The organism is Nostoc sp. DSM 114159 (genome assembly GCF_053470285.1).
Genome location: NZ_JBPFEH010000001.1, coordinates 3,865,572 through 4,326,944, shown reverse-complemented (window position 1 = coordinate 4,326,944; position 461,373 = coordinate 3,865,572). Strand labels below are relative to the sequence as shown.

347 protein-coding genes, 2 tRNA genes, 15 pseudogenes, 1 CRISPR repeat array and 2 riboswitches (2 of these 367 running past the window's edge) are annotated in these 461,373 nt (G+C 41.3%); of the genes and pseudogenes, 175 read left to right on the top strand and 189 right to left on the bottom strand.

Translation table 11 applies throughout. The annotated features are described in order from the left end of the window. The 5 genes from ACR5KR_RS17855 to ACR5KR_RS17835 all read right to left on the bottom strand — a co-directional run. Nucleotides 1-1,563 carry the 5' end (the start) of an efflux RND transporter permease subunit gene (locus ACR5KR_RS17855; protein WP_448267400.1) on the bottom strand. Its footprint begins 1,731 nt before the window's first position, so 1,563 of the gene's 3,294 nt are visible here — the first part of the coding sequence; it begins with the start codon at nucleotides 1,561-1,563; the stop codon falls past the left edge of the window. Nucleotides 1,564-1,577: 14 nt separating this feature from the next. Next, nucleotides 1,578-2,768 (bottom strand): efflux RND transporter periplasmic adaptor subunit, encoded by a 1,191-nt coding sequence (locus ACR5KR_RS17850; protein WP_448267399.1) that lies wholly within the window; start codon nucleotides 2,766-2,768, stop codon nucleotides 1,578-1,580. A gap of 761 nt (nucleotides 2,769-3,529) precedes the next feature. Beyond that, nucleotides 3,530-3,916: a signal peptidase I gene (locus tag ACR5KR_RS17845; RefSeq protein WP_448267398.1), complete on the bottom strand. Its 387-nt coding sequence runs from the start codon at nucleotides 3,914-3,916 to the stop codon at nucleotides 3,530-3,532. After that, nucleotides 3,906-4,988, bottom strand: coding sequence for a galactokinase (gene galK, locus ACR5KR_RS17840; RefSeq protein WP_448267397.1), 1,083 nt, complete (start codon nucleotides 4,986-4,988; stop codon nucleotides 3,906-3,908). The genes ACR5KR_RS17845 and galK overlap by 11 nt, the downstream gene beginning before the upstream one ends. A 5-nt stretch (nucleotides 4,989-4,993) precedes the next feature. Further along, nucleotides 4,994-6,082, bottom strand: coding sequence for a M24 family metallopeptidase (locus ACR5KR_RS17835; RefSeq protein ID WP_448267396.1), 1,089 nt, complete (start codon nucleotides 6,080-6,082; stop codon nucleotides 4,994-4,996). A 455-nt stretch (nucleotides 6,083-6,537) separates the two neighbouring features. On the opposite strand from ACR5KR_RS17835, the gene ACR5KR_RS17830 reads away from it, so the two are divergent. Together ACR5KR_RS17830 and psaB (ACR5KR_RS17825) are read left to right on the top strand one after the other, a co-directional pair. Next, nucleotides 6,538-6,780, top strand: a complete 243-nt coding sequence (locus tag ACR5KR_RS17830; protein ID WP_448267395.1) for a hypothetical protein — start codon at nucleotides 6,538-6,540, stop codon at nucleotides 6,778-6,780. A gap of 471 nt (nucleotides 6,781-7,251) precedes the next feature. After that, entirely contained in the window at nucleotides 7,252-9,480 is a 2,229-nt protein-coding gene (psaB, locus tag ACR5KR_RS17825) for a photosystem I core protein PsaB (RefSeq protein ID WP_445631202.1), read from the top strand. A gap of 391 nt (nucleotides 9,481-9,871) precedes the next feature. On the opposite strand, the gene ACR5KR_RS17820 is transcribed toward psaB (ACR5KR_RS17825), so the two are convergent. Continuing rightward, nucleotides 9,872-10,084 carry a hypothetical protein gene (locus tag ACR5KR_RS17820; protein ID WP_448267394.1) on the bottom strand — a complete coding sequence of 71 codons (213 nt, stop codon included), beginning with the start codon at nucleotides 10,082-10,084 and terminating at the stop codon, nucleotides 9,872-9,874. A gap of 525 nt (nucleotides 10,085-10,609) precedes the next feature. On the opposite strand from ACR5KR_RS17820, the gene ACR5KR_RS17815 reads away from it, so the two are divergent. Next, entirely contained in the window at nucleotides 10,610-11,353 is a 744-nt protein-coding gene (locus tag ACR5KR_RS17815; RefSeq protein WP_448267393.1) for a peptidoglycan-binding domain-containing protein, read from the top strand. Nucleotides 11,354-11,700: 347 nt separating this feature from the next. Here ACR5KR_RS17815 and cobO read toward each other — a convergent pair whose 3' ends face one another. The 4 genes from cobO to ACR5KR_RS17795 all read right to left on the bottom strand — a co-directional run bounded on the left by cobO (nucleotide 11,701) and on the right by ACR5KR_RS17795 (nucleotide 14,143). Further along, nucleotides 11,701-12,378, bottom strand: coding sequence for a cob(I)yrinic acid a,c-diamide adenosyltransferase (gene cobO, locus ACR5KR_RS17810; protein WP_445631205.1), 678 nt, complete (start codon nucleotides 12,376-12,378; stop codon nucleotides 11,701-11,703). Between the two features lie 341 nt (nucleotides 12,379-12,719). Continuing rightward, a complete protein-coding gene (locus tag ACR5KR_RS17805) occupies nucleotides 12,720-13,175 on the bottom strand; it encodes a GFA family protein (RefSeq protein ID WP_445631206.1) in 456 nt (151 codons plus the stop codon). Between the two features lie 240 nt (nucleotides 13,176-13,415). Further along, on the bottom strand, nucleotides 13,416-13,649 hold the full coding sequence (locus ACR5KR_RS17800) for an IS1096 element passenger TnpR family protein (RefSeq protein ID WP_448267392.1): 234 nt from the start codon (nucleotides 13,647-13,649) through the stop codon (nucleotides 13,416-13,418). Nucleotides 13,650-13,705: 56 nt separating this feature from the next. After that, on the bottom strand, nucleotides 13,706-14,143 hold the full coding sequence (locus ACR5KR_RS17795) for a hypothetical protein (protein ID WP_448267391.1): 438 nt from the start codon (nucleotides 14,141-14,143) through the stop codon (nucleotides 13,706-13,708). 194 nt (nucleotides 14,144-14,337) lie between these two features. On the opposite strand from ACR5KR_RS17795, the gene ACR5KR_RS17790 reads away from it, so the two are divergent. The 5 genes from ACR5KR_RS17790 (at nucleotide 14,338) to ACR5KR_RS17770 (ending at nucleotide 23,273) form a co-directional block, all read left to right on the top strand. Next, nucleotides 14,338-14,874: a nucleotidyltransferase family protein gene (locus ACR5KR_RS17790; protein ID WP_448267390.1), complete on the top strand. Its 537-nt coding sequence runs from the start codon at nucleotides 14,338-14,340 to the stop codon at nucleotides 14,872-14,874. A 185-nt stretch (nucleotides 14,875-15,059) separates the two neighbouring features. Beyond that, entirely contained in the window at nucleotides 15,060-20,486 is a 5,427-nt protein-coding gene (locus ACR5KR_RS17785) for a trifunctional serine/threonine-protein kinase/ATP-binding protein/sensor histidine kinase (RefSeq protein WP_448267389.1), read from the top strand. A gap of 679 nt (nucleotides 20,487-21,165) precedes the next feature. Continuing rightward, on the top strand, nucleotides 21,166-21,828 hold the full coding sequence (locus ACR5KR_RS17780; RefSeq protein WP_448267388.1) for a nuclear transport factor 2 family protein: 663 nt from the start codon (nucleotides 21,166-21,168) through the stop codon (nucleotides 21,826-21,828). Nucleotides 21,829-22,004: 176 nt separating this feature from the next. After that, nucleotides 22,005-22,397: a carboxymuconolactone decarboxylase family protein gene (locus tag ACR5KR_RS17775; protein WP_448267387.1), complete on the top strand. Its 393-nt coding sequence runs from the start codon at nucleotides 22,005-22,007 to the stop codon at nucleotides 22,395-22,397. A 54-nt stretch (nucleotides 22,398-22,451) separates the two neighbouring features. Next, a complete protein-coding gene (locus ACR5KR_RS17770) occupies nucleotides 22,452-23,273 on the top strand; it encodes an alpha/beta fold hydrolase (protein WP_448267386.1) in 822 nt (273 codons plus the stop codon). Nucleotides 23,274-23,331: 58 nt separating this feature from the next. Here ACR5KR_RS17770 and ACR5KR_RS17765 read toward each other — a convergent pair whose 3' ends face one another. The 7 genes from ACR5KR_RS17765 to ACR5KR_RS17735 form a co-directional block, all read right to left on the bottom strand. Then, entirely contained in the window at nucleotides 23,332-24,897 is a 1,566-nt protein-coding gene (locus ACR5KR_RS17765) for a hydantoinase B/oxoprolinase family protein (protein WP_448267385.1), read from the bottom strand. Between the two features lie 275 nt (nucleotides 24,898-25,172). After that, nucleotides 25,173-25,988 (bottom strand): TrmH family RNA methyltransferase, encoded by an 816-nt coding sequence (locus tag ACR5KR_RS17760; protein ID WP_448267383.1) that lies wholly within the window; start codon nucleotides 25,986-25,988, stop codon nucleotides 25,173-25,175. A 124-nt stretch (nucleotides 25,989-26,112) separates the two neighbouring features. Continuing rightward, nucleotides 26,113-26,940, bottom strand: coding sequence for a YwqG family protein (locus ACR5KR_RS17755; protein WP_448267382.1), 828 nt, complete (start codon nucleotides 26,938-26,940; stop codon nucleotides 26,113-26,115). A gap of 126 nt (nucleotides 26,941-27,066) precedes the next feature. Beyond that, nucleotides 27,067-29,157, bottom strand: coding sequence for a hydantoinase/oxoprolinase family protein (locus ACR5KR_RS17750; RefSeq protein WP_448267381.1), 2,091 nt, complete (start codon nucleotides 29,155-29,157; stop codon nucleotides 27,067-27,069). A 231-nt stretch (nucleotides 29,158-29,388) separates the two neighbouring features. Next, a complete protein-coding gene (locus ACR5KR_RS17745; protein WP_448267380.1) occupies nucleotides 29,389-33,210 on the bottom strand; it encodes a leucine-rich repeat domain-containing protein in 3,822 nt (1,273 codons plus the stop codon). Nucleotides 33,211-33,394: 184 nt separating this feature from the next. Next, nucleotides 33,395-36,205 carry an ATP-binding protein gene (locus ACR5KR_RS17740; RefSeq protein ID WP_448267379.1) on the bottom strand — a complete coding sequence of 937 codons (2,811 nt, stop codon included), beginning with the start codon at nucleotides 36,203-36,205 and terminating at the stop codon, nucleotides 33,395-33,397. Between the two features lie 387 nt (nucleotides 36,206-36,592). Continuing rightward, the gene (locus ACR5KR_RS17735) at nucleotides 36,593-38,845 is read right to left on the bottom strand and encodes a glycoside hydrolase family 65 protein (RefSeq protein WP_445631219.1); all 2,253 of its coding nucleotides are present in this window, start codon (nucleotides 38,843-38,845) and stop codon (nucleotides 36,593-36,595) included. Between the two features lie 649 nt (nucleotides 38,846-39,494). Between ACR5KR_RS17735 and ACR5KR_RS17730 the strand changes: the two genes are divergently transcribed. Continuing rightward, a complete protein-coding gene (locus ACR5KR_RS17730; RefSeq protein ID WP_448267378.1) occupies nucleotides 39,495-42,140 on the top strand; it encodes an ATP-binding protein in 2,646 nt (881 codons plus the stop codon). Here the strand turns inward: ACR5KR_RS17730 and ACR5KR_RS17725 are convergent. The 3 genes from ACR5KR_RS17725 to ACR5KR_RS17715 form a co-directional block, all read right to left on the bottom strand. Next, the gene (locus ACR5KR_RS17725) at nucleotides 42,137-42,841 is read right to left on the bottom strand and encodes a helix-hairpin-helix domain-containing protein (protein ID WP_448267377.1); all 705 of its coding nucleotides are present in this window, start codon (nucleotides 42,839-42,841) and stop codon (nucleotides 42,137-42,139) included. The genes ACR5KR_RS17730 and ACR5KR_RS17725 overlap by 4 nt on opposite strands. Before the next feature lie 21 nt (nucleotides 42,842-42,862). Then, nucleotides 42,863-43,204 carry an NINE protein gene (locus tag ACR5KR_RS17720; RefSeq protein ID WP_448267376.1) on the bottom strand — a complete coding sequence of 114 codons (342 nt, stop codon included), beginning with the start codon at nucleotides 43,202-43,204 and terminating at the stop codon, nucleotides 42,863-42,865. A 657-nt stretch (nucleotides 43,205-43,861) separates the two neighbouring features. Next, on the bottom strand, nucleotides 43,862-44,257 hold the full coding sequence (locus ACR5KR_RS17715; protein WP_445631223.1) for a hypothetical protein: 396 nt from the start codon (nucleotides 44,255-44,257) through the stop codon (nucleotides 43,862-43,864). A 558-nt stretch (nucleotides 44,258-44,815) separates the two neighbouring features. Here ACR5KR_RS17715 and ACR5KR_RS17710 point away from each other — a divergent pair. From ACR5KR_RS17710 to ftsH2, 9 genes and pseudogenes are all read left to right on the top strand, one after another. Beyond that, on the top strand, nucleotides 44,816-45,169 hold the full coding sequence (locus ACR5KR_RS17710) for a hypothetical protein (RefSeq protein ID WP_322692622.1): 354 nt from the start codon (nucleotides 44,816-44,818) through the stop codon (nucleotides 45,167-45,169). Between the two features lie 704 nt (nucleotides 45,170-45,873). Then, a complete protein-coding gene (locus ACR5KR_RS17705) occupies nucleotides 45,874-47,334 on the top strand; it encodes a TM0106 family RecB-like putative nuclease (protein WP_445631225.1) in 1,461 nt (486 codons plus the stop codon). Between the two features lie 209 nt (nucleotides 47,335-47,543). After that, nucleotides 47,544-48,728 carry an esterase-like activity of phytase family protein gene (locus tag ACR5KR_RS17700; RefSeq protein WP_448267375.1) on the top strand — a complete coding sequence of 395 codons (1,185 nt, stop codon included), beginning with the start codon at nucleotides 47,544-47,546 and terminating at the stop codon, nucleotides 48,726-48,728. A gap of 325 nt (nucleotides 48,729-49,053) precedes the next feature. Next, nucleotides 49,054-50,676, top strand: a complete 1,623-nt coding sequence (locus tag ACR5KR_RS17695) for a serine/threonine protein kinase (RefSeq protein WP_448267374.1) — start codon at nucleotides 49,054-49,056, stop codon at nucleotides 50,674-50,676. Between the two features lie 101 nt (nucleotides 50,677-50,777). Further along, complete coding sequence (locus tag ACR5KR_RS17690) at nucleotides 50,778-52,292, top strand: serine/threonine protein kinase (protein WP_448267373.1); 1,515 nt, start codon at nucleotides 50,778-50,780, stop codon at nucleotides 52,290-52,292. Between the two features lie 110 nt (nucleotides 52,293-52,402). Continuing rightward, nucleotides 52,403-52,476: transfer RNA gene (locus ACR5KR_RS17685), tRNA-Asp, on the top strand. Between the two features lie 132 nt (nucleotides 52,477-52,608). After that, entirely contained in the window at nucleotides 52,609-54,054 is a 1,446-nt protein-coding gene (gltX, locus tag ACR5KR_RS17680) for a glutamate--tRNA ligase (RefSeq protein WP_448267372.1), read from the top strand. A gap of 351 nt (nucleotides 54,055-54,405) precedes the next feature. Continuing rightward, on the top strand, nucleotides 54,406-54,900 hold the full coding sequence (locus tag ACR5KR_RS17675) for a hypothetical protein (protein WP_445631230.1): 495 nt from the start codon (nucleotides 54,406-54,408) through the stop codon (nucleotides 54,898-54,900). 322 nt (nucleotides 54,901-55,222) lie between these two features. After that, nucleotides 55,223-57,110, top strand: a pseudogene (gene ftsH2, locus ACR5KR_RS17670) (ATP-dependent zinc metalloprotease FtsH2). A gap of 150 nt (nucleotides 57,111-57,260) precedes the next feature. On the opposite strand, the gene rnc reads toward ftsH2, so the two are convergent. The 4 genes and pseudogenes from rnc to ACR5KR_RS17650 all read right to left on the bottom strand — a co-directional run bounded on the left by rnc (nucleotide 57,261) and on the right by ACR5KR_RS17650 (nucleotide 60,178). Further along, a complete protein-coding gene (gene rnc / locus ACR5KR_RS17665) occupies nucleotides 57,261-57,947 on the bottom strand; it encodes a ribonuclease III (protein WP_448267371.1) in 687 nt (228 codons plus the stop codon). Between the two features lie 97 nt (nucleotides 57,948-58,044). Further along, nucleotides 58,045-58,281 (bottom strand): HNH endonuclease, encoded by a 237-nt coding sequence (locus ACR5KR_RS17660; RefSeq protein ID WP_448267370.1) that lies wholly within the window; start codon nucleotides 58,279-58,281, stop codon nucleotides 58,045-58,047. Between the two features lie 658 nt (nucleotides 58,282-58,939). Next, entirely contained in the window at nucleotides 58,940-59,548 is a 609-nt protein-coding gene (locus tag ACR5KR_RS17655) for a hypothetical protein (protein ID WP_448267369.1), read from the bottom strand. Nucleotides 59,549-59,591: 43 nt separating this feature from the next. Next, nucleotides 59,592-60,178 (bottom strand): annotated as a pseudogene (locus ACR5KR_RS17650) (Uma2 family endonuclease). A 91-nt stretch (nucleotides 60,179-60,269) separates the two neighbouring features. Here ACR5KR_RS17650 and bchD point away from each other — a divergent pair. After that, nucleotides 60,270-62,294 (top strand): magnesium chelatase ATPase subunit D, encoded by a 2,025-nt coding sequence (bchD, locus tag ACR5KR_RS17645; RefSeq protein WP_448267367.1) that lies wholly within the window; start codon nucleotides 60,270-60,272, stop codon nucleotides 62,292-62,294. A gap of 51 nt (nucleotides 62,295-62,345) precedes the next feature. Here bchD and ACR5KR_RS17640 read toward each other — a convergent pair whose 3' ends face one another. Further along, the gene (locus tag ACR5KR_RS17640; protein WP_445631237.1) at nucleotides 62,346-63,131 is read right to left on the bottom strand and encodes an RNA polymerase sigma factor SigF; all 786 of its coding nucleotides are present in this window, start codon (nucleotides 63,129-63,131) and stop codon (nucleotides 62,346-62,348) included. Nucleotides 63,132-63,637: 506 nt separating this feature from the next. On the opposite strand from ACR5KR_RS17640, the gene ACR5KR_RS17635 reads away from it, so the two are divergent. The 12 genes and pseudogenes from ACR5KR_RS17635 (at nucleotide 63,638) to ACR5KR_RS17580 (ending at nucleotide 74,704) form a co-directional block, all read left to right on the top strand. Then, the gene (locus ACR5KR_RS17635) at nucleotides 63,638-64,366 is read left to right on the top strand and encodes a Bax inhibitor-1/YccA family protein (protein ID WP_448267365.1); all 729 of its coding nucleotides are present in this window, start codon (nucleotides 63,638-63,640) and stop codon (nucleotides 64,364-64,366) included. A gap of 320 nt (nucleotides 64,367-64,686) precedes the next feature. Next, the gene (locus ACR5KR_RS17630) at nucleotides 64,687-67,425 is read left to right on the top strand and encodes a toll/interleukin-1 receptor domain-containing protein (RefSeq protein ID WP_448267364.1); all 2,739 of its coding nucleotides are present in this window, start codon (nucleotides 64,687-64,689) and stop codon (nucleotides 67,423-67,425) included. 133 nt (nucleotides 67,426-67,558) lie between these two features. After that, nucleotides 67,559-67,726, top strand: a complete 168-nt coding sequence (locus tag ACR5KR_RS17625) for a hypothetical protein (RefSeq protein WP_448267363.1) — start codon at nucleotides 67,559-67,561, stop codon at nucleotides 67,724-67,726. A 274-nt stretch (nucleotides 67,727-68,000) separates the two neighbouring features. Next, nucleotides 68,001-68,831 carry a C1 family peptidase gene (locus tag ACR5KR_RS17620; protein ID WP_448267362.1) on the top strand — a complete coding sequence of 277 codons (831 nt, stop codon included), beginning with the start codon at nucleotides 68,001-68,003 and terminating at the stop codon, nucleotides 68,829-68,831. Next, nucleotides 68,832-68,945, top strand: a pseudogene (locus tag ACR5KR_RS17615) (peptide chain release factor-like protein); the annotation flags it as partial. It abuts the gene before it with no gap. A gap of 121 nt (nucleotides 68,946-69,066) precedes the next feature. Then, a protein-coding gene (locus ACR5KR_RS17610) for a PCRF domain-containing protein (RefSeq protein ID WP_448267361.1) occupies nucleotides 69,067-70,216 on the top strand; the annotation gives its coding sequence in 2 pieces (ribosomal slippage) (nucleotides 69,067-69,141 and nucleotides 69,143-70,216; 1,149 coding nt in all). A 127-nt stretch (nucleotides 70,217-70,343) separates the two neighbouring features. Continuing rightward, a protein-coding gene (gene prfB / locus ACR5KR_RS17605; protein ID WP_448267360.1) for a peptide chain release factor 2 occupies nucleotides 70,344-71,466 on the top strand; the annotation gives its coding sequence in 2 pieces (ribosomal slippage) (nucleotides 70,344-70,415 and nucleotides 70,417-71,466; 1,122 coding nt in all). 130 nt (nucleotides 71,467-71,596) lie between these two features. Continuing rightward, nucleotides 71,597-71,752, top strand: coding sequence for a DUF3285 domain-containing protein (locus tag ACR5KR_RS17600; protein ID WP_094350437.1), 156 nt, complete (start codon nucleotides 71,597-71,599; stop codon nucleotides 71,750-71,752). A 127-nt stretch (nucleotides 71,753-71,879) separates the two neighbouring features. Continuing rightward, the gene (gene ybeY / locus ACR5KR_RS17595) at nucleotides 71,880-72,407 is read left to right on the top strand and encodes an rRNA maturation RNase YbeY (RefSeq protein ID WP_448270248.1); all 528 of its coding nucleotides are present in this window, start codon (nucleotides 71,880-71,882) and stop codon (nucleotides 72,405-72,407) included. A 153-nt stretch (nucleotides 72,408-72,560) separates the two neighbouring features. Beyond that, complete coding sequence (locus tag ACR5KR_RS17590) at nucleotides 72,561-73,016, top strand: diacylglycerol kinase family protein (RefSeq protein ID WP_445631243.1); 456 nt, start codon at nucleotides 72,561-72,563, stop codon at nucleotides 73,014-73,016. Between the two features lie 317 nt (nucleotides 73,017-73,333). Beyond that, nucleotides 73,334-73,933 (top strand): anthranilate synthase component II, encoded by a 600-nt coding sequence (locus ACR5KR_RS17585; protein WP_445631244.1) that lies wholly within the window; start codon nucleotides 73,334-73,336, stop codon nucleotides 73,931-73,933. Nucleotides 73,934-73,936: 3 nt separating this feature from the next. Then, the gene (locus ACR5KR_RS17580) at nucleotides 73,937-74,704 is read left to right on the top strand and encodes an MBL fold metallo-hydrolase (protein WP_448267359.1); all 768 of its coding nucleotides are present in this window, start codon (nucleotides 73,937-73,939) and stop codon (nucleotides 74,702-74,704) included. Nucleotides 74,705-74,802: 98 nt separating this feature from the next. Here the strand turns inward: ACR5KR_RS17580 and ACR5KR_RS17575 are convergent, their stop codons facing one another. Continuing rightward, nucleotides 74,803-76,044 (bottom strand): FG-GAP repeat domain-containing protein, encoded by a 1,242-nt coding sequence (locus tag ACR5KR_RS17575; protein WP_448267358.1) that lies wholly within the window; start codon nucleotides 76,042-76,044, stop codon nucleotides 74,803-74,805. Between the two features lie 398 nt (nucleotides 76,045-76,442). Continuing rightward, entirely contained in the window at nucleotides 76,443-76,910 is a 468-nt protein-coding gene (locus ACR5KR_RS17570; protein ID WP_448267357.1) for an NUDIX hydrolase, read from the bottom strand. A gap of 305 nt (nucleotides 76,911-77,215) precedes the next feature. On the opposite strand from ACR5KR_RS17570, the gene ACR5KR_RS17565 reads away from it, so the two are divergent. Beyond that, entirely contained in the window at nucleotides 77,216-78,526 is a 1,311-nt protein-coding gene (locus ACR5KR_RS17565; RefSeq protein ID WP_448267356.1) for an aminopeptidase P N-terminal domain-containing protein, read from the top strand. 168 nt (nucleotides 78,527-78,694) lie between these two features. Here ACR5KR_RS17565 and ACR5KR_RS17560 read toward each other — a convergent pair whose 3' ends face one another. Next, nucleotides 78,695-79,885: a sensor histidine kinase gene (locus tag ACR5KR_RS17560; protein WP_445631248.1), complete on the bottom strand. Its 1,191-nt coding sequence runs from the start codon at nucleotides 79,883-79,885 to the stop codon at nucleotides 78,695-78,697. A gap of 415 nt (nucleotides 79,886-80,300) precedes the next feature. Beyond that, nucleotides 80,301-80,537: riboswitch (cyclic di-AMP (ydaO/yuaA leader) on the top strand. A 98-nt stretch (nucleotides 80,538-80,635) separates the two neighbouring features. On the opposite strand from ACR5KR_RS17560, the gene ntrB reads away from it, so the two are divergent. From ntrB to ACR5KR_RS17540, 4 genes are all read left to right on the top strand, one after another. After that, nucleotides 80,636-81,487, top strand: coding sequence for a nitrate ABC transporter permease (ntrB, locus tag ACR5KR_RS17555; protein ID WP_448267355.1), 852 nt, complete (start codon nucleotides 80,636-80,638; stop codon nucleotides 81,485-81,487). Nucleotides 81,488-81,574: 87 nt separating this feature from the next. Continuing rightward, nucleotides 81,575-83,017, top strand: a complete 1,443-nt coding sequence (locus ACR5KR_RS17550; protein WP_448267354.1) for an ABC transporter substrate-binding protein — start codon at nucleotides 81,575-81,577, stop codon at nucleotides 83,015-83,017. A 50-nt stretch (nucleotides 83,018-83,067) separates the two neighbouring features. Further along, nucleotides 83,068-83,904, top strand: a complete 837-nt coding sequence (locus tag ACR5KR_RS17545; protein WP_445632082.1) for an ABC transporter ATP-binding protein — start codon at nucleotides 83,068-83,070, stop codon at nucleotides 83,902-83,904. A gap of 16 nt (nucleotides 83,905-83,920) precedes the next feature. Continuing rightward, a riboswitch (cyclic di-AMP (ydaO/yuaA leader) is annotated at nucleotides 83,921-84,137 on the top strand. Between the two features lie 259 nt (nucleotides 84,138-84,396). Then, nucleotides 84,397-85,017, top strand: a complete 621-nt coding sequence (locus tag ACR5KR_RS17540) for a universal stress protein (RefSeq protein WP_445632083.1) — start codon at nucleotides 84,397-84,399, stop codon at nucleotides 85,015-85,017. Nucleotides 85,018-85,482: 465 nt separating this feature from the next. On the opposite strand, the gene ACR5KR_RS17535 is transcribed toward ACR5KR_RS17540, so the two are convergent. Genes ACR5KR_RS17535 through ACR5KR_RS17525 form a run of 3 tightly spaced genes read right to left on the bottom strand, consistent with a single transcriptional unit; the run spans nucleotide 85,483 to nucleotide 86,194 of the window. Beyond that, nucleotides 85,483-85,695, bottom strand: coding sequence for a high light inducible protein (locus ACR5KR_RS17535; RefSeq protein ID WP_445631251.1), 213 nt, complete (start codon nucleotides 85,693-85,695; stop codon nucleotides 85,483-85,485). A 41-nt stretch (nucleotides 85,696-85,736) separates the two neighbouring features. Next, complete coding sequence (locus ACR5KR_RS17530) at nucleotides 85,737-85,949, bottom strand: high light inducible protein (RefSeq protein ID WP_445631252.1); 213 nt, start codon at nucleotides 85,947-85,949, stop codon at nucleotides 85,737-85,739. 41 nt (nucleotides 85,950-85,990) lie between these two features. Further along, complete coding sequence (locus ACR5KR_RS17525; protein ID WP_445631253.1) at nucleotides 85,991-86,194, bottom strand: high light inducible protein; 204 nt, start codon at nucleotides 86,192-86,194, stop codon at nucleotides 85,991-85,993. A 727-nt stretch (nucleotides 86,195-86,921) separates the two neighbouring features. On the opposite strand from ACR5KR_RS17525, the gene ACR5KR_RS17520 reads away from it, so the two are divergent. From ACR5KR_RS17520 to ACR5KR_RS17505, 4 genes are all read left to right on the top strand, one after another. Further along, entirely contained in the window at nucleotides 86,922-90,035 is a 3,114-nt protein-coding gene (locus ACR5KR_RS17520) for an MFS transporter (RefSeq protein WP_445631254.1), read from the top strand. 524 nt (nucleotides 90,036-90,559) lie between these two features. Next, nucleotides 90,560-90,832 (top strand): hypothetical protein, encoded by a 273-nt coding sequence (locus ACR5KR_RS17515; protein WP_445631255.1) that lies wholly within the window; start codon nucleotides 90,560-90,562, stop codon nucleotides 90,830-90,832. Nucleotides 90,833-91,111: 279 nt separating this feature from the next. Next, on the top strand, nucleotides 91,112-91,354 hold the full coding sequence (locus ACR5KR_RS17510) for a hypothetical protein (RefSeq protein ID WP_445631256.1): 243 nt from the start codon (nucleotides 91,112-91,114) through the stop codon (nucleotides 91,352-91,354). A 113-nt stretch (nucleotides 91,355-91,467) separates the two neighbouring features. Then, nucleotides 91,468-92,409: an extracellular catalytic domain type 1 short-chain-length polyhydroxyalkanoate depolymerase gene (locus ACR5KR_RS17505; protein WP_448267353.1), complete on the top strand. Its 942-nt coding sequence runs from the start codon at nucleotides 91,468-91,470 to the stop codon at nucleotides 92,407-92,409. A 12-nt stretch (nucleotides 92,410-92,421) separates the two neighbouring features. Here ACR5KR_RS17505 and ACR5KR_RS17500 read toward each other — a convergent pair whose 3' ends face one another. From ACR5KR_RS17500 to ACR5KR_RS17490, 3 genes are all read right to left on the bottom strand, one after another. Continuing rightward, nucleotides 92,422-93,252 (bottom strand): dienelactone hydrolase family protein, encoded by an 831-nt coding sequence (locus ACR5KR_RS17500; protein ID WP_448270245.1) that lies wholly within the window; start codon nucleotides 93,250-93,252, stop codon nucleotides 92,422-92,424. A 306-nt stretch (nucleotides 93,253-93,558) separates the two neighbouring features. Further along, nucleotides 93,559-95,700: a CRISPR direct-repeat array (repeat unit 37 nt; unit sequence ATTGCAATTTATCTAAATCCCTATTAGGGATTGAAAC). 5 nt (nucleotides 95,701-95,705) lie between these two features. Continuing rightward, nucleotides 95,706-96,224, bottom strand: a complete 519-nt coding sequence (locus tag ACR5KR_RS17495; protein WP_448267352.1) for a DUF29 family protein — start codon at nucleotides 96,222-96,224, stop codon at nucleotides 95,706-95,708. Between the two features lie 95 nt (nucleotides 96,225-96,319). After that, nucleotides 96,320-96,943, bottom strand: a complete 624-nt coding sequence (locus ACR5KR_RS17490; RefSeq protein WP_448267351.1) for a class I SAM-dependent methyltransferase — start codon at nucleotides 96,941-96,943, stop codon at nucleotides 96,320-96,322. A 93-nt stretch (nucleotides 96,944-97,036) separates the two neighbouring features. On the opposite strand from ACR5KR_RS17490, the gene hemH reads away from it, so the two are divergent. Beyond that, the gene (gene hemH / locus ACR5KR_RS17485; protein ID WP_448267350.1) at nucleotides 97,037-98,203 is read left to right on the top strand and encodes a ferrochelatase; all 1,167 of its coding nucleotides are present in this window, start codon (nucleotides 97,037-97,039) and stop codon (nucleotides 98,201-98,203) included. Between the two features lie 153 nt (nucleotides 98,204-98,356). Here hemH and ACR5KR_RS17480 read toward each other — a convergent pair whose 3' ends face one another. The 5 genes from ACR5KR_RS17480 to ACR5KR_RS17460 form a co-directional block, all read right to left on the bottom strand. Continuing rightward, complete coding sequence (locus ACR5KR_RS17480) at nucleotides 98,357-98,896, bottom strand: DUF4126 domain-containing protein (RefSeq protein ID WP_448267349.1); 540 nt, start codon at nucleotides 98,894-98,896, stop codon at nucleotides 98,357-98,359. Between the two features lie 299 nt (nucleotides 98,897-99,195). Further along, the gene (locus tag ACR5KR_RS17475) at nucleotides 99,196-104,721 is read right to left on the bottom strand and encodes a diguanylate cyclase domain-containing protein (protein WP_448267348.1); all 5,526 of its coding nucleotides are present in this window, start codon (nucleotides 104,719-104,721) and stop codon (nucleotides 99,196-99,198) included. Between the two features lie 202 nt (nucleotides 104,722-104,923). Then, nucleotides 104,924-106,219, bottom strand: a complete 1,296-nt coding sequence (gene purB, locus ACR5KR_RS17470) for an adenylosuccinate lyase (protein WP_448267347.1) — start codon at nucleotides 106,217-106,219, stop codon at nucleotides 104,924-104,926. Between the two features lie 40 nt (nucleotides 106,220-106,259). Next, nucleotides 106,260-106,811: a DUF421 domain-containing protein gene (locus tag ACR5KR_RS17465; RefSeq protein WP_445631263.1), complete on the bottom strand. Its 552-nt coding sequence runs from the start codon at nucleotides 106,809-106,811 to the stop codon at nucleotides 106,260-106,262. A gap of 182 nt (nucleotides 106,812-106,993) precedes the next feature. Then, nucleotides 106,994-108,007, bottom strand: coding sequence for a YihY/virulence factor BrkB family protein (locus ACR5KR_RS17460; protein ID WP_445631264.1), 1,014 nt, complete (start codon nucleotides 108,005-108,007; stop codon nucleotides 106,994-106,996). Between the two features lie 211 nt (nucleotides 108,008-108,218). On the opposite strand from ACR5KR_RS17460, the pseudogene ACR5KR_RS17455 reads away from it, so the two are divergent. Next, nucleotides 108,219-108,848, top strand: a pseudogene (locus ACR5KR_RS17455) (type I restriction endonuclease). A 9-nt stretch (nucleotides 108,849-108,857) separates the two neighbouring features. On the opposite strand, the gene ACR5KR_RS17450 reads toward ACR5KR_RS17455, so the two are convergent. The 17 genes and pseudogenes from ACR5KR_RS17450 to ACR5KR_RS17370 form a co-directional block, all read right to left on the bottom strand. Then, nucleotides 108,858-110,387: a YifB family Mg chelatase-like AAA ATPase gene (locus ACR5KR_RS17450; protein WP_445631265.1), complete on the bottom strand. Its 1,530-nt coding sequence runs from the start codon at nucleotides 110,385-110,387 to the stop codon at nucleotides 108,858-108,860. A gap of 431 nt (nucleotides 110,388-110,818) precedes the next feature. Continuing rightward, on the bottom strand, nucleotides 110,819-111,307 hold the full coding sequence (locus ACR5KR_RS17445; protein WP_445631266.1) for a type II toxin-antitoxin system VapC family toxin: 489 nt from the start codon (nucleotides 111,305-111,307) through the stop codon (nucleotides 110,819-110,821). 399 nt (nucleotides 111,308-111,706) lie between these two features. Next, on the bottom strand, nucleotides 111,707-112,933 hold the full coding sequence (locus ACR5KR_RS17440) for a pentapeptide repeat-containing protein (protein WP_448267346.1): 1,227 nt from the start codon (nucleotides 112,931-112,933) through the stop codon (nucleotides 111,707-111,709). Between the two features lie 578 nt (nucleotides 112,934-113,511). Further along, nucleotides 113,512-115,476, bottom strand: a complete 1,965-nt coding sequence (locus ACR5KR_RS17435; protein ID WP_448267345.1) for a response regulator — start codon at nucleotides 115,474-115,476, stop codon at nucleotides 113,512-113,514. Next, entirely contained in the window at nucleotides 115,476-115,952 is a 477-nt protein-coding gene (locus tag ACR5KR_RS17430; protein ID WP_322692564.1) for a response regulator, read from the bottom strand. Before ACR5KR_RS17430 ends, ACR5KR_RS17435 begins: the two co-directional genes overlap by 1 nt. Beyond that, on the bottom strand, nucleotides 115,949-119,083 hold the full coding sequence (locus ACR5KR_RS17425) for a PAS domain S-box protein (protein WP_448267344.1): 3,135 nt from the start codon (nucleotides 119,081-119,083) through the stop codon (nucleotides 115,949-115,951). Before ACR5KR_RS17425 ends, ACR5KR_RS17430 begins: the two co-directional genes overlap by 4 nt. A gap of 4 nt (nucleotides 119,084-119,087) precedes the next feature. Further along, nucleotides 119,088-119,327: a helix-turn-helix domain-containing protein gene (locus ACR5KR_RS17420; protein WP_448267343.1), complete on the bottom strand. Its 240-nt coding sequence runs from the start codon at nucleotides 119,325-119,327 to the stop codon at nucleotides 119,088-119,090. 346 nt (nucleotides 119,328-119,673) lie between these two features. Further along, nucleotides 119,674-120,174 carry an HAD family hydrolase gene (locus ACR5KR_RS17415; protein ID WP_448267342.1) on the bottom strand — a complete coding sequence of 167 codons (501 nt, stop codon included), beginning with the start codon at nucleotides 120,172-120,174 and terminating at the stop codon, nucleotides 119,674-119,676. Between the two features lie 11 nt (nucleotides 120,175-120,185). Continuing rightward, a complete protein-coding gene (locus ACR5KR_RS17410) occupies nucleotides 120,186-120,380 on the bottom strand; it encodes a hypothetical protein (protein ID WP_448267341.1) in 195 nt (64 codons plus the stop codon). A gap of 3 nt (nucleotides 120,381-120,383) precedes the next feature. Beyond that, a complete protein-coding gene (locus tag ACR5KR_RS17405; protein WP_448267340.1) occupies nucleotides 120,384-120,713 on the bottom strand; it encodes a hypothetical protein in 330 nt (109 codons plus the stop codon). A 22-nt stretch (nucleotides 120,714-120,735) separates the two neighbouring features. Next, nucleotides 120,736-124,384: pseudogene (locus ACR5KR_RS17400) on the bottom strand (nSTAND1 domain-containing NTPase). Beyond that, nucleotides 124,381-124,701: a hypothetical protein gene (locus ACR5KR_RS17395; protein ID WP_448267339.1), complete on the bottom strand. Its 321-nt coding sequence runs from the start codon at nucleotides 124,699-124,701 to the stop codon at nucleotides 124,381-124,383. Before ACR5KR_RS17395 ends, ACR5KR_RS17400 begins: the two are co-directional and overlap by 4 nt. Nucleotides 124,702-125,425: 724 nt before the next feature. Next, complete coding sequence (locus ACR5KR_RS17390) at nucleotides 125,426-126,724, bottom strand: P-loop NTPase fold protein (RefSeq protein WP_448267338.1); 1,299 nt, start codon at nucleotides 126,722-126,724, stop codon at nucleotides 125,426-125,428. Nucleotides 126,725-126,855: 131 nt separating this feature from the next. Next, nucleotides 126,856-127,131, bottom strand: a complete 276-nt coding sequence (locus ACR5KR_RS17385; RefSeq protein ID WP_448267337.1) for a type II toxin-antitoxin system VapC family toxin — start codon at nucleotides 127,129-127,131, stop codon at nucleotides 126,856-126,858. 157 nt (nucleotides 127,132-127,288) lie between these two features. Next, the gene (locus tag ACR5KR_RS17380; RefSeq protein ID WP_448267336.1) at nucleotides 127,289-127,519 is read right to left on the bottom strand and encodes a hypothetical protein; all 231 of its coding nucleotides are present in this window, start codon (nucleotides 127,517-127,519) and stop codon (nucleotides 127,289-127,291) included. 297 nt (nucleotides 127,520-127,816) lie between these two features. Beyond that, the gene (locus ACR5KR_RS17375; RefSeq protein WP_448267335.1) at nucleotides 127,817-129,292 is read right to left on the bottom strand and encodes a pentapeptide repeat-containing protein; all 1,476 of its coding nucleotides are present in this window, start codon (nucleotides 129,290-129,292) and stop codon (nucleotides 127,817-127,819) included. Between the two features lie 239 nt (nucleotides 129,293-129,531). Beyond that, the gene (locus tag ACR5KR_RS17370; protein WP_448267334.1) at nucleotides 129,532-130,242 is read right to left on the bottom strand and encodes a pentapeptide repeat-containing protein; all 711 of its coding nucleotides are present in this window, start codon (nucleotides 130,240-130,242) and stop codon (nucleotides 129,532-129,534) included. A 252-nt stretch (nucleotides 130,243-130,494) separates the two neighbouring features. On the opposite strand from ACR5KR_RS17370, the gene ACR5KR_RS17365 reads away from it, so the two are divergent. Further along, nucleotides 130,495-131,709, top strand: coding sequence for an FAD-dependent oxidoreductase (locus ACR5KR_RS17365; protein ID WP_448267333.1), 1,215 nt, complete (start codon nucleotides 130,495-130,497; stop codon nucleotides 131,707-131,709). Nucleotides 131,710-131,804: 95 nt separating this feature from the next. Here the strand turns inward: ACR5KR_RS17365 and ACR5KR_RS17360 are convergent, their stop codons facing one another. Further along, nucleotides 131,805-133,625, bottom strand: coding sequence for a tetratricopeptide repeat protein (locus ACR5KR_RS17360; RefSeq protein ID WP_448267332.1), 1,821 nt, complete (start codon nucleotides 133,623-133,625; stop codon nucleotides 131,805-131,807). Nucleotides 133,626-133,826: 201 nt separating this feature from the next. Then, nucleotides 133,827-137,003: a plasmid replication protein, CyRepA1 family gene (locus ACR5KR_RS17355; RefSeq protein WP_448267331.1), complete on the bottom strand. Its 3,177-nt coding sequence runs from the start codon at nucleotides 137,001-137,003 to the stop codon at nucleotides 133,827-133,829. A 648-nt stretch (nucleotides 137,004-137,651) separates the two neighbouring features. Here ACR5KR_RS17355 and ACR5KR_RS17350 point away from each other — a divergent pair. The 3 genes from ACR5KR_RS17350 to ACR5KR_RS17340 all read left to right on the top strand — a co-directional run bounded on the left by ACR5KR_RS17350 (nucleotide 137,652) and on the right by ACR5KR_RS17340 (nucleotide 139,428). Continuing rightward, nucleotides 137,652-138,074 (top strand): hypothetical protein, encoded by a 423-nt coding sequence (locus tag ACR5KR_RS17350; protein WP_448267330.1) that lies wholly within the window; start codon nucleotides 137,652-137,654, stop codon nucleotides 138,072-138,074. 17 nt (nucleotides 138,075-138,091) lie between these two features. Then, nucleotides 138,092-138,235 (top strand): hypothetical protein, encoded by a 144-nt coding sequence (locus tag ACR5KR_RS17345; RefSeq protein WP_448267329.1) that lies wholly within the window; start codon nucleotides 138,092-138,094, stop codon nucleotides 138,233-138,235. Between the two features lie 389 nt (nucleotides 138,236-138,624). Then, nucleotides 138,625-139,428 (top strand): hypothetical protein, encoded by an 804-nt coding sequence (locus tag ACR5KR_RS17340; RefSeq protein ID WP_448267328.1) that lies wholly within the window; start codon nucleotides 138,625-138,627, stop codon nucleotides 139,426-139,428. 88 nt (nucleotides 139,429-139,516) lie between these two features. Here ACR5KR_RS17340 and ACR5KR_RS17335 read toward each other — a convergent pair whose 3' ends face one another. Next, nucleotides 139,517-139,816, bottom strand: a complete 300-nt coding sequence (locus tag ACR5KR_RS17335) for a Txe/YoeB family addiction module toxin (RefSeq protein ID WP_448267327.1) — start codon at nucleotides 139,814-139,816, stop codon at nucleotides 139,517-139,519. An 80-nt stretch (nucleotides 139,817-139,896) separates the two neighbouring features. Here ACR5KR_RS17335 and ACR5KR_RS17330 point away from each other — a divergent pair, with 80 nt between their 5' ends. Further along, complete coding sequence (locus tag ACR5KR_RS17330; protein WP_445631285.1) at nucleotides 139,897-140,187, top strand: DUF2281 domain-containing protein; 291 nt, start codon at nucleotides 139,897-139,899, stop codon at nucleotides 140,185-140,187. After that, on the top strand, nucleotides 140,187-140,561 hold the full coding sequence (locus ACR5KR_RS17325; RefSeq protein WP_448267326.1) for a type II toxin-antitoxin system PemK/MazF family toxin: 375 nt from the start codon (nucleotides 140,187-140,189) through the stop codon (nucleotides 140,559-140,561). The genes ACR5KR_RS17330 and ACR5KR_RS17325 overlap by 1 nt, the downstream gene beginning before the upstream one ends. Before the next feature lie 349 nt (nucleotides 140,562-140,910). On the opposite strand, the gene bchB is transcribed toward ACR5KR_RS17325, so the two are convergent. Beyond that, nucleotides 140,911-142,437 (bottom strand): ferredoxin:protochlorophyllide reductase (ATP-dependent) subunit B, encoded by a 1,527-nt coding sequence (bchB, locus tag ACR5KR_RS17320; protein WP_448267325.1) that lies wholly within the window; start codon nucleotides 142,435-142,437, stop codon nucleotides 140,911-140,913. 537 nt (nucleotides 142,438-142,974) lie between these two features. On the opposite strand from bchB, the gene ACR5KR_RS17315 reads away from it, so the two are divergent. Further along, nucleotides 142,975-143,664 carry a Uma2 family endonuclease gene (locus ACR5KR_RS17315; RefSeq protein WP_448267324.1) on the top strand — a complete coding sequence of 230 codons (690 nt, stop codon included), beginning with the start codon at nucleotides 142,975-142,977 and terminating at the stop codon, nucleotides 143,662-143,664. A 264-nt stretch (nucleotides 143,665-143,928) separates the two neighbouring features. On the opposite strand, the gene ACR5KR_RS17310 is transcribed toward ACR5KR_RS17315, so the two are convergent. The 3 genes from ACR5KR_RS17310 to ACR5KR_RS17300 all read right to left on the bottom strand — a co-directional run bounded on the left by ACR5KR_RS17310 (nucleotide 143,929) and on the right by ACR5KR_RS17300 (nucleotide 145,758). Then, nucleotides 143,929-144,306, bottom strand: coding sequence for a DUF2358 domain-containing protein (locus ACR5KR_RS17310; protein WP_322687975.1), 378 nt, complete (start codon nucleotides 144,304-144,306; stop codon nucleotides 143,929-143,931). A 53-nt stretch (nucleotides 144,307-144,359) separates the two neighbouring features. Next, the gene (locus ACR5KR_RS17305; protein ID WP_445631291.1) at nucleotides 144,360-144,923 is read right to left on the bottom strand and encodes a hypothetical protein; all 564 of its coding nucleotides are present in this window, start codon (nucleotides 144,921-144,923) and stop codon (nucleotides 144,360-144,362) included. Nucleotides 144,924-145,083: 160 nt separating this feature from the next. Then, complete coding sequence (locus tag ACR5KR_RS17300) at nucleotides 145,084-145,758, bottom strand: HupE/UreJ family protein (protein WP_448267323.1); 675 nt, start codon at nucleotides 145,756-145,758, stop codon at nucleotides 145,084-145,086. Between the two features lie 193 nt (nucleotides 145,759-145,951). Here ACR5KR_RS17300 and ACR5KR_RS17295 point away from each other — a divergent pair, with 193 nt between their 5' ends. Continuing rightward, on the top strand, nucleotides 145,952-146,578 hold the full coding sequence (locus ACR5KR_RS17295) for a DUF416 family protein (RefSeq protein ID WP_448267322.1): 627 nt from the start codon (nucleotides 145,952-145,954) through the stop codon (nucleotides 146,576-146,578). A gap of 10 nt (nucleotides 146,579-146,588) precedes the next feature. Further along, complete coding sequence (locus ACR5KR_RS17290; protein ID WP_448267321.1) at nucleotides 146,589-147,308, top strand: A/G-specific adenine glycosylase; 720 nt, start codon at nucleotides 146,589-146,591, stop codon at nucleotides 147,306-147,308. 108 nt (nucleotides 147,309-147,416) lie between these two features. On the opposite strand, the gene ACR5KR_RS17285 is transcribed toward ACR5KR_RS17290, so the two are convergent. Further along, complete coding sequence (locus tag ACR5KR_RS17285) at nucleotides 147,417-148,193, bottom strand: DUF4886 domain-containing protein (protein WP_448267320.1); 777 nt, start codon at nucleotides 148,191-148,193, stop codon at nucleotides 147,417-147,419. Nucleotides 148,194-148,798: 605 nt separating this feature from the next. On the opposite strand from ACR5KR_RS17285, the gene ACR5KR_RS17280 reads away from it, so the two are divergent. From ACR5KR_RS17280 to ACR5KR_RS17265, 4 genes are all read left to right on the top strand, one after another. Next, nucleotides 148,799-150,193 carry a hypothetical protein gene (locus ACR5KR_RS17280; protein ID WP_448267319.1) on the top strand — a complete coding sequence of 465 codons (1,395 nt, stop codon included), beginning with the start codon at nucleotides 148,799-148,801 and terminating at the stop codon, nucleotides 150,191-150,193. Nucleotides 150,194-150,443: 250 nt separating this feature from the next. Next, nucleotides 150,444-150,725, top strand: a complete 282-nt coding sequence (locus ACR5KR_RS17275; RefSeq protein ID WP_445631298.1) for a hypothetical protein — start codon at nucleotides 150,444-150,446, stop codon at nucleotides 150,723-150,725. 104 nt (nucleotides 150,726-150,829) lie between these two features. Then, the gene (locus ACR5KR_RS17270; RefSeq protein WP_448267318.1) at nucleotides 150,830-152,017 is read left to right on the top strand and encodes a TRC40/GET3/ArsA family transport-energizing ATPase; all 1,188 of its coding nucleotides are present in this window, start codon (nucleotides 150,830-150,832) and stop codon (nucleotides 152,015-152,017) included. A 255-nt stretch (nucleotides 152,018-152,272) separates the two neighbouring features. Continuing rightward, nucleotides 152,273-155,578, top strand: a complete 3,306-nt coding sequence (locus ACR5KR_RS17265) for a GAF domain-containing protein (protein WP_448267317.1) — start codon at nucleotides 152,273-152,275, stop codon at nucleotides 155,576-155,578. Nucleotides 155,579-155,754: 176 nt separating this feature from the next. Here ACR5KR_RS17265 and ACR5KR_RS17260 read toward each other — a convergent pair whose 3' ends face one another. The 4 genes and pseudogenes from ACR5KR_RS17260 to dnaA all read right to left on the bottom strand — a co-directional run bounded on the left by ACR5KR_RS17260 (nucleotide 155,755) and on the right by dnaA (nucleotide 161,333). After that, nucleotides 155,755-157,194, bottom strand: a complete 1,440-nt coding sequence (locus ACR5KR_RS17260) for an SAM-dependent methyltransferase (RefSeq protein ID WP_448270243.1) — start codon at nucleotides 157,192-157,194, stop codon at nucleotides 155,755-155,757. Beyond that, a pseudogene (locus ACR5KR_RS17255) lies at nucleotides 157,191-157,852 on the bottom strand (restriction endonuclease). The gene ACR5KR_RS17260 and the pseudogene ACR5KR_RS17255 overlap by 4 nt, the downstream one beginning before the upstream one ends. A gap of 377 nt (nucleotides 157,853-158,229) precedes the next feature. Continuing rightward, nucleotides 158,230-159,393: a DNA polymerase III subunit beta gene (gene dnaN / locus ACR5KR_RS17250; protein WP_448267316.1), complete on the bottom strand. Its 1,164-nt coding sequence runs from the start codon at nucleotides 159,391-159,393 to the stop codon at nucleotides 158,230-158,232. A gap of 557 nt (nucleotides 159,394-159,950) precedes the next feature. Next, nucleotides 159,951-161,333, bottom strand: a complete 1,383-nt coding sequence (dnaA, locus tag ACR5KR_RS17245; protein ID WP_448267315.1) for a chromosomal replication initiator protein DnaA — start codon at nucleotides 161,331-161,333, stop codon at nucleotides 159,951-159,953. Between the two features lie 293 nt (nucleotides 161,334-161,626). Here dnaA and ACR5KR_RS17240 point away from each other — a divergent pair, with 293 nt between their 5' ends. Together ACR5KR_RS17240 and def are read left to right on the top strand one after the other, a co-directional pair. After that, nucleotides 161,627-162,871, top strand: coding sequence for an HhoA/HhoB/HtrA family serine endopeptidase (locus tag ACR5KR_RS17240; protein WP_448267314.1), 1,245 nt, complete (start codon nucleotides 161,627-161,629; stop codon nucleotides 162,869-162,871). A gap of 126 nt (nucleotides 162,872-162,997) precedes the next feature. Then, a complete protein-coding gene (def, locus tag ACR5KR_RS17235; protein ID WP_322704675.1) occupies nucleotides 162,998-163,528 on the top strand; it encodes a peptide deformylase in 531 nt (176 codons plus the stop codon). A 115-nt stretch (nucleotides 163,529-163,643) separates the two neighbouring features. Here the strand turns inward: def and ACR5KR_RS17230 are convergent, their stop codons facing one another. Both ACR5KR_RS17230 and ACR5KR_RS17225 read right to left on the bottom strand, forming a co-directional pair. After that, on the bottom strand, nucleotides 163,644-164,243 hold the full coding sequence (locus tag ACR5KR_RS17230; RefSeq protein WP_445631304.1) for an arsinothricin resistance N-acetyltransferase ArsN1 family B: 600 nt from the start codon (nucleotides 164,241-164,243) through the stop codon (nucleotides 163,644-163,646). Between the two features lie 112 nt (nucleotides 164,244-164,355). Further along, nucleotides 164,356-166,047 (bottom strand): NAD-binding protein, encoded by a 1,692-nt coding sequence (locus ACR5KR_RS17225; protein ID WP_445631305.1) that lies wholly within the window; start codon nucleotides 166,045-166,047, stop codon nucleotides 164,356-164,358. A gap of 254 nt (nucleotides 166,048-166,301) precedes the next feature. Between ACR5KR_RS17225 and ACR5KR_RS17220 the strand changes: the two genes are divergently transcribed. After that, nucleotides 166,302-167,399 (top strand): D-alanine--D-alanine ligase family protein, encoded by a 1,098-nt coding sequence (locus tag ACR5KR_RS17220; protein WP_448267313.1) that lies wholly within the window; start codon nucleotides 166,302-166,304, stop codon nucleotides 167,397-167,399. A gap of 200 nt (nucleotides 167,400-167,599) precedes the next feature. Then, nucleotides 167,600-168,250 (top strand): hypothetical protein, encoded by a 651-nt coding sequence (locus ACR5KR_RS17215; RefSeq protein ID WP_445631307.1) that lies wholly within the window; start codon nucleotides 167,600-167,602, stop codon nucleotides 168,248-168,250. 1,049 nt (nucleotides 168,251-169,299) lie between these two features. Here ACR5KR_RS17215 and ACR5KR_RS17210 read toward each other — a convergent pair. The 3 genes from ACR5KR_RS17210 to ACR5KR_RS17200 all read right to left on the bottom strand — a co-directional run bounded on the left by ACR5KR_RS17210 (nucleotide 169,300) and on the right by ACR5KR_RS17200 (nucleotide 171,745). Then, the gene (locus ACR5KR_RS17210) at nucleotides 169,300-170,232 is read right to left on the bottom strand and encodes an alpha/beta fold hydrolase (protein WP_445631308.1); all 933 of its coding nucleotides are present in this window, start codon (nucleotides 170,230-170,232) and stop codon (nucleotides 169,300-169,302) included. Nucleotides 170,233-170,251: 19 nt separating this feature from the next. Then, nucleotides 170,252-170,758 carry a DUF4112 domain-containing protein gene (locus tag ACR5KR_RS17205; protein ID WP_448267311.1) on the bottom strand — a complete coding sequence of 169 codons (507 nt, stop codon included), beginning with the start codon at nucleotides 170,756-170,758 and terminating at the stop codon, nucleotides 170,252-170,254. A gap of 87 nt (nucleotides 170,759-170,845) precedes the next feature. Next, on the bottom strand, nucleotides 170,846-171,745 hold the full coding sequence (locus ACR5KR_RS17200; protein WP_448267310.1) for a YihY/virulence factor BrkB family protein: 900 nt from the start codon (nucleotides 171,743-171,745) through the stop codon (nucleotides 170,846-170,848). Between the two features lie 144 nt (nucleotides 171,746-171,889). Here ACR5KR_RS17200 and ACR5KR_RS17195 point away from each other — a divergent pair, with 144 nt between their 5' ends. After that, the gene (locus tag ACR5KR_RS17195) at nucleotides 171,890-172,357 is read left to right on the top strand and encodes a hypothetical protein (protein WP_445631311.1); all 468 of its coding nucleotides are present in this window, start codon (nucleotides 171,890-171,892) and stop codon (nucleotides 172,355-172,357) included. 103 nt (nucleotides 172,358-172,460) lie between these two features. On the opposite strand, the gene thrC (ACR5KR_RS17190) is transcribed toward ACR5KR_RS17195, so the two are convergent. Then, nucleotides 172,461-173,552, bottom strand: a complete 1,092-nt coding sequence (gene thrC / locus ACR5KR_RS17190; protein WP_445631312.1) for a threonine synthase — start codon at nucleotides 173,550-173,552, stop codon at nucleotides 172,461-172,463. Between the two features lie 932 nt (nucleotides 173,553-174,484). On the opposite strand from thrC (ACR5KR_RS17190), the gene ACR5KR_RS17185 reads away from it, so the two are divergent. Further along, nucleotides 174,485-174,679, top strand: a complete 195-nt coding sequence (locus ACR5KR_RS17185) for a hypothetical protein (RefSeq protein ID WP_194041136.1) — start codon at nucleotides 174,485-174,487, stop codon at nucleotides 174,677-174,679. 169 nt (nucleotides 174,680-174,848) lie between these two features. On the opposite strand, the gene ACR5KR_RS17180 is transcribed toward ACR5KR_RS17185, so the two are convergent. Then, nucleotides 174,849-177,224, bottom strand: a complete 2,376-nt coding sequence (locus tag ACR5KR_RS17180; protein ID WP_448267309.1) for a hypothetical protein — start codon at nucleotides 177,222-177,224, stop codon at nucleotides 174,849-174,851. A gap of 255 nt (nucleotides 177,225-177,479) precedes the next feature. Between ACR5KR_RS17180 and ACR5KR_RS17175 the strand changes: the two genes are divergently transcribed. The 4 genes from ACR5KR_RS17175 to ACR5KR_RS17160 all read left to right on the top strand — a co-directional run bounded on the left by ACR5KR_RS17175 (nucleotide 177,480) and on the right by ACR5KR_RS17160 (nucleotide 186,067). After that, on the top strand, nucleotides 177,480-179,147 hold the full coding sequence (locus tag ACR5KR_RS17175) for an iron uptake porin (protein ID WP_448270241.1): 1,668 nt from the start codon (nucleotides 177,480-177,482) through the stop codon (nucleotides 179,145-179,147). A 1,064-nt stretch (nucleotides 179,148-180,211) separates the two neighbouring features. Beyond that, on the top strand, nucleotides 180,212-182,497 hold the full coding sequence (locus ACR5KR_RS17170; protein ID WP_448267308.1) for a GAF domain-containing sensor histidine kinase: 2,286 nt from the start codon (nucleotides 180,212-180,214) through the stop codon (nucleotides 182,495-182,497). Beyond that, a complete protein-coding gene (locus ACR5KR_RS17165) occupies nucleotides 182,481-182,885 on the top strand; it encodes a response regulator (protein WP_448267307.1) in 405 nt (134 codons plus the stop codon). Before ACR5KR_RS17170 ends, ACR5KR_RS17165 begins: the two co-directional genes overlap by 17 nt. Before the next feature lie 149 nt (nucleotides 182,886-183,034). Then, on the top strand, nucleotides 183,035-186,067 hold the full coding sequence (locus tag ACR5KR_RS17160; protein WP_448267306.1) for a S8 family serine peptidase: 3,033 nt from the start codon (nucleotides 183,035-183,037) through the stop codon (nucleotides 186,065-186,067). 218 nt (nucleotides 186,068-186,285) lie between these two features. Here ACR5KR_RS17160 and ACR5KR_RS17155 read toward each other — a convergent pair whose 3' ends face one another. Together ACR5KR_RS17155 and thrC (ACR5KR_RS17150) are read right to left on the bottom strand one after the other, a co-directional pair. Beyond that, nucleotides 186,286-186,561: a ubiquitin-like small modifier protein 1 gene (locus tag ACR5KR_RS17155; protein WP_322672862.1), complete on the bottom strand. Its 276-nt coding sequence runs from the start codon at nucleotides 186,559-186,561 to the stop codon at nucleotides 186,286-186,288. Nucleotides 186,562-186,650: 89 nt separating this feature from the next. Further along, on the bottom strand, nucleotides 186,651-187,961 hold the full coding sequence (gene thrC, locus ACR5KR_RS17150) for a threonine synthase (RefSeq protein WP_445631316.1): 1,311 nt from the start codon (nucleotides 187,959-187,961) through the stop codon (nucleotides 186,651-186,653). A 947-nt stretch (nucleotides 187,962-188,908) separates the two neighbouring features. Between thrC (ACR5KR_RS17150) and ACR5KR_RS17145 the strand changes: the two genes are divergently transcribed. From ACR5KR_RS17145 to ACR5KR_RS17120, 6 genes are all read left to right on the top strand, one after another. Beyond that, nucleotides 188,909-191,431, top strand: a complete 2,523-nt coding sequence (locus ACR5KR_RS17145; RefSeq protein WP_448267304.1) for a beta strand repeat-containing protein — start codon at nucleotides 188,909-188,911, stop codon at nucleotides 191,429-191,431. 176 nt (nucleotides 191,432-191,607) lie between these two features. Continuing rightward, the gene (locus ACR5KR_RS17140; RefSeq protein WP_448267303.1) at nucleotides 191,608-192,171 is read left to right on the top strand and encodes a hypothetical protein; all 564 of its coding nucleotides are present in this window, start codon (nucleotides 191,608-191,610) and stop codon (nucleotides 192,169-192,171) included. Nucleotides 192,172-192,441: 270 nt separating this feature from the next. Next, a complete protein-coding gene (locus ACR5KR_RS17135) occupies nucleotides 192,442-193,878 on the top strand; it encodes a hypothetical protein (RefSeq protein ID WP_448270239.1) in 1,437 nt (478 codons plus the stop codon). Then, complete coding sequence (locus tag ACR5KR_RS17130) at nucleotides 193,875-197,639, top strand: TonB-dependent receptor (RefSeq protein ID WP_448267302.1); 3,765 nt, start codon at nucleotides 193,875-193,877, stop codon at nucleotides 197,637-197,639. Before ACR5KR_RS17135 ends, ACR5KR_RS17130 begins: the two co-directional genes overlap by 4 nt. A 298-nt stretch (nucleotides 197,640-197,937) precedes the next feature. Then, complete coding sequence (locus ACR5KR_RS17125) at nucleotides 197,938-200,718, top strand: hypothetical protein (RefSeq protein WP_448267301.1); 2,781 nt, start codon at nucleotides 197,938-197,940, stop codon at nucleotides 200,716-200,718. Nucleotides 200,719-200,879: 161 nt separating this feature from the next. Further along, entirely contained in the window at nucleotides 200,880-201,869 is a 990-nt protein-coding gene (locus tag ACR5KR_RS17120; RefSeq protein WP_448267300.1) for a DUF1350 family protein, read from the top strand. Between the two features lie 116 nt (nucleotides 201,870-201,985). Here the strand turns inward: ACR5KR_RS17120 and argC are convergent, their stop codons facing one another. From argC to glpK, 3 genes are all read right to left on the bottom strand, one after another. After that, complete coding sequence (gene argC / locus ACR5KR_RS17115) at nucleotides 201,986-202,960, bottom strand: N-acetyl-gamma-glutamyl-phosphate reductase (RefSeq protein WP_448267299.1); 975 nt, start codon at nucleotides 202,958-202,960, stop codon at nucleotides 201,986-201,988. Between the two features lie 71 nt (nucleotides 202,961-203,031). Then, nucleotides 203,032-203,634, bottom strand: a complete 603-nt coding sequence (locus ACR5KR_RS17110; RefSeq protein ID WP_448267298.1) for a hypothetical protein — start codon at nucleotides 203,632-203,634, stop codon at nucleotides 203,032-203,034. A gap of 235 nt (nucleotides 203,635-203,869) precedes the next feature. Continuing rightward, a complete protein-coding gene (glpK, locus tag ACR5KR_RS17105) occupies nucleotides 203,870-205,384 on the bottom strand; it encodes a glycerol kinase GlpK (protein WP_448270237.1) in 1,515 nt (504 codons plus the stop codon). Between the two features lie 233 nt (nucleotides 205,385-205,617). On the opposite strand from glpK, the gene ACR5KR_RS17100 reads away from it, so the two are divergent. Continuing rightward, entirely contained in the window at nucleotides 205,618-205,758 is a 141-nt protein-coding gene (locus ACR5KR_RS17100; protein WP_448267297.1) for a hypothetical protein, read from the top strand. Nucleotides 205,759-206,308: 550 nt separating this feature from the next. Further along, on the top strand, nucleotides 206,309-206,998 hold the full coding sequence (locus ACR5KR_RS17095) for a CPBP family intramembrane glutamic endopeptidase (RefSeq protein WP_448267296.1): 690 nt from the start codon (nucleotides 206,309-206,311) through the stop codon (nucleotides 206,996-206,998). Between the two features lie 11 nt (nucleotides 206,999-207,009). On the opposite strand, the gene ACR5KR_RS17090 is transcribed toward ACR5KR_RS17095, so the two are convergent. The 4 genes from ACR5KR_RS17090 to ACR5KR_RS17075 all read right to left on the bottom strand — a co-directional run bounded on the left by ACR5KR_RS17090 (nucleotide 207,010) and on the right by ACR5KR_RS17075 (nucleotide 212,880). Then, the gene (locus ACR5KR_RS17090; protein ID WP_445631324.1) at nucleotides 207,010-208,176 is read right to left on the bottom strand and encodes a PAS domain S-box protein; all 1,167 of its coding nucleotides are present in this window, start codon (nucleotides 208,174-208,176) and stop codon (nucleotides 207,010-207,012) included. 1,618 nt (nucleotides 208,177-209,794) lie between these two features. Continuing rightward, a complete protein-coding gene (locus ACR5KR_RS17085) occupies nucleotides 209,795-211,087 on the bottom strand; it encodes a hypothetical protein (RefSeq protein ID WP_448267295.1) in 1,293 nt (430 codons plus the stop codon). A 351-nt stretch (nucleotides 211,088-211,438) separates the two neighbouring features. Beyond that, on the bottom strand, nucleotides 211,439-212,305 hold the full coding sequence (locus ACR5KR_RS17080; RefSeq protein ID WP_448270235.1) for an Rpn family recombination-promoting nuclease/putative transposase: 867 nt from the start codon (nucleotides 212,303-212,305) through the stop codon (nucleotides 211,439-211,441). 137 nt (nucleotides 212,306-212,442) lie between these two features. Then, entirely contained in the window at nucleotides 212,443-212,880 is a 438-nt protein-coding gene (locus tag ACR5KR_RS17075) for a hypothetical protein (protein WP_448267294.1), read from the bottom strand. A 147-nt stretch (nucleotides 212,881-213,027) separates the two neighbouring features. On the opposite strand from ACR5KR_RS17075, the gene ACR5KR_RS17070 reads away from it, so the two are divergent. The 4 genes from ACR5KR_RS17070 to mutS all read left to right on the top strand — a co-directional run bounded on the left by ACR5KR_RS17070 (nucleotide 213,028) and on the right by mutS (nucleotide 218,970). Next, nucleotides 213,028-213,480: a hypothetical protein gene (locus ACR5KR_RS17070; protein ID WP_448267293.1), complete on the top strand. Its 453-nt coding sequence runs from the start codon at nucleotides 213,028-213,030 to the stop codon at nucleotides 213,478-213,480. A 364-nt stretch (nucleotides 213,481-213,844) separates the two neighbouring features. Beyond that, nucleotides 213,845-215,173: an IS4 family transposase gene (locus ACR5KR_RS17065; protein WP_448270096.1), complete on the top strand. Its 1,329-nt coding sequence runs from the start codon at nucleotides 213,845-213,847 to the stop codon at nucleotides 215,171-215,173. Between the two features lie 294 nt (nucleotides 215,174-215,467). Further along, nucleotides 215,468-215,932: a tellurite resistance TerB family protein gene (locus tag ACR5KR_RS17060; protein WP_445631330.1), complete on the top strand. Its 465-nt coding sequence runs from the start codon at nucleotides 215,468-215,470 to the stop codon at nucleotides 215,930-215,932. 377 nt (nucleotides 215,933-216,309) lie between these two features. Further along, nucleotides 216,310-218,970: a DNA mismatch repair protein MutS gene (gene mutS / locus ACR5KR_RS17055; RefSeq protein ID WP_448267292.1), complete on the top strand. Its 2,661-nt coding sequence runs from the start codon at nucleotides 216,310-216,312 to the stop codon at nucleotides 218,968-218,970. Nucleotides 218,971-219,042: 72 nt separating this feature from the next. Here the strand turns inward: mutS and ACR5KR_RS17050 are convergent, their stop codons facing one another. Together ACR5KR_RS17050 and ACR5KR_RS17045 are read right to left on the bottom strand one after the other, a co-directional pair. Beyond that, nucleotides 219,043-219,612: a peptidylprolyl isomerase gene (locus tag ACR5KR_RS17050; RefSeq protein ID WP_448267291.1), complete on the bottom strand. Its 570-nt coding sequence runs from the start codon at nucleotides 219,610-219,612 to the stop codon at nucleotides 219,043-219,045. 119 nt (nucleotides 219,613-219,731) lie between these two features. Next, nucleotides 219,732-221,714 carry a primary-amine oxidase gene (locus tag ACR5KR_RS17045; RefSeq protein ID WP_448267290.1) on the bottom strand — a complete coding sequence of 661 codons (1,983 nt, stop codon included), beginning with the start codon at nucleotides 221,712-221,714 and terminating at the stop codon, nucleotides 219,732-219,734. A gap of 202 nt (nucleotides 221,715-221,916) precedes the next feature. Here ACR5KR_RS17045 and ACR5KR_RS17040 point away from each other — a divergent pair, with 202 nt between their 5' ends. Continuing rightward, on the top strand, nucleotides 221,917-222,723 hold the full coding sequence (locus ACR5KR_RS17040) for a hypothetical protein (protein ID WP_448267289.1): 807 nt from the start codon (nucleotides 221,917-221,919) through the stop codon (nucleotides 222,721-222,723). A 190-nt stretch (nucleotides 222,724-222,913) separates the two neighbouring features. On the opposite strand, the gene ACR5KR_RS17035 is transcribed toward ACR5KR_RS17040, so the two are convergent. The 4 genes from ACR5KR_RS17035 to rpmI form a co-directional block, all read right to left on the bottom strand. Then, nucleotides 222,914-223,438: a tetratricopeptide repeat protein gene (locus ACR5KR_RS17035; RefSeq protein WP_448267288.1), complete on the bottom strand. Its 525-nt coding sequence runs from the start codon at nucleotides 223,436-223,438 to the stop codon at nucleotides 222,914-222,916. A 97-nt stretch (nucleotides 223,439-223,535) separates the two neighbouring features. Beyond that, on the bottom strand, nucleotides 223,536-224,351 hold the full coding sequence (locus ACR5KR_RS17030; protein WP_448267287.1) for a transporter substrate-binding domain-containing protein: 816 nt from the start codon (nucleotides 224,349-224,351) through the stop codon (nucleotides 223,536-223,538). A gap of 12 nt (nucleotides 224,352-224,363) precedes the next feature. Then, entirely contained in the window at nucleotides 224,364-224,720 is a 357-nt protein-coding gene (gene rplT / locus ACR5KR_RS17025) for a 50S ribosomal protein L20 (protein WP_289795542.1), read from the bottom strand. A gap of 19 nt (nucleotides 224,721-224,739) precedes the next feature. Then, entirely contained in the window at nucleotides 224,740-224,937 is a 198-nt protein-coding gene (gene rpmI, locus ACR5KR_RS17020) for a 50S ribosomal protein L35 (protein WP_445631336.1), read from the bottom strand. Between the two features lie 115 nt (nucleotides 224,938-225,052). Between rpmI and ACR5KR_RS17015 the strand changes: the two genes are divergently transcribed. Beyond that, nucleotides 225,053-225,592 carry a GrpB family protein gene (locus ACR5KR_RS17015; RefSeq protein WP_448267286.1) on the top strand — a complete coding sequence of 180 codons (540 nt, stop codon included), beginning with the start codon at nucleotides 225,053-225,055 and terminating at the stop codon, nucleotides 225,590-225,592. A 171-nt stretch (nucleotides 225,593-225,763) separates the two neighbouring features. On the opposite strand, the gene ACR5KR_RS17010 is transcribed toward ACR5KR_RS17015, so the two are convergent. Then, a complete protein-coding gene (locus ACR5KR_RS17010) occupies nucleotides 225,764-226,486 on the bottom strand; it encodes a hypothetical protein (RefSeq protein WP_448267285.1) in 723 nt (240 codons plus the stop codon). A gap of 291 nt (nucleotides 226,487-226,777) precedes the next feature. Further along, complete coding sequence (locus ACR5KR_RS17005) at nucleotides 226,778-229,237, bottom strand: ATP-dependent helicase (protein ID WP_448267284.1); 2,460 nt, start codon at nucleotides 229,235-229,237, stop codon at nucleotides 226,778-226,780. 116 nt (nucleotides 229,238-229,353) lie between these two features. Between ACR5KR_RS17005 and ACR5KR_RS17000 the strand changes: the two genes are divergently transcribed. After that, nucleotides 229,354-230,520: an FAD-dependent monooxygenase gene (locus ACR5KR_RS17000; RefSeq protein ID WP_448267283.1), complete on the top strand. Its 1,167-nt coding sequence runs from the start codon at nucleotides 229,354-229,356 to the stop codon at nucleotides 230,518-230,520. 347 nt (nucleotides 230,521-230,867) lie between these two features. Here ACR5KR_RS17000 and aqpZ read toward each other — a convergent pair whose 3' ends face one another. Together aqpZ and ACR5KR_RS16990 are read right to left on the bottom strand one after the other, a co-directional pair. Next, nucleotides 230,868-231,641, bottom strand: a complete 774-nt coding sequence (gene aqpZ / locus ACR5KR_RS16995) for an aquaporin Z (protein WP_448267282.1) — start codon at nucleotides 231,639-231,641, stop codon at nucleotides 230,868-230,870. Between the two features lie 612 nt (nucleotides 231,642-232,253). Then, a complete protein-coding gene (locus tag ACR5KR_RS16990; protein WP_448267281.1) occupies nucleotides 232,254-233,342 on the bottom strand; it encodes a RuBisCO accumulation factor 1 in 1,089 nt (362 codons plus the stop codon). A gap of 305 nt (nucleotides 233,343-233,647) precedes the next feature. On the opposite strand from ACR5KR_RS16990, the gene ACR5KR_RS16985 reads away from it, so the two are divergent. The 3 genes from ACR5KR_RS16985 to ACR5KR_RS16975 all read left to right on the top strand — a co-directional run bounded on the left by ACR5KR_RS16985 (nucleotide 233,648) and on the right by ACR5KR_RS16975 (nucleotide 236,819). Beyond that, the gene (locus tag ACR5KR_RS16985; protein WP_448267280.1) at nucleotides 233,648-234,592 is read left to right on the top strand and encodes a response regulator; all 945 of its coding nucleotides are present in this window, start codon (nucleotides 233,648-233,650) and stop codon (nucleotides 234,590-234,592) included. Between the two features lie 82 nt (nucleotides 234,593-234,674). Next, a complete protein-coding gene (gene ubiE / locus ACR5KR_RS16980) occupies nucleotides 234,675-235,379 on the top strand; it encodes a bifunctional demethylmenaquinone methyltransferase/2-methoxy-6-polyprenyl-1,4-benzoquinol methylase UbiE (RefSeq protein WP_445631344.1) in 705 nt (234 codons plus the stop codon). A 204-nt stretch (nucleotides 235,380-235,583) separates the two neighbouring features. Next, entirely contained in the window at nucleotides 235,584-236,819 is a 1,236-nt protein-coding gene (locus tag ACR5KR_RS16975; protein ID WP_445631345.1) for a DUF445 domain-containing protein, read from the top strand. A gap of 108 nt (nucleotides 236,820-236,927) precedes the next feature. Here ACR5KR_RS16975 and ACR5KR_RS16970 read toward each other — a convergent pair whose 3' ends face one another. From ACR5KR_RS16970 to ACR5KR_RS16935, 8 genes and pseudogenes are all read right to left on the bottom strand, one after another. After that, nucleotides 236,928-237,503 (bottom strand): Uma2 family endonuclease, encoded by a 576-nt coding sequence (locus ACR5KR_RS16970; RefSeq protein WP_448267279.1) that lies wholly within the window; start codon nucleotides 237,501-237,503, stop codon nucleotides 236,928-236,930. Nucleotides 237,504-237,613: 110 nt separating this feature from the next. After that, nucleotides 237,614-238,969 (bottom strand): cytochrome P450, encoded by a 1,356-nt coding sequence (locus ACR5KR_RS16965; RefSeq protein WP_448267278.1) that lies wholly within the window; start codon nucleotides 238,967-238,969, stop codon nucleotides 237,614-237,616. 266 nt (nucleotides 238,970-239,235) lie between these two features. Next, nucleotides 239,236-241,934: pseudogene (locus ACR5KR_RS16960) on the bottom strand (HD family phosphohydrolase). A 229-nt stretch (nucleotides 241,935-242,163) separates the two neighbouring features. Continuing rightward, entirely contained in the window at nucleotides 242,164-243,105 is a 942-nt protein-coding gene (locus ACR5KR_RS16955) for an ADP-ribosylglycohydrolase family protein (RefSeq protein ID WP_445631349.1), read from the bottom strand. Nucleotides 243,106-243,232: 127 nt separating this feature from the next. Then, nucleotides 243,233-243,682 carry a type II 3-dehydroquinate dehydratase gene (gene aroQ, locus ACR5KR_RS16950; RefSeq protein ID WP_448270233.1) on the bottom strand — a complete coding sequence of 150 codons (450 nt, stop codon included), beginning with the start codon at nucleotides 243,680-243,682 and terminating at the stop codon, nucleotides 243,233-243,235. A gap of 19 nt (nucleotides 243,683-243,701) precedes the next feature. Beyond that, on the bottom strand, nucleotides 243,702-243,842 hold the full coding sequence (locus tag ACR5KR_RS16945; protein ID WP_445631350.1) for a hypothetical protein: 141 nt from the start codon (nucleotides 243,840-243,842) through the stop codon (nucleotides 243,702-243,704). A 402-nt stretch (nucleotides 243,843-244,244) separates the two neighbouring features. Continuing rightward, nucleotides 244,245-246,896, bottom strand: a complete 2,652-nt coding sequence (gene topA / locus ACR5KR_RS16940) for a type I DNA topoisomerase (protein ID WP_448267277.1) — start codon at nucleotides 246,894-246,896, stop codon at nucleotides 244,245-244,247. Between the two features lie 504 nt (nucleotides 246,897-247,400). Next, nucleotides 247,401-248,522, bottom strand: a complete 1,122-nt coding sequence (locus ACR5KR_RS16935) for an IS630 family transposase (protein ID WP_448265610.1) — start codon at nucleotides 248,520-248,522, stop codon at nucleotides 247,401-247,403. A 199-nt stretch (nucleotides 248,523-248,721) separates the two neighbouring features. Here ACR5KR_RS16935 and ACR5KR_RS16930 point away from each other — a divergent pair, with 199 nt between their 5' ends. Both ACR5KR_RS16930 and ACR5KR_RS16925 read left to right on the top strand, forming a co-directional pair. Continuing rightward, entirely contained in the window at nucleotides 248,722-249,015 is a 294-nt protein-coding gene (locus tag ACR5KR_RS16930; protein WP_448267276.1) for a hypothetical protein, read from the top strand. Continuing rightward, a complete protein-coding gene (locus ACR5KR_RS16925; RefSeq protein WP_448267275.1) occupies nucleotides 249,002-250,093 on the top strand; it encodes a DUF6745 domain-containing protein in 1,092 nt (363 codons plus the stop codon). The genes ACR5KR_RS16930 and ACR5KR_RS16925 overlap by 14 nt, the downstream gene beginning before the upstream one ends. A gap of 123 nt (nucleotides 250,094-250,216) precedes the next feature. On the opposite strand, the gene ACR5KR_RS16920 is transcribed toward ACR5KR_RS16925, so the two are convergent. After that, entirely contained in the window at nucleotides 250,217-251,296 is a 1,080-nt protein-coding gene (locus ACR5KR_RS16920) for a hybrid sensor histidine kinase/response regulator (RefSeq protein WP_448267274.1), read from the bottom strand. Nucleotides 251,297-251,308: 12 nt separating this feature from the next. After that, entirely contained in the window at nucleotides 251,309-257,125 is a 5,817-nt protein-coding gene (locus tag ACR5KR_RS16915) for a PAS domain S-box protein (protein ID WP_448267273.1), read from the bottom strand. A 1,218-nt stretch (nucleotides 257,126-258,343) separates the two neighbouring features. On the opposite strand from ACR5KR_RS16915, the gene ACR5KR_RS16910 reads away from it, so the two are divergent. The 3 genes from ACR5KR_RS16910 (at nucleotide 258,344) to ACR5KR_RS16900 (ending at nucleotide 263,919) form a co-directional block, all read left to right on the top strand. Further along, nucleotides 258,344-261,682: a PAS domain S-box protein gene (locus ACR5KR_RS16910; RefSeq protein ID WP_448267272.1), complete on the top strand. Its 3,339-nt coding sequence runs from the start codon at nucleotides 258,344-258,346 to the stop codon at nucleotides 261,680-261,682. Between the two features lie 155 nt (nucleotides 261,683-261,837). Then, on the top strand, nucleotides 261,838-262,572 hold the full coding sequence (locus tag ACR5KR_RS16905) for a response regulator transcription factor (protein WP_445631358.1): 735 nt from the start codon (nucleotides 261,838-261,840) through the stop codon (nucleotides 262,570-262,572). Between the two features lie 255 nt (nucleotides 262,573-262,827). Next, nucleotides 262,828-263,919 carry a hybrid sensor histidine kinase/response regulator gene (locus ACR5KR_RS16900; protein ID WP_445631359.1) on the top strand — a complete coding sequence of 364 codons (1,092 nt, stop codon included), beginning with the start codon at nucleotides 262,828-262,830 and terminating at the stop codon, nucleotides 263,917-263,919. Nucleotides 263,920-263,985: 66 nt separating this feature from the next. Here ACR5KR_RS16900 and ACR5KR_RS16895 read toward each other — a convergent pair whose 3' ends face one another. From ACR5KR_RS16895 to ACR5KR_RS16885, 3 genes are all read right to left on the bottom strand, one after another. Then, complete coding sequence (locus tag ACR5KR_RS16895) at nucleotides 263,986-265,293, bottom strand: dihydroorotase (RefSeq protein ID WP_448267271.1); 1,308 nt, start codon at nucleotides 265,291-265,293, stop codon at nucleotides 263,986-263,988. 269 nt (nucleotides 265,294-265,562) lie between these two features. Continuing rightward, complete coding sequence (locus tag ACR5KR_RS16890; protein ID WP_448267270.1) at nucleotides 265,563-266,927, bottom strand: histidine phosphatase family protein; 1,365 nt, start codon at nucleotides 266,925-266,927, stop codon at nucleotides 265,563-265,565. A 274-nt stretch (nucleotides 266,928-267,201) separates the two neighbouring features. Continuing rightward, complete coding sequence (locus tag ACR5KR_RS16885) at nucleotides 267,202-267,390, bottom strand: hypothetical protein (protein WP_448267269.1); 189 nt, start codon at nucleotides 267,388-267,390, stop codon at nucleotides 267,202-267,204. Between the two features lie 23 nt (nucleotides 267,391-267,413). Between ACR5KR_RS16885 and ACR5KR_RS16880 the strand changes: the two genes are divergently transcribed. The 7 genes from ACR5KR_RS16880 (at nucleotide 267,414) to ACR5KR_RS16850 (ending at nucleotide 273,679) form a co-directional block, all read left to right on the top strand. Next, nucleotides 267,414-268,607 carry an aminotransferase class V-fold PLP-dependent enzyme gene (locus tag ACR5KR_RS16880; protein WP_448267268.1) on the top strand — a complete coding sequence of 398 codons (1,194 nt, stop codon included), beginning with the start codon at nucleotides 267,414-267,416 and terminating at the stop codon, nucleotides 268,605-268,607. Nucleotides 268,608-268,708: 101 nt separating this feature from the next. Further along, on the top strand, nucleotides 268,709-269,791 hold the full coding sequence (locus ACR5KR_RS16875; protein WP_448267267.1) for a glycosyl transferase: 1,083 nt from the start codon (nucleotides 268,709-268,711) through the stop codon (nucleotides 269,789-269,791). A gap of 216 nt (nucleotides 269,792-270,007) precedes the next feature. Further along, nucleotides 270,008-270,421: a secondary thiamine-phosphate synthase enzyme YjbQ gene (locus ACR5KR_RS16870; RefSeq protein ID WP_448267266.1), complete on the top strand. Its 414-nt coding sequence runs from the start codon at nucleotides 270,008-270,010 to the stop codon at nucleotides 270,419-270,421. A gap of 312 nt (nucleotides 270,422-270,733) precedes the next feature. Further along, entirely contained in the window at nucleotides 270,734-271,483 is a 750-nt protein-coding gene (locus ACR5KR_RS16865; protein ID WP_448267265.1) for a hypothetical protein, read from the top strand. Nucleotides 271,484-271,515: 32 nt separating this feature from the next. After that, nucleotides 271,516-272,304: a Nif3-like dinuclear metal center hexameric protein gene (locus tag ACR5KR_RS16860; protein ID WP_448267264.1), complete on the top strand. Its 789-nt coding sequence runs from the start codon at nucleotides 271,516-271,518 to the stop codon at nucleotides 272,302-272,304. A gap of 268 nt (nucleotides 272,305-272,572) precedes the next feature. Continuing rightward, a complete protein-coding gene (locus ACR5KR_RS16855; RefSeq protein ID WP_194042969.1) occupies nucleotides 272,573-272,791 on the top strand; it encodes a hypothetical protein in 219 nt (72 codons plus the stop codon). 576 nt (nucleotides 272,792-273,367) lie between these two features. Next, nucleotides 273,368-273,679: a DUF6679 family protein gene (locus ACR5KR_RS16850; protein WP_012408115.1), complete on the top strand. Its 312-nt coding sequence runs from the start codon at nucleotides 273,368-273,370 to the stop codon at nucleotides 273,677-273,679. Between the two features lie 61 nt (nucleotides 273,680-273,740). Here the strand turns inward: ACR5KR_RS16850 and ACR5KR_RS16845 are convergent, their stop codons facing one another. Then, a complete protein-coding gene (locus ACR5KR_RS16845; protein WP_448267262.1) occupies nucleotides 273,741-275,411 on the bottom strand; it encodes an MBL fold metallo-hydrolase in 1,671 nt (556 codons plus the stop codon). Between the two features lie 513 nt (nucleotides 275,412-275,924). On the opposite strand from ACR5KR_RS16845, the gene ACR5KR_RS16840 reads away from it, so the two are divergent. Beyond that, nucleotides 275,925-276,101 (top strand): hypothetical protein, encoded by a 177-nt coding sequence (locus ACR5KR_RS16840; protein WP_448267261.1) that lies wholly within the window; start codon nucleotides 275,925-275,927, stop codon nucleotides 276,099-276,101. A gap of 186 nt (nucleotides 276,102-276,287) precedes the next feature. On the opposite strand, the pseudogene ACR5KR_RS16835 reads toward ACR5KR_RS16840, so the two are convergent. Next, nucleotides 276,288-277,958, bottom strand: a pseudogene (locus tag ACR5KR_RS16835) (calcium-binding protein); the annotation flags it as partial. 751 nt (nucleotides 277,959-278,709) lie between these two features. On the opposite strand from ACR5KR_RS16835, the gene ACR5KR_RS16830 reads away from it, so the two are divergent. After that, a complete protein-coding gene (locus tag ACR5KR_RS16830) occupies nucleotides 278,710-279,228 on the top strand; it encodes a hypothetical protein (protein ID WP_448267260.1) in 519 nt (172 codons plus the stop codon). Nucleotides 279,229-279,250: 22 nt separating this feature from the next. Here ACR5KR_RS16830 and ACR5KR_RS16825 read toward each other — a convergent pair whose 3' ends face one another. The 3 genes and pseudogenes from ACR5KR_RS16825 to tnpA all read right to left on the bottom strand — a co-directional run. Further along, entirely contained in the window at nucleotides 279,251-279,946 is a 696-nt protein-coding gene (locus tag ACR5KR_RS16825) for a pentapeptide repeat-containing protein (protein WP_448267259.1), read from the bottom strand. Between the two features lie 164 nt (nucleotides 279,947-280,110). Further along, nucleotides 280,111-280,899, bottom strand: a complete 789-nt coding sequence (locus tag ACR5KR_RS16820; protein WP_448267257.1) for a tryptophan-rich sensory protein — start codon at nucleotides 280,897-280,899, stop codon at nucleotides 280,111-280,113. Nucleotides 280,900-281,120: 221 nt separating this feature from the next. Beyond that, nucleotides 281,121-281,516, bottom strand: a pseudogene (tnpA, locus tag ACR5KR_RS16815) (IS200/IS605 family transposase); the annotation flags it as partial. Between the two features lie 91 nt (nucleotides 281,517-281,607). On the opposite strand from tnpA, the gene ACR5KR_RS16810 reads away from it, so the two are divergent. Continuing rightward, entirely contained in the window at nucleotides 281,608-282,939 is a 1,332-nt protein-coding gene (locus tag ACR5KR_RS16810; protein ID WP_448267256.1) for an RNA-guided endonuclease InsQ/TnpB family protein, read from the top strand. 53 nt (nucleotides 282,940-282,992) lie between these two features. Then, on the top strand, nucleotides 282,993-284,270 hold the full coding sequence (gene hisD / locus ACR5KR_RS16805) for a histidinol dehydrogenase (RefSeq protein ID WP_448267255.1): 1,278 nt from the start codon (nucleotides 282,993-282,995) through the stop codon (nucleotides 284,268-284,270). Nucleotides 284,271-284,440: 170 nt separating this feature from the next. Here the strand turns inward: hisD and ACR5KR_RS16800 are convergent, their stop codons facing one another. From ACR5KR_RS16800 to ACR5KR_RS16790, 3 genes are all read right to left on the bottom strand, one after another. Then, entirely contained in the window at nucleotides 284,441-285,817 is a 1,377-nt protein-coding gene (locus tag ACR5KR_RS16800) for an alpha-amylase family glycosyl hydrolase (RefSeq protein ID WP_448267254.1), read from the bottom strand. Nucleotides 285,818-286,095: 278 nt separating this feature from the next. After that, nucleotides 286,096-289,236 carry an efflux RND transporter permease subunit gene (locus ACR5KR_RS16795; RefSeq protein ID WP_448270231.1) on the bottom strand — a complete coding sequence of 1,047 codons (3,141 nt, stop codon included), beginning with the start codon at nucleotides 289,234-289,236 and terminating at the stop codon, nucleotides 286,096-286,098. A 239-nt stretch (nucleotides 289,237-289,475) separates the two neighbouring features. Beyond that, nucleotides 289,476-290,933, bottom strand: coding sequence for an efflux RND transporter periplasmic adaptor subunit (locus tag ACR5KR_RS16790; protein ID WP_448267253.1), 1,458 nt, complete (start codon nucleotides 290,931-290,933; stop codon nucleotides 289,476-289,478). Between the two features lie 570 nt (nucleotides 290,934-291,503). Here ACR5KR_RS16790 and ACR5KR_RS16785 point away from each other — a divergent pair. The 3 genes from ACR5KR_RS16785 (at nucleotide 291,504) to ACR5KR_RS16775 (ending at nucleotide 295,036) form a co-directional block, all read left to right on the top strand. Then, entirely contained in the window at nucleotides 291,504-292,385 is an 882-nt protein-coding gene (locus ACR5KR_RS16785; RefSeq protein ID WP_448267252.1) for an Npun_R2479 family HD domain-containing metalloprotein, read from the top strand. Nucleotides 292,386-292,555: 170 nt separating this feature from the next. Then, complete coding sequence (locus tag ACR5KR_RS16780; RefSeq protein WP_448267251.1) at nucleotides 292,556-293,671, top strand: ABC transporter permease; 1,116 nt, start codon at nucleotides 292,556-292,558, stop codon at nucleotides 293,669-293,671. A gap of 711 nt (nucleotides 293,672-294,382) precedes the next feature. Then, complete coding sequence (locus ACR5KR_RS16775; protein ID WP_448267250.1) at nucleotides 294,383-295,036, top strand: DUF4241 domain-containing protein; 654 nt, start codon at nucleotides 294,383-294,385, stop codon at nucleotides 295,034-295,036. 369 nt (nucleotides 295,037-295,405) lie between these two features. Here the strand turns inward: ACR5KR_RS16775 and ACR5KR_RS16770 are convergent, their stop codons facing one another. Continuing rightward, nucleotides 295,406-296,431 carry an ABC transporter permease gene (locus tag ACR5KR_RS16770; protein WP_322704124.1) on the bottom strand — a complete coding sequence of 342 codons (1,026 nt, stop codon included), beginning with the start codon at nucleotides 296,429-296,431 and terminating at the stop codon, nucleotides 295,406-295,408. Between the two features lie 228 nt (nucleotides 296,432-296,659). Beyond that, entirely contained in the window at nucleotides 296,660-298,312 is a 1,653-nt protein-coding gene (locus ACR5KR_RS16765) for an ABC transporter substrate-binding protein (RefSeq protein ID WP_448267249.1), read from the bottom strand. A gap of 658 nt (nucleotides 298,313-298,970) precedes the next feature. Between ACR5KR_RS16765 and ACR5KR_RS16760 the strand changes: the two genes are divergently transcribed. The 6 genes from ACR5KR_RS16760 (at nucleotide 298,971) to ACR5KR_RS16735 (ending at nucleotide 305,494) form a co-directional block, all read left to right on the top strand. Next, complete coding sequence (locus tag ACR5KR_RS16760; RefSeq protein ID WP_289795423.1) at nucleotides 298,971-299,297, top strand: hypothetical protein; 327 nt, start codon at nucleotides 298,971-298,973, stop codon at nucleotides 299,295-299,297. Nucleotides 299,298-299,791: 494 nt separating this feature from the next. Further along, nucleotides 299,792-301,321, top strand: a complete 1,530-nt coding sequence (psbB, locus tag ACR5KR_RS16755; RefSeq protein ID WP_448267248.1) for a photosystem II chlorophyll-binding protein CP47 — start codon at nucleotides 299,792-299,794, stop codon at nucleotides 301,319-301,321. Between the two features lie 113 nt (nucleotides 301,322-301,434). Next, nucleotides 301,435-301,542, top strand: a complete 108-nt coding sequence (locus ACR5KR_RS16750; RefSeq protein WP_084227385.1) for a photosystem II reaction center protein T — start codon at nucleotides 301,435-301,437, stop codon at nucleotides 301,540-301,542. 377 nt (nucleotides 301,543-301,919) lie between these two features. Then, nucleotides 301,920-302,984, top strand: a complete 1,065-nt coding sequence (locus tag ACR5KR_RS16745) for a 30S ribosomal protein S1 (RefSeq protein ID WP_445631388.1) — start codon at nucleotides 301,920-301,922, stop codon at nucleotides 302,982-302,984. A gap of 161 nt (nucleotides 302,985-303,145) precedes the next feature. Continuing rightward, entirely contained in the window at nucleotides 303,146-303,880 is a 735-nt protein-coding gene (locus ACR5KR_RS16740) for an HAD family hydrolase (protein WP_448267247.1), read from the top strand. Nucleotides 303,881-304,363: 483 nt separating this feature from the next. Continuing rightward, complete coding sequence (locus ACR5KR_RS16735) at nucleotides 304,364-305,494, top strand: sensor domain-containing diguanylate cyclase (RefSeq protein ID WP_445631391.1); 1,131 nt, start codon at nucleotides 304,364-304,366, stop codon at nucleotides 305,492-305,494. A 257-nt stretch (nucleotides 305,495-305,751) separates the two neighbouring features. On the opposite strand, the gene ACR5KR_RS16730 is transcribed toward ACR5KR_RS16735, so the two are convergent. From ACR5KR_RS16730 to ACR5KR_RS16710, 5 genes are all read right to left on the bottom strand, one after another. Further along, the gene (locus ACR5KR_RS16730) at nucleotides 305,752-306,369 is read right to left on the bottom strand and encodes a DUF4231 domain-containing protein (RefSeq protein WP_445631392.1); all 618 of its coding nucleotides are present in this window, start codon (nucleotides 306,367-306,369) and stop codon (nucleotides 305,752-305,754) included. A gap of 9 nt (nucleotides 306,370-306,378) precedes the next feature. Continuing rightward, nucleotides 306,379-307,125, bottom strand: a complete 747-nt coding sequence (locus ACR5KR_RS16725) for a hypothetical protein (protein WP_445631393.1) — start codon at nucleotides 307,123-307,125, stop codon at nucleotides 306,379-306,381. A 396-nt stretch (nucleotides 307,126-307,521) separates the two neighbouring features. Beyond that, a complete protein-coding gene (locus tag ACR5KR_RS16720) occupies nucleotides 307,522-308,625 on the bottom strand; it encodes an AI-2E family transporter (protein ID WP_448267246.1) in 1,104 nt (367 codons plus the stop codon). A gap of 320 nt (nucleotides 308,626-308,945) precedes the next feature. Further along, nucleotides 308,946-309,380: an NUDIX hydrolase gene (locus tag ACR5KR_RS16715; protein ID WP_448267245.1), complete on the bottom strand. Its 435-nt coding sequence runs from the start codon at nucleotides 309,378-309,380 to the stop codon at nucleotides 308,946-308,948. A 14-nt stretch (nucleotides 309,381-309,394) separates the two neighbouring features. After that, nucleotides 309,395-309,811, bottom strand: coding sequence for a hypothetical protein (locus ACR5KR_RS16710; protein ID WP_448267244.1), 417 nt, complete (start codon nucleotides 309,809-309,811; stop codon nucleotides 309,395-309,397). Nucleotides 309,812-310,201: 390 nt separating this feature from the next. Between ACR5KR_RS16710 and folD the strand changes: the two genes are divergently transcribed. From folD to ACR5KR_RS16695, 3 genes are all read left to right on the top strand, one after another. Next, on the top strand, nucleotides 310,202-311,089 hold the full coding sequence (folD, locus tag ACR5KR_RS16705) for a bifunctional methylenetetrahydrofolate dehydrogenase/methenyltetrahydrofolate cyclohydrolase FolD (RefSeq protein WP_448267243.1): 888 nt from the start codon (nucleotides 310,202-310,204) through the stop codon (nucleotides 311,087-311,089). A gap of 175 nt (nucleotides 311,090-311,264) precedes the next feature. Beyond that, nucleotides 311,265-312,197, top strand: a complete 933-nt coding sequence (gene crtE, locus ACR5KR_RS16700) for a geranylgeranyl diphosphate synthase CrtE (RefSeq protein WP_448267242.1) — start codon at nucleotides 311,265-311,267, stop codon at nucleotides 312,195-312,197. 318 nt (nucleotides 312,198-312,515) lie between these two features. Next, nucleotides 312,516-312,971: a divergent PAP2 family protein gene (locus tag ACR5KR_RS16695; RefSeq protein ID WP_094350479.1), complete on the top strand. Its 456-nt coding sequence runs from the start codon at nucleotides 312,516-312,518 to the stop codon at nucleotides 312,969-312,971. A gap of 278 nt (nucleotides 312,972-313,249) precedes the next feature. On the opposite strand, the gene ACR5KR_RS16690 is transcribed toward ACR5KR_RS16695, so the two are convergent. From ACR5KR_RS16690 to ACR5KR_RS16675, 4 genes are all read right to left on the bottom strand, one after another. Then, nucleotides 313,250-313,903 (bottom strand): hypothetical protein, encoded by a 654-nt coding sequence (locus tag ACR5KR_RS16690; protein ID WP_445631399.1) that lies wholly within the window; start codon nucleotides 313,901-313,903, stop codon nucleotides 313,250-313,252. 261 nt (nucleotides 313,904-314,164) lie between these two features. Next, nucleotides 314,165-314,494: an MgPME-cyclase complex family protein gene (locus ACR5KR_RS16685; protein ID WP_448270229.1), complete on the bottom strand. Its 330-nt coding sequence runs from the start codon at nucleotides 314,492-314,494 to the stop codon at nucleotides 314,165-314,167. Nucleotides 314,495-314,556: 62 nt separating this feature from the next. Beyond that, nucleotides 314,557-315,276 carry a SnoaL-like polyketide cyclase gene (locus tag ACR5KR_RS16680; RefSeq protein WP_448267241.1) on the bottom strand — a complete coding sequence of 240 codons (720 nt, stop codon included), beginning with the start codon at nucleotides 315,274-315,276 and terminating at the stop codon, nucleotides 314,557-314,559. A gap of 174 nt (nucleotides 315,277-315,450) precedes the next feature. Continuing rightward, nucleotides 315,451-316,176, bottom strand: a complete 726-nt coding sequence (locus tag ACR5KR_RS16675; RefSeq protein WP_448267240.1) for a pyridoxine 5'-phosphate synthase — start codon at nucleotides 316,174-316,176, stop codon at nucleotides 315,451-315,453. A 191-nt stretch (nucleotides 316,177-316,367) separates the two neighbouring features. Here ACR5KR_RS16675 and ACR5KR_RS16670 point away from each other — a divergent pair, with 191 nt between their 5' ends. The 4 genes and pseudogenes from ACR5KR_RS16670 (at nucleotide 316,368) to ACR5KR_RS16655 (ending at nucleotide 325,891) form a co-directional block, all read left to right on the top strand. Then, complete coding sequence (locus tag ACR5KR_RS16670) at nucleotides 316,368-322,274, top strand: trifunctional serine/threonine-protein kinase/ATP-binding protein/sensor histidine kinase (RefSeq protein ID WP_448267239.1); 5,907 nt, start codon at nucleotides 316,368-316,370, stop codon at nucleotides 322,272-322,274. A gap of 125 nt (nucleotides 322,275-322,399) precedes the next feature. After that, the gene (locus ACR5KR_RS16665; RefSeq protein ID WP_448267238.1) at nucleotides 322,400-324,316 is read left to right on the top strand and encodes a sensor histidine kinase; all 1,917 of its coding nucleotides are present in this window, start codon (nucleotides 322,400-322,402) and stop codon (nucleotides 324,314-324,316) included. 156 nt (nucleotides 324,317-324,472) lie between these two features. Next, nucleotides 324,473-325,111 (top strand): annotated as a pseudogene (locus ACR5KR_RS16660) (Uma2 family endonuclease). Nucleotides 325,112-325,147: 36 nt separating this feature from the next. Next, nucleotides 325,148-325,891, top strand: a pseudogene (locus ACR5KR_RS16655) (Uma2 family endonuclease). A gap of 209 nt (nucleotides 325,892-326,100) precedes the next feature. On the opposite strand, the gene ACR5KR_RS16650 reads toward ACR5KR_RS16655, so the two are convergent. From ACR5KR_RS16650 to ACR5KR_RS16615, 8 genes are all read right to left on the bottom strand, one after another. Beyond that, entirely contained in the window at nucleotides 326,101-328,623 is a 2,523-nt protein-coding gene (locus ACR5KR_RS16650; protein ID WP_448267237.1) for a caspase, EACC1-associated type, read from the bottom strand. A 4-nt stretch (nucleotides 328,624-328,627) separates the two neighbouring features. Beyond that, complete coding sequence (locus tag ACR5KR_RS16645; protein ID WP_448267236.1) at nucleotides 328,628-329,023, bottom strand: hypothetical protein; 396 nt, start codon at nucleotides 329,021-329,023, stop codon at nucleotides 328,628-328,630. Nucleotides 329,024-329,438: 415 nt separating this feature from the next. Then, nucleotides 329,439-331,124, bottom strand: a complete 1,686-nt coding sequence (gene ilvD, locus ACR5KR_RS16640) for a dihydroxy-acid dehydratase (RefSeq protein ID WP_448267235.1) — start codon at nucleotides 331,122-331,124, stop codon at nucleotides 329,439-329,441. 473 nt (nucleotides 331,125-331,597) lie between these two features. After that, nucleotides 331,598-332,236, bottom strand: a complete 639-nt coding sequence (locus tag ACR5KR_RS16635) for a M10 family metallopeptidase C-terminal domain-containing protein (protein WP_448267234.1) — start codon at nucleotides 332,234-332,236, stop codon at nucleotides 331,598-331,600. A 1,122-nt stretch (nucleotides 332,237-333,358) separates the two neighbouring features. After that, nucleotides 333,359-333,487 carry a hypothetical protein gene (locus ACR5KR_RS16630; protein WP_445631411.1) on the bottom strand — a complete coding sequence of 43 codons (129 nt, stop codon included), beginning with the start codon at nucleotides 333,485-333,487 and terminating at the stop codon, nucleotides 333,359-333,361. Continuing rightward, on the bottom strand, nucleotides 333,438-333,566 hold the full coding sequence (locus ACR5KR_RS16625) for a hypothetical protein (protein ID WP_445632280.1): 129 nt from the start codon (nucleotides 333,564-333,566) through the stop codon (nucleotides 333,438-333,440). The genes ACR5KR_RS16630 and ACR5KR_RS16625 overlap by 50 nt, the downstream gene beginning before the upstream one ends. Nucleotides 333,567-334,563: 997 nt before the next feature. Continuing rightward, nucleotides 334,564-335,460, bottom strand: a complete 897-nt coding sequence (locus ACR5KR_RS16620) for a calcium-binding protein (RefSeq protein ID WP_448270227.1) — start codon at nucleotides 335,458-335,460, stop codon at nucleotides 334,564-334,566. A gap of 271 nt (nucleotides 335,461-335,731) precedes the next feature. Beyond that, complete coding sequence (locus tag ACR5KR_RS16615; RefSeq protein WP_448267233.1) at nucleotides 335,732-338,854, bottom strand: MFS transporter; 3,123 nt, start codon at nucleotides 338,852-338,854, stop codon at nucleotides 335,732-335,734. Between the two features lie 532 nt (nucleotides 338,855-339,386). On the opposite strand from ACR5KR_RS16615, the gene ACR5KR_RS16610 reads away from it, so the two are divergent. The 4 genes from ACR5KR_RS16610 to ACR5KR_RS16595 all read left to right on the top strand — a co-directional run bounded on the left by ACR5KR_RS16610 (nucleotide 339,387) and on the right by ACR5KR_RS16595 (nucleotide 342,636). Beyond that, on the top strand, nucleotides 339,387-340,667 hold the full coding sequence (locus ACR5KR_RS16610) for a general stress protein (protein ID WP_448267232.1): 1,281 nt from the start codon (nucleotides 339,387-339,389) through the stop codon (nucleotides 340,665-340,667). Nucleotides 340,668-340,809: 142 nt separating this feature from the next. Beyond that, nucleotides 340,810-341,271, top strand: coding sequence for a BON domain-containing protein (locus ACR5KR_RS16605; RefSeq protein ID WP_292741746.1), 462 nt, complete (start codon nucleotides 340,810-340,812; stop codon nucleotides 341,269-341,271). A gap of 179 nt (nucleotides 341,272-341,450) precedes the next feature. Beyond that, nucleotides 341,451-341,885 (top strand): CAAD domain-containing protein, encoded by a 435-nt coding sequence (locus ACR5KR_RS16600; protein ID WP_448267231.1) that lies wholly within the window; start codon nucleotides 341,451-341,453, stop codon nucleotides 341,883-341,885. Nucleotides 341,886-342,228: 343 nt separating this feature from the next. Then, complete coding sequence (locus ACR5KR_RS16595) at nucleotides 342,229-342,636, top strand: hypothetical protein (protein WP_448267230.1); 408 nt, start codon at nucleotides 342,229-342,231, stop codon at nucleotides 342,634-342,636. Nucleotides 342,637-342,730: 94 nt separating this feature from the next. On the opposite strand, the gene ACR5KR_RS16590 is transcribed toward ACR5KR_RS16595, so the two are convergent. The 3 genes from ACR5KR_RS16590 to ACR5KR_RS16580 form a co-directional block, all read right to left on the bottom strand. Next, the gene (locus tag ACR5KR_RS16590) at nucleotides 342,731-343,114 is read right to left on the bottom strand and encodes a pentapeptide repeat-containing protein (RefSeq protein ID WP_448267229.1); all 384 of its coding nucleotides are present in this window, start codon (nucleotides 343,112-343,114) and stop codon (nucleotides 342,731-342,733) included. Between the two features lie 64 nt (nucleotides 343,115-343,178). Beyond that, a complete protein-coding gene (locus ACR5KR_RS16585) occupies nucleotides 343,179-344,729 on the bottom strand; it encodes a metallophosphoesterase family protein (RefSeq protein ID WP_448267228.1) in 1,551 nt (516 codons plus the stop codon). Nucleotides 344,730-344,928: 199 nt separating this feature from the next. Then, nucleotides 344,929-345,900, bottom strand: coding sequence for a YegS/Rv2252/BmrU family lipid kinase (locus ACR5KR_RS16580; RefSeq protein WP_445631418.1), 972 nt, complete (start codon nucleotides 345,898-345,900; stop codon nucleotides 344,929-344,931). Nucleotides 345,901-346,699: 799 nt separating this feature from the next. On the opposite strand from ACR5KR_RS16580, the gene ACR5KR_RS16575 reads away from it, so the two are divergent. The 3 genes from ACR5KR_RS16575 (at nucleotide 346,700) to glgA (ending at nucleotide 350,307) form a co-directional block, all read left to right on the top strand. Further along, complete coding sequence (locus ACR5KR_RS16575) at nucleotides 346,700-347,437, top strand: phycobilisome rod-core linker polypeptide (RefSeq protein ID WP_448267227.1); 738 nt, start codon at nucleotides 346,700-346,702, stop codon at nucleotides 347,435-347,437. Between the two features lie 321 nt (nucleotides 347,438-347,758). Next, complete coding sequence (hemC, locus tag ACR5KR_RS16570; RefSeq protein ID WP_445631420.1) at nucleotides 347,759-348,730, top strand: hydroxymethylbilane synthase; 972 nt, start codon at nucleotides 347,759-347,761, stop codon at nucleotides 348,728-348,730. Between the two features lie 137 nt (nucleotides 348,731-348,867). Next, nucleotides 348,868-350,307, top strand: a complete 1,440-nt coding sequence (glgA, locus tag ACR5KR_RS16565) for a glycogen synthase GlgA (RefSeq protein ID WP_448267226.1) — start codon at nucleotides 348,868-348,870, stop codon at nucleotides 350,305-350,307. 149 nt (nucleotides 350,308-350,456) lie between these two features. Here the strand turns inward: glgA and ACR5KR_RS16560 are convergent, their stop codons facing one another. Next, the gene (locus ACR5KR_RS16560; protein ID WP_448267225.1) at nucleotides 350,457-350,657 is read right to left on the bottom strand and encodes a HEAT repeat domain-containing protein; all 201 of its coding nucleotides are present in this window, start codon (nucleotides 350,655-350,657) and stop codon (nucleotides 350,457-350,459) included. Then, nucleotides 350,591-351,733, bottom strand: a complete 1,143-nt coding sequence (locus tag ACR5KR_RS16555; RefSeq protein WP_448267224.1) for a HEAT repeat domain-containing protein — start codon at nucleotides 351,731-351,733, stop codon at nucleotides 350,591-350,593. The genes ACR5KR_RS16560 and ACR5KR_RS16555 overlap by 67 nt, the downstream gene beginning before the upstream one ends. Before the next feature lie 287 nt (nucleotides 351,734-352,020). Between ACR5KR_RS16555 and ACR5KR_RS16550 the strand changes: the two genes are divergently transcribed. The 3 genes from ACR5KR_RS16550 (at nucleotide 352,021) to ACR5KR_RS16540 (ending at nucleotide 353,565) form a co-directional block, all read left to right on the top strand. Then, nucleotides 352,021-352,260, top strand: a complete 240-nt coding sequence (locus ACR5KR_RS16550; RefSeq protein ID WP_322704097.1) for a hypothetical protein — start codon at nucleotides 352,021-352,023, stop codon at nucleotides 352,258-352,260. 32 nt (nucleotides 352,261-352,292) lie between these two features. After that, on the top strand, nucleotides 352,293-353,201 hold the full coding sequence (locus ACR5KR_RS16545) for a HEAT repeat domain-containing protein (protein WP_448267223.1): 909 nt from the start codon (nucleotides 352,293-352,295) through the stop codon (nucleotides 353,199-353,201). A gap of 64 nt (nucleotides 353,202-353,265) precedes the next feature. Further along, a complete protein-coding gene (locus tag ACR5KR_RS16540; RefSeq protein WP_448270225.1) occupies nucleotides 353,266-353,565 on the top strand; it encodes a helix-turn-helix domain-containing protein in 300 nt (99 codons plus the stop codon). 233 nt (nucleotides 353,566-353,798) lie between these two features. Here ACR5KR_RS16540 and ACR5KR_RS16535 read toward each other — a convergent pair whose 3' ends face one another. The 4 genes from ACR5KR_RS16535 to ACR5KR_RS16520 form a co-directional block, all read right to left on the bottom strand. Then, the gene (locus ACR5KR_RS16535; protein ID WP_445631424.1) at nucleotides 353,799-354,413 is read right to left on the bottom strand and encodes a HEAT repeat domain-containing protein; all 615 of its coding nucleotides are present in this window, start codon (nucleotides 354,411-354,413) and stop codon (nucleotides 353,799-353,801) included. 266 nt (nucleotides 354,414-354,679) lie between these two features. Continuing rightward, nucleotides 354,680-355,174 carry a bleomycin hydrolase gene (locus tag ACR5KR_RS16530; protein ID WP_445631425.1) on the bottom strand — a complete coding sequence of 165 codons (495 nt, stop codon included), beginning with the start codon at nucleotides 355,172-355,174 and terminating at the stop codon, nucleotides 354,680-354,682. Nucleotides 355,175-355,252: 78 nt separating this feature from the next. After that, nucleotides 355,253-355,810: a bleomycin hydrolase gene (locus tag ACR5KR_RS16525; RefSeq protein WP_322667613.1), complete on the bottom strand. Its 558-nt coding sequence runs from the start codon at nucleotides 355,808-355,810 to the stop codon at nucleotides 355,253-355,255. A gap of 346 nt (nucleotides 355,811-356,156) precedes the next feature. Further along, entirely contained in the window at nucleotides 356,157-356,324 is a 168-nt protein-coding gene (locus tag ACR5KR_RS16520) for an NblA/ycf18 family protein (protein ID WP_114081198.1), read from the bottom strand. A gap of 305 nt (nucleotides 356,325-356,629) precedes the next feature. Between ACR5KR_RS16520 and ACR5KR_RS16515 the strand changes: the two genes are divergently transcribed. From ACR5KR_RS16515 to ACR5KR_RS16505, 3 genes are all read left to right on the top strand, one after another. After that, nucleotides 356,630-357,235: a phycobiliprotein lyase gene (locus tag ACR5KR_RS16515; protein ID WP_448267221.1), complete on the top strand. Its 606-nt coding sequence runs from the start codon at nucleotides 356,630-356,632 to the stop codon at nucleotides 357,233-357,235. Further along, nucleotides 357,236-357,778 carry a hypothetical protein gene (locus ACR5KR_RS16510; RefSeq protein ID WP_448267219.1) on the top strand — a complete coding sequence of 181 codons (543 nt, stop codon included), beginning with the start codon at nucleotides 357,236-357,238 and terminating at the stop codon, nucleotides 357,776-357,778. It begins immediately after the preceding gene. A 497-nt stretch (nucleotides 357,779-358,275) separates the two neighbouring features. Further along, on the top strand, nucleotides 358,276-359,043 hold the full coding sequence (locus tag ACR5KR_RS16505; protein WP_448267218.1) for a phycobilisome rod-core linker polypeptide: 768 nt from the start codon (nucleotides 358,276-358,278) through the stop codon (nucleotides 359,041-359,043). A gap of 230 nt (nucleotides 359,044-359,273) precedes the next feature. On the opposite strand, the gene ACR5KR_RS16500 is transcribed toward ACR5KR_RS16505, so the two are convergent. From ACR5KR_RS16500 to ACR5KR_RS16485, 4 genes and pseudogenes are all read right to left on the bottom strand, one after another. Next, nucleotides 359,274-360,188 carry an RluA family pseudouridine synthase gene (locus ACR5KR_RS16500; protein WP_445632094.1) on the bottom strand — a complete coding sequence of 305 codons (915 nt, stop codon included), beginning with the start codon at nucleotides 360,186-360,188 and terminating at the stop codon, nucleotides 359,274-359,276. A gap of 175 nt (nucleotides 360,189-360,363) precedes the next feature. Then, on the bottom strand, nucleotides 360,364-360,714 hold the full coding sequence (locus tag ACR5KR_RS16495; RefSeq protein WP_448270223.1) for a DUF952 domain-containing protein: 351 nt from the start codon (nucleotides 360,712-360,714) through the stop codon (nucleotides 360,364-360,366). A 120-nt stretch (nucleotides 360,715-360,834) separates the two neighbouring features. Continuing rightward, a pseudogene (locus ACR5KR_RS16490) lies at nucleotides 360,835-361,404 on the bottom strand (HAD family hydrolase); the annotation flags it as partial. Between the two features lie 89 nt (nucleotides 361,405-361,493). Further along, nucleotides 361,494-363,008, bottom strand: coding sequence for a thioredoxin-like domain-containing protein (locus tag ACR5KR_RS16485; RefSeq protein ID WP_448267217.1), 1,515 nt, complete (start codon nucleotides 363,006-363,008; stop codon nucleotides 361,494-361,496). A gap of 39 nt (nucleotides 363,009-363,047) precedes the next feature. Between ACR5KR_RS16485 and glsA the strand changes: the two genes are divergently transcribed. Further along, nucleotides 363,048-363,977, top strand: a complete 930-nt coding sequence (glsA, locus tag ACR5KR_RS16480) for a glutaminase A (RefSeq protein ID WP_445631430.1) — start codon at nucleotides 363,048-363,050, stop codon at nucleotides 363,975-363,977. 134 nt (nucleotides 363,978-364,111) lie between these two features. On the opposite strand, the pseudogene ACR5KR_RS16475 reads toward glsA, so the two are convergent. Beyond that, nucleotides 364,112-364,927: pseudogene (locus ACR5KR_RS16475) on the bottom strand (IS5 family transposase). 586 nt (nucleotides 364,928-365,513) lie between these two features. After that, nucleotides 365,514-367,124: a hypothetical protein gene (locus tag ACR5KR_RS16470; RefSeq protein WP_448270221.1), complete on the bottom strand. Its 1,611-nt coding sequence runs from the start codon at nucleotides 367,122-367,124 to the stop codon at nucleotides 365,514-365,516. A gap of 536 nt (nucleotides 367,125-367,660) precedes the next feature. Here ACR5KR_RS16470 and psaA point away from each other — a divergent pair. The 7 genes from psaA (at nucleotide 367,661) to ACR5KR_RS16435 (ending at nucleotide 374,674) form a co-directional block, all read left to right on the top strand. Next, entirely contained in the window at nucleotides 367,661-369,919 is a 2,259-nt protein-coding gene (gene psaA, locus ACR5KR_RS16465) for a photosystem I core protein PsaA (RefSeq protein ID WP_445631431.1), read from the top strand. A 118-nt stretch (nucleotides 369,920-370,037) separates the two neighbouring features. Further along, on the top strand, nucleotides 370,038-372,263 hold the full coding sequence (gene psaB, locus ACR5KR_RS16460; RefSeq protein ID WP_448267216.1) for a photosystem I core protein PsaB: 2,226 nt from the start codon (nucleotides 370,038-370,040) through the stop codon (nucleotides 372,261-372,263). Between the two features lie 68 nt (nucleotides 372,264-372,331). Further along, on the top strand, nucleotides 372,332-372,727 hold the full coding sequence (locus tag ACR5KR_RS16455) for a hypothetical protein (RefSeq protein ID WP_445631433.1): 396 nt from the start codon (nucleotides 372,332-372,334) through the stop codon (nucleotides 372,725-372,727). After that, complete coding sequence (locus ACR5KR_RS16450; protein ID WP_448267215.1) at nucleotides 372,717-372,923, top strand: hypothetical protein; 207 nt, start codon at nucleotides 372,717-372,719, stop codon at nucleotides 372,921-372,923. The genes ACR5KR_RS16455 and ACR5KR_RS16450 overlap by 11 nt, the downstream gene beginning before the upstream one ends. A gap of 110 nt (nucleotides 372,924-373,033) precedes the next feature. After that, entirely contained in the window at nucleotides 373,034-373,240 is a 207-nt protein-coding gene (locus tag ACR5KR_RS16445; RefSeq protein WP_448267214.1) for a DUF433 domain-containing protein, read from the top strand. A gap of 30 nt (nucleotides 373,241-373,270) precedes the next feature. Continuing rightward, nucleotides 373,271-373,711 (top strand): cyanase, encoded by a 441-nt coding sequence (gene cynS / locus ACR5KR_RS16440; RefSeq protein WP_448267213.1) that lies wholly within the window; start codon nucleotides 373,271-373,273, stop codon nucleotides 373,709-373,711. 57 nt (nucleotides 373,712-373,768) lie between these two features. Beyond that, nucleotides 373,769-374,674: a DNA-methyltransferase gene (locus tag ACR5KR_RS16435; RefSeq protein ID WP_448267212.1), complete on the top strand. Its 906-nt coding sequence runs from the start codon at nucleotides 373,769-373,771 to the stop codon at nucleotides 374,672-374,674. Nucleotides 374,675-374,757: 83 nt separating this feature from the next. Here the strand turns inward: ACR5KR_RS16435 and ACR5KR_RS16430 are convergent, their stop codons facing one another. Continuing rightward, nucleotides 374,758-374,952 carry a hypothetical protein gene (locus ACR5KR_RS16430; protein WP_094342069.1) on the bottom strand — a complete coding sequence of 65 codons (195 nt, stop codon included), beginning with the start codon at nucleotides 374,950-374,952 and terminating at the stop codon, nucleotides 374,758-374,760. A gap of 876 nt (nucleotides 374,953-375,828) precedes the next feature. Here ACR5KR_RS16430 and ACR5KR_RS16425 point away from each other — a divergent pair. After that, entirely contained in the window at nucleotides 375,829-376,884 is a 1,056-nt protein-coding gene (locus ACR5KR_RS16425; protein ID WP_445631436.1) for an SGNH/GDSL hydrolase family protein, read from the top strand. Between the two features lie 63 nt (nucleotides 376,885-376,947). Next, nucleotides 376,948-377,304, top strand: coding sequence for a DUF4864 domain-containing protein (locus ACR5KR_RS16420; RefSeq protein WP_445631437.1), 357 nt, complete (start codon nucleotides 376,948-376,950; stop codon nucleotides 377,302-377,304). 25 nt (nucleotides 377,305-377,329) lie between these two features. Here the strand turns inward: ACR5KR_RS16420 and larE are convergent, their stop codons facing one another. Further along, nucleotides 377,330-378,157: an ATP-dependent sacrificial sulfur transferase LarE gene (larE, locus tag ACR5KR_RS16415; RefSeq protein WP_445632099.1), complete on the bottom strand. Its 828-nt coding sequence runs from the start codon at nucleotides 378,155-378,157 to the stop codon at nucleotides 377,330-377,332. A 175-nt stretch (nucleotides 378,158-378,332) separates the two neighbouring features. After that, the gene (gene hrmK / locus ACR5KR_RS16410) at nucleotides 378,333-380,153 is read right to left on the bottom strand and encodes a hybrid histidine kinase/response regulator HrmK (protein ID WP_448267211.1); all 1,821 of its coding nucleotides are present in this window, start codon (nucleotides 380,151-380,153) and stop codon (nucleotides 378,333-378,335) included. Nucleotides 380,154-380,361: 208 nt separating this feature from the next. Here hrmK and ACR5KR_RS16405 point away from each other — a divergent pair, with 208 nt between their 5' ends. After that, nucleotides 380,362-381,228 carry a branched-chain amino acid ABC transporter permease gene (locus ACR5KR_RS16405; protein WP_322697126.1) on the top strand — a complete coding sequence of 289 codons (867 nt, stop codon included), beginning with the start codon at nucleotides 380,362-380,364 and terminating at the stop codon, nucleotides 381,226-381,228. Between the two features lie 21 nt (nucleotides 381,229-381,249). Here the strand turns inward: ACR5KR_RS16405 and psaX are convergent, their stop codons facing one another. Further along, nucleotides 381,250-381,399: a photosystem I protein PsaX gene (gene psaX, locus ACR5KR_RS16400; protein WP_194041075.1), complete on the bottom strand. Its 150-nt coding sequence runs from the start codon at nucleotides 381,397-381,399 to the stop codon at nucleotides 381,250-381,252. A 179-nt stretch (nucleotides 381,400-381,578) separates the two neighbouring features. Further along, nucleotides 381,579-382,484: a lipoyl synthase gene (gene lipA / locus ACR5KR_RS16395; protein WP_445631440.1), complete on the bottom strand. Its 906-nt coding sequence runs from the start codon at nucleotides 382,482-382,484 to the stop codon at nucleotides 381,579-381,581. Between the two features lie 234 nt (nucleotides 382,485-382,718). Here lipA and ACR5KR_RS16390 point away from each other — a divergent pair, with 234 nt between their 5' ends. Together ACR5KR_RS16390 and ACR5KR_RS16385 are read left to right on the top strand one after the other, a co-directional pair. Further along, nucleotides 382,719-383,366, top strand: a complete 648-nt coding sequence (locus tag ACR5KR_RS16390; RefSeq protein WP_448267210.1) for a response regulator — start codon at nucleotides 382,719-382,721, stop codon at nucleotides 383,364-383,366. Nucleotides 383,367-383,754: 388 nt separating this feature from the next. Beyond that, nucleotides 383,755-389,433 (top strand): ATP-binding sensor histidine kinase, encoded by a 5,679-nt coding sequence (locus ACR5KR_RS16385; protein ID WP_448267209.1) that lies wholly within the window; start codon nucleotides 383,755-383,757, stop codon nucleotides 389,431-389,433. A gap of 98 nt (nucleotides 389,434-389,531) precedes the next feature. On the opposite strand, the gene ACR5KR_RS16380 is transcribed toward ACR5KR_RS16385, so the two are convergent. Together ACR5KR_RS16380 and ACR5KR_RS16375 are read right to left on the bottom strand one after the other, a co-directional pair. Next, nucleotides 389,532-390,929: a cytochrome P450 gene (locus ACR5KR_RS16380; protein WP_448270218.1), complete on the bottom strand. Its 1,398-nt coding sequence runs from the start codon at nucleotides 390,927-390,929 to the stop codon at nucleotides 389,532-389,534. Nucleotides 390,930-391,086: 157 nt separating this feature from the next. After that, nucleotides 391,087-392,121 carry a terpene synthase family protein gene (locus ACR5KR_RS16375; RefSeq protein ID WP_448267208.1) on the bottom strand — a complete coding sequence of 345 codons (1,035 nt, stop codon included), beginning with the start codon at nucleotides 392,119-392,121 and terminating at the stop codon, nucleotides 391,087-391,089. Between the two features lie 402 nt (nucleotides 392,122-392,523). Here ACR5KR_RS16375 and ACR5KR_RS16370 point away from each other — a divergent pair, with 402 nt between their 5' ends. The 5 genes from ACR5KR_RS16370 to ACR5KR_RS16350 all read left to right on the top strand — a co-directional run bounded on the left by ACR5KR_RS16370 (nucleotide 392,524) and on the right by ACR5KR_RS16350 (nucleotide 396,921). After that, nucleotides 392,524-392,718: a hypothetical protein gene (locus ACR5KR_RS16370; RefSeq protein WP_448267207.1), complete on the top strand. Its 195-nt coding sequence runs from the start codon at nucleotides 392,524-392,526 to the stop codon at nucleotides 392,716-392,718. A 67-nt stretch (nucleotides 392,719-392,785) separates the two neighbouring features. Continuing rightward, the gene (locus ACR5KR_RS16365) at nucleotides 392,786-394,105 is read left to right on the top strand and encodes a hybrid sensor histidine kinase/response regulator (RefSeq protein WP_448267206.1); all 1,320 of its coding nucleotides are present in this window, start codon (nucleotides 392,786-392,788) and stop codon (nucleotides 394,103-394,105) included. A 42-nt stretch (nucleotides 394,106-394,147) separates the two neighbouring features. Next, nucleotides 394,148-394,276 (top strand): hypothetical protein, encoded by a 129-nt coding sequence (locus tag ACR5KR_RS16360; RefSeq protein ID WP_445631445.1) that lies wholly within the window; start codon nucleotides 394,148-394,150, stop codon nucleotides 394,274-394,276. Between the two features lie 625 nt (nucleotides 394,277-394,901). Continuing rightward, nucleotides 394,902-395,444, top strand: a complete 543-nt coding sequence (locus ACR5KR_RS16355) for a methanogen output domain 1-containing protein (protein ID WP_448267205.1) — start codon at nucleotides 394,902-394,904, stop codon at nucleotides 395,442-395,444. A gap of 85 nt (nucleotides 395,445-395,529) precedes the next feature. Further along, complete coding sequence (locus ACR5KR_RS16350; RefSeq protein ID WP_448267204.1) at nucleotides 395,530-396,921, top strand: ATP-binding protein; 1,392 nt, start codon at nucleotides 395,530-395,532, stop codon at nucleotides 396,919-396,921. Between the two features lie 85 nt (nucleotides 396,922-397,006). On the opposite strand, the gene ACR5KR_RS16345 is transcribed toward ACR5KR_RS16350, so the two are convergent. From ACR5KR_RS16345 to prfC, 10 genes are all read right to left on the bottom strand, one after another. Then, on the bottom strand, nucleotides 397,007-398,611 hold the full coding sequence (locus ACR5KR_RS16345) for an NAD(P)H-quinone oxidoreductase subunit N (protein ID WP_448267203.1): 1,605 nt from the start codon (nucleotides 398,609-398,611) through the stop codon (nucleotides 397,007-397,009). A gap of 332 nt (nucleotides 398,612-398,943) precedes the next feature. Next, nucleotides 398,944-399,087, bottom strand: a complete 144-nt coding sequence (locus tag ACR5KR_RS16340) for a hypothetical protein (protein ID WP_448267202.1) — start codon at nucleotides 399,085-399,087, stop codon at nucleotides 398,944-398,946. A gap of 14 nt (nucleotides 399,088-399,101) precedes the next feature. After that, nucleotides 399,102-399,374 (bottom strand): hypothetical protein, encoded by a 273-nt coding sequence (locus tag ACR5KR_RS16335; protein ID WP_448267201.1) that lies wholly within the window; start codon nucleotides 399,372-399,374, stop codon nucleotides 399,102-399,104. A gap of 78 nt (nucleotides 399,375-399,452) precedes the next feature. Next, nucleotides 399,453-400,511 carry a WD40 repeat domain-containing protein gene (locus tag ACR5KR_RS16330; protein WP_448267200.1) on the bottom strand — a complete coding sequence of 353 codons (1,059 nt, stop codon included), beginning with the start codon at nucleotides 400,509-400,511 and terminating at the stop codon, nucleotides 399,453-399,455. Nucleotides 400,512-400,615: 104 nt separating this feature from the next. Next, a complete protein-coding gene (locus ACR5KR_RS16325; RefSeq protein WP_448267199.1) occupies nucleotides 400,616-401,587 on the bottom strand; it encodes a CobW family GTP-binding protein in 972 nt (323 codons plus the stop codon). A 231-nt stretch (nucleotides 401,588-401,818) separates the two neighbouring features. After that, nucleotides 401,819-402,727, bottom strand: coding sequence for an alpha/beta fold hydrolase (locus ACR5KR_RS16320; protein WP_448267198.1), 909 nt, complete (start codon nucleotides 402,725-402,727; stop codon nucleotides 401,819-401,821). A 157-nt stretch (nucleotides 402,728-402,884) separates the two neighbouring features. Continuing rightward, on the bottom strand, nucleotides 402,885-403,325 hold the full coding sequence (locus ACR5KR_RS16315; protein ID WP_334770680.1) for a SufE family protein: 441 nt from the start codon (nucleotides 403,323-403,325) through the stop codon (nucleotides 402,885-402,887). Between the two features lie 457 nt (nucleotides 403,326-403,782). Continuing rightward, the gene (locus ACR5KR_RS16310; protein ID WP_448267197.1) at nucleotides 403,783-404,292 is read right to left on the bottom strand and encodes an RNA recognition motif domain-containing protein; all 510 of its coding nucleotides are present in this window, start codon (nucleotides 404,290-404,292) and stop codon (nucleotides 403,783-403,785) included. Nucleotides 404,293-404,930: 638 nt separating this feature from the next. Next, nucleotides 404,931-407,204, bottom strand: coding sequence for a M48 family metalloprotease (locus ACR5KR_RS16305; protein WP_448267196.1), 2,274 nt, complete (start codon nucleotides 407,202-407,204; stop codon nucleotides 404,931-404,933). Between the two features lie 282 nt (nucleotides 407,205-407,486). Next, complete coding sequence (gene prfC / locus ACR5KR_RS16300; protein WP_445631455.1) at nucleotides 407,487-409,115, bottom strand: peptide chain release factor 3; 1,629 nt, start codon at nucleotides 409,113-409,115, stop codon at nucleotides 407,487-407,489. A 124-nt stretch (nucleotides 409,116-409,239) separates the two neighbouring features. Here prfC and ACR5KR_RS16295 point away from each other — a divergent pair, with 124 nt between their 5' ends. From ACR5KR_RS16295 to ACR5KR_RS16280, 4 genes are all read left to right on the top strand, one after another. Further along, the gene (locus tag ACR5KR_RS16295) at nucleotides 409,240-409,599 is read left to right on the top strand and encodes a DUF4870 domain-containing protein (RefSeq protein ID WP_445631456.1); all 360 of its coding nucleotides are present in this window, start codon (nucleotides 409,240-409,242) and stop codon (nucleotides 409,597-409,599) included. A gap of 541 nt (nucleotides 409,600-410,140) precedes the next feature. After that, on the top strand, nucleotides 410,141-411,121 hold the full coding sequence (hemB, locus tag ACR5KR_RS16290; RefSeq protein ID WP_448267195.1) for a porphobilinogen synthase: 981 nt from the start codon (nucleotides 410,141-410,143) through the stop codon (nucleotides 411,119-411,121). A 173-nt stretch (nucleotides 411,122-411,294) separates the two neighbouring features. Beyond that, nucleotides 411,295-411,561, top strand: a complete 267-nt coding sequence (locus tag ACR5KR_RS16285) for a hypothetical protein (RefSeq protein WP_445631458.1) — start codon at nucleotides 411,295-411,297, stop codon at nucleotides 411,559-411,561. After that, nucleotides 411,558-411,974, top strand: coding sequence for a type II toxin-antitoxin system VapC family toxin (locus ACR5KR_RS16280; protein ID WP_445631459.1), 417 nt, complete (start codon nucleotides 411,558-411,560; stop codon nucleotides 411,972-411,974). The genes ACR5KR_RS16285 and ACR5KR_RS16280 overlap by 4 nt, the downstream gene beginning before the upstream one ends. Nucleotides 411,975-412,064: 90 nt before the next feature. Here ACR5KR_RS16280 and ACR5KR_RS16275 read toward each other — a convergent pair whose 3' ends face one another. The 4 genes from ACR5KR_RS16275 to ACR5KR_RS16260 form a co-directional block, all read right to left on the bottom strand. Further along, nucleotides 412,065-412,484, bottom strand: coding sequence for a putative toxin-antitoxin system toxin component, PIN family (locus tag ACR5KR_RS16275; protein WP_448267194.1), 420 nt, complete (start codon nucleotides 412,482-412,484; stop codon nucleotides 412,065-412,067). Next, nucleotides 412,481-412,750, bottom strand: a complete 270-nt coding sequence (locus ACR5KR_RS16270) for an AbrB/MazE/SpoVT family DNA-binding domain-containing protein (protein ID WP_445631462.1) — start codon at nucleotides 412,748-412,750, stop codon at nucleotides 412,481-412,483. Before ACR5KR_RS16270 ends, ACR5KR_RS16275 begins: the two co-directional genes overlap by 4 nt. A 505-nt stretch (nucleotides 412,751-413,255) precedes the next feature. After that, nucleotides 413,256-413,468 (bottom strand): DUF6887 family protein, encoded by a 213-nt coding sequence (locus ACR5KR_RS16265; RefSeq protein WP_292706909.1) that lies wholly within the window; start codon nucleotides 413,466-413,468, stop codon nucleotides 413,256-413,258. An 8-nt stretch (nucleotides 413,469-413,476) separates the two neighbouring features. Continuing rightward, entirely contained in the window at nucleotides 413,477-413,638 is a 162-nt protein-coding gene (locus ACR5KR_RS16260; protein ID WP_448270216.1) for a DUF6888 family protein, read from the bottom strand. A 330-nt stretch (nucleotides 413,639-413,968) separates the two neighbouring features. On the opposite strand from ACR5KR_RS16260, the gene ACR5KR_RS16255 reads away from it, so the two are divergent. The 5 genes from ACR5KR_RS16255 (at nucleotide 413,969) to ACR5KR_RS16235 (ending at nucleotide 418,836) form a co-directional block, all read left to right on the top strand. Next, the gene (locus ACR5KR_RS16255) at nucleotides 413,969-414,952 is read left to right on the top strand and encodes an alpha-ketoacid dehydrogenase subunit beta (RefSeq protein WP_322697102.1); all 984 of its coding nucleotides are present in this window, start codon (nucleotides 413,969-413,971) and stop codon (nucleotides 414,950-414,952) included. 159 nt (nucleotides 414,953-415,111) lie between these two features. Next, complete coding sequence (gene secD / locus ACR5KR_RS16250; protein ID WP_448267193.1) at nucleotides 415,112-416,524, top strand: protein translocase subunit SecD; 1,413 nt, start codon at nucleotides 415,112-415,114, stop codon at nucleotides 416,522-416,524. Beyond that, nucleotides 416,521-417,510 carry a protein translocase subunit SecF gene (secF, locus tag ACR5KR_RS16245; protein WP_448267192.1) on the top strand — a complete coding sequence of 330 codons (990 nt, stop codon included), beginning with the start codon at nucleotides 416,521-416,523 and terminating at the stop codon, nucleotides 417,508-417,510. Before secD ends, secF begins: the two co-directional genes overlap by 4 nt. A 72-nt stretch (nucleotides 417,511-417,582) precedes the next feature. Next, on the top strand, nucleotides 417,583-417,996 hold the full coding sequence (locus ACR5KR_RS16240; RefSeq protein WP_445631466.1) for a hypothetical protein: 414 nt from the start codon (nucleotides 417,583-417,585) through the stop codon (nucleotides 417,994-417,996). A gap of 372 nt (nucleotides 417,997-418,368) precedes the next feature. After that, entirely contained in the window at nucleotides 418,369-418,836 is a 468-nt protein-coding gene (locus ACR5KR_RS16235; protein ID WP_445631467.1) for a GNAT family N-acetyltransferase, read from the top strand. A gap of 102 nt (nucleotides 418,837-418,938) precedes the next feature. On the opposite strand, the gene ACR5KR_RS16230 is transcribed toward ACR5KR_RS16235, so the two are convergent. The 6 genes from ACR5KR_RS16230 to ACR5KR_RS16205 all read right to left on the bottom strand — a co-directional run bounded on the left by ACR5KR_RS16230 (nucleotide 418,939) and on the right by ACR5KR_RS16205 (nucleotide 424,161). Beyond that, on the bottom strand, nucleotides 418,939-419,871 hold the full coding sequence (locus ACR5KR_RS16230) for a sensor histidine kinase (protein WP_448267191.1): 933 nt from the start codon (nucleotides 419,869-419,871) through the stop codon (nucleotides 418,939-418,941). 103 nt (nucleotides 419,872-419,974) lie between these two features. Beyond that, nucleotides 419,975-420,577 (bottom strand): L-threonylcarbamoyladenylate synthase, encoded by a 603-nt coding sequence (locus tag ACR5KR_RS16225; RefSeq protein ID WP_448267190.1) that lies wholly within the window; start codon nucleotides 420,575-420,577, stop codon nucleotides 419,975-419,977. 63 nt (nucleotides 420,578-420,640) lie between these two features. Continuing rightward, nucleotides 420,641-421,531 (bottom strand): peptide chain release factor N(5)-glutamine methyltransferase, encoded by an 891-nt coding sequence (gene prmC, locus ACR5KR_RS16220; protein ID WP_445631470.1) that lies wholly within the window; start codon nucleotides 421,529-421,531, stop codon nucleotides 420,641-420,643. Between the two features lie 25 nt (nucleotides 421,532-421,556). Further along, nucleotides 421,557-422,375 carry a Tic22 family protein gene (locus ACR5KR_RS16215; protein WP_448267189.1) on the bottom strand — a complete coding sequence of 273 codons (819 nt, stop codon included), beginning with the start codon at nucleotides 422,373-422,375 and terminating at the stop codon, nucleotides 421,557-421,559. Between the two features lie 674 nt (nucleotides 422,376-423,049). Next, nucleotides 423,050-423,123: transfer RNA gene (locus tag ACR5KR_RS16210), tRNA-Pro, on the bottom strand. 486 nt (nucleotides 423,124-423,609) lie between these two features. Beyond that, nucleotides 423,610-424,161, bottom strand: coding sequence for a GNAT family N-acetyltransferase (locus ACR5KR_RS16205; RefSeq protein ID WP_322671979.1), 552 nt, complete (start codon nucleotides 424,159-424,161; stop codon nucleotides 423,610-423,612). 473 nt (nucleotides 424,162-424,634) lie between these two features. Between ACR5KR_RS16205 and ACR5KR_RS16200 the strand changes: the two genes are divergently transcribed. Together ACR5KR_RS16200 and ACR5KR_RS16195 are read left to right on the top strand one after the other, a co-directional pair. Next, nucleotides 424,635-425,354, top strand: coding sequence for a hypothetical protein (locus ACR5KR_RS16200; RefSeq protein ID WP_445631472.1), 720 nt, complete (start codon nucleotides 424,635-424,637; stop codon nucleotides 425,352-425,354). A 115-nt stretch (nucleotides 425,355-425,469) separates the two neighbouring features. Then, complete coding sequence (locus tag ACR5KR_RS16195; protein WP_445631473.1) at nucleotides 425,470-426,381, top strand: alpha/beta fold hydrolase; 912 nt, start codon at nucleotides 425,470-425,472, stop codon at nucleotides 426,379-426,381. 278 nt (nucleotides 426,382-426,659) lie between these two features. Here ACR5KR_RS16195 and tsaD read toward each other — a convergent pair whose 3' ends face one another. Next, nucleotides 426,660-427,709 carry a tRNA (adenosine(37)-N6)-threonylcarbamoyltransferase complex transferase subunit TsaD gene (gene tsaD, locus ACR5KR_RS16190; protein WP_448267188.1) on the bottom strand — a complete coding sequence of 350 codons (1,050 nt, stop codon included), beginning with the start codon at nucleotides 427,707-427,709 and terminating at the stop codon, nucleotides 426,660-426,662. Between the two features lie 288 nt (nucleotides 427,710-427,997). Here tsaD and ACR5KR_RS16185 point away from each other — a divergent pair, with 288 nt between their 5' ends. From ACR5KR_RS16185 to ACR5KR_RS16175, 3 genes are all read left to right on the top strand, one after another. Continuing rightward, nucleotides 427,998-428,492: a Photosystem I reaction center subunit III gene (locus ACR5KR_RS16185; RefSeq protein ID WP_445631475.1), complete on the top strand. Its 495-nt coding sequence runs from the start codon at nucleotides 427,998-428,000 to the stop codon at nucleotides 428,490-428,492. A gap of 39 nt (nucleotides 428,493-428,531) precedes the next feature. Continuing rightward, a complete protein-coding gene (psaJ, locus tag ACR5KR_RS16180) occupies nucleotides 428,532-428,681 on the top strand; it encodes a photosystem I reaction center subunit IX (protein ID WP_094349471.1) in 150 nt (49 codons plus the stop codon). 276 nt (nucleotides 428,682-428,957) lie between these two features. After that, nucleotides 428,958-429,479, top strand: coding sequence for a photosystem I reaction center protein subunit XI (locus ACR5KR_RS16175; RefSeq protein WP_445631476.1), 522 nt, complete (start codon nucleotides 428,958-428,960; stop codon nucleotides 429,477-429,479). Between the two features lie 98 nt (nucleotides 429,480-429,577). On the opposite strand, the gene gmk is transcribed toward ACR5KR_RS16175, so the two are convergent. From gmk to tyrS, 6 genes and pseudogenes are all read right to left on the bottom strand, one after another. Next, nucleotides 429,578-430,177: a guanylate kinase gene (gmk, locus tag ACR5KR_RS16170; protein ID WP_448270214.1), complete on the bottom strand. Its 600-nt coding sequence runs from the start codon at nucleotides 430,175-430,177 to the stop codon at nucleotides 429,578-429,580. A gap of 166 nt (nucleotides 430,178-430,343) precedes the next feature. Continuing rightward, nucleotides 430,344-430,610, bottom strand: coding sequence for an extracellular matrix/biofilm regulator RemA (remA, locus tag ACR5KR_RS16165; protein ID WP_041233849.1), 267 nt, complete (start codon nucleotides 430,608-430,610; stop codon nucleotides 430,344-430,346). A 385-nt stretch (nucleotides 430,611-430,995) separates the two neighbouring features. Continuing rightward, nucleotides 430,996-431,103, bottom strand: a pseudogene (locus ACR5KR_RS16160) (hypothetical protein); the annotation flags it as partial. Nucleotides 431,104-431,239: 136 nt separating this feature from the next. Then, nucleotides 431,240-431,920, bottom strand: a complete 681-nt coding sequence (locus ACR5KR_RS16155) for a hypothetical protein (RefSeq protein WP_445631477.1) — start codon at nucleotides 431,918-431,920, stop codon at nucleotides 431,240-431,242. Beyond that, the gene (gene pyrF, locus ACR5KR_RS16150) at nucleotides 431,917-432,633 is read right to left on the bottom strand and encodes an orotidine-5'-phosphate decarboxylase (protein ID WP_448267187.1); all 717 of its coding nucleotides are present in this window, start codon (nucleotides 432,631-432,633) and stop codon (nucleotides 431,917-431,919) included. Before pyrF ends, ACR5KR_RS16155 begins: the two co-directional genes overlap by 4 nt. A 108-nt stretch (nucleotides 432,634-432,741) precedes the next feature. Next, nucleotides 432,742-433,932, bottom strand: coding sequence for a tyrosine--tRNA ligase (tyrS, locus tag ACR5KR_RS16145; protein WP_448270212.1), 1,191 nt, complete (start codon nucleotides 433,930-433,932; stop codon nucleotides 432,742-432,744). Between the two features lie 173 nt (nucleotides 433,933-434,105). Here tyrS and ACR5KR_RS16140 point away from each other — a divergent pair, with 173 nt between their 5' ends. Then, on the top strand, nucleotides 434,106-436,031 hold the full coding sequence (locus tag ACR5KR_RS16140) for a transglycosylase domain-containing protein (protein WP_445631479.1): 1,926 nt from the start codon (nucleotides 434,106-434,108) through the stop codon (nucleotides 436,029-436,031). A 93-nt stretch (nucleotides 436,032-436,124) separates the two neighbouring features. Here the strand turns inward: ACR5KR_RS16140 and ACR5KR_RS16135 are convergent, their stop codons facing one another. Both ACR5KR_RS16135 and ACR5KR_RS16130 read right to left on the bottom strand, forming a co-directional pair. Continuing rightward, nucleotides 436,125-436,448, bottom strand: coding sequence for a DUF1825 family protein (locus ACR5KR_RS16135; protein ID WP_094349476.1), 324 nt, complete (start codon nucleotides 436,446-436,448; stop codon nucleotides 436,125-436,127). 126 nt (nucleotides 436,449-436,574) lie between these two features. Beyond that, nucleotides 436,575-437,507 carry a DnaJ domain-containing protein gene (locus tag ACR5KR_RS16130; protein ID WP_448267186.1) on the bottom strand — a complete coding sequence of 311 codons (933 nt, stop codon included), beginning with the start codon at nucleotides 437,505-437,507 and terminating at the stop codon, nucleotides 436,575-436,577. 256 nt (nucleotides 437,508-437,763) lie between these two features. Between ACR5KR_RS16130 and ACR5KR_RS16125 the strand changes: the two genes are divergently transcribed. From ACR5KR_RS16125 to ACR5KR_RS16115, 3 genes are all read left to right on the top strand, one after another. Then, a complete protein-coding gene (locus ACR5KR_RS16125) occupies nucleotides 437,764-438,582 on the top strand; it encodes a DUF6745 domain-containing protein (RefSeq protein ID WP_448267185.1) in 819 nt (272 codons plus the stop codon). A gap of 119 nt (nucleotides 438,583-438,701) precedes the next feature. After that, entirely contained in the window at nucleotides 438,702-439,076 is a 375-nt protein-coding gene (locus tag ACR5KR_RS16120) for an NINE protein (protein WP_448267184.1), read from the top strand. Between the two features lie 14 nt (nucleotides 439,077-439,090). After that, nucleotides 439,091-439,624 carry a helix-hairpin-helix domain-containing protein gene (locus ACR5KR_RS16115; protein WP_448267183.1) on the top strand — a complete coding sequence of 178 codons (534 nt, stop codon included), beginning with the start codon at nucleotides 439,091-439,093 and terminating at the stop codon, nucleotides 439,622-439,624. Between the two features lie 79 nt (nucleotides 439,625-439,703). Here ACR5KR_RS16115 and lepB read toward each other — a convergent pair whose 3' ends face one another. Continuing rightward, nucleotides 439,704-440,276, bottom strand: a complete 573-nt coding sequence (gene lepB / locus ACR5KR_RS16110; protein WP_445631482.1) for a signal peptidase I — start codon at nucleotides 440,274-440,276, stop codon at nucleotides 439,704-439,706. Nucleotides 440,277-441,990: 1,714 nt separating this feature from the next. On the opposite strand from lepB, the gene ACR5KR_RS16105 reads away from it, so the two are divergent. Then, nucleotides 441,991-442,899 carry a polysaccharide deacetylase family protein gene (locus ACR5KR_RS16105; protein WP_448267182.1) on the top strand — a complete coding sequence of 303 codons (909 nt, stop codon included), beginning with the start codon at nucleotides 441,991-441,993 and terminating at the stop codon, nucleotides 442,897-442,899. Between the two features lie 217 nt (nucleotides 442,900-443,116). On the opposite strand, the pseudogene ACR5KR_RS16100 reads toward ACR5KR_RS16105, so the two are convergent. Continuing rightward, nucleotides 443,117-447,804, bottom strand: a pseudogene (locus tag ACR5KR_RS16100) (glutamate synthase-related protein). Between the two features lie 993 nt (nucleotides 447,805-448,797). Here ACR5KR_RS16100 and ACR5KR_RS16095 point away from each other — a divergent pair. From ACR5KR_RS16095 to ACR5KR_RS16055, 9 genes are all read left to right on the top strand, one after another. Next, nucleotides 448,798-450,873: a phosphodiester glycosidase family protein gene (locus ACR5KR_RS16095; protein WP_448267181.1), complete on the top strand. Its 2,076-nt coding sequence runs from the start codon at nucleotides 448,798-448,800 to the stop codon at nucleotides 450,871-450,873. Between the two features lie 254 nt (nucleotides 450,874-451,127). After that, nucleotides 451,128-451,547 carry a cupin domain-containing protein gene (locus tag ACR5KR_RS16090; protein ID WP_104907515.1) on the top strand — a complete coding sequence of 140 codons (420 nt, stop codon included), beginning with the start codon at nucleotides 451,128-451,130 and terminating at the stop codon, nucleotides 451,545-451,547. Nucleotides 451,548-451,804: 257 nt separating this feature from the next. Continuing rightward, a complete protein-coding gene (locus ACR5KR_RS16085; RefSeq protein ID WP_445631487.1) occupies nucleotides 451,805-452,128 on the top strand; it encodes a HesB/IscA family protein in 324 nt (107 codons plus the stop codon). Between the two features lie 123 nt (nucleotides 452,129-452,251). Next, nucleotides 452,252-452,635, top strand: a complete 384-nt coding sequence (gene rpsL / locus ACR5KR_RS16080; RefSeq protein WP_012410236.1) for a 30S ribosomal protein S12 — start codon at nucleotides 452,252-452,254, stop codon at nucleotides 452,633-452,635. Nucleotides 452,636-453,215: 580 nt separating this feature from the next. Beyond that, nucleotides 453,216-453,686: a 30S ribosomal protein S7 gene (gene rpsG / locus ACR5KR_RS16075; RefSeq protein ID WP_069070112.1), complete on the top strand. Its 471-nt coding sequence runs from the start codon at nucleotides 453,216-453,218 to the stop codon at nucleotides 453,684-453,686. A 137-nt stretch (nucleotides 453,687-453,823) separates the two neighbouring features. Then, nucleotides 453,824-455,902, top strand: coding sequence for an elongation factor G (gene fusA, locus ACR5KR_RS16070; RefSeq protein WP_445631488.1), 2,079 nt, complete (start codon nucleotides 453,824-453,826; stop codon nucleotides 455,900-455,902). A 23-nt stretch (nucleotides 455,903-455,925) separates the two neighbouring features. Next, entirely contained in the window at nucleotides 455,926-457,155 is a 1,230-nt protein-coding gene (gene tuf, locus ACR5KR_RS16065) for an elongation factor Tu (protein WP_445631489.1), read from the top strand. A gap of 183 nt (nucleotides 457,156-457,338) precedes the next feature. After that, on the top strand, nucleotides 457,339-457,656 hold the full coding sequence (gene rpsJ / locus ACR5KR_RS16060; RefSeq protein ID WP_445631490.1) for a 30S ribosomal protein S10: 318 nt from the start codon (nucleotides 457,339-457,341) through the stop codon (nucleotides 457,654-457,656). 212 nt (nucleotides 457,657-457,868) lie between these two features. After that, nucleotides 457,869-458,516 (top strand): LON peptidase substrate-binding domain-containing protein, encoded by a 648-nt coding sequence (locus ACR5KR_RS16055; RefSeq protein ID WP_094349488.1) that lies wholly within the window; start codon nucleotides 457,869-457,871, stop codon nucleotides 458,514-458,516. 147 nt (nucleotides 458,517-458,663) lie between these two features. Here the strand turns inward: ACR5KR_RS16055 and pheA are convergent, their stop codons facing one another. Further along, nucleotides 458,664-459,539 carry a prephenate dehydratase gene (gene pheA, locus ACR5KR_RS16050; RefSeq protein ID WP_445631491.1) on the bottom strand — a complete coding sequence of 292 codons (876 nt, stop codon included), beginning with the start codon at nucleotides 459,537-459,539 and terminating at the stop codon, nucleotides 458,664-458,666. 462 nt (nucleotides 459,540-460,001) lie between these two features. Here pheA and ACR5KR_RS16045 point away from each other — a divergent pair, with 462 nt between their 5' ends. Further along, complete coding sequence (locus tag ACR5KR_RS16045) at nucleotides 460,002-460,589, top strand: DUF1997 domain-containing protein (protein WP_445631492.1); 588 nt, start codon at nucleotides 460,002-460,004, stop codon at nucleotides 460,587-460,589. Between the two features lie 167 nt (nucleotides 460,590-460,756). Here the strand turns inward: ACR5KR_RS16045 and ACR5KR_RS16040 are convergent, their stop codons facing one another. Then, a protein-coding gene (locus ACR5KR_RS16040) for a ribonuclease HII (protein ID WP_445631493.1) crosses the window boundary here: on the bottom strand, nucleotides 460,757-461,373 show its 3' portion. Its footprint extends 40 nt past the window's final position; only the last 617 of its 657 coding nucleotides appear in the window; its start codon lies beyond the right edge, outside the window; the stop codon is at nucleotides 460,757-460,759.

Sequence of the window (461,373 nt, the reverse complement as noted above, 5' to 3'; positions counted from 1 at the left end):
TAAAATTTGATTGAAACGACCAAAAAACCAACCAAGCGGGCCGCGTGCAGGGCGAGGCGGGCGGAGCAAAATTGCCGATATACTCGGACTAAAGGAAAGGGCATTAAACGTTGAGATGGCGATTGAAAAAGCAATAATCAACGCGAACTGTTGATACATTTTTCCTGTCGAACCGGGAAAAAATGCCACCGGGATAAAAACTGCCATCAATACCAACGACGTTGAAACTACCGCTCCGGTAAGTTCATCCATTGCCTCGACTGATGCTTGCAGTGGTCGCATTCCCTGTTCAACTTTGCGGGCGATCGCTTCCACAACGATAATCGCATCATCTACGACTAATCCTGTTGCCAAAATTAAGCCAAATAACGTTAAATTATTCAACGAAAATCTAAACACGTAAGCAAATGCTAACGCCCCAATCAGTGAAACGGGAATGGCAACCAAGGGAATAATTGTGGCTCGCCAGTTTTGCAGAAACAGAAAAATCACCAGTACGACAAGAGCGATCGCTTCAACTAGTGTTTTCAATACTTCTTCGAGTGACGCTTGCACAAATCCAACGGTATCGTAGACAATCTCAGCTTTTAAGCCCGGTGGAAAGTCTTTCATCAACTCATTCATCTGAGCCTGAACGTTTTTCGAGACATCCAGGGCGTTACTACCAGGTAATTGATAAATTGCGATCCCAATCGACGGCTTACCATTATTTCTAGCATTGCTGCTGTAAGTCTCCGAGCCAAGTTCTGCACGACCTACATCTTGGAGTTTAATTAAACTGCCATTACTTCCGGCTTGAATGACTAGATTTTCAAACTCTGACGCATCTTTAAATTGCCCATTGACTCGCAACGGAATTTCATAACTTTGACCTGGAGGGATAGGCGATTGACCTAACGTTCCGGCTCCGGCGAGAATGTTTTGCGATCGCAATGCCGTAGAGACATCCGCCACAGTTAAGCCTCGACTTGCCAGCGCATTCGGATCGAGCCACAACCTCATTGCATATTGCTTTTCACCAAAAATTGTTAAATCCCCAACTCCCGGCGTTCTCAGCAGTTGATCTCGCAAATTCAGGTCAATATAGTTACTAATAAACAGCGCGTCATACTCATTATTTTCGGGGTAAAGAGCATAGACTAACAAAATACTTGTAGAAGATGTTTGTGCTGTCACGCCGAATTGTTGCACCGTTGTCGGTAGGCGAGGTGTAGCACGGGCGAGGCGATTTTGGACGTTAACTTGAGCAATATTTTTATCTATCTGCGACCCAAAATATACTGAAATTTGACTACTACCTGCGGAACTGTTCGAGGTCATGTACTGCATTCCCTCTACACCGTTAATTTGTCGCTCCAGCGTAGTTGTCACAGCAGTTTCGACAGTTTCCACATCCGCCCCAGTATAGGAAGCTGAGACTTGAACGCGAATCGGTGCAATATCTGGCAAGTAATTAAGCGGCAACAACGGAATACACACCCCACCGACAATCAGAATCAGTAGAGTGCAAACGGTAGTTAATACCGGGCGTTTAATGAAGGTATTGGCGATCGAAAAAATCATAAATTATCCTGGATTTATGATACTGGTTGGATTGGTGCGCCTTCTCTAAGTTTGAGAATGCCAGAAGTTACAATCGTTTCGCCGGATTTAAGCCCATCGATAACTTGATAATTGGGCCCTTGAATATCTCCCAGGCGCACTAAACGCTGATGCACAACTTGCTGCTGTTGTCCATTGACGGTTTTGTTTTCGGTGACAAACACAAAACTTTGTCCACCAACGCGAGAAATTGCAACGGTGGGAATCAAAATACCTGGTTGTCGATTCCAAATCACGCGAGCTCTAACGTATTGTCCATCGCGCAATCGCCCTTGTGAATTCCGAAAGCGGGCTTTGCTCAAAACAGACTGTTGATTAGAACTTACATTTGGAGAAATGTAGCTAATCGCACCTGTACCAATCACTTGCTGGGTGGTGGGATCGATTAACTGCACGGGTAAGTTCGTTCGTAATTGGCGCAACCGATTTGAGGGTATAGAAAGATTGAGATCGAGTGAATCGTTTTGTGTGAGTGTGGTGATTGTTTGTCCGATGTTGACATAATCTCCAACCTTGACCGGAAATTCACCGACTACGCCAGTAATGGGTGCTACCACTTGCTTAAAATTGAGGCTGACTCGCGCCGCAGCCGTGCTTGCTTGAGCTTGGCGGATGTTTGCCTGTGCTTGGCGAACGGCTGCTCTAGCTGCTGCGACTTGCTTTTCGGATGTTTGCAGGTCTGCTTGAGCAGTTTGTAAATTATTTCTAGCAATGTCTAACTCTTGTCTTGCTATGGCTCCTTCGTTGACCAACTGTTGGCTACGATTGAACTGTGTCCGTTGCAGTTGAACATTTGCAGCTGCTTTGGTGCGTTGGGCTTCGGCTTGTTGTTGCTCTGCTTGAGCAGTAGCCAATGCTGCTTGCACCGAATTAGCAGCTGCGATCGAACTGGTGACATTGGCCTGAGCCTGATCTAAACTCAAAGATGCGATCGGCGTACCCTGTTGCACTCGCTGACCGCTCGATACCAAAATCGATTCGATTCGTCCTTGAGTTTGGGGCTGTAATATGACCTTTTGCTGCGCCTCCAATGACCCGACAAACTCGGAACTTTCTTCAATTGTGCCTGCGTCAATTTTTTGAAGTTTTACTGGCAATGCTGGCGGGCTTTGAGCATTAGCTGCCGGATCGTTTTTTTGACAACCATTCGTCAATGTTGTAAGCATTAGTACGATAACTAATACTGGATTTGCGAGTAAACAGTTTAAGTATTTAAGTAGACGATCGCGTTTTAGCATGAAATAAAATGCTGATTAGTTAAATCTATACACTGGATAATTTTTACGTCTCAATCCAAGGGATTAAGAAAGCCTCCAGGTTTGTTGCAAGACAGCAGAATTCAGAAGTAGTTTTGTAGGTTGGGTGCAGCGATAGCGTAACCCAACATAAAATTTGGTGGTAATGTTGGGTTGCGTTTCACTCCACCCAACCTACATAAATATATATATCTTTTAAAAAACTCTAGGTTTCAACATAGATGAGGTTTATGTCTAGATATTTTGTCGATCGCATTAGATGCATCTTTCATTAGAATCACGGCTTTACGTCAAGCAAACTCATCTCCAAAAAATCTCTGGATTCATACTACGTGAGTTCAACGGATTAAAAAAAATACCAAAGATAGAGATAATTAAGTTTGTAGGGTAGATATCAAAGATTTTTGAAAATGATAAGTAAGTCGGCACAATAAAAGCAAACTGTGTAAAGAAAAGTAAACAAGGTTCAAACCCTTTTTCCTTATGCTTCTGCCCGATCGCAACGATAATTATTTAAGCGAATCTACTTACAGCAGTTTTCATCTATTTGAACTACACCTGTCGGAGGGGCGCAAGGCCTTGTGCCCCTAATGCTTTGTATCTTAATAGTCCTAACAAATAAACGAGCATCGAACCTAATTAAAATTAATTATGCTCAATTACTTAACAAACTAACTCTTTGACGCTTCAGCCAATGCAACACTATCACCTGGCTTTGAAGGCCATCTGACAGTCAAAATAGTGCAGTCGGACTCAGCAACCCACCAATGGGACACACCCGCACACCAAAGAACATAATCACCTTCACGAGATAATAAAATTTCTCTATCTTCAAATTCCAGGCGAAATTCTCCGTGAATGAGAATTGAAAGCGTCGCAGCTTGGTTATTTACTGCCCATTCAGTTCTACTATCACCTGCTTTGTGAACAGCCCATTTTACTTCTAGCATTTCCGTGGAACGCGGATCGTCTTCAGGGGTGATAAAGTGACCCATGAACCATCCCCAACGATTTACACCTTCAACGCCTGCGTTTCCATAAACAACTTTAGGCTGCATCACTTAACTCCAAAGAAGGAACCAAAATTTGCCCGTTGTAACCGGCTTGCTTGTATTGTTCAAGGATATGGGTTGCAATACTTCTGGCTTCACCAGCCACAACTAAAGCGACACAAGCACCACCAAATCCAGCACCTGTCAGTCTTGCACCAAACACTCCCGGAGTTTTTTGCAATAATTCGACTAGAGTATCTAGTGCAGGTACAGACACTTCGTAATCGTCTCTCAAACTGGCGTGGGATGCGTTCATCAATTCGCCAAATCGCTCAGATGTTACTCCCTGTAATACTTCCAAGACGCGGTTATCTTCTGTAACCACATGACGAGCACGCCGCCGTAGAGGTTCGGGTAGTTTTTCTGTTACCTTAACATCAGTAATATCTCGTAGTGCTTTCACTCCTAGCGATCGCGCTGCTTCTTCACACTCAGCCCGACGCTGGTTATAACCGCTACTTGCCAGGGTGCGAGGTACGCCGCTATCAATAACCAAAATCTCCGCATTCTCAGGCAAAGGCATGACGCGGCGTTCTAAAGTCCGAGTATCTAAAAACAAGATATGCTCGGTATCAGCCAAGCTAGAAGCCATCTGATCCATGATGCCGCATTGTACGCTAGCATAATGAATTTCTGCTTGCTGGGCGAATTGGGCAATTTCAACGTCATCAATAGGAAGCTTCAGAAGTTGGCGTAATGCCCGCAGCGTTGCTACTTCCAAAGCCGCGCTACTAGACAAACCCGAACCCATCGGAACCGATGATTGGACGTACACAGAAAGCGATGGTATATTGTGTCCGGCTTTTTGCAAAACCTCAATACAGCCAAAAATATAACTGGCAAATCCAGACGGGGAATGGTTTATATCTAAAATGTTCACTTGCTCGTTGAGATTTTCCGAGTAAAAGTGATGATGACCATCGCTACTAAAACTTAGCTGTACCGTCGTAGATTGAGGAATCGCAGTTGGCAGAACAAAGCCATCGTTATAGTCAGTATGTTCGCCGAGTAAATTTACTCTTCCTGGCGCACTGGCTTGAGTTTCAGGTGGTTTACCGAATACTTGTTGAAAATCCATAATTTTTAATTGTACAAAGGTACAGGGCGTAACCTTCCTTCTACTTCAACATTAGGAAAATTTGGATCGAAAGTCAGATTTTCTAACTTTCCATCCTTGAGAATCACAAAAGTATCTTCAATCTTTGCCCCTGGTAAACTGGGATTCCAAGCGACAGCAATACCTTCTGTCAAAGCATCAGTAGTAGTTGGATTGGCAACGATTTCTCGCGCTAAATATCCAGTGGTTCCTCCCTGGTGGTGTTCGCGGATAGCATTGGGAAATCCATGCTGCTCATAAGCCTGAGCTAGCGCGTGATAAACTGCATCGAGAGTGGTTCCGGGTTGGCACAAATTCAAAATTACTGCTTCTATTTCGCGCACATGGGAATGCAATTCGGCCCGTTCGTCTGAAAGCTTACCAAAACAAACAAATCGAGTCAGATTTGCATACAAACCGTAACCTCTCGCGCAAAACACCAGCATTGCTTGCTGTCCAATCTGTTCTCCCGTGGCTGTGGCATGACGGTATAGCGGTAAACGCCTCTCACCCGCTACCAGTGTCAGCGCTGGATGTAACCCTTTCGCCCATAAAGCCTCTGCACCCGCACCCGCTAATTGATATTCTGTCCAAGTTGGCTTGGCGGCTTTGAGTACCTCTGTCATTGCCTGACTAGCTTTTTGCCCGACTTGACGATATCGCTCTAATTCACTTGACATCATTACCCGTTTATGATTTTGCAGAGTTGGGGGTAACGGTTTTTCTAAATTGGAGATGGGGCGATCGCTAACTACTTTCCCGCCGCCAGTTACATCACGGACAAAAGACTCACGGGCAGCATAATCAGCCCAAGGGTTCACATATACCTTAAAATTAGCAGGCAGTTCTTCATCCTTAAGACGCTGGGCTTCAATTTCATCCGTCAATACCCAAGCCTCGTCAGTAGTAACTAATACTTCAGCTACGCCAGTTTCAGCAGTCAGCAGCACGGTATTAGAAGCACCAGCTGTCACCCAAGCAAACCAGTCTGTACCACGCAAACGCAGGCCTTGCACTTCTGATTCATGCAAGGTTTGCCTGATTAACTCTAGCTTTTTGGAGACTTCCTCATTCATAGGGAAAATACAGATAGATAGAGATAATTATCAAGTTTATCTAGGTCTGTCTGCGTCTGTCTGAGGTTGGTATTCCAAATGGTACACTAGCGATCGCTATTACCGTCGGATTACTCAACAATCCTGATATGGCAGTGTATTAATTGTATTAATCTATATCTGATTTTCTAACCAGTTCTCTAATTGTAAGTTATCAATTTTACTAAAATAATTGATATTAGCACCTTCAATTAACGGTACATTAACCTACTGCATAACATACCCTACATCTACTAATAGATTCTGAATTCTTCTTTCTTTGCTGTGTATTGACAATTACAGATCGACTTTACATCGACTAACTCCTTTAGGCGAACCGCACATCAAGCCAAGGTAATTCTCAAGAACGATGTAAGTGTTAGTAAATTTTTGAAATTATAAAAGCGCAATAGCTACAAAGACATCAAAAAAAGCCCATGAAATCCCAAGAGACTCAAAACAAGATAACAGAAAATAATGTTCCTCTGTCAGAGAACCCACCTAACGACATAAATGCTCAAAAACCTGATAAATCTAAGCCTATGACTCAGGTACAAAAGGATAATGTAATCACCAATCAGGACTTACCCAATCCACTAGCTCGCTATGGGTTTACCGTGGTTATATTGGCTACTTTCTTATTTGTTGTCGCCCTTTACTACGGAATTATTAACCCCTAAGTAATTTACCTAACTTAGGTTTCAAAAAAAGTAGAAATACTTGGCATTTTAGCTTACCAATATTTACTTAAACTTGAGCTTGATTTTTTGTTTTATTTTGCTAAAAAACTATCATTATGTCACGTGTATACAAAATTTTAAGCTCATTTTAATAAAAAAATTATTAAAATTTCCAGCTTTGAGACTGTATTTAAGACTACAAATTCATTTAATACAAATATCGTCCGATAGTTAGATGGAAATGGTAGTCATTAATTAGTTTATTACTTCTATGGAAATGAATTGCATCATCTTGCCTAATGATGTGAGTCTAAGAATTAAGCCTGTTTTATCCTCAATACTCATCAGCTTTTGCTATTTAGATTGACCTCCAATCCAAGGCTGAAAGAGTGCTGATTCAATTGTAAAAAGTTGCTGAATCGTTAGAACTAGCAACTTGGATTAGCGTTTAAGGAGATGTAATTAAATTGCATGGCCACAAAATATCCTAAATTTAACCAGGATCTCGCACAAGACCCAACTACGCGTCGGATCTGGTACGCGATCGCTACGGGAAATGATTTTGAAAGCCATGATGGGATGACCGAGGAAAATCTTTACCAAAAGATTTTCGCTACTCACTTCGGTCACGTGGCAATCATATTTCTGTGGGCATCTAGTCTATTGTTCCACGTAGCTTGGCAAGGTAATTTTGAACAGTGGATTAAAGATCCTCTGCATATTCGCCCAATCGCTCACGCAATTTGGGACCCTCATTTTGGTAAACCAGCAATAGAAGCTTTTACTCAAGGGGGTGCTACTAATCCTGTTAACATTGCTTACTCTGGTGTTTACCACTGGTGGTACACCATTGGGATGCGGACGAATAATGACCTCTATCAAGGTTCAGTGTTCTTGTTGCTGTTAGCAGCATTGTTCTTGTTTGCTGGTTGGCTACACTTGCAACCTAAGTATCGTCCTAGCTTGGCTTGGTTCAAGAGTGCTGAACCTCGCCTAAATCACCACTTGGCAGGTTTGTTTGGTGTTAGCTCTCTGGCTTGGGCTGGACATCTTATTCACGTTGCCATTCCCGAATCTCGCGGTCAGCACGTTGGTTGGAATAATTTTCTGACTACCTTGCCACACCCAGCAGGTTTAGCACCTTTCTGGAGGGGTGATTGGGGTGTATATGCCCAGAATCCTGATACACCAGGGCATTTGTTTGGCACATCTCAAGGCGCAGGGACAGCTATTCTGACTTTTTTGGGTGGCTTCCATCCCCAGACTGAATCGCTATGGCTGACTGATATGGCTCATCACCATTTAGCGATCGCAGTTATATTTATCGTTGCCGGTCATCAGTACCGGACTAACTTCGGGATTGGGCACAGCATCAAAGAGATGCTCAACGCCAGAAAATTCTTTGGCATCCAAACCGAAGGTCAGTTCAACTTACCGCACCAAGGACTGTACGACACTTATAACAACTCGCTGCACTTCCAGTTATCTATACACTTAGCAGCACTGGGTACTGCCTTGTCGTTAGTGGCACAGCATATGTACTCGATGCCTCCTTACGCCTTCATTGGTAAGGACTACACAACACAGGCGGCACTGTATACTCATCACCAGTACATCGCTGGGTTCTTGATGATTGGTGCATTCGCCCATGCTGGTATTTTCTGGGTTCGGGATTACGACCCAGAACAAAACAAAGGTAACGTTCTTGAGCGCGTACTTCAGCACAAAGAAGCGATTATCTCTCACCTGAGTTGGGTATCGTTATTCTTAGGCTTCCACACTCTGGGGTTATACGTCCACAATGATGTTGTAGTTGCTTTTGGCACTCCTGAAAAGCAAATTTTGATTGAGCCAGTGTTTGCTCAATTCATCCAATCTGCTCACGGGAAACTACTGTATGGCATGGATGCTTTACTATCTAACCCAGATAGCATTGCCTATACAGCTTGGCCTAACTACGCTAACGTCTGGTTGCCAGGCTGGACAGATGCGATCAACGCCGGCACTAACTCCTTGTTCTTGACCATTGGGCCTGGCGATTTCTTGGTTCACCATGCGATCGCTTTAGGTTTGCACACCACCACCTTGATTTGTGTCAAGGGCGCATTGGATGCTCGTGGTACTAAATTGATGCCTGATAAAAAGGACTTCGGCTTTACCTTCCCCTGCGATGGGCCAGGTCGGGGCGGTACTTGCCAAACTTCCTCTTGGGAACAGTCTTTCTATCTCGCTATGTTCTGGATGCTGAATCTCCTTGGTTGGGTGACTTTCTATTGGCACTGGAAGCATCTCGGTGTTTGGCAAGGTAACGTTGCTCAGTTCAATGAGAACTCTACATATCTGATGGGTTGGTTCCGTGATTACCTCTGGGCTAACTCCGCTCAGTTGATTAACGGTTATAATCCCTACGGCGTCAATAACCTGTCTGTCTGGGCTTGGATGTTCCTCTTTGGACACTTGGTTTGGGCAACCGGTTTCATGTTCTTGATTAGCTGGCGTGGGTACTGGCAAGAGTTAATTGAAACTCTAGTCTGGGCACACGAACGTACTCCGCTGGCTAACTTAGCTCGCTGGAAAGATAAACCTGTTGCTCTGTCCATTGTCCAAGGTTGGTTAGTAGGTCTAGCTCACTTCACAGTTGGCTACATCCTTACATACGGAGCATTCCTCATAGCTTCAACCGCCGGTAAATTCGGTTGAAACCCATAAAAAGCTTCTGACCTTAGCCATCTCCCCCTTTATCCTGTCCGGTTAAAGGGGGATTTTTGTATATTCAATACCTTCGCCAAAAAAAGAGATTGATTATATGAGGTGCGCTAAAAGCGTAATACCAATTCACTAAAATTATGAAACAGATGTAAACCCTGAAACACTTGATATCTCTAAGTTTTTTAATTGCGTTAGCGTAGCGGGGCAAAGTTAGACGTAGTAGCGTGACATGCTTAAAATGTTGGGTTTAAAAAACTCACAAAAACTAAAATCTAATCATTAACAGAATTATTCAACCCAACCTACAATTTTTTTGTAATATTTTAACCTTGCCATGCCACTACGCGTATTTCAAAAATCAAATATGAGTACTATAGTTACTTCAGGTACTAGTATTTGATTTTTCACTTGGACGTTCGGTAGCAGGAGGAAACTTAACACTTTCTTCGACTCTATGGACTTCTGTGTTAGTTTGCTCTTCCGACAGGAGATCGTCAGGGTTTAATGATTTATCAGCAGCATCATCAATTACTCCATTGGCATTAACATTGGCTTTATCAGAAGTTCCTTTATGGTTAGCATGTCCACTAGGCATAACTATTACCTCTCATTTTTATAACTAAACATTCCCAGACTAAACTTTTTTGTTTAGAGAAATACACTATCAGAAGGCTTATAGCAAAATTATCAGAATCCAGTCTGGAGTGATATAGATTTCTCGTTAGGGTAGACAATACTCATTGGTGTCAACATTTCTACAGAAATGGTGTTTCGCGGTTTATACCATTTTCCCAAGTCGTCCTACGTGGTAATACTACTGACGCTTACACCCAACAAATTTGGGCTTCATCTTCTTAAGTTGACACCAATGAGCAATACTGTGCCCTGAACACGTAGTATCATTAATAGTTGAGAATGAGCGATCGCATCTCTTTCTTTTTCACTATCTGTAGTCGCATACGTCTAACGTCTCAAAGAGTTGCAGCTTGTCGTCACACATCGCTTAACCTTCAGAACGCCTTGCAAACAAGAAATGTTAGATTTATTTATTTCTACTTACCTAATTTTTGTAAAACAAGATACATTAAATGGTAGTTTAATCGCAAAGGAACCAAAAAGCATGGCCGTTAGTAGCCCTGAAGTTATCCGTCACATATTGATCGGATTGGGATATTTAGCTCCTGAGATCGATCCTAAGCCGGATCTCACTAAATTTGCTCCCTGGAAGCGGAATAACAACTCCTTGACAGACGATCCTACTGAAGAAGCGATTAAAAAGTTTCAGAAACAGTACTCACAAAAACTTGTGGTTAATGGTAATGCTGATGCAGAGACTCGAACTGTAATGGAAGAAACAGTCATCGGGCTTCAAAACAGATTGAAGTTTCATGGTTTTGCAACCAATGCTGAAATTCCTCCAAACAAGCCTTTTTATGGGCCGGCTACTTATACAGCAGTCAGAAAATTTCAGAAATCTCAGGGTTTAACTGAAAATGGTATTGCTACTATTGAACAGCGTCAAATTCTACAACAATCTAGTCTCACAGATAAGCCCCAGACTCCGCCTCAGTCACAACTAAAGCTGAGAGATTTATGCTTTCAATTCCAAAAGAATCCTCAAAATCCTTCTTACATCGCAGCCTTAAATAACTTACAACAAAATCTACCCAAGGACGTTTTACACAAAGTTACTAACAAATGGAGGGGGACAAACGATCAAAATCCTGAGATTGTCAAGCTGACGAATCTGTTTACTTATTATGATGACAATAATGCAAATCATCGTGATGCATTAAATCACTTACAAAGTCAGATTACCCCAGCTATCTCTCAAGCATTTTTAAGTCTTTGGAATAAGAAGTAACAAATGGGATTGATAGCAGAAGTCTGATATTCAGAATTCAGAATGGGCTACGCCCGGCTGCGCTAACAGAAGTAAAACACGCTTTCTACCTAGATAACAGATTTAGCTTGTATACCTCATCAACTTGAAATCTGCTTTTTTACATCTGATACCAATTCAAAAAATGTTTACGACAGATCAGCCCACCCACGCTGACGCGCACTCTTTAGTAAAGGTAGGGTTGGTGATATCTATTATCTATGTGTTGCATTCTTTTTTCAAATTGGTATGACATCTGAAAATTAAAAACCAGGTTTCTAATCTCTGGTGAGTAGGAAACCTGTTTTTTAACAATTCTGAATTCTTATTTAATACTCAATTCCCGGTTGTGCTTTTACACCTTGATCGCGGAAAGGGTGCTTAACTAGAGTCATTTCAGTTACTAAATCAGCACGCTCAATTAAAGCAGGTGGTGCGCCTCTACCTGTGAGAATAACGTGTTTGTTAGCGGGTTTTTGCGCCAAACCTGCTAAAACGTCTTCTACTGGTAAGTAAGCCATTTTGAGGGCGATATTGATTTCGTCTAACAACACTAGATGAAAGTCTGGGTTGCGAATGTATTCTAAGGATTTTTCCCAGGCGGCGCTAGCTTTGTCAAGATCGCGATCGCGGTCTTGAGTTTCCCAGGTAAAGCCTTCGCCCATTGCGTGAAATTCTATCTGGTCTTCCCAATAGCTGAAAACCCTTTTTTCGGAAGGTTCCCAGCTACCTTTGATGAATTGGACGATCGCTACTTTATACCCATGACCGAGCGATCGCAACACCATCCCCAAAGCCGCAGTGGTTTTACCCTTACCGTTACCAGTATTTACAATAATTAATCCTTTTTCTGGTACAGCTTCTGCTATGCGCTTGTCTTGCACTTCTTTGCGTCGCTGCATTTTTTTCCGGTACTGTTCATCAGTCAGAGATGAAGACATTACCTCATCAATTAAGCGCCCAATTTCTTGGTCTGGGTTCAATTCTGGTGGTGTATCGTGTTTCATTAAGCTTGTCTAGAAATAACTGTTAAAAGTGTTGAAAATGAACCAAAATCGCCTTAGTTATCCAATTTTACCTACATTACTTGATTGGAAATGTCCAGTAAGCTTTCATGTTAAATATTAATAGTGCGTTAGCTTTATTAATGTTTTACAGACACGTGAAACTATATATGATACACAAGCTGAACTTATAATTTGAGTTTACTATTACTGTTTTAAATAATCTAATATGTTCATTAAAGCATTTTACCAGTAAAATTTTATTATCTTTTTTGGTACAGTCATGAGTTAGATACTTTAAGTATCAGGAGTATGATGTCTATCTAGTATCATAAGTTTTGCAATTATGGATGTTGTTGTTTCCATTTTTCCCATAAAGCCTGCGTATCCTCTGGTTGCCCGTCATAGTTGAGCAATTGGTCTGAAATTATCACCCATGACTGGGCACTGCGTGTCCAAATGTTACCCACTGGGCGCAACCAACTTGTATCATCTAAGGTTCCAGCTTTGACATTGATAGTATTTGCATTGTAAGTCCTTTCGTGAAACAATCGCGTTCCGCAGTCGCCACAAAACAGGTTATTTACTTCACGCCCGCTATCATTTTTCCGAGTCCAAGCTTTCGGTTTTCCCTGAACAATTACAACAGCATCTCGTAATACTGTAAGAGACATTCCAAAAGCACTAGACGATTGTTTTTGACACTCCTTACAGTGACATAGATAAAGTGTTAAAGGTTGGGCATGAATTTCATAACGAATCTGTCCACATTGACAACCTCCAGTATATGGAAGATTCACAGGTTTTACCTCCTAACAATTTGTATTGCTTTATTGTAACTAAAACTACTTTAATATGAAAGCAGGTTTTATTAAACAAAAATATATAGGACTCCTATCTGATTTCTGAACAAGATTTTAGATAAAACCCTAAAAGAACGGGTTTTTCAGCCTCAGTATATTTTCAAAAATCACATCGGAGTCCTATAAGACATCTGGACATGAATATATTTTCATTCTCTGCACTTTCCTAAATCCTTTTCATCCTTCATCTTCATCCGATTCATCATCCTCACTCCAATATTGTTGAGGTGCATTTTTGCAAACTTCTAAAATCTTCGGTTTTTTGATTTTATTATCAGGTGGATTAATTGCTTCTAACTGCACATCAAATTTCCAGTTGTCACCAAAATCATAAAGATAGGTCATTTTACCACCTGGTTCTAGAGACAAATCACCAACCTGCACTTGGTCTGCAAATGGGTGTATTTCCATATAAGCATGACCAATTTTTATGATGCGCCCAAAACTTCATTATTTCCCCAAATCAATCAAGCTTCTAATAAATTGAAATAGCGTTCTGTTAAATTGAGGCTTGACCATGATTGTAAAGTTGCGGCGTCTAAAGCTAAAACCTGCTTCTTTCCTTGGGATTTAATTTGGGCTATTCCAGAACTGCGTAATAACAGATATAGTCCATTAATGTAGGGGTATGATTTCTGTACGGGGCGTTTGAGTTTAGTTTCAATTGGGTAACTTAACTGGGAATTAACTTCTGATAGGACTTTTAGCGGTAGAAGATTATTAATACTACTAACTTCCACTCCATTTGGTTGTAAGAAATCTATCAGAGTTTGAAAGTCATGCAGAATCGTACCGGGTTGATTTTCATCAATACTGAGTTCTTGGAGGAGTTTTTGTTGTGACTCTGTTAAGGAAGGCAGTTCAGGATTGAGTGTGCGTTCTGGTCGCGCAAATAAATCTTCCATAAAGAAAAATTCTAAATTCTAAATTCACAATTTAACCTTTTGTTCAACCTGTTTTCTTTATACTATGACTACAGAAGTTATCCTGATAAACATTGGCCTGCAAAGTGTCACAACAGGACTATCAATACCGTAAATTTAATGAAATGCGAATGATAATATTTTCATCTTCTACTTGACAATCCCAGGAATTTGATATGAATAGTAACACTCGCCTACAGATGATTTTAGCTGATACACGTATTAATACAGTATTACCTGCGATCGCTCAACTAAATCTACCTAACTGGTGGTTAGCCGGGGGTGCAGTCCGAAACACCGTTTGGTCTTCAATTTTTGGCAATGACTGTGGGTTAGGTATTAAAGATTTTGATATTGCATTCTTTGATATGGAGGGGAACCGTTCCCAAGAACTAGCAGCAAAAGCGACTCTCACAGAACAATTTCCTGATGACGAGTTTGATGTCAAAAATCAAGCCAGTTTTGCTCGTTGGCGTCTTGGTAGCAAACTTTATACTAGTACAGAGGATGGCATCACAGATTGGCTACACACCGCTACCGCTGTAGGAGTTCGACTAAATGCTCAAAAACAATGGCAATTTTTTACACCTTACGGGTTGGATGACCTATTTGCTGGCATTATTCGACCTACACCAACGCATACTCATAATTTAGATGCCCATAATAAGGCATCTGGATTTTTACAGAAGTGTCCTTATCTGCGGTTGGCGTAAAAGTTACAGTCAGATTTTAGCCGCTAGTTTCCGTGACCAGGAAATAATCACTTTTTGATTTACAACCCTTGGATACCGAAGCGCAATGTTAATAATTTTCTACGTACTGGGAATAATTAAACTAGAACCCCTTTCACAATAGAACAGGGATGATGCTAATTTTATAACTTTATAGGCAAAAATCAATGCCAAATCGTACTGGATACCAAATTAACTCCACTCTCCACGAAGGAATCCAAACAATTATTTATCAAGCACAAACTCCAAAGACGCAACAGCGAGTTATCCTCAAGCTGCTTAAAAATGAATATCCGACCCTTGAAGCCTTTACTCGCCTTAAAAATGAGTATCAAATTCAGCAAGGTTTAGACCATCCAAATATAATTAAAGCTATCAGTCTTGAAACCTTTGAAAACCGTGTGGGATTATTGTTAGAAGACTTTGGTGGTCAGTCTTTATCTCAACTGCTCCAAATAAAAAAGCTTGACTTAATTAACCATTTAAAGATTGCTATTCAACTGACTAAAGCTTTAGATTATTTGCATAATAATCAGATTATTCATAAAGATATCAAACCTAATAATATCATAATTAACTCCCAAACAGGTATTGTTAAACTCGCTGACTTTGGTATAGCCTCCCGTCTCAATAAAGAAAATCCCCAATTTAATAACCCTAACTGCGTTGAAGGCACACTTGCCTATATGTCTCCTGAACAAACTGGGAGAATGAATCGCATTCTTGATTATCGTACTGACTTTTATTCCCTTGGTGTGACTTTATATGAAATGCTCACCGAGAAAACACCATTTGTTAGCCAAGATCCCCTAGAAGTAGTTTATAGTCACATTGCAGTTAAAGCGAGAAACCCGCAATCATTAAATTCACAAATTCCTACTGCTATCTCTGAAATTGTGATGAAGTTGATGGCAAAAAATGCGGAAGACAGATATCAAAGTGCTACAGGATTATTAGCAGATTTAGAATCATGTCTCAAGCAGTTAGAAACAAAGGGAATCATCACTGATTTTGTGCCAGGTCGTTTGGATATATTGAGCCAGTTATTAATCCCCCAAAAATTATATGGTCGTCAAGAACAAGTTAATGAACTTTTAGCTGCATTTGAGCGAGTTACATCTGGAAGTAGTGAAATGATGCTAGTTTCTGGTTATTCTGGAATTGGCAAATCAGTTCTAGTCAACGAAGTTAATAAACCAATTACTCGCAGACAAGGGTACTTTATCTCTGGGAAATTCGATCAGTTAAAACGCAATATACCTTATGCTTCTTTAATTCAAGCCTTTGCATATTTAATGCGGTATTTGCTGACCGAGAATAATGAAAAAATAGAAATATGGCGTAATAAAATTTTATCAGCTTTAGGGACAAATGGAAAAGTTATTACTGACGTAATTCCAGAAGTAGAATTAATCATCGGGACACAGCCGGAAGTTGCCCAAATTGGGGCAACAGAATCACAAAATCGTTTCAATCATGTTTTTAAAGAATTTATCCAAGTTTTTACTCAAAAAGAGCACCCATTAGTTCTATTTTTAGATGATTTACAATGGGCAGATTCAGCTACTTTAAATCTAATTCAACTGCTCATAACTGATATAGACAGCAAATATTTTTTATTTATTGGGGCATACAGGGATAATGAAGTTAGTTCAGCACATCCTTTAATCCAAAAGATAGAAGAAATTAAAAATAGCGGCACTGTTGTTAATAATATTGTATTGCAACCTTTAAATTTAGACAATGTAACTCAACTAGTTGCCGAAACTATTCAAGAAATAGAGGTTAAGCAGGATAAAGAAACAGAAATTTTTAAAAAAGAAATTATTAAACTAGCTGATTTAATTTGTAACAAAACAGGTGGAAACCCATTTTTCATAACGCAACTAATTCAGGCACTTTATCAAGAGAGACTGTTAAAATTTGACTTTACTAATGCTAAATGGCAATGGAGTCTAGAGGATATTCAAGCAGTTGGAATTACCGATAAAAATGTAGTTGAGTTAGTTGCCAGCCGAGTTGAAAAATTACCAAAATCCACCCAAGATGTTTTAAAATTAGCAGCTTGTGTAGGCGACAGATTTAGTCTGGATGTTTTATCGATAGTCAATGAAAAATCAGCTTCTTTGACAGCAAATGATTTACACTCAGCTTTGCAAGCGGGATTAATTCTGCCTTTAAGTGAAGCTTACCGCATCCCTTTAGTTTTTAATCAAGAAGAAGCGGTACATTTAAATTTTGACACTTCACGGGTGGGTTACAAATTCTTGCATGATAGAGTACAACAAGCAGCATATTCCTTAATTCCACAAGAACTCAAGAAATCTACTCACCTAAGAATTGGGCAATTGCTTCTCCAAAATATACCTAAAGAGGAAATAGAAGCTAATATTTTTGATATTGTCAATCAGTTGAATGTAGGTATTGTTAACCTGATAGAGCAATCTGAAAAAACTGAATTGGCACGATTAAATTTAATTGCAGGACGAAAAGCTAAAGCTTCTACAGCTTACGAAGCTGCTCTTAAATATTTCACAAATGGGATAGAACTGTTAAATATAGACGCTTGGCAAACGGAATATACCTTAACCATCGGTTTATATGAAGGAGCCGCAGAAGCAGCCTATCTGGGTGGTGATTTTGAGCAGATGCAAAAATGGGCTGAGGTAGTGCAGCAAGAAGCAAAAACTCTTTTAGATAAAGTTAAAGTTTATGAAGTACAGATTATCGCTTGTATCATTCAAAGCAAGCAATTGAAAGCTATTCAAACCGCAGTATCAATTCTGCAATTGTTAGGAATAAGTTTTCCAGACGAACCGACATCAACTGATATTCAACAGGGAATGGATGAAATTGCTGTTTCTTTGAAAGGGAAAGCCATTGCAGATTTAATTAACTTACCATTAATGACCGATCCTAACAAGATTGCAGCTATGAGAATCTTAATGGGAGTTCTCCCTGCGGCTTTTCAAACTGCTCCGGCAATGATGCCAATTATTGTCTGTAAAATGGTCAATTTATCCTTAAGCTATGGAAATACAGCTGTATCTGCTTATGGTTATAGTCTTTATGGATTACTTCTTTGTGGAGTTCAAGGAGAAATTGATTCTGGCTATAAATTTGGGAAATTAGCTTCACGTCTAGTGTCACAATTTAATGCTGAAGAACTCAAGGCTAAGATTCTGACGGTTGTTAGTGCCCATGTTATGCATTGGAAAGAGCATATTAGAGAGACATTAACATCATCAATGTCAGGATATTCTAGTGGTCTGGAGACTGGAGATTTAGAATATGCTGGTTATTGTGGTTATATTTATCCCTATCATTCATTTTGGCTGGGTAAGGAACTTTGGGTTCTAGAAAAAGAACTGATAGCTTATTGTGAGTCGCTGAAAAAAATCAAGCAACAAGTAGCTTTCACTTGGAACTCAGTGTATTTGCAAACAGTTCTGAACTTGAAAGGAAGTTTTGAAAATGTCGACTGTTTAATTGGAGAAGCTTACGATGAGCAAAGTATGCTGCCAATTCATCAGCAAGTAAATGACCTTTACACAATTAACCATTTATTTGTTAATAAGCTAATGCTCTCTTACATATTTGGGGAGTATTTTAAAGCTGTAGAAAATGCTGCGATCGCAGAAAACTCTTTAGGTGGTGTTACAGGGTTGTTTGTTGTCCCAGTGTTTTATTTCTACGATTCTTTAGCTCACTTGGCAATATATCATACTGCTAAAGAGTCTGAGAAGCAAGCAATTCTAGAAAAAGTCCAAGCTAATCAGCAAAAGATGGAGCTCTGGGCTACTCATGCTCCTACAAATCACTTACATAGATTTTATCTCGTGGAGGCAGAACGGTATCAGGTTTTGGGTCAAAAGCTAGAAGCAATGGACTATTATGAAAACTCGATTGCCAAATCTCAAGCAAACGGTTTTCTCCAAGAAGAAGCTTTAGCCTATGAGTTAGCAGGAAAATTCTATCAATCTTTAGGTAAAGAATTAATTCATCAAACTTATATAACTAAAGCTTATTATGCCTATATTCGTTGGGGTGCGATCGCTAAAGTTAAACACTTAGAATCAAAGTATGTTTTTCTAGTAGGACAAACTATTAGTATAGAAAACACTAGTTCAAAACTTGATACAACTCATATTACCACTAACACTACTACCAATAGCAGCTTAAGCGATTTTCTAGATTTTAATGCATTCATCAAGTTTTCACAAGCGATTACTAATGAAATTGTTTTAGAAAATTTATTGGGTAAGCTGATCCAAATTTTACTAGAAAATGCTGCCGCACAAAAAGCAGCACTACTCCTACTTAAAGATAATCACCTGTATATTGAAGCTTCTGGAAATGCTACTGACGATGTAGTGACGGTTTTACGTTCTATTCCGGTTGAAACCTATCAAGATTTACCGCTGTCTGTAATTAATTATGTTCTCCGAACTCAGCAATATATTGTATTAAATGATGCGATAAATACGGAACCTTTTAATTTTGATATCTATATCCAAAAATCTCAAACAAAATCAATCTTTTGTTTGCCGATTATGTACCAATCACAGCTAACTGGTATTATTTATTTAGAAAACCAGTTATCATCAGGAGCTTTTGTTCTAGAAAGGGTAGAAGTATTAAAAGTCTTAGTTTCTCAAATGGCTATTGCCATAGAAAATGCCAGTTTGTACGCAAGAGCACAAGAAAAATCTAAAGAATTAGAACAATCGATAAAAGATTTACAAGAGGCACAACTACAACTTATCCAAAGTGAAAAAATGTCTTCTCTGGGTAATTTAGTTGCAGGCGTAGCACACGAAATAAATAACCCTATTGGTTTTATTACAGGTAGTATTACCCAAGCAAAAGATATTGTTAAAGATTTAATAGACTATCTGCAACTGTACCGAGAAAAATTCCCCAATCCTGGTGCTGAAATTGAAGAAAAAGCCGAAGAGATAGATATAGATTTCCTGTTAAAAGATTTACCAAAAATGATTGATGGGATGACAGTAGGGACACAGCGCATTCGTAATATTAGTACCTCTCTCCGTACTTTTTCTCGTGGTGATACTACCTCTAAAGTATTAGCTAACATCCATGAAGGTATTGATAGTACTTTGATGATTTTACAACATCGTCTGAAAGCCGATCGTAATCGTCCAGCAATTAAGATTATTAAGCACTATGCAGATATTCCATCAGTAAAATGCTATTTGGGACAATTGAATCAAGTGTTTATGAATATTCTTGCAAATGCAATTGATGCTTTAGAAGAAGCAAACATCGGTCGTGATTTTTTAGAAATTCAAGAAAAGTATCCTAATATTATTACTATTGAGACTTATCTACAAGTAGATACTGACAAGGTGGTAATTAAGATTCAAGATAATGCTAAAGGAATGCCTGAAGCAGTTAAAGAACGCATTTTTGAAAACCTATTTACTACCAAAGGTGTCGGAAAAGGTACGGGATTAGGATTATCTATTAGTCGGCAAATTATAGTTGAAAATCATGGTGGAAATTTAATTTGTGAATCAGTCTTGGGAGAAGGAACACAATTTATAATTTCTATTCCAATTTTGGGAGAATAAGAAACTTTTGATAGTTTTAGCTTAACACTCTCGATCGCTCTAAATATAGGTTATGAGGTGCTTAAAAAACCACCTCACATTCGCTTCATCAATCTAGTTAGTGTTAATAGAGAGTATGTGTTGCAATACTTGTCGGTTAAGGGGGAAAGGGGAAAGAAAAAACCTTTAACCTTTACCCTTTAACCTTTTCCCCAAACCCAATTCCGAGTTAAGAATGCACAAAGCGTGCAGTATTGGTATGTGTTGGGTTTTGTTCCTCAACTTTTGGTATGGGTGCGAACGGTTTGCAGTATTCTTGATTAAATTGGTTTATATCTGCATTGTCAATTTTGAGCAAGTGAATTTTCGATAAATTTACTGTTCCTCAAGGGTGAGGGTTGCGTAAGTCTTGTATGTAAGTAGTTACTTTATTACTTAATCAAATCAACACATAGTAAGTCACAATTAACACTTGTAACTTACTAATTAACTGTTATAACTAATTGTATACATCAACTCTTGTATGTACTAGCTTTATCATTTACTAGAAAAAAGATTTTCTAGCAGATATAAAAGTCAATTACTAGTGAAGTCTACAAGCATATTAGGCAGTTTTGATGGGCTAAAATTGTTAGCCCAAACTTTAGTTTGTAGTCAAATACAAGATGCAAAAATCGTAAATAATTAAGGGAGTCATCTTGTGGAAAAAAGAAGAGAAAATGGGGGAATAGTTTCAAAAGCTATTTCGTTTTTGTTAAATCGTATAACTTTGATTGCGCTTGCAGTTACTCTTGTGCTGTTTGTTGGAGGTAAGTTTGAGGTAGCAAGTGCAACTCAACCTAATGCAGAATTAGAAATTCAAAAATTAACATCCTGTTACGCCCTGGGAACTGACGCTATTGGTAGAGGAAATCTCCAAGAAGGAAAGAATATTTATCGGGATTGTTTTACTCAAGATTCAGTCCTCACCGCCATTTTTCCTGATGGGGCAACTCAAACAAATTATGGGACAGATTCTTGGGCAGATTTTGTCTATTCAGTATTCCAAGGAAATGGTTATACAGCTACTCAACACTTGATGGGTACGATAAACATTTCAATTCAAAATAATCAAGCAACGATGACTTCTTATCTCCATGCGACTCACAAACGCTCGGAAACCAGCATTGATGTAGCTAATGGCACTTATGAAGATCAAGTCGTTAACAGAAATGGACGCTGGAAAATTCGTAATCGTACTCTCAAACTCATCGATTTCTTGAATCTCAGTTCGCCAACTACTGCTTCTTCAAGCACTAATGCTCGAAGTGCTAATTCCTCAGCTACCTTTGTCAGACCAAATATACCTCGTTTAAAAGAATAATTCTTTAGATTGGAATAACACTAATACGGGTTGGATAAGTATTCTTTACCTTCCTGATGACTGAAAAAAGGGGTGAATTAAAACATTCACCCCCTTTTTTATTTGCTACTTGAGCCAAATTCAGTATTACAATCTAGGGGTTCCCACTCGCTGGGGAAACTATATGGAATTAAAACATGACTAAGCTGATCGAATACGAAGAAGCCAGCGACGAAGTACGTGCAGTGTATGACGACATCCGCGTTACACGTCAAAATGACTACATCAATAACTTTTGGAAAGCCATAGCCAACCATCCTCCCACCCTGCAACGAACGTGGCAAGCGTTAAAGGAAGTGATGGTTAGCCCTGGTGAGATCGATCCACTGATGCGCGAACTGATTTACATTGCTGTGAGTGCAACGAATGGCTGTGAGTATTGCATCGCCTCGCACACGGCGGCAGCGCGTGCCAAGGGTATGAATGATACTATGTTCGGGGAACTAATGGCGATCGCAGCTACTGCTAATATGACCAATCGCCTCGCCAATGGCTATCAGATTCCGGTGGACGAGAAATTTAAAATGTAGGAGTTTAGTTTTGTCTATCCCTACTAAAAATAAGGTTTAGCAGAATTATTTACTATGCCCAAGGTTCAGATTAACGGGATTGATTTGTTCTACGACATTAAGGGAACGGGTGAGCCTTTGCTATTAATAGCTGGCTTTCTTTGCGATCATGCCTATTGGTCGCTGATTATGCCATCGCTGGTTTCGCAGTATCAAGTCATTCGCTTGGATAACCGAGGTATGGGGAGAAGTTCTGCTCCCAAAAACCCCTATAGTCTGAAGCAGATGGCTGGTGACGTTGCAGCATTGCTCGATCGCATCGGCATCGATTGGGTGCATTTGGCAGGTCATTCAATGGGTAGTCAGATAGCTCAAGAGCTAGTGTTAGCACACCCTAAAAAGGTAAAAAGTCTGATGCTACTCTCATCTTTGGCAAAAGGTGATGCATTATTCAACAGCATCATTGAGACTTGGGGCGAACTTCCTAGTCATGTAGACCTAAAACTTTATGAAAAAGTCATATTGCCCTGGATATTTACAGATGCCTTCTACTCAATTCCTGACACGATCGAAGGTCTGATTGAATTTGCGATCAGATATCCTTTCCCGCCTGCAACTCATTCACTTTATCATCACAGCCAAGCCATCCTTAACAGTGACACAATAGACCGCCTCCAAGAAATTCATTGTCCTACCTTAGTTATGGTTGGTAAACAAGATATTCTCACTCCGCTAAAGTTTTCTCAACAACTTGTTCAAGGTATTCCCAATGCTGAACTTGTAGTCATCGAACGTGGTGGTCACGGCTTCTTGATTGAGTCGCCGGATGCTGTAGTTTCAGCTATGCTCAATTTTCTGGGGAAGTTGAAGCCAACTTATAGCAATTTTGGATTTTAGATTTTGGATTTTAGATTACTTCCTAAAACCTTGTTTCGAGAATCTCAAATAATACTAACTAAGAGATTTTACCAAATCCACCACCGCCAGGAGTTTCTATTACAAAAACATCCCCAGTTTTCATTTCTACTGTTGCTGTGCTGTCTAAATTCTCTTCAATTCCATTCTGACGTTGTATCCAGTTTCGTCCTACTTTTCCTGCCTCCCCATCATTTAATCCAAAGGGGGGAATAACTCGATGACCAGAGAGAATATTAGCTGTCATCGGCTCAAGAAATCGAATGCGGCGGACAACTCCATTACCACCCGAATATTTTCCTTTGCCACCGCTATCGGGACGAAGACTAAAGCTTTCTAAAAGTACAGGATAACGAGTTTCTAGAACTTCTGGATCGGTCAAACGAGAGTTAGTCATGTGAGAATGAACACCATCAGTGCCATCAAAATTAATCCCCGCGCCAGAGCCGCCGCAGATAGTTTCATAATATTGATATTGCTCATTACCAAAAGTAAAATTATTCATCGTTCCTTGAGAAGCAGCCATAACACCCAAAGCACCATATAAAGCATCCACAATAGTTTGAGAAGTTTCGACATTACCCGCGACTACTGCGGCTGGATAGGTTGGGTTGAGCATACAGCCAACCGGGATAATAATTTCTAAAGGATTAAGACACCCGGCATTGAGAGGAATATTATCATCAACTAAAGTACGAAAGACATATAAGACTGCTGCTTGAGTTACAGCTTTAGGAGCATTAAAATTACTATTTATTTGCCAAGAAGTTCCGGTAAAATCGATGGTAGCACTGCGGTTTTCTGGGTGGATAGTTACTTTAACTTTAATTTGCGCTCCATCATCCATTTTATAAGTAAATGAGCCATCCTTGAGAACTGCGATCGCACGCCTAACAGACTCTTCAGCATTAGCTTGCACAAATGTCATATAAGCCTGAACAGTATCAATCCCGTATTGTAAAACCATTTTACAAAGTTCTTGAACTCCCCGTTCATTTGCAGCAATTTGAGCTTTAAAATCAGCGATATTTTGATCGGGGTTACGAGCAGGATAAGTATGATTTGCAAGGTGCTGTCTGACTGCGGTTTCTCGAAAACTTCCCTCTTCAACTAAAAGAAAATTATCAAAAAGAATTCCTTCTTCTTCTACTGTGGTACTGTGTGGAGGCATAGAACCGGGAGTAATTCCACCAATATCTGCTTGATGTCCGCGAGAAGCAACAAAAAATAGGGGGGTAGGGAATAAAGTATTTTCACTACTTTCTAAAAAAACAGGGGTAATTGCAGTTACATCAGGAAGGTGGGTTCCGCCGTTATAGGGGTTATTAGATAGATAAACATTTCCCGGTTTTAGGGTGTCGCCTTTATCGTTAATTAAACTACGAACACTTTCACTCATTGAACCTAAATGTACAGGAATATGGGGGGCATTTGCTACTAATAATCCCAATGAGTCAAAAATTGCGCAGGAGAAATCCAGCCTTTCTTTAATATTCACTGATGTGGCGGTATTTTGCAACACAATTCCCATTTGTTCGGCGATAAATTGATAGAGATTTTTAAAGATCTCTAAGCGAACTGGATCGGGTTGAGATGTTATGTGCATTTTTAATTCCTATTTGTTGAAATTCAATGAATTAACGTGAGTTCGACGAGTGCTATTTTGACCTCTCCCCCAGCCCCTCTCCTACCAGGAGAGGGGAGCAAAAACCCTCCTTACTGGTTACTCCTCCCTCTCCTTACCCAGACGCACCCGCGTTCGCCTTTTAGAAGAGGGAGGCTGTCCGGGAGAAGTCTGTCGAACTCACGTTGATGTAAGTTGAGTTAAGCAAAGTGCAACCCAACACAAAACTTAATTGATGTTGGGTGTCACTTCACACATTATGTTCTCGACCTATAAACCTCATACATTAAGAGGCTACCTGCTACAGCAAGATTGAGAGAGTCAACCGCACCTACCATCGGAATCCGAACAAGATGCTGGCATAAGTCTCGCTGTTCTGGGGTTAGACCTTGGCGCTCCTCACCCAGGAAAAGAAGAGTAGAATTGGGGTAATTAAATTGATGAAATTCAGACATTCCATCTGGTGAAGCACCAATAACAAGACAGCGGTGGTTCTGTACCCAGTGACGGAGCGCAGAAAAGCTTGTACGTACAAACTTTTGGTTAAAAAGCGAACCCATAGATGCGCGAATAACATCGGGAGCATAGGGATCTACGCTATCTTTGATAAAAATAAACCCAGCACCGCCAACTGCTTCTGATGTGCGAATCAAGGTTCCGAGGTTTCCTGGTGAGCGAACAGTTTCAAGAGCCACCCAGCACAAATTAGGTTGTGGCGAGATATCACGGAGCTTGAACCAGCGCTGACGAACAATTGCACCAACTCCAGAAGCGCGTTCGCTCTGAGAAATACGTCGAAACTGTTCGGGTGTCAGGCTGATACAAGGAACACCAGAACGCCGAGATTGCCGAACTAGTTTCCGTGCTAGAGGTGCTGTGAGCAGTTTCTCACTAAATGCGATCGCTGAAATATCAAAACTGTTGTCAATTACCTTTACAAAGTTACGCACACCTTCGATATAGAATAATCCAGAGGCGTCACGATGTGCGCGGTCAAATTGGAGCCTTTTAACTTCGGTTAGCGTAGCCTCAACATCTAACCGTTCATGGCTGGAACTATTAACACCAGCCATCCTCCTTGAGCAGAGCTACTTGGCTCTCTAGATACAAAACTTGAATTAGCATGAAATATTGCGGAAACTTTACCGCAGACATCAACTTTATTGCGATCTATATTACCATGTATTCTTTATATTTTTAACATTCCCAGTCATAGATAATATCGCTAAAGTCTAATTTTTTAAGGTCATCTTTTAAAATGTGAAAATTACATACATCGGCTATCCAGTTAATACTTAACACCTCATTAGATTCCCTAATCATTTGAAACAAAAGAATTTCTGTATCTTGCTCAATTGCATATCGCAAAAATTCTGTCGTGTTTTCTTCTGTATGAACACCATACATTAATTTTGTTCTAACATAATCTGGATAACCACCTATCTTACTACGCCAAGAATATGATAGATTTATATACTCGTCCAATATTCCTTCATTCGTATTTAATAGGTCAAAATAATCATCCCCAACAATTTCATTGATGCCACTGTGACTTATTGATGCATATTTTTGAGTAAAATTTAAACTACAACAACCATCAATAAGATTTGTTTCTCTTTTAGGCAAAAAATCAAAGTTTGTGATTATATTTTCTACATTCAAGTCTAGTTCTGGAAAATATAAAACTCTAAATCCAGATTGGTCTGTTTGATTGCCATAGTTCAAACCATACGGGAATTCATAACTGATATAAAACTGCACAATACCCTGATTTGGAAAACCTTCCAATAGAGGTACTTCGGCAAAATTAATCTGTGCAATAAAAAATAAATAGTCACCTTCGGAACTTTTTGGATAATCAAAACCTTTTGGTAAATAAGGCAAACCACCAAATTTACTTTGCCACCAATCTACCCGATCGTTATTTTCAATTGTGATTTCAATAAAAGGCCGTATCGTCGCTTCAATTCTGTCCCGATAAGGTTCTAGTTCTAGAGGAATGGGAATGTACGGTTTATAATTCATATACTATTCATCAATATCAATATTTGACCAACTTTTGCTATGAGGATGTATACAAAAATTTTGAAATGCTAATTTATCGCAGTATAGCATCATTCCTATTTTAGATTTACTTGCCGCCCTCATTCCTTACCTTCTAGATAACATTAAATGATTGCGTTCAGTGAGTATTGCTTTCCAATTAGGTTCAACTACAATCGTGCTAATTTTTTCGACAATAATCGCAGGCCCATTAATAGTATCTTCTGGTTGTAAATCTTCCCGTCGATAAACAGGAGCATTATGCCATCTATCAGCAGTAAACATCCTGATTGTCTCAACACATACGGGGGCTTCATCTAAAGAACGAGTACGAATAATTAAAGGTTCTTCAGGAGTATCCATTTTCTGAATTACTTCCACTGAAGCAGATTCGACAATTAAGTTTTTATCTAATTGAATGAAACCATAGCGTAATTTATGTTCACTCTCAAATTCTTGTCTCATATCTACCACATCATTGGCAAAATTAACAGTCAAGATAGAGTTAGTACCTTCGTATTTTAAGTTAGCTTTTCGGATTACTTCTACTTGAATTGGTATTTCATCTATTTCACTTCTAGCTTGAGTTTCTAAATATTCCATTAACTGCTGTAATTTAGGGATTAATGCTTGAGTTAAAGGTTGTTCAACTCCTCCTTCTCTGATTGCTCGCACATCAGCTAATCCCATTCCATAAGCAGAGAGAACTCCTGCATAAGGATGAAGAAATATCTGTTTCATTCCTAAAGTATCGGCAATTAAGCAAGCAACTTGCCCACCTGCACCGCCAAAACAACAAAGCACATATTGGCTGACATCATAACCCCGTTGCAGACTGATTTTTTTAATTGCATTCGCCATATTTTCCACTGCGATCGCCATAAATCCAGCAGCTACTTGTTCGGGAGTACAATCATTTAATGTAGCAGCTTGAATGTCTTGGGTTAATTGGGTAAATTTTTGAATAACAATATCTTTATCTAAAGGTAAATTGCCATCAATGCCAAAAACTGAAGGAAAATATTGTGGATGAATTTTACCTAACATCACATTGGCATCAGTAACCGCTAATGGCCCGCCACGCCGATAACAAGCAGGGCCAGGATTTGAACCAGCAGATTTAGGGCCGACACGATAACTAGAACCATCAAAAAAGAGAACTGAACCACCACCAGCAGCAATGGTATTAATTGCTAATACAGGAACTCGCATCCGCGCCCCAGCAATTTCTGAATCTAGTTGTCGTTCATACTCTCCTTTAAAGTGAGCAACATCTGTACTTGTCCCTCCCATGTCAAAGGTAATAACTAACTCAAAACCTGCCCTTTTACTAGTTTGAACTGCGCCAACAATACCGCCAGCCGGGCCGCTTAAAATACTATCTTTGCCTTGAAATTGTTCGGCTGCGACTAAACCGCCATCAGATTTCATAAACATTAATTTGACGCTGGGTAACTGATTCGCTACTTGGTTAACGTAGCGACGCAGAATAGGAGTTAAATAAGCATCGACTACTGTTGTATCTCCTCGGCTAACTAACTTCATTAAGGGACTAACTTGATGGGATACGGATATTTGATTAAAGCCGATTGTTTGGGCAAGCTGGGCTATTTCTTGTTCGTGTTTGGGATAGCGATCGCTGTGCATAAAAACAATAGCGCAACTCCGAATTCCTGTATGGTAAACTGCTTGTAAGTCAGTTTTAACTTGTTGAATATTTACAGGTATTAATTCATTTCCGTGAGCATCGTAACGTTCATCTATCTCAATCACTTGCTCATAAAGCATCGTTGGTAAAATTATCTGGCGGGCAAAGATGTTAGGACGGTTTTGGTAGCCAATTCGCAGTGCATCTTTAAACCCTTTGGTGATTAGAAGAACAACCCTGTCTCCCTTTCTTTCTAACAGCGCATTTGTTGCTATGGTTGTCCCCATTTTTACTACTTCTATGGCTTCAGTAGGAATGAGTTCGTTGCTAGCAATACCCATGATATCTCGAATACCTTGGATGGCTGCATCTTCATATTGTTCGGGATTTTCTGAAAGTAGTTTGTAGACTATAATCCATTGCTGATTAGGCAGAGTCACAATTAAAAAACGTTCGGGATGTTTTGAAAGTCTATCGATAATTGCTTGATTATTAGTAACAGCAACAATATCTGTGAATGTACCACCTCGGTCAGCAAAAACCTTCAACATTACTCTGTTTCCTGTAGAATCATCAAAAATTACGCAATAGCTCTAAGAGAATATTTGAAAAGTCGTGATTGATGTATCAAATATTTTTTTACCCCTCCCTAACCCTCCCCTTGTAAAGGCTGCGGGAACCGGATTTTTCTTGTTTCCCCCCCAATACATCGGGGGGACTAAGGGGGGTGATTAAAATCACAGTTAAACACTTTTCAAACATCCTCTAATATCCGTTGTCAATTAATATTCATCTACAAATTGAGGATGAACCCAGAGAAATTCACGGCGCTTGTTCTGCACCCGCACTAAACCACCAAAACTAGGATCTTTTTCTTTCAAGAAGGCGTGTAATTCTCGCAAAATCGAGCCTTGAGCGCGGATTGCATCGCCTTCCAAGAATGAGGCATCGCTCTTGGACTTTCCAGCCAAAGCCATATCACTTCCCTTCAAAGTAGACTCGATGCTTTTCTGTCCTAAATCGAGTTGTTCTTCAATGGCTTTGTAGGTGGTATCATCCAGTATAAATTTAGTTGCCGAACCTGCCACAGGTAAGACTAGGCTCAGGGTTCCGGTCAAAATTCTGAGATAGGGGACTGCCTTGGTGAACCACTCACGCGGTAAGTCTAATTCATAGACTCCCTTTTTCTCGTCGTTGGGATTTAAGGCTGGAAGTGGTTGACGTGCGTGTTCGCACCAAAGGGTGAGTTGAAACTTGGCACTAATCCATTTAGAGCGATCGAAAAATTTCGGATCGATTGGCTTAAAGCTAAACAGGCGCGGGCCGTCTTTTGCTTCATCAGTGAGCATCTGCATTAGTTCTGCAAACTGCTGATCGACCTGGCTTAAAATGGTGCGTTGCTCCTGAGATAATACCTGAAAGCGTGCTTGATCTAGGCGATCGTACATAACCAAATCTTTGCGGATGACGTTTAACTCGTCTTTCACAATGTATCGGAACTGCTCAATACCAATTTCTTGGGATGGGGGTTGAGCAGTTGGCGCGTTATTCAGCAATTGATCGATGTTTTGCCATTCGCCACACCCGGAAATGGGACAGGGGAACTCATGGCGATTTTTCTTTTTGCTTTCAATTAGTTTCTGTACCTCAAACAGTCCGTTTCCAGGTGTATTCATGCCGCAAGGTGCAACACAAGAAACCATCACATTACAACGCAACCCTTCCCAGAAATTCTCGACTAGCCATTTAATCTCTTCTGTGAGATAGGACAGAAACCTTTCAGGATAAGCTGCCCGCACTGTAATTTTTACATCGGTGCCAATATACTCCAGCAATGCCCGACCGTTGTAATCATTGTCAAGCATTAAGCCGCGTTGCCAGTGAATGCTGTTTTCGTAATTAGTCCGCCCCAGTGAGTATTTGTGCAACCGGACAATCAACTGGTAAAATAATCCTTCTGCGACTGCAAACTGTCCGCGACTGTCCACAATGCGGCAGATTTGCACCTGTTGTCTATCTCCCGCTTCCGGTTGCTCTCCCCAATTTGGTAACGGCTCTGGGCGTGTGTCGGGAACGAGTTGAGCAATCAGGCTGGTATTGCTAGTTTCTGCCGGATCGAAAACCACTTTGTAGGATAGATCAAAGCGTTCCATCAGCCGCAGAAAGATTGGATGCAATTTTGAGGGATAGCCTTCTTCGCCTACAAATGGCGGATGGCTCCACAACTGACTGAGATGCTCAAATTCCACTAAGCCGTTGCGTTTGCGTGTTGTTTCATCATCCAGCACGAAGCTGATTGCCTTTGCCAGCCAGTCGGGTTTGAGGATGATGATATCGCGTAGTGTTGGGTCGTAATGATAATGGATGAAATGTCCTAATATATGGGAGATGCGAAGGAACAGTTCTGCTTGCTCCTCATCAATTCCCTCTTTAGCGCAGATGGCAATAACATCATCGTAAGGTAGATAGGCTTTGTCAATTGTTTGTAAAGTTTCCTGCACACGCTGCCACTTTGCGGGAACGGAACGCCCCATTTCAGGAAGAGATGCAGCAACACGAGCAATAGTATCTTTTAATTCTGCAAGACCAGCGCAATCCGTCGTATCCTGGTTGGGTTTGCTGTCTACATGGAAGAAATCGATTACTGTATCTTTGCCGAATTGATCCAAAATTTCTTGTCTGTCAATATCTGGTTGTCGCTGTCCGGGGCCGCCGTGGGTTGCAACTACTAACACCTTTGCATCCGGTTCTCGATTTTTGATCAGCGTAATCCACTCTTTGACAAAGCCCTGCTGGGGGCCTTCCCGTGGTTTCCAAATCACCAGATACACGGCTGGCGCACTGAAAAACAACTGGTGCGTCGGTCGATAAACACGTTGACCGCCAAAATCCCAACCATTCAACGTGATTTCTATGGCGCTGTCGGGGTCAATGACGATTACAGGCTTAATCTCAATCCCGTGAGTTGTGGGACGACCGTCAACCCATTCATCCTCCCGCAATGCTCCCAATAAACAACTTTTGCCCACTTCACCTTCACCAATCAGAATCAGCTTGGCTTCATTCAAAGTTATCTGTTCTTCTGCCTTTGCCCGAAGATACGCCATAACAGCGTTGAGTCCCTGCTCGTATGCCGCTGCTAGTTCAGGGTTTAAAGGGTTTTCGTCAAGATTAAGTTCAACTAGTTGAGCAAGTTGAGTAAAACTGTGAGGCAATGATGTCAGATTATTTCCAGGAACTACGTCTTCATAAAACGCATTAGAGGAAATCTGCTTTCCTCCTAAGTAAAGTTTTATTAACTGTGTCAAATTGCCAAATTCATTGGGAAGCTGCTCAATTTCATTGTGGATCACATAAAGCTCTCTCAATTTTTGTAAGCTCGTGATTACGTTTGGAAACGAGACAAATTCATTTCCAGAAAGTGACAGTACAGTTAGTTGCGTTAGATTTTTGGTTGATTCTGGCAGTTCCGTCAGTTGGTTGTTGAAAAGGTCAAGCTGTTGCAACTGAGTGAGAAAACCGATCGCCTCTGGCAGTACCGTCAGTTCGTTGCTAGAGAGGTCAAGCTGTTGCAACTGAGTGAGAAAGCCGATCGCCTCTGGTAGTACTATCAGTTGATTGTTCCAAAGGTCAAGCGATTGCAACTGGGTCAGATAGCCGATAGCCTCTGGCAGTGTTGTCAGTTCGTTTCTAGAGAGGTCAAGCGTTTGCAATTGGGTCAAGGATGCGATCGTCTCTGGCAGTTGGCTCAGTTGGTTGTTGGAGAGGTCAAGCGTTTGCAATTGGGTCAAGGATGCGATCGCTTTTGGCAGTTGGCTCAGTTGGTTGTTGGAGAGGTAAAGCTGTTGCAACTGCGTCAGGGATGCGATCGCTTCTGGCAGTTGGCTCAGTTGGTTGTTGTAGAGGTTAAGCGATTGCAATTGTGTGAGGGATGCGATCGCCTCTGGTAATGTCGTCAGTTGATTGTCAGAGAGATTAAGCTGTTGCAACTGCGTGAGGGATGCGATCGCCTCTGGTAATGTCGTCAGTTTATTATTGCGAAGGTAAAGCGTTTGCAACTGCGTCAGGGATGCGATTGCTTCTGGCAGTTGGCTCAGTTGGTTGTTGTCGAGGTTAAGCTGTTGCAACTGAGTCAGGGATGCGATTGCTTCTGGCAGTTGGGTCAGTTGATTGTTGTCGAGGTTAAGCTGTTGCAACTGAGTCAGGGATGCGATTGCTTCTGGCAGTTGGGTCAGTTGATTGTAGAAAAGGTCAAGATTTTGCAACTGAGTCAGGGATAAGATCGCCTTTGGCAATTCCGTCAGTTGATTGTCGGAGAGGTCAAGCGTTTGTAACTGGGTTAGGGATGCGATCGCCTCTGGCAGTTCTATCAGTTGATTGCCGTTGAGATCAAGCAATTGCAATTGTGTGAGGGATGCGATTGCTTCTGGCAGTTCCATCAGTTCGTTACCGGAGAGGTCAAGCTGTTGCAACTGGTTCAGGGATGCGATCGCCTCTGGCACTTCAGTGAGTTCCATGTTGCTGAGATCGAGTTTTATTGATCCCTCTCGCCGTGCCTTTTCAATGCGCCGCTTTGCTTTTTGATAAGCCCTATTTCGTGCCATCACCAATTCCTTCTTCTATCTAAGTATCAAAATCGGAGTAATAGCCAAACTTTTTTTGGGTAACAGCCGATACAGGTGGTTTAGTCAGAAAATCTCAGCCTAACATTCTAATAAATAGCAAGCAACGCCAAGGTCAAGATTTTACTTGAGTTAAAAAGTTAACCACGTCAGATGATGTTGGCAATTAGATAGCTTGCTGATTTAGCGGAATTACAATTATAAATTCTGTTCCCTGCCCAGGAGCAGAAATACATTCTAATTTTCCCTGATGTTTTTGGGTGATAATCTGATGACTAATAGATAAACCTAACCCAGTACCTTTATTAACTGGTTTAGTCGTAAAAAATGGTTCAAATAATTGTTTTTGTACCTTTTCTGGAATGCCTATACCATTGTCGCCAATACGAATAACTATCTGATTTTCGCTCGTGAGTTGAGTCTGAATGCGTATCTGGGGAGTAGAAAGCGCTTTTTCCCCTACTTTCCACTCACCATTTTCTATTGCCTCTTCTAAAGCATCGATCGCATTTGCCAGAAGATTCATAAATACTTGATTCAGTTGTCCAGCATAACATTCTACTAATGGCAAGTCACCATACTCTTTAATCACCTCAATTGCTAGATTGTTAGATTTAGATTTGAGGCGATGTTCCAAAATCATTAACGTATTATCTAAACCTTCATGGATATCCACAGCTTTCATTTCTGCATCATCTAACCGAGAAAAGTTTCGCAGAGATAAGACAATTTCTGTGATTCTTTCGGCACCAACTGTCATCGAAGTTAGCAAATTAGGCAAGTCTGCAATCAGAAAATCTAAGTCGATCGCTTCTATTTCTTGTTGAATTTCCTTTGGTGGATTAGGATAGTTTTTCTGGTATAATTGCAGCAATCTTAATAAATCTTGGATATATTGATTGGCATAGCCGACATTGCCAGAAATAAAATTGATTGGGTTATTGATTTCGTGCGCTACACCTGCTACTAACTGCCCCAAACTGGACATTTTTTCACTATGCACCAGTTGAGATACTAGCTGCTTTGCCTCTTGGCGCAATTGTGCTTCTGAGTATCGCAATATCTGTTCTGCTTGTTTGCGCTGGGTAATGTCGTGGAGAATCACAACATATTCCTGAAAATCTCGATGGGGTCGGTCTGAGATGGAAACTTCCAGAGTTCTGTTTTTCCCATTGCCGATGAGAATTTGTTCGCTACGCTTTGTCCACTGCTCTGGATAGTAGACTAATGCGGGTAGCCATTTGTTCAGGTGATTTCCCCGCAACTCTGATGGGTTGACACCAAAGAATGATTTGGTGGCTGGGTTTGCTTGCTGGATAATACCTCGATTATCTACAACTAAAATACCATCTTGGGCGACTGTAAACAGGTGTTCGGCAGCAACTCTGGCTTCTGCGATCGCTACCACTTGCGGTAAACTTGTCCAACAAGCGATCGCTACTCCTACAAATGCCACGCTCATCAGTAGCACCACAAATATATTCTCACCGCCCGCAGTCGCTACTTTATTGAGTTTAACGCCAAATAACCAGCCAACTGCCACGGCGCTGCACAGTAAAAAAATCAGGATACTCACCTGAAGAATTACTGAATCTTTGATAATTACTACAGGGCGGGTGCGATATCGCTGCATCCACCAATCAGGATGGAAAGCCGGAAAGTTCACCCGGCGAATTACTGCATCTATGCCCATGACACCAATGGGAAATAATAGCCCAATCAACAAGTTGAGCCAACCCCAGGCAAATCCGCCCACGAACAGCACCACAACTTCTAACAGTAAAATGGCCAGAGATATGCGAGGAAATAAAACTTCCGGGCGATCGCGCCGAAGCCAAAGCCCCAGATGCAGTAACATAAAGGAGACAAACCAACCGATGTTGCCAACAGCGACGATTCGCGCCACATCTCCCCAAATCAGATAGATTAAGCACAATACCAGTGTCAATGTCAATGCTGGGACAAACACACCCCGACGTGAAACAACAGAAAATACTGGTGAAATGTGATTATCTAACGCCAATTGATACAAAATTCGCGGGCAATTAGAAACCACCGTTGCCGAACCGAGTAGACAAGCAGCTACTAACAAAAAAGAAATACTTACACCAGCTAATTTTCCCCAAAAGGGCTGGGAAGCCGCCACCAGATTCAGAAAAGCATTATCTTTGAGGTTGGGATTTGTTGCCAACCGCATGACTACCCAAGACCCTCCCAAAAAGATGGGTGGCATCATCCAGGCGGCAACGTTTAGAAACCGTAGCGTCTGGGTGGGGTGGCGGCTATCGGCGACAAAGGAAGAAGCCGTTTCACAACTGTAGGTTGCATAAGTGACGAAAAAGAACCACTTTGCCCAATCTACAAAACTCAAAGATGACCAACTGCTAGGAAAAAACCCCGGACTAACGGGAGAAAACGCTAACCAGCCAAGACCTTGGACGCAGAAGGTCATTAGCAGTGCAAAGGCTGGAATGACAAAAAACAAATGTAAAATACTCAGGGCGCGAGTCCCACTAAAAGCCACAACAAAAGGCAAGAGTGTAAAGCTAATATCCAGAAATATGTCTGGACAAGCAATACCCAACGCCTCTAAATTTACTTTAATTAAATCTTTGAGTACGATTGTATTCACTGATAGGTAAGAAACCCAGTTGAGAAGGTATCCAATTGCTGCATAGCGAGCAAGTGCTGGGTAGTTTTGCAGTAGCTTGGTAGCATAGTTGGGTGTTCCTCCTGCTACATTGATGAAATGCATACCCAAGCGTTTTACTTGATAGTTGAGCAGCATTCCAAAAATTACCGCAGGTATCCAGACAAAAATAGCTTGGGAACCTAAAGCAGCATGAATCGCTGGAACTAATGCTGTCCAAGAAATATGAGCTGTCAAACCAAAGCCCCAACTTTCAACAGCACTCAAGCTTCTAGTTAAGCGAGGGGAAGAAGATTGGCCCAATGTGGAATGAGCAAAATGGGACATGATTAGCGGTGTTCAATGGGATACTCTAATTAAGCTTATTAGCTAGAGTTCCCATCTCGTAAATCTTCTGAATAAAAACTTTCTGTAAGGAATAATGCTTAGATGTTAATACATCTATTACTAATGGTCTGCCAACCCAAAAATGCTGGGTGGGGGCTGGGTAAAGGCGAAAGGGAAAAGGGTAAGGGATTTAAAACCTTTCCCCGTTCTCCGTTCCCCCTTTCCCTTTACCTCGTCAATAATTAACTTTACAACAGCAGTATTTATTGCCCTCATCCCCCAACCCTTCTCCCAATTTAGGAGAAGGGGAGCTAATTTCAAAGTTTCTCTTCCAAGGTTGGGAGAGGGATTTAGGGTGAAAGCTCATTGATTCACGCAAGAAGTCTATTAGATAAATTTCGAGCGTGTATCTGCCAAGGCGGGAACTTTGACTTCTGTTTCGGCTTGTAAGTCAAAGTCATACCACTCGTTACGCCATTGCAGACGAAACTTCAAACGCGTCCAGTTGGGTGGTAGATTGGGACAGGCAACGGGGCCAAATTGAGTCATGCGAATGCCGCCAAACCCGAAAACTACTGCTTGCCATACTCCTCCAGCACTGGCGGCGTGAATTCCTTCGGCGGCGTTCAGCCTCACATCCTCTAAGTCTACCAAGGCCGATCGCAGAAAGTGTGTATAAGCTTCAGTTGGTTGATTGAGGTCGCAAGCTAAGATAGCGTTAATGGCTGGGCCTAGTGAAGAACCATAACTGTGGTCGGTGCGTTGGGTGTAATAGTTCCAGTTGGTGGCGAGAGTTTGATAGTCATAACGTTCGCGCAGTAAATACAAGAGCATCAAAACATCTGGCTGCTTGAGAATCTGCTTTTGGTTTGTAGCTTCAACTCCCAACAAACTTTGCAGAGATTTGCTGCGCGGTTCGTAATCAGCGAGGTTAACGTCTTCTAGCTGGAAAAAGCCTTCAAATTGCTCAATTAAACCTGTTTGAGCATCTTCATTGACAAATAGACGCTCTTGGATTTCCGCCCAATGGTGCAGACGCTCTGTAGTTAAGTTGAGTTTTTGCACTAGTTGGGCTGAGGTTTCAGGATAAGCTTGTTTGAGCCAATCCCACAGCGCTAAAGCTGACTGCAAATGCCACTGTACCATCAGATTGGTGAAGGCATTATTATCGACGCGATCGTGATATTCATCCGGGCCAATTACATCTAAAATGTCATAGCTGTGGCGCTCTTGGTTCCACTGCACTCGACTTTCCCAGAAAACAGCCGTATCAAGAATAATTTCTGCGCCATAATCGCGCATCCAGTCATCATCGTTGGTAGTCTGCCAGTAGTGCAAAATTGCATAAGCAATATCTGCGGTGATATGCACTTCAATGTCACCGCACCAGATACGCATTAATTCACCATTGGGAGCCGGAACCCAACGCGGAGTGACTTCATCGCCAGTAGTAGCACTTTCCCAAGCATACATCGCTCCTTGATAACCAGCTTCTTGAGCTTTGCGTCTGGCTCCTGGTAGGGTGTGGTAGCGGTAAGTGAGCAAGTTACGCGCTAGAGCTGGTTGAGTTAAGGTGAGGAAAGGTACGATGAATATTTCTGTATCCCAAAAGATATGTCCGCTATAGGCAAAACCAGAAAGAGTTTTGGCAGGAATGCTTACTCGGCTGTCGTGACGCGGTGTTACAGCTAGTAATTGAAAGAGATTGTAACGGACGCTCAATTGAGCCAAGCGATCGCCTTCTATTATAATGTCACTGTCTTGCCACACTTGCTCCCATGCAGTAATGTGAGCTGCCAATAGGGTAGTATATCTCGGTTCCTCAGCGAGTCTTTGTAAGGCGGTGGCAATGGGGATTTCTGTTTCTCGTGAAGTAAACAGGGTGACAATTTTTTCTACTGTCACCGTTTTTCCGGGATATAACTCTAAGGTAGTTGTCAAAGTGGGAGAAGTAGAAGCGTTTTCGACGTTCACGAGTGCAGTCTCGTCACCATCTACCACTAACTTAGCTGCCATCCCAAGTTGAATATTTGAGTAAAGAGTTGTACTGTTTAACCAGATAATTCGATCTATGCCACCTTGGTTTAAGGTTCGCCAATGTTTGACGCCTTGGGTATGGGGTTCGCTGTCAAATCCAGCTTCAACGGTAATTTCACCCTCAAAATCTACCGATGTAATTTGAGCGCGAATCGCCAAAACGTGCTGGTCTGCTAAACTAATGAAACGCTCGAAGTGAAAATCTAAGGTATGACCATTAGGACTACGCCACCGCACATCGCGGCTAACTAAACCTAAGCGTAAATCGAGCCGACGTTCGTAGTTGAGAATCTCACCACTGTCCATACTAAAGCGATCGCCTGCTACTTTCACCACCAATGGCAGCCAGTTGGGACAGTTTACCAATTCGGTATGAGTAATTGTCACATCATCATAAACACCGTGGATGAGTACGCCTGGAAAATCTTGGGGATATCCTTCCTCAAATGTACCCCGCACTCCTAACAACCCATTACCAAGAGTGAAAACAGTTTCTTTGTGATGTAACTGCGTCGGGTTAAACTCCGTTTCAATAACGTTCCAGTCAGTATTGTCAATTAATTGCTGATTTTGCTGAGAATTGGAAGTGGACACGTTGAGCATGAGTGATAAAACCTATGTCTTGGGGGTTGCTGTGGGCAGGATGAAGTAAAATTAGGAAGCGAATCTTTAAATGATTAGACTTCTTGCAGAAGTGGGGAAAAGGGTAAGGGGTAAAGGGGAAAGCGGCTCATAAAAACCCTTTTCCCAATAAAGATGAGTCCCTTTCCCCCCTCTTGCAAAAGTTACTTTTGCAAGAGGTTTATTAACTCTTTTTCTTTAGCGCTTAGACTAGAAGATAATCTGAACGCTAAAAAACACGCTTCTGATAACAGTAGCGTTTCAAATTTCATCTGTCTACAGTTAGATTTCTTTAAAACTGCCAGTTATAACTCATAAATCTCAACTAGCTACGAATTGATTCGGCTTTTCATCAATTTGTTTCATATTTACAATTAACGCAAGACGCGATGAATCCTGAAGGCAAGACGCGATGAACCGCCGTCTCTACAATAATCAGTCTTTGTGATGAACGTTAGTCATATTTTGGCTGGTAAAATCTACAGGTGCAGTTAAGTAACGTTTTGTTGTTTTAACAGAAGTGGTATATTGGCACTTGACCTGACCGAGTACAAACTATGCATAAGCCCACAGGAGAGCAAACTCGAAGTGTTGTACTCAGTAATATAGGACAGGAAGGGGGAGTGGGCAGATGAACAAAAATACTGGACAAGGTAGTGTTTTTTCCCTGTTTAAAGGCGTACCTCTAAGTCGCATCTTGGTAGCGTTGTTTGTGCTGCAAATCTTGCTAGCTGTGGGATTGACTGCATACTTATCAATCGGAAACGGGCAAAAGGCAGTCAATGAGGTAGTTAACGAATTACGTCATGAAGTTGGCAATCGAGTCGAGCAGAATTTACAAACTTACTTAGCAACTGGGCGTCAGGTACTACGCAGTAATCAAAATGCGATCGATATGGGGTTGCTGAAGATAGAAAATCTGGCAAACTGGGAGTCATACTTAATAGAGCAGTTAAAGATTTTTCCAGATGCGTTGGCAATAACTGCAAGCAATGAGCAAGAATATTTAGCGGTGGAGAAGTTCAACGATCGCCAATTTTTACTCAGAAAAGCCGATAAGTCAACTGGGTACGACCTCTACACTTACATAATTGACTCTCAAGGTCAACGTACTCAATTACCAGAGGTAATCAAAAACTATGATGCGCGATCGCGTCCTGATTATCAAACAGCAGTTACCGCCAAAAAATTCAGCTTTAGTCAGATTTTTACACCCCGCACTGAACCAACACTCTTAATTAGTGCTTCTCTTCCCATTTATAATTCTCAAGGCGAACTACTCGGAGTCAACAGCACTCTCACTCACTTATCACAAATTGGGGATTTGCTGCAAAATATCAAAGTTGGCAAATCTGGGCAAATTTTTATTATCGAGCGATCGGGGCTATTAGTTGCAAGTTCTACAGCCGAAGAACCATTCCGCTTCCAAAATGGTAAACCCATTAGATTAACAGCTTCCCAAAGCAGCAATTCTTTGACTCAAGCAATCGCTAAATACTTAGCGACTAAATTTAGTAACTTTGATCGAATTCAAGGTTTACAGCAACTAGATTTTTCCTGGGACGGCAAACGGCAATTTTTAGAAGTTAGACCTTTCGAGAGCGAACCAAATGTCAATTGGTTGATAATAGTAGCTGTCCCAGAAGCAGACTTTATGGGACAAATTAATCGCAACATTCAAACTACAATTTTTCTTGGTTTAGGAGCGTTGGTGCTAGCTATTATCTTGGGAATTCTCACCGCTCGGTGGATTACTCAACCAATTTTGCACTTCAGCAAGGCGACAAAAGATTTAACTGATTTTACCAATAGCGAAAACTCAGTGGTGAAAGTACAAGGAATTCAAGAACTAGAGGTACTGGGTGGATCTTTAAATGAGGTAGCGCAGGATTTACGCAAAACCTTTACTGCACTGATGAGTAAAAATGAGGATTTAGAACTGCAAGTTAAACAGCGAACTCAAGAATTACAGCACGAGGTTGAAGAACGCATTAACAGCGAGCGAAAACAGGAACAGCATCATCAAGTACTTACAGAATTAACAAATCACAAAGCGATTTTTGAAGGAAATTTAGAAACAGCATTCAAAGCGATCGCTCAAAAAGCAGCCAATGCCTTAGAAGTAGAACGAGTCAGTGTGTGGTTATTCAATAGCGAGCGCACTAAGCTACAATGCATAAGTCTTTATGAACGTAGCAATCACAAATATTCGGCAGGTTTAGAACGCAACCTTACAGATTATTTCATCTACTTTAAAGCCCTATTAGCTTCTGGTACTATTGCCGTCTCTGACACTCGTACCGATCCACGGGTACAAGAATTATCGGATAAATTGCTCGAACCAAATAATATCGTATCCCTAATTGATACCAGTCTTTGGGTTGGGGGCAAAATGGTAGGAACAGTATTGTACGAGCAAGTCGATCTTCCCCGGAAATGGGAACTGAGCGAGCAAAACTTCGTTAGAGCAATCGCGGAAATTGTCGCTCTAACTTTAGAAGTAGGCGATCGCAAACGCGCAGAATCGGCTCTACGTGAGGCTAAAGAAATCGCCGAAGTCGCAAATCGTGCTAGAAGCACCTTTTTAAGAAACATTAACCACGATCTGAGGACTCCTTTAAACTCAATTATGGGAATCACAGAGGCACTCAAAGAGCAAGTGTACGGCCCTGTAAATGAAGAACAGCGCCAGTCTTTAAATATGCTCGAATCTAGCAGTAAGAACTTACTAGAATTAATTAACCAAATCCTTGAGTTTACCGATACAGAATCCAGCAAGATCGAACTGCAACTAGCTACTACTTCGATTCAGGAAATATGTGACTTCTGCTTGAGTTTTGTCAAACATTTAGCCTTCCAGAAAAATATCCGGCTGACGGCACAAATACCTGAAGAACTCGAACCCATCCAAGTTGATGAACGCCGCATTCGCCAAGTATTTATCAACTTATTAACCAACGCGATTAAGTTTACTAAAGAAGGAGGCGAAGTCTGGATTGAGGTCCAGCCAAGTTCCACCAATGAATATATCTTTATCAGCGTGGTAGATACTGGTATTGGGATGCTTTCCGATGACCTTTTTAAATTATTTCAACCTTTTGTCCAAGTTGAAACTGTTCCCGATCGTAGTTCTTCAGGCACAGGTTTAGGATTAGTTATGGTGCAAAAAATTGTCGAGTTGCATGGTGGAACTGTCCACGCCGAAAGTCAGTTAGGCAAAGGTAGTCGATTTACTGTGAAGCTTCCTTGGAAAAAGGCCAAGGAGTGGGGAGTCTAAGCGATGTGACGATAAGTATTAAACGGTAATCCAGTGCGCTGCTTGACATCAATCAACGATTTATACTCACCTCTTTGCTGCCTTTCGACAACAATTTGCTCTGCGATCGCTCTATCTAATCCACAGGTAATCAATTCATCAGTTGAATATGTGTTTAATCGTTTCCAAGAACAATCAGCTTCTTTTTTGTAGTTGTAGCTAAAAGTAATCAGTGGTGTAATTCGATCTACTTGCTTTTCGGGAATTCCGGCTATTTCGATTAACTCTTCTACATGAGTAAAAACATATCCCTCATTCATCAATGATTCGATGTTATTTGCATAAACTATCGGTAGTCCTAAGTAGTTAACTAGTTCATGTTTTGAGCATTCATTAATATCTACTTTTTCACGAGTATTCGCAACTAATTTTGCTAACTCTTGTTCTTCGGGAATTGGTAAATTCTTTGGATAAGTTTTGATTAAATAAAATTTCTTGAGATAAAACGCAACGCCAATCTGAGCTATCCAGAGCGCAAATGCTAAACTATTAGCTGATAAAGCTAAAGCTAATATAGAGATGCTAATCCCTAGAACAACCCAAGTTTTAGTCTTGGATTTATAACCTGCATAGACAATCGCAAATCCCCCTAATGTTGGAATTAATGATAACCACACCCAAGCAGGAGTTTGTTGAAACCAAGATTTAGATTGTGACATCATAAATCGACTAATAGTTTTAATTTACAAAGATTTCAGAAGCTTTTGGCGTTTTTCTTCATACTCTTCTGCGGTAATTATCCCAGAATCAAAAAGATTTTTTAAATCAGCTAGCGCACTGGTTGCATCTTTTGCAGAGACGGCTCCACCTGAGCTTGCGATAACTTGATTATATTTTGTGTTAAATTCGGTATCTGACATCAAAACTAAGACGAAGAATTCAACAAAGGCTATTAAAGATGGTATACAAGTCCAAAAAAACAATAAGTACAAAATACCTGCTACATTTTCTCCTAAATAAAATTTGTGGATTCCCAACCACCCGCCAAAAAAGCAAAGTATAATTGCTGTAGATTTAGTCTTCATAACATTTACTTCCTGAATTAACTCTAATAAATATCTATTGGTATATAATCCAACTAAAGTTTTTGAGATTTTTTGATTATTTCTGTGCTTTGTTAGTGAATTTTGCCGTCAAAAAATAAATAACGATTATACCTAGCTGAGATTCCATTAAGACTAAATATCCTTTAACTATGTAGTTTAAATCTAGGTTGGAATTGAAATAAAAAATCAAAGAACCAATTGCTAAATATGGAATTAAACGCAACTGATGAAGTTTAAGTTTTAGTCTTTCGTTATTCAAATCGCTCATCAGTAGATAAAGTTATATTGAACAACAGTTGCTTATCAACAATTAAGCAGTTATTACAAATTTGCTTGGTTTAACAGATATTGACTGCTATTTAAAGCTAATCTTAGTTAATTTCTATCTGTTAAACCTCACGAATTTTACCGAGTTTGCTTATAGTTACATCAATAGACTTACGTAAAGTTTCTGATGACTAAAGTAAAATGCACAGCATAAAAATCACTGAAGTTTTGTTTTGCTTTCTTTGCTTTTTGAGACAACAAAACAATGCAACATTCAAGCATGACAGATCGGAAGTTCTTGTTCATGCTAAAATCTTGCTAAAAACAAGCTTTGTTTCAGTAGCAGCAGACTTTAATCTCAGGGCGCTTTTATACAGCCGTAGCATCCTTAATAACTGCTTCCTCTGAAGCCGATTTCAAGCGGGTTGCTCTACTTTTACGGATGCGATCGCTTTTGCGAACACCACCCGCCATCTGATATTCATGGCTATCTTTGCCGTACTTAAAAGCAACTCCCAGGAGCATTTTTTCACTCAGATCGCTCAAAGTTTTTTCCAACTCTTTCATCTCACTTTTATAAGAGTCAATCACAGCCAGAGTCGTATTATAAGCATCTATTTTACTGCGGTACTGTTGAATAACTTGTGCGACATTTTGCAAGTTACGAGTATCCCCAAAATCCATAGTGGGATCGATTGCTTTGAGTCCAGCGATTCTCAATTCAGCTTTTTCTAGAACGCGATATGTACGCTTTTGACGAGGCATAATGATGTTCTTTTGATGGTGTTCTAGAGCTAGCTTGCCTTACTAAAGCCTAATTTTGGTTGAGTATAATCCACAGTATTTGGTGTTTATTACAACAATCTACTCAGCAATGTTAACTAAAGCTATGATGTTTGTAACAAAAATCGTAGTCAGAGTAACTAAATTTGTAAAATTGTAACGAAAATCGTAGTGATGGTAACTAAACTCGTTATTTTAGTAACAAATTTGTCAGATTGTAACAAAAATTGTAGTGGTTGGTAATTAAACACAGCTTCAGCCAAGCGATCGCTCTTGTGCCACTGTTAAACATCCTTAATCTCATCCTGGCATATCTCAACGAACTTAACTGCGATCGCTCATAAACTTAACCAGATAATCCAACTTATCAAGAGATATCAAAGCGATAACTTATTAATCCCTAAAATAGCAAAAATCATTGACACGCTAAGTATATACGCAATAAAATTATTTTAGTAGAACCTAACAATAGAGTTAATCAAAATATTTTTCCCAGAGAATAATAGACGAGCAATATTAAAAATAATTTGGATCGAGCAAATGAACGCCAAAATTATTGCTTTCTTGGGGATTACGGCAGCCTTTGTAAGCTTAGGAAGCCAAGTCTACGCTCAATCACCAGCATCAAACTCAAATCCCGGACAATATCGATTAAGTGGTGATTCTCTACTTGGAATCGATCGGAAAACAGCCCAAGATGACTTTAGAAGTTTTTTTGAGCAAACTAATCCAGCAAGCCTTTCCAACAATAATAGAAGAGAAAATAAAACTCCAGCCCAAATTCGCTTTAACGAATCATTATCACAGCCAGACACCTCAGTTTTCTTAACACCGGCTCAGTCAGGCAGTGACAATGATGGATTGCAAGTACAGTTAGATATCGGGAGAAAATAAGCAGGGATAAAAGCTGACGGTGTAGTTTTAATTAATTATGCGTTGGCCAAAATCCTTGCTAATAGTCTGTTAAGTTTAAATTAGTAAGGTCAACAAGTTCGTAGTAAGCACTAAAGTGCTTACTACGAACTTTTCATTACTAGGTTAGACATTGTACTAAGCACAACTTAAAAATTATTTCCAGATTATTTTCACTCTTACTATTTTTACTTAAATCAAAAGAGTTTTATTAGAAAATATCGTTCAGACAATCGCAATTTTAACCGCTCTTACAGCCTCCTCTAGCAGAATAAAGTTTTGCACCTGACTCAATCCGCCTTCCTGAGTCGATAATTATGCAATCGTTTTGCAGTAAAATTAATCGTCAAGATAAGAGGAGAGCTTTGCGATGACTCGTGTCATCATGGTGTGACACGTTTACAGATGAGATCCGGCTCATGTTGTTTTGTCATGTAACCTTGTAATAATGGACAAATTGTGATTTTTACTCTCTTTTAGTTGTAATTTGGCACAAAAGCAAACGCTCTAGCTGTTGACAGTATAAAATAAACGGCAAATTAAGCGTGGACGCGTTGGCGTAGCGCACCCTATCCCTACAGGGAAGCAAGCTACGCAAAGCGTCTTGCAGAGAATGTATCGCCACTTCCAGATTTTAATTGTCACAGTTACTCCCAGATTCTGCTAATTATTGTTAACTTAAAAGGATGATAATTAATGCTGAACTCCTACTGCAATATCAACGCTGTAAACGCCGACCTTTTCTAGATATCCACGGTGACACAAGTCAGCGCGATGCTCCCAATGAGTTGCTACAGAAACTGCAACAGGATAAAATCGCTCATCAGTTGAGTGCTTTAGCACAGATGACTTATTATCAACCAGATTATGCTTATGGAAACTGGGAAAAGGGAGAGAAAGCAACTTTAGAATTGATGCAGCGTGGGGTTGAGTACATCTATAAAGGAGTACTGTTAGCAAATTATTCGCAAGCACACACCCTGCTAAGTCGTCCAGATTTACTTGTGAAACAGCCGGGACAATCAAATTTTGGAGATTGGATCTACGTCCCAGCTAGTATTGAACTGGGTAAGCGCCCTAAGCAAGAATATCAAGTTGTTGCTGCATTTCATGCCCAAGTATTGGCAACAGTGCAGGGAGTTGCACCTGAAACAGCTTTGCTCATATTGCGAACCAAAAATACAAATTATGCAGTGGATCTGTGCAAATGGACAATACGGATGCAGCAGATTTTGGAAGAGTTTATTCAAGTATTAAAGTTACCGAATCCGCCAGAGGTATTTATTTCTCGCCAAAAGTGCAATTTTTGCCATTGGTATAGTGAATGTTATGCGATCGCTCAATCTGAAAAACATCTCTCACTGCTACCAGGTGTAACACCGCTGCGCTATACTCAACTCCAAGCCTTAGACATTACCACACTGGAGTCTCTTGCTAACACCAGTCCCAGCAGCTTAGAAAAGCTACTTGGTTTTGACACCGAAGTAGCGCCCAAATTGGTAGTACAAGCTCAATCTGCACTAGAAAAACGGCCGTTGATTCTACCATATCCGCTACCAACAGAAGATATTACATTTACAGCGCCCATAGAGCTTTATTTTGATATTGAAGCCCAGCCAGACTTAGATTTAGATTATCTTTTAGGGGTTTTGGTTGTTAATAGACAAACTAATACAGAACAATTTTATTCTTTTTTAGCAGATAAACCAGAAGACGAAGAATTAGTTTGGCAGCAATTTTTGGATTTGGTTTGGCAATATCCCGAAGCGCCAATTTATCATTTTTGTGTCTACGAGTTTGATACAGTCAAACGGTTGGCAAAACTTTACGGCACTCCACATTCCTTAGTGCGTCCTGTACTGAATCGATTTGTGGATGTGTATGAGCAATTAACCCAAAGTGTAGCATTGCCCGTAGAAAGCTATGCCTTGAAAGCGATCGCTCGTTGGTTAGGATTTGAGTGGCGCGATAAAGAAGCCAGTGGTGCCAAGTGTATTTACTGGTACGATCGATGGTTAGAAACAGGCGATCGCACTTTACTAGAAATTATCCAACGCTACAACGAAGATGACTGCCGCGCCACCCATAAAGTAAAAAATTGGCTTGTCAACTTTTTCCAAGATGAATATGACTTACGATTAGCTTAAGTAATTTATTATTTTTTAAAGGTTTTCAAATTAAAAAATACGTTTTGAAAAGTCTCAGTAAAAAAACATCTGCTCAGACTTGTCACCAATTTAAAAAAAATGATTAGCGGGATTTTCAGGCTTGTATCTATTAAATTATTTATTTAATTGATATTATTTGAAGGGATGTATAAGTGTTTGTTCCTAAAAATATTTATTTGATAAAAATTATGCAGATATTTAAAAAAATCTTCGTATTTCCACGAATTATTTACTTGTTGATTGCAATTATAATTATTAGCTTTGTATTCACAAATTTTCCTTCAAATAGTGTTGAAATTAGTAGTATAAATTTTATTGGAGAAGCAACCTTAGAAAAAGGTTTAATATTTAAAGAAACTGAAATAGGAGGTTTATCTGGAATTACATATAATGCCAAAAACAACCTGTATTATGCTATTTCAGATGACCGGGGACAAAAAGCTGCCGCTCGTTTCTACACGTTAAAAATCGATTTGAGCAAAGGTTTACTAGAAAAAGATGGAATTATTCCAGTCAGCGTTACTACATTATTAAATGAAAATGGTCAAAGATTTCGCCCTGGTGAAACTGATACAGAAGGTATTGCATTAACTAATAAAGCGACTGTGTTTGTTTCTTCTGAAGGCGATGCTGCAAAATTAATTAATCCTTTTATTAAAGAGTTCTCACTATCTTCTGGTAGAGAAATTGCAACACTCCCTATACCAAACAAATTTTTACCAGATAAAACTAATCAAAAAGGTATCCGCAACAATTTAGCTTTTGAAAGCCTCACCATCACACCCGATAATAAGCATCTATTCACAGCCACCGAAAATGCTCTAATTCAAGATGGTGTCGCAGCGAAACCTAATATTGGTAGTCCTTGCAGAATTTTACAATACAACTTGCTCAACAACCAGTCAGAAAAGGAATTTCTTTACCAAACTGAACCAGTTGCACCATTTTTGAATCTGATTGGCAAATTCGCTAGTGGATTACCCGATTTACTCGCTCTCGATAATCAAGGACACTTCTTAAGTTTAGAAAGGTCTTTTACAGGTTTAGGATTTGCTATTTCCTTATTTCAGGTTTCTTTAGAAGAAGCCGATGATATTCATAATATTGATAGCCTTTTAGCCGTTGACTCCAAAAATATTAAACCAGTTAAGAAAAAACTGTTGTTAGATTTGAGAAAACTAGATGTACTGCTAGACAACATCGAAGGCTTAACTCTTGGCCCAAAACTACCAAATGGTCAACAATCATTAATTCTCATCAGTGATAATAATTTTAACTCCCTACAACGCACCCAGATACTAGCCTTTAAACTTAAAGTTGAAAATCCCTTAATTAGATTATTACGCCGGGTACTCCCAAATTTTAAGCTTTAATTGCACAGAGATAAAGGTGCTTAGGCGCAGCCCGTCATAAACATTGCAACTTAACTGCTATTTAGTTATTTCTGATTATTCCTGTGTATTTACTGAATATACTAAGTAATTTTATCTAGCTTATTTATAGTTTACGTGTAATTTCTCAACCGTACTCCTTAATAAATATGTTACACAATGTTTAGTAGCTTTTGCAGAAGGCTTAAGCATATTTACAGCATATAATTAATTTTCTCAAAATTCGGACATCTCTTAGATTTAAATTTAATAATTAGCTAGACTTATTAAAGTATTTTGCCAATAACATTTTTTATAAATGATTTTTATGCCAGAAAATAAAATTGAGAGTATGGTAGGGCAAAAGGCAGAATTAGACGATTACATCGGACATTTTTTAAACAATCGCTATTTAATCAGAGATTTGATTGGCAAAGGGGGGATGGGTAGAGTTTATCTAGCAGAGGATACTGCTAAAGACGGTATGCCGATCGCAATCAAAATCTTATCACTTAGTTTGTCAAACCAACAAATGTCCCAACGTTTTGCCAGAGAGATTTTTATTGGCGCTCAATTGGGTCGCAAAAGTAAACATATTGTTCGCATTTTAAGTTATGGAGTTACTGAGGATAAAACTCCATTTTATGTAATGGAATACCTCCAAGGAAAAAATCTTAAACAAATTCTGAAAATTCAGCCCTTAACAATATCGAAGTTTCTAGAAATTTGCAATCAAATTTGTTTAGGCTTACAATGTGCCCACCAAGGTATTAGTCTTAAAGGAGAGATTTACCCTATTGTTCACAGAGATATTAAACCAGAAAATATATTTATTGCTGAAGATAGTAAAAAAGGTGAAATTGTTAAAATTCTAGATTTTGGTATTGCTAAGTTTTTAACAGAGCGAAGTGGAATGACCCTAACAGATTCTTTTATTGGCAGTTTGCCTTACTGTTCTCCGGAACACATGGAAGGGCGTAAACTGCTAGATATCCGCTCTGATATTTATAGTTTGGGAGTATTAATGTTTGAGATGCTGACAGGTAAACACCCATTTCAAACAAAAAGTAACTCCTTTGGTACTTGGTATCAAGCCCATCGCTTTCAAATGCCACCTACAGTTGAAGAAGTAAATCCGCAAGTTAAAATACCAGAAATATTAGAAAAAATATTAATGACTTGTTTAGCTAAAGAAGTAAGCGATCGCCCTCAGAATATTAACCAAATATTAGAAGATTTAGAAAAAGTTAGTCTTCAAGTTAATAATGTTATTTTTAGTAATAGTACAGACATTATTAAAGTTTCGCTCCCAGTTCAATTAGTACCCGCAACTTTACTATCAGAAAAAGAGTGCTTGCAAAAAAATTGGCCTAAAAATAAACCAATTGCACCAATTGGTTTTCCCCATTTATTACAGACTTCTCAAAGACCTATACCAACTTTTTGGGCAATGTTGCCCAAACAAGAGATTGCAAAATTTTTGGATAAAATACATAGCACTGAATTTATTAGTAAAATGAATGTATATCCGATGCTAATGTGGTTAACAGTGTTATATGACGCCCAACCTTCTACGACTAAGTGGCTACCTTATTATCTGGATTTAAAAGATAACAAGAGTCAAAATATAGCACGTAGTTTAGCAGAAGTAGGCTACTATCATTTACTATTTTTCCCCTTAGAAGAGCCAACTCATTGCTCTCATGTAACGACTTTAAATCTCACGGCTAAACAGCGTCAGCAACTTTTAGATTGGTTAGATATGAGTCAACAGTCAAATGAATTGATTTTGCCTGGTCAAGCCAAAAATATTCTAAAAGCAGAGTACGAAAAGCTGAAGTTAGACATATTACGAAACTTAGCCACACATCAAAAATCTGAGACAGAAGTTTTAAAAACTTGGATAAATAAATTTTTGGAAATGTTTTTAAAAATGCTATTACGTCGTTGAAATTCTGCTAGTAAAATCAAAATGCTTGCCACCATTAACTAAGAATATTTTTATGTATTTATTGCTAACTTTCAATGGACTCAGCATCAGAGGTGAACAAAGTGAATCAGAGCTTATCTACATCTCCCAGTAGTACGGGCTTGCTTGCCAATCGTTATCAACTCAAGCAATTAATTGGCAGCGGTGGCATGGGTGAAGTTTTTTTAGCAAATGATGTTTTGTTAGGAGGTATACCAGTTGCTATCAAGTTTTTGACTCAAACTGTTGTTAATACCAAAATGCAACAAGACTTTGCTCGTGAAGCTTTAATGAGTGCAGCCTTGAGTCAAAAGAGCGTACATATAGTGCGGGCCTATGATTATGGTGTGAATGAGAAAGGAAAACCATACTACGTCATGGAATATTTATGTGGTAAGAGTTTAAAGGATTTAATTCCGCTATCTCTGCCCATGTTTTTGACTCTCTCTCGCCAAATTTGTTTGGGCTTACAGTGTGCTCATCAAGGAATTAACATTGATGGCAAAATTTGTCCGTTGGTTCATCGAGATATCAAGCCCGCTAATATATTAGTTATTCCCGATCCGATATTGGGCCAGTTAGTTAAAATTCTTGATTTTGGTATTGCTAGATTTTTGAATTATGCATCAACAGCTAGTACAAGTAGCGGATTTAATGGCACTTTACCCTACTGTTCTCCAGAACAGCTAGATGGAGAAAAATTAGATAGTCGCTCTGATATTTATAGTCTGGGTGTGATGATGTTTGAGATGCTCACAGGCAAAAAACCTTGGCAAACAGAAACTGATTACTTTGGCGCTTGGTATAAAGCACATCATTTTGAAGCACCAAACACGATCGCAGATGTTAAACCTACTATTAAAATACCTCAGAAGTTAAATAATTTAATTATGGCTTGTCTGGCTAAAAAAGCAAGCGATCGCCCTCAAAATATCGCGGAAATTTTACAAGTTTTAAACAGTCTAGAAAAGTCTAATTGTCCGAATTTACCTACAAATTTGAACTTTAAATCTTCCTTAAATTCTGCATTACCAATCACTGTAGAACAAAGCGATCGGCAACTTTTGTGGCCTCAAAATAAACCAATTCAAGAAATTGTTTTTCCCCAGCTTCTAGACACTCCCCAAGGATCTATAACAGCGCTATGGTTGATGTTGTCTAAACAAGAAATTAAAAACTATGCGGTTTCTACCCGTTATAACCAGTTTGTCTTTGTGACATCCCCTCACCCAATGTTGTTGTGGGTAACTGTACTCTATAATCAGCAATTCGCTCCTAAGTGGCTACCTTGCTACTTAGATATGCAAAATCCCCAAAATCTGAGGATGGTAAGTTTCCTGGCTGAAAATGAACAATATCCTTTGATTTTCTTTACTCTGGAAGCACCACATTCCTGCATCAAGGTTCTCAGCAGTCGCATTGAGTCAACTCAGCGGCAAATGTTAAAAACTTGGGTGCAACAAAGCCATAGTCTACCACCCACTTCTCAACCCCAATTGAGCAAACAACTATTGAAACAGCAGTATAAACAAATGCAATCCCGAATATTGCAGCATCTCGAATCAGAGCCACAGGTTGTGTTATCGCGGTCTATTTAACGTATAATTTGCACCTTGGAGATACGTAACAAAAATCATTACTAATTCCTAACTCCGAAACACTTGACAAGTAGAAAAAAAATAGTGATAATAGCAAAGTTGCCAAACAAGGGACTGTAGTTCAATTGGTTAGAGCACCGCCCTGTCACGGCGGAAGTTGCGGGTTCGAGCCCCGTCAGTCCCGTTATAAATTTATGAGTAGCGAATCACTAAACTTAGGTGATATTAGATTCTGAATTACCCAAAGAGGTTGACCCAGATTCAGGATTTAAATATAAGCTACATTTATCATGCTTTGCGAAAGAGAGAATTAACTGTGACTGTTAGAGTCCGTATTGCGCCGAGTCCAACCGGAAATTTACATATTGGTACAGCTAGAACTGCTGTATTCAACTGGTTATTTGCCCGTCACCACGGCGGTAAATTTATACTGCGAATAGAAGATACAGATTTAGAGCGATCGCGTCCCGAATACACCGACAATATTCTGGAAGGACTGCGTTGGCTAGGATTGAACTGGGATGAAGGGCCATTTTTCCAATCCCAACGCCTGGATCTTTATAAAGAAGCAGTAGAAAAACTGCTAGATCGAGGATTAGCCTATCGCTGCTACACCAGTTCTGAAGAATTAGAAGCGCTCCGAGAAGCTCAAAAAGCTAGAGGTGAAGCACCTCGCTATGACAACCGTCACCGCAACCTCACCCCAGAACAACGCGCCGCCTTTGAAGCAGAAGGTCGTTCTTCAGTAATTCGTTTCAAAATCGAAGACGATCGCGAAATTGTCTGGAACGATCTAGTTAGGGGAAAAATGTCTTGGCGAGGTAGTGATTTAGGTGGTGATATGGTCATCGCCCGCGCCTCAGAAGAGAGTAGCGGTCAACCTTTATACAACTTTGTCGTTGTAGTGGATGACATTGATATGCAAATCACCCACGTCATCCGGGGAGAAGACCACATCGCCAACACTGCCAAACAAATTCTGCTGTATGAAGCGATGGGTGCAAAAATTCCAGAGTTTTCTCACACGCCATTGATTTTGAACAGGCGAGGGCAGAAGCTTTCTAAGCGAGATGGCGTCACTTCCATTTCTGAATTTCAGAAAATGGGCTTTACTGCTGAAGGCTTGGTAAATTACATGACATTGCTGGGTTGGTCGCCACCAGACTCGACGCAAGAAATATTTACCTTAGAAACAGCAGCTAAAGAATTTGGCTTTGAGCGTGTAAATAAAGCAGGTGCAAAGTTTGACTGGGACAAGCTGGATTGGTTGAACAGTCAGTATATCCACAATACTCCAGTAGATAAACTCACAGATTTACTCATTCCCTTTTGGCAAGCGGCTGGCTATAAATTTGATGGTGGAAGAGATCGCCCCTGGTTAGAACAGCTAGTAACTTTAATTAGCCAGAGTTTGACTCGCCTGGTAGATGCAGTACCTCAAAGCCAACTGTTTTTTAGCGATGCAGTTGAATTTAGCGATGAAGGCAGTACACAACTGAAGCAAGAAGGTTCAGCAGCTGTTCTGGAAGCGATTGTCACAGCTTTAGACAATCAGCCGCAACTGTCAGAAGCCGTCGCCCAGGAGATTATTAAACAAGTGGTCAAAGAGCAGAAAGTCAAAAAAGGCTTAGTAATGCGATCGCTTAGAGCAGCTTTAACTGGAGATGTTCATGGCCCCGACTTAATCCAATCTTGGTTACTACTAAATCAGATTGGTTTAGATAAACCGCGCTTAAGTCAGGCTATAACAAAAGCTAAGTAGCGATTACTTGCAGATTTTATAAATATTTGAGATTTTAGGGGCGCACAAACGTGTGCCCCTATCCATAAGAGACCTCTTGGCATTTGTGCCAAATGCCAAGAGATCGGGAAATGGGGAAAGGTTAAAGGGGAATGTTAATTCTATCCCTTTTCCCTTTAACCCTTACCCTTTACCCGACAAATGCCAAGAAGTCTAAGGTAGAGCAACTAAAAGAACAAGAAATCATTGACTAATTACTAATGAATTATCCCCAATTCTAAATCTAAAATAGGTAGTCAATTCTTCTCATGTTGGGAACTTGGTGTGTAAAATTCATGTCTTCAAAAACACTTAGAAGCGAACGTAATTACAATGCCGACAAAAGCGCTCAATAGAGGGATGAGATTATCGTTCATGATAGTTACGCTCTTCATCATATCGACAGTTAACGCTGCGGTTGATGCTCAGGAAGCGCCAACGATATTTGGAGATGTCACCCTTAGCCCTCAGTTTTCCCCAGACCCTCTGACAGTTCGCGGGATGAGTGGTGGTTCAATATCTGGGAGTCAAGTAGGTGGAAGAAGCGAAACAGCCACTGGCCCTTGTACGGGATTTGTGGATGAAACACCAGACCACACATTAGCGTTAACAAGTAAATTTGACTACCTAAAGCTGCAAGTGCAAAGTCCAGAAGACACCACCATGATTATTAAAGGGCCCGGTGGTACTTGGTGCAATGACGATTTTGATGGCAAAAATGCTGGCATTGTTGGTGAATGGCTAGCTGGAAGTTACCAAATTTGGGTTGGTTCTTACGAAAAAGGCAAGTATCTTCCTTACACTCTCAAAATTACAGAAGTAAAGTAGGGCACAAGAGGCAGAGGGGCAGAGGGGCAGAGGGACAGAGGGGAAGGACTTACTGCAACTTCTCCTCTGCCCCCCTGCTCCCCATCTCCCCTGCTTCCCCTTTATTTTCTCGTGCGATATTGTATTAAAATTAAGTTAACTTTGATTAAGATTCTTGTTGGCATCGCCATAATGCTCTAATCGCCTTATGGCAGTGCATCTAAGAGATCGAATTAAACAAAATGGATTTATAAACATCCGTTTAACAGCTTAAAGTGACAGAGTGATGAACATTCGGTTACTAGAGCTAACAAGTTGTATAGGCATCTAGAGGCAAATTAAAATGAAATTCTCTTGGAAAGTCGTAGCACTCTGGACGTTGCCGGCTTTGGTAATTGGCTTTTTCTTCTGGCAAGGAGCGTTTGCAGGCGCACCTGCTGACATGAGTAAGAATGCAGCCAATACCCGCATGACTTACGGTCGCTTTCTAGAATACTTGGACAGCGATCGCGTCACCAGCGTGGATCTGTACGAAGGCGGTAGGACAGCAATTATAGAAGCCCGCGATCCAGACCTGGAAAATCGTGTCCAAAGGTGGCGTGTGGATTTGCCTGTTAACGCTCCTGAGTTAATTAGCAAGCTCAAAGAGAAAGCCATTAGTTTTGATGCTCACCCCATGCGGAATGATGGCGCAATTTGGGGATTGTTGGGCAATCTCATCTTTCCAGTTTTATTGATTACTGGGCTGTTCTTTTTGTTCCGGCGTTCTAGCAACCTCCCCGGCGGCCCGGGTCAAGCAATGAACTTTGGCAAATCTAAAGCGCGTTTCCAAATGGAGGCTAAAACCGGCGTCAAATTTGACGACGTAGCCGGAATCGAAGAAGCTAAAGAAGAACTACAAGAAGTCGTCACCTTCCTGAAGCAGCCAGAAAGATTTACGGCTGTGGGCGCACGGATTCCCAAGGGAGTGCTGTTAGTTGGGCCTCCGGGAACTGGTAAAACTTTATTAGCAAAAGCGATCGCAGGTGAAGCAGGCGTACCTTTCTTCAGTATTTCCGGTTCGGAATTTGTGGAAATGTTCGTTGGTGTAGGTGCATCCCGCGTCCGCGACTTGTTCAAGAAAGCTAAAGACAACGCCCCCTGTATCATCTTCATCGATGAAATCGACGCCGTAGGACGGCAACGGGGCGCTGGTATCGGCGGCGGTAACGACGAGAGAGAGCAAACCCTCAACCAATTGCTCACCGAAATGGACGGGTTTGAAGGTAACACAGGCATCATTATTATTGCTGCTACCAACCGCCCCGACGTACTAGACTCAGCCTTGTTGCGTCCCGGTCGCTTTGACCGCCAAGTAACAGTCGATGCACCCGATATCAAAGGGCGTTTGGAAATCTTGCAAGTCCATGCGCGGAACAAGAAATTAGATCCTAGTGTATCTTTAGATGCGATCGCTCGCCGCACTCCTGGATTCACTGGTGCTGACTTAGCCAACTTACTCAACGAAGCAGCAATTCTCACTGCTAGAAGACGCAAAGAAGCCATCACCCTCCGCGAAATTGATGATGCGGTGGAATCGGGTAGTTGCAGGGATGGAAGGCACTCCCTTGGTAGACAGCAAGAGCAAGCGCTTAATTGCTTACCACGAAATTGGACACGCCTTAGTGGGGACTTTGTTAAAAGACCATGACCCAGTACAGAAAGTTACCTTAATCCCACGGGGACAAGCACAGGGTTTAACTTGGTTTACACCCAACGAAGAACAGGGGTTAATTTCCCGTTCCCAGTTGAAAGCTAGAATTACTGGTGCTTTGGGTGGTCGCGCCGCTGAAGAGGTGATTTTTGGCGCTGCGGAAGTTACCACTGGCGCTGGTGGAGACTTGCAGCAGTTATCGGGAATGGCGCGGCAAATGGTAACTCGTTTCGGGATGTCCGACTTAGGTCCATTGTCCTTAGAAAGCCAGCAGGGAGAAGTATTCTTGGGTCGTGACTGGACAACCCGATCTGAGTATTCTGAATCTATTGCTTCCCGCATCGATGGACAAGTCAAGGAAATTGTTGAGCAGTGCTACGACAATGCTAAGAAGATCATCCGCGACCATCGCACTGTCACCGATCGCTTAGTAGATTTGCTCATTGAAAAAGAAACCATTGATGGCGAAGAATTCCGCCAGATTGTAGCTGAGTACACTGAAGTACCTGAGAAGCAACAGTACGTACCGCAACTGTAATAGTTGACTCTTTTCTGATACCATCAGGAAAAAAGTAAAGTAACAAAAAGTAAAATGAGGATGGCGTATACCATCCTCATTTTTTTGCAATTTTTTAGTGTTAGGAAGATTCTAATTTGAAAATTCTCATAATTTATAAACCCCTAAACTCTACAACCAACCTTGTTTTTTCAACTTAGCTAGCGCATCTTCCGCAGCAGCTTTTTCTGCATCTTTTTTATTGCGTCCCTTACCTTCTCCATAAATTTTTTCATCCACCAATACTTTGGCTATAAATTCTGGCGCATGAGAAGGGCCTCCTATTTGGTCTGTGAAATATTTGGGGGGATTTGGAGTAACATTGCGTTGCACCCATTCTTGAAAGCGATTTTTTGAGTCTACATTAGAACGAGATACAATTATATGCTTAGGATCTACAGAATCAAATAGTGGTTCTATAATTTCGCGAACTGTTTCGATATTGGAATCACGATCCAAATAGTAAGCACCAAGAACTGCTTCAAAGGTGCTACTGAGCAAATTAGGATTTTGGTAGCCTCCGTCTCGAATTGCGCCTTTTCCTAACCGCATCCTAAAGTCTAAACCTACCTCTTCAGCGAACTTTGCCAGTTGCTTTTCATCTACAAGCGCCGAACGGCGCCGGGTTAATTCATCTTCTCCCATTTCTGCATGACGACTATAGAGATATTCACCACTTAAGAAATTCAGCAAAGCATCACCAAGAAACTCTAGGCGTTCGTTGTGTTCGCCTTCTCCGGGATTTTCATGCACATAAGAACGGTGGGTAAGCGCACGGCGTAAAAGTTTTTCATCATGGAATATTAGAAGTTTGTGCATTTTGATTTTTTCCTCTTTTTGGTAGTTAATTCAATGGAAAAGGCGGACAAGATGCCCACCTTCTAAGATCAGAGCCTTAATAAAATTAAGATGCTACCTAGAAACAGTTATTCTCTCTCCGGAGAGGCGGATAGAGACTGTTTCCGCGAGAATTGTTACATTGAAAGCAAGAAAGTCGTAAGTTTTCAAAAGAATTAGAACCGCCACGACTCTTAGGTAAAAGGTGATCAAATGTCAGATTTGCTTGTGGGATATTTTGACGACACCACCAACAGCAAGAACCATAAAAATCAATGAGTTGCTGCTTCTTATTACGTTTTTGTTTGGGATTCATTTTTTCGATGTTCCATTTCGCTTATTGTTTGGAACAGCATTGAAATATTAGGCATCTACAAGTAACGAATTTCTGTAGAGAGAATTAAGAAAAAATTAATTTGTCTATACAAAAAATTTCCTATGTACGCTTTCGTTTGGTTCAAGTCTCAGCCGTAGAACTCCTGGCTTCCTACCAAGTTTCGCGTCATCCTTTCCCCTGAACATTCATCCAAACATCTTGTCTTACCGTTGAAAGTCTAGTCAATCAGTTGACCTGACATTGGACTGAATACTCAGCCGAAGGGATGACACGAAGCTCGGCAGGAAACTAGGAATTCTGCTGCTGAGACAACACCAAAAACTTGCGCTTTAAAATGCGGTTATTTTGCTGTCTTATATACATAATCATATAACTAAATGCTGGATGTCAATAATTTATTTATGAAGATTTCGTAAAAGCATAGAAGTGTAACGGTTTGTCGTAAGATATCGCTTGCCATTCATCAGTTTTAAAAATCATCTATAGTATTCTTTCAAAACTACCATTTATTTAAAAAATATCTTATTTAATCAGGACTTACGCAAAAAATAGCCAAAAAGCTTAATTTATCGAACCGCCAAGAAATCAAAAACGCCAAGAGTTCGTAGAGTTTGTGTAGGTCCTATTAATAAATAATTTACAGTTGACTTTGCGCGATCGCACTATACAAAATACCTAAAATTTTCTTAATATCCTTAATATAATATTCACTCAAGTCAATCGAAACTACATTACCTTCAAGCTTGAGAAATTGCCAGATAGTACCGATAGTAACAGCACCATATATAGCTTTTATTTGATTTCCACCTCTCTCGTTAAATAACTGAGCAGCTACCATTTCGGCAATACATTGCGCTAAACCAGACCTCAAATTTTCATTTTTACTTTCTACTAGGACAATCACCGGACTTCGTACAAGCAACTGCTCCGAAGAAAGACTCAAAATAAAATCACAAAATCCGTTTAATCCTCGCTGGCTATCAACAGTGAAATCAACTCCAGAAAAAAAGCTTATTTCATAATTAAATTTGCGTCTAATTTCTAATAATATTGGACTAATTATCATTTCACTACGAGCCTTTTCCGAGCTGATTGCTACTGCTAAATCAATATTTTCACTCAGAATAGTAGATAATAAATCACTACATTCTTGCTCCGGTACATTTGCGAATAGTCCAGATGACTCGTGGATAACTAACCCAAAAAAATCAATAACTTCAATAAGTTTAAAATCACTATAAGCCATAAAACTTACTCCTTTGTCTTATGACTGAATTCTATAACAAAATTTAAAAATTCAGCTTTGGCGGAAACACCTTAGCTAAATCAGGAGATAAATCAGTGAAACAGGGGAAATTTATTATCTCATTTAACAAGAAAATTCGCTTATTTGAATAACCATATCTGCCTTGATTATCCTGATATGGTTTACTGTAAACTTCCAAATAATTATCGGGTAAATTGAATATCAAATAATTAGTAATACCAGCTTTAGCATAGAGAGGCATTTTAACATCTTGGTCATAAGCTAAAGAAGAATCTGAAACCTCCATTCCCAAAAGCACATCAGCAGGTTTAGGATGACCAGATAGATAATTATCATCTCGGTTTTGAAGAATAGCAAAATCCGTTTCAGGTTCACTATTCGGTGGCAAAGCAATCGGAGCTTGAGATTGCAAAGTTGCCCTATCACCTACAATTTTCGGAAGTTCTCGTAACAAGTTTCGCAAACAAGTTTCATCAGCCGTACCCTTGGATGCCATTTCAATAATTTCCCCATTAATTAATTCAATATGGTCATATTCATGGAAAAGCCCAATTCTCCAAGCTTGTGGTATTCATCCAGTATGAAGCGTTTAGCCTGAGCAATACTCATAACCTTACCTTTGATCTCATTGCCATAATCCTTATTCTAAATGTGTCAGAAATTGGTATGCTAAAGGCCGAGACTCGCTATTGAAAAAACAATGCCTGCGCCTACTATCAATCCCACCATCACTGCCTTTCCCTTGACTGCCGTAGTCGGTCAAGAAGCAATTAAATTAGCCTTGCTTTTAGCAGCAGTCGATCCTGGTTTGGGAGGAGTAGCGATCGCAGGTCGTCGCGGTACGGCAAAATCTGTAATGGCTCGTGCTATCCACGCTCTACTACCGCCGATTGAAGTTGTCAAAGGTTCAATTAGTAATTGTGACCCCAACTACCCAGAAGAATGGGACGATCAACTTTTGGCGGAGTACGCAGACAAAGATATTCAAGATGTTCCCGTCGAAATTATCCCCGCGCCTTTTTTGCAAATTCCTCTAGGTATCACCGAAGACCGACTCCTCGGTTCAGTAGATGTTGAAAAGTCGGTAAAGCAAGGTGATACTATTTTTCAGCCTGGATTACTCGCTACAGCAAACCGGGGTGTACTGTACGTAGACGAAATTAATTTATTAGATGACCAAATATCAAATCAGCTTTTAACAGTATTATCTGAGGGACGCAACCAGATTGAACGAGAAGGGATTAGTTTTCAGCATCCGTGTAAATCCCTGTTTATTGCTACCTATAATCCAGAAGAAGGTGGATTACGAGAGCATTTGCTAGATAGAATTGCGATCGCCCTCTCTGCTGACGGTGTACTCGGCTTAGATCAAAGAGTAGAAGCAGTGGATCAAGCGATCGCTTATTCTAAATCTCCTCAAGACTTCCTCCAACAGTACAACGAAGATTTAGACTCACTCAAAACCCAAATCATCTTGGCGCGGGAATGGCTCAAAGAAGTAATCATCACCCATGAACAAATTGCCTATTTAGTGGATGAGTCCATTCGCGGAGGAGTTCAAGGACATCGCGCCGAGTTATTCGCCACGCGGGTTGCCAAGGCCGCCGCAGCTTTAGAGGGACGAACAACAGTTAATGCCGAAGATTTGCGCCGTGCAGTGGAACTGGTAATTGTACCACGCGCCACAGTTGTGCAGACACCACCACCAGATCAAGCACCACCTCCGCCTCCGCCTCCACCACAGAATCAAGAAGAACCTCCAGACGAATCTGAAGAGGAAGAACAAGAAGAACAGGAAGAAAATCAAGAGCAAGAACCTCCCAGCATCCCGGAAGAGTTTATTTTTGATCCGGAAGGGGTAATTCTTGATGACAGCGTGCTTTACTTTACTCAAATGGCGAAGCGGCAAGGTAAATCTGGTAGTCGCAGTGTCATTTTCTCTGATGACAGGGGACGCTACATTAAGCCGATGTTACCCAAGGGGAAAGCGCGACGCATTGCAGTAGATGCTACCTTGAGAGCAGCGTCTCCTTATCAAAAAGCGCGAAGAGAAAGACAACCAGATAGAAAAGTTATTGTCGAACAAGCTGATATTCGTTCAAAACGCCTGGTACGTAAAGCTGGGGCGTTGGTAGTATTTGTGGTAGATGCTTCTGGCTCAATGGCACTGAATCGAATGCAATCAGCTAAAGGTGCGGTAATGCAACTGTTGACAGAAGCTTATCAAAACCGCGACCAAATAGCATTAATTCCCTTCCGAGGAGAACAGGCCGAGGTATTATTGCCTCCAACACGTTCTATTGCTTTGGCGCGTAACCGTTTGGAAAGGTTGCCCTGTGGCGGGGGTTCGCCCTTAGCACATGGTTTAACTCAGGCTGTGCGCGTCGGCTTAAATGCTCAGATAAGTGGAGATATTGGGCAAGTTGTCCTTGTAGCAATCACCGATGGGCGAGGTAATATTCCTTTAGCGCGTTCTTTGGGCGAACAGCTAGAACCAGGAGAAAAGCCAGATATCAAAGGAGAATTATTAGAAATTGCTGCAAAAATCCGTGCTTTGGGAATGCAACTATTAGTAATTGATACAGAAAGTAAATTTGTGTCTACTGGGTTTGCTAAAGAATTATCGCAAACAGCAGGCGGTAAATATTATCATTTGCCGAAAGCGACAGATCGAGCTATTGCTGCTATGACCAAAGGTGCGATCGCTGATTTAAAATCTAGATAATTTGTCATTTGTCATTAGTCATTAGTCATTGGATTTTTGACTTAGCTATGACTACGATCCAGTGGGCATTACTTGTGGTTGTAAATAGCAAATCAAATCTTGAATTCCCTTTTGCAGATAGCGCGTTACTGTCATTGGACTAGTACCAATGTTCTTAGCAGCATCCTTGCGAGAAAGTTCCTTCAAAAATACCATTTCAACTGCCATGCGGGGCTTTTCTTCCAACATATTGATTGCGCCTTGCAGTTGTTGGCGTTCTTCTTCTTGTTGCAGAAGCACATGAGAACGAGGACAAGGAAGTGCCTCACCCAAGGTTATTTGACAATCAACATAGTTAACTGCGGTTGCATCTAAACTCAAAGGCATCCGGTTTTGAGCAGCTAATTTGGTTTCTTGCCACTCTTGTACAGATACCCGAAGTTGGCTGGCAATTTCAGCATCCTTGGGCGGGCGACCTAAAGACATTGACAAATCCTTGCGAATCTTTTGTCCTTCATTGTATAATTCTTGCCAACGACGGGGAATTTTTAATAAAGTACTGCGATCGCGCAAAAAGTGTAGCATCTCACCGCGAATATATGGCACTGCAAAGGAACTAAAAGCATATCCTTGGCTAGGATCGAAACGCTCAATAGCCCTAATCAAACCAAAATACCCAATTTGTTCTAAATCTTCATAAGGTTCATTGCATTGATGGCTGAATTTATGAGCCATTTTCCGTACTAAGCCAGTATGTAACTGTACAAGTTTATTACGAAGTTTAATAGAAGGATTCTGGTGGTACAAGTGCAATAATTCTATACCATCAGTTCGTAAAGAGGACTCACTTGTTGCCATATAAATTACCTTTGTTGTAACTCCTATTCCTGAGAAAATGGAGCTGCGTATATTTTCTTCTAAGCTGTTATTATTTTGCTGAGTCAGGGAAGAATAAGCCATCGTCGTTTCACTGAACTTGTTAGGGGTCTAACTCTACAATTCAGTATTTGTACGCATGATTTTGCGAACCCCTCTATTACAGGTGATTTTTGCTTTTATATAACTGTTGAGTGGTAAATAATCTTTAGCTTTTGCAACAAAAACTAGCTATTTATGCTGAACAATGCATTCCTGACCTCATATCTATCAGTCATACTGAGTGCAAGTATAGGAATCCGCTTTGATTGGGAGAAATTATTTGCGTAAGGAGGGAACAGGGAAGAGGGAATAAAAGTATACTGAGTTTTTTCACGCAATCAAATACGCTTCAGATTTGACAACTATATTAAATCCTTGGCTGTTAACCACAAAGATTGGTAACAATAGGAATAAGCAGAACGTTTCCTAAAAAACAGTTTTTCAATATGAGCAATACCAGTAATTTTCGTGAAGCTATCCGTGAGGCTAAATCTCACGCTCTTGTTGGTCCAAACGTGATTGCCAACGCCCTCCCCTACGTCGGTGGTGGATTGGTGCTAACGGCATTAGGAACCTACGGCGGTTTGGGAATTATCCGTACTAACCCCGAAATATTCTTTCCCACCTTCATTGGTGCGGTGATTTTGGAGTTAATCTTGTTTTTTGTTGCCCAAAATGTTGCCCAAAAAGGTAATAAGGGTCTTGCACTACCCCTGTTGGCAACCTACAGCCTCTTGTCTGGATATACTCTCAGTGGCTTGGTATTTGTCGCCTTGAGATCCCAAGGTGTTGGCATTCAAGGCATTGGTTTGGCTGCCCTTGGTTGTGGTGTCACCTTTATTGCTGCCCGTCAAATTGGTTCTAATCTTTCTGAACAAGACGGTATGGCTTTGACGAAAACCATCAATCTTGGTGTCATTGCCTTGGTGGTTGTGTGCCTTGCCCAATTCGGATTTGCCATGTTTGGTGTTTACACGCCAAATTGGTTAGAAATCGCCATCTCCGGTTTAGGAGTATTTCTGTTTGTTGGCGTTTCTGTTGTCGATTTTTACATCTTGCCCCGCACTTACAACGATGACCAATATCTGCCTGCTGCTTTGTCGATGTACCTTACTTACATCAACTTGTTTGTCTTTATCTTGCGGTTGCTAATTGCCATCAATGGTCGTGATTAATTACCTGTAGGCACTAACAAAAGTAAAGTTCTATAAAGCAAAAACCGTGGTTAAATTTTTAGCAACCACGGTTTTTTCATCGTTTTAATTTCCAACTGCCCTTTTAACCTTAGGTTGACACCATTAACACATGTGCAGACCTACAGGGAATTGTGGTTCGAATAGATAATAAAAAAGGTTATAGTGAAAATTTGTGGAATATTTTATCATATATAAAATTTGCATTCAATTAATTCTTTTTCCGAAGGATATAGATTTTTTTCAAAAACAGGATAAAAGTAGTATTTTATCCAAGTGTTATTAAGTATTTATAGCATTATATGGCTGAGGCGTTTATTTCCTACTCCCGCAAGGATAAAGAGTTCGTCAAAAGGCTTTATGAAGCACTCAAGCAACATAAGCGAGATATCTGGGTGGACTGGGAGGATATTCCGTTCACGGCAGATTGGCGGAAAGAAATTTATGAAGGAATTGAAGGCGCTGATAATTTTATCTTTATTATTAGTCTGAATTCAGTCACTTCTAAAGTCTGCGGTGAAGAGATTGCATATGCCCTCAAGCATAATAAACGTTTAGTGCCAATCGTGTTGCAGAATGTTAAGGGTGTTCATCCCGAATTAGCCAAAATTAACTATATTTTCTTCCAAGAAAGTAATAATTTTGAGCAAGCCTTGCAATCATTACTCAAAGCACTCGATACTGATCTAGCTTATGTTAAACAGCATACCCGCTTACTCGTGCAAGCCTTGGAGTGGGATCGGAAAAAACGCAACAATAGTTACTTACTACAAGGTAGTGAACTAGAAGAAGCAGAGCAATGGTTCACCCAAGGAGCAGGGAAAGAACCCTCGATCGCACCACTCCAACAAGAGTACATCGGCGAAAGTCGTAAAGCCCAGAGAGTACGTCACAGAACAAGATTTATTGCTCTGACATCAGGATTTGTAGTTTCAACAGGATTGGCTATTGTTGCTGGAATAGGGTGGAATGTAGCTATTAATCAACGGATAGCAGCACAAAAATCGGAACTCCGAGCCTTGATTTCAGCATCAGACGCACGTTTTACCTCGAATAGAAATACGATTGATGCCCTGATAGAAGGTTTAAAAGCCGGCAAGCAACTCAAAGAACTAGATACAGCCAAAGTCAACATTCCAAATCAAGAACGGGCGGAAGTTATGACTGTGCTAGGGCAGGCTCTTTACTGGGTAAGAGAGCGCTCACGCCTTCAAGGACACAGCGATTATATCAAAAGCGTTAGTTTTAGTCCCGATGGAGAAGCGATCGCTACCGCTAGTGGAGACAAAACAGTGAAACTTTGGAACAAACAGGGTCGTTTGCTGAATACTTTAAAAGGGCATCAAGATCAAGTTGTCAGTACAAGTTTCAGCCCCGACAGTCAAATCCTTGCTTCTGCCAGTTTAGACGGAATAGTGAAACTCTGGAAAGATGGCAAGGAACTTAAAACCTTTAAAAAGCTGAATACTAGAATTCGGGCTGTGAGTTTCAGTCATGATGGCAAGACCCTTGCTTCTGGTGGTGACGACAACATCGTGAGACTTTGGAACATACAGGGTCAGGAACTCAAAATGCTCAACAGGCATACAGACCCAGTCTATAGTTTGAGTTTCAGCCGTGACGATCGGATACTAGCCTCTGCCAGTTTTGATAGAACGGTGAAACTGTGGAACAAAGACGGTAGGGAATTTAAGACCTTAGAAGGACATAACGATACAGTCACTAGCGTGAGTTTCAGTTCTGACAATACCCTCGCCTCTGCTGGTTATGACGGAACGGTGAAACTTTGGAATACTGATGGAAAAATGCTTTCACCTATTAACACGTCAAAAGTACAAAGTAGTCCCATCAACAGCATCAGTTTCAGTCCTGATGGTCAGACCCTTGCCACGGCTAATGAGGATAACAGCGTGACGCTGTGGCAGAGAAATGGCCAGAAACTTACTACTTTTACAGGACATAGTGGTGAAGTTAAGAGCGTGAGTTTCAGTCTGGATGGTCGTACTCTTGCATCTGCTAGTCAAGATCGGACAGTGAAACTATGGCAAATTGACAGCCCTTGGCAAACTATTCTTATTGGGCATCAGGCTGGTGTCAATCGCGTCAACTTCTCACTCGACGGGAAAGCGATCGCTACCGCCAGTGATGACGGAACGGTGAAACTCTGGAATCAGCAAGGTAAGCAGATTAAATCGCTGAAGATTAATGAATACAACATCTGGGATGTGAATTTTAGCCCAGATGGTCAAATAATTGCTGCTGTCAGTTCTGACGAAGGGGTGGTAAGACTGTGGAATCGGCAGGGTAAACTGCTTAAGACTTTAAAGCATAGCGATCGCATTCGCATTCATAGCGTGAGTTTCAGCCCAGACGGCAAAACAATTGCCACTGCTGGTCAAGATAGAACAGTAAAACTCTGGAATCGCCAGGGTCAGTTAATTAACACCCTAAACCATAGCGCTACTGTCTATAACGTCACTTTTAGTCCAGACGGCAAAATAATTGCCACTGGTAGTAATGACGGGATAGTGAAACTCTGGAATCGGCAAGGTCAGCCGTTTAACACCATCAACCATAATGCTGCTGTCTACAGCGTCAGTTTTAGCCCTGATAGTCAGACCCTTGCCAGTGCTGGTGCAGATAATAAAGTAAAACTTTGGCAGCTTAACGGTCGGGCGATCGGCAGTCTTGATGGGCATAGTGCAGCTATCTGGCAAGTAACTTTCAGTCCTGACAGTCAGATGATTGCCACTGCTAGTGATGACAAAACAGTGAAACTTTGGCACAGAGACGGGACTTTGATTATTACTCTTACTGGTCATAGTGGTGAAGTCAATAGGATCAGTTTCAGCCCTGATGGTAAGACTCTCGTTTCTGGCAGTAAAGATGGTACAGCTATTTTGTGGAATGTAGAAAATCTCACCCTAGATAATTTGATGGGGCGTGGGTGCAATTGGCTGCATGATTATCTAGCGAATAATTCTCAGGGTCAAAGCGATCGCTATCTTTGTGATGGAGTTAAAACTCCGAATAAATCCTGATTTTGCCAATTTTCACTATTATTTCACGTGGTTAAATACTTCAAGAAAAGTAATAAAATTTAAATATTTTTTTGCATAAAAAGAACTAGGACGATAGATAACCATAACAGCAGAAATCTGAGAGGAAATCACCGTGGATAAAAAAGCAACAGGCTGGATACCAGACTACCCCGATTTTAGAGACTACGGCATAGACGAAATCAATCAGAAATTAATTGTGAATGTTCAAAATATACAGATAAGTAATGATAATGATTTACAAACTAATCTAGAAGAATTATTTAAACTATTCTTAGATTAAATAAAAAATGAATTAAAGGAACCTTCCACAAAAAATTTGTTCCCAAGTTGAAAAACTTTGAGAAAAAAATAAGTAAAGGTTTAAAATTAGTCAACGCCAAGGCTATTAAAGAACAAATATTTTTAGCTCCTGGCCAGAACTCCAATATGAACTAAAGTATTTGGATAAAAACCCAGAATTTCAAAGTGATTTACTACTTCCGATAGAAGGTAATTTACAGGAATCTATCAGAGAAAAACAATAAGATGGCAAGAAGGTAACTGTATATTTATTAATGCCAGAATTTGTAGATTTAAGCTTTTGGTGTTCTCCAATTGAAGACCAAGGCTCATTGGATTCATGTACGGCACATGCTGGTGTTGCTTTAATGGAATACTTTGAGAAAAGAAGTTTTGATAGGTATGTCGATGCTTCTCGGCTTTTCCTTTATAAAGCGACACGTAATCTCATGCATCGTCAAGGTGATGTAGGAGCATCTCTTCGGCAAACTATGCAGGCAATGGCGTTATTTGGCGTACCCCCAGAAGAGTACTGGCCTTATATAGAAGATAAGTTTGATGAGGAACCAACCCCTTTTTGCTACTCTTTTGGTCAAAGTTATCAAGCGCTGAAATATTTCCGCCTAAATCCTCCAGGCACTACAGAATATATACTATTATTGCGAATTAAAGCAGCTTTAGCCGCTGGTTTTCCCTGCGCGTTTGGGTTTACTATGTATTATTCCATTGAGGATTTAAACCCAAGTGGTTATATTCCATATCCAGTTAAAAACGATAAGGTAAAAGGAGGTCACGCTGTTGTTGCAGTTGGCTACGATGACCATAAGATAACAGAGAATGCTGATGCTAGTAGACGATCGCAAGGAGCATTGCTAATTAGAAACTCTTGGGGAACCGATTGGGGTAAAGGGGGGTATGGTTGGCTTCCTTATGACTACGTATTGGAAGGGTTGACAAATGATTGGTGGTCGCTGCTCAAGTCTAAGTGGTTTGAGACAGGACACTTCGGATTAGCAGCAAACAATTTGGGGGGAGGATCTACAGATGACAAACCGCTACACAACCCTAAGCCGCCTAAAAACCCACATTCCGCAACAGAAACATAGGTAAAGATAGTTCACATTCCTGCTGGGATTAGTGTATTTTGTAATCAAGAGCGCAGTCAGATGCGAAACAAAGAGAAAGCCTTGGCTATTCTCAAGAGTAAATTGTTTGCGATGCCTACGGCTGGCTACGCCTACGCACTAGCCCAAGGTGTCTGTTAAATTTTCAGCAACTACGGTTTTTTATCGTTTTAATAGTATAATACGTAGACAAGTTCAGCCTAAAGTGAGTAAAACTATGCTAGAACTCTCAAATATCAAAATCGAAGTAGAAAGGTTGTCTAATATCTTGACCAAAGCTGAAGGCTGTCTTTGACCTGCAAGAACTCAGTGCAAGAATCGAGGACTTGAATCAATTAATTGCTCAACTTACTTTTTGGAATAATTCTGTCACTTTCTATCAAAAACTTCAAGAAATTGAATTCCTCAATGCTAAAAAGAAACAATATCAGCGATCGCACTTCATTTTAGACGAGATCGAGGCTGCACTAGAACTACTAGAATCATACGCTGATGAGGAATTGTGGCAAGAGGTGCAAAGCAACCTTACCCAACTCCAACAAGAACTCGAAACAGCAGAAATACGACAGTTATTGTCTGACACCCACGACAAAAAAGGTGCATTTCTCACTATAACTGCTGCGGTTGGTGGTGTAGATGATGAATATTGGGCATATACGTTGCTGCAAATGTACTGGCGTTGGGCAAAAAGCCACAATTACCAATTAGATGTAGTAGAGATTTCTGATGGAAATGAGGCCGGAATTAAGTATGCAACCTTAGAAATTACAGCACATTGTGCATACGGCTACCTCAAATCAGAAACCGGTACACATCAATTACAGCAAATATCGCCCTTTGATGCTGCTAACAGCTTGCGGACGAGTTTAGCAAGTGTAGAAGTTATCCCAATATTGGATGAGCCTATTGAGTGGGAGATTCCAGAGAAGGATTTGGAAATTACTTGGTATCGCCATCGTGGGAATGTCAACCGCTCACAAACATGGGTGCGGGTGGTTCACGTTGCTACCGGGATTAGTGTATCTTGTAACCAAGAGCGCAGCCAGCTGCAAAACAAAGAGAAAGCCTTAGCTCTTCTCAAGAGTAAACTGTTTGCGATGTCTACGACGGGCTACGCCTACGCACTAGCCCAAAATATCCAGCTTGATGAAATTCAACCCCGACAGATAAAATCTCTATCCAGCAAGCTTATCCGTGAATATATCTTGCATCCTTACACCAAGGTGAAAGATTTACGTACCAATGTAGAAACACCTGCTGCGGCAGAGGTTTTAGATGGTAAAATCGATTTGTTTATCAAAGCCTATCTGCAACAGCTAAATCACACTACTTCAGTAAGTAAAGAAGCGCTTGATAATTTCAAGTAACTTTTCTAACTTAGATTTAAGTAGTGAAGAAAAAATTTGCCCAATTACAGCTAAAATCAAGAAACATAAGTAGAATAAAGAGCAATTTTTTAATCCAAAGCGCTCTATCTATCATTCAGCAAGCATTATGGATGTCCTAGAACTCAAACGCGAAATCGAAACGTTGTCTGGCCGCCTGGGTAAAACCCAGGACTATCTTTGACGTACCTGCACTGACAGCCAAAATTCAAGACCTCGAAAAAATATCAGCTCAACCAGAATTTTGGGATAACCAAACCCAAGCCCAACAAACGCTGCAAGAACTCAACGACCTGAAAGCCCACCTCGAACAATACGATCGCTGGCACGCCAATCTGGAAGATACTAAGGCAGTTGTTGAGTTATTGGAGTTAGAAACTGATGAGGCACTACTCCAAGAAGCCGAATCTACCATCACTAAACTGAATCGTGACCTTGACCAGTGGGAGTTACAACAGTTACTTTCTGGGCCTTATGATGCTGAGGGCGCTGTACTGACGATTAGTGCTGGCGCTGGTGGCACAGATGCTCAAGATTGGGCATTTATGCTGATGCGGATGTACACCCGTTGGGCCGAAGCTCACGGCTATAAGGTAACTTTAGCTGAAGAGTCGGAGGGTGATGAAGCCGGAATTAAATCTGCAACCCTAGAAATTACTGGTCGCTATGCCTATGGTTACTTGCGGTCAGAAATGGGTACACATCGCTTAGTGCGAATTTCACCTTTTAATGCTAACGGCAAGCGCCAAACCAGTTTTGCCGGGGTGGAAGTGATGCCACAGATTGACAACTCTGTGCAATTGGATATTCCAGACAAAGATTTGGAAATCACCACAACTCGCTCTGGTGGTAAAGGTGGGCAAAATGTCAACAAAGTAGAAACTGCGGTGCGGATTGTTCACCTACCCACGGGTATAGCCGTGCGCTGTACAGAAGAGCGATCGCAGCTGCAAAATAAAGAAAAAGCCTTAAATCGCCTCAAAGCAAAGCTGTTGGTCATAGCCAAAGAGCAACGCGCCCAAGAAATAGCTGAAATTCGTGGCGATATGGTAGAAGCCTCTTGGGGAAACCAAATCCGTAACTATGTGTTTCACCCTTACCAAATGGTGAAAGATTTACGTACAAATACGGAAACAACAGCGATTGGCGATGTGATGAATGGCGAACTTGATACATTCATCCAAGCTTATCTGCGCCAAGAAAATAAACTAGTAGAAAATACTTCGGCATAGAGGCGCTCATTCCATAACACCCTGATTACTAAGGCGTTTCATACAGAAACGCCTTAGCAATATATGGGCGATCGCAATTCTATCCCAGACCAACTGTTACAGTTATAAAAGAGTCTGTAGGCAAATAATTATGAGCAACTCACCTTCAACAGAACCTCAACCTAGCTACGTCAAACTCGCCATGCGAAACATGGTGCGCAAGGGTGGAACTTCCCTAAAGCATTTTGGATTGACTGCTGTAGGGCTTTTAGCTCTGCTTGTTGGTCTTGCTTACCTCACTCACTAAGCATTACGCAACTGGTGAGGATTTTTATTAGTCATTAGTCATTTATATTTCAAAGAACAGATGACCAATTGACTTAGGACAGTTTTAACAACAAATCGTAAACCTCAGACAAGGAGACTGTGTGCCCCTGAGAGTTGAACTATATGTGGAGGAGTATTTTTATGAGTTGTCCCCGACAACATCTGTAAAAATTGACGAGACTGATGCCCGAATTACCCCTGAAACTTGGGAAAACTGGTTTAATCACTGGTTGGAAATACTTCACCCTCAGATTCCACCAGCGCCAAGTTATGAAATTGGGCTGCGTTTGACAGATGACTTGCAAATTCAAGAACTGAATGCTCAATATCGTCAGCAAAATAAGCCGACAGACGTTTTAGCCTTTGCTGCTTTGGAGGTGAATTTTCCTCAAAGCAAAGAAATGCTTGCCTCTGTCCCATTATACTTAGGTGATATTATTGTGTCTGTAGATACAGCACAACGCCAAGCTCAACAACAGGAACATAGCTTATCAACTGAGCTAGCTTGGTTAGCTGCTCACGGTTTATTGCATCTGTTGGGCTGGGATCATCCTGATGAAAAAAGTTTGGAGCGAATGTTAAAACAGCAAGTGGGATTGCTGAATGCAATAGGTATTGCTATTGACATTGAATAGCAGTAATTGAAGTATCTCTTAATGTTAATTTTGGGTAATACTTTTATAATACTTCTGTGGAAAATTGCTTAAAGATTGCCTCAAAGTTAATTCTGCCATTAAGATCGGCGAATATTCCCACTGTAGCAACTCTGTTCTTGTGTTTTTAAGTCTATGTCCCAAAAAATTTCTCCATCACCAACGCCTACCTCGTTACAAACACTGGTGTCTAACGAACGGGAATTCTCCTGGAAAGTAGCCTCTAATTTATTTATTAGTTTTAAATATGCTTGGGCTGGAATCAGCTATAGTTTTCAAACTCAACGTAATTTTCGCATCCACGTAAGTGTTTGTGCAATGGCGATCGCTTTAAGCGTTTTTTTGCATCTGCAAGCGGTGGAAATAGCGGTAATTGGTATAACTAGTGGTTTAGTTTTAGCATTAGAGTTACTAAATACAGCACTTGAGTCTGTTGTGGACTTAACCGTTAAGCAGACATACCATGATTTGGCAAAAATTGCTAAAGATTGTGCGGCTGGTGCAGTACTTGTCTCTGCTTTCGTAGCGATGCTAGTAGCAGGTACGCTATTGCTCCCTCCTCTAGTAAGGTTAATTATATCGGCTTTGTAGACGTAATTTAGGCATCGCTAAGTGACTCATTAAGAGAATCACACTCTGTCCGAATTCCCTTTGCAGAATATATTCAAAATTTAAATCGTGCGATGTCTACAATGGTCACTGAAGCTCACTCGAAGTGCGGTCTACGCCAACGCGCCAAGCATCCTGGCTAAAGGATTTGGATAATCTTTAGAAAGTAGCCGTAGAGTAGCCGCTTTATACTTACACGTCTACGTCAGCATTATTTTTACACCTAATGAACAAATAGCATGAGATACTTATCTATGCTTTTTACAACTGATGAGTGGTAAAACCAGGAGTGATAAGCTTTGATTATAGTTATCGACAATTACGATAGTTTTACATATAATTTAGTGCAGTACTTGGGAGAATTAGCATCAGAGTTCCCAGTGGCAGATGACATTAAAGTTTTTCGTAACGACAAGATATCCATAGACGAAATTCAGGCATTAAAACCAGAAGCTGTAGTTATTTCTCCTGGGCCTGGTCGCCCGGAAGATGCCGGCATTTCTTTAGAATTGATTGAACAGCTAGGACAAGAATTACCAATTTTGGGTGTCTGTTTGGGACATCAAGGCATTGGTCAAGTATTCGGTGGTAAAATAATTCCTGCTCCAGAGTTGATGCATGGCAAAACCTCTCAGGTGTCTCACACTGGAGTGGGGGTTTTCCGGGGATTAGAAAATCCTCTGACCGCCACCAGGTATCATAGTTTGGTAATCGAACGTGAGACTTGCCCAGATGTGTTAGAAATCACCGCTTGGGTTGAAGATAACACCATTATGGGAGTGCGACACCGGAACTATCCTCACATTCAGGGCGTCCAGTTTCACCCAGAGAGTGTCCTGACATCTTCAGGAAAACAGTTATTGCGAAATTTTCTGGAACAGTTACACTCAAGAGCATAATTAATGAAACGACGACAGTTGATGGGCTATGCTGGGGCGGGGTTGGTAACAGCTTTAGTTACTACCTTGGGTTCTGAATCTCAAGCTGACGCACAATCTAGCGGTTTATCAGTTCAGTGGTTGGGTCATACTTGCTTTCTTTTTACTGGTGGTGGTGCGAAAGTTCTCGTCAATCCATTTCGGTCAATCGGTTGCACAGCTGGGTATCGTCCCCCAAAAGTTGCAGCAGATTTGGTTCTGATTAGCAGCCAACTGTTAGATGAAGGTGCTGTGGATGTATTACCGGGAAATGCAAAACTCATCTACGAACCAGGAGTTTATGAGTTTAAAGGCATTAAATTCCAAGGAATTGCCATAGACCACGATCGCAAAGGTGGTAAGCAGTTTGGCTCAAATACTGCTTGGAGTTGGAAGCAAGGCGGAATTAATATCCTACACTTAGGCGGGGCTGCTGCACCCATTTCTATTGAGCAAAAAATCCTGATGGGGCGTCCCGATGTGGCATTTATTCCAGTGGGAGGCAGTGCAAAAGCCTACAATGCTGAAGAAGCAAAGCAGGCTGTTCAAGTATTAAATCCCAAGTTAGTGATTCCGACTCATTACCGGACACAGGCTGCTGATGCTGCTAAATGCGATCTTTCACCACTAGATAATTTTCTGACCTTGATGCAAGGTATGAAAGTGCGGCGTAGCAATGGAGATAGTATTTCTATTAGCCCTAAAGATTTGCCGGAGAATAGCGAGATTCAAGTTTTAAGTTACAAATTTTGAATAAAGGGAACTGGGAAAAAAGCAGGGGAAGCAGGGATAAAATCATGACTCCTGCCTCCATCTCCTGAATTCAGAATTCAGAATTCTGAATTCTGATTTTAGAACGTATACCACTCTCCGGTCAGCTTATCTGCGTCGCTGATGGGATTATCAACTGCTGTCGTTTCATTTATAGTCCAAATGGTGTCTGTACCTGCTGTCTGATCGCGCCAGTAGATATCAGTCTTGCCATCGCCGTTGAAATCGCCAAGTGATGGTGTCAAGGCTGCGTTATTAGCTGGTAAGAAAGCTTCAGTTGCAACTGTTGTGCCATCCATCAACCAAGCAGTATTCTCACCTGTGGTTCCATTGTGCCAGAAGATATCAGTCTTGCCATCACCGTTGAAATCGCCAATTTTGGAAGTCCAGGCTGGGTCAAGTGTCTTTAAAGCACCTTCTGTGACTAAAATGCCATTCATCGTCCAAACCTTGTTCTCACCAGTTTGAGCGTTTCTCCACAGAATGTCTGTCTTAAAGTCACCATTGAAATCACCAAGGCTAGGAGTCCAGGCGGCATCTTGTGATTGTAGAGCAAAGTCAGTCTTTTGCGTACCATCCATAAACCAAGCGACGTTATCGCCAGTTGTCTGATTGCGCCAGAAGATGTCACTCTTACCATTGCCGTCGAAATCAACAATGGTAGGAGTATACGCTGCGTCTGTAGTGTCTAAAACAGTTGCATTCAGAACTGTAGTGCCATCCATCTCCCAAATAGCATTCTCGCCAGTTGTGGTATTATGCCAGAAGATATCGGTTTTGCGATCGCCATTGAAATCGCCAATCTGAGGAGTCCAAGCTGGATCGACGCTACTTAAAGCAGCCGCACTACCAACTTTGGTGCCATCCATCAGGACAACGCTATTCTCACCGGTTGTCTTATTGCGTAATAAGAAGTCGGTTTTGCCATCACCATTGAAGTCAGCAATTTTGTAATCATAGGCGGATAGGTCAAATTGACCCAAAGAACCCTGTTCGATAACTTTTGTGCCATCCATCAACCGAATGATAATCTCACCTGTTGAAGAATTGACCCAAACTTTGTCTGTTTTACCATCACCGTTAAAGTCAGGAGTAATCGCCGCACTAGTTAAGTAAGGATTAGGATTGGGATTTGCTGATGTTTTAACAGGCACAGTTATCGGTTGACTTTCTAGTGCTAGCGAAGAACTCTTATTTCCAAACCCTAAATCATAATTTAAACTCTTCAGAGAAGTTGTCAAGATTTCTGATTTTGCAAAAGACTCTGATGCTAATCGAGATGTATTCAAAGCTAAGGGTGAGGAATTTTGATTTACAGGCATGGTGAATTTTTATTATTGGCTGTCATATTTTTTTAACTTTTTTTGCCAATCTCTTTCTGTAACGAAATAACATTTACCTGGTTTTCAAACTTTTTTTATAACTATTTTTTATTTATTAATGTCACTCTTTGAAGATAAATCTTTGTTTGTTTTAAACTATTATTCTAAAATTTTCAAGTTCTATATAAGCATTTGCAAAATATATTTTGTAATTAATATATGATTATTTATATATAAAAATGATTGTTTTATCTACTTTCTTTGACATTTGAAGGTTGTATAAAAAATCTATCTACGAATTTGATCTATAATTAGATAGGCTTAATTAAGATAGAAGCGATCGCTACATTATTCCTAACATATTTTGTATAATCTTAATTTGTTTCATTGACACTTTCTTAAGTAATAACTGAATCCTGACTAGTTTTTATTTTGTGAACAAGCTTAGATAAAAAATAACCTTGACCACCGGCTAGTCTTAAATCTGAGCTATCTAATTTAACCCAAGAAAAATCAAAGGCTATAGGGTTTTTGCTCGTACTTGGATGTATTTCCCAATGCCGCCAAGTAGATGGTGTAGGCTGAATTAATTCGAGATGATAAACATAACGTTCTTGAATTTCATTACGATAGGGAGTCATATTGTATTGATAAATACCTAATAACTCAATAATGCGAACTCCCTTAATACCAGATTCTTCATAAATTTCCCGCAGTACAGCTTCAGATGGCTCTTCACTTTCTTCAACTGTACCAGCAGGTACTTGCACACCAGCTTCAGGAAAGTCAGTATGTGTAAACACCATTAATTCATCTTTGTTGGTTACGTAAGCGATCGCTTTTTTTATTAAGGGTTGAGTAGACATATTTTTTACTGTGTGTTGCTAAATTTATAAAATACCAAAGTTTGTATAAAATCAACGTTTAAAACTTATTTAACTTCATAAATATCCTAAAATCTTCGATAACAACAAGATACCCGACTTCTTTTAGAAGTCGGGTATCTGAGTCTTTCGAGATAATTGATTATTCTCCACTGATTTATCAGTTGAGTGGAAACAAATATTGGTTAGAATAACTTAGATTAGCAGCTATTAAGAGGCATCATCTGTGCATTTGTTAGTCGCTAAAAGTGTCAAATACTACAATACTTTTTAAAAGTACATCAACTATGCAAGCAGAATATCGGCAGCGTCGCGAGCAATTAATGGCAAAAATTGGTGATGGAACAGCCATTTTTTGCAGTGCGCCAATGGCAGTGATGCACAACGATGTCGAGTATGTTTATCGCCAAGAAAGTGATTTTTTTTACTTGACTGGTTTCAATGAACCACAAGCAGTAGCAGTGTTAGCGCCGCATCATGCAGAACATCGGTTTGTGCTGTTTGTCCAACCGAAGGATCGCGAAAAAGAAGTATGGACTGGTTATCTTTGTGGGGTAGATGCAGCCAAGGAAATTTATGGTGCTGATGAAGCGTATCCCATTAAAGAATTAGATGAAAAGTTACCGCAGTATTTAGAAAAAGCCAGCCGGATTTACTATCACTTAGGACGCGATCGCAATTTTAACGATCAAATCCTGAAACATTATCAAAGTTTACTGCGGACTTATCCGAAGCGCGGTACTGGGCCGATCGCTATTGAAGATACTGGCCCTGTTCTCAACAGCATGAGATTGCTCAAAAGCGAAGCTGAGTTGGAATTGATGCGTCAAGCAGCTGCGATCGCCACCGAAGCACACAATTACGCCCAAGAAATCGCCGCGCCGGGACGTTATGAGTACGAAATCCAAGCGGAGATGGAACGCATCTTTCGAGTCCGGGGTGGAATGGGACCTGCTTATCCTTCGATTGTGGCATCTGGTGTCAATGCTTGCGTACTCCATTACATTGAAAATAATCGTCAAATGCAGGATGGAGAATTACTGCTAATTGATGCCGGTTGTGCTTACGGTTATTACAACTCGGATATTACCCGGACATTTCCGGTTGGAGGTAAGTTTACGCCAGAACAAAAGACATTGTATGAGATTGTTTTGGAGGCGCAAAAACAAGCGATCGCTCAAGTCCAACCAGGTAATCCTTTCAAGTTAGTTCACGATACAGCAGTGCGCGTTCTCACAGAAGGTTTAGTCGAACTTGGCATCCTCAAAGGTGAAATTGATAAGTTAATTGAAGAAGAGAAATATAAACCATATTATATGCATCGCACCAGTCATTGGTTAGGTTTGGATGTTCATGATGTCGGTGTTTATCAGCATGGTGAAGACAAACCACAGATTTTACAACCAGGTCAAATTTTGACAGTGGAACCAGGATTATATATTGTGCCAGATACCAAACTAGCAGAAGACCAGCCACAGACCGATCCTCAATGGGTTGGGATTGGCATTCGGATTGAAGATGATGTGTTAGTTACACCTGGAGGACATGAGGTGTTAACTGCGGGGGTTCCCAAAGAAATAGATGAAATAGAAAAATAAAAAATGGAGATGATGCCAACCATCTGTAAGATACGTTTGTAAAGCACCGACGATTGTAAATCGCTGTTAATACGGACAAAACCCACAGAGGTGGATTTGAAATCCTTAATTTAGTATTAGTCCACGTAGGTGGACTTTGCTTTGTGTAGCCGCGACTTCCAGTCGCTTTTAAAGCTCCACTTCTAAAGGAAAAATCGCGGTGAAAGTAGAGCCAACGCCTACCTGGGAGGCTAGGTTAATTTGACCTTGCAATAGTTTTACTAAACGTGAGACGATCGCTAATCCCAATCCTGTACTATCAGGAAGATAGGGGCGATCGCTAGAACTGACGCGAAAGTAGGGTTCAAATATTTGGCCTTGGTTTTCGGGTGCAATGCCAATTCCAGTGTCAGAAACTGCGATCGCCCATCTCTGCTTCTCCAACACCTGACACATGATGATAATAGTCCCCGACTCTGTATAACGAATCGCATTACTAAGAAGATTTGTAACAATTTGTTGCAACTGAAAAGAATCTGTGATTAATTTTTCAGGGATGCGATCGCAATCGACTACAATTTGTAAATTTTTTCCCGCAGCTAAAGGTTCCAACATTTGACAGATATTATCGATTAATTCCCGCACATCGGTAGGCGCTAATTGGATTTTTATCTGTCCTGCCTCATAGCGGGAAAGTTCTAGTACATCATTGATTAAATGGAGTAACTGTCTACCATTGCGTAGTACCCGCTCAATATGTTCTAAATTAGTATAGTTGTCTTTTATATCAGCCTTTCGTCGTTGTTGGCGTAAAAACAGATCCGAATAACCAATAATAGAAGTTAGAGGATGTTTTAATTCGTGGGCTAGTTGAGAAAGATACTCTTGATTGGCGGTAATTAACCGCGTTAGTTCCTCATTATGGAGCCTTAGTGATGCTTGCAACTGCTGTAATTCCCGCAAGCGTTCCTCAACATAACTCTTGAAACATCGAGCGATCGCTTCGTCTAGGATAGCGTCAATCAAACGCATAGAACGAATTATCTCTACAGGTGTTCCCTCCAATAAATCTGCTTGTAGAGCATCAAGTATTATTGTTCGCAGCAGATGATATTCTCTAGCGATTTCTGCTGGATCAAAGCCTTGTTCGGCACGAATAGCTCCATGCTGAAAACTGGCAGTAACTATTGACTGAATATCATTATCCTGAAATTTTGAAAGCACTGTCACCATAGCTTTCAAAACATCAGGGACGTGATCCTTTACCGCTGTATAAGATAGATCGTCAGCACTTTCAATCCGTCTATCCTTGCGAACCGCTAAAATCCATTTATCGACGATGCTATCCGTTTTCTCAGCCAGTACTTGACTAAAATCCATTATGTTAAATTCAGCTAAAAGATAGATGAGTAAACTTCCATATCCAATTAGTTTAGCGAGTGCAGTGGATTTTTACCAAATTTAACAATTTAGTTCACCTATCAAAAGGAATAGATTATATATGTTATTTTATTTGCTAATTAAGTAGCCGTATATAAAATTTTATCAGTATCTTTGTTTTCTATTAAAAAATATTAATTAAGCACGTAATATTCTTGATACTGGACTTGAATATATTGTTTAGCTGGCTGTGCAAGGAGTTCACTCACAACACAACTAGAAATTTTAGTAGTATTTAATACTAAAGACTAGTTGGTAATACTTGATCTAAGTATTAAAATAAACAATATTTTTCATAAGATAGATGGCTTTTACTGAGGATCGATGTTATATTGTGCATAATTTAGTATCCATTAGAGTAAGTCAGCCTAATTCGGCGTGTCACAGTGCATAACGCTGGAGCGGAGGAACCAAATTGTGGGGCGTATCTCATAGAAAGTGAGGAGTTGGAAGTAAGGAGTTAGAAGTTAGTTTACTAAATACTTAAATTTGTAACTCATAACTTATAACTCATAACTCATAACTTTCTTGTGAAGGGCATCTCTCAGCCCTAGCCCGTCAGCTAACTTCGTAGGCATTGAGAGGAGACTGAAGAGACGGCATTATTTATGATGTTCCGATCTCATCGGTGTCCAAGGCTGGTACTGCTCGGATTTTTTGTACCTGCACTTAAATCTGTTGAGGTCGTAAATGATATTTCAACTAAATTTGGCTGCGATCGCCGCGATCGCTGGACAAGCTGCTTGGAAAAAAACAAAACCTGTTATTGTTAGGGATGTTTTCTTTCTACCTATATTGGGTTTCTTGGGAATAATTGTGTTGTGGTGGATTGTTGCACTTGCCAACCATGAATTGATGCCCACCCCACCAGAAGCTTTAATCGCTAATCTCGACTACATTTTAAATCCCTTCTATGAGCGAGGTCCAGGCAACTTAGGAATTGGTTGGTTGTTAATAGCAAGTCTGCGCCGGGTATTAATAGGCTTTTTGTTGGGTGCGGTAGTAGCGATTCCTCTGGGGTTTCTAATTGGCATGTCCAAATCGGCAATGCTAGCGCTCAATCCGATCGTGCAAATTTTTAAACCTGTATCGCCCCTAGCTTGGCTACCCATCGCCTTAGCAATTTTCAATTTAGCAGATCCTTCAGCCATTTTTGTCATCTTTATTACCTCTTTATGGCCAACAATTATTAATACCGCCTTAGGAGTTTCTAGCGTTCCCCAAGATTATTTAGATGTAGCACGAGTCATCGAAATGCCCCGTTGGCGACGGATTACAAAAATAATTTGGCCTGCAAGCTTGCCGTATATTTTTACAGGTTTACGAATTAGTTTAGGCATAGCTTGGCTAGTAATCGTCGCTGTGGAAATGCTTACAGGCGGTATTGGTATCGGCTTCTTTGTCTGGGATGAATGGAGTCGCTTAAACCTGAGTTCAGTCTTTTTAGCTGTGTTGGTAATTGGTGTAACTGGGTTAATTCTGGATTATGCCGTGGGCATAATCCAAGGATTAGTAACCCATCGTCCTAAAACTTCCAACTAACAAAATTAGCCTGCTATCAAAACAGCAAGATTTAACGAGACTCTGCGCCTGAAGCGTGAGCAATTAATCACCAATGGAGCTACAAGAATGGGTGATATTAACTGGACTCGACGAGATTTTATCAAGGGAATAGGAGCAACAACGGCGGGAATGGCGCTGTCTTCCTGTGGCATTTCAGGAGATAGATCGGCCAAAGGATTGACCGAAGAAGCCTTAGCTGTGCAACCAGTAGTTAAAAGCAGCGACCTAGAAAAACCCGATCTTACAGTTGGTTACGTTCCCGTTAATGATTGTGCGCCATTTGCGATCGCCTGGAAAAAAGGCTTCTTCCGCAAATATGGTTTGAACGTTACACTCAACCGCGAAGCCAGTTGGGCCACCTCCCGCGACGGTGTAATTTTTGGTCGCCTGGATGCTTCGCCCGTGGTATCTGGTGCCGTCACCAACGCCAGAATTGGTGCTGAAGGCGCACGCCACGCTCCCTTGTGTGCAGCCATGACCATCCATCGCCACGGTAATGCCATGACAATGGACAAAGCCATGTGGGATTTTGGGCTGCGTCCGTGGTACGAATACCAAGAACAATATGGTGATGGCGCGCTAGAAGCCTTTGGGCGCGATTTTCGAGGCTACTTTGACAAGCAACCGCCAGAAGGAAAAGTTTGGGCAGTAGTGCTGAGTTCGGCTATTTATGAATACTTTGTCCGCTACCTATCCGCTGCTGCTGGTGTCGATCCGCTTAAGGAGTTTCGGATCATCATCGTTCCGCCACCCCAAATGGTAACAAACGTGCGGATTGGTGCCATGCAAGCTTACATGGTTGCAGAACCTTGGAATACACGAGCAATAACAGGTAACGAAAACATCGGCTTTACCTTTGCACAAGGTAAAGAAGTCTGGTTGGGACACCCAGATCGTTTGTTGGGCGTGATGGAATCTTTCATTGACAAATATCCCAAAACCTATCGTTCTCTAGTCAAGGCAATGATTGAAGCTTGCCAATATTGCAGCAAAGTAGAAAACCGTCAAGAAGTAGCCGAACTGCTTACAGAACGTTCCTTTACAGGTGCAAGACCCAAAAAGAAAGATGCCCCTATCGCAAAATTTACAAGTCCGGGAATTCTCGGCAACTATAACTATGGCGGCTTTGACGGCAAAGACCGCACCATCGAAGCCGCTGACACCACGATTTTCTTCGATATTCCTGACAACCTTCCAAAACAGCCAGGAGAACACTCCACATTCTTATGGAGATCGAGAAGTATCTGGTTGATGACACAAGCAGCGCGGTGGGGACAAATCAAGCAATTCCCCAAAAATGCCGAGAAACTAGCAGAACTTGGCTGGAGAGCAGATTTATATCGGGAGATAGCATCGGAAATGGGCATTCAATGTCCCAAGGATGATTACAAGGTCGAACCACCAGAGGTATTTATAGATAAGAAAGGCTTCGACCCCAGCGATCCGGTGGGTTATCTGAATAGTTTTGCCATCAGGGCTAACGCTCCCACTCGTTTTTTCATGTCTTAATTCCCAAGTTCAAATATTGATTGACTAAATTATTTCCGGAGCCTTTGATGATGGAATATACCTCATTACCTATTAATACCCAGACCGAAGTTATACCCCGCGCTGGATTTTTAGAAATTGAAAATTTAGTCAAGTCTTATCCGACACCTGATAAAGATAACTTTGTCGTTTTAGATAAAGTCAATTTAACGATTGATGAAGATGAATTTATTTCTGTAATTGGTCACTCAGGTTGTGGGAAATCAACTCTCATAAAGATAGTAGCTGGTTTAGAAAAAGCAACTTCCGGTTCAGTCAGGCTAGATGGAAAAGAAATTCGTGAGCCAGGAGCCGAAAGGATGATGGTATTTCAGAACTATTCGCTGTTACCTTGGTTAACAGTGCGAGAAAATGTCCGTTTAGCCGTAGATGAAGTGCTAAAAAATGCTAATCGTGCCGAGAAAATTAGCATTGTAAATGAACACTTGGCAATGGTAAACTTGACGGCGGCGGCTGACAAATATCCTGATGAAATTTCTGGAGGTATGAAACAAAGAGTAGGTATTGCCAGAGCCTTAGCTATTCGTCCCAAAATGTTGCTGATGGATGAACCTTTTGGGGCACTAGATGCACTAACTCGTGGGAAATTACAGCGGCAGGTATTGGATATTTGGGAAAATAATCGTCAAGCAGTGATGATGATTACCCACGATGTAGAGGAAGCAATTTATATGTCCGATCGCCTCGTTTTGATGACCAATGGGCCAGCTGCTAATATCGGGGAGATTTTAGAAGTTCCTTTTGAGCATCCACGCGATCGCGCCGCTATGCGAAACTCAAAAGAGTATTTTGAACTCCGCAACCACGCCTTAAATTTCCTCGATCGATATTTTGCCCAAGACGAGTAAATTAGATTATCATTTTTTTAGCGGGTAGCCTAATTCAAATCCATGAAAGCTGCATTTGGAACGGAGGAACCATATTGTGTGTGGGGCGTATCTCATAGAAAATGAGGAGTTAAGAGTCAGAAGTTAATAATTATTAATATTAACTCAGCACTCAGCACTCAGCACTCTTAAGAGAGAGACACCTTCCAGTCTTAGCCCGTCAGCTAACTCCGTAGGCAATGGAAGGAACCCCCAAAACCTTGGCTGTAATACAGTTATTATTGGGGTTTCCTTGACTAATTTAAGATTTGAAATTTTGGTTATCGTCACTCAATCTAAAATCCTTCGATGGTTCCTGAGCGAAGTCGTACCCCTCCGGGGAAGCAAGGCTACGCGTAGCGTCCCGCAGGGAAGGACTGAGCCTAGCCGAAATTCAAAATATAAAATTGGTCGCCCTGCTTCTCATTGCTAATTCATTTCATTAGGAGAAGTAAAGCTGTGCAAATTAAGCCAATGTTAGCACGTCTGCAAAGTGCCACAGGCCGAGATGACTTAATTGAACAAATGGTACTGTTGCCACAACCAAACAAACCTTTTTCTAAAAAACCTCAAAAGGCGAAAGCAATTAATCTAATTGTTGCTTATGATGCATCTCCCAACAGTCATACGGCATTAGATATTGCCTTTTGGATTGCCCATCAAACACGTTTGGCCACCAATACAGAAGTTACAGTTCAAGCCGTTTATGTAGTGGAAAATAATCAAAGCAATCAGTATCCAAATATCTTGAGTTTTCCCCAACAACAATCTTCATTAGAATGTGAAGTTAGTGAAGTATCAAAGTCTGTCACACAGGTATTGACTCAACCTAAATTACAGACAGCGATCGCTCCTCTACAACAAGCAGATATAATTCTCTGGCAAGCCCGGAGTTTGGCTGAAGAATGGCAGGGTTCTTTCAAATCTCATTTGCGGTTTGGCTGCATTTCTACAGAACTTAGCAAAGTTGTTGAATCAGAAGCGGCTGATATTCTGTTTCTAGGTTGTAACTCTGTCAATCATCCAATGATTGAAGCTCTAGGTTCTAATTTTCCCTGTGCTGTTTTGGGTATTCCCAGTAGTATTGATGAATAATCACTCTTTAAAATTTCAGTAATTTTTGTCAAATTTTGATCGTAGAAAAGTCACCTAGTTGTAAGTGACTTTTTTGCTACTCAATAAATAAACTTCCATAAGTAGTATGTGGAAAACTGGCAAGCATTTATAGAAGCCAATGCAATACTGCTAAGGCTAAAAAATAAAAACCTGTAGGTTGGGTTGAAGAACAAAACCCAACCTACGAATTAACAATCTTGGTAAATTTGCCAAATTGGTGCAATCTTGTACCGTCTCTGAATGGGAAGCGCTATAAGCACTTAAGTGCTTACTACAAACATATCTTAACCTGTGATAATGTTTGTGGCAGACGACTAGCAGTCTGGCAACCCAAAAATGCTGGGTGAGTGCTGGGGAAAGGGAAAAGGGTAAAGGGTAAGGGATTTAAACCCTTTCCTCCTTCCCCCTTCCCCTTTACCCCGCTTGCGTTCGCTTGGCGAACTACTAGTAGCTAATCAGATGTAAAACGTCGCGCAGGACACTATAACCAGCCAAATCCCAAAGCAAATAGGCTAGAAAGCCAATTGCTGCCAAACGACCATTCCAAATTTCTGCTTGAGGAGTCCAGCCAAACAAAAATGCATTCCGGTCTATGCCGTTGTATTCCGGTGCAACAACTGGTAAATCAGTAGAAGGACGAGTTTCTTGAGTTGCCATTTTTTTCTCCAATATCTAATAGGTTTTTAGGTGTTTAGTTTCTAGTAGCCAATCAGATGTAAAACGTCACGCAAGACGCTATAACCAGCTAAATCCCAAAGCAAATAGGCAACAAAGCCAATAGCCGCCAAGCGACCATTCCAAATTTCTGCTTGAGGAGTCCAACCAAACAAAAATGCATTCCGGTCTATGCCGTTGTATTCCGGTGCAACAACTGGTAAATCAGTAGAAGGACGAGTTTCTTGAGTTGCCATTTTTTTCTCCAATATCTAATAGGTTTTTAGGTGTTTAGTTTCTAGTAGCCAATCAGATGTAAAACGTCACGCAAGACGCTATAACCAGCTAAATCCCAAAGCAAATAGGCAACAAAGCCAATAGCCGCCAAGCGACCATTCCAAATTTCTGCTTGAGGAGTCCAACCAAACAAAAATGCATTCCGGTCTATGCCGTTGTATTCCGGTGCAACAACTGGTAAATCAGTAGAGGAACGAGTTTTCATTGTTTTTTCCTTCCTAATCAAGTTGGTTTTTATTCTTTAAATGCTCTCGTAACCAATCAAGTACAAAACTCACTCTATAGCCAACTAAATCCCAAATTAAATAGGCAAGAAAGCCAATCATTGCAAAACGACTGTTTAAAATTTAGGCTTGAGGAGTCTAATCAAACAGAAAATCATTGCGAGCGCAACTATTATATTCTGTTGATATTATTGGCAAATTTTTAGAAAAAGGAGTTGCCATTTCCTTGCCTCAACAATTCGTTTGTTAACTTTAATGTAGCTATTAATAACTAGAATGCTTTCTGTCTATAGGCATAAAAGACAAGCACTTCTGCTGACCGATGCTCAAACGTATTATTATAAATAAATCCACCTAGAGAGGGTGATATAAATAGATATTTAAAGAAATCTAAACTCTTTAAAAGTAAACTATTTTGAAAATAGAGTTACTCACTATAAATTAAACAATTAAAATTAAAATTAGCAGTAAGTAAGTAAAATTGCTTGCCATTTAATTATGTTTTTTATCAAGAGATAACAAAAGTTATATCTTCCGCTGTATGAGGTTTTCAGCCCTTGGAGAGATGCTTGAAAGAGGTAAATTCTACGATTGTGATCTAAAGAGTTAGGTATTGCCATAGGTACAAACATAATAAATACTAAGAGTTGCTTCTCAAGAAATTCTTAATTCCCCCAAATTTAAACTTAGTAGGTAGAAGGAAATCCAATGTTCCAAAGTACGGAAATCATGGTGGGACTCTATAAACCACTATTGTGGTTAGCACAGGTTCCAGTAGAACGCTCAAACGTCACACCAGAACAAGCATCGGTTCTCTTTTCGGGGCCACGCTTTTTTGTGGCTTTAATCTCCGGCGTGATTCTTGCCTTTGCTTTCCAATTAGTTCTAACTAATCTCTCCCTTGCAGCCGGTATTTCCTACCTGGGGCACTCATCTGACTCGGATTCAGATAATGGAGAAGTCGGAAGTTTGGGCGGCAATATTCGCAAAATCGGCACAGCAGTGGGAATTTGGACATTAGTCACTGTGACTGTCGCCTTATTAATCGCTTCTTACCTAGCAGTAAAATTGAGCCTTGTCATCTCAGATCGAGGATTGGGAGCGACTCTCGGCTTAGTAATTTGGGGTGCCTACTTTTTGCTCCTAGTTTGGGTAAGTTCCACCACCGTAGGCTCCTTAATTGGCTCAGTTGTGAATACGGCAACATCTGGGTTTCAAGCGATTATGGGGACTGCTACCGCCGCACTAGGTGCGAAAGCTGTAAATAACCAAGTGGTAGCCACAGCTGAAGCCGCCGCCGCCGCTGTCCGTCGAGAACTAGGAAGCGCCATCGACCCCGTAAGTATCCGAGAAAACATTGAAGAGTACTTAGATAAGATACGTCCTCCAGAACTCGATGTGTCAAAGATTCGGAGTGATTTTGAAAATTTACTCAACGATCCGCAATTCAAAGCGATCGCTGGGACTCCAGATATCCGCAACATCGACCGCCAAAAGTTTATCGAGTTAGTCAGCAGCCGCACCGATCTTTCCAAAAAAGACGTTAGCCGCATTGCTGATACCTTGTATAAAGTTTGGCAGCAAGTGGTAAGTCAGCAACCAGCCACCCAAGACCGTTTAGGTGAGTTAATGGATTATCTGAAATCACTCCCAGCAGGACAAAGCAAGACAGATGAACTCAACGCCAAGTTGGAACGGTTACTAGCAGAAAAGGGTGGTTCCAAAGAATCTGACCAAAAAGCAGCTAGCGGGCCAATTCAAAGTACACTCCAGCAAGGATTATCTGCCTTAACCGGCATTGTGTTGGGACGTGCAGATTTGTCTGATTTGGATGTAGAAAAAATCTTAGGTAGTCTTACTAGCGCTAAAGATAAAGTCACCGAACAAGCAGATAAGTTAGGCTTGCCAACACCATCACAACCCTATAGCCCAATTCGGGCTGATGTCGAAAATTACCTATACAATACTTATGCTTGGCAACTGAGTCCAGAAAGAATTGCCCAGGAATTTCATGATGTCATTTACGATCCAGCAGCCGATCCAGGAATCGTCCGTAGGGAACTAGAACGACTATCCCGCAATGATTTCGTCAAAATTTTGCAACAACGGGGATTGCTGACTCAAGGTCAAATTCAACGCATTGCTAATCAGCTAGAAACTGTCCGCCAAGAAGTGCTAGTAACAGTCAGAGCTATTGAAGAAAGAGATATAGTCCAAGACTTGCAACGCGCAGTAGAAAGTTATCTACTGGTTACTCCCAAGGCAGATTTGACAGCCGAAGGCATTGAGCAGAATTTTAAACCACTGTTGGAAGACTCAGAGGCAGATTATGAAACCCTGACATTGCGGCTAGCCCACCTTGACCGTCAAGAAATTCGGCAGATATTGCTACAACGTAATGATGTCCAGTTATATGAAGTAGATAGCATTGTCGATGAGTTGGAAAAACAACGCGATCGCGTTTTGGTAGAATCCAAAGGACTAGCAGAACAGGCACAATATCAAGCAGAAACCCTGTGGTTAAATGTAGAATCATATCTGCGTAACACCGGCAAATCAGAACTGAATCCTGATGGCATCCGCGCCGACTTCAAAAAGCTACTAGAAGATCCGCAAGCTGGAATTAGCTCAATCCGGGCACGCTTGTCTCGCTTTGACCGCGATACCTTAGTACAATTGTTGAGTCAACGGCAAGATTTGAGTGAAGATCAAGTTAATCAAATCATCAATGCTACTGAGGAATCATGGTATAATATTCGCCACACACCTCAAATTGTAGCCGATAAAGCTAAAGAGCAATACGACTCTGTGACCACAACGATCGCAGATTATCTCCGAAATACTGGCAAACAAGAACTCAATCCTGAAGGTATTCAGCGAGATTTGACCAGATTGTTTGAAAATCCCAAAGAAGGAGCCGTCGCATTGCGCCGTCGGTTGTCACAGGTAGACCGGGATACACTGGTGAAATTGCTCAGTCAACGCCAAGACTTGAGTGAAGAACAAGTCAATGAAATCATTGATTCCACCCAAACTTCAATTCGTAACTTTGTGCGCGCGCCTCGTCGCCTAGCTAGCCGTACACAGCAAAGAGTAGAATCATTCAAAGGTTATCTAGAAGAGTATCTGCGCCAAACTGGTAAAGAAGAACTCAATCCTGAAGGTATCAAACGCGACTTGCAATTATTGTTGCACGATCCGCGAGTCGGCGTAGAAAGTTTTGGCGATCGCCTTTCCCAGTTTGACCGTGATACCATCATTGCCCTGCTGAAAATTCGGGAAGATATTTCTGATGAAGAAGCAGCACGGATTGCCGATAATATAGTGTCCGTAAGGGATCAATTTGTCGAACAAGTGCGCAGCATCCAACGCGGCATTCAAGATGCAATTGATGGGGTTTTTGCCCGCATTCGCAACTATCTTAACTCCCTGGATCGCCCGGAACTTAACTATGATAGTATTAAGCGCGATATTCGCACAGTTTTTGACGATCCTCAGGCAGGTTTCGATGCCCTGCGCGATCGCTTGTCCTCCTTTGACCGTGATACCCTAGTGGCAATCATGAGTTCTCGTGAGGATATCTCCGAAGAAGATGCCAACCGAATCATCGACCAAATTGAACGGGCACGCAACACAGTATTACAACGTGCAGAACGCATACAGCACGAAGCCCAACGCCGTCTAGAACAAGTAAAGCATCAAGCACAGCGGCAAGCAGAAGAAACCCGCAAAGCCGCAGCTACAGCAGCGTGGTGGCTGTTTGCCACAGCATTCGTCTCCGCCATTTTCTCTGCATTAGGAGGAGCGATCGCTGTAGTTTAATAAGTTGTCTCCGCTAACTTTTCAGCCTCCCATAATGGGAGGCTTTTCTATTTTAAGGACGAAGAGAATAAAGTAAAAAAATACGTATTGGCATTTGTGTAATACCAATTGGAAAGAAGAATGCAACAAATAGACCATTTGTAGAGACGCGATTCATCGCGTCTTTACCCCGATTCATCGCATCTTTACCCAAGGATGTGTTGCAATCGTTAATTGAATTGCTACAAATACAGCACTTTGCAATTAAATGAAGTACACATTTTAATATGATAAATCTTGTGGAGTGGGCATCCTGCCCGCCCTTCTGTACTTCATTCAGATGAAATGTGCTGTATGTCTTTCAATATAGTCATATATGAATATCCTTTACTGCTCTAATCTCAGCAATTAGATGGGTGAAAATAGAATTGGTTTAATGTTTTAATTTTATTAAATGACTTGCAATAAAATCTCAGCTTATTATCAATAAATTACTCCGTAATTTTTGCAAGTTAATAATTTTACCTAAGTAGTAATTTCAAACAATGGAAAACACGTTAGTTGATAAAACCTTCCGTGACAGCAGTGGCAAAATTGTTGTGGCTCAAATGCCAAACCCACCACTTATTCTTTGGATAGTAGCTAGTTTACTCACTCTAGTTTTTACAAGTGGTAAAATCAATACAGTGTTAGACTTTGTGGCAAATGGCGCATTGTTTACTTGGGCGTGGATGGAGCTATTTCAAGGCGTTAATTATTTTCGCAGAGCGCTAGGTCTTGCCGTATTGATTGGAATGATTGCATACAGAATCCTGTAAATATACATAATTAAGTAAAAAATAATACTAAAAAGGAGGAATTTTAAACTCCTTTTTTTTGTCCAAAGTTTAAAATGTGAATAAAGTCATACTGACATTATGACTTTATTACACTGTGTTTTCTTATTCAGCATTTTAAACTGAGAGCAATACAGCAAATCAATTAAGTCGTGTAACAAACAAAACTTACTGTAAAGCTAATGAGTAAGAATATCTGTTCACAACTTATTGATAAATGCTGTATAAAACTCAAGCAAATTAATTGATGGAGATTTGAATATGAAACGTATTCTATTAGGTACATTACTTGCTCTCCCATTTGCAATTTCCTCCTTACCGTCACAAGCATCAGCAGCAGAAATCATTGTCAGACCCAATGTTCATAGAACTGCTATTGTGCGTAAACCTATTGTTGCCCGATATCAACGGAAGTTAATTCCTGCACATTGGGAAACAGTACGACGCGGTAACAGGTGGGTTAAAGTTAGAGTTCCTGCTCGTTATGTAAATGTCAGAGTTTAATATCTAAATAGAGGCTAACAACTTTAGTTGTTAGCCTCTATTAGTTAAAACCTTGTTGCTAAATAAGACTTATAATTAAATACAAGTAGTTAACATAAGTCAATTGAATCAACATGAATATCTCTCCAAATTATCATCTTTTAAAAAAACTTTTAATATTTATACTAGGAATTAGTTTCGTAACAGCCTGCGATTCCATTCAGGCTGACGAAAAAAATATAACTAAAGAAAAAATCTTGATTGGTGATAATTATGGAGAACTACACAATCAAGGTAAATTACGTACTTACTATTTTTACACTCCAAAATCTTATAACCTACACCGCCCGATGCCATTAGTTTTAGTGTTTCATGGAGATGAGGGTAATGGTCGGTCTATCAGTAACGTGACTCGCTTCAATAAATTAGCAGAGCAAAAAGGATTTATTGTTGTTTATCCAGATGGAATTGACCAAAAATGGAGCCTCAGAGGTAACGGTCAAGGAAAAGTAGATGATGTTTTGTTTGTCAGTGCTTTGATTAATCATCTTCAGCAGCAACTTAATATTGATAGTCATAAAGTTTATGCCACCGGTTTTTCTAGAGGTGGTATACTTACCCAAGCACTAGCTTGTAAGTTACCTGATAAAATTGCTGGCTTTGCATCAGTAGCTGGTTCGCTCCCAGTTAGACTTAAACCTAGTTGCCAGCCTCAAACTCCCATATCGATGTTAACGATCAACGGTACAAACGATCGCGATGTCCTTTATGAAGGTGATGATCACACTCGAAGAGGAGCGTTGGTTTCGATCTCAGACATGGTAGAGTTTTGGCGATCGCACGATCGATGTACCTTATCAAATGCATCTCCAAATTTTCCTGAAGATAAAGTGAAAACCGCTATCTACACAGGTTGCAGTGGCAATTCCGAAGTCTGGCAGCTAGCGGTAGTCAACGGTGGACATTTCTGGCCTGGTGGTTCTTCAACTGACGAGAGCCTAAACAAATTCAATGCCAAGCTGGGGCTGAACGCCAGTGAAACAATTTGGGACTTTTTTCAGCGTCACAGTTCATGAGTAGCTAATTTTTTAAACACCATTTTCCTTAAACCATGCCAAGAGGCGTTTCCAACCATCCTGAGCTTCTTGTTCGCGGTAGGAGGGGCGATAATCAGCAAAAAATGCGTGGGGTGCATTGGGATAGACGATAATTTCAGATTTGCTACTGCTGGACTTTAAGCGATCGCGCATTTGCTCTACTGTATCAACAGGAATACCTGTATCCTTCCCACCATAAAGTCCGAGAATGGGGACTGTCAGTTTTGATGCAATATCGACGGGATACTGGGGCTGAAGTTCGGTAGCATCGCCCACAAGTTTCCCATACCAAGCTACACCAGCCTTCACCTGGGGATTATGTGCTGCATATAACCAGGTAATACGACCGCCCCAACAGAAGCCTGTAATTCCCAACTTCTGGCCATTACCCTTAGCTGACTTCTTTGCCCAGTCTACTGTAGCATCAAGATCGGATAATACTTGGGCATCTGGCACTTTGGCGACAATTGGACGAATTTCGTCTATGTTGCTTAACTTCGAGACATCGCCTTGACGGATAAATAATTCGGGTGCGATCGCCAAATATCCCAACCGAGCAAAGCGACGAGTGATATCCTGGATATGCTCGTGTACACCAAAAATTTCCTGGATTACCAGAACGATTGGGAAATTATCACCAGTAGCTGGTGCTGCTCTATAGGCAGGAATTTCGCCATCTTTGACAGGAATTTTCACTGCACCAGCCACTAACCCCTTGGCATCAGTAGTGATGACTCCGGCAGAAATGGGTTGTACTGCAAGGGCAAAACCTGTCGCCACTGTCGCTGTTGCAATAAATTTGCGGCGCGTTAGTTCTTTCATCATCTCTACGTTGAATTACTAAGTTCCTTTATATTTAGATTACTGTATGGTCAAATGCGCGTAAGGGTAGGTGTACAAATTTCACACCCGAAAAAAAGTGCTTCTATCTCAACACCAGCAAGCGTTTCACCCCACCAATTGTCCAAATTCATCCGCGCAATCTCTGAAATGCTTACAATAATTGAGTTTCAGCCTTCAACCTTTCCTGACACTCTTCCCAAAGAAATTCTCTAATGCTATGATTGCTCTAGAACCGCGCAACCGCACCTTGAAAACTAAATATAGCTTGCCTTTCAGGCTCCCGCTATTGCAATTTATCTAAATCCCTATTAGGGATTGAAACTGCAATTGGGCAGCAACTTCAGCAAGTCCAGTTTATTGCAATTTATCTAAATCCCTATTAGGGATTGAAACAGGGCACTAGGTAGGATTTGCATTGTTACGGAATTGCAATTTATCTAAATCCCTATTAGGGATTGAAACGCAACATCATTTATCTTTGCAACAGTCAAAGATTCAATTGCAATTTATCTAAATCCCTATTAGGGATTGAAACTTGTTTGTAATTCGCTGATACTGGAAATGTCAACTGTTATTGCAATTTATCTAAATCCCTATTAGGGATTGAAACTTACTCAACGGTTGAATATATGTCCAATTTTTGTATTGCAATTTATCTAAATCCCTATTAGGGATTGAAACCAAACAAGCACCATCATTCACGATCCTTACTGGGAATTGCAATTTATCTAAATCCCTATTAGGGATTGAAACTTATTGGCAATCTATTTCACCATTTCTTTGGCATATTGCAATTTATCTAAATCCCTATTAGGGATTGAAACCGCAATCAATTTTGCAGTATCCATTCGGGCATTATTGCAATTTATCTAAATCCCTATTAGGGATTGAAACGAGGCAGAAGAAGCAGAGCGGATGCTTAATGCTTATTGCAATTTATCTAAATCCCTATTAGGGATTGAAACAGCTAATTAAAAAAGAATATGACTGATGAATATCCTGTATATATTGCAATTTATCTAAATCCCTATTAGGGATTGAAACCCCGTTCCCGCCCTTGATTACTCCATCTAAAAACTGCAAAATTGCAATTTATCTAAATCCCTATTAGGGATTGAAACCTGCTAATTGGAGTGATTCTTTGTGGGACGGATTATTGCAATTTATCTAAATCCCTATTAGGGATTGAAACATCCAGTTGTTTTTGTAGACGGGTCAATAGTTGATAAAATTGCAATTTATCTAAATCCCTATTAGGGATTGAAACAGCTTTTTTCCTAAGTTGCCATTCCCAGCAATTATTGCAATTTATCTAAATCCCTATTAGGGATTGAAACTCTAACGCCTGGAGCATATCGCCTTCGCTCTCGTATTGCAATTTATCTAAATCCCTATTAGGGATTGAAACAGCAACCGCCGCGATCGCACCCCGTAAAACTTCTGATTGCAATTTATCTAAATCCCTATTAGGGATTGAAACTATTTAATCTTGCAATACAAGCCAGAGGTGTTAAATTGCAATTTATCTAAATCCCTATTAGGGATTGAAACTCTAACAGAATGCGGTGTTAGATATCATATCCAAATTGCAATTTATCTAAATCCCTATTAGGGATTGAAACAACTTGAATACATCGGCTAAGAGGTTGGAGCAAGAATTGCAATTTATCTAAATCCCTATTAGGGATTGAAACCTAACAATAAAGTTGTATTGTCAGAGACATTATAATTGCAATTTATCTAAATCCCTATTAGGGATTGAAACTTCATTGTACTCAGGAAAATATTTGTTTTTGGAAGATTGCAATTTATCTAAATCCCTATTAGGGATTGAAACCTCTGGGACAGAATCATAGCAAACCCGCCTTTTGAATTGCAATTTATCTAAATCCCTATTAGGGATTGAAACAGGCGGATTAAACCTTGGGTAGGTAAGGATGGTAATTGCAATTTATCTAAATCCCTATTAGGGATTGAAACGAGCAGCAATTAATCAAAGTTATCCGAGCAGAAATTGCAATTTATCTAAATCCCTATTAGGGATTGAAACTGCTGAGTAATGTTGAATCGTAAATTTTCATAGCGAATTGAATTGCAATTAATCAAAATCCCTATTAGGGATTGAAACTGCTGAAACCTGGGAGGAATGTTTATTTGAAACTATGGAGAATTGCAATTAATCAAAATCCCTATTAGGGATTGAAACGCAGCCATCCTCAAAAAAGCGCTCACAATGGGCGTGATTGCAATTAATCAAAATCCCTATTAGGGATTGAAACCAGTCTAACAATGAGGATACATCGCAGCATATCTCTAGAATTGCAATTAATCAAAATCCCTATTAGGGATTGAAACTAAATCTTTATCAAAAATAGTAACTTTTTGAGGTTATTGCAATTAATCAAAATCCCTATTAAGGATTGAAACACTCCTCAACCCCGATTTATCCAATCTTTTCCACCAGCTAACTGACTAAGATGATCGTCCATAATCGCTGGTAATTCTTTTGGCGAATAATTATATGTTAAAGCCAGTAAACTAGTTGCTGTACTTAAAATCTGGCTTTTATCTAGCATCGCAGACAACTGAGAGCGAGTAAATTTACCGTTCATCACTTCATCACTGGCATCAGCGATCGCATCTTCAATCACCTCCTCTTCTATCAAACTCTCCCACTCACCTAAATTAATATAGTAAGATTTTTTATTATCTTTGATATTAAGACTTTTAATTTCTCGGATTGAATTACGAATAGAATTTGCCCATGAACCAGTTAATCGTTGTTCTACTTGGTTTTTAATCAGATGAATCAGCAGAATCCTTAAATAAGCTCGGATATTCCGCAGAATAGCTTGTTTACTCATGCCTTCTAATTCGTCTACAATTGCTAAAGCATCTGCATAACGCCCTTCCAAAATACTCTTTTTGAGGTCTATTAGTTCCTGCGTCATTTTTTCACCGCCTACCTGCTTAAGTACTATATAAAAATTACCTATACTTTATTAATAACAGAGTCTCTTAGCTGCCATTAATAAAGTAGTATTGTTCATTTATTCGCCTGTATCACTTGCAAACTCCCACCTGCATATAAAGTAAACTTACTCACTTTAAAGCCAGTCTTAGCTAACAACTCAGCTAAATCAGTTTTCAGTAATTCCCAAGCTGTTTCCGTCTCAAACAACAACAAAAACACCGATATTCCAAGCCAAAATATCGGATTTGTCGGAGCGTGAAAATCCACCAGCGTAAACACTCCTCCCGGCTTCAGCACCCGATAAACTTCATTAAGAATTTTTCGTAATTGCTGAGGCTGCATCTCGTGTAATGCAACGCTGATATGCACCACATCAAACAAATTATCTGCAAATGGCATCTCTTCAGCAAAAGCTTCTATGTATGAAGCTTCCGGGACATTTAGCCGCGCCCGTTGTAAAGACTTAGGTGAAGCATCCAATCCTGTTACGTTTTGTGAAGTTTTTACTAAAAACTCCGTTGTTTGGCCACTACCGCAACATAAATCTAAAACCTGAGAATCTGAGTGAATTGTTAAGCCTTGCAAAGCAAGTTGCCGAAAACGGGCTTCACCACCTACACTTAAGGCTGCTAAACGAGAGATACCATCATATAACCACTGATAACGGTAACTCCAATCTCTTAAAATTGTTGCCATTGCATATTTCCTTGCTATTAAGCTTTATATTTAATAAAGATATATTGTTAACATTAGTAAAAAACCTGAAAAGATTGGGGGAAAGTAACTGCTATGGGTCGTGTAGGCGTCTTATTACTCAATCTCGGTGGCCCTGATAAGCTAGAAGATGTCGGGCCCTTTTTGTACAATCTATTTTCCGATCCGGAAATTATTCGCCTACCATTTCGCTGGTTGCAAAAGCCCCTAGCCTGGTTTATTGCCACACGGCGAACCAGAACATCTCAAGAAAATTATAAGCAAATCGGTGGTGGTTCCCCATTGCGGCGGATTACAGAAGCCCAAGGGGAAGCTCTAAAAGAACAGTTAAATTCTTTAGGGCAAGAAGTTAATATTTACGTGGGAATGCGTTATTGGCATCCCTATACAGAAGAGGCGATCGCACAAATTACCCAAGATCGGGTAGAACACCTAGTAATATTACCACTATATCCCCAGTTTTCTATCAGCACTAGTGGCTCCAGCTTCCGGCTTTTAGACAAGCTTTGGCGAGAAGATCCAAAACTTCAACCCATTGATTATACCGTTATTCCTTCTTGGTACAAACAACCAGGCTATCTTCAAGCAATGGCGCAACTCATAGCCCAGGAACTTGAGCAATTTCCCAACCCGGATGAGGTTCATATATTCTTCAGCGCTCATGGCGTTCCGAAAAGCTACGTTGAAGAAGCAGGCGACCCTTACCAGGTGGAAATTGAAGAATGTACTGCGTTGATTATGCAGACTCTCAATCGACCCAATGCCCACACCTTAGCTTACCAAAGTCGTGTCGGGCCAGTAGAATGGCTTCAACCCTATACTGAAGATGCCCTCAAAGAACTAGGCGCGCAAGGCGTGAAAGATTTGGTTGTCGTGCCAATCAGTTTTGTCTCAGAGCATATCGAGACACTACAAGAAATTGATATTGAGTATCGAGAAGTAGCCGAAGAATCAGGAATTCACAACTTCCGCCGCGTACCGGCTCCCAATACCCATCCAGTATTTATTAATGCACTAGCCGAATTAGTGATTGATGCACTGAAAAACCCCAGTTTCAAGCTTTCGCAAGCTGCTCAAATGAAAAAAATGGTCAAAATGTACCCTCAAGAGCGTTGGGAATGGGGTCTGACAACTAGTGCTGAAGTATGGAATGGTCGGATTGCGATGCTGGGTTTTATTGCCTTAATCGTAGAGTTGATTACCGGTCACGGCTTCTTGCACATGATTGGGCTTTTGCAGTAAATGAAAAGAGTTAGGAGTTAGGAGTTGAGAGTTGGGAGTTTTTAATTTTTCTCGCTAACTCTTCACTTTTAACTTCTATCTTCATTCCTAACCCTTCTCTACGAGACGCTCCGCGAACGGCAGGCTCAGGGCATCGCTTCTCACTTTTAACTCCTAACTTTTTAGCCGATACCAGTCATACCACTGCTTCGCACTACGAACTGCAAACCAAAGCAGTATTAAAGCAATTACTCCTCCTTGCCAAGGAGCATCAAAGGCAAATAGTACTAGAGCAATGCACAACGTATCTTGAAGGAAGACTGCCCACAACGGTAAGCCACGTAACCGATAGAACCAACCAATTTGGACGAGCTGGAGTACCAAAGCTAATAAACCTCCAATTATGGCAATCAGCCAGTTTGGCGTTGCTGTTGCACTAGCTACTGCTAACCCCATAATTGCCCCCACGAGGGGAGACATGAATAACTGAACCACTTGGAGCAATCTTTGCCCCCAAAGCTTTTTTGAGGCTAATAATTCAATTAATGACCAACTGGTGAGGCAACATAATAATATTGGTGGAGAAATGTGAGATAAAATTGGGACTTGTGACCACAAGTTACTACCCTGCAATAATCCAATAATTAGCAAAGGTATGCCTATTCTCATTCCTGCTGCCGCAGAGGCAGAAAGTGTGGCTAGAATTTCAATCATTAAGACACTCAAAGCACTAATAAATGAGTAAATATCTGTTATTTATACTACCCAGGGCTGGCAAAAATTCCTGCACCCAACTTACAGCCTTCAGTAATGAAATACTAAATATTTTTGGTATCTTAATATATATTTTTTGACAACATTCTTTTAAAAAAGAGGCATCAAGTGGGTTTTGAGCTTTATTTTCTAACATTATGGCTATAATTATCTGTTTTCTCTGAAAGTTTTATTGGTAAAATTTTTCAGGTTTTGATCGCATTTATATGAGGAAATTCCCGATTAATGTAAATCTGTACTTAGGGACTGACTACATATCGATCGCGCCCCTGCTGTTTCGCTGCATACAACGCTCGATCCGCGAAGGTAATCAGGGTATCGGGTAAACGTTCCGGTGTAGGGACAAGACTGGAAATACCTAAACTGACCGAGACGATCGCACTCACCTGCGATCGCTCGTGAGGAATTGCTAATGCCCGAATGGCGCGCTGGATGCGTTCGGCGATCGCAATCGCTCCGAGCTTATCCGTATTGGGCAAAATCACGACAAATTCTTCGCCACCATAACGAGCAACCAAATCGGCGGCACGATTGACTATTTGTTTAGCAGCTTGGGCAATTTGCACCAAACAGGCATCCCCTGCTTGATGACCATAGTAGTCGTTATAGTGTTTAAAATAATCCACATCGAACAAAACCAAGGACAGAGGTTGTTGTTCCCGTTTTAATCGCTGCCATTCCTGGTGTAAATGTTGATTAAAATACCAACGATTGGCTACCTGGGTTAATCCGTCTGTGGTTGCCAGTCGCTCCAATTCTTGATTGACAAGCTGAAGGTTGTGTTGAGCCAATTCTCGTTCTTGAATTTCCTGCTGTAGCTGCACGTTCATTTGGGCAAGTTCAGCTGTACGCTGGCTGACTTCTCGTTGCAATTCGCGGGCATAATCGGCCAAAATCTGTTCGGCGCGTTTTCGCTCAGTAATATCCTGAAACGCAACGATCGCAAACTGAACTTGCTGTGTTTCGTTGTAGATGGGTGTTCCCCATATCTCTAAAGGAATCGTGCGATCGCCGTGATGAATTTCAACATTATCTACACTAGAGATTTCTCCCTTTAAGGCTTTGATAATCGGTAACTGTTCGGTTGGATAAAGTTCCTTGGTTCCTGCAACATAGACTTGATAAACCTGGGCAATTTCCTCGGCCGTTACTTCTGGAGCAATCTCTTTTCCGACTAGCTCTTTGGCTCTTTGATTCACATAATAACTATATCCCTTTGCATCTAATACACCGATGCCCACAGGAACGGCTTCCAGGAACTGTTTTAGCTGTTGTTCGCTGTCCCTGACTTGAGCATAGAGTTGAGCATTGGTGATGGCGATCGCGGCTTGTCCACTCAGTAATTGCAAAAATTCAATCCGATCGCTTGTAAAAGTACCCGTCGTGGCTTGATTCTCCAGATAAACCATCCCGACTAACTGACCTTGATTCAATAAGGGATAACACAGGATGGAAAGCGGTTTAACAAATTGAATATAAGGATCGTGGACAAAGTTACCCGCTTGAGCCGCATCGTCGAGAACCACACTTTCACCCGTCCGAGCCACATAATGAAGAATGGATACTGGCAAGATTGGAGGGATGGGGTCGGCCGGTGCGAGGGTTGTGGTGTCAGCATTGCTGTAAATGGCGATCGCCAGGTTGCCCAACTCTCCTGAGGGGGTTGAGGTCGGCAATAGTAAACAACCCGTCTGGGCACCTGCATTTTCTAGCAGGATTTTCATCAATGTCTGTAACAGATTGTCCAGAACAATTTCGCTGGCAATCGCCTGCGATGATTTCATCACCGTGCTGAGATCGAATGCGGCACTGCTACTCGCAATACTGTCTAAATTAAAGGTGCTGCAACAAGTGAGAAACTGGGAGAAGCCTGTCTTTTGCACTGATTGGAACCACTGAGGATATAGAGTTTTCAGTTGTTTGACCTTAGCGATCGCACCCCAGCGTTGATACCCATAGTGAGCTTCCACCATGTAAGCATGGGCGATGGTTTCTTTGCCCAAACGTAAGTAGAACTTGGCAGCCAGTTCGTTGGCAAGTGCTTCTTCGTGGATATATTGGTTTTCTTTGGCTTTGGCGATCGCGCGATCGTAATAATCCACTGCTTGTGTATTCCTGCCTTGAACCCGACACCGTTCAGCTTCCACCAGCCAATATTTATGCAAATGATTCATCGGGCCATACTTCGCCCATTTTTTCATTTTCTTCTGGCTACGAAGCACTTTCTGAAGATGAGGTTTTCGTTGGGATGGGGAGATATCTGTGGTTGCTAAAAGCGCCAGGGAATTATAAAAGTAAAAGTGAGGAACTACGATCAGACCCGGAACCCCATCGAGATACTGTTCGGCTACTTCAGCATTAACTACCGCTTGCTCCATCTCACCGAATAGAACACACAGCAGTATTTTGTTGAAATATAGCTGGAAGAGTAGATTCGAGTCCTTTCTGCTTTGTAGCGCCGGGATCGTATCCTGCTCGTCGAACGCTTTACCAATCAATAAACAAGAGAAACTTCCCGCTCCATCCAGCAAGTTCAGAACCGCCTGGTGAAACATAGAATTCAAGGCAGCAGTTCTGTCTTGTCCCGTCTGCTGGATGGCAGAGGTGCAGGTTGCCATATCTAATTCCAGTTTTGCCAATTCACAGCCGCTGAGTAAGGCATAGTGACAAGAAAGCCCAAGTAAATAGGCCGCAAATTCCAAATCTCCAGTTTCCAGTCCAACTGCATACGCTTCCCGCAGTGGAGTCAACATCTCTCTTACAGGCTCTATCCAGTGTTTTGTGGAGCTAAATACCGAGCACTCTGTTTTAGCTTTAATTTCTCTAGCATTAAGTTGAGAGACTAAGTTGAGAGCCAGTTGACCAAATTGAGAGCTAGTTTTAATATCTCCCGTGCCACTGAGGAACAACCCATAGAGACCATAAGCAGCAGCAGATTCAGAAATATTCCCCCACTGAATGGACAAATTGATCTGTCTCAATAAAATCAGCCGCATTAGTAGAGGAGCAGAAATGTAGGTGGCAGATGCTATTCTACTTAGGATACGCATTGCTGCTTGAGGGTAAGGAGCGGTCATGGTTGGCAGGTCAACCAGGCTCGCAATCGGTCGATGTCCTATCATCAATTTTGTCCGTAGCAATTCCCACACAACATCAAACTTGCTTGGCTGTCTGGGCAAGTTTACCCCCAGCGAATTCAGTACTTCCAATGCAATATTGATGGCTTCACTAAATTTGCTCTGGGCAGTATAGGCCTGGATTTTCACCTCATACACTTTCACTTTGTCTAATACTGTTTTGGCTTGTGATAACACGGCTTCCACAAAGCTCTCCATGAGCGCCAAGTCTGGGTTGAGATAAGCCGCTTCGGCAGCGGTGGTGTAGAGATCCAAGATCAGTTCATACTGATTTTGCCAGCAGTTATCTGTTAGTAGCTCAATTCCCGTTTCCAAATAGACTAATGCAGCAGCGTAGGCGGTCGCATGTTTGGCTTTCTTGCCAGCGTTTAAGTTCAGTTGGGCTAAGGCTTCTCGCTCGTCTAGCTGAGTAATTAACGCCCGTCCTTGATTCAAATGCCGAACTATCTCAAACAGGTTTTCTGCTTGCTCAGTTTCGGAAAGATTTTGCAGCAGCAATTGCCCGATTTCAAGATGGGTGGCTGCTTGTTTGTCGTCGGGAATTAGGGAATAGGCAGCTTGTTGGATGCGATCGTGCCCAAACTGGTAGTCCTGAATCAACAGGTTTTCATCCAGGGGCGATCGCGCCACCACAAATCCCCGTTCCATTGCCGTCTTGAGATCGGCGAAGACAACCTCCACAGTCCGATTCTTTACCAAGGATAGGGTTTGCAAATCAAACTCTGCACCGAGATAGGCAGCAGTTGATAGAACATCCTGCACGGATGGGGGCAATTTCTGCAACTGTCCGACCATGAGTTCCACCACATTATCGGTAAATCTCATTGCCTCAATCTGCCTGAGATCCCATTGCCACTGCTTCAGGTTATGATTGAATGTCAACAGGTTTTCGCTGTAGAGAGTTTTGAGAAACTCACTTGTAAAAAAGGGATTGCCCTCAGTTTTACGGATCGCCAATTGAGCCAACCCGCCAACCATTTCGGTATCCTGCTGCAACGTCTCTGCAATCAATTGCTCAATTTGCTCCAGGGGTAACGGAGCTAAGGTAATTTGCTCTAGGTTGACTTCCTGGCGTTGGAGTTGGGCGATCGCTAGGTTTAGGGGATGACCAACTGATACTTCACGATCTCGATAGGCAACGATCGGCAATAAATACTTGATTTGGCTGTTTCCCAGAAGTTTCTCTAGCAAGTTTAACGTTGCTAGATCGGCCCACTGCATATCATCCAGAAACAGCACCAACGGATGCTCTTGACTGCAACAGGCTTGAATAAATCGTTGAAAGACCAGATTAAACCGATTTTGGGCTTCACTTGCTCCCAACTCTGGCGGGGGTGGCTGAGGCCCAATAATCAACTCTGCATCGGGAATGACATCAATCACGACTTGCCCATTGCTTCCCAATGCGTCTAACAATCGTTCTCGCCATTGCTGGAGTATGGCATCTGGCTCCCCCAAAAGTTGCTTCACTAAGCCAGCAAAGGCATCTACCACAGCAAAGTAGGGAATATTTCGCTCAAACTGGTCAAACTTGCCAGAAATAAAATAGCCCCGCCTGGCCGTAATCGGTTTGTAGAGCGATCGCACCAGAGCAGATTTACCAATCCCAGAGTAACCCGTCACTAGAATTAGTTCGGCGACGCTATCCCTGCTTTCTGGTTCTGATTTAGCTTTGGCAATCCGCTCAAACGCTGCCATTAATGCCGCCATCTCCCGTTCTCGACCATAGAGCTTTTGGGGAATTTGGAACCGATCGCAGATATCATTTCTAGCAAGGGGAAACACAGCGATCGTTCCTGTTTTCTCCCACTGCACTGCACACTCCTCTAAGTCTGCTTTCAACCCCCAGGCACTTTGGTATCGATCTTCGGCATTCTTCGCCATCAACTTGATCGCAATATCTGAAAGCACCTGCGGAATTTCTTCCCTGTTTCCTAATGCTGGAGGCATTTTAGCAATATGAAAATGCACCAACTCCATTGGGTCATTACTGATGAATGGTAATCTGCCGGTCAATAGCTCATAGTAGGTGACTCCCAACGAGTAAAAATCGGTGCGGTAATCCAGCACCCGATTCATACGTCCGGTTTGCTCTGGGGAAATATAAGGCAGGGTTCCTTCCAGGGCACTTGGGGTTTGCAGCGAAGGATTTTCCCGGCTTAGTTGCGTAGAGATGCCCAGATCGATCAGCTTGATCGCCATCGTCTTTGGATTGAGGACGATATTGGCAGGATTGATATCTTTATGAATGACGGCTTGACTATGGAGTTGCCCCAGTGCATTGGCAATTTTCAATGCCACAAGCAAAAACAGGTCTATCGACAAGCCTTGGGGGTATTGTTGCAACCACTGTCTGAGGGCATTCCCTCCAAAATCTTCAAAAATAATGACTAGCGTTTTTTGCCATTTGTCTAACGCATAGGCTTTAATTACCTGGGGTAAGTTGAGCTGATAGGCAAGGTGGTATTCTTGCCTGTAACGCCTGAGTTGTTCGGATGTGGGGTAATCAGCTTTAAGGATTTTCAGAATGACTGACTGCCCATCTTTAACTCGTCGAGCACGATAGACCTGTGAGTTATCTCCGTCGTGGATTTGAATTAAACCCTCATAACCGGAAAGAGTAATCATAGCGATCCGCTTGGATGAGATTCACCGGATGGCTTAATTTTCACTTGTTTATAATGCTTTTTCCTAAAAACTACCCAATATCGGTTAATTATACAGAATTTTTCTAGAGGTTAACTAAAGAGCGTTCTTGGGCATGACCATTTTTTTTGTTTCAGTCCTTTTAGTAGTAAGCGCTGAAGCGCTCACTACAAGCAAATTAATCCTAAATTCCCAACCGTTGATAAACCTCTTCTAAGTGCGTCAGATGCTGCTGGGGGTCGAAACAGACCTCTAGTTCTGCTGGGGATAACTTTTCGGTAACGCGAGAATCTTTGCTAATCAAGTCTTGGAAATTACCTTCCGGTTTATTCCAAGCGGCGTGAGCGCTTTCTTGAACGATCGCATAAGCCTCTTCTCGGCTGCTTCCCTTGTCTATCAAAGCTAGTAACACTTTTTGGCTGAACACAACGCCGCCGTAACAGTTGAGATTGCGTTTCATGTTCTCAGGATAGACTAACAGGTTTTTGACCAAATCGGTTATTTCTGACAACATAAAATGCGTCAAAGTACAAGCATCTGGCAAAATTATCCGTTCTACAGAACTGTGAGAAATGTCTCGCTCATGCCATAAAGCAACGTTTTCTAAAGCTGCACCAGCATGACTTCTGACGAGTCGTGCCATTCCCGTCAGTCGTTCCGAACGGATAGGGTTGCGCTTGTGTGGCATGGCTGAGGAGCCTTTTTGACCTTTGGCGAAAAATTCTTCAACTTCTAAAACGTCTGTTTTTTGAAGATTGCGAATTTCTACAGCAAAGCGTTCAATGGTCGCGGCTACCAAAGCTAATTGTTGCACGTAGTCAGCGTGGCGATCGCGGGAAATAACTTGAGTTGAGGCCGTATCGGGTTCGAGTCCGAGTTTTTGACAAGCGATCGCTTCTACACGCGGTTCAATATTCGCGTATGTTCCGACTGCACCAGAAATTTTACCGACAGCGATCGTTTTGCGGAGTATTCTCAGACGTTCTTGGTGTCGCAACACTTCTGCTAACCAACCAGCTAGTTTAAAACCAAAAGTAATCGGTTCAGCATGAATACCGTGCGATCGGCCAGCCATCACTGTATGACGATGTTCCCGTGCTTTTTGGCGAATTACCTGAATCAAATCTTCCAGACGTTGCAATAATATATCCAGACTGGCAACTAATTGCAGTGCTAAAGCTGTATCCAAAACATCCGAACTAGTTAAACCCAGGTGAATGTAGCGTCCGGCATCACCAACATATTCATTGACATTTGTCAAAAAAGCAATGACATCGTGGCGGACTACAGCCTCAATTTCCAACACCCGCTTTGGATCGAAATCTGCCTTGGCCTTAATTTCCTCAACCGCCTCAGATGGAATGTAACCAAGTTCAGCTTGAGCCTCACAAACAGCAATTTCGACTTGCAGCCAAGTTTTTAGTTTATAGGCTTCACTCCACAGATTAGCCATTTCGGGCAAAGTATAACGCTCAATCACAGTTCGGCACAGAATACAACCGTCATATTTTACAGTCTAATTAATGTACATCGCTTTTTAACGCTACTTTTTGCTCAGAGACGGAAGCAGTTTTTGAATCCGACATGATAATACTAATCCTGCCATCAGCTTCCATATACGCGAACTTCACATCAGCTAAAAATTCCACACCTTGCTGACGTAACTTGCTCATCAACTCATCATCTGTAATTAACTCTCGTTGCAGATGGCGTTCAATCATCCGACCGTTTTTTACCAATAGCAGCGGTGGCGGATTCATGAAACGTTGGAACTGGGGAAGTTTGTAACCCAACCAGTTCAGCAAGTAACTCCAAAAAATCACTGTTCCTACCAGGATAGCGCCTTCAGTAATTGATGTGTAATTACTTGCCATAGCATTTTGAGCAGCTTCTGCAAATAATACAACTACGAGTAAATCAGTAATTCCTAGTGTTCCTAATTGTCGGCTAGGAAGTAGGCGTAGCACTGAGAACAGCGATAAATAGACTAGCGATCCGCGGATAATCAACTCAAAGATGCTGATGCTAGGAATAAAAATTGCTTGCCAATTGATAAAAAACCATTTTTCCATTAGCACTGATTTTCTTCCTTGTTCAATGGGCTTCTGGAAAAAATCCAGTATAAAAAAAGTCAGAATTCAGAATTGCTGAATACTTTATTTATAACCTATGGCAAGAATAATTAATTACTTTGATGTGATATTAGATACAATATCTATTAGATTTATAAATATAAATCTCCAGTAATTAAAGATTAAAAACGCTGATTTCTTCTCTTTTTTAAGCGTTTAGGCTTCCTAAAATACTGAAAAAAGCGATTAATAAAGCGAGAAGATGGCTTTTTCTGACTCGATGCTTGTTCTCTTGGAGCCTTGCCATTATAGTTTGTGTTATCAGATATATGTACAGCATTTTTAGTTGGAACTATGCCGCTGCCATACCTTCGGGAATAAACTTGAGTGAATTCTGCACCGAAGAAAAGAATTTGTGCGGCATAGTTAACCCAAGCTAAAATCACCACTAGTGAACCAGCAGCACCATAGGTCGATCCAAAACTGCCATTACCTAAATATTGTCCTAATAAAAATTTCCCAATAGAGAACAAAACTGAGGTGAGAGCCGCTCCAATTAAAACATCACTCCATGCAATTTTGACATCTGGTAGAACTTTAAAAATTAGTCCAAACAGTACTGTAGTTATTGCAAAAGAGATGACTAAATTAGCAATCTGCCAGATGAAATCGAAACCTGGCAATAAGTTACTAAAGTATGTTACTAAGGTTGTTAATATCGTACTAATTACTAGAGAAACTAAAAGTAAAAAGCCAATTCCAATCACCATTGCAAAGGACAAAACGCGGAGGCGAATCATGTTATTTATGCCACGTCCAGGTTTGGGTTTCACTTCCCAAATCGTGTTCATCGCATCTTGCAACTCAGTAAATAAGCCTGTAGCGCCCAATAACAAAACTAAGACACTAATAATCGAAGCGATCGCTCCTGTCTTTGGTTGGTTAGCATTTTGGATGGCAGTTTCGAGAAACTTGGCGCCATCTACCCCGACTAAACCTTGAATTTGTCCGACAATTTGACCTCTTGCCGCTTCCTCTCCAAATACTGCACCTGCGATCGCAATTACAATAATTAGCAATGGTGCAATCGAAAAAATCGTGTAATAAGCTAACGCCGCCGCTAACCGCGAGGCTTTATCGTCACTCCATTCTTTGAATGTCTCTTGTAGTAACTTCCAAATTTCTTGCAAATTCATCCAATCAGTCTCCTTGTAAGGGATGTTGCTTAGTCCCTGCTATATTGGATACTGATTTGCTGAGTTACGGCATCCTCCCAAGGGTGTTTGTGAAGCGTCCTTGGGGAGGAATTTAGAATTTTATAGTGACATAACAATCCGATGTCTACGGCAGGCGTAGCTGCGGCGCTAATTAGCGATAATTAAAGATGCGCTGATGTTGATTGAAGCAATGACACAGACCACAGCAATTACCACTCTTCAGGATGCAGAAAATCGATTTGGTTTTGTCCGTGTTGAAAACGAGCAATTTTTCCCAGAGTGGTATGAGGGGTTGTCTGAAATTACAGAAGCGGAAAAAGCTTCTGTGGATGTCGTGCGGCGCAGATATCTTTATCACCGTGCCGGAGGTGATTTACTAGAAGGGACAGTCATATTGTTGTTGGTGTCACCAATACTTGCACTTTCTGGATTTTACGATCCTCCTTTCAGAATTAAGGCTGAATCATCCGTGGAAGTAATGCTGAATGATGGCGAGGAGATACTGCGCGGACGAATTGATGTTTTAGTCTTACAAGATCGGTTGTGGGTGATGGTGTTGGAGTCGAAAAAAACCACACTCTCAGTTTGGTCGGCTGTACCGCAAGCTTTAGCTTATATGATGGCTAACCCCAATCCCAGTAAACCTGTGTTTGGAATGATGACGAATGGAGACGATATTTTATTTGTCAAAGTGACGCAAACAAATACACCATAGTACGATTTGTCAGGAGTTTTTGCTCCCTTTGTATCCGTGAGAGAACTGTACGCGGTTTTGCAAATTCTCAAGCGTATTGGTCAGTTAATTTCTTCTGCGTCTTAGCGTTCCTTTTTATTGCATTCTATCTATCGTGCGATATTGAATCGCTTCCGCTACATGATTGGTTTTTAGCTGATCTTCTCCTGCCAAATCTGCAATAGTCCGTGCTACTTTGAGAATGCGATCGCTTGCTCTTGCCGATAAACCTAATTTTCTAATTGCTGCTTCTAATAAATTGCGACTTCCATCATCTAACTTGCACCATTTTTGCAGATGACTGCTCTGCATTTGGGCATTGCAACGCAGATTTGCTTCTCCTTGAAAACGAGTAATTGCGCGATCGCGTGCTTCTTGTACTCGTTGACGCACCGATGTTGATGCTTCCCCCGTCGGTTGTTGAGTAATTTCTTCTGGTTTCAAGCGATTCACCGCCACTTGTAAATCAATTCGATCCATCAACGGCCCGGAAAGTTTTGCCCAATATTGCTCGCGTTGCCGAGGAGAACAAGTACACTGTTGGATAGTATCGCCATAGTAACCGCAAGGACAGGGGTTGGTACTCGCTACCAAAGTAAACTGTGCGGGAAAAACAACTGATAATTTGGTGCGGGAAATCGTCACAAAACCATCTTCTAAAGGTTGACGCAGAAACTCTAAAACATCACGTTTAAATTCTGTCAATTCGTCCATGAATAAGATCCCATTGTGGGATAATGATATTTCGCCAGGACGAGGGAAACTACCGCCACCCACCAGAGAAGGCCCGGATGCTGAGTGGTGGGGACTGCGAAAAGGGCGATCGCGTACCAATGTACCACGATTTTTCAATAAACCAGCTACCGAATGAATGCGAGTCACTTCCAAAGATTCGGCAAAGCTCAACGGCGGTAAAATTCCTGGTAAGCGCCTTGCTAGCATCGTTTTCCCACTACCAGGCGGCCCGACAAAAATTAAATTATGCCCACCAGCCGCAGCAATTTCTAAAGCACGACGCCCATGAGCTTGTCCTTTCACATCATGTAAATCTGCGCCAGGATAGGATACTGTTGCTATCTTTGTTGTACTATCGATCTGCACAGGTTTGTAACGCCCCGGATTATTTAAAAAATCCACCACCTCAGACAGATGTTTGCAGCCGTAAACAGCTAAATCTTCAACCACTGCTGCTTCTTGGGCATTATCAGCAGGGAGAACTAAACCTGCAATTCCCATCTTTGGCGCTGCTGCTGCGATCGGTAATACACCAGCCACAGGACGTAAACTGCCATCCAAAGAGACTTCGCCCAAAAATAGATAATCCCCCAACAAATCAGCGCTAACTTGCTCAGAAGCCGCCAAAATTCCTACACTGATAGGCAAATCGAAACAGGGGCCTTCTTTGCGTAAATCTGCCGGAGTTAAATTAATTACTATCTTTCGCATCGGAAAGGCAAAGCCAGTATTTTTTAAAGTTGCTTTGACTCTTTCTCTGGACTCTTGAATCGCTGAATCTGGAAGTCCCAAGACAACAATTCCCGGTAATCCCCCTGACACATCGACTTCCACGCCGACTTTGACGGCATCGATGCCCACAATTGATGCACTCCAGACTCTAGCAAGCATTGCTTATATAACAGTAAACCTTTAAAATCTCTAGCAGATGAGTTGGTGGATTGGCATTAGTAAAACCACATAGACAATTTTTTGGCATTGCTACGCCCACAGAAGCGGGTGCAGTGAGTTGTGGTGGTGCGATCGCACAATATCAAGAAACGCGATAATAATGTTTAAAAAGTCAGATCCCTCAACAGTATCAAAGCTGAACTCACTCGCGCAAAGATACTCTACGCTAAGGTAGACACGCTCTCAGTTTGCGTCGGGTGTAGTGACTTGTTAGACTGACGTTTGATCGGAAGTTTTACAACTTTACGCCCATGAGCAATCTGTTTCTTTCGTAGATCGTTAAAGATTGCGTTCAGGTCATAGTTAAATGAGCTAGCATATTCCTCTCTGTACTTATGAATTTCCTCTAAAATTTCATTTTTATACATAGATTATTCTCCTGTAAAATCGTATCCCATTAACTCATAGGGTGTACAGATGACTGGTAATTCATATCCAAGTTTAGAGCTAATTTGTGATAGCTTTCTCTGGATTTGGGCGTTTGCCATATGCTTACAGTTCCATGTTAACAGGTAGTCTAAACCGTAAACTGTTGCTAATGACATATGCAAAGCATCATTAGAGGCTTTTGGTGGTAGGTTGCTTTGTTGCAAAAACTCTTGTGCAAGCTCTATCGCTTCTTCTGTGAGATCGAGAAACGTTAAAGACTCTAACAAATTCAGCCTTTGATCCGCGATCGCTGCATCTCCCCTAGCCGCTTCATCTTCTACAATCTCAGAAGCATAAAGGACAAAAGAACCGCGACGAATATTCCACCAATCTTGCGTGATTTTCATGTTTGCTGCCAAAATCAAATTTTCTGTCGATCTGGCAGTCAAGTATCCCAAAATACTAGTTTCAATATAGACGGTTTCGCTCACAGAAATCTCTAGAATTTATTTATCCCTCATCCTACAGCGTTTAATTCTCCTTCTGAGGGTCTTGGATTTTCTTATGTCAACCCAATCTATAAGATCGGCGATCGCTCAGTCGCAAAACTACCATAACCTTATAATAAGGAGGGAATTAGCGGTCTGACGACCAAATTCACCGAGTTTTTGCAATTCAACCGACAATGACGATCGCAACTAATTAAAAACCTCTCGGCGTTTCATAATTATTAGTGATTAAAATTGCGTCAAATTTAGACTGATAGAGAATATTTATCAGGTTTTTGGGAATTTTTTAGTTTTGGGTACTAAATTAAACACGATAGGGACGCATAGTTATACCTCCCTATCGTGTAATCAAGTTTTAGATGCTGAAAATTTACCTTGTTATTACCGCCAGTGTTGAGGTATTTTCAGATTTTCCGGTAGGATAGTTGTGCGATCGCCAATTGCTTGTTCAATCTGCTGTGATTCTACATTTTCCGAGCCGCTCAAGTTGGCTCCACAGAGGTTAGCTTCTTGGAAATTAGCTTCTTGGAGGTTAGCTGTACTCAGTAATGCACTTTCTAGATTAGCACCAGCCAGTTTTGCCCTTTGCAAGTTACTGCCAATCAAGTTTGTATCTTGGAGATTGCTACCCTCGAAGTTGACTTCTTCTAAATTGGCATCACAAAGGATTGCTCCTTCTAAGTTGGCATCGCAAAGAACTGCTCCTTCCAAGTTGGCATCGCACAGAACTGTGCCTTCCAAGTTGGCATCGTAAAGAATGGCTTGGGAAAGGTTCGCTTTTCTAAGAACTGCGCCTTGGAGATTGGCTTCTGGGAGGATTGCTTTTTGCAGGTTGGCTTCATAAAAGATTGAGCCACAAAGACAGGTAACAGATAAGTCTGCTTCAGAAAGGTTTACTTTGGTAAAATTGATCCATTGCAAGTTAGCTCCGACAAAAATTGCTCTAGAGAGATTAGCTTCTGTTAAGTCTGCATTGCTAAGGTCTGTATTGCGTAAATCAAGTTTTTGATTGACTGGATCTTTAGATGAATCGCGTCTGCCAATGACAGTTAAGGCTGTTTGAATATCTGTAGGAAGTTTTGATGATTGTAGTGACTCATTCTCATATTCTCTATTCACCGGGGCATTCTCGCGGATAAAAGCAGCGAGGATTTCCATAATTGTCCAATGATCTTTCGGGGAATCTTTGGCAATTCGTTCTAAAGCATAAATTGCAGCAAATCGCGTTTCAATTTTTTCATTTCCCAGCTGTTCAATCGCTTTAGAAAAGCGTTCGGAAACAATTTCTTGGGGAGTTAGTTGTGTCTGATTGAGACAATTTCCGATATTGTTATCCCAAGCTAGTGTTTCAGTTAGTAGTTGCGTTAACAAGCTGTGATTCTCTTCTAGAGAGAGTCTAGAGGTATAGTAAGCATTAAGAATTAATGCCAATCCCCCAATAATTATGGCAATCGTTGTTAATGCTTGAGTAATGTATTCAATTTTTTCTTGGTTTGAAAATCCTTGAATATTTTCAAAAAATAATATAATTAAAGTGAATGATAAAATAAATATAACTGAGACAAATGCCAACAAAGTCGTGAGTCCATTGGTTTTTATGAAAGACATGTCATAAGTCTTCATATCCGACTCCTTACGGAAATAAATTTAGGTTGATTCTAAGAGTATCCGTAAAGTTATGATAGAGTACAAACACGGATAAAATTGGCGAACTATTAAATCTATTAGATAAAAATTATCTATATACCAATCCTGAATCATTCACGATCGACAAGATTATCGACTTTCTAGAGAAGCCAGGGATCTGATTATTCACGAATGATTAGACATCTAGTGAAGTTAAATATGCTATATCCAGAAACCTTGTAGAGACTTAGTACTGCTACATCTCTACACTCTTTTTCACTCAGATTGATTTGATAAAATTTTCAGGTATTTAGTCCACAATCCAGACAGGGAATGAAAAGTAGTGTAGTTCAATTACTTGAAAAGTACTGTCAATAAGGTGATATAAATTTTTGACAAGAGAATAAAATTTTTATATCAACACGCTGTTGGGGCACAACATTTTTCTGGATTACCAGGAGTATTCCAGGCAATAAAAAAACGATATTACTTGTGAAGAATAGTTTCAAATCTGTAACCTGAAGCCAGTTCAATTACTCAGATCGATCGCAAACCCTAACCTAAGTAGATTGGACTAAGTTAGAAATCGCTACGAGCAATTCCTCTGGTGCTACAGGCTTAACAATGTGCTGTTGAAATCCTGCTTTTAGTGCGTATTGCTGATTGATTTCACCTGCATAAGCAGTCAGAGCGATCGCAGGCATCTTTTTTGCCCCAATTTTTGCTTCCAAATTCCGCACCTGTTGCATCAGCATATAGCCGTTCATTTCTGGCATTCCAATATCGCTGAGTAAGATATCTGGCTTTGACTGGGTTAGCGCTTGTAATGCTTCATCTCCTGATGCTACTGCGGTGACGATCGCGCCAAACTGTTCCAGCACAAAGCTGAAAAAGTCGCGGGTATCATCATTGTCATCCACAACCAGCACTTGTAAACCCATGAGGGGAGAGGAGGAAAAAGCGGCAGTTGAGGAATCAGTATTTGTGTCATCCTCGCTTGTCGTACTGTCTTCGATTAGCGGCAACCTGACTGTAAAAATCGCTCCTTGCTCCTCACCAGGACTTTCCGCCCAAACTGTTCCGCCGTGCATCTCGATCAAGTGACGAGCGATCGCTAAACCTAACCCTAATCCACCAAACCTTCTAGTTGTTGTACTGTCACCCTGACGGAAGTAATCAAATACATGAGGTAAAAAGTCAGGGTGAATGCCCTTACCCGTATCGCTGACGGTAATCTGCGCTTGAGTGTCGATGCGCTGCAATCGCACATTTACTTTTCCCTTAGTCTCAGTAAACTTGACGGCATTCGATAAAAGGTTCCAGAAAACTTGCTGTAAGCGGGCTGGATCGCCCAAAACTTTGCCCACATTTGGATCGAGCTTCGTCTCAATCTGAATAGTTTTAGCCTCTGCTGCTAAATGCACTGTTTCCATTGCGGCTTCAATCGTGGATACCAGATCGACTGGGATCGTGTTGAGGCTGAGTTTGCCTTGGAGGATGCGAGAAACATCTAGTAAGTCTTCAATTAATTGAGCTTGTAATTTGGCATTGCGCTCAATAGTTTTCAGTGCTTTGTTGAGCGATGCCTCATCAAATTTCCGGCTCTGCAACAGTTTTGCCCAACCGAGAATCGGATTCAAGGGCGATCGCAATTCATGAGAAAGTACTGCCAAAAACTCATCTTTGATTCGGTTAGCAGCCTCAGCTTCCGCCCTAGCTATTTGCTCAAGCTGCAAAAGGCGATCGCGTTCTGATTCGCTGCGTTTGCGATCGGTGATATCAGTTAGCATGGCGATCGCACCTAAACACTCACCTTGTTCGTTCAAAATCGTTCTTGCAGAAATCAGTGTCCAGATGTACGAACCATCCTGGCAACGCAATCGCCCTTCTTTGAGATCGCTTCCTTCTCCTTTGAACCACTCCAGTTTTGCTTCATCGGCGATCTCATCAGCCACCATAAAATCAAATATAGAACGACCGAGTATTTCTGCTGCCGGATAACCCAACATCTGAGATATCCGCTGATTCACAAACTCGGTTCGGGTTTTGGAGTCAATCATCCAAATTCCCTCATAAGAGGTATCAACAATTTGGCGATACTTGGCTTCACTTTTTTGTAAAGACTCCTCTGCTTGCTTGCGCTTACGCCGCTCCTTAGCTTCCCGCAATGCGCGTTGCACCGAGGGAACTAACCGCCCTAATCGTTGCTTTAATACATAATCGGTTGCACCATTCTTCAAAGCTTCGATCGCTAATTCTTCACCTAGTACGGCAGAGACAAAGATAAAAGGAACCTCTGGATAGTGATTTCGGGCAATTTCCAAGGCAGAAATTCCATCAAAAGATGGTAAGGCATAATCGGCAAGAATTAAATCGAAAGTTTCTGTTTCCAAAGCAGCTAGGAAATCAGCACCGGTTTCAACTCGGATCAGTTCGCAATTAATTCCCCCTTCAGTTAATATCATTTGGGCAAGCTCTGTATCTAACAGGCTATCTTCCAAGAGGAGGAAACGCAGGACATTCATCAGTTGCTCTCCTTTTGAGGATGAGGAGCCGGAGGTAAAGCACCAACTGGAGGCTGATTGATCACTGCCCAAAACAAGCCAACACCTTTAATAGAATCGGCAAAATCACGGTAATCTACTGGCTTGACAATATAAGCATTCACCCCTAGCTCGTAGCAGCGAACTAGGTCAGGCTCCTCGCGAGAAGAGGTCAGTACCACCACTGGAATTACTCGCATTACTGGGTCAGATTTGAGTTGCGCCAGCACTTCTAGTCCATCAACTTTAGGCAGTTTCAAATCGAGCAACACTACAACAGGATACCCTTCCATTCGCAACCGGAACAACCCCCGGCGATAAAGATAATCTAATGCTTCTTCGCCATCACGTACCACCACTACTTCATTGGCGAGATGGTTTTCTGACAAGGCGGCTAGGATTAACTCTGCATCGTTGGCACTGTCTTCAATTAGCAAAATTCGCTTCAGTTCTTTCATTCACTCTCCTCTTTGGACAATTTAGGCAGCGAGAAATAAAAGGTGGCGCCACTGTCAACTACAGCCTCTGCCCAAACTCGACCATTATGCCGATGAATAATGCGTTGCACGTTTGCCAATCCAACACCAGTGCCTTCAAATTGTGGGTCGCTATGCAGACGTTGAAATACTCCGAATAGCTTGTGGACATATTGCATATTAAAGCCTACGCCGTTATCTTGTACAAAAAAGATAACTTCGTTTTCATTGTCAATACTGCCAACAGTAATTTCTGCTGGGTTTCGAGTCTGGCTATATTTTACGGCATTGCCTATCAAGTTGCGAAGCACCAGTCGCAGCATGGAGGGATCGCCCTGCGCTTCTGGCAGTGGCTCGATGTGCCAATAGATTATCCGTCCTGGGGTTTCTGCGATCGAGTCGCGTTTTACTTCTTGTACCAATTCCTCCATATTCAAGTTGATGTAGCGCATTTCGGTGCGCCCCATCCGAGAAAATGTCAGCAATTCATCGATCAGTATCCCTGCTTGTTTGGCAGTGTCGGCAATTATTTTCAAATAGCGCTGACTTGTTCGATCTAAACTTGTTGAGGTCTGGCGTTTCTGAAGCAATTCGACAAATCCGGCGATGTGGCGCAGTGGTGCCCGCAAGTCGTGAGAAACTGAGTAAGAGAAAGATTCGAGTTCTTTATTAGCGGCTTCGAGTTGGGCAGTGCGCTCTTGAATCCGTTGCTCTAGCATTTCGTTGAGTTGTTGCAGGGCGGCTTCGGCAACTTTGCGATCGTGAATGTCGCTGGCGATGCCCACCCATTTGATAATCTGTCCGTTTGCATCTCGAAATGGTAAACCTCGGACAATATGCCAACGATAGCTACCATCAGAAACTTGACGAAAGCGAACTTCTATTTCGTAGTTGGTGGCGTTAGCAACAGCCTGCATCGAACTTTTAAAGACGCGATCGCGATCGTCGGGGTGAATGACATAAATCCAGCCATACCCAGCGGTCTGCTCCATTGTCAGTCCGGTGAAATCTAACCAGTGTTGATTGCAATAAGTAATACCACCATCGCTACTGCCCATCCAAATGGCCTGTGGTGAGACTTCCGTTAAAATTCGGTATCGCTCCTCGCTGTCACGTAGCGCTTCTTCTGCCAACTTGCGATCGTGGATATCAACACAGGAGCCGATATAGCCAAGAAATTCCCCGGTTGGTGCAAACCGAGGCACACCAGTATCAAAAACCCAACGGTATTCGCCATCACAGTGTTTGAGACGATATTCGATTTGAAAATTTTGTCGGGCATCAAAGGCATGGGTGTATGTATCTAAGGAACGCTGAAAATCATCAGGATGAATACCTTCAGTCCACCCTTTGCCCATCTCTTGCTCCAGAGTCCGCCCGGTAAAATCTAGCCAGGGTTTATTAAAGTAGTTACAAAGTTTGTCAGTGCCGGACATCCAAATTAGTACGGGAGCAGTGTCTGCCATTTGGCGAAAGCGAGCTTCACTTTCGCGCAACGCAGCTTCTGCCCGATCGCGTTCGCGTAGCGCAGCTTGCTGTTCGCTAATATCGGTGACTAACGCCACATACCCTTCAACGATTCCCTGTCTATTAAACTGGGGAACGTAAATGGCATTAATGTAACGTGTGCCACCATCTTTATAAGGAACTTGACTTTCAAAAGTAACCTGCTCTCCTGCTAGTACTTGTTCCACATAAGGACGAAGCACTTCATAAGCGGATTCACCCAATACTTCCCAAAGATGCTTTCCATAAACTTCTGCCGTTGAATGCCCAAACCAATCTTGATAGGCTCGATTGTTGAAGCGGTAGCGTTGTTCTGAATCTACAAAAGTAATCAGAACTGGCAGCGTATCTGTAATTAAACGAAGTTCTGTTTCTCGTTGGCGCAGTGCTTCTTCTATGAGCTTACGGTTGGTGATATCGCGCCAGCAATCTATTGCACCAATAATCTCACCTTGGGAATCTCGAATTGGTACGACATTGGCGATCGCTGTAATTGTAGTACCATCTGGACGTTCAATGATGCATTCTTCATCGCGGATGATTTCACCATAGCGCGTTGCACGGTATAAAGGTAGTTGCTCTAAGGTGAGGGGCGTTACACCATCAGCCAAGAACAGATTGTAAAGCTGAATGTAAGATTCAGAAGACATACCAACGAGAGATTCATTCGGTCTGCCCAAAAGTTTTTGCGCGAGTTTACTGTTAGCGATGATTGGGAAATCAGGAGGGCCAGCAGTAATAGTAATTCCCTCTGGGACGTGTTCTAGGAGCATTTGCAAAATGCTCTGGGCTTCTTCTGTTTGGCGGGAGCGATGCTGGGCTTCTGCTTGGGCTTGTTTGCGTTCGCTTAAGTCAAGTACAAAACCAATGATTGTCCGATCTCCCTGTTTAGCAAAACCAACTAGAACGGTAACTAAAGAGCCGTCTTTGCGGATGTATTCCTGCTCAAAGGGCTTACAACTCCCAGTCATTGTCAGTTCTTGAATCGCTTGCTCGCTGACCTCAATATATTCGAGTGGAACGATCTCGCCCCAGCGGATTCGACCAGAGCGCAAATCCTCGCGTGTATAATTGAGCATTTTGAGAAAGGCATCATTGGCTTCAATGATTAAGCCGTTCAGATTAGCCACAATCATCCCAATAATATTGGACTCGGTTAAGCGACTAAACCGTGCCTCACTTTCGCGTAGTGACTTCAGGTTTGCCTCTGCTTGCCGTTGGGCTGTGCGGCGTGATTCGTTAAGCCAGCTGATTAACCCTGCTGTCAGCATGAACACTACCAAGGGAACTACAATATTCAAATTTGTAATGTTCTGCCCGTGGAGTGGCTTAAAAAAGAAGTAATTGACTGCAAAAGTAGACAAAAGGGTAGCAAGTAACCCTGGCGCCAAGCCACCATACCAAGCACTCACCATCACGGCACCAAAAAACAGTGCCGCAGGTGTTGAAGTGAGATATGGATTGAGTAGCAGAGTTGCCCATAGTGCTAAGGCAACGGATAGGGAAGCAATACCATAGTGCAGCAGTTTCTCCCGGATGAATGCGCCCTTGTCTCTAGTGCCAGCAAAGATTATTTGCGATTCAGATGCCCTTGCCTTACGACTCATAACCCTACTCTGCTTCTGGAAAATACTGAGTTAGCAGTTTTTTGCCAGGTTCACCCATCTTCCGTAACATTTCTTCTATTAGTTTTAGCGCTATGCGTGAAGGGACTGTATGCCCATTCTCCCAACGGTTAACTGTTTTGAAAGAAACTCCGACTTTAGCAGCAAACTGTTTCTGAGAAAGATTGAGCTGCTGACGAAGTTTCCGAATTAAATCTAAAATTTCCAGCCGCTTTGTTAGAGACATCTCTGTGTTTTATCCCCATAGGATAATTAGCGTAGGACAGATGTCTTATTCATTGTCTCTTACTCAGGGAATATTTTAAAAGTGAATGCCTGTAATTTTAGGCACTTATCGATCCCTCCTAACCCCCCCTAAAAAAAGCTACAGTGTACACACAAGTCAAACTCCGTATAAACGGTCATTAGTCATTAGTCATTTGTGTTTTGTGTTTCTAAGGACAAAGAACAAATGACAAAGGACAACCCTCATTAGTTAATGTGCAATTTTAATGCGTAACAGCTTACAATATTGCACAACTTCGTTGATGAATTGACTGCGATCGCTTACCCTTTTAGTACTCTTTTCGTATTTAAGCATTTGCACCCAGAATCGAAGAGTCATAGTGCTGTAGTAGACCTTCTGGCTCGTTGTAAATTGCGATCGCAAGCGATAGTTGTTCATCGCTAAAGCCACCGCAACGCAAAGCAATTACACCTACTCCGGCTTTGTCGGCAGACTCAATATCGTAGGGAGAATCTCTTAGCAGCACGACTTTTTCAGGTGTCATTTGCCCTTTGTTCAAGGCAGCTTCTACAATTTCAGGAGCAAGTTTAAATGCTTTGGCATCATTGGATGTAGTTACTTCCGATAGCAAATCATCTACTTGAGTAATTTTGAACGCGATCTCAAGTTCTTCAGAACTTGCTGAACTAGCGACAACCAGATGCAATCCCGATTTTTGCATCTTTAATATTAAGTTTCTGCCACCATTGGTAGCAGTAATCTGCGGTATATATTTGTCAAATAATAGTTCTTTGCGTAGTTGAGCGATCGCTTTGCCAGTTCCTTCTTTACCATTTAATTCTGGCACTACTTTGGGAATCAGATAATTCTAGAAGGTGCAGATAGCTTGAGCAAAACTGAGAAACCTTTGGAGCGATCGCATGAGACAATTCGAGTAGAGTGCGATCGCCTAGCGTCTCCAAAGGAGAATCGCCAGACTTTTGCCAACCATTCAGATCGTGTCCTTTGAAGTAACCATAATATCCGCATTACCCCACCCCGCCAAAGCTGCACTTTTCAAACCTCGTTTCCAGCCAGAGGCTGGAAATGCCGATCGTTGCGGCTCTGCCGCAAGTCTTGAGGCGGAGCCTCAACGACGAACATCCCCAGTCGGAGACTGGGAACGAGACAACCGAGACAATATCTAAAAGCTTGTTCTCGGCTGGCTTTCACGTTAAGTTGACACCAATGCGCATCACCCCACCCTAACCCTCCCCTTGCAAAGGGGAGGGAACTAGATTTCCGATTTTCCCCCAATGCATCGGGGGGATTAAGGGGGGTAATTTGACTTGTGTATACACGGTAGCCCCTCACCAAGGGGTGGGGTGCAATGACTGTGGTAATCATAACTAAATTAACCGACATCATATTACTTAATATCATCACAAAGACGCTTGTCTCTCTCACCCAAATTCGGGTTATTCTGCAAATAATCATGCAGCCAATTGCAACCCCGCACTAGCAAGTGGTCTAAATTCTCCACAGGCCACAACCGCGCTGTCTTGTCATCTGATGCCGTGGCGATGGTTTTGCCGTCCGGGCTAAAACTCACACTTAAGACTGTGCCTTGATGCCCTTTGAATTCTTGGATCTGTTGCCCTTGCAGGTTCCACAACCGCGCTGTCTTGTCATCTGATGCCGTGGCGATGGTTTTACCGTCCGGGCTAAAACTCACACTATTGACACTGCCTCGGCCTTGATATACTTTGAATTTTTGCAGCAGTTGCCGCCTGTGTATTATTTATTATTTCTCGACTTGCTGCTTGTTGATGTGCTGTTTGTGCTTGTTGATGTGCTGTTTGTGCTTCTTGATGTGCTGTTTGTGCTTTTTGATCTGCTGCTTCTATTTGTTGATCTGCTGCTTCTATTTGTTGATGTGCTTTTTTTACTTCTTGATCTGCTGCTTTTATTTGTTGAGATGCTTTTCGACGTGCTTCTTCCGCATCTTGATGTGCTTTTTGATACTGTACACCCGCTACTTTTATTGCTTCCTTTGTTTGTGTAAGTCTTGCTTGCATTTGCTTGAGAGTGGTTTGGACTTGCTTAACTTGAGATTCTGCTCGCTCTCGTTCTGTCTGTGCTAGTTGTAATTTTACTTCAGCATTTTTTGCGCTTTCCCGTGCATGGGCATTTTTCTCTAGTAATTCTGAGGTTTCCCGTTTTAGCTCTTCCAAGTTTACTTTATAAGCCAACGACTCTTGTGTTGTTGATTTTAATTTTGCTTGTAGGAATTGCTTATTCTTCTCCCCTTCTTGAAACTTCTGCTCTACCTGTCGCTTATTATTATTAGCCACTTGAATTTTATTGAATGCGTATCTTGATGATATACCTGCCAATAATAATAGACATACCGCTAAACCAGAACTCACCATCAACTGCATCCGCCCTTGGCGAATTTGTCGCTTGGCTTCTTGTTGAGCATCAACTAATATCTGCCTTGCATCTTGTTCAAGCTTCAGCTTCTCTTCTGCTTGCAAGCGTTGTTCTCGCTCTCTAGCTAGTTGTGCTAATATCTCATTGCCCTGTTGTTGGCGAATAAACGACACAAGGTAATCATGCACCAATTGATAACGGTCAGCAGGCGATTCTGGTAACAGCAATACTAACCCTGATGCCACAAAAATCTCTAAAACCAAATCTAGTTTATCAACTTCTGCTGGCAAATCTGCGGCTAACTCAGCACGAGTCTTCAGGGGACGAGTACCATTTTCATCTGTGAGTAAATATAAAACCAGTCGAGCAACCTGTTCATTCTCCGCACCACAATCATGAATGACTTCTTCTAAAAATCGCTCAACCAGTTTTTCTTTCGTGCCAAACTGACGATACTTTTCTAAAGTTGTAATTTTATCAGTTTGCAATTGTGTCCCCACAATTTGTAACTCAATCGGGCGTACCTCCCCCAACTCACCTGCTAAATCTCGGACTAATTCATCAATCAATGCAGGTTCTAAGTAAAAGTGAGAGCGTTCTGTTAAACTCTGCACAACTGCTTTAGCATCGGCTGGTGAAAAGTTACCCAAATAATAGCGAATATGTTTATCGAGAATATTATTATTAATTGCACTCAAATTAAACAGACGGTCTAATTCTAATAAATAATGTAAATAATCTTCCCGCAAAGATAGAATTATCTTCACAAAAGGAATATCTAGACAAACTCGTAAAAACTCATAAAATGCTCGTCGTTGGCTTTGGTCTGGATAAACAAAGAAAAACTCCTCAAACTGGTCAAACATTAAAACTGTCAACAAATTCCGGTCAGCATTTCTGCGTAATTGTTCTAAAATAGCTGCTGAAGAATCAAGATTAACAGATAATTGATTGCCTCTAACTTCCTCAAAAGCCTTAGCCAAACTCTGCCCCAACATCCCCACCCAATCTGTATAAACTCGCAACAAAATAGGTAAAGCATCTCGCTCACCAATTGGTTGTTGTTGCAACGCCAGAATTAACCCACCCTGCAAAATTGAACTTTTACCCACTCCTGACTGACCGTGAATTACAGTTAATTTATGCTCAGTCCCGCCAATTCTTTCTCGCAACCGCTTCACATCTTGTCCCCGACCAGAAGCAGCAATTTCTTCAGCAACGGTTTCAGGATTTTCTACTTGCAATGCAGAACTAATTGCTTGTCGCTGCGGATTGAGATAAGATGCACCAACAAAGGCGCGAAAACCATACTGTTGTTCAATTTGTAACTGCTCTTGCTTAATATAAAAAGCTTTGAGATATTCACCTTGCTCAAAGTAAAGTAAGCGCAAACTTTCTAATATAGATATATATAATTGTGGGTTATGTTGATGATTAATTTCAGCTTTTGCAGCTTTTAAACTATTAATTGCTACTTGATATTGACCTAAACCCTGTTGAGCTTTTGCTAAAATAAACCGATACAATCCAAATTCATTTGATTGTAAATTAGGTATCTCAGTTAATATTTGTAATGCTTGCCCTGCGAGTTGATGAGCTTCATCCCAACGTGATTGCTCTAAAGCTACCTCTGCCAAAAAACCATAATCTTGAGCCAACTGCAACGACGTGCCATAATTTTGATGTAGCGGCAAAGATTTATCCACAAGGCTTTGCAACTCTGACCATGCTTGTAAATTTCGCAGAACTCCATCCAGTTTAGTAATATGTTTTGCGACTAAATCAGAACGTTGTGCTTGTTCAAAAATCTCAATAGCTTGCTCAAGGTAATTTCTCGACTCTTGCCAATAGTGTTGATTTTCTGTCTGATTTTTTTCAGCTTGACGGTTATAAACTAAAGCAATATTAACGAGTAATATACCTTGTCGTTCTAAATAATTACTTCGTTGCCAGAACTCCAAACTTTGTTGATAATGTGCTAAAGCTGAATCTATTTGGTCGTGTAGATAATCATTCAAGCCAAGCGAAAACTCTAAACTTGATTGAAGTGCTGCTTCTAATACTTCTCCTCGATTTTGCAAATCCTGACGAGCAGTTTCTAATTCCCGGCACATTTGGAGATTAGGCGTTACTTCACCAGCAAAGATTTCATCACTTTTTTGCTGGAGAAAGTTGACTAATTCATCCGTAGGGTTTTCAAACTCAATGATCGTTGCCCAATTTTCTAAATCAGTTGCTAATCGAATAAATTTTTGCAGAACTGAATCATTAACCCACAACAATATCGGAAACGGGAAGTTCTTTCTAAACTCCTCTCGCACTTGGTTAGCTGAAGTCAGAACTGTATCAATATCTTTAACCGACTCCAAACCAAAAATCATCAATGCAGGTGGTTGTTCATCTCCCAACTGTTCGCGTATATTTGTGTAAAGCGTTTTGACAGATGCAGGTAAAGTAATTTCATGAATGCGTACAGGAGATAATTGATGTAGACGTTGCACCATGCGCTGACGTAAAGCAACATAGTTACAGCGCAGTAAAATCAGCGAAAATGTTTCCTGAGAAAGGGTAATTGTTCGCACCAGAGTTTGCAATGAATGCTCATTGTCAAAGGCTAAATTTTCTGGCTCTTGCTGATTACTCATAACATACAGCAGTTTTCTTTTGCATAAAGTACAAAGCTACGGGTTTTGAGCCAGGAGGTAGGAGGCAGGGGGCAGAAAGGATGACGGACGATTTCTGCTAGTTGTAAAAGCTGTAGTTGTGAAGATGACAACTGACACGGCTCCCGCACTTGTTGAAACGGCTCCCACACTTGTTGATCTAGCTCCCACACTTGCTGATATAGCTCCTGCACTTGTTGATCTAGCTCCTGCACTTGTTGATCTAGCTCCCGCACTTGTTGATCTAGCTCCCGCACTTGTTGATGCAGCTCCCGCACTTGTTGAAACGGCTCCCGCACTTGTTGATCTAGCTAACGTTATTATCTCGTTCCCATGCTCTGCATGGGAATGCTCCTCGTTGAGGCTCTGCCTCTAATCTGGCATTGAGTCAGAGACTCAATGAATGCATTCCCAGTCGGAGACTGGGAACGAGGAAAGTCTTATCAAGCTAGGTTTTTAGGAAATAACTGAAAAACCCAAGGTTTTACCCCACCCTAACCCTCCCCTTATAAAGGGGAGGGAACTAGATTTCTTGTTTCCCCCTTCTCTTTTCCCTTTACCCTTTAACCTTTCCCCCTTATGAAAGGCTACGGTGTACACACAAGTCTTTTACCCCACCCTAACCCTCCCCTTATAAAGGCTACGGTGTACACACAAGTGGTATCTGCAAGGGTTTCAGGCGTTATAGACCCCTTGAATTGTCATTACGAGCGGAGCGAAGTAATCGCATAATCCCGTAGTTAAAGCGATTGCTTCGTCGTTCCTCCTCGCAATTACAGGCTTTCGGAGCGATATCGCACAATCCTATTGCTAGAGGACGAAACCAAGTGTCAGGTAGAATTTCACGACTTGTGTGTACACCGTAGCCTTATAAAGGGGAGGGAACTAGATTTCTTGTTTCCCCCTTCCCTTTCCCCTTTACCCTTTAACCTTTCCCCCTTATAAAGGCGAGGGAACTAGATTTCTTGTTTCTCCCCAATATATCGGGGGGATTAAGGGGGGTAATTGTTCATATATGCCGATTTATAACCTAAATTCTTTGGCTTCTGCCAAAATCGGATTGATATCAAACCACGAACCATCCTCATTCCGGTATTCAAATACAAACATACTGCGGAGCAAAAGTTCGTATCTTTCATGACCTCTCAAGCTTTTCTCTTGCGCCACCTCACGCAGTACTTCCCATTCATCGGGCGTAATTGCCAAAGTTAGCTCATTGCGACGTTGTTTAATCACCCTGTCTACGCACTCTCGCGACAAAGGCGGGTCTTCTTGCTGAAGACAGCGAAACAATAACATCAACAAGTTACGCAAATGACCACCGCTAACTTGGCAAAGTCGCTCTAATGTATCAGGACTATCAAAAACCTCAGTAATTAAATTCTGACTTTGTTCCCAACTGACACCAGGAAAAGCCCTTGCCATAACCATCTGTTGTAACAGTACAATTCCCTGTGAGAATTGCGAACCATTTTGTATCTGCACCGGAACCATTGGCAAAACCTTGGGGTCTACGCCAAAGCGATTTGTTAACCTTCCTAAAGCGTTGGAAAAAATCAACACTAAGGGAATGGTATAAACAACATGACAGTTTAGCTGGTTTAACTGTTCGCCCCGTTCCACAAAGAGATATTCTGGCTGGTAATGACCGGAAGGTTTCTGAGAATTATCCACTCTGTCGAGATTATCTATAATTACCACCAGTCCTTTTTTACCCTGCTGCTTGAGTTTTTCTCTAGCAGGCTTGAGCAATTCTTTGTTAATTGATTCTAAAATGCCATTGGTGCGCGGTTCTAAATATTGGCGTAACTGACTGCGAAGTTTGGGACTATCTTTCGTTTTGGCAGTAATTTTGGCAATACCTACAGATAACTCTCCCCCAAGTTCTATCGGCGTTTGCAAAAATTCACCAAGTTCAGTAAACAGAGTTTGAAAGTATCCAGGCTTAAGATTAATTTTTATTGCTTCCAGACTTTGGCTAACTTCACGAGCTACTGCTAATAAAATATCTGTAACATCAATATCAGCCATATCCAGGCTTTGGCTAGACTCGAAATAAACCACATGAAATCCCTCCCGCTCTAACTCTGCCTTTAGCCGCAGTAATTCAGTGGATTTGCCACAACCGATATGTCCGGTAAACAATTGACAAGTGGGTTGCTCAGGTGAAAGGCGGGTGATAGTTCGCCCAAGTTCTTCAATAATCTTGGCACCACGCACTTTAGAGAAATCAATATAATATTGTCTATCCTCCGGTTTGCTCACGACCAGAGTTTTACTGGGGTTGCAAGCTTGAAAAAACCTGACTAAATCTAGTTTCATCACAAATTACCCGAAATCAGCCTAACGCTCTTGCCCATTTCAGTGATTATACAGACGATAAAGCGGCTATTTCGGAAAAAACTTTTTCAAATTGAGCGATCGCTAGAAGAATGAGTTTAGTTTGATGTTGTTCAAGATGCTAAAACTTCACTGAGGATAACAACAGGTAAACCAGGAAAATTACCAAAGCCTTTATCGTTGGTAATAAATTGGTTAGAATTAACAGATAAAGCTGTTGTAGCATGAATAGCATCGGGTGTTTTGAGGTTACTTGTAGCCCGAAGATTAGCAGATTGTCGCAGTATTATTTTACTAATAGGAATTAACTGCACTTGAGATAATAGTTCTTCATAGTCTGCTACTAAAGAATTATTGCCATTACGCAATGGAACAACTAAAACCTCCATTAATATTAGTTCACTGCTGATGATTTGAATTTCTCCTGCATAAAACTTAGACCATAGCGGTTGCAGAAGAGAGTAATAATCAGAGTTGCCTTCAATAGTATAAATGCCACTGAGGTATCTATATAAATAGAGCCACTTGTTGGAAGTATTAGCTGTCCTATGATAAGCGTTCTTCTTGTAGTTGTCTGTCTATATCCTCAGCAGTTCGAGAAGGGTGTCTCCTATGGCTTTCTTCTATAATGTCCAGTACAGAACGATGTTTGGGTTCAGTTTTTTCTGGTAAAATCACAAATACATCAACGCTATCGCCTATTTCAGCTTCTAGAATTTCAATTTCTATTTTGTTTCCTGGTAAAACTTTGGTTGTGATACGTAAAGCTGATTGCATGGTTTTTCCCTCAACATTGATTAATACTGTAGGCAAGATTATTCTCTTCTACATTCTCCTACAAGCCATAGAGGGCACAGCACTACTCTCATCTATTTCTTATTTTTTGCTAAATGAATAAATAATCTAATAAATAAAATTAAAACTATAAACAAATTTCTGGCTGGTGTGTGCTGTTATCAGACATAGCTTTCATTTTCTTCATCTTCAGAATTGTTAGGGAGACTTTTTGGAAAAACTATAGCATTAAGTGAAAACGGTAGAATACGCCCAAATAACTAATGATGCTGCGATCGCTTAACCCGATTGCCGCCAATGTGTAGGTGCTTCGATATAATCAGGTAAGCGAGTGGTGCGATCGCCAACTGCCTCTCTAATCTGATCCAACTCTAAATTTTTCGCTCCTGTCAAAATAGTCCCTTCCAGTTTGACATCATTGAGGTTAGCTTGGGAAAAGTTAGCTCCCATTAGGTTTGCCTGAGTCAGGTTAGCTTGATAAAAGGTTGCCCTATAAAGGTTTGCTCCAATTAGATTAGCCTGATATAGGTCAGCTTCCGTTAAGCTAGCTTCTGAGAGGTTGGCAAAATAGACTTCTGTTTGGTGGAGTTTGGCTGCATTCAAATTAGCCCCAGAAAGGTTAGCTCCATTTAAGTTCGCTCCACAGAGGTTAGCACCAATCAAACCCGTTTGCTGCAAGTTGGCTTTACCTAATTTTGCTCCTTGCAAGTTAGCTAAAAACAACTTTGCTCCAGAAAGGTTAGCAGCTTTTAAGGTTGCTTGTTGCAAGTTAGCTTTATAAAGATTCGCCCCTTGTAAATGAGCTGCACGCAGACTTGCACCAGAGAGGTTAGCTGAACGCAGGTTGGCTCCAGAGAGGTTAGTACGATTCAGGTTAGCCCAACAAAGGTTGGCTCCATATAAACTAGCTTTTAGTAATTTGGTTTCATAAAGAATCGACCTAATGAGTTTAGCGCCGCTAAGGTCACATCCACTCAAGTCAGCCCCACGCAAGTCAGCCCCACTCAAATCAGCCCCACGCAGGTCTGCTTGTTGCAGGTTAGTTTTTAGCAGGTCTGCTTGTCTAATATCGGTGTTACGTAAATCAAGTTTTTGATCTTTTGGGTCTTCGAGTAAATTACGCCTGCCGATAACAGTTAGGGCTGCTTGAATATCAGTGCGTATTTTGGGGAATTCTTCATGGGGATTTTGCTCTAACTGCGGCGTTGGACGCGACCCACTTCTACGCCGACTTGAGTAAACTGCTCCTTGATATTCCGGCTTTTGTTGCTCGCCTTTTACGTGCTGGATGGGTGCATTCTCTCGCACAAAAGCAGTGAGAATTTCCATAATTGTCCAGTGTTCTTGAGGAAAATCCTGAGCAACCCTTTCTAAAGCATAAATTGCGCCTGTCCGGGTTTCCACCTTTTCATGGCCAAGCTGGGCAATTGCGCCCATAAAGCGCTCTGCAATCAATCTGTCTTGATTGAGTTTGGCATTTTGCAGGCCAATTTCTAAGTTTTTCTCAGATGCGATCGCACTCTTCTGCATCGCTTGGGCACGCCTTGCTGCATAATAAGTATTAAACATTGCTGCCGATGCCAGAAAAACTATTGCAGTAGTTGTTAAAGCTTGGTTTCTATACTGAATTTTTTCTTGAATTGACAATTCTTTAATATTGGACAAGACAAAGAAAATTACAGTCAACGAGCAGCCAAATACCGCTGTTAAAGTTATCAACCAATTCAAAAGAGCGTCTGTCTTTTTAGAAGACATGGTAAAATTTTTCCTTACAACCTAGAATTATTACTTAGATGTTGAGGAAAAATAGTATAGCATTTAGCAGAAATTTATAATAGGTGTCAAAACACTTATTGAACTAGGGAATTATATCTAATATAATTTTACGTCACACATTAAGAAACGTTTGCGCTACAAAAATTCCGAATTACGCTGAGAATAGGAAGTAGGGAATAGGAGTGGGGAAAAAATTTTTCATTCAAACGGATATGATATTACTCAGAGAATTTGGTTTCTCTAAGGTTTGCTTCATCAAGTATGGTGTCATAGAGAACTGCTCCATGCAAGCTAGCTAGATATAAACTGGCACGATGCAGGTTAGCTTCAGAAAGGTTAGCTTTCTCTAGATTAGCTGCACTAAGGATTGCTCCTTCTAAGTTCGCTAGATATAAATTAGCTCCTTCTAGATTAGCTGCACTAAGTATTGCCCCCGCTAGATTTGCTTCTCTAAGATTAGCCCCAGCTAGATTTGCTTGATAGAGATTTATCTGTTGTAGATTCGCCCCTTTCAAGTTTGCTCCTCTGATATCCGTGAAGCTCAAATCAAGTTGCTGATTTACTGGGTCTTTGTTTGCATCTCTTCTGGCGATAACAGTCAGCGCGGCTTGAATATCTAAACGAATTTTTGTTGACAGGTGGCTCGTTACTTCCTCTTGGAGCATATAAGGAGCATTTTTTCGTACAAAACTAGTAAGAATATCTACGATCGTCCAATGGTACTGTGGATAGCTATAAGCAATTTGTTCTAAATCATTAATTACAGCTAGACTGATTTCTATAGTGTTATTTTCTAGCTGTTCGCTTGCTATTCTTAAGCGTCGTTTTAGCGAATGATGCTGATTTTGTTTGACTTGTTGCTGGAAAACAGGTATCCGCAGGAATATTTGGGATAGCTGGATGTGACTTTTTGATAAAATGTTTTTCATGAGATTCAAGAGATTAATAAATAATAGAAACAAATTTTAATATGTAATTTTTATGTAATAAACTATTTACATCTATTATTTTCATAGATATTTAGTACTGAAATGACTGTATGCAAACAACAAAATGGAAAATCTAACTTCCTCCTCCGTAGACATTCCTAAGAATCAGTTATATTCACTAGTCTTTAGTCACGGACAATTAACTCTCGTCATGATAATTTTGATTTGTTTCTAATCATTGATTAACTAGAAATGGCTATTAAAACTCAGCAAAATATACAATCAATAGTTAAAAATTTGGTGTTAATTGGTGGCGGTCACAGCCATGCTATTGTTATAAAAATGTTCGGTATCAAACCGTCAACAGGAGTACGTTTAATACTGATTACCACAGCATCAGAGACAGCCTACTCTGGGATGTTACCAGGACATATTGCCGGATTTTACAGCCACAATGAATGCCATATTGACTTGCAACCCTTGGCGAACTTTGCTCAAGTACAATTGTATATTGACACGGTAGTTGCCCTTGACTTAAAAAACAACAAAGTTCTTTGTGATAACGGACTGGCGGTAGATTTTGATGTGCTGTCTATTGATATTGGCAGCACTCCAGCCATACTGTCTGTATCAGGTGCGGCAGAATATGCGATCGCAGCTAAACCAGTATCGCAGTTATTAGAGCATTGGTATGAACTAATTGAAGCTGTAGGTAAAAATCCTCAAGAACCAATTAGGATTGCGATCGTAGGTGGTGGCGCGGGCGGTGTAGAATTAGCGCTATCGATGCAATCTCGTTTACATCGGATTTTGGATGAAACTCAACAACCCATTCAAAACCTAGAAATTCATTTATTCCAGCGCGGACAAGAACTGATGCCCAATTATCATCAATCAGTACGGCATCAACTTCAGCAAATTTTAACTGACCGAGGTATTAAGTTACATCTGGGAGAAACTGTGTGTAAAATTGCACCTAAAACCCAGAATGAAGCTAAAGAAGTATTTGAAATTAAATGTGAAGCTGGTTTGACAGTCGAGTGCAACAAGATTTTTTGGGTAACACAAGCATCAGCACCCGAATGGTTAAAAAACGCTGGATTAGGAACTGATGAGCAAGGTTTTATTTTGGTAGAAGACACGTTGCAATCTCAAACGCACCCGCAGGTATTTGCATCTGGTGACATTGCCACAATGGTAAATCATCCGCGTCCGAAAGCTGGGGTATTTGCTGTTAGACAAGGTAAACCTTTGTTTGAGAATTTACAGCGAATTTTATTAGGTAAGCCACTCAAACCTTATAAGCCACAGAAACAATATTTGAGTTTAATTGGGACGGGAGACAAACGAGCGATCGCAACACGAGGCACTTTTACTTTACCACCCCACAAACTCTTGTGGCATTACAAAGATTGGATTGACCGCCGCTTCATGGAACGCTTTCGCTTTGAAGAAACAAAGGAGTAGGAAGAGACGACGCAATACTGTTCGGTTAAGACAAGAGACGCCGATTTATCGCGTCTTTGTCATGATTTATCTTGTCCCGCGACTCCCTTATTTCTTCATTGAAGCTGTTCAATAAGCTCAACAATTTGTTGATAATACTGGATATTTCCTTCTTGGTAATACAAGTCTGCGGATTTCTGAAAATCTCTAATTGCTCCTTGAGAGTCTCCCAAATTCCGGTAGACATCTGCCCGCAGGATGTAAGCAGAAGCCCAATTAGGCTGACGCTGTAAAGCTTGGTTTAAGTCTGCAAGCGCTCCTTGTAAGTCTCCCAACAGAGAACGGCTACGACCCCGATTGTACCAGTCTTCGGCAAAGCTAGGGTCAAGCGCGATCGCTCGGCTGTAATCTTCTATTGCGCCTTGATAATCTTCTAAGGCATAGCGAGCATTGGCGCGATCGCTGTAAAATGCAGCAGATTGGGGATTTATTTGCAAAGCTTGGGTGTAATCTGCGATCGCACTTTCATATTCTTCTAAAGCATAGTGTGTGGAACCTCGGTTGTAATATGCTTCAATTAAATCAGGATTAATTTTTAATGCTTGATTATAATCTGTAAGCGCTCCTTGTTCATCCCCTAAAAGACGACGAGCATTTCCCCGATTGCAATACGCTTGAGAAAAGTCAGGAACAAGCTTTATCGCTTGAGTGTTATCATCAATTGCTCCCTGTAAATCTTGCAGAGCTTCACGGGCAATACTCCGACCATAATAAGCTGCGGCTAAGTTATCATTAATTTGCAATGCTCGATCGTAATCTTTAATTGCGCCTTTATGATCTCCTATAGAACGACGAGCCGCCGCGCGATCGCAATATCCTTCAGCTAAGTTAGGATTGAGTTGTAATAGGCGATTGCTATCTTCAATTGCACCTTGATAATCTCCCAATCGCCGACGAGCATTTGCCCGAAAGCCGTATACTAAAGCTAGAGTCGGGTTTTCTTGTAAGGCTCGATTGTAATCTGCGATCGCACCTTCATAGTCTTCCAGAGTACTACGAACCAAACCACGCTCACAATAAGCTTGCACATCATCAGGATTCAGCTTTAATGCTTGATTAAAGTCTGCAATTGCTTCATGATAATTTTTGAGGTGAGCAAGCACTAGACCCCGATTATAGTACGCTCCGGCAAAGTTGGGATTGATTTTTAGGGCGCGGTTGTAATCTGCGATCGCACTTTGATAATCTGCTAAAGCGTAGTGAGCATTACCTCGGTTATGATAAGCCTCTGCCAAGTTAGGATCTAATTGTAATGCTTGGTTATGGTCAGCGATCGCTTCTTGATAATTGCCTAAAATATGGTGAATATTGCCGCGATTGCTGTAAGCTGCGGCAAAATGGGGATGCCATTGTAAAGCTTGCTGAAAATCTGCGATGGCTCCTTGACGATCGCCGCGTTCAAAACGAGTTACGCCTCGATTATGATAAGCATTGGCAATATCAATATTGATATTATCAGCTAATTGGGTACTCATTTCGATTGTTTGGATATAATCTGCGATCGCTTTATCGTAGTTTTCCAAAGCAAAGTAAGCATTGCCGCGGCTGTGGTAAGATTGCGGCAGATTGGGATCGATTTGTAATGCGACGTTATGATCTGCGATCGCTCCTTCATAATCGGCTAAAAAGTAACGAGCATTAGCGCGGTTATAATAGGCTGTGGCAAAATTAGGATTAATTTCGATAGCGCGATTGAAGTTAGCGATCGCACTGCGATAATCTTTGAGTTGACCACTTAAAATCAGCCCTAGATTATGGTAAGCTTCGGCATAGTCAGGATTTAGCTTGATTGCTTGGGTGTAAGCTGCGATCGCGCCTTGATAGTCTCCTTGCAAATTTTGGTTTAACCCTTGGTTAAAAAAATCTTCCGCACTCATATAATTTTTTTGGCTTTTGACATTCTCTAGCCTAAAACATTGGCATTGCTAACGATATGTTTTGAAAATTATGCCAATTAGGCAGAGACCCCAAAACCCAGTTGTAGAGACGCGATTTATCGCGTCTTGAAAGACCAATCAGATAAGTCAGAGGCTGGGAACGAGACAGTCTCTAAAAGCTTTGCAATTCTTACAAATAATTCAGGATTGCGATATCGTTGATAACGGAAGAGTAGGCATAGACACCATCTGATTCGTCTTTTCAGACTTGGTTTCCATAATCTCAGGCTTCCAACCTGAAGAATAATCAGGCAACTCATAACCAACACTCTTAACATGAGCCAACATCAACTCATCTCGTCGATGCCAAACAGCAAATATTTTTTCCCTACCATCACATAGCGTTTCTAAATCAATTTGGTAAACCTCATTTACTTGCTTCAGCTTCAACCCCAACAAATTTAATAGTCGGCTGAGTATTTTTATTGCCGAAACCTCCTCTTTCTCCCCAACCAAATTAATACCAAGCGCTCTTTTAATATGCTTACTATGTTGAAACGCAACATTTTTCAGTAATATCAAATCTGGATCGTTTTCAAGAAACTCTCGTTTTTCTTCAAGAAACTGAAGCATCCCTAAAACTCTCATTGCTTCAACCTTGAGCGTGTAAGTTTTTAAATCTGGAAGAAAAACTTTTCCTTCGCCCCAAGACAATTGCTGATGCCATTCTTGCTCATCTCTAACATGAAAATACTCGCTCTCGTGAGTTAAATAATAGTGAATTAACAGTTGACCATAATATCCTTGTTCATCTTGCAATTTCAGCCAAGGAGTAATTTCTACACCATATCTTTGTCTAAGAATATATTTGTTAATTTGGTTGCGTTCTCCATCCGTTAGGGAATGCTTAACTAACATTTGCTCATATTCTACATAATCTATATCTTTAGCATTAGCGACAGCAGTTGCTACCAATACTTGGTTTTGCTGCTTAATTTCTTTAATTTTGCGTTTAATTTCTTTAGCTTTTTGACGGCTTTGTGCCCAATCTTTTTGAACTTTAACAATTTCTAAAATTAACCTCTTGCGGGTAGCTAAATCATCGGCATCGGTTGCCAAAAATGCTAGACGTAAATCTCGAATAATATTATTGTGAACTGCATTACTCCGCACCTGAATTTGATGTCCATCAGCAATTAAACCATCTTGCATCGATTGCCGATAGAGGCGAATAGAAGCATTTACCCTTGCAGATAACTTTGCCCAAGTTCGCAAATGAATCGGGTCATAAACTAAAGGCAAATCCACATCTATTTTATGTAAGGGACTCAGCAAAGCTAAGTTTTCTTTTTGATTTTCTTGATACCAATCAGATAACAAGCGATAATTTGTACTTCCACTACCAATTAAACCAATACCTCGTTTAGCACACCAAACAACACGCGGTACATCATCCCTGACTCTTGCTAACGCTTGTCTTGCTTCCGAGTCAGGAATTACCCCTTGAAAAATGCCATAAACACGGTCGAAATGTTGGACATCAATACTAATTCCCGTACCAAGGCTAGGAGTCACAAAAACGCCGTCATATTCCGATATTTTTTGATTAATCGCTGCAATAAAATCAACTGCTGCGTGACCTGGTGTATTTGTAGTGTGACTACTAACTACCAAAGTTTTAGGAAATTGCCGCCGTAATTTTTGTAGCCTTTCTTTCAAATAACGTTCAATTGTTTCACAACTATAACGCCCAGCGCGACTATCGGTAGTAACATAACATTTACGTCCAGCAAGTAAATCTAATTCTAATTGGTGAATTAGCGGTGTTGGGTTTGGTGAATCATAAAAAGTTACGTCCCAACCTTGTTGAGGCTTCCACTGGTTGAGAACTACCCAAGGTGTTAATTTAATTCCTGCCAATCCCTGCAAATATTCTAGTGAGACATCTGACAAATCAGCATCTTGAGCAATTACTAATCCTCCAGTTGTTAAAACTGTAGCTATTAATTGTTGGAATAATTTTAATATTTTTACCCGCTTGTGCTTACAAGTATTACTATTTAAAAGATGCCATAAAGATTGCTCCACTTCATCTAAAATTACTATTGCTCCCCGCCAATGTTCTGGGTTAAGTTTCCAAATCGAATCAACGCACAAGCCGAGAGATTGCTGAGGGAATAGAGAGCGTAGGATAGGAGGAGCGGGGGTAAGTGTTTTATTAATCTTTTTCTCTGCATCGTCTTTATGTGTTCCCCATTGAATACCAATTTTTTCACACAAGAATCGTCCAAGTATGATTCTGTGAGTAATTAACAAAACGGGTTGGTTTCGACTTTTTGCTTGTCGAACAACGCCTTGCAATGCCGTAGTTTTCCCCGTTCCTTTCGCTGATTTGACTCCTACTAATCCAGAGGTGGGGAAAGGTATTTCACCTATATAAGGACGGTTAAAGGTAAGTGCAGCAGGAATACTTAACTCGGTGTGGGGTTTGGTTTGAGCAAGATAGATTTCTAAATCAACACTTTGGCGATAAACTTTCTCAAAATTATTTACACCCTTAGCAACAATAAACTCATCAACCCCTTTTTCTATTCCTGGAAGTTCGATGACTTTTACAGGACAATTTTTTTGCTGAAATAAACAGCCAAGTTGAGAAATAGCATTGTTTACAGCAGCAATTGTCTTGGGTTGAGTTTCAAAATCAAAGCAAATGTAAAAACTGCGCTTTGTAATCGCAAACGCGGCTAAATCAGGAATTAGCTGACGACGGGTAACTTTACCAAATTCATCTTTCACAACTCGATAACCACTGGTAATTCCGGGAATGGCAATGGCTACATATCCTTGCGTCAACAACGTGGCTGCTTTCTTTACACCCTCGCAGATGATAAGGGGAATGTTCTGTTGCATCACCCATTGCCAAAAGCCTCCAGCCTCGCCATCAGGAGTAATAGTGATATTATCAGGCATGACCAGATTGTAACGCCCAGCGACTTGCTGCCACACTTGCAACGTTACCCGCAAACAAAACACTCGCGTTGGCGTACTTGGCGGATGCTCGTACTTGATGGACTTGCCATTGTGATTTTGTCGGGGTTGGTTTGGCTTAAAGCATCCCCATTCCATCATTTGCCAATTATTCAGAGGGTCTAGTCCCGAACACCACCAACCACCTTCTGTGATGTGAGCGTAACGCTGCAACCAACTACTTTTCACCATTCCGGTATTGGTGCGGGGGAGTAGCTCAGAAATCAACAGGTACTCATAAGCTGTTACACCTTGGAGCGACCTAAAATTGAGATGCACTAAGTGTAAGTCTATACCACTACTCTTGACTAATTCTTCAAGGTGTTGGGGGTGTAAATAGTGCAGATGCATAGGTAAAGGCGCGAAGGGAAGACAATGAGATTAAAACCTTAACATGCATCTGCTTTTTTTTAATACGCGAGATTGCGATGCTTTTATGATAATTTTGTTACTTCGTTGTCAGAGACACATCGGTTAGAACTATAGTGGGTTATTCTGCTTATTAGATCCCCGAAGTAATAATTTTGTATTGTGATATTTGTTCGCTTTTAATTTTTATTTATCAGTAAATTTCTACGTTAAGGAATGCGATCGCTACATGACTTCGCTATGAGGTAATATCTTCATATACTTCAGCAAAGGCTTTACACTGAGCATCTACTCTGGAGGACGCCTGTAACCTCTCTGAACGAATACATAACCCTTGAACTTTGCTCCAAAGGTTTGAGATAGTCTTAAGTATTAATTTTTCTTTGCGATCGCAGCTAATACAGATACCTCAACGTAAAACTTTTACTCCAGTAGTACGGTAACTTCTCAAGCTGATTGGAGGTAAAATAAACAACAACTTTTAAAATAAGTTTAATCTGCTTTATAAACCCTTTGCTTTTAGTTGCGAATGTAGGAAATATGGCTTTGTACTTTTTCATTTTTCCGTGTGTTTGTTTCATCAGTGGCTATTTTTTATTTAAAAATAGAAATAATGAAATCTCACATTTAGTGACTGTATTTGCAGCTATCAGCCTGATTTTGGGTTTAATGTTAGCTCCTTGGCAGATTTTACTTCTACTATTAATTCTTATTATTATCAGTGCAAGCTATGAGTATTATACAAACAAAATAGTCAACAGAGAAACACAATCTACACAACAGCCAGTACTCAAATCAGAACCAGATTATCACTTAATCTACCGTGGAGCTTCCTATCATCATGACCTCAACCCCAAATTAGATGGGGAAACCACAGCATCAATAACCCATAAGTTGAGCTTTCGGGGATGTGCTTATATTGTTGGCGCCGATTTGAATACCCAATCGACTGGAATCATTACACCACAAGCAACTCATAAGTTGAGCTTTCGGGGAAGCACCTATTCTATAAATAGAACTACGCACAGAGAAATTAAAGAGCAAGGTAGTTAGAAACTTGGTGCAAGCCTTTGAAAGTTTACATTTTATTGGCTCATACTTTCCAAATCCAAGAGGCGATGTCTACAATGGGCTATGACGATCGCAAACACTACACTACCGATGAGATACTAGTGCTATTTATGTCAATTTCTGCTGTAGCACCTGCAATTTAATGTCATTATAGACTTTATGCCCAGCAATATGCGATACCAGTACAGAGCTTATAGCGATCGCACATCCTCGACTATTGCCTACTGAACTCTATGCTGCAAGATTTGCGCGATCGCTATAAATCACAACCATTTAACGAAATAACTCATACAGATACTTTGAGAAATGGTATATAATCTACGGCTTTGTCAAAAATCCTAGACGAACAAATAATGTTAAAAAATAAGAAAATATTGTGGAAACTACTGTTGAGAAAGTTTATTTTTTATATAAGTGAAGTGGAACTTCTTTAGTAAAAGAGATATCTAGTTAGTTTGATTATTAACTATTCACTCCTTGAGGAGGCGGTTAGTCTCCAGAAATAGACAACATATTTTTAAGCTGTAAAATTATGTGGAAATCAAAGTTAGTATTTAGATTGATACTGTCGGCTGCGGCGATCGCCACTAGCGTGCAGCTAAGTTCAGTGAGTAACTATGCTATTGCTGAAAGTACATCTTCTAATGCGACTGTTGAATCTGGGCAACAAAATCAAAGTTTAGAAGATGCTAAAGTTGCTCTGGCAGGAGTTGGCATAGGAGCGATCGCAGGCTTACTCATTTCTGGTTTATGGTATCAGAAACGTCGTTATCACAAAATCCAGTCACGTGCCAAAATAAACCGCTTTCGTGAAGAGTTTCTCTGTGGCTCTTTAGCAGATTATTATTTATCTAATTATAAAGCAAATTCTTCACCTACAAATTCTCGGAAAACTTTACCAACACCCACTAAAGAAGAATCCCCTACTTCTGAGGAAACTTTCGTAACGCCAACTAAAGAAGAAATATCCGATCCATCTACTTCTGAAACAAATAATCTAGCAGCAGAACCTATGCTAACCGCACTATCTGACTGCTACCACAAGTTGATTGAGGAAATTATTAATACTGACCTCAAAGATAAAATCAGTTCTAAAGACTATATATATCGTCAATTAGTAGAAAATGTGAGTAGTGATAATGGTGAAATCTTTGAACGCTGTTTGAGCGATCGCTTGCATTCCACTCAATCTGAACTACATAAAGTAATCAATTCTCCAAGTTTATTCCAAAAAGAGACTCCTGAGTTAAAGAAAGCCCGTTTAAATCGCACCTTGAAGACATTACAAAGTATTCAAGGAGAATGGGAACAAGTTCAAAAACAAACACTAAATTAAGCTTCAGTTAACCCAACTGTGCAATAAATTCTCACAGACTGAAAAGCAAAAAACTTTTCAGTCTTGTTACCAAACATAACTAGCATTTTCAGTAATGATATCGAGCTTGAAGAAAATCAATTCGGTCATCACTTACTAGATAAACAATCCGGTGTTCTTGAGTAAGTCGCCGCGACCAAGCATCTGAATCTAAGTATTTCAATGGTTCAGGTTTACCAATACCTGTAAAAGGATCTCGCATAATCGCTTCAACCGAGTTAAAAATACGAAGCGCAGTTTTGCGGTTTGTCTCTACCCAATATACGAGGTCTTCCCGAAATTCTGGATGAAATACAGCATCTCGAACTTTATTTTCTTGGGGTTGGGTTTCATCCTTCTTCTTCGTCAATTCCCAACTTCTGACGCAACCCTATTCTGAAAAATAGGGGCTATGAGTTACACTGTTGAGTAAAGATTGTGGTTGCAAGCATGGATTCTCTTAAAGAAAAGATTTTGGATAAACTAGAACGCCTTCCAGAAAATGCACAGCAGCAAGTTCTAGATTTTGTTGAGTTTTTAGAATGGCGAAAGAAAAATCGTCAACAAACTCGGCTATCTGTAATCAGTGAAGAATTAGATGAAGAATCTGATATGGGATGGCTAGAAACTGACTTATCAAATTTGGGTAGCTATGAACCTTATGATTGGCAACCCGGCGAACTAGATAAAGGTTTACCTGTTAAGTATGTTCCTGGGATGGGAGTAGTAATTGTTGAATAATGACAACTCGTTCTTTACAGTTTGGGGATGTTGTAACAGCACGTTTTCCTCAACAAAACCCTCAAGGTCGTGAGCAAGAGGGTTATAGACCTGCAATTGTTGTAGGGTTCCCAAACCGCTTGGGGATACCTCGCTTTTCGTTAATAGTTGTAATTCCCATGACTACTGATAGAGGGCAAACGTGGGCAATCGCTTCACCAGATTTATATCCACGTTTTGCAGCAGGAGTTGCTGGATTAAATTCACCATCTATTGCTTTATTAGATCAAATCAGAGTTTTAGATGTTAACCGTATTGTTGATTATCGAGGGAGTTTGACACCTGACGATTATGAACTTATTTCGATTGGACTTCAGCGTATGATTAATCCTTGAACTATAGATTAAAGCAACTCAGTAATATGTAAATATTTTATTTTACATCGTTTAAGCAATCTACTTAATAATACCAATTTGAAAAAAGAATGCGACAGATACATACGGACAAACCTTTGTTCTGTCTGGCTTTCTTAATGCATGAATTTTGAATTGGTATAAATTATTCATATTAATTTTTGATACAAGAATAATTTAATCAATAAAAAACATATTACAATGTAATTTAAATTTATGGAGTACTAAAAATATCGAAATTTTTACTTTATTATGTTTATATGCCTAACTAGAGAAGTGGTGAGAAGCAGATATTACCACTCACCACTCACTCTAATCAAATATTCCCAATCTACGCCCCGACAGCTTCCTTCGCGGCGTACAATACCTCAGCGTTGATTTCTTTAAAACCGCGATCGCGGGCAAATTTCTCAGTATTACGCTTCACTTTGCCGCGAACAAATCCCGGAATTTTATTCAATTCTGCTTGACCATCTTTTGTCCAATTCAAATCAGAATCAGCAGAAATTCCCCTAGTAATAACTTCTTTGGTATCGTGACCGCCAAAGATTTCTAACAGGTGATCTTCCATTCCCAAAGTAAAGGAATTGTAGATCAAATCTGTAATCTGATTCGTGCCTTCGTAACCCATAAATGGTTTGTAACCAATGGGGAAGTTTTGGACGTGGATGGGTGCAGCAATTACGCCGCAGGGAATATCCAAGCGCTTACCAACGTGGCGTTCCATTTGCGTACCAAAAATGGCAGAGGGTTCGACACGAGCGATCGCATCCCCAATTTCACCATGATCTTCGGAAATTAGCACTTCATCGCAATACTCGCTCACCTGTTCGCGGAACCAATCTGCATCATATTTGCAGTAGGTTCCAGCCCAAACAACATGAATCCCCATTTCTCGCGCCAGAATCTTGGTAATGGCGGCGGCGTGGGTATTATCACCAAAGACCACAGCTTTTTTGCCAGTCAAGTTTTGACAGTCAATCGAACGGGAGAACCAAGCAGCCTGAGATACATGCAGGGTTTGCTCATTGATGAAGTCTTCATAGTCAACTTCTGCACCTTGAGCGTTAATTACCTGCTGAATCTTGCGAATACAACGGGCAGTTTCCACTACACCCATTGGAGTAATGTCTATATAAGGTGTGCCAAATTGTTCTTCCAAGTAACGAGCTGTGGTCAAACCGAGTTCGCGGTAAGGCACCAGGTTAAACCAGGCTTTGGGCATCTTTTTCAAGTCATTCACCGAAGCACCTTCAGGAATTAAGGTATTTACCTCAATTCCCAAATCAGCCATCAGGCGTTTGAGTTCGGTGCAGTCGTGATTGTTGTGGAAACCGAGGGTGGTTGTACCGATAATGTTAACTGAGGGCTTTGCAGTTTTGCCCTCTGCCAATTCGCCCCGCTTCCGGGCTTTTTCGATGTAATATTGGACAATTTGATCCAAAGTGCGATCGGCGGCTTGCAGTTCGTTGTAGCGGTAGTGGTTCACATCCGCCAGCATGACATCACCTTTGGCTTCCAGTTGCGCCCGTTCGACAAAGTTGTGCAAATCCTCTTGCAAAATGCTGGAGGTGCAGGTGGGAGTTAACACAATCAAATCTGGGTGTTCCTCAGCATCCTTGCGGGTGATGTTATCTACCACCTTCTCTTGGGAGCCACGGGCCAAAACGTTGCGATCGACGACACTGGTTGTCACCGGAGTAAAATCCCTTTCCCGCGATAGCATGGAGCGCATGACGTTAAAGTAGTCATCGCCAAGTGGGGCGTGCATGATCGCATGAACATTTTTAAAAGAGCTAGCGATTCGCAGAGTGCCGATGTGGGCTGGGCCAGCATACATCCAGTAAGCCAATTTCATGTTTGTGTCTCCCTTTTAAACTCAAATAACTAAGTAAGTGGGCATAAAAAAATAAGATGAGAGCTTACCACCAACCCCTTCGGTGCGTAGTTTACCGCCGTAGGCATCGCCCAGCGTGCCGTTGCTAGAGAAGGGGAGAGGTTTGGAGAGAGGTATTATCTTTGAATTCAGCCCATTTACTTATAAGTACTTGATTATTAAATCGTTTCTGATTTTCTCAAACCTGCTGGCTGAAAAAAAATAAGGTTTGTTGCGGGTTTTAGGTGAGGCGATATAGCTGGAACTTATTTACTGCTTGGGATACAGCTATCAATTTCAACAACATTTCTGTTGGTTTTGTAAAAAAATCTTAATGTTTCACTAAATTAGACCTAACAAGAACAGCCCCTTCCTTACTAGCCTTAGAGAGTAAAATTCAAAGCCTCTCTCCTAAAAGGAGAGAGGAATGGAAGCGAGGTCAGAAATCCTTCATTTCCTACTCGGCAGCGTTTTTACCTAATTCGCTAAGATGTACACAAGCTCATTTTCACAACAATTATGGTGAAGACACCCTCCCAGCCTTGGACAATTCCTCCTCTGGAAAATGGCGACAAACTCACCCGCTACGAATTTGAGCGTCGCTACAATGCCACCCCTAACCTGAAAAAAGCTGAATTAATCGAAGGGATTGTCTATATTATGCCAGCTGCCCTGCGTTTCCGAAGTCACGGTCAACCGCATGGTTGGATCGTTGGTTGGTTAGTTACTTACGAAGCTGCAACTCCTGGTGTAGCTTTGGGAATTGAACCTACCGTCCGCTTAGACTTAGATAACGAACCTCAACCCGATATTGTTCTGTTGATTGAACCGGAAGCAGGTGGTCAAACGCGGCTGAGTGAAGATGATTATATTGAAGGTGCGCCAGAGTTAGTTGTGGAAATTGCTGCTAGTAGCGCAGCTATCGATCTTCATGGCAAAAAACAGGCTTATCGTCGCAACGGTGTCAAAGAATATATTGTTTGGCAAGTTTTAGACCAAAAGTTGATTTGGTTTTCTCTGGAACAGGGTGAATATTTGGAGTTAGTACCTGACAATGAAGGCATTTTGCGAAGTCGGGTATTTCCAGGGTTGTGGTTAGCGGTGACGGAATTATTAGCAGGTAATATGCAGGGTGTGTTGAAGGTTTTACAAGCAGGTTTGCAGTCTGCTGAACATGAGGATTTTATCCAGAAATTGGGTAGTGATTAACCCTTATAAAGAGGGAAAATATCTTAACCAATTATATTTGCACACAAATTCTTCTGCTTTAGTATGTATAGTTAATTCAGCAGAAATTTCCGGATTTTTGGCAGCCGTCATCATAATTAATGACTTTCGTGATTACATCTAGTGTAATAGCAAGAATTCAGTCCTAATTTTGTTTGCGTAGCATTTTGTCAGAGAAGACTAAAGCCCTCACTACAAACCATGAAGATTTTGATGGTAATTATATTATTTGAATCATCCACTTTTTCAAGAGGAAAAATGCTGTTTCACCACATCTAAGCGGGAACAGTTCCAATAATCGATATGGGAAATAATCAAACCATCAGAGTTAAGACCTAATTCACTCCAACCAGGAATAGAAATCCGTGGTTTCCAGGGGAGAGGAGTATTCCAACTAAGTGTCCACTCAGTTTTGATTGTGTCTCCTAAACGTTGAATATTATGTAAGTCCATCTTGGGATTTAAAAACCAAGTTTCGATAAAATTAATCATCGCTTTGTAACGTTTAACACCACGGAATTTATTCATCGGGTCTTGAAAATAAACCTCTGGGGCATAAATGCTGTAAGTTTGATTGACTGGGAATCTTTGATAGTCTTCTTTGAGGATTTCAACGAGATTCATGATAGATAAATATATTTGTAAATTAGTTGAATATGAAAACTGAAAAACTGAAATTAACCCTCATTCCATAAACGTTCTAACTGACGCCGCCAAGCAGTTAAGACTTCTTCTTGCGCTTGTGAAGTTTGATTTATTTCGCCCATCATTCCTTCGGCGTAAAAGCGTTCTAAACTTTGCATAGTAGCTTGCAGAGATTGTCCTTGCTGTTTTGCTACTTGAATAATTTGCCGGATGCGGCTTTCAACTAGTTGATTAAAGACATTATCTAATCTAGCCTGATGGAGAGATAAAAGTCGGTTGATTGCATTGGATAAATCTGCACTCACTAAAGTTTTGCTGTGATGTTGAAATACCGCCCAAATTACTCTTTCATGCAAAGCGTAACGTACTTCTTGAGTGTCATCAAAGTTGGCTTCTAGGAACTGTTCTAAAAATGGTTGGGCTTCTTGGATGGGCAGAATAGGCAGTAAAACTCGCAGCCAAGTATTATCTTCGGAAAGCAGCACCAACAGCCGAAAAGTAGGAGTGTCTACTTGCCACGATCCAGGAGCAGTCGTAGTAACAGCCGATGTGTCAAATAATTCTGTAAGCGTAGCCGCAATTTCTTCAGGTGTCATAACTTTTGATTTATATATAGCCTCTAGATTAGCGCAGAGGTGCATCAACATATTCACTAGAACGCTCGATCCAGTTTGAAAACGCAGTGGGGGCGCACAGCTAGGTGTACGCCCCCACGAATGAATGTATTCCACTGAATTGAAATATCTGATTTAAATTTTAAATAAGCGAATTGCTCAAAAACACGATACCGATCGCACACAAAGCGAAACCAGCAAGGCTGATTTTCCAGGGTAAAATTCGGTTTATCTCTCCCATACCCATCCCAACACCAATTTCTCTAGCACTCATGGTAACGGCAAACAGAGTTAAGGCGATACCTAGTATATAGGCAACTACTGATATTGTTCCTGCACTAACAATAGATTCAGCATTAGCGTAACCTTGAAATAAACCAGCACTGATGCCCACCAGAGCAAGCACCAGAAAGTTTAGTTGATTTGGCATCATCAGCATAGTACCAAAAACGATGGTAGAAATGGCGATGGCTATTTCTGTGCCTGGTAAATTTAGCTGAAATATATGAATTACAATGCCTAAAACTGTTGCCAAGACAAAACATCCAGCGATCGCAGCGCCACGAACAAACACAGATGAGAGTAAGCCAATCGCCACAATACCAACTAAACAATTTAAATTTATTACTGGATCTGCCAATCCCCAGACAAAGGCTTCCCAGCCGTTAGAGATGTTATGGTCAAATGGTGTTCCAGTCAATGAACTCAGTAAGCTAATTAAAATTAAAGCTGCGATCGCCCCAATATGGCGAGGCATTAACTTTGAAGTATAAAATTCTGGTGAATTATGGAATTCTGATAATTTAGTTTTGAACATCACTATATGCCAAATTAGTTTTTTCGGTAATTTATACTACCCAGCTTTCAAAAAAAACTAACAGTTATGTAAAGCCGCAGTTGTAGGAACAGCCCTGATAATCAACTGTATTAATAATCACCAGCAATTTAAATTTCAGATGCGATCGTTGATTAGCGATCGTTTCAAATGACAATACAACTAAAGTATAATAATGAATCTAAAGTACGGTGAATTCGATATATTAGAGCGAGAACTAGAAGCTCTTCCACCGATGCATCGAGTGGCGTTTGCAGCAGCTTGTTGCGAGAGATTGTATCCACACTATGATATTTACTTGCGAGCAGCTAGAGAAGATGATTGGGATGGAGAAGATTTATTTAGAGTAGCACTCGATGAAATCTGGGAATTTTTGGCAGGAAAAAAGGTTGATGTGGCAAGATTTCGTCAACTTTATTCTGATTCGGACGAAAGCTACCCCGACTATGAAAACGTAGAAACTCCAGAAGCACAGAGAGCCGCAAGTGCAATTCTCTATATTTTGGAACTTTGTTTAGATCCAAGCGTACAACAGACTATTTCAGTAGTAGAAGAAATACATGAAACTCTTTTTGAGTATATAGATTATTTATGCCAGTGTGAAGACGGATATTCAGAAGATATGTCCCACGAAGAACTAGTAGAAATAGTTTCCAACCATCCGTTTACAGTGCGAGAAATGACAAAACAAAGCGAAGATTTGCGGCGTTTGCGAGAAACTCTCACCTTAACTGGTGAGTTTTTACAATGGCTGCGTACTTCTTCTGAAAATGGTGGTAAAAGTCTGCTAGATTTAAGTTGAGAAAACAATCGTGAAGGGTGCTACTAAAGAACCTCAAGAAAACGCAGCATCAAATTTGGATGCTGCAAAAATTAAATGGTTTCGCCACCATCTTTCTATATGGGGAACGCAAAACTTACGCGATTTTCCTTGGCGACAAACTTGCGATTCTTATGCAATTCTGGTTGCAGAATATCTGCTACAAAAAACAGATGCAGCTACGGTTGTTCCTATTTACAAAGCATTTCTCTTTAAATATCCTACGCTCGAAAACTTAGCCAAGGCAAGCATTTATGAATTGAGCGAATTGCTTGAGCCTTTGGGTCTTTTCTTCCGCGCTCAAAGATTACAAAAGTGCGCTGGCATCATTTTAGAACAGTATGGAGGAAAAATCCCCGATTCAGAAACGCAGTTGCTTGAATTACCTGGAATTGGTAAATATACAGCTCGTGCTATCTGTTCTCAAGCCTTCAGTCAACCGCTAGCCGTACTCGATACTAATATCGCTCGCATCCTCGAACGCTTCTTTGGCTTGCAAGGAGAAAGAGTAAAATCGCGCTGTAAGATTCTTTGGGGTGCAGCAGAAATAATTGCTCCTAATAAGGAAGTTGGTAAATGGAATTTAACCTTGTTAGATTTTGGAGCGATGGTTTGCAAGGCACAAAATCCTCTTTGTAATGATTGTCCTCTCTCAGCAAAGTGCAATTATGTCCAAACGCAACGTAACTTAGAGAGTCTTAATAAAACATAGCATCAAGTTTATCAGAACCCAAAATTATCAAGGCTTTTTTGGGCTTTCTTGTCACTCAAACAAACCTACCATTCTAAATTTATTTCTGTATAGCACTATTTTTACTTTTTAATTTCCGTTGATTGATTCTGACTGCTGAATATTGACTTCTGAATTCTTTATGACGATGTACTCAACTAATTGTTGAATCATTTCGGCATCTGTTTCACTTAAACTTTCTAACTCAATTCTATTGTTTTCTTGTGGCGTACTAGAGTCGCTACTATATATACGACGAGTCAAGCCTACAGGACTATTACCATACAATGTTGTATAGAATACACACGCTGCTACATACGATCCAATCGGACTAGGGTGGCTTCGATCGGAACTGTAAAGGTTTAATTTCAGATTCGCTTCTTGGATTTTTTGCCAAGCTATTCCCACAGGTGCAACTTTAGCTTTCAGTTCTTGAGCAATGTTCGTGTAAGCATCAGTCAATATCTGTTGCGTTTCTGGTTGATTTTGCTTTGCCCAAGTTAAGTAAAATAGTGTTTGGGAATTAACTCGTTTAATTTCGGCATCAAACAGAGTAGCGTACTTGTACATTTCCTGGGGATTAGTAATTGGTAAAGTACTTTGCTCTTGCAGTACTACATAATCCCAACGTTTCGCTTTCAAAAGTTTGAGTGCTTTACCACGTTTCCAGTGGTTTTGAAGTGTCGCTCCACCAATCACAACCATTTCAGTTTCTAAGGTTTTAGTTTCTTTTGCCGAGGCAGCTAACTGTTGTGTCAACCAAGGAAGATCGTTGAAATATGTATAACTGTTCCCAATAAATAAAACTCTGATTACCTGTTGTTCGCCTACGGGTAAAGAATTTCTCTGAATCTGCCTTGCTAGCATATTAAACAAGAAAATTATCAAAAAGAGGAATAAACATACATATACTATCTTGGTATTGCTCATCATCCCTAAAATCTTTGAAGTATAACTTATTCTTGGACAGGATTTTTTTGGAAATAGTTCTGGCTATTGATGAGTTGATGAAATTTTTTCCCAAGAGATTGCAAATTTTACCTAACGTAAAACTTTGTAAGTTATTTTGCAATCATATTGCCTCAATTATCCAAAATTACTTTAGTTGATGAACTAGATACACTCCTCTATCCCCCTTGCCTCTTAATCGTTTTTTGATGGGGGAGAGCGAACAACTACGGTTGGCTGACTAATTTGATTTGGGTCTTTGATTTTGACGCTACCCGTAATTTCTGTAATTTTGGCAGACTATGAACTTTTATAAAAAATTGGCTGGCTCTGCATAAAATTTGTGCGCCCAACGTAAAGTAAACAGGTACTAGCTTGATGAAGATGAATTGTCATGTACTCGATCTGTTATTGCTTAATCGTTGTTTAGAAACTACTGCTTATAAACTTAGAAAATTCTTCTTCAAAGAGCAAGATTTTCAGAGATTAAAACTTCAACACACACAATTGCGGAAAATTATATTATGTCCAGACTAATTGTTTCTTTACCCCCATTCATAGGCACTTCTGGTTCCGATCTAGCGGTGGGACAAGAGGATAACGCAATCCCAGCAATTGGAATTGAGGTTCTAAAAAACGGAGTCATCGATACTAAAGCAGGTAACGATACTATCGAGGGTAGTGGCACCGGCGGCGACGACACTGACGTTGGTGGCACAGGCACAGGCATTGCTAACAGTGGCATCATCAATGCAGGGAGTGGAGACGATACTATCTCTGGCACAGGCAGTGGTGGTTCCGGCTATAGAAACTTTCAACCTGGTACAGGTATCTCTAACACTCAGGGTGGTTACATTAATGGAGGAGATGGAAAAGATTTGATCGAGGGAACCGGAACCGGAGGTGACGGAAGTGGAATAGGCATCGCGATAGGCATCCAAAACATTCACAAAAGCCGCATTGATGGAGGATTTGGGGATGACTCTATCTTTGGAACTGGAATTGGAGTATTTGAGGGGAATGCGATCGGAATCTCTAATACTGAGGGCAGCAACATTAATGGAGGAGAAGGGAACGATTCCATCAAGGGAACTGGAACTGGTGGAATTAGTAGTACTGGAGGAGAAGGTACAGGTATCTTCAACAGTGGTGGTAGCAACATTAGTGGAGAGAAAGGAAACGATTCTATTGTTGGTATCGGCAATGGCAGTGATGCAATGGAAGAACCTTTTAGATCGTATGATGCGGGTAGGGGTATAGGCATCTCCAACAGCAAGGGTAGCACGATCGCTGTTGGGCAGGGAAACGACTATCTCTCTGGCACAGGTACAGGCGGTGCAGGGTTCTACGCTGATGACCCTTTTGGGCAAGGGCCAGTGGAGCTTGCACCTGGTGTAGGTATAGGCATTGTTAACAGTGGCACAATCAATTTAGGCGATGGCAACGATACCCTCATTGGCACTGGCATTAGTCAAGGCACAGGTATTCTTAATACTGATAGCATTATTTATCAAGGGGCAGGAGCTGATATCCTTACCGGTTATGGCACCAGCATTGGCATTCAAGGCGGCACCATTGATGGCGGAAATGGTAACGATTACTTCAAAGCCCGTCGAATTGATGCTAACGGTAATACTGTTTCCGATCAAGGGGGTGCTATTGCCAATGTCTTAATTAAGGGTGGAGGTGGAAATGACATATTTGATGTTGGTTACGGTAATGCCACGATCGATGGTGGATCGGGATCGGATAAGCTAATTCTGTCCGATCTCAAAAGTGATTACATTATTACAGGTACAGGCAGCCCGAACAATTACACCATTAAGCGTGATGAGTTCACCTTGAATGTCTTGAATGTTGAGGAAATTGCTTTTAGTGGCGTTCCTTTACAGCAAAATGTGCTTGGGACTGTGAATTAGGAATTTCCAACAAATAAATTATCCAATTTTGTGGAGTGGGATGAGGGCTTGATAACCGCAGCAGTCGGTTATCTGAAGTGCAACAATAACACTTCACTTTTTGTATGCGAGTAAACAGCCCCGATCGCAATTTTTAAGTAATTAAACCATAGTGCATGGTAGCACAACTGTCCTGCCCTACGGGGGATTGAAACAAAATCCCTCAATACTTTAGAGTTAATAATAAACTCAACTTCAAAGCGCGATCGCAATGACTGATAAAGAACTCAAACATCTAATTGAGAGTAATGCTAAAACAGTCCAAGCTATGTTAGATGAAATGGCGGAAGCACGACAAGAACGCCAAGAACTCCGAGAAGGAATGCTTCAAATTCAGAATGCAGTCGCACAATTAACGAATATACAAGAGAGAATAACCAATTTACTAATTTCTATTGATGGCGATCGCCCCACAATTCTTAAAAAACTCTCAGCACTGGAAACTAAGCTTGACCAGTTATTGCAGCAAAACCTAACGGATGAGTTAGGGTGAATACTCATAATAATGCCTAGACGTGTTGAAACAACATTTATTTTCCTTAAACAGTCGATAATGTAAATAAATGTAAAAAATTCTCAGTCAGGACAAAAGCATTTATGCGTGTAATTTTAATGACTGGTAAAGGCGGCGTGGGCAAAACTTCCGTCGCTGCTGCAACTGGACTGCGTTGTGCGGAACTAGGGTATCAGACGTTGGTTTTAAGTACAGATCCCGCCCACTCCCTCGCAGACAGTTTTGATATGGAACTGGGACATACACCCCGAAAAATTCGCCCAAATCTCTGGGGTGCTGAACTGGATGCACTCCAAGAACTGGAGGGAAACTGGGGTGCGGTGAAACGTTATATTACCCAAGTTTTACAGGCAAGGGGTTTAGAGGGCGTACAAGCGGAAGAATTGGCAATTTTACCAGGCATGGATGAGATTTTTGGCTTGGTCAGGATGAAACGCCATTACGATGAAGGTGAATTTGATGTCTTAATTATCGACTCAGCCCCCACCGGCACAGCATTGCGTTTGCTGAGTTTACCTGAAGTCGGTGGCTGGTATATGCGCCGTTTTTACAAACCATTTCAAAACATCTCGGTAGCACTTCGACCCCTGGTTGAACCTTTGTTTAGACCAATTGCCGGTTTTTCGCTACCTGATAAAGAAGTAATGGATGCACCTTATGAGTTTTATGAACAAATTGAAGCTCTGGAAAAAGTATTAACAGATAATACTCAAACCTCAGTGCGTCTTGTCACCAATCCCGAAAAAATGGTGATTAAAGAGTCTCTCCGGGCCCATGCTTATCTGAGTTTATATAACGTTGCAACAGATTTAGTCGTCGCTAATCGGATTATACCAAGCGTTGTCCAAGACCCATTTTTCCAACGTTGGAAGGAAAATCAGGAGCAATATCGCCGAGAAATTCATGATGATTTTCACCCTCTGCCTGTGAAAGAAGTTCCCCTATTTTCTGAAGAAATGTGTGGATTGGCTTCATTAGAACGCCTGAAAGAAACTCTTTATCAAGATGAAGATCCAACTCAGGTTTATTACAAAGAGACAACTCTTAGAGTAGTGCAAGAGGAAAACCAATACAGCTTAGAACTTTACTTACCTGGTATTCCTAAAGACCAAGTTCAACTAAGTAAAACTGGAGACGAATTAAACATTACTATTGGCAACCATCGTCGTAACTTAGTTTTGCCACAAGCCTTAGCAGCACTACAACCAGGCGGAGCAAAGATGGAAAATGACTATCTAAAAATCCGCTTTGCTGACAACACAAGAGTTTAATTTTGTTGAACTTTACTCTATCAACAAAAAGTTAAAACTAAAAAGCAAGAATTTTCTCTTGTAGCTAGTACAGACGCAATCTTTTTAGCGTCTGTTTTTATGATTTTTTGGTGAATTTTAATAAAAGCGAAAAAAATATTTTTATTAATGATTTGACCGTAGTTTTACTGAAGACAAATTGATCGAATAACTTTCACAATGTCTTTAGATTTAATTATGCCAGTTTTCAAATTATTAATTTATTTTGCTATAACAATGACCTACAATCCCGAACAAGATTTACCCTTATGTCGCGATGAAGAAAGTTTACTACGCCGCATTACAAACCGTATCCGACGAAGCTTAGAGTTAGAAGAAATTATAACAGTAACAACGACAGAAATGCGATCGCTATTAAAAACCGATCGAGTGATGATTTACAAATTTCATCCTGATGGTAGTGGTCAAGTGATTGCTGAATCAACTAATAAAAATTGTTTGCCGTCGCTACTGGGGTTAAATTTTCCCTGCGATGACATCCCATCCTATGCCCGCGAACTATTTATCAAATCACGGGTGCGTTCTGTTGTGAATGTTGAGACTAAAGAGATTGGTCAAATTCACCTGCATGACTTGGATAATGGAGATATCTCAGAAGAGATCCGTTACCGCCCTGTAGACCCCTGTCATATTGAATATTTGACGGCAATGGGGGTAAAATCCTCTGTAGTAGCGCCTATTCTCTATCAAAGTAGGCTTTGGGGGCTGCTGGTGTCTCATAATTCCCAAGCGCGTTCAATTTCAGAATATGAGCTAGAAGCCATACAAATGGTAGTCGAGCAGCTGTCAATAGCGATCGCTCAAAGTACCCTTCACACTCAAGTTCGCAAAACAGCCGAACGAGAAGCGATCGTTAACCGCATTGCTACCTTATTACATTCACTGCCGACGATTGTCTTACAGCCAGCCCTAGAAGCGGCTGTTGCTGCCTTTAATGGCGTTGGTGGCAGGCTTTGTATTAGAAATGAAGCTCTTGATTTCCATAATGGCAACGTCACCAGCTTAACAGAATGCTTAATACCAGGAAATACTTGTATAAAGCTTTATATCTGTGGAGAGCAACCTGTAATGCCAGAACAAACTATATATCCACTCATAGAACAGTATAGTATCTGGCAGGAACACTACAAGTCTACTAACTACGATGTTTGGGCAATTTCAGATATATATAACACTCCTGGCTTGCGAAGTTTGCAAGTTGCTTTTCAACCAACTAAAATTCGCAGCATATTGATGATTCCACTCCAGTATCGTCAGCAGTTGCTCGGCTACTTAAGTATTTTCCGCAACGAGATAGATACAGAAACTTTATGGGCGGGACAGCATGAGGGCGATCAAAGGCAACAGTATCCCCGGCGATCCTTTGAGGTTTGGCGCGAATCTAAAAAAGCACAAGCTCAAAAATGGACAATTGAAGAGATTGAACTGGCTAGAAACCTCAGTAAACACTTTGCTACCGCAATTCAGCAATATGAATTATACCAACAAGTACAAGTCTTCAATGAAAATTTAGAAAAACAAGTTAGAAGGCGTACTGCTGAGTTACAACGGACAACTGAACAACAACAGGCTGTGTTTAAAGTTATTGCCGAAATTCGAGAATCTTTGGACACAAATACGATTTTTCAAACCACAACTAAAGAAGTTTGTCAATTAATTAAAGCCGATCGCGTTTCTGTTTATCGTTTTGATGCTAATTGGGGTGGTGAATTTGTCGGAGATTTTGAAGCTGCTAGTCCATACTGGTCGAATGAGTCCGAACTAGGTATTAATACAATTTGGAATGACACCTACTTACAAGATACACAGGGAGGACGTTACCGCCACAATGAAACATTTGCAGTCGATGACATCTACAAAATGGGGTTTACTCAGTGTCATATCGACAATCTAGAGCAATTTCAAATTTACGCTTTTGTGCTTGCGCCGATTTTTGTTGGACAAAAACTTTGGGGTTTGTTGGCAACTTATCAACACACTGGCCCTCGGCAATGGAAAACTTCTGAAGTTAACTTCCTCAGTCAGATTGCCGCCCAAATGGGCGTAGCACTCCAGCAAGCTGATTTACTATCTCAGACACGACAACAGACATTAGATTTGCAACAAGCAGCAGAACAACAACGGGTATTGTTTGAAGTTGTGGCGAAAGTTAGAGAATCTCTCGATCTAGATGCGATTTTTCAGGCAACTACCCAAGAAATTTGTAAATCACTACAAGCGGATCGAGTTGCAGTCTACCGCTTCCAGGCTGATTGGAGTGGTGAATATATTGCTGAGTTTGTAGGCGATAACTGGTTAAAGTTAGTAAGTTCAGATACCAAGACAGTTTGGCAAGATAGCTATTTGCAGGAAACCCAAGGTGGGCGATATCGTCACAATGAAACTTTTGCTGTTAATGATATCTATGAAGTTGGCCACTCTCAATGCCACATTGCAGTTCTAGAGCAAATTCAAGCAAGAGCTTATACGATCGCACCTATATTTATCGGGCAACAGCTATGGGGCTTGCTAGCAGCTTACCAGAATTCTGCACCCCGCCATTGGGAAGCTTCAGAAATTAAATTTATTACTCAAATTGCCAATCAGCTTGGGGTTGCACTCCAACAAGCCCAATTACATAATCAAACCAAAGAGCAGACCCAAAAGCTGGCTGAAGCTTTGCATGATTTACAGCAAACTCAAACCCAACTGATCCAAACGGAGAAAATGTCCTCACTAGGTCAATTGGTAGCTGGTGTGGCTCACGAAATTAATAACCCCGTGAACTTCATTTATGGCAACATCAATCATGTCAACGATTACACCCAAGATTTACTCAGTATCCTAGACCTTTATTTGCAAAATACTCCCAACCCTAGTCCTGAAATTAGCGATCGCGCCTTCGAGATCGACTTAGAATTTATCATCGAGGATTTGCCCAAAACTCTATCTTCCATGAAAATTGGGGTCGATCGCATCCGGCAGATTGTCTTGGGTTTACGGAATTTCTCTCGTCTTGACGAAGCAGAAAAAAAACCAGTTGATATTCATGAGGGCATTGATAGCACCTTGCTAATTTTGCAACATCGCTTGAAAGCAAAACCAGAAAGTCCGGCGATTAAATTAGTCAAAGAATACAGCAACCTTCCCTTAGTAGAGTGCTATGCCGGGCCGCTAAATCAAGTATTCATGAATGTTTTAAGCAATGCGATCGATGCTTTAGAAGATTACACGCAATCTCAATCAAAATCTCATAGTAGTCAAATTACTATCCGTACTCATTTTGGAGAACTTGAAGGCAAAATCAAGAGTGTAGTAATTCGCATTGCAGACAATGGCCCAGGAATACCCGAAGCTATGAAGGCAAGAATTTGCGATCCATTTTTCACAACTAAGCCAGTGGGAAAAGGCACTGGCTTGGGGTTATCGATTAGTTACCAGATTATTGTAGATAAACATGGTGGTGTGTTGAAATGTGATTCTCAGCCGGGGTTAGGTACAGAATTTTGGATTGAAATTCCGATTAAACAAATTCGTCATTAGTCATTGGTCATTTGTCATTTGTCATTGGCAAAAACTTTTACCTTTAACTAAAGCGTATTACCGATCTCCAAATTTTTGAAGAACTTGGGGTTCTAAATCAAGGTTAAATGATATTTCATACTACAGTAATTGGATTTTGATGACAAGCAATAATTGTATTGTTAAACAACACATTATCATACTAACCTTGCTAAAGCTGCCAAGTTTAAGCTATTTAAAATAGTAGACTTAATTGGACGTTTTTCATCCCAAAATATTAGAGATAAATAAAAATCTTTTGCTAATGAAGAAGTTAAAAGCTTATATGATTCGTATGCACTTTTCTCATCAACAAAGCTGAAAAAGTAAACAGTATCATCAAAAATAGGAGGCTTTTCATTTATTTGACCAATTAATCTAAAACTTAATTTTTTATAAAGTCCACAGATTGCTATTTTCCAAGGTGCAAAAGTATATGAGCCAACACCAAAAATAGAGAATCTAGGGCTATTTTGATAAATTTTACTTTTCCTATTATTTAAAAAACTTTCATGCTTTTCTAAATATGCCCATGTTTTAGGTGCTAAATCTTTTATAAATTCAGTAGACTCGCCAACAAAACTTTGAGTAACTAAAATATATCGATCGGTCGCTTTTGTTTTATTTTGGGCAACAGAAGAACCTTTAACTAAAGGGAAAATATAAGTTTCTTCGAGTTCATAAGATTCTCCTAGCCCGTTTATAAAATAGTCATTATTTTTGCGAAATTCCATGACTTTAGCGCAATCATGCTTAATACCAGAACGCCATTTTGTTTTTGATTGCTTATTGTATAAGCTTTCTACTTTTTTAAATGTAATCAAATCCCTAACAAGAATATTATTTAAATAGCCTATACGAGAGCAAACTGAGCTTTCAAGACTATCAAATACATCACAATAATATTTTTGTGAGTTGGAATCAAATTTACAGAAAAATAAGCAAGCTTCAACAGCAGCATCAAAATATTTCTTAGAATCTATCTTATAAACTGCACAGTAAGCAAGATTTAGCTTTTCCGAATAGATATAATTTAAAATTTTTCTAGAAACCGAAGTTTTACAAAGCACCGCTAGATAACTGTTATGCTTCTGTAAGTATTGTACAAACTGTATGAGCATCCATTCTGATATATCAAAATTACTTTTTCCCGTAATTGCATCTAAACCAGTATGATTTTGAAAATTGCTCTTTTTAGGCAAATTTACGCCCCCAATACTACCCTGTTGTGAGTTTGTTACCCAAGGTAAATTACCAAGCACTAATATTTCTTCATTTGATTCACTTATTAGTGATAACCAATCTACTTGAAAAAAATCCTCACATTTAATTTCAATCCTTTGGTCATGTAAAAACTTTTCTTCTTCTATAATCTGTCTAAAGTAATCAAGGTTTAATTCAATTCCTAAAATTTTTTTTGCTGAGTCAAAACAAGATGAAGCAGCTTCAACAAAATTTCCTATTCCACAAGTAGGCTCAATTATAATATGTGGCTTAACACCAAGCTCTACTAACTTTTTACATACCCGATAGGCTAATTCTATCGGCGTTTGAAAATCGCCGTATTCTACTTTAAGTTTTTGAACAGTACGCATCAGGGATTAGCTCTATAAACGGTAATTATACCTTTTTCTTGACCAGCACGTTCTATCACTCTCCCATACTGAAGTCGCCATTTAAAGCATTGGAAATCGTTAAAAATCCCTGTAAAGGTGGATTTCTCAATATTTCATCCGCGATGTTACTTGCTTCAAGTTCGTCAACAGGCAAATTGCGGTCGAGCATAAAAGCAATTAGGTCATCTTTATTACCTTCGTTCTCTAAAATACTAGAAATTCCACGTGTCATCTGGAAATCTGCGGTTTTTTCAGCACTTACGTAAATCGTATGCAAAATATTCAGAGTAGCCGTGCGGTTTATACTATTATCTGCCTTATCGTAGACAAAGATAAGCAACGAATAGCCAAGCCCAAAAATTTTTTGGCGTGCAGATTTGAATGGGCATGATGATTGTGGTTGTCTAACACTTGTTACCTTCATATCTATAAGCAACCCCGGAAAATCAATACCACTCGCAGAGTTACCTTGTATGAAATCGTACTTAGCTTTTAAGTAAAGTCGAAATTTCTGTTCCAGGTAAGTTCCGACAGCTTTTCCATCAGTAACACCATACAGCAGAGGTTCTGGATGCTGAGACTCGGCTAATGAAAATATTTCAGCTTCTAAACAGAGGATTTCTGCTGTCAAAATCGGCATAGGTAAAGGAAAACACAGGGTTAAACACCATATTTTATATTATTGACAAACTTCTCACTCTTGTGGAATGAATCAGCCCTGCCGCAAGCAAAGAGCAGGGCTGTTTCATCCGAAATTTCAGGGATTTTGTCAAGAGTATGAGTCAGAAATTTGCTTGAGTAGGAAAAACAAAAACTACCACCTCAACCAGTAAATTTAAGTGCAATCGTCATTTTTCTGCCCAATCAGATTTTTAAGTCACCTGATTTTTTTGCTTGGAACGCTTGTAAATCAGTGCCTTTTAGGGAATGAATCAGCCCTGCTTGCGGGGAGGGGATTAAGGGGTGGGGTGCAATGACGTGGGAATCATAACTAATTATGCGGACATGATATCACCTCTAACTTCTAAGTTGCACCGGCATAGCTAAATAGGTCATTTTCAAACCACCCAATGGTGTAAAAATCACTGGAGTTAGGCTTTGATTTAAATGCATTTGAATTTCAGAAGATGGTAACTCTTTCAAGCCTTCCATCAAATATTTAATGTTAAAGGCAATCTCGATATTTTCACCAGAAATTTGTGCAGGCATTGATTCTCTACCACTGCCTACATCTTGAGCTTCACAAGATAAGGTAATTTCTTGAGCTTCGCTATCAATACTGAGTTTAACAATATTATTTTTCTGATCGGCTAATACAGCAATCCGCTCCAAAGTGCTGACAAATTGTCGCCGTTCAATTGTCACTTGTCGCTCAAATTGGCGCGGAATTAATTGTCGATATGCAGGATATTGCCCTTCTAATGTACGACTAGTCAAACGTTGATTTTGCCATCCAAATACAACTTGACCTCGATCGAAATATAAAGCTACAGGTTCATCTGATGAAGCGCTATGAGCTAGCATCCGTTGGAGTTCGCGTAATGCTCTCGCTGGTACTGTCACCTCTAGTTGACTAGTTCCCTCTAGAGGACGCTCGTTGCTAGTTTCTACTACTGCGAGGCGATGTCCGTCGGTAGCTGCAAATTCTAGGGTGTCTTGTTTAACTGTTAAATGCACACCCGTGAGTACTTGCTTGGTTTCATCAGCACTAGTAGCAAACAATGAACCCCGTAATCCCTCAATTAATGCAGTGGTGGTGAGATGGATTACTTCTGTATTTTCAATTACAGGTAGTTCGGGAAATTCTTCAGGCCCCATTGCTCGGACTTGGTAATGTCCACTCTTGGGTGTGAGTGTGACTATTAAACCTTCTCCACCAGATGTTGCACCTGTCAAGGCTGATTCATCGTCTAGAGTGATTTCGCCTTCTGGAAGACGAGAGGTGATATCTACAAGTAACTTAGCAGGAAGTGCGATCGCCCCACTTTCCCATACCTCTGCATTAAAGCTGGTGCGGATTCCCAAGCTAAGATCGAAGGCTGTTAAGCTTACTTGGTTAGTTTCAGCATCCGCTTGTAACAGCACATTGGCAAGTACTGGATGAGTTGGTCGTGAGGGGACTGCACGACTAACGAGTGAGAGGTTTGTACTGAGATCGCTTTGGGAGCAAACTAATTTCATAAGTCAGATACAGCTTGTGAAAGATATCGTAACATCCTTATGTTTATAGGCGATCGCTATTTGTTTGATTAGCATGTAAGTATAATCCGCCATCAGTATTGCTTCTTTGCTGCAAACTGTAACAATTTAAACACCTGCAATACATATTCTTCCATGTATAAGAAACCCTTAAGTATTTCCATGAAAGTGCGATCGTCAGCTAGCTAAAATCTATTTGATGAGTGAATAAGTTTGTAGTAAGGACTTTAGTCCTTGATTTGAGCGCTAAAGCGCTGACTACAAACTCAGCAAACTTAACAGATTACTAGAAAACTCCACAATTTCTATTGCAATTATAGTTAGGCAAGTTTACCTTGTGGAAAACTTGTGGAAAAGTACTTGAGTTTTTCCACAAGGTAATTATACTCAATTAAATTTCACTGTAGAATATCAAGTTTTCCCCAGTTTTTTGCACAATATAAGTTAAATTTAATCAATTTTTAGACGTTACTTAATATTCTTGACCCGTCAAAGCTCATAATTCAGACTCCTGCTTGTGGAAAACTTAAAATAAATCTTCAGGATGGTTTTTGAAAACGGCTAGTCATATTGATGCGATCGCTCAATTCACGTAGAGTTTGTACTAAGGTGCGATCGCTCTGCTGAAGTTGAGTAATTTTATCGCAACTATAGATTACCGTTGTATGGTCTTTACCACCAAACTCCTCGCCTATTCTCGGCAAACTCAAGGTCGTGTGTTGGCGCATGAGATACATTCCTAATTGACGCGCCCAGCTTATCTCTCTTCGTCGCGAGTTACCTTTGAGGTCATCTATTGAAACATCAAAATTATCCGCCACCACCTTTAAAATTGCTTCTGGGGTAGCTGCCATTTTTTCATTAGGCGGTTCTAAAACTGGCGTGATATTGTCCACCGTCATCGGTAAACCCCAAATAGAAATATAAGCTACCGCCCGAATTAAAGCTCCTTCTAATTCTCGAATATTAGAAGTATAGTTTGAAGCAATGTACTCTATCACATCGCGGGGAAGACTAATATTTTCATCCTCAGCTTTTTTCTGTAAAATTGCCATTCTCGTTTCTAAATCGGGCTTTTGGATATCTGCAATTAAACCCATAGAAAACCGAGAACAAAGACGTTCTTGCAAGCTGGGAATTTGGTTGGGCGGACGGTCGGAAGCAATGACAACTTGTTTACCAGCTTCATGTAAAGTATTAAAAGTATAGAAAAATTCCTCTTGGGTATATTCCTTTCCTTCCAGAAACTGAATATCATCAACTAATAAAACATCAGCCGCTCGGTAATGCTCTCGGAAACTTTGCATACTATCCTTACGGATAGCTGTAATTAAATCATTAGTAAATTGCTCAGTAGAAACATAAAATATTTTACAATTAGGAAAAATTGCATAGCGATAATGACCAATAGCTTGCATCAGATGAGTTTTACCCAAGCCGACACCACCGCATAAAAATAAAGGATTAAATTCTTTACCTGGAGATTCTGCAACTGCCAAAGAAGCAGCATGAGCCATACGATTGTTAGCACCAACTACAAACCGCGAAAAGACATATTTAGAGTTTAAGTCAGTAGTTTGATGATTATGATTAGGAACAGCTTCAGAAATACTGCTGGAATTTGGTGATTCCCAAGCAACCTCTCGTTCACTAAAATGAGAAACTTGATCGCCTTGATCAACGGTAATGTAAATTCCCACGGGATGACCGAGAATATCTTGGACTACATGAGCAATAGTATTGATGTAATACTTCTGTAACCAATTACGAGCAAATGGGTTAGGAGTGCGGATAATCAAACAATTATTTTCTAATCGCTCTGCACTAGCAGTTTTGATCCAAGTTTCAAAGGTAGGTCGGGATAGTTCAAGCTTTAGGCGCTCTAGTACCTGAATCCACAGACTTTCTATGGGAATTTCCATTATCCACCACCTTTGCTGCTAATCGTCACAATAGAAGAGAAAGCACTAATTTAGCATTGAGACACGCTAGACCTAAAATAAGCTTTTAAGTTGTAACCATTTTGGGATCTACCCAGTAGGCAAGATCCTAACACCCACTGACCAAACCGAGTGCTGAGTGCTAAGTGGTGAGTAAAATAAAATTTCTCAGAGCTTTTGTACCCAGTATATGCATCGTCCCTAATGAGCGGTTTTAACTCAGCACTTTGCACTTTTAACTCAGCACTCTCATTGACACGGAGAAGCAACGACACATGAAGATAACAAACCATCACTCAGAACCCAAAAAGATTGAAACCAGGGGTTTACCCCAGAGGTTGTGGATGCTCTCATACGGGGTAGTAGTGGTGTTCCTGGGGAGCTGCTCTCTTTTACCTGCTAAGACCATTGATAATCAGCAAAGCGATACTCAAGCCCAAAACACAACAGTACCGAATCCGGTAATTGTCTCCCCACAGATTTTCTCTTCGTCTGGAGATCCTAATTTTGTTGTGAAAGTAGTGCAACAGGTGGGGCCTGCGGTAGTTCGGATTGATTCTTCCCGAACAATCACTTCTCGCGTACCAGACGAATTTAACAACGATCCATTTTTCCGGCGGTTTTTTGGAGAAGGAGCGCCACAGCCTAGACAACGCGTAGAACGCGGTAGTGGCTCTGGATTTATTATTAATTCTTCCGGTCAAATTGTTACCAACGCCCATGTGGTAGATGGTGCTGATAGAGTGACTGTTATACTAAAAGATGGCCGGACTTTTGATGGGAAAGTTTTGGGTGAAGACCCAGTAACGGATGTGGCAACGATCAAAATTAATGCCAACAATCTGCCAACTCTAGCTGTGGGTAACTCCGATGCCTTACAACCAGGAGAAGCTGTAATTGCCATTGGTAATCCCTTAGGCTTGAATAATACCGTCACATCTGGAATTATTAGTGCTACAGGGCGTTCTAGTAGCGATATCGGTGCAAGTGACAAGCGGGTTGATTACATCCAAACGGATGCTGCAATTAACCCTGGTAATTCCGGTGGACCATTGCTCAATGCTCGTGGTCAAGTGATTGCAATGAATACAGCGATTATTCGAGGCGCTCAAGGCTTGGGATTTGCTATACCCATTAACACCGTGCAAAGGATTGCCCAAGAATTAATCGCTAAAGGCAGGGTGGATCATCCTTATTTGGGTGTGCAGATGGTGACATTGACACCAGAAAATAAAGAAAGAATCAAAAATGTTGCAGGCGATCGCTTAAATCTTACAGCAGATGAAGGCGTTTTGCTGGTTGAGATTGTGCCGCGATCGCCTGCATCTGTAGCTGGTCTACGAGTCGGTGATGTGATTAAAAGCATTAACAGCCAGCCTGTTACTAAAATTGAAGAAGTACAAAAGCTAGTAGAAAAGAGCAAAATCGGTACTAAATTACCCATAGAAGTGGAACGCAATGGGCAAATTGTCCAAGTAGCAGTTCAACCTGCTCCTTTGCCAGTCAGACGTGAAGGATGATGTTTGTCATTTGTCATTTGTCATTTGTCATTTGTCATTGGTCATTTGTCATTGGTTATTTGAAAAATAACTGACATACTTCACTCTCTCCATGCCCCATGCCCCATTACCTAAAGGAGTTTTATCATGACTGAATTAGCGCCAATAATTCAATTAGGCAATCCAACATTGCGCCAAAAAGCTGCTTGGGTTGAAAATATTCAAGATGAGCAGATCCAAAAATTAATTGAAGATTTAATCGCCACTGTTGCCAAGGCTAACGGCGTGGGAATCGCTGCGCCTCAAGTAGCACAATCCTATCGTTTATTTATTGTGGCTTCCCGTCCTAATGCTAGGTATCCCAATGCGCCAGAAATGGAACCTACTGCCATGATAAATCCCAAAATCATTGCTCATTCAACTGAAGTTGTCAAAGATTGGGAAGGTTGTTTAAGTGTTCCAGGAATTCGGGGGTTAGTTCCTCGCTATAAATCTATTGAAGTCGAATACACTGACTCTGAAGGTAATTTACAAAAACAAGAATTAACCGATTTTATCGCTAGGATTTTTCAACACGAGTACGATCATCTCGACGGTATTGTATTTGTAGATCGTCTAGAGAACACTCTTGATATGATTACTGAGCAGGAATACCAACAACGAGTAGTTAACAAATAAATGGGAGTGGGGAATGGTGGTGAAAAAGCTAACGATTAACCTAACCCCCTAACCCCCTTCCCGACCTTTACGGAAAATTATGTACAAATGTTAAATAGCTAAGGGCAACACCAAGTTAAACGCGAAGTAGCAAGAGTCCATTTTTTAAAGTTTGATTCCACAGAGATGATTTTTGAGCTTCTGGCAAAGAAAGAGGCTGATTTACTGATAACGGTGGTTCTTGTTGCAGAGATAGTTGCCACCAGCCAACATCGTGCCACTTACTAAATTTATATCCAACTCTGTAAAAAACACCTAGAGGCAAAAAACCGACAGCCTCATGCATAGCTACACTTGCTGGGTTGGGTAAAGCGATCGCAGCAAAAACGTTATAAAATCCTTGGAGTTGCAGCAAGCCAAAAAGAGAAGTGTATAAAGCTTTAGCAACTCCTTTTCTGCGATATTCAACATTTACATACACGGATGATTCTACAGACCATTGGTAAGCAGCACGAGTCCGATAGGGAGTAGCATAGGCATAACCTAGAATCTCACCGTTAATTTCACACACTAGCCAAGGCATCTGCTGTTGATAGTTATTGATGCGTTTTTCAAATTCTGTTTTGCTGGGAGGCTCTATCTCAAAGGAAATTGAAGTTTCCCACACAACAGGCGCATAAATTGCCAGCATTTTTAAAGCATCACTTTCGTTAGCTAGTCTAATTGCAGCTTTCACAACAGATCCTTTTTGGATTTTAATAATTGGCTAGAAACTAGGTTTGAAAAGGCTTTTGGCTTAAGTTTACATCAAAGTCACGCATGAGGGTGCAATGACTCTGGGAATTGTCTTAAGCGTGTGCTTCACAAACTTGCTCGCCCCGCCACAATTGATACAACCGTGTAGCTGGCATAGTCATATATAAAACATCGCCATCACTGAGGTTTGTTTCTAATAAATCCCAGCCGTGAAGAGTTTGGTGATTTGTTTCTACGTACAAAGGTACACAGTCAGCAGACATTGCTACGTCTTTCACCCACTGACCGCAAAAGACGTGTGAAGCTGTAATTACAGTGGCAAAAGCTACCCAAAGACTATCGGCTGTGATGCCATTGCCCAGGATACGTCCCCCTAGTGCAGCGGCGGCAAAAGCTGGTGCTGCTAATTCAGCCGGACTCAGCACTGCATCGAAGCCAAATAGCTGTTGGGCTATGCCAGCAAAATCAGGATCGCCATAATGAACAATCACCGGAATACTGGGTGCCAAACCTTTGGCTTTGAGGGCAATTTCCAAATTGGTAGCATCATTGCTAGTAACAGTAATCACTGCGGCGGCAGAGTTTATATTGCTAGCTTTGAGTATTGTGCGGAAGCTGGCATCACCCTGAATCACAGGGATACCGAGTTCGCGGGCGGTGTTGATATATTTACTGTTGGAGTCGGGTTCAACAACGACAACTTCATGTCCGCTGGCGTGGAGTTGCTGAACAATTCTCACCCCAATACCACTCAAGCCACAGACAATGTAGTGCGATCGCTGGGGAATTCGGGCTGCATCCCAAAATTGCTTAAAGCGGCTTCCTAAGACAAAATCGGTGAGCATGGCATACCAAATACCAATCACCACTGCTCCAACCAGCATCATAATAACAGTAAATAACTTAATACTGTTAGGAGCATTTTCTACTACTTTGTCATTGCCACCCGCTCCCGTAATCATGCCGACAGAAAAATATAGAGCATCCACAGGAGACAAACTCAACTCAGCCGACATATAGGTAAATGTAGCGATCGCAATAACCGTCAATAATGCAATAGCACCCACTACTACCGATCGCCCATGTTCCTGAAACTGCCTCAGATTAGTCATAACTTTCAGCAGTTTTCTAATCAACGATCTCCGGGGAGAACGGATGCGGGGTTGTGTACCAATAATTATGCGATCGCCTACTTGAATCTCTTGGCCAGCTATGACAGCTGATACTAAATCCATCTCACCTTTGACTGGTAAGTAATAAATTAGCATCCGCGATCGGTCTGACCACAATTCACTCAGCTTTCGACCTTTCCAGAAGTGGTTTTGATCGATGTATTCTTCGTGAATTGGCCAAGTTTGCTGAAATAATTTAATTTGTCCGATCGCTCGGTTTCCCAGCGCTGCAAAGGTGAATACGGGTGCTGCTAATCCGACAACACTCATACTCAAATGGTCTGGCAAACTTTGATCTAGGCGCTCACCCAAATTTGTATTATAAAAACGGTTAATAATCCGAATCTGGGGATTTAGCACCCGCGCTTGCATCATAATAGACAAATTCAGAGCATCTTTAGATCCAGCGATGACTAAAGTGTGTGCCTGTTGAATTCCTGCTGCTGTCAGGGTAGAAGCTGCTTGTAAATCTCCAACAATCACATCTCCTGCGGTTTCGCCAGGGATAGATTGATGATGAATGCCAACAACGAAGGCTCCCTGATGTCTCAGCAGACGAAAGGTTTTATATCCGGTACGTCCTAAGCCACAAACAATAATTCTGGGTTTCATGAAACGGCAGCATCTTTTACAGGTAGGGCTGCATTTCTAGTTAGTTATCAATATTGATTGTTGCCCATTTTTCTGGAATATTACTGTAGCTGACAACACGATTGTTTTAATTGGAGGCAGGGGGCCTTCTTCCCCTCAAGCTTGTGAGAAATGGGAGGCAGGGTTTGAACAGGCAATAAAATAATCTAGAAAAATATGGCAATTTTTGTAGGTTGTGATACGCTATCTGCTTGAGAAGTGTGGAGGAGCCGAAAATGACTAAGCTGCGGGTGGGGTTACTGTTTGGCGGTCGTTCGGGAGAACATGAAGTTTCGATCAAATCAGCACGGGCGATCGCTAACGCCTTGAGTGCAGGGGAAAATGCTAGTAAGTACGAAATATTGCCTTTTTACATCCAAAAAGATGGCCGCTGGCTAGCAGGAGAACCACCCGAAAAGGTTTTAGCAACCGGCAGTCCGTTACTGGAATCGGCATCAACTTCTGAGGGAAATCTGACATCCAACCCTCAAGCCCAAACTCTGAGCAATTGGCAATCTCCCTCTCAAGTTGCCCAAGTAGATGTTTGGTTTCCCATTCTCCACGGCCCCAACGGTGAAGATGGAACGATTCAAGGGTTACTCACCTTGATGCAAGTCCCTTTTGTCGGTTCTGGGGTGTTAGGTTCGGCAATGGGAATGGATAAAATTGCCATGAAAATGGCTTTTGAGCAAGCAGGATTAGCACAGGTAAAATACAAGGCGGTAACTAGATCGCAGGTTTGGTCTAATCCGTGCGTATTTCCGAAACTGTGTGATGAAATTGAGGCAACATTAGGTTATCCTGCTTTTGTCAAGCCTGCTAATTTGGGTTCATCAGTGGGTATTGCCAAAGTGCGATCGCGCCCAGAATTAGAAGCTGCTTTAGATAGTGCTGCCAGTTACGATCGCCGACTAGTTGTAGAAGCTGGGGTAGTCGCTAGAGAAGTTGAGTGTGCCGTTTTAGGTAACGAGCAACCCCAAGCCTCTGTCATTGGAGAGATTACTTATGACAGCGATTTTTATGATTATGAAACTAAATATACTGAGGGTCGGGCAGATTTACTGATCCCAGCCCAGCTTCCAGAGGCGATCGCTCGTCAAATTCAGGACATGGCTTTGCAAGCCTTTGCTGCTGTTGACGCGGCTGGGTTAGCAAGGGTAGATTTTTTCTATGTGGAAGCAACACAAGAAGTATTTATTAACGAAATCAATACCTTGCCAGGCTTTACTGCAACGAGTATGTATCCTCAACTCTGGGCCCATAGTGGAGTCTCCTTTCCAGAATTAGTCGATCGGTTAATTCAACTTGCTCTTGAAAGGCATTCTCCTAGCTGACAGAACAAAGAAGCAAACTGATTTCCGATTATTACGGTAAAAAGCCACAATAAATACAGAACTTTGGCAAAATTTAGCCAGATTTGGTAGCTTATGTCTTACAAAAAAGCTACTTAAATCTAAATTTTGTTACGGATACCTGATGCTTGACTCCTCCAGTACAATTTATTCACTAGAGGGGTACAAATCTGAAAGTAATCATGGAAAAAAGTCAGAGTGTACAGCGCGAGCGAACCCAATTAAAAAGGGCTACTCCAGAGCTGACAAACAGGAAATCGAGACTAAAAAACAGCTCGAATGTTCTGATATATCTGGTTGCACATCATCCTTGGCTATTGTTAACCGGGTGTTTAGCCATGTTTATGGGAGGTGGTGCCTTTGCCTTATATAGCTTAGGTAATGCTGGCCCCGTGCCACAAGAAGAACCAGAAAAAATCCCAGTTATAGTTGAAGAACCAATTAGTCCGCCCTCTGAGAATAGCAATCCTACACCTTTATGGATGGTTGCTGCGATCGTTCTCAGCTGTGGCGGTGGTTCTTTGCTGATTTTCCGAGTGCTTAACCGCACCAAGCAACCGCAAAAAGTTCAAAAACAGGTTAATCGCCATCAGGTACGCTTGGCACAGAAGCATTACCAAAAATTGGAACCAAATCTTCCCAAGAGTCAGCCAATTTTTGTGCCACAGCCACAACTAATGCCCCTGATGCAGATGCAACCGAAAACAAAGCATCTGGTAACTGTTCTCCCAGCAGAACACAAGCACCACCTGGATACGCGCACAGAACCCTTAGCAGAATTGATGGATCTTCGTAAAAATAGTTCATTGTCTGCTATTTTACGCCAGTATTAATACTACCGTAAAGTAAAACCCCGTTAAATTAACACTTTTTGCCAATTAGCTTGGCTTAGATTCCCGACTTTCTTTAAGAAGTCGGGAATCTTGTTATAGCGTTTTCCATTCAGATGTGGTACGAGGTCATATCGCAAGGTGTAGGCAATACTTTTCGGTTAAGGGAGAAAGGGGAAAGGGAAAAGGTTTGAATTTACCTTTTCCCCTTTGCCCTTTAACCTTTTCCCAGACCAAAAGAGAGATTATTAGGCTTATCCGAAAAGTATTGAAGGTGTAGGGGCACGGTATGCCAAAAATCTCGTTTCTAGCCTCTGGCTAGAAATGCTGCTCTTGGTGGCTCTGCCGCGAGTTCGGGAGGTAGATCCTCTCATTAAGCATTCCCAATCTGAAACTGGGAACGAGATAATATACGAATAATTAATTTGCTATATAGCGGTTTAACTGCTTTAAAAAAGTTAGATATGAGCAATTAGGATATTTAAAAACTTGCCAAAATGGCAACCAGCTTTTGACGATTCAAGTTAAATTGTATGAAGATAAACGACTTCAAGGGTTTGATTATCAGGGGCTACCACCTAAGAGGATTCCTTTTGTAAAACACTATTTACTAAGTGATTTACAAAAACAAAAAGCTATCTATAACAATTATTTGCAGAGGATTTATCTCAGTAAATAAGTTCAATAATTAGGTTTGGCATTTGCTGCAACAGGAATATTAAATGCGTGCAGGCGTTGTTGAACTACGCATTAGCCCCCAATAGGGGTAACGTCTGTATACATTCCTGTTCACTTCAGCAGCAAATGATAGAGTGGGAGTTTGAAAGCTGACTGATATGCTTCCTCCCACTCTCTTTTTATCAAAACAAAATTCAGGAGTCAGGATTCAGGAGTCAGAATGAATTTTGTGCAACTGGTATATAGCGCAACAGTAGCACTCCTGCACAAAAGCAAGCTACGCGCATCGTCTATCTGCAACACGCTGCGCGAAGTAGAGAGCGTCTGAATCACCGGATTAATATTACTGAATTCTGGCGTATCTGTTTTCTTCTTTAAAAATTAGTATCTTGTAAAAACTTAAGAATCGTTTTATTCAACACCGCAGAAGCCCCTGTTGAGGCATCATGACAACAGTTAGATAAAATCTGTAATTTGGAATTGGGGATATGTTGATGTAATTTTTGACCATGACTAGCAGGAAACCAACTATCTTGCTCACCCCACAAAACTAGTGTGGGACACTTAATTGCACTCAGGTTATTTTGAATTTTGGTGAGCATATTGGGCTTATTTGCTTGCCAATTCTCAATTTCTCGCGCGGCTATTTGTAACTCTTCGGCAACTTTTGCGATCGTACCAGGCAATTCAGTAAACGGGTAAGTTATCCAATAGATATCTTCCTGCGTTAAAATTGAGGGATCGAATAATACCCTACGTCTTTCTATTGCCATAACTTCTTTAAATAGAGGTGCAAACAAATATGCCAGACGTAAGGAGTCAATTGTTTGCATTATTTCTAAGGGCGTTTGGGCAAGCAACCACATAGACCAATGAGGTAGCTGTTCGGCAAAAACAGGTACATTTACTACTATAAGCCGTCCGATTAACTGCGGGTTTTCTTGAGCAAGAGCAAGGGCAACTAATCCCCCTAAAGATTCTGCCACAATGACTGCGGGTTCATCACATAATGCCTGAATAATTCTTTGAAATTCAATAACTTGATGACCGTTGTGTTCTTTACGAGACAATGGTTTTTCGGAAAAACCAAAACCTTTGGCATCAAAACAAATTACTCGGTAATATTTAGATAATGCTGCTACGCTGTGCCGCCAATTGTAGCTCCAACTCCCCATACCATGTAATAAAATGAGCGGTTTACCTCTACCTCTTTCGCCATAAGCAATTTGTACAGGATACCCTTTAGCGTCACTAATAACTAAACTTTGCCGCCCTTTGGGAAAAGTAGCTTGCCACCAATCTTTCATTCTTTTATCAATAAACAATTTAACCGCCTGTAAAGGCGTTCCACAGGATTCTAATTAGGATCACAGGCAATGCTACTAAGACAATGGAGATGAGCAATAATCCAGCCAAAACGGCAAAGATAAACCATCTGTCTGCACTCTTTTGCTCGCTAGGAAACTTTAAGTATTCTTCCAAGAGCTTGATATTATTAGTGTTAGCTCTCCAGGCAACATCAAAAAAGTCTCCTAAAACTGGGACAGCGCCTACCAAGCCATCAATGATTACGTTCAAAACCATTTTACCTAGAGTGGCTCTAGATACGCCTAGCCGTGCTGCTTCTAGAATAATGTAGCTAGAAAACATTATTCCCAAAAAATCACCACCAATCGGTATGAGTCCTAAAATTGGATCTAAACCAAAACCAATCTTTGTGCCAGGAATGGTAATAATATTATCCAGCAGCCGACTTAGCTGACGCAGGCGCTTCAAGGTGGGTGCTTTGGCATCAGGTTCAATCATCGGAAATCGAGCAGGAGAATCAGGCATGGAGGCGATCGCTAACTTTGTATTGAATCGTTAGATATTTTACTCCCCTACTGAGCTTTTGCAATCATTTTCTCAAGGATTTACGAATTAATATTTGACTTGTGATTGTGGCTGGGCTTTTAAGCGCATATCTTCGCCGACAGTCACGTTTAACTGATCGCCGATTAACAGAACAGCAGCGCTCATTGACAGCCAGAGCATTAAAACTATCACTGCTCCTACAGCACCATATACTTTATTATAATTGCCAAAATTCGCCACATACAGCCGAAATAGGGCAGACAACATTGCCCAAAAAACAGCTGCTAAAATTGCTCCAGGCATCATTGGCGTGCCTGAGTTCCACTTGCTTGGGCCATAGCGATAGACAAAGCCAAAAGCGACAGCGACAATACTTAAAGCTAAAGGCCAGCGTAACAGTAGCCAAAGATGCAACAAAAAGATTAAAGAACTATTTTCGCGCACTACTATTCCCAAAAGCCAGTCGCTAGTAAACACTGAGAAAGAAGCCAATACTAAAAGCAACATAGTACCGACTGTTAATCCCAGAGAGACAAGCTTGGCCTTCCAAAAGGGGCGGATATTTTCTGGAGGAATTTGATGGATTTGATCGAGGGCTGTCATTGCGGTACTCACCGCTCCAGAAGCAGTCCAAATTGCTAATACAAAGCTTAGAGAAAATAAACCACTGTTTTTGGAGTTAGTAATTTCTGTGGTAGCAAAATCACGAATTAGCTCCAGAGCTTGTTCGGGTAGGATTTGACTTAGTTGTGCCGCCAGCTGTTTAAAGGTGTTTTGTAAAGATTCTGCCAATAAGCCAATGGCTGTGATGATAGCAAGAATTGCTGGAAACAGCGATAGCATGGCATTAAAGGCGATTTCCGAGGCGAGTCCAAAAAGTCGCCTTTCGATTGTTCTGGAAAAAGTTTTTTTAATCGTGCGCCAATTGAGGTGGCGAAAGAAGCGAAAAAAACGAAGCTTTGGCATAATTTAGAGTTAAAACTGGTTGGGTTTATTAACTACTGTGCTAAATTTTGCGTAGCGATCGCATCTATACTTTCTACCGCAAGAATACTGAGTCAAGAGTTTCTAATTAATGACCATTGAGCAATGACTAATGACTATTAATGTATGAATCAAGATTTAACACAACAGTGGTTGACAGAAATCCAGGTAATCAAAGAGCAGATGGCACAGCTTCAACACGAGCGCGATACAGCTTGGGAAAGTGCCCAAAAATGGCGTCAGCTTTACAACACAGAAGCAGAACAACGCCGTACAGATACTCAACTTTCCCAACAGACGATCGCTTCTCTCAAAGCAGAACTGCATAAACTCCAAGGTCTTGAAATAGACACACTAGCTGCTGGGACACCAGCAACTATCCAACAAGAAATAGAACAGCTAAAATCTGTGGAAGACTTGCAAGCTAAACTGATCGCCGCAATTAAAGAACGCGATCGCCTCTTGCAAGCTTTGAAAACTGAGCAGGACAATCATGCCCAAACCCGCAATAGCCTTACTACTGCATTGGGTGATGCTATTGATAGCCTGACGCGCGAACGAGCAGGAGCAGGGAGCAGGGGAGCAGGGAGATGAGGGAGTGAGGGAGATGAGGGAGACAAGGGGACAAGGGAGACAAGGAGATAAATAAAACTCCTAACTCCTAACTCCTAACTCAGCACTCTTAACACCCAATGCCCTAAAATCCCATTGCCTCAGCTACTGCGCCCAGTTCTGCTGCGATACCTTGTTTAAATTGACTGTGATTGTGTTTAATAGCTGTATCTGGGTCTTTTAAACCATTGCCTGTGAGGACACAAACCACTGTCGCTCCTGTAGGAATTTGGTCTTTCACCTGCAACAACCCAGCGACAGAAGCGGCGCTAGCAGGTTCGCAGAAGATACCTTCTGATGCTGCCAAAAGTCGATAGGCGTCGAGAATTTCGGCATCGGTAACGGCGTGGAAATTTCCCTGACTGGCGGTTTGGGCTGCGATCGCTAACTCCCAACTTGCAGGGTTGCCAATCCGAATTGCTGTCGCTAGGGTTTCGGGATGCGCCACTGGCTGACCGTGGACTAAAGGGGCTGCACCTGCGGCTTGGAATCCCATCATCTTGGGTAAGCGATCGCACTTTCTGGCTTGATGATATTGACAAAATCCCATCCAATATGCTGTGATATTTCCCGCATTGCCCACGGGAATACACAACCAGTCTGGTGCATCACCCAATGCATCGACAATTTCAAAGGCTGCTGTTTTCTGTCCTTCTAGTCTGTAGGGATTAACTGAATTCACCAAAGTGATCGGATAGCTTTCGGCCATGTCGCGGACAATTTCTAAAGCTTGGTCAAAATTACCTTTAATTGCCAATACTTCTGCACCGTACAACAATGCTTGAGCTAATTTGCCCAGTGCTACATAACCGTCGGGAATCAGTACAAAAGCATTCATACCTCCGCGTCTGGCATAAGCGGCGGCGGCGGCTGAGGTGTTGCCCGTGCTGGCACAAATGACTGCTTTTGCCCCTGCTTCCTTGGCCTTGGAAATTGCCATAGTCATCCCCCGGTCTTTGAAGCTGCCGGTGGGATTAAGACCGTCATATTTTACAAAAACCCGTACTTGTCTGCCAATGCGTTCTGCGATCGCTGGCGCTGGTATTAGAGGCGTGTTACCCTCCAACAGAGTCACAATCGGTGTTTTTTCGCTGACAGGCAAGTATTCGCGATAGGCTTCTATCAGTCCAGGCCAGGGTTGGCGATGAGATGTAGCAACAGACAGGCTCAAAGTCACGGGATTTAAAATTTCTTAATGTAAGGATTGGATATTTAGAAAGTGTGGGATCGGGAAGCGCAAAATGGGAAACAGGAAGAAAGTAGATTTTTCGTTACCAGCTGGCTGTTCAGAGTTTCCTAATCCCAAAGAATCTTGTTAAGAATATTATTTTTTGTGGTGCAAGCGTTTCACTGACTATTTTATTTAGAACGTTAATTTATCATAAACTGCCACGGCGACTTCGGTTCAACAAATTACCTCAGAGGAGACTGACAAGGTAAAAAATCATCTGTAAATCTATAGGACTCTTATTTGATTTTTGAACAAGACTGAGTACGTGTTTATCCTATTTTTTATTTTGTGTTCCCTGTCTATAGAAGTAAATTCTCCGAATTAAACCTGATTTCTATATCAGACTTACGTCATAACTCTCTAAAACTCTTCTTTATCCGTGGTTTTAGTCGCGTTTAGTGAATCATTTTATTCAATCATGTCTATGTATTTTCCTCCTCTATGTGTTTTAGTGAAGATAGGAAAATACTTAAGAGGCTGTCTCTTTTTGATGTTAGCCTTCCACCTCCCTTTCTACGAGAGACTGCACCAAGTGCCAGTGCTTCGCCCTACATTTTTTCATGATTTAGGATAATTCTTGATATAGTCTACATATAATTTCTTGCGTAAATTCCTCAAAAACAGCGATAATCATTTGTACAACCATAATAGACAGAGTATAAATTAACTATTCTTAAGTACCTTCCCGTGGAAGGATGCTTTACACACTTGAGTCAGTGTTTTTTTGGAACACAGCCATTATAATCACCGTCTTTTATGATTGAACCCAAAATCCATTAGAGTAATTGATTGAAAATATACAATTATTTAATAAAGCTTAAAAGAGCATTATTATAATATTTCTAATGGTGTGAGTTAAATAGTGGATTTAATTAACGATGCCTACTTATTTATCTAGTGTTTCCGATCGCGAGTCCCAGACTGCCTGGGTCAGTAAGTTAACCAAGTCTTATTATCAAGACGATCAGCAAGCTAAATTGATGCATTTACAAGCAGAGGTAGACTCTTTGTTGCAGCAGTTGGAAAACCTGAAGCACCAACGTCTAGCCGAAACCAACCAAAAAGAAGAATAAGTCAGTCTTCTAGATAGCGATGTCTACGACGGGTGGTTCCTGAGCGCAGCCGTACCACTTCGTGGAAGCAAGCTACGCGCAGCGTCTCCGACAGGAGAAGGGCTACGCCTACGCTTTTCCCCTCTTTAATTTAAATTTGAGTAAAGGGGAAATTTGAGTCAGGGGTGCGTTATTCAAAGCGCTGATTTTTATCTGACCAGCGCCTCAAACTGTAGTTATGAGCATTTTCTACCAGTAAAGCTAAGGATTGCACCCCTGAAATCTTGGCGATCGCAGAGAGTCTTTGTAAGTAATTTCCTGTAAAATCAGTGTAAATAACTTTATTTGCATCAGACAAAATTATAGTGCGATCGCGGCGCTGCTCTGTGTTTTCTCCCTGAATTTCAGATGTCCCCTGACTTAAGGATGCTATTGCTTCTGGTGAGATAGTCAAGATTATTTCTGGTTGAGCGTTATTTGTTAAATCAATCACTTGAACGGGCCAATCACCCAATTTTTCCTGCATCTGTTCAAAGCTAGGAATAGCACTAACCGGAAATTCACCGGATTTTTGTAAAGATTGCCATAGACTCGATAGCATTACCTTCACCCCTTGGGGATTTTGTTGATGCAGTTCTCGTAAAGTAATAGGAGATGGTTGCACCCATTCCAATGCGGCATTTGTCAAAGCTAAAGGTTTGGGTTGGAGAACATCATTTTGATTATCTGGAATTTTTGGCCCAGCAGCTAATAGGCGCAAAACTTTACCCCGTAGTTGCACCGCTTTGATAGCGGCTATAGTAATTTTTTGCTCTCCATTTGGCAACCAAACTACAATCTGGATTTCCGGGTCAGAACTGATTCCCAAAGTTTTCCAGAAAAATTTGGCGGCGTCAGTTTTCGGTGGGTTGAAATTCTCAAAAGGAAAATTTAGCCAGCGTTTCCCGTCATTAAATGCACTTACCTCCACCTGATACCAAACTTGGTTATCCGTAAGTTTCAAATCTGCTGGGGAATTTGGTTGCAGCCATTCGGTGTTGGTAACTTGAGTAATTGGTTGCACCGTACCAACAATCTGACTAGGGTGAGTCGAGGATATTTGCGATGTTCCCTTACCATTGAGTCTTGATAATAGACCTTGAATATAGGCAAGATTCTCTTTTGTAATTTTTGGTTGCGCTTTTAACCAAGAATTAGCGTGTTCTTCTCCTCGCTGAACTGCTAAAATTAACGCGAACCAAGCTTGCACCTCTCGTCTATTTGGGTTCACCTGCAACGCCGCCACTGTGCGATTCCATAACCGTTTTTCATCAGCTTTGAGTAGAGTAGCAATTTCTTGGGCATTATGTGGCGAGGTTTCAAACACCTGTAACGCTTTCTCCCAACGACCATCAATCAAATCTGCTAGCACTTCTTGACTAGGACTTGCCCAAATTTTCTGGGCTTGGGTTTTAGTAAATTGAGAATGCAAGCGAATCAAATTCATTTGTGCTTGCGCCGCTTCTGGTAAAACTCCTTTGCGCTGTTTCTTGATGAATTTCAACCATTCAAAGGCTGGTGTCCACAATCCGCTACGAGCAATTGACAAGGCACTTTGGTATCCAAAATCCTTGAAGGTCGATGATTGGAGGCTAATCGCCTCCAATTGAATTGGTTTGAGGAATAACTTCAAAGACTTGACTTGGTAAACCTGTAAGTGCGGTTCTAAACCTACTGTTTGATCGATAACTAACTCTTTTGTACCATCACCAGTTACCTGCTGCCATTTCGGCAATTGTCCATTAGGACTAGTCCAAGACAACATTTGTAGTAAATTGGTGCGTTCTGGATTGTAGTATACGACATAACCGTAGCGGATCGTATCAGTTGCTTGTTGGCGTTTACCCCGCAAATCAAACCAAACCCCTGATGATGGTGTCTTACCTTCAAAGCGTTGCACTTCAGTTAAAGGTAGGGGAATACTGATATCCTGGGGTTCTGAAGTTCCATCAAGCAAAGAAGAAATCACAAAGGATTCATCTGGGCCAGTTACAGATAATTGAGTCGCTAAATAGTAGTAATTTTCTGACTGAGATTTAAACTCTAACTCTTCTGAGCGCTCGTAAACCCTGAGTTCCACAAGTTCTTCACAATCAGATTGACAATTAGCACGTTGTTGAAAAACTGGTAGTAAAAATGAAGTTTTCACATCCTGATTTAAAGGCAGGGTTTTCCCAAATATTTGGTTTTTTTTACTCAAATCGAGTTTAATTTGTTTGAGAGTTTGGGGGCGTTCGTGCTTACCAAGGGGGATTTGTGCCCATGCAGGTAAAATTTTATTTAGCCAGCTTACCTCGTCTGGATTGAAAATGAAGAGAACACTAATCCAGGCAAAAGCCATAATTAGACTAGCACTACTTAAGATAATTGCGTAGCTTGCCGCCGTAGGCATCGCTAATATTGATGACAACCAACTTCCTCGTTTTAGCTTTTTCTGGGGTTTTTTAGCGACGCGTTTCATCGCACCAGCATGAGGTTGATTTGGTTTAGAGGCTTTTGGCTTCAGCTTGCGTGAACGATTTGCCATAGATTCGGGATTAGAGAATTGAGGATTAGGGATTGAGAAACTTTTTCCTAGTCCCCAGTCCCGAATACCCAATACCCTGTTATACTCGCCCTTGCAAAAGTTGCCCAGAAGCATTAAGTCTAATTTGGGGCAAAATCCGTAAATGTCCCCATGTGAACTCTAAACGATCGCGAATACACTCTTCACTTAAGTATGTGAGCAGAGTGTAAAAAATTGAAAGGTAGACTTATTAGCCGCAGTCATCGCAAAACCTGGATGCTCGCATGGTTACTAATTGTGGGAGTAAATGGAGTTGCACAAAAAGCATTAGCACAAGAATACATCAATCCAGAAACCACTCAGGAAATAGGAGTTCAGGGCGATAATATTATTCCCTCATCCTCCTCCATTTCCCCAGAAGAACCGATGGCCCAAGTTACATCGGTATCTCAACTCAAGGATATACAACCCAACGATTGGGCATTCCAAGCCTTACAGTCTTTGGTGGAACGCTATGGTTGTATAGCCGGCTATCCAGATAGCAGCTATCGCGGTAATCGCGCCTTAACTCGGTATGAATTTGCTGCGGGTGTAAACGCTTGTTTAGATAGAGTCAACGAATTAATCACTACAGCCACCAACGATTTAGTCACTCGCGAAGATTTAGCAATATTACAAAAATTACAGTCAGAATTTGCCCCTGAATTAGCAACTTTGCGGAGTCGTGTTGATAATTTAGAAGCCAAAACTGCTGAAATTGAAGCCAACCAATTCTCAACAACAACTAAACTCAGTGGATTACTGATAGTTGGTATTCAAGGACGAACTAACAATCGTGGTGATGTTAATCCTAGAGATGGACAAAAGGATACAGATGATGCAGGGACAAATATTAATGTTATTTCCCTGGCGCAGCTGTATTTAACTAGTCAAATCACTCCCAGTAGTTACTTGTTTACAGGTCTTTTAGATGGTAACGGAACAACTGCGCCTAGATTTACCAATAGTGTTTCTCGGAATGATGTTTTACTTGGCTACGAATTTCCTACAGATAGCTTAATTGTAAGTGACCTAAATTTTCATTGGCTGGTGACAAATAAATTAGCAGTAATGGTAGGAACAGAAGGCGTAAGTATGCCAGCTGCTTTCCGAGGCCCCAATCGGGTAGAAAGCGCTGCAACAGGGCCATTATCTTATTTTGCCCAAAGAAACCCAATTTTAAATATGGGATATGGTCACGGCGGTATAGCTATTGATTGGCAATTTGCTAAACGCGCTAGTTTGCAGGCAATTTATACTAGTTATCAACCAGGAAATCCCGGTAAAGGTAGCGGTTTATTTGATGGAACCACCACTACAGGTGTACAATTACTGCTGACACCAACTGATACTCTAGATTTAAGTTTATATTACGTTAACAATTACGCTTCCGATGGTTGTTTGCTAACCTTTGTTGGTGATGAATGCTTAACTACAGTTAATACCACTACCGGAAAATCAGCACCGCTACAAACTAACGCCGTGGGTGCAACTCTTACTTGGCAAATTTCTCCCCGCATTAGCGCAGGTGCGTGGGGTGGTTATACTAAATCTTATATTCCTGGGCAGTCGGGAAGTGTAGAAACAACAAATTATATGCTGTTTCTGAACTTCCCTGATTTATTGAAGAAAGGAAATTTAGGAGGAATTTATGTCGGTCAACCTCCTAAAATCACTCGTAGTGACTTACCTGTAGGAAATAATGTCCCTGATTTTATCAATACAGGCTTAGGACGAGCAGGTGGACAACCAGGCACGACCACTCAAATTGAGGCATTTTATCGTATTCAGTTAACAGATAATATTAGCATTACACCAGGAATAATTCATCTTATCCAGCCTGGTAACACACCAGATAGTGACTCAGTTACTATCGGCATTCTGCGGAGTACTTTTAGTTTTTAATTTTAGTTTCACATCATAAGAAGCTTCCGCGCTTTAACACACGATGCGCTGCAAGCCAGCGCTCATAACTTTGAAAGATGCGGAGATTGATTAATGAGAAATATATTAATAATTTTATCGGTCATAAACTTTTTTAAAAATTAGGTATAAACAATCTATTTAATAGTACGTAGGCAGAGTTTGCCACAGATATCGCAACGAACTAGCCGTTTTATTGAGAATGTAGCTCTGTAACTGAGAATTCAACGCAATTTCACTTTTTTGCGCTGTTCCCATCTCAATTATTGAATTAAGCGATGCCTCAAGAGTCTCGAGAAGTGGAACAGTTCGTCGGGTATTCTTAAAACTTATTCTTTTGTAATAACTATTAGTAAAGTTTTAGATTTTGTTAACATTTTTGTATAAATTTTTATATCCAAATCTTGCTTTATTGCCTATTTGTAAATAAAAAAATTGAATTTAAAGCATGATTGTGAGTAGAAGCAACAAGTTTTTGGTTGACTAATCCGTCAAAAATGCTTCGATTTTGGCACTTAGCATACCCTTTGGATGACGTTTATTATGAAATAAAATATCACCTCGAATTCAGTCAAAATCCTGAAAAATATTGATATTATGATTAAAATGTCTTAAAATGCCTGCAAGCATCACCTTGTCAAGATCGCTGAGTTTGATATACGGAAAGTTTTCGCATAATAAATTCGCATAATAAATAGTTAGGTGGCTGAGATTACTGAAGAGAGTGTAGCTGGCAATGTTATTTGCGGAGCAAGCAGCGTTACTTGGGCTTACTTATTTGTGAGTAATTACCTAGATTTAATTAAAGTTATATGAACCTATACCACTATTCTAAAAATTCCTAATTGTTTGAGTAAAGTGTGTCTCCAAAACTTGATTTATTGTTAATATGCTTAGGATCTTTAGAACAAATTTTATTAGTTGAAATAGGTGAAAAAACATATAATACATAGTCTTATTTTTGTTCAAGTATGAGTTTTGGATTTTGTTTTAGTCGTAAAAAATTAAATGCACTTTAGAAATAAATTCGTAATGGAAAGAAGGGAATGGCAAGCATTAAAGACAACAAGTATTTTAAGAAAAATTATAGCGAAACACTGAGAGCTTTAAATAATTTTTCATATAGCTTAATTTCAGCCTCTGCTGATGAATTGATCCAAGTCCTTCCTGAGAAAGTTTGTGACCTTTTGTCTGTTCCAATATGCATTCTCTGGAACAAAGAGCAGGGTAAGCCAAAGTTTAAAGTGATTGCTACTTATGGAGAAGTAGATGATAACTACAAGAAAATTGAAATGGATTTGGGACATCCTGGAGTACAGTATATTTTTAATAGAGATAAAATCTTATCTTTGCTCAATGTGAATGAAGCAACTTTTAGGTTGGCTGATATTGATGAACTCAACAAAAGACAGTGGATCTCTTTTCTAAGTATTCCATTAAAGATAGAAGAAGAAATTGTTGGTATTCTTGATGTATTTACAAAAGAGACTCGTCACTTCAATAAGGGGGAAAAAGATTTATTTAAGATACTAGCCAATTTTGCTTCTGTATGCATTCAAAAAAAAGAATTTACCAAAGACAAAAAGGAAATTTCCGACGATAGGGAAAAACTTCAGGATCTGACAGCTATTATGCTTGAGATGACGGCAACTTCTGAAACCGATCAAGTTTGGAACCTATTAAGAAAAGGAGCATTGAAGCTGGTAGGCTCAAAGCCACGAATATGGATTGGTCGTTTAAATCATCTGAATGGCAAAATTGAATCAGTAGAGATAAATAATAATTCAGAGCTTGAATTTGGCATAGGTATTACTAATAAAGCACTCATTGAAGAAAAAACAATTATAGCTAATGATGTTCTGAGTGATGAATGGTCAAAAACTTATCATAAACGTTGGTCAGATACGCGCTCTCAAATGTCTGTTCCTATATTAATAGAGAAAGTGCCAATCAGAGAAAATTTAGAAGTCAAAGCAGGTTCTAAGCGGATTGGCATATTAAACATTGAAAGTTCAAAAATTGATAATTTCCCTCAGACATATCAAAAGCGTCTTTTATTATTGGCACATCATACTGCTCTCCGCCTTGAAAGAATTGAATTTTATAAAAAATTGGTGGCTATTCGGGACATTGAAAGGGAAATTACTAAAGCTCAAAACTTTGATGAAATTATAAAAATTGTCATTAAAGGTATTACTACAATTCTTGAATTCACTTGGGTTAATATTTCCCTAATTAATTCAGATCGAACTACTATTAAATCTGATTTTATATTTGGACTTCCAAAAGATAAAAAAGAAGATTTCCAGAAAATGGCATTACATAATTTAGATAGTAATGATATTCAAGCTAATATTGTACGAACTAAACAAATTAAAGTACCTGATAACGATGATCCAGGACTAGATCAAGAAATATTTAAGAAATTTGGACATAAAGATCTTATCAGAGTCTTTATTCCAATGATTGAGCCTTTGAATAACTTAGTTATAGGTACTGTTGAAGCTGGTTACAAAAGAGAATATAGACAGTATATTTATGAACAAGATGTTCAAATACTGAAGGGGTTTGTCGAACATGCAGTTCATGCTATTGAACGTAGAAAATCAGGACTAATTGACAGAATTACCCATGAGCTAAAATCTCCAGTTGTAGGTATAAGAAGCCATGCTAGCTTTCTTCAGAGACGCTTCAGTGATATAAATTTAGCTCCTAGTACTATTGCAATAAAATTTGAAGATATACTAACTGATTGTGATTTACTTCTTTATCAAATTAGACAAATTGAATACTTTTTGGGTAGGAGTTACTCCGAAAAGCCTAAATTTGAATCAGTTATTGTTTTTCGAGATATTGTTGTTAAAACAGTTAACCAGCTTAAACCTATTTTAAATGAGTATGGTTTACATGTAAAGGGTGTAAGATATGAATTTGGTGAAGCTGCGAGAATGGCAATATTCACAGATAAGGTGATGTTAAATCAAGTAATTTATAATCTCTTGATAAATGCAATTAAATATGCTCAAAAAGATCCAGAGCAATTCAAAATATTACTAGAAGCAAGTGAGTATAAAGAAAACCTTATGATTAAATTCAAAGATTGGGGAATTGGAGTTGCAGAAGAGGATACAGATAAGATATTTGAAGAAGGATTTCGCTCTTTGGACGCAATTAAGAAAGTAGGAGGATCAGGATTAGGATTAAGCATTTCTATAGCGATTATCCAGCAATTAGGAGGAAGTTTAAGGTTAGTCAATAACTCTAAACCAACTGAGTTTCATTTGATTCTACCAAAAACATTTAAGGAGGCTCCAAATGATTCTTTTCGTTGATGATGAAAAAAGAAGAATGGATAGTTATGTTCAGGATTTAGTTTTGTCTGGACACAAGGTTGAATTTAAGTCCGATGTAGACTCTGCTTTAGAATTTTTTGCCGAGAATCGGACACAAATCAAACTTCTTATCTTAGATATTATGATGCCAACGGGAGAGAGTTTTAATGATGCTCAGACAGATTATGGTTTAAGAACAGGGATTGCCTTCTATCACAATATAAGAGAACAAAATCCTTCTCTGCCAACCATAATATTTACTAATGTCTCTGATGAAAAGTTAGCAGAGAAAATCAGTAGAGGTAGCAATGTTTTATTTTTGCAAAAAGATAATTTTCTTCCTTTTGAGCTTGAAAAAGAAGTCAGAAAGATACTAAATATTGAATAAATAAGGACTGACACACGGACGATAATTTTACATCATTATGAATGAAGCAAAGTAATCGTCAAGGCTTGGTTTTTCGTCAAGAGTACGTAAGTCCTATAAATATAACATTATCAGTTAGTGAAAATTAAGTTGAAAAGGAAAATTAAAAAATGGGAACCCTGAGTATGTTTCTTGAAGGTGTCAGTAGTTTTAAAAGAGAATCAAAAAATCAGCTTCAGAAAATTCAATCGGATCTCGAAGCAAGTGGAAATAAAAGTTTAATTAAACAAGTTGAGTTGGAGCCAGTTAAAAAAATTGAATCAATTGGAGAATTAAGCAAAGGTATTAGCCCTAAAATCAGTGATTTTGAGCCTTTGGAAAAAAATATCAGCGATCTTGAAGAAAATATCAGTGATATTGAAGAAACAGTTGAAAAAATAAATGATCTTGTCAGTGATTTTGAGCCTTTCAAAAAAAATATCAGTGTTCTTGAAGAAATGGTTGAAAAAATAAAGGATCTTAGACAATTTCCTCCTGACGGCGAACCAAAAGATTTGATATATAGAATTGGGACATTAGTAGAATCGAATATCCAATCATTTGAAAAATTAAGTAATAAGATTGACTTCAACAATAATGAAAAACTTATTGGTGAGTTGCATGATTTACGCAATAAGGGTGAAAGAATCTGGAGATTAACACTTCTCATAACCCCTGCTGATGAGCAGGAATTTCAGGCTGCTATTATGTGGACAGCTGAACAGGGAGGAGAAGTAGAGTTAGATAAACTACAGAAATTAAAAGGAAATTTACCCTATAATTCTCCCCAAATTCAGCACTTACTTAAGTATGCTCGCCAAAGAATTGAAGAAAGATTTTGGGGTAAGGAGGGAAAATACCGAGTTTTATGCTCTAAAAATGAGCTAGAACGTTTTCAAAACGTCCGAATTGTTAAGAGCTATCCAGCATTCACAATTATTTCAGCTTCGATGGTGGCGATTAATAATATCAAGCCGTTCTTTCCTGTAGAGCGATTGAAGTCTTCTGAAGGATCTAACCCTAGCCCCGGATATTCCAATATGAGAGATCAAGTAGTGCGGTTTAAGAATCCAGTCCTTGAAAGCTGGAAGCAAAAAATAGAAGAGATAGGTGCAAAGATTTTGCAGCCTTTGAGCCGACTAGAAATTGTCGTGTCTGTTCCCAGCGAGGATATTATTAACCAGATCAAGAGTTTTGAAGAAGTTTCTCAAGTCACACCCTATGTCCCGAAAATTCGTGTTCAACCCCAATATCTTCAAAATCTAGGTCAATCAGCTACAAAAGAGGCGATCGCAACAGCTAGATTAAAAGCAGCCCAAAACCGTCCTAGTTCTCAAAATCGAGGCACTCCTCTTCCAGGTATCTTAATTGCCAATTTCTTTATTCAAGAAGATCGCGATCTTGCTGCTCAAAATTTAGAGTCTCAAGGAATTCGCGTTGCCGATCAACCTGGAACAACTAAGCTGGTACTCGATCTTAGTTCAGATAATAATGCAATAGATTCCCTGAAAATCATTGCTAATCAAATAGGATTAAAATCCTTAGAAGAAAAAGTCATCCCAAAATTGTTCAACGAAGAAGCTTGTCATGTAATTGCCAAAGGTATTATACCCTCTAATCCTAGGCCAACGCTTGGTTTGACCGGAAAAGGAGAGATAATTGCTATTGCCGATACAGGATTAGATACAGGAGAATCTGAAACACTTCATCTTGACTTTCGTGAAAGAGTTAATTGGATTAATAGTTACCCAATACAATCATCTCTAAATTCCTATATTCTCAATCCTGGAGCTGACGACGGAGCATCTGATACGTATTCAGGACATGGAACTCACGTAGCTGGGACTGCATTGGGAAACGGAGAGCAAGCAAAACAGTTAGGGATTTCTTCTATTCCTGCTGGTATGGCTACAGATGCTCAATTGATTTTCCAAGCAATTGAGCAAACACCTAAGTGGAATCTTGAAGGTCAACTCTTATGGCTGAATTTCTATCATCAGAATCCCCCTAAGTCTGGGTTATTCGGTATTCCTGACGACCTCAAACAACTATTTGAGGACGCTTATGAGAAAGGTGCAAGAATCCATTCAAATTCATGGGGTGGGGGCGAACCAGGAGGCTATGATGATAGATGTAACGATCTGGATCTATTTGTTTGGGAACACAAAAATTTTTTGGTGCTAGTAGCTGCTGGAAATGATGGCAAACATCGTTCTTCAGGTACACCAGCAATAGAACAAGGAAGTGTGAGTTCTCCAGGAACAGCTAAAAATTGTTTGACTGTTGGAGCATCTGAGAATAATCGTAATGGACAATTTTCTGATACTTATGGCAATAGGTGGCCAAAGGACTTTCCTCATCCTCCCTTCAACTCTGACTGCATGGTTGATTCAATAGACGATATTGCGGCTTTTAGTAGCCGTGGTCCATGTCAAAATGGTCGCCGACACCCTGATGTAATTGCTCCTGGTACATTTATCCTCTCGACTCGATCCTCTCAGATTCCCAGCAATCATTTTGCTTGGGGAGCTTATCCTTCTGCTAAAAAGCATTACATGTACATGACAGGAACCTCAATGGCAACTCCTATGGTCGCTGGATGTGCCGCATTGGTGAGGCAATATCTGCGAGAGAGGCATCAGCCGTCTATTATTAATCCAAGCGCAGCTCTAATCAAAGCTGCACTAATTCATTCTGCAACTTATATTAACTACCGCTTTGCCCATCCATCGTCTCAACCTTTCGCTGATAATGAGCAAGGGTGGGGAAGGATCAAGCTACAACAAGTTTTAAATCCAGCAGAACCGACGCAAGTACTTTTTATTGATGAAGCGAATGGTCTGAAAACAGGTGAGAAAGCTGAGTATAAGCTACAAATTTCTGATAGTCAGGTTCCCTTAAAAGTAACTCTTGTTTACACTGACTACCCAGGAGAAGATTTAATCAATAATTTAAACTTAATTCTCTACCGTCCTACCAGCAAATATCTCCTTGGTAATGATTTTGAAGGTGAGGGCATACCAGATACAGTTAATAACGTAGAAGGGATTATTGTTGAAACTCCTGAGATTGGTGAGTGGAGAATTGAGGTTATTGCTGAAGTTCAACAGGAGCAACAAGATTATGCTTTGGTGATCTCTGGTGGAGGATTGTTGAGAATCTAATGTGAATTTAAACGATCTCTGTACAGACTCCTCTTATTTTGAGTTCTAGAGTAGGTCAGTCAAAAGCTAAAAATTCCCAGGAATTATTTTATAGTTGCTGTTAAAGTCATTTACAAAAGTTTTCGATATACTGAATTTGAAACCAATAAAAATAAGCCTGCCATTAGCGGCAAGCCTAAATGTATTCATTTGCTAAATCAAAGTAGATGTTTTCAGAATTAACCACCAGCAACAGCAGGAACAATACTGACTTCATCACCATCTTTCAAGGCTGTGTTAATACCATCTAAATGGCGAATATCTTCGCTATCAACGTAAAAATTTACAAATCGACGTAGCTTGCCTTCTTCATCGCACAACCGGGATTTAATACCAGGAAAGCTTTGTTCTAAGGAGTCCAATAATTCAGCAATGGTGCTACCGTTGGATTCTAGACTAGCTTGATTATTAGTCAAATTCTGAAGAGTTGTAGGAACTAAAACTGTTACAGCCATACTAAGTACAAAGTGAAGAGTTAAAAGTGAAAAATACAATTTAAGAGTTAGGAGTTATGAATAAAAAACTCATAACTCATAACTCCTAACTAAACGAGGACTTGTTGCCATTCCAAGCGATCTAGAGTACGCGATCGCTCTAGCGCACGTTCAAAACTATCGAGTTTTGCATCAATAGTCAAGGGTTCACCAATGTAGCCTTGGATTGCTTCTTGGGTTTTCAAACCATTTCCTGTGATGTAAATCACGGTGGTTTCATCTGGATCGATTTTGCCAGCTTCTACCAGTTTTTTCAGCACGGCCACGGTTGTACCACCAGCCGTTTCTGTGAAGATGCCTTCGGTTTCTGCCAGCAACTTGATGCCATCAATAATTTCTGCATCATTGACTGATTCAATGTTACCACCAGTTTTCTGAGCTAGCTCCACAGCATAAATACCGTCTGCTGGATTGCCGATCGCTAGCGATTTCGCAATTGTATTCGGTTTAACTGGTTTAATAAAGTCGCGTCCTTCTTTGAAGGCTTGGGCAATGGGCGAACAACCTTCAGCTTGAGCGCCACTGAAACGGACGCTCTTATTTTCTACTAAACCAACTTCGACAAATTCTTGGAACCCTTTATAAATTTTTGTAAAGAGCGAACCAGATGCCAAAGGAGCAACAACACGATCGGGTAGTTCCCAGCCTAGTTGTTCCGCAACTTCAAAACCTAGTGTCTTAGAACCTTCAGAGTAATAAGGACGCAGATTAATGTTGACAAAACCCCAGCCATGTGTATTTGCAACTTCCGAACAAAGACGATTGACTTGATCGTAGTTGCCTTTGACGGCCATGAGGGTAGGACTGTAGATCAAGCTACCGAGAATTTTACCGGCTTCTAAATCTGCGGGGATGAATACACAGCAATCTAAACCAGCATGAGCTGCGATCGCCGCTGTAGAATTTGCTAAATTACCAGTGCTAGCACAAGAAACAGTAGTGAAACCTAACTCCCGCGCTCTGGATAGAGCGACTGACACCACCCGATCCTTAAAGCTTAAGGTCGGCATATTCACGGCATCATTTTTTATATAAAGCTTATTTAGACCCAGGCGGCGGGCAAGACGGTGGGAACGAACCAAGGGAGTCATCCCCGTTCCCACATCTATAACATTGTCGGTTGCGACGGGCAAAAAGGGACGGTAGCGCCAAATTGAATTGGGCCCAGCTTGAATTGTTTCACGAGTGACAGTCAGACGTAGGGCACTGTAGTCATATTTGACTTCTAACGGGCCAAAACATAACTCACAAACATTACTGGCTTTGAGTTCGTATTCCGCACCACATTCTTTACACTTCAAGGCTTGAAAGTAGGCAGTGCTGGTTTGGGTTGGGGTTTGGGTTTTGATTGCCTGAGTCATAAAACTAGCTTTCCCTGTTTGTCTGTCACTTGTCGCCTGATACTAACACGAGCAAAAATACCAGTCAAACATACCCGACATTTTTAGTCGGGTATGTTTGGTATTGAGAGGAATGATTATTGTAAAATTTTAATACTAGTAATCTCTATTTTTAGTATTTATACGTATATTTTTAATGTTATGAAAAAATAAAATAGCTTTTATTATTCAGCATTAACACTGGAAAGTGCTATGATTAAATCGCATTTTTTTATGACTAAATTGCATTTTTTGAAATTGCTATCCTATTTAAGCGATCTAGATTGCCTAGTTAATTTTCAATTTTTTTGATCTAAATGACTTTCCAGGGCAGTATATATTTCTGATAATAAAGACTCAAAAACATTTATATATATAAGTTTTAGTGTTTTTAGCATCTGAATCAACCCACTCAAATTGCTATGTGTGTTGCCACAATAAAGTTAATTTTTCAGATTTGATGCACTCATTGATAGCTATAGAAATTACTTATTTATACGGAAGATTTTTTTTGCTTTAAAAGCTACATTGCTATTTACATCTCTAACTAAGCAAAATACAGTAATAAATTACACATATTTGCGATTGCCAGCTTTGATTCTCAAGGGTAAGCGTAAAACCACTATAGGACTCATATTTGATTTCTGAAAAAACTCAGTACACTTTTATTCCTTTTTACCTGTTCCCTGTTCCCTGTCCCCTGTCTCTACGAGTGATTCAGGAATCAAATCGGATTCCTATAGACAAGTTATTTCTGGTTATTGTCTCAATATAATTTCCCAGGAGTGTCAATAATTTAACTCCTTAAATATGTATTCCCAAAACTTCAACATTTTGGGCAGCCATAATCGGTAATTCCTTAAAGGGAATTGCCGAACTTTATCCTGTTTCAAAATCCGAGATACAAGTTCAGCAAACAAACTACTTATATGGTAAATAGAAATCAATCCGTAAATAAGCAGCGTCAACTTTACCAATTTCTAGTAGCAACAGCATTATTAACTGGTAGCCTTTTTCAATTTCTCGCACCCGTATTAGCTGACGGAACGACTGCGGGTACATCTATTAGTAACACTGCAACAGCAACCTATGAAGATCCCAACAGTCCAGGGACAACTATAAATGCCACTTCTAACACTGTGGTTGTCACTGTAGCAGAAGTTGCTGGAATCACCGTTACAGGGTCTGGAGTCACAGATAACAATGGCGGTAATGTTGGAGTTGGCGACTTACTAACCTACACCTACACCTTGACCAATGTAGGTAATGACCCCACCAAATTCCACATTCCCAACCAAGCGACAACAACTGGGCCGGGTACAGTTTCTGGCACATTACCAAATGGTGGTACAGCTAATAGCCTGCAATATAGCACCGATGGTGGTCAAACTTGGATAAACGTCCCTCAAGGTGGCGTAGACACACCTTCTGTTCCGGTTAACGGTACTGTGTTAGTACGTGTGCCAGTAACTGTACAAGCTGGCGCTCAAACCAATGATGTGATTACCGTTACTCTTGGTAATACTCCTGGTGATGCTCAAAACCAACTGCGGAGTCCTGATGGTGGTGACATATTTACTGTAGATAACCCCGATGGTAGTGCTGGTGAGGTATCTGGCACACCAGTTAATGGTACGCGGGAAGCTAGCGCTACCGAGCAAATTAAGGTTGGTTTAACGGTGAAGACCTATGCTTTAGCCACCATTCTCAAGACTCGCAGTGGCTATAACAATGCTGGCACAACTGCAATTACAGATGATAAATTGACCTACGATTTGAGTTTGCGAGTTGAGTCCAACGATCCCACAGGACAGGGAATTACACCAGCAGCTTTGACGGGTACAAGCATCAATGTTAATGGTGTTGCTGGCACTTATATCTTGGTTTCTGATGCGATTCCTGCGGGTACAGATTTAGCAGTAGCACCAACTGCACCTCCTGGTTGGCAAACAGTTTATACAACTACCGCAGTTACAACTAATGCTAATACAGCTAGTTGGACTACGACAGCACCACCCTTGGCCTCAGTCACTCGCGTTGGTTTTATCAATAATCCAGCGACTATTACTTCCATCGCTCCTGGTACAACAGTGAATGGCTTCTCGATTCAGCTAGCTGTTGAATCAACTGCAACTTCACCCTTAATCGTCGCTAATATCGCTCAATTGTTTGGTCAAACACCCAGTAGCAATTTCCCAGTATACGACGAATCTGGCGACCAAAACCCTAGCAACTATGACGGTTCCCCAGGTAGTATGACACCTCCTACGGGTACAGATACCAATGGTGATGGTATTCCCGATACTTTACCGTCTGGCAACGTTGATGATGGCTACATTAATACTCCAGCATCTCCAGAAACTGGAACTGACACAAGTAATAACAACAGTGGTACTGGTACGGGTGGTGAGGCGAACGTCTTCACAGTGCAAGCACCTGTTGCTTCAGCGTTACTCAACGGGCCGCAAAATGCCCCAGATGCTACTGGGCCATCAGGTGGAACCAACGATGATTTCACTAACAAATCTTCTCTCGTTCCTGCTGGTACAGCACCAGGCAGTACACTTGACCCACAATCAGTTGGCTTCACCAACACTATTAAGAATAGTGGTACTGATGCAGGTGTCTTGAAGATAGAGCCGACGCCACCAACAATTCCAGGAGATTTACCAAATAATACAAAGGTGACTATTACCTATAATAGTCAGTCTGCTGTCTATACCTACAATAATGGAGTTTTCAGCACAACTGGTACAGTAATTACAATCCCCAACGTTGCTCCTGGTGCAAGTATCAACTATGGTGTGGAAGTTGATTTACCTCCAGGCACGCAGTTATCTACTGATATTAGTAAAGGCTTCCCAGTACCCATAATTGCTTCGATTGACAACTATACGACAGATACCAACGGTGATGGAATTAAGGATACTGGCAACGATAATACCTTTGATTCATCCAACATCACTATCGATCGCGTCTACACTGGTTTCCTGAAACTGCTGAAAATGTCACGAGTCTTACAAGGTACTGGGCCTGTAGTCCAGGGGAATGATAGCACATTCAGTATCGATCCGAAGAAGCCTTCACCAGGAAACATTATTGAGTACCGAATTCAATACACAAATATTTCCGATCCTCAATCTGGAACTGGGAATGTGATTTTGAATGCTAATAAAGTTGTGATTACTGAAGATGGTACGAAAAGCCCCAATAACTGGGCATTAGACAACGATGCTAGCGGTCAAATTGATACTAGCAACATTGTTGGTTCAGCTAAGGATTCCGGGAGTGCAACCATCCAATTTTTCAGCGGTAATCCAGCTACTAACTCTGGTATCGACCAAACTGGAACTACGGCAAACACTGATGTTGCTAAGTACATAGATACTGTCACTGGCACGATCGCACCGGGTATTCAAAGAACATTTACCTTCCAACGCAAGGTGAACTAATTCCTTGGGATTGGGGACTTTGAAGTTTGCACACTCTGGTACAGAAGAGTCTGCGAAGCATTTGACCCGATCCCAACCCCAAACAGCAAGCAAATAGGAGAGTGACTTTTTCTGAGCAAAAGCTGGGAAAGATAAGTCAACAATTCACATTCTGGAAGTTTTTTGAGGTGATTTATATGAAGCGTGTTTCTTTTGCAGGTTTAGGAGCATTTGCTCTCATTGCCACAGTTCCATTTATCGGTCAAATTCCGGGAATCGCAAATGTATGGCATTCAGAAAGTGCTGTTGCTCAGAATATCAAAACTCAAGGGCAAATTCAATTGCGCTTAGAAGCAGAAAAGCAAGTGGTGGCTCAGGATCGACAAGGTAAGCAAAGCCAAAAATGGGAACCTTTAAAAGGTCAAGTTGTGGTGCGACCAGGAGATATATTGCGATATACCTTGATTGGCGAAAATCAGAGCGATCGCCCAGTGAAGAATTTGACTTTCAATCAACCTATTCCTAAAGGAATGGTCTACGTGCTTAATTCTACCAATGTCGCCAAAAATGCCAAAATAACTTACAGCATTGATGGTGGGCGTAGCTTCGTCGAAAATCCCACTGTTAAAGTTACTCTTCCTGGCGGCAAAGTGGAAACCAAACCAGCCCCAGCTATTGCTTACACTCATATTCGTTTCCAGATTCCGTCACTTGCTGCGAAAACAACAGTCAAGGCGACTTATCAAACCCAAGTGCGCTGATTAACACGCCGCCTTACTAACTCCCAAAAGAACCGCAATCAAAAATATTTTCAGATTTTTATCTGGAAACGAGATTTTTAAAGGATTTTAGCTTAACTGGATTTCCCCAAATAAATAAGTGCTTTTATTAACAACAAACTTGACATTTCAGAGGAGATGTGTTAGGTGAGCCGTCCTCAAAACCATAAGCAAATTACTTCTAGCGGTAGCTGGTGGCGACGGTTAACAGCTACTGTTCTTCTGGGAAGTTTTTTGCATACTACTATATCTATGCCAGCGATCGCGCAACAGACTAACAATCTGGTTGCGTCTTTGCCATTAATAAATCAAGCTACTTATACTTATACAGATTCTGCTAGCAACGATCAATATCAAGGAAGTTCTGAGCAAATTAATGTTAGTCCTATCCCCTTACTCGATCCATTAGGACGGATTTTAGGTTGCGCTGGGACAATTTTACCTGACTATACAGGTTTTTCAGTTGGGGTATACGAACCTAACTCTAGCGACCCAACGGGGACAGAATTGAGCAGCTTAGTTTCTCTGACTAGAACAGAGTTGCCAGATATTCCTAATAACAATGTTCCTGGTGGTAAATCGCCGAATACTGAGAATAGTAACCCCTACTTCGTTACGAATAACCCTGCGGGTGTCTACAATTTCCTACTCGATCCGAATAAGGGTCAAACCGCTCCAGGTAGAACCTACATTTTTGTAGTTAATCCACCACCAAATTCTATCTATAAACAGCGACGGGTCAAGATTGAAATCCTTGCTAACACTGGCACACAAGGTAATGGTGTCGTGCGATATGTCGCTAGTTCTCTGGATGGTCAACCAATTAGTCTTACAGGTGAAACCAGAGTAGAGCAAACAGTTGTTTTAGTTCCCAATGCAGAAACGGTGGGACTGGATTTATTAGCCTTTGAATTCACTACAAATTTGTGTCAAGCCAATCAGTTACAGATTATTAAAACAGGCGATCGCGCTACTGCTGAACCTGGAGATACGGTAATCTATCGCCTGTCAGTAAAAAATCTTGCTGATGCTGGTTTGAATAATATATTTGTCACCGACAACCTACCTTTAGGATTTCAATTCTTGCCGAAATCGGTGCGGGGAGAGTTGGACGGTCAACCAGTTGCGATCGCTTCAGAACGCAATGGTAACACAGTGACATTCCGCACAGACGTAACAATTTCCCCAGAGAAAGTCTTGAATATTGCCTACGCTGCTCAATTAACAGCTGATGCGCTGCGTGGTACTGGTCGCAACAGTGCGATCGTTAATGGTCAACGAACTGATAACCGTTTTAGTACTAAGGATGGTCCAGCAACCCACCAATTAAAAATTCGTCCAGGAATCGTTTCTGACTGTGGCACGATTATCGGTCGGGTGTTTGTTGATAAAAACTTTGACGGAGAACAACAGCGTGGTGAACCTGGAGTAGCCAATGCAGTGATTTTTCTGGAGGACGGAAACCGCATCACTACAGATCCTAATGGTTTGTTCTCCCTAGCTAACGTCTTACCTGGATACCACACAGGTGTACTAGACCTTAGCAGTGTAGCGGGTTACACCCTAGCTCATAACGAAAAATTCCGCGAACGAAATAGCCAATCTCGCTTGGTGCATTTAGAGCCTAGTGGCTTAGTACGCATGAACTTCGCTGTCACCCCAACATTTCAGGAGTCAGTCAAGAAATGAAAATCAGACTGCACTGTATAACTACATTTAACCTGAGATTGATGGGGGCGATGCCAGTAGTAGCTCTCAGTCTTATTTTATACCCTGTAATAGTCAAAGCAGAAATCACTAGTGAAAACCTCATTTTGCCTGATTCCCATTTGCAAGCAGAAAAGAGTGTCGAAGATCCTGACTTTTCAGCGCATCTGGAAAACCTCTCTTCTTCTAAAGGAGAAGCTTTAAATTCTCTACCTCTCGAATTTACCTCAACTTCTTCAGCATCGGCTGCTGATACTTCAATTCCCAATGTCCAGCCGAGTGAAACGGAAATACTACCATTTCAACCAGCAACTTCTGTAGGTTTGCCTAGAGAATTACGCAAAATTGCAGAAGTACAGGACGCGGGGACAAAGGGACAAGGAGTAAATGAAAATCTTCCTGTGTCCCCTACTGTCCCTATCTCTACAGCAATTAAAATCCTGACTCCGACGGCTGACAGTGTTGTAGACGTACAAGCAAGCACGGTGATTGTACAGTTTCCCGCTGGGAGTCAAGTGGAATTGCGGGTAAATGGCGCGTTGGTAGACTCTTCTTTAGTGGGACGGACGGAAACTGATGCTACCACCAATTTAGTAACGCAGACATGGTATGGTGTCTCGTTAAAAGAAGGTACAAACACCATTTCTGCACAGGTTGTTGGAGGAACAGAACCCCCTGTAACAGTGCAAGTTGCAGTGCGAGGAGCGCCGAAGCAATTAACTTTAGAAACAGTTGAGTCTCGTATCCCAGCGGATGGGCGTTCTACGGCGACAATTCGGGGTCAACTCCTTGATGCAACTGGCAATCGCTCGAATCGTGATGCTATTGTCACCCTTATACCTACTGCTGGGGAGTTGGTTGGGAAAGACTTCAAACCCGATGAACCGGGATTTCAAGTGGAGGCGAAAGCGGGGCAATTTACAGCGACGTTGCGATCGCAGCTAAAAGCGGAAACTGTGACAATTCGGGCGATCGCAAATGATTTAGAAGCCTTCACCCAACTGCAATTTGAAACGGCACTGCGTCCGAGTTTAGTTACTGGGGTAATTGATTTACGATTGGGGGCTAGAGGTACAAATTATTACGGCAGTTTCCGTGATTTCCTCCCTCCTGACAAAAACAACGGAACGCAATTAGATTTCCATTCAGCGATATTTGCCACTGGTGCGATCGGAGAATGGTTGTTTACAGGCGCATACAACAGTTCTCGTAACCTCAATGAAGATTGCAACTGCGATAATCGCCTGTTTAGAACTTATCAATTCAGCGAGCAAAACTATCCTGTCTACGGCGATAGCTCGAAAGTTGATGTAGTTGCTCCTTCCATTGATAGTGTATTTTTGCGTTTTGAGCGTTCAGCTCGTACTCCTGGCGCCGATCCTGATTATGCGATGTGGGGTGACTATAACACAGAAGAATTTGCGCGGCGATCGCAGCAATTTACTTCTATCACCCGTCAACTCCACGGTTTTAAAGCTAATTACAACTTAGGAAACCTCCAAATTACAGGTTTCTATGGCGACCACTTAGAAGGATTTCAACGAGACACTATTGCTCCTGATGGTACTAGTGGCTATTACTTCCTCTCTCGCAGACTCTTACAAGCAGGTAGTGAAAATGTCTTTATCGAATTAGAAGAACTCAATCGTCCTGGGACTGTATTAGAACGCAAACAACTTAACCGAGGCCCAGACTACGAAATCGACTACGATCGCGGTACTTTATTATTCCGCGAACCGATTCTTCGTACCGATATCGATCGAACCGGACAAGTATTGGTGCGTCGGATTGTTGTTAGCTATCAATATGACACTGAAGACTCTGACGGGAACATCTATGCTGGTCGTTTGCAATATAATCTTTCCCGCAAACTTAATTCCGAAAGTTGGATAGGAGCAACTTACATTCAAGAAAATCACGGAGTGCGCAACTTTCAACTCTACGGTGCAGATGCACTGATTGCTTTGGGTGACAACGGTAGGTTAATCGCAGAATATGCCCATTCCACGAATGATTCTGATGTCGTGGGAAAAGTCAGAGGTGATGCTTACCGTTTAGAAGCTGAAGGAAAGATTGCTAATGGAGTTCAAGGTCGTGCCTATTATCGCTTTGCTGATACGGGTTTTGCCAATAATGCCACTATCAGCTTTGTCCCAGGACAAACCCGTTATGGAGCGCAGGTTACAGCTAAACTCACCTCAACAACCAACGTCAGAGCGCAATACGACCACGAAGACAATTTTGGGATTGCTCCCCAACCCCTAGACACTTTTGAAGAACTGTTTGCACCGCGTTATGAGGCGATACCTGGTAGTAAAGTTGATAATTCACTGACGACGATTTCTGCTGGGATTCAACAACGCTTGGGTAGCGCCACTATCGATCTGGATTGGATTCACCGTCGTCTGGAAGACCGTATCCCCGACAGTACCCTAAGTAGTAATTCCGATCAACTGCGATCGCGTTTTTCAGTTCCTCTAGCTAAAAACCTGACTTTCCAAGCCCAAAATGAACTCAGCTTATCTTCCCAAAAAAATGCTATTTACCCAGACCGTACCATTTTGGGGTTGAATTGGGCAGTAATTCCTGGTGTCAACGTCAGTTTGACCCAACAGTATTACAGTAGCGGTCAATATTCGGGTAATTCCATTACTAGCTTGAGTGTCAACGGCGAACACAAACTTGGATCGGATACTACTTTGACTGGTCGTTACTCAATTTTGGGTGGTGCTAACGAAATGACTACTCAAGGGGCAATTGGGATAAATAACCGTTGGACTATTGCTTCGGGATTGCGGCTGAACGTTGCTTACGAACACGTATTTGGCAACTTCTTCGGACGCACTTTGGCGGGTCAACAATATGCCCAACCCTACGCCTTTGGTCAAGCTGCATCTGCGATCGGATTTGATGGTGGCGATAGCTACAGTGTGGGGCTGGAATACAGTGATAATCCGCAGTTTCAAGCCAGCGCTCGTTACGAACATCGTTCTTCTTCTGGAGGTAGTAATACAGTAATTACCGTAGGTGCTGCGGGTAAAATTTCTCCGGCTCTCACAGCTTTGGTACGTTATCAACAAGCTGGTTCTTCCAATCAAAAGCTTTCAGGATTGGGAGATACTGCTAACCTCAAGCTGGGTTTAGCCTACCGCGATCCCAATAGCGATAAATTTAATGCTTTATTGCGTTATGAATATCGCAAAAATCCATCAACCATCCCTGACACCATTCTCTTAGGTAGTGGTACGGGTTCCGAAGACCATACATTTGCTTTAGAGGCGATTTACGCTCCTAACTGGCAATGGGAATTCTACGGTAAGTATGCTCTACGTAACAGTACATCTTACATAGCTAACGATTTAGCGGGTACTAGCACAGCTAATCTGGCCCAAGTACGCGCTACCTATCGTTTGGGATATAGCTGGGATTTGGTGGGTGAAGCTCGTGTAATTAGTCAGTCTAGCTATAGTGAGACAGGCTTTGTTCTTGAAACAGGCTACTACCTCACGCCTAACCTGCGTGTTTCGGCTGGTTACGTCTTTGGTAAAGTTGATGACCGAGATTTCTCAGGAACACGTTCTGCGGGAGGCGCGTATTTAGGCTTTACGGTTAAGCTCAACGAATTGTTTGAAGGCTTTGGACAACAAAAACCTGTAGCACGTCAGCCAAAGGAATCAGCGATGAAAACTTTGGTCGGTAAACTCAAGGCCGCAATCAGGGGGATGCCAAAACGTGAAATATAAAAGGGTTATTTGATGTAGAGATGTTCATTGCAACCTCTATATACGAATTTAACCTTTCCCTGTGGGAATACTATTGTCGTAACGATTTTTATCTGCTTTGAATCTAGTGCAAAAATTGTTCAATTTTCCTGTTGGTATTTGTATATTTATAAACTCTATATTATTACTTACTATTATGTATTTTTATTGGAACTAAATGATGAAATATTTACTTAATAAATTAAGAGCGATCACCACAGTAAATATTGATAAAAATGATAAATTTTCTCTGACTGTGGACAATCCAGTTAAAAAAAATATGGGAAAGCGATTAACAATTAGCCGTCAAAAACTATGGCTCAGTAGCGTGGGCTTTTTTTTATGTATTTTCGGCAATAGTATCCAACCTAGCTGGGCTGAAGGCAGCAAAGAGTTAATTTCTGATGGCGGATACAGACCTTACCTGGAATGGTCAGATTTATTACTGGCAGGTATTGTTCGGAAAACCATACTCAAAGTTTATGTTCAGCAAGGAGAAACAGTTAATCTTGGCTCTAGTGTGAATACTAGTTTCTCAAACCCACAAGATATCGTTTATCGCAGTCCCTTTGGTACTCAAAATGGCTCTTGTGATGTTTTGAATACTGGTTTTGGTTTTATTGACACCCTTGCCAAAGAAACGGCTGGCCCTTTACCTAATAGTGGTGGCTATACTCCTTGTAATTTCGTCGCTACAGAAACAGGTATTTACGAAGTTGAATTTCATTCTCCTGATAAAAGTGGTACTACAGGCAATCCGCCTCCAAGAACTACAACGGCGGCATTTCCTACAAATGCTACTCAACTTTCAGGGGTGGCGGCTTGGGATATTACAGTTCGAGATAGTAATGGTGTTGCCAAAAAAGGGCGAGTATTTACCAATTATATCGCTATGAATATGGGAGGAAATGCTGGGCAGAATGGCGCTCCTGCTGGTTTAGGACTCAACTCTAAGCTTTATATTCAAACTAAAGATGGGTATCGTTACGAAACTGACATGAATGGAGTCGATCCTTTTGGCTTCATCTTTTTTGCTAATAACCGGGGATATATTGACACAACAAATAGCAGCACTCTTTACCATTCTGCTGGCGGTGCTAGTAATAATAGTTTGATCTTTCCCGGTAATGTGCAAGTTCAAAATCCAAATGTTTCTGATACGACAACAGACATTACCCACCTAGTTTTCTTCAATCGGCCAGACACCGCAACCCTTAATTCTTTGAGTATTCCTATTGCAGCGACGATTCCCACAGTACCGACTTCGTTCAAATTCACTGGAGGTAATGGAGGTAGTGGGAACCAAACTTCTGTGGGTGTGGGAGGCAATTTTAGTTTCAATGCTGCCTCAACTGGTAGCTATCAAATAATTATTGACACCAATAATGATGGCATTTTTGACCCTAGTAGCGATAGAGTAATACAAAATGTGCTGTCTGTCGGCTCAAATGTGGTGTTTTGGGATGGGAAGAATGCAAGTGGGGTAAATCTCCAGCCTCTACCAGGAAATGCAGCATACAATGCCATAATTACAACACGATCGGGTGAATATCACTTTCCCATGTTGGATGCTGAAAATAATCCGCTGGGGTTTAAAATCACAATGGAAAATCCTCCGGCTGCTTTTCCTAACCTTGTAGATCAAAATGGCCAGCAAATTGGATCGACAACCGTTTATTACAACGACAACAACTATACTACCGCTAACGGCACGGCGATTAACTTAAATGGTACGGGAGCTACTAACCCGCGTAATGCTGCTAGAGGGATCAATAGTGTGTCAGGAGAGCATGAATTTAGTAGTAATTATGGTGACTTTAAGGGAATAGATACTTGGACATATTTTCCAAGTCAAGCAATCACTACTCCCCTGGTAATTACTACTAGCACTCAAGCAAATGTCATAGGAACCAAATCTGTTCGCTTCCTTGCAGACAATGATAGTAGCGGAACTGTGACAGTAGGCGATCGCATCGAATATACCATTACTTATTCCAACCTAAATCCAGGTAATAGCAATGCAATTAACTTTGTCATTAACGATTTATTACCCTCACAATTAACCTTTGTGAGTGCAGCAATTACTGCTGTAACTTCAGGGAATAATATTACACTCAATCCCAGTTACAACGGTACTAGTGTTGTTGCTGTGACAAATTCTGGAACTCTGCGCGTAGGTGATACGATTACCATTAAAATTACTGCCACAATTAATAATGCCAATGGCGGTAATCCAATTAGTAACCAAGCAAATGCTACTTTTAACACACCTGATAATCCTACAGGAACTGTTGGTACAGTCTTTACAGATGCAGACTCTGCTGGCGCTACGAATAATCCACCGACTCTTGGTAATTCGTTCTTACAAATTACTGATAATGGTGTAAATATCGGTAATAATCCTGCCAGTACGGCAGATGATGACCCCACTTTATTTACAGTATTAAATACTGTTAGTTCTAACCCGAAATTACTATTAATTAAACGCATCACCCGCCTCAATAACCAAGATTTAACTGATATTGTGGATGGTCGCAGTGACGTTGCGACTAATGCCAGTAACTATGTACCAGAACCTTATGCTACTGATGATAGCGATCCTAAATGGCCTACTGGCTACTTGCGAGGATTAATTAATGCTGGCACTGTCAAACCTGGAGATGAATTGGAATACACTATATATTTTCTTTCCAATGGTGTTGGTAATGCAACTAATGTGAAATTCTGTGACTTAGTTCCAACTAATGTTAATTTTATTCCTACTGCTTTTAATGGTATGACTCCTAGTGATGGTGGCTTACCAGCAGCAGATCGAGGAATTGCCTTAGCTATTGGTTCTACTACACCTACGCTTTATCTTACTAATGTAGGAGATAGCGATCGCGGGCATTTTTATATAGCTAACGAATCAGGCACACCATCATACTGCGGTACTAACACCAATGGAGCAGTAGTGGTCAATATTACAGTCCCCAGTTTTCCTAATTTACCTGCTGCGACTGGATCGGGTACACCAGCTAATTCTTATGGTTTTGTCCGCTTCCGCGCCAAGGTGAAATAGTTTTAATCACCGCTAACTAGTGTAATTAAGGGCATTAGGAGAGTTCCGGCTGTACGGGAAGAAGCGATCGCAGTTTTGTAAAAATATCTTTTGAATAATCCGAAAAACAATAACTTCAGTTTGGAGATTTAGCATATACCTACAAATAAGTCATAGGAAATATGAATCTAAAACTGAGATTTAAACCAGTTTCTCACAGTTGGGTTGCTTTACATCCAAAGCCTAAAGGAGTAATTCAATTTATTGCTGGGGCTTTCTTTGGTACATTTGGCCCTATGCTTTTTTATCGTTATCTGCTTCAGTCTCTATTTGAGCAGGGATATACAATTATTCTTTTGCCGTTTAATTTTACTTTTAACCATTATCTAGAAGCTGGTTTTCTGATGAGAGAACAGTATGAAATTCTGCCAGAGCTTGTGAAAATGGCAAGTGTTGCAGGATATGATTATGAAGCCTATCTAGATGATAAAAACTTTTCTTGGATTGGACATAGCCTTGGCTGTAAATATATCTCGCTGTTAGAAGGATTTACTGCTTTACCTCCAGAGCCTCAAGATAGAGAGCAGTTTATTCGCAACCTGCTATCTAATACTTCCGATGAGTCAGAGATAGAAAGTGTGATTGCAGACATTAATCTTCTCTTTGATGAGCTAACGCGAAAAACAGTTGAAGTTAAAAAATTAATTTACACTTATGTGCATAAGAATATCCAAATTAACAGTGTTTTTATTAAAGGACAGGTTTCTATCCTCTTAGCACCTGCCATTGCTGACACAGGGAGCGCAATTCGTCCTCAATTTTTAGCGGATATCATCGACAATCTTGGTTGGGGTGTGAAACCAACTGTTAAAGAAACTCATTATTTAATCAAGGATAGTGGGCTATTTAATATTATGGGTTTAGTCTGTTTCAAATCAGACAATATTGCTAAATCAACCTGTGAATGGTTTACTAATATTTTGCAAAAGCCACCTCAAAATTTTCGGAAAACTGTAGCAGGTGGACATTTAAGACCTTTAGGTATTCAGCTAGCTAAGTATGTCGTTAATCTTTTTGATAAACCGTCAATTGAATCAGTTCCAGAGCGAAACAAAGCATTTGAGCATAATGTAATTCAATTGCTTGAAGAACTGAAAGAAAAATCAAGATGATGGGCATTGGGCATTGGGCATGGAGAAGAGAGAGACAAGGTAGACAAGGAAGAGGGGGGAGACGAAGGAGAAACTTGTCCCCCTGCCCCTCTGCTCCCCTGCTTGCTAACCCTCTTTCATGACAATCCCAACTCTTCTGGAAAACCGAGCATGATGTTTAGGTTTTGGACTGCGGCTCCTGATGCGCCTTTACCCAGGTTGTCAAGACGAGCAACTAGCAAGACTTCTTTAGTGGTGTCATTGGCAAATACAAAAACCTGAACAATATTAGTACCGTTCAGTGCAATCGCATCTAGAAATGTTCCGTCTCTGAGCAGTGTAGAATCTTGGAATGGAGCAACTTGCACGAACTTTTCAATTTGGTAGTAGTCAGCGATCGCTTGATGAATAATCTTACCTGATGGTGGATTATCCAAAGTCCCCAGTGGCAAAGGTATCTGTACCAGCATCCCCTGCTCAAAATCGCCCACGGCTGGTACGAACAGTGGCGGCGATGCTAACCCTGAGTAATGTTGCATTTCCTTAACGTGCTTGTGCCCAAACTGCAAACCGTAGATGCCATAAGGGTAGAGTGACTCTGCCCCGGCTTGCTGTTCGTGGAAGCTATGATACTGTTTAATGAGATTCTTTCCGCCACCAGAGTAACCTGACACTGCATTAACGGTGATGGGAAAGTTACTGTTCAGAAGTCCTTTGGCAATCAACGGACGGATACAAGCTAAAAATCCTGTGGGATAACAGCCCGGATTACTGACAAATTGGGCGCTGGCGATTTTCTCTCGCTGTCCGGGATTTAGTTCGGGGAAACCATATACCCAGTCCTTAGCGGTGCGATGGGCAGTGCTAGCATCAAGAATCTTAACTGTATTACTACTGACTAAGCTAACAGCTTCACGGGCTGCATCATCAGGTAGGCAGAGAATGACAACATCAACGGCATTGATTAGTTTGGCTCGCTCAGTTGCATCTTTACGTTTAGATGCCTCAATGCTAACCAACTCGATATCGTCGCGTTGGTTGAGGCGTGAGTAAATTTGTAAGCCTGTAGTTCCCGATTCTCCATCAATGAAAATCTTCGGTTTAGTAGTCATGCGCTTTTGATTATATGGAAATGATATTTGACAAAGTATGAGTTATTTTAACGAGCAATTTTTGCATGAAATTAGCCTGCTTTCACCATCCACACCAAAAAGCTCAGAATTGGTTCGATAGGAGGAAGAGAATAATCCATTAAATCAATTGTGACTGTTTGTCCCTCTAGTTTCAGAAATCGCCATTGGGTTCCACTGCTTACAGTACCGTAAACTGCTGTTAAAGGTTGTTCTCTTGCTTGGTTGAATCGCTGTGCAGCTACCATTTCTGCAATGCATTGTCCCAATCCAGATTTTAAATCTGATTTTTTTGCTTCAACAATGACAATTGCAGGTGCTTCCACTGTTAATTGTTCGGGCGAACGGCAAAGTAGGAAGTCACATACACCGTTAAGTCCAATACTCGGATCGACGTTAAACTCTTCCCCTGAAAATACGCTAATTGTAGAATTAAAGATGCGTCGCACTTCCAGTAATATAGGATTAATTATCGCCTCTGAACGAGCTTTTTCTGTATCTACTGCAATCGCCCACGGTAAATCTTCTAAAATACCTTGGAGTCTGAAACTTGGAGTAATGGGTTCAATTGAGTCTGGGAAAAAGCGAACTCCTTCTATAGTATTTAGATGAAAATCTTGTTTTACTCGGTCAATGTTGAATTGACTGTAGGGCATGATAAATCAATACTCCATCCATTTGTTGATTAGACCTCTTGCAAAAGTAACTTTTGCACTCTTGCGGTCAAAGGGGTTCATGTTAAAGGGGAAAGATTTTTTTATTCCTTTTCCCTTTCCCCCAAACCCAATTCCCTACAAATGCCAAGAAGTCTATTGTAATAGATTGTTATTTTTTCCTTCGCCTTCCCCCTTTCTGGATCTGAATTTTCGCTTTAACTCGTTTTTGGCTCGGCTACTCCTCCCAAGCTAGAGTACGTTTCACTGCTTTTTGCCAAGTACCAAATTTGGACAAGGGAAAATCACTCTTCGGCTCAAACACACGCTCAATTTGCCGTTGTTTCACCAGTGCTTCATAGCTCTGCCAAAATCCTACAGCTAAACCTGCCGCAAATGCTGCACCCTGAACGGTGGTATCGCGCATTATTGGGCGTTCAACTGGAATACCCAACACATCAGCTTGGAACTGCATCAAAAAATTATTCTCGCAAGCACCACCATCTACGGTTAATCGCCCAACTGGAGTACTACTAGATGCGTTAATTGCTTGCACCACCTCCAGAACTTGATAAGCGATCGCTTCCAACACGGCGCGAACTAGATGCTCTGGTTGTACACTGGCGGTAATGCCGAAAAAAGCTCCCCTGGCACTCATATCCCAATAAGGTGCGCCCAGTCCACTAAATGCTGGCACAAAATAGACTCCGCCGCTATCTTTTACCTGATTGGCCATTGCTTCAGTTTCAGCAGCAGTTTTAATCAACTTCAGGCGATCGCGCAACCATTGAATACAAGCGCCACTAGTAAACATACTGCCTTCAAGGGCATAGCCGACATCTAAAGTATCCTTGGTATTTGCTTGTGTCCACGCCACTGTCGAAATGAGTTTATAGTGTGAGCGCACAATTCGATCGTCTGTGTGAGCTACTAAAAAGCTACCAGTACCGTAAGTGCATTTTACCAAACCGGGGCGATCGCAGCCATGACCAAATAAAGCCGCTTGCTGATCTCCCAAGATGGCAGTAATGGGAATTTCAGCACCCAACAAAGTTGCATCAGTGACTCCAAATACTCCTAAACTCGGCTGAATCTGGGGCAAAATATGGGCTGGAATTTGCAACAGATCCAATAAAATCTCATCCCACGTACAGGTTTTAAGATTCATCAACATTGTACGGCTGGCGTTGCTGTGGTCAGTAGCATGGACTTTTCCACCTGTGAGATTCCACAACACCCAGCTATCAATAGTACCTGCTAAGACATTGTTCAGGTCAATATCAGTAACATTGTCTAATAGCCATCTGAGCTTGGTAGCAGAAAAGTAGGCATCAATGATTAATCCGGTGCGATCGTAAATTTCATCAGCGTAGCCTTGCTCTTGTAACTGGTGGCAAAGGGGAGCAGTGCGACGATCTTGCCAGACGATCGCTTTATGGAGTGGTTTCCCAGTAGTTTTGTCCCAAATCAAACAGGTTTCGCGCTGTACAGTTAGTCCCAAAGCTGCGATCGCTGATGGTACAATCTGGGCATTTGCAATTGCAGTTTGCATTACCCAACAGGTATCCTGCCAGATTTGTTGAGGGTCATGTTCTAACCATCCTGGCTGAGGATAATACTGAGTTAATTCTTTATATGCCTGTCCAACAATCTTGCCGTCTGCATTAAATACAAAGGCGCGATTGCCTGTCGTACCTAAATCCAGTGCTAATATGTAGCTCGATGATAGAGTTTTTTTGCCAAGTGTGTGCATAGCCGCTTTTAATGTTGCGTAGGCGTAGCCCAACCTAGACATCGCGATTTTAGCAATACGCCTTCAATCACATATACATTATTTTGGGTACATTTTGAATTTCCTGTTTGGATAGCGTTACGTCTCTGTAAGTTTAAAAACGCTACAATTTTACGCAAAGGACTGACAAATAAAAAAATATACAACTTTTCTTGTGGGGTGGACATCTTGTCCGCCCCTGTCAACGGGCGCTCGTGTCGCCCACCCCACAAGAGTGGATAATTTATTTCTTGGAAGTCCCCAAAGTTGTACTTAGCACAATAGGTATTGATGTCCGCCTCAAATCCCAAACCTTGACAACATTGCAAGACGCTGTGTATTGGAATTATGTGTAAGTAAGTATATCGGCACAGTAAATAATTATCAAAATGCTGGGTTCAAAGGAATATTACACACAAATTCATATAAGTTTTAGGATTAAATTTATGTGGCAATATACAAAGTGTCACTTTATTTAAATCTGATGACGATCCTCATGTTTTATAGTTTGCATATAAAAATTAATACGTAACTCAATACGGTTCACCAAGATGTGAAAAATCATCATAAAAACACAAATCGCCATTTTAACAAAAGACTAATTCTTGTAGAGACGGCGATTCATCGCGTCTAATTATTGTCGATACGGCGATTCATCGCGTCTAATTATTGTCGATACAGCGATTCATCGCATCTAATTATTGTCGATACAGCGATTCATCGCGTCTAATTATTGTCGATACAGCGATTTATCGCGTCTCTTACCTTAACCAACAGTATTGATAGTAAACCTCGTTAATATAGATTTTATTACAAGTAATCATCTTAATTTAATCTAAAAACTATAAATTTAAAAATAGATGTATTTGAAAATTCAAAACCATCAAAATATAACAAAGTCCCCCCATGTTAAAAGCTAACCAAAATCAAAATGCACTACTCGCTCTGTTGTTACTTGTGCCAGTTCCGAGCATCGGTATTACAACTCAGCTATATATACTCCCTGGCTTCCAAGGACATTTAGTAGCTTTATTAGCTAAAATCTGGTTATTGCTAGTACCCATTATTTGGTTATTATTTGTCGAGCAAGAAAATTTAAAATTTGAATATCCTAAAAGCCGTGATTTATTAGCTGGTGTCGGATTAGGGCTATTAATGCTAGGCATCATTTTGATTGTTTATTGGCTGCTGGGCGCAAAATGGATAGATGTTGAATATGTTCGCGATCGAGCAACACAAATTGGATTGAACAGTTTTGTAATTTACTTAGTCGGTGCAGTGTATTGGATATTTGTTAACTCTTTACTTGAGGAATTTGTCTGGCGTTGGTTTGTTTATCGTAAATGTGAAATTTTGGTATCAAGTCCTTTAGCTGTAGTACTGTCTGCACTATTTTTTACGATTCATCATGTTGTTGGTTTAGCAGCTTACTTTGATTGGCGTGCGACAACATTATGCTCATTGGGAGTGTTTCTCGCAGGGGCGGTTTGGTCATGGTGCTACTTAAATTATTGCTCGATTTGGCCTGGATACATCAGCCATATTTTTGCAGATATAGCAATTTTCCTGATTGGCTGGCAACTGATCTTTACTTAAGAAAAATGTCATCAATCAACATTTCTCAAGATAATATGTTTTTTGAAGTCGAAACTGATTATACCTTCTTCTTGCAATTTCCCTATCAATCGTGTAATTGTTACTCTAGTGGTACAACAGGCGCTAGCAATATCTTCGTGAGTAAAGCGAATATTTAGGCGAGTTCCCTCTGGTACAGTTTCACCCACTTCTCGTTTCAAAAGTTGTAATAGATGTTGTAAGCGATCTTGTACTCGCCGTCTACCAGAAATTGCTAAAAAAGATTCTGTTTGCTGTAGCCGCTGCTTAATTTTTGGTAAAAGCGTATGGCTCAGTGTTGTAGAAGCTGATATTTCTGTTGCATAAATTGACACTAAGCTAACATCAGCAAGCGCTGTTGCTTGGTAAATGTCTAAAGATGTCAAACTAGAACCAAAAACCATTCCTGGTGTTGCCAATCCAATCAGCACTTCTTCACCCGTTTCACAGTAGGTACTGAGTTTCACCAAACCCTGAGAAACATACCAAATTACTAATGGGTTGAGGGGAATAGTTTCTCCTTTATCATATTTATGTAGGGGGCGATTGTTGAAAATGTCACTCTTGTCTTTAATTGCTGATTCTAATTGCTGACGCTGGGTTATATTACGCACCATCCAGCGCAGAGAAATTGCCTTACCCTGCTGATTGCGGACAACTGTCACTGTCAAAGCTGCATAAAATAGCTCGCCATAACGTTGTTGCAAACGTACCAATAACTCTTTAACTTTGTCTGATTGCGATAGCTGTATCAGTTCGTTGCGAATTTGCTGACGTTCTTCTAGAAGGACAAAGTTAATTATTGGTTTGCCCACTAAAAAATGCTTGGAAACATTCAACAACTTAGCTACGGTGAGGTTAGCTTCTTGGATAATTCCTTCTGTATTAGTCACTAAATAGCCGTCTGGCGCTAACTCGAATAAATCTTGGTAGTGATGGCGCTCTGCTTCTAACCAATTCCGTGTTTTTACTAGTTCCTCGTTTTGCTGATAAAGTTCCTCTGCCGCTAACTGTGCTATTTTTGAGGTGTTATGGAGTTCCTTAAAAGCTTCCGGTAACAAATCAGGCGAAATCCAAGGTAATAAACTAGCAGTTTGGTATAAATCTGCTAAACGCTTGTGCAATATTTCTGTACGTTGGACAAATTTTTCTATGTTCACCTTAAATTCCCGCCATTTGCTTGCAGAAGTTAAGTAAAAAAACTACTAAGTAAACCCTTGAAAAAAATTGCAGTATACTTAATTTTATTGAATTATAAATTTAATAGGTTATAAATTGCAATTTTCATGTAATTGAAGTAATAAAGTTAATTTATTTTGGGTTTTTGACAATTTATATCCTATAGTTGCTACAGATTAGCCAGTTTTTAAATGACACATGTAGCATTCAACCTAGATGCTCAAAGTAAATTGAATCTACAAATTGCAAAGCATCCACAGAGATATTTATTTACTAGAAATTTTACGGAGTTCTGCTAAGTATTACTTCTACCCTTGGTGGTAAAATTATGTAAACTCAGCTAAATACGAGTACCAAATCTGCCATCTAAGATTATGCTAATTTTTGACTAAACTGATAAGTCAGTCAAAATAATGATTAGCAAAGAGCAGACGGAAAACTCTACATCTCAACCTTAATTTCTGACTATTATTGTTGAATCCGCTTTGTCATTCCTCCTAATAAATAATTTAGTGCTAATAATGATTGTTTCCATTTTTACTAAAAGGATGTTTGGAAAGCTATATTTGTTACCCAAAGTCTCTAATACCCCCCTAACCCCCCCTTGGAAAGGGGAGGAAATAGTCTTTTGAAGCCCTCTTTTATAAGGGGGGTTGGGGGTGTAATGTCACAATTTAATATGCTATACGACACTTTTCAAACACCCTCTAAGAATAACTAATAAGACTTTACCCAACTTCCATCACAAGAATTAAGCAATTACTACCAAAGAGATAGAATCTAAGTTAAGTTTGTTGGTGATTCTGAATACTTTGGCTATTAATAAACTTAATAAACTTTATAAAAAATTCATAACAAGATTCCCAATTTTTTTAAGAAGGTGTTTTAAAAGTTTTATTGCTAACACCAAAAGCTTAGAAATTTCAACCTTACTCCTTTGTAGGGGTTAGATTTCATCTCGACGCTAGGTACTTCTCCTTTAGCGCAGACCTTCCCATTTTCTTTAAGAACTTGGGAATCCAAGCCTTTCCATCTTCAAATTCATTATAAAACTATCTGACACGGGTAAGAGTAAAACTATTAAGAACAAGCAATGGTCTACTATATCTAGAATTGTAAAGATAAATATTAATAAGTTAAAAAGGTTTGTATCGTCAATCACGTATGAACTTAATAATTATCCGTCTCTTTAGTTAGAGGATAAATGAAGTAGTAAGCTGGTGTAATTTAACAATGCGTAACAGCTAATCAACGCGCAAGTTACAAGGAGTGATGAGTGAGGTGTCAATGTAATAAAATCTCATCACTCCTTTTTACTTAACGTGAGTTCGATAAACCTCTTCCTCCCAACCTGCCTCTCCCACGGGGAAAGCAGGGTAATTTCATACAACCAGAGAAAAACTAAAACTGGGTTTCAAAGCCTATCGACTTTTCGGAAAGAGGTTTAGAGAGGGGTAAAAAGCCATGCTACAAAACAAGAAATCAAGGCTTATGTATTTTTCTTTTTTCGTATGAAACCACCCTGCTCTAATGCACTATTTTTTTGCTTGCCACGCCACTACAATTTTTCTTAACTGAACTGTATTGGTTTATGAGCTACTAACGAATACCATCATTATCAATGGCGCTGTAGCTGTCGCTGGGGAAAAGCCCCAACCAAGGGTCAGAACTAGGAGTTAAAAATAGTTGTCCGTATACTTGTTCATTGAGCGCTTCCACACTCCTTGTTTGCTTACCCTGCATAAACCATTGATGAATTTGGCTGTGCAACATATATTCATTTCTGACTGTATCTAAAGCCATTGTGGCTTCAAAATTTTTCACTATTATCGGCAAATTATCTTTTTGAGTGTTGGCAGATTGAGACTTTTTAGCTCTAATTAGAGAGATGCTGTTTCGATCTAGCTTGACATCGGGGGCATAGAGTTGAGCAATTTTGTCCCAAACTTTCTGGTCAGTAATTTCAGCTAAGGCGTTTTGATTCCGTTCAGCATTAGACTGGAGAGCAGTTAACATTGGCGTTTCAACTCTCATTTTAGAAACTGCTAGAGAGCTTGCTATTTCTGCTGTTGGTGGTTGAGTGGGATTGCTGGGAGTTTCTGCCAACTTAGGGGGAGATTGGATACCCAGGCGGGATAAATCTGCAACCCATTGAGCTTGGATAGAATTTAAGCGATCGCTGTGGTATTTTCTTAAATAAGACTCGCGATCGCTTGGTGTAAGTTTACTGTAATTTTTTACTGCTAATTCAGCCTGCTCTAGCTGCTGCAAAAATGCTTTGGGACTATATAACCCTGGAATAGCATCGATTGGCCGACCTGATGCATCTAATACATAATGAATGCTATTGCCTGTAATCGTTCGCTCCAACTTGCGTCCGTCGCCAAAATCAATAGTTACTTTGGGTACAGGGCGCACTGATTGCCAATGCAAAATAAAACGGTCTTGAAGCAGTTTAGAAATTTCTACATTCGGATACAGTGCTACCCTGAAGAATCTACTATTAGCACAACTCAAATCTTGATCCAGCCTACCCAATAACCGCAGAGATAGAATGGGTTTACCACTAGCTCTAGCAGCAGCTTTGGCTTGTTCTATATCAGTATACCAGTACAAACGAGAGGCGTAACAGTCCCGTTGTTGACAAAGTTCATCTAAAGCTAGCCGAAGTGCAGGAGAAGGTAGAACTGCTCCTGAAGAAGCGGTATTTAATGTATTAGCATGGGATTTAAGAAATACTTGTAACCCTTTTGGGCCCTGTTTCCGAAGTACAGAAACTTCTTGAGATAAGTTGGAGATTTCAGCTACAGGAGTTTGAGCATCAGCTATCTGCACAAAACCGAAGCTGACTAGGATGAGTGCGAAAGGATATTTGCAGGTTCTAAATTTCATATATTTTCAGATATTTTCAAGGAAAATAGAGGGTGTGAGTGGGGAGCATCCGGTTTTGGCAATAACGAACAGAAAGAATTTGGTTGATACTCTCAACATTCCACTGTCAGCCAGAAATTTTAATCCTAGTGTTTACAGCAGTTTTGATGGATTTGAACCTTTTCGAGTGGAAGCAATACATTTATTTTGACCTCTCTCCAAACCTCTCTCCTTTTAGGAGAGAGGCTTTGATGCTCACTCCCCAACGCTAGCTCTTAAGGGGTTGGGGATTAGGTCTGTATTTCGTGCAATTGAGAACCGCTATCTATATAAGATACTGTGGGTAACTTGCTTACCCGTAGAGATAGTTTCTTAATCTTCTTGATTGGGTTGAGGTAAAGAAATATTTCCTAAGTAATTCACTAAATCGGTTTGACTGGAGAAATCTAACAGCGCCTCAGCTAAATCTTCTAGTTGAGTAATGGGTAATGTGCAAATTTGCTGTTCTATCTCTGGCTCAATTGCGCTAACCCGACGTGTTAACTGACGCATAATCAGTTGTAGCGCCTCCTGTTTCTTTCCTCGTTCTTCTCCCTGTTGCAATCCTTTTTGCAGAATGTCTTGGTAAATCACAGATTCTTGCATAATTTCCTCTCTGAAAAGCTGTGTAATCAAACTTTTATCAAACCGCAAACCAGCTAAAACCTGAACACAAGCTGATATGTTCTGTCGTTCGTCTGTTTCTTCAATCATATCGACAGCAGTAGCGACTTGAGTTAATAAGTCTGCGGGTGAGTCGGTTCTGGCTAATGTCGCCAGTGGTAAAAGTGCAGGGTTAGCTAGCAGCGGTGTGGGATCTTCTTCCCATAAACGAATCACTCGATACTCGTGTCTGGTTTTTTTATCTACATACTGGGTATTAAAAACAATTTCTGAGGAGGTGGGTTGTAAAAAAATCAACACCTGCTCAATATCACACCAGTATTCTCGTTTTAATCTGGTGTAGTAATCTAGCATCCGAAAATCAAGCGGGGTTTTGGATTTTGGTGTCGTTTGAAACTCTAAATGTAAGATTTGATTGGCGATTTGCAGGAATGTCACCGAATCAGCACGAATCGGTTCGAGATTGAGTTCGGTTTTAAGTACTTGGATATCTAAGATGTCAGATGCAAGTAGCCATCTGGCAAAGTCACCAGGGTATTTTTCGGCAAGGTATTTGCAGGTGTTATCGTAACTCAAGGGCGTATATTTGATATGTTGTGGTCTAATTGCATATTTGGGTATGGAATTATGAAAAACTCCACCCATAAGTGAATGGAGTTTTTTAATACACAATTTTATGCTTGACAACGCACTAGATTTATGCAAAAAGTGGATTATTGCAGTAAAGGAGTTGTGTTTTTACCGTTAGTTGACGCATCCGCAATTGCAGCTTGAGCCGGTTCTGTGGAAAGAACCGCTACAACTGGAGCAACTTTTGAAATAGATTTTTTATTTCTTTTTCCATTAGAGCCGCCAGCTTTGGAATACTGTATACTGTTTCTGCCGTAGATAGTTGCAACTCCACTTAGCATTCGTTCAGACATTTCGGAGAGGGCTTTATCCATCTGGATTATTGTTTTACGCGATTCTTCAAGATTGGATACAAGCGTGTTATGAGCTTCTAACGTCGCACGGGTAGTATTGATGAGGTGGTTGTAGGATTCAATGTTTAATCCATATCCTAAATCCAGATTTTCATCAACGGATTTAAGCAAGGCGAGACGAAGTTGGGCTTTGTCAACAGCAGCAGAACTACGAGTTCTTAAAGACATGAGATATCCTTTTTTTTAAGATTTCCTTTTTCAACATAGTGGAGTATCCTTTTGCCTGAAATGGGTAGTTTTGTGGATTTATTTCATTAAAAGTTCAACGAAATAATTACGAGTTTGTCTGTATTTTTACTCATTTTTCATATCTATTTGTTGTTTGAGAATAAGTGCAATCAGCAATTGCGATCGCTAAATCAACAATTGCGATCGCTAAATCAACAATTGCGAACTCCAAATCAGCAATTGCGAACTCCAAATCAGCAATTGCGAACTCCAAATCAGCAATTGCGAACTCCAAATCAGCAATTGCGAACCCCAAATCAACAATTGCGAACCCCAAATCAACAATTGCGAACTCCAAATCAACAATTGCGAACTCCAAATCAACAATTGCGAACTCCAAATCAGCAATTGCGAACTCCAAATCAGCAATTGCGAACTCCAAATCAGCAATTGCAAACTCCAAATCAGCAATTGCGAACTCCAAATCAACAATTGCGAACTCCAAATCAACAATTGCGAACTCCAAATCAGCAATTGCGAACTCCAAATCAACAATTGCGAACTCCAAATCAACAATTGCGAACTCCAAATCAACATTAGAAAGGGGAAAAAAGAAATTTAATCGTATACACAAGTCGAATTACCCCCCTTAATCCCCCCTTCGACAAGCTCAGGCATCGCTTATAAAGGGGGGAAAAAAGAAATCTATCTAGTTCCCTCCCCTTTATAAGGCTGCGGTGTACACACAAGTCTGAAATAGCTGATGAACCAAGGTTTTACCCCACCCTAACCCTCCCCTTTACAAGCTACGGTGTACACACAAGTCCAAGTAAAGTAATAAGGGAAGGAGTTGTGGGGAGAAAAAGGTGATGGAAAATCCAATCAAAAGACACGCGCAAGCAGTTGAGGGAAAAGCATTTGGAGACCCGCGACTCTCTAAAAGGGGGCAGCATTGTACGAAGCTTTGGGAAAAAATCAATCAGTGAGCATTCGCCAAATAAGTAAAAATAGAGCCGAACAAGTAGGATACTATCGGTTTTTGGAGAATGAGAATGTGACAGTAGGGGAATTAGTGCGAAGCCTATCAGACGAATGCGTAACTCATGTAGAAGGAAAGCATATATTAGCTATCAGTGATACAAGCGAAATTAACTTGCAGTCTCATGTAGGCAGGTTGAAAGCAAAGGGTGTCGGTGTAGTCGGAAACAACACGGATGTAGGATTTTATATTCATCCAACACTAGTATTAGATGCAGCAAATGGATTTCCCTTGGGGATAAGTACAGTACAACTGTGGACGAGAGATATTAACCATCAGGATAAGCATGAGCGCAATTACAGCCGATTACCAATAGAAAAGAAAGAATCATACAAGTGGCTACGTTCTGCCGAAGAAACGCAAAGATGTTTAACTATTGGCAATGCCAAAATAGTGACTCACATCGCCGACCGCGAAAGCGATATGTATGAGGAATTTGCTACAGTCCCAAATCAAGACAATCATGTGTTGGTGAGAGCGCGCATTGACCGTCGCCTTGTGGGAAAAACCCAATCACTTTATACATACTTAAATGAACAGCCCAGTGAGGGTACTTATACAGTCAATGTGCCGTCAGATGCACGCCAAAGTAGAACAGCAAGGGAGGCATTATTAATTGTTCGCCGTGCGGTAGTGAAAATTCAACGTCCAGATAAGTTGAATGGGCAAGATTATCCCCCTAGTGTGACACTTTACGCAGTGGAAGCAGTTGAAGTCAACCCACCATCAGGTCAAGCACCGATTCATTGGCGATTACTCACTACCCACCAAGTCGTTTGTTTAGAACAAGCACTACAGGTGATTCGATGGTACACATGGCGATGGCGAATTGAACAACTGTTTGCCACACTCAAAACTGCCGGATTAAATCTCGAAGCCACCCAATTAGAGTCGGTTACCGCCATTCAACGATTAACTATATTAGCCTTGTCTGTTGCTGTGCGAATTTTACAACTGATTGGTGGACGGGATCATCCTGATTTACCGGCAAATATTGCTTTTTCTCATGAGCAACAGCAATATTTATCTACTATTGCTCCTACTTTAGAAGGTAAAACTCGACTGCAACAAAATCCCTATCCTCCTTCAACTCTTGCTTGGGCGACTTGGATTATCGCTCGGCTTGGTGGTTGGTCTGGTTACAAATCCCAAAAACCTCCCGGTATTACTACTTTGAGCCGCGGACTTGAGCAATTTGAATCCACCTTTTTTGGCTGGAAGCTCGCTCTGGGCAAACTTGTGTGTACACCGTAGCCTTTATAAGGGGAGGGTTAGGGTGGGGTAAAACTTTTACAAGGGGAGGGTTAGGGTGGGGTAAAACCCCGGTTTGTAGGTTACGCAGCGTACACAAGTACTAAAAATCTCATTGCTTAAGGAAACTTAACCGTTTTTATACGCAGATGAATATACTCTCTGCGTATTTTTTACGAAAAAAAGATTCATCCCAATGTATATTTCTGCATTCTTTTGGGAATCATAAATCGAGGAAGCATGATAAATCACAAAATATGACTTCCTGAAATATCACGTAACTTTTAGAGGATAATTATGTCTAAACGCAAGTTGCCCAAAGGCCGTAGTGTTAGTTCAGTTGCTCTAGAACCAGAAGTGGCGATCGCAATTCTTGGGTTATTTTCCGCTGCGGCTGATGGTGAAGGTATTTCTTCCACAGAAGAATATGCTTTGAGTGAATTTCTCGGTCGGGTTGACTTATTTGAAGATTACTCTGAAGAAGACTTTGAAGAATTGACCGAAAAAGTCGTCAGCTTGATTGAAGAAGAAGAACCAGAAGATTTAATCGCTCAGTCTATTGAATCCTTACCCAATAGAGGTTATCGGGAAGCTGCATACATTACAGCTATCTTAGTAGTAGGGATTGACGAAGAAGTACCTGAAAGCGAACAAGATTATATCTCTGAACTTCAAGAAGCCTTAAATATTTCAGACGAACGCGCACAAGAACTCATAGACGCAGTGTTCGGAGAAGAAGACGAAGAAGAGGAAGAAGAGTAATATTTTTTGACTTGCAACCCCATACCATTTTGGATTTTAGATTTTAGACTTCGGCTGCGCTCAGTCGAACGATTTTGGATTGTGAAATCTCCATTAAATAAGTGTTTCAGTTTTCCATCTGTCGCAATCATTTTTCAAATTGGTATCAGTCATCTACCATCTTTAATTTGGGGTTGCTAATTTAGAATATGAAATAATTTTGTTTGAGTTAAGTTGTTCAGATTCCCGGCTTCATGAAGAAGTTGGGAATTTTGCATTGTATCAAAATTAACATTTTTCAGATAAAGGTAAAATATCCTTGAGCGATCGCCATTCAACTTTCACATCACGTTATCATCGGATCTTGGGGAATTTCCGTGCATAACTCGATAGCATCTATGACTGCCTCTCACTCCGAAACTCCATCTACCAAGCCCGATGCAAGTACTTTTATTTCTGACCATCTACAGGTGGATCGCAGTAAGCTAAGTCAAATGTACTTGCATTATGTCGAGACGAAGGATAAATATCCTCACGCGGTATTGCTGTATCGGGTAGGAGATTTCTTTGAATGCTATTTCCAAGATGCTGTCAAACTAGCGCAAGAGTTGGAATTAGTTCTCACTAGTAAGCAAGCTGGGGAACAGGGACGGGTGGCGATGTCTGGTGTTCCACATCACGCTTGGGAACGCTATGCGACGATGCTAGTAGAAAAAGGCTATGCAGTAGTAATTTGCGATCAAGTGGAAGATGCTTCTGAAGCTGCTGGGAGATTGGTGCGGCGGGAAGTAACGCGCATTCTGACACCTGGCACTTTGCTAGAAGAAGGAATGCTCAAATCCAGTCGCAATAATTACTTAGCAGCAGTAGTAATTGCCGCAAATCATTGGGGTTTAGCTTATGCAGACATCTCTACAGGAGAATTTCTCACGACTCAAGGTAGCGATTTAGAACATTTGACTCAAGAATTAATGCGCTTACAACCTTCAGAGGTGTTAGTTCCGACAAATGCGCCCGATTTAGGTAGTTTGCTGCGTCCGGGAGAAACTTCGCCACATCTTCCTGAGTGTTTGCCACCATCATTTTGCTATAGTTTGCGATCGCAACTTCCCTTTTCTCAAGGAGAAGCTAAACCGAGATTATTGCAGAAATTTAAAGTGCGATCGCTCGAAGGACTCGGTTGCGATCGTCTTCCTCTCGCTGTTCGTGCAGCCGGTGGTCTTCTGGAATACCTGGAAGATACCCAAAAAGAAAACCCTGTCACTCTTCAAAGACTCCGCAGCTACACTGTCACCGACTATCTAATTGTTGACAATCAAACCCGTCGTAACTTAGAAATTACCCAAACCGTTCGGGATGGCACTTTTCACGGTTCCCTACTTTGGGCATTAGATAAAACTAGTACAGCAATGGGTGGGCGGGCTTTGCGGCGATGGTTGTTGCAACCGCTACTCGATATTAAAGGCATTCGGGCACGTCTTGATACCATCCAAGAATTGATGGAAAATACACCCCTGCGTCAAGATTTGCGGCATTTATTAAGGCAAATTTACGATCTAGAACGCCTCACAGGCAGGGCGGGTTCTGGTACAGCTAATGCTAGAGATTTAGTAGCTTTGGCAGATTCTCTCTCACGCTTACCGGAATTATCCAACTTAGTAGTTGAGACGCGTTCTCCATTTCTCAAAGCTTTGCAGAAAGTCCCAAGTGTGTTGGAAGAATTGGCACAAAAGTTACACGCACATCTTGTAGAGTCGCCACCCATACTAATTAAAGAAGGCGGATTGATTCGCCCCAGTGTGAATCCCCTATTGGATGAAAGAAAAGCAACTGTAGAAGCAGACCAGCAGTGGATTGCCAACTTGGAAGTTGATGAAAGAGCTAAGACAGGAATTTCCACACTCAAGGTAGGATTTAACAAAACCTTTGGTTATTACATCAGCATTTCTCGCACCAAAGCCGACCAAGTACCCGCTAATTATATCCGCAAGCAAACCCTGACCAATGAGGAACGTTACATCACCCCTGATTTAAAAGAACGAGAAGCCCGGATTTTGACGGCGCGAGAAGATTTAAATCAGTTGGAATATGAGATTTTTACAGCGTTGCGGGAAGAAGTAGCACAAGAGGCAGAAGTAATTCGCAATCTGTCTCGTGCAGTAGCGGCGGCGGATGTATTGTGTGGTTTGGCGGAGTTAGCGGTACATCAAGGTTACTGTCGTCCCGAAATATTGCCAGGAAGAGAGATAAACATTGTTGATGGTCGTCATCCCGTGGTGGAACAGTCTTTACCTGCGGGATTCTTTGTACCGAATTCGACACAATTGGGTCAAGAGTCGTTAGCAGATAACGAAGAACAAATAACAAATACTTCGACTACGCTCAGTACAAGTGACAAAGGACAAAGGACAAATGACAAAGGACAAAAGACAAATGACAATCCCGATTTAATTATTCTGACTGGGCCAAACGCCAGTGGCAAAAGTTGTTATTTGCGTCAGGTGGGATTGATTCAGTTAATGGCACAGATTGGTAGTTTTGTACCAGCTAGATTTGCCAGATTGGGAATATGCGATCGCATTTTTACTCGTGTCGGTGCAGTAGATGATTTAGCGACTGGTCAATCTACGTTTATGGTGGAGATGAATGAAACTGCAAATATTCTCAATCATGCCACATCTAGATCGCTGGTACTATTAGATGAAATTGGTCGCGGCACAGCAACATTTGATGGTCTTTCCATAGCTTGGGCGGTGGCAGAATATATAGCAGTGGATATTCGCTCGCGCACAATTTTTGCCACTCACTACCACGAGTTAAATGAACTGGCTAGCATTATCCCGAATGTGGCTAATTATCAAGTGACGGTGAAAGAATTACCCGACCAAATTATCTTTTTGCACCAAGTTCAACCAGGAGGTGCTGATAAGTCTTATGGAATTGAAGCGGGAAGATTAGCGGGTTTACCAGCCGTAGTTATTCAACGGGCAAAACAAGTGATGGGGCAAATTGAAAAACACAGTAAGATTGCGATGGGGCTGCAAAATCTTGATGGGTAAGCAAATTTGTAGTAAGGACTTTAGTCCTGATTTTCTAAACACTAAAGTGCTTACTACAAACCGAGGTGTTAATTACTGCCTAAAAATTTCTACTTTTTTTAACACCACTTCTTGATTCGGACGATCTCTAGTTGTAGGCACATTAGCAATCTTGCTAACTATATCTAGACCTTGGACAACTTCACCAAAAACACTGTGATTGTTGTCAAGGTGAGGTGTTGGTGCTTCTGTAATAAACCATTGCGAACCATTAGTACCGCGTCCGGCATTAGCCATTGACAGGATACCTGCACGAGTGTGTCTCAATTCAGGATGAAACTCATCTTCAAATTGATATCCTGGACCACCAGTACCCCATCGGTTGGCTGTATCTAGATAACGACTCAGAGGATCGCCACACTGAATCATAAAATTAGGGATGACCCGATGAAAGCGAACTCCATCATAAGCTGGAGTTCCCTTACCAGATTGACCAGTTTTAGGGTCTTTCCAGTCGATTGTTCCAGTTGCTAGACCGACAAAATTTTTGACGGTGTTAGGAGTTCGCTCTTCTTCCAAACGAACTACAATTTCACCCAAGGAAGTAATTAAACGAGCGTGCAGTGTTCCATCACCGGGAATATTAATTTCTGGAAAGTTCATTAGATATCCTATTTTAACAAGTGCCAGTGTTTGAACTATATAAGTTTATCAGCATTCAAGTTACCGCCTTTAGACATAACAAAAAACCTGAAGGCAGGAAACTTGAGCCAACAAATATTTTACTCAGGCAAATTTATCGCTGGATTCCGGCTAAAGAATCCTCTAGGGACTAACTTAAAGCCAACTCGGTGAACAGGCATCACAGGCCAATCTTCTGATCGCGGAATATGAGTTACGCCCATTGTGTACCACATTACGATATCTTCACCCAGCAAAGACTCATTGTCTGAGATATATTTTGGTAAACCCTGTCCAGGTTGAGTTTGGTTCGGATAATCGCCGCCAGCATAAAGTTCAGTAGGTTTATATTTTGTTACCCAGAGGTGATGAGTTGCGAATTTTGCCCTTTCCCGGATTTTTGAGCCTTCCACAGGGAAAAATATCGAGTTTCCTTCAGGCATCAGCATATATCCAGGTGCAACACCGAGAGTATTCTTTTTGTCTGCACTAACAATCATCCATTCCCGACTGCTTTTCATATCCAAATCGCGTACAGCAGCCGTTTCTTTAGCTAGTGGGGTTTCTGCAAGTGCGATCGCATTTCCTAAAGGATTTTTCTCATGCATCGGCAAAGCTTTCACATTCATTTCCATCACAGAATTAGCTTGACCATCGACATCGAAATCTAGCCGATAGTTGAAAAAATGCTGATGATTTACTCCAAAGATATTCTTAGCAATTAACCGACCATAAGAATCGTCATCAGATGGCTTTTGGGCAGCCGTTCCCTGGGCCAATACAATACCCGTTAATTCATTTTGGACTTCCAAAGTCCCATCTTGGTGAAAGATCCAATTGATGCTGTAATCATAGTTATCAATGGCTACCGTCATCTTCATCACTAATTCTCGACTGCGACGGACATCATTACGCTGAGTATTATATTCATAGTGTTTCCACAGCATTCCGTTGTCGCGCTCGTAGATACCGATAACCCCTGGTATTTGATAAGGTTCTCCCTGTTCATTAGCAAATACAGCATTTAACAACAAGCCATTTTCAGGAATTTCTTTACCTAATTCCATCGTATTTGCTAGTAAACCTAAGTTATATTCTCCAACATCAAAGGCATTTCTAAATGACCAAGTAGGCTTAGGATCGCCATAAGGTACTACCATTTCTGAAAGGCTAGCACGGTATAAAAGTGGTCGAATGTTTTCCCCGTCTTTGTGTGTCACTTGGTAGAGCATTAATCCATTGCGAGGATGCATTGAATAGCGAAACTTCCAACCTTGCCAGCTAATTTCATTGTCTGCGATCTGGAAACTTCTACCATTAGGTTGGAGTATTTTTAATGCTTTAAGTGGTGAAAGTAATTTACCCAAGGATTTGAGATCGTAATCCCAGTTTTCTTCAGAGAAAGGTATGTTTCCTCTATCAACAAAACTAGCAATTTTACCCGTATTCAAATTGACTGTTGCTAAAACTCCTTCGATGGGACTACCGTAATAATTCCAGCTTTTACCTTTGTAGTAAGATAAGCCGCGACAAAGACGATTACCTGTTGCTTCTTCCTGTTCGCTGAGAATTCCTGGTGCCCACCAACTGATTTTAACTCGATCGAAATCGGTAATTCCCCGCCTTTGCATCGCTTTTTGCCATCGGGGATCGGCTTTAACTACCTGAGTTGCTAGTTCATATTCTGAATTAGCGATCGCAGGTTGAACAGACGGTATTTCTTTCCAAGAACTTAAGGTTTTGCTTGTCAGATCAACAATTCCTTCAAAGGTTTTGTTTTCTGATCGCTCATAGATTACCAAAAAAACTTTTCGCCCAAAAGCTTTACCAGGTGTAAATTTTATAACTTCTTCTTTATCTGGTTCTTGTAAAGCAATAAGTGGAAAAGCTGCCATTTCGCTCAAAGTTTTTTCTCTTTGGATGACAGAAACGGCTGTGTTAATTTCTACCTCAGTTAGCGAAGTGAGAGGATGGGAAATCGAAGGCTGTTGAGCCGTCAATTTTTCCATTAATCCGATTGAGATAAAAATGACAACAATGATGGCAATAGCTAGCCACAAAAAACGCTTTAGCCGCTTAATCATCTTTGACGTTTTTACAAAAGACTTATAGTTATCTATTTCCAAGCCTAAGATTCAAACCCGATAAAATATAGAAGCTAAAGCCAAATTAATTTGCCAACAGAGTCCCCGATTGTGAAACCCAATATATTCCTTGATTTAATTGATGTAGCTCATAATTGCTCGAGAGAGGTTAACTGGATCGACATCAGTGAAGAACAGTAATATGGATGACGATCAATTCATACGTGAGGCAGCAGAGCGTTTTACACGCTCTTGGTCTCAAAGGCGGGGTATTCAGTCGATCGATCGAAATGCTGCCGTTGTACTCGTGAAAGTACCATTAAATCAGCTATCTGATGCCCTTGCCGAGAAAGCGATCGAATCTCAACGCAATGTGATGGGAGCGGAAATCGAAGTTTCAGGCACTTGTGTGTTCGCGTATCAACTAGTTGGACACCCTTGGTCGATTATGATTTCTGGCCTAAGCCTACTGTCTCATCCATCAATTTTGGAATCAAGCGAGTTAGCTCAACTTTCAAAACAATTAGGACAAACAGTTATCAGGCTACTTGTAAGCGACGGTGGAGGCGAAGACGGTTATGACTTGTTTGAAGGTGGAGAATTGGTTGAATACTTTAGGGGGGTAGATGGTAAGTTAAGTGATGATTCTAATGAATATGGGATTCAATCGCAGCGATATCTATTGCCGTACCCAGACGATCTCGATGATGACGAGGACTCCGAAGCCCAACCAACAGCATACTTCTGGTCGCGTCGTCGCCAAGTAACAGCCGAAGAGATTGGCAATATTTGGCATTTTATATGTCAGTTTATGTTTGATTATGATGCGTTCGATCCTGCCATTGACTCCAGGTATTTACTAGGAGAATACTTTCTGAGGTGTGGCCGCTATCGAGTTCAAAATCCAGGCTTCACTTTAGTTTTTGGTTATGACGAAGATGGGCGTAGGCAGGAAGTCACTTCTGTACCTGATTTAGCTAGGGTCGATTACTTCAGATTTGGAAATTGATCTGCTATGGAATAAATGTATAAAAATGCAATAGTTTGGCACAACAGGTACTGAAGAACCAAATAAATTATCCAAAATTATTTGTACATTTGTAGGGGCGTATTGCAATACGCCCTGAAAGCCCCCGATCTCGCGTCGCTCAATCTAAAATCCAAAATCCCAAATCAAAAATTATTTGACGCTTCAGCAATTAAGCAGAAACCAAACGGCGTAAAGATTCAGCACGACGTTTAGCAATAGAGTTATTTGGAGCAAATTTAAGTGCTTCTTCGTAACTTTGTAACGCCTGAGTAGTTAATTTTTTCTTTTCGTAGGCATGACCGAGATTATTCAATCCTGTTACGTAGTCTGGTTTAGCTTTTAGGGCTTCTTTGTACTGACGAATTGCTAAGTCATATTGCTCTTGGGTGAAATAAACATAGCCCAGCCCGTTATAGATGGGGGCGATATTTTCTTCTCCCTCTTCTTGGGCAGCTTTGAGAGCTTTTTGAAATAGCGCGATCGCTGGAGAATACATTTTTTTTTCTGAATAAATACTGGCTAACTCATAATATTCTTGAGTCGTACCCTTTTCTTTCTCTAACTTCTTTCGCAATCTTGCAAAAGAGCCTTCAACCTTGCGAGTTTTGAAAATCTGGCGAAAAACACCCACGGCTGCAATTGTGAGTGTAACCACCAAAATTGAGAGATAAACAACGGCTAGACTGTTATCCATTACTGCAAATACAAATATTATAAAGTTTGTTATTTGTCCTTTGTCCTTTGTCCTTGGTTATTTGTTAATGACCAATGACCAATGACTAATGACCAATTTACGGTAAACCCCAATATTGAGAGCGTTGCTGGAGCCAACCTTTTTCTAAATAACGAGCGATCGCTTGATTCACATTTCGTCTAAACTCATCGTACTGCAATCCTTTGGGCATTACTACACATAAGGGTTCAGTTGATAACTTAGTTGGCAGTAACCGATATTGAGGATATTGTTGCACCCAACCGCTTAGAACACTAGCATCTGCGGCGAAGGCGGCGGCGGCATTATTTTCTATTTGCTCTCGCGCTTCTATATATGAATTCACTCCTACTAACTCGGCATTTGGCACATAGTACCGCACTTGAGCAATAGTGCTGGAGTTATTGAGTACGGCAATCTTTTGTTTTGATAGATCGCTCAACTGCTGAATTGAGGTATTTTTTGTAACTAGTCTAGTGCCATCTAAATAGTACGGAACACTGAAACTAACTATGCGGCTGCGAGATTCGGTTGCTGTGACTCTAGCGATCGCAAAATCAACTTTCTTGTCTAAAACTACAGACAGGCGATCGCGATTCGCTACAGGTTGAAATTTTACAGCTTCGGCTTTACCAACCAAGTCAGATGCCAAACGCTTGGCTAAGTCAATTTCTAAGCCTTGCAAATTTCCGTTGTCATCTTTAAATCCTAAGGGACGCAAGTTATCTTTCACGGCAACATTTAAATAGCCCCGCTGCTGAATTTCTGACATTTCGGCAGCAGATGCAGTTAATCCCGTCCCTACTAGAGAAAAGCAAAAAATCCAAAAGATAGTGGCGGATAATACCAGATGTAACCGAGTAATTGCTTGCCGTCTGTTACATCTGTTATACATCCCTCACCACCTTTATCCTTTAGCTTGAAGTGCCAATTCAGCAACTTTGCCGAAACTAGCTGGATCGAGGACTGCCAATTGCGCCAACATCTTACGATTTAGTTGGATATCAGCTTTTTTCAAGTTACCGATCAACTGGCTGTAACTCAAGCCGTGTTGCCTCGAAGCAGCGTTGATGCGGGTAATCCAAAGGCGACGAAAATCGCGCTTTTTCTTTTTGCGATCGCGGTAGGCACTCCGTAGCGCCTTCATCACTTGTTGGTTGGCAGTTCTAAACAGAGTTGAATGGGAACCGCGAAAACCTTTAGCTAGTTTGAGAATTTTATTGCGGCGTTTGCGAGCTACATTACCGCGTTTTACCCGAGTCATAATTTATTTCCTAAAATACTTACAAATATGGGAGCATCAAGCGCACGTTAAGTTCATCGCGTTCGTGTACAAGCGCACTCTTACGCATATCACGTTTTTTGTCAGAAGATTTGTGTTCTAAAAGGTGGCTTTTGAAAGCTTTGCGACGGACGATTTTGCCGCTACCGGTGGCACGGAATCGTTTTGCCGCGGCTTTACGAGTCTTTAGTTTAGGCATGGTCTAGCTTTGATTCGACACGATCCATTATTATATACTATTAAAATTGCTATAACTGCAATTAAATAAAGGATTTAAGCAACGGCGATCGCTCTAGATCGAATTAATTTCACCTATGGATGAGGTCAATATAGTTGAATATGACCCACGTTGGGCGACTTTGTTTACAGAAGAAGCCGAACGAATTTGGCAGGCATTAGGCAATGACTTAGTTGTAGAAATTGAACATATTGGTAGTACCGCAGTACCAGGAATGGCAGCCAAACCAGTTATTGACATCATGGTGGGAGTGCGTTCCTTAGTAGATGCAAAATCTGCTATTTTGGCTTTAGAATCTTTGGGATACGTTTATTGGTATGAAGACCCACGTCCTGGACGAATGTTTTTTGTCAAAGGAATGCCACCATACGGAAAGCAACGTACTCATCATATTCACATAGTCGAAATTGACAGCGAATTTTGGGAGCGCAAGCTATTTTGCGACTATTTGAGAAAGCATCCTGAAGAGGCGAAACGCTACGAAGTTCTAAAACGCGACTTGGCTACAAGTTTTCGGAGCGATCGCGAAGCTTATACCAATGGTAAAAATGACTATATCCGTGCTGTGATGGTCAAAGCACGGTGTAAGGAGATGGGGAAAAGTCAAAGCCATTAGACTTCTTGCATGAATCCTTACCCTCACCCTAAATCCCTCTCCCAAGCTTGGGAAAGGGACTTTAAAATTGACTCCCCTTCTCCCAAAATTGGGAGAAAGGGTTGGGGGATGTAGCTCCGCTTTCCGCAGGGTGGGCAAGTTTTGCATTCGTGCAAGAGGTCTATTGATTATTTAACTTTTTTCAGCAGCGTTAGCTTTGGGATCTAAAATTATTTGCGAAGTGGATTTATTCACATGGTAAATCCAAGATTGCCCTTTAACCTTGACAATTACTTCCCAACCTTCCACGGGGTCGTACTGCTGGGTGCAGACTTCGCCAAAGTTGAATTGGCAGAGATTTCCAAAGGTTTTTGGTGTAGCTTGAGTAATTTTTACATCAGTAATTTCCACCCCAGAACGGCTTGAGGCATCGTTCAAAATTGCATCTGCGATCGCCTTGGGCAATGTTTGTGAAGTACTCACTTTCGGATCTAATATTCTTTGCTTTCCAGATTTATCTACATGGTAAGTCCACGAATCTTGGCGGACTTTGACAACTACTTCCCAGCCTTCAATGGGATTGTATTCCCTAGTACAAACTTCTCCAAATTTAAACTCACAGGGATTACCAAAGGTTTTCGATGTGACTTGGGTAATCTCTAATTCCCGTTTACGTACACCGGAACGGAAAGATGCATCTCCTAAAATTTTATTAGCGATGGTTTTTGGTAACTCGTTTGCTTGGGATTGGGATATTTGAGTGCCGTCTGGGTAAGGAATAGCCCCAGCAGAATTGTTTTCAATGACTCCGAATCCACAAGATAGCAAGCTTGTCAACACTAGCGTCAAGAAAATTCCTCTGGGTGACTGGAAGGTACTTTTAATTACGGCAGATGCTTGGATGATGGATTTCATATATTATGTATTGATTGTTAAAAATTGAACAGATAATATTGCAATTGCAATCATAGTTTGTTTGACGTTGCACTCTTAATTCAGTTTCCTTATAAGAGGTTGTTTGAAAAGTGGTTGGCTATCTATCCCGCCTCGGAATAAATTCCGAGTCTCGTAACGAAAGGCTTCTTTTAGAGGACTAAAGAAGAAATTTAGTTCAGTCCACTTGAGTGGACTTTAGCTATCAGCCCGGAACTTTAGTTCTGGGCGGGATATTTGCTCAGTGTGCGACTTTCACGTGAACAGATATACTTATTTGCTCATTGCCGCTAAATTCACCACACATTCAGGAAATTGACGTTTTAATGCTGGAAACACCGGACAAGGTGCTTGTTCTTGTAAATTGTCTGGTTTACTCCAAGTAAAAGGGGCTTTCTGCGCCGCAGACATCCACAACAAAAGCTTTGCTCGTGTCATGGCCACATAGAGTAAACGATACTCTTCAGATGTTTTCAAATTTTTTGCCACCTCCCATGCTTGACTAACATCCGGTATGATGGATTCTTCGTGGAGAGTAGCGCGAATTTGGGCGCGAGCTACTTCTGATAAAGTAAAGTCGCCTAAAAATTGGCTTTGGGGAGGAACCCAAAATCTGCCAGGAATCAAGTTTTCGTGGAGAAAGGGAAGAAACACATAGTCCCAATCTAGCCCTTTAGCTTTATGCATAGTGATAATTGTCAGTTGACCGCGACGGGTATAACGTTCTTCCGAATCCTCGGTTTCCACTGGTTCAAACCGTTCGGAACTAACAATTTCACTTAAAGCTGACAGCATTCCTCCCATCGAACTATTGCCAGCTATCTGCTGGTTTACCCGTTCTGCGAGTTTATCAGCAGTTGCCAATTCTGCTTGGTCATAATTTAAAGTCAAGGCGAGAAAGGAAATTAGCTGGTAAAGAGGCAATTCCAAACGAGCGCGGAGCAAGCTGCGACACAAGCGGGCAGCTTTTTGTACTGTTTCTGGCTGGGGTGCTGCTAGGGGGCCAGGATACAAAAACTCTTCTGGCAAACTAGCAAGGGCGTTGAGGTCTTGGGTAGGAATTAATTGGCGCTGTACTAATGCTTCTAGGGCTGCTTTGAGGTAATCGGGGGAGTGGGGGCGATCGCAAAATTGCAATAATGCCAAAATCTCTTGAGGAACATGGGAACGGCGATCGCGTTCTCCCACATCGTAAAGTGTAATTTTATGCTCTTTGCACAGAGGTGTCAAAGCTTCTGCTAACCAGCGTCCTTGACGATTTTCTCGGACTAAAATCGCGGCACTATTTTTTGTTGGATCTTCACCAAATAACTCAATTACTCTTTGAGATAACAATTCAACGGTGTGATGAATATCACGCGGGGTATAAAGTTCTAATCCTCGTCCTACGGGTGCGGGGTTGGCGTTAGCTTGCGGATCGCCAACTTCCACAGGGCGAATTGTCTGCAAGCGAAATGGTACTTGTCGGTTGTCAGGAATCTGTTGTTTGTTGTTATTTTTGGTTGTTGCTAACCACTGATTATTGATCCATTTGAGGGCAAAGTTAGCGGCTTCAATGATAATTCTAGTACTGCGACCAGCTCGATCCATCGTTGCCAATCGTTCGATGCGATCGCACTCTTCGCAAAATTGCCGGAAATAAATCGGATCGGCTGGAGTAAAGGTAGAGTTAATCGCCTGGTTAGGGTCGCCAACTCGCACTAGATTGAGTGTTGACTGATGACTGATGACTGATGATTGAGGAGTTATTATTCTCTCCCTGCCCCCTGCCCCCTGCCCCCTGCCCCCTGCCTCCTCTCCCCCATTACTTGCCAAAATTTCTAATAGCTGCGTCTGAAGAGGGCTAGAATCTTGGGCTTCGTCTTCAAAGACGGCGAATATTTGGTTTTGCTCGATGCGGCGGGCGCTGTCGTTTTCTAAAACGCGCAGTGCGGCTAAAATCATATCGTCGTAATCGATAAAATCACGCGATCGCATCAAGTTTTGATATTGCTCGTACAATCCCGCCGCTACACTCAAAATTGCATATTCATCTGTGGTTTGCTTACTCCACTCCCGCAACAATTCTGGCGATATTCCAGAACTTTTTGCTTCATGAATTACCGTATTAGCCAATTCTGGTAATACTTCTGTTCGCAATACCGATTGACGACGCAACCTTTCTGTCTCTTCTCCATCAAATTGATGACCTTCCAATAACCGCAAATATACATCTGGATTATTTACAATCCATTGTTCTACAGCAGTTCTGATCAAGCGGTGACTTTGGGTGGGTGTAATTAATATGACATTTTCTAACTCTAAACCTGACAAATCAGAATGGCGGTTGGCAATGTTCAACGCTAGACCGTGTAGGGTATAGACAAAAAATCCTGTTTGAGGTAGAGATAAATCATCTCGTAAAAATTTACGAATCTTCGCTTTAATATTGGCAGCAGCGGAGCGAGTAAAAGTAACGACTACCAACTGACGGCGGGAGGATGAACGCTCATATTGACGAGCGATCGCGATCGCCGCCGCCGCCGCCATTCCAGTAGATTTACCTGCACCAGGAACGGCTGAAATCGCCAAAGGGCCAGATTGCCAATCAGCCATTTGCTGCTGTCCAGGGCGGAGACTGTTGCGGATGCGTGCTATGGCTTCTGCCCGTAGGGATGACACAGGCAAAAGCCCAGACAATTCTGGGTGGAGTGATTCTGGAGGTAAAGCAGCAGTAAAATTAGTGTCTGACATTATAAAATTTTATATTTTAAATTTAAGATTTAATCCAAAACCGCAGATATCAAAAATCATTGTTGTTTATCTGTAGTGACAAATATTTAATTGCAAACCAATTAGCTAATAGCTATATGAAGATACTAACAACAAAGAAAATTATTTTGATTGGCGGCGGCATCGGTGGCACTGCAACTGCGCTTGCTCTTTACCGGGCTGGATTTGAACCCATTGTTTACGAGCGCACGGCAACATTACGCGAAGTTGGGGCAGGAGTCGCGCTTTGGGCAAACGCTACCCATGTCCTAAAGGAGTTAGGCGTGTTGGACGATGTGTTACGCCAGAGCAATCCAATTACCAATTATCAGTTCTTCTCCCAGATGGGCAAAGAATTAATGAACCTCTGCATCAATCATTTTGAAGTGCCAGCCTTAGCCATCCATCGTGCTGATTTGCTCTCGCTGCTCTGGCGGAAACTGTCGAGTGAGCATTTTGTTTTGGGTCAGACATTTGAGCGTTTCGAGCTAGTTGGAAACAAAGTTCGTGCCTATTTTACTGCTGGTTTAGCAGATGAAGGCGATGTGTTGATTGGAGCTGATGGACTCAGATCAAAGGTGCGATCGCAACTGTTTGGTCAAGTAAAACCGATTTATCGTGGGATGACATCGTACCGAGGGCTGACGAATTACATACCTAACACTTATAAACCTGGATACATTTGTGAATTTCTGGGTTCCGGCAAAGCCTTCGGATTTGTGACGATTGGTAAAGGGCGAATGTATTGGTATGTAGCATCCAAAGCCGCAGAAGGACAATCCGACGCACCTGTTGGTCGCAAGCAAGAACTTCAGGAAATGTTTCAAGATTGGCCTACCCCCATTCCTGAACTCATTGCTGCAACTGATGAAACCAGTATTTTGAAGACCGATCTCTATGACCGTGTACCGATTGCCAAATGGAGCTTTTCAAACATCACGTTACTTGGTGATGCCGCACACCCAACTCTACCAACGATGGGACAAGGGGCGTGCATGGCAATTGAAGATGCGCTGGTCGTTACCCAGTGTTTGCTAGAACATTCAGACCCCGCAGCAGCTTTGCGCCAATACGAATCACGGCGGCTGGTTCGCACCAAAAAGATTGTTGAACAATCTTTACTAATAGGAAAAGTTGCTCAATTAGAGAATCCTGTTGTTGTGGCAGTAAGAAATACATTAATGAAGTTGTTGTCACAACAGTTTGACAATGACTATAGAGCTATTCATGCTTACAGAGTTAGCTTGAAACTCGATAAATACTGATTTTATATTGGTTCTTAAAGTTGGTTATGAGCAAGAATAATTGGCTAGCGATCGCGCCTGACTACGGTCATTCTTCCGGTTCAGGCGACACACAAAACTAATTAGTGTCTTTGTAAGTGGGAAAACACAAGAATATCCTGGCATTAAAAAGCAATTTCTGGGCGAGCAATTGAACATTCTCTTAATCCCCTGACTGAACAAATAACGCTTGGCTAATTTGTTCAGTGAGGGGATTGTTAAGAAGTCTAAAAATGAAATCTCAAGCGATGCCTACCGCAGGCTGTGGTTTTGATCGGCTGCTGTAAAACCAGAAATATCGCGCCAGATCGTACAGTTGAAAATGACTTTTAGACTAGCTCTTTGACGTTTTGCCGTTCACCTACGGTTGATTCACTAAAGATGGCTACATACAACCATCCTGCTAAAATAGCCCCCAAGATCGGAGCTATCCAGAACAGCCAGACTTGCGAAAAAAGTTCTACACCTGCAAATAGAGCAACTCCCGTACTACGGGCAGGATTAACCGAGGTATTGGTTACAGGAATGCTAATTAGGTGAATTAAGGTGAGTCCAAAACCAATTGCTAGGGGTGCAAATCCTTTAGGAGCGCGGCTATCAGTCACACCCAGAATAATCAGTAGAAACATGAAAGTCATCACAACTTCAGTAATCAAACAAGCAAACAGCGTGTAACTACCTGGGGAATGAGTACCGTAACCGTTGGTAGCCAAGGGGTTGGAGCCAGTTAAGGTAAATCCAGCTTTGCCGCTAGCAATCAGGTAGATAATGCCCGCACCAAAAACTGCACCGATTACTTGAGAGACGATATAGGGTAGTAAGTCAGATCCCGGAAAGCGTTTACCTGCCCACAGTCCAAAGGAAACAGCTGGATTGAAATGACCACCAGAAATATGACCGAGAGCATAAGCCCCTGTGAGGACAGTAAGCCCGAATGCCAAAGATACACCTACTAATCCAATCCCCAATGGAAAAGAAGTATTCTCGCTGATTTTTGCAGCATCTGCTGTGTAGGCTGCGGCTAGAACAGCACTACCACAGCCACCTAAAACAAGCCAAAATGTGCCGATAAATTCTGCCAAACAACGTTTTGTGAGAGACATTTTTGGAAAATTCCTTGTTCCGCTACAAATGAGTAATAGTTACGTTACACAATCTTTAAGTCATTGCTGTCAACAGAAAATCTATTGCCTTTATTTTGTGATGAAACTAAGCTGTCAACAGAAAATCTATTGCCTTTATTTTGTGATGAAACTAAATTGAAAAAAATCGGAATTTTTTTCTCAATAGTTAATTATCGTGATAAAATATGAAAATACAGTAAAATTTCAAATAACCAAAAAAATACTTAATCTTTTAATAATTTTCATCTCATATAGCGGTATGCAGTTGAGTGAAATACAAAAATTTTCCTGAAATGATTTTACAGTAAGGGCTTTGGTATTCTTATCAAATCGATAACCGCTATAATATAGTTGTTGCAATCCGGTTGGTCTTAGCTTCAAAAACCGTAAACTGCGTAGCTTGCTTATCTAGTAATGGTATCAAGACAAACCCAACAAATGGCCAAAAATGTTGGGTTTAGTTCTTCAACCAACCTCCGATTTTCATTAACTCAACCGTGTTGAGATTTTTGCTTTAGTTGGTTTCATGTCCAACACTCCCACACCTTCAGGCGTAGGAGTGTTACGCAGTTAGCTCGTCAAAAATTGAATTTATTCGTCAATCTGCCATGAATCCTTAGTTAATTCTTCATCCAGAATTCTCTTAGGACGCACAATGATCGTAATTTGTCCTAGTAGAGGAATTTCTGGCTCAGTTTCAAACCATTGAAAATCTAATTCACCACCATTTTCAACGACAAAATAGCTGGAGGCATCCCATTCTCGTTGGGCACGATCTATGACAACTAAGACTGGCTCTGTTTGGCTTTGGGTTTGGATGGGGAAGCGATCGCTATTTGCTAAAATCACTACTGGATCTTCTGCCGCCAATAGTACTTGCCAACCAGGTAAAGGTACCCAAGCTTGCTCTCCAGAAAACTTGACCATCCGAAAAGGTTCAATTTCTGTCACTATGGGCACAGCTTGCAAGTCTTGGCGTGATAATGGCAACTCTCCTACTACAGGCAAGATTCGGGGTAACTGTTCTTCAAATTCCAGGCGGTAAAACGGTAAAATCGGCGCTGGACGCTGAGGAACAGTAGTAAAATCAGTCAGTAGTTGTTCGATTTTTTGCCTTGCACCTGGCGTATGAGCAAAACGCAAACCTTTGGCAATTAGGCGCGATCGCTGTTGTAAATCTGCATTTTGGCGTGCTAGTTTCCAAACTTGGTGAGCAACCGCATCTCCAGGATGAGCAGAAAACCCTTCTGGCAAAGTGCGAAAATAGGAAAACTCTTTAATTGCTTTTGCTATATCCCGTGCCTCATCAGCATCAACATTGTGGGCAAATATCAGTTCGGCAGCGGCGGCGCGTTCTTCTTGAGTAAGTAAACGTAGCTCGTATAAAACATCGCTGCCACGTGTAGTATAGTGCGATCGCGTTTCTTGCGATACTCCAAACTTTTCCAAAGAATTGTAAACTTGAGAACCAACAACCACTTGGTTTTGTTGAATCGGCTCAAATCCAGTCGCCTCAAAAATTTCTTGGGGGTTGTAACCGATTTTTAGCAACGAGGCGATCGCGGCTCCCCATTCCACCCAGTTGCCTTGTTTTTGCCTCAGTCTTCGCAGTAACTCTTGTGCTAAATCATTGTTAGCATTATCTTCGGGATTCTGAGTGTTGGGTGGTAGATCAGTCATAATCGGAGTGCAAGCTTCAACTTGAGAGGTTAATTAACACCTCATGAGCAAGTATTATTCTAATCTATACCCAGACCTACACCTCATCCACAATCAAAACTGCCATAGTTTTGCTGATTTAGTTAGTTTTTCTAGTGGAACATTTTTTCAGATATTTGGGCAGATAAATTTCCTCTGTAGCGCTCACTATTAGCGTTCTCAAATATGCAAAATAACTCCGTATAAACCCTTGGCGATCTTCGGCTATTCTCAACTAAACTTGGTATGGAATATAACAAGAGAGTGAATATTTAAAGGAAAATCTTATGGATAAACCCAATCTCGAAATTGATAAAGTCCAATCTCAAGTTATGACTCTCGAACGACCAAAAAAGCTGAAAATACTGGTAGTTGACGATGAGCCAGATAATCTCGATTTACTTTATCGCACATTTCGACGTGACTTTAATGTTCTAAAAGCTGATAGTGGGGTGAATGCTCTACAAGTTTTGGCAGCAGAAGGGGAGGTAGCGGTGATTATCTCCGATCAACGGATGCCAGAAATGAAAGGGACTGAATTTCTCAGCAAAACTGTACCTCAGTTTCCCGATACAGTAAGAATAATTCTCACTGGATTTACTGATATAGAAGACTTGGTAGAAGCAATTAATGCTGGACAAGTCTACAAATATATTACCAAGCCTTGGGACCCAGGGGAACTGAAGGCAGTGGTGCAAAGAGCAGCCGAAACCTACGACTTGCTTAAGCAACGTACAGAAGAATTACGCCGCGCTCATGCTCAAATGGCGTTGCTGAGTGTTTTGGTACAGGTAACTCAAGCCGCTTCTAGCTTAGAAGAAACTCTCGCTCCCATTGCTAGGGCTGTGAGTGAAACTTTTGGGGCAGACGGCTGTATTTTACAACTTACAGATGGAAATACTCTGGTTGCAACTCAAGGAACTTACAGCTATACAGGTACAATAGAAAATTGGCTATCTCTTGACCCACTAACCAAGGAAGCGATCGCTACAGGACAAATGCAAGTTTCCTTAAATGTACTTAAAGACACTAAATTAGTTGATGCAATTCACTACCAAAATACGGGCGTGCAAGCACACTTAGTCATCCCAATTAGCTACCGCAATCAACTTTTGGGTGTATTGTCGCTACAGTGGAAACAACCTTGCACTTTGCGAGAAGATGAATTGGTGCTAATTAATTTATCAGCACAACTGGTAGCGATCGCTCTGACTAGTAGTCACGCCCATTAAGGTATTGTGTAGTTGTCATTAGTCATTTGTCCTTTATCTTTGGCAAATGACGAATGACTAACGATCAATGACTTATTGACCAATGACTAACGAAATTCAGTCCATTTTTAACCGTATTGCTCCAGTTTATGACCAGTTGAACGATTGGTTGAGTCTGGGACAGCATCGAATCTGGAAGGAAATGGCAGTAAAATGGAGTGCAGTTAAACCAGGAGATACTGCATTAGATTTGTGTTGCGGTAGTGGTGATTTAGCTTTACGTTTAGCACGGCGTATCGGAGCAACAGGACAGGTGTATGGAGTGGATTTTTCCCAAAACCTGCTAGAAAAAGCTAAAGAACGCTCCTATTGGCAGTACCCGCAACCTGCTATCACCTGGGTAGAAGCTGATGTCCTGAATTTACCCTTTGACGACAACCAATTTGATGCTGCAACAATGGGCTATGGTTTAAGAAATGTTAAAGATATTCCCCGCAGTCTCCAAGAGTTATACCGTGTTTTGAAACCGGGAGCTAAAGCCGCAATTTTAGACTTTCATCGACCGAGTAATCCTCAGCTACGCGCCTTTCAACAGTGGTATTTGGACAATTTTGTGGTACCAGTTGCCAATTATTTAGGCTTAAAAGAAGAATATGCTTACATCAGTCCCAGCTTAGATCGCTTTCCCATCGGTAAAGAGCAGATAGAGTTAGCTCATCAAGTTGGTTTTGCAGTTGCCACACACTACCCCATTGCGAACGGTATGATGGGAGTGCTAGTGCTTAGTAAGTTAGGAGTTATTAGTTAAAAGTTATGAATTATCAGTAGTGATAAATTCTCATTTAAAATTTATCATTTCTAACTCCTAACTCTTCTAAAGACAAGGGTTAATCGCGTCTCTACTGTTAACTCCTAACTCCTAACTCTTAACTCCTAACTTTTAACTCCTGACTCTTGTACAGACAAGGGTTAATCGCGTCTCTCCTAACTCTTAACTTTTTTAATTCTTCCCTTGGACTGGTCTCATCTTTGGCTTTATGTGTCTCCCCCGGTACTGGGTGGAATTATTGGCTATTTCACAAATGATATAGCCATTAAAATGTTGTTCCGTCCTTACCAAGCAATTTATATTGCTGGACGAAGAGTACCCTTCACCCCTGGATTGATTCCCCGCAACCAGGAACGTTTGGCTTTGAACATTTCTAAAACAATCATGGGGTCACTTTTGACACCGCAAGAATTGCAAAATCTGGCGCGGCGTTTGTTGCAAACAGAACGCGTGCAATCAGCGATTCTTTGGTTGTTGCGATTAGCAATTGAACAAATCAAAACAGATAAAAACGAGAAAAGTGCCAAAATTGTAGCGGGAATTTTGCGGGATTTACTAGGGGAATCTTTGCCACGATTGCTTAAGGTTTTAGCGCGGCGTGAAGATTTTTTAGAAGCGCAGATAAATCAAATTTTTGACCAGATATTGCTGGAATTTCAACTGAGTGAAGAACAAGCTACACGGCTTGCTGATTGGTTGTTGCAAGTAGTTTTACCGCCGGATCTTTTACGCCAAACGATAGTTGATTTTTTGACCGATCGCACAATTCAAATTATCGATGAAGGCTTCCGCGAAAAAACCAGTGGAACTTATTGGGTAGTAGCAAATTTGTTTGGCTTACGTAATACTCTTACACGGCTACGAACTTTTTGTTTGGATGAAAAAGAGGTTGCTAATACTCGCTTGCAGGAATTGACTCAAGATTTGCAAATGCGCGATCGCATTCGGAAATTACTGCAAAATTTATCATTACAAAACTTGCCAATGGGTACGGTTCGTCAACTCCGAAAAACCACCCGCGAAAGTGTCCGCCATTACCTGCAAAATAGTGGCAGCGATTTTTTACAAGGATTAACTGATTCTGTTGATTGGGAAAATATTGCTGTAGTCCTGCTGAATCGTGTTAGTACTTCACCAGTTGTCAGTACTTCTTTAGAAGTCATGAGTCAAGAATTGGCTTTAATTTTAGAGAAGTATTTGGAAAAAGATTTAGAAGCAATTGTGGCGCAAGCAATTCCGATTTTGTCAATAGATCAAGTGATAGTCGATCGTGTAAAATCAACTTCACCTGCTGATTTAGAAGCTGCAATTGAGGGAATTGTCAAAAATGAATTGCAAGCAATTGTGACTTTAGGTGGTATTTTGGGTTTGGTTGTGGGGTTATTGCAATCAGTGTTTTTAGTATTAAGTCAATATTAATTTTTCTGTAAATTTGTATTACATTAGAGTTGCAAGTTCTGCCGATTTTGAAATGAGTGAAATTGAGCAATCGCCTTTTGAGAAGAGATGTGAGTAAAAAGCGATCGCCTAACTCAAAATCTGTGCTAAATCCAGCACCAATCCAGGTAATACATCCTCTCCTGATAAGCTAGTAGGCGATCGCAAAATCTCAACTTCCTGTCCTGGACGGTAAATTTCCACCTGTTGGTTTTGCGGATCGATCAGCCATCCTAAACGCACACCGTTGTCAATGTACTCCTGCATTTTTTGTTGCACTGTCTTTAAGCTGTCTGAAGCAGAGCGTAATTCTACCGCAAAATCTGGAGCGAGTGGTAGAAATTTGTCGGGGTCTGGATTCAGGGCTTCTAATCGCTCTCGGCTGACCCAAGATGCATCTGGAGAGCGATTTGCGCCATTGGGGAGTTTAAAACCCGTTGAAGAATCAAAAGTCAAACCTGTGCCATCAGCGTCAGCCCAATTACCTAAGCGCTGTGTCAGTCTGCTATTTCGATTTCCACTTTCCCATCCAGTTGGTGGCATGATAATTAATTCTCCTTCTGCTGTGCGCTCAAGTCGCAAATCTCGATTATTCTGACACAGTTGGAAGAACTGCTCATCTGTTAGTTCAATGGTGGGGCTGAGGTTCAGAATCAGGGCAGTCATAGTTGCCTCTCAAGCTTGCTAACTGTAGCGTAGCACTTGGTTGACATACTAGGTTTACCATCTAATAATTACCATGCTTACTAGACAGCTATTTTCAGTCATGTAGAAATTTAACTCTTTAAGGGATGCTTTATCACCAAAGGCTCAATATATGCTTGTAGAGTATCTTTAACTTTAGAAGGCTGACGAACTGGAGCGATCGCAGAATAATCCGGTTTTACTGTCCAGTCGTAATGGCGAAGCAATGTGGAAAGCACAATTTTCATTTCCATCTGGGCAAATTCCATACCTAAACATCTGTGAGAACCATGACCAAAACCCATTAGTGCTAAAGGATGTTTCTTATCTTCTTCACGAGGTGGTGCAAAGCGATCGGGGTCGAAGCGATCGGGATCGGTGTACAGTTCTGGTAAACGGTGAGTCAGCATCGGCGAGATAGTCACAAACCAACCTGCTGGGATGCGATAACCTGCATACTCAATATCTTTAAGGACGCCACGATTATAGGCATACACTGGCGGATAGAGCCTTTCTGCTTCTTTTAAAACGTTGGTTAAATCTGGAAGTTGTTTGAGATGGGACAGGTTAAGAGCATTATTTCCCACAACTGCTAATTGTTCTTTACGCAGTCGCTCTCGCCATTCTGGGTGATTACCTAATTCAAATATTACCCAAGTCAGCAATGAGGCTGTTGTCTCATGTCCAGCAAATAGTAATAATAGTGCCTCGTTGATAATCTGTGCTTCGCTCAACTTATTGCCGTCTTCATCAACAGCTGCTAGCAGTAATCCCAAAACATCTTTTGATTCTTCTAAGTTACCTTGCTCAATACGCTGTGCGATTTCTTGACGCAAGAAAGCTACTAACTTACCCCTAGCATTTTGACCGCGACCATATAAAGTAAAAGGGAAATTCAATTTGAATATCGTCATACTGCTCTCTAGCAGTTGTGTAAACCACTGACTGGTTTGCTCAACTTCGCTCTTGTTCTGACTTCCCAAAAACAGGCGAGTCGCAACCATTAGGGTAAGCTGACGGAAACTAGAATTTAAGGAAATCGTTCCCCGTCCCCAATCTTTGAGGAAGTCTTGCACAATATTCTGAATAGTATCGAAGTATGTAGCGATCGCTTTGCCGTGAAATGCTGGATACATTAAGCGACGAGTTAGGCGATGTTCTTCCCCATCTTGTAATAAAATATTGTTGCCAAATGTTGATTCTAAGAAATACCACCCGATCCGCGACGACATATTTTCCGCCTGTTCCACCAGCACCAGCCGATTAGCATCAGGGCCAATTAAATAAGCACGTTTACGCCCCATGAGGCTCGTTTTAAAAACTGAACCATGCTGCTGGAATCTTCGCCATAGATACAGTTCTAAATCCCGAAATATTTCTAAAGTCTCCCCCAAGATGGGCAAGCCATAGCTACCAGGCATTGACTCGGCGGATTTTAGCTGCCGCATATTTGAGTACCTCCAGCAGTAATTAGCTACAGTATCTACTTAATTGTAAAGCGCAGTTAGGTTCCCACCAGAGGAAGCTTTGATGAACGGAATATTTGGAACTAAAAAATGGATGGCTGAACTTGCTAGAAAAGGTGAAAGTTCTACTTCTGCTGCAAAATCTGAGACATATCGACTAAATGGTACAAATTGAAACTACGATCGCACCTCAAAAAAAAACCTCTTAACAACATTATTAACAGATGTGCGTAGGCATAGACATCGCATTACGAATTCCGCCCAGTGCTACTAGCCTTTAACTTCGGATAAGCAATGCGTTTGTGATGAAATTGCTCCCAAACATCCACAAATATCTGGGCAATTTGTGATATTTCTTGCCGTGTTAGTCCTGAATCTACGAGTTGATTTTCTTGCCACTTGGCACGCAGGATATTATTGAGCATTGCTAAAGCTTGTTCTGTGGAGACATCTTTAACCGATCGCTTTTCTCCCACGGATTTAGGCGATGCTTGCAGCGATCGCAGCGCCGCTTCACAAGAATCTGCTAACATGACAATCCCGGTTTCCCGTGACTGGGGAATTGGCCCATCGTAGCGAAAATCTGCGTCGTCTACAGTTAAACTTGGATCTTCCTGAGCCATTTGCTGGGCTTGGTGATGGAAATAAGCAATCAGCATCGTTCCCTGATGCTCTGGAATAAAAGCTTGAATCGCCGTAGGTAAAAGGTGTTTGCGCGCCATTACCAACCCTTCAGTTACGTGCTTTTTGATAATTTCTGCACTTTTCCAAGGATCTTTAATCTCTGTATCGTGTTTATTCGGCCCACCCATTTGATTTTCAATAAAGCCAAGAGGGTCGTGCATTTTACCAATATCGTGATATAATGTACCAGCCCTGACTAGTTCAACATTGCATCCTAATTCTTTGGCAGCAGCTTCAGCAAGAGTAGCCACAAGTAAGGTATGTTGGAAAGTTCCCGGAGTTTCAGTAGCGAGTCGTTTTAATAAAGGGCGATTAGGGTTAGCCAGTTCTGCTAGACGAATTGGGGTAACTAAATCAAAAACTTTTTCTAGATAAGGACTCAAACCCAAGGCGATAACACTCCAGCCTAAGCCGGATAAAGCAAATAATCCCGCTTCTTGGAAGACAATATACCAAGTTGAACCAAATACTTGACCAATTAAGATTTTAACAAACAGGTAAATGCCACCCTGAGTTAAGGCGATCGCAACGCCTAATAATGCCAACTCTTCACGCGATCGCAATCGTTGGGCGATGTAACTACCTAATATTCCTCCCCCAACCCCAGCTAAAAGCGCAGCCTTGCTCATATCCAAACTAATGCCTAATATCGGCCACAGCAGGCCGACAACTGTCAACCCCAAAGTGGGGCCGTAAAAGCTTCCCAACAATAAACCAAGGGCGCTCCAGGTGGTATAGGGCAATCCAATGACGATTACTCCTGGCACACTCAGAGTTAGCAATAACACCAACAGGCGATCGCGTTGTCGCAATTCGTAATCGATATGGCGTTCTACCCAGACAAAAATGCCAATCGCGATCGCGATATCGCGCCTCCCAACTTCACCAATTCCTGCCACTTTACCTCCCGACGAATCAAATGATAATGCTCCAGTACCTCAAAGTCCCATGCAGTAATCTGCGCTCCTTTTTTGACAATCACCTCACCCTGCCGTACTTTCACCATCACGGGTGGCACTCCAGCCGCCGCCTTTTGAGCATTTTGTCTGGTTTGTTCTTCATCCTTTTGCAGATTCGGCTTGAGTACAGCTAACAACAGATTCTTTGCCAAAGTTTCAGCGGATTCTGGTACAAAGGTCTGTAATTGTAAACTCACCGCATCTTGCAAGATATTTTTTGGCAGTCCCTGTGGAATGCCTTGGGTGAGAATCCGCTCTATACTTTGATGGATTCCTATTTGGGTTTTTTCCCATTCCACATCTGATAAATCTAACAGTAGAGATTCTTCATATACTGCTTCGGAGGTAACAGTCTCTAACTTTAAAAGTTTGGCAGTGGCTTGGATGTATCTTTGACGTGTTTGGGAAATTTCGGCAATCACTAAGGACAAGCTTTTCTCAGGAGTTGTGAGACGGTAAGATTCTAGTTCTGCTACAGCTTGAGTAAAATCAGTGTTTTGAGAAAAATCTACTGGCTGTGTCTTTTGTAGACTCTGGGAATCAGATTTGGATGTGATGCGTGGTTGCCGTTTCTGATTGGGTGCAGCTGGGGTGGTTTGTCCGATTCTCTTCTGCTGCTGATTTTTACTATTTTCTACAGCCGATAGCACTGCTTGCCATTCCGACTTAGAACAAGAGCGGAGGTAACGTTGGGTGGAGATGGATAAAACTACAGGATCGAAAAAAGGAAAAGCTCCAGCAACAGCGCGAATTTCGTTGCCATCATCTAGAAGTTGTTGCAAATTTTCGTTGATTTTTTCGTTGACTCGCGCATCAAGCATCAACACCTGTAAGGAGCTTGTGCTGACGGCTTTGCGCTCGGCTTCAGTTTTTTTCTGATCTTCGATGCTAGCTGTGTAAGGCGCTGTAATCGTTTGGGGTGCAGGATGTCCTACTTGGAGTTGAGTCTGATTGTATAATTTATGACCAATAATACCTGTGAGGGATACTACAGCGATCGCCAAAATCACCGAGTAACGCTGTTTATATGCCCAATCTAAAGCGACTGTACAAATACTACTCTTAATGTTGACAGATTTTGCCTTTGACCTGAGCGCTCTTTCTTGTTTTCGGCGTTCGCTTTTCTTATTGGTTTTTGATAAAAACAGAAATACATTCTTGAGCATAGTCCTTAGAAGTTTCCTTCTATGGGTTTTACCTTTGGGACTTCTCATTAACTTTCCTTTACGGCGTAGTGTTTTGTACTGTCGCCGCCAGTGAGTCAATTGCTGGTTCAAGAACTGCAAAAATTTATGCATTTTCATTATCTCTACCTGCAATTGCCGACTTTGATAGTTCAAAAAAGACAATCATCAGGAAAGTTCGATCTGCGACGGTTGTAACTAGATGGTGCGGCTTTTTTATTGCTGATTTACCACAATAGTTAGCTACAGAATCAGTCCAAGGGTTTACTGAAAAATACTAGTATATGAAATTAATACAACTGTGGCGGAAGTTTGCCTAGCTTTAACCCCTTATCTGGTTAATTTAAGATTAACGCGACCGAATAACGCGAGGAGCTGCGTAAACTGAAAGCAAAGCCATTTCACATCCCTCCTCTGTTAACTCTTTTGGGTTTAAGGTAAGATTATACACTCCTGACCATACCCCTACAAATGCATCGGTCAATTCTAACACTTGAGAAAAGCTAGTTAGTCCCCATACTGGAGAATTCCTCTGCAAGAGCAAGACTTGCCAATTTACGGGAATTCCGCCTATGCCGTTATATGCTCCCGACAAAGCACCAGTAATTGCACCTGTAGCCTGTGAATTTAGAAGCGTAGCATCTTGTTGAGAATTGCGATTGTGAGTAGCCTGTAAAACTGTCAGGCGAAAGTCTTCTAAGGTACTCAAAAAGCAGTAAAATGCCATAGCAATAGTGTTACTAAGTTTTTCTTCCTTAGCAAACTCAGCTTGGGTCGTTGATAATCCGGCTCCTTGCTCTAATAAATTCTGGACTCTTAATAATTTTTTTGGGATTGATGTCGGTGTTTCTCCGATAAAAGAAATTGTTTGTGGGATAAGAGTTAGAGGGTCAAGTTTTTCAGTTAGGGCAAGAGCGATCGCATATCCTACTGCTAGTGTTCCATCCCTGATTACTGGGTCATCCTCCCAGATTTTCAGCACACGCAACAAGTTTTGTCGCAGCTTAATCGGATTTTCGTGGAAAAAGAGGGCTACTGGTAATGTGGCAATAATTATTTTTATCGAGATGTCATCAGTTACTACTAAATGAGGAGATTCTTCTTGCTGACGCTCTATCCAATTATCTAAATCTAATCTACCCAAGGCAATCAAACTCTGGATACCCAGAATCGCCATTTTACCTAAATCTAGGGAACTCTCAAACTGTACTTTACCACCAGAAGCTAAACTTCCTCCCAGGATTGCTCCGAGTAAAGTTCCTTTAAACCGACTTATAGGAGAGTAACGCATGAATTATATAGTTAAAAGTGAGTAGTGAGGAGTGAGGAGTTAATGAGAGATTGCTAATTCCTAACTCTTGTATAGACGCGATTAATCGCGTCTCTACTACTAATTCCCAACTCCTAACTCCTAACTCCTAACTCCTAACTCTTAAATGATTTATCAAAGCTTGTAAGCCCAATAAGTAACTTTGAACCCCAAAACCACTTATTTGCCCGATCGCAACTGGGGCGATATAAGAATGATGGCGAAATTCTTCCCGGCGGTAAATATTACTCAGATGTACTTCCACTGTGGGCAAGTTAACAGCAGCGATCGCATCTCGCAAGGCCACACTTGTGTGGGTGTATGCTCCTGCATTAATCAGAATTCCCTGATGTTGCCCTAACGCGCCATGAATACTATCTACCAAAATTCCTTCATGATTTGACTGCAAAGGAAAAACTTTCGCCTGTAATTTGAATGCTTCTTCTTCTAACAGGCGGTTAATTTCAGCTAGTGTCACCGAACCATAAATTCCTGGTTCTCGCTGTCCTAGCAAATTTAAGTTTGGCCCATGCAGTGCCAGAATACTTAAGGATTGCAACGTCGATACCACTGTGGGGTTACTGGCGACGCCGAGAGCGATCGTTCACAGGAATCGGAATCAGTTCCGGTTCCGGTTCAGCCTCTGGCCCTAATAGGCTTTCAATTAACCTACGAGCTAATTCCTTAAGCTTTTCCAGCACCTTTTCTATATAGTCCATGAACTGACCGCTCCTGAGATACTACCTCAATTTTTGATTAACAGGTACGCAGAAAAAAACATACTTTCGCACCTCTGGCTTCCAATCGGGCTGATACACAATCCCGCATTTGGGACATAAGCCACTTCTAAAATTTAGCGTTGTGTTTTCCCTTACTTTTTAGAGTATCACACTTGAACCTAATGAACTGTATCCTATCAAGGATGGATATCAAGGGTCAAGAGTTAAAAATCGGACTTTAGATAGACTATTGAGTAGGAATTTTAGATTTTAGATTTTGGATTAAGAGAATTTTGAGATTCATGTCTTGCCCGTTATGGGCGAAATAAATCTCAAAGACACGCCTTTGTCGCTAATGCTACACTAGCGTAAATCTAAAATCCAAAATTGTTTGACTTACCACTAGTTTTCTGTACCCTTTTTCTTGGCAGCGGTTGTTGATGATTTCGCAGTTGACTTAGATTTGGAAGTCGTTGATTTACTCGTTTTGCGAGTCGATTTTCCTGTCGATGTCTTAGCTGCCAACAAGTTCAGCGCCACCGCTAGGGTTACATCTTCTACCGTTTGACCTTCTGGGATACTGACATTAGTTTTGCCATGCTTGATGTAAGGACCATAGGGGCCATCGTAGATGTTAATTGTTTCTCCATCTTCTGGATGCGTACCCAATTCGCGTAAAGCTGCCTTTGACTTGCTGTTGGTGGAACTGCGCCCCTTTTTCGGTTCGGATAACAGTTCTAATGCACGCTCTAGGTTAATTGTCAATACATTGTCAGCAGCTTTCAGGGAGCGATAGTCTTTCCCCTCCTTACCCTGGTCATGAACCACATAAGGGCCAAAGCGTCCCAAACTTGCTTGGATTTTGCCGCCAGTAACTGGATGAACTCCTAATGTCCGGGGTAGTGCCAATAGACCAACAGCCATTTCCAGGGTAACGGTTTCTGGGGTAACACCTTTGGGTAGGGAGGCTTGTTTCGGTTTGGGGTTTTCGTCGGTTTTGTCACCCAATTGCACATAAGGCCCATAAGCACCAATTTTTACATAAATCGGTTCGCCAGTTTCGGGATGGCGGCCTACCTGGTCAGGGCCTGTGATTTTTTGCCGCAGCAATACTTCTACCTGTTTGGGGTCGAGGTCGGCTGGTGTTAGGTCTTTGGGAATGGAGGCGGTGATAACCCCCTCACCGTTTTCGACTTCAATGTAGGGGCCATATTTCCCAATGCGGACTTTGGCATCTAAATTTTCTAGTTCTACAGTCCTAGCTTTGGTGGCATCAATCTGGCTTTCCTGCTCTTTTACCAGTGTTTCCAGTCCTTTGTCTCCCAGATAGAATTGCTGCAAGTAGGGTAGCCATTTCGCTTCACCTGTGGCAATGTCATCCAGGGTTTGCTCCATCTTCGAGGTAAAACTGGGATCGACAACATCCGGGAAATGTTTTTCCAGCAAGTCGGTGACGGCGAAAGCGGTGAAGGTGGGAATGAGAGCGTTAGTCACCAAATGGGCATAACCCTTATCGATGATTGTGCCAATGATGCTGGCGTAGGTACTGGGACGACCGATACCTTCGCTTTCTAATGTTTTCACTAAAGAAGCTTCGGTGTACCTAGCTGGCGGTTGGGTTTCGTGCCCAACTGCTTCTAGCTCTGTACAATCAGGACGATCGCCTACTTTTAGATTTGGTAAAATTACTTCCTGGTCTTCCAGTGCTGCTTCTGGGTCATCTGAACCTTCAACGTAGGCACGTAAGTATCCAGGAAATTCAATCCGTTTGCCAGAAGAACGGAATCCAGCATCCTCGACTTGCAATTGCACGGTAATTTGAGTTTGCCGGGAATCAGCCATTTGACAAGCAACAGTCCGCTTCCAAATCAAATCGTAAACGGCAAGTTCCCGACCGCCCAAACCAGTTTCTTGGGGGGTGCGGAAGGTGCTACCCGCTGGACGAATTGCTTCGTGTGCCTCTTGTGCGCCTTTGGATTTGGTGGTGTATTGCCGGGGTTGGGGACTGAGGTATTGTTGACCGTAGAGCTTTTCTACACAACTGCGAGCAGCTGCGATCGCCTGGTCTGACAAATGCACCGAATCTGTTCGCATATAGGTAATATACCCTTGCTCGTACAAATTCTGGGCAACCCGCATCGTGTCACGGGCTGAGAGACGCAGTTTCCGGTTAGATTCTTGTTGCAGTGTCGAGGTGGTGAACGGTGGCGACGGTTTGCGCGTCACTGGGCGTTCTTCGATGTCGTTAACATTCCAGGTTTTCCCAGTTAAGCGTTCTTTAAGGGCTACCGCTTGTTCTTCGTTGAGCAACAAGACATTACGACCTGCGGTAATTTGTCCGGTTGCGGCATCAAAATCGCTGCCGTTAGCAATTTTGGTTCCTCCCAGTGTTACCAACTGGGCAGCAAAGGGGGTTTTTTCCTTTGACAAACTAGCTTTCAAATCCCAGTACGTACCCTCACGGAAAGCGCGGCGTTGGCGTTCCTTAGTGACTAAAAGTCGCACAGCTACAGATTGTACTCGCCCAGCAGATAATCCCCAGGCGATTTTTTTCCATAGCAAGGGAGATAGGGTATAGCCCACCAGCCGATCTAAAATCCGTCGGGTTTCTTGAGCGCGAACCAACTGCTCATCAATATTGCGGCAGTCTTTCAGAGCTTTTTTGATCGCCTCTTGGGTAATTTCGTGAAACACCATCCGCTTAGTCGGAACTTTCGGCTTCAGCAGTTGGTATAAATGCCAACTAATGCTTTCACCTTCCCGGTCTTCGTCCGTTGCCAGAATCAGTTCATCTACATCCTTGAGGGCATCTTTGAGCTGGGTAACAATTTTCTTTTTGTCTTTCGGGACAACATATACCGGTTCAAAGTCGGCGTCCACATTTACTCCTAGCTGCGCCCATGATTCTCCTTTGACGGCAGGGGGAATTTCACTAGCCGACTGGGGTAGGTCACGCACATGACCCATAGACGCCTCCACCCGATAGCCTGATGGCAGGTAGTTGCGAATGGTACGAGCTTTTGTTGGAGATTCGACGATGACGAGAGTTGACATGGAAATTTCAATAAAAACAAGAGCTACTAAGCTAAACAGTCAAATTGAGGTAACTTTTACAAATTGTCAAGATAAATGGTCACGCTTAGGGCGGTGATTTAATCCTCACATAAACTACCTGTTTGGGAAAAAATCCGCTGAACTTAATGCTCAGTCTGTCCCAGAGAATAAATGAGGATACGCTGGGTTTGAATTTCCAGCTATTTCAATCTTTAACTTATCTAACGCATAATTGGCGACTATAGTTTTCAAAATATCCTTTAATTGGGAATTGGGCATAGGGCATAGGGCATAAAGCATGGGGAATGGGAGATGAGAAAGCAGGGGGAGCAAGGGAAGAATAATTATTATTGAATTTACCAATGCCCAATGCCCAATGACGGCAGTTGCTCCACTTGGGGAGACCCCAAGACCCAACGGGAAAGGCAGTCCCCCAGACGATCAAGGACTCGCTCTAAGCGAAGCCATGCCGAAGGCTTTACGCTGCGCTAAGCTAATCGGCATTTAAGCTGCAATATAACTGACATTACCTTTGTTTTTGATTTTCCGATGCCACTTAATGACTAACTCGCCTTGATTCAACAACTTATCTAGTAGTGATTTTAACTCATCTACTGATTTAAATAACCGATGAGCAATATATTCCTTACATGAGTGCCAGACTAACTCGATAATGTTGTAATCAGGGCTGTAAGATGGCAAGAACTCTAAAACAAAATTCGGAAACTGTTCAGATATTTTAGCTAGAACATCTTTGCGTTTATGAAAACTAGCATTATCTAAAATCAAAATAATTTTTGGCCCATACTTAGCAAAATTTTCAGAACAGTTACCTTGATTTACCCACTCCTGTTTGATTAATTCATTTAATTGTTCTAATTGCTCGTAAAAAATATCTGCATTACCTTTTTTGACGAAGAAGCATACCCGTTTTCGGTCTAATTCTCGGATTGCTCCCATCACATTGACACCTCCACAACGTCGTTGCCCTGGAACATTCTTGCGCTTTCCTTTTTTACCCCAATTCTTGCGTCGAATCACACGTAGACTAAAACCACTCTCGTCCCAAAACCATACCTGTAAACGCTCTGGCTGCTCTCGTGCGATTGATAGATATTGAGCAAGTTTCTCCTTGAACTTGGCTCTTTCGATTGGGTTTTGTTTATCTTCCAGGTCATATTTAGACCAGATATAACTATACTTTTTTCTCTTTAATATCCTCCTAACTTGAGAACTACTTAAATCAATTCCTGTTTTTTCGGTTAAATATGTAGCTAGTCGCTCTGCCGTCCATTTCCCAAATTCATACCCTAACGTCGATGGTTCTGTATCAACAGTTTTTAATAACAGTTCAACATATTCAGGGGTGGCTTTTCGATAATGTTCGTATTCTCTTTTATTATGTAAAGTTTCTAAATCATCGGGATCTCCATGCATACACCAATATGCTACTGTTCTGTGCGAACAACCTAAAAATTTAGCAATCTCGTGTTGTGGTTTTCCATCATTCTGTAGCAGTATAATTAAAATTCTTTCTCTAACGTGTGGTAAGTCACTTTCTTTTAGAGCTTCCTGTAGCTTGGTGATTTGTTCTGGCGTTAAAAAGTTTTTGGCTGCTGGTGGCATACTTGCTTTTGAACGGCTTCATCTTCTTATTATGCAACTTACGTGCCGATTAGCTTATCGACGGGAACCGCCAAGACGGGGGCTGCCTCACCGCACTGCCTCCCCAATGCCCCACTCTAATAGAGCTTGTGCCAAAATTAAATCAAACTTGAGAGCAAAAGCGAAATAGCATTTATACTTATGTCAGGAAAGCAAAACCATGCAAGCAATTCGTCAGGGTGATGTTATCTTACTACCTGTGCAGCAGGTTGAAGGACAAAAAATACCTCATTTAACTTTGGCAGAAGGCGAAGTTACAGGTCATAAGCATCAGATTACTGAGGGCAAGGCGGAATTATCTGAAAAAGATGGCACACTTTATTTACGTGTTATTTCAGAGTCGGCGTTGCTAGCTCATGAGGAGCATAAAGCTATTTCTATTCCCCAAGGTGACTGGATGGTGAAAATTCAACGGGAATACGAGCCTGAAGGTTGGCGTTATGTCGCTGATTGAAAAGTTAACACCTGAGCAAGAGGCTTTGATTCCAGTTTATCGGGAAAAGTGGCGAGCGATCGCGCTTTCAACTGAGCGGATTGATAAAGAAAAAGCGGCAGAAATTGTAAAAGCTGCTTATATTGCAATTGACTATGAACAACCTGAAATCCTTTTTCACGACAGTCCTTATGCAGCTTGCAACTGGATGCTAAAACTATCACCTCAATTTGTAGACAGTTACCTCAATGAACCAAAGAGTTTAGACAGCTTATTTTCGCCTCATATCTTTCAAGAACTTTCGAGAAAACTTCATGAACAGCTTGGCAAAAAATTATTATATAAACAATTTTATAAATACTTCTCTGGTATGGCAGATACTCTGGTAAATCATGAAATATTTAATGACTTAATTGAAAAATTTTGTACTCAAGTAAACGAGCAACTAGAGGATCATTCGTGGCTAATTGAAGTTTACCTTCATAACTCCTTTAGACTTGAAAATCACGGTAATTGGATGGACGGATATGATTTTTGCATATCTGTTTTGAACATCGATCATCCTCAACAGGAATGGAAAGTATTTCAATCTTTAATTCAAGAATGTGGTTGGTTGTTTGCGTATGATGATATTTGTATAATATGCGATCGCCCCCTTCACCTACGCTTCGATAATCAAAATCGCCTCCACGCTGAAGGCGAACCCGCGATTGAATTTATTGATGGATATAGCCTGTACTCATACCACGGTGTAACCTTGCCTGAAAAATACGGTAAAATCCACCCGCAGCAATGGCAATCTCAATGGATTTTAACAGAAGAAAATGCCGAACTACGACGAGTACTAATTCAGGGTATCGGTTACGCTAGAATTTGCGAAGAATTGCAAGCTATTGAATTAGATAATTGGCAAGAATATACACTATTAAAAATTGATAACAATGTGGATATCGAGCCGATTTATTTATTAAAAATGACTTGCCCTAGCACAAGCTTTATTCATGCCTTGCGAGTTCCACCGAATATGAACTCAGCGCGTGAAGCAATTAGCTGGGTAAATTGGGATGTAGATCCAGAAGAATTTGGTGTACAAACATAATTACTTAAAGGACTTGCCGATTTAGAAATTGTTCAAAAAGGTAATGACAATCTATTCATGCTAGATGTCACCTTAGCAGAAAGGGCATACTGTAATTCTTAAATGCAGTAACTTGAGAGTTAATTATTCATTTTTGAGTAATACAGTGAAGATACTACCATTTGGATAATTATCTTCGATGGTAATCGTACCGGAATGTGCCTCGATCGCCATTTTGCAGAAAGCCAATCCTAAACCAATTTGCGAAACTTCTGGTATGGAAGTTCCAATTTCATACTTCTCGAAAATGATTTGTCGTAACTCCAGACTTACTCCCGAACCAGAATCAGCGACTTGCACTTTTACACCGCCTGCTACTAAATACTCTCCCCGTAGGGTGACTTGAGACTTGTACGGGGAGAACTTAATGGCATTGGAGAGCAAATTATCCAGCACTCGACGAAAGAGAACTGCATCTATTGCAACAATACCACCAGGTTCGGGTAGTTCGCGTATCAGAGTCAGATTCTTTTGATTAGCGATCGCCTCAATATCTGCCAATGCTGACATACACAGCGTACAAAGGTCTACTTCTGTATAATTGAGAACCATTTTCCCAGATTCCAGCTTTGCCACGATCAGCAAACTATCGATCAACAATTGTAATTGTTGTCCAGCAACTAAAATTTGATCGACTTTTCTTTGATGCTGTTCAAATGACAAACCTGACAACCGTAGAATTTCTGCGCCTAAAACAATACTGGTAAGTGGATTTCGCAGATCGTGCACAATCATATTTACCATATCTTCTCGCAGTTTTAGCAATACTTGCATATTGTCGTATTGCTGTTTAATCCGCAACATGGAATGAACTCTAGCTCGTAATTCCACACCATTGACGGGTTTACTAATAAAGTCATCTGCACCCGTCGCCAGACATCGAGCCAAATCTTCTTTATCGGTTAATGCTGTCACCATAATAATCGGCACTGCTTGCCATTGTGGATTGGCTTTGATGCGTCGGCAAACTTCCATCCCATCGAGATCGGGCATCATCACATCTAATAAAATCAGATCGGGTTGAAAACTGTCGAGGCGGTTTAGAGCTTGTTGACCACTAGGAGCGTAGTATAGCTGGTAGTTTTCACCATCCAGCAAGGTTTCAATTACATCAAAATTATCGGGTTCATCATCAATTACTAAAATAGAGAGTTGACTATCCATCGAGAATTTCCGCTACCTTCCTAAAAATTGTTGAATTGTAGTTACAAGCTGTTTAAGTTTTACGGGTTTGGTCAAATATTCGTTAGCTCCAGCTGCGAAACTTGTTTCGCGATCGCCGGGCATAGCTAATGCCGTTAGTGCAATTATGGGAATATGCACAAATTGGCGATCGTTACGGATGCGGCGGATGGCTTCTAACCCATCCATTCCCGGCATTTGAATGTCCATCACAATTAAGTCAGGGCGTTGAACTCCCACAAGATCGATAGCTTGTTGTCCATTGTTTGCCAAAATGAGATGATACCCTCGACTTTCAAGATAGCCGGACATCGTATCAATATTTGCTTGATTATCTTCTGCCAACAAAATCAAAGGAGTTTCCAAAAAGACTTCTGGCAATACAATTAAATTTGGCGAGTTAGAACGGGCAGGCTGTTGTAGTTTCTCTATAGTTACCTGAAGTTGAGCGCGGGTAATGGGTTTGACCAGATATTCAAACGCTCCTTGAGCTAGTCCTTTGCTATGTTCATCCACAACTGAAATGATGATCGTTGGAATATCTTTAGTTTTTGGGTTGGTCTTGAGTTGATTTAGCACCTCCCAACCCGATAGGTTTGGTAGTTGCAGATCGAGAATGATTAGAGCAGGTTGAACTCGCAACACCTCTTCTACGGCTCCTTCACCTTGAGAATAGATAATGGATTGCATTCCCATCTCGCGCAAGTAACGAGTAATCTGATCGGCCGCGGCCACAGAATCTTCAACGATCACAACTTGAGCATTTTCAGCAATTAAGGGATAGCTGGGTAATGAAGTAGTTACCTGCTTCCTGAGAAAATTATCGCTGGTACGATAGGGAATGCGAACGGTAAAACAACTTCCCTTTCCAACTTCACTGCTAACTAAGACTGTTCCTCCATGTAGGGTAATAATCTTTTGTACCAGTGCCAAACCTAAACCAGTGCCACTGTACTGGCGGTTAAGGCTGCTGTCAAGCTGGATAAAAGGCTGAAACAGCTTGCCAATTTCTTCAGGGGCGATACCGATGCCGGTGTCAGTGATATGGAAGCAGAGATTTGGGGAAGATGAGGGGGATGAGGAAGACAAGGAAGACAAGGAAGACAAGGAAGACAAGGAAGAATTTACTTCCCCTGCTCCCCTGCTCCCACTTCGGCTACGCTCAGTGACCACCTGCCCCTCTGCCTCCTCCAGCCTGACTTCTAGCGTTACAGATCCCCGTTCTGGCGTAAACTTGACAGCGTTACTTAACAGGTTGATCAGTACTTGACGCAGGCGGCGATCGTCTACTTGGATGCTGTCAATATTGTCATAAATATGAGTACTAAGACGAATGCTTTTTTTCAAAGCCATCTGTTTGACAAAGGCAAGGCTGGTATCACAAAGGCTCCTAACAGAAACATCACTTGGTTGCAGTTCCAGTTTGCCAGATTCGATTTTAGACAAATCTAGAATGTCATTGATTAGTTCTAGTAAATGTCTGCCACTGCACTCAATAGTGGCGATCGCTTTTGCTTGTCTTTCATTAATGGAGCCGAATACACTTTCTTGTAAGCCTTCTGACATACCCAAAATCGCATTCAGAGGTGTTCGCAGTTCATGGCTCATGTTGGCGAGAAATTCGTCTTTGAGGCGAGTAGCGCGGGCAAGTTCCATATTGGCGTTAGCAAGCTGCTCATTTGTATGCCGTAATTGTGCTTCGGCTTGTTTGCGTTCTGTGATATCTTCATGAGATACCAGTACGCCAATCACCTCTTTGGCGCTATTAGTCAGGGGAATTTTATTAGTTCGTAGCCAGAGTTGTTCGCCATTAGCCCCTTCAAATGGCTCCTCATAGCCTAGTTTAGGTGTTTGGGTGTTCATCACCATCGCATCGTCTGCACAGTAGAGGTGTGCTAACTTGGCCCAAGGTAATTCAAAATCGGTCTTGCCGATAATTTCATCAATTGTCAGTTGAGAATGGCGGATAAATGCTGGATTGCAGCCGAGAAAGCGCGATTGGCGGTCTTTCCAGAAAACACGTTGCGGAAATGTATCTAGTACAGTTTGCAGCATTTTACGTGATTCTTCCAGTTCTTGCGCGGTCTGTTTGCGTTCGCGGATATCAAACAGGGTGGTGCGGCTGTATAGATAGTTACCCTCTGCATCCTTGACAGCAGTAGCGCTTACCAGCACTGGGAAAACTGTGCCATCTTTACAAATCATGTCAAGTTCCAAATCCTTCACCGAACCCTGCTTTTTGAAGTGAGGATAGTTTTGCGCAAAGGACAAGCCACTTGCTTGGGTGAAAAAATTCAGCACGGGTTGACCAATCATTTCCTCACGGGTATAACCCAACCATTGCAGTTCAGTCTCGTTTACCTTAAGCAATCGGCCTTCGCTATCGAGGGAATGATAGCCACAGGGAGCATTATTGTATAAATCTTCGACCTCATGGGCATATTTCGCCAATGCCTCTTGTGCTTCTTTCCGTTCGCTGATATCAGTTATCCTAACTAGATTCATGGTGCGTCCGGCTACAGTAATCGGCTTGGCTGCAATGTTTCCCCAGAAAATCTTACCCTGAAGAGTAATATATTCAATCTCTAGGCTCCAGAAACCTTTTGAGTGCATATCTCTGACGATCGCATCCGTTTCGTTGGTAGTGAATGGCCGCAACTGGAGTGTCTGCCCATTGATATCGACCAATTCAGCGTTGTCAACCGCCTCAAACATTTCTACTGCCCGCCGATTGCAATCTAGGGTGAGCAGGGTTTGCGGATCGACTAGAAAGATGGCATCGGCAGATTCGTTAAAAATTGCTTCTCGCAAATCCCGATTGTGGATGAGTTCCTCTTCGGCTTGTTTGCGTTCGCTGATATCATAGTTAACCCCAATCATCTGTACAGGTTCACCCTGTTGGGCACGCTTGAGAATGCCGTAGCCTTTAAGATAACGAATTTCTCCACTTGGTTGAACGATGCGGAACTCGACATTATATTCTTGCTTTCCTTGCAGAACTTGCTCTATAGTTTCCAACATATAAGGGCGATCGTCTGGGTGCAGGCAGTTTAACCAAGCATCAAAAGAACCGTCAAAATCAGTGTTGCTCACTCCATACAGTTCGTACATTCGATCGTCCCAAATCTGCCTTGCTTGGACGAAATCATATTCCCAAATACCAAATCCTCCAGAGCTGATAGCTATGGTTAGCCGTTCGGAGAGGTGATGCAACTGTTCTTCTGCTTGCTTGCGTTCGCGCAGTGCGGCTTGCTGTTCGCTGATATCTGTCAGTGTGCCGATGTAGCCAATAATGGTGTCGTTGGCGTTAATTTCGGGTAGCACTTGGACATAGAACCAGTTAATGCTGCCATCTGGGCGTAGATGTCTGCCCTCACTCTGATAAAATTCCCTTGGGTTAACACGTTCTTGCTCAAATTTCAAAGACCATTCCCTCCCCAAACGCTCGGCATCTTCTGGGTGCAAAGCCTGTAACCAACCTATCCCCAATGCTGCCTGTGTTGGTCTACCAGTCATCTCACTCCAGCGATCGTTAGCATAGATGCAGTTACCAAAGGCATCCAGTCGGAAAATAGCTACAGGAGCCGCTTCTGCCAAATTTGCATAACGGAGTTCGCTGTCTCGAAGGGCTGTCTCTATTTGTTTTTGCTGGGTAATATCTTTGGCAATACCCAAAAATCCGATATTGTTTCCTTTTAGATCCTGGAGAATTTTTACTGACAGAAATACAGGGAATCGAGAGCCATCTTTACGAATGTAAGTCCATTCGTTTTCATAAGTGCTTCCGTCTTGAGTGACGATAGTAAAAAATTCTCTACCAGGTGCAATTTCCCTACCCAATTTCAACGAGAGTTCTGCTGCTCGTTGCTTGAGTTCCTCTGGGTCGTGAAATGTAGTTGGATTTATTTGCCGAACAACTTCATCTGCTGTGTAGCCCAACATTTTCTGAGCAGCTGCGTTAAAGGTTTGGATGCCATTCGAGTTATTAGAAATAATGGCATAGTCAGTACCATCTAAAATGGCTTGTTGCAAATTAGCGATCGCTAACAATTGAGCTTCTGCCTGTTTGCGTTGTGTAATATCAATATGGCAACCAATCATCCGCAGGGGATTGCCGTCTCGATCCCACGCAATGACGCGACCGGAACAAATGACCCAAACGGTAGAACCATTTTTATGTCGATATCTCACCTCATTGTAAAAGGGGATTTGTCCGCGACTTTGGACGTGTTGCTCAAAAAGTTCTAGAACACCCGGTAAATCCTCTGGAAAAATCAGGTGTTGCCAGCTGTGTGGTGTATTTAGCAATTCCCAATCTTCGTAGCCTAACATCTGCTTGAAGGTTAAGCTCAAGTACTCTTGATTGCCCTGAATATCCCAGTCCCAGTAACCTGCTAGGCCGACTTTGAGAATTTGCTCCAGAAGACGTAATTCAATTCGCAGCATTTGGGCCCGCCGCCGCTCCTTTTCTGAGAACTTGCGTTCTGTAATATCTATCAGCACGCCCAGCATCCGCAGCAGTTTTCCGGTTGCGTCGTAAACTCCGCGTCCTTTTGCCGATACCCAATGAATGCTGCCATCTTGCCAGACAACTCGATATTCCACAGCATAATCGGTTTGGGTAGCGATCGCTTGCCTCAGTTGCGGCTCAACCCATTCTCGATCCTCTGGATGGACTTGACCCCGCCACTTTTCATAAGTCCAGTTCACATCACTCAGATCGGAACCAAAACAGCGAATTGCATTCTCGCTAGCAAATATTTGATTGATGATTGGGTTCCACTCCCAATAGCCAATACCAGCAAAACTCAGAGTAAGCTTGAGTTTCTCTTCGCTAGCTTTTAGCGCTGCTTCTGTCCGTTGGCGTTCTGCTAGTTCTGCCTGTAATTGCTGATATGCACTTCCTTGTTGAATGGCGATCGCTATTTGCACCGCTAGTCGATCCAACAAATCTAGTTCTACTGATTGCCAATGACGAGGCGCACTACATTGGTGAGCAATTAATAATCCCCATAATTGCTCTTTGACCAAAATAGGTACTACCAGATTGGCTTTGACTTCAAATTTTTCTAGAAGCTGCAAATGACAATTTGTTAAACCAGCCTGATGAATATCGTCGATTGCTCGTTTTTTCCCTTGACGATAGTCACTTCTGGCTTTCTTGTGAAAGCAGGTGTCTATAATCTGCTTTCCCAGAGCCACTGTCCAACCAGGAAGCACTGATTCTGCGACAATTGTACCGCTCATATCCGGCTGAAATTGATAGACCACTACTCGGTCTGCTTTGAGAAACTGCCGTACTTCTGTAGCTGTGGTACGCAGAATCTCTTCTAGTTTCAGAGACTGACGAATCCGTAAGGCGATCGCAGCAATCAGTTGTTGTTGTTCCCGACTTTGTTCTAACTGCCGAGCCAAATCCATCCGTTCAATGGCATGATGAATTGCACCTTGAAGAACTTCAAGTGTGAGTTTATTTTTAACCAGATAATCTTGCACACCACTTTTCATCGCACGAACAGCGATGATTTCATCCCCTTGTCCTGTTAGCAGAATCACAGCAGTTTGAGTATTGCTATGACATTCCCAAAACTGCTGAATAAACTTCAGTCCATCCCCATCAGGCAACGCGAAATCTAGCAAAATGATATCTGGAATCTCCTGTTGACACCATTTCAGTGCTGGCGTTAGCGTTTCAAATTCCAAAAAGCGGTAGCTATACAGGCTGTCTTGCTTCAAAAAGCGACGATATACTTCCCGATCTTCAGCGCAATCATCAATCAGCAGGATTGTGAGGCAAGGAGGATAACTCATAAGTTAAAAATACAAACGCGATCGCGTTTCAAAAAATTATAGCTCGATATCATCGTCTTAATTGCTTGATGTAAATCAAATCACGCTTGGACAAGAAAAACATAGAACAGGCAAAATACCTGAGATATTTTTATATTGCCCTTTAGCGCGATATTTTGCCCAAATACCTTAAAATTTTGGCATTTTAATCGCTTTACGATTAGGTGTTATAAACGAATGGCTTCGCAGTTTTACTTAAACACCTCCTCAGAGATTCAGTAAATTTGCGGTCTTCAAAATTCATCAATTAACAGCCGCAAAAGTAACACTCAAACCTCTGTTTTGCAGTGATTTTTACCATCAGCCAGATTGTTTTAAAGTTTCACATCATCGGTTTTATTGGCTTGTTCCTTACCATTCTTCTAGAAAATCTCCTCTATCCTACGGATGAGCTAGAGTTGCGACTCAGTATTTATTCAGGAATCACAAATAGCCATTCAAGTAAATACTCTCAATTTCATTAGAAAAAAAATCCTGTTTTTCCTCGATTACATTTTCATTTAAATTTTGAATACTAAAACTATTACAAACAATAATTACTAGAAAACATTTGTTTGTAACCAGTTCATTCTCTTGAAAATTTCCAGTTTAAGTACAATTCCAAAAGGAGTTTTAACCTAATGTCACTATCAGGTGTAGAGCGTCAGTTACAGCATAAATTAGACCTTAAACAAGCTGTAAATCACAAATTGAATCCTGTTAACATTGTGTTTTTACTAGTAGGTTTAATTATTCTAGGAAGCTCTAGTTTTATTATCACCTCTTATGTATTGTCTTCAATTAGTTTGATAATTTCATCTTCAGATGCTAATCCTACATCAATTCCCTGGATTGAGAATAAGTTTGACTGTCAATTCAGTAGTAGAACCTGGCGAGATAACAAGTGTTGGGATTATGAACATAATCCTATGTTTTAAAGTTGACTTCTAATTACTTGGATTACACTTAAGCTGCATCTACCTTAAAGATCGTTATTTTTTTACATCAAGTAACAATTCATAACTCAACCCAGTAAAAAACCAAAACATCTTTCATAACAAATAAAAACTATTAAAAACAATATAAATTTTTATAGCAATAAAAAAATCATAGAAAACACTGATGTTTTTTCATTAAATATAAGTAAAATATTATTTACCTTTTGATTAAATATAATTCCATTTCAAGCATATATACATAATGTTCATTAACTCTCTCATCTCTGATAATTTACAACAGACTATCATTCGTCATCCGCTTGTTGTTAGCTCTGAAATTATGCTTCCAGATGTGATTGCATTAATCAATCAAGCATCAGCTAATCATGATAGTTTGCCAATCAAGCATAGCAATTATTTACCTAATCCTGGTAAAGATATAGGTAGCAACACATCTCAAGCCACCAGTTGTGTTTTAGTTCTAGAAAACTCGCATTTGGTGGGGATAATTACGCAACGAGATTTAATTAAGCTGACAGCCCAAGGTCAAAATATAGAGGGTATCAGTGTTGCCCAAGTGATGACCAGAGAGTTAATAACATTGAAGCTAAAAGATTTTAAAGATGTTTTTACTGCTTTACATTTGCTAAGAAAAAATCGAATTTGCCACCTGCCTATTATTGGAGATCGAGAAGAGTTAATTGGATTAGTTACTCCCACTAGTCTACTGGCAGTTTCTATTCTACAAGCCGAACTTTACAATCATACACGAGTTAAACTTGTAGAACGCCAAAAAATTGAGGCAGAACTGCGATTGGAGCGTAATTTTGTTTCTACCGTTTTGAATCTAGCAGACGCTTTAGTTATAGTACTAGATTGCCACGGAAAAGTTGTTCGCTTTAATCATACTTGCGAACAAGCTACAGGTTACGCATTCGATGAAGTTAAAGGAAAATGTGTTTGGGATGTGCTGCTGTTACCTGAAACAACAAAATGTATCAAAGATATTTTTCAAAATTTAGCCGAGAGAGAATTCCCTCAACGTTACGAAACTTCTTTAGTTACTAAAGATAGCGATCGCCGCTTAATTTCTTGGTCAAATAAGGTCTTACTTAACTCTAATAATCAAGTTGATTATATTGTTTGTACAGGCATTGACATTACTGAAAGCCGAAAAGCACAAGAGGAACTCCAACAGACTCGCAACTTTTTACAGTCGATGATTAATAATCTGCCTGTAGCCGTCTTTGTTAAAGATGCTAAACCAGAAAGTTTTGGGACAGTCAAGCTCTGGAATCATACCTGCGAAAATATTTTTGGTGTTACAGCAGAACAGGCTATTGGCAAAACAGATTACGAATTCTTCTCGAAAGAACAAGCAGACTTTTTCTATCAAAAAGACCTAGAAAGTTTTGCTAGCGGTGTACTTCAAGATATTTCTGAAGAACCTATTGACAGTCCTAGTTTTGGCAGAAGAATTTTACACATGACTAAAATTCCTTTGTATGACAAAAACCATCAACCCGAATACCTATTGTGTATTTCCGAGGACATTACAGAATATAAACGAGCAGAAAAAAATCTACAACAAGCAAAAGAGCAATTACAAACGGTTTTAGATGCACTACCTGGGTTTGTTTCTTGGGTAAATGATGATGGATATTATTTAGGGGTTAATCGCCATTTAGCTGAAAGTTTTAACTTGACTCCTGATGCTTTTGTTGGTCAAGAATTGGGCTTTATGGAAAATAGCCCACAATTTACAGAATTTATGCATGAATTTTTAAATAGGCAAGATGTAGCAGATTCTAAGGTTATTGATGTCCAAATTAATGGTAAAACATGTAATTATTTGCTCGTAGCTCAAAAATATCAACAAAACACAGCCGCCGTTGCCATCGGAATCGATGTTACAAAACGCAAACAAGCTGAAATAGCCTTACAAAGTTTAATAGAAAGTACAGCTTCTACAACTGGACGTGACTTTTTTCCAGCATTAGTTGAGCATATTTCTTCGACTTTAGATGTCCGTAATACTTTAGTAAGTGAGTTAATTGATGAGCAAGCTCACACTTTAGGATTTTGGTCTGATGGGCAGTTACAACCCAATATTTGCTATGACCCAAAATCAACTATATGTGAAACTTTGCTCAAGCAAGGATTTTACCAGTGTAGTTCGAGAATTCAGCAACTCTTTCCTAATGCGAAAAGATTAGCTGCTATGGAAGCTGAAAGTTCTATGGGAGTTATTTTAAGTGATGATTTTGGTCAACCAATTGGCTCACTATGCATAGTAGATGACAAACCTATACCTGACCAACATAAATTTGAAGGAATTCTCAAAGTATTTGCAGCCAGAGCATCTGCTGAACTGCAAAGACAACGAGCGCAAGAAGCTCTACAAAAACTCAATCAAGATTTAGAAATCAGGGTTAAACAACGCACTTTAGACTTACAACAAAGTGAGGCAGAACTTAGAGCTATTTTTAATCAAGCAGCTGTGGGAATTCAGCTAGAAACTTTAGATGGACATTTTGTTAAAGTTAATCAAAAGTTATGTGAATTTTTAGGCTATAGCCAAGAAGAAATCCTCCAAAAAAACTTTAGAGATATCACACATCCAGAAGATATACAAATCCATCTAAATAAATTGCAACAATTAATAGCAGGAAAAATAGAAACATTTTCCATTGAGAAGCGTTATTTACATAAAAATGCTAATGTAATTTGGATAAATCTAACGGTATCTCTAATTCGAGATCCGATTGGCAAACCAATTTATGCGATCGGTGTAGTTAAAGATATACGCGAGCGCAAACAAGCTGAAGAAAATATTTGTAAAGCTTTAGTAAAAGAAAAAGAACTCAGTGAGTTGAAATCTCGTTTCATTTCTATGACCTCCCACGAGTTCCGAACTCCTTTAGCTGTGATTGCTTCCTCTGCTGGAATCTTAAAAAGCTTTAGCCATAAACTAGATGAAGAACAAAAGCATAAACATCTCCAATGCATTGAGACTTATGTGCAACATACTACTCAACTATTAGATGATATTTTGCTAATTAATAAGGCTGAAGCTGGAAAATTGGCATTTGAACCAACTTGTATTAATTTAATTAATTTCTGTCGTTCTTTGGTAGAAGAAATTCAACTCAATTCTTCAAAACATACCCTAACCTTTTTTCCTCAGTATTTAGGGAACTCATTAATAGACGATCCCTTTATGGCTTGTATAGACAAGAAACTTTTGCGACAAATCTTGAGCAATTTGCTTTCAAATGCTGTCAAATACTCGCCAGATAGTAGCAATGTTCAAATTGATTTATTAGTTCAAGATGAAAGCGCAGTTTTTCTAATTCAAGATGAGGGTATTGGTATTTTACCAGAGGATCAACAGAACTTATTTGAACCATTCTACCGAGCGAGTAATGTTGGTAATACGCCAGGAACTGGATTAGGTTTGGCAATAGTCAACAACTGTATAGACCTTCATAGAGGAAGAATTACTCTCACTAGCCAGGTCGGAGTAGGTACGACTTTTAGGGTAGAACTGCCACTGATTATAAGTGACTTCCTCAATGAAAAATATCGAATGTGTTATTAGTAAATAATTTTAGGGAATAATAAACTGCGGGAGATTGTTTGGAATCTAATGTAAAATCCAAGTTCTCATCTGAATAATTAGTTTTAACAACTGTATTTACTGCGTCTGTAGATATCGCAAAAATGCCTAGTAAAAATCAATATTTGAAGAAGCCAATGAACAAAAAAATATTAATAATTGAAGATGAAGTCCAAATCTGTTCAAATATTCAACAGATTTTAAGTTTTTCTGATTTTAATACTATTACTGCAAATAATGGTTTAGAAGGATTACGACTTGCTAAAACAGAACAACCAGACCTGATATGTTGTGACGTTATGATGCCTGAACTTGACGGTTACGGTGTGCTAACGGCCTTACGCCAAGATCCTGTAACTGAATTTATCCCAGTAATTTTTCTGACTGCAAAAGTAGATCGTGGTGACTTACGCCAAGGTATGGAATTAGGAGCCGATGATTACCTGACGAAACCTTTCTCTATGGACGAACTTTTGAAGGCAATTCAGGTCAGATTAGATCGAGTAGAAAAACCAGCTTTAATCAAACAACAATACGAGCAAGAACATCAAGAAAATACCAAGTTGAAGCAGGAGATAGAGATAAATTCACAAAAACTGCAAGAGAGCCAACACCTAGCAGAAATATGTAACGAGGTTTTACAAAAACTTTTACAAGATTTAGGCAATCCGCTTTCAAATATCAATATGGCAATCTATATGCTGAAAAAAGCTCAATCAGATGTTGAGCGCGATCGCTACTTGAGTATCCTACAACAAGAGTATGCTAGAGAAATGATGTTTTTGAATGAAATGAAGAATTTACAAGCATTATTAACCCCAGAAAATGCCAATATTTTGCAAAATTTTAATTTGCTTAACCATAGCAAATAGTATATCTGCGCAACAAATATATTGAAATAGATCGGCGTTTTTACTTAGATCATTAATATGATTATACGGTATTATTGACAATTAATTTTTCTTGTTTAGCAAGATAAGCTTTGTGTGGATATAGCGTTTCCTAAGCAACTGAAGTATACCAAATCTTGTTAACCAAGGTTAGTAGCTTTGGAAACGTATCTTACTAGGTCGTAAATTGCTATACCAATAATATAAAACTGATACTTTTATTTTTATTAATCATAAATGAACACAATTTTAATTATAGAAGACGAACCCCAAGTCAGGGGAAATATTCAGGAAATTTTACAACTTTCTGATTTTGAAACTTTGATAGCTGCAAACGGTAAGATTGGATTAGAAATTGCTCAAGCAAAATTACCAGATTTAATTATCTGTGACATTATGATGCCTGAACTAGACGGTTATAGCGTACTGTCTGCTTTACGTCAAAATGAAGCAACTATCAATATTCCTTTAATATTTGTTACTGCTAAGGCAGAGCGTTCAGATTTTCGTCAAGGAATGAATTTTGGAGCTGATGATTATTTGACTAAACCATTTACTCCGGAAGAATTACTCAATGCGATCGCTTCTCGTCTTGATAAACACGCTTCGGTTGAGCGCCAAGCTCAAGCCAAACTAGACGAACTGAGAATGAATATTGCTCACTCATTACCTCACGAACTAAATACGCCTTTAAATGGTATTCTCGGTATGTCACAGTTGTTAATACAAAATTGTGAGTTCATGCCTGACTCTGAAGAAGTCGAAATTGCCGAATTAATTTACAAATCCGCCAATCGCTTGAATGTACTAGTTCAAAGATTTTTATTATATAGTAATCTGGAGTTAATAACTAAAAGTCTCGAAAAAACTCGTCAATTCAAAGAAAAAAAAGATAGATGTTTTGCTGAAAAAATTCTTATTGAAATTGCTTTTAAAAAAGCTAAAGAAAACTGTAGACCAAAAGATTTAAAGTTAGATATCGAAGAATCTACAGTACAACTATCAGAAGAAAACTTGAGTATTCTGATTGAAGAATTACTGGATAATTCTTTCAAATTTTCTTTGCCAAGCAGTGAAATTCAAGTTATGAGTAAGATAGAAGGTAGCAAATTTAATTTATATATAATTGACAATGGCAAAGGGATGACAATTGAAGAGATTAACAAAATTGGAGCTTTTGTACAATTTAATCGAAAGTTATGGGAGCAACAAGGCTCTGGCTTAGGACTGGCTATTGTTCAGCATATAGTTAAATTATATGGTGGTGAATTTACAATCGCTAGCATTCCTGAGAAAGGAACTATTGTAAGTGTTAGTTTGCCTTGCTAGGGTGTACTTGCCAATATAACCACAAGAAAATAGCCAAGTTATATTCAGTGGTTTTAAGTGCGCTTTTTAACACCAGGTTTGCACAACATGACCCTTTAACTGTTGTCCTAACCAAGGTGTATTTTGTGAAAGTGTATAAAGACTTTTCCGTTCAACTTTCCAAGTTTGCTGAGGATCAAATAAAGTAAGTTCCGCTGGTTGATGAGGTACGATCGCACTTACTTTTTCTCCCAAACACTCTGCTGGATTGGTACTCAATGCCCGCCATAATTCTAAAGCTGTAAATTCCTCAGTTTCAACCAAATATTGCCATAAAAGAGGTAATGCTAATTCTAAACCAATTGCTCCTGGAGGCGCTTCGGCAAAGGCTTGGACTTTTTCTTCGTAGCTGTAGGGTGTGTGATCGATAGCGATCGCATCGATTACACCCACACGTACCCCTGTACGTAACGCCGCCATATCACTGGGATTACCTAAAGGCGGATCTAAATGCAAGCTGCTGTGATAACTCTTAACTGCTTTAGTATCAAGTAAAAGGTGCATCCAGGTGGTGCTGGCGGTGATGGGTAAACCAGCGGCTTTAGCTGAAGCAATTAATTCCACGCTGCGAGCTGTGGAGACACGCATGATATGAACTGGTGTGCCGATGGTTGCAACCAATTCAAGCATAGCTGCGATCGCAGTTGTTTCAGCGCTGACGGGTATTGGAGGTAAACCAAAACGCAGAGCATTTGTCCCTTCTCTCATTACACCATTGGCTGTTAACTGGCGATCGCTAGGCCAAAATGCTACTGGTTTACCCAATGGCTGGAGATACTCTAACACTCCCCGCACCAGTGCTAAGTTTTCTAAGGGCTTACCATCAGTAAAACCAACAACTCCAGCAGACGCTAAATCTGCCAATTCCGTCATCTGTTTCCCAGCAATATCTACAGTGAGCGCACCCCAGATATGAAGCAGGGGAAGAGAAGAAGACAAGGGAGAAAAGTTGCCCCCTTGTCCCCCTTGTCCCCCTTGTCCCCTTGTCCCCCCTCTCCTCTTCTGCAACTGTGCCACAAGCGCAGGGTTATCAATAACTGGGGATGTATCGGGTAAAATGCTAACTCTAGTAAAGCCGCCAGCAGCAGCAGCTTGTAAGAAAGACGAGAGGGTTTCCCGTTCTTCAAAGCCAGGTTCACCAGAGTGGCTGTACAAATCAACTAATCCAGGGCCGAGAACTAATCCCTGACAATCTCTGATTTGAGTATCGGAACTGATGTCAGAAATGTGTGAAGCCACTTCTCGGATATAACCATCAGCAATCAGTACATCAAAGAGTTCATCGATTTCAGAAACAGGGTCAATTACTCGTACTTTTTGCAGCAGTTCAATCATAAAAGTTTTAGTTATGAGTTAGGAGTTAAGTAGGTAGGCATAATTAAACATAAAGTAAAATCCTAGTTCGTAGTGAGTGATTCATCGCTCAAAGAAAGGATTATAGGACTAAAGTCCTTACTACAAACTTTAATTTATTTACGTCTAGCTACTTCTGAGTTATTTGTTTTTCAGTCATTGCTTCTAACTTTATTCCTCACTCCTCACTCCTCACTCCTTCTAACTCCTCACAGGCTAAACGTCCCGCTGACGATAACAGCACTTAGCACTCACAATGCTCCCGCTGCTGTTTTATCTAGTACACCTCCACCAAAGTGATAAGTGATATTCATTGCTTGCAGTACTGGTAAACCATCGATTCCAGCAGGGTAGTCGATAACACTAACTGCACCATTACCCTGACGAAAACTCCAGAAGTTTTCCAGCGATAAACCCAGAATGTGACAAAGTAAGGTTTTGTTAGTAGCGTCATGAGCTACTACTAATACAGTTTTGAATTGATTATTTGATGCTGTTTGCAGAATTGATTGCCAAGCTGCAACGCTGCGCTCCCACACCTGTTGTAAATTCTCTCCTTCAGGCATTTGCACTTGCGTTGGTATCAACCGCCATCGCTGCAATTCTCCTGGAAACTCTTGCTCTATCTCTGTTTCTAATTTTCCTTCCCAGAGACCATGACTGATTTCTCTTAAACCATCTTGCAATTCTAATTTTACATTCGGATGTTGTTTTAAGATAATCTCTGCTGTTTCTTTAGGGCGTAGCATTGTGCTACTGCAAGCAAAATCAATTGCTACTTCTTGGAGAAATTCGCTGGCTTTTTGTGACTGTTGTCTACCGTTGTCGTTGAGGGGGACATCAATTTGTCCTTGAAACCTAGTTTGGCGATTCCAATCGGTTTCACCGTGACGCACTAGTAACAATCGTACTCCTTGATGATCCGGTCGGAATGAAGGTAGAGTTTCTCCGGTGTGTTGCGTCTGATTTAAGGATTCTAGCTGGACTGGTTCGCCCAATCCGCCAGCAAAATTTAATACGGTGATCCCACAGTTAGATTGCTGTATTGAGTGGTAGCGACTGGGAGGGATTCCTAATGCTGTGCTAATCAAAGCGCGATTGATTCCGTTATGTCCGACGATGAGAATGGTTTCGCCTTGATGTTGGGACAAAATTTCTTGCCAAAACTGCCGTGCTTGTTCGTATAAAGCAAGAACGGGAAAATGTTCTCTTGTTCCTTCTGCATCATTAAGCAGCATTCGCAGTTCGTCGGGGTGTTGATGCCAAGTGCGGTAGTCTTCAGCAAATTTTTGCTTGACTTGGGCAGTCAGCAATCCTTCCCATAAAGGTAGGTCGATTTCTAGTAGCAAATCAGAAACTTGAACTACAGCAGATTTTTGAGCATGAGTAGCTAACTCACTATGGATAATATCTGCTGTGTGTTTCGCTCGTTGTAAGGGACTGCTGTAAATCGTATTAAATAAGATATTGCTGAGGGCTTTGCCTACTAGACTTGCATCCTTACGACCTTTTTCGGTTAATGTTGATGCATCAGTGCGTCCTTGGATGCGCCGCTCGGTGTTATAACCGCTTTGACCGTGGCGCACAATGATGACCTTTAAAGTTTTATTTTTCAAAAGCTTCAGCCTTATTTTTACAAAAAATACTCAATTAATGCTCAAATTAATTAATTAAGTGCATAGTTGCAGATTAAAAGTATACATTTATACTTATTCTCAACGCTCAATATATGCTCAGATTTATCTTACTTCCTAATTACTCCAAGTAATACTCTGAGTTAAAATGACTCCTTACAGTCCAAGCATTCTAGCCATTTTTGTCATCAGGGCATTCATTCTTATCTGTTAATAGTTCTATCCTTTGCCTCTAAATGGTAGACTAAAGGCAATTCTAGGCATGAATAGGGATATCGTGAGAGTCATTATCACTCACTATTGATAATAGACTGGGTGCGATCGCCGGAAATACCATCAAAGATGTAATCCATGAGGTCTTGGAATCAGCATTGCCAGTCGAGGGGATGCCGTAACGTCGGCATGAGAAACTGTCAAAATACTTTTGAATATCAATAGCCTGCAAACAGCAGATATCCCTTGTAAATTATGACTAGTATTTCTGCATCACCAATCAAGCTGCATCGTCATCGAGAGCAATTTCCCGCTTTAGGGAATAAGGCTTATTTTAACTATGGAGGACAAGGACCCATGCCCCAAAGGGCAATGGATGCGATCGCCGAAACTCAAGCTTATGTTCAGCAAATAGGCCCCTTTGGCAATGAGGCGTTTAGCTGGATAGCACCTCAAACTCAAGCCGCAAGAGAAGCGATCGCTTTGGAATTAAATGCACCAAGCCAAACAATTACTCTCACCCAAAATGTCACTGTTGGCTGTAATATCGCCATGTGGGGCATTGAATGGCGTGCTGGCGACCATCTACTGCTCTCAGACTGCGAACATCCAGGCGTAATTGCTACAGCACGAGAAATCTCGCGGAGATTCTCTGTAGAAGTTACTACTTGTCCCCTAAAAGCGACTTTAAATGAAGGCGACCCTGTAACCATCATTGCCCAGCACTTGCGCCCCAATACCCGCCTAGTAATATTGAGTCATGTTTTCTGGAATACCGGTCAAGTTTTACCTCTAGACAAAATTGCCGAAGTATGCAGAAATAATTATTCTGCACTATTAATAGATGCTGCCCAATCTGCTGGTTTATTGCCTTTAAACTTGACTGAATTGGGAGTAGATTTTTATGCTTTCACTGGTCATAAATGGTTATGTGGCCCTGCGGGTGCTGGTGGCTTGTATGTCCGGCCAGAAGCACGAGAAAGCCTAAAACCTACGTTTATTGGCTTGAATGGTGTTGTTGTAGATAGTCAATCTCAACCTGTGGATTGGCTTCCAGATGGGCGACGATATGAAGTGTCTACATTAGCTTATCCGTTGTATCTTGGTTTAAAGGAAGCGATCGCAATTCATCAGCAATGGGGAACATCACAGGAACGTTATGAGCAAATTTGTCATAATAGCGAGTACCTCTGGCGACAATTGACGGCGTTACCTGATATTAAATGTTTGCGAACTTCCCCACCTGAAAGCGGTATAGTCTCTTTTCAACTTGCAAATAATCAACCTCAAGCTCATTTGAAGTTGGTGCAATTTTTGGACTCACAAAAAATATTAACTCGGACAATTGCCGATCCTAGCTGTATACGTGCTAGCGTTCATTACTTTACTTTAGAATCGGAAATCGACCAATTGATTGAGGCGATTCAAAATTTTTGCAAAATTAATTAAAAGTTAGGAGTTGTAAGTTAGCGTGTAGAGATTATGATTTTAACTCCTAACTCTTGTACAGACGCGATTAATCGCGTCTCTACTCCTAACTATAAAATAAAATGGAACGCCCAATCTTATACTTAGCGATAACTAACCACGGCTTTGGTCATGCTACCCGCACGGCTTCTGTAGCTGCAACAATTCAAAAGTTATGTCCAGAAGTTTTACTAATTGTGGTGAGTACTGCCCCACGCTGGTTGCTAGAGTGTTATATAGAAGGCGATTTTATCTATCGTCCTCGTGCATTTGATTTGGGTGTGGTGCAAACAGATAGTTTGACAATGGATAAAGTAGCGACTTTAGAAAAGTTGCTAGATATTAAGAAGCATCAAAATTCGCTGATTGCCTCAGAAGTGAATTTTATCCGCCAAAATCGCGTTAATCTTATCTTGGCAGATATTCCCTTCCTCGCTCCTGGGTTTGCCAAAGCTGCAAATATTCCCTGCTGGATGATGAGTAACTTTGGTTGGGACTTTATCTACCGAGATTGGGGAGGCGAATTTACCGCAGTTGCAGATTGGATTAGTGATTGGTACTCAAAGTGCGATCGCCTGTTTCGTCTTCCTTTCCACGAACCAATGCCAGCTTTTAATAATATCACAGATGTCGGCTTAACAGGCGGTTCTCCCCGTCACTCTGCTGATGATTTACGTTCTCTTTGGGGAATAACTGCACCAGTCGAAAAAACCATTTTGTTGACCTTTGGGGGGTTGGGTTTACAGCAAATTCCTTATGATAACCTAGAGCGATTTCCAGATTGGCAATTTATTGTATTCGATCGATCTGCCCCTGATTTACCTAATTTAGTGAAAATTAATGACCACAAATACCGCCCTGTAGATTTTATGCCTATTTGTGGGCGAGTCGTTTCTAAACCTGGTTATAGTACTTTTTCGGAAGCCACAATACTAGGAATACCAATTGTCACCATACCGCGTGAAGACTTTGCCGAAGCAACTTTTATAGTAGAAGGCATAACTAATTATAATCAACATCAAATCATCACCCCATCTGAGTTTTTTCAAGGAACTTGGAATTTTCTCCATGAGTTACCCCAACCTCCACGGCAATCTCAACCAATTGCTAAAGATGGTAATGAAGCGATCGCTCAAGCTGTTATCAATTATTTACAGACAAAATAAAGCTATTTAAAGTAACATCAATTAATAGTGGAATCTTCAAGCATAGATAAAGAAACTCTAAAATTAGCCACCCAAGGAATATGGATTAAATCAAATGCAAAAATTATTGTTTGAAATGACCGAAAACGAATTATTATCCAGAGCCACTAAATTTATTTACGAAGATCATTAATTTTGAATTTTGAATTTTGAATTTTGAATTCGGAGCGAAGCGACGTGACTCACTATCAAAAGTTACTCAGAATTTCTACTACTGGCAAATCTTTTCAAAACATCACCGCAAAAATTGCAGCTATAGTTGCAGAATCGGGAGTAGAAACTGGCCTTTGTACTTTATTTTTGCGCCACACTTCAGCTAGTTTAGTAATCCAAGAAAATGCCGATCCTGATGTACTTGTAGATTTAGCTAACTTTATGGCAAAACTTGTGCCAGAATCAGGCAAATACATTCATGATGCCGAAGGTTCCGATGATATGCCGGCACACATTCGTACTGCACTTACCCATACTTCTGAACATATACCTATTAATCGCGGTCATTTAGTATTAGGAACTTGGCAGGGAATTTATATTTGGGAACATCGTCAACGCAGTCATTCTAGAGAACTAGTTGTGCACATTTCTGCATAGCAAATTTCTTAAATTTAGAAATCGTAGTTAAATTTTATTAGGACTTACGCAAGTGTCCTATTTTTTTGTGCAGCTTGTCCAAAGTCAATAATCAGTAATCCCAAAACCTTGACTTTAGCCAGATTATGCTAAGTATTTTTACACTCTGGGGATGAGAAAATTCCTTTATTGATAATTAACTAGACATACACTGAGTATTTCATGTCAGTTTGTAAACTTAAAAGTTAAGTTTATTTATATAAGTTTAATAATTTATTTATTTTAATATAAAATAACACTTAATGTAAACCTGCTTGGGCTATTACTATTACTATGAATCAAAAACTAATACCAACTAATACTTTTCAGTTTATTGATGAAATCTTTACCCAGCAGTCTGTTAAATTATTATCACTGAGTCCCAAAAAAACATTAATTACCAGCTTTGCAGAGTTAGGAAATTTGATTGCGGAACAAAATACCGACATTCAAATTATCACAACTATTCAAGAAATTCTCGAAAGCATAGTCCGCACTCAATTGCAAAACTTTCCAGAAAACATCTTTTGGGATTTCGATTTTCTGGTAAGCAGTATGCTTAGGCAGGCTTTAAATGCAGAGGAGGGCGCTATTGCATTCTTAAAAGTTTTTGGTGAAAAGATGGTTTGTCTAACAAAGATGTTCGGCAATAAAACAGAAATCCGCTTTCGTTATGTTCATGATTTTATGTATGGGTTTGAGTGGGCTAGATGGGTACAAAAAGAGCCAGAAAAACGCGCACATATAGAGCCTTTTAGCCTGTTATTTTTAGATTATTTGCTCATCAAAGGTAAGGAACTTTTACAACGTATTAATCATGGTCAGGTTGTATCTTATAAACTGTGTGAAACGGGCTACCGCAACCCCTTCACTTTTTCTCGCGAACCAGAAGATGAATACCGTCTATTAACTTATCTTGCTGAAGAACAACTTATTCCAGTAACGGTATGGAACTGGAATGCTAGCCCTGTATGGAACAAACCTTTCCAAGAAATGCGCCAGCAATTAGCATTAAAATTAAATATTCAACCACAGAAACGCTGATTAGTAATTAAAAATTACTGAAGAAGATAATTATGAAAATTGCTGATTTAATTACTTGGTTTGAAGCATGGGCGAATCCTGCTTGGTGTGAAAGTTGGGATAATTGTGGCTGGCAAATTGAACCAGGAGTTTTGCAGGAAAAAGCACGGGTTTTGGTCTGTTTGACACCGACTTTGGCGGTAATGCAGGAAGCGATCGCAAAAAATGCTAATCTGATATTTGCCCATCACCCTTTGATTTTTAATCCTCTCAAATCTTTACGTACTGGTGAAGCGATCGCTGAAATGGTACGGTTAGCCTTTACCCATAATATTGGTATTTACACTGCCCACACGAATTTTGACCAAGTGCAAGATGGGACTGCTGACGTGTTAGCTCAGATTTTAGAACTCAAAGAAGTTACCCCCATCGAAGTTACACAACCAGGATTAGGATATGGTCGTGTTGGTTTGCTAGAACCATTTCTGACATTACAGGAATTACTCACCACCATTCAAACCCGACTTTCTCCCCCTAATTTGATTTTTTCCCCAACTGCTGATTTACAGCAAACAATTTCACGAGTTGCTGTTTTGGGTGGTTCGGGGGCTAGTTACATTTCAGCCGTCGCCAAAACAGGTGCCCAAGCTTATCTAACTTCTGACTGTAAATTCCATCAGTTTCAAGAAAGCCGCGATTGCAATCTTATTTTAATCGATGCTGGACATTACGCTACCGAACGTCCGGCTTGTGATCGCTTAGTGCAAAAATTCCAGTCTTTAAACTTAGACTGGGTACAATTAAGTCAAAAAGATGAAGATTTCCGCCAGTTTTTTGCTTGATTGCTGATGTTTAATTGGATTTTGTAGATGCTTCTCGAAAAAATTGTTGTATTTTAATTTTGTTAAGTATCAGCTTTTTAACATTGATGCTGAAAATTTTTTGCCCTTTTACCTGTGTAATATTAAAGTATCAAAAACTCATATTGTGATGTAAATCACTGGTTGAGCGTAAGACTAATCACACAGTATTAATGTTTCATATCAATTAGGAAGAAAGGAAAATGTTCCACACTAGACCTAATAATTTGCTCACTCTGCCCTAATCAAGATGATTCGCACAATTATTGCATCTGCTTTCCAAACTGGATATCTTAGTGTTGAATCTGAGGGTTTACTCCAGCAGGTGCTAGCCACTAAATGCTATCAGTCAGAGGATTTGCCAGAGCTCGCAGCCCTATACGATGCAGTTCGCGCCGGAAAAATTAAACGAGAAGCATCCTCGTCGAACGTGCTTATAGAATTTCCTTTACCACATAAATCCTCCTAAGACTTCTGGAGTAGAATTTTCTCATGGTGTTTTCCTCTACTCTTCCCTGACGCTGTTGCCTTTTTTCAGGTTTTTGACTGAAAAACTCAAAACTATTTGGGTGTTGTTGTTGAAAAGTATCAAGGTCAGCAAGAGAATGAGTTAAGATCAGATACAAGTGGGTAAAAGTAAAGCCAAGTCCCCGGACTTCCCAGTAATGCCAATGATTAAAAGTAGGCAAATTAAACAACCGCAATCAACGATTGTTTTGGAGTATTCTTTATTACATAATGGTAAGAATGACTCAGCAGCAAATATGAACCTGGTTAGGACAGGTACCGAACTGTTTGACTTCTATAGAAGCAGACATTCCCTAAAATAAGCTGGAGGGAGATTGAGTTCATTGTTAGAGCAACCATTGATTTATGACCCAACATTATCCTGATATTTTGATAAATAGAAGCAAATCTTGGGATTGGGTTATGAAGCGCACTTGTTCTAAACAGTGAAATTAACCTCTTAAAGGTGTAATGTAATGGGGTAGAACCCAGATTTTGACAGGTTTAACTACGTTGTTTAAAAAGGCAGAAACAGTACATGCTACACCGCAAGATTTATCAACTGTGTTGCGATGGGCGCGAGGTATGTGTTTTCTTGCGGGACCAGCAACGCTGGATTGAACGCGCCCGCATCATAGACATAGAGGGAGATTTAGTGACCCTACGCTATGAAACAGAAGAAGAGGACGAAGTTTGTTCTTGGGAAGAAATGGTTCGTCTCGAGAGCATTGGTGCTGTAACGCAAAAATTGGCTTCAGTACCGCGCGGTAATGTAGAACCTCTGATGACTGAAGATTGTCCCGAAGCAGAGCGCATTCACAACCGTTACACTGACTCGAATCCAGAATAATTCAGCGCTGAGTGCTGAGTATCGAGTGCTGAGTAATAAATCCTAACTCAGCACTCAGAACTCAGGACTCAGGACTAGATAAGCCTTCAAAAGCAGGACAGTAACCTTCGAGAGTTACTTTAAAGTTATACAACGGGGAAGCTGGATTCCAACACCGCTGCCCCCTTTGATGTCGGCAAGTACCACAACAGTCTACATCTGTCCAGGTATAGCGATCGCTGTTTTGGTTGAGCAGTTCTCGTTGAGACAATCCCCTTAATACTAATTCTTCCCCTTGCCAACGAGCTTCGATTAAACCAGTATCGGCAAATTGCCGCCAACGCTGATCGGCAGTAATCACATTCGGTAAGGTGATTGTGATTACTGTTCCTAACTCTGTGAGTTCGCCTTCATAGTTAGTCTCTGGTGCTGCCGGTTGTAAAAATGTGTCGCCAATGGGCAGTTCCACTAAAGTATCAGCCGCCGGAGAATGTACGTGGTAGCGGTTTTGCAACTCCTCTAAGCTAGTCAGGTCTGCCAAATAGCCAGGGGAACCATGAACAAAAACCACGTGCTGGGGTCGCAAATTATGAATTAGCTGCGTAGTACCAGGGCCATCGCTATGTTGAGCTAAGAGATAAGTTTCAACAGTGGTGGGTGCTAAATATTCTTTGTTAACTTTTATATCAATTTTTTCCGGTAGGAGAATCAGCCAAGGCCCGGTGTCTAATTGGCAGTGTTCGCCTAAATCAGATGTCGAGTCGGTGAGGACAATACAAGGTGACTTACCGACATTGGGGCGATGTTCTGGTTGGAGACGACGCACGCGGGGACGTACCCGTTCATCCCAAAATAAGGGTTGATGGCGGGCGAAGTTCTGCACCGATGGAGGGAGATGGGGTAGCAGTTCCAGATATGCATCGCATCCAGTGGCGACAGCACCATCTACCCAAATATCTAAATCTCGTCCGGTGAAGTGGTGATGCGATCGCAAGAGCATTAATAATTCTTGACCTAATCCTAAAGCCGGGGTGGGAAGGATTACAGAACAATGGTCAGCGATCGCTCGATTAATTCGCTCGGCTAGTTGATTTTCTTGGTTGCGGCGGTGAGGATGACGGGATGTACCATAACTACCTTCAATGATTAGCACATCCAAATCTAAACCCCGCAGTTCCTCTAAACGCAAACCTTCTACTAGTCGGGAGTTTGATAAGAAAAAGTCCCCTGTATACAGTAGCTTGTAAGTACGCTGCTGGGTGGTATAGGTAAGGAGAATTGCCACTGCTCCTGGTAAATGCCCTGCGGGAAATAATTCTGCCACCAAACCATCTTGAAATTCCACAGGCGATCGCAATGGCAAGGCATGACAAAATTGGGAAATTTTCTCAGGGTCTTGATCTACCCAATTCAGCGGTAGTAACTTGCTAGTTACCTCACTACCATAAATCGGTAACTTGGGAAAAGCTGTATGCAGCGCCAGTAAGCCTTTAGCATGATCTGGGTGGGCATGACTAATCAAAACTAAATCTGCTGGTAGGGGCGAACTAGTTCCACGTCCCGATTTAGTCAGCCCCTTAGCCAGCGATGAAATATCCTCAAAACCACAGTCCAATAGGATGCGATGTGGGCCCATTTTCACCAACAAACACACGCCCTCATTGTCATGCTGGACACTATAGGGGAAACATTCTAATTCACTACCTAGTTCCGCAGCATCTACGCGAGAGGATGCCGATAGATTATCCCTCATGCTCTCCTCCCCTCAAACCTCATCATCATGGACATATCCCAAAAGCCAAAAGTTACACAAATTTTGGTTTTGTGACTTAGGGGTAAGTTTTATCGTGCGCCCCTACACCCTGAGAATACGGATTTTTGATTGGGGAGGACGCCTGCACCGAACCTGCACTGATTCGGAAAGGTGGGCTAACCAGAAGCCATCAAACTAGTAGCTCAAGGAGTTTGCCGTTTGTTTTCCCTTTACAAGTTTTGAGCGCTCTTAGCCAACTCACCCTCCGGGAAGTCGATCGAGCGTCTACAGATTTATCTTAATGTGCGGAGCCATTGCCATGATAATTATCTGAATCATAGAATCCATTCTTCGTGCCAAAAAATAAGCACGAAAGTGTAAATATAACTGTTAATCCAGCTAGAATCAGCTTTACATCCATTTGTCTGCTGCCCTTTACTCAAAGACTTTCCTATATTAATTTAGTGCTTCTGCAATCAAACGGAATCACTAGAAAATCTTTACTATGCTTATATGGATTGGGCAATAGGTAAATTTACCACAATCAGTCAGATTGTAAAACCTTTCGGTCAAGCTGTCTATCTAGATGTAAAGCAATATGACAACGAGCAATCGTTTACAGCCCGTAAAAATCTTCGTTTGAAAATAGCATCTCGCAAACCGTACTGCTTGGTGATTAAAGAGTGCTAAGGGATTTCCAAAAAATAAATTATCCCAATAAACGTAGACGCATACTCCTACGGGGATCTTGCTACGCAAAGCGACACGCTGTTCGCGTTCGTAGGCCGCAGGCTACCTACTCCAGGGGCAGAGAACACAGAGAGAATCTTTGCATCAGTTTTGGGATATTTTTTATTTGGAAGTCCCTAATTTCGATTAAACAACCACAAAATTGTTTTCGCTGACTGACAATCCAGTAGATAGTTGTGCAAATTTTACCTGAGTAAACCCAGACGCACTGCCATCAAGGTCAAAGAACAGTCCACCTGTAGCACTGTTATAGATAAATCGTTGATTGCTTGTCGTCGCAGATGTTCCGAGGGTAAACTGACTTGTCTTAAGCGAACCTGGTGATAACCCGCCGCCAAAGCCAGCAGCCGATACCTGAATCAGTTCATTAGTCGCGTTGAAGTCATAAATACTGTCAACACCTTTATTGTAATTATTGAAAACAAAAATATCAGTACCAGTGCCTCCATAGAGGGTATCATTACCAAAACCACCTATAAGGGTATCATTCCCACTACCACCATAGATTGTGTTTTTACCAAAGGCACTAGAGGCGGAGATATAATCATTGCCAGCGCCACCATCGAGTAAGTTATCACCTTTTGAATTACTAGCATCCAAGTTATCGTCCCCAGTGCCACCGTTAAGAGTGTTTTTTCCAGACGAGCGAGATTCGTATGTGATGGAGACATCGCGGAGTGAATAGGGGTCGCTAGGAGTGTATTTGAAGTAGCCAGAGATGGAGAGATAATCATTGCCATCACCCCCAGAGAGCAAATTATCGCCTGTTGAACCGCCAGCACTCAAGGTATCCTTACCTGCACCACCGTTGAGGGTGTTCTTACCAGACGAGCGAGAGTCGTAGGCTCCGTAGTTACCTCCATTGTAGTAGCCAGAGATCGAGAGATTATCATTGCCATCGTCCCCAGAGAGCAAATTATTGCCTGTTGAACCGCTAGCACTCAAGTTATCGTCACCTGCGCCACCGTTGAGGGTGTTTTTACCAGACGAGCGAGAGTTGTAGTCTTCGTCTGGATAGCTAAAGCCCTCGTAGCCAGAGATGGAGAGATAATCATTGCCATAGCCCCCAGAAAGCAGATTATTGCCAACAAGAGAGTCATTACCCGTACCACCAATGAGGCTATCATTTCCCGCACCACCAATGAGGGTATCATCGCCTGCACCACCAATGAGGGTATCATCGCCTGCACCACCTCGCAGCAAATCGTTTCCACTCAAGCCATCGATTTTGTCATTACCGCCTTGACCATTAACTACATCATTAGAATCCTCTAATCCCGTAATATTATTGTTGAGGTCATTGAGGAAAGTTACTGTGTTCTTGATGCCCAGGCTAGTATCAGTAGAGTTGGAATCGAGGACATTAAAGCTGTCGGTGATGCTATTTTGCCCGTCAAACAGGATATTACCAATTGCTGGTTTGCCTCCAGAAGCTTTCAGATTCTCTAAATTTTCTAGTTTGAAATTTTGTAGGATAACTAGGGTATCAGCATTCCCTTCAAAGGAGATTTCTAGATTGTTGCCATTCTGAAACAGCAGTAAATTTCGAGCAGTTAATCCTGCACCCTGAAATTTGATGGTGTCCACTTCAGCAATAACTGCTGCTGTCGGGTTAGTTCCTTTACCTATGCCACCAAAATCAGTAATTCTATCAGTGCCGTCGCCCAAGTCGTAAACAAATTTATCCTTGCCACCGCCACCAGTTAAAAAATCATTCCCAGTACCACCAATGAGAGTATCATTCCCAGTACCACCCTGTAGTAAGTCGTAGCCGCTGGTTCCAATGATGTTTGCCATAACTTTTGCCTACCTGATTCCATTTTTTCAGTAATTTCAGTTCTCAACTTTGAATTTAATGCTGTTTTCGGGCACAAAATACTTACCGAAGTTGACGTATACCTTAAGAATTAGGAACAGTAATATTCATCAAAGATTCACTCTATGAAAAAGCTTTTCAGTAGCACTGATTTATTCTCAAACTATCTAAGTCGAATGGCACTGTACACACTAATCAGGGTGTAAATTCAAGTCAATAGTTAACTACTGACAAAGAAGGAGATTTTTATACCCTCGTTCCGAGAAATTCTGCGTGCATATCTACTTTGAAATACAGAACATCTAAATAACCCAACACCAACCATATACTACCGTATTTACTTAGATGTTACACACTTTAACTTTAGTTCAAGGTAAGGAGAAATTTGTGGTACTCAGGTTAATTAAAATATTCTCGACTAGCTTTGAGGGTGTTTAAAAAGTATGCCAAGCCTGAATTAACTTTGAGAGCGTGTGTAAGTCTGCGCTCTATCTAGTTCGTTAGGTATTTTAGCTTACAAGCGATCGCAATTTTTTCGAGAATTTCTAAGCAAAACTTGCGAGTCTCGTCTTGCTTGAGTTAGTAAAAATGGACTTCTTAGGATTGTGGGTAAAAGTTTCTTCTTTAATATTTCCCTTTTCCATTTCTCAGTAATTACCCTGACTTGAATTTACCCAATTAATTACTAAAATCTAATACTAGATTCAATTTAATATTTGTTCGGATATGAGTATGATTTCATTTAAACCTTTGATTTTGATTATAGGCACTAGTATTGTTTTACTGCCTCTGCTGTCCAACTGGTGCGTCCAAGCACAAAATCAATCACAAAATATTGAGCTAAAAGTTTATAGTGAAAACGAGCAAAAACAAAGCTGTCCAGACAAGGTGATTGTCACTGAAAAACCCCATCCTTATCAAGAAGGCAGTTTTGCAACAGATGGCTCTATTAACCTGAGTGCCTATGCCAGTAATATCTCTGTTCAAGCCAGTAATAGCTTTAGTGTTACATGGGTTGGGACACTCAAACCAAAATATGCTAGATGCTTTGCTTCTGCTGGAATGACTAAGGTTGATGGGCAAGACTACTCTGGAAAAATTAATTATTTACGGATGCACTTTGTTAAAGGTAAAGTTTACTTCATCTTAGATTTGGCTGGTGGCTCTGATGCTAATAATTATCCCCTAGTAGTGCTAAAAAATAGTTTAAAGAATGGCAATCCTACCTGGACTTGGGGTGGAACTGACTAGAGATAATACTGGAGTTCGGCGATTATTGTTGAGCAAAAGCCAAGTCACTTTCAATTAACTTGGCATTTGTTAAGTTAGCCCCACTCAAATTGCACAAGTGAAAATTTGCTCCTCTTAGGTCTGCTAATGACAGATTAGCTCCTGTTAAATCTGCACCAGTGAGGTTGACTTCACTTAAGTTAGCACTACTGAGGTTAGCCCCTTGAAGTGAAGCTTGTTGCAGGTTTGCCTCACTTAGGTTTGCCCTCATCAAGTATGCTTTATTCAAGTAAGCTCCACTTAAATTAGCTTGACTGAGGTCTGCTGCTGTTAAATCAGCTTTACTTAGATTGGCTTGACTTAAGTCCGCCCAACTCAACGAGGCATAACTTAGGTTAATTTCACTCAGCTTCACTGATGCAAGTACTGCACACCTCAAATTAGCATTAACAAAATTTCTTTCTCCGATTGCATAACGGCGTAAAATTTCATTCGTTGTTACTCTGTCTAAAACAGCTTTTGATGCGCCTTGATAACACCAAGTGGCTTTTAATAGTTTGGCAGCAGTGTTAACAGCTACCTCATCACTAGAAGCTACAATTACACCATTGCAGCCATCCCATTGACCGTTAAGCATCAAGGCAATCTCATTAGCAGCAGCAATTGAGTCAAATAGTAAAACAGATTCTTTGTGCCGTTTTAACCAGTTATTCCAACCAATCGAGATAATATTTTTCATTCCTATAAATTTTGGTCTTTTCAGACAATTACGGCTCTAACTATCTATTCTGACTAATAACAATCAGACTGGTGTGTGTAACAACCGACCATTATTGTGTGTGCTTAACGAACGCTTGCTAAAAGTTTTCTCTTGACCGACGCTGGGCGGGTACGTCATCACACTTAAATATGTTCTTGTTGGGTACGTAAGCTGTTAATCGTAGCGGTTAAAACTAGAATAATTGCCAAAACTAATACGGTATTTCTGAGCATTGAGTTATCAGAATGCTTGAATGCGATCGCTACCAGTGCCCAGATTGTTACTCCTGTATAAGCGATGTCTCGACGCTGGATGACCATAACTGCTGCAACTGCTGTTGCTATTAATACCATAATGAGAGTCCAGATTACAGCAGAAATCCCCCAACCGTTCCACCTGTGAAAATCCAAAGCACACGCTACATTGACAATAGTCGCCACGCTAATCCAACCTAGATAAATGCTAATTGGAAAGTGAATACACCATTTTTTTAGCCAAGGTACACGCGATTTGCCAATTTCTAACTGCACATAAACACCAATTAGGGGCAACAGAATCAAGAGCATTGCAATTACAGAAAGAGCAAAAAGCCTAGACAAAAACAGATACACCCAGATACTTTGAGCAACACAGGCGATCGCCAACAGATAATCTGTCTTACGTAAATCAGGCTCATGTCGTTGGTTAGGTAAAGCTTGGTATACCCCAAAAGCAAACAACCCAAGGTAAATCAGCCCCCAGATAGCAAAGGCGTAATTGGCAGGGATAATCAGGACATTTTTAAACAAAGTATTGGAAATTTCCCCGATGCTAAGTCCATTGAGCGGAAAAATGTTCGATACTACGTTGATAACAAAAGCACCAAAGATTGCAGCCAAAGTAACAAGCTGCCGCCAAAGATCCCGGTAATTGCCTTTTGTGAACTGCTGCATAGGATATTAACTCATAATCTTTTGTGCTTTTAGCTTACATCCCAAAAAGAGTGATGCATATAAGCCACAGTCATATCTAGCAAGTTAACGTAATGCGAAAGTCCCCACCTTCAGCGTACTCGCAAGGTGGGGATGAATAGCGGGAAATTGCGAAAACCTCTCAAATGTGTTTGAACTACGTTCAAACAGTGCAAAGAGGATTTGAACAATTTCTAATTCCCTCATGATGGTGCTTCCTGAGATTTGATATATTGCTTGACCTTTTCAATCGGTGCGCCACCAGTTGAGGCAACATAATAAGAACTAGACCAAAGAACAGGTTTTTTATAGAAAGTCGCTAAATGTTCCGTGAATTCTTTTTGAATAATTCTGCTAGAGGCTGACTTAAGGCTCCCCACTAACGCTGATAAATTATTATCAGGATGGAAATCTACCAATAGGTGAACATGGTCTGATTCTCCTGAAAATTCTATTAATCGGCATTTTGTCTTTATGCAAACATTTGCCAGTACCTCATTCAAGCGTTCCAACATTGGAGCGGTTATTACTTGGCGTCGATATTTGGTGACAAACACAAAATGCAGGTGAATAGAAAAAATAGAATGAGAGCTTTTTCTAGCAAGCGCTTGACCAACCTACATTTCAATTGTATTGTCAATGATATAGTAATTCAATTCTTGGAGGTAAAGATAGGTGGCAATCAGGCGAATGACTTTTCGGTTATACCCAAATGAGCAGATAGAGCGGTTTTTGAGATATCACCGAAAGTTACACAAAGACCTGTACAACGCCGCAGTCAATAACAGATTTACTCAATATCAAAAGTTCAACCACAAGGTTGATTATTTTGAGCAGCAAAATTGCTTACCAGCGTTTAAAGACGTTTGGATTGAGTACAAAGAGATTAATTCTCAGGCATTGCAAGCAACTCTTAAGCGTGTTGACTTTGCTTTTGAGCGCTGGTTTAAAGGACTAGGTAAACGCCCAAAGTTCAAATCAATTCGCCATTACTCAGGGTGGAGTTATCCAGCTAAAAGTGGGTATTCTGTTGAGTCAAATGGCGAGAATGGTTATTTAATTTTGTCTAAGATTGGACGTATTCAGATGCGGGGACTGGCTTTGTATTGGGGAGTTCCAACTACTTGTACTATTGTTTATCGCAATGGAAAATGGTACGCATCTATTACAGTTGAAGTTTTAGCTCAAGTTCTGAAACCAGAGATTTTACCTATTGGTGCTATCGGTATTGACTTAGGATGTAATTCAGCGCTATCAATTACTGACGGTGAAAATCATCAACAAATCAATGCACCTAAGTTCTTGAGAAACGCAGAACATCTAATCAAGAAAGCATCTAAGGATAAGAGGCGTAAACGTGCGCCGAATAAAAATAAGAAAATAAAAGCTTCTAGAAGGTTCAAAAAAGCCCAAGCCAAAGTTAGTAAACTGTATCGTAAAGTTGCTAACCAACGACAGGATTGGGTTCACCAAGTTGCAGCAGACATTGTAAGCGGTAATAGCTTCGTTGCTACAGAAACTCTAGTTGTGAAGAACATGACCAGTAAGGCAAAGATTGGCAAGCGTAAAAAGCAAAAAGCGGGTCTAAATAAATCCATTTTGGATGTTGGTTTTGGAATATTACGCAGCACCATCAAATACAAAGTTGAGCAAATTGGTGGTGTATTCGTAGAGGTTCCAACCAAGAAGGTAAAACCTTCCCAAACCTGCCCTAAATGTGGACACCAACACAAAAAGACACTCGATATTAGGGTTCATAAGTGCTGTGTTTGTGGGTACATTCAAGACCGAGATATTGCTGCTGCTGAGGTTATGCTTTACTGGTCAAAAGGTACTCTACCGGGGTTAGGAACTAGCCTCGCAGACGCAGAGTCGTCTGGCTCTACTTCACGCACCCGCAAAACAGCAGGAAGCATGAAGCAACTAGGGGCAATGAAGCGTCAAAAATCTGTAGAAGTCTCCGCTAAAAACGGACTGGGGGATGTAGAAACCCACAGTTCAGGCGTAGCTAACTGTGGGTAGTTCATTCAGGAGTTAAACTGATTATTGACCTCACTGCTTTTAAGGTACTGTCCATGCAGCTACTTCAAACTACCGACAAAGATTTTTCGATCAAATTCCAAACTCTTGTAAGCGATCGCCGGGAAGTTACAGTTGATGTTAGTGGGACAGTACGCGAGATTTTAGCTGATGTCAAAGTGCGTGGTGATGCCGCAGTCAAGGACTATACTAGCCGCTTCGATCGCAACAATCTTCAGTCTTTGCATTTAAGCGAAACTTTTATTGCCGAACACGCGGCTCAATGTCCTGCTGATGTCTTGGCTGCACTGGAATTTGCTGCTAAAAGGATTGTGGCTTTCCATGAAAAACAATTACCACAAGATATTGGCTACACCGATGCAGTCGGGGTAAAACTGGGATTGAATTGGGTAGCGCTCTCGCAAGTGGGAATTTATGTACCAGGGGGACGGGCTAGCTATCCGAGTTCTTTATTGATGAATGCCTTACCAGCTAAAATTGCTGGTGTTGAAAGAATTGTCATGACAGTACCAATGCCTGGTGGTGAGATTAATTCCGTTGTATTGGCTGCTGCTCAAGTTGCCGGTGTTACAGAAATATATGGCATTGGTGGGGCGCAAGCGATCGCAGCATTAGCTTATGGTACAGAAAGCATTACCCCAGTAGATAAAATAGTTGGCCCTGGTAATGCTTATGTTGCTGAAGCCAAGCGCCAAGTCTTTGGCACTGTTGGCATTGATAGCATCGCTGGGCCTTCTGAAATTTTAGTGGTAGCCGACAGCCAGAACAACCCAGATTGGATTGCCTGGGATTTACTATCGCAAGCAGAACACGATCCTAGTGCCCAGTCAATCTTAATTACTGATTCCGAAATCTTCGCGCAACAAGTAATCAAGGCTGTTGAGAAAATTCTCACCGATTTACCTACCAGAGAAGTTGCCAATGCAAGTTGGCAAAATTATGCAGCTGTGATTATAGTTAGCGATTTAGCCGAGAGTATACCACTGCTCAATCAACTAGCTCCAGAACATGTGGAATTGTGTGTGGACAACCCGCAACTCCTTGCCAATCAAATTAAGTGCGCCGGCAGCGTGTTTTTAGGACGCTATACTCCAGAAGCGATTGGCGATTATTTAGGAGGCCCTAACCATGTACTGCCAACTGCCCGTTCTGCCCGCTTTGCTTCTGGTTTGAGTGTGTTCGACTTTCTCAAACGAATTACTTTTTTAGAATGTGACAAAGAATCATTACAGACAATAGGCAAAGCAGCTGTCACCTTAGCAGAGGCAGAAGGTTTACCAGCCCATGCAGGTAGTGTATCTGTACGCTTGTAATAATAAAAAACTGAGATAAGTAAAACGGCGTAAATCTTTGTAGTTGGGATGAGGTAGGAAGCAGTGTTTCGACTACGCTCAACTGCCGCGTAGTCGAAACTCAACAACCAGGCAGGAGGCAGGTGGTCACTGAGCAAAGCCGAAGTGAGGCAGAAGGCAGGAGAGAGCATCTACATTTGACATTGATTAAAAGGTTCTCGAACAAAATAGAGTGCATCGCGTTTTTGAACTTCCATACCGCCTCTATTCCAGCTTCCCCAACGAGTTATAAATTTTTTCCCACCTTGGCGACGTTCAATCGCAACAGTAAAATTATTACGGAGTTCCCGATAACATCCATCTAAATTCGTTAAAGTCAAATCCAGTGCTGAGATATTAAATTTATTCTCTCCTTTATTGACAACAAAAAATCCTTCACTGCCCCGCTCCATTAGCAATACAGTCGGACTATCAATTGTTGCTAAAACATTTTCTTTGGTATTTTTTCCCTGAGTTCCTCGTTGATGCATAATTTGGCGAAATTTGACACCATATTTGATAAAAGGAACATCTTGATTATCCCAGTTGAGTATTAAAGGAGTGCCACTTTCTCTCGCCAAGATATATGCTGTTGCCAGGAAAGAGTCAGAAGGATCGCTATAGGGGTTAATGGCATTAAAATTAATCTCGCGGATCGTATCGTGGTTTCTGCCAAAAGTGACGCTACGCGGATCGTTTATGGCTGTGGGAACTCGCAGAGAACGCAAATCTCCACCAAAGCTGAAGGCATTTTTCATTGAATTGTAGAGAACAAAATCTGTGACAGCAGCAATCCAGTTATAATTTTCTGCACTGGTGTCGCTATCTGCAATTACCTCAAGATAATTCCATGCTTTGCCTTTACTTTGTCGATCCACATAGCTGATGTACTCTTTAAGAACATCTGCTGGGATATGTTTGGCAGCATCAAACCGAAATCCATCAATTCCTAAATCTAGCAATTGTTTTAAATGAGCTTTTTGAATTTTTTTAACATTATTGGTAAATTTCAATTCAGGAAGTCCACCTAACCAACAATTAATTTCTGAATCTCTATTGCCATCACTATAATTAATGCTACAAGATTTTTTCCCTGGACGATTTGAATCCGAATTAAAGTCATTTATAGAAAGACCTGGAAATTTAGTTAAATCTTCAAAATCATCATTGCCATCTAAATTAGCCATGTGATTGAAAACAACATCAGCAATCACTTTGACCTGACAACTGTGGGCTTGATTAATAAGTTCTTTTAAATCTAAGAGTGAACCTCTACCTTCGATAATGCTGTAATCTACAGGTTGATAGCGTGCCCACCATTCTAGAGCAGGATTAGATTTTTGGGCTGGAGAAATTTGAATGTGAGAGTATCCTTGCTTCCCTATTTCACAAACAAACTTTTCAATATCAATGTACTGTTGGTCAAATGCATGAAAAATCGCAGAAGGTTTTTCTCCTGCTAATGTCTTAATCGGGTAAATACAAGTTGTGCAGATGACAACTGCACAAATTAAAATATTTTTTATCAAAGATATTACTCCTAAACCGTATTGTGTTTTACTATTAGTTTGCCAAAGAAACTTGACTTTTTATTGAGTAATATCATGTCCGCTTGGTTACTTATTAAACCTCAAGAACCCCTCTCCGTATGTATTGAGGCTACGGTGTACACACAAGTCGAATTACCCCCCTTAATCTCCTCTTAAAAAGACGTGAGTTCGACGAGTGCTATTTTGACCTCTCCCCCAGCCCCTCTCCTACCAAGAGAGGGGAGCAAAACAATTACAAATCCAAAATTGATTGGGCATTATTGACGCGATGGTTTCTTACCAAAGCCATAGCGTGTTGTATCCATAATCCAAGTTTGGAAGTTGTCAATGTAACTAAATATCACTGGTACTACTACCAGTGTCAACAGAGTGGAAGTTGTAAAACCGCCCATAATGGCAATTCCCATTGGTTGGCGAACTTCAGAACCCGCGCCGATTCCCAATGCTAAGGGCAGAATCCCGGCGATCGTTGCGAAAGAAGTCATTAAAATCGGACGCAGACGTGATACGCCTGATTCAACCAGCGCCTGACGTTGGGTTTTGCCTTCTTGCATATTGATGATGGTATAGTCAACTAACAGAATCGAGTTTTTGGTGACAATCCCCAACAGCAACACAATACCAATCAAGGCATATATTCCTAAGGGTTTTTGAGCAACCATCAACGCTACCAATGCCCCGCCTAAACAAAAGGGTAAGGCTGCCATAATCGATAATGGATGGAGAAAGTTGTTATACAGCAACACCAGAATTGCATAGATACACATTAATGCCAGCCCCAACGCACCGCCAAAGCGACCAAAAATGTCTTGCATAATTTTGGCACTACCTGATGGTTGCTGTATTACTCCTGGCGGTAAGTTTTGCATTGCAGGTAGTTGGTTGATTGTCTGGACTGCTTCTCCTAAAGAAAGCCCTTGCAAATTCGCTTCTACAGCTACTTGACGGGCGCGATCGTAACGGTTGATAGTAGCAGGGCCGCTACCAAAGCGGATATCTGCCACTGCTATGAGAGGAACTAATCTGCCATTTTGACTGGGGACTTGTAGATTTGTGATTGTGTTGATATCAGCCCGCGCTTCGGGATCGATTTGCACGCGAATCGGGATTTGACGATCGCTTAAATTAAATTTCGCTAAGTTCGCTTCATTATCGCCGATGGTGGCAAGGGAAGCAGTCCGAGCGATCGCTTGCACTGTTACGCCCAAATCTGCTGCCCGTTGCGGGTTAGGAATTACCAAAATCTCTGGTTTGACTAAACTTGCAGTAGATGCCACTTCTACTAATCCAGCTAGCGATCGCATCTGCTTTTCTAAGGCATCGGCAGCTTGATTTAAAGCTTCGGGATTTTCACTTCTGAGGACAATTGATAAACCTTTGCGACTGTCACCCGGTGACTGACTTTGAAAACTAATTCTCGCTCCTGGTATTTGCTCAAAGTTAGGACGTACTTGTTCCTCAAACTGTTTTTGGGAAATATTTCGTTTCTCTCTGGGTTTAAGATTAATCGCAAGGCTGGCAGAATCGATCTCTTCTGTTGCTAGTACGCGCTCAACTACTGGATTTTGGCGGATAATATCAGTTGCTTGTGTGACTACTTTGTTAACGTCTTCTAATGTGGAACCTGGAGGAAGTTCTATAGATACGTTGGAAATTCCGAAATCGCCATCATCAACAAAACCCTTGGGAATTAAAGGAACCAGCATCAGACTAGCAACAAAAAAAGCGAAAGCGATCGCCATTGTTGTCAATCTATGGCGTAACGCCCACTGTAAAAGCGATCTATAAGGTTGAAAACCCCGACGCTTTTCATCTCCAAGTTTTCTACTTCCGTTCCCACCACCTGGAAGTATAAATTTAAAATTAAAAATTTTTATTACTCCCCCTGCCCCCTGCCCCCTGCCCCCCTGCCCCTCCGCCTCCTTTAACAGATACGCCCCCATCATCGGCGTAACCATCCGCGCGACAAGAGTTGAGAAAATTGTGGAAACGGCAACAGTAACGCCAAATGGTTGAAAAAATTGCCCTGGAATCCCACCCATAAAGGCAACGGGCAGAAACACTGCAATAATCGTCGCTGAACTGGCGATTACGGCTAATCCTACTTCGTCGGAAGAGTCAAAAGCAGCGTCCCAAGCTGACTTGCCCATAGCCATGTGGCGTTCCATGTTTTCAATTTCGACAACGGCATCATCGACCAAGTTACCCACCGCTAGGGCTAATGCCAACAAAGTCATGTTGTTGAGGGTATAACCAAGGGCTTGCTGCACTGCGAAGGTGGGAATTATTGACAAGGGTAAGGCAACAGCCGTAATTAATGTTGCTCGCCAGTCCCGCAAAAACACTAAAATCACGATTACTGCCAGTAGCGAAGCTTGAATCAATTCATCAATGGTGCTTTGGTAAGATTGGCGGACAATATCGGCTCTAGTAAAAATTAAATCTAGTTTGACATCGGGGGGAAGGGTTTTTTCTAGTTGTTTGACTGCTGCTTTCACTCCTTCTTCTACAGTCACCAGAACGCTGCCAGTACTACGTAAGACTTGAAAAGCTACCACAGGTTGATTATTCAAACGGGCGGCTTGGCGCACATCAGCAAATTTATCTTCTACAGTTCCCAGGCTAGATAAAGGTACAGAACCGCCTTGTGGTAAAACGATTTCGTAGGTTTTCAAAATATCCACACTGACGGCACTTCCTAAAGTACGGATACTTTGTTCGCTACCACCAACTTCGGCACGTCCGCCAGGTAAATTAATGTTCAAAGCGCGGATTTGGTCGTTTACCTGAGTAGCAGTGATCGCTAAAGATTGTAAGCGGTCTGGATTAAGATTAATGCGAATTTCTCGGTCAACGCCACCCACGCGCTGAATTTGGGCTACACCACGAACTCCCAACAAGGCACGGCTAATAGTTTGGTCTACGAGATTGCTTAACTCTTCTACAGAACGCCGATCTGATTTAACTGCGTAGGTAATCACCGGGCCGCCGGAAAATTCTAGGCGTTCCACAATGGGGTCGTTAATGTCTTGGGGTAAATCTTGGCGAATTTGAGCGATCGCATTTCTAACATCATTGGTGGCGCGATCGCTATCTGTACCTAAAACAAAATTGATTGTTGTCTGAGAATTCCCATCGCTAACGGTAGAAATCATGTAATCGATATTGCCCAACCCCGCCACAGCATCTTCAATTTTTTTCGTCACTTGGGATTCTAGTTCTGCTGGGCCTGCACCCGGTTGGGTAACTTTGATCGAAACTGTTGGTACATCAATATTTGGGTTAATATCAATCCCCAAGGATATGAATGAGAACCAACCGACAACCGTCAAAATTAAAAATAAAACGATCGTGGGAACAGGTTTTTTAATCGACCAGGCTGAGATATTAAAAGACATTGGGAAATTTGAGATTTGGGATTTGTCATTTGTCATTGGTCATTGGTCACTTGTACTGAGTTTCGACACTTCGACTGCGCTCAGTGCATCGCTGCGCGGTAATCGAGCGACTTGTACTGAGTTTCGACTGCGCTCAACTACCGCGTAGTCGAAGTAAGTCGAGATTCAACTACCGCGAAGCCGTTGGCGCAGCCTCTCCAAGAGTTGTATTGGTCATTGGTCATTTTTCCCTATTCCCTTCAATTTGCAACTCGAACCCGATCGCCATCTTTGAGATAGCCTGCACCATCAACGACAACGCGATCGCCTAACTGTAACCCACTCTTGATTTCCACTGTGTCGTTATTGCCAGGATCTCCTAACTCGACTTTCTGGCTGCTGACTGTATTTTCACCCGATAGGATGAATACAATTACACTTGCGTCAGCTTGGGACTGGACTGCTTTTTGTGGCACTACCATTTTCATCCCTGAGTCAGTAGTAATTGCAGCACTAGCAAACATTCCTGGTTTTAGCAAAGTTGTTGGCGGCAAGTCAATTTTCACTGTCGCTTCCCGTCTTTGATCGTTTAGCTGTGGTTGTATGTCTCTGACTCGTCCCTGCGATCGCACCCGCCGATCGACATCAGAAGTAATTTGCACCGATGCGCCAATTTTCACCTGAGTTAGTTGAGTTTCGGGCACCTTCGCCTGAAGTTCTAACTTTTCATCTCGGATAATCGAAAATAGCTTTTGTGTGCCACCAATCACCGTCCCCACTTGGGTTTGCGGCGGTACGCCAGTGACATCACCGACTCTAGCTAGTTTCTCGGCAATTACTCCTGAAACCGGCGCACGTACTACAGTTTGTTCCAATTGAGTTTGCAGTTGTTGCACTTTCGCAGCACTGCTTTTAACATCGGCTTTGGCTTTGTTGACGATCGCTTGGGCGTTATTAATGTTAGCTTGGGCACTGCCGATATTAGCCTGGGCACTACGTATATTTTCTTGGGACAGGTTCACAACTTCTATGGCAGTTTTCACAGCGTAAGAACGAGTATCAAGTTCTTGTTTGCTGATCGTTCCAGAGTCAGCGAGTTTTTGATAGCGCTGATAATTTTTGGCTGCTTCCTCCAATCTCGCCTTAGCTTGAGCTAAATCGGCTCGTTTTTGCTGGACTATTGCTTTATTTGATACCAAATCTGCCTGCTTGGATGCCAAATCGGCTTGTTTGGATGCCACATCTGCTTGTTTCGATTCCACATCTGCTTTTGCTTGGCTAATTTGATTTTGCAGTATGGAACCATCTAACACTGCCAACACTTGACCTTGTTTGACAAAAGCTCCTTCTTTGACATTTGCGGGGATGCTTTTAATTTGTAAACCGTTTGTTTGCGGTAGCACCGGAATTAAATCACTCGCGGCTACAGTCCCAGTAGTTTTGAGTGTACGGACAACACGGGCCGTTTCTACTGTGGCGATCGTAACTGTCATCGCTGGGTTAACTTTTTTATCCGCTACCGCGCTTTGTTGACGGGATGGAAAACGATTTAATACACTCATTCCAACCAGGGCGATCGCAATTCCTAAACCAGCACCCAAGAATAATGGCTTCAACCATGCCCTGGTTTGCTTTTGATCTGATTTGCTTAAAAAATTCCGATTTTCAGAGGTTATAGCTTCTTCCACCTCAACTTCTGAAAGACTTTCATCGCTCACAGTTTCACCTCTACTTGCTGTTTATACATACCAAACCTTGGTATTTTCTTAAAAAAACTTGAAGTTTATTTACTTCGATATCAACTATGACGTATTTCATAGTGAATGTCTTTTATCGGTAACAGTATATAATATAACTTTTTAGCTAAGAGAAATTACTGTTAAAGAATGATAATAAATTTTATGTAGATTATGATAAAAAAATTCTCTCATCTTATAGAGCTACTCTATGTCACACACCATCTGTATTGAGATCACTGTCATCCAATGCTTAGATATGAAAAACTAAATATAGCCGATCTAGATTTATCTAATTAGAATCGAAAGTATTTATGTACCTTGGTAGACCAGGAAATTATTTTTTACACGTAATCAATCATTTCTCTAATGCCTTTGTGTTGCTAGGAAGTTATATATCCAAACATAGATAAAGCTAGCGTCTACAGGTACGCGTGAGTTACAAAGGAGCAAACTCCATTGCCTGAAATTCCAGCAAGGATGGCCTTGATTAGGGAATTTTGAAATCAATCAAAATCAATAAAAAATTGGTATATACCAGAGTCACCAGATATGTTCAATGCCACTGAAATTTTAATTGATGCCTTCGTAAATGAAATTCGAGACGGCTATCGCCGCACTTATGGCTGCTTTAAACATGATTATCAGGACATTATCGCCTGGGCGGGTAACATGGCTTTGGAAAACATTGCCAATAGCGATGCCCTTTACCACAATGTTGAACACACTGTCTTAGTCACCCTGGTGGGACAAGAAATTTTACGTGGCAAACACATCAGGGAAGGCGGTGTTTCCAGTGAAGACTGGTTACATTGTATTATTTCTTTAGTCAGTCATGATATTGGCTATGTTAAGGGAGTTTGCCGACAAGACCGAGAAACAGCAAACTTATATGCCACAGGTAAAAATGGCAAAATGATTTCTGTGGCTGCTGGCGCTTCTGATGCCAGTCTGACACCGTATCATGTTGATAGAGCCAAGCTGTTTATTGATGAGCGGTTTGGAGGTCACAAGTTAATCGATGCTGAGGCAATTAAAAGCAATATTGAATTGACTCGATTTCCTGTACCTGCGGCGGAAGACCATCAAGATACGAAGTGCTTTGCAGGATTAGTGCGTGCTGCTGATTTGATTGGTCAACTAAGCGACCCGCGTTACCTAAAGAAAATTACTTCTTTATTTTACGAATTTGAAGAAACTGGTGTAAATAAAGTTTTGGGCTATAATACCCCTGCCGATTTGCGTAACAACTACGCTAAGTTTTACTGGAATGGCGTATATCCTTATATCCAAGAAGGACTGCATTATCTATCATTGACACAACAGGGAAAACAAATTCTCGCGAATCTTTACTCAAACGTGTTTGTTGTAGAACATCAAAAACAACAGGAAGAACAGCAGCGGTATTTGGAGAAGTTAGCAGTTAAAAATTAGGAGTTGGAGGTAGAGACGCGATTAACCCTTGTCTGTACAAAATAGGAGTACAGACAAGGGTTAACCCTTGTCTGTACAAAAGTTGGGAGTTGAAAATTATTAATCATGAGTTATGAATTAAGATAAAAACTTAATAACTCATAACTCCTAACTTATAACTCCTAACTACTATGGATTGGTGGCGACGACTTAAGAAAAATCCTTTGGCACGATTTGGGGTAACTTTGCTGTTAATTTTCTATATAGCAGTAATTGCAGCTGATTTCGTAGCTCCTTATGACCCCTATGCTTCACAGCCTAATGGTTCACTGCTGCCACCAACCAAGATACACTGGGTTTCTCAGTCAGGGCAGTTTATTGGTCCTTATGTTTATCCGACAACTCAAGGAGATACGAATTTAGATACAGGCGATCGCGAACTCATTGTAGACTCGAAAAAGCCTTCGCCTCTGCGTCTATTTGTCTCCGGCTCAGAATACCGATTGTTGCAGATGAGTTTGCCACTACCGCCTACGTGGGATGAAGTCACAATCTTTGGTGGTATTCCCTTAAATTGGCATTTATTTGGCACAACAACTGGTGCAAAATTAAATATTTTCGGCACTGATGACCAAGGCCGCGACCAATTTAGCCGCTTGCTGCATGGCGGTCGCATCAGTATGTTTATCGGGATTTTTGGCATTATCATTACTTATCCCCTCGGTTTGCTGATTGGGGGAATTTCCGGCTATTTCGGCGGTGTAACTGATAGCATCATTATGCGCTTGGCAGAAGTGCTAATGACTTTCCCTAGTATTTATCTTTTGGTAACATTGGGTGCGGTCTTACCAGCAGGTTTAAGTAGTACCCAGCGCTTTTTGCTGATTGTGGTGATTACTTCAGTGATTAGCTGGGCTGGTTTAGCACGGGTCATTCGGGGACAGGTACTATCAATTAAAGAGCGAGAATTTGTTCAAGCCGCGCGGGCAATGGGCGCGAACCCAATTTATATAATTATCCGTCATGTTTTACCGCAAACGGCTAGTTATGTAATTATCTCTGCGACTCTTGCAATTCCTAGCTTTATTGGTTCAGAGGCGATATTGAGTCTTATCGGCTTGGGTATTCAACAACCAGACCCCTCTTGGGGCAATATGTTATCTCTGGCTAGCAATGCTTCAATTTTGGTGTTGCAACCTTGGCTAATTTGGCCGCCGGCTGTGCTGATTATCCTCACAGTGTTGGCATTCAACTTACTCGGTGATGGGCTAAGAGATGCACTCGACCCGCGTAGTTTAAGAAGATAAGCCCTCAATAATAGCAAATGGGGTCGTCGAAATAACAAATGGGTACTCCGAAATAGCAAATGGGTACTCCGAAATAGCTTTTGCGAACTCCGAAATAACTTTTGCGAACTCCGAAATAACTTTTGCGAACTCCGAAATAACAAATGGGTACTCCGAAATAGCAAATGCGAACCCCGAAATAACAAATGGGTACTCCGAAATAGCAAATGCGAACCCCGAAATAACAAATGGGTACTCCGAAATAGCAAATGGGTACTCCGAAATAACAAATGCGATCGCCCTTTGATGTCGCTTAATGTGGGGTTAACCGACATTGCGTTAAAAGCGGCTAATTTAAAGCAATATTCGTTGGTGAATGCAGGGGTTGAGTAGTGGATGAATTTGAAGAATTTATCATGGGACTTGCTTTGGCTCAATTATTAAAGCAAGAAGCTGGAGTTGCCAAAAGATTGTAAGAATAATGCTATCAAGCGGCCGCAGAACAGAACTTAAGCAAGAAAAGTGTTTGTGTTTAAAAGTTTTAAATGTGTTCGTGCCTAAAGTTTGCTAAGAAAATCAAGTAAGAAAAATTTGATTAATTCGTTTTTAATGCTGTATTTTTGAGGTTTTCAGCCGCTTGTTCGTCGCAACTGACTTGCGCGGTCTGGTCTATCTCAATAGATTTGTATAAGATTGGAATTAATGATCCTTAAACAAATAATCTGATAAAAGATGATAAATGTTGATTTATCAAAAGCTTTCCAAACAGGTCAAAGGCTAAATACACGATTTGGTGTTTTTATTCTTAATCCTTATAAAATTGGGAAACTAAACTTAACTTCAGGAAAATTAATAGCTTGCGATCCCCTAGTTTTTCCTGGCACAGACCCCTTTAGTCCCAATTTTAAGACTGGTTGTTATCCAGTTTTTTTGAGCATTGCACGCAACCTCAATAACGAAGAACCAATGGTTGCTTATGCTATGGTTCAGATTAGCGAAGTAACCGCAGTGCGGTGGGAATTAGCTACTAGAGTTGGTGAGAAATTAAGTGATTTAAAAGAAGGAGAGGGCTTTTTTGGTTATGGAGTTGATTCTGGAATAGGGTGCTTTATGGATGCGGATGCTGCTCAAATTATTATTGATAATACTTGGGAAACAGAAATTTATGAAGACACTTTAGCTTGCAAACTAGATAATTTACTCGAAGAAGAAAATAGCCTTGGCGTAATGTTGGCTAATATGTGTGTCAATGAGTTCAATAGAGTAAATATTATTGCATTTGCAACGGCGTTGGGTGATGGGTTTTATTATACTTACTTTGGATACGATACTAATAATAATGTTGTTAACGTTATTACAGTGAGTTTATCTGGATATCTCCAGTAATAAAAAAGTAAGAATGTTTTCTGATATTGGGCTCGAAAGTCTAAAAGACAAGGTTTTCAGTTGCCATTACTGTGTACTTGATTGCGAGGTCGAAACTAGAGCAAACGCAATAGATAAAATTAAATTGGTGCTGCTTAATAACATTCATGAGAAGACGAAACAGAAGGTTTTGCTATGATATAAAGTTAGCTTTCAATTGTTTAACTCCTTTGCCTGACTAATGAAAAGTTTTTTATAAATCATTAAGTCGGTAGGCACGAGCAAACCAATATATGTTTAGTTTTGTAAAAACAGTGAAATAGTGAATATTATCTCAAAGATGTGAATAAAATTCTGGGGATTTTAGCCAGTGGTATTTCTCAAAAAAATTTAATACCGAATTCGCGGATCTACATAAGCATTTAAAATGTCAATTAAAATACTGGCGCTGACAACGATCGCACCAAAAAATACCAATACTCCCTGGACTGTGGGATAATCGCGATCGGCGATCGCTTGATACAATCGATTAGCTAACCCAGGCCAAGAAAATGTTACTTCTGTCAAAATCGCCCCACCTAACAGAGAGGCAAAAGTCAATCCCAACACTGTAATCACTGGAATTAGGGCATTCTTTAAAGCGTGGGAGGCTAAAATCTTATTTTCACCAATACCTCTAGCTCTAGCCGCTTCTACATAATCTGCTTGCAAAGTTTGCTTTAAATTCACTCGCACAATTCGCTCAAAAATTCCACTGAGCAAAATTCCCAAAGTGAGACTTGGTAAAGCCAGATGGTGCAAAGATGCGAAAAACTGAGTGAAATTTCCACCGAGTAAGCTATCAATTGTATACAATCCAGTCACAGTAGTGGGAGCCGGAAGATTGGGCGGAAAGCGGTTTGAATTGGGAAACCAACCGAGTTGGACTGAGAAAATTAACTGCAAAAGCATTCCCGCCCAAAACATCGGGAGTGCGTAGGTGATGATCCCAAATAAGCGCCCGCCGACATCAAAATATGTCCCAGGACGAGAAGCCGAAAGAGTGCCAACCGCAATTCCGACGATAAGTGCAACCGCCATACTACATACTGCTAACTCCACTGTCGCCGGGAAATATTGCCCAATAATGTCCCAAACATTCTCTCCCCGACTCAACAAAGAACTTCCCAAATCAAAGCGCAACAAATTTCCCAAATAATTGAGGTACTGTAACCACAGCGGAAGGTTTAAACCGAGTTGTTTTCGCAATTCTTCTTTAGCTGCTTCTGGCGCACGTCCACCAAGTATTGCATCTGCTGGATCTCCTGGTGTTGCTCTTAATAAGAGAAATACAATGGTGATAATTGTTAATAGCTGAAGTGGCGCAAGAAGCAACCGAGAAACAATGTAATATTGTAAAGCTTTAGAACGAGACATCTTTAGTTAGGAGTTGATAATTTGCAGTTAGGAGTTAGGAGTGAGCAGTTAGGAGTTGATAATTTGCAGTTAGCAATTATGAATTAAGATAGAAACCTAGCTTGCAAAAATTCTTTAATTACTATATTTAGTGAAGTTGAACATCTCTATTTAACTCAAAATCACATTCATGATTTTGTTATTTTTGCAACAAGTCTAATTCCTAACTTCTAACTCCTAACTCTCAACTTATTTTTTAATTGTCTGGTAAACCAAAATTTGGGTAGGGTTAAGTTTTACGCCATTAACACCATTTCGGGCAAATACATAGTCTTTGTTTTGCCATAAGGGAACGTAAGGTACATCAGTAGTTACTTGCGTTTGAATTTCGTTAAAGATTTTCTGACGCGCTTCGGGGTTTTGTTCTTTGCGTTGCCCATCAATCAGTTTATTTATAGTTTCGTTATAGTAGAACGAACCCTGAGTTTGACTGCCTCCATCTTCGCATCCTTTAGCAGTTGAACCTTTATCACAAGATAAAAATGGCTGGACGTAATTATCTGGATCTAAAAAGTCTGGATACCAATCAAGTAAAGCTGCCGGATACAAACCCTTGGCAATGTCTTTAAAGAAGGCAGGCCCTTCCGCTTGGGTAACTTCAAATTGCAGTATTCCATCCATTTTGACATCCACAAGAGATTTGAGTGTCTGTGCTGCCAAACTACGAGTAGGTGAACTAGAAGGATACCAAACTTGCACTTTCGCAGGATTTTCTTTGGAGAAGCCAGCAGTAGTTAATAATTTTTTAGCTCGATCGAAGTTAGCATCGCCATATTTATCTTTGAATAATGGCACAGAAACTTTAAATGTTGTGGGAATCATGCTATAGAGCGGATCTGCTTGACCAAATAATACTCGCTCGTTTAAAAGTGGACGGTCAATGATGGACGCGATCGCTTGTCTTACCTCTAATTTATCTAAAGGTTTTTGATTGCGGTTTAATACCAGATAACTTACTACACTACCTTCAGCTGCGATCGCTTGCCAATCCCCTTTTTTACCACCTTCTGACAAACTCCGATTTTGATCTGGTTGCAGCGACAGATAAGCTACATCGATTGCACCTGTACGGAAAGCATTAAACAAATTAACCGGACTAGTTTGAATTTGGAGATTAACACCCTTGTTAACTGGTTTTTCTCCCCAATATTTATCAAACGCATCAAATCGGATGGAATCAGTACCATACTGTCCTAATTTGTAAGGGCCAGTCCCCACAAAAATATTCGGCTTGAATTTACCAGCGCCGACTTCGTAAGCTTTAGGCGAAATGGCACACACTCCAGGAAACGCCAGCAGTGAAGGAAAGGCTGCAAATGGCTTTTTCAGCTTGATGATTAACTCATACTCGCTTGTCGGTTTTACCGAATCTACTATATCCCCTAGTAAGAAAGAAGGTTTTCCTTTATTTTGAATAAAGCGGTTGATGGTAAACGCCATTGCTTGAGCGTTGAAGGGAGTTCCATCGTGAAAAACTACACCCTGACGTAAGGGAATGGTATAAGTTAAGCCGTCTTGACTGACTTTGGGTAATGCTGTAGCTAGTTGGGGTTTAATTTCGGTGCTTCCTGATTCGTAATTATAGAGGCGATCGCTCATATTAAACACTAAACCCAAAGCTGCTAACTCATAAGCATCAGCCGGATCGAGGGTTCTTGGCTTGGCTGTTGTACCGATAGTAATCCGACCATCACCTGTAGGGGTATTTACAGAACCAGATGGCGGCGTAGTTGATTGCGGACGAGGAGCGCAACTAACAACTAAAAATAAACATAGACAGAACAAAGATAGGAATTGTGTAATTCGACCCCACCGTTTCACGGACAAGGAAAACCAGGTCATAGCAATAATATATTTGATATCAGCGGTCAGCAATTTTACTACATTTGTGACTCTTATGCTGAATCTTCACAATTTATAGTGGTTCTTGTTGCGATGGAACGCTCCGTAGCTATCTAAATCAAAAACTTGTGGTAGATACTCAACTTCATAATCAAGTTTATTACTGCGATCCCGACGATGGGATACGCCTCTATACTTGTCGGGTTTTGAGGAAAAGGGGAAAGAAAAAACCTTTAACCTTTACCCATTAACCTTTTCCCCAAACCTATGCCGAGTTAAAAATGGTTAACCGAGCAGTATTAGGATACGCCTATGCACTATTTGGTTACAAAAAATCATTAATAAAATACAAAATTTAATATTTAAGATTTGTTAAGTATTGAAAATTTTTTATGTAATTAAATTTTTTAACAGTTGGTTAAATTTGTCGTAAATTCATATTTACTAAAAAAATGGGTATTTGTTAAGCTTTGACACTTAACCCAAGTAGTGTACGTTGAGATTTTACTTGTTGCTGCTTGGGAACAGATACCGACAAAGGGTTTTCTCGTCAAGCTCGGCTGTATTCTCAAAAAGAAGTGTGTTTGAACATCAGCGACTAAAGCGATCGCGATATTGTTAACAGCAGATTGAAAGTCGAAATAGTGAGACTAAGACCGTGAAGTATTTCTTTCTATCTGAGGGATGGGCAGTTGCAAGAGTCTGGGCATCTGATGGACTCTGGCAAATAACCGCATGGCGACGCCAACCAGATATTCAGCGAATGAATATTTGTTTAGTCGAAGAAAATGAATTGCTCTGGCTTTATCGAGTTGAAGAAGCCGTTTTAACCGTGGAAGTGAAGCCAACAACACCAGTAATTGGTAGTCAGACCATCGGTCAAGTAGTACTCAAGCGTCTGATGAGCGCCGAACAGGTAATCGAACGCCTGGGTACAGCCGAGGCGAAGTGTCAACTGCAAAATATCCACTTGGTTGTTCAGTAGATAGTGGGCATGGGGTACAAGAGGCAGAGGGGCAGCACTTCGGCTAAGCTCAGTGACCGAGGAGCAGAGGGGCAGAGGGGAAACAACTTACTGCAACTGCTCCCCTGCTCCCCTGCTCCCCTGCCTCCCCTCTCATCGTAAAGAAAAGATAAGCAAATTTCATCCTCGACGGGTATTGGTAGCGAAAAAACTTGGAGATGCTACGCGATCGCATCAATTTACACGCTTGCAAACAATTCCATCAATAGTTACACTTTTTAAAACATTCTCATTTTTGCTTGGCGATGGCTACCCTAACATAGGTAAACCTCCCGAAGCGAGTAAGCATTGCCAAAGCACCCACGCTGTCTGACTTATTAAGACTAAGCTGTGGTGATACTCTGGTGGCAATAACAAAAAACAAGAGAGAGTTTTATGAGTGGCGATTTTCGTCTTTCATAACCTCAGTAAGAAAATTGGTTTGTAAACTAACTCATCGAGGAGGAGCGTAGTCGATGGGACTACCCTGGTACCGAGTACATACAGTCGTTCTGAATGATCCAGGGCGACTGATTTCTGTACACCTAATGCACACAGCCTTAGTAGCTGGCTGGGCTGGTTCGATGGCACTCTACGAACTAGCTGTTTTTGATCCTAGCGATCCAGTTCTCAACCCAATGTGGCGTCAAGGAATGTTCGTCTTGCCGTTCATGTCACGTTTGGGTGTTACTCAATCTTGGGGTGGTTGGAACGTTACTGGTGGGCCATCAACCGATCCTGGCTTTTGGTCATTTGAAGGTGTTGCTGCCGCTCATATTGTTCTTTCCGGTCTGCTATTTCTAGCCGCCGTATGGCACTGGGTTTACTGGGATTTGGAACTTTTTAGAGATCCCCGCACTGGTGAACCCGCTCTCGACTTGCCAAAAATGTTTGGCATTCACCTGTTCTTATCTGGTCTACTTTGTTTTGGATTTGGTGCTTTTCACGTCACTGGACTATTTGGGCCGGGGATATGGGTTTCTGATGCTTATGGTCTAACTGGCACCGCCCAGGCAGTAGCACCAGAATGGGGTCCAGATGGTTTTAACCCCTATAACCCTGGTGGCATTGCGGCTCACCACATTGCTGCTGGTGTTGTTGGTATTATTGCAGGCTTATTCCACCTGACAGTTAGACCCCCCGAACGGCTCTACAAAGCCCTACGGATGGGGAACATTGAAACAGTACTTTCTAGCAGTATTGCAGCAGTCTTCTTTGCTGCTTTCGTGGTTGCTGGTACTATGTGGTACGGTAACGCCGCCACTCCCATCGAATTGTTTGGCCCTACCCGCTATCAATGGGATCAAAACTACTTCCGTCAAGAAATTCAGCGCCGCGTCCAAACAAACGTTAGCCAAGGTGCAACCCTTGAGCAAGCTTGGTCGCAGATTCCTGAAAAATTGGCTTTCTATGATTATGTCGGTAATAGCCCCGCCAAAGGCGGTCTATTCCGTACAGGGCCAATGGTAAAGGGTGATGGCATTGCTCAATCTTGGCAAGGTCACGCCGTATTCAAAGATTCCGAAGGACGAGAATTGACCGTGCGTCGTCTCCCCAACTTCTTTGAAACCTTCCCAGTGGTTTTGACTGATGCCGATGGAATTGTCCGCGCTGACATTCCCTTCCGTCGGGCAGAATCTAAGTATAGCTTCGAGCAATCTGGTGTCACCGTTAGTTTCTACGGTGGCAATCTGAATGGTCAGACCTTTACAGAACCAGCTGATGTGAAGAAGTATGCCCGTAAAGCTCAAGGTGGTGAAATCTTTGAATTTGACCGAGAAACCTTGAACTCTGATGGTGTATTCCGCACCAGTCCTAGAGGTTGGTTTACCTTTGGACACGCCGTATTTGCTCTGCTGTTCTTCTTTGGTCATCTTTGGCATGGCGCTCGGACAATCTACCGAGACGTATTTGCTGGTGTTGACGCCGATCTTGAAGAGCAAGTTGAGTGGGGTCTATTCCAAAAAGTGGGTGACAAGTCAACCCGCCGGAAAGAAGCCCTTTAATTTCAGTGCTGAGTAAAGAAGTGCTGAGTTCTGAGTTAAGCCTCTGACTCAGCACTCAAGTGACTCAGCATTAAAAACTTTAACTACTGGCTGGATAAAGAGGAAATCGTAATATGGAAAGCGTTGCGTACATCTTGATTTTTACTCTGTGTATAGGTACTCTCTTCTTTGCGATCGCATTTCGCGAACCCCCTCGCTTTGAGAAACCAAAAGATAAGTAGATCCTATCCACAGACTTTTAAGCGGATTTAATCTTAATATCCGTTGCTACTAAGTATGGTGGCAACGGATATTATTGTGTTTGTCATTTGTCATTTGTCCTTTGTCCTTTATGTTGCTTCTCACTACTAACCAATAACAAATGACCAATACTTCAGCTCCCTTCGACTTCGCTCAGGGCAAGACGCTCAGTACAAGTGACCAATGACCAAATATTGTGATATAATTTCCAATCTTGGGAGTAGATATGTGTTAATGCTAGCTTTTCTGCGCTAGGATGAAAAAGGATGTTTTGTGTAAGCTGCCATAGTACTGCTTGCATAACGCATCGCAATTGTCGCACCACCTTTACGGAGACTAGAACCAGGAACAAATCAGCATGGTCAATCAGAATTTAACCGCTACAGAAATTGGATTCACTCACGAAGATTTCGCTGCTCTACTTGACAAATACGATTATCATTTTAGCCCTGGTGATGTTGTCCCAGGAACAGTTTTCAGTATAGAGCCGCGCGGCGCTCTGATTGACATTGGTGCTAAAACCGCAGCATATATACCTATACAAGAAATGTCTATTAACCGGGTGGATAGCCCGGAAGAAGTATTACAGTCAAACGAAACGCGCGAATTTTTCATCCTTACCGATGAAAACGAAGATGGTCAATTAACCCTTTCCATTCGCCGTATTGAATATATGCGGGCTTGGGAACGCGTGCGGCAGTTACAAGCAGAAGATGCGACTGTCCGTTCTGGCGTATTTGCAACCAATCGCGGTGGAGCATTGGTACGAATTGAGGGATTACGTGGCTTTATCCCAGGTTCTCACATCAGTACCCGCAAACCTAAAGAAGAATTGGTCGGCGAGGATCTGCCGTTGAAATTCCTAGAGGTGGACGAAGAACGTAACCGCCTCGTTCTATCTCACCGTCGGGCGTTGGTTGAGCGCAAGATGAACCGCCTAGAAGTCGGCGAAGTAGTAATTGGTACTGTTCGTGGGATCAAGCCCTACGGTGCTTTCATCGACATTGGCGGCGTCAGTGGTCTACTGCATATTTCTGAGATTTCTCACGAACATATTGATACACCTCATAGCGTGTTCAATGTCAATGATGAAGTAAAAGTTATGATCATTGATTTGGATGCAGAAAGGGGTCGCATTTCCCTATCTACCAAGCAGCTAGAACCCGAACCCGGTGACATGATTAAAAACCGAGATTTGGTTTATGATAAGGCAGAAGAAATGGCTGCTAAGTATCGCGAACAGCTATTAGCCAAGCAGCAAGGTGCTACTGCTGCGGCTACACCGGGGGAAGTTCTTGCAGACGAAGATATTCCACCAGCAACAGAACTTGACGAAGATATTCCAGTAGTTGCGGCATTTGAAACAGCAATTCCAGCAGCGACGGAAATTGAAGAGGAAATTCCAGCAGCTATTGAAGAGTAATAGATTTTTTATAGTTTTACTTGTTTTTAAGTAAGAGTATCAAATCATTTTATAAAGAGGGAAAAACCCTCTTTTTTTATGTCGAGAATCGAGAATAAGTTTGGAGAGACGCGATTAATCGCGTCTGTAGAAAAATTGAAAGTAGTTAGAAGTTAAATATTATGGCAACCATTCAATGTAAAAATATCACTTTTGATAATATCCAGGCAATTTTGTTTGACAAAAACGGTACTCTAGAAGATTCAGAAACGTATTTGCGATCGCTCGCACAAAAAGCAGCAAGATTAATAGATGCTCAAATTCCTGGAACTGGGGAACCCCTATTAATGGCATTTGGCATCAATGGCAATTTTCTAGATCCCGCAGGTTTAATATCAGTAGCAAGCCGCCGTGAAACAGAAGTTGCGGCTGCGGCATATATTGCCGAAACAGGAAGAGGATGGTTTGAGTGCTTAAAAATAGCCCGTCAAGCTTTGGATGAAGCGGAAAAATACATTGGAGAAACTCCTTCACCACTGTTTGTAGGTAGCCTAGAAATTTTGAAATACCTGCGGGAGGGTGGTCTAAAACTTGGCATTCTCTCGGCTGCGACAACTGAAGAAGTACGCAATTTTGTAGCCAATCACCAGTTAAGCGATTATATCCAGTTAGAAATGGGCGTAGATGAAGGGCCAAGTAAACCAGATCCAGTGCTATTTTTGCAAGCTTGCCAAGCTTTGGGAGTTGAACCGAGCGCTACCTTGATGGTAGGTGATTCAGTTGGGGATATGCAAATGGCGCGTAATGCTAAAGCCGCAGGTTGTATTGGTATCACTTGGGTAGGTAATTCAGATAACGTCCGAGGTGCAGATGTGGTGATTAATCAACTTGATGAAATCAAGATTTTAAAGGATTAATTTAATGCGAGTTCAATGAACTCAAAAAACGGCATTTGAGGCGTTTTCTGACACATTAGTTTTCAAATGACACAGAAATCATCTATGTCACAGAATATCTGTGTCAAATCAAGCCAGTATACCGTAGTGTCTGTCTATACGTGAGAAGAAGCTTTCTATTTTATTCGCAAAAATCATGTTAAATTAACATATCAATATAATTTTGCAACCTTTCTTTAGATAGATAGTTAAAGAAATCCGTAATATCTCTCATAGAATAAAATAATAAATTTTTTAAAATTAGGGTAAACGCATTTAAATTCTGTTATCCATATCCAACAAGGATTTCAAATTTTTATTTCCAAAAATAAATAATGCTTTAAACCAAGGTTTCAGTAAGCATTATACAAATAAGATGCGTTTACTTTGTTTTTGAGAATAAAGACATCGCGATCCGATCGCAGTCTCAACTAATTTTCGATCATTTTTTATTGGTGTAAGCACATGAATTTTCAAAGCTCTGCTTCACCTGTCATCATTTCTGATTCTAATGATGTCAAAGTTGAAATGTCTTATGTTCAGGGGATAGAGCATTTAATTGAGGTTGTTCAAGCATTGTCACTAGCACGAACGCTAGAGCAAATTATGGAGATTGTACGAAAGTCTGCGCGTGAGTTGACTGGGGCAGATGGGGCTAGTTTTGTGCTACGAGATGGAGATCAATGTTATTACGCAGATGAAGATGCGATCGCTCCTTTATGGAAAGGGCAACGCTTCCCGATGAGTATTTGCATTAGTGGGTATACAATGCAAAACCGCCAATCCGTTGTGATTAGCGATATTTATGGAGATCAACGGATTCCATTTGCAGCTTACCAACCGACTTTTGTAAAAAGCTTGGCAATGGTGCCGATCCGAACGTGTAACCCCATCGGTGCAATTGGAATATATTGGGCAACGTTACATCAGCCAACGGTAGAAAAAGTAAAGCTATTACAGGCATTGGCAGACACAACGGCTGTCGCAATGGAAAACGTGCAGATTTATCATGAATTAGAACAAAGAGTCCATAATCGAACTGCTGCATTAGAAAAAGAAATAGAAGGACATCAAAAAGTTGAGGCAGAAGTTAGGCGCTTATCTCTAACAGATGAATTAACCGGAACGTACAATCGACGAGGCTTTTTTCTATTTGCAGATCAGCAATTAAAATTAGCTAATCAGCTACACAAGCCCTGTTGTCTCTTATTTATAGATATAGATGGATTAAAGCAAATCAATGATACGTTTGGACATGAAGTTGGAGATCGTGTAATAGTAGACGCCGCAGACTTACTAAGTCAAACCTATCGAGATTCTGACATCGTTGCCCGATGGGGGGGTGATGAGTTTGTTGTATTCATTCCTAAATGTTCACATCATACGAATGCAATTAGTGTTCGCCTACAAACTAACATTGATTTATTTAATCAGAATTCAAGTAGAAATTATCATCTATCAATGAGTATTGGAGTTCAAGAGTGCGTTATCAACGAAGATGTTTCATTGGAAAAACTCATATTCCAGGCAGATGAGTTAATGTACCAGCAAAAACGTGCCAAGCGAAGTTCTAGCAATAACAATAGCAGCTTTTAATCCCTTAGAAAGCATATCTAGTGTTAATACTCAGCTTTTTTATCTCTTTTTTCATTCCCGACAGTTCTTCCGCTATCTTGACCTAATTCTCAATTTATACTTTTTAGCTTTTTATTCGTTTAAATTACGTTAATTTATTGCAATTTAGATAAAGTCCATCAATAATCAAAACTTCATTATCCCGATTACTATACTGAACTTTATTTATAGCTATTATTATATTTTTATCTAACAGAGAAGAGTTTATTGAATTAATTTTATTCTTCGTCTTTATTCTCTTCTAAATTGGTTATCTTTGTATTTTGCAGAAGGATATCGTCTTCCTGATTAGGTTTTTCTTCTTTCTTTTCTTGTACAACTTGAGTAGCATATATTTCCACATCTCGCTGAATAATATCTTCTACATGACTTGCAAATAGATTAAATGCTTGTTGATGACTTGGATAAATCCGATAAGGGCCTGTCAACTGCGAGAATTGCCACCCTTGGGTTTTCAAAGACTCAACTGTTCGGCGATAGTGTCGCCAGCGTTCCCCATAGTGAAAAAACTCTTCAATGGCAGCACTAATAGCAACTATTTGGCTCAAACCAAAAGTTAACCACATAAGGATATCCCTATCCCGATTGTTAGGTTTGAAATTAGTGTTAATATTTAGACTTACTAATGCCGGGAGAACGACACCACCAATAATAGTTGTTACCCGTAAAAAATAATGGCGATCGCGCGATGTATTCGCCTTCCTTTCCATCCATAGTACTTGCTCTAACCAGCGCGATCGCAAAAAATGTTTTTGCACATCACCTAAGTTAATACCTGCAAATAACTTGTTAAAATCTTCTTTTAAAAATTCATGATAACTATTTTTTTTAGCCATTTTTTACTCCTAATTAGAAAGTAACCCCTTAATTACTTTGCCTAAATTATCAACTCCTTTCTCTATGTCGATTAAGTCGATGTATTGTAATGTACCAGATTTAGCCAGCTTTTTAGCTCGTTCATCAGTAGCTTTTCCACGCAAAGCATCTGCAAGTATATCTGCGGTTCTACCACTACCAGCAATCACAAGAACTATCCTGTCGCTATTAACGCTAAAAAAGGCATCCTTAAAGGTAATTTCACCACCGTTCAAGAGTATTGTCATTGAAGGTGCATCATTGGCCAGCATAGTCGCAACGCCAGATATCCAAGGAGACTCATCGCCCCAATTTTTTCCAGGAACTAGTACAAAATGAGTATGGTTTGGCTCTAACGGTGTTAAATCAGCAACAGTTTCCGAATGATTAGGTAAAGCCACTTTGCCTTCAGGTGTCACACCAACTAAAGCAAACTTAGCACCTATTTGAGTACGAGCCGCACCCATCATTCGCATAATTCCTACATCCGTACCCCCATCGACGACATAAGCCCCCAACGTTTCGGCCATAGGGGCTAAAACTTCCACAAACAACCGTTGAATACGAAGAAAATCAGCTTCACTGATGTTACTTGCACCCCCCACTATTACTAAAACAGGACGCGAACCGCCAAGCCCTATTTCCTCAAGAGCATAAGCCAATTCTTTTGGTTGCTCAACTTGAGTCGCTAGTGCTGTTTTCCCATTGTCAAAGGTAAGCTTTAAACAACTTTTCATTTTTTAAAAATACTGACTGCTTAGGTTTCCCAGCGTAGTGCCTCACAGTCATTTTCTGCAAGTGTTGTATTCCGTTTTCACCTGAAAAATAAAGAATTTTATGATACTTTTGTCAGGGTTGATCGTTGATTAATGCGCTACCAGATTTCCTTTTATAAGTAAATGTATGTAAATGGCGATGCTTGCTGTGGTAACAGAGCTTTGTCCTTTGCGTAGTGTCTCGTAGACAAGTGCAGACTACACTTACACTCAAGTTTTTTACGATTATTTTGCTTGCTGGAAAACTTTGGATGCACAAATTAATAGCTTCTTATTTTTTTGCATCATAAATTATGATTTTGCACTTTATTTATAGACAAAATCGCTGGTTTTTAAGTTCATCTGAATGATTGGATTTTAACTATAAGTTCCAGCTCTATCAGTTATTACCGTAACAGGTTCGGACTCTATATCCTCTATCTTATTAAACTCTCCAGCTTGCCAGCTATCTGTTGTATCTTTGATAAAGCTGGCAATAGGGATCGCAATTAACAAACCCAGTACTCCTCCCAACTTTGCGCCCAGCAATAAAGAAATCACCACCCACACAGGATTTAAGCCAGTCAAATTGCTGAGAATTCGAGGTGCAATAATATTAGAATTAATTTGATCGATCGCAACAGCTACACCTAAGACTTCCACCCCTAACCAAAAATTTTGCAGCGCTACCAACAAACTTACTATGGCGATACCTACCCCCGTACCAAAGGGGAAGAGTGAAAATAAACCAATACCAATACCAAAAAGTAAAGCTAGGGGAACTTGCAGCGCCAAAAACACCAGAGTAATTGTCACCCCTAACACAGCTCCCAATGTTGCTTGACCGATAAAGTAATTGTGGAAATCCTCTTGCAGTAATTCCCGTACTCTTGGCCCAATATTAGGGGGAAACCACTGAAAAATTCCGTCCCAAAGACGTTCACCATTCAATATTAAATATATAGTCAGCACTACCGCCAGCAGCACATTGAGGACAATACCAATGGTATCGACAGCAAAACCAAGAATTCTACCAGTGAAGGACTGAAGTTGGTTAGATAATCGTTCCAGAACTTGGGTGAATAAACCACTTAAATTAATCGGAAGTTGCTGTTGACTTAACGCCCAATCTTGAAAAGCTTGCAGCTGCTGAGTACCAGAATCAATCCAACTGGGCAAAATATTAGCCAGTTCAACGAGTTGTTGAATAATCAAGGGAACCAAGGTGATGCCTAAACCTACTAAAATCACCAGAGTCAAAAGCAACACTCCCCCGATCGCTAAGTTGGGTTTCACTCCTTGTTCTTGGAGAAACTGGATTGGATAGTTCAAGACAAAAGCTAGTAGGATGGCGGCGGCGATAATGCTAACTAAGGGTTGAAAATACTGTATAACTTGGAGCAATAGCCAGCCGTTGAGAATAGCAATGGGAAATGCCAATCCTATAGTTAACCATCGCGGCAGTTTGTTTGCTGATTGCATTAGCGATCACCTCATAAGAGTTCTAACTTTATTTTGGCTTCTAGGGATGTGGGGAGTAGGGGAGCAAGGGAGCAAGGGAGCAGGGGAGCATACTTCGACTACGCTCAGTAACCAGGGGAGCAGGGGAGCAGGAGAGTGAGAGAGTGAGAGAGTGAGAGAGTGAGGGAGTGAGGGAGTGAGGGAGTGAGGAGACAAGGGGACAAGGAGATAAACAAAACTCCTAACTCCTAACTCAGCACTGGCTCAACGCCCCGCTATCCATGTACAGCACTCAGCACTCCCAATGACAAATGACTTATGACTTATGACTTATCCCCAAATTATGTTAGATTTTTCTCAATAAAATCCAACATAATTTTCTGATGCATTGTCCCTAAAGGTCGCACTTCGCCAGCATTTTGTGAATAACAGTTACCTTGGCGAATATCTTCTGGTGTAAATAACGCCATATCCCAGCCTTCATTTAGAACCAGTTGATTTAATTCCACTAAGAGTGGTGCATGAAAGACATGACGGACAACTCTTTCGTTGGGATAACAGCCAAATTCAATAAAAGGTGGTAGATCGTAGCCGATTTCTTCTAAAATTTCTCGTTTTACCGCTACATCTGGCGTTTCACCAGGTTCGATGTGACCGCCGAACAGCGCCCAATAACCAGGGTAGAGAATACCGGGGATGTTGTCACGCAGTTGCATGAGAAACTTGTTTTTCTGGTAGAGAATTGCGATCGCTACGTGCACCTGTTGATTGTTCATATCTTTATTTTTAATTATTCTTCTTCTAAATAAACTTCCCCCAATTCTTTGCCAGCTAAGGGAATACTTCGGTAGCGAACTTTACCCTTAATTACAACTTCTGAACCTTCACCCAGATTTTTTTGATTGGTGACAACCCAAATTTTGCCCGTTGAGTCCTTAATTTTATAAGCCCATTGTTTGATCAGGGGAGCTTGCTTTTCTACCTGACCTTGGATGTAAACTATAGCCTGATTGTCTTGTTTTGGTTTAATTTCTCCAATTGGAGTGACATTTGTACCAATTTTTAAGCCAGCACCACGTAAACCAGGCGATGTCAAGTTACCACAACTACAAAGTCCTGCTATCAGAAAAAAACTTAACCCCAAACGGTAAGGAACAATACTGTGCCCGTACAAGAACGAAAGAGATAAATTTCTTATTTGTCGCATAAAAGCCACCGATTTATTTATTTTGGGCATTGGGAGTGCTGAGTGCTGAGTGCTGTTAGCGGATAGCTAAGGTTGAGCCAGTGCTGAGTTAGGAGTTAGGAGTTTTGTTTATCTCCTTGTCCCCTTGTCCCCTTGTCTCCTCACTCCCTCACTCTCTCACTCTCTCACTCTCCTGCCCCTCTGCTCCCCCACTCTCCCACTCTCTCAATCTCCCAATTCTTTATTCTTCAGATGATGCCGTTGATCTGAGAAAATAAACATTATGAATTTACTGTGAGAGAAACGCTACGACATCAAACAGCAACACAATAATAGTCGAAAGTCAAGAGTTAAGAATCAATATTTTCATTTTGGACTTTGGACAAAAAGCGAACATAGCTGGGAATTTTCATGGAAACAAAAACTGCCAAAATCCTTGATGGGAAAGCATTAGCTGCAAAAATTCAGCAAGAACTTTCTGTTGCTATTACACAATTACAACCAAAAATTGGACGATCGCCTGGTTTAGCAGTGTTGATGGTTGGTGATAATCCAGCGTCAGCAGCTTATGTACGCAATAAAGAAAAAGCTTGCGCTAAAGTCGGGATCGCTTCTTTTGGTAAGCATTTTCCTGCCGAAACTACCCTTGAGGAGTTAGAAGAGGTAATTGCTGCACTCAACCACGACAAAAGAGTGGATGGCATTCTTGTGCAATTGCCCTTACCTAACCACCTGGATGCTGTAACTCTACTACATCAAATCGATCCCGATAAAGATGCTGATGGACTGCATCCAGTTAACTTGGGGCGATTAGTACGGGGAGAAACTGGGTTACGTAGCTGCACCCCGGCTGGTGTGATGCGGCTTTTACAAGAATATGAGATTCCTTTGCAGGGAAAACAAGCAGTAGTGGTAGGGCGCAGTATTTTGGTGGGTAAACCGATGGCGCTGATGCTATTAGAAGCTGATGCCACAGTCACGATCGCTCACTCGCGATCGCATGACCTCAAAACCATCACCCAAAATGCTGATATTCTAATTGCAGCAGTAGGTCGTCCCGGATTGATCTCTGCTGATATGGTGCAACCGGGCGCTGTTGTGGTAGATGTGGGAATGAATCGCGTCACCGATGCTAATGGCAAAAGTCGTCTCATTGGCGATGTCCATTTTGAATCAACCGCTGATGTCGCAGGATTTATCACCCCAGTTCCTGGTGGTGTCGGCCCGATGACTGTTGCCATATTGTTGGAAAATACATTTGCTAGCTATTCTAAAGCGGCAAAAGAAGAAAGAGAGTGAGGAGTCACAAGTGATAAGTTAAAAGTTGAAAGCGATCGATTAAAAGTTAAGAGTTATTAACTCCTAACTCCTAATTCCTAACTTCTAACTCCTAACTCTTCATTTTTTTCAGTCCCCCAGCACCTTAAAATTGTGACGTATAAGGCAAAAATCGCAAAATGTCAGGAATTAAAGAATGGTAGCAACTGATAACGTCCAAAAGACACCACCAGAAGAAGCCACATTTAACTTAGCAGCTTATTTAAAAGAGCGACAAAAGCTTTGTGATAATGCTTTGGATCGGTCTATCTCGGTCATTTATCCAGAAAAGATTTATGAGGCAATGCGCTACTCATTATTAGCTGGAGGTAAGCGTGTACGTCCCATTCTTTGTCTTGCCACCTGTGAAATGATGGGTGGAACTATTGACATGGCCATGCCAACAGCTTGTGCTGTGGAGATGATCCACACAATGTCGTTGATACATGACGACCTGCCAGCGATGGATAATGACGATTACCGTCGGGGAAAGCTGACGAATCATAAAGTCTATGGGGAAGATGTCGCGATTTTGGCTGGCGATGGCTTGTTGGCTCTTGCTTTTGAATCTGTTGCCATTGAAACCCCTCAAAGCGTTAAGAGAGAGGTAGTTTTACAGGTTATTGCCCGTCTTGGTCGAGCCTTGGGGGCAGGTGGTTTGGTCGGCGGTCAAGTTGTCGATTTAGAGTCGGAAGGTAAATCTGATATTTCCTTAGAAACCCTAAATTTTATTCATAAACACAAAACAGCCGCCCTGTTGGAAGCTTGCGTAGTTTGTGGCGGGCTGATTGCTAATGCATCACCTGAAGATGTGCAGCGGCTAACCCGTTATGCTCAAAATATTGGGCTAGCATTCCAAATCATCGATGATATTTTGGATATCACTTCTACTCAAGAGCAATTAGGTAAAACAGCTGGCAAAGACCAAAAAGCTCAGAAAGTTACCTATCCCAGCCTTTGGGGACTTGAGGAATCGCGATCAATTGCCCAAGAGCTAGTTAAAGAAGCTTGTGTGGAATTAGAACCATTTGGAGATAGAGCTAAACCACTCCAAGCGATCGCTCATTTTATTACCAGCCGTAATAACTAGTAACGCTTTGGGTAATTCCTAATTCGTAATGACGCTCCTGCGTCGCTTGCCGCTGGCGCTAACGTAATTCCTATACCGCAAACGTTTCATTGATTGGGAATGGGTGGTTTATTTACACCATACTGTACTACTACTGCCCAACGAAATTAAAAATTCACTGATTCAAAATTACAAAAGCTTATCAAATCAGCTTTTAGACTATTTTGAATTGTTGGTCTTTTTCCAACGTGATAGATCGATTTGGAAATTTTGGGTTGAATCTAAATGTTTCCTCAATCAACAACTGCTGCTAATATTTACTAACCTAACCAAAATAACATGCAGGACATAGGCAACATTTTAGACAACCGGGTGCTGCTGGTTGCTCTGGTAGCTTGTTTAATTGCTCAAGCATTAAAGCTCGTAGTTGAGATCGTCAAACATCGCAAACTGAATGTGCGTGTTTTGGTGACAACCGGAGGTATGCCCAGTGCCCATTCGGCTCTGGTTACGGCTCTAGCCGCTGGTGTAGGGCAAACACTGGGTTGGGCATCTCCTGATTTTGCCGTTGCGATCGTTTTTGCCATCATTGTCATGTATGATGCAGCTGGAGTTCGCCAAGCGGCTGGTAAGCAAGCTCGTATTCTCAATCAAATGATTGATGAATTATTTCACGAAAAACCAGACTTTAGCCAAGACCGTCTGAAAGAATTACTCGGACATACACCAGTCCAAGTAATCGCTGGATCGGCTTTGGGTATAACCATCTATTGGTTAGCTAGGTCTGCTTATTAAACTAGAGCAATAAATCTTTGTTTGAGGGGCTATTGATCATTAATAACTGGTAATTTGTCAATCAATTTTGGATTTTGGATTTTAGATTTACCCCGTGAATAAATTTAGGGAATTAAAAATGAAAGGATTTGTTCCAAATAACTTGCTTCACGCAAAGCGAGTATAAATATATTCCCTGGAAACCCTTTGAAATTTTGAATTTAAAATCACAAATTAGGTCAATTGACAAATTACCACGTCTGGTAGATCGCATCAGGATACCAGTGAACTTAAGATAGCTAAAACCGCACAGTCGAGCGCAGCAAAATCACTTTACGACTATCTACTAGGCTGGCAACGAAACCGCCATTGTTTAGCTTTTGCAATGTATTATACGCTTCAGTTTGGTTAGTGGTATGAACTGCTAGCAAGTAAGGGCGTTGTCCATAAGAAACAAAACCGACGTTACCTCCGACCACTTGCTGCACACTATTTACTAGTTCTGGACGGTTGTAATAATCTACCAGTACTGCATAACCTTCTCCTAATGCTTGAGGATTATAGCTGACTGTCTGCTGAGGTGGTTTGGGCTGTGACTGTGGCTGCACATCTGCCGTTGTCGTTGGTCGAGTGGTAATTATGGCAGACAAGCCAACAATATTGCTGACATATCTTGCCCAACGATTGGCATCGTCAATTTTATTAAAACCTCCGACTCGCGTCACGGTTTCGTTGAGATATTTGCAGGTGATAGTTTTAAGTTCGGGTGGTAAGGCGCTACGTAACTGCTTTTGATTATTTGCTGTGGGACTGACTACCAATAAAAGATACTCACCCGTATTTGGTGGTTGACAAGAGGGAATGGTTTTTTGAGCAAGTACAGAACTCATGCCACCAATCAACCCTACAATCGCTAATCCTAAAACACTTGGTAAATTCTGAAATCTATGCACAAAAGTTAGATTATGTAAATTAAGGTGTCTTAGAAGATTTTATAAGAAAAAAGCTGAAAACCTAGCTACTTCAGTATGGTGATGAAATATGTGTCAAAAAATATATTTTGTTACTCAAAAATCAAATTAGGGAGTGGGGAAGAGGCAGAGGGTCAGGGGAGACAAGGGGACAAGGGGACAAGGAGGAATTATTGAACAAGTTTCTCCCTTGTCTTTTCTCCATGCCCAATGTCCAATGCCCTATGCCCCAATGCGCTATGCCTAAGATACGGTAGCTAACGATGCCAAAGCATCTGGTATTGCCTCAGAAGGAGCCTGGAATTCTCCAGTAATGACGTACTCTAAACGCAGTTTTAACCAAGTAATAAATTGAGGATTTGTAGAAATAATTGCTACTGCTGGTTGGGGACACTTCGCTTTTAGCTCTGTAAACTGCGGTGTTTCCAAGAAAGCTGGTTGCTCAACTAACCAAAAATCTATTTGTTTTTCTTGTTCGTGGTAGTTACGGGTGCGTTCTTTGAGAACTTCGTGTATCGGTTCCTCTTCGAGAAGAAAGCGGTGACTTGCCAAAACGTAATGGTATGTTTGCATTTTCATCCTTTGGTTGCTATGTGAATAATTTCAGGGCACAGTGACTCTGTACCCTGACAAAACTAACTTTTCTGGGATTTCTTGAACCAAGAACTGAACGGACAAGCACTTTTTTGGTTTTCAGATTTTATCTGTTTGCCACCAGATGTTAGCTTTTCTAAGAACAGATTATTGTCAAAGTAGTGTTCTAAAGAAATAACTTTCAAGTCATCGGTAACTTTTGCAATGCTCATACCGATAATCTCTATTGTCTCTCCAGTAGGTGCATGGCCTTTATATTCTCCGTTAAAATGTCCCCAATGCCGCCATTTAAATGTGACATTCGGTGGCCCAGAGAAAACTTCCATTACTTCCCAAGGAAATCCTTGGGGAAATGTTGTGTGGAAGACTTTTGCGGATGATTCAAAGCTTTCTTCTGAAGCTTTGTAATGCTCTGAATCAGCCATAAATAAATTGTAAGTACCTTGGGCTGATAAATCTGCTGCGGTATACTCTACTCCGCCATTAGTACTGACGCGAAAGTTGTCATTCACAATAGATAACCACTCTTGCGGGTTAGCTTTGAAAGATACCTCCATCTCAAAGGTTCTCACCAAGTTTTGCACGATCGCTTCCAGTGTTCCTTCAAGATGATTATAGATACTTTCTTTAGCAAGATTCTCTTTTGAACGGGAATAATCAGGCGGTGTCTGATAGCGCCACTCGACATCAGTACTTTCTGCTATCACCTTATCCCGATCCTGTACCCAAAGTGGCAGGTTGTTAGATTGTGTTGCGCTCATAGAAGTTTTTGCTGAAGATTCGATCCCAATTTCTAGATTTCGCAGTGACAACCCCTCTTTTTATATAGGGAGCATACTTCGACTAAGCTCAGTAACCGGGGGAGCAGGGGAGGCAGGGGAGAAGTTGCATTAAGTTTTTCCCCTCTGCCCCTCTGCCCCTCTGCCTCTTGTCCCCTATGCCTCATTCCCTCTTATAGCTTGCTTCATCTCGCGGACTGCCCTTTCCATACCTACTAATGCTGCCCGACTGACGATCGTATGACCAATGTTCAGTTCTTCCATGCCTGGAAGCGCAGCCACCGGATAAACGTTCCAGTAGGTGAGTCCATGACCAGCGTTGACTCGCAATCCAGCTTGAATTGCTTGTTCACACCCTTTTGCTAATATGGCTAATTCTCGCTGGCGATTTGTTTCATCTTTAGCCTCAGCATATTGTCCGGTGTGCAATTCAATAAACTGCGCCTGTATCTTGACAGATGATTCGATTTGTGCTGGTTCGGCATCGATAAATAAACTAACTGGAATGTTAGCGCTTTGCAATTTATCGACTATCTCACCTATTCTAGCAATTTGGAGGGCAATATCTAGTCCGCCTTCGGTTGTGACTTCTTCGCGCTTTTCGGGGACTAAAGTCACGTAATCTGGTTTGATATCGAGAGCGATCGCCAGCATTTCATCTGTAGCGGCCATTTCTAAATTAAGATGCGATCGCACTGTTTGCCGCAATATCCGCACATCCCGATCTTGGATATGTCGCCGATCTTCACGCAAATGCACCGTAATTCCATCAGCACCCGCTAATTCTGCCAGCACCGCCGCCGCTACCGGGTCTGGTTCCACCGTCCGCCGCGCTTGCCGGATAGTGGCGATGTGGTCAATGTTAACGCCAAGTGTAGGCACTCCAGGTTTCTCCCAAATCCACAGTCCTTAGAACTTGATTTTACCGGAAATAGCGGTAGTTTTGCTGAAAGAGCTACACATAGATTACACGCGTACAATGCAATTGTTTAAAAGAAAACTGAGTTAGCAAAAGCTTATTCTTGGGCAAACTACTTTAAATAAGTAGCTGATTTCACAAGAGTTGATGAAGTATGAATACAGCAGTTGAGCCGATGGACAAGCTTTTGAACTATCAAATTAGCGAACAACTTTATGCAGGCTCTAGAACCGTAGTTTACCGTGCTATTCGAGAGGCGGATCGACTGCCGGTTGCGATCAAACTGCTCCAGCAAGAGTATCCTAGTTTCAATGAACTGCTGCTGTTCCGTAATCAGTACACTATTGCTAAAAATCTTGACCTACCCGGTATTGTTCGTCCCTACAGTCTGGAACCTTACCGCAACAGCTATGCTTTGGTGATGGAGGATTTTGGTGGTATTTCCCTTAGAGATTGGCTCAATCAAAAAATGGAAAGCAACCAATATACTTTGACAGAGTTTTTGGATATTGCGATCGCTCTGAGTAATACTCTTGACGGACTTTATCGCCATCGAATTATCCACAAAGATATCAAGCCAGCCAACATCCTTATCAACCCAGAAACTAAGCAAGTCAAGTTAATTGACTTTAGTATTGCCTCTCTTTTACCCAGAGAAACCCAAGAAATTTACAGTCCTAATGTCTTAGAAGGTACTCTCGCTTACCTTTCTCCAGAACAAACCGGGCGGATGAATCGCGCAATCGACTATCGCAGTGATTACTATTCCCTCGGCGTTACCTTCTATGAATTGCTGGTTGGACATCTACCTTTTAAGTCTAACGATCCGATGGAGTTGGTTCACTGTCATATTGCCAAGCAACCAGAGCAATTAGGAGGTAGGGGGCAGGGGGCAGGGGGCAGGGAGGAAGAAATTCCCGAAGTTCTTTGTGAAATTGTGATGAAATTGATGGCGAAAAATGCTGAAGACCGCTATCAGAGTGCATTAGGGCTAAAATTTGATTTAGAAAAATGTTTGTCTCAATTCCAAGAAATTGGCAGGGTTGAATCCTTTCAATTGGGTGAGCGGGATATTTGCGATCGCTTCATCATCCCAGAAAAACTTTACGGTCGCCAAGCCGAAGTTCAAAATTTACTGGATGCCTTTGAGAGAGTCAGCCAGGGAAGCACTGAAATTATGTTGATAGCGGGCTTCTCTGGCATTGGCAAAACTGCTGTGGTAAACGAAGTCCACAAGCCAATTGTACGACAACGGGGTTACTTCATTAAAGGTAAATTTGATCAGTTCCAGCGCAACATCCCTTTCTCTGCCTTTGTGCAAGCTTTTCGAGACTTAATCAGGCAACTGCTGAGTGAAACTGATGCCCAATTTGAGCGGTGGAAGCGCAAAATTCTTTTTGCTTTGGGTGAGCATGGACAAGTAATGATCGAGGTGATTCCAGAACTGGAAAGTATGATTGGTAAACAGCCACCTGCGCCGGAACTCTCTGGAAGTGCGGCACAAAATCGCTTCAATTCGCTGTTTTTGAAATTCACTCAAGTCTTCACTGCATCAGAACATCCATTAGCGATCTTTATTGACGATCTGCAATGGGCAGATGCTGCTTCTTTAAACTTAATGCACTTGTTAATGAGTGAAGCTGACATCGGCTATTTATTGTTAATTGGTGCTTATCGAGATAACGAAGTCAACCCAGTACATCCGTTGATGCTGACTTTGGCAGAGATTCAGAAATTAGATGCCACAGTCAATACGATTACCTTATTACCCCTCGATCGGGTTTCTATCAATCATTTGGTTGCAGATACATTGAGTTGCTCTTTAGCTTTAGCCACACCTTTAACAGAATTAATATTGAGCAAAACTAAAGGGAATCCTTTCTTCAGCACCCAGTTTCTCAAAGCGCTACATCAAGATCGACTAATTACATTTAATTTTGATGGTGGTTATTGGGAATGTGATATTGCTCAGGTGCGATCGCTCGCTCTTACCGATGATGTAGTAGAGTTTATGGCAATTCAGCTTCAGAAATTGTCAGCAAAAACTCAAGAAGTTTTGAAGTTAGCAGCTTGTGTCGGAAACCAATTTGATTTAAAGACATTAGCGATCGTCTATGAAAAATCTCAGTTGGAAACAGCCACAGATTTTTGGAAGGCTGTACAAGATGGGTTGATTATTCCTACCAGTGAGGTTTATAAGTTCTACCATGATGAGTCTGAATTTAGAATTCATAATTCAGAATTTCAGCAACACAATTCTCCTGACTCTTGCTCTTACAGATTTCTTCATGACCGTGTTCAGCAAGCGGCCTACTCTCTTATCCCTGAATCTCAACGAAAAGCTACTCATTTCAAGATTGGGCAATTACTGTTAAACAATACATCACCTGAAGCGCTTGAAACCAGCATTTTTGACATTGTTAATCAGCTAAATGAAGGAATTGACATAATTGATGGACAATCTCAAAAATATGAACTTGCTCAACTGAATCTAATTGCTGGTAAGAAAGCAAAAGCTTCTACTGCTTATAAAGCAGCCCTGAAATATTTTACATTAGGTAGAAGTTTGCTGATAGCAGAAAGTTGGTTAACTAACTATAAAATTACGTTTGAATTATATCGAGAATCCGCAGAATGTGAATATCTAACTGGCAGTTTTAACCAAGCCGAGAAATTATTTGAGATAGCGTTATCTCAAAGTCAAGATAGGTTTGAAAAAGTAGAGATTTATCGGATTCAGATGTATCTGAAAATGACTCAGGGGGAAAATATCGCAGCTAGCATTGAAGCTGGAGTAAAAGGTTTGAGCATTATGGAAATGCATCTGCCAGTCACTCCTGAAGAACAGCAAGCTGCTATCGAAACTGAACTTCAAGAATTAAAAGCTAAACTGCAAACGGTTCGTATATCAGATTTATTCGATCTGCCTGAGACGACAGATCGAGATCAAAAGGTTTGTATGGGTATTTTAGCTGACCTTTGGGCAGCAGCTTATATGGGAGGAGATGAATATCTCACTTGCTTGGTTCCTCTATTAACGATCAATTTATCATTTAAATATGGCAATGCAGAAAGCTCTGGTTTTGCTTACTGTATATATGGGATGAGTCTAGCAAATCAAGGAAATTATCAAACTGCTTATGAGTTCGGTACATTAGCACTAAAACTCGATCGTTACTTTAATAGTACTCAATTTATTTTTAAGACCAATAATATCTTTGCACACACGATTAATCCCTATAATCAGCATTTGAAAACGAATTTGCCACTTTCTCAGGAATCATTCCAAGTCTGTCAAGAAACTGGAAATTTGGTGTTTGGTGTTTGGGCGGTTTCGTTTTTGATTTGGGCAATGTTAATTAAGGGCGATCGCCTCTCAGAGGTTTACGCGGAAACTGAAAAATATCTGAGTTATGTCCAACAGGTTAATGATGTCAATATGCTGTATGCGTTTACTTTACAGCGCCAGTTCTTATTGAATTTGCAAGATATATCTAAAAAAACCGATTTATTAGACGCTCGCAATAACGAAGATATTCCCTATATAGAAGTATGGAGACAGAAGAACAATTTCGATCATGGAATTAATTGGTACTGCTTTCTCAAAATCCAATTATCGTACCTTTATGGTCGTTACACAGATGCTGTGGAAGCAGCAGAAGAAGCTGAGAAAACTCTTGGTTGTAACTCTGGTTTTTTCCCAATTATTCAGTATCATTTCTATTATCCACTCAGCTTGATAGCTCTCTATCCCAATGTGACATTAGAAAAGAAAAAGCAGTATTGGGAAATTATTCGCGAGCATCAACAAATTCAGAAGAATTGGGCGAATAGTTGCCCAGACAACTTTCTACATCGATATCTCTTATTATCTGCGGAAATAGCAAGAATTTCTGGCAAGTATATGGATGCAATCGAGTCATACGATCGCGCCATTGCTAAAGCTAAAGAAAACGAATATGTCAACGAAGAAGCTCTCGCCAACGAGCTTGCAGCCAAGTTCTATTTAGAATGGGGCAAAGAACGCATTGCTCAAGAATATTTGATTAATGCTTACTATTGCTACACCCGTTGGGATGCTAAAGCCAAAGTCGACGATCTAGAACAGCGTTATCCACAACTGCTAGCCCCAATTTTACAACAGAAGCGTTCACTACTCACACCCAATGAGACGTTCGCAAATATTGACAGCATTAGTACCTTCCACCCAAGTATTCATAAATCAGTAACCTCTAGCAGCAATACATCAGTAATGCTAGATTTGGCAACAGTTTTAAAAGCCTCTCAAACTTTATCGAGTGAAATTGAACTGGATAAATTACTTACGAAGCTGCTACAAGTGGTGATTGAAAATGCTGGAGCAGATAAGTGTGCGTTACTACTCCTTAAAGAAGATAGATTGCTAGTTGAGGCGATGGCTCAAGTTGGGCAGCAATCAACGGTGTTACAGTCCATTTGTGTGGAAGATAGTGCAGATGTTCCTCATAGCCTAATTTACGCCGTCAAACGCAGCCTGGAACCTACCGTTATCCTTGATACAACATTGCATCCGGCGTTGATAGCCGATCCCTATATTATTCGTCAGCAACCCAAAAGCTTGCTGTGTACGCCGATTCTCTATCAAGGGAAACTGTTAGGGATTTTATATTTAGAAAACAATTTAATGACTGGAGCGTTTACTAGCGATCGCGTCGAAATTCTCAATTTATTATGTACTCAAGCTGCAATTTCCCTAGAAAACGCTAGGCTTTATCAGCAAGCACAAAATACTCTAGAAAACCTGGGACAGACTGAACAATTTTTACGATTAATTATTGACAATATCCCCCAGTCTGTTTTCTGGAAAGACTGCAATAGTGTTTATTTAGGCTGTAATCATAAGTTTACGCAAACTTGGGGTCTAGGAGTACCAGAAAATGTTATTGGTAAAACAGATTATGACCTTGGCTGGACTAGCGAGCAATCAGATTTTTTTGTAGCGCGCGATCGCCGCATCATTGAGTCTGGGGAAGCGGAACTCAACATTATCGAAACCGTGCAACAAGTAGATGGAAAACATAAGTGGTCTAATACAAATAAAATTCCTCTAAAAGATAGAGAAGGAAACGTTTTTGGCATCCTCAGCACATCTGAAGACATTACTGAACGCCAACAAGCACAACAATTGTTACAGCAGCAAAAACAACAGTTGGAACAAGCGTTGCAAGAACTCAAAACGATGCAATTGCAAGTGGTGCAAAATGAAAAAATGTCTGCCCTTGGCAATCTGGTAGCAGGTGTTGCTCATGAAATCAACAATCCTGTGGGCTTTATTGCTGGTAATATTGAACCTGCCAAAGATTATGTTAAAGATTTGTTTGGATTAATTAATCTTTATCAGCAAAATTTTCCCAATCCCGGTTTAGATATTCAAGATGAAATTGATGCCATCGATCTGAATTATTTACGCGAAGATTTGCCTAAATTACTAGACTCGATGAAATTGGGTGTTAACCGGATTCGTAGTATCAGTACCAGTTTGCGAACCTTTTCCAGAGCAGATAAGGACTATAAAGTTCCTTTTGATATTCACGAAGGCATTGACAGTACTATTCTGATTCTCAGACACCGTTTAAAAGCTAATGAAAACCGTCCAGCAATTGAGGTGGTGAAGAATTATGGCAAACTACCCCTAGTGGAATGCTTTGCAGGACAACTTAATCAGGTGTTTATGAACTTGTTAGCAAATGCCATTGATGCGCTTGAACAATATAATACAGAACGCAGTTTGGAAGCGATTCTTGCCAACCCCAATTGCATCACTATTCAAACTCGTGTAGTAGATTCAGGTCAAAATGTTTTGATTAAGATTGCTGATAATGGCGTGGGGATGTCACCAGAGGTTAAACAAAAAGTATTTGACCATTTATTTACTACTAAGCCTGTCGGAAAAGGCACTGGATTAGGATTAGCGATCGCTCATCAAATTGTGGTAGAAGCACATGGCGGTTCGCTCTCTTGTACTTCCGAACTTGGAAAAGGTACAGAGTTTGTCATTCAAATCTCTGCTCAACAACAATAATGAGTGCTGTTAGCGGTAGCGGGGCGTTTAGCCCGTGCTGAGTGTTGAGTGCTGAGTAAACTAGAAATTACTCAGCACTTTTTATTTTTAGTTTTTAAAATGTAACTGGTAGGAAAGCTACAATCATGCTGAAATTGCAGAAAATCTGGTCAAAAATTCATCTCCGATGGAATGCCCAAAGCAACAAAAAATACTACTCATTTCAATGGCGATCGCGGAAGTTTATATTATTATCAATTGTGATAATTCTGTCTATTAGCATTAGTGCCACAGCTATCACTAGTTACAAGATTGTTAAGGGATTGCTACTCACTAGTCTCAAAGAACAAGTACTGTTAAAAACACGGCGAGGTCAGGATGATATCGATAACTGGTTAGCCATTCGGAAGACAGAAATTAAAACTTTGGCAAATACTACTGTAGTGCGATCGCTCGATTGGTCTATAATGGAACCTTACTTACAATCTGAGTTGAAGCGGCTGCAAACGTTTTTGCTCATGGGATTGGTCACACCGGATGCTGCATTAATTAATACTCATCACGATCGTCTCAATGTTAAAGACCGAGAATTTTTTCAGCGGAGTATAGCGGGTGAAACAGTAGCAACCGATCCAATTATTGGACGCACAACTAAACAGTTACAGATTCAGATTAGTTCGCCGATTCCTGCCAAAACAGGCATAAAGCCAGCAGGTGTTTTAATGGGAGGAATTCCAATTAACCGAGTCGTTGAGGCGATCGGCAATTTACATCAAGGTAAAGTCAGCTATGCCTTTGCGCTGAATTCTCAAGGAGTTCCCATCGCCCATCCCAACAAAGAACTAATTGGTACACCCGAAAAAGCTGCCAAAAGTTTTCTGAACTCGCGCAATCCCAGATTAGTTGAAATTAGCCAGAAAATGTTAGCTAAACGCACAAATATTGAATTGCTTCAACTTGATGGTAAATGGAGTTATGTTGCTTACACTCCCCTCAGAGAAGCAAATTGGTCAGTAGCGTTAATTGTGCCAAAAGAAAATATTGAATCGCCATTACAGGCGTTGAACCTGTTGGCTACAGTTTTGGGAGGATTGCTATTGATTGGGTTGATTAGTGCGTGGCGACAGGTGCAGCTATATGAACAGATTCGCGATCGCGCCTTGATTTCTAGCCAGCAGGCGCAGCAACTCAGCAAAACCCTGAAAGAATTGCAAAATACTCAAGCTCAACTCATCCACACCGAAAAAATGTCTAGTCTGGGACAATTAGTGGCTGGAGTGGCACATGAAATCAATAATCCCGCCAATTTTATCCATGCCAATCTCAACCATGCCAGCGTTTACTGTCAAGATATCCTCGATTTGCTCAAGCTTTATCAACAAACATACCCAAATCCTACCCCTGAAATTAGCGATCGCGTTCAAGACCTTGATATTGAGTTTCTGGCAGAAGATTTACCCAAATTAATGGCATCAATGCAAGTGGGAACCAAACGCATTCGTGAAATTGTACTGTCGCTACGTAATTTCTCGCGCCTCGATGAAGCAGATATGAAATTTGTAGATATTCATGAAGGATTAGATAACACTCTGATGATTTTGAACCGTCGCCTTACAGCCACGCCCAATTTACCAGAAATTCAGATCGTTAAGCAATATAGCGATCTACCGCTAGTAGAATGCTACGCAGGGCAACTCAATCAAGTGTTTATGAATGTTCTCGTGAATGCGATTGATGCACTAGAAGAAGCCAGCCAAAAACGAAGTTTTGAGGAGCTTAAAACTAACCCAAATCAAATTAAGCTCCAAACCCAAATTGACAAATCAAATCATTGCGCGATCGTTCAGATTTCCGATAATGGTATTGGGATGTCAGAGAATGTCAGGCAACGGGTATTTGACCACATGTTTACTACTAAACCTGTGGGTAAAGGAATCGGATTAGGAATGGCGATCGCCTATCAAATTGTTGTAGATAAACATCGAGGGACTATTGAAGTTGATTCAACCCCAGGATATGGTACAGAGTTTATTATCCGTATCCCTTTAACAAGTAAAAATTAAAGATTGCTGACAAAATTAAAACAGTCAAAGATTATATCAATGAATTATTTTGGCTAATTATACACTCATAGCTAGAGGCGATATACTTTAAGAAAGTTGATTTGGAAATTCCATCTGCTACATACAATTATTACTACATCAACTCTTTGAGGTGGTATGCTTTTAAAATTACAACAAATTATTGTTAAACCTGGTCAACAAATGTTACTTAAAGATATTAGTTGGCAGCAGTTAGAAGATATTTTAGCAGAAATGGGAGAAAGGCGTGCTGCACGTATTTCTTATAGTCATGGTTGGTTAGAAATTATGGTTCCCCACCAGAACACGAAAAAGATAAAGAACTTATTGGTGATTTAGTCAAAATCTTGTTAGAAATACTACAAATTGATTTTGAGCCTTTTGGTTCCACAATACTTAAAAATGAACAAATGCGTCAAGCAGTAGAACCAGATACTAGTTTTTATATTCAAAATCAAGCTGCTATAATTGGCAAAAACCGCATAGATTTAAATATAGATCCACCACCAGATTTAGCAATCGAAATTGATATTACTTCTCGCACTCGATTTCAAAATTATGAAATTTTGGGAGTTCCTGAACTTTGGCGACATACACAACAAGGTTTAGAAATTTTCTTGCTAAACAGAAGGTAAATATATAAAATCTGAATCTAGTCCTAATTTTCCTGGTATCCCAATTGTTGAATTAGTTAATAGATATGTACAGCAATGCTTAACAATTGGGAGAAGTCAAGCTATGCGTAATTTTCGAGATTGGGTAAAGAATAATTTATGATAAAAATCTAAAGCTTTCTGAGAAAGGCGATCGCTCATGACTACCGAAAACAATCCAAGAGCCATTCTAGACTGGGAACACCCCACACCGCCCACAGATTTAATTTTTGATGATGGAGAACCCTTGGAATCAAATCGCCACCGTATTGCCATGAATGTCTTGATTCGGTCATTGCAGCAAGCTTGGGCTGACCGGAATGATTTTTTTACTGGTGGCAATATGTTTATTTATTACAGCAGCGCCCAAGTACGTAACCAGGATTTCCGCGGCCCCGATTTCTTTGCTGTCTTGAATGTGGACGGGACTAATTCTCGTCAAGGTTGGGTAGTGTGGGAAGAAAACGGTCGTTATCCTGATGTGATTGTAGAATTAATGTCACCATCCACAGCCAAAATAGATAAGACTGTTAAGAAAGACCTTTACGAACAAACTTTTCATACTTCAGATTATTTTGTCTATGACCCCTTTGACCCGACTTCTTTGCAAGGGTGGCATTTAGATCATAATCAGCAATATCAATCTTTGACACCAAATGAGCGTGGTTGGTTGTGGTGTCAAAAGTTAGGTTTATGGTTGGGAACTTATGAAGGAACAATAGACAGAGAAACGGCGGTATGGTTGCGGTTTTACGATGTCGCTGGCAATTTGGTTTTATCACCAGACGAAGCTGCTGTCGCACAGGCACAAGCCGCAGTTGCATAAGCCGAAGCCGCAGCTGCAAAAGCGGCTCGTTTAGCAGCTAAATTGAGAGAGTTGGGTGAAAATCCAGATATTTTGTGAGGGATTTTAGCAAAGAATCTATTTCGCAATACCCAGATCCTCGACTTCTTTGAGAAGTCGGGGATCTAAATTTTCACAAATAATTTAGGAATAGTATATTTTTTTGAAGTATAAATTAAAAACTAGATGCGATCGCTATTTTTAAATGTCAGAATGAGTAAGTGCGTAGTTTACCGCCGTAGGCATCGCTATTAAGTAAAGTTTCAAAGTTAAGGCTGAATCGACACAAACTCATATTCGTCTTTTTTATCAGCTTTTTGTTTAACTTGGACTAAGAAGATGGGATTATATTTGCGATCGCCTGATAGTAAAAACTGAATCTTTCCCGTTGCACCATCGAATGAAAAATCAGATTTGTGCAGTTCTTGTTGTAGTCCTTCACGGGTATTATTTTTCCGCAAACCTGCAATAATTGCTTGAGTTGCATCATAAGCCGTAGCCGTTCGCCAGTTCACCTTAGATTTCCATAATTTTCTAGAATTATTGACAAAGTTTAAGTTAGAAGCATTACTAATATCCCAAGGAACTGCTACTACCATCCCCTCAGCTTGCTTTCCCCAAGAGTTTAAAGTATTTAGGCTGAAAACATTATCTCCTCCAAATATATGTAACTTGTGATTATTATTCGCTTGAATTACTTTGTAAGCTTTGTCTAGTGTTTCTGAATCCGAGATTAACATTAACACTGCATCTTGATTAATCGCCTGTTTTATAGCATTTTCTGCATCAAAATTGTAACTATTTAAGTCAAATTGATTTTCCAGCGATACTTTTCCACCCTTGTTTTGAACAGCTGTAACAAACTTGTCTTTTAGCGATATGCTATAGAGATTACTAGAATTAAAGAAAACCGCTGCATTGTTTTTATGCAAAATTTTAACCATATAATTAGCTAATTTTTGTGCTGGCAATTCATCACTAAAAACTGTGCGAAAAACATAGCGGCTAAAATTAGAAATATTCACAGCAGTGCTAGTAGGAGAAATAGCTACAAGTCTTTTAGTAGCATAGATATCGCCTGCTTCTAGGGTAGCATTACTAGAAGCAGCACCTACTACACCTAAAATTTCTGGATCTCCGACTAAGGCGTTCGCAATTTTTCTAGGAGTGCCTGGTTTCTCATCATCGTTGGCGATCGCTACCTGCAATAGCTTGCCTTTGATACCGTTATTGTTGTTTACTTCATTTTGAGCTTGAGCTACACCGCGCAGTATCTCTTCTGCTAAATCTGGGTCGGTATCAATAGGTACGCTCACAGAAATTTTGAGCCGCTCTCCTTGCTGACGAGCTTTAGAATTGTTTAGGTAAATCAAGGCTTCTGGATCGTTAGGATTCTCTTGAAGAGATGATTGAAAATTCTTTAAGGCTTCGTTATAGTTGCCGGAGGCAAATGCCTGAATTCCAGATTTTTTACAAGAGTTGGTATCTCCTGGTTGTAAAATTTGCCCGCCATAACTAATTTGTAACCCTGTTTCTAAGATATTTTTTACACCTTGACAACTTTTAGAGTTTGAAGAGTTTGCAACATTTGCCTTAGGTAAATGTATGAGTTGACCTAAAACTATGCCTATTCCAAAGATGACTATTGCTACAACAGCTAAACCTATAAATTGTAGTAATTTTTCATTAGCAGCAGTAGTGGTTGTAAATTTATACTTTTTCTTTGTATCTGTTAATTTTGCAATTATTGTGGCTTCAATTTGGTTTATATCTTCATCAGTTAGTCGTAAAAGTCTCTGATAGCCAATCAATTCGTGGCGAGTCTGTTCAGTTGTAGGATTCTCTTGTTGAACTGCTTGATGAAATGCTTCCTTATATAGCTGTAATTTTCTATCGTACTCTTTATAAGGTTTTAAAACTTCTTCCTCAATTGCAGCAGCTTTATCAGATTCTATTTCTAAACGATTTTGTTGCTCATTTAATATTGAGCGTACAATCTTAGAAATTTGACCATTATGTACATAATATTTAACTATTCCAAGATATATACTTTCGCGATTGTGAATAGGTGCTTTAGTCAGCACGATGTTATAACCTTCTTTAATTACTGCTTGAATCTGTGGCTTCATTTCATGATTATTTTCTTTAACCTTTCTTTGGACATACTGATGCAATTCATCAACAGAAATAAAGCCATCATTATTTTCATCGGCTTCACCAGTCTCCATTCCTTGTACTAAGTATTGAGTGTAAATAGACTCAAAAGAATATTGTGTTGAAGTACTAGATGTCAGAACAGCTCGCCCCTCTCCACCCAGTTGAATCTTTTGGAAATCCAAAGAAACATCATCTTTACTTTTTGTCTCATTGGCAAAAGCACCACTAAAGCAACAGTCCAAAATTATTACCTGTCTTCTTGAACGGCTACGGCTATCGTTAATGATGTCATGCACAAAATCGGCTGAAACTGTTGATGCTTTAAAAAGTTCTCCTTTTTCATTTCTACGAGTGATTTTAGTAGCAAAGTAAAGTTTGCCACTATCATATTTAATGCCATGCCCAGAGAAATAAAGCAGTACGATATCATCTCTTTGACGACCTAAAAACAAATCCTCAATAGCTGTCTGCATTTCTACAGTATTAGGATTTAATAAGGATCTCACCTCAAAATCGCCAATATCTGGATTCTCCAAAACTTGCTGCATTGCCTCAACATCTTTTATCGTTGATGGCAATGGGCTAAGACCAGCCTCATACTCACTGACTGCAATTAGAAGTGCTACTTTCGCCATTTTGCTATTGTTTCCCGCTAATAGAATCGCCTGCTATAAACTTTTGCGCTTGTTCAATGGCGGCGTTTAACTCTTCCTGACTGCTAGCTTTCACCTTGAGTTTTTTACCGTTAGCCTCAACTTCCAATTCAATAGTTTTGTTGCCCAAGCGATCGCCCAAATATCCCAACACTTTCTTAAAATTGGCAAGGCTCACCTCTGCTTGCAACACTCCCACTAGAAAACCACCAACAGACCTGGCTCCTTCGGGTATTTCTGTAACTGCTACTAGTTCAGCATTTTCAACATCTAAATCTTTGATTTCTCGCAGCAGATTCCGTGCTTCTCGTTCTTGCTCCTCTGCATCTAAATCTGGGTTAGAAAGAGCGATCGTCAGTTTGACGTTAGATTCAGAACTCATTTTGTGCCCTTTTAGGTTTTTCAGCAGTTGATGGTCAATAGTATTTCTGTAGTATATCGATTGACATCACTTCTTCTATGTAAATTTCCTGAAACTTTTTCAATATTTTTCCAAAAACTCACGAAAATAAGGTAAAAATCTGGTATAAATACAGAACGTCCCTCTTCAATAGCTTCAAAACTTAGAGGCGATCAATAGTATTTCATCTGACAAATTGTTTCGATACAGCAGTTTGTTTTACCACGCTTGCGATCGCAAAGTAAGTTACTGAGTTTGTCCTTGCAAATTCTTTAGAAGCGATCGCTAGATCAAACGATTACATAACAGCGTAAATCCAGCGATCGTCTCAAATAACTAGACAAGGGGCTGAAGCCCCTTGTTAAAGGTAGGCAAAGCGCCACAGTTGTCAGGTTAACTAAAACAAGTCCAAATCTGTTACAGCACCAATACTGCTAGAAGATACCAATTTGGCATATTTCGCCAACACGCCTTTAGTATAACGCGGAGCCGGAGGTTGCCAGTTGGCACGACGACGAGCCAATTCTTCTTCGGATACGTTCAACTGCAATAAACGAGCGGGTGCATCAATAGTAATACTATCGCCTTCTTCTACAAGCGCGATCGCCCCACCAACTGCTGCTTCTGGAGCAACATGACCAACCACCATACCGTAAGTACCGCCAGAAAAGCGTCCGTCGGTAATTAATCCGACAGCATCACCCAAACCAGCCCCGATAATTGCCGAAGTGGGAGCCAACATTTCGCGCATTCCAGGGCCGCCTTTAGGCCCTTCGTAGCGGATGACGAGAATATCACCAGCTTGAATCTTACCAGCCAAAATTGCATCTAAAGAGGCTTCTTCCGATTCAAATACTCGTGCGGGGCCGGTAATTACTGGTTTTTTCACGCCGGTAATTTTGGCGACAGCCCCTTCCGTTGCCAAATTACCTCTGAGGATGGCTAAATGTCCTTGAGGATACATCGGGTTATCCCAAGTCCGAATCACATCTTGATTGGCAGATGGTTCTTCTGGGATGTCTGCTAATATCTCTGCAATGGTTTGACCGCTGATGGTGAGGCAATCACCGTGTAATAAATCATGCACAAGTAACATCTTCATTACTTGCGGAATGCCGCCAGCTTTGTGCAAATCTGTAGCAACATATTTACCACTTGGTTTTAGATCGCACAAAACGGGAACGCGAGCGCGGATAGTTTCAAAGTCGTCTATAGTTAACTCTACATTAGCGGCGCGGGCGATCGCTAAAAAGTGCAGTACTGCATTGGTAGAACCACCCACCGCCATAATTACAGAGATAGCATTCTCTATAGATTTGCGGGTAATAATTTGCCGGGGTAAGATTTGTTTGCGAATCGCTTCGACTAACACAAACGCTGATTTTTCTGTGCTATCAGCTTTTTCAGCATCTTCTGCCGCCATTGTCGAAGAATATGGTAAACTCATCCCCAGCGCTTCAAATGCTGAAGACATGGTGTTAGCTGTGAACATTCCCCCACAGGAACCGGCACCCGGACAAGCGCGACTTTCGACTTCTAATAATTCCTTGTCGTCAATTTTTCCCGCACTGTATTGACCAACAGCTTCAAAAGAACTAACAACAGTTAAATCGCGTCCGTTGTAGTGACCGGGTTTGATTGTGCCACCGTAAACGAATATTGCAGGGATATTCATCCGAGCGATCGCTAGCATTGCCCCTGGCATATTTTTATCACAACCGCCAATGGCTAGTACACCATCCATACTTTGTCCAGTACAGGCGGTTTCAATGGAATCAGCAATCACTTCCCGCGATACTAAGGAATATTTCATCCCTTCAGTTCCCATCGAAATCCCATCGCTAATGGTAATCGTACCGAACACTTGCGGCATTGCTCCGGCAGTTTTAATCCCCACTTCTGCCCTTTGTGCCAGTTGATTTATTCCCATATTACAGGGAGTGATCGTACTGTAGCCGTTGGCAATGCCCACAATAGCTTTATTGAAATCTTCATCTTTAAAACCAACTGCACGCAGCATAGCTCGATTAGGCGATCGCTGCACTCCTTGCGTCACAATTTGGCTTCTCAAATTCTCCGACATCTTTTTTCCTTCCGTGCCATCATCGCAACTGTTGCGATTGTATTACCTGATGATTTTCTCATGCCTGGGCAGTGCGATCGAATATGAGTAATTCTCTATGTTTCACTGTGTCTTTTAGTCAGCCCTAATTAGAATAAATCTTCATCTAAGCGTTTGTGTTAAATAGGGATGATTCTTGTGTATGACATTTAGAGTGCCGGAAATACTATGGATAGCAATACGAATTTAAATATGAAAAAAAGTCATTGCCCCAAGGTGAGGCTCTGACTTTCCACATTTATAAGCTTAGTATATTGATATTGATTCCGGTGCACAGATGGAGACACTCTAACTTTGCACTAGAGTTCTTCTTCAAAATTATATCTGCCTTGAAAATAGTGACTAGGGATTGAAGACTGGGAAAGAGATATTTTCATTCTCTAATGCCTTCTACCTTCTGCCTCCTGCCTTATTTTCAAGGCAGGAATATTAAATTAAAGAATGAGGTCACTTGACACTACTTGTGGTGCTCCTATAAGCCGAATTTGAAAATTAGCCGACAGATTCCCATCGGTGTTACCTTCGAGAACACCTCCTGAATAACGGATTTGGCCGGCTGCGGAGAATTGGGCACTTCCAATGAAAGTGAAAGCTTGATTACCCCCAATAGTGGAGTTGGCATCAATATTAAATAGATCGATGCGATCGCCTGGCAAGCTGCCATTTCCACGAAAGTCAGTGATGATGTCGCGTCCCGAAAGTGGAGTATCAGAAATTGAGTTGTACTTGAAAACATCATTACCCGATCCTCCAGTGAGAATATCCTTTCCACTACCGCCAGTCAGGACATCATCCCCAGTACCGCCATTGAGCGTATCGTTACCAGCACCACCGTTAAGAATATCGTTACCAGCGTTACCAAAGAGGTTATCATTGCCACCACCAGCGTTAAGGATACTCTTGCCACTACCACCTATAAGGGTACTGTTGCCACCACTAGTGTTAATGACATCGCTCTGACCATTATTGCTACTACTGCTACTACTACTGCCACTGCCACTACTACTGCTATAACTACTAGAGCTGGCACTAACACTGCCGCTACCAGAGGAGATTGATATTGAACTTGCCATTGATGAGTTTCTCCTAAACTTAGAGGAAAAAAAAATTACCTCTTTACTTCTCCATTATAAAACGGCATTGCTGATTAAGAGTATGAATTTGATTTCCTTCAAATGCATAAAGCAAGCAATTTAAAACATGGAATTTGGGAATTCCATACTTTCATTCAGCAATGCCGACAAAACCAAGTCAAAATATCAATAATTGAAGTATATTGTTGAGCAAACCTGATTAGAACAGTCCTTGACTATTAAGTTTGAATATTTGAGAGTATTTGAGAATATTTAAGAAGTGCTAGATGTATTTGATGATATTTATTTCAAATTTGTACCAAAAATCATCTGATGCCCTTGTACCTTATCTTTTCAGTTGTTTCAGTTGGAAAGTACTCAATAACAAGAGTTTTTTCTACGTGATTATATATATTTAAGGACATTAATAATGTATTTATAATAACAGTACTATAGTATTACCCTCCAGCAAACTTTTTTTTAGAAAAAATAATAATTAGCTTTTTTATTCTCTGATCAGAATAAAATGGAAAACCTTTGTCCAGGTAGAGCTGGTGAGAGCATATTGATATTTGTTTAGTGTTTTCTGTAGTTATATATAACAAATAATTGCCAATAAGTTAAAAGCTTTGTTAGACAGATGACACGAAGAAAAACCTAAAGATTTGTGTAACTTGATAACAAATAATTACCAATAAGTTAAAAGCTTTGTTAGACAGATGACACGAAGAAAAGCCTAAAGGTTTGTGTAACTTGAATTCGTTACCAGTCTTAAGACTTGAAATGTGTTTCGAGAGGGATGCTGCCTCTGCTAAAGCCATTGGAGACGGAGCCTCCCAGGATCTAATTGGGGCTGTATTTTAACTTATTGCCATTCCCTTGTTAGACGAGTGCGACGCCGATAGCGAAGCGTTAGCGAGTCTTGCCTACGGCACGCTGCGCGAACGAGCGTCATAGCCCGCACTTCTTTGCGAGACGCTTTGCGTAGCTTGCTTCCACGAAGTGGTACGACTGCGCTCAGTGACCGTCGTAGACATCCCTGCACCCCTAACATTACAATTTGGCTATTGTGGCATCATCACAAGTTTTGCGATTGATTGTATTAACAGATTTTCTCATACATTAGCAACCCAACCTACAATTATCCTTAACTGAACCGTATTGACCGTTAAGAATATCGCTGCCAGCATCGCCATTTAAACTATCGTCGCCGGCATTGCCATTTAAGGATATCGGTGCCAGCACCCCCATTTAGGGCAGGACGAAAGATTAATGGGGAACCGTTGATGGTATTGTTGTCATTAAAAATGCTACCATTGATAATTGCCATTAGTTAAGTTTATCCTGAACTTAGAAGGTAAAAAATAACCTCGTCACTTTCCTATCAGAAAACGGTGTTGCTGATTAAGAGTATGAATTTGGTTTCCCCCAAAGGTGTAAAGGAAACAGTTTCAAATATTAAATTTTTAAATTTCCCACTTTCATTCAGCAACGCCGAGAAGACAAGGCAAAAAAATAACGAGTGGAAATAGACGATCGAACCACACCTGATTGGAACAAGTCTTTGGTGTTAAGTTTGAGAGCTAATTTGTAAACTCAAGTAAAGTACTTGTCTTGCAAGGATTTCAGGAATTTGAGTCAAAAAAATACTTATTCGCTGAAACTCAGACCTAGTAACGAGTTGAGTATCCTTCAGATTTTCTTTACGAATCAGCTCTGAAGATTTGACAAGCACTAGATGTATTGATGCTCTTGGCATCAAAATTATGCCAAGAGTAATGTCATGTCTTTATATCTTTACTGTTTGCAGTAGTAGGATGGTATGAAACAAGTTGATTTACTCCTACAGAAGCGCATAACTTTTAGAACGTTTTGATGTTATCCACAATCACAACACTATACTATTACTTTCAAGCCTAGTTTTTTCTATCTATAAGAAAGAGTAATTATCCCTTTTTTATTCCTCTCGCGAAAACAAAATCTGAAACCTTTGTTCAGATAGGGTTGGTTTTGCTTTTTGAGATTTATTCGATGATTTATCTAGTTATATATAAGGAAATAATTGCAATAACTTAAAAGCCTTGTTAACCAGCGCAATCGCTACGTCCCTTGTGTCACAACTTGCCTTCTCAAATTATCTGACATTTTTTCATTAAGTGGCATCATTACAACAGTTGCGATTGTATTACCTAATTTTCTGATATATATGCGGCGCAATTTAATAACTATAAACTATAACAGAGGCAAGCTAAACTTATCTCTCTTTGCGACTATTCAATTATCAAAATTCTGCATTCTGCCTTATTTTTAAGGCAGATAATATTAAATTAAAGGATAATGTCGCTTTCTACTAATTGTGGCGCTCTTGTAAGCCGAATTTCAAACTCAGCCGACAGCTCGCCATCAGTACTACCTTGGAGAATACCTCCTGAATAACGGATTTGACCGATTGCAGAGAATGCACGACTCCCGATAAAAGTGAAAGCTTGATTGCCTTCTTTAGTGGAGTTGGCGTCAATAGTAGATAGATCGATTTGATCTCCTGCAAGGATGCCGTTTCCTACAAAATCAGCGATCGCATCCTGTAACAAACCAGGTTGGCTCTCTGAAACGAAGTTGAAATCGAAAACATCGTTACCCAATCCTCCAGTGAGGATATCAGTCCCACCAACACCAATGAGGATACCACCGTTACCAAAATCACCGCTAATCGTATCGTTACCAGATCCGCCAACTAGGCTATCGTTGCCTAATCCACCGATAAGACTATCGTCGCCAGAACTGCCGTCAATCTTATCGTTGCCCGCTCCGCCGTTAATTGTATCGTTGCCCACCCAACCGTTAATTGTATCGTTGCCAGATCCGGCGTTAATCCTATCGTTGTCATATCCACCGTCAATCGTATTATTGCCATCACCAGCGTTAATCGTATCGCTGCCTGTTCCGCCGATTATTGTATCGTTACCAGATCCGGTGTTAATGATATCGTTGCCAGAATCGCCGTCAATCCGATTGTTCCCGGCTCCAGCGTTAATCGTATCGTTGCCAGAACCGCCATTAATCGTATCGTTCCCAGATCCAGCGTCAATCTTATCATCGCCAGATTGGCCGTCAATTCGATTGTTGCCAGAACCGCCGTTAATCGTGTCGTTGCCAGATCCGCTTTGAATTTTATCATTGCCAGATCCGGTGTTAATCGTATCGTTGTCAGATTTGCCGTAAATCGTATTGTTGCCATCACCGGCATTAATCGTATTGTTGCCATTTTTATTACTCTTGCGATAACGAAATATGAAATATTTTTTCAGATAGAGTTTTTTGATATATCATTTAGAGCGAACAAGGCTTTTCCGATTTTTGCACAGATGCGGTAATCATAAGTAATTAACGGGATTTAATCTCACGGTAATTTTTTGATAAATAAAAAAGTGGCATTCATTTGTAAAGACTGAATGCCACTTTGTATTTCTCATAATTCTTGATGACGGAGATATTTTACCCAGGTAGAGTTATCCCAGTCACAGCGATCGCACCTGCGATCGCACTGGCACAAAGAGAAGTAATTGCTGTCCCAAATATCCACCATGCAGCATTTGCAACGGTTTTCTTAGTTTCTTCGGCTTGCTTTTTAGCTTGCTCTTGAATCGCTTTCAGGCGTTTTTGAGTTTCTTTCTGAATGCGTTCGGCTCGATGCAATACGCTATCTCGCGCCGCTTCTATTTGGTTAATAATGCGGTTAGCATCCGCCTCGGAAATATCTTCACGAGAACTCAATACAGCAACTAAGGTATCACGATCGAATTCACTGAGGCGATCGCGCAATGCTTCAAATCCGGCTTGGGGATCGTCGAAGACTTTCGCAAAGTCTTGCTTAATGCCTTCATAGTTGAGTTCAGAACGATTCAGGGAGTTGAGATAGTTGCGAACTTTGGCAAAAACTCCATCTAGCACTGATTGCACTTTCTGCTGTATCTGCTGGAATTGTTCGACAATCGAACTGCGAACAGAATCAATTTGATCGACAATTCGGTTAGCTTCTTCTTCTGAGATATCCTCACGTTGGGATAATAGCGCCACAATTGTCGAACGGTCAAATTTTGCGGCGCGATCGCTTAAACTCTCAATTCCAGCGCGGGGAGAAGACAATAGCAATTGTAAATCGCGTTTGATTCCTTCGGGATTGAGTTCTTCTTTGTTGGTATTACGCAGATATTCTTCGAGATTGGCTTCAAAATCTAAAGCTTGTTGAGTGGTGCGCTTGGCTAAACGTCGTGGCGCTCTCAGGATATTACCAATGGCATCTTGAGCGCGATCGATGATCTGATTAACCTGCTCTTGGCTCAAGTCGCCGCGTTGACTCACGAGTTTTACTAAGGTTTCTCGATCGACATGAGACAAGCGATCGCGCAGTGCTAAGGCTCCAGCTTGAGGATCGTCGAGTAATTTTTCCAAATCGGCTCTGATACCTTCTGGATTAAGTTCTTCCAAGTTGGTATTGCGGAGATATTCAGCGATCGCTTTTGTAGTTTTTTCGTACTGTTCTTTCGCTTGTTGCGGTACTTGCAAAATACTATCTCGGACTGCTTCAAGCTGATCGAGAGTTTCGTTTATCTGTTCTTCGCTCAAATCTTGACGCTGACTGAGCAATTGTACCAAGGTATCGCGGTCAAATTGGGATAGGCGCGATCGTAAAAGGCTAATTCCGGCTTGGGGATCGTCTAGCAAAATTCTAAACTCGCGTTTGATCGCTTCGGGATTGAGTTCGTCTTTGTTAGTATTTCGCAGATATTCTTCAACTCTTTGGCGCAGTTCATCGGCTTTCGCTTTTGCTTGCTCTTGCAATTCCCTAGCACGATTCAAAAGATTATCGCGGTTGCGTTCGAGTTGACTAACAATATTATTAGCTTCCTCTTCGCTGATATCTTGACGCTGACTGAGTAATTGTACAAAAGTATCGCGGTCAAATTGCCCGAAGCGGCTACTTAAATCTTCAAAGCCAGCTTGGGGATCGTCCAGCAACTTGCCAAAGTCCCGTTCAATACCTTCGGGATTAAGTTCGTCTTTACCCGTCGAACGCAGATAATCTTCGATGCGGCTGCGGAAATCTTGCCCTTTTTCTCTTGCTTGAGCCTGTTTGACAGTTTCTAAAACTTCCAGGCGATCGCTTTCCATTTGCTCAGAAATTTCTTTCACCCTAGCTTCGCTAAGATCGCCACGTTGCTTTAGTAAGTTGGTGAAATATTCTTGATTGATTTCTTCCAACTCCCGTCTCACAGTTGTTGGATCTGCATTTACGTCATAGATGACTTCTTTAAATTCATCTATTAGAGTAATTCGGTTAAAGTGCCAAGGGAACGAATGCAATATGTAGTCTTCTACATCTGCCTTAATCGCGTTTTCTAATGATATGGGTAATTTTGTAGATACTTGCTCAGTTGCTTCCTCTCTAAACTTTTGAAATTGTTCTGTGACTTGCTCGACATCGACATCTTGAACTTTTTCTTTCAGTTTTTGCAACTGAGTTGTAATTTTGTTCACATCAATATTAGAAAGGTTTACCCGTTCCAGAACTGCTGGCGCAGCTGCACTTAAACCATACGTAATAGCTTGCTTGATTATACCATTGCCATTACCGCCTCCGATTGTAACCAATTCTTGCAGCCGTTCACCTAATTGCTCAGAATTAAGTTCTTCTGGTGTAGCGGACTTGAGTAAATTAATTACTTGTTCGGTGGGATTTTTGCGATTTAAAGCTTGTTGCCATGCACCTTCAAATTGGTCGGCAATGTTATTGATATCTTCTTGAGATAAATCGCTACGGCTACTGATTAAATCAACGACTTGTTGGCGATCGATATTTTGTAAAAGTTCGCTGTTTTCAACAGATTGCAAATCTGTATCTTTAAGAAGTTGGTCAAATTGACTGCGAATTTGTTTGATATCCAGCTTTGGCAATTGCAGAGAACCTAAAGTACTTTGGAGAGTATTTTTAATACTTTCAGAATCAAAACCTGAAGTTAATTCCCGCCGGACTGCGGCTGTAATATCTTCAGCAGTAGAAACTAACTGTTTTTTTGCAGTATTAGCACTGATGCCAGCAGTTGCCGTACCCATCAGAGTTTGAAAACCAGAAGTAACAGTATTCGATATAGAACCAATTAAAGAACCTACTGCTGATGAACCCAACCAAATCACTAGTGAAAAATAGGTAGACCAAATAACTACCCCAATAATTGCTCCTAAAAATGCACTTTCGATTAGGCTAAGTTTTACTGCTAAAAAACAAGCAATAAATAATGCGATGCTAACGGTTATTAACGCCCAAGCACCAATTTTAGCTTGACCTTTACGAATTGTCTTACCCAAACTTTCAGACTGATCGTCAGAATCTGAGCCAATTTCCCAAGATGAAATTCCGACTGCAACTGAAAAGTTTGTTAATAATAATTGAAAGGCAAATGCCATCAAAACCCCAGCTAGCAGTGCTACCAACAATTTAGGCCCAGAAAAAACAACTGATGTTTCTTCTGGAGTTAGTACTTCCTGAGCTAAAGTTATCGGCGCTAATCCCAAAGGTAGCTGATTCCATTCCAAAATACTTAAAACAGCTTGAAACATAGAAATTTCTCACTTTTACTCAATTAAATACCCATTTATAAAATGGCTTATTTATCAGCTTAATTATCATTTATGTAAACTGACACTTTCTTAAGTAATAAGTTGGTTGTCCAAAAGTCGTATAAAAAAATAAATATTTATTTTGTATAAGTTCACTACAATTTATGATTTAATTAATATTTTCTTGAAAAAAATATTGGGCAAAAATGAATTTTGTAAAACTGTATCTACCGATATAGCAAGTTTGGAGTGGGTGAGTTACACTAGCAAACCCTAGAAAAGAATATTTTGTTATCAATTGTATTAAAGAGATTGAAAACAGAGAATAATTGTTATAAAAACTTTAGAAAATAAAACATATTTTCTGATAGAGATTTAATTACTAACTTTAGATAAAACTACCTATATCTAATGATAGAGAGAAAAGTTCTCCCAAGCGATTGATGAAAACTAAATAGAAACATGTATTAATAAGGGTTACTACGAGCTATGAATTAGTAAATAATTGATTTGTTGCTGAGGAGAAAGAATAATGGTAGTCGGTCTACATAAACGTGCTGTAGGTGTATTTTCTCATCGTCGAGATGTTGAACATGCCCTACATGAATTAAAAAAAGTTGGCTTTGACATGAACAGAGTTTCTGTCATTACTCAAGATGGTGACAGAGACGATATTGCTGGTGCGGATGTGAGCGATCGCGTTGGCGATCAATCTGACGAAGGTGCTAAAGTCGGAGCAGCTACAGGCGGTGCTTTGGGCGGATTGACTGGCTTATTAGTTGGTCTTGGCACTTTAGCAATTCCTGGAATCGGGCCAATCATGTTGGCTGGAGCCGCAGCAACTACCCTAGCTACAACTCTCGCTGGCGCTGGTATTGGTGCAGTAGCTGGTAGTTTACTTGGTGCATTAATTGGTTTAGGAATTCCTGAAGAACGAGCTAAAGTTTACGACGAACGTGTTAGACGAGGACACTATTTAGTCATTATTGATGGTACAGATTCAGAAATACTTAGAGCAGAATCAATTTTAAATCATCAGGGTGTAGAAGAGTTTGGCATTTACGACCACCCAGATGCGACAAATCCAGCCACTGGTTATGTGACTCCAGCTGCAACTGCGGGTTATAGTGGTGTTTCCAAACGTGCGATCGGGGTATTTTCTCATCGTCGAGATGCAGAAGCAGCAATTACAGAATTACGAGATGCAGGTTTTTCCTTGAATCAAGTCTCCATCATTGCCAAAGATACAAACGGTCATGGGATCGGTGGTGTAGATGTAGATAGAAACGTTGATACAGGTAATAAAGCAGACGATGGTGCAAAAGCTGGAGCTGCTACAGGCGGTGTTCTAGGCGGCTTGACCGGTTTATTAGTTGGACTTGGAACTCTAGCAATTCCTGGAATCGGGCCTGTAATTGCTGGTGGCGCAGTTGCAACAGCTTTAGCGACAACATTAGCTGGTGGCGCGATCGGTGCAGCAGCCGGTAGTATTGTCGGCGCACTTGTTGGCTTGGGAATTCCTGAAGACAGAGCGCGAGTCTATAGCGATCGCTTTCAAAGAGGCGACTATTTAGTAATTCTCGATGGTACAGAAGCTGAAATTCACCAAGCTGAAGCAATTCTTAAGCGTCGAGGTATTGAAGAATTTGCAATCTATGATGCCACTGAGATTAGTGACTATCGCCCAGGTTCCGACCGAGTAACGCATAGTGACGCCGCAGTAGTCGATCCGATTCGCCCCAATTACTCAACAGAATCTCATAGAAACGATCCTGCTGTAGTTATTGTCGATCGTCGTGATGAAGTACTTTAACCTAAAGTAGTTTTCACTCACACTAATTAGACAAAATTGCAGGAGCAATAATTTGAAAACTTTGCTCCTGACTACCAAAACTTGCTCCTCACTTTTGCCGTAAATATCAATAGATTTCACTTTCTGATTCAGAATTAAACCAATGAAAAAGCTAACCCCCTTCGTAATTAGTTGCCTTTTAGTTTTTGGCGTTGCTGCTTGTGATAACGCTTCTAAAACAAGTGAATCTGCACCCAACAATCCTAATGAGGCTCCCCAAACACCAACTGCAAAAACAACAGAAGCTTCTCAAAAAGATGCACAAAGTGAAGTTCGCAGAAGACAACTCAATGAAGATATTCGTGCCCGCGAACAGCGCAACAATACCACTGGTGGCGATACAAAAAGAGCTAAAGCTGACTTAGAAAGTGAAGTTCGCTCCAAATTAGAGGCTAATATCCCCAAGAGTCAACTAACAGTTAATGCCGCAGATGGTGGTGTTGTGACTGTGGCTGGAACTGTCACCAATCAGCAGGAATTGGCTAAAATTGAAAAATTAGCTAAGGAAATTAAAGGTGTTAATAGTGTAGTTGTGAAAGCAACTGTTGCCAAAGTAACTAACTAAGGCAACTAACAAATCCAAAGGAGCAGTTAGCCGTAAACAGATTTAACTGCTCCTGCTACTGAGTGGTCAGTAATAAGTTTAACTGACCACTAATAATCGATCGCTGACAACCTTAATAACTATATTTCATTGATGCTCACAGTTATATAAAGTCTTGTAGTTACCAAACAATAAAAACTATGGAAACCGAACAACAGCAACGTGAATCGATCGATACTTCCTTATCACAAGGTGCGCTAGCACTTGAAGGTACTGATACTGCAAACTTGCCAAAGTTACCCCCAGCATCCGAACCTGAATCTCAATTGCAGCAAATTAGCAGACAAGTTTCTCAATTTTTAGAGCAACTACCCCAATATTTAAGTGACTTTTTTCGGGACTACAAGCAGCCTCTAATAAGCGTTGCTTTAATTTTGGCAGCGATTATTACAGCTAGAGTAGTACTGACAGTGCTAGCAGCAATCAATGATATTCCCCTACTATCACCACTTTTTGAGTTAGTTGGAATTAGTTACACCAGTTGGTTTGTTTTCCGTTATCTACTGAAGGCTTCAACTCGCCAAGAATTAGCCGATGAAATTCAATCACTGAAAAACCAATTCCTGGGCGAGTAAATTTTTTGTCCATTAAACAAGAGTTTACACGGGCAAATAGAATTTGCAGCTAGACAAACTCTCGTCCGCCTTTGCAGAATTGGGTAGGGTCTCTTATAGTTGCAGTTTCTAATTGCCCTTTTAATGTTAAGTTGACTTCAACTAAAACCTTGTTATACCAGTAAATGTAAATTCACAGTATTTAACCGGACTCAATCTTAGTCTTTTAGATACATCAAAAGATAGAGAATATAAGATTATTTTTAAATTTAAGTCACTTCTCAAGATAGTAGCTTGGAGATGAGAAACAGCCTAATCTAGTTTTTGATGTTATTTAATAGATTCTTTAACGAGGACATAAATTATGGCTAATGAAGCAGTTAAGAGAGATACAGATTCATCCGATAGAGCGGAAGTCAATAATTACGATCGCGGCATTATCCCTGCTGAAACCGCCGCTAGAATGGAAAGAGAAGGAGATAAGTTCAAAACACGTCCCACGGAAGAACGGGAAGCAGATGCACCTACTGACGATCAAACCGATTCAGAAAGTATACGTACCACTGACGGCTATACCGTAGATAATGAAGGTTTGTCTAATAACTACGCAATTGAACCGGAAATGTATTACGAAGAACCGGGTGATGCACGCCAGCAAGCCGCAGAAGAGAAGGCACAACGTATTGAAGAACTTGGAGAAGTTAATCAGGATGAGGAAGGCAAGTTGACAGATAAGGGTGACAGCCGCGGTAGAGGCCCAGGAATAATTTAATTAACAACTCTTTTGCTGGGTGCAATTACACGTAAGAAGGCAAGTAATAAGGCAAAATAGGTAGTTTGTAGAGACGCAATGATTGCGTCTCTATTTATATGGGTGGCATTTCCCAAGGGGAATAAGTTACAATTTCGCCGTCCGCCATAATAGTATCTTCCAAGACAGCATCCTTAATAGAATCATCCACAATAGCTCCCCTGAGATTAGCAGCTTGGAAGTTAGTATTTTCCAGGATAGTATCTCTAAGATCGGCTTCAGTAAGGTCGGCATCAAGCAAACCAGATTGATACAAATTAACCCCTCGCAAATTTGCTCTTCGGAGCTTGATCCCGACCAAATTCGATTGGCTCAAATCGGCATTAGTAAAGTTAATCTCACTTAGGTCGAGACCACTCAAGTTAACCCCAATCAAACTAACACCACTAAAATCCCGCTCACCAGCAGCATAGCGCTGAAGCAATTCTTTAACATCCATAACTCAAGTACTACATACAATTTATTTTGGGAAGTATTGGTGTGACGATGGGGTAGGTGAATCGTTAAATGATCAACGGCTCAAGTTCACTATTATGCCATTGCCGCTGATACCATTCGGCAACCAAAGGACGAACAATAAACTTAGGCTGTTTATCGCCTTTAACGTCAATACGTAAACCTGAATAAGGTCGTCGCTTCTGAGAACCTTGACCGTTGCGACCGATGAAGAGATGCGATCGCGCCACTAACCTATTCTCTTCCATCAAATCTGCTCCCTCAATTCGCTGGCGTCGCAAACTAAACCCACTACCGCCACAAACAATCCAGTGGATATGAGAATCAGCGTGTCCCGTATCCATTGTTTCTAGGTGTTCCAAGCAGTGCGCGTGACCGTTTAATACCAAATCGACCAAAGGACGACCCTGATTTAAGGAACCGATTTCTTTAGCTACCGCATCCAACACACCACGCAGGCGATCGCGAACAATTAGAGTTTGTGCTTGTTGCCACTTCGTCGCCTCAGTTACATACGGAGGATGATGGAAATAAATTATCCTTCCCCGAACTTCAGAATTATTCCAAGATTCAATTAATCTTTGCTTGAGCCAATCCAGTTGTTCAGTGTCGGTCAGTGTTGTTTTATTAGTGGCTAGTTGCTTATCGATATCAACAATAATTTCTTCAATTTGTGACATCTTGGCATGGAAGTCATCTAATTGATCCGCTTCACTGGGGTTTTCCGGTCGAAGTTTGGCTGAAGTTTCAATAATTTGCAGTTTTTCTTGCTCTAAATCTTCACGACGTTTTTCTAAGAGTTTGCGATCGGCGTTACCTTTTTTTGTTTTCGGTAGCGGTGGTGGATCGTTAAAGGTATTAGAATCCAAAGCAAAGAAATCAATACCGCCATAACGAAACGTGTAATAGCGATTGGGAAGGCGGGTAAATTGCCCCGGTTGATAGGAAAGACAACGACCTGTGTCTGTCTTGGCTGTGTAATACCGATCTAAGTGACTGGCTAACTCTCCTGGAAGCTGAAACGCTTGAAGATAGTCGAGAAATGCCTTTGCGTAAGCGTCACCGCATCCTGAGCCATGTAAGCCCACATCTAGGTCTAACCGCGATCGCAACAGGTGACGAATGGGTAATGTTGTTAGAGATGCCAAGCTCAATAAAATTGGCAAATTATAGTAATCGTGATTTCCCGGCACTGGTAAAATGGGCAGCTTAAAAACCATCTGGTCATAAGCAATCCGTTTGCGATGCTCTATACCGGAGATAAACTCTCGGTAAGGCTGGATGAAATTTTGCTGGTAATATTCACTCGATCCCACTAAATAGATCACATCCCCCGTATGCAGCATAAAACGGGATTCGTTGTGATGGGGCAGCATAAGTTCAGCCACCTGTCGCTGGGGATTGTGTCCTCTGTGCCTGCCGGAACCACTATCACCGACAACTAAAAATGAGAACTCAGAGTTGTCTGTTTGACCATCTTCCAACACCAGCCGAGTTTGGTCGATATCCCGTTCCACAATTAACGGATCTTGCCACCGCACCCGCTGATTCATTTTCCGAATTTTCTTAGCGATCGTTGGATCGGATACAAGTTTCAATGCAACCTACTCCTGAGTTTTCAATTGAAGGTGAGCAGGGAGAGCAGAGGGGCAGGGGAGCAGAGGGGCAAGAGGGGCAGGGGAGACAAGGGAGACAAGGAAGACAAGGGGGAATTATTGAACAAGCCTGTCCCTCGTCTTCCCCCTCTTCCTTGTCTCTTGTCCATTCCCAATGCCCAATGCCCCATGCCCCATGCCCTCATTCTTCTGCTGTATCTTTCATCTCAATAACTAGATTAGGGAGTCCCTCTAGTTTTTCGGTCGGCTCAACTTCTTCTACTAATGGTACGAAAATTCTTAAGCCTGCTGGTACACACTTAATTTCTACAGGTGTTGTGCCTACTATTTCACCATCTAAAACAACTTTTTGTGGTGGCTCAGTGGTAATTTTAAATTGTTTGGCTCGCAGGAAACCAATATCATCTCGTTCAACGGCGTTACCTGTGGAAGCCGTTTGAAATAGATGAAATGTGGCAGCGATCGCTCCTGCTTTGTTAGTTGGAGCTACAATCGTTAAATCTAGTAACCCATCATCATAAACCAGACCTGCTGGACCTTGAGCCAAAACTGAAGTGGGAGGCGCGGCGTTCGCTACTGTTACTGCACAGGCACTAGTTTTAATTATCCTATCTTCAGTTTCAATCTCAACATCAAAGTTTTTTAAATTTCTTAATTGCTGGATTCCTGCCAAAACGTAGGCCATCATCCCAAAGCGATTCTTGGCGTCTCGATCTGCTAATTCTACAGTTTCAGCTTCAAAGCCAATACCTGCCAAAAGTACCATTGGGCGATCGTTGCAATAGGCTACGTCTACATGAGTGGTTGCTCCCTGCAAAATTGTCTGACACGCACCTGCGATCGTGTCAGGAATTCCTAAAGCTGTGGCAAAAGCGTTCGCTGTTCCTCTGGAAATGATCCCAAATGGGATATCAGTTCCCACTACCGCCGCCGCCGCTATTGAGAGAGTACCATCTCCCCCAGAAGCAATGATTGCATCTACCCCTCGCTCTACAGCTTGATATGCCAGTTGGTCAGCATCGATTTCTTCAGTTGTAAAATAAATATCTAGATCGATCTCTGGCTCTAATATTGCCCGAATTTCTGCTAGCTCTGTATCTGGGTCGCCCTGACCCGCAACAGGATTGAAGATCAGACAGGCGGAACGATTCATAAGGTATAATAACTAAACTTGGATAACTAATGAAGATAACAAATTATTCTTAGCATTCGTGTAAATTTTCAACTTCCCTTTTGGGGCTGAGTTTTTTAAACGATCGCATCATACCACCAAGAAAAGGCAAGAACCTTTAATCGTTCTTAAAACCTTCCCAAAGAACTCTATTTTTAGCTGCCTGTTTCAACATCACTCAACTGAAAAGGTGTTTGTTAGTCGGTAGAAAAATTTAAAGCCATCATCAGAATTGTATATAGACAGGTTTTAGGAAATTCCTATATTATGGGAAGTGAGCAAATTACTATTCTTGAGTCGTAGTTTCAGCAAAGTGAAATCAGCGATCGCAAGTTTGTATGTTTAGTAGCGAAGGCAATTTAATTAAACTTTAGGCATCTATTCAGTTGCGCTCCCATCAATGCGTAAATCTAGCTACTATCTCAATTAATCAGACAAGTTGCTTGAGCAACTTATTCAAGGTAGATAAAGTTCCACTACAGCCTATTAGTACAATGTCTAACTTAATCTTGAAGGTTTGTAGTAAGCACTTTAGTGCTTAGAAAATAAGGACTGAAGTCCTTACTACGAAATTCAATTTGGCATACTACTAATCAATTTGGCGGTAATTACAATTCAAAGGGCTAATAACTGGGGATAAGGGAGACAAGAGCAAAATTAAATGCCCTTCAGGAATGCTGAGTTGGGAATCTTCAGAAATCCAAACTGACTCAACGCCTAGCTAACGGAACTGTTTTGGCTCATACATAATTCCCAATCCCTACAAATTTATAGCTCTAATATGCCTATTCCTTTGTTAAGCTATTCCCCCTCATCTCGAAATCATCGTGTATCTGGATATGAGATTCTTGGCGACGAGCAACCTAGAATTTATACAGCCGAATATCTGCAATCATCACTAGAAATGGATGCCTTGATTAAGGCAGCCTATCGCCAGATTTTCCACGAACAACAAATGCTAGATAGCAATCGCCAAATCTGTCTAGAATCCCAACTAAGAACTGGTCAAATTACAGTCAGGGATTTCGTTCGAGGATTAGCAATATCTGATGCATTTCGACGACTCAATTACGAAAGCAACAACAATTACCGCTTTGTGCAGATATGCGTACAGCGCTTATTGGGTCGTGAGGTTTACAATGAACGCGAAAAACTAGCCTGGTCAATTGTGCTAGCTAGTAAAGGACTGCACAGGTTTATCGACGATTTGGTGGATAGTGAGGAGTATATGAGTAACTTTGGTTACAATACAGTCCCCTATCAACGGCGACGGATTTTACAAGGACGCTCTCTAGGGGAATTACCTTTTGCCAGAATGGCTCGTTATGGCGAAGATTATCGCGATAAATTGCCGCTTCCCTTGACGAGAAAGCAGGTTGAGCCTTTTAATTTACAAACCTTCTTACGCAGTTCTGACAGAGATGTGGTGTTATTGCTATTAGCTTCGACACTGGCACTGATTACCTTGTTTAGTTTGCTGACTATATTTGGTTATTTGCCAAAATTTGGTGGGTACTAGCTGAAACTTGAGATGTAGCGATCGCTCACAATGGCGATCGCTACACCCAACAGTCTCCACCCCACAAGAGTTAATTAGATATTTTTTTATTTGGAAATCCCTTAGCTAAAGTCCGCTCACAAGGAGCAATGAAAATTCCTTTTCCCCATTCCCGATTCCCCATTCCCCATCCCCTTCTACATATTTGAGATTTCACAAACAAGCTTTTGGTAAAGAATTGTAATCCAAAATCCCAAATCCAAAACCCAAAATTCGCATGAGTCCCTGACTACGGTAGTCTAGATGAAAGTGAATTTATCGCGTGCGATATTATATTGTTTTATGACTTCAGTTGTTTCTAGTCCCCCACGCACTATTCGGATTGGTTCGCGCAAAAGCCAACTTGCTCTGGTTCAGACCTACTGGGTACAAGAGCAACTCCAGAAAGCCTTTCCCGATCTCACTTTTGAAGTCCACACCATGTCTACCCAAGGCGATAAAATCTTGGATGTAGCATTAGCTAAGATTGGCGATAAAGGACTTTTTACTAAAGAACTTGAACTCGGAATGATCGATCAAGAGATTGACTTTGCGGTTCATTCTCTCAAGGATCTGCCAACTCACTTACCAGAAGGGTTAACGTTAGCAGCAATCACTGAACGAGAAAACCCAGCCGATGCATTAGTGGTGCATGAAAAGCACAAAGATAAACAAATCGATACATTACCAGAAGGTGCGGTAATTGGTACATCTTCGCTGCGGCGTTTAGCACAGTTACGCCATCATTTTCCTCACTTTACCTTTAAGGATGTGCGGGGAAACTTGATTACACGGTTGGCAAAACTGGATGCAGGCGAATATGATGCTTTGATTTTGGCAGCAGCAGGATTAGAGAGATTGGGAATGGGCGATCGCGTTCATCAAATCTTACCCAAAGAAATCTCCCTCCACGCGGTTGGACAAGGAGCTTTGGGAATAGAATGCCGTGCTGATGATAGTGAAGTGCTATCTTTACTCAAAGCAATTGAACATACCGAAACACGCGATCGCTGTCTCGCTGAACGATCTTTTCTCCGTTCTCTAGAGGGCGGATGTCAAGTACCTATCGGTGTAAATACAGAAATATCTGGTGATAATTTAACTTTAACTGGGATAGTCGCCAGTGTAGATGGTCAAAAGTTCGTTAAAGATACCGTCACCGGACTTGCCAATAACGCCGAAGCACTAGGCACAGAACTAGCAGAACTGTTGCGACAACAGGGAGCGCAAGAAATTTTATCAGAAATTTTTGCGGTGATTCAGCGCGGTTCCTAAGCAATTGGGCAAGCCAATGTGATTAGATAAGAATTGATCGCCGTTGCACTAAAGATGTGCCAGACGCGACAATTCGCGTTGAGCGGGATTTCAGAAAGTTAATTTGACAATATCGACTCAGGGAAGCAAAAATTACCATGCGGATTCTATTTGTTGCAGCAGAGGCAGCACCAGTTGCGAAAGTAGGAGGAATGGGTGATGTTGTCGGGGCATTACCCAAAGTCCTGAGAGAAATGGGGCATGATGTGCGGATATTCTTGCCTTACTACGGCTTCCTGCCAGACAAAATGGAAATTCCCTATGAACCCATCTGGTGGGGAGATGCGATGTTCCAGCATTTTGCAGTGTATGAAAGTATTCTGCCTGGTACTGATGTTCCCTTGTACTTATTTGGACATCCGGCCTTCATGCCGCGCCGCATCTATTCTGGAGATGATGAAGATTGGCGGTTTACATTGTTTGCTAATGGTGCAGCCGAGTTCGCCTGGAATTACTGGAAGCCAGATATTATCCATTGTCACGATTGGCATACAGGAATGATTCCCGTATGGATGCACCAAGATCCTGATATCACCACAGTGTTTACCATCCATAACCTGGCTTATCAAGGGCCGTGGCGTTGGTATTTAGAAAAAATTACTTGGTGTCCCTGGTATATGCAAGGACACAACACAATGGCGGCGGCGGTACAATTTGCCAACAAGGTAAATACAGTTTCGCCTACATACGCCGAGCAAATCAAGACACCTACTTACGGTGAAACATTAGAAGGTTTGCTGTCCTTTATTAGCGGTAAATTATCTGGAATTATCAACGGTATTGATACCGAAGTTTATAATCCAGAAAATGACAAATACATTGAGCAAACCTTTACTGCTGATACTTTAGAAAAACGCAAAGCCAATAAAATTGCTTTGCAACAAGAAGTAGGATTAGAAGTTAATTCCAAAGCCTTTTTTATTGGGATTGTTACCCGATTAGTAGAACAAAAAGGCATTGATTTAATATTGCAAATCCTCGATCGCTTCCTATCTTATACAGATGCCCAGTTTGTACTGTTAGGAACTGGCGATCGCTACTATGAAACTCAGATGTGGCAATTAGCATCCCGCTTTCCCGGACGCATGGCAACTTACTTACTGTATAACGATGCCTTGTCTCGCCGGATCTACGCTGGTACTGATGCTTTCTTGATGCCTAGCCGTTTTGAACCATGCGGTATTAGTCAAATGATGGCTTTGCGTTACGGTTCTGTACCCATTGTCCGCCGCACAGGTGGATTAGTTGACACCGTAACTCACCACGACCCTGAAAATGCTGCTGGTACTGGTTATTGCTTCGATCGCTATGAACCGTTAGACCTTTTTACCTCTATGATCCGAGCTTGGGAAGGTTTCCGTTTCAAACCGCAATGGCAAGAACTACAAAAACGTGGCATGAGTCAAGATTTTAGCTGGTATCAATCTGCCAAGCAGTACGTGAAGTTGTACAGATCGATTTACGGTTTGCCAGAAGAAGAAGAGACACCAGAACCAAAGTTAGTTTTAAACGAAGCAGTAACCACTAGCAAGTCCTAAACCGCCAGTAGAAGCGTACAAATGTGCGTTAGCTGCCGGCAACACCTGCCGTGTTATCCGGGAACTAACTCCTAACTCTTGTACAGACGCGATTAATCGCGTCTCTACTCCTAACTCTTGTACAGACGCGATTAATCGCGTCTCTACTCCTAACTATTGCTTACTGTCGCTTTCGCCCTAATTAACCAATCACGATCGCCAGTACAAATTTCCCGACCAGACGAATCTCCTAAGCGGTCTAGCGCTAATAAACAAGCGTATTTGAAATCCCAAATCGGTGTATTCAGGCAAATTTTGATTTCAGGAATCGCTCGTGAATCACCCAATTCACCAAGAGCGATATCGCACACGCCGCACGAGATTTCTGAAACTGGGGTTCGCGGTTGTGCAGGTTTTCTATTAATAAATCGTAGGCGGGTGCATATTTTAGCCAACCGAAAAGTTTCATCACATGATAATGAGCGCCATAGTCGTTATATGCTTTGTCGGCATAAGTTACTAAAAGGGCTTGGGGTGCTTCTTCCGGATAGATATCTAGTAAAGTTTTTGTCGCTAAATAGCAACGTCCAAAATCAGTTTCGTAGAGTTCGTTAATCACAAAATCTAGAACAGGGGTAGCATCATATTCATGTACTAGATCGAGATCGTTGGGACGATCGTAGAGTACTTGCTCTAAGTAAGGTTGAATTTCTGTAAAGGTAATTTCACCACTGGGAACGCCTGCATCCAAAAGCATCCGCAATGCTCGTAACCGAAATACCAGAGATACTGGACAACGAGCGATTTCTGGGATGGCTTTATAGTAGCGGGAATCAATCAAATCTTGAATGCAACCGCGTCGTGCATTGACGCTAGAACTTTGCAGTAGCGCCATCACCTCAGTAATTTGGGAGTAGTCACCCGTGAATCGACAAACTGTAGCGATCGCCGCACTACGAGTAGGTTCATCCTCAGATAAAGTAAATTTTCGTACACGTTCAAGGGACGGGTGATAATCAGCGTTAGCTAGAGTGTGGATAATAACTCGATAGATTTGACCTGGTTTATCCAGAAGTTGCGCCACCTCTTCGAGAATTTCTGGATCTTTAGTCCCGATTTCTCCAATCGTCCACACGGTATTTTCAACAGTATAAATATCATCATCTTTAAGACATTGGCGAATTACAGGTAAAGCTGATTCTGCCTGCAATCGCCCCAGACTTTCCACAGCTTTGCGTCGGACAATGCGGTGGTCTAACTCATCAGGGTTACTGTTTTCAATCGCCCGCACTAAAGCCGCGATCGATTGCTCAGTCGGAAAGTTAATCAAATGGGAAACAGCAATATACTTATCAGAAGCGTCTTCGAGTTGTTCTAATGGTGTATCAATAATTGCGATCGCTTCTTCTTCTGTTAGCCCAAACATTTTAAAAAAACGTTTATCCATTGATCTGTAAATTGCTCTTGGATAATTGCTTTGAAGTCACTTTTACTATCGTACTAGGGACTGGGTACTAGTTATTGGGCATTAGAAAATAATGTAGTTGAGTTAGACTTTTGAAGATTTACATCAAAAAGCTTTACCAGTGGTAACGCGATCTGAGAAGATCGAAACATATACATTTGTCAGCTATTAGTTAGTTGTCTCTCTTTAGCGAATAACCAAATACAAACATTTTTGGGAACACCGCTCGCAGATCATTCATATAAACACATATTTAGGAAACAAAACTTATGGATGAAACTTCAGAACTCACAACAACAGATAACGTAACCGCTCAAGATGTAGCAGAAGTGATTGCAGAACTTGAGCAATATCGGGAACGTCTAGTTCAAGAAACTACGGAAACGGCAAAACGGGCTAAGTTGAAGAAAGTAAGCGTTATGGCAAACCTAGAGCCTGAGCTTGCCAAGATTGATTCTGCCCTCCAAGAACTCCGTAATCAGCAGGCTGCCCTGAGTGGCAGCAACTAGTCATTTGTTTTAATAGTTTAGCTAGAGATTATATGCTCAACTCCGAAACTCAATCCGAGGCAGATTCGTTAAATCTGTCCCATGCAGAAACTGACGCTTTATTTAAAGCGGTGAGTGAGCAATTAAGCTTAAACACCTTCAACTCGGATGACCAAGAGCTACTAAAGCGGATGGTTGAGAGTATGGGAGACTCACGAGGCATGGTGAGGTTGAGTTTTGCAGAGGCTTTGGGTAAAATCGGCAAACCAGCGACCCCTTTATTGATGGAAGCTGTGGCAAATCATCCCAACCCAGTTGTGCGGAGAGCCAGTGCTAAAACCTTGACACTGATTGCTGACCCGATCGCAGTTCCGACTTTGGTCAATGCCCTCTTAAATGATGAAGATATGGTGGTCAAAACCTCGTCGGTGGGGGGGCTTGCCAAAATAGGTAAAGCAGCTGTACCAGCATTGCTGAAAATCTTAGCGTCAACTGAGTATCCAGAAAGTGCCAAAGGTCATGCTGTATGGGCGTTAGGATTTATTGGGGCAGAGGCGAAGGAGCATTTATATCGAGAGATTAACTCCGACTCTGCTGAAGTTCGGGCTGCGGTAGTGGGTGCGATCGCTAAAATTGCTCAAGAAGGCACTCAAGAAGGAGCATTTAATATTTTAATTAACGCCCTCAACGACCCATCTGAAATTGTCAGGTGTGAAGCCGCAGCAGCTTTGGGTAGCCTGACTTATCGTTCGGCAATTCCTAGCCTTGTTGAATTACTATATCATCCCGATTGGGAAACCCGAAAAGCAGCGGCTCTGGCATTGATGAAAATTGGCGATGGTGCTGCTTTAGAACCCCTGCAAGCCGCATTAACTAAGGAAGAAGAAGCGGGGGTTCAGGCGGTGATGAAGTTGGCGATTTCTCAAATTGAGAAGCAGTTAGAGGAAGAAGCTTGGGAATAAGGCGATGGACATTTACACTCCCAAGGTGATTGAGACGAAAGAAGAGTAAGATCGCGCCCTAACCATAGCAGAACGCCTAACATTTTCCAAAAACCGGACTCCAGAAGAGCAAGCTCTGCATAAGCTGATAGTAATGCTGATTGAAGCGTATGAGGCGCAGAACTATCCAATGGATGAATCTACACCGCATGAAATTCTCCAACCCATTATGGAAGTCAGTAACACCCGTCAGGCTGACTTGGTGGGCATTATCGGGTCGCGTGGCGTGGTGTCTGAGGTTGTGAACGGTAAGCGGTCGATTAGTAAGGCACAAGCTAAGGCACTCGGAGATTACTTCAAGGTGATACCCAGTCTGTTTATCTAAATGTATCGGCTCTATTATGACTGATAAAAGTAGTTGTATTTAAGAGCGATCGCTACTCTCTCTTCTCGAAAATTTGGGTCTAAAATCTCTCCCTTCTAGGCTACAAATATCAGAGATGAAGGTTTACGACTTTTGGCGGGAGGGCATCTCGCTTCTGCTTCTGGACAACATGTAAGACCGTTTAAAGGCACTGCTTTTAGAGGCAATGTTGGTTGAAAGAAGAATCCTCGCCGTTAAGAAGGCGAATTGCCAAATTTAATCACTTGATCTAATCGGGGTAAAGCGCTAACTGCTGACTCTCGAACATACGGATCGACAGATTCATCATTTGTCAATGCCGTCAGCACTTCCACCCCACGGATATCACCCATCGAACCGAGTGCATTGACGATCGCCACAGCCACCGCAACATTATCTATTGTTTTCAAAGCTTCAGTCAAAATCTCAAAGGCGGGAGATCCAATTTCACCCAGTGCCATTACGGATGCAATATAAACAACTGGATTTGGGTCATTGAGCGCTGTTTGCAATCCCTGTAAGCCCTCATTCGGGAAGGGAACATCGGGATGATTAGCAGCAACCTGTGCTAAAGCTTTAGCACAACTACCTCGAATGGTTGCATTATCACTATTTACTAATGACTCTACCAGTAGCGGTACAGCATCTGTACCAATAGCACCCAGTGCTTTTACCGCAGCTCGACGATAAGTGACATCTTCTTCATCTAAAATACCCATTAGCCGAGGAATGGTATTTTCATCACGGACATCAGCCAGTTCCCACATAGCTCGTTCCCGCAAATTGGGGTTGGGGTGTTTTAACTGTGCAAATAAAGAATCTATTGTCATAAAAGAAAATTTCCCTGTTTAAATCCCCCAAGTTAAATCATTAATTACGAATTACCAACTTGTACTGAGCTGGTCCTGAGCGTAGTCGTTCGCGTAGCGTCTCCGACAGGAGAAGGGCGTAGCCGAAGTATTACGAATTACGAATTATTAACAACAGAGGGACTCTTGGTCAATCACCCAACCTGATACAGGCAAAGCAACAGACTGAGAGTCCCTAAGTTTTAGAGGATGACGATCGCTCGTCTACGTCTAGTCAATCCTTATGACTATGAAAGAGAGTTGATTACGTAGTCGAGGAGATTGCGGAACTCAACCAACGCTTGAGGAGACAAGTCGCGAGGAGAGCAAGCGCGATCGCGAGTATAAGTCAATGCGGTAACGTAGGGAGCGGTGGGCAGATTCAAAGAGCGATAAACTTCGCGAGCACCTGCAATACCCCACTCATCCAGAGGGCCAGTACCGCCCACAACTAAGCTGTAGTTGATCAAGCGTAGGTAGTGCTTGATGTCGCGCAGGCACTTGTCTTTCTTAACTTGAGTGTCGCCAGCTTCACCTTCTTGGCTCAGGAAAGGATATTTCTTGAACGCAGCATCATAACCTTCTTTAGCTACGGCATCGATCCCAGAAGCTAGCTTTTCAGCAGCTTCTAGACGAGCATTAGCACGCTGAATACTACCTTGAACGGATTCTAGATCGGAGGTGGTTGGAAAACGACCTGCTGCATCAGCAGATCCAATAACTGTAGTGATAACTGATTTCATTGCTTTTTATACTCCAGATTAGATTTGATCGAGTTTTAATTTCAGTTTGCTTGGCTAATAGCCTTTAGCCATGAGCAATTAGCTCAAAGCAGAAATAACGCGATCGAAGTAGCTAGCAGCTTCAGCAGCTAGAGCAGAGCAGTCGCCTTGAACAACTTCTTGTTTGCGGAATTTTTTACCAGCGTTAGCTTCAGTATTGGTGTTGGTGATGTGAGCGACACTGATAGCCTTCAGGATTTGGAAAGCCCGTACAGAAGAGCCAGTGGGTACGCCCAAAGCTGTGTAGGTTTCTTTCAAACCGTTCAAAGCGCGATCGTCTAATACGGAAGAATCACCGGCCAACAGCGCATAAGTTACATAACGCAGAACGATTTCAGCATCACGCAAGCAAGCAGCCATCCGACGAGTGGGGTACAAGTTACCACCAGATTGAATCAAGCCTGTGTTTTCACAAGCAATTCCAGCAATGGCATCAGAAACCGCACAGCTAGCGTTGCTGGCGATCGCATTCACTGCATCAAGGCGCTTGTTGCCTTCAGCGATGAAAGACTTCAGGGCTGCCAAGTCAGCACCACCGATAGGAGCGGTTTTGGCATCAGCCGCAATTACAGCTCTGGAAAAAGCATCAAGAACCATGAGTTCTCCTTAATATTCACAAATGGCGGATATTATTTTTGGCGTGTTCTCGATCAGGTTAACTGCGAGTAGCCAAACAAAAACATAGGGGATCGATAGTGCCCTAGTCTTTACTATGAGAGACAAAGTAACAATCTGTAATATTTCTCTTGAGTATGGGGAATTGGGCATTGGTGAAGAAGCTTTGTAGGCGGGGTGCTCTTAGCAAAGAGTAAAACTCTTCTCCCTTGCGCTTTGCTTCCTGCTAATTCTCTAGACCCAATGCCCAAAAAATTAAGACTTACGCATTTTGATGGAACTCTCCCATTGCGTAAGTCTTAAGGAAAAAATTTTGTTTTTTAGTCGATCAAGCTTGTTTTAGGAGATGTTTGACCAAATTATCTTTCACCATCATCTGCCGTAAAACTTCTAGTAAAAATTCTTGAGCTTCTTGTTGACTCAGATTTTTTACCTGATCTTTCAAATTTTGTAAGCGAAACTGTTGTTCTAAAGTTAATTCAACTGGAAAGTCCATCATTCACTCCTGTGATTGACTGCATCGAAGGGTATTTGTTGTTAGTAGAAGACGATCGCTTTCTATTAGTCTAGCATGTGGATATTAAAGTGTCTACATTGTCAAGCTATAAGAAATCACACTTATAAAAGTTTACAATTGCATAACAACACCTCTACAGATTCCTTTTTAGGGTGTTTATTGAAGCTGGCCGCTAATCGCTGTAATGATTAGAATGTTTATATACCAACTACTCTAAAAAGAAACAACTCGCAAAACATCATCCGCAGGAGCAATAAGTAGGAGTCAGAAGATTGATAGACGCAATGGAATTTTTTCAGCTAAGTGCTGGTAAGTGGCGATCGCAACGTGTAACTCATCATCTAGCGTTCAAGCGCTCAGAGATAGGAGAATCGGATATACAGGTAGAAACTCTCGATGCCAATCATCCCGAAATCATAGAATTGTGCCGCTATCATGAGATTGACCCCAGCCTTTCAGTCGGTGGTTCGCGCGTGCGTTGGCTAGGAACAATGGCTTGGGATCGAGAGGATGAGGAGAATCATCAGGGGAAAACCATATTTGCGATCGTGCCTGATAGCGATAACCCAAGGCAAGGCAAATTACTCCGTGAAAGAGGTTATGCCGAAATAGTGCCTGTAGTTGGTCTTTTTCACATGGATGATGAAGATGGACTAGTGTTGACAACCGAATATGAAACAATGAGTTCCATTGAGCGATTCTGGTTCGCCAGCCCAAATATGCGACTAAGAACCAGTACAGTCAAAAGGTTTGGCGGCTTTAGCACCGCATCGTTTTGTAGCGAAAGCCGCATTGATTCTGTTGAGGCTTCTAGCTTAGAAGAAGTAACACAAAGACAAGAAGCGGATATTTTGGAAAAAACACAGTTTTATTCAGTTTTGGGCTGGTGAATGATTCTCAAGCAGAGCGATGCTTTTACTCGTGGGCAAGATTATCTCCATCGGGTACAGGGACTTGCCCTAGAACCGGGTATGGTGAATGTGTTTGATAACCTGCGCGATCGCATTCCCATTTATACTTGGATCGGTGAAAATATTAACGCTGTGAACGCTCAGATCAACACCTATCTAGAAGTTTGTCATCAGTGTTTTCATCCCCAAGAGCGTCGCCACATCCAAATTTTTGCAGTCCCCATAGCTCAATCTTTTGGCATAGATGGGCTATGCAACATTCTCACAAACCCAATCACTATTTTGATAGATGTTGGTCGAGTTGCACCTAAAGACTGGTTTGGTGTAGTCGTCCATGAATACGCCCATGCCCATCTAGGAGAGTTTGGTCACAATGAGCAATTTGCTGCTATCCTATCTCATCTATGCTTAGGGCTGGGATTGGAACCACCCTACTGGGAGGCAGGAATGGAAGCAACTTTGCGTAGCTGGCCTTACTGTAAATCAACCATAGATCCCCTGGAATTTTGGATAGGTCGCTGAGTCGCCGAGGGGAGCAGGGGGAGCAGCACTTCGACTACGCTCAGTGATCGAGGAGCAGGGAGTGAGGGAGTGAGGGAGTTAGGGGACAAGGAGATAAACAAAACTCTTAACTCAGCACTCAGCACTCAGCACTCAGCACTCAGCACTCAGCACTCAGCACTCCTAACGCCCAATGCCCCATATTTTATTAATTTCTTTTGCTAAATGTTAAAAATTATTGCTTCAGTTCAAAAAGGTGAAACTGAATCTCATAATCTAAAATATGTGAATAAGATTTTTTAGTCATTTACGTAGTCATTAAGCTGGAAGTCTGATTACCTATTTATTGATTAGCTATGGGTTGAATCCAGCAGACTAATCATTTATCCTACGAATACTTAAATTTCCCTTAGTTAAGTTTCGTGAAATTTAATCAGAATCTGAAGTTTTGATACAACTACTCCCTTAATATGTGATTAAAAGTTGTTAACTTTAATTAAGAACATGGAGGCTTTAGAGTGCCACTTCCTCTGTTAGAGTATGAACCTTCAAGTCAAAATCAGCGTGTAGCTGGATACGAAGTGCCGGGTGATGAACAACCCAGGATTTTCACTACCGACAATATACTTTCTCCGTCAGATTTAGGCGATCTGATCGAAGCAGCATATCGTCAAATTTTCTTTTATGCCTTTGCTGCCGATCGCGAAACATATTTAGAGTCTCAACTCCGTAATGGACAAATTACAGTACGGGACTTTATTCGTGGGTTGGTGCTTTCCAATACCTTTAAGAAAAGCTTCTACGACCTCAACAATAATTATCGCTTTGTTGAGCAAGTAATTCAGCGAGTTCTAGGACGCGATCCATACAACGAGCGGGAAAAAATCGCCTGGTCAATTGTAGTCGCTACCAAGGGTATTGTAGGCTTTATTGATGAAGTACTCAACACTGAAGAGTACCTAAGCAATTTTGGATACTCCACAGTGCCTTATCAGCGCCGTCGGATACTCCCATCTCAATCTCAGGGTGAGTTGCCATTCAACATCAAATCTCCGCGATACGAAGATTATCACCGTGCCAAACTGGGTTTCCCCCAAATCATTTGGCAGGTCGAAGTACGCAGATTCCTCCCACAAGAGCAAAAGCCGAAAGCTGGCGATCCAGCTTTATTCTTGGGTTTGGCACAAAGTATCAATGCAACTGGCAATCCTCCACAACGGGTTTCGCCATACAACATCGATATCGAAAAGTCTGTACCTTATCGGCAACTCTCAGGAATTAAATAACAACGATTTTTGGTCGGTGGCTGGCTAGTACATCCATTCGATCGCTTTATAGCGTGCATAAGTCTTGGGTTATGTAGGAGTTTTATTTAGATATAACTAAGTGAAACAGACTCTATCCCATGTCTAATGCACGCTAGTTGTTAATGGGTATGGGGCATTGGGCATTGGGCATTGGGCATTGGGCATTGGGCATGGTTTTTTTCTGAATGCTTAATGTTTGTGAAATGATTCTACTTTGTTCGTCTTTTTAGCATCTCTAAAAGTTTTGTGAAGTGGGCGGGAGGAGTCGCTGTCACCTCAATCAACTCCTCAGATAGGGGATGCTGCAATTTGAGTCGCCAAGCGTGTAGTGCTTGACCAGGTAAATTTACACCCACTGAATGGCCAGAACTATAAACCGGATCGCCGACAATGGGATGACCGATTTTGCTGCTGTGGACGCGAATTTGATGGGTGCGTCCAGTTTCTAATTGAAAGTGAATTAAGGTGAAGTTACCAAGGCGTTCTAATATTTTCCAGTGAGTGACGGCGACTCGTCCGCCTTGTTCGACAGGCATAACAGCCATTTTTTTGCGATCTTGGGGATGACGACCAATGGGCAAGTCGATAGTGCCACTTTCAGTTTTTGGCACACCGTAAACTATGCCCAAGTATTCTCGTCGTGCAGTTTTTGCTTTCAGTTGTGCTTGTAAATGATGATGGGCAATATCTGTTTTAGCGATCGCGATCGCACCCGTAGTATCCTTATCCAATCGATGGACAATTCCCGGACGTTGGACTCCGCCAATTCCTGGTAAATTAGGACAGTGAGCCAATAGGGCATTTACTAAAGTACCATCTGGATGACCGGGCGCAGGATGGACAACCAAGCCTGCGGGTTTATTGAGAATAAGTAACTGGTCGTCTTCGTAAAGGATATCTAAGGGGATATCTTCGGCTTGCAGTTCTAAAGATTGAACTTCTGGTATTTCGAGAGTGATGCGATCGCCTAGTTTGACATTGATCTTCTTGGATGTGCAAACTCGATCGTTAAGTTGGACATTACCCTGTTCGATTAACTGTTGGATGCGCGAACGGGATAAATCTGGTAATTCTTGGGAAAGGTAACGGTCAAGGCGATCGCCTTTGGTGTTGGTGCAGTGTATCGTACTCTTTAGGGAAAGCAAGCTAGGTGTAGCATCCTCAAGTGGAGTTGAGAAGCGATCGCCCTTGGCGTTGGCAAAGCGATCGCTATTTTCTTGGATTTGTAAATTAAATTCGGTCACAATTGCTCTAGATTAATTCCCGTTCTTTAAGTAAAGCGCGGAATGCTTTAAATGGCTATTTTAAATCTATAACTTCTTGCGGCAACTTAAATAAACCATCTTCCCCAGCTTCAAAATCAATTACCTGATATATAGCATCAATATTTAACTCCCCATAAATGTGAGGAAATAACTCCCCTATTTCAGCAGGTTCATAGCGAATTTCGGGTTGGACTTTTTCAGAATCAATAAAAAGTAGTACCAATTCTTTTTGATTATCAAAAAATCTTTTTGCAACTTTGAGTATTTGCGTTGACTTAGAACAGTGGATAAAACCTTCACTGTCTAAAGAATCAGCGCGATAGCTGCCCAAATTCTTTGCTTCTTCCCATTGTTGGCGTTTAGTAATGTGGAGAATAGTGTTCATAGAAAATCTAGGAATTACTGCATATTGTAATATTTTCAAGAAATCTTCTAAATTTGTAAAGTCTTTAATTACTTTGGTAGCACCTACATTTTTTAATTTAGTATCACCTATTCCAATAAAAGCAACATTTAACTGATAGCCTGCTTTTACATCCCAAACACCATCACCGACAAAAACAACTTTCTGAAACTTTCCAATTTGATAAACATTCTTCGCTTTGATAATAGCTGTTTTAATAATATCTTCTCGTGAAAGTGCATCATTAGCTGAAGCCAATGGAATGCCTTCTATTTGTAAATTAGCGTTTTGAAGTTTTAATTCAGCAGATTCACGCCAACCACCAGTTGCGATCGCAATACACCAATCAGGGTCTAGCTGTAATTTAACTAATACATTTGCAGCACCAGGAATTTCGCTGAATAAATCTTGTTTATTAATAAATCCTTCCTGGAGTAGGCTAACAAAACGTGTTTTCAGTCTAACTATTTCTTCATTTGAAGGAAGACGTTCTAATTTTTCTTTGAAAATTTGTTGGGTAATTCCAGAATCTGTAGTGTATGCGTATTCAGACCAATTTGTATTTATACCAAAAATGCCAAATTCCAATGCAAAGGCTTGTACAAAACAATTTTCATCAATTTTGTTGGTATTTGTTAGTGTACCATCAATATCAAAAACGACTAATTGCATACGAGCGATCGCTAAAAATTATTCTTTAAAATTTCATATCCAGATGACGAAATACAAAGTTTTGATTTCTGCCTTTAAGGAAGATGATTCTATAAATTAGGCGGAATACAAATATCCGGCGCGCATAAACCAGGAAATTTAAGCGTTATTACTTCAAAAGTATTCAAATCTACGCGGCGGATAGCATGATTATTCGTATCACTAATATATAGATATGAATTTATAGCACTCAATCCCGAAGGTTCAAAAAACCGAGTGTTCTTACCTTGACCATCTTGTAAACCAGCAGAACCATCTCCCAAAACTGTTTGACAATTCCCATTAGGGCTAACTAATTTAATTTTATGATTATAAGTATCTGCCACCCACAAAAAATTCTGCGCGTATTCCACTCCTAAACAGTGTTGTAAACGGACATCTTCACCTTGTCCATCTACATCGCCAAAATCAAATAAACCGCCACTACCGCAAACAGTTCTTACTTGATACGGTTCGACAATTCCTACACCACGAATTGAACTAACTTCACTGTCAGCAATATATAATTCTTGCTCATTATTAGTAATACCGCTAGGTTGAGCAAAGGCAGATTCAGTAAGTGAACCATCAATACACGCTTCTGCACCAGTACCAGCATAAGTTTTGATGATACCAGTTTCTAAATCCATTTGCCAAATTTGATGCGGCCCAGCCATTGCAATAAATAGGGTATTTCCTACTTTCACTAAATCCCAAGGAGAATTTAGTGCGGTTTCTAAACCAGCACCGCTATGAGGATGGATATTACGGCTTTGTTCGCCAGTCCCCGCAATAGTTTCGACGATTTGGCGTTTTAAATCAACTCGCCGCAGTGCATGATTTTCTGTATCAGCAACATAAAGAATCTGATTTTCGGCATCATAAGCCATTCCTTGCGGTGCAAAAAATTGTGCTTCGCTAAATGAACCATCGGTTAAGCCAGATTTTCCAGTACCAATTAAATGTAGAATTTCTCCGTCGAAACTACTCATAACTAGGCGGTGATGTCCAGAGTCAGCGATGAATAAACCCATTTGAGTAGCTAGAACTTTACCAGGAAAAGCTAAAGGTGTGATTAATGGTTGGCGCTGTTTTTCTAAAGTTAAGTTGATTTCTTGGAAATTAATTGTGCCTTTGTCTTGGTGTTGCTGAATTAACTTTTGAATCAACTCATCTAAAGTGTCACGATTTCCTTCACCAGAAATCTGGGCGATCGCATAACCTTCTGGATCGATAACTATTAATGTAGGCCAAGCACGCACAGCATACTCTTCCCAAATCCGAAAACCGCTGTCAACTACAATAGGATGTTCAATGTCGTAGCGCAGGATGGCTTGGCGAATATTTTCTGTTTCTTTTTCGTTATCAAATTTGGCAGAGTGAACGCCGATAATAGTAAGACTATCTTTATATTTTTGTTCTAAATATTTCAGGTTTGGCAGAATATGCAGACAATTGATACAGCAGTATGTCCAAAAGTCTAAAATTACGACTCTACCCTTAAGTTGTTTAAGAGACAATGGTTTATCGGTATTGAGCCAAGAGTAATTTTGTGGTAATTCTGGCGCTCTGACACGGGGAATCATACTAATTCGTAATTCGTAATTCGTAAATAATAATTTAACGTGGCTGTATTTGTTGTGAAAGGACTTGAAAAATTAACTACAACGGAGTTATCAGGCTGGGTGCAGCTAGCGAAAACCCAAGTTGAACGAGGACAAGTTGCCGATCGCATTCCGCAATTGGCTAAAGCTAATCCTGATTGGTTTGCAGTTCATATCTGCTGTAAATCTGGACACACCATCAGCTTTGGGGATACAGCTTGTGTGTTCCCGCTAATGAGTGTAATTAAGACATTTTCTCTACTTTATCTGCTAGAACATCTCAGAGCAGAAACTGTTTTCGGCTGGGTTGGGGTGGAACCATCGGATGCACCCTTCAATTCTTTAGAACAATTGATTAGCGATCGCGGCCATCCCCGCAACCCGATGATTAATAGTGGGGCAATTACTTTGTCTGATAAGTTACCAGGAAAGGACGCGAACGAACGCACTTTTTTATTTTGTCAATGGCTCAACCAATTAGCAGGTTGTCAACTAAGCTTAGATGAGGTGATGCTAGCTTCAGTGCGATTAACCCGCTCAAAAGCCAATGAAGCGATCGCAAACTATCTTGCCGAAACAGGTCATCTAAAAAATATTGAAATAGCACTTGACACCTACGAGCAAATATGCTGTATATCTGGGCGAGTTGAAGATTTAGCCGTATTAGGAAAACTGCTAGCTTGTGAAAATAGCTATTTTTCACCACAAAACCGTCGCATTGTCAACGCTGTGATGTTAACTTGTGGACTTTATGAAGCTTCTGCCAAGTTTGCAGTCAGAATTGGTCTACCGATGAAATCAGGAATTGGTGGTGGGCTTGTAGCAATAGTACCAGGAGAGGGGGCGATCGCTTGTTACAGTCCAGCTTTGGATGGTGTAGGAAATCCGGTCGCGGGTCTTGTTTTTGTTGAGGCTTTAGCACAAGAGTTGCAGTTGAGTATTTTTGGCTAAATCCTGTTTTTGAATAGGCAGAGAAATTATAAATTCTCTACCACTACCCACCTCAGATTTACAAATTAGTCGTCCTCCATGTTTTGCGACAACCATCTGATGACTAATTGAGAGACCATTTATAAAGTAAATCTTTAGACAACAAGACGACGCAACATAACACGAGTCATAACGGCATATATAGCAGCTTCACTCATTTCGGGAAGACGCTCATAATCCTTACTGAGACGATGATATTGGTTAAACCATCCAAATGTTCTTTCTACTACCCAGCGTTTGGGTAAAACCTCAAATTCTTTTTTTGTACGCTGCATGACCTCAACATGAGCTTGAATCATAAGCCACACGGCTAGGGCAAACTTATCACCGTTATAGCCAGAATCAACCCACATGACCTCGACTTTTTCCAAAACTTCTGGATGTTCTTCTAGCAGTTCCATCAAAGCATAGGCTGCAAGCACTCTTTCTGGAGCGTTTGCTTCACTGACCACAACTTTGAGTAATAGTCCCAGACTATCAACTATAGTTTGGCGTTTACGTCCCTTGACTAGTTTACCGCCATCAAAGCCGTACACTTCCCCCTTTTTTCAGTCGTTTTTACCGACTGAGTGTCTGCTGCGATGCCTACGGCGAGCTTCGCTAACGCAGTTGGTTGTGCTGACTTACCCATTCGTTCCCGAACCTGGTTACGTAGTGTGTGGTTCAATTCTTGCCAAACTCCTTGTTTATGCCATTTCCGGTAGTAACTGTAAACCGTTGAGCTTGGAGGAAAGTCTCGCTCGTTGCATGTCCCATTGACAACCTGTTTTCAAGTGGTAGTAGATGGCGTTGCATACTTCGCGCATATCAGTTGTGCGCGGATGTCCACCGGACTTAGCTGGTGGAATTAAGGGAGCTAGAATAGCCCATTCTGAGTTACTTAGGTCGGTAGAATAAGCCTTTCGAGTCATTGAACGCTACGTAAATGCTCTGTCTCAAAAGTATCTTATCGTTATCATTTCATTTGATTACCCACCTTTAGATTTACTTTATAAATAGCCTCTGAACGTGAGTTCGACAGACCTCTGCCTCTCCTAAAAGGCTACGGTGTACACAAAAGTTTTCTAAAGCTGTCCCACGTCTTGAGCTGTAATGTAAATGCATCGACTTGTTATGCCAATACATCGACTTGTTATGTAAATGCATCGACTTGTTATGCCAATACATCGACTTGTTATGTAAATGCATCGACTTGTTATGCCAATACATCGACTTGTTATGCCAATACATCGACTTGTTATGCCAATACATCGACTTGTTATGTTAATGCATCGACCTGCAAAGATTAGCCCACCCTAAGTTACACCTAACTTTTCACGTTATGTGGAAAAGCTAACGATTGACCTAACCCCCTAACCCCCTTCCCTGCGAGGGAAGGGGGAAATTCAAAGTCTCTCTGTTTTTGGAGAGAGAAATAGAAGAAAGGTTTTCCAGATACCATGAAAATTCAGGTTTTTCGGGTAATTCAACAGAAGGAGGTGTTGGCGTTACCTCTGCTTATGGTTCTAGTGTTGGCGTAATAATTTCTGGTGCAGGAGACTCAATAATCTCTGGCAGCGTTGGTGGCAAACTAGGAGATGGGGCAACTGTTACTTGGGGAGTAGGTGTCTTGGTCGTTCGACGGTTAAAAAATCCGCCAAATCTAGATTTTGTTGGTTGAGGCGCAACTTTTTCGGGTAACGGTGTTGATTCGGGAGTTGGCGTTACCTCTGGCTGTGCTTCTGGTGTTGGCGTAATAATTTCTGGTGTTGGAGACTCAATAATCTCTGGCAGTGTGGGTGGCAAACTAGGAGATGGTGCAACTGGTGCTTCTGGGGTAGGAACTTTACCAGCCCCACGGTTAAAAAATCCACCAAATCTAGGTTTTGTTGGCTGAGGCGTTACTTTTTCAGGTAACGGTGTTGATTCGGGAGTTGGTATTACCTCTGGCTGTGGTTCTGGTGCTGGGGACTCAATAATTTCTGGTGTTATTGGAGACAAGCTGGGAGTTGGTGTAGCCGTGGGAACTTCTAATTTTGGTTGTTCTGGCTGTGTTTTGGATTTTTCTGGAATTTCAGTTTCCGGAATCGGCTGTTTTTCTACCTTGGGCTGTGTTGGGGGTGTTTTTTCCACAGAAGGTGTGGGTGTGGGTTTAGGTGCAAGTTTATAATTCGGGTCTACAATAGGGCGCACCTCATCTGCTGTGAGTTCTCCTCTGACAATTCTCGACAAAGTGTCTTTACCCTTTGGCTGGTAGTCAATCAATCTAACTGTAGTATTAAAAGCATTTTTGACAGCATTTCCCTGATTATCGATAAATTCTAGTTTTACCCAGTTTTTCCCTGGACGGAAGCCTTTAAGATAAACTGCCTGCCAGCGATCGAAAATAAAGCTTTCACCATTAATAGTGGAGCGAATGCGCCAATCACTGAACTCGTCGTTGGGGTTTTCCTTACCAACAAGGTGCAGAGGAGCGTTAGTTAGGTAAAAGTCCAGTAAGATTGGTTCTGCCCCGTAGCTACTTTGAGGACGGCTGTAAGTTAGCAGGGGTAATTTAGGATCTGGGGTGTTGTCGTCGGTTTTGGTGAAGACGTGAAATGTTGTTTGGGCATAAGCGCCTTCATTCTTAAAGCTTTCATGCCAAGGACGAGAGGCAAAGACGCGCAGGGTATGACTACCTGGAGACAAGTCTGGCAAAACTAAAGGCTGATTCAGGTCGTAAACAGGTATATAAGGTTGATTATCCAGAATTACGTGTAAATGTGGCCCCAGTTGTAATTGTGGGTCTTTAAATATTGGTAGATCCTTAACCTGAAAACTAACTGTAACTTTGTTGTCTTGAAGAACTTCATCAAATTTTGGAGTAACAATTGTCACTTGTGGCTGATAAACTTCCAAAATTAGACGCAGTTCTTGAATAACAGATGGAGGGGAAACTTCCGAAAATTGCTTTGAAATTTGAGAAATCTTTGGAGAGTTTTCTTTATAGGCAGTAGATACTTCCTGGCTGTCGGCTTTCTCACCGCAACTGGTTAAGCTTAATACCAGCACTAATATCATTACCCACCTGAGAATCGAGAACCTCTGAGGGAGGAACTTCTCTAACACCCTTTTCTGCCACGAGTTCATGCGCTGCACCCAGTGATAGTCTTTGACAATTGACAGATTATTTTGGCTCAAACTGTCCATCTGGAACTATAGCCCAAAAGGCGAAATCTGCCTCACATCCTATAAGTTTTCCTTTATGTCTCATCAAATTTTAAAATAAGTCATATTCTCTACAGCGTTTTACTTGCAAAAATTGAAATATGACATAAATATTCATGAGTAATTGCAGTAAAAGTTGGGACATCGGTTACATACAGCCAAACCATAAATTTTACGAATTGTTATTGTTTGTAAATTAAATAGCTAAAGTATTGACTTTTGGACAAAAAGTTTGAAGTTAAAAGCCAGTTAAGGCATGAATTTCAGCAATATTTGAGCAAGTTTGAATTATTGTTAAAATATCTCTAACAATGTACAAGTGAAGACTTTATAATTCAACGAGAAACAACAATCCACATAGGTCTTCATCGCGGCTTCAGTACAATTCTGGAATTTGCGGTAATGGTTAATTTTGTGGTATTCATGATTCCTCATTCCTTATCAAGAGAGGAGGTCGAATGACAATAAGTCCTCCGGAGCGAGAGGAAAAAAAGGCAAGAGTAATCGTCGATAATGACCCAGTTCCAACCTCATTCGAGAGATGGGCGCAACCTGGACACTTTGACAGATCCTTAGCCAGAGGTCCCAAAACCACCACATGGATTTGGAACCTGCACGCACTCGCCCATGATTTTGATACACATACAAGCGATTTAGAAGACATCTCCCGCAAGATATTCTCAGCCCACTTCGGCCACCTGGCTGTAGTGACAATCTGGTTGAGTGGGATGATTTTCCACGGCGCGAAGTTTTCTAACTACGAAGCTTGGCTAAGTGACCCGTTAAACGTTAAGCCTAGCGCTCAAGTCGTTTGGCCCATTGTCGGACAAGACATTTTAAACGGTGATGTTGGCGGTGGTTTCCACGGTATTCAAATCACCTCCGGTTTGTTCCAAGTATGGCGTGGTTGGGGGATTACCAACTCATTCCAGCTTTACTGCACAGCGATCGGTGGATTGGTATTAGCAGGCTTGTTCCTATTTGCCGGCTGGTTCCACTACCACAAACGCGCTCCTAAACTGGAATGGTTCCAGAATGTGGAATCGATGCTAAATCACCACCTGCAAGTACTGCTAGGTTGTGGTTCCTTGGGATGGGCAGGTCACTTAATCCACGTGTCCGCACCGACCAACAAGCTTTTGGATGCAGGCGTTGCTATAAAAGACATACCCTTGCCCCACGAGTTCATATTGAACAAAGACTTGTTGACCGAACTGTACCCTGGCTTTGCAGCTGGTTTAGCACCTTTCTTCACCTTGAACTGGGGTCAGTATGCTGACTTCCTCACCTTCAAGGGCGGTCTGAACCCGGTAACAGGCGGCTTGTGGTTGACTGATATTTCTCATCACCACTTAGCGATCGCAGTTCTCTTTATCATTGCTGGTCATCAGTACCGAACCAACTGGGGTATTGGTCACAGCATTAAAGAGATCCTAGAAAACCACAAAGGTCCTTTCACCGGTGAAGGTCACAAAGGTCTCTACGAAAACCTGACCTCATCTTGGCACGCTCAGTTGGCAACTAACCTCGCCTTCCTGGGTTCGTTGACCATCATCATCGCGCATCACATGTACGCGATGCCCCCCTATCCATATTTGGCAACTGATTACGCTACACAGTTGTGCATATTCACTCACCATATTTGGATCGGTGGCTTCTTAATCGTTGGTGGAGCAGCTCACGCTGCCATCTTCATGGTGCGCGATTACGATCCAGTTGTGAATCAAAACAACTTGCTCGATCGGGTAATTCGTCACCGGGATGCGATCATTTCTCATCTAAACTGGGTGTCTATATTCCTCGGCTTCCACAGCTTTGGACTGTACATCCACAACGACACGATGCGTGCATTGGGTCGTCCCCAAGACATGTTCTCTGATACGGCAATTCAATTGCAGCCAGTATTTGCCCAGTGGATACAAAATATCCACGCTTTGGCTCCTGGTACAACTGCACCCAATGCCCTAGAACCAGTTAGCTATGTCTTTGGCGGCGGTGTATTGGCTGTTGGCGGGAAAGTGGCAGCTGCACCCATTGCTTTAGGGACAGCGGACTTCCTAATTCACCACATTCACGCTTTCACCATTCACGTCACCGTCCTAATTCTGCTCAAAGGTGTGCTGTTTGCCCGTAGCTCTCGTCTGATTCCAGACAAAGCAAACCTGGGCTTCCGCTTCCCCTGCGACGGGCCTGGTCGTGGCGGTACTTGTCAAGTGTCTGGTTGGGATCACGTATTCCTCGGACTCTTCTGGATGTACAACTCCCTGTCTATTGTAATTTTCCACTTCAGCTGGAAGATGCAATCAGATGTTTGGGGAACCGTAGATGCAGATGGTGTTGTGACTCACATCACTGGTGGTAACTTTGCTCAAAGCGCCATCACGATCAATGGTTGGTTGCGTGATTTCTTGTGGGCACAAGCGACACAAGTCATCAACTCCTACGGCAGTGCGCTATCTGCTTATGGACTTATGTTCTTAGGCGCTCACTTTGTTTGGGCATTCAGCTTGATGTTCCTGTTCAGTGGTCGTGGCTACTGGCAAGAATTAATTGAGTCCATTGTTTGGGCGCATAATAAACTGAAGGTAGCACCATCAATTCAGCCTCGCGCTTTGAGCATTATTCAAGGTCGGGCGGTAGGGGTAGCTCACTACCTATTAGGTGGAATTGCTACTACTTGGGCATTCTTCCATGCACACATCCTTTCAGTAGGGTAGCAATCAGGAAATTTTGGATTTGAAATTTTAGATTTTGGATTGAATCCAAAATCTAAAATCCAAAATCCAAAATTCAACTGGTATTTGATGGCTAAAGGTCAGAGGATTTATTAAACCTATGGCGACAAAATTTCCGAAATTTAGCCAGGATCTCGCACAGGACCCGACGACTCGTCGGATATGGTATGCGATCGCTACAGGCAACGACTTTGAAACCCATGATGGCATGACGGAAGAAAATCTTTACCAAAAGATTTTCGCAACTCACTTCGGTCACTTGGCAATCATCTTCCTGTGGGCATCCAGCCTCCTGTTCCACGTAGCCTGGCAAGGTAACTTTGAACAGTGGATTAAAGATCCCCTTCATATCCGTCCCATCGCCCATGCGATTTGGGACCCCCACTTTGGTAAACCAGCGATCGAAGCTTTTACCCAAGCTGGCGCTAGTAATCCGGTAAACATTACCTACTCTGGTCTCTACCATTGGTGGTATACCATCGGTATGCGGAATAACAGCGAACTGTACAACGGTTCAGTGTTCTTGCTGGTATTCGCTGCTGTATTACTGTTTGCTGGTTGGCTGCACTTGCAACCCAAGTACCGTCCTAGCTTGGCATGGTTTAAGAGCGCTGAACATCGCCTGAACCACCACTTAGCAGGTTTGTTTGGTGTTAGTTCCTTGGCGTGGGCTGGTCACTTAATTCACGTTGCTGTCCCTGAATCTCGCGGTCAGCACGTAGGTTGGGATAACTTCCTGAATACCCCACCCCACCCAGCAGGTTTAACACCATTCTTTACAGGTAACTGGGGTGTTTACTCTCAAAACCCTGACACTCCTGGACATATATTCGGGACATCGCAAGGTGCAGGAACTGCAATTCTGAGTTTCTTGGGTGGTTTCCATCCCCAGACAGAAGCTTTGTGGCTGACTGACATAGCTCATCACCACTTGGCGATCGCAGTTTTATTCATCGTTGCTGGTCACATGTACCGGACAAACTTTGGGATTGGTCACAGTCTCAAAGAAGCATTGAATGCCAAGAATTTCTTTGGTATTCCTGTTGAAGGCCCGTTCAACCTACCTCACCAAGGTATCTACGACACCTACAACAACTCCCTGCACTTCCAATTGGGATGGCACTTAGCAGCGCTAGGTGTTGTTACTTCCCTAGTAGCGCAGCACATGTACTCCATGCCTTCCTACGCATTTATTGCGAAGGACTACACAACCCAGGCAGCGTTGTACACGCATCACCAGTATATTGCTGGATTCTTGATGCTTGGTGCATTTGCTCACGGAGCAATCTTCTGGGTACGTGATTACGACCCAGAGCAAAACAAAGGCAACGTACTTGAGCGCGTGCTGAAGCACAAAGAAGCGATTATTTCCCACCTCAGCTGGGTATCCCTTTTCTTGGGCTTCCACACCCTTGGTCTGTACGTCCACAACGACGTAGTAGTTGCTTTCGGTACTCCTGAAAAGCAAATCTTGATTGAGCCAGTATTTGCTCAATTCGTCCAAGCTGCTAACGGTAAAGTACTGTACGGTTTAGATACTTTGCTATCTAACCCAGATAGTGTTGCTTACACAGCATGGCCCAACTACGCTAACGTTTGGTTACCAGGCTGGTTAGATGCCATCAATGCTGGTACTAACTCTCTGTTCTTGACAATTGGGCCTGGCGATTTCTTGGTACACCATGCGATCGCTTTAGGTCTGCACACCACCACCTTGATCTTGGTCAAAGGTGCTTTAGATGCCCGTGGTTCTAAGCTGATGCCCGATAAAAAGGACTTCGGCTATTCCTTCCCTTGCGACGGCCCCGGTCGTGGCGGTACTTGCGACATCTCCGCTTGGGATGCCTTCTACCTAGCTGCGTTCTGGATGCTCAACACCATTGGTTGGTTGACCTTCTACTGGCACTGGAAACATCTCGGTATTTGGCAAGGTAACGTTGCTCAGTTCAATGAGAACTCTACATACCTCATGGGCTGGTTCCGCGATTACCTCTGGGCTAACTCCGCTCAGTTGATTAACGGCTACAACCCCTACGGCGTGAATAACCTGTCTGTTTGGGCTTGGATGTTCTTGTTCGGACACCTAGTTTGGGCTACCGGCTTCATGTTCTTGATCTCTTGGAGAGGTTACTGGCAAGAGTTGATTGAAACCCTTGTTTGGGCACACGAACGCACTCCTCTAGCTAACTTAGTTCGCTGGAAAGACAAGCCCGTTGCTCTGTCCATCGTTCAAGCTCGCGTAGTTGGTTTAGCTCACTTTGCAGTTGGTTACGTTGTAACTTACGCTGCATTCTTGATTGCTTCTACCGCTGGTAAGTTCGGTTAATTCGGCTGCTAGTTTTGTAGATAAGTAATAAAAATCCCCTGCCGTAAGGTGGGGGTTTTTTTGTTAAATTGATTAAGTTTAAAATTACAGTAATAGAAGTTAAAAATACTATAAAAATAAGTGGAAATAAAGTGCAATTTCAACAAAAATCTATTCTCAAAGAAAGTTGGTGGCTGATGTGGTGTAGTTTTCCTAACTTAAATTGGGCCAGGTTAAGAACTTACGATGATTTCTCCGCTGAGATATTAGATTGTGATGGTTCTAAATATACATTTTCTAATGAAGAAGAAGCACGTTACTTCTTAATGGAGGATGAATATACACAATTTGAATCACTTGACCAAGAAGATGAACAAGAACTCGGTATCCCGTTGTGTTTCATACAGATACCGGAAGGAAAAAACGAAAACGAATTAATAGAAAAAATGTATGTAAAACAAACCGAAATACGAAATGAACACTAAACTTGTTGAATCACTGTTGCAAGTAATTCTATCTCTCTCTGATGAAGAGCGATCGCTTTTGAAAGAAAAGCTATTTTTCGATGAATCAGAGCCTTCAACTGATGAGCTAGTGCTACTTGCCCAGAATGGAGGAGCCTTTAACTTTCTTGAAAATGAACCAGATATATACTCACTTGACGACGGAGAAGCTATCTAATGTCTATCCAAAAATGTCAACATTCAAAACCATGACAAACTGGCAAGAACGCATTACTCAAAACCCAAATGTTATGTCACGGTAAACTGTGCATTAAAGGAATGGGCATCATGGTATCTGTCATCCTTGATAACCTCGCCGAGGGACTGACATTTGAGGAAATTATTCAAGAGTATCCACCACTGATTTTAGAAGATATTAGAGCTGCTATTGCTTATGCAGCACAATTAACCAGAGAAGAGGAATTACTGCCACTGCGATCAGGTTGTCTTGTAGTGGCAGACGAAATACAAACGCGAATCAGGCGATCGCAATGATAGTATATGGAAAATCAGAGGAGTTATCAGGTGTCTATTCCCGAAATTACCGAAAAGCTATTAGCAGCAAAACGAGAAAAAGGACTAAGCTTTGCCGATTTAGAAAAAATTCTCGGACGCGATGAAGTCTGGATTGCTGCTGTCATCTACCGTCAAGCTAGTGCTTCCCCAGAAGAAGCCAAGTTACTAGTCGAAGCATTGGGGCTAGGTGCAATTTATATTAATGAGTTGACTGAATATCCTGTCAAAGGATTAGGCCCAGTTGTACCAACCGATCCGTTGATTTATCGTTTCTACGAAATCATGCAGGTGTACGGATTCCCCATTAAAGCCGTGATTCACGACAAATTCGGCGATGGAATTATGAGCGCCATTGACTTTACTTTAGATGTGGAGAAAGAAGAAGACCCCAAAGGCGATCGCGTTAAAATCATTATGTCTGGGAAATTTCTACCATATAAAAAATGGTAATGTTTCAATAACATCAAAACAAGTTATAACTATAAAACTGATATTACTTGATAACTCTTGCAAGAAGAACCAATAACGCCAGTAAAAGAAATAATTTTTACTCCCTATTACATTCAGCAAAATGGAGCAGCATATTTAGGTGATAGCCTGAAACTGATTAAATTCATTGACGATAATAGTATTAATTTAATTATCACCTCACCGCCATTTGCCCTCACGCGTAAAAAAGAATACGGGAACGAAACTGCTGAAAAATATATCGAGTGGTTTTTGCCTTTTGCCTATGAATTTAAAAGAGTACTGGCAGATAATGGCTCATTCGTAGTGGATTTAGGCGGCGCTTACTTACCTGGTAATCCCGTGCGAAGTATCTACCAATACGAACTTTTAGTCAAATTATGCAAAGAAGTAGGTTTCTTTCTTGCTCAAGAATTTTACCACTATAATCCGGCTCGACTGCCAACCCCTGCTGAGTGGGTGACAATCAGGCGGATTCGTGTGAAAGATTCTGTAAATACAGTTTGGTGGTTGTCTAAAACACCCAATCCTAAAGCAGATAACAGAAAAGTATTAAAACCCTATAGCCAGAGTATGAAACAGTTACTCCTCAATGGCTATAAAGCAAAAATACGTCCTAGTGGACATGATATTTCTGATAAATTTCAAAAAGATAATCAAGGTGCAATTTTGCCGAATTTGCTAGAAATTGCTAATACTGAATCGAATAGTGCTTATTTACGACGCTGCAAAACAGCAGAAATTAGACCCCATCCAGCACGCTTTCCTCAAGGGTTCGTCGAGTTCTTCATCAAATTTTTAACTGATGAAGGTGATATGGTATTAGATCCATTTGCAGGTTCTAATACAACTGGCTTTGTTGCTGAAACTCTGCAACGCCGATGGATATCTTTTGAAATTAATGAAAATTATGTAATGGGAAGTCGTTATCGATTTAGCCAATAACCAAATTAAGTAAAGAGTCAAGAGTGAGAAGTTATTAAAATTTATAACTCATAACTCTTAACTCTTAACTTCTAACTACTTACTCAAATTTCTCCATTCACTTGCATTTGATGAACTCGATCGGCTAGCTCTTGACGACCTCGATCATCTAGTTTATCAATAGCTAACATCCCCATCAGAATAACTTCTTTCAGGGTCAAACGTGTGGAATGTGCCTGTTTTTGCACAATCTCTTTAATAATGGGACTGACACCAATCGCTGTACTAGCTCTAGCCACAGAAGAAAAGGAAACACTAATGATTCAGCCTAAATCTTAGCACTTTCAATGAGGTTATTCTCTAGAGCTAAAACTTAATTTAAGTGTGTTTCAACTCATACTTCAAGGAGTAGACATAAATTTGAAATTACGTATAGTGAGTTATCAAATTTTCAGTATGGCAAACCTGATACTTGCTCATTGAGGACACGTTATCGTATGATATCAATATTCTCAAAAGTTAGAATTTTGGCTATTTTTTCCAAAATTTCCACTAAGTTCTCAATTGTCATATTGAAGATACGAGCTAATTTTGATATAGCAGGGAAGTCAACTGTTGTCGTTTTGTGACGACGCGCATAACTTGTAACTCTGCTGCAAATTACCTCACAATGGTCAGAAGCTTCTTTTAGTGACCACACTTTCACTTGTGCTAGTTATCGAAGCTGTAATCTGAACTAATCACATCTTTAATAACTAGCCAACTCTCATGCGATCGCGACAATTAACTGAAATCTAGAAACCTAAAATCTGATGTTTATTTCACATATCAGCAACATCAAAAGCAAAAACCTCTGTTCTGAGATCCTCAAAAATCACTCACTAATCGCCAGTTTGCAAACCCTGGTTATATTTGCGATAACTGAGTTAGAAAAAGCGAGCGGCTGATGAGAACAGTGCTTTCAGCAGAAGTATTCGCACAAATAAGACTTGTATACCACCGGGAAAACCCTACTTTAAAGAGATCGTAAATTGTCATATATAATCTCATGAACACGCTTTACAGAAATATACAGCGTAAATAAAAATAATAACTTAACCAAAGTAAAATTTTCCTGAATACAGCCAATTAATGCCGTCATAAGGAAAAGCAGTGAGTAGAGGAGAGAGAAAGCGATGAGGGACCCTTATCTGTTGGCAGCAGGCTTGTTAACAGGATTAGCAATACCAGCATCGGCTCTTCCACATCTGTCAATTGTCCTGCCAGAAAGTTCTAGATTCCTGTGGGATTTAAAACAGGGTTCGCAGACGATAGTCAGTACAAAAATTATCAATAGCGTCGATCTCTCCTTACCCGAACTCAGCTCTCAAGCGTTCCAACCCCTAAAAAGTTCGCAGCCAATAGTAAGTGAGAAAAACGTCCCTAGCGTACCAGAATTCAGCAGTCAGGGATTACCAGTATCAACAGAGTCATCACTCAACCCCAGCACCCAAGCAACTAGCCTCTTATTGACATCTGGAAATCAACTTTACTACCAAAGATTGGCAGCTCTGAAAACAGGTCAGATTTATACACGCGTAGATAGTGATAATTTGCAATCATTGTGGGAGTCGATCAAGAAACGTCAACTAACTTATGACGACTGGAAAAGTTTATTAGCTTTAGAAGCAAGAGCGATCGCTCAAGGTCAAGGTGCAAATCATCTAAGTATTTTAGTTGGTGATTCTTTGAGCATGTGGTTTCCCAGAGAAAAACTGCCTGCTGGTAAATTGTGGCTGAATCAAGGCATATCTGGAGATACTTCTAGTGGCGTTTTAAAAAGATTGGGGGCATTTTCAGCAACGCGGCCAGATGTTATTTACATTATGGCTGGGATTAACGATCTACGAAAAGGCGCTAGTGATGAAACAATTTTGTATAATTATCGCCGGATTGTCCGGCGTTTACGCCAGACTCACCCCAAAGCTCAAATCATTGTCCAATCAATTTTGCCTACTCGTTTACCAAAAATTTCCAATAGCCGTATTCGTCACCTCAACATCCAACTAACCGCGATCGCTAGACAAGAAGGTGCTAATTATCTCAATATTTATAGCTGGTTTACGGATATGGAAGGCAATTTGCGCCCAGAGTTGACCACAGATGGGTTGCACCTGTCTCAAGAGGGATATGATGTGTGGCGAACGGCACTACAGCAGATAGAATACACACTCACTCAGCGTGAGAATTGAGCGATCGTGCCGACACTAAAAGCGATGTCTACGATGGGCTGCGCCTATGCAATTTTTTAATTTATGGAAGTTACTGAAACTGATGCCATCAACATACGTTCTGTAATTGAATACCAATTAGCAGCCTTTAAAAAAGATGATGCCCAAGGCGCTTTTGCCTTTGCTAGTCCGGCGATTCAGGCGCAATTTGAAACCCCAGAAAATTTTATACAGATGGTAAAGACAAGTTATCCAGCAGTATACCGTCCTCGTTCTGTCTTTTTTGAGAAAATAACAACCATCCAGGGAAACATCACTCAACCAGTGCTGCTACTTGCTCCTGATGGAGTCCCGTTGAGGGCTTTATATTTTATGGAAAAACAGCCGAATAATATCTGGAGAATTAACGGTTGCTTTCTAGTTTCTCTAGATGGTAAATAAACTCTATATTTATAGAACTAAAATCCTATACTTTAACCCCCAAGGCTTCCCTATTTAAAACCTGATTTAACTTACCGCTACGATAACCTTCTAAATCTAAGGTTACGTAGATAAATCCAAAATCTTGAAATGCCGAAACTAGTGTTTGTAAATCGTTAGTTAATACAAACTCTTTGATTTGTTCTGGTGGTAATTCAATACGTGCTGTATCCCCTTCCGATCGCACGCGTAAATTCTGCCAACCTAGCTTTCGCAGATAAATTTCTCCTCTACCAACTCGTTGCAACTTAGCGACAGTAATTTCTTCACCGTAAGGAAACCGGGAACTGAGACAAGGTTGAGCAGGTTTATCCCACCAAGGTAAACCGAGTTGTTGCGAAAGTTGGCGAACTTCAACTTTAGTGACACCCACTTCAGCTAAAGGCGATCGCGCCCCTCTCTCTTTCGCCGCCTGAATTCCTGGGCGATAATCATGCAAATCATCAGCATTTACCCCATCCACCACATAAGGATAACCCAACTCTAAAGCTAAAGGTTTGAGGGTATCGTGCAACTCACTTTTGCAAAAATAACAGCGGTTAACCGGGTTAGAAGTGTAATTGGGATTTTCCATCTCGTGAGTCTGGACGATTTTATGAGGAATCCCAATTGTTGCAGCTTGAATTTTGGCGTCTTCCAATTCTTCTGGTAACAGTGAAGGAGAAACAGCAGTGACAGCCAAAGCGCGATCGCCCAACGCATCATAAGCAATTTTGGCAACCAAAGTGCTATCAACGCCCCCAGAGTAGGCAATCAACGCCTGCTCCATTTCTGTAAATAAGGCTTTTAATTGCTCAAATTTTTCTGTCAGCATCATTTCCCAATCCTGCCAAAACCTTACAGCACCCAATCATTTATATTGTAGTCATTGGTCATTGGGAAAGACTTGTTAAAAGGTTCTCACTCAAATCACCTTGTCCCCTTGTCCCCTTGTCTCCTTCTCCCCTACCCCTCTGCCCCCTGCCCCCAGCAAGAACTGCTCCCCTGCCCTATACTGGCGGTTTGCTGTACTTAGCCACCAGACGGGCTAAAAGTGGTAAATCAATTGGTTTAGAAATATAGTCATTTACTCCAGCTGCTAGACAGGTTTCGCGATCGCCTTTCATCGCCATTGCTGTTTGAACAATTACCGGAATCGTCCGATATTGCTCGTGTTCTCGCAGTTGTTGCACCAAGTTAAGACCATTTCCATCTGCCAAACAAACATCCATTAAAATTACCGCTGGATCTAGCTGTGTTAGAGCTTCCCACATCTTGTCAGCATTCTTAACCCAAGCCACTTGATATCCCAATTTATGTAAATAAATTTGTATTAAATTAGCGTTGGGTAAATCATTTTCTACCAGCAAAATTTCTACAGAGGAACTAGGTGTCAAAGGCAGAGGAAATGAGGGAAAATTTGCTTCCTCTGCTTCCTTATCTACCCTGACTCCCATCTCTTGTTTAAGGGGAAGTACAAGGGTAAAACGGGAGCCACGATCTATTTCCGATTCAACTTTCACCGAACCACCGTGAATTTGGGCGAGTTTCTGAGTCACTGTTAAACCTAAACCAGTACCTTCAATGCCATCTGCTACGGCCTTGGCAATTTGGAAATATGGCTGAAACAGTTGAACTTGGTCTTCCTGGGAAATGCCAGTGCCTGTATCCCAAACTGTAAAATGCACAAATCCACCTTTGGAAGCAATGTGTAAGCCAACACTTCCAATACTTGTAAACTTTAGAGCGTTGAAGAGTAAATTCAACAACATTTGCTTGAGTCGTAAGGGGTCAGCTACTAAGGTTGTAATATCAGGTTCAAGTTCTAGACACAGTTTCAAACCTTTATTAGCAGCTTTCTCTTTCACCAATGCCAAAACATTGCCACACAGTATTGGCACATCTATTGTTTCCCACTGTACTTCTAGCTGATTTGCTTCAATTTTAGAGAGATCCAAAATATCATTAATCAGAGCTAGTAAGTGTTTACCGCTAGACTGAATAATATTTAAATACTCTTGCTGGCGTTCTTTAGTTGGTTCGTACCCTGGGGCTAAAAGCAGATGGGTAAACCCAATAATGGAACCAAGCGGTGTGCGAATTTCGTGGCTGGTGTTTGCCAGGAACTGATTTTTCAGTTGATTGGTGCGCTCCAATTCTTGATTAGAGTTACTTAACTGTTGACACCGTTGCGACCAAGACAGGATGTGTCTAAGTTGTAACAAGGCTGTAGTACAGCATTTGGCAGACCTTGTTATCAATTGCGATCTGAGTTGAGCTTGCGATTCTATGAATGACTCATGATGAGAACTTAGGGGCGCTGTGGCAAGAATTAGCCAGCCCATAACGCTGCCAGAATCATCCGCCAACCGCCAAGCGCTCGGTAGTTGCTGATTCTCAAGCTGTTGCAAATCTTCAATTTTTATGACTTCTTGCAATCTCAACAGCAGCTTTTTTTCTGCTGTCAGCACTTCTAAAAATAAAGGTGGTGAATTTGGGGATGGAGAACGAGAAACATAGCAAACTGTGGCAACAGTTTCTTGTGGTTGACACATAGCGATGCCTACGGCACATTCTGTAAGTGCCAGATTACTGCTGTGAACAGCACTGTTAATCTCGTTAACCACGGTTTGGAAAATTTCTGCTTGTGCTGCTTCTGACTGTGGGACAGTGTTACAAGCAGAAAGCAAGCAATCATTAAGGCGACTTTGCAACTGATTTAAGCTGCTCTCCAGCCACAGCTGCGCGCGAAGTTGCTCAATTGTTGTCAAAAGTTTTGGCGTTGCATCTATCAGTGATTTTTGGTCTGGTAAGCTTGAATACTGCTGCATGGTCAACTAGACCGCTGAACAAGTTTAGCTTCGCATAAAAATCCCAACAGGATTTTATGTATATTAGCCGAGAATTCTTTTTTATTTATAAACGATAACTTATGTTGTTATAAACCATAACTTATGATGTCGAGTTTAGCAGCTACTCCAAAAAAAAATTATTGTATAAACCACCAACCTAAAATTTTTTAAACGCAACTGAAAACTTATGGATGCACAATTCGCTCAACTAATCGTGAATGGGATTGCGGTGGGGAGCATTATTGCTCTAGCCGCAGTCGGACTGACTCTTACTTATGGAATTTTACGGCTATCTAACTTTGCTCATGGTGACTTTCTCACTTTAGGAGCCTATCTAACTTGGCTGATAAATACCATTGGAGTGAATATTTGGCTGTCAATGATTTTGGCGGCGGCGGGAACAGTAGCAGCAATGCTGTTATCGGAAAAGTTACTGTGGTCAAAGATGCGCTCTATCCGTGCTACTTCCACTACGCTAATTATTATTTCTATCGGACTTGCCTTATTTCTTCGGAATGGGATTATTTTTATCTGGGGTGGCAGGAACCAAAATTATAATTTACCTGTTACTCCGGCTTTAGATATTTTGGGTTTAAAGATACCGCAAAATCAATTATTGGTATTAGGGTTAGCGGTACTGGCAATTTTGGCGCTGCATTACCTGTTGCAAAATACCAAAATTGGTAAGGCGATGCGAGCAGTTGCCGACGATCTGGATCTAGCTAGAGTTTCAGGTATCAATGTTGACCGAGTTATTTTTTGGACTTGGGTAATTGCTGGCACGATTACGTCATTGGGCGGCAGTATGTATGGGTTAATTACAGCTGTGCGCCCAAATATGGGTTGGTTTCTAATATTACCATTATTTGCCTCAGTAATACTTGGGGGGATTGGCAACCCCTACGGTGCGATCGCAGCAGCTTTTATCATTGGCATCGTCCAAGAAATCAGCACTCCTTGGCTGGGTTCACAGTATAAACAAGGTGTCGCACTGTTAATCATGATTTTGGTGCTGCTCATTCGTCCCAAAGGTTTATTCAAAGGAACGATTTGAGCAGCACCTATCCACTTCTAACTACTCAATAATGTGGAAATACCAGGCTGCTACCAGGAAATTGATAGCTAACAAGAATATTGCCCAGCCTGTGCGATAGGCGTAGGGAGGTTTAGCTCCACTGTCGGCAACTGGTAAATCTGCAGGATTCTTTGTTGTTTTAGAGGTCATAATCCGATTCTCCTATGTCATGACTTTTTAAGAAATACCAAACTGGCGTACCAAATACCCAAATTCTTTAAGAATATTTGTGTGAATTTGGAAATTGGGCATTGGGCATGGGGCATTGGGCATTGGGCATTGGTTATTTCTTCCCCTGCCCCCCTGCTCCCCCTGCTCCCCCTGCTCCCTCATTCCTCCTCTCCAGCATGATAGGAACTGCGAACCAGAGGCCCAGAACGAACATGGTTGAAGCCCATTTCCCATGCTAATCTGCCAAGCCGATCGAATTCCTCTGGAGTCCAATATTTTTGGACTGGCAAATGTTCTAAAGAAGGACGCATATACTGCCCAATAGTCAAGCGATCGCATCCCACAGCCCTTAAATCAGCCATTGCTTCAATAACTTCATCAACTGTTTCTCCGTGTCCCAGCATCAAACCTGATTTGGTGGGAATTGTCGAATCGATTTCTTTAACCGTAGCCAGCACCAAGAGGGAGCGATCGTATTTGGCTCCCCGGCGCACTGGGCCAGTTAACCGTTGCACTGTCTCGATATTGTGATTAAAACAAGCTGGTTTGGCTTTGACAATCATCGCTATCCGCAGGCGTTGACCTGACTCTCCAACACCAGCACCACCCCAAAAATCTGGGGTCAGCACTTCTATTTGAGTTTCTGGATTCAATTGGCGGATAGTCGCGATCGTCTCTACAAAATGCCCTGCACCCCGATCGGGCAAGTCATCACGGGCTACAGAAGTCAGCACCACATAACGCAATCCCAAAAGCTGCACCGCCTGGGCAACCTTTTCTGGTTCCTCTAAATCAAGAGGCATTGGTGCATGACCTTTATCTACTTGACAGAAAGCACAAGAGCGTGTGCATGTTGGCCCCATTAGCAAAAAAGTTGCAGTTTTTTGGGCATAGCACTCTCCACGGTTAGGGCAGCGTCCTTCTTCGCAAATCGTGTGAATTTGGCGCTGCTTAATAATGCGTTGTACGGTAGAGATTTCACTGGCTTTACCAATCGGGCGACGTAACCAGCTAGGCATTGCCATAATTTCAGACTTTAGGTCGGCTTGTTGTGACGAAATCATAGACATCTAAGCAAGATGCGGATATAGATGTAGTGGTCTGTTGATTAAATATCACAATGACACAAATTTAAAAGAGCGCAAGCAAAAGTTTTGCAAAACACTTCTAACAATGTCATTTATACCGAAATATACTATCCCCCAATCCCTAGAAATTATGTATATAGTGGGAGGATTCTCAAGGACAATCGGCAAAGCCGCTATTTACACTTATAGTTTCTGTTAGAGCAAACAGTCGTGGCAAGCAACAAGATTTTAGTTATCGATGACACTACAGTTGTCAGGGTAAAAGTACGAGAAATGTTGCCTCCGGGCAATTTTGAGGTACTGGAAGCAAAAGACGGTGTGGAAGGACTAAATTTCATTCTTCAGGAAAAACTCAGCCTGATTATGCTGGATTTCCTGTTGCCTAAAATGAGTGGCTGGGAGGTTTTCCAGAAAGTTCAAGCCGATCCAGAGTTAAGGAAAATTCCTTTAGTGATCATGTCTGGTCGCAAGGAAGAGGTGACTGAGAAAATCACAGAACCATTTGAATATTTTGAATTTCTGGGCAAACCTTTCGATCAGAAACAACTAATTGGTGCAATTAAGCTAGCTATGGCTAAGGCAAAACAGCCACGCCCAGAACTAGTCTCAGTAGGAGCAGCGGCTGGTATCAAAAATAGCACAATAACAACCTCTGGTGTCGCCAATGGTACGGTAGTAGCTCCTAGCGTTGCAAATAGCGTCACAGCCCCCAGCATCACAACTCCCAGCACTGGAGGAGTCTCCGAGGCAGAACTTAATGCATTGAATGAGAAAATTGTCAAAATGCAAGCAGAAATTGATGGTTTGAAGAAACAGCTAACTCAGGTTGTGACTTTTATTAAACAAAAAATCAAGTAGTATTTGTGCTCGTTATTATTATCGCAGCCAAAAATACACCATCTATACTGGTGTCCGGTTAAAAGCGGATAAAAATAGTTAGTTCAAAAACACTTATGTTGATAAATCATCATTATTTAGTGAGGTACAGCTTGACCTAAGCCCGGTAAAGCTGTACTTTATCTTCCCTCTTAGTAAGTTTAAAGAGAGGTTGTGGTTGAGATTTTGATATGTACTTCACTTAATGAGGGAACGCTACAGTTTAAAATTCAGATATTTAGTAATAAAAATATATTACAAGTCATATTTTATAATACAAATTAAACAAAAAAATCCTCTTTCATGATGAGCATAGTCTTTGCGCGGGAATAATAAGCCATAGAAACAATAATTATGAGTATAGTCTGCAATGTTAGTAGTATCAGATACTTTATATTCGTTTCCTGGCTATCGCATTACTGAACAAATCTACTCAGGCAGTAAAACCCTAGTTTATCGAGGTATTAGAGAAAAAGACCAAAAATCAGTCGTTCTCAAATTGATGCGGAATGAATATCCTACCTTTGCGGAAATAACTCAGTTCCGAAATCAATATATCATCACCAAAAACCTCGATTTTCCTGGCATAGTCAAAACCTATAGCTTAGAAAATTACCGTAACAGCTATGTCTTAGTGATGGAAGATTTTGGCGGTATTTCCCTCCAAAATTGGCAAATAGAGGACAAGGTAAAAAAGGAAAACTGGCTTTCCCTGAACGAGTTTTTCCACATTGCGATTAAAATTGCTTCTACCTTGGAAAGACTCCATCGCGATCGCATCATTCACAAAGATATCAAGCCTGCCAACATCCTCATAAACCCTAGCACAGATGAAATCAAACTCATCGACTTTAGTATTGCCACCCTTCTGCCAAGAGAAATTCAATTTCTCACGAATCCCAACATCTTAGAAGGTACTCTGGCTTACATTTCCCCAGAACAAACTGGAAGGATGAACCGAGGTATTGACTACCGCACTGATTTTTATTCCCTTGGTGTCACCTTCTTTGAGCTCCTCACCGGACAGTTACCCTTTACCAGCAAAGATCCGACGGAGTTAGTTTATTCTCACATTGCCAAACAACCGCTAAGAGCCAGTCAGATTAACTCCAATATTGGGCCAATTTTGTCTGACATCATCAGCAAGCTGATGGCAAAAAATGCCGAAGACCGCTATCAAAGTGCTTTAGGGTTAAAACATGACTTGAAGGCGTGCCAAAGCCAGTGGCAAGAAACAGGAAATATTGCACCCTTTGAACTCGGTGTGAGAGACATCTCAGACCGTTTTATAATCCCCGAAAAACTCTACGGTCGCCAAAGTGAAGTTGAAACCCTACTCGCTGCTTTTAAGCGTGTGACAGACGGGGCAACAGAAATGATATTAGTCGCAGGTTTCTCTGGCATTGGCAAAACTGCCGTGGTCAATGAAGTCCACAAACCGATTGTGCGGCAGCGTAGTTACTTCATCAAAGGGAAATTTGACCAGTTTCAACGTGACATTCCCTTATCAGGATTAGTGCAAGCCTTTCGGGACTTAATCGGGCAACTGCTCTCAGAAACTGATGCCCAAATTCAACAATGGAAAGTCAAAATTCTGCGGGAATTGGGGACACAAACTCAGGTGATTATTGATGTCATTCCTGAACTCGAACAGATTATTGGTAAGCAACCTCCGGTTACTGAACTCTCTGGCAGCGCTGCCCAAAATCGTTTCAATTTATTGTTTCAAAAATTCATCCAAATCTTCACAACTAAACAACATCCCCTAGTTATCTTTCTCGATGACTTACAATGGGCAGATACGGCTTCCTTAAAATTAATTAAATTATTAATGTGTGAAAGCATGTTATCTTCTTTTTCAGAAGAAACAGAACAAATGCATGAAACCAAAGGAGGGTTTTTATTAATTGGTTCTTATCGAGATAATGAAGTTTCTAAGGCACATCCGCTTTCTTTGACACTACAAGAGATTCAAAAAGCAGGAGCAATCATTAATACAATTACCTTGGCACCTCTAAATCAAGGTGATTTAAATCATCTAATTGCTGATACACTTCATTGTTCTGAATCAGTTGCTTTTTCTCTTACCCAGATGGTGTTTGCTAAAACTAAAGGCAACCCCTTCTTTTCTGTTCAATTTCTCAAATCTTTACATGATGATGGGCTAATTGTATTAAACTTTGATGCAGGTCATTGGCAGTATGATATTTCCAAAATAAAAGATTTAGCTCTGACAGATGATGTAGTAGAATTTATCGCCCTGCAAATAGAAAAATTGCCAATATATACCCAAAAAGTTTTGAAGCTAGCTGCCTGTATTGGGAATCAATTTGACTTAAAAACTCTGGCGATCGTTAATGAAAAATCTGTAGTAGATACAGCATCAGACTTGTGGCAAGCATTACTTGATGGGCTAGTTTTACCACAAGCTGAAAATTACAGCATTTTTTCAAAAGATAATACTAATCAAGAATTCATTGTTGATCGAATAGAATCTACACAATTTTCAAATTCTAATTTACAGCTACCTAAGTATAAATTTGTCCATGACCGAGTGCAGCAAGCAGCTTATTCTTTAATTCCTGAAGAACAAAAAAAGCCAATTCACTTAAAAATTGGGCTACTGTTATTGAACAATATTCCGGTTTTAGAACAGGGAGAAAAGATTTTTGAGCTTGTCAATCAGTTTAATATCGCAGTAGAATTCATCTCTCCTCAAGCTAAACGAGATGAATTGGCCCAGATGAATTTAATTGCTGGACGTAAAGCTTTAGCATCAACAGCTTATCCCGCTGCTGTTAAGTATTTAACTATCGGCATCCAATTGCTGGCAAGTGATAGTTGGGAGACTAAATATCAACTAATCCTAGCTTTGTATGAGACAGGAGCAGAGGCTGCGTATCTAGCTGGCGACTTTAGGCAAATGGAGCAATTAGTAGAAGTAGTGTTGGCACGAGCAAAAACACTGCTAGAAAAAGTAAAAGTTTATGAAGTCAAAATTAAAGCTTATGGAGCGCAAAACCAAGCACTAGAATCTGTCAGGACTGCACTAAGTGTTCTAAAATTGTTGGAAGTTGAGTTGCCTGAAAATCCTAGTCAGTCAGATATTCAGCTAGCGATCGCTGAACTAACATTAAATTTAAATGGAAAGCGGATTGAGGATTTAATTGATCTGCCAGAAATGACGGCAGAACAAACATTGGTAGTTATGCGGATTCTATCGAATGCGCTTTTTTTCGCCTATGCAGTTACTCCTGAACTTTTTTTCCTGATTGTTCTTAAACAAATCAACTTATCGCTTAAATATGGCAATGCCCCTTTGTCCGCCTTTGCATACGTTCTTTACGGAACGATCCTCTGTAGTGAAAAGGGAGATATTCAGTCTGGCTATGATTTTGGCAAACTGGCTTTAAGTTTGGTGGCTAAGTACAATGCTAAAGAAGTTGAAGCAAAAGTTATGGAGGTATTTCATGGAGGTATCCGTCATTGGAAGGAGCATCCTAAGGAAACATTAAATACTGTACTAGAAGCTTACTCTCTAGCGATAGAAACAGGAGATTTAGAATTTGCAGCTTTATTTCTTCAGTTTTATTGCTTCTGTTGTTATTCCATTGGTAGAGAACTTACAGGGCTGGAACGCGAGATAGCAAACTACAGCAATGCTCTGAAGCAAATCAAGCAAGAAAGAGCGTTTAACTGGAATTGTATCTATCAACAAAGTGTCTTAAATTTACTGGGGTTTGTAGAAAATCCTTGTCGTTTAATTGGTGCAGCCTATGATGAGGAGAAAATGCTGCCACTGCATTTGGAAGCCAAGGATGGAATCGGACTTTTATATCTATATTTCCATAAACTACATTTATGCTACTTATTTCAGCAGTTCCCTCAAGCAGCTGAAAATGCCACCCTAGCTGAAAAGTATTTAGATAGTGGTACAGGACAACTAGTTGTTCCTGTTTTCTATTTTTATGATTCTCTGGCCAAACTGGCGGTGTACGCCGATGCACCTGATTCAGAGCAAAAGCGTATTCTCGATCGGGTGCAAGCTAATCAGGAAAAGATGCAATATTGGGCATATCATGCCCCAATGAATAATTGGCATAAATTTTATTTGGTAGAAGCAGAAAGGTATCGAGTTGAAGGGAAATATTTTGAAGCAATGGAAGAATACGACCGTGCTATCTCCCTAGCTGAAGAACATGACTACAAGAATGAAGTAGCTTTAGCTCAGGAACTTGCAGCTAAATTTTATCTAAAATGGGGCAAGCAGAAAATTGCCCAAACCTACTTAATTGATGCCTATTATGGATACGTTAATTGGGGAGCAAAAGCCAAAGTTGACGATTTAGTAAAACGCTATCCCCAATTACTCACTCCTATATCCCAGCAACAAAAACACAGTATCCCTGCTAGCGAGGAAAGCGCTTCTTTCAATAGCATATCTATATCATCTTTATCTACCCTAAGTAATCAACAAACTGTTATTGGCTCGAAGACAAGTATTTCTGATTCTCTGGATTTAGCCGCATTCATTAAAGCATCTCACGCACTCTCTGGAGAAATCGAGCTTGAGCGACTACTTTCTACTTTAATGGAAGTTGTTATGGAGAATGCAGGAGCTTCTAAATGCGCTTTAATTTTGAGTGAAGGTGATAACTTAGCATTAACTGTCACAGCAGTTTGTTCAAGTTCAAATTTTGAACATACCTATACTGAGTTTCCATCAACTTGCCTTGAATCAAGCTACGATGTTCCCATTACTTTGATTAACTATGTTAAACGCTCTAGAGAAATCTTGGTTATTGATGATCCAATAGCTGTTTCTTTTCTAGCAAGTGATAGTTATATCACTAGTGAAGAACCTAAGAGCTTATTGTCTATACCTCTTCTAAATCAAGGTAAATTAATTGGGATTCTTTACCTAGAAAATCGTCTGACAACAGGAGCATTTACACGCGATCGCATAGAAGTTCTCAAACTTCTCACCACCCAAGCAGCAATATCTCTAGAGAATGCTATTCTTTATAAAAACTTGGCACAAGCTAAAGAAAGTTTGGAGGAATACAATCATACCCTAGAGGGAAAGGTTCAGGAAAGAACTCAAGAACTCAACGACAAAAATCAATGTTTACAACAAACTTTACAAGAATTGCAAAGTACCCAAATCCAATTAATTCAAAGTGAAAAAATGTCTTCTTTGGGACAAATGGTAGCGGGAATTGCTCATGAAATAAATAACCCGATTAACTTTATTCATGGCAATATCAATCATGCTAGCGAGTATGTTCAAGAGTTGCTGGATTTGATAGTTATTTATCAGCAAGAATATCCCCATCCTTCCCCTCTAATTGAAGAGAAATCTGACGAGATTGACATAGATTTTTTATCAAAAGACCTTATCAAGATTTTAGATTCCATGAAAGTAGGGAGTTCGCGTATCCGAAATATTGTTTTGGGCTTACGTAACTTTTCTCGCTTAGATGAAGCTGAAATGAAACCTGTAGATATTCATGAGGGAATAGACAACACCTTAATGATTTTGCAGCACCGACTGAAACCAAATAGCAATTTACTAGAAATTGAAGTCATCAAAAAATATGGACAATTACCAGAAGTTATTTGTTACCCTGGTCAACTAAATCAGGTATTTATGAATATCCTGAGTAATGCAATTGATGCTTTAGAAGAGTTATTTATCATAGATCATCCATCATTAGTAAATGATCGAGAAGAATTAACAAATGATATAAATACGTCACCGACTTTTCATCGTGTACGACAAATTCACATTTTTACTGAACTAACAAATTCTAATACGGCGATAATTCGGATTACTGATAACGGTTCTGGCATGACAAAAGCCGTGCAGCAGAAAATATTTGACCCATTTTTTACCACCAAGTCAGTAGGAAGTGGTACAGGTTTAGGGTTGTCGATTAGCTACCAGATTGTCGTGGAAAAACACAAAGGTAGTTTAACCTGTGATTCTACACCAGGAAAAGGGACGGAGTTTACTATTGAGATACCAATGCAACAGTTAGAGGGCTAGATGAGTAATCGATCGAGTCCAAACCTAAGAGTACTAAAAACGCAGTTTTTGTGAAAAGCTGCGTTTATAATATTTATTAAAATCGCTCTGACAGATTATTAAAAGACAGATGTGGATGTAGTTGTCATATTCACTCTAGGCTCTTCACGCACATGTCGTCCTGTAACTACCATCTTCACCCCATTCGCAGGCGCAAGTGCAAAACCTCGACGTTGAGGATGCTCTGGCCGCTTACCAGCTAGAGCAAGTTGATAGCCTGACAGTACTTTTGCTAATACTAGCTTCATTTCAAACACAGCCAAAGCTTCACCCATACAGCGACGAACTCCACCACCAAAGGGCAAAAATTCATAGGCAGAAAATTCGTGTTCTAGAAAGCGTTCTGGTTTAAATTGCTGAGGCTGCGGATATAAATCCTCGCGCTGATGAGCCAGGTAAATACTGGGAACCAGTAATGTTCCAGAAGCTAAAGGATGTCCTAGTAGTTCACAGGATTCTTGGACTATCCTGGGGAACGCGAACATTGCAATCGGGTAAATTCGCAAAGTTTCATTACAAACAGCCGTGAGATAAGGCAGTTGGAAAATGCTCATGGGATCTGGCGAATCACCGAGGGAATCAAGTTCTTGAAGCAATTTCTCTCGGACTTTCGGTAAATGATGAATCCAATACAATCCCCAAGCCATTGCTGTTGCCACTGTTTCGTGTCCTGCTACCATCAGTGTCATCAAATCATCACGCAACTCTTGATCTGTCATCGGATTACCCTCTTCATCCCGCGCTAACATCAGCAAGGATAAAATATCGATGCGATCTGGATTGGGTTCTTCCCGGCGTTGGGCAATTTCAGCGTAAAGCAATTCATAAATTTGTTGCCGTTGACGCAGAAACCATCCCCAAGGACTCCAAGCTCCTAAATCTTGTTGCAGGAAGGGGAAAAAAAGGAAGCTAGAAGTAAAGGGTGAGCTAAAGAGATCCAAAAGCAACGCCATTAAGCGTTTGATTTTGTCGTAACGTCCTCCCTTATGCAAGCCAAAGACAGCTTGTAAAATGATTTGCAGAGAAATTTCCTGCATTGCAGTACGAGCTAAGAAGGGCTGATTTAGCGGTAACTGGCTAAAGACTTGTTCGGTGAGATTAGAAATCAAAGAGCCGTAGGCTCGCATTCTGTCGCCATGAAAGGAAGGCATTGTGAGTTTTCGCCGCCGTTTATGGCGTTCACCGTTCAGCATCAGGAGTGAATATTCCCCGGCTAAGGGTTCAAATATTCTGTTCACTTTACCAACGAATAGAAACTTCTTCCGATCGTTAGTGAAAATTTCTTTAATTGCTTGAGGATGGTTCACGAAAACCACGGTCTCCCCAAAACCAATTACCTCAGCAGTAAAAATGTCAGGATATTGCTGAACTGCATTTTCCATAAAACTAACAGGGTCTGCAACCCACTGGATTTTCTGGAGCAAAGGGGGAGTTTTTAGTGGATTAGGTAGTTGCATTTGATTTTTCATACTGAAATTGCGTTATTTTTGTATTGTTAGTTATGGGGTAACATTGATTAACTTTGAAGCAGTAAAATTCTAGATGCTCCGAACACCTTTAAAAAAATCGTTGGAAGCATCGTGAAAAATATTCTCTGAGATATTATATTTTTCCTTATGATGGTAGTAAAACTTTCATGTTTGAAAGTACTTGGGTATTGCTTTGAGATTTATCTAGCTCTAAAGTTTCTACTAACTCCAGTCTTTCTATAGTTTGATAGCGATCGGAATTAAAGTACCAATCTAGATTGCCGCGTATCCAGGCATACATTCCTGATATATACTTTGCAAGTTCAGCATCTACTTCTTCTCCAAAAGATGGCAGACATGCTTCTAATTCGAGCAGTTCTCGTACTTCTCGATCGTGGATATCGATTGCACGCTTAATCGCTATTTCTAGAGGTAGTTGCTGTTGATAGTGCAATACTAATACTAGATTGTGAACATCACCACTTGCCATTTCTCTAGAATACGAGAAGATATCATTACACCAGGCAAGAATATTAATTGTCTTCTCCTTGAGTTTTTTAAAGATGTTGTGCTGTCGTAAAATATCAGGAATCAGCAATTGCTCGCAAAATTCAATCAATACTACGGTAAGGTCCCCCGCCGAACTTAAGTTTCGTATTCTGATATAAGTATCAATATCCGGTATTATTTCCTGTGCGCGATTACTTGCTTCCTGTACACATCCGGCGAAGTATTCCTCAAAGCTAAAAACAAAGTGATGGAACCATTTTATGCTCCCTATTTGGAGCATCCGTTGTCGTAGGTCACTTAAAGCATAGCTAAGGTGTATATCGTTGCTTGTAAGTTCTGCTCCATTTAGTACTTCAATAAATCTTTGGTGAAAAAGCTTAAGTGCTTCAGGTTGTTGGCCTAAATCTGACATATCACATTGGTCATCCCAAATAAACAGCCAACTGAACAAGTCACTAGCAATCTTTATTTTTTCCAGATTGCAGTAAGGATAAGCACCTGCTACGAGCTTGAAAAAATTTGACTTGGTGAAACGTCGATAAACTGATTCATTTGCCAGTAGGTTAAAGCGAGTTACCCATTCAAGAGCATACTCTTCTAAAACATCAATATGCTTATTGATATGGAATGAAAATGGACAGTATAAATCGGAGGAAAGTAGTTCCTTCATGGCAATTATTAGTTAGAAGTTCAGAAGTCCTGAACATGAATTACAGAAGAAAAAATCAATAGACTTATAAAAAGCCTATGACAAATTTTTGAAAAGAACTTGCTGTAACACCACATATTCTACAGTGTGTAAATTATATTTACGTCTTACGTCACTGCTAGTGGCATGTAAATCTATGTGAATAGTTGTAAACTTAACTAGTTATGTTTTTTAAAAAACATAGTTGTAACTATAGCGTAATTATATGTAATTCTATTTTTTGTAAAAAAAAGTTACATATAAAAATACTCATGATAGACACTATTAACTAAATGAAACAATTAACTTACAGCATTAACAATCTTTTTCTGAGCTAGAAATGCACTAATTTGGTAAAAAGACAAGGGTAATAATAACTAATTTATGAATCACGATCTTCAGAAAGGAAGATACTTATCTCTACTGAAATTAAGATTGGTGGTTAATATTTCTTATGTAGCGATCGCCCCAACGCAAAGCTATAGGCAATTTAGCCTGAAAATGTTGCTGTTATCAGAGTTTTTGGGAACTATAGGGTTGTCAGACGATACATTGGCAGCCTGTCTACCAAGAAAATAGAGGGGAATTAGCTGCGATCGCAAGGCAAAAGGCAATAACTAACAATGAATAAAATTAATTTAAATATATGAATGAAAAACCAGATATGAAAATGCTTTATACCCCAGAAGATAGTTTAATCTTAGTGGTAGATGATACTACTACTAATTTAGAAATTGTCTTTGATATATTAACTAATGTAGGCTTTAAAGTGATCGCGGAAAATGATGGAGAAAGAGCACTGAAGCAGGTTGAGTATCAACTTCCTGACTTAATTTTATTAGATGTGATGATGCCAGGAATAGATGGATTTGAAACTTGTAAAAGACTGAAAGCAAATTCAGCTACTTGTGATATACCTGTAATTTTTATGACAGCAAATTCTGATACTCATAGTAAGGTAAAGGGTCTAAATATAGGAGCAGTTGATTATATCACAAAACCCTTTCATCAAGAAGAGTTATTAGCTAGAATTAAAACCCATCTTCAATTACGAAATCTTACAAAAACTTTAGAAAAACGAGTTTTAGAAAGGACATCAGCGTTATCTAGGGCATTAAAAGACCTACAAGAGTCTCAACTTCAGCTTGTACAGACGGAAAAAATGTCTGCTCTTGGTCAATTAGTAGCAGGAGTTGCTCATGAAATTAATAATCCAGTTGGTTTTATTCATGGCAATCTTGGACACGCTTCAGTATATTTCCAAAACATGATTAACATTATTGACCTTTATCAGGAGCACTATCCTAATCCAGTTCTAGAAATTCAAGAGGAAATTGCAGCCATAGATTTGAAGTATATACTTGCCGATCTACCTAATTTAATTTCCTCAATGAAAGAGGGAGTTCAGCGCATTCGCAACATTAGTACCAGCTTGAGAACCTTTTCTCGAGCAGATAGCGATCGCAAAGTGTATTGCAACATTCATGATGGTATAGACAGTACAATTATGATTCTCAAACACCGTTTAAAAGCATCCGAAGATCGACCCGATATTCAAGTAATTAGAGATTACGATATATTGCCAGAATTAGAATGTTTTATCGGGCAACTCAATCAAGTATTTATGAATTTATTAGCAAATGCTATTGATGCTTTAGAGGAGTCTAATGTAGGACTTACCTATATGGAGATTGAAGCAAATCCTAATCAAATTTTGATTCAAACTACTCTTACTGAAGATAAAAATTATATCTTGATTAGGATTAAAGATAATGGCGTGGGAATGTCGGCTGATGTCCAAAAAAAAATCTTTGACTATTTATTCACTACTAAGCCAGTCGGTCAAGGTACAGGATTAGGCTTATCAATTGCTCGTCAGATTGTTGTCGAAAAACATGGAGGAACTCTAGAGGTAAATTCATCAATAGGGCAAGGTTCAGAATTTATCATTAAACTTCCCATTTAATAATTATAGTAAGTTACGTTTATTAACATAATAAATAAATTTATGTTCAAGGCAGTAGTAGACCACAGTAACGATCCAGATTCTCTTGCAGCAGTTGAAGAAGTTTTTCAGCAATGTGCCAGTTCTCTTGCAAAAGATATACCAAAAGCTGGGATTATTTTCGCTGGCTAACCTTTTAAGACTCGATCTAATTCCCCACTCTTGAAGGAGGGTTAGAAAAAATAATGAGGAGTTAACCTAAAAGAGACTATGCAAAACCGTAAACTGTCATAACGATAAGAGGATGTCTGAGAAGTATTAAATATTTCTCTTGATCCCCCCTAGCCCCCCTTTTAAAGGCAGGGCTGTTTCGTTCCCTAAAAAGCGCTGGTTTACAAGCGTTTCAAACAAAAAAATCAGGTGACTAAAAAATCTGATTGTGCAAGAAAATGGTGTTAGCACTTAAATTTCCCGATTGAATTGGTAGTTTTTGTTTTTCCCACTCAAGTAAATTTCTGACTAATACTCTTAGACATTATACCTAAGAGATCGAATGAAACAGCCCTGCCTTTTAAAGGGGGGAAAGCTTCTTAAAGTCCCCCTTTTTAAGGGGGATTTAGGGGGATCTATAGGTCTCAAATACTACACCAAAAAGTTTTCAGACATCCTCTAAGACTCAGAATTTCTTATGAACATTTTTCTCATTAGAACCAAACACCAAACATTAAATTCTCAGAATAAAAAGATTAAGTAGTTACTTTATAGAAATTTTGGGGAACTCTATAAGTGTACTTCCAAGATTGTATTCTCAAAATTTATGATCGATGTACCCAAGGACTCAATAGCTACGCTTAATCTTTCTTTAGAACGCGACATATTTTTACGTACACTAATCAGAGAATTATCTGGTACTTTGCAGGATGTAGTCGGTTTAGAAGAAGCTTCGGGATTTATTAGCGTTGTTGGTGAAAGGATGGGAAGGCAGATTAACCAAGATTATAAATCTGCCCTGGAAATCTCTAACCTTTCTCGTAGGCAGGTAGCTGATGTATTGATTGATTTAAAAAAACGAATCCAGGGCGATTTTTATGTTATTGAGCAGAATGATGAAAAAATTGTCTTTGGCAACCGTGTTTGCCCATTTGGCGACAAAGTACTTAATCGCCCTGCCATGTGTATGATGACTTCAAACGTGTTTGGAACGATCGCAGCTAATAATCTCGGATATGCAAAAGTAGAATTGCAAGAAACAATAGCAGAAGGTAATTCTGGATGTAAAGTTATTGTTTATTTAAAACTTACAGAAGAAGCAGAAGATGCAGAAGGTCGAGAATACTTTAGGGGACTAGAATCTGTGTAAATCCTTCACTATCAAACAAAGTAACTCCAGGATTAAGCTTAGTGCAGATATGTAAAGTAGAGTCAAACCTAAAAGTTAAAGCCCCATGACTCCTGAACAATTTATTGAATTTGCCAGAGTTTTACCAGAACCTTTACTTCTGGTAAGTGCAGAGGGTCAGTTGTTAGCGACGAATCAACCAGTAGCAGATATGCTGGGGTTACGCCGTCAAGAACTGCGGGGAAGAATGCTCTTTGAACTAGTAACTGAGTCTAGCAACGATATTGTAAAGTATTTACAAGCTTGTTCAAGTAGTAGGGCAATGGTGATTGGCTCTTTGACTTTACGAATGAATGATGGACAAACCTTAATATGTCGTAGTCAAGGAGCAGTTATTCAACCTTGGTCTCCTGAATCTTCAGCTTTAATTCTCTTACGGTTGGAAAATAGAGTTTTAGCCAGTAGTAATTTCGTTCTGTTGAACGAAAAAATTGATGAGTTAGCCAAAGAAGTTCAGAGACGAAAACAAGCAGAGGAAGCGCTCAAGAAAGTGAATCAAGAGCTAGAAATTCGGGTCGAGGAACGTACAACTGCTTTACAAGACACATTAAATGAACTACAACTTACGCAAACTCAGCTTATCCAAGCTGAGAAAATGTCTAGTTTAGGCCAGATGGTCGCTGGTATTGCTCATGAAATTAATAACCCCGTGAGTTTTATTTATGGGAACCTCCACCACGCTCATAAATACACTCAGGATTTATTGAAATTAATCGAAGCTTATCAACAAGCTTTTCCAAATACTCTTCCAGAAATCCAACAGCAAGTAGAAGAAATAGACTTAGATTTTTTGATTCAAGATATAACCAAACTCTTCCAATCCATGAAAGTGGGAGCAGAACGTATTCAGGAAATTGTTAAATCACTACGTAATTTTTCCAGGCTGGATGAAGCAGAACTTAAGCAAGTCAATATCCATGAAGGAATTGATAGTACTTTGATGATTTTGGAGCATCGCCTGCAAGCTAGGCATGAGTATCCAGAAATCAAAGTCATCAAAAAATATAGTCAACTACCGAATGTAACTTGCTATCCTGGTCAACTCAATCAAGTGTTTATGAATATTCTTGCTAATGCAATCGATGCACTGGAAGCATCAGCGCTCAACAGTCAGTATTCAGAAGTAAATACACAAAAAACTGAAAGTCAAAAACTGATAAATAATAATCCCCAAATTAAAATTAAAACTGAGCTAATCGATGACAAATGGATAGAAGTTAGTATTGCTGATAATGGTTTGGGGATAAATGAACAAGTTCGCTCAAAGCTATTCGATCCGTTTTTTACCACTAAAACTGTGGGTAAAGGTACTGGACTAGGGCTATATATCAGCTATCAAATTATAGTTGAAAAACATAACGGGCAACTTAACTGTTTTTCTGTTCCGGGAAAAGGTGCAGAATTTGTAATTAAAATACCTATTCAATCAGCCTCATAAAATTTCAGTTTAAAGATATAACAACGCCTGTCTGCTCATTAGCAAACAGGCGTGTCTTTGATTACAAAATCTGGTTGAGATTCAGTTATATCTTGGCAGTAGAATCAACAAAGGATTCAGACTGACTAACCGAATCTAACTTTGGTAAAAGCAGTGGATTTTCTGCTTTTACATTAGTGTTGATTGTTGCTTGCAAAAATGGGGTATGGGAGATGGAATTGTTAGCCAATGTAAACAGTGGATTTGACAAAATCCCTGCTATGGAAGTGGCAATTAATGTTACCACCAACCCGACCTGCAAAGGTCTTAGCCCAGGCAAATCCCAACGCACTTGTGGATAATTCTTCACCGCGTCGGACATTTCATGGGGTTCTTTAACTACCATCATCTTAACTACGCGAATGTAATAGTAGATGGAGACGACGGTGGTAACTAAGCCCAGCAAAACTAACCAATAAAGTCCTGCTTGCCAACCAGCCCAGAATAAGTAAATCTTGCCGAAAAACCCAGCCAATGGTGGAATACCACCCAAGGAAAGCAGGGAGATACTCAACCCCAGTGTTAGGAGTGGGTCTTTTTGATATAAGCCAGAGTATTCGGCAATCTGGTCAGTTCCCGTCCGCAGTGAGAATAGGATGATGCAGGTAAAACCACACAGATTCATGAACAGGTAAACCAGTAAGTAAAATATCATACTGGCATAGCCTGCCTGTGTACCAGCAATCAAGCCAATCATCACAAACCCAGCTTGAGCAATGGATGAATAAGCTAGCATCCGTTTCATGCTGGTTTGGGCTAGGGCGACTACGTTACCCAAAATCATGCTCAGAACGGCAAGAGCTGTGAAGACAAACCTCCACTCGTCAGCAACAAGGGGGAAGGCTGTTGTTAACAAGCGGATGGCTAAGGCAAAACCAGCTGCTTTGGAACCAACAGATAAAAAGGCGATGACTGGGGTGGGAGCGCCTTCGTAAACGTCTGGTGTCCACTGGTGGAAGGGTGCAGCGGAGATTTTAAAGCCAATACCCGCGATCGCAAAAACCAGGGCAATCACTAAACCTAAAGATTGTCCCACTTTTGCTGTGGCAATGCCATTAGCGATCGCACTTAGTTCAGTTTGTCCTCCAGATAGTCCATACAGCAGGGATACACCGTACAAAAATATTGCTGTACTGGAAGCTCCAATTAACAAGTATTTCAGCGCCGCTTCGTTGGAGCGGGGGTCACGCTTGGTATAACCTGTTAACAGGTAAGACGAGATACTCAGGGTTTCTAGGGAGATGAAAATCATTACCAACTCACTAGCCCCGGATAAAAACATCCCTCCTAAAGTAGCACTCAGCAAAATAGCGATGAATTCGGCTAAAGCCGTGCCGCTCTGCTCAACGTAGCGAATTGACATTAGTATAGTCACAATCGCAGACAAGGCAATAATACCGCGAAAGACAATACTCAGGTCGTCACCATTAAAGCCACCGCTAAAAGAGATGGGATTAAGAGAGTCCCATTGAAAATATAGGGCGATAATCGAAGCAAATAAACCTGCGATCGTTAGATATCCAATCCAGCGTCCAGATGTACGCCCCAAAATCAAATCAACAATCAAAACCCCCAAGAGGGTGAGAATAACAATTCCCTCTGGTAAAATCGTTCCAGCGTTTAGCTGGGATGCAATATTAGCAAAATCCATGAGATGTATAGGTTTTGGCGATTAGACATTAAGGCTAACTCTGTTCACTCTAGCAAGTTTTCTAATCCCCGGACTAGCTCTTTTAACAAGAGCTTAACAGCTTGGATGCAGATGGCGATTGCACCAACCTTAATACTTTACCAGCAGCTTTCTCAGTATCCAGGGATTCACTTAACAACTTTCCTACTTCGTTTTTCAGGTGTGACCAAATAATTTGTAATTCGTAATACTCGCCTTCATCCGAGAAGCAAGCTACGTCATTCGTAATTAAAAATGGTACAAGTTGTTACTGATAGGAATCAAGAATTACTTATTATCAATTACGAATTATTTTAATTTTTAGTGAATACCTTGATTACATAAATAATTATGTCGCAGTCAGGGCGATCGCGTAGCGTGCCGTAGGCTATCGCCACGGATAAAAAGCTCATAAAATTAATCAGGGCACAGCATTGCTGTGCCCCTACAATATTCATAACTCCTAAATTTATTAAAAATCGGCGGATGGCAGTTTGCCTTGTAAAGACTGAAATTTAGACTGAATACAGTTGGCACAATTGCAACTAACTCGATCGATAATCGGATTAGATGTTTGAGTCAACATTGGTATTACCAGATCGGGAATTTGTTGTGTAGATACAACCGTAACAATTTGTGTAGGGTATAGAGATTTCAGGTTGGATGCGTGTGCTGGATTGACTACCAGCAGCATAGATACCAGAAATGCGGGACAGGCAAGTAAAATCAGTTTGACAATTTTCATAAATCACACAAAGATAGCTTTGCTGATACAGCATAGCTAATAAATTGCCCAGCTTCAATTTTAATTACCAAGTATTGTTTAACTACGCCCAAATCCTTGACCCCGCAAAACCTTTGACCAAACGACTAGTTCGCCCTGCTCACCGCCTGCGGCTAGTAACTTGCCTTGGGGATGCCAAGCTAGGCTAGAAAATCCTGCTGAGACACCTGTGATAATTTGGGATACTTCCTTAGCTTTGTTCCACAAACATAACCAGCCGTCAGCAGCAGCAGAAGCGAGAAGGAAGCTTTTGGGTGCAAAAGCGATCGCATTAATTACACCCACATGATTAGTTAAAACTCGTGCTTCCCAACCTAAAGAATCATCCTCTAGCTTTTCCCACACCACAATACCTTCTACGCTAGAAGATGCCAATATTGGCGCACCCACTTTAGTCATAGCTTCTGACCATGCCAATTGGCGAATTTTACCGGGGAAGCCACGCATTACCCAAGGGTCGGGGTTGTTCCATTCTAAAACGGTGACACTACGATCCATGTTGCCAGAAGCCAGGTATTTGCCATCGGGCGACCAAGCCATCGCTAAACTGACAGTAGTCATATCTAAGCTGTATGGTTCTTCATCCCAGTTTTGACTGTGCCAAATTTTGACTCCCTTATAACCACTAATGGCTAAGTATTCTCCGTCAATGCGCCAATCTATACCCAATACTGAAGAGTTGTCGAAATTCAGTGTCACGACAATTTCACGAGTATCTGCATCCCAAACTTGGACGTAACGCCCCAAACTAAAAGCCAGTTGGTTGCTAGTGTAATTCCAAGCTAGTTTGTCAACCCATGCAGGGGCATTTTCTAATGTGGCGATTAATTCAGTGTCGCGCCAAATCTTCACCTGTCCATCTTGTCCGCCAACGGCTAAAAATTTTCCATCTGGCGAAAATGCTAGACAGTCTACTGATTTACCGTTACCAGTTTGTAGGGTTGTGAGTTCGCCATCATTCCATAGAACGACTTCGCCGGCGGCAGAAGTTGCTGCTAAAGTTTTACCTTGTGGCGACCAAGCGATCGCAGTTACATAATCTGAAAGTGTCCCCGAATAGTGTTGTTCAAATTCCTTAGATTTGGTTGTGGAGTTCATATTTTCTACAGAAGTTAGAAGTTAGGAGTTAGGAGTTAGGAGTTAGAAGTTAGGAGTTAGGAATTTTTAACTCATAACTCATCACTCATAACTCCTAACTTTTTTTATGCTAGACAGGCGAGAAAATCTTCCTTGAGTTTGGCTGCATCAAGATTGCGACCGATGAAAACTAGTTCATTTTTGTGGGTTTCGTTTGGTTTCCAAGGGCGATCGGGTTTGCCATCAAAGATCATGTGTACTCCTTGGAATACAAATCGATTATCTTCTCCAGCAATATTTAAAATGCCTTTCATCCGAAAGATATCTGGGCCTTGAGTACGCAGTAACTCGGAAAGCCAAGCGTTTAATTTTTCTCCATCAACTGCACCTGCTTCTACTAGAGCCACAGAATAAACAGTTTCATCGTGTACGTGGGCATCTTCGCCTAAGAAATCTGGATCGATTTCTAATGCGCGTTCTAAATCAAAGGCTTTTACACCTAACAAAGCATCCATTCCGAGTTCAGAATTTTGGGTACGGTAGATTTTTGCGATCGCATTCATTGCCCGAATCCGTTTTTCTAATTCATTCAACTCTTCTGGCGCTACCAAATCTGTTTTATTAAGTAAAATTACATCGGCAAAAGCAATCTGTTCTTGTGCTTCGTCTGCATCCCAATGCTGCCAAATATGTTTGGCATCGACCACTGTCACCACCGCATCTAAAGACAGTTGGCTTTGCAAATCTTCATCAACAAAAAAAGTCTGAATTACTGGTGCTGGATCGGCTAATCCAGTTGTTTCAATTACTAAATGGTCAAATTTATCGCGCCGCTTCATCAAATTGCCAATGATGCGAATTAAATCGCCGCGCACTGTACAACAGATACAGCCATTATTCATTTCAAAAATTTCTTCATCTGCATCGATAATCAATTGATTATCAATACCCACTTCCCCAAATTCATTAACAATCACAGCAACTTTTTTGCCGTGTTCGTAGGTGAGGATGTGATTGAGTAGAGTCGTTTTACCTGCTCCCAAATAGCCTGTAAGAACAGTAACGGGAACTGAATTGTTGATTACGTCAGCCACCATACTCTAAATTCCCCTTATCTCACCTTATGGATAATCATTATCGCCTATGATAAATCTTTTTATATTTTTCTGCGAACTTGCTATTATTTTGGGCTTCAGAAAAATAATTACATAATTTAATCAAGAAATATTTTATTTTTATCCATCTATAATATGGCGATTCTCATTTGAATAATTAGGGGCGCACATCTGTACGCCCCTAAAATGGGATCTATGTTCATCTCTGGTTAATTATTTCTGAGATAACAAAAAATCTTGAACTGCTTCTAAAACAACTGCTGGGTATTCTTCATGCAGTCCCAAAGAACCGGGAATGACAACGCTTTTCACTCCTGGTAAGGCTACCAAAGCGTTCATTTCTTCTCGTGATTTTGGGGGGCTAGATTCCCCAATTACTACCATCAAGGGTACGGTTAAAGACTGTACAATTTCTAAAAAATCAGATTGTTCGCGTACAGCATCGAGATTACCAGTTACAAAGGCAGCAGAAGCAAATCGCGCTCCTGGTTGTTGAGTGGTGTGCCACTTTTTCTCAATGAAACTGGGTGTAATTTTAGCCGCGTCAGTAAAGACATGACGGCGGTACATGAAACTTAAGAAAGATTGAGTAGTGTTGAGTTTGTAGAGAGCTTGACCAAGTATAGGCGATCGCACCAATTGTCTCACAACGCCAGCTATCTGTTGACTTGCCCCCATTGTTGGTAAAGGCCCACGCCAAGTAGGAGCCAACAATACAATTTTTGAGAAAGCAGCCTGCTTGACAGCTAATTGTAAAACGTATGTAGCAGCATGACCAGCCGCCACCACAGTAACAGGAGTATTAAAAACAGCTTTGACAAAATCTTCCAGAAATTGCTGATAAATTTCTGGTCGATAATTCAAACTAGGGCGAGAAGATTCACCAAATCCCGGCCAGTCTAAGGCTACAACTTGAAAATTGGGAGCTAGTAACTTGGCAAGTTCGCCGACTTCCAAACGCGTCGAAACACTGCTGAAAGCTGGTAGTAGCAATAGCGGTGAACCTTTCCCGAGGGTTTCATAAACAACGCGCAATTCCTGATTTTCCCAGTTCCAGAGATATTCTTGAACTACTCCACCAAAACCAGTAGCAGCAGAGGTAGATAATAGATTGGTTGACATGACACTAAATTTTGGTAGTTGTACCTTATTTGTCCTTTGTCATTTGTCCTTTGTCCTTTGTCCTTTGTCTTTTGTCCTTTGTTGATAACCAATAACTAATGACTAATGACTAATGACCAATGACCAATGACCAATGACTAATGACCAATAACCAAGTTTAGCTAGGCAAATCTAACTTACATTCCAATGCTTTTTTTTGCATGGTTTTAAAAATATTGTAAAATCCATTCGCACGGGAAGGTGTCAGGCTAACATTTAAACCTGTTTCTTGAATAAAATCTGGAGTAAGTTGAACAATCTCAGTTGGCGTTAGTCCATGTAATCCCTCTACCAGAAGCCCGACTAATCCTTTGGTTAACTGAGAATCGGAATCGCCCTGAAATACAACCTTACCATCATCCAAGGCTGCGGTGATATAAACTTGAGACACACAACCAGGAACTTTGTTTTCGGGTAATTTATCAGCTTCTGGGAACTCATTGAGCTTCTGAGCATACCAGATTAGCTGTTCGTAGCGTCGCTTCGGTTCGGAAGCGCGTTGAAAGCGCTGGACAATTTTAGCGAGTGCAGGTGGCAAAGAATCTAGAGTTGAGGACATAACAGAAGCTGAAAACGATCGGTATCTCCTTGAGTGTAGATTATCTTTAGAGCAATCGCGCCTCTGGTTCTCTTGGCATTATCAAGCTTGCCATTACTGACTCTAATTTATCAAATCCAGCTAATTACTGCGTAGTCGCAGCCCAAGCTAGGTATCGCATCCCCATCGTCCAGGTTTTTCAATGCCTCTAATTACAAAAACTTAATTTTATTCTAAATAGAAAACTATATAACTTCGTAGCATATTGTCTGCGAATCTACTGCGCTTACCTTTGCGTCCCTCTGCCTTGAAATTTCAACCCTCAATTCTCCACGATTCGACAATGCTATGCTTACGCACTTACAAAATTAGCTGCAAGTAGATTTAACCAAGCAGCTAGATAACTATCAACAATAATTAAAAATTAAAAACCAAAAAAAATTCTGATTTTTAATTTTTAATTTCTCTCCCTTGAGGATTAATTTGTAGTTTGTGCAGCTAACATCTGCTTCAGCTTTTCTAATTCCGAAGCCCAACGAGGATCTGGACGAATAGCGTCTGAATCGGTGGTTGTAGTGCTGCTTTCGCGAGAACCTCCGCCACCGCCGCCACGACGAGGCTTCTTAGAGCTTTTCTCACGACGGCTACCTTCTCTGTTGGGGCTAGGAGTTGGGGTACTATTACTAGTACTAGCAATAACTGGTTTAGGAGCTTGCTCGTCGCCCTCTTCACCCTTTGTCCGAGGTAATGCCTTCTCTAGCTTAATGGGAGTGTCTTTGAACATCTGACCATTATACTTTTCAATAATTTCGTCAGCTTGTTCGTCATTATTGACTGTAAGAAAACCGAAACCACGGCATTTGCCAGTTTTGCGGTCTTTAATTAATTTAGTAGTTACAGCATCACCTTCTGCTGCAAAAACGGCTTGCAGATCTTGACGATCTATTTCATCTTTAGGCAAATTACCTATATATAGGCGAACGGACATGAACTATACCTCCAGAGTTGAATGAACATGGCAAGGCAAGAAAACAATCATTTAGCTTTGGCTTTTAAATAGATGCTATTGACCAAGACTGCCATAAACCAATTTTTTTGCTCGAAACTGTCAACCTATACAACAATACAGTTTTTCGTCGGGATCAAGCTTGTTTAATCCAAAGGCTCACACTAATGGTGAGCTAATAACACCTTAATTCTAAGAATTGTAAATTTAATAGCCTATTGCCTGCTAAAGTACCCGCTTTCTTCTATGCCCTTTTTCGCAGAATCAAATACCATTCCTTACATTACCACGGTATTTTCTACGTAGCTAGTTTAGCGCCTACATTTTCAGCATTACTATTACTAGATCGTAACATAAAACACATTTTTTTATGCAAGTGAGCATATTTTGAAACAAAAACCAGCCAGTGGCTGGTTAATTTGCTGCTGTGTTGGGAGGATAAAAGGTATAGAGCGGGGAAAAAGCACCTAAATCCACAACTAAGCGGTGATGCTGAGTTATGTCGGTTGCTTTTGTTTGTGTAAATAAATGTAACATTTGTTAAGGAAACCTGCAACTTTTCTTTACATTCCGATTTGTCCTTTGTCCTTTGTCCTTTGTCCTTTGTCAATGCCCAATGACTAACCAGTTAGAAAGACGTATGCGCCCCAAGCCTGTGCTGCAACAGCCAAAAAAGTAGACCAAATGGGATGCGGGCTATGAATGGTTTTACCACTTTGAGTTTCTAGGGTTTGGATATCGATCCAAGGTGTTGCTCCTCGTCTGAACCAACCTGTGACGATAATTTGCCGCCCGATTAGATCCTGATGATTGACTGACTGTCCTAGCCAAGAAATGTGGTGCAATTTCACCAAACCTGCGCTGGATTGCAAGATTAAATCTTGCGCTAGGGTGTTACTAGTACCTTGACGACCTAATAATTTACCTACAAGACGCACGCTGACGCTATCAATAGGTAAGGCAGAAGGGTCAGCTAACAGGTTGGGTAAGCTGTCGTCAGTTTGTACGGTGGCAGGTTTAATATCGGGGAAGAAAGAATTAATCCGCATCACAGTACCGATGCTAAAGCCAATCAGAAGGCAGCCTGTAATGAAAGACCAATCTTCATATATCCACTTTAGATTTAAAAACTTGAGTGTGAATGCTAGTTGCCAGGTTAGCCAGACGAAAGCTGCAAACAAAAGCCCTAGAGGAATTCCCAACCAGGGAGCGACTTGTAATAGAAAAGACTGACGCTTAACCTTTGATGGAACGCTATCAAAATGTAGTTCGGTGTCTAGATGCCAGTGACGGGCTATTTGGCAGAGGCGTTCGAGGCGATCGCCCATTAAAGGATGGCTATTATTAATCGTAAACCATCGGCGATAAGGATTGGCGGTATCCCACTTCAAAAAGGATTCAAAAGATAGATTACTGGCAATAGTGCCCAAAGATAAACTCTGTTGGTAGCTAACTGGTGTCAGCAGATTTAAGCTTTCTAGTTGCCAACTGGTGTGTTCTTGTTTTTGGATGTCAGCGGCAATGCCAATGGCAATTTTGAGTAAAGCGCGAATCAGAGCATTGGGATTACCAGTAATTTCAGCGGCGACGCGATCGCTATAATAAAGCCGCAACCGCGACAACCACAATGCAGTCCCAGTCAGCAAACACCAAATTCCATAAATTAGACTTGCCAGAATTGTCACTGGCCAGCGCCAAATTTTCGCTGATATTTTGTCTCCCAACTCCGACACTTGCTGATATAGCTTATGAGTTGGTAGTGTCACCAGCAGCAACAAAGACATTACAGCAAAATCCCAGTGAGCTATATGCCCGAGCTGCGTGGCGTAAATAATGGCGATTTCATCATCTGCTAGCTGCTCTAATAGCCCTTGACTCACAACAATCCTGGCATTACGTGGTAAACTACCATAAGTCAGAATAATTGGTGCAGCCGTTGGTAAAATTCGCAGTTTGGGTAACGGCCAGTGCCGCTGTTGGCAACAACGTTGTAGCACCCGAACGGCTTCGCGGCTATGAGTATTCAATACATCTTTCGGAAATTCTCGCTGACCATACAAGTTCGCCAGTAGCAGATCCAGCAACCAAGGTGATACTCCGATTAAAATCACCAATGCGATCAGCAACAGTTGGGTAGGATCTTCGTATAAAAGCTGTATCGGCTCCAGATAAGGTAGTTTGACTAAAGTCTGGTTGATTAATCCCAATGCGAATTTGAGGATTTCTCGGATCGTCCAAAACAGGGCGATGAATGTCCCTGCAGACAGTAGCCGCAAGGGAATTAATTTTGGTTTACGTAGTGGTTGCCATGCTTTGGCGCGTTGTGCTTGCCGCCAATAAATAACGCCGAATAATTTGGCTTGAGTGCGGGTAACAGAACCCATGAAGCCGCTTAGGGGTGTAGCCGATGGTGGCGGTGGTGGCGGTGTCGCTAATGTAGCTTTGAGTCTAGCTAGTGGCACCATCGGCGGGATGTCGTCACTTTTGGTTTCTATGACTCGATCGTTTGGTTTTTCCTCTGATGTAGGAGTTTCCGGGGGAGTAATGGGGGTTGAATCTGGTGTTGAATTCTCAAAGGGAACAAATCCAGTTTCGACTTTTTTTGATTCTCGATCGGATTTTTTACGTTTTGTCAGATGTTCGAGAGCGCGTGTTGCCCACTCTTGAACTTGCGGATTGTTACTCTCAATGAGATTCTGGGAAATAGCGATCGCTTTGGAAACTTCGCCAGTGCGAGCATAAGCCATCACTAAACCAACCTGAGCTTGTAAGCTAGCAGTCCCATTATTTTGGCTGCTAGCAATAGGTTCTAGTTGAGCGATCGCTGTTTGGTAATTTCCCTGCTTGAGGGCAACTAAACCAGCCTCCAAAGACGGTTTGGCATGTGAAGGCATACAAATTCTGGCACTCCAATCTCTTCTAAACGATCCACGTTTGGGCAAAAGCGCGAACCTCGGATGCCGTGGAAATCAACCGCGCTCAAGTTTTGCTTGTCAACTAATTTTGGATTTTGGATTTTGGATTTTGGATTGAGCCTGACCACAAGGTTACTTGGCTCAAGGATTTTAAATTAAGGATTTTAGATTTGTTCTACCCACTAGGGGCAAGGCATGAACAAAAAAATCTAAAATTTAAAATCTAAAATCTAAAATCTAAAATCTAAAATTCGTAGTGAATTATTTCTCCACTGGTTGTTGACTAGAAAATACTGGAGCGATCGCGCTTAATTTTAACTCTGGATGGTCGCCCAATAACTGTTGACAATTCCATTCATTACGGAATAGCAACACTGGTCGTCCCATACTGTCTTTAACTGTAGTGGTATTGAATATTCGTCCCACTTTTTCTAATGCTTCCCAACCACCCTCAACCCAACGGGCGACACTGTAGGGCAATAAATCTAATATGGTTTCTACACCATACTCATTTTGTAAGCGAAACTGTACCACCTCGAATTGCAACTGACCCACCGCCGCCAAAATTGGATCGCGCTTGGCTTCATCAGTTGAATACATAATTTGCACAGCACCTTCTTCTCGCAATTCCGCAACGCCTTTTTGGAATTGTTTAGATTTCGAGGGGTTGGGATTCCTCAAAGATGCAAACAGTTCCGGCGAGAAATACGGAATCCCCTCATATTCGAGCTTTTGTCCCGTGTAAATTGTATCCCCGATCGCAAAAACACCAGGATTATTCAAACCGATCACATCGCCAGGATAAGCCACATCAATCGATTCTCGCTCTTGAGCAAAGAGTTTTTGCGGGCGAGATAGACGGATGAGTTTACCAATGCGGGCGTGATTCACCATCATATCTTTTTCAAACTTACCAGTGCAAACCCGGATAAATGCGACGCGATCGCGGTGTTTCGGGTCCATATTCGCTTGCAGTTTAAAGACAAACCCCGAAAATTCCGGGTATGTAGGGGGAACTTCGCCAACACTGCTGATATGAGAACCGGGTTTGAGGGCATAGTCGAGGAAATACTTGAGGAATAACTCGACCCCGAAGTTAGTCATGGCGCTACCAAAGAACACAGGCGTCATTTTGCCTTCGTGTATCAACTGTAAATCTAGCTCTGGGCCAACTCCTTCTAACAGTTCTAGATCGTTTTTCAGTTGGTAGTACAGGTTTTGTTCTAGCTGTTCTTCTATTCTCGGATCGCCTAATTCCACTATTGTATCGCGGGCTTCTCGGCTGCCGTGGGCGCTGCGTTCAAACAGGTGTATTTGTTGTTTGTGTCGGTCAAAAACACCTTTAAAGCGATCGCCCATCCCAATTGGCCAGTTTACCGCATAGGTTTGCAATCCCAATTCTTGCTCAATTTCATCCAACAATTCCAGAGGTTCCCTTCCTGGGCGATCGAGCTTGTTGATAAATGTAAAAATTGGGATACCCCGCAACTTACACACTTCAAACAATTTACGGGTTTGAGGTTCCAAACCTTTTGCCGCATCAATTAACATCACTGCATTGTCGGCAGCAGCGAGGGTACGATAAGTATCTTCACTGAAATCTTGGTGTCCGGGAGTGTCTAATAAATTGATTTGACAATTCTGGTATTCAAATTGCAACACTGTGGAAGTAATAGAAATACCTCGTTGTTGCTCCATCGCCATCCAGTCAGAAGTAGCCTTTCGCTGTGCCCGTCGCGCCTTAACGGCCCCAGCTTCGTGAATTGCACCCCCGTACAGGAGTAGCTTTTCAGTTAGTGTAGTTTTACCAGCATCCGGGTGAGATATAATCGCAAAGTTGCGGCGAAGTTCGACTGCTTGAATAAGTTCAGACTGAAGTTCAGTAGACATAAATGTATTTGTTTGAAAGCTAGCTTAATTTTTTTTGACTCTGGCAAGTCTTTTAATCTTAAGACAACGATGCTCATGATAGGGTCGTAGTATAACCAACAATCTGACTAAATAGGAGAAAGCAATGTACGACACAGACAAGCGAAAGCTTCTATCTGCCTTGTCTCATGGAGCGATTTTTTTCAGCACAACATTGGTATCTGTAGGCATACCTATCGCCATACTGCTCGTATCTGACGATCCTGTTGTTAAAGAAAACGCCAAAGAATCCATCAATTTCCACTTTAATGTCTGGTTTTATGGTGCAATTCTGGGAGCGCTGTTTTTTCTATTCGGTTGGTTAGTATTACCTCTATTATTGCTGGGGCCACTAGCCGGTCTGGGATATCTATTACATTGGGGATTAACAATTTGGGCGCTCATTAGAGTTTTCAACAATCCTGATATACCCTTCCGTTATCCTTATATTTTCCGAGTTTTTTAGCATAGATTATGGGTATGGGCATTGGGCACTTGTACTGAGCGTAGTCGAAGTATTGGGCATTGGGCATTGTAAATTATTTGTTATCAATTACAACATTTCATTAATTTGTAGCGAATTCTCTGCGTGCCTCTGCGTTTACCTTTGCGTCGGCAGTCACTCATGGAGGAAACCCCCTTTTCTACGAGACGCTTTGCGTTCGCGTAGCGTTCCAAAGGAAAGGCGCTAGCCTCTCACGAATGGGAGAAGACCGCGCTGCCTCCCCTTTGCTTTTAAATCTCAACCCTCAATTCCCCACAATTTTGCCAACAGACAGTCTTATCATTTTAAATTTTGAATTTCTTCATAATGTTGTTTTTTTTCCAGTCCGTCGGATAGGTGCAACCAAGCTGTAGAATACAAAATTGCCCTACAACTTGATTAAGAGTAGGGCCAAGGACGGTTAAGCACTGTTTGTAGTCTGTCTGACGGCAGGAAAATTTTAGCCTGCTTTTGTGACGCTTTGTTTTGTGTCTATTTGGGTTGTTTTTCTTGATAAAATTTTATGTTTCCTATACATCGCCCCCGTCGTCTGCGTACTCATCCTCAACTGCGCCGGATGGTTCGTGAAACTGTTTTAACAACAAGCGATTTAATTTACCCACTATTTGCTGTACCGGGTGAGGCAATCGCTAATGAAGTGAAATCCATGCCCGGAGTCTACCAACTTTCGGTAGATAAAATTATTGAAGAAGCAAAAGAAGTTTACGACTTAGGAATTCCTTCGATTATTCTATTTGGTATTCCGGCTGATAAAGATGTGGATGCCACTGGCGCTTGGCATGATTGCGGTATTGTCCAAAAAGCGGCGACGGCGGTAAAAGCAGCAGTGCCAGATTTGGTTGTAATTGCTGATACTTGTTTATGTGAATATACTAGTCACGGTCATTGTGGTTATTTACAAACTGGTGATTTAACAGGACGAGTTTTAAATGACCCAACTTTGGAATTGTTGAAGAAAACGGCAGTTTCCCAAGCAAAAGCAGGTGCTGATATCATCGCGCCTTCAGGAATGATGGATGGGTTTGTGCAGGCAATTCGTCAGGGTTTGGATGAAGCCGGATTTCAAGATACGCCGATTTTATCTTATGCTGCTAAGTATGCTTCGGGTTATTATGGCCCATTTCGGGATGCAGCAGACTCGACACCACAATTTGGGGACAGAAGAACTTATCAAATGGACCCAGGTAACGCCCGCGAAGCGATTAAAGAGATTGAATTAGATATCGCTGAAGGTGCTGATATGCTGATGGTTAAGCCAGCCTTGGCATATATGGATATTATTTGGCGCGTCAAAGAAGCAAGTAACTTGCCAGTTGCGGCTTACAATGTTTCTGGTGAGTATGCAATGGTGAAAGCTGCGGCTCTCAATGGTTGGATTGATGAAGAACGGGTGGTTTTGGAAACTTTAACTGGGTTTAAACGCGCTGGTGCAGATTTGATTTTGACTTATCATGCCAAAGATGCAGCGAGATGGTTAAAGTAGGCTAGGCATATTGAATACTAATTTAGTGGGAAATCTCACGCAGAGGCGCGAAGACGCAGAGTTGTGTTTTGGTGTTTGGGCGTGAGATTCTTTATATTTTGGGTTTGGCTGGTGCGAAATTCAAACAAAATTTAACTAATCCACGTTATACTTGTCATACGTGTATTGCAAAGATGATAAAAGTTATGCTCAGTGTCAGGCTGGATGAAGAAACAGAACGGCAGCTAGCCGATATTTTAGCTCACGAGCAAACAGACAAGAGCGAGTTAATCCGACGCTTGATTGCTGAACGCTGGCTAACCTTACAAGCGGGTAAAACTTTGGTAGAGAGGCGGGGTGGACACCCTGAACATCTGCTACAAGATGCACCAACGGATTTATCAGAACGCTCAAACCGTAAAAAAGCGATCGCTCAATATCTCAACAAGCGGCATTCATGACCTATTATCCGCTTATACTCGCGGATAGCGGGTTTTTGTTTGCGTACTACAGCGCCAGAGATCGGTATCACCAACAGGTGCGTCGCTTCTTTGAAAACTGTACTTCTAGGCTGGTAACTACGCCCATTTGTATTGCAGAAGTGGTGTGGTTGCTTAACTTTGATTGGCGTACACAAAACGAGTTTCTTCTAGATGTTGCTAAACAACTCTACGAGTGTGAGCAACTATTACCACAAGATTTTTCGCGCATTGCTGAGTTGAATACTCAGTACAGAGATTTACCAGGGGATTTTGCAGATTTATCCTTGATTGTTATTTCAGAGCGTTTGGATATTGCTGCGATCGCTACTTTGGATAGTGATTTTAATATTTATCGATGTTATCGGAAAAAACCTTTTGAGCGGGTGTTTTAGGGATGCGATGGCTACTTAATTATAATTTTTTCAAAAGTAAAATCACTATATGACATATCAGGAGACACCTTCAGACAACAATGATAAAACTTAATCTAAAAAATAACGACTTAAAAAATCTTGCGGAGTTAAAATTGGAATTCCGTTAAATTCTATCAACACCAATAAATCTAAATCACCAGTAACAATTGCTTCAGCATTTGCCGCAACAGCCGCAGCCAAAACTAAATTATCTTTTGGATCGCGTAATTGAGGAGCATCTACAGAGACAGTTGGACAATCATTTGATAAACCCTTGACTACAGAAATCAAATCCTCAACCGTATAACCTCTTTGTTGTAGTCGCAGTTGAAATTTATCACGTTTTAAAGTTGTTTCTAGTTCTAATAATAAAAATTCAGAAGCAAATATATTAATTTGTTGATTTCTTGCTAAACGCAAGGTTTTACCAGGAACACCTCCCCACAACAAAGCTGAAATCCAAACATTTACATCAAGGATAACTCTCATGGGTTAGACCATAACTCTTGTCTGACATCCTTGACAATTTCACTAATTTCTTCCAGCGTGGGTTGATTAGGATCGGGTTCTAAATCTTCTAAGCCTTGCAGAAATTCATCTAAATTTACATTCGGTTTAGTAATTTTTTTCAACACAATTTCATCTTCTGTAACCGAGACTTCATACTCAGTAGAGGGTTGAAGCTGTGCTAACACTTCTGGAGGAATTTCTAGCTTTCCATCAGCCGTTACTTTGGCAATAATAGCTGTGTTCATAATTTTCATATTTGAGTCTAATTCGATTTTATCCTTTTATTTATGGCATTTGGCTGGGGTGTAAATAAAGAATCGCTTGTATTTAGACAATTATAGGTAGACCTTTTTCTCCTTCCTTATCTCCTAATACTGTTCGGTTAAGGTAAGAGACGCGATGAATCGCCGTCTTTACAATAATCAGTCTTTCGTATTGACAGTGATTTATTGCATCTTTAGCGATCTAGAATTTTTATCAAAAAACCTTAACTGAACCGTATTGGGATATAACCAATCTGGCTGTAAAAATCGATTTCTTGGATAAGTTGGCTGCTGGTAATTAATCCTTGGTGATTTGAATTTTGTAGGACACGCATCTTGCGTGTCCTACAAAATGGTTGATTTGTTGAAGTTAGCTATTTACATGATAGGTAAATTGTCAAGTGTGTAGTACATAAATAGAGAATTCCCTTCTTTGCCAGAGTGGGAGGCGATCGCTGTTAAAATTTGGTTTGAGGGTTGCGATCGCTCAAGCTTGCTTTCGTAGTCTTTCTAGGTTTTGTTGATGCAATTCTGGGAAGTTTTCTAAATCATCTATTGACTGCGGTGCAGGGAAGATTACAGCGTCTTCAGAGGTGAATCTATCTAGATAAGTTTGAAAAGCTTCATCATCTTCTCTGTGGTCAAGAATATATTGACGCAATTGGACACGGGGCATTGTCATAAAATCTGGCTTACTCATACATATCTCTACTTCCCGTCTAGGTAAATTAGAATTTCATTTTCTTCACCAGCGAGAATCACAAGATTTTTTGTTCGTTCATCGATTCGCACTAAAAACACAGGTAAATACATTTTAGTAGCCCAAAAACTTAAGATAAACAACGTTTTCAATTGTTCTACAGTAGGGATATTTAAATTGTTGCTACAACAAATTTTTACTCTAACGTGATTAAAGTTAAGTTAGTATATTTCAATCGTGAATATCTGAGTATATTTTAAACATAACTCTACGTTTTATTACATAGAGAAACCAGCCGCATTTGGTAGAGTCAGAGGCGATCGCTGATAAAAGCTCTAAAATCTAAATTAAATAGCTTTGATATAGTTATGGCAATCACTCGCTCTATGCTAGGGGCCGTTTATTTAAAAAACCTAAACTCTAACTAGTGCGATCGCTCACTGTATTTGCGACAGCAGCACGATAAAATTCTAAAACCATAATCGTACTAAAAGGTCTAAATGGCAGAAACACTATTCTTCAACGCCTTACGGGAAGCCATTGATGAAGAAATGGCGCGTGACTCCAGCGTATTCGTTCTCGGTGAAGATGTTGGACACTACGGCGGTTCCTATAAAGTTACCAAAGACCTGTACCAAAAATATGGCGAACTCCGCATTCTAGATACCCCCATCGCTGAAAATAGCTTTACTGGGATGGCTGTGGGAGCCGCAATGACTGGGTTACGTCCGATCATTGAAGGCATGAACATGGGCTTTTTACTGCTTGCCTTCAATCAAATATCCAACAACGCTGGGATGCTGCGCTATACTTCTGGCGGTAACTTTAAAATTCCAATGGTAATTCGCGGCCCTGGAGGTGTAGGACGGCAGCTAGGTGCAGAACATTCCCAGCGACTAGAAACCTACTTCCAAGCTGTGCCAGGGTTAAAGATTGTTGCCTGCTCCACACCAAGAAACGCTAAAGGACTGCTGAAATCCGCTATCCGCGATGATAATCCGGTGTTGTTCTTTGAACACGTTTTACTTTACAACTTGAAAGAAGATTTACCAGAAGAAGAATACCTCCTCCCCCTAGATAAAGCAGAAATTGTGCGTCCAGGGAAAGATGTTACAATTATTACTTATTCCCGGATGCGCCATCATGTAGTGCAAGCCCTAAAAACTCTTGAAAAACAAGGATACGATCCAGAAGTTATCGATTTAATATCCCTCAAACCATTAGATTTTGATACCATTGGTGCATCAATACGTAAAACCCATAAAGTCATTGTTGTGGAAGAATCGATGCGCACTGCGGGTATTGGAGCAGAAGTCATCGCCTCAATCAACGATCGCTTATTCGATGAATTGGATGCGCCAGTACTACGGCTTTCTTCCCAAGATATCCCCACACCTTACAACGGCAATCTGGAACGACTAACAATCATTCAACCAGAGCAAATAGTAGAAGCTGTGGAAAAAATGGTGGCGTTGCGAGTATAGAGAAAAGGGAAAAGGGAACAGGGAATAGGGAATAAATTCAACCCCTACTCCCTACTTTGTACAGACGCGATTAATCCCGTCTCTACCCACTCCCCATTTCCCAACTCATAACTCCTCAAAAGAACGCTATTATAGCGTTTGTCAGTTGCGAGTTATGGTATGCAAAGACAGCAATCGCTATTAGTTTTGATTTTAGTCCTGATAATCGCCGCTATTACGGTGATTGCCACAATTCCGATACCTCTAGGGCTGGACTTGCGCGGAGGTTCACAGCTCACAATTCAGGTGAAACCATCAGCGGATATCCCCAAAATCACCGAACGCGAATTGGAAGGTGTGAAGAAAGTTGTCGAAGGCCGGATTAATGGTTTAGGTGTTTCTGAGCCAGTAATCCAAACAGTCGGTACAGATAAAATATTGGTGCAACTACCAGGAGTCAACGATCCAGAACAAGCTGAACGGGTGCTAGGGGGTACAGCACAGTTAGAATTTCGTACCCAAAAGGCGAATACAGAAACTCAACTGCTTGCTTTTCAAGCATCAAGAGCCGAATTGAAATTTAAGCAAGAAGAATTAAGAAAGAGTACCGACAAAGCGGCAATTGTCAAGAATCAAGAAGACTTACAAAAAAATAATCAAGCGATCGCAGAATTGTTTGAAAGCACTAATCCACCGCTAATTGGCAAATACCTCAAGGATGCCTATGGTGAACCCACTCAAGGTAACAACTGGAATGTTGCCATTCGCTTCGACCAAAAGGGTGGTGAACTGTTTGCCAATTTGACGAAAAATCTCGCTGGTACTGGGCGTAGCATTGGTGTTTTTCTAGACAATGAACTGATCAGCGCTCCTACTGTAGGTATAGAATTTGCCGCTACTGGGATTACAGGTGGTTCTGCCGTGATTACAGGACGGTTTACCGCCCAGCAAGCCAATGACTTAGGCGTGCAGTTACGTGGTGGCGCATTACCCGTACCAGTAGAAATCGCAGAAAGGCGGACAGTCGGAGCTACCTTGGGTAAAGATAGCATTCAAAGTAGTATTTATGCTGGAGTCGGTGGTTTGACTTTAGTATTAATATTCATGGTGGTTTACTATCGACTACCAGGATTGATTGCGGATATATCACTAGCGATCTACTCTCTCTTAACTTGGGCAACCTTTGCTTTGTTGGGCGTTACCTTAACTTTGCCGGGAATTGCTGGTTTTATTCTCAGTATTGGGATGGCAGTTGATGCCAATGTGCTAATTTTTGAAAGGACGCGGGAAGAATTGCGGGCAGGTAAATCTCTGTATCGTTCTGTAGAATCGGGTTTTTATCGGGCATTTTCTAGTATTTTAGATAGCAACGTTACTACATGGATTGCTTGCGCTGCCCTATTTTGGCTGGGGTCTGGTTTAGTTAAAGGTTTTGCTCTAACCTTAGCTTTGGGGGTAGCTGTGAGTATGTTTACTGCAATTACCTGTAGTCGGACATTGCTGTTTTTGGCAATTTCAATTCACTCTTTGCGCAAGACAGAACTTTTCTGTCCAAACCTGCCAGCATCGAATAAGGCAGAGGTGACTCAATGAAACTAAGTATTAATAAATCGCGATCGCTTTGGTGGACTATTTCTGCTGCTATCATCATCGCTGGTATCATCTCAATGGTGATTTCTTGGCAACAACCCAGTATTCGCGCACCCTTACGCCCCGGTTTAGATTTTATCGGTGGTACGCGGTTGCAGTTTGTCCGAGATTGCACCAAACCCGGTAACTGCGACAAACCAATCGATATCAACGCTGTCCGGGAAGTAGCAAAAGCGCAGGGACTAGGTGATAGCAGTATCCAACTTGTCTCAGAAAATGGTGTAGAAAATGGTGTACTAATTCGGTCAAAAGATTTGAGTGTCGATCAGCGTACCAAATTACAAAACGCTTTGAGCGAAGAAATCGGCGTTTTTGATCCACAAAAGAACCAGATTGACTCCGTTGGCCCCACTTTGGGAAAAGAACTGTTTACATCTGGGATGTTAGCTCTGATAGTTTCCTTCATCGGTATTACTATTTACATGAGCTTCCGTTTCCAGTTAGATTATGCTGTGTTTGCGATCGTTGCCCTATTCCACGATATCTTGATCACAGTTGGGGCTTTTTCAATTTTGGGTTTGGTGGCAGGCATCGAAGTAGATAGCCTGTTTATCGTCGCTTTACTTACGATCACAGGTTTTTCAGTCAACGATACAGTGGTAATTTACGATCGCATTCGGGAAACCCTGAAAATCCATCCCGAACAGCCAATTGCCCAAATTGTAGATGATGCGGTTAACCAAACATTGACAAGATCGATCAACACTACCTTAACCGTATTACTGACATTATCTGCAATCTTTCTATTTGGCGGAGAAACACTGAAATACTTTTCCCTGGCTTTGATTGTTGGCTTCACAATGGGGGCTTATTCGAGTATTTTCATCGCCAGTACTCTTCTAACTTGGTGGCGAGAGCGTCAAGGGGAATCCCAGGTGTTAGACAACGCTGATTCGATTGATACATCTCCCAGTTCCCAGGATAGTTAAACTTGTGTATATTTCAAAATTGGGTGAAAGCATTTTTAATTGCTCACCCACGCCTTGCAATTTTATTCCCCTATGGATCAACCGGAAGAACGATTAAATACTGTCCCAGACTTTGAGAAATCTGACCCATCGTTTGCTCAACAAGTACAAAGGCTACATCAGCTGACAGTATATGGCAGGTGGCTGTTTGTGGGCTGTTTATGGCTGACTGTTGCGCCTGTCTCCTTGTGGGGTCTACGTGCAGAAATTGCTCTGTGGCAACAATATTTTACCTGGGTAGCAGTGAGATTTGGATTGTTCTACCATCCACTGTCTACCTTCGGTCTCGCTTTTTGTCTGGGGATGACTGCTGCTGTTTTAGTTTGGCAAAGTCGGAATATTCTATTTGGACTGCCACCGCAGGAAAAACAACGTTTAGAAAAACAAGTTTATCGGATACGTCAACAGGGAGCAACTCATCCTCTATGGAAGTGGGTTTGTCATTAAATTTTCTTGCTCTACACGTACAGAAATTTATAGCAAAATATGACTGAAATCAAAGTTTAAATTGATGGGTAAGCAAGTTTGTAGTGAGTTAGCGCGGTCTTCTCCCAAGGGGAGACGCCAAGGGCGATGGGGGTTTCCCCCATGAGCGACTAACTTTCCCGTTGGGTCAGGACTTTAGTCCTTAATTTTCTCAGCACTCAAGTGCTTACTACAAACTTTTCATTACTAGCTAGCTTAGACATTGTACGAGACATCTGCTGAAAAAGAATGTAAAGACTTAGTAGTGCTACGTCTCTACAAGACTTCTGAATAATGCATATTTAATTTCATTAAATGTCTGCTCAAAGATACTGCTAAAAGTGGATGCCATACATGAACGATCTTCAGATTAAGTTTAGCGATCGCAAGTCTGAAATTGACCTTTATCAACTCCAAGAACTGTTAAACGTTTCCGCTTTCTGGGCAAAGGGACGCAGTATTGAAGACTTAGGTATCGCTATTGCCAACAGTGAGCCAGTAATTTCCGTCTGGAATAGCAATCGGCTCATTGGCTTTGCCAGAGCAACATCTGATGGCATCTATCGCGCCACAATTTGGGATGTTGTGATTCATCCAGAGTATCAACATAGTGGTTTGGGAAGCAATTTAGTAGAAACCGTTTTAAGACATCCTCGTATGAAGTCGGTTGAGCGAGTTTACCTGATGACTACTTACCAACAGGGTTTCTACGAAAAGATTGGTTTTCAAAGCAACACTACCACTACGATGGTGCTACACAATCAAGCTAACCGTACTTTCCTTGCTGCTACAGAAATTCAGCTTCAAGAATCATCGAAATAGTTCCGAGCAATGAGTGCTGTTAGCAGAAAGCTAGGGTTTAGCCCGTGCTGAGTATAAGAACTGTAGTAGGGTAGTCAAGGCGCAAGATTTCCTATTTACTACTCAGGACTCAGCACTACTCACTAAAGGGATAGATATTTGTATTCTGGTACGCAAGAGTGGTTCCTTGACAATAGTCGAGGGCAAGATTTCTAACTTTCCTCCCATAACTTCCACCAAAGTCTGATTGATTAATAGTCTCATTCCTGGGGAAAGAGTAGCGTTTTTGTGGTCAATCGGAGTCAACCGCTCTTCAAATTTGAGCAAATCAATCGGCTCACTCAAAGGTACAGCATGAGTTGGTAAATCTAGCCAAATTTTTACAAAATTGTTTGTAGGTAGAGTGCTAGTGGAAATACAAATGCTGCCTTCCTCCATTTGAGTAATCGCAGTGTCTATTAAACTTATCAATAATTGGCGGAGCCAGAGGTAATCTGTCAAAACATAAATTTCGGAGTCTGGGGGTAATAATTTTAAGGGAAAATTGCGATTTGCCGCCAGCATATAAGTTAAGTCATGAACCTCCTCTAAAATTTGGGCTAAGGGTCTAGGCTGAATATCTAATTTATTGGTGCCGTGTTCAGTTCTAGCAACATTGAGAATTTCATCCATTAGCTTCAGCAACTTCAGCGTTCGCTCGTGAGCTTGGGCAATGAATTCTCGCTCTTCAGCTGGATTTTCACACAAATCTGACAAAATTAATTGATGTAAGCCAATCAAACCATTAAAAGGCGATCGCAATTCATGGGTAGTCCGCGCCAAAAAACCAGCTTTAAACTGGCTCATTTCCTTTGCCATCAAATATGCCAGCTGTGTTTGCTGTAGCTGTTGTGATATTAGCGACATATCCTGTTGAGCTAATGGCGCTACTGGGGATGAGCTAGATGAAACATTAGGCGATGCCTGCTTTGGGCGTAGCCATCGCCCAAATAACTGAGGAAAAACCATACCTAGTGCTATTCCTACTCCTAGATATATCCAGTTGCTCCAATTCATATCTGGCAATTATTAACTTGCTAATTAAGTACAACAGCGCCAACTAAAGTTTCAGATTTCTCTGTTGTTAACACCACGAAAACAACATTATAACTACCTATACTTAGTTATCACTCGATAAATCTAACTCGATGGCACCTTGTCGCAAAATCTGCCAATTTATCCCTGTCCATTTCGCAACGGTGGAAGGTATACCCATCCCTGGTATTTCACTCTGGTATTCTGTCGTTGCTAAAGTAAGAACTTTAGGAAACTGAGTCTCAATTTCTGCCATTGTTTGCAAAGGCGGCTGACCAGAAAAATTGGCGCTAGTGGTGGCAAGAGGGCCTGTTTGCGCCAAAATAGTTTGAGCGATCGCACTGTTCGGTACTCGAATCCCAATTGTTGTTGGATCGATGGGATTCATAACTTTTGGTAAGCGTTCGCTCGCTGGCAAAACTAATGTCAGCCCTCCTGGCCAATATTTATCTGCTACTTCTTGCCAAACTTTATATTCATTCTCACTACCTTTGACATATGGCCACAAATCTTCAGCACTAGCCGCCATCAAAATCAAAGGTTTGTCTTGACTGCGTTGTTTCGCCGCAAAAATTAATCCTGCTTTTTCTGGCATCGCTGCAAGTGCCGGAACAGTATCCGTCGGAAAGCTCACCAAAACACCAGCACGTGCGCCAGCTATTAGATTTATTAAAGAAACTTGGGTCATATTTACAAAATGAGGAGTTAGAAGTTAGGAGTGAGGAATTTCATAACTCATCACTCATCACTCCTAACTTTTGTAGGCCAGGGCAAAACGTTCAATTCCAGCTAAATCAGCGTGAATTTGAATCTTACAATAGCTACCTTGATTTTGTAAAAGTTCTCGCACTGCATCCGCTTGTCCAGCCATCATCTCAATCAGCCACACGCCACCCGATTGCAAATAACTAGGGGAGATTTCGATCAAATGACGAATGCAATCTAAGCCATCAAGGCCACCATCCAAAGCCAGATGTGGTTCGTGGTTAACGACTTCTGGTTGCAAAGTCAGTAAGGTGTTGGTGGGTATGTAAGGGGGATTCGACACCATACCACTGAACTGACCTTTTAAGAATGTCAGTGGCTCCCACCAAGAACCTTGATAAAATTGAATCCGGTCAGCAAAACCCAAATTATCAGCGTTGGTTCGAGCGATCGCCAGAGCTTCTAAACTGTAATCAACTGCATGAATTGTGGCTTTTGGCAAGACATCTGCTAATCCGATGGCGATCGCACCACTCCCAGTCCCTAAATCCGCCCAATGTCCTGAAGTATTGCTAGTAGATGCTTCAGCTAAATCGATTAAACACTCTGTCTCTGGTCTAGGAATCAAAACTGCACTCGACACCGCGATTTTAAACTGACGCCAAGGTGTAACTTTGGCAATGTACTGCACTGGTAAGCGGTCATTTAATCGCCTCTGCCACAGATGCTCTAACTCTTCTAGCGGCAATTGCAGTTGAATTTGCGGCCAGTTTTTAAAAGACTCTAAACGCAGTGCCAAGCGGTCTAATCCAGCAACTTCGAGGAGCAACCAATCTACCTCCATTGGTGGGACATCAGTGGCGATCGCTGCTTCTTGAGCTGCATTCCGCCACTGCCAAAGTTGTAAACCAGAGACTATCAGATGTTTCTCCCCCATACCTCAACCTTGGAGCGCATATCCGTTATTTTTTCGGAGCGGGGGCAGCAGCTGGCTTGGCTGCTGGTGATTGATTTGGTGCCAGGGAGCGAATAAAGTTGATCGACTCCCGTGATGGATACAGAACAATTTTATTGATACTAGGATCGCTGCTGCTATTGAGAGCTTCCATAACACCGTACAAATCCACCACCTGAATTTCAGTATTGGCTCCTTCCTTTGGCACGGCTTTTTTGAATTCCTCTAACAGAGCCACTGCTTGTTCTTTCTCAAAAAAGAAAGGGATGTATCGCTCATTACCTTTAGCAAGGGGAATAGTCAGATAGCTATTATCTTTCTTAAATTTGGGTACAAATAAGGGAATACCGTTGAATTGCTCTACCTTTTTACCACTTTGATTGAGCATACTTGTTGCCGAGGCTACTTGCTGTTGCGTCGGAACTAAAGTATAAATCACAGAATCTGATTTCTTTTTGCTTTCTTGAACTATTTTATAGTAGTCTGCCAAGGACAAAGGTCTAACCTGTAGAGTGCTTGCTAACTGAGGATTTTCTTTTTTGAGCCGATTGTCAAGGAATTTTTGAGCATCTTGCTTGCTAATAAAAAATCCTACTTGCGAGATCGGCTTGGATGCGTTGTTTCTCGAAAGAACTACGAATTCGCCTTTAGGATTGGTGAGCGTGAATACTGGTACTTCTTGGAGCTTTTTCACTACCTGATCTTGTGGCAGAGCGATCGCCTCTAGATTGCCCATTCCTGGTATATTGCCTATTCCTGAAAGCCCTGTTAAAAATACACTGCCAGCTATACCCAATGTTGCGCCTAAGCGAATAAATGATTTCATGACTGCTCCTCGCATCAATAGTCCAATTAAATTAAACAAATGGTTGGATTTGCACAGCACCAACTAGCTTTAGTTATATAGCAATTCATTTTAGTTTTGAAAAATTCATTATGCGCGTTGAGGTTGAGTGTTAAGCGTGAGGCAGCCCAGTCTTGTTGTTCCAAGAAAGAGGGACTGCCGTTAGCGCAAGCGGTAGCGACACAGGAGCGTCACCCGGAGTTTCAACGGTCAAAATCCAATGTTCCCTAACTATTTAGAGTTGCTATAGTATCGTTTTCACAAATTGGCTGTGCTAACGTTGTGTTTTTCTAGGTTTCGCTTCGCTATTTACCGCGAAATGCCGTAGATGCTTATTATATGTCTTCTCAAACAGCAAAAAGTTTCTCCATCTCTCCAACCTTGGAGATGATAAATGCTATTTTATCGACTTTTTCTAATATTGGTTGACGCTATTACTTAATCAACGTTCCATCTGCGATTGCTTTAATATCTTCTCAAATCTATACAAAGCTCAGTGTTCAGAATATCTTACTACTGAATGACGAAATTTGTCTGTTAGGCTTCAACCACAGAACAGCCTAATTGGTCTTCACCGTAAAAATATCTAATTAAATTGCAGATGTTAGTAAATAAAACTTAACTAACTACCCTAGCTGTTAACTATATTAATTAAATCGGGATGACAGGATTTGAACCTGCGGCATCCTGCTCCCAAAGCAGGCGCGCTACCAAGCTGCGCTACATCCCGTTATACTCATCCGCTTTTTTGGGTTTGCTTTTTAGCTCCCCATCAAAGCGATCGCGCTTTCACAAAAGCGTTAAGGCAATCATATCACATAACACTGCTCATGCCTAATATATTTAACGTGAGTTCGACGAGTGCGATTTTGACCTCTCCCCCAGCCCCTCTCCTACCAGGAGAGAAAGCAAAAACCCTCTACTTTCGCTACTCCTTCCTCTCCTTACCCAGACGCACTCGCGTTCGCCTTTTAAAAGAGGGAGGCTGTCCGGGAGAGGTCTGTCGAACTCACGTTATATTTATATCTTCTGCAAATACTAGCTAGATTAGATATTTGGATTGATAAAGATTAAAGGTTTGTCTGCCGACTTAGTTATACAAGAGATATTACTTGTGCGTTCGTCGGCTAAACCTTGTCAAACCAAATTTCAATAATAGATTTGTACTACTATACCTGATTTTATTGTGCGAATCGGGTTTTATTTGGATTGAGCATTAGTGAGGATACCAGAACATGCCTTTGATGCCTTCTGGATCGGCCATAAACCCCATAGTTCGGTAGAAATCTACAACATGGGGGTCAGCGAAGAGAGTGACATTACTAATTTCTTCACTCCTAAGTTTTTTGAGAACGTATTTCATCAGCGCCTTGCCCAGTCCTTGACTTTGAAAGTCTGGATGAACCACTACATCCCAGATAGTGGCATTAAAGGCGTGATCTGAGGTAGCACGGGCAAAACCAATGAGCCGCTTTTGGTTTCCTCTCACTTGCCACATTGAAGCAACGAGAAAACTATGCTCAATAGCTTTTTTTACTTTTCTTAGAGGACGACGCGACCAACCAACTGCATCACAGAGTTCTTCTAACTCATATAGGTCAATATCTCGTTCCGTGCTGAAGACGATCCGAGCCTCCTTTGAAGCAGCTTCGCTAATACTACTCGGGCTAGAGTTGCCCGCAGTTTCTGCTGTATGCTCTTCAAAGAGATTTGTCCTAGTTGTCCCTACAGATTCAGGAGTACTAAACCAAGTTTTCCAAAAACCCATGCCAACGCGGTTCGGGTAGTATAACTGAATTGGTTTCCACTCTTAGGAGTGTTGATTCACTTTTAACATCGCTACCCCCATTTATTACCCTATTACACTCAAAGTTTTTCGGTTGTTTTCGGGATTTGCAATGGTAACAGCCAGTTAGAGCGTGTTTCACACCAATCATTTTCAACTTTAGCATTTTGTTGTAAAGGCTAGGAGAAATTCACCAAAAGGGTAAGGATATAACTAATTCAAAATTCACGCATTCACGCATTCAAATGAAAAAACCTAATCGTGGCAATTGCTCGTATAGAGCTTAAATGCACGTTAGCTTAGGAGTGTATTGTATAGGGGATTTGGGTATAAGGTATGGAACATTGAGAACACTCTTCTCTTGTCCCCCTTGTCCCCTTGTCCCCAGTCCTTAACATCTAACCCCTAACACCCAGCCCCCAGATGACGAAAGCAAGCGAGTTTTACCCTTAACAATGGCTTCTGGTTTAAAATCTTCGACACTGGAACTCCTAAAGCGCTTTAATCGAGCGTTTCCCCAGTTTTATGAGCAATTCGTCAGTAGTGAAATTCAACTGCAAAATTTGCGGCTAGCCTACCGTCTCTATAAAAGTAGACGCGCTGTGATTGAACTGAAACCGGAAGGTAGCAAAAGTGCCCTGCATTTTGCTTACCGCAACCAGTCTTTTCTCCTCAGCGATATTTTTGGTGTACTAGCAGCTTATGGGTTGACTATCCACGGTTTAAGTCTATACGGTCAAATCCGTCCGCCAATGTTAGTTTTTATCAAACTGTTGGTATCTCGTGGTAGTAAAGCCTTGACCGAGAAAACCGCAGAAAATGTCTGTCGCGCTATTCGCGAGGCTTTAGGAGGTCGGTTTGAGGTAGAAGAGATGCTGGCAGTAGAATTTAATCTTGACACTGGCTTAGAGCAGGTACAAACTGAGTTTTATGTCGATCCGGTATTTCATCTCCCTGCCTTAGTGATTGAAGCTGATAATCAACCAGGATTATTTTACAAAGTGATGTATGCTATCTGGCAGGAAGACCTTCTAGTCGTCAATGCCAATTTACTGGTTTGGCGCGGACGTACACGGCTAATTCTCTACTTGTTAGGGCCGAATGAAAGTCTCATTCCTGAATATCTGGGTCACAAAATTGCTGAAGGAGTGCGACAGAGGTTGCTGGGTAAATAAAAAAAGTAAAAAGTTATGAGTTATGAGTTATGAGTTAAAAATTCTTCACTCCTAACTTCTAACTCTTTCTACTTTAGTATTTAGTCGCACCCGTCCTTAAGGGTACGATACAAGTATGGCAACTATTGAAATCTTGGGCGTTCCACACGCATACGAGCTAACGGCTCCCACTTCCTGCCCCCATGCTTTAGTATTTATCCACGGTTGGCTCAATAGCCGTGGATATTGGCAACCTGTGATTTCCCGCCTATCAGATGATTTGCAGTGCCTGTCCTATGATTTGCGGGGTTTTGGTGAATCCCAATCCCAGATAAAAACCGATTTTAGTCGAGCACAAACGTCTTTGAGTATGATGCCTATCTCCAGTAGTACGGCTGACTCATCTTTCGATTCTCTTTATACTCCTGCTGCGTATACTCAAGATTTAGCAGCTCTTTTGAAACAGTTGAATATTAAAAGTGCTTGGCTAATTGGTCACTCATTAGGCGGGACGATCGCTCTTTGGGGAGCAGATCAAATGCCTGAGCGTGTTAAGGGAGTTATCTGTATCAACGCTGGCGGTGGTATTTACCTCAAAGAAGCCTTTGAGCAGTTTCGCTCGGCGGGTCAGAAATTTTTGCAAGTCCGTCCGCGCTGGCTGTCCCAAGTGCCTTTGATTGATTTATTGTTTACTAGAGCTAGTGTGGCTCGTCCTTTAGAGCGCTATTGGGCACGTCAGCGAGTAATAGATTTCGTTGTGGCCGATCCAGAAGCGGCTCTGGGGACTTTGTTAGACTCTACAACTGAAGAAGAAATCAATCGTTTACCTGAGCTAGTATCCCAACTGAAGCAGCCAGTTTATTTTTTGGCTGGCGCGGAAGACAAGGTTATGGAACCCAAGTATGTGCGCCATTTAGCTAGCTTTCACAGGCTTTTTCAATATTGTGGTGACAATGTTCTGGAAATTCCTAATTGCGGACACCTGGCTATGTTAGAACAGCCGGATGCAGTGGCAGATCACATCCGATCAATAGTCATTAGTCATTAGTCATTAGTCATTGGTCACTTGTACTGAGCGTAGTCGAAGTATTGGGCATTGGGCAACTGCAAATGACAAGGGACAAATGACATAGACGCGCCAGCGGCTACTCTTCTCCTGACGGAGACGCTGCGCGAACGAGAACGCCAAGGGCGAACCCGCAGAGTAGGACAAATGACAAAGGACAAATACAACTCTTGGAGAGGCTGCGCCAACGACTTCGCGGTAGTTGAGCGCAGTCGAAACTCAGTACAAGTGACAAATGACTAATGACTAATGACTAATGACTACTCAACAGGCTGATACAATTTCATCACCTGAGTAAGCCCTAATCTAGATTCAACGCCTAGTGTCAGGGGGGACGTATGACCACGGGATAGATGGTCAGCGGCGGCACAGCCAATCATGGCAGCGTTATCGGTACAGAATTTTAGAGGAGGGAAGAGGACGCGTAGGTTATGTTTAACGGCGGCGGCTTGGAGATTTTTTCTCAAGCCGCTATTAGCTGCTACACCGCCGCCAATGGCAATTGTGTCTAGACTATAGTCAAGGGCACAGGCGATCGCTCTTTTGGTTAGCGATCGCGCTATCGCATCCTGAAAGCTCGCTGCTATATCTGCCACTGGTACTTGTCCAGTATCTTTCTCTAACTGCTGCACTAAACGTAATACAGCCGTTTTTAACCCACTAAAACTTGCATCATAACGATGAAACCCCCCACCAGGTAAAGAAACTTTTCCTTCCGGTAAAGCAAAGGCTTGAGGATTACCCTGCTGTGCCAACTTGTCGATCGCTGGTCCACCCGGATAACCCAGCTTTAACAATCGCGCCACTTTATCAAAGGCTTCACCCGCAGCATCATCACGGGTTTGTCCCAGAGTTTCGTATTTACCACAATCTTTGACATAAATCAAGCTTGTATGTCCGCCTGAAACCAGTAAGCTAAGAAAAGGGGGATTTAAAGTTGATTCGCTCAAGTAAGTTGCACAGATGTGACCTTCGAGGTGATGAACTCCCAAAAATGGCTTATTGTGTACCATCGCTAGAGTTTTGGCAGCAGTTAATCCCACCAATAGCGCTCCTACAAGTCCAGGGGCACAAGTGGCGGCAATTGCGTCAATTTGTCCCCAATTTAGTTGGGCTTGCTCTAAGGCTTGTGCGATCGCAACATTTATCGTTTCCAAGTGCTGGCGAGACGCTACTTCTGGTACTACCCCGCCATACTGCTGATGGACTGGAATTTGCGAGGCTACGATACTGCTGCAAACTTTACGATTGTTAACAATTGCGACGGCTGTTTCATCACAACTGGTTTCTATTGCTAAAACGGTTGTCATTGAGAGTGCTGAGTGCTGAGTTTTTGAGTTGTGAGTCCTGAATCCTGAATAGTAGAGAAAAAATCTTGCTTCTTTACTACCCTACAACAACAATTCTTATACTCGGCACTCGGAATTCAGCACTCAGCACTAATTTTGGTTGAGAAGCTTTAACTTTTATTTACTTAAACTTTACTCGGTTCCCACCCAAGAGTATGATGACTTCCTAGTTATGCAAATAAACAACTGTACAAGCCGCTTCGTTTTGTACAAAGAACTTCTTGTTTTGTAATAAAAGGAAACAACTCTATGCGACGATTGTTTGCTTTGATGTTAGCGATTAGTCTTTGGTTCAATTTTGCCCCCCCAGCACAAGCTTTAGGGGCTAATTTGACACCGTGCAAAGACAATCCCGCTTTTCAAGAGCTAGCAGCTAATGCCCGTAATACCACTGCCGATCCTGAATCTGGGAGAAAGCGGTTTGAGCGTTATTCTCAGGCGCTGTGCGGTCCTGAAGGATATCCCCACTTGATTGTTGATGGTCGTCTAGATCGTGCTGGTGACTTTTTGATCCCTAGCATTTTGTTTCTATATATTGCTGGTTGGATTGGTTGGGTAGGTCGTGCCTATCTGCAAGCAGTCAAAAAAGACTCGAATACTGAACAAAAAGAAATCCAAATCGATTTTGGTTTGGCACTACCTATCATAGCGTCAGGCTTTACTTGGCCAGTAGCAGCAGTCCAAGAATTTCTCTCTGGAAAATTAGCAGCCAAGGATACAGAAATCCCCATTTCCCCACGCTAAATCAGCTTAACTAATTCATTCGTTTTGGAGACTAAATTTATGGCAGACAAAGGCGATCAATCAGCTTATTTGATTAAATTCATTTCCACAGCGCCCGTAGCCGCTACGATATGGCTGTTCATCACAGCAGGTATCTTGATTGAATTCAACCGCTTTTTCCCCGACCTACTTTTCCACCCACTACCATAAGTGTCAAATAGAACTTAGGACTGTTGAATCAATGTCTTGTTTTTTGCTTAATATTGTGTAGTTGATTTTTTCAGCTTAGTTAGGCAGAATTATCACTAAAATAGCCGGCAAAAATAGTTTTTTGAAACTCGTGATACTGTTTACAGATCGCGAGTTTCACGGTTTTAAAATCAGCTAAATTAATTTTTCTAAACTTCCTAAACAAAATGCTTCTTTAGCGACAATTATTATTAATATAAAAATGCCACCATTTTAATTTAGAGGCGAACATAAAATATGGCACAAGCAGTAGATGCATCAAAGAATCTTCCCAGCGATCCTAGAAATCGGGAAGTTGTTTTTCCCGCATTTGGCGATCCACAGTTAGGCAACTTAGAAACCCCGGTTAATTCTTCTCCTTTGATCAAGGGGTTTATTAATAATTTACCTGCCTATCGCCCAGGTTTGGCTCCTGCTAGACGCGGTTTGGAAGTTGGTATGGCTCATGGTTACTGGCTATTTGGCCCCTTTGCCAAATTAGGCCCACTGCGGGACACAGATAATGCTAACTTAGCTGGGTTACTGTCAGCTATTGGCTTGGTTGTAGTTCTCACAGGCGCTCTATCGCTGTATGCAAATAGCAATCCACCCAAAGCACTTCCTAGTGTTACCGTACCCAAGCCTCCAGCAGATGCTTTTAACTCTAAAGAAAGCTGGAACAACTTCGGCAGTTCTTTCTTAATTGGTGGTATTGGTGGTGCAGTAGTTGCTTACTTTTTGACCAGTAATTTGGCACTAATTCAAGGTCTATTTGGTTAATTACTAGCAGTTAGCAGTAGAAACGCGATTAATCGCGTCTGTACAGGAGTTAAGAATTAGGAGTTTAAATTCATAACTTCTAACTCTTAACTCCTAATTTATTTAAACAAAACTCTTTCAATATCATTTAAAGCAGTTTCAAAATCGTCATTAACGATTTGAATATCAAATTCATCTGCGGCTTGAATTTCTTCTTGGGCGCGGAGCAGACGACGGGCGATCGCTTCTTCAGAATCTTGGGCACGAGAGCGTATTCGTTTCTCTAATTCATCAAAGGAAGGCGGTAAAATAAAAATGCTGAGGGCACTGGGGAAGGAAGCACGAATTTGTCTTGCCCCTTCTAGTTCAATTTCCAGCACCACCAACTTACCGAAATGAATTTGGTTAAGTACTGCTTCACGGGGTGTGCCGTAATAGTTACCAGCAAATTCTGCCCATTCTAAAAATTCGCCTTCAGCAACTAATTGTTCAAACTTACTGCGACTGATGAAGTAATAACTTTTGCCATCGATTTCCCCTGGACGGGGAGAACGAGTTGTTACGGATACAGAATAATAGAGTTCTGGATGACGCTCTAGGAGCGATCGCATTAAAGTGCCTTTACCGACCCCACTAGGGCCAGTTAAAACAATTAATTTGCCTAAATGTAAGCATTCTTCGGTAGTCGCACTACTCTGGATCGGTAAAACTGGCATCATCCCTTCAACCTGTGAATCAATCAATACATATTATTCATTAGTCTTGTATTCCTGGTCTAGTCCACTGGTGACTAAGGAATTTGTAGCAAGAGTGACAAAAAATTTGTCTAATTCACATGGTACTACCGATACGGTGCAAAGAGGAGTAGGAAAAACCCCCTGCTAGTCAATTATCTACAGTTTGATGCTCGCGAGAAATCACAAAGCGATTTGCTACCGTTTCCGGCTGAATCGCTGACAGAATTACGTGGCTGGAATCGGTGATAATTACAGCTCTAGTCCGACGACCGTAAGTTGCATCAATCAGTTGACCTCTGTCTCGTGCATCGGTAATAATCCGCTTAATTGGGGCAGACTCTGGACTGACAATGGCAACTACTCGGTTGGCAGAGACGATGTTACCAAACCCGATGTTAATTAACTGAATGTCCATAAAAAAACTGACGCTAAAGGCGGTTTGATAAAGCTTGAAATAAACTTCTTTCCATGTTATCGCCAAAAAACGGGAGTTACAACGCTTAAATTTAAGCCAATCTGCGTTTTTAAATAATGTCTGCTTCTTTTAGCTATTTATTAGCTATTTTTCCTAAAAATATTCCTAAAGATACAGGTAAAATCATACTGATAGGAGCTAGTTAGCTAATGTATCTTCTATGAAAATAATTAGTACTGCAAGAGGCGAATTCAAAATTCACAATGACGCTTGCAAACTCGCGAACAAAATTCAAACAGGTATACAGCGTAAGCATTTTACTGATTTGAAATGAGTAGTTTCTTTACGCCGTGCTGTAAAAAGTTAGCTTACCTTTAAAAAGGGGCTATGCCGTGCCAGAGCATTTCAAAGAAAGTAAATAATTTTCAAACTTGTGTTGTTGTTCATTATTCAGTCTTTGAATCTCCTCAATCAAACGATCCTGATCAAGATGTTCTAAATCTTGTTATTGCAATTATTTTAATGTAGTTTCTAACCACAAGTGATAATCCTGTTTATAGAGAATTTGAGTAAGTATTTTTAGATATTACTTAATATTCTTCTAATTTACGAAGATTGGGAATTAGGTTTTATTGACGTAAACTTCCAGCTTCACAATCGCGCAACCAAGCTTTAACCCCTTGGGCAACAGTACCGTTACTACTATCTCGTGGTGGAGATAGTGGTTGCTGTTGTGAATAGGAACCTGCTTGAGAAAACATCATCACTAGTTGCCAACCACTTTTAGTGTTAGTCAATAACAGCCAGTGAAATTCTTGCAATTCTACAACTTTCCGATCTATGTACTGCCGCTCCAAGGTAGTAAAGAAAACTTGCTTAACTCCTGATGCAGCACTTTTAGACACATCTGCACTATATTCTTCCAGGTTAAGGGGCAGAGGATTAAACTCAGGTCTTCCTGCCACTAACATATAACTGTAAACCTGACTGCTTCTACTGAGGCGGCGGGCGCGTTGACTAGCGCGATTGGTATAACTAGGTAATTTTTGCAGTAGCTGTATAGTTAATGTTTCTAAATTTTGCTCAGAACACAAAGACTTCGCACCACTGTTCGCATTTTCCCTTTCTGCAAGCGTCGAGGGTTTAGGGATAGGGTTTATCGAGAAGGCTGGGTAAGCAAAGCTATTTGAAACTACAACCCAGAAGCCACAAGCAAACAGGAAACTATAATGTTTCTGACTGAGTGAAGAGGCAAGATTGTTCTTCTCTACACCCTGCACTCTGAGTTTCTCACTGACTCTTAGCTTCATGCCACCGCGATTAACTCCTCAGAAATTCTCTTCCAGGCTAACTCAGGCTCAGTAGCAGTGGTGATGGGACGACCAATCACTAGATAATCTGCACCGGCAATAATAGCTTGAGCTGGAGTGAGCGATCGCTTTTGATCGCCAATATCAGCCCAAGTTGGTCTAACCCCTGGACAAACTAGCAAAAAGTCATTTCCACAAGTTTGTCGTAGCTGTGCCACCTCTTGAGGCGAACAAACTACCCCATCCAAACCAGATTCTTGAGCCAGCAGGGCCATTTCTAGAGCATATTCTGGCAATTCTAAGGGGATTTTTAAATCAAATGCCAGCTGCTTACTAGAAATGCTCGTTAACAGAGTAATCGCTATTAACTTTGGTGGTTGTACACCCGCTTGTGCTGCTCCTACTTGTGCCGCTTCTGTTGCAGCCTTGAGAGCTTCTCTACCACACGTAGCATGAATTGTCAATAAATCCACACCATAACGAGCTGCACTACGGCAAGCACCTGCAACAGTGTTGGGGATGTCATCAAACTTTAAATCCAGGAAAATCCGCTTTTGCCTGGATTTTAGCACTTCCAGAATTTTCGGGCCAGTGCTGGTAAACAACTCTAAACCTACTTTGAAGAAAGTAACATCCTCAAGTCGATCTACAAGGGCGATCGCACTTTGTTCATCCGGTACATCCAAAGCCACAATTATTTTGTCATTAGTCATTGGTCACTTGTACTGAGCGTAGTCGTTGGCGTGGTCACTGAGCGTAGTCGAAGTGCAGCCTCTCCAAGAGTTGTATTTGTCATTAGTTTTTTCATTCTTACTCCCAATTTAGGGTACTAAGCGCACAAACTTATTTTTTCCAACTTGTAAAACTTTACCTTGTAATTCACCAAGAGCATCGAAAGTGGTATCAGCATCGGTAATGCGATCGCCATCTAAACGCACTCCACCCTCTTGAATTTTCCGCTTTCCTTCACCTGTACTTTTGCACAAGCCAGTGACATTGAGAATATACGCTAACTTGGTAGGGAACTGCGATACCTCAGCTAGAGAAAATTCTGGAACTGCACCTTCTTTACCGCCACTTTGGGCTGCTTCTTTCGCCTCTTGAGCTGCTTGTTCGCCGTGGTACTGTTTAACAACTTCCCATGCTAAGAGTGTTTGGCGATCGCGGGGATTTTCTGGCAGTCGATCCAAAGGTAAATCCGTCAACAGTTCAAAATACTGTTCTAGGAGATGATCGGGAACTCCTTGCAACTTTTGATACTTTTGTCCTGGGTGTTCTGACAATCCGATATAATTACCTAAAGACTTAGACATTTTTTGCACGCCATCTGTGCCAATCAAAATTGGCAGTAGCATTCCAAATTGGGGCTTTTGACCAAAATGGCGCTGCAAATCTCTGCCTACAGCAATATTAAATTTCTGATCGGTGCCGCCTAATTCTACATCTGCCTCAACTGCAACCGAATCAAAACCCTGCATTAACGGGTACAGGAACTCATGGATAAAAATCGGATTCTCTTTTTTATAGCGATCGGCAAATCCTTCCTTCGCTAACATCTGCCCCACCGTCATCGTCGAGAGTAACTCCAAAATTTTCTCTAAGTTGAGCTTAGAGAGCCATTCGGAGTTATAGCGCACCTCTAACCTTCCTGGTGTGTCAAAATCCAAGATAGGACGTACTTGATCTAAATAAGTCTGAGCATTTTGAGCTACATCTGCTTCTGTAAGCTGACGACGCACTTCAGATTTACCAGTTGGATCGCCAATACGCGCTGTAAAATCGCCAATAATTAAAACTGCTGTATGACCTGCATCTTGAAATCCTCGCAGTTTTCGTACTGGTATGCTATGACCAAGATGAATATCAGTACCAGTAGGGTCAATCCCCAATTTGACCCTTAAAGGTTTGTTTGTAGTTTGTAAGAGCCTTTCTAGACTTTCGCTGTTAACATCAACTGATTGTGGGAATACTTCTACTACACCACGACGCAACCAAGCAAAATCTGGCGTCATGCTAAGAGATTCATTATTACCTATGTTTTGCACACTAGAAGTTAAGTTGGTTATAAACACTTGCAATTTATCCACTTTCTCATCCGCCAAACTACTATAATTGCAAAAAACTAACCGCCTTGCTTCACCCAATCAATTACAGTTAAATTTACAAATGAGGAAGTGAAATAGCCGTGTCGTCGTCTAGGACTTTTGAAGATAAACAGCCACAGCGTCGGGCTTCATCAGGTTTTGAGTTTTTGAAAGGAGTCGGTCAGGTAACTGGCGGTACTCTCCTCTCAATCACCATGCTGGCAAGTTCCATTGTAGCCGGAGGACTGGTTGGTTTAGCCATCAGTTTCCGTAATTTGCCAGATGTCAGACAGCTACGTAACTTCTTTCCCTCAGAAACTACTTACATTTATGACGTTAAGGGCAAACTCTTAGCGAGTATTCACGGGGAAGCCAATCGGGAAGTCGTACCCCTAGATAGAATTTCCCCGAACTTAAAACGGGCAGTATTGGCAAGTGAGGATAGCCACTTCTACGATCACCACGGTATTAACCCTACTGGTGTTGGCCGGGCTATAGTAGTTAACGCTGTAGCAGGTGGAGTCAAAGAAGGTGGCTCCACTGTTACTATGCAGTTGGTAAAAAACCTGTTTTTGTCTCAAAAGCGGGCCTTTACCCGTAAGTTAGCAGAGGCTGTGCTAGCAATCCGGTTAGAACAAATTCTCACTAAAGACCAAATATTAGAAATGTACCTCAATCAAGTTTATTGGGGTCATAACAATTATGGTGTACAAACGGCAGCCCGCAGTTACTTTAATAAATCATCAGAATATTTAAGCTTGGGTGAGTCAGCAATGATGGCGGGTTTGATCCAAGCACCAGAAGAATTTAGCCCGTTTGTGAGCATGAAGCTGGCAAAACAGAAACAAAAAGAAGTGCTGGGACGGATGCTGGAATTGAACTGGATTAGCCAGTCAGAATACGATAATGCCCTCAAGCAAGAAATCAAACTTGGTAAAATCAAATCCTTTCAAGGTAGTGCCCTACCTTATGTAACCAATACCGTAGCGCAGGAGTTGGCTAAGAAGTTTGGGCGTGAGACACTACTCAAAGGCGGGATGCGGGTGCAAACTACAGTTGACGCCAACTTCCAAATCATGGCTGAGGAAACTGTTACGAAGTGGCATAAAACACTTTTAGAGCAGGGATTATCTAAGAATCAAATGGCCCTGGTAGCAGTCGATCCACGCACGCATTTTATTAAAGCATTGGTGGGGGGTATAGATCCGAAGATCAGTGAATTCAATCGTGCGACTCAATCTCAGCGCCAGCCCGGATCTTCTTTTAAACCGTTTGTATATTATACTGCTTTCGCTAGTGGGAAATATGCACCAGACTCAACGGTGGATGATTCTCCAGTCAGCTATCGAGATGGTAACGGTTGGTACTTTCCCAGAAATTATGATGGTAGTTTTAGGGGAGCAATGCCAATTCGCACAGCTTTAGCCCAATCGCGAAATATTCCTGTGATCAAGGTTGGTAAGGCTGTGGGGATGAATAGAGTCATAGAAACCTGCCGGACTTTAGGAATTACGAGTCCGATGGAACCTGTGACTTCCTTGCCACTTGGTGCAATTGGTGTCACCCCTCTGGAAATGGCTAGTGCATACGCTACCTTTGCTAATTATGGCTGGCAATCTCCACCAACTGTAATTGCCCGTGTCACCGATAGTAGTGGTAATGTGTTGCTGGATAATACCCCGAAACCGCAACTAGTTCTCGATCCTTGGGCATCAGCTGCAATTATCGATGTGATGCGATCGGTAATCACTGAAGGTACAGGTAAAAGTGCTGCGATCGGTCGCCCAGCCGCAGGGAAAACGGGAACAACATCATCAGAAAAAGATATTTGGTTTGTTGGCACTGTGCCACAGTTGACAACTGCTGTTTGGGTAGGGAGAGATGACAATAGACAATTAGCTGACCATGCCACAGGTGGTGTCATGGTTGCTCCCATTTGGAAAGATTTTATGGAGAAGGCACTTAAAAACGTACCCGTAGAAAACTTCAAGCCACCTTCGCAGTTTTCTCGTCCCAAGTCAAATTAAAGTTAGAAGCGATAAGTTATGAGTTATGAGTTGATTGACAACTCCTAACTCCTGTACAGACGCGATTAATCGCGTCTGTACTTCTAACTTTTGCTAGGGCTGTTTTTCTAGCTCGGCTTTCATCCGTTCTAAAGTGAGGTGCATTTGGTCAAACATTTGTTGCGGAGTGACACCGAACTGACCTAATTGGGTTTTCAGTTGTTCTACTGTCATTTGTGCCATGAAATCTTCTGATAGCTCGAAGCGCTTCATAAAGATGCGGTACCGATCCATCATGGTTTCCATTTGCTCAATAAACAGCTTTTTGCCATCGCGGTCAAATTTGCCGTAGCTGTTGCCAAGCTTGATCAGCGCTTGATAATCCTCAAACAGCTGTTTTGCTTCTTGCTGAACTATTTCAGAATCGAAGAATCCCATATTGCTTATACTAAACTGAGCGCCCAGACTCAGTAGCTTAATAGTTTTACTTCTATTTATTATTTTAGTCTAGGGGAGTAATCTAGTCACGAAGCTTCGGTTTTGGTACGGTTTGTTACCGAAATTTCAACACTTGACTTGAGAAGGTTTCCCCTTGTTAAATCGACTTAATAAACTCGCAATACTCAGAGCTTTAGCCATTGATTTCGGATTGGTATTTTCACCCGGTTCAATTTTCAGTCTGGTAGCGTATTTCTGAGCTAGTGAATCTTGCGGGTTAAGTTTTAATGCTTGACGGATATAAACCCTGGCCATCCCGATAAATTTCTGTTTTAGATGTACTAAACCTAATAAAGCATAATAGTCGCTGTTATTTGGCTCTAACTTGATGGCATCGCGCAGTTCTTGTACGGCTAGGGCCCAATTGGCTAGCCTGACGTACTCAATGGCTCGCTGGTAGTGACGTTGGGCGTAATTTGTCAAAACTGGTTTGACATTAGTTTCTTGATTAAATGTCAATTCAATTGGCTTGACTTCTACTTCAGGGATGATGCGAACAGCTTTTTGTGGTAGAAACAAGTCAGGTTTATGCAACTGTAAGTAAACTAAATTCAGTATACTAATTTGTTGTGTAACTTGATAAAACTGATGGAGTGATTTGTATTGAGCTTCTGCATAGGAAGCGATCGCTTCTTCATAAAACAATTCTGCTTGGGGTGCAGACATTTCGATAATTTCCTGAGCTATGGCACTTTGCCCACATAAAGCTTGCTGCTGTAGTACTCTTGCGTCCGCTCGCAGCATAGCTATAGCAATCAAGCGTTTGTGTCGATGTTTGAGTTGTTCGTAAGCTGGATTAATTAAATAGCTCAGTATTGCCGTTGCTAATTCTTGGTCGGAATTGCAGCTTTTAGCATAGCGATCGGGATGTAGCAGCTTCGCTAAAGTATGATAGCGTTTAAAAATCTGGCGATCGTCAGCACTCACAGAAATTCCTAGCACAGCGTAAAGATCGCAAAGCTGTTTAAGCCATTCTGCCGGTAGGAAGGTCTGTGACATCGTAGTAGTCTAGATCGGTTAAAAATTTAAAATTAGCATCAAAGCTTAATGCACAGTCATGTGAAACTTACTCAAATTTCTTCAAATATTAAATTGTGGGGCTTACAACCCAAAAGTCGGCAGGGCAAAACAGGGTGGTTGACTAAAATAGACTCATCCGCAAAACATAAATGAGTCAGGATTTTTGCTGGATACCGAAAACCGAGTTCTTAATTTGGATAAAGTCGAGCTAAATGAAAGAACATAAATTCAAATAATGATTACAAAATTTACACCTCAACAACAAGAGTTGATTGCATCATATCAGCGAAAATGGAGAGCAATTAGCTTATCAACAGAGCGTATCGACCGCAAACGACTATTAGCTGTACTTGAGGAAGTATATAGTTTGTATCCCGAAGGTGGCCCAATGCCTGAAGTCATTTTTTTTGAGAGTCCTTATGGTGCTTTTAGTGCTGAGTTGATACTTGCAACAGCTAACTTTAACGGTCTGACTGATGATGAAGTAATCAATGAAGTAGCTAGTTTACAAACTCTTCGTGGTGAAGGTCAGGTAAGAACTGATTTATGGTTTGATTTGCATATGTATTTATCTCCTATGGAATTAAATCCCCAAATTAATCAGGAGCTTTGGGAAGTTTTAACAAAAAATCTTGTAGATGAAATAGGTATGACAATTCATGAACAGTTGTGGGAAATTTTATGGAATTGGCTTACTGAAAGGTTATGGAGTGAGTTGAAAGATACTCCTAATGCATATTCCCGTTTTTACGATAACTTTATTGATCGTGACTCAGAATGGGCAAGTTACGCTGGGTTATTCGATTTTTGTATCAACGAACTAAGTTATCAACACGATCAAGAGCAATGGAATGTTTACCAAGCTGTATGTAGTGAGTGTGGCTGGTGGTTTCTACCATCACCTAGACATTACATAATTTGCGATCGGCCAACAAAATTACTGCTTGACGATAGAGGTAAACTCCATGCCGATGAAGAGCCTGCAATTCAATTTGCTGATGGTTTTGGTGTATATGCTCGACATGGCGAAATTTATTCAATTTGTTTTCCTTAAAGCTTAGGGGCAGCCATGCGTTTTTCTCTACGAGACGCTACGCGAACATTTTTAATTGTTTCTCTGCCTTTTGGCTGTCTTATTGTAGGAACTATGGTATTCGTATATTTATTAGAAATATGTTGACTAAGCGCAAAAGTCGAAGTGTTGCCGCTGTTTTAGCTTTTTCTGGCACGCTAACAATTTCAGGATTACATAAATTCTACCTGGGACAGCCTCTGTGGGGTATTTTGTATGTGTTGCTTTCCTGGACACCGATCCCCAAAGTAGCTAGTGCGATTGAGGGAGTTTGGTATTTAGCCCAAGACGAAGAAGCTTTCGATCGCAATTTTAATCTCGGCAAGTCAGCAGCGAGGACTTCACAAAAGGCGATTAATCAAGTAGGAGCGATCGCTGACGCAATGCGGGAATTAGATGCTCTGCGCCAAGATGGACTGATTTCGGAGTATGAATTTGAACAAAAGCGCCGCCAATTGCTAGACCAGATTTCTTGAGGTAAGCGACAATCATGAATAACTGGCTACCTTTAAATTCCAGGCTGCAAAAACTCCGCGCCAAGCTCCTCAACGATCCTTACTATCGCCTACAATCTGGGGAAGAAATTCAGATAGCGGCCCAATTAGGTATCCGCATTGATGCTAATCAAGCCACTATAGATGATTGGTTACGCCTACCAGGTTTGTCAATTCACCAAGCGCGATCGCTTGTGGAACTTTCACATTCAGGTGTGAAATTTTACTGTATTGAAGATATCGCTGCGGCTTTGGGTATGCCAGCGCCGCGCTTAGAGCCATTAAAGCCTCTGCTGAATTTTATTTATTATGACCACGAATCTTTAGAAAATCCTACCCATTTAGTCAACCCGAACACAGCAACCGTTGAAAAATTAGCACAAATTCCATTTGTAGATTTATCTTTGGCGGAAGCAGTGGTGCAAAATCGGCAATCAGCCGGTCCCTACCGTAACCTGGCTGATTTCCAGCGACGGCTGGAGTTAACTGGTGATGCGATCGCCCAGATAATGTATTATTTGAGGTTTTAAGTTAAAAGTTAGAAGTCTTAAAATAACTCCTAACTCTGGCAATTTTGGATTGAAAGAAAAATCTCAAATCCAAAACTGATTAAATAAACCCAATGCGATCGAGAGGCCAAAAGCGAAACGTTGCCCGACCGATGACATTTTTTCTGGGTAAAAAGCCCCAATAGCGAGAGTCATTACTATCATTGCGATTATCTCCCATAACAAAAAACTCGTCTTCTGGGACTTTCACTGCTTGATATGGCTGATTTGGAGGTTCAGCGATGTAGTCTTCTGCCAAAGGTTGACCGTTAAGGTAGACTTTGCCAGAAGCAACACTAATTACCTCACCAGGCTGGCCAATAACTCGTTTGATAAACGCTTGGTCTTTGGGATATCCTCGACGTTGTAGTTCTGCGGGTGGCTGAAAAACAATAATATCGCCAGTTATGGGAGGGTGAAAATGGTAGGAGATTTTTTCAACTACCAAGCGATCGCCAGTATGTAAGGTGGGTAACATCGAGTCAGAAGGTATATAGCGCGGTTCGGCGATAAAAGTCCTGATTAAGAATGCCAAACACAGTGCGATCGCAATTAAGATCAGATTTTCTTGCGAACTACGCCATACTTTTAACGACGCACGCTCTTTTTTTGCATCACTTTCGTGAGGAATCATAAAAGTTTCTAGCCAGTTTTAGAAGTGAGACAAATACCTTGATTATTTTGACTCAAAAGTTATATTAATAGGAAAACAGGGTTTAAGGTCAACCTATACAGACATTAAATAATACACTTACCCATTTGCTAAAGATAAGCAAAAGTACTGTAAAGAAACTATGACTTGTCTAAGGTAATATAAGCTAATAGTTAGGATTGCTAAATAGATAATTAAAAATAAAAAATTCTAATTGCTGTAATTATAAAGCAAGTTATGAGATAATTGTAAGTTTTGTTTCTTCCTGCAAAATAAGCTAGTTACAGACTGCTAAAGCGATACAACCAGTAGGTTTTTCTTTAAACAGAAAATTGGTCGTATAGTTGCAAAATAATCTACCTGATGTTTGATAGTATCTACCTCACTTTACTGAAAAAAGGCAGATAGCGCAGCGTAAAGCCTTCTCTACGAGAGGCTGCGCCAACGGCATGGCTTCGCTGAGAGCGAGTCTGCGTACTCTTACAGAGAAGCAAGCTACGCGCAGCGTCTCGCAGAGAGCGTCGGGCAGTTTTGCTGGAGGTTGAGTTACAAGAAAATATATTTTTTAAGTAAAATTACATAAATTTAACCAAAATTTAAATGTATTTTTAAATGCATAAATATAGTTCAAAACAGCGTTTTTAGTAAAAAATACTACTTTTAAAGATGAAATCTAGACTTTATTACTTCAATGGATAAATGCTATTCTATTGTGATTTTAATCACTTGCCTATATTTACGAAATTAATTTCCGTAATTACACGGTGACAGTGCATATTAAACTGTACTATTAATTAAGATATAAACATACTTAATTATCGAAAAAAACATTCACAGACAGAAAGCTACTAGCAATTTGAGCTAAAGTATCAGCATCCGAAAGAGAAATAAGCTGCTGATAGAATTATTTTTCTTGAATAAGTCAAAGGTAACTAGATTGAAACAATAAATGCCCCTTGCCAATGAGAAACTATATTGAATCAATTTTCGTCTGGTCTATTTCATAGAAAGTACAAGGTAACATTCTGTCAGTTAAAAATTTAACTTTTTCTTAAAAAGGAAACAATGGCAACAGGCAGTAAAATATATCTTATCAAGATAGAACTAATAGTTTACCAGACTCTTATTTTAAAGAGACCGCACCCTTTTAAGTAATTTTGTATGTTAATCAAACAATACACTTAAGTTGTAAACTATGCAGTTTTACAGTGAGAAAGTCTGACTAAAAAAACTTCAGTCTGCGAAAAGTGCAAATTGTAGGTATGACAACTAAGTTCATCTTATTTGAAAAGCTATAAAACTTGAAAGGATAATGCTGCCTTAGCGGTGAAGCGAAAAACAACACTAATTCAGAACTCCTATTTAAAAGGATTTTGGGGTGTGGTTAATTATTTGATTGTGTTCCTCTTCTTCTTTGAGCTAGTGGTGAGAATGTGGAAGCGCAAAGCTTACCTTTTATGACTGGGTTGAAATTAAACAGTAGCAAATATTGTATATTCAACGCTGTCCAAATCGAGAACGTATAGATTTCAGTTAAAGCAATATAGTCTGTCTTATCAATTCTGAATTCTCGTTAGTACCAATTCTAATTTTCATGATTACCAGAAAGCAGCTGGTATCTAAATATCTAATAAAAATGTGCTATAACGTACCGTCATAACTGTGGTGATGGTTCGATCTTTGAAGGAGCGTTGAGGTGGAAAACAATAAGTCGTTTCTGTGGCCAGAAGGAATATTAATTGCGCTACTTGCTTTAGGTGGTGTTTTTAGTCTTGCTTTTATGATGCTTCTAAGGCCAAATGCTTCGGATGCTCAGAGTAGACCAAGTATAAATATCAAGGATGTATCTGCAAACGTAGGAACTCAGCAACGCATTGAGAAATTAAAGGCGGCGATGCTTACAAGTTGGCAGCAAGAAGCACAAACAAAGGGTCTAGCCTACCCCATACCATCACGTTTTCAAGGAGCAATAATTAATGCTGCAAAACTCACTCAGGGTGAGAAAGTAATTGCTCTTACCTTTGATGATGGTCCTTGGCCTCAGACTACAGAGCAAGTGCTAAATATTCTGAAATCAAATAATATCAAAGGGACGTTTTTTGTAGTTGGGCAGAACCTCAAAAATTATCCAGAGTTAGGAAAGCAGATTGTCGCTCAAGGTCACGTCATTGCCAACCATACTTGGCATCACTGGTATCACTTCTTTAATCAACAAGCAGCTGCTTTTGAAATTGAGCGCACAACAGACTTAATTTATCAAGTTACAGGTGTCAAAACAAATCTGTTCCGACCGCCTGGTGGTATGCTACACAATGGATTAGCTGGTTATGCAAAAGGACAAAAGTATGCTGTGGTGATGTGGTCGGCTGATTCCACAGACTACAAGTTACCAGCTGTACCAAAGTTGATCGATAACGTGATTAAAGATTCAAAACCTGGTGGGATTGTGCTAATGCATGATGGTGGTGGTAATCGTTCTAGAACTGTGCAAGCTTTACCAGAAATTATTAGCAACTTTAAGAAGCAAGGCTATCGCTTTGTGACTATTCCAGAACTTTTAGAAATCGAAGATGCTGACCAAAAGTTGCTTGCTACCAAAAAGTAATAATGATTAATTTAGATATTTTAAATTTTTTATTCCGAGTATGTTGGGGGCAATAGGTGCAAGTATAGCTATATTTATGATGAGAAGGGGCTGGGGGTGAGGTCAAAATCCTGTGCATCGAACTCACGTTAATTAAAATTATCAAGCATACGCTGCCGTAAATTCTTAGTAGGCACAATTCATGAATTGTGCCTACTTCATTTTTTAATTCCGATGTCTAATGACTAGTCACTAAACTGAACTCAGTTGTTTTTTCAGGATTAGCTTCTGGACTATCAGCTTCAGAAGGCGGAACTAACTGCCAGAATTTCGGCAAAAATTCTTGCCAGTTTTGCAGAATTTTCTTCGCCTTTGGTGAACCAGTGCGTTCTGCATGATTTTGGATTAATTCTTGCAGTTGCTTTGCACCTACTTCGGTAATCACCCGCTGTATTTTGACTATTTCCGGGTTGACTAACTCACGAAATGAGTCGTCTTCATCCAAGAAGTATGCGAGTCCACCAGTCATTCCAGCAGCTACGTTTCGTCCTACTTTGCCAAGGACGACAATCACACCACCTGTCATGTATTCACAACAGTGATCTCCAGCACCTTCAATTACTGCGATGCCTTTGGAGTTTCTCACAGCAAAGCGTTCTCCTGCTAGACCATTGGCAAATAATATGCCACCAGTAGCACCATAGAGGCAGGTATTGCCAACTATCACGTTTTGTGATGCGTTATAGGTAGCATCTGTTGGAGGTTTGATGATGATTTCACCACCATGCATCCCTTTACCTACATAGTCGTTTGCTTCTCCTTCCAACCTGAGAATTATACCTGGGAGGTTGAAAGCACCAAAGCTTTGTCCAACACTACCTGTAAAGTTGAGATTAATTTGTCCTTCGAAGCCACTATCACCGTATTGAGAAGCGATCGCACCCGCTAATCTTGTGCCCACTGTTCTGTCAGTATTGATAATTGGGTAAGTCTTGGTGACAGTAGACTGATCCCTAATAGCAGCCTGAATGTCAGGATCGGCAAGGAACTTGTCATCTAAAACCACGCCGTTGCTATGAACTTCTTCATGCACCAACCAGCTACGATTGTCTTTGCTATTTGGTAGCTGAAGTAAACAGTCAAGATTCAACGATCGCGTTTTGGTGAGATTTACTTCTTCGCGCAGTTTTAACAAATCTGCACGTCCAACGATTTCTGACAAAGAACGGTAGCCAAGTCGGGCTAACAAACTCCGCACTTCTTCCGCAATGAAGTAGAAGAAGTTGACAACTTGTTCCGGCATTCCCGTAAACCGTTTGCGGAGTTCTTCTTTTTGAGTAGCAACACCCACAGGACAGGTATTCATGTGGCAAACTCTCGCCATAACACAGCCTTCAGCAATCATGGCAATGGAGCCGAAACCGAATTCTTCACCGCCCATCAATGCACCCATTACCACATCCCAACCACTCTTGAGTCCGCCATCTACGCGTAAAATCACGCGATATCGCGCAGGCCATTTTCCATCAAGACGCGATGCACTTCGCTTAAACCTAATTCCCAAGGGGAACCAGCATGTTTAATCGAACTGAGTGGCGATGCACCTGTACCACCATCATGTCCAGAAATCTGAATAATATCAGCGTTTGCTTTGGCTACACCAGCTGCGATCGTGCCAATGCCAACTTCTGCAACTAGCTTCACCGACACCTTTGCTTTGGGGTTAATTTGGTGCAGGTCAAAAATCAGTTGTGCTAGGTCTTCAATCGAATAGATATCGTGGTGTGGTGGTGGCGAAATCAGCGTAACACCTGGTTTGGAGCGCCTTAACATTGCAATGTATTGGCTCACCTTGGGCCCTGGGAGTTGTCCACCTTCACCAGGCTTGGCACCTTGGGCAATTTTGATTTCAATTTGTTTGGCGTTGACTAAGTACTCTGGGGTGACACCAAAGCGTCCCGATGCAACTTGCTTAATGGCACTATAAGCTCGATCGCCATTTCGCAATCCTTTTAAATGAGGTAGGGTTGGCGAGTAACCAGATTCGTCTACATCATCTAGAACTGTGTAGCGCACTGGATCTTCGCCGCCTTCTCCAGAATTGGATTTACCGCCAATGCGGTTCATAGCGATCGCTAAAGTTTCATGAGCTTCTCTTGACAAAGCGCCTAAAGACATGCCACCTGTGCAGAAGCGTTTGACTATTTCATATACTGATTCCACTTCTTCTAGAGGAACTGGGGTGCGATCGCCTTGGAAATCTAGTAAATCGCGCAAGGCTGTTACTGGTCTGCCTTGGAGGTGCTTTTTGTAAACTTCGTAGTGATCATAGTTTTTGTCATCTAGAGCCTTATGCAGCGCCTTAACCATTTCGGGGCTATTCATGTGGTACTCGCCGCCAGGACGGTACTGCACAAAGCCCAGGTTTTGTAACTTATTAGCCGTCAGTTCTGGGAAAGCTTTGCAGTGGAAGGAAAGCACTTCATCAGCAAGTTCGGTAACACTCAAACCACCGATGCGGGAAGTCGTCCCACGGAATCCCAGTTCGATTAAATCTCCACCAATGCCAATAGCTTCAAAGATTTGGGCTGCTTGATAGCTGGAAAGCAGAGAAATTCCCATCTTGGAGAGAATTTTTAACAAACCTGATTCTACTGCTTTGCGATAGTTTCCTAAAGCTTGTTCTAGGGTGAGGGTGGGAATTTTTTGCACACCCATTAACTTTTGAGTTTTGGGATCGGACCACCAATCACGCACCGTATCTAAAGCCATGTACGGGCAAACTGCACCAGCACCATAGCCAATCAGACAAGCAAAGTGATGGGTACTCCAGCATTGAGCAGTATTCACAATCAGGGATGTTTTCATTCGCAACCCCTCACGAATCAGATGGTGATGCACCGCACCTACTGCTAATAGGGGAGGAATGTAGGTATATTCTGTGTTGAGACTGTCATTAGCTTGATCGCTTAATATTAAAATCTTTGCACCTGCCCGGACTGACTCAGCTGCTTGTGCTTGTAAAGATTGCACTGCGGCTTTCAATCCTTCAGGGCCAGTGGCGATCGCAAATAGGGTTGACAACTCAGCCGTGGCAAATCCTGACAGCTTAATTGCCTCTAATTCACTATCAGTTAACACTGGCGATTCGAGTTTTAATCTCCGAGCATATTCTGGCTTAGGTTCTAATAAGTTACCCCGTTCACCCAGTTCAACTTTTAGAGACATCACTAGCTTTTCTCGCAGGGGATCGATCGCTGGGTTCGTCACCTGAGCAAAGCGCTGTTTGAAATAGTCATAAAGCAGGTGGGGCTTTTGCGACAGCACCGCTAAGGGAATATCATCACCCATGCAGAAAGTCGGTTCTGAACCTGCGATCGCCATTGGATGAATCACCATATCTACATCTTCTGTGGTGTAGCCAAAGGCAGTTTGACGCTGAAGTAAGGTTTGCTTGTCAATTGTCACTTGTGCTTGGTCATTTGTCATTTGTCCATTGCCATTGCCATTTGCTAATGACGGATGACTAATGACTAATGACTTTAATTCTTGACGATGCTGTTGTAGCCATTCTCCATAAGGATGCTGCTTGGCGATGCGCCTCTTTATATCCCAATTCTTCAGCACTTCATGATTTTCTAAATCCACGGCAATCATTTGCCCTGGGCCAAGTCTACCTTTCTCGACAATATCGGCTTCTGGGAAATCCACCACACCAGCTTCCGAAGCTACAACAATGTAATCATCTTTGGTAATCGCGTAACGAGCGGGTCTTAAACCATTACGATCTAGTGTTGCACCAACTTTTTTGCCATCGCTGAATACTAAAAGTGCTGGCCCGTCCCAAGCTTCTTGCAAACCACTGTAATATTCGTAGAAATCAACAATTTCTGGAGATTCACGTAAAGAAGGCTGATTTTGGTAAGCTTCTGGAACCATAATCATTAAAGCTTCCAAGGGGCTGCGTCCAGAGCAAACCAGCAATTCCACTACGTTGTCTAGGGTAGCTGAGTCGCTATTATCAATGTGAACTAATGGCTTGAGTTCCTGGATGCGATCGCCCCATACAGGATGATTCAGGCTAGCCTCTCGTGCCATCATCCAGTTGATGTTACCCAATAAGGTATTGATTTCGCCGTTGTGACCCAAAAGCCGCATTGGTTGGGCTAGCGGCCACTTGGGCATGGTATTGGTACTAAAGCGGCGGTGATAAACAGCAAAGGCGCTTTTGTAAGCTGGATTTTTTAAATCGTCATAAAAGCTGCCCAAGACAGCAGAACGCACCATACCTTTGTAGACAATTGTGCGACTCGACAACGAACAGATATAAAATTCTTCTGAGATATCAGTTGCAGCTTTACTAATGCGGCGGCGGGTAATATACAACTGCCGTTCCAATTCATCACCGCTTTTGTCAACAGAAGCTAACAAAACTTGTTCAATCTGGGGTTGATTTTCTCTTGCTTGTACCCCCAGTAAATCAGATTGCACTGGTACTACTCGCCAACCCAATACAATTAATTTCTCTTCAGCAGCTACTTGCTCGACAGTCACTCTAGCTTTTTGTGCTGCTTGCTGGTCTTGTGGTAGAAATATCATCCCCACAGCTATGCGATCGCTAGATGGAAATTCCTTCCCCCTTTGGGCAAAGTCTTGTTGGAACAACTCCCAAGGGATAGCTGTCAATACTCCAGCACCATCACCAGAGTCGCGATCGGCGCTACAACCTCCCCGATGTTCTAAGCAGGTTAAAGCAGCTAAGGCTTTTTCGACAATTTCGTGGCTGGTATGATTTTGGCGATGAGCAATAAAACCGACACCACAGGCATCTCGTTCCTCTACTAACCACTTTTGCCCCTGATAGGTATCTCTTGAGTTGATATCCGCTGTGATTTTCTGTCCTTGATTCATCGGTTTATTATTCATACCCTGTTCCTGAAGTATTGAGTTACCAATTTTGCCACTACATTGTGGGAAAAAATTTCTAAATTCAGCGATGGAAAATATATAAGCACCGAAATTTAGGGAAAAAAAATTTTAACTTCGGTTTTACTTTCTCAGTTTTCCCGTGTTAAAATAATTGCGTGTTTTTTATGTGTTTATGCGGTGTTAGACAATTTACCTCCGCCAAGACATTATTTTTGCCCTGACAGTTTCTTTTTTATATTTTGAAGTTAAGTATTTTTTCAATCTCTTTTTTCCAGATGCACACTAGCTACTCATGGAGCCTATTTCGGCTCACCTGAAACAAAACTAAAACTGAACGCTGCACTATTTTTTCAAGCCAAAGCCCAGATAATTTGTAATCGATCGCGACAATCAAGAACTCACTCTAAGCAGTCGCGTTGCGTTTATTAAAGAAGCTATGCTAAAGGCTTTACGCTACGCTACCTTAATTCGTGGTTGCAATCAGTGAGGGGTTCTACCCTCCATTGTCTTGTTAACCATTGAATTAAAAATTGAGTCTGATCTGGTGTACCCTTTTAATTACGAATTAGTAATTATTTGGTTATCCCGATCCAGCAATAAAATCAGCGTATTACAATATATACCCATTTGACAATTCCCAAATATTTTTGTTGTCTAGAATTTTGCCGCTTACCAGTTGCTGTATGTATTACTATTAACTAGACATTACTGAAGTAATAACAGTAGCAACGTTCATCTTGGATTAAATATCTTAATCCAATTTGGATAACCAAAACTACCGTATGTAGTGTGGTTAGAATTAGTGGGAGTTAAAAAACTTGATTGCAGTGGCTTTAGCGTCTAAATAAATTAATGTGTATCTACAAGAGATAACTAGCCAATATATAGATTATCATATTTATTCCAAAAAAAAGTCATGTTTCCTTTATATTTCCAAATAATTGGTTAGTTTAAACCTTGGTGATAGTTTTCAAAAATATCTAGTAAATTATGGTAAAAATGCTGAATTGTTGCCAATCAGAGATTAGCGACGGCTTTACAAATGCCAAGGGCGATCGCAGATTTTTCCGGGCTACTGTGTCACCAATACTTTTAACAGTACTGTGCTTAACGACTACTTATGCTACCAACGCCCAGGAGTCCCCGAAAACCACCAAATTTATACCCAGGTTAATCTCACAGTCAGCTGCACCTCCTTTACCAGGTGTGGCATCCTCTGGTAATCAAATTTCCCTCAATTGTCGTACTTTACCAGGAACTTGGTTACAGCGACCTGGAAAATCTGGACAGGTGACAACCAATATTAGTGATGGGGCATTTAAGCAATTAATTGGAGTAAATTTCTTAAACAGTAGTAATTCAGCGAAGCAACCAATACAGTGGTTTTCGTCGCTGACAACGCCACTGGTTTTATCTACCAGACTACTAGGAGCATATCGCTATCTGGATATTAGCAATTTTGCTCAAACATCTGGATGGGAAATCCGAACCAATGGCAACATTTTGGTGATTGCTACCCCAAAAACACAAATCACAAATATTGTTCAGAGCCAGGAACCTCTAGAAGCGAGTGCCCCTTTGCAACAGACTCGGATTCGTGTCGATTTAGATCGTCCCACTCCCTGGCAACTTGCACAAGGATCGGCGATCGCCAAACCGCAAACACCATCTTTCGATCCAGATACGCCAACCCCAAAATCCACTGTACCGCCAAATCGGAAGTGGACAATTACTCTTGATGGAATCGCCGATCCCATTTTGATAGAACGCTATACTCCCCAGCCACCAGTAGCACCAATAGCACCACCATTGTTGCCAAACTTGCTCAAACAATTATTACCAGTTACACCAACACAACCAATACCAGCAGCACCAGCCCCAACCCCTGAACCACTGATTCAAAAAGTGGAGGTGGTGAAAAACCAAACCATTATTAGTCTGAGCGTTCCCTTTGGTTTATCACCTCAAGTTAGTACTGTTGCTAACCCCAATCGCCTGATTATCGATATTCGACCCGATCCTTTAGAAGAACGAGATATTACTTGGGCCCCAGGATTGCGCTGGCGACAGCATTATGTCAACTTAGGCACAGAACGCTTTCCGGTGGTCTGGCTAGAAGTTAATCCCCGCAAATTTGGGCTAACATTGAAACCGATGTGGGCTAGTCCTGATGGACTTGCGGGTACTGCTCCCTTAATTCAAACAGCACAACGTTACTTAGCAGTGGCTGGAATTAACGGTGGTTATTTTAACCGTAATAACAGATTGCCATTGGGTGCGATTCGTCGAGATAATCAGTGGTTATCAGGCCCGATTCTTAACCGAGGTGCGATCGCTTGGAATGATTCAGGTCAATTTTACTTCGGTCGTCTCACCTTGGAAGAAACTTTAATTACGGCAAATGACCAGCGCCTACCAATTCTGTTTCTCAATAGTGGTTACATTCAAAGTGGCATTGCTCGTTACACCCCAGCTTGGGGATCGACTTACACGCCGTTGACGGATAACGAAATTATCTTAGTGGTACAAAAAAACCAAATTACTAATCAGTTACCAGGCGGCAAAGTTGGTGAGACGCCGATTCCCATTCCCCAGGATGGCTACCTACTAACTTTACGCGCTAACGCTGCTAGCGCTGCCTCTGGGCTACCTATTGGAAGCGCAGTAAGTATTTCCAGCGCCACTACTCCAGTTGATTTTAGTCGTTATCCCCACATTATCGGAGCGGGACCGCTATTAGTCCAAAATCGTCAAATTGTCCTTGATGCCAAAGGTGAAAAATTCAGCAACGCCTTTATTGCCGAAAAGGCTATTCGCAGCGGTATTTGCACAACGGCAACAGGGACATTAATGATTACTGCCACACATAATCGTGTCGGCGGTTATGGGCCTAATTTGGCAGAACATGCTCAATTGATGCAACAGATGGGCTGTGTAGATGCTTTAAATTTAGATGGCGGTAGCTCTACCAGCCTTTATTTAGGAGGGCAACTACTCGATCGATCGCCCAGTACCGCTGCTCGTGTTCACAACGGAATTGGTATTTTCCTGCAACCACGAAAATGAGGTAATAGGGAAAAACTTAATCCTCAATCCCAGTCACTTTTTAAAGTTTAGAACAACCTATCATTTTGCTTGATGAAGACTTGGTGTAGACATCAGAATTTTAGTAGTGATCGTTTACACCATAAGGTTTGATTTTGCTATGTTTATCAAAGTGCGACAAAATTGCTGATTTCCAAGGTTGCAAGATAGCGCCAAATTTTTTTATCAATAATTAAGAGTACCAACGGTTTGTTATGTCTTCAAATGAGGTAACTATGGCTCGATATCAAGAAACTACACAGACTGAAACTCTACACCTCCCTCCAAACATAACTTCCAGGGGCGTTGCTGCAACAGAATTACGTCCTTGGGGTGCTTTTACAGTTTTAGAAGAAGGGCGCGGATACAAAATTAAGCGCATCGAAGTTAAGCCTGGACACCGCCTCAGTCTACAAATGCACCATCACCGCAGCGAACATTGGATTGTCGTCTCTGGTACAGCTAGAGTAGTTTGTGGTGAGAAAGAAGTACTACTGAGCAATAATGAATCAACATATGTACCCCAATGTACATCTCATCGTTTAGAGAATCCTGGCGTGATTCCGTTGGTATTGATTGAAGTCCAAAATGGCGAATACTTGGGAGAAGATGATATTATTCGCTACCAAGATGACTATGCCCGTACCAAAGATTAAAACCAAAAGAACGCTATTAATGCTCTAATCCCAAAGCTGAATACATTTTTGTTTGTGTAAACCGTCTTTGTGAACGAACTACTACACCCCAGAAGTCCCTACCTTGACTAGGTGGGGACTGAAGCATGTTAGTGTTATAAATGTAGTAATAGCGATCGCGCTCATGCCTTTGGTGATTTGGAATTTTTTTGCACAAGCAAGGGTCAACCTATCTGTAAAATGGAAGATGGGGTATTCAACTGCAAAAAACGAGTTCCATGATTCATCTGAGTCAAGCAGCCGTAAGTGAGATTGGGCGAATAAAGTCCAAGCAGCCAAATGTCTTGTTTCGATTGGCAGTAAAACCAGGTGGTTGTTCTGGATTCTTTTATGATATGTCCTTCGATGAAACAATAAAAGTTGGCGATCGGGTTTTCGACTTGGATGAGATTCAAGTCGTCATCGATGCCACAAGCTTAAATTACCTCAACGGTTTGAGAGTTGATTATTCAGAAGACTTAATGGGTGGTGGTTTTCGCTTCCACAATCCCCAGGCGATCGCTACCTGTGGCTGTGGCAATTCCTTCTCCTTTAGTCATTAGTCATTGGTTCTCACAAAGGACAAATGACAAAAGACAAATAACAATTGACATAAAGCCGTAAAAAAAGATATAATCAGGATTTGTTAAAACTTAGACCATAAGCAGCTTTACGCGCTGTAACTCATGCCAACAATACAGCAGCTAATACGAAATGAGCGCGAACAAGCGCGTCAGAAAACCAAGTCCCCGGCTCTGAAACAATGTCCCCAACGTCGGGGAGTTTGTACCAGAGTATACACGACCACACCAAAAAAGCCTAACTCAGCCCTACGCAAAGTAGCAAGAGTCAGACTTACCTCTGGATTTGAAGTCACAGCTTACATTCCAGGCATTGGTCACAACTTACAAGAGCACTCAGTTGTGATGATTCGTGGCGGTCGGGTTAAGGATCTACCAGGCGTGAGATACCACATTATCCGTGGCACCCTAGATACAGCCGGAGTCAAAGACCGCAAGCAAGGCCGTTCCAAGTATGGAACCAAGCGTCCTAAAGAAGCGAAAAAATAGGATTAGGCGATTAATCGCATCCAAGACGATTAATCGTCTATCTTAAAAGCGCCCAAGGGCAAAAGAAGGAGCGCCGTCTTTGTTCTAGGAGTTGCGATCGAGGCTACTAAAGTCTGTTTCCAAAAATCAAGCAAACTACATCTACACTAAGCGAGCAAGTGTAGAAGTTCTGAGGAAGAAAATGCTGTAACCCACAGCGAATTTCTCATCTGAACATTAAAGTTTATAATCTTGTCGCCTTGAGTATTTCGTTGCAGATAGTAAGTCAAACAATTTTTGATTTTAGATTTGCGATAGCGTAGCATTAGTGAGTTATCGAGCGTCTTTTGGATTGGTCGAACCCAGCAGGGAATTAGGCTTACAGACTTTTGATTTTTTCAGATCCTTGGGATCGGAATAGATACCAAAAACTTTTAATCCAAAATCCAAAATCCAAAATCCAAAATTGGCAGTAAATAAGTCAGACTTGCTGTAACGGTCGAAAAAACTGAGGAAGTCTGAGGGTTGGGTTGTACCGCTTTTAGTTTCCGGTGTCTGATAGCATATAATTTCGTTGCCAATTCCGAATTAAAGGTGAAGTATGTCTCGTCGTGGTGTTATTCAAAGGCGCCCAGTTCCGTCTGACTCCGTATATAACAGTCGCCTTGTGAGCATGATTATCAGACGGATCATGCGTCATGGCAAAAAATCACTTGCCGCACGCATTGTTTATGATGCATTAAAAACTATTGAAGAACGCACTGGTGCTGGTGCCTTAGAAACCTTTGAAAGAGCAGTGCGAAATGCCACGCCTTTAGTAGAAGTAAAGGCTCGGCGAGTTGGTGGAGCAACCTACCAAGTACCAATGGAAGTGCGTACAGAACGGGGCACTACTTTAGCACTGCGTTGGTTAGTGCAATATTCTCGCTCCAGGCCAGGCCGGACAATGGCCAGCAAATTGGCAAATGAGTTAATGGATGCTGCCAACGAAACTGGCAATGCCATTCGCAAACGCGAAGAAACGCACCGGATGGCGGAAGCTAACAAAGCATTCGCACACTATCGTTATTAAGTAAAAAAGCGATATATCGCTTTGCCGAAGCGGTATATCGTAGATTTACACAAAAAGACGGTTTTCCGTAAAAGTATAGAATCTTAACAAAGAGTAATATACAAGATATCATGAGGCAAAAACTATAGGAGGTAGCTGTGGCACGCACGATCCCGCTAGAGAAAGTACGCAACATTGGTATTGCGGCGCATATAGATGCGGGCAAAACAACAACAACAGAGAGAATATTATTTTACTCTGGGATAATTCATAAAATTGGCGAAGTTCATGAAGGAACTGCCGTCACAGACTGGATGGAGCAGGAGCGGGAACGGGGAATCACCATTACTGCCGCTGCGATCAGTACCAGTTGGAAAGATCATCAAATTAACATTATCGATACTCCGGGTCACGTAGACTTCACAATTGAAGTTGAGCGTTCCATGCGCGTGTTGGATGGTGTGATCGCAGTATTTTGTTCTGTGGGTGGCGTGCAACCGCAGTCTGAGACAGTGTGGCGGCAAGCAGAACGCTACAAAGTTCCTCGGATAGTCTTTATCAACAAGATGGATCGCACGGGAGCGAACTTTTATAAAGTTCACGACCAAATCCGCGATCGCCTGCGGGCAAATGCGATCGCCATTCAACTACCAATCGGTAGTGAAAATGACTTCCAAGGTATCGTTGACCTTGTACGGATGCGTGCGTATATTTACGCAAACGATCAAGGAACTGATATCCAGGAAACTGATATCCCGGAAGCGTTGCAAGCGCAGGTAGACGAATATCGCACCAAGCTAATAGAAGCTGCGGCAGAAACTGATGATGCTCTGATGACTAAGTACTTCGAGGGCGAAGAACTTACAGAACAGGAACTTCGGACTGCTCTGCGTACAGGCACAATCGCCGGGACAATTGTACCAGTACTATGCGGCTCGGCATTCAAAAATAAAGGCGTACAGTTGATGCTGGATGCCGTTGTCGATTACCTGCCAGCACCAAGTGAAGTACCACCAATTCAAGGCTTACTGCCGAATGGCGATACTGTTGAGCGGCGGGCTGATGACAACGAACCCCTAGCCGCTCTGGCATTCAAGATTATGGCTGACCCTTATGGTCGCCTGACATTTGTTCGTGTTTATTCTGGTGTCCTGAAAAAGGGCAGCTACGTTCTCAACGCTAGTAAGAATAAAAAAGAACGGATTTCCCGCTTAGTTCTAATGAAGGCAGATGAACGGCAAGATGTCGATGAACTGCGAGCGGGTGATTTGGGAGCAGCTTTGGGATTGAAAGACACCTTGACAGGTGACACGCTCTGTGATGAGGGAGCGCCGGTAATTCTGGAATCCCTATTCATTCCTGAGCCTGTAATCTCGGTAGCGGTTGAACCCAAAACCAAAAACGACATGGACAAGCTGTCCAAGGCTCTGCAATCTCTCTCAGAAGAAGACCCCACCTTCCGTGTCCGTGTCGATCCGGAAACAAACCAAACCGTAATCGCGGGGATGGGAGAGCTACACCTAGAAATTCTAGTAGACCGGATGTTACGAGAATTCAAGGTTGAAGCGAATGTAGGTGCACCGCAAGTAGCTTACCGAGAAACAATTCGGAAAGCTGTGAGCAGAATTGAAGGTAAATTTATCCGCCAAAGTGGTGGTAAAGGTCAATACGGTCACGTTGTGATCAATTTGGAGCCTGGAGACCCTGGTACTGGCTTTGAATTCGTCTCCAAAATTGTCGGCGGTTCAGTACCGAAAGAGTACGTTGGCCCCGCAGAACAAGGAATGAAAGAAAGCTGTGAATCAGGTGTTCTAGCTGGATATCCATTGATTGACGTTAAAGCAACGCTAATTGATGGGTCATACCACGATGTAGACTCTTCGGAAATGGCTTTTAAAATCGCTGGTTCAATGGCGATGAAAGAAGCTGTGCTGAAAGCTTCACCCGTCCTCTTAGAGCCTATGATGAAAGTTGAGGTTGAAGTTCCTGAAGACTATATCGGGAACGTCATTGGCGACCTCATTGCTCGCCGAGGGCAGATTGAAAGCCAAAGCACCGAACAGGGACTTGCTAAGGTCGCATCCAAAGTTCCGCTGGCGACCATGTTTGGCTACGCCACTGATATCCGGTCAAAAACGCAAGGTCGGGGTATCTTCACGATGGAGTTCAGCCACTACGAAGAAGTGCCTCGCAGCGTAGCTGAAACTATCATTGCAAAAAGCAAAGGGAACGCTTAGTTAAAATAAGGAAATGAGTATTCATGGCACGCGCAAAGTTTGAAAGGAATAAACCCCACATCAATATCGGTACAGTTGGCCACGTTGACCACGGTAAAACTACCTTGACAGCAGCCATCACCATGACCTTAGCAGCTATGGGTCAGGCTGTAGCTAAAGGCTACGACCAAATTGATAATGCCCCAGAAGAAAAGGCACGGGGTATTACCATCAATACCGCTCACGTAGAGTATGAAACTGCAAATCGACACTATGCTCACGTAGACTGTCCAGGACACGCTGACTATGTGAAGAACATGATCACTGGTGCTGCACAGATGGACGGAGGTATCCTTGTAGTTGCTGCTACCGATGGTCCTATGCCTCAAACCCGCGAACACATTCTGTTGGCAAAACAGGTTGGCGTTCCCAGTCTGGTAGTCTTCTTGAACAAAGAAGACTTGATGGACGATCCAGAACTCTTGGAACTAGTGGAATTAGAACTGAGAGAACTGTTAAGCAGCTATGATTTCCCTGGCGATGATATCCCTATTATCAAAGGCTCTGGTCTGCAAGCTCTAGAAGCAATGACCAAGAATCCCAAGACCCAACGCGGTGAAAATCCTTGGGTAGACAAAATCTATGAACTGATGGATGCTGTAGATTCTTACATCCCCACACCAGAGCGGGATGTTGATAAACCCTTCCTGATGGCTGTAGAAGACGTGTTCTCAATCACAGGTCGTGGTACTGTAGCCACTGGTCGGATTGAACGCGGTGTAGTCAAAGTAGGCGATAACGTTGAACTAGTAGGTATCAGAGATACTCGCGCTACTACCGTAACTGGGATTGAAATGTTCAAGAAGAGTCTTGAGCAAGGTATGGCTGGAGATAACGCTGGCGTACTACTCCGGGGTATTCAGAAGACTGATATTGAACGGGGTATGGTAATTGCCAAACCAGGTTCAATTAAACCTCATAATGAATTTGAAGGTGAAGTGTACGTCCTTACAGAAAAAGAAGGTGGTCGTAAGACTCCATTTTTCGCTGGCTACCGTCCCCAGTTCTACGTGCGGACAACCGATGTAACTGGTACTATCAAAGCCTATACCTCCGATGAAGGCAAAGAAGTAGAAATGGTGATGCCAGGCGATCGCATCAAAATGACAGTAGAATTGATCAACGCGATCGCGATTGAACAAGGAATGCGCTTCGCTATCCGCGAAGGTGGTCGCACCATCGGTGCAGGTGTCGTCTCCAAAATTATCAAGTAGCACCTTTTTGCTCATAACAAAGGAGCAGAGATGGTATATATTTTGCCTCTCTGCTCCTTTCTCTTCCCTCTATAAATAAGGTAATAGGTTACAGGGGACAGGTAATAGTTTTCTGTAACCTTTACCCTGTAACCTTTAACCTGTAAATACTCCCCTAATTACGCAGAACCTGGAAAATTAAAGATGGCAACTCTACAGCAGCAGAAGATTAGAATTCGCTTACAAGCCTTTGACAGGGGCTTATTAGATACATCTTGCGAGAAGATTGTAGACACCGCTAACCGCACCAACGCTACAGCCATAGGCCCAATTCCTTTACCAACAAAACGCCGGATCTATTGTGTGCTGCGATCGCCTCACGTAGATAAAGATTCACGAGAGCACTTTGAAACCCGTACTCATCGCCGGATTATAGACATTTACCAGCCTTCTTCTAAGACTATTGATGCCCTGATGAAATTGGATCTACCATCGGGTGTAGATATTGAAGTCAAACTTTAATTTAGTCATTAGTCATTGGTCATTTGTCCTTTACTAATGACAAAGGACAAAGGACAAAAGACAAATTACATTAGTATGAATATTTACACAGCCCTGAAGAAATATATCTCAGGGCTTTTATTTAGCTAGGAAACAAATGATAGAATGTAGATAAAGTACGGGAAAAGCAGAGAAAAAGAAATTTTAAAGATTAAGTTTATACCAAAGTAACAATGACATCATCTTCTAAAATTGCAGTTCGCGAACTACCTCTGTTCCCGTTACCCGAAGTAGTTCTGTTTCCTACCAGACCATTACCCCTGCACATCTTTGAATTTCGCTACCGAATCATGATGAACACGATTTTGGAGAGCGATCGCAGGTTCGGTGTTTTGATGTTCGATCCAGTCAAAGGTACAATTGCAAACACTGGCTGCTGTGCCGAAATCATTCATCACCAAAGGCTGCCAGACGATCGGATCAAGATGATGACTTTAGGGCAGCAAAGATTTCGTGTCTTAGAGTATGTTCGTGAAAAGCCATATCGCGTTGGCTTAGTTGAATGGATTGAAGACCAACCACCGACTAAAGATTTGCGGCCTTTATCAACTGAAGTAGAACAACTACTGCGAGATGTGGTGCGTCTGTCAGCCAAATTAACCGAACAAAATATTGAATTGCCGGAAGATTTGCCCGATCTACCAACAGAGTTATCTTATTGGGTAGCCAGTAATCTTTATGGTGTCGCCGCAGAGCAGCAATTATTGTTAGAAATGCAAGATACTGTAACTCGTCTAGAGCGGGAAGCAGAAATTTTAACTTCTACTCGGAATCACTTGGCAGCTCGCGCTGTTCTCAAAGATACATTTAGTGAAAAGTGAGGAATAGAGACGCGATTAATCGCGTCTGTACAGTGAGGAGTTAGGAAGAAAAACAAAAATAAAAGCTCGACTACTTATAATTTATATTTACTAGCTGATAACTGGTAAATCCTAAATAATAACTCTTAAAAAAGAACTTCTAACTTTTTAAGTAATGGCGGCGATCGGTAAAACATTGTAAGCGCCAAGAATTTTTAAAATCTCTGTGTGGGTAGTTAATTCTGCTAAAGCAGATTGCATTTGTGCTTCTTTGGCATCTGCTTCTAAATCTATGAAAAACAAGTATTCGCCTAGCGATCGCTTCGTCGGACGAGATTCAATTCGGCTGAGGTTAATCCCTAGTTGAGCAAATATTTGCAAAGGTTTGACCAATGCTCCGGGTGTGTTAGCAGGCATACTAAAAGCCAGTGATGTGTGACTAGCAGGCGCTTTTCTTACCTGATATCCAGCCTCCACTTCACCGTGACTTACTACCCAAAAACGAGTAAAGTTTTCTGGATTGTCGTTGATACCACTAGCAAGTATCGGCAGGTTGTAGAGTTGAGCTGCTCTACTAGAAGCGATCGCTGCTGTTGTTGTCTCTTGCTCCAATCGCTGTAGTGCTTCGGTTGTAGAATTGCTGGGAATAATCTGTACAGTCGGGAGAAACCGCTCTAACCATCCCTGACATTGTGCCAAAGCTTGCGGGTGAGAGTAAACAGTTTTAATTATATCTAAGCTAGACGCGCAAGAAATTAACGTATGGACAATGGGTAATATCAAAGCCAACTGAATTCGCAAACTGTCTAACTGCCAAAGTGTATCCAGTGTTGTTGTAACACTCCCTTCAATAGAATTTTCTGCTGGCACAACAGCCAGGTGGGTTTGACCATCAGCAACGGCGTGCAGTGATTGGGAAATGGTGGGATAGGGACATAACCTAGCTTCAACTCCCGTACTTTTAGTTAGCCAGTTGACATAAAAAACAGCTGCTTGTTCTGTGTAAGTGCCGGGAGGCCCTAAATGTGCGATCGATAAAGTCATACTTTTAGCCTTGAGTTGCGAGTTTAATGCCTAAACAAAGATTATGATATTTTGGTTTGGCAAATATATCCAACATTTATTCTTACTAAACACTGTTATCTCTAAAATTTACGCACTAAAGGGATAGAAGGAAATATGTATCCAAGAAAACAAGTTATGAAAATCAGTCTTCTGGCAGATAGATTTCCTAGTAGTTTTTTACTAAATCCCTCTAAAGATTTAAAAGCAATGATATTGGTTTCTACCCAAAATAAAGAGCACATTATTGTTTTTGTGTCAATATTTAAATCATAATCTATATTTCTTGAACCAAGATAGAATGAGCGTAACAACTTTGTGCTAATGAGTATAGCTGATAAGCAACAGTCGTTTTTATAGTCAATAAATTTTGTAATTTTCTAATAATCAAAACTAAGTTGTTAAAAAATATTAAAATTAAGAAACAGATATTTTTATTAGCTCATGGCTACCCGGTTTACTGCCTCCCAATCGGTTGAAATCGCTGTTCCAGAGCAGCCTATTCCCATTCAGCACTACTTGCGTCAGCCTCAACGTCTGGTTAAGGCTTTGGTTGACAATAGCCGGATTCAGCAGCTTTCTGAGGAAGTATTTCGCTTGAAAATGCGTCCGCTGACTTTTATGTCATTGAGTATTCAACCTACTGTAGACATGAGAGTCTGGGCAGAATCAAATGGAATAATTTATTTGCGATCGCTAAACTGTGAAATTTTAGGTTTCGAGTATATTAACCAGCGCTTTGCTCTCAATTTAAAAGGCTATTTGTCTCCCAAAGAGTTTAGCACTGGCACACGCCTGCAAGGAAAAGCTGATTTAGAAGTAGTGGTGGATTTTCCACCGCCATTTTCCTTTACTCCTAAGCCGATTTTAGAAACGACTGGTAATGGTTTGCTCAAAAGCGTGCTGTTGTCGGTCAAGCAAAGGTTATTGAATCAACTTTTGACGGATTATCGCTACTGGGTGATATCACAAACCAAAGATAGAGGACTTGACAGTGATAGTACTGAATTACCAATCCTGAATGCTGAGTAATTTGTTAACAAACAGAATTTAGGAGTCACGAGCCAGAATACCCTTTCAGGGTAGCAAGCTACAGAATTGAACTCTGTAATTAGTAGAAAGTCTGTAGCTTGCTTCCCACAGCTTATCCCCTACTAAACTAATTTATTCTGTATTCTGTATTCTGTATTCTTCTTCAATCACTCAACACTCAGATTTTTGATTTGGCAAGGACGAAAAGACTGACGATGTAGGGGTGAGGGCCCGTATTGTTGCAAAGCCAGCAAATGCCGCTGGCTACCATAACCCTTGTTACACTCCAGGTTGTACATAGGGTATTTTAATGCTAGACGCATTATTAATTCGTCACGCCAAATTTTAGCAACAATACTAGCAGAGGCAATAGCGAGCGATCGCTCGTCCCCTTTAACTATTGTTTGTTGCGGCAATAGCAAATCTTTGATTGACTGATTGCCGTCAATTAAGCAGAGTGCAGGCTGTACCTTTAACTTCAGCACAGCCCGCTTCATTGCTAACAACGTCGCTTGCAAAATATTTATCTTGTCAATTTCGGCAGTAGAAGCAAACCCAATTTTCCAATCTATAGCCAGCGCACAAATTTGCTGCGCTAGCTGAGTTCTCCGAGAACTAGACAACTTTTTACTGTCTTTAATTTTAGCTGCCATCAGTATTGGCAAAGCGCGATCTGGTAGGATTACTGCTGCCGCCACCACAGGCCCAAACAGAGCGCCTCGCCCTACTTCATCCACACCTGCAACCAACCCTGGAATATCTGACAAGGTAGAAAATTCTAGCC

Excerpts from the sequence above, each read along its gene's own strand:
- ACR5KR_RS17850 (WP_448267399.1), bottom strand. The coding sequence starts at position 2,768 with ATGCTTACAACATTGACGAATGGTTGTCAAAAAAACGATCCGGCAGCT.
- ACR5KR_RS17845 (WP_448267398.1), bottom strand. The coding sequence starts at position 3,916 with ATGCAGCCTAAAGTTGTTTATGGAAACGCAGGCGTTGAAGGTGTAAAT.
- galK (WP_448267397.1), bottom strand. The coding sequence starts at position 4,988 with ATGGATTTTCAACAAGTATTCGGTAAACCACCTGAAACTCAAGCCAGT.
- ACR5KR_RS17835 (WP_448267396.1), bottom strand. The coding sequence starts at position 6,082 with ATGAATGAGGAAGTCTCCAAAAAGCTAGAGTTAATCAGGCAAACCTTG.
- ACR5KR_RS17830 (WP_448267395.1), top strand. The coding sequence starts at position 6,538 with ATGAAATCCCAAGAGACTCAAAACAAGATAACAGAAAATAATGTTCCT.
- psaB (WP_445631202.1), top strand. The coding sequence starts at position 7,252 with ATGGCCACAAAATATCCTAAATTTAACCAGGATCTCGCACAAGACCCA.
- ACR5KR_RS17820 (WP_448267394.1), bottom strand. The coding sequence starts at position 10,084 with ATGCCTAGTGGACATGCTAACCATAAAGGAACTTCTGATAAAGCCAAT.
- ACR5KR_RS17815 (WP_448267393.1), top strand. The coding sequence starts at position 10,610 with ATGGCCGTTAGTAGCCCTGAAGTTATCCGTCACATATTGATCGGATTG.
- cobO (WP_445631205.1), bottom strand. The coding sequence starts at position 12,378 with ATGAAACACGATACACCACCAGAATTGAACCCAGACCAAGAAATTGGG.
- ACR5KR_RS17800 (WP_448267392.1), bottom strand. The coding sequence starts at position 13,649 with ATGGAAATACACCCATTTGCAGACCAAGTGCAGGTTGGTGATTTGTCT.
- ACR5KR_RS17795 (WP_448267391.1), bottom strand. The coding sequence starts at position 14,143 with ATGGAAGATTTATTTGCGCGACCAGAACGCACACTCAATCCTGAACTG.
- ACR5KR_RS17790 (WP_448267390.1), top strand. The coding sequence starts at position 14,338 with ATGAATAGTAACACTCGCCTACAGATGATTTTAGCTGATACACGTATT.
- ACR5KR_RS17785 (WP_448267389.1), top strand. The coding sequence starts at position 15,060 with ATGCCAAATCGTACTGGATACCAAATTAACTCCACTCTCCACGAAGGA.
- ACR5KR_RS17775 (WP_448267387.1), top strand. The coding sequence starts at position 22,005 with ATGACTAAGCTGATCGAATACGAAGAAGCCAGCGACGAAGTACGTGCA.
- ACR5KR_RS17770 (WP_448267386.1), top strand. The coding sequence starts at position 22,452 with ATGCCCAAGGTTCAGATTAACGGGATTGATTTGTTCTACGACATTAAG.
- ACR5KR_RS17765 (WP_448267385.1), bottom strand. The coding sequence starts at position 24,897 with ATGCACATAACATCTCAACCCGATCCAGTTCGCTTAGAGATCTTTAAA.
- ACR5KR_RS17760 (WP_448267383.1), bottom strand. The coding sequence starts at position 25,988 with ATGGCTGGTGTTAATAGTTCCAGCCATGAACGGTTAGATGTTGAGGCT.
- ACR5KR_RS17755 (WP_448267382.1), bottom strand. The coding sequence starts at position 26,940 with ATGAATTATAAACCGTACATTCCCATTCCTCTAGAACTAGAACCTTAT.
- ACR5KR_RS17750 (WP_448267381.1), bottom strand. The coding sequence starts at position 29,157 with ATGTTGAAGGTTTTTGCTGACCGAGGTGGTACATTCACAGATATTGTT.
- ACR5KR_RS17745 (WP_448267380.1), bottom strand. The coding sequence starts at position 33,210 with ATGGCACGAAATAGGGCTTATCAAAAAGCAAAGCGGCGCATTGAAAAG.
- ACR5KR_RS17740 (WP_448267379.1), bottom strand. The coding sequence starts at position 36,205 with ATGTCCCATTTTGCTCATTCCACATTGGGCCAATCTTCTTCCCCTCGC.
- ACR5KR_RS17735 (WP_445631219.1), bottom strand. The coding sequence starts at position 38,845 with ATGCTCAACGTGTCCACTTCCAATTCTCAGCAAAATCAGCAATTAATT.
- ACR5KR_RS17730 (WP_448267378.1), top strand. The coding sequence starts at position 39,495 with ATGAACAAAAATACTGGACAAGGTAGTGTTTTTTCCCTGTTTAAAGGC.
- ACR5KR_RS17725 (WP_448267377.1), bottom strand. The coding sequence starts at position 42,841 with ATGATGTCACAATCTAAATCTTGGTTTCAACAAACTCCTGCTTGGGTG.
- ACR5KR_RS17720 (WP_448267376.1), bottom strand. The coding sequence starts at position 43,204 with ATGAAGACTAAATCTACAGCAATTATACTTTGCTTTTTTGGCGGGTGG.
- ACR5KR_RS17715 (WP_445631223.1), bottom strand. The coding sequence starts at position 44,257 with ATGCCTCGTCAAAAGCGTACATATCGCGTTCTAGAAAAAGCTGAATTG.
- ACR5KR_RS17710 (WP_322692622.1), top strand. The coding sequence starts at position 44,816 with ATGAACGCCAAAATTATTGCTTTCTTGGGGATTACGGCAGCCTTTGTA.
- ACR5KR_RS17705 (WP_445631225.1), top strand. The coding sequence starts at position 45,874 with ATGATAATTAATGCTGAACTCCTACTGCAATATCAACGCTGTAAACGC.
- ACR5KR_RS17700 (WP_448267375.1), top strand. The coding sequence starts at position 47,544 with ATGCAGATATTTAAAAAAATCTTCGTATTTCCACGAATTATTTACTTG.
- ACR5KR_RS17695 (WP_448267374.1), top strand. The coding sequence starts at position 49,054 with ATGCCAGAAAATAAAATTGAGAGTATGGTAGGGCAAAAGGCAGAATTA.
- ACR5KR_RS17675 (WP_445631230.1), top strand. The coding sequence starts at position 54,406 with ATGCCGACAAAAGCGCTCAATAGAGGGATGAGATTATCGTTCATGATA.
- rnc (WP_448267371.1), bottom strand. The coding sequence starts at position 57,947 with ATGCACAAACTTCTAATATTCCATGATGAAAAACTTTTACGCCGTGCG.
- ACR5KR_RS17660 (WP_448267370.1), bottom strand. The coding sequence starts at position 58,281 with ATGAATCCCAAACAAAAACGTAATAAGAAGCAGCAACTCATTGATTTT.
- ACR5KR_RS17655 (WP_448267369.1), bottom strand. The coding sequence starts at position 59,548 with ATGGCTTATAGTGATTTTAAACTTATTGAAGTTATTGATTTTTTTGGG.
- bchD (WP_448267367.1), top strand. The coding sequence starts at position 60,270 with ATGCCTGCGCCTACTATCAATCCCACCATCACTGCCTTTCCCTTGACT.
- ACR5KR_RS17640 (WP_445631237.1), bottom strand. The coding sequence starts at position 63,131 with ATGGCAACAAGTGAGTCCTCTTTACGAACTGATGGTATAGAATTATTG.
- ACR5KR_RS17635 (WP_448267365.1), top strand. The coding sequence starts at position 63,638 with ATGAGCAATACCAGTAATTTTCGTGAAGCTATCCGTGAGGCTAAATCT.
- ACR5KR_RS17630 (WP_448267364.1), top strand. The coding sequence starts at position 64,687 with ATGGCTGAGGCGTTTATTTCCTACTCCCGCAAGGATAAAGAGTTCGTC.
- ACR5KR_RS17620 (WP_448267362.1), top strand. The coding sequence starts at position 68,001 with ATGCCAGAATTTGTAGATTTAAGCTTTTGGTGTTCTCCAATTGAAGAC.
- ACR5KR_RS17600 (WP_094350437.1), top strand. The coding sequence starts at position 71,597 with ATGAGCAACTCACCTTCAACAGAACCTCAACCTAGCTACGTCAAACTC.
- ACR5KR_RS17590 (WP_445631243.1), top strand. The coding sequence starts at position 72,561 with ATGTCCCAAAAAATTTCTCCATCACCAACGCCTACCTCGTTACAAACA.
- ACR5KR_RS17580 (WP_448267359.1), top strand. The coding sequence starts at position 73,937 with ATGAAACGACGACAGTTGATGGGCTATGCTGGGGCGGGGTTGGTAACA.
- ACR5KR_RS17575 (WP_448267358.1), bottom strand. The coding sequence starts at position 76,044 with ATGCCTGTAAATCAAAATTCCTCACCCTTAGCTTTGAATACATCTCGA.
- ACR5KR_RS17570 (WP_448267357.1), bottom strand. The coding sequence starts at position 76,910 with ATGTCTACTCAACCCTTAATAAAAAAAGCGATCGCTTACGTAACCAAC.
- ACR5KR_RS17565 (WP_448267356.1), top strand. The coding sequence starts at position 77,216 with ATGCAAGCAGAATATCGGCAGCGTCGCGAGCAATTAATGGCAAAAATT.
- ACR5KR_RS17560 (WP_445631248.1), bottom strand. The coding sequence starts at position 79,885 with ATGGATTTTAGTCAAGTACTGGCTGAGAAAACGGATAGCATCGTCGAT.
- ntrB (WP_448267355.1), top strand. The coding sequence starts at position 80,636 with ATGATATTTCAACTAAATTTGGCTGCGATCGCCGCGATCGCTGGACAA.
- ACR5KR_RS17550 (WP_448267354.1), top strand. The coding sequence starts at position 81,575 with ATGGGTGATATTAACTGGACTCGACGAGATTTTATCAAGGGAATAGGA.
- ACR5KR_RS17545 (WP_445632082.1), top strand. The coding sequence starts at position 83,068 with ATGGAATATACCTCATTACCTATTAATACCCAGACCGAAGTTATACCC.
- ACR5KR_RS17540 (WP_445632083.1), top strand. The coding sequence starts at position 84,397 with ATGTTAGCACGTCTGCAAAGTGCCACAGGCCGAGATGACTTAATTGAA.
- ACR5KR_RS17535 (WP_445631251.1), bottom strand. The coding sequence starts at position 85,695 with ATGGCAACTCAAGAAACTCGTCCTTCTACTGATTTACCAGTTGTTGCA.
- ACR5KR_RS17530 (WP_445631252.1), bottom strand. The coding sequence starts at position 85,949 with ATGGCAACTCAAGAAACTCGTCCTTCTACTGATTTACCAGTTGTTGCA.
- ACR5KR_RS17525 (WP_445631253.1), bottom strand. The coding sequence starts at position 86,194 with ATGAAAACTCGTTCCTCTACTGATTTACCAGTTGTTGCACCGGAATAC.
- ACR5KR_RS17520 (WP_445631254.1), top strand. The coding sequence starts at position 86,922 with ATGTTCCAAAGTACGGAAATCATGGTGGGACTCTATAAACCACTATTG.
- ACR5KR_RS17515 (WP_445631255.1), top strand. The coding sequence starts at position 90,560 with ATGGAAAACACGTTAGTTGATAAAACCTTCCGTGACAGCAGTGGCAAA.
- ACR5KR_RS17510 (WP_445631256.1), top strand. The coding sequence starts at position 91,112 with ATGAAACGTATTCTATTAGGTACATTACTTGCTCTCCCATTTGCAATT.
- ACR5KR_RS17505 (WP_448267353.1), top strand. The coding sequence starts at position 91,468 with ATGAATATCTCTCCAAATTATCATCTTTTAAAAAAACTTTTAATATTT.
- ACR5KR_RS17500 (WP_448270245.1), bottom strand. The coding sequence starts at position 93,252 with ATGAAAGAACTAACGCGCCGCAAATTTATTGCAACAGCGACAGTGGCG.
- ACR5KR_RS17495 (WP_448267352.1), bottom strand. The coding sequence starts at position 96,224 with ATGACGCAGGAACTAATAGACCTCAAAAAGAGTATTTTGGAAGGGCGT.
- ACR5KR_RS17490 (WP_448267351.1), bottom strand. The coding sequence starts at position 96,943 with ATGGCAACAATTTTAAGAGATTGGAGTTACCGTTATCAGTGGTTATAT.
- hemH (WP_448267350.1), top strand. The coding sequence starts at position 97,037 with ATGGGTCGTGTAGGCGTCTTATTACTCAATCTCGGTGGCCCTGATAAG.
- ACR5KR_RS17480 (WP_448267349.1), bottom strand. The coding sequence starts at position 98,896 with ATGATTGAAATTCTAGCCACACTTTCTGCCTCTGCGGCAGCAGGAATG.
- ACR5KR_RS17475 (WP_448267348.1), bottom strand. The coding sequence starts at position 104,721 with ATGATTACTCTTTCCGGTTATGAGGGTTTAATTCAAATCCACGACGGA.
- ACR5KR_RS17465 (WP_445631263.1), bottom strand. The coding sequence starts at position 106,811 with ATGGAAAAATGGTTTTTTATCAATTGGCAAGCAATTTTTATTCCTAGC.
- ACR5KR_RS17460 (WP_445631264.1), bottom strand. The coding sequence starts at position 108,007 with ATGAATTTGCAAGAAATTTGGAAGTTACTACAAGAGACATTCAAAGAA.
- ACR5KR_RS17450 (WP_445631265.1), bottom strand. The coding sequence starts at position 110,387 with ATGCTTGCTAGAGTCTGGAGTGCATCAATTGTGGGCATCGATGCCGTC.
- ACR5KR_RS17440 (WP_448267346.1), bottom strand. The coding sequence starts at position 112,933 with ATGTCTTTCATAAAAACCAATGGACTCACGACTTTGTTGGCATTTGTC.
- ACR5KR_RS17435 (WP_448267345.1), bottom strand. The coding sequence starts at position 115,476 with ATGAATGTCCTGCGTTTCCTCCTCTTGGAAGATAGCCTGTTAGATACA.
- ACR5KR_RS17430 (WP_322692564.1), bottom strand. The coding sequence starts at position 115,952 with ATGAAAGAACTGAAGCGAATTTTGCTAATTGAAGACAGTGCCAACGAT.
- ACR5KR_RS17425 (WP_448267344.1), bottom strand. The coding sequence starts at position 119,083 with ATGAGTCGTAAGGCAAGGGCATCTGAATCGCAAATAATCTTTGCTGGC.
- ACR5KR_RS17420 (WP_448267343.1), bottom strand. The coding sequence starts at position 119,327 with ATGTCTCTAACAAAGCGGCTGGAAATTTTAGATTTAATTCGGAAACTT.
- ACR5KR_RS17405 (WP_448267340.1), bottom strand. The coding sequence starts at position 120,713 with ATGATTACCACAGTCATTGCACCCCACCCCTTGGTGAGGGGCTACCGT.
- ACR5KR_RS17390 (WP_448267338.1), bottom strand. The coding sequence starts at position 126,724 with ATGAAACTAGATTTAGTCAGGTTTTTTCAAGCTTGCAACCCCAGTAAA.
- ACR5KR_RS17385 (WP_448267337.1), bottom strand. The coding sequence starts at position 127,131 with ATGGAGGTTTTAGTTGTTCCATTGCGTAATGGCAATAATTCTTTAGTA.
- ACR5KR_RS17380 (WP_448267336.1), bottom strand. The coding sequence starts at position 127,519 with ATGCAATCAGCTTTACGTATCACAACCAAAGTTTTACCAGGAAACAAA.
- ACR5KR_RS17375 (WP_448267335.1), bottom strand. The coding sequence starts at position 129,292 with ATGTCTTCTAAAAAGACAGACGCTCTTTTGAATTGGTTGATAACTTTA.
- ACR5KR_RS17370 (WP_448267334.1), bottom strand. The coding sequence starts at position 130,242 with ATGAAAAACATTTTATCAAAAAGTCACATCCAGCTATCCCAAATATTC.
- ACR5KR_RS17365 (WP_448267333.1), top strand. The coding sequence starts at position 130,495 with ATGGCTATTAAAACTCAGCAAAATATACAATCAATAGTTAAAAATTTG.
- ACR5KR_RS17360 (WP_448267332.1), bottom strand. The coding sequence starts at position 133,625 with ATGAGTGCGGAAGATTTTTTTAACCAAGGGTTAAACCAAAATTTGCAA.
- ACR5KR_RS17355 (WP_448267331.1), bottom strand. The coding sequence starts at position 137,003 with ATGCATCTGCACTATTTACACCCCCAACACCTTGAAGAATTAGTCAAG.
- ACR5KR_RS17340 (WP_448267328.1), top strand. The coding sequence starts at position 138,625 with ATGTGGAAATCAAAGTTAGTATTTAGATTGATACTGTCGGCTGCGGCG.
- ACR5KR_RS17330 (WP_445631285.1), top strand. The coding sequence starts at position 139,897 with ATGGATTCTCTTAAAGAAAAGATTTTGGATAAACTAGAACGCCTTCCA.
- ACR5KR_RS17325 (WP_448267326.1), top strand. The coding sequence starts at position 140,187 with ATGACAACTCGTTCTTTACAGTTTGGGGATGTTGTAACAGCACGTTTT.
- bchB (WP_448267325.1), bottom strand. The coding sequence starts at position 142,437 with ATGAAATTGGCTTACTGGATGTATGCTGGCCCAGCCCACATCGGCACT.
- ACR5KR_RS17315 (WP_448267324.1), top strand. The coding sequence starts at position 142,975 with ATGGTGAAGACACCCTCCCAGCCTTGGACAATTCCTCCTCTGGAAAAT.
- ACR5KR_RS17310 (WP_322687975.1), bottom strand. The coding sequence starts at position 144,306 with ATGAATCTCGTTGAAATCCTCAAAGAAGACTATCAAAGATTCCCAGTC.
- ACR5KR_RS17305 (WP_445631291.1), bottom strand. The coding sequence starts at position 144,923 with ATGACACCTGAAGAAATTGCGGCTACGCTTACAGAATTATTTGACACA.
- ACR5KR_RS17300 (WP_448267323.1), bottom strand. The coding sequence starts at position 145,758 with ATGTTCAAAACTAAATTATCAGAATTCCATAATTCACCAGAATTTTAT.
- ACR5KR_RS17295 (WP_448267322.1), top strand. The coding sequence starts at position 145,952 with ATGAATCTAAAGTACGGTGAATTCGATATATTAGAGCGAGAACTAGAA.
- ACR5KR_RS17285 (WP_448267320.1), bottom strand. The coding sequence starts at position 148,193 with ATGCTAGCAAGGCAGATTCAGAGAAATTCTTTACCCGTAGGCGAACAA.
- ACR5KR_RS17280 (WP_448267319.1), top strand. The coding sequence starts at position 148,799 with ATGTCCAGACTAATTGTTTCTTTACCCCCATTCATAGGCACTTCTGGT.
- ACR5KR_RS17275 (WP_445631298.1), top strand. The coding sequence starts at position 150,444 with ATGACTGATAAAGAACTCAAACATCTAATTGAGAGTAATGCTAAAACA.
- ACR5KR_RS17270 (WP_448267318.1), top strand. The coding sequence starts at position 150,830 with ATGCGTGTAATTTTAATGACTGGTAAAGGCGGCGTGGGCAAAACTTCC.
- ACR5KR_RS17265 (WP_448267317.1), top strand. The coding sequence starts at position 152,273 with ATGACCTACAATCCCGAACAAGATTTACCCTTATGTCGCGATGAAGAA.
- dnaN (WP_448267316.1), bottom strand. The coding sequence starts at position 159,393 with ATGAAATTAGTTTGCTCCCAAAGCGATCTCAGTACAAACCTCTCACTC.
- dnaA (WP_448267315.1), bottom strand. The coding sequence starts at position 161,333 with ATGGAAATTCCCATAGAAAGTCTGTGGATTCAGGTACTAGAGCGCCTA.
- ACR5KR_RS17240 (WP_448267314.1), top strand. The coding sequence starts at position 161,627 with ATGAAGATAACAAACCATCACTCAGAACCCAAAAAGATTGAAACCAGG.
- def (WP_322704675.1), top strand. The coding sequence starts at position 162,998 with ATGACTGAATTAGCGCCAATAATTCAATTAGGCAATCCAACATTGCGC.
- ACR5KR_RS17225 (WP_445631305.1), bottom strand. The coding sequence starts at position 166,047 with ATGAAACCCAGAATTATTGTTTGTGGCTTAGGACGTACCGGATATAAA.
- ACR5KR_RS17220 (WP_448267313.1), top strand. The coding sequence starts at position 166,302 with ATGACTAAGCTGCGGGTGGGGTTACTGTTTGGCGGTCGTTCGGGAGAA.
- ACR5KR_RS17215 (WP_445631307.1), top strand. The coding sequence starts at position 167,600 with ATGGAAAAAAGTCAGAGTGTACAGCGCGAGCGAACCCAATTAAAAAGG.
- ACR5KR_RS17210 (WP_445631308.1), bottom strand. The coding sequence starts at position 170,232 with ATGAAAGATTGGTGGCAAGCTACTTTTCCCAAAGGGCGGCAAAGTTTA.
- ACR5KR_RS17205 (WP_448267311.1), bottom strand. The coding sequence starts at position 170,758 with ATGCCTGATTCTCCTGCTCGATTTCCGATGATTGAACCTGATGCCAAA.
- ACR5KR_RS17200 (WP_448267310.1), bottom strand. The coding sequence starts at position 171,745 with ATGCCAAAGCTTCGTTTTTTTCGCTTCTTTCGCCACCTCAATTGGCGC.
- ACR5KR_RS17195 (WP_445631311.1), top strand. The coding sequence starts at position 171,890 with ATGAATCAAGATTTAACACAACAGTGGTTGACAGAAATCCAGGTAATC.
- ACR5KR_RS17185 (WP_194041136.1), top strand. The coding sequence starts at position 174,485 with ATGCCTACTTATTTATCTAGTGTTTCCGATCGCGAGTCCCAGACTGCC.
- ACR5KR_RS17180 (WP_448267309.1), bottom strand. The coding sequence starts at position 177,224 with ATGGCAAATCGTTCACGCAAGCTGAAGCCAAAAGCCTCTAAACCAAAT.
- ACR5KR_RS17175 (WP_448270241.1), top strand. The coding sequence starts at position 177,480 with ATGCTCGCATGGTTACTAATTGTGGGAGTAAATGGAGTTGCACAAAAA.
- ACR5KR_RS17170 (WP_448267308.1), top strand. The coding sequence starts at position 180,212 with ATGGCAAGCATTAAAGACAACAAGTATTTTAAGAAAAATTATAGCGAA.
- ACR5KR_RS17165 (WP_448267307.1), top strand. The coding sequence starts at position 182,481 with ATGATTCTTTTCGTTGATGATGAAAAAAGAAGAATGGATAGTTATGTT.
- ACR5KR_RS17160 (WP_448267306.1), top strand. The coding sequence starts at position 183,035 with ATGGGAACCCTGAGTATGTTTCTTGAAGGTGTCAGTAGTTTTAAAAGA.
- ACR5KR_RS17155 (WP_322672862.1), bottom strand. The coding sequence starts at position 186,561 with ATGGCTGTAACAGTTTTAGTTCCTACAACTCTTCAGAATTTGACTAAT.
- thrC (WP_445631316.1), bottom strand. The coding sequence starts at position 187,961 with ATGACTCAGGCAATCAAAACCCAAACCCCAACCCAAACCAGCACTGCC.
- ACR5KR_RS17145 (WP_448267304.1), top strand. The coding sequence starts at position 188,909 with ATGGTAAATAGAAATCAATCCGTAAATAAGCAGCGTCAACTTTACCAA.
- ACR5KR_RS17140 (WP_448267303.1), top strand. The coding sequence starts at position 191,608 with ATGAAGCGTGTTTCTTTTGCAGGTTTAGGAGCATTTGCTCTCATTGCC.
- ACR5KR_RS17135 (WP_448270239.1), top strand. The coding sequence starts at position 192,442 with ATGCCAGCGATCGCGCAACAGACTAACAATCTGGTTGCGTCTTTGCCA.
- ACR5KR_RS17130 (WP_448267302.1), top strand. The coding sequence starts at position 193,875 with ATGAAAATCAGACTGCACTGTATAACTACATTTAACCTGAGATTGATG.
- ACR5KR_RS17125 (WP_448267301.1), top strand. The coding sequence starts at position 197,938 with ATGGGAAAGCGATTAACAATTAGCCGTCAAAAACTATGGCTCAGTAGC.
- ACR5KR_RS17120 (WP_448267300.1), top strand. The coding sequence starts at position 200,880 with ATGAATCTAAAACTGAGATTTAAACCAGTTTCTCACAGTTGGGTTGCT.
- argC (WP_448267299.1), bottom strand. The coding sequence starts at position 202,960 with ATGACTACTAAACCGAAGATTTTCATTGATGGAGAATCGGGAACTACA.
- ACR5KR_RS17110 (WP_448267298.1), bottom strand. The coding sequence starts at position 203,634 with ATGCCCTACAGTCAATTCAACATTGACCGAGTAAAACAAGATTTTCAT.
- glpK (WP_448270237.1), bottom strand. The coding sequence starts at position 205,384 with ATGCACACACTTGGCAAAAAAACTCTATCATCGAGCTACATATTAGCA.
- ACR5KR_RS17095 (WP_448267296.1), top strand. The coding sequence starts at position 206,309 with ATGTTAAAAGCTAACCAAAATCAAAATGCACTACTCGCTCTGTTGTTA.
- ACR5KR_RS17085 (WP_448267295.1), bottom strand. The coding sequence starts at position 211,087 with ATGAAATTTAGAACCTGCAAATATCCTTTCGCACTCATCCTAGTCAGC.
- ACR5KR_RS17075 (WP_448267294.1), bottom strand. The coding sequence starts at position 212,880 with ATGTCTTTAAGAACTCGTAGTTCTGCTGCTGTTGACAAAGCCCAACTT.
- ACR5KR_RS17060 (WP_445631330.1), top strand. The coding sequence starts at position 215,468 with ATGTCTAAACGCAAGTTGCCCAAAGGCCGTAGTGTTAGTTCAGTTGCT.
- mutS (WP_448267292.1), top strand. The coding sequence starts at position 216,310 with ATGACTGCCTCTCACTCCGAAACTCCATCTACCAAGCCCGATGCAAGT.
- ACR5KR_RS17050 (WP_448267291.1), bottom strand. The coding sequence starts at position 219,612 with ATGAACTTTCCAGAAATTAATATTCCCGGTGATGGAACACTGCACGCT.
- ACR5KR_RS17045 (WP_448267290.1), bottom strand. The coding sequence starts at position 221,714 with ATGATTAAGCGGCTAAAGCGTTTTTTGTGGCTAGCTATTGCCATCATT.
- ACR5KR_RS17040 (WP_448267289.1), top strand. The coding sequence starts at position 221,917 with ATGGATGACGATCAATTCATACGTGAGGCAGCAGAGCGTTTTACACGC.
- ACR5KR_RS17035 (WP_448267288.1), bottom strand. The coding sequence starts at position 223,438 with ATGGATAACAGTCTAGCCGTTGTTTATCTCTCAATTTTGGTGGTTACA.
- ACR5KR_RS17030 (WP_448267287.1), bottom strand. The coding sequence starts at position 224,351 with ATGTATAACAGATGTAACAGACGGCAAGCAATTACTCGGTTACATCTG.
- rplT (WP_289795542.1), bottom strand. The coding sequence starts at position 224,720 with ATGACTCGGGTAAAACGCGGTAATGTAGCTCGCAAACGCCGCAATAAA.
- rpmI (WP_445631336.1), bottom strand. The coding sequence starts at position 224,937 with ATGCCTAAACTAAAGACTCGTAAAGCCGCGGCAAAACGATTCCGTGCC.
- ACR5KR_RS17015 (WP_448267286.1), top strand. The coding sequence starts at position 225,053 with ATGGATGAGGTCAATATAGTTGAATATGACCCACGTTGGGCGACTTTG.
- ACR5KR_RS17010 (WP_448267285.1), bottom strand. The coding sequence starts at position 226,486 with ATGAAATCCATCATCCAAGCATCTGCCGTAATTAAAAGTACCTTCCAG.
- ACR5KR_RS17005 (WP_448267284.1), bottom strand. The coding sequence starts at position 229,237 with ATGTCAGACACTAATTTTACTGCTGCTTTACCTCCAGAATCACTCCAC.
- ACR5KR_RS17000 (WP_448267283.1), top strand. The coding sequence starts at position 229,354 with ATGAAGATACTAACAACAAAGAAAATTATTTTGATTGGCGGCGGCATC.
- aqpZ (WP_448267282.1), bottom strand. The coding sequence starts at position 231,641 with ATGTCTCTCACAAAACGTTGTTTGGCAGAATTTATCGGCACATTTTGG.
- ACR5KR_RS16990 (WP_448267281.1), bottom strand. The coding sequence starts at position 233,342 with ATGACTGATCTACCACCCAACACTCAGAATCCCGAAGATAATGCTAAC.
- ACR5KR_RS16985 (WP_448267280.1), top strand. The coding sequence starts at position 233,648 with ATGGATAAACCCAATCTCGAAATTGATAAAGTCCAATCTCAAGTTATG.
- ubiE (WP_445631344.1), top strand. The coding sequence starts at position 234,675 with ATGACTAACGAAATTCAGTCCATTTTTAACCGTATTGCTCCAGTTTAT.
- ACR5KR_RS16970 (WP_448267279.1), bottom strand. The coding sequence starts at position 237,503 with ATGACTGCCCTGATTCTGAACCTCAGCCCCACCATTGAACTAACAGAT.
- ACR5KR_RS16965 (WP_448267278.1), bottom strand. The coding sequence starts at position 238,969 with ATGCGGCAGCTAAAATCCGCCGAGTCAATGCCTGGTAGCTATGGCTTG.
- ACR5KR_RS16955 (WP_445631349.1), bottom strand. The coding sequence starts at position 243,105 with ATGCGTTACTCTCCTATAAGTCGGTTTAAAGGAACTTTACTCGGAGCA.
- ACR5KR_RS16945 (WP_445631350.1), bottom strand. The coding sequence starts at position 243,842 with ATGGACTATATAGAAAAGGTGCTGGAAAAGCTTAAGGAATTAGCTCGT.
- topA (WP_448267277.1), bottom strand. The coding sequence starts at position 246,896 with ATGTCAACTCTCGTCATCGTCGAATCTCCAACAAAAGCTCGTACCATT.
- ACR5KR_RS16935 (WP_448265610.1), bottom strand. The coding sequence starts at position 248,522 with ATGCCACCAGCAGCCAAAAACTTTTTAACGCCAGAACAAATCACCAAG.
- ACR5KR_RS16930 (WP_448267276.1), top strand. The coding sequence starts at position 248,722 with ATGCAAGCAATTCGTCAGGGTGATGTTATCTTACTACCTGTGCAGCAG.
- ACR5KR_RS16925 (WP_448267275.1), top strand. The coding sequence starts at position 249,002 with ATGTCGCTGATTGAAAAGTTAACACCTGAGCAAGAGGCTTTGATTCCA.
- ACR5KR_RS16920 (WP_448267274.1), bottom strand. The coding sequence starts at position 251,296 with ATGGATAGTCAACTCTCTATTTTAGTAATTGATGATGAACCCGATAAT.
- ACR5KR_RS16915 (WP_448267273.1), bottom strand. The coding sequence starts at position 257,125 with ATGAGTTATCCTCCTTGCCTCACAATCCTGCTGATTGATGATTGCGCT.
- ACR5KR_RS16910 (WP_448267272.1), top strand. The coding sequence starts at position 258,344 with ATGTTCATTAACTCTCTCATCTCTGATAATTTACAACAGACTATCATT.
- ACR5KR_RS16905 (WP_445631358.1), top strand. The coding sequence starts at position 261,838 with ATGAACAAAAAAATATTAATAATTGAAGATGAAGTCCAAATCTGTTCA.
- ACR5KR_RS16900 (WP_445631359.1), top strand. The coding sequence starts at position 262,828 with ATGAACACAATTTTAATTATAGAAGACGAACCCCAAGTCAGGGGAAAT.
- ACR5KR_RS16895 (WP_448267271.1), bottom strand. The coding sequence starts at position 265,293 with ATGATTGAACTGCTGCAAAAAGTACGAGTAATTGACCCTGTTTCTGAA.
- ACR5KR_RS16880 (WP_448267268.1), top strand. The coding sequence starts at position 267,414 with ATGACTAGTATTTCTGCATCACCAATCAAGCTGCATCGTCATCGAGAG.
- ACR5KR_RS16875 (WP_448267267.1), top strand. The coding sequence starts at position 268,709 with ATGGAACGCCCAATCTTATACTTAGCGATAACTAACCACGGCTTTGGT.
- ACR5KR_RS16865 (WP_448267265.1), top strand. The coding sequence starts at position 270,734 with ATGAATCAAAAACTAATACCAACTAATACTTTTCAGTTTATTGATGAA.
- ACR5KR_RS16860 (WP_448267264.1), top strand. The coding sequence starts at position 271,516 with ATGAAAATTGCTGATTTAATTACTTGGTTTGAAGCATGGGCGAATCCT.
- ACR5KR_RS16855 (WP_194042969.1), top strand. The coding sequence starts at position 272,573 with ATGATTCGCACAATTATTGCATCTGCTTTCCAAACTGGATATCTTAGT.
- ACR5KR_RS16850 (WP_012408115.1), top strand. The coding sequence starts at position 273,368 with ATGCTACACCGCAAGATTTATCAACTGTGTTGCGATGGGCGCGAGGTA.
- ACR5KR_RS16845 (WP_448267262.1), bottom strand. The coding sequence starts at position 275,411 with ATGAGGGATAATCTATCGGCATCCTCTCGCGTAGATGCTGCGGAACTA.
- ACR5KR_RS16840 (WP_448267261.1), top strand. The coding sequence starts at position 275,925 with ATGGATTGGGCAATAGGTAAATTTACCACAATCAGTCAGATTGTAAAA.
- ACR5KR_RS16830 (WP_448267260.1), top strand. The coding sequence starts at position 278,710 with ATGATTTCATTTAAACCTTTGATTTTGATTATAGGCACTAGTATTGTT.
- ACR5KR_RS16825 (WP_448267259.1), bottom strand. The coding sequence starts at position 279,946 with ATGAAAAATATTATCTCGATTGGTTGGAATAACTGGTTAAAACGGCAC.
- ACR5KR_RS16820 (WP_448267257.1), bottom strand. The coding sequence starts at position 280,899 with ATGCAGCAGTTCACAAAAGGCAATTACCGGGATCTTTGGCGGCAGCTT.
- ACR5KR_RS16810 (WP_448267256.1), top strand. The coding sequence starts at position 281,608 with ATGACTTTTCGGTTATACCCAAATGAGCAGATAGAGCGGTTTTTGAGA.
- hisD (WP_448267255.1), top strand. The coding sequence starts at position 282,993 with ATGCAGCTACTTCAAACTACCGACAAAGATTTTTCGATCAAATTCCAA.
- ACR5KR_RS16795 (WP_448270231.1), bottom strand. The coding sequence starts at position 289,236 with ATGTCTTTTAATATCTCAGCCTGGTCGATTAAAAAACCTGTTCCCACG.
- ACR5KR_RS16785 (WP_448267252.1), top strand. The coding sequence starts at position 291,504 with ATGTTCAATGCCACTGAAATTTTAATTGATGCCTTCGTAAATGAAATT.
- ACR5KR_RS16780 (WP_448267251.1), top strand. The coding sequence starts at position 292,556 with ATGGATTGGTGGCGACGACTTAAGAAAAATCCTTTGGCACGATTTGGG.
- ACR5KR_RS16775 (WP_448267250.1), top strand. The coding sequence starts at position 294,383 with ATGATAAATGTTGATTTATCAAAAGCTTTCCAAACAGGTCAAAGGCTA.
- ACR5KR_RS16770 (WP_322704124.1), bottom strand. The coding sequence starts at position 296,431 with ATGTCTCGTTCTAAAGCTTTACAATATTACATTGTTTCTCGGTTGCTT.
- ACR5KR_RS16765 (WP_448267249.1), bottom strand. The coding sequence starts at position 298,312 with ATGACCTGGTTTTCCTTGTCCGTGAAACGGTGGGGTCGAATTACACAA.
- psbB (WP_448267248.1), top strand. The coding sequence starts at position 299,792 with ATGGGACTACCCTGGTACCGAGTACATACAGTCGTTCTGAATGATCCA.
- ACR5KR_RS16750 (WP_084227385.1), top strand. The coding sequence starts at position 301,435 with ATGGAAAGCGTTGCGTACATCTTGATTTTTACTCTGTGTATAGGTACT.
- ACR5KR_RS16745 (WP_445631388.1), top strand. The coding sequence starts at position 301,920 with ATGGTCAATCAGAATTTAACCGCTACAGAAATTGGATTCACTCACGAA.
- ACR5KR_RS16740 (WP_448267247.1), top strand. The coding sequence starts at position 303,146 with ATGGCAACCATTCAATGTAAAAATATCACTTTTGATAATATCCAGGCA.
- ACR5KR_RS16735 (WP_445631391.1), top strand. The coding sequence starts at position 304,364 with ATGAATTTTCAAAGCTCTGCTTCACCTGTCATCATTTCTGATTCTAAT.
- ACR5KR_RS16730 (WP_445631392.1), bottom strand. The coding sequence starts at position 306,369 with ATGGCTAAAAAAAATAGTTATCATGAATTTTTAAAAGAAGATTTTAAC.
- ACR5KR_RS16725 (WP_445631393.1), bottom strand. The coding sequence starts at position 307,125 with ATGAAAAGTTGTTTAAAGCTTACCTTTGACAATGGGAAAACAGCACTA.
- ACR5KR_RS16720 (WP_448267246.1), bottom strand. The coding sequence starts at position 308,625 with ATGCAATCAGCAAACAAACTGCCGCGATGGTTAACTATAGGATTGGCA.
- ACR5KR_RS16715 (WP_448267245.1), bottom strand. The coding sequence starts at position 309,380 with ATGAACAATCAACAGGTGCACGTAGCGATCGCAATTCTCTACCAGAAA.
- ACR5KR_RS16710 (WP_448267244.1), bottom strand. The coding sequence starts at position 309,811 with ATGCGACAAATAAGAAATTTATCTCTTTCGTTCTTGTACGGGCACAGT.
- folD (WP_448267243.1), top strand. The coding sequence starts at position 310,202 with ATGGAAACAAAAACTGCCAAAATCCTTGATGGGAAAGCATTAGCTGCA.
- crtE (WP_448267242.1), top strand. The coding sequence starts at position 311,265 with ATGGTAGCAACTGATAACGTCCAAAAGACACCACCAGAAGAAGCCACA.
- ACR5KR_RS16695 (WP_094350479.1), top strand. The coding sequence starts at position 312,516 with ATGCAGGACATAGGCAACATTTTAGACAACCGGGTGCTGCTGGTTGCT.
- ACR5KR_RS16685 (WP_448270229.1), bottom strand. The coding sequence starts at position 314,494 with ATGCAAACATACCATTACGTTTTGGCAAGTCACCGCTTTCTTCTCGAA.
- ACR5KR_RS16680 (WP_448267241.1), bottom strand. The coding sequence starts at position 315,276 with ATGAGCGCAACACAATCTAACAACCTGCCACTTTGGGTACAGGATCGG.
- ACR5KR_RS16670 (WP_448267239.1), top strand. The coding sequence starts at position 316,368 with ATGAATACAGCAGTTGAGCCGATGGACAAGCTTTTGAACTATCAAATT.
- ACR5KR_RS16665 (WP_448267238.1), top strand. The coding sequence starts at position 322,400 with ATGCTGAAATTGCAGAAAATCTGGTCAAAAATTCATCTCCGATGGAAT.
- ACR5KR_RS16650 (WP_448267237.1), bottom strand. The coding sequence starts at position 328,623 with ATGGCGAAAGTAGCACTTCTAATTGCAGTCAGTGAGTATGAGGCTGGT.
- ACR5KR_RS16645 (WP_448267236.1), bottom strand. The coding sequence starts at position 329,023 with ATGAGTTCTGAATCTAACGTCAAACTGACGATCGCTCTTTCTAACCCA.
- ilvD (WP_448267235.1), bottom strand. The coding sequence starts at position 331,124 with ATGTCGGAGAATTTGAGAAGCCAAATTGTGACGCAAGGAGTGCAGCGA.
- ACR5KR_RS16635 (WP_448267234.1), bottom strand. The coding sequence starts at position 332,236 with ATGGCAAGTTCAATATCAATCTCCTCTGGTAGCGGCAGTGTTAGTGCC.
- ACR5KR_RS16630 (WP_445631411.1), bottom strand. The coding sequence starts at position 333,487 with ATGGGGGTGCTGGCACCGATATCCTTAAATGGCAATGCCGGCGACGAT.
- ACR5KR_RS16625 (WP_445632280.1), bottom strand. The coding sequence starts at position 333,566 with ATGGCAATTATCAATGGTAGCATTTTTAATGACAACAATACCATCAAC.
- ACR5KR_RS16615 (WP_448267233.1), bottom strand. The coding sequence starts at position 338,854 with ATGTTTCAAGCTGTTTTAAGTATTTTGGAATGGAATCAGCTACCTTTG.
- ACR5KR_RS16610 (WP_448267232.1), top strand. The coding sequence starts at position 339,387 with ATGGTAGTCGGTCTACATAAACGTGCTGTAGGTGTATTTTCTCATCGT.
- ACR5KR_RS16605 (WP_292741746.1), top strand. The coding sequence starts at position 340,810 with ATGAAAAAGCTAACCCCCTTCGTAATTAGTTGCCTTTTAGTTTTTGGC.
- ACR5KR_RS16600 (WP_448267231.1), top strand. The coding sequence starts at position 341,451 with ATGGAAACCGAACAACAGCAACGTGAATCGATCGATACTTCCTTATCA.
- ACR5KR_RS16595 (WP_448267230.1), top strand. The coding sequence starts at position 342,229 with ATGGCTAATGAAGCAGTTAAGAGAGATACAGATTCATCCGATAGAGCG.
- ACR5KR_RS16590 (WP_448267229.1), bottom strand. The coding sequence starts at position 343,114 with ATGGATGTTAAAGAATTGCTTCAGCGCTATGCTGCTGGTGAGCGGGAT.
- ACR5KR_RS16580 (WP_445631418.1), bottom strand. The coding sequence starts at position 345,900 with ATGAATCGTTCCGCCTGTCTGATCTTCAATCCTGTTGCGGGTCAGGGC.
- ACR5KR_RS16575 (WP_448267227.1), top strand. The coding sequence starts at position 346,700 with ATGCCTATTCCTTTGTTAAGCTATTCCCCCTCATCTCGAAATCATCGT.
- hemC (WP_445631420.1), top strand. The coding sequence starts at position 347,759 with ATGACTTCAGTTGTTTCTAGTCCCCCACGCACTATTCGGATTGGTTCG.
- glgA (WP_448267226.1), top strand. The coding sequence starts at position 348,868 with ATGCGGATTCTATTTGTTGCAGCAGAGGCAGCACCAGTTGCGAAAGTA.
- ACR5KR_RS16555 (WP_448267224.1), bottom strand. The coding sequence starts at position 351,733 with ATGGATAAACGTTTTTTTAAAATGTTTGGGCTAACAGAAGAAGAAGCG.
- ACR5KR_RS16550 (WP_322704097.1), top strand. The coding sequence starts at position 352,021 with ATGGATGAAACTTCAGAACTCACAACAACAGATAACGTAACCGCTCAA.
- ACR5KR_RS16545 (WP_448267223.1), top strand. The coding sequence starts at position 352,293 with ATGCTCAACTCCGAAACTCAATCCGAGGCAGATTCGTTAAATCTGTCC.
- ACR5KR_RS16535 (WP_445631424.1), bottom strand. The coding sequence starts at position 354,413 with ATGACAATAGATTCTTTATTTGCACAGTTAAAACACCCCAACCCCAAT.
- ACR5KR_RS16530 (WP_445631425.1), bottom strand. The coding sequence starts at position 355,174 with ATGAAATCAGTTATCACTACAGTTATTGGATCTGCTGATGCAGCAGGT.
- ACR5KR_RS16525 (WP_322667613.1), bottom strand. The coding sequence starts at position 355,810 with ATGGTTCTTGATGCTTTTTCCAGAGCTGTAATTGCGGCTGATGCCAAA.
- ACR5KR_RS16520 (WP_114081198.1), bottom strand. The coding sequence starts at position 356,324 with ATGGACTTTCCAGTTGAATTAACTTTAGAACAACAGTTTCGCTTACAA.
- ACR5KR_RS16515 (WP_448267221.1), top strand. The coding sequence starts at position 356,630 with ATGGAATTTTTTCAGCTAAGTGCTGGTAAGTGGCGATCGCAACGTGTA.
- ACR5KR_RS16510 (WP_448267219.1), top strand. The coding sequence starts at position 357,236 with ATGATTCTCAAGCAGAGCGATGCTTTTACTCGTGGGCAAGATTATCTC.
- ACR5KR_RS16495 (WP_448270223.1), bottom strand. The coding sequence starts at position 360,714 with ATGAACACTATTCTCCACATTACTAAACGCCAACAATGGGAAGAAGCA.
- ACR5KR_RS16485 (WP_448267217.1), bottom strand. The coding sequence starts at position 363,008 with ATGATTCCCCGTGTCAGAGCGCCAGAATTACCACAAAATTACTCTTGG.
- ACR5KR_RS16470 (WP_448270221.1), bottom strand. The coding sequence starts at position 367,124 with ATGAACTCGTGGCAGAAAAGGGTGTTAGAGAAGTTCCTCCCTCAGAGG.
- psaA (WP_445631431.1), top strand. The coding sequence starts at position 367,661 with ATGACAATAAGTCCTCCGGAGCGAGAGGAAAAAAAGGCAAGAGTAATC.
- psaB (WP_448267216.1), top strand. The coding sequence starts at position 370,038 with ATGGCGACAAAATTTCCGAAATTTAGCCAGGATCTCGCACAGGACCCG.
- ACR5KR_RS16450 (WP_448267215.1), top strand. The coding sequence starts at position 372,717 with ATGAACACTAAACTTGTTGAATCACTGTTGCAAGTAATTCTATCTCTC.
- ACR5KR_RS16445 (WP_448267214.1), top strand. The coding sequence starts at position 373,034 with ATGGTATCTGTCATCCTTGATAACCTCGCCGAGGGACTGACATTTGAG.
- ACR5KR_RS16425 (WP_445631436.1), top strand. The coding sequence starts at position 375,829 with ATGAGGGACCCTTATCTGTTGGCAGCAGGCTTGTTAACAGGATTAGCA.
- ACR5KR_RS16420 (WP_445631437.1), top strand. The coding sequence starts at position 376,948 with ATGGAAGTTACTGAAACTGATGCCATCAACATACGTTCTGTAATTGAA.
- larE (WP_445632099.1), bottom strand. The coding sequence starts at position 378,157 with ATGCTGACAGAAAAATTTGAGCAATTAAAAGCCTTATTTACAGAAATG.
- hrmK (WP_448267211.1), bottom strand. The coding sequence starts at position 380,153 with ATGCAGCAGTATTCAAGCTTACCAGACCAAAAATCACTGATAGATGCA.
- ACR5KR_RS16405 (WP_322697126.1), top strand. The coding sequence starts at position 380,362 with ATGGATGCACAATTCGCTCAACTAATCGTGAATGGGATTGCGGTGGGG.
- psaX (WP_194041075.1), bottom strand. The coding sequence starts at position 381,399 with ATGACCTCTAAAACAACAAAGAATCCTGCAGATTTACCAGTTGCCGAC.
- lipA (WP_445631440.1), bottom strand. The coding sequence starts at position 382,484 with ATGATTTCGTCACAACAAGCCGACCTAAAGTCTGAAATTATGGCAATG.
- ACR5KR_RS16385 (WP_448267209.1), top strand. The coding sequence starts at position 383,755 with ATGTTAGTAGTATCAGATACTTTATATTCGTTTCCTGGCTATCGCATT.
- ACR5KR_RS16380 (WP_448270218.1), bottom strand. The coding sequence starts at position 390,929 with ATGCAACTACCTAATCCACTAAAAACTCCCCCTTTGCTCCAGAAAATC.
- ACR5KR_RS16375 (WP_448267208.1), bottom strand. The coding sequence starts at position 392,121 with ATGAAGGAACTACTTTCCTCCGATTTATACTGTCCATTTTCATTCCAT.
- ACR5KR_RS16370 (WP_448267207.1), top strand. The coding sequence starts at position 392,524 with ATGAATCACGATCTTCAGAAAGGAAGATACTTATCTCTACTGAAATTA.
- ACR5KR_RS16365 (WP_448267206.1), top strand. The coding sequence starts at position 392,786 with ATGAATGAAAAACCAGATATGAAAATGCTTTATACCCCAGAAGATAGT.
- ACR5KR_RS16360 (WP_445631445.1), top strand. The coding sequence starts at position 394,148 with ATGTTCAAGGCAGTAGTAGACCACAGTAACGATCCAGATTCTCTTGCA.
- ACR5KR_RS16355 (WP_448267205.1), top strand. The coding sequence starts at position 394,902 with ATGATCGATGTACCCAAGGACTCAATAGCTACGCTTAATCTTTCTTTA.
- ACR5KR_RS16350 (WP_448267204.1), top strand. The coding sequence starts at position 395,530 with ATGACTCCTGAACAATTTATTGAATTTGCCAGAGTTTTACCAGAACCT.
- ACR5KR_RS16345 (WP_448267203.1), bottom strand. The coding sequence starts at position 398,611 with ATGGATTTTGCTAATATTGCATCCCAGCTAAACGCTGGAACGATTTTA.
- ACR5KR_RS16340 (WP_448267202.1), bottom strand. The coding sequence starts at position 399,087 with ATGAATATTGTAGGGGCACAGCAATGCTGTGCCCTGATTAATTTTATG.
- ACR5KR_RS16335 (WP_448267201.1), bottom strand. The coding sequence starts at position 399,374 with ATGAAAATTGTCAAACTGATTTTACTTGCCTGTCCCGCATTTCTGGTA.
- ACR5KR_RS16330 (WP_448267200.1), bottom strand. The coding sequence starts at position 400,511 with ATGAACTCCACAACCAAATCTAAGGAATTTGAACAACACTATTCGGGG.
- ACR5KR_RS16325 (WP_448267199.1), bottom strand. The coding sequence starts at position 401,587 with ATGGTGGCTGACGTAATCAACAATTCAGTTCCCGTTACTGTTCTTACA.
- ACR5KR_RS16320 (WP_448267198.1), bottom strand. The coding sequence starts at position 402,727 with ATGTCAACCAATCTATTATCTACCTCTGCTGCTACTGGTTTTGGTGGA.
- ACR5KR_RS16315 (WP_334770680.1), bottom strand. The coding sequence starts at position 403,325 with ATGTCCTCAACTCTAGATTCTTTGCCACCTGCACTCGCTAAAATTGTC.
- ACR5KR_RS16310 (WP_448267197.1), bottom strand. The coding sequence starts at position 404,292 with ATGTCCGTTCGCCTATATATAGGTAATTTGCCTAAAGATGAAATAGAT.
- ACR5KR_RS16305 (WP_448267196.1), bottom strand. The coding sequence starts at position 407,204 with ATGCCTTCACATGCCAAACCGTCTTTGGAGGCTGGTTTAGTTGCCCTC.
- prfC (WP_445631455.1), bottom strand. The coding sequence starts at position 409,115 with ATGTCTACTGAACTTCAGTCTGAACTTATTCAAGCAGTCGAACTTCGC.
- ACR5KR_RS16295 (WP_445631456.1), top strand. The coding sequence starts at position 409,240 with ATGTACGACACAGACAAGCGAAAGCTTCTATCTGCCTTGTCTCATGGA.
- hemB (WP_448267195.1), top strand. The coding sequence starts at position 410,141 with ATGTTTCCTATACATCGCCCCCGTCGTCTGCGTACTCATCCTCAACTG.
- ACR5KR_RS16285 (WP_445631458.1), top strand. The coding sequence starts at position 411,295 with ATGATAAAAGTTATGCTCAGTGTCAGGCTGGATGAAGAAACAGAACGG.
- ACR5KR_RS16280 (WP_445631459.1), top strand. The coding sequence starts at position 411,558 with ATGACCTATTATCCGCTTATACTCGCGGATAGCGGGTTTTTGTTTGCG.
- ACR5KR_RS16275 (WP_448267194.1), bottom strand. The coding sequence starts at position 412,484 with ATGAGAGTTATCCTTGATGTAAATGTTTGGATTTCAGCTTTGTTGTGG.
- ACR5KR_RS16270 (WP_445631462.1), bottom strand. The coding sequence starts at position 412,750 with ATGAACACAGCTATTATTGCCAAAGTAACGGCTGATGGAAAGCTAGAA.
- ACR5KR_RS16265 (WP_292706909.1), bottom strand. The coding sequence starts at position 413,468 with ATGAGTAAGCCAGATTTTATGACAATGCCCCGTGTCCAATTGCGTCAA.
- ACR5KR_RS16255 (WP_322697102.1), top strand. The coding sequence starts at position 413,969 with ATGGCAGAAACACTATTCTTCAACGCCTTACGGGAAGCCATTGATGAA.
- secD (WP_448267193.1), top strand. The coding sequence starts at position 415,112 with ATGCAAAGACAGCAATCGCTATTAGTTTTGATTTTAGTCCTGATAATC.
- secF (WP_448267192.1), top strand. The coding sequence starts at position 416,521 with ATGAAACTAAGTATTAATAAATCGCGATCGCTTTGGTGGACTATTTCT.
- ACR5KR_RS16240 (WP_445631466.1), top strand. The coding sequence starts at position 417,583 with ATGGATCAACCGGAAGAACGATTAAATACTGTCCCAGACTTTGAGAAA.
- ACR5KR_RS16235 (WP_445631467.1), top strand. The coding sequence starts at position 418,369 with ATGAACGATCTTCAGATTAAGTTTAGCGATCGCAAGTCTGAAATTGAC.
- ACR5KR_RS16230 (WP_448267191.1), bottom strand. The coding sequence starts at position 419,871 with ATGAATTGGAGCAACTGGATATATCTAGGAGTAGGAATAGCACTAGGT.
- ACR5KR_RS16225 (WP_448267190.1), bottom strand. The coding sequence starts at position 420,577 with ATGACCCAAGTTTCTTTAATAAATCTAATAGCTGGCGCACGTGCTGGT.
- prmC (WP_445631470.1), bottom strand. The coding sequence starts at position 421,531 with ATGGGGGAGAAACATCTGATAGTCTCTGGTTTACAACTTTGGCAGTGG.
- ACR5KR_RS16215 (WP_448267189.1), bottom strand. The coding sequence starts at position 422,375 with ATGAAATCATTTATTCGCTTAGGCGCAACATTGGGTATAGCTGGCAGT.
- ACR5KR_RS16205 (WP_322671979.1), bottom strand. The coding sequence starts at position 424,161 with ATGGGTTTTTGGAAAACTTGGTTTAGTACTCCTGAATCTGTAGGGACA.
- ACR5KR_RS16200 (WP_445631472.1), top strand. The coding sequence starts at position 424,635 with ATGGCTTCTGGTTTAAAATCTTCGACACTGGAACTCCTAAAGCGCTTT.
- ACR5KR_RS16195 (WP_445631473.1), top strand. The coding sequence starts at position 425,470 with ATGGCAACTATTGAAATCTTGGGCGTTCCACACGCATACGAGCTAACG.
- tsaD (WP_448267188.1), bottom strand. The coding sequence starts at position 427,709 with ATGACAACCGTTTTAGCAATAGAAACCAGTTGTGATGAAACAGCCGTC.
- ACR5KR_RS16185 (WP_445631475.1), top strand. The coding sequence starts at position 427,998 with ATGCGACGATTGTTTGCTTTGATGTTAGCGATTAGTCTTTGGTTCAAT.
- psaJ (WP_094349471.1), top strand. The coding sequence starts at position 428,532 with ATGGCAGACAAAGGCGATCAATCAGCTTATTTGATTAAATTCATTTCC.
- ACR5KR_RS16175 (WP_445631476.1), top strand. The coding sequence starts at position 428,958 with ATGGCACAAGCAGTAGATGCATCAAAGAATCTTCCCAGCGATCCTAGA.
- gmk (WP_448270214.1), bottom strand. The coding sequence starts at position 430,177 with ATGATGCCAGTTTTACCGATCCAGAGTAGTGCGACTACCGAAGAATGC.
- remA (WP_041233849.1), bottom strand. The coding sequence starts at position 430,610 with ATGGACATTCAGTTAATTAACATCGGGTTTGGTAACATCGTCTCTGCC.
- ACR5KR_RS16155 (WP_445631477.1), bottom strand. The coding sequence starts at position 431,920 with ATGAAGCTAAGAGTCAGTGAGAAACTCAGAGTGCAGGGTGTAGAGAAG.
- pyrF (WP_448267187.1), bottom strand. The coding sequence starts at position 432,633 with ATGACTAATGACAAAATAATTGTGGCTTTGGATGTACCGGATGAACAA.
- tyrS (WP_448270212.1), bottom strand. The coding sequence starts at position 433,932 with ATGACGCCAGATTTTGCTTGGTTGCGTCGTGGTGTAGTAGAAGTATTC.
- ACR5KR_RS16135 (WP_094349476.1), bottom strand. The coding sequence starts at position 436,448 with ATGGGATTCTTCGATTCTGAAATAGTTCAGCAAGAAGCAAAACAGCTG.
- ACR5KR_RS16130 (WP_448267186.1), bottom strand. The coding sequence starts at position 437,507 with ATGTCACAGACCTTCCTACCGGCAGAATGGCTTAAACAGCTTTGCGAT.
- ACR5KR_RS16125 (WP_448267185.1), top strand. The coding sequence starts at position 437,764 with ATGATTACAAAATTTACACCTCAACAACAAGAGTTGATTGCATCATAT.
- ACR5KR_RS16120 (WP_448267184.1), top strand. The coding sequence starts at position 438,702 with ATGTTGACTAAGCGCAAAAGTCGAAGTGTTGCCGCTGTTTTAGCTTTT.
- ACR5KR_RS16115 (WP_448267183.1), top strand. The coding sequence starts at position 439,091 with ATGAATAACTGGCTACCTTTAAATTCCAGGCTGCAAAAACTCCGCGCC.
- lepB (WP_445631482.1), bottom strand. The coding sequence starts at position 440,276 with ATGATTCCTCACGAAAGTGATGCAAAAAAAGAGCGTGCGTCGTTAAAA.
- ACR5KR_RS16095 (WP_448267181.1), top strand. The coding sequence starts at position 448,798 with ATGGTAAAAATGCTGAATTGTTGCCAATCAGAGATTAGCGACGGCTTT.
- ACR5KR_RS16090 (WP_104907515.1), top strand. The coding sequence starts at position 451,128 with ATGGCTCGATATCAAGAAACTACACAGACTGAAACTCTACACCTCCCT.
- ACR5KR_RS16085 (WP_445631487.1), top strand. The coding sequence starts at position 451,805 with ATGATTCATCTGAGTCAAGCAGCCGTAAGTGAGATTGGGCGAATAAAG.
- rpsL (WP_012410236.1), top strand. The coding sequence starts at position 452,252 with ATGCCAACAATACAGCAGCTAATACGAAATGAGCGCGAACAAGCGCGT.
- rpsG (WP_069070112.1), top strand. The coding sequence starts at position 453,216 with ATGTCTCGTCGTGGTGTTATTCAAAGGCGCCCAGTTCCGTCTGACTCC.
- tuf (WP_445631489.1), top strand. The coding sequence starts at position 455,926 with ATGGCACGCGCAAAGTTTGAAAGGAATAAACCCCACATCAATATCGGT.
- rpsJ (WP_445631490.1), top strand. The coding sequence starts at position 457,339 with ATGGCAACTCTACAGCAGCAGAAGATTAGAATTCGCTTACAAGCCTTT.
- ACR5KR_RS16055 (WP_094349488.1), top strand. The coding sequence starts at position 457,869 with ATGACATCATCTTCTAAAATTGCAGTTCGCGAACTACCTCTGTTCCCG.
- pheA (WP_445631491.1), bottom strand. The coding sequence starts at position 459,539 with ATGACTTTATCGATCGCACATTTAGGGCCTCCCGGCACTTACACAGAA.
- ACR5KR_RS16045 (WP_445631492.1), top strand. The coding sequence starts at position 460,002 with ATGGCTACCCGGTTTACTGCCTCCCAATCGGTTGAAATCGCTGTTCCA.